General features: G+C 34.6%; 334 protein-coding genes, 1 tRNA gene, 2 other RNA genes and 3 pseudogenes (1 of these 340 only partly in view). 209 read left to right on the top strand and 131 right to left on the bottom strand.

Annotation, left to right across the window (positions count from 1 at the left end):
• Nucleotides 1-601 precede the first annotated feature (601 nt).
• The 6 genes from QE431_RS15240 to QE431_RS15215 all read left to right on the top strand — a co-directional run bounded on the left by QE431_RS15240 (nt 602) and on the right by QE431_RS15215 (nt 5,052).
• Complete coding sequence (locus QE431_RS15240; protein ID WP_057116549.1) at nt 602-1,126, top strand: T9SS type A sorting domain-containing protein; 525 nt, start codon at nt 602-604, stop codon at nt 1,124-1,126.
• Nucleotides 1,127-1,141: 15 nt separating this feature from the next.
• Nucleotides 1,142-1,414 carry a hypothetical protein gene (locus QE431_RS15235; protein ID WP_307297399.1) on the top strand — a complete coding sequence of 91 codons (273 nt, stop codon included), beginning with the start codon at nt 1,142-1,144 and terminating at the stop codon, nt 1,412-1,414.
• Nucleotides 1,359-1,871, top strand: a complete 513-nt coding sequence (locus QE431_RS15230; RefSeq protein ID WP_307297397.1) for a hypothetical protein — start codon at nt 1,359-1,361, stop codon at nt 1,869-1,871. The genes QE431_RS15235 and QE431_RS15230 overlap by 56 nt, the downstream gene beginning before the upstream one ends.
• Complete coding sequence (locus QE431_RS15225; RefSeq protein WP_307297396.1) at nt 1,868-4,045, top strand: hypothetical protein; 2,178 nt, start codon at nt 1,868-1,870, stop codon at nt 4,043-4,045. Before QE431_RS15230 ends, QE431_RS15225 begins: the two co-directional genes overlap by 4 nt.
• 505 nt (nt 4,046-4,550) lie before the next feature.
• Nucleotides 4,551-4,781, top strand: coding sequence for a helix-turn-helix transcriptional regulator (locus QE431_RS15220; protein ID WP_144219045.1), 231 nt, complete (start codon nt 4,551-4,553; stop codon nt 4,779-4,781).
• 67 nt (nt 4,782-4,848) lie between these two features.
• Nucleotides 4,849-5,052: a helix-turn-helix transcriptional regulator gene (locus QE431_RS15215; RefSeq protein ID WP_057116544.1), complete on the top strand. Its 204-nt coding sequence runs from the start codon at nt 4,849-4,851 to the stop codon at nt 5,050-5,052.
• Between the two features lie 87 nt (nt 5,053-5,139).
• On the opposite strand, the gene QE431_RS15210 is transcribed toward QE431_RS15215, so the two are convergent.
• A complete protein-coding gene (locus tag QE431_RS15210) occupies nt 5,140-5,610 on the bottom strand; it encodes a UpxY family transcription antiterminator (protein WP_057116543.1) in 471 nt (156 codons plus the stop codon).
• Nucleotides 5,611-6,195: 585 nt separating this feature from the next.
• On the opposite strand from QE431_RS15210, the gene QE431_RS15205 reads away from it, so the two are divergent.
• The 28 genes from QE431_RS15205 to QE431_RS15070 all read left to right on the top strand — a co-directional run bounded on the left by QE431_RS15205 (nt 6,196) and on the right by QE431_RS15070 (nt 33,659).
• Nucleotides 6,196-6,630 (top strand): adenylyltransferase/cytidyltransferase family protein, encoded by a 435-nt coding sequence (locus QE431_RS15205; protein WP_057116542.1) that lies wholly within the window; start codon nt 6,196-6,198, stop codon nt 6,628-6,630.
• A complete protein-coding gene (locus QE431_RS15200) occupies nt 6,620-7,621 on the top strand; it encodes a mannose-1-phosphate guanylyltransferase (RefSeq protein WP_307297385.1) in 1,002 nt (333 codons plus the stop codon). The genes QE431_RS15205 and QE431_RS15200 overlap by 11 nt, the downstream gene beginning before the upstream one ends.
• Nucleotides 7,622-7,660: 39 nt before the next feature.
• Complete coding sequence (locus QE431_RS15195; protein WP_373428947.1) at nt 7,661-8,614, top strand: GDP-L-fucose synthase family protein; 954 nt, start codon at nt 7,661-7,663, stop codon at nt 8,612-8,614.
• A 109-nt stretch (nt 8,615-8,723) separates the two neighbouring features.
• Nucleotides 8,724-9,848 (top strand): GDP-mannose 4,6-dehydratase, encoded by a 1,125-nt coding sequence (gene gmd / locus QE431_RS15190; protein ID WP_307297382.1) that lies wholly within the window; start codon nt 8,724-8,726, stop codon nt 9,846-9,848.
• A gap of 52 nt (nt 9,849-9,900) precedes the next feature.
• Nucleotides 9,901-11,313 carry a UDP-glucose 6-dehydrogenase gene (locus QE431_RS15185; RefSeq protein ID WP_307297380.1) on the top strand — a complete coding sequence of 471 codons (1,413 nt, stop codon included), beginning with the start codon at nt 9,901-9,903 and terminating at the stop codon, nt 11,311-11,313.
• Nucleotides 11,314-11,377: 64 nt separating this feature from the next.
• Nucleotides 11,378-12,679, top strand: a complete 1,302-nt coding sequence (locus QE431_RS15180; protein WP_307297379.1) for a polysaccharide biosynthesis protein — start codon at nt 11,378-11,380, stop codon at nt 12,677-12,679.
• A gap of 83 nt (nt 12,680-12,762) precedes the next feature.
• Nucleotides 12,763-13,734 carry a hypothetical protein gene (locus tag QE431_RS15175; RefSeq protein ID WP_307297376.1) on the top strand — a complete coding sequence of 324 codons (972 nt, stop codon included), beginning with the start codon at nt 12,763-12,765 and terminating at the stop codon, nt 13,732-13,734.
• A 21-nt stretch (nt 13,735-13,755) separates the two neighbouring features.
• Nucleotides 13,756-14,628 (top strand): glycosyltransferase family 32 protein, encoded by an 873-nt coding sequence (locus tag QE431_RS15170; RefSeq protein ID WP_057116532.1) that lies wholly within the window; start codon nt 13,756-13,758, stop codon nt 14,626-14,628.
• 60 nt (nt 14,629-14,688) lie between these two features.
• The gene (locus QE431_RS15165) at nt 14,689-15,771 is read left to right on the top strand and encodes a glycosyltransferase (RefSeq protein ID WP_307297373.1); all 1,083 of its coding nucleotides are present in this window, start codon (nt 14,689-14,691) and stop codon (nt 15,769-15,771) included.
• On the top strand, nt 15,768-17,033 hold the full coding sequence (locus QE431_RS15160; RefSeq protein WP_307297371.1) for a glycosyltransferase family 4 protein: 1,266 nt from the start codon (nt 15,768-15,770) through the stop codon (nt 17,031-17,033). Before QE431_RS15165 ends, QE431_RS15160 begins: the two co-directional genes overlap by 4 nt.
• The gene (locus tag QE431_RS15155) at nt 17,024-18,322 is read left to right on the top strand and encodes a hypothetical protein (protein WP_307297368.1); all 1,299 of its coding nucleotides are present in this window, start codon (nt 17,024-17,026) and stop codon (nt 18,320-18,322) included. The genes QE431_RS15160 and QE431_RS15155 overlap by 10 nt, the downstream gene beginning before the upstream one ends.
• Nucleotides 18,323-18,632: 310 nt before the next feature.
• Nucleotides 18,633-19,490 (top strand): glycosyltransferase, encoded by an 858-nt coding sequence (locus QE431_RS15150; RefSeq protein ID WP_307297365.1) that lies wholly within the window; start codon nt 18,633-18,635, stop codon nt 19,488-19,490.
• Complete coding sequence (locus QE431_RS15145; protein WP_057116527.1) at nt 19,487-20,560, top strand: glycosyltransferase; 1,074 nt, start codon at nt 19,487-19,489, stop codon at nt 20,558-20,560. Before QE431_RS15150 ends, QE431_RS15145 begins: the two co-directional genes overlap by 4 nt.
• A gap of 4 nt (nt 20,561-20,564) precedes the next feature.
• Nucleotides 20,565-21,677 (top strand): glycosyltransferase family 4 protein, encoded by a 1,113-nt coding sequence (locus QE431_RS15140; RefSeq protein ID WP_307297361.1) that lies wholly within the window; start codon nt 20,565-20,567, stop codon nt 21,675-21,677.
• An 8-nt stretch (nt 21,678-21,685) separates the two neighbouring features.
• Nucleotides 21,686-22,237: a DapH/DapD/GlmU-related protein gene (locus QE431_RS15135; protein WP_057116525.1), complete on the top strand. Its 552-nt coding sequence runs from the start codon at nt 21,686-21,688 to the stop codon at nt 22,235-22,237.
• Nucleotides 22,230-23,048 carry a glycosyltransferase family 2 protein gene (locus tag QE431_RS15130; RefSeq protein WP_057116524.1) on the top strand — a complete coding sequence of 273 codons (819 nt, stop codon included), beginning with the start codon at nt 22,230-22,232 and terminating at the stop codon, nt 23,046-23,048. The genes QE431_RS15135 and QE431_RS15130 overlap by 8 nt, the downstream gene beginning before the upstream one ends.
• Nucleotides 23,049-23,053: 5 nt before the next feature.
• Nucleotides 23,054-24,022 (top strand): UDP-glucuronic acid decarboxylase family protein, encoded by a 969-nt coding sequence (locus tag QE431_RS15125; RefSeq protein WP_057116523.1) that lies wholly within the window; start codon nt 23,054-23,056, stop codon nt 24,020-24,022.
• 201 nt (nt 24,023-24,223) lie between these two features.
• Complete coding sequence (locus QE431_RS15120) at nt 24,224-24,970, top strand: glycosyltransferase family 2 protein (protein WP_057116522.1); 747 nt, start codon at nt 24,224-24,226, stop codon at nt 24,968-24,970.
• Between the two features lie 95 nt (nt 24,971-25,065).
• Nucleotides 25,066-25,833, top strand: coding sequence for a polysaccharide biosynthesis/export family protein (locus tag QE431_RS15115; RefSeq protein WP_157848507.1), 768 nt, complete (start codon nt 25,066-25,068; stop codon nt 25,831-25,833).
• A 51-nt stretch (nt 25,834-25,884) separates the two neighbouring features.
• Nucleotides 25,885-28,224, top strand: a complete 2,340-nt coding sequence (locus QE431_RS15110) for a polysaccharide biosynthesis tyrosine autokinase (RefSeq protein WP_307297353.1) — start codon at nt 25,885-25,887, stop codon at nt 28,222-28,224.
• A gap of 38 nt (nt 28,225-28,262) precedes the next feature.
• Nucleotides 28,263-28,667: a VanZ family protein gene (locus tag QE431_RS15105; protein ID WP_057116519.1), complete on the top strand. Its 405-nt coding sequence runs from the start codon at nt 28,263-28,265 to the stop codon at nt 28,665-28,667.
• The gene (locus tag QE431_RS15100) at nt 28,651-29,415 is read left to right on the top strand and encodes a hypothetical protein (RefSeq protein WP_307297351.1); all 765 of its coding nucleotides are present in this window, start codon (nt 28,651-28,653) and stop codon (nt 29,413-29,415) included. The genes QE431_RS15105 and QE431_RS15100 overlap by 17 nt, the downstream gene beginning before the upstream one ends.
• 10 nt (nt 29,416-29,425) lie before the next feature.
• Entirely contained in the window at nt 29,426-30,052 is a 627-nt protein-coding gene (locus QE431_RS15095) for a sugar transferase (RefSeq protein ID WP_307300558.1), read from the top strand.
• A 63-nt stretch (nt 30,053-30,115) separates the two neighbouring features.
• Nucleotides 30,116-30,313: a hypothetical protein gene (locus QE431_RS15090; RefSeq protein WP_057116517.1), complete on the top strand. Its 198-nt coding sequence runs from the start codon at nt 30,116-30,118 to the stop codon at nt 30,311-30,313.
• A 548-nt stretch (nt 30,314-30,861) separates the two neighbouring features.
• Nucleotides 30,862-31,314 (top strand): hypothetical protein, encoded by a 453-nt coding sequence (locus QE431_RS15085; protein ID WP_307297346.1) that lies wholly within the window; start codon nt 30,862-30,864, stop codon nt 31,312-31,314.
• A gap of 20 nt (nt 31,315-31,334) precedes the next feature.
• Nucleotides 31,335-31,410, top strand: a tRNA-OTHER gene (locus tag QE431_RS15080).
• A 165-nt stretch (nt 31,411-31,575) separates the two neighbouring features.
• Nucleotides 31,576-32,760, top strand: a complete 1,185-nt coding sequence (locus tag QE431_RS15075) for an MFS transporter (RefSeq protein WP_307297345.1) — start codon at nt 31,576-31,578, stop codon at nt 32,758-32,760.
• A gap of 77 nt (nt 32,761-32,837) precedes the next feature.
• A complete protein-coding gene (locus QE431_RS15070; RefSeq protein ID WP_057116514.1) occupies nt 32,838-33,659 on the top strand; it encodes a phospholipase A in 822 nt (273 codons plus the stop codon).
• 71 nt (nt 33,660-33,730) lie between these two features.
• Here QE431_RS15070 and QE431_RS15065 read toward each other — a convergent pair whose 3' ends face one another.
• Nucleotides 33,731-33,949, bottom strand: a complete 219-nt coding sequence (locus tag QE431_RS15065) for a hypothetical protein (RefSeq protein ID WP_057116513.1) — start codon at nt 33,947-33,949, stop codon at nt 33,731-33,733.
• A gap of 21 nt (nt 33,950-33,970) precedes the next feature.
• Nucleotides 33,971-34,240, bottom strand: coding sequence for a hypothetical protein (locus QE431_RS15060; protein WP_057116512.1), 270 nt, complete (start codon nt 34,238-34,240; stop codon nt 33,971-33,973).
• 122 nt (nt 34,241-34,362) lie between these two features.
• On the opposite strand from QE431_RS15060, the gene QE431_RS15055 reads away from it, so the two are divergent.
• On the top strand, nt 34,363-34,692 hold the full coding sequence (locus QE431_RS15055) for a helix-turn-helix domain-containing protein (protein WP_082586781.1): 330 nt from the start codon (nt 34,363-34,365) through the stop codon (nt 34,690-34,692).
• 176 nt (nt 34,693-34,868) lie between these two features.
• Entirely contained in the window at nt 34,869-35,972 is a 1,104-nt protein-coding gene (locus QE431_RS15050; protein WP_307297338.1) for an acyl-CoA desaturase, read from the top strand.
• Between the two features lie 89 nt (nt 35,973-36,061).
• On the opposite strand, the gene QE431_RS15045 is transcribed toward QE431_RS15050, so the two are convergent.
• Entirely contained in the window at nt 36,062-36,583 is a 522-nt protein-coding gene (locus QE431_RS15045; RefSeq protein ID WP_134140119.1) for a hypothetical protein, read from the bottom strand.
• A gap of 204 nt (nt 36,584-36,787) precedes the next feature.
• Between QE431_RS15045 and QE431_RS15040 the strand changes: the two genes are divergently transcribed.
• Nucleotides 36,788-37,435, top strand: coding sequence for a M15 family metallopeptidase (locus tag QE431_RS15040; RefSeq protein WP_057116508.1), 648 nt, complete (start codon nt 36,788-36,790; stop codon nt 37,433-37,435).
• 11 nt (nt 37,436-37,446) lie between these two features.
• On the opposite strand, the gene QE431_RS15035 is transcribed toward QE431_RS15040, so the two are convergent.
• The 9 genes from QE431_RS15035 to tsaD all read right to left on the bottom strand — a co-directional run bounded on the left by QE431_RS15035 (nt 37,447) and on the right by tsaD (nt 45,456).
• Nucleotides 37,447-38,037 (bottom strand): hypothetical protein, encoded by a 591-nt coding sequence (locus tag QE431_RS15035; RefSeq protein ID WP_307297335.1) that lies wholly within the window; start codon nt 38,035-38,037, stop codon nt 37,447-37,449.
• 71 nt (nt 38,038-38,108) lie between these two features.
• Nucleotides 38,109-38,675 (bottom strand): hypothetical protein, encoded by a 567-nt coding sequence (locus QE431_RS15030; RefSeq protein WP_307297332.1) that lies wholly within the window; start codon nt 38,673-38,675, stop codon nt 38,109-38,111.
• Nucleotides 38,676-38,678: 3 nt separating this feature from the next.
• Entirely contained in the window at nt 38,679-39,857 is a 1,179-nt protein-coding gene (locus tag QE431_RS15025; protein WP_307297329.1) for a class I SAM-dependent methyltransferase, read from the bottom strand.
• A 2-nt stretch (nt 39,858-39,859) separates the two neighbouring features.
• Nucleotides 39,860-40,951, bottom strand: coding sequence for an AI-2E family transporter (locus QE431_RS15020; RefSeq protein ID WP_307297326.1), 1,092 nt, complete (start codon nt 40,949-40,951; stop codon nt 39,860-39,862).
• 107 nt (nt 40,952-41,058) lie between these two features.
• A complete protein-coding gene (locus QE431_RS15015) occupies nt 41,059-42,018 on the bottom strand; it encodes a zinc metalloprotease (RefSeq protein WP_281866168.1) in 960 nt (319 codons plus the stop codon).
• A 293-nt stretch (nt 42,019-42,311) separates the two neighbouring features.
• On the bottom strand, nt 42,312-42,809 hold the full coding sequence (locus QE431_RS15010) for a TrmH family RNA methyltransferase (protein ID WP_281866167.1): 498 nt from the start codon (nt 42,807-42,809) through the stop codon (nt 42,312-42,314).
• Nucleotides 42,810-42,940: 131 nt separating this feature from the next.
• The gene (locus QE431_RS15005; RefSeq protein ID WP_134140128.1) at nt 42,941-43,579 is read right to left on the bottom strand and encodes a DUF4159 domain-containing protein; all 639 of its coding nucleotides are present in this window, start codon (nt 43,577-43,579) and stop codon (nt 42,941-42,943) included.
• Nucleotides 43,580-43,713: 134 nt separating this feature from the next.
• On the bottom strand, nt 43,714-44,430 hold the full coding sequence (locus tag QE431_RS15000) for a 16S rRNA (uracil(1498)-N(3))-methyltransferase (protein ID WP_307297324.1): 717 nt from the start codon (nt 44,428-44,430) through the stop codon (nt 43,714-43,716).
• A gap of 3 nt (nt 44,431-44,433) precedes the next feature.
• Complete coding sequence (gene tsaD, locus QE431_RS14995) at nt 44,434-45,456, bottom strand: tRNA (adenosine(37)-N6)-threonylcarbamoyltransferase complex transferase subunit TsaD (protein WP_057116499.1); 1,023 nt, start codon at nt 45,454-45,456, stop codon at nt 44,434-44,436.
• A 194-nt stretch (nt 45,457-45,650) separates the two neighbouring features.
• Here tsaD and QE431_RS14990 point away from each other — a divergent pair, with 194 nt between their 5' ends.
• The 5 genes from QE431_RS14990 to QE431_RS14970 all read left to right on the top strand — a co-directional run bounded on the left by QE431_RS14990 (nt 45,651) and on the right by QE431_RS14970 (nt 53,936).
• Complete coding sequence (locus QE431_RS14990) at nt 45,651-50,177, top strand: translocation/assembly module TamB domain-containing protein (RefSeq protein ID WP_307297320.1); 4,527 nt, start codon at nt 45,651-45,653, stop codon at nt 50,175-50,177.
• Nucleotides 50,178-50,485: 308 nt separating this feature from the next.
• Entirely contained in the window at nt 50,486-51,472 is a 987-nt protein-coding gene (gene pfkA / locus QE431_RS14985; RefSeq protein WP_057116497.1) for a 6-phosphofructokinase, read from the top strand.
• Nucleotides 51,473-51,564: 92 nt separating this feature from the next.
• Nucleotides 51,565-52,569 (top strand): type I glyceraldehyde-3-phosphate dehydrogenase, encoded by a 1,005-nt coding sequence (gene gap / locus QE431_RS14980; protein WP_057116496.1) that lies wholly within the window; start codon nt 51,565-51,567, stop codon nt 52,567-52,569.
• Nucleotides 52,570-52,699: 130 nt separating this feature from the next.
• Nucleotides 52,700-53,551 carry an N-acetylglucosamine kinase gene (locus tag QE431_RS14975; RefSeq protein WP_057116495.1) on the top strand — a complete coding sequence of 284 codons (852 nt, stop codon included), beginning with the start codon at nt 52,700-52,702 and terminating at the stop codon, nt 53,549-53,551.
• Between the two features lie 10 nt (nt 53,552-53,561).
• Nucleotides 53,562-53,936 carry a methylglyoxal synthase gene (locus QE431_RS14970; RefSeq protein WP_044048067.1) on the top strand — a complete coding sequence of 125 codons (375 nt, stop codon included), beginning with the start codon at nt 53,562-53,564 and terminating at the stop codon, nt 53,934-53,936.
• Here the strand turns inward: QE431_RS14970 and QE431_RS14965 are convergent.
• Entirely contained in the window at nt 53,917-54,297 is a 381-nt protein-coding gene (locus tag QE431_RS14965) for a RidA family protein (RefSeq protein WP_307297311.1), read from the bottom strand. The genes QE431_RS14970 and QE431_RS14965 overlap by 20 nt on opposite strands.
• Nucleotides 54,298-54,325: 28 nt before the next feature.
• The gene (locus tag QE431_RS14960; RefSeq protein ID WP_057117003.1) at nt 54,326-57,022 is read right to left on the bottom strand and encodes a putative LPS assembly protein LptD; all 2,697 of its coding nucleotides are present in this window, start codon (nt 57,020-57,022) and stop codon (nt 54,326-54,328) included.
• A gap of 82 nt (nt 57,023-57,104) precedes the next feature.
• On the opposite strand from QE431_RS14960, the gene QE431_RS14955 reads away from it, so the two are divergent.
• The 7 genes from QE431_RS14955 to QE431_RS14925 all read left to right on the top strand — a co-directional run bounded on the left by QE431_RS14955 (nt 57,105) and on the right by QE431_RS14925 (nt 64,106).
• Nucleotides 57,105-58,229 carry an N-acetylmuramoyl-L-alanine amidase gene (locus QE431_RS14955; protein ID WP_307297306.1) on the top strand — a complete coding sequence of 375 codons (1,125 nt, stop codon included), beginning with the start codon at nt 57,105-57,107 and terminating at the stop codon, nt 58,227-58,229.
• A 50-nt stretch (nt 58,230-58,279) separates the two neighbouring features.
• Entirely contained in the window at nt 58,280-59,245 is a 966-nt protein-coding gene (locus tag QE431_RS14950; RefSeq protein WP_057116494.1) for an MlaD family protein, read from the top strand.
• Nucleotides 59,246-59,251: 6 nt separating this feature from the next.
• Nucleotides 59,252-60,592, top strand: a complete 1,341-nt coding sequence (locus QE431_RS14945) for a (Fe-S)-binding protein (protein WP_134140132.1) — start codon at nt 59,252-59,254, stop codon at nt 60,590-60,592.
• A 129-nt stretch (nt 60,593-60,721) separates the two neighbouring features.
• Nucleotides 60,722-61,513, top strand: a complete 792-nt coding sequence (locus QE431_RS14940; RefSeq protein ID WP_307297300.1) for a (Fe-S)-binding protein — start codon at nt 60,722-60,724, stop codon at nt 61,511-61,513.
• Nucleotides 61,514-61,636: 123 nt separating this feature from the next.
• A complete protein-coding gene (locus tag QE431_RS14935; protein WP_057116491.1) occupies nt 61,637-62,119 on the top strand; it encodes a hypothetical protein in 483 nt (160 codons plus the stop codon).
• 403 nt (nt 62,120-62,522) lie between these two features.
• A complete protein-coding gene (bshA, locus tag QE431_RS14930) occupies nt 62,523-63,668 on the top strand; it encodes an N-acetyl-alpha-D-glucosaminyl L-malate synthase BshA (protein ID WP_057116490.1) in 1,146 nt (381 codons plus the stop codon).
• 15 nt (nt 63,669-63,683) lie between these two features.
• Nucleotides 63,684-64,106: a protease complex subunit PrcB family protein gene (locus QE431_RS14925; RefSeq protein ID WP_057116489.1), complete on the top strand. Its 423-nt coding sequence runs from the start codon at nt 63,684-63,686 to the stop codon at nt 64,104-64,106.
• 244 nt (nt 64,107-64,350) lie between these two features.
• Here QE431_RS14925 and QE431_RS14920 read toward each other — a convergent pair whose 3' ends face one another.
• Nucleotides 64,351-64,848: a hypothetical protein gene (locus QE431_RS14920; protein WP_057116488.1), complete on the bottom strand. Its 498-nt coding sequence runs from the start codon at nt 64,846-64,848 to the stop codon at nt 64,351-64,353.
• 138 nt (nt 64,849-64,986) lie between these two features.
• On the bottom strand, nt 64,987-65,808 hold the full coding sequence (locus QE431_RS14915) for a UDP-2,3-diacylglucosamine diphosphatase (RefSeq protein WP_057116487.1): 822 nt from the start codon (nt 65,806-65,808) through the stop codon (nt 64,987-64,989).
• 188 nt (nt 65,809-65,996) lie between these two features.
• Here QE431_RS14915 and aroC point away from each other — a divergent pair, with 188 nt between their 5' ends.
• The 3 genes from aroC to QE431_RS14900 all read left to right on the top strand — a co-directional run bounded on the left by aroC (nt 65,997) and on the right by QE431_RS14900 (nt 70,692).
• Complete coding sequence (gene aroC, locus QE431_RS14910; RefSeq protein ID WP_307297292.1) at nt 65,997-67,055, top strand: chorismate synthase; 1,059 nt, start codon at nt 65,997-65,999, stop codon at nt 67,053-67,055.
• Nucleotides 67,056-67,107: 52 nt separating this feature from the next.
• Complete coding sequence (locus tag QE431_RS14905; RefSeq protein WP_134140134.1) at nt 67,108-68,367, top strand: dicarboxylate/amino acid:cation symporter; 1,260 nt, start codon at nt 67,108-67,110, stop codon at nt 68,365-68,367.
• A gap of 141 nt (nt 68,368-68,508) precedes the next feature.
• A complete protein-coding gene (locus tag QE431_RS14900) occupies nt 68,509-70,692 on the top strand; it encodes a response regulator (RefSeq protein ID WP_307297288.1) in 2,184 nt (727 codons plus the stop codon).
• On the opposite strand, the gene QE431_RS14895 is transcribed toward QE431_RS14900, so the two are convergent.
• Entirely contained in the window at nt 70,689-71,939 is a 1,251-nt protein-coding gene (locus QE431_RS14895) for a DEAD/DEAH box helicase (RefSeq protein ID WP_057116483.1), read from the bottom strand. The two genes, QE431_RS14900 and QE431_RS14895, sit on opposite strands and share 4 nt — an antisense overlap.
• A 135-nt stretch (nt 71,940-72,074) precedes the next feature.
• The gene (locus tag QE431_RS14890; protein WP_057116482.1) at nt 72,075-73,112 is read right to left on the bottom strand and encodes a formimidoylglutamase; all 1,038 of its coding nucleotides are present in this window, start codon (nt 73,110-73,112) and stop codon (nt 72,075-72,077) included.
• Between the two features lie 98 nt (nt 73,113-73,210).
• Between QE431_RS14890 and QE431_RS14885 the strand changes: the two genes are divergently transcribed.
• On the top strand, nt 73,211-74,089 hold the full coding sequence (locus QE431_RS14885) for a hypothetical protein (RefSeq protein ID WP_057116481.1): 879 nt from the start codon (nt 73,211-73,213) through the stop codon (nt 74,087-74,089).
• A gap of 174 nt (nt 74,090-74,263) precedes the next feature.
• Here the strand turns inward: QE431_RS14885 and hutI are convergent, their stop codons facing one another.
• Both hutI and QE431_RS14875 read right to left on the bottom strand, forming a co-directional pair.
• Entirely contained in the window at nt 74,264-75,502 is a 1,239-nt protein-coding gene (gene hutI, locus QE431_RS14880) for an imidazolonepropionase (protein WP_307297282.1), read from the bottom strand.
• A gap of 132 nt (nt 75,503-75,634) precedes the next feature.
• The gene (locus QE431_RS14875; RefSeq protein WP_307297280.1) at nt 75,635-76,684 is read right to left on the bottom strand and encodes a glutaminyl-peptide cyclotransferase; all 1,050 of its coding nucleotides are present in this window, start codon (nt 76,682-76,684) and stop codon (nt 75,635-75,637) included.
• A gap of 88 nt (nt 76,685-76,772) precedes the next feature.
• Here QE431_RS14875 and ffs point away from each other — a divergent pair.
• The 5 genes and pseudogenes from ffs to QE431_RS14850 all read left to right on the top strand — a co-directional run bounded on the left by ffs (nt 76,773) and on the right by QE431_RS14850 (nt 79,586).
• An RNA gene (gene ffs / locus QE431_RS14870) (signal recognition particle sRNA small type) lies at nt 76,773-76,870 on the top strand.
• A 153-nt stretch (nt 76,871-77,023) separates the two neighbouring features.
• Nucleotides 77,024-77,827 (top strand): SDR family oxidoreductase, encoded by an 804-nt coding sequence (locus tag QE431_RS14865; RefSeq protein ID WP_057116478.1) that lies wholly within the window; start codon nt 77,024-77,026, stop codon nt 77,825-77,827.
• A 4-nt stretch (nt 77,828-77,831) separates the two neighbouring features.
• Nucleotides 77,832-78,038: a hypothetical protein gene (locus QE431_RS14860; RefSeq protein ID WP_057116477.1), complete on the top strand. Its 207-nt coding sequence runs from the start codon at nt 77,832-77,834 to the stop codon at nt 78,036-78,038.
• A 305-nt stretch (nt 78,039-78,343) separates the two neighbouring features.
• Nucleotides 78,344-79,001: pseudogene (gene fsa / locus QE431_RS14855) on the top strand (fructose-6-phosphate aldolase).
• A 90-nt stretch (nt 79,002-79,091) separates the two neighbouring features.
• Nucleotides 79,092-79,586: a hypothetical protein gene (locus QE431_RS14850; RefSeq protein WP_307297277.1), complete on the top strand. Its 495-nt coding sequence runs from the start codon at nt 79,092-79,094 to the stop codon at nt 79,584-79,586.
• 140 nt (nt 79,587-79,726) lie between these two features.
• Here QE431_RS14850 and QE431_RS14845 read toward each other — a convergent pair whose 3' ends face one another.
• The 3 genes from QE431_RS14845 to QE431_RS14835 all read right to left on the bottom strand — a co-directional run bounded on the left by QE431_RS14845 (nt 79,727) and on the right by QE431_RS14835 (nt 83,114).
• On the bottom strand, nt 79,727-81,196 hold the full coding sequence (locus QE431_RS14845; RefSeq protein ID WP_057116474.1) for an MFS transporter: 1,470 nt from the start codon (nt 81,194-81,196) through the stop codon (nt 79,727-79,729).
• 174 nt (nt 81,197-81,370) lie between these two features.
• Nucleotides 81,371-82,072: a LytTR family DNA-binding domain-containing protein gene (locus tag QE431_RS14840; RefSeq protein WP_057116473.1), complete on the bottom strand. Its 702-nt coding sequence runs from the start codon at nt 82,070-82,072 to the stop codon at nt 81,371-81,373.
• Nucleotides 82,062-83,114 (bottom strand): sensor histidine kinase, encoded by a 1,053-nt coding sequence (locus tag QE431_RS14835; protein ID WP_057116472.1) that lies wholly within the window; start codon nt 83,112-83,114, stop codon nt 82,062-82,064. The genes QE431_RS14840 and QE431_RS14835 overlap by 11 nt, the downstream gene beginning before the upstream one ends.
• A gap of 274 nt (nt 83,115-83,388) precedes the next feature.
• On the opposite strand from QE431_RS14835, the gene QE431_RS14830 reads away from it, so the two are divergent.
• The 5 genes from QE431_RS14830 to chiA all read left to right on the top strand — a co-directional run bounded on the left by QE431_RS14830 (nt 83,389) and on the right by chiA (nt 97,515).
• On the top strand, nt 83,389-86,436 hold the full coding sequence (locus QE431_RS14830) for a SusC/RagA family TonB-linked outer membrane protein (RefSeq protein ID WP_307297274.1): 3,048 nt from the start codon (nt 83,389-83,391) through the stop codon (nt 86,434-86,436).
• 11 nt (nt 86,437-86,447) lie between these two features.
• Nucleotides 86,448-88,025, top strand: a complete 1,578-nt coding sequence (locus QE431_RS14825; RefSeq protein ID WP_307297271.1) for a RagB/SusD family nutrient uptake outer membrane protein — start codon at nt 86,448-86,450, stop codon at nt 88,023-88,025.
• A 106-nt stretch (nt 88,026-88,131) separates the two neighbouring features.
• A complete protein-coding gene (gene nagB / locus QE431_RS14820; protein WP_057116469.1) occupies nt 88,132-90,069 on the top strand; it encodes a glucosamine-6-phosphate deaminase in 1,938 nt (645 codons plus the stop codon).
• A 152-nt stretch (nt 90,070-90,221) separates the two neighbouring features.
• Nucleotides 90,222-92,288 (top strand): beta-N-acetylhexosaminidase, encoded by a 2,067-nt coding sequence (locus tag QE431_RS14815; RefSeq protein ID WP_057116468.1) that lies wholly within the window; start codon nt 90,222-90,224, stop codon nt 92,286-92,288.
• 475 nt (nt 92,289-92,763) lie between these two features.
• On the top strand, nt 92,764-97,515 hold the full coding sequence (chiA, locus tag QE431_RS14810; protein WP_307297269.1) for a T9SS-translocated chitinase ChiA: 4,752 nt from the start codon (nt 92,764-92,766) through the stop codon (nt 97,513-97,515).
• Nucleotides 97,516-97,692: 177 nt separating this feature from the next.
• On the opposite strand, the gene QE431_RS14805 is transcribed toward chiA, so the two are convergent.
• The 4 genes from QE431_RS14805 to QE431_RS14790 are packed head-to-tail and all read right to left on the bottom strand — an operon-like array spanning nt 97,693 to nt 100,281.
• Nucleotides 97,693-97,890: a hypothetical protein gene (locus QE431_RS14805; RefSeq protein ID WP_307297266.1), complete on the bottom strand. Its 198-nt coding sequence runs from the start codon at nt 97,888-97,890 to the stop codon at nt 97,693-97,695.
• 36 nt (nt 97,891-97,926) lie between these two features.
• Nucleotides 97,927-98,100: a hypothetical protein gene (locus QE431_RS14800; protein ID WP_281866152.1), complete on the bottom strand. Its 174-nt coding sequence runs from the start codon at nt 98,098-98,100 to the stop codon at nt 97,927-97,929.
• 20 nt (nt 98,101-98,120) lie between these two features.
• Nucleotides 98,121-99,509: a radical SAM protein gene (locus tag QE431_RS14795; RefSeq protein WP_307297262.1), complete on the bottom strand. Its 1,389-nt coding sequence runs from the start codon at nt 99,507-99,509 to the stop codon at nt 98,121-98,123.
• Nucleotides 99,510-99,540: 31 nt separating this feature from the next.
• Entirely contained in the window at nt 99,541-100,281 is a 741-nt protein-coding gene (locus tag QE431_RS14790) for a prolipoprotein diacylglyceryl transferase family protein (protein ID WP_307297261.1), read from the bottom strand.
• 218 nt (nt 100,282-100,499) lie between these two features.
• Here QE431_RS14790 and QE431_RS14785 point away from each other — a divergent pair, with 218 nt between their 5' ends.
• The gene (locus QE431_RS14785) at nt 100,500-101,273 is read left to right on the top strand and encodes a TlpA disulfide reductase family protein (protein ID WP_307297259.1); all 774 of its coding nucleotides are present in this window, start codon (nt 100,500-100,502) and stop codon (nt 101,271-101,273) included.
• 128 nt (nt 101,274-101,401) lie between these two features.
• Entirely contained in the window at nt 101,402-103,021 is a 1,620-nt protein-coding gene (locus tag QE431_RS14780) for an ABC-F family ATP-binding cassette domain-containing protein (RefSeq protein ID WP_307297257.1), read from the top strand.
• Between the two features lie 217 nt (nt 103,022-103,238).
• Here the strand turns inward: QE431_RS14780 and QE431_RS14775 are convergent, their stop codons facing one another.
• The 3 genes from QE431_RS14775 to QE431_RS14765 all read right to left on the bottom strand — a co-directional run bounded on the left by QE431_RS14775 (nt 103,239) and on the right by QE431_RS14765 (nt 104,639).
• The gene (locus QE431_RS14775; RefSeq protein WP_166669280.1) at nt 103,239-103,412 is read right to left on the bottom strand and encodes a hypothetical protein; all 174 of its coding nucleotides are present in this window, start codon (nt 103,410-103,412) and stop codon (nt 103,239-103,241) included.
• 352 nt (nt 103,413-103,764) lie between these two features.
• Entirely contained in the window at nt 103,765-103,998 is a 234-nt protein-coding gene (locus QE431_RS14770; protein WP_307297252.1) for a type II toxin-antitoxin system ParD family antitoxin, read from the bottom strand.
• A 47-nt stretch (nt 103,999-104,045) separates the two neighbouring features.
• Nucleotides 104,046-104,639, bottom strand: coding sequence for a dihydrofolate reductase family protein (locus tag QE431_RS14765; RefSeq protein ID WP_307297249.1), 594 nt, complete (start codon nt 104,637-104,639; stop codon nt 104,046-104,048).
• A gap of 252 nt (nt 104,640-104,891) precedes the next feature.
• On the opposite strand from QE431_RS14765, the gene pyrR reads away from it, so the two are divergent.
• The 6 genes from pyrR to QE431_RS14735 all read left to right on the top strand — a co-directional run bounded on the left by pyrR (nt 104,892) and on the right by QE431_RS14735 (nt 109,597).
• Complete coding sequence (gene pyrR, locus QE431_RS14760) at nt 104,892-105,431, top strand: bifunctional pyr operon transcriptional regulator/uracil phosphoribosyltransferase PyrR (RefSeq protein ID WP_057116460.1); 540 nt, start codon at nt 104,892-104,894, stop codon at nt 105,429-105,431.
• Between the two features lie 106 nt (nt 105,432-105,537).
• Nucleotides 105,538-106,464: an aspartate carbamoyltransferase catalytic subunit gene (locus QE431_RS14755; protein WP_029273654.1), complete on the top strand. Its 927-nt coding sequence runs from the start codon at nt 105,538-105,540 to the stop codon at nt 106,462-106,464.
• A 257-nt stretch (nt 106,465-106,721) separates the two neighbouring features.
• A complete protein-coding gene (locus QE431_RS14750) occupies nt 106,722-107,054 on the top strand; it encodes a ribonuclease Z (RefSeq protein ID WP_307297203.1) in 333 nt (110 codons plus the stop codon).
• A gap of 105 nt (nt 107,055-107,159) precedes the next feature.
• Complete coding sequence (locus tag QE431_RS14745) at nt 107,160-108,065, top strand: ribonuclease Z (protein ID WP_057116458.1); 906 nt, start codon at nt 107,160-107,162, stop codon at nt 108,063-108,065.
• Between the two features lie 209 nt (nt 108,066-108,274).
• Nucleotides 108,275-108,919: a pyridoxamine 5'-phosphate oxidase gene (gene pdxH, locus QE431_RS14740; protein WP_134140149.1), complete on the top strand. Its 645-nt coding sequence runs from the start codon at nt 108,275-108,277 to the stop codon at nt 108,917-108,919.
• A 174-nt stretch (nt 108,920-109,093) separates the two neighbouring features.
• Nucleotides 109,094-109,597 (top strand): CAP domain-containing protein, encoded by a 504-nt coding sequence (locus QE431_RS14735; RefSeq protein ID WP_307297199.1) that lies wholly within the window; start codon nt 109,094-109,096, stop codon nt 109,595-109,597.
• A 121-nt stretch (nt 109,598-109,718) separates the two neighbouring features.
• Here QE431_RS14735 and QE431_RS14730 read toward each other — a convergent pair whose 3' ends face one another.
• The 4 genes from QE431_RS14730 to QE431_RS14715 form a co-directional block, all read right to left on the bottom strand.
• On the bottom strand, nt 109,719-111,662 hold the full coding sequence (locus QE431_RS14730) for an OmpA family protein (protein WP_307297197.1): 1,944 nt from the start codon (nt 111,660-111,662) through the stop codon (nt 109,719-109,721).
• 13 nt (nt 111,663-111,675) lie between these two features.
• Nucleotides 111,676-112,587, bottom strand: coding sequence for a type IX secretion system membrane protein PorP/SprF (locus QE431_RS14725; protein WP_307297195.1), 912 nt, complete (start codon nt 112,585-112,587; stop codon nt 111,676-111,678).
• A gap of 67 nt (nt 112,588-112,654) precedes the next feature.
• A complete protein-coding gene (locus QE431_RS14720; protein WP_307297193.1) occupies nt 112,655-118,948 on the bottom strand; it encodes a gliding motility-associated C-terminal domain-containing protein in 6,294 nt (2,097 codons plus the stop codon).
• A 15-nt stretch (nt 118,949-118,963) separates the two neighbouring features.
• Nucleotides 118,964-119,413 (bottom strand): hypothetical protein, encoded by a 450-nt coding sequence (locus tag QE431_RS14715; protein ID WP_307297191.1) that lies wholly within the window; start codon nt 119,411-119,413, stop codon nt 118,964-118,966.
• Between the two features lie 600 nt (nt 119,414-120,013).
• On the opposite strand from QE431_RS14715, the gene QE431_RS14710 reads away from it, so the two are divergent.
• The 6 genes from QE431_RS14710 to QE431_RS14685 all read left to right on the top strand — a co-directional run bounded on the left by QE431_RS14710 (nt 120,014) and on the right by QE431_RS14685 (nt 125,533).
• A complete protein-coding gene (locus tag QE431_RS14710) occupies nt 120,014-120,499 on the top strand; it encodes a histidine phosphatase family protein (protein WP_134140156.1) in 486 nt (161 codons plus the stop codon).
• Nucleotides 120,500-120,504: 5 nt separating this feature from the next.
• Nucleotides 120,505-122,583 carry a polyphosphate kinase 1 gene (ppk1, locus tag QE431_RS14705; RefSeq protein ID WP_057116450.1) on the top strand — a complete coding sequence of 693 codons (2,079 nt, stop codon included), beginning with the start codon at nt 120,505-120,507 and terminating at the stop codon, nt 122,581-122,583.
• A gap of 31 nt (nt 122,584-122,614) precedes the next feature.
• The gene (locus tag QE431_RS14700; RefSeq protein WP_057116449.1) at nt 122,615-123,505 is read left to right on the top strand and encodes a Ppx/GppA phosphatase family protein; all 891 of its coding nucleotides are present in this window, start codon (nt 122,615-122,617) and stop codon (nt 123,503-123,505) included.
• Between the two features lie 139 nt (nt 123,506-123,644).
• Nucleotides 123,645-124,217, top strand: a complete 573-nt coding sequence (locus QE431_RS14695) for a TMEM175 family protein (protein WP_307297188.1) — start codon at nt 123,645-123,647, stop codon at nt 124,215-124,217.
• Between the two features lie 16 nt (nt 124,218-124,233).
• The gene (locus QE431_RS14690; protein WP_307297186.1) at nt 124,234-124,794 is read left to right on the top strand and encodes a Crp/Fnr family transcriptional regulator; all 561 of its coding nucleotides are present in this window, start codon (nt 124,234-124,236) and stop codon (nt 124,792-124,794) included.
• A gap of 160 nt (nt 124,795-124,954) precedes the next feature.
• On the top strand, nt 124,955-125,533 hold the full coding sequence (locus tag QE431_RS14685) for an NAD(P)H-dependent oxidoreductase (protein ID WP_307297184.1): 579 nt from the start codon (nt 124,955-124,957) through the stop codon (nt 125,531-125,533).
• A gap of 15 nt (nt 125,534-125,548) precedes the next feature.
• On the opposite strand, the gene QE431_RS14680 is transcribed toward QE431_RS14685, so the two are convergent.
• Nucleotides 125,549-125,992 carry a hypothetical protein gene (locus tag QE431_RS14680; protein WP_057116445.1) on the bottom strand — a complete coding sequence of 148 codons (444 nt, stop codon included), beginning with the start codon at nt 125,990-125,992 and terminating at the stop codon, nt 125,549-125,551.
• 248 nt (nt 125,993-126,240) lie between these two features.
• A complete protein-coding gene (gene dnaX, locus QE431_RS14675; RefSeq protein ID WP_134140160.1) occupies nt 126,241-127,326 on the bottom strand; it encodes a DNA polymerase III subunit gamma/tau in 1,086 nt (361 codons plus the stop codon).
• 243 nt (nt 127,327-127,569) lie between these two features.
• Between dnaX and QE431_RS14670 the strand changes: the two genes are divergently transcribed.
• The 5 genes and pseudogenes from QE431_RS14670 to QE431_RS14650 all read left to right on the top strand — a co-directional run bounded on the left by QE431_RS14670 (nt 127,570) and on the right by QE431_RS14650 (nt 130,072).
• Nucleotides 127,570-128,211, top strand: a complete 642-nt coding sequence (locus tag QE431_RS14670) for a DUF6000 family protein (RefSeq protein WP_134140162.1) — start codon at nt 127,570-127,572, stop codon at nt 128,209-128,211.
• A 12-nt stretch (nt 128,212-128,223) separates the two neighbouring features.
• On the top strand, nt 128,224-128,736 hold the full coding sequence (locus QE431_RS14665; RefSeq protein ID WP_307297181.1) for a hypothetical protein: 513 nt from the start codon (nt 128,224-128,226) through the stop codon (nt 128,734-128,736).
• Between the two features lie 79 nt (nt 128,737-128,815).
• Nucleotides 128,816-129,295 (top strand): BON domain-containing protein, encoded by a 480-nt coding sequence (locus QE431_RS14660; protein WP_057116441.1) that lies wholly within the window; start codon nt 128,816-128,818, stop codon nt 129,293-129,295.
• A gap of 6 nt (nt 129,296-129,301) precedes the next feature.
• On the top strand, nt 129,302-129,673 hold the full coding sequence (locus tag QE431_RS14655; RefSeq protein ID WP_057116440.1) for a LysM peptidoglycan-binding domain-containing protein: 372 nt from the start codon (nt 129,302-129,304) through the stop codon (nt 129,671-129,673).
• A 143-nt stretch (nt 129,674-129,816) separates the two neighbouring features.
• Nucleotides 129,817-130,072 (top strand): annotated as a pseudogene (locus QE431_RS14650) (type II toxin-antitoxin system ParD family antitoxin).
• Nucleotides 130,073-130,219: 147 nt separating this feature from the next.
• Here the strand turns inward: QE431_RS14650 and QE431_RS14645 are convergent.
• On the bottom strand, nt 130,220-130,513 hold the full coding sequence (locus QE431_RS14645) for a hypothetical protein (protein WP_057116439.1): 294 nt from the start codon (nt 130,511-130,513) through the stop codon (nt 130,220-130,222).
• Nucleotides 130,514-130,637: 124 nt separating this feature from the next.
• On the opposite strand from QE431_RS14645, the gene rnpB reads away from it, so the two are divergent.
• Both rnpB and QE431_RS14635 read left to right on the top strand, forming a co-directional pair.
• An RNA gene (gene rnpB, locus QE431_RS14640) (RNase P RNA component class A) lies at nt 130,638-130,980 on the top strand.
• Nucleotides 130,981-131,011: 31 nt separating this feature from the next.
• On the top strand, nt 131,012-132,262 hold the full coding sequence (locus tag QE431_RS14635) for a cation:dicarboxylate symporter family transporter (RefSeq protein WP_307297176.1): 1,251 nt from the start codon (nt 131,012-131,014) through the stop codon (nt 132,260-132,262).
• A 108-nt stretch (nt 132,263-132,370) separates the two neighbouring features.
• Here the strand turns inward: QE431_RS14635 and QE431_RS14630 are convergent, their stop codons facing one another.
• From QE431_RS14630 to QE431_RS14620, 3 genes are all read right to left on the bottom strand, one after another.
• Nucleotides 132,371-132,565, bottom strand: coding sequence for a hypothetical protein (locus QE431_RS14630; protein WP_057116436.1), 195 nt, complete (start codon nt 132,563-132,565; stop codon nt 132,371-132,373).
• 208 nt (nt 132,566-132,773) lie between these two features.
• Nucleotides 132,774-133,463 carry a response regulator transcription factor gene (locus QE431_RS14625; protein WP_057116435.1) on the bottom strand — a complete coding sequence of 230 codons (690 nt, stop codon included), beginning with the start codon at nt 133,461-133,463 and terminating at the stop codon, nt 132,774-132,776.
• A 10-nt stretch (nt 133,464-133,473) separates the two neighbouring features.
• The gene (locus tag QE431_RS14620; protein ID WP_307297174.1) at nt 133,474-134,832 is read right to left on the bottom strand and encodes a sensor histidine kinase KdpD; all 1,359 of its coding nucleotides are present in this window, start codon (nt 134,830-134,832) and stop codon (nt 133,474-133,476) included.
• 200 nt (nt 134,833-135,032) lie between these two features.
• On the opposite strand from QE431_RS14620, the gene QE431_RS14615 reads away from it, so the two are divergent.
• The gene (locus tag QE431_RS14615; protein ID WP_307297172.1) at nt 135,033-137,147 is read left to right on the top strand and encodes an outer membrane beta-barrel family protein; all 2,115 of its coding nucleotides are present in this window, start codon (nt 135,033-135,035) and stop codon (nt 137,145-137,147) included.
• A 116-nt stretch (nt 137,148-137,263) separates the two neighbouring features.
• Here the strand turns inward: QE431_RS14615 and QE431_RS14610 are convergent, their stop codons facing one another.
• Entirely contained in the window at nt 137,264-137,869 is a 606-nt protein-coding gene (locus QE431_RS14610) for an RsmD family RNA methyltransferase (RefSeq protein ID WP_057116432.1), read from the bottom strand.
• Entirely contained in the window at nt 137,866-138,687 is an 822-nt protein-coding gene (locus QE431_RS14605; protein WP_307297170.1) for a DUF3822 family protein, read from the bottom strand. Before QE431_RS14605 ends, QE431_RS14610 begins: the two co-directional genes overlap by 4 nt.
• 294 nt (nt 138,688-138,981) lie before the next feature.
• Here QE431_RS14605 and QE431_RS14600 point away from each other — a divergent pair, with 294 nt between their 5' ends.
• The 3 genes from QE431_RS14600 to kdsB all read left to right on the top strand — a co-directional run bounded on the left by QE431_RS14600 (nt 138,982) and on the right by kdsB (nt 142,149).
• On the top strand, nt 138,982-140,391 hold the full coding sequence (locus QE431_RS14600) for an ATP-dependent RecD-like DNA helicase (RefSeq protein ID WP_057116430.1): 1,410 nt from the start codon (nt 138,982-138,984) through the stop codon (nt 140,389-140,391).
• Nucleotides 140,392-140,476: 85 nt separating this feature from the next.
• Complete coding sequence (ygiD, locus tag QE431_RS14595; protein ID WP_307297167.1) at nt 140,477-141,307, top strand: 4,5-DOPA dioxygenase extradiol; 831 nt, start codon at nt 140,477-140,479, stop codon at nt 141,305-141,307.
• 107 nt (nt 141,308-141,414) lie between these two features.
• Nucleotides 141,415-142,149 carry a 3-deoxy-manno-octulosonate cytidylyltransferase gene (kdsB, locus tag QE431_RS14590; protein ID WP_134140177.1) on the top strand — a complete coding sequence of 245 codons (735 nt, stop codon included), beginning with the start codon at nt 141,415-141,417 and terminating at the stop codon, nt 142,147-142,149.
• 196 nt (nt 142,150-142,345) lie between these two features.
• Here kdsB and QE431_RS14585 read toward each other — a convergent pair whose 3' ends face one another.
• The 8 genes from QE431_RS14585 to QE431_RS14550 all read right to left on the bottom strand — a co-directional run bounded on the left by QE431_RS14585 (nt 142,346) and on the right by QE431_RS14550 (nt 157,442).
• A complete protein-coding gene (locus tag QE431_RS14585) occupies nt 142,346-144,757 on the bottom strand; it encodes a thiamine pyrophosphate-dependent enzyme (RefSeq protein ID WP_307297165.1) in 2,412 nt (803 codons plus the stop codon).
• A 187-nt stretch (nt 144,758-144,944) separates the two neighbouring features.
• Nucleotides 144,945-147,695, bottom strand: a complete 2,751-nt coding sequence (locus QE431_RS14580; protein ID WP_307297162.1) for an aminopeptidase — start codon at nt 147,693-147,695, stop codon at nt 144,945-144,947.
• Between the two features lie 302 nt (nt 147,696-147,997).
• Nucleotides 147,998-148,726: a TIGR00730 family Rossman fold protein gene (locus QE431_RS14575; protein ID WP_057116425.1), complete on the bottom strand. Its 729-nt coding sequence runs from the start codon at nt 148,724-148,726 to the stop codon at nt 147,998-148,000.
• Between the two features lie 604 nt (nt 148,727-149,330).
• Nucleotides 149,331-152,162 (bottom strand): excinuclease ABC subunit UvrA, encoded by a 2,832-nt coding sequence (gene uvrA / locus QE431_RS14570; protein ID WP_307297157.1) that lies wholly within the window; start codon nt 152,160-152,162, stop codon nt 149,331-149,333.
• Between the two features lie 101 nt (nt 152,163-152,263).
• Nucleotides 152,264-153,217: a Fic family protein gene (locus QE431_RS14565; protein WP_281866126.1), complete on the bottom strand. Its 954-nt coding sequence runs from the start codon at nt 153,215-153,217 to the stop codon at nt 152,264-152,266.
• Between the two features lie 63 nt (nt 153,218-153,280).
• Entirely contained in the window at nt 153,281-155,065 is a 1,785-nt protein-coding gene (locus tag QE431_RS14560) for a chloride channel protein (RefSeq protein ID WP_057116421.1), read from the bottom strand.
• A gap of 73 nt (nt 155,066-155,138) precedes the next feature.
• Nucleotides 155,139-156,824, bottom strand: a complete 1,686-nt coding sequence (gene ggt / locus QE431_RS14555) for a gamma-glutamyltransferase (RefSeq protein WP_307297153.1) — start codon at nt 156,822-156,824, stop codon at nt 155,139-155,141.
• Nucleotides 156,825-156,857: 33 nt separating this feature from the next.
• The gene (locus QE431_RS14550; protein ID WP_307297150.1) at nt 156,858-157,442 is read right to left on the bottom strand and encodes an acyl carrier protein phosphodiesterase; all 585 of its coding nucleotides are present in this window, start codon (nt 157,440-157,442) and stop codon (nt 156,858-156,860) included.
• A gap of 203 nt (nt 157,443-157,645) precedes the next feature.
• Between QE431_RS14550 and glmM the strand changes: the two genes are divergently transcribed.
• On the top strand, nt 157,646-159,034 hold the full coding sequence (gene glmM, locus QE431_RS14545; RefSeq protein WP_307297148.1) for a phosphoglucosamine mutase: 1,389 nt from the start codon (nt 157,646-157,648) through the stop codon (nt 159,032-159,034).
• Between the two features lie 1,084 nt (nt 159,035-160,118).
• On the opposite strand, the gene QE431_RS14540 is transcribed toward glmM, so the two are convergent.
• Both QE431_RS14540 and QE431_RS14535 read right to left on the bottom strand, forming a co-directional pair.
• Entirely contained in the window at nt 160,119-161,603 is a 1,485-nt protein-coding gene (locus tag QE431_RS14540; protein WP_307297147.1) for a glycosyl hydrolase, read from the bottom strand.
• Between the two features lie 190 nt (nt 161,604-161,793).
• Nucleotides 161,794-162,666: a lysophospholipid acyltransferase family protein gene (locus tag QE431_RS14535; protein ID WP_057116416.1), complete on the bottom strand. Its 873-nt coding sequence runs from the start codon at nt 162,664-162,666 to the stop codon at nt 161,794-161,796.
• Nucleotides 162,667-162,778: 112 nt separating this feature from the next.
• On the opposite strand from QE431_RS14535, the gene QE431_RS14530 reads away from it, so the two are divergent.
• The 6 genes from QE431_RS14530 (at nt 162,779) to QE431_RS14505 (ending at nt 168,822) form a co-directional block, all read left to right on the top strand.
• Nucleotides 162,779-163,417, top strand: a complete 639-nt coding sequence (locus QE431_RS14530; RefSeq protein WP_134140193.1) for a rhomboid family intramembrane serine protease — start codon at nt 162,779-162,781, stop codon at nt 163,415-163,417.
• 51 nt (nt 163,418-163,468) lie between these two features.
• Nucleotides 163,469-164,158 carry an SIMPL domain-containing protein gene (locus QE431_RS14525; protein WP_307297145.1) on the top strand — a complete coding sequence of 230 codons (690 nt, stop codon included), beginning with the start codon at nt 163,469-163,471 and terminating at the stop codon, nt 164,156-164,158.
• 106 nt (nt 164,159-164,264) lie between these two features.
• A complete protein-coding gene (locus QE431_RS14520; RefSeq protein WP_307297143.1) occupies nt 164,265-164,834 on the top strand; it encodes a Crp/Fnr family transcriptional regulator in 570 nt (189 codons plus the stop codon).
• Between the two features lie 84 nt (nt 164,835-164,918).
• A complete protein-coding gene (locus tag QE431_RS14515; RefSeq protein ID WP_307297141.1) occupies nt 164,919-165,308 on the top strand; it encodes a RidA family protein in 390 nt (129 codons plus the stop codon).
• Nucleotides 165,309-165,961: 653 nt separating this feature from the next.
• Nucleotides 165,962-166,879: a type IX secretion system membrane protein PorP/SprF gene (locus QE431_RS14510; RefSeq protein ID WP_307297139.1), complete on the top strand. Its 918-nt coding sequence runs from the start codon at nt 165,962-165,964 to the stop codon at nt 166,877-166,879.
• A gap of 11 nt (nt 166,880-166,890) precedes the next feature.
• Entirely contained in the window at nt 166,891-168,822 is a 1,932-nt protein-coding gene (locus QE431_RS14505) for an OmpA family protein (RefSeq protein ID WP_307297137.1), read from the top strand.
• Nucleotides 168,823-168,904: 82 nt separating this feature from the next.
• Here the strand turns inward: QE431_RS14505 and QE431_RS14500 are convergent, their stop codons facing one another.
• The gene (locus tag QE431_RS14500) at nt 168,905-169,684 is read right to left on the bottom strand and encodes a hypothetical protein (RefSeq protein ID WP_134140201.1); all 780 of its coding nucleotides are present in this window, start codon (nt 169,682-169,684) and stop codon (nt 168,905-168,907) included.
• A gap of 10 nt (nt 169,685-169,694) precedes the next feature.
• Nucleotides 169,695-170,087, bottom strand: a complete 393-nt coding sequence (locus QE431_RS14495; RefSeq protein WP_057116406.1) for a two pore domain potassium channel family protein — start codon at nt 170,085-170,087, stop codon at nt 169,695-169,697.
• A gap of 213 nt (nt 170,088-170,300) precedes the next feature.
• Here QE431_RS14495 and QE431_RS14490 point away from each other — a divergent pair, with 213 nt between their 5' ends.
• The 9 genes from QE431_RS14490 (at nt 170,301) to QE431_RS14450 (ending at nt 185,763) form a co-directional block, all read left to right on the top strand.
• On the top strand, nt 170,301-171,632 hold the full coding sequence (locus QE431_RS14490; RefSeq protein ID WP_307297134.1) for a TolC family protein: 1,332 nt from the start codon (nt 170,301-170,303) through the stop codon (nt 171,630-171,632).
• A gap of 12 nt (nt 171,633-171,644) precedes the next feature.
• Nucleotides 171,645-172,706, top strand: a complete 1,062-nt coding sequence (locus tag QE431_RS14485; RefSeq protein ID WP_307297130.1) for an HlyD family secretion protein — start codon at nt 171,645-171,647, stop codon at nt 172,704-172,706.
• A gap of 2 nt (nt 172,707-172,708) precedes the next feature.
• Complete coding sequence (locus QE431_RS14480; protein WP_307297129.1) at nt 172,709-174,277, top strand: MFS transporter; 1,569 nt, start codon at nt 172,709-172,711, stop codon at nt 174,275-174,277.
• Between the two features lie 176 nt (nt 174,278-174,453).
• Nucleotides 174,454-176,727, top strand: a complete 2,274-nt coding sequence (katG, locus tag QE431_RS14475; RefSeq protein WP_307297126.1) for a catalase/peroxidase HPI — start codon at nt 174,454-174,456, stop codon at nt 176,725-176,727.
• A 471-nt stretch (nt 176,728-177,198) separates the two neighbouring features.
• Nucleotides 177,199-177,756, top strand: a complete 558-nt coding sequence (locus QE431_RS14470; protein ID WP_057116401.1) for an RNA polymerase sigma-70 factor — start codon at nt 177,199-177,201, stop codon at nt 177,754-177,756.
• A gap of 112 nt (nt 177,757-177,868) precedes the next feature.
• On the top strand, nt 177,869-178,789 hold the full coding sequence (locus tag QE431_RS14465; protein WP_307297122.1) for a FecR family protein: 921 nt from the start codon (nt 177,869-177,871) through the stop codon (nt 178,787-178,789).
• 72 nt (nt 178,790-178,861) lie between these two features.
• Nucleotides 178,862-182,242: a TonB-dependent receptor gene (locus QE431_RS14460; protein ID WP_307297120.1), complete on the top strand. Its 3,381-nt coding sequence runs from the start codon at nt 178,862-178,864 to the stop codon at nt 182,240-182,242.
• Nucleotides 182,243-182,261: 19 nt separating this feature from the next.
• Complete coding sequence (locus QE431_RS14455) at nt 182,262-183,797, top strand: RagB/SusD family nutrient uptake outer membrane protein (protein WP_134140210.1); 1,536 nt, start codon at nt 182,262-182,264, stop codon at nt 183,795-183,797.
• Nucleotides 183,798-183,945: 148 nt separating this feature from the next.
• Entirely contained in the window at nt 183,946-185,763 is a 1,818-nt protein-coding gene (locus QE431_RS14450) for an alkaline phosphatase (protein ID WP_307297116.1), read from the top strand.
• A 134-nt stretch (nt 185,764-185,897) separates the two neighbouring features.
• On the opposite strand, the gene QE431_RS14445 is transcribed toward QE431_RS14450, so the two are convergent.
• The 7 genes from QE431_RS14445 to QE431_RS14415 form a co-directional block, all read right to left on the bottom strand.
• The gene (locus tag QE431_RS14445) at nt 185,898-188,711 is read right to left on the bottom strand and encodes a pitrilysin family protein (RefSeq protein WP_307297115.1); all 2,814 of its coding nucleotides are present in this window, start codon (nt 188,709-188,711) and stop codon (nt 185,898-185,900) included.
• Nucleotides 188,712-188,722: 11 nt separating this feature from the next.
• On the bottom strand, nt 188,723-190,990 hold the full coding sequence (locus tag QE431_RS14440) for a Gldg family protein (RefSeq protein WP_307297113.1): 2,268 nt from the start codon (nt 190,988-190,990) through the stop codon (nt 188,723-188,725).
• A gap of 11 nt (nt 190,991-191,001) precedes the next feature.
• Nucleotides 191,002-191,949 carry an ABC transporter ATP-binding protein gene (locus QE431_RS14435; RefSeq protein WP_134140218.1) on the bottom strand — a complete coding sequence of 316 codons (948 nt, stop codon included), beginning with the start codon at nt 191,947-191,949 and terminating at the stop codon, nt 191,002-191,004.
• Nucleotides 191,950-192,014: 65 nt separating this feature from the next.
• Nucleotides 192,015-193,385, bottom strand: a complete 1,371-nt coding sequence (locus QE431_RS14430) for a RagB/SusD family nutrient uptake outer membrane protein (protein WP_307297110.1) — start codon at nt 193,383-193,385, stop codon at nt 192,015-192,017.
• An 11-nt stretch (nt 193,386-193,396) separates the two neighbouring features.
• Nucleotides 193,397-196,702 carry a TonB-dependent receptor gene (locus QE431_RS14425; protein ID WP_307297109.1) on the bottom strand — a complete coding sequence of 1,102 codons (3,306 nt, stop codon included), beginning with the start codon at nt 196,700-196,702 and terminating at the stop codon, nt 193,397-193,399.
• Nucleotides 196,703-196,976: 274 nt separating this feature from the next.
• Entirely contained in the window at nt 196,977-198,020 is a 1,044-nt protein-coding gene (locus QE431_RS14420) for a FecR family protein (protein ID WP_307297107.1), read from the bottom strand.
• A 240-nt stretch (nt 198,021-198,260) separates the two neighbouring features.
• Nucleotides 198,261-198,848, bottom strand: coding sequence for an RNA polymerase sigma factor (locus QE431_RS14415; protein WP_307297105.1), 588 nt, complete (start codon nt 198,846-198,848; stop codon nt 198,261-198,263).
• Nucleotides 198,849-199,188: 340 nt separating this feature from the next.
• Between QE431_RS14415 and QE431_RS14410 the strand changes: the two genes are divergently transcribed.
• The 3 genes from QE431_RS14410 to QE431_RS14400 all read left to right on the top strand — a co-directional run bounded on the left by QE431_RS14410 (nt 199,189) and on the right by QE431_RS14400 (nt 203,289).
• Nucleotides 199,189-200,661, top strand: coding sequence for a M28 family peptidase (locus QE431_RS14410; RefSeq protein WP_307297104.1), 1,473 nt, complete (start codon nt 199,189-199,191; stop codon nt 200,659-200,661).
• Nucleotides 200,662-200,898: 237 nt separating this feature from the next.
• Nucleotides 200,899-202,236 (top strand): sensor histidine kinase KdpD, encoded by a 1,338-nt coding sequence (locus QE431_RS14405; RefSeq protein ID WP_166669285.1) that lies wholly within the window; start codon nt 200,899-200,901, stop codon nt 202,234-202,236.
• Nucleotides 202,237-202,299: 63 nt separating this feature from the next.
• Entirely contained in the window at nt 202,300-203,289 is a 990-nt protein-coding gene (locus QE431_RS14400; RefSeq protein WP_281866101.1) for a hydrogen peroxide-inducible genes activator, read from the top strand.
• A gap of 56 nt (nt 203,290-203,345) precedes the next feature.
• Here QE431_RS14400 and QE431_RS14395 read toward each other — a convergent pair whose 3' ends face one another.
• Together QE431_RS14395 and QE431_RS14390 are read right to left on the bottom strand one after the other, a co-directional pair.
• The gene (locus QE431_RS14395) at nt 203,346-203,765 is read right to left on the bottom strand and encodes an OsmC family protein (protein WP_057116387.1); all 420 of its coding nucleotides are present in this window, start codon (nt 203,763-203,765) and stop codon (nt 203,346-203,348) included.
• 212 nt (nt 203,766-203,977) lie between these two features.
• Complete coding sequence (locus QE431_RS14390; RefSeq protein WP_307297099.1) at nt 203,978-206,566, bottom strand: glycoside hydrolase family 3 C-terminal domain-containing protein; 2,589 nt, start codon at nt 206,564-206,566, stop codon at nt 203,978-203,980.
• A gap of 327 nt (nt 206,567-206,893) precedes the next feature.
• Here QE431_RS14390 and QE431_RS14385 point away from each other — a divergent pair, with 327 nt between their 5' ends.
• The 20 genes from QE431_RS14385 to QE431_RS14290 all read left to right on the top strand — a co-directional run bounded on the left by QE431_RS14385 (nt 206,894) and on the right by QE431_RS14290 (nt 245,538).
• A complete protein-coding gene (locus QE431_RS14385) occupies nt 206,894-211,204 on the top strand; it encodes a hybrid sensor histidine kinase/response regulator transcription factor (RefSeq protein ID WP_307297097.1) in 4,311 nt (1,436 codons plus the stop codon).
• 536 nt (nt 211,205-211,740) lie between these two features.
• Nucleotides 211,741-212,487: a hypothetical protein gene (locus tag QE431_RS14380; RefSeq protein WP_307297092.1), complete on the top strand. Its 747-nt coding sequence runs from the start codon at nt 211,741-211,743 to the stop codon at nt 212,485-212,487.
• A gap of 162 nt (nt 212,488-212,649) precedes the next feature.
• Nucleotides 212,650-215,871 (top strand): TonB-dependent receptor, encoded by a 3,222-nt coding sequence (locus QE431_RS14375; RefSeq protein ID WP_307297089.1) that lies wholly within the window; start codon nt 212,650-212,652, stop codon nt 215,869-215,871.
• Between the two features lie 24 nt (nt 215,872-215,895).
• Nucleotides 215,896-217,788, top strand: a complete 1,893-nt coding sequence (locus QE431_RS14370) for a RagB/SusD family nutrient uptake outer membrane protein (protein WP_307297088.1) — start codon at nt 215,896-215,898, stop codon at nt 217,786-217,788.
• A 12-nt stretch (nt 217,789-217,800) separates the two neighbouring features.
• Complete coding sequence (locus tag QE431_RS14365) at nt 217,801-219,450, top strand: DUF5123 domain-containing protein (protein ID WP_057116382.1); 1,650 nt, start codon at nt 217,801-217,803, stop codon at nt 219,448-219,450.
• Between the two features lie 128 nt (nt 219,451-219,578).
• Complete coding sequence (locus QE431_RS14360) at nt 219,579-220,955, top strand: glycoside hydrolase 43 family protein (RefSeq protein WP_307297084.1); 1,377 nt, start codon at nt 219,579-219,581, stop codon at nt 220,953-220,955.
• A complete protein-coding gene (locus tag QE431_RS14355) occupies nt 220,924-221,223 on the top strand; it encodes a hypothetical protein (protein ID WP_307297081.1) in 300 nt (99 codons plus the stop codon). The genes QE431_RS14360 and QE431_RS14355 overlap by 32 nt, the downstream gene beginning before the upstream one ends.
• A 6-nt stretch (nt 221,224-221,229) precedes the next feature.
• The gene (locus QE431_RS14350) at nt 221,230-222,474 is read left to right on the top strand and encodes a glycoside hydrolase family 105 protein (protein WP_307297078.1); all 1,245 of its coding nucleotides are present in this window, start codon (nt 221,230-221,232) and stop codon (nt 222,472-222,474) included.
• Nucleotides 222,475-222,476: 2 nt separating this feature from the next.
• Complete coding sequence (locus QE431_RS14345; RefSeq protein ID WP_307297076.1) at nt 222,477-224,174, top strand: glycoside hydrolase family 28 protein; 1,698 nt, start codon at nt 222,477-222,479, stop codon at nt 224,172-224,174.
• Between the two features lie 13 nt (nt 224,175-224,187).
• Nucleotides 224,188-225,183, top strand: a complete 996-nt coding sequence (locus QE431_RS14340) for a pectinesterase family protein (protein WP_307297074.1) — start codon at nt 224,188-224,190, stop codon at nt 225,181-225,183.
• 46 nt (nt 225,184-225,229) lie between these two features.
• Entirely contained in the window at nt 225,230-226,225 is a 996-nt protein-coding gene (locus QE431_RS14335; protein WP_307297070.1) for an alpha/beta hydrolase, read from the top strand.
• 1 nt (nt 226,226) lies between these two features.
• Nucleotides 226,227-227,024, top strand: coding sequence for a rhamnogalacturonan acetylesterase (locus tag QE431_RS14330; RefSeq protein WP_307297067.1), 798 nt, complete (start codon nt 226,227-226,229; stop codon nt 227,022-227,024).
• Nucleotides 227,025-227,106: 82 nt separating this feature from the next.
• The gene (locus QE431_RS14325) at nt 227,107-234,393 is read left to right on the top strand and encodes a pectinesterase family protein (RefSeq protein ID WP_307297064.1); all 7,287 of its coding nucleotides are present in this window, start codon (nt 227,107-227,109) and stop codon (nt 234,391-234,393) included.
• A gap of 84 nt (nt 234,394-234,477) precedes the next feature.
• Entirely contained in the window at nt 234,478-235,128 is a 651-nt protein-coding gene (locus QE431_RS14320; protein ID WP_307297062.1) for a hypothetical protein, read from the top strand.
• Between the two features lie 328 nt (nt 235,129-235,456).
• Entirely contained in the window at nt 235,457-236,026 is a 570-nt protein-coding gene (locus QE431_RS14315) for an RNA polymerase sigma factor (protein WP_057116375.1), read from the top strand.
• A 195-nt stretch (nt 236,027-236,221) separates the two neighbouring features.
• The gene (locus QE431_RS14310) at nt 236,222-237,361 is read left to right on the top strand and encodes a FecR family protein (protein WP_307297059.1); all 1,140 of its coding nucleotides are present in this window, start codon (nt 236,222-236,224) and stop codon (nt 237,359-237,361) included.
• A gap of 132 nt (nt 237,362-237,493) precedes the next feature.
• Entirely contained in the window at nt 237,494-241,141 is a 3,648-nt protein-coding gene (locus QE431_RS14305; protein WP_307297058.1) for a SusC/RagA family TonB-linked outer membrane protein, read from the top strand.
• A 4-nt stretch (nt 241,142-241,145) separates the two neighbouring features.
• Entirely contained in the window at nt 241,146-242,570 is a 1,425-nt protein-coding gene (locus QE431_RS14300; protein ID WP_057116372.1) for a RagB/SusD family nutrient uptake outer membrane protein, read from the top strand.
• 5 nt (nt 242,571-242,575) lie between these two features.
• The gene (locus QE431_RS14295; RefSeq protein WP_307297055.1) at nt 242,576-245,020 is read left to right on the top strand and encodes a zinc-dependent metalloprotease; all 2,445 of its coding nucleotides are present in this window, start codon (nt 242,576-242,578) and stop codon (nt 245,018-245,020) included.
• Nucleotides 245,017-245,538 (top strand): DUF3347 domain-containing protein, encoded by a 522-nt coding sequence (locus QE431_RS14290; RefSeq protein ID WP_307297052.1) that lies wholly within the window; start codon nt 245,017-245,019, stop codon nt 245,536-245,538. Before QE431_RS14295 ends, QE431_RS14290 begins: the two co-directional genes overlap by 4 nt.
• Nucleotides 245,539-245,688: 150 nt before the next feature.
• Here the strand turns inward: QE431_RS14290 and QE431_RS14285 are convergent, their stop codons facing one another.
• Together QE431_RS14285 and QE431_RS14280 are read right to left on the bottom strand one after the other, a co-directional pair.
• Entirely contained in the window at nt 245,689-246,507 is an 819-nt protein-coding gene (locus QE431_RS14285; protein ID WP_307297049.1) for an alpha/beta fold hydrolase, read from the bottom strand.
• Between the two features lie 229 nt (nt 246,508-246,736).
• On the bottom strand, nt 246,737-247,234 hold the full coding sequence (locus QE431_RS14280) for a hypothetical protein (protein ID WP_307297048.1): 498 nt from the start codon (nt 247,232-247,234) through the stop codon (nt 246,737-246,739).
• Between the two features lie 227 nt (nt 247,235-247,461).
• On the opposite strand from QE431_RS14280, the gene QE431_RS14275 reads away from it, so the two are divergent.
• The 6 genes from QE431_RS14275 to QE431_RS14250 all read left to right on the top strand — a co-directional run bounded on the left by QE431_RS14275 (nt 247,462) and on the right by QE431_RS14250 (nt 252,962).
• A complete protein-coding gene (locus tag QE431_RS14275; RefSeq protein WP_057116367.1) occupies nt 247,462-248,430 on the top strand; it encodes a YheT family hydrolase in 969 nt (322 codons plus the stop codon).
• A gap of 253 nt (nt 248,431-248,683) precedes the next feature.
• Nucleotides 248,684-249,511: an STAS domain-containing protein gene (locus tag QE431_RS14270; protein ID WP_134140255.1), complete on the top strand. Its 828-nt coding sequence runs from the start codon at nt 248,684-248,686 to the stop codon at nt 249,509-249,511.
• A gap of 18 nt (nt 249,512-249,529) precedes the next feature.
• Nucleotides 249,530-249,928: an STAS domain-containing protein gene (locus QE431_RS14265; protein WP_057116365.1), complete on the top strand. Its 399-nt coding sequence runs from the start codon at nt 249,530-249,532 to the stop codon at nt 249,926-249,928.
• Nucleotides 249,909-250,322 carry an anti-sigma regulatory factor gene (locus QE431_RS14260; RefSeq protein ID WP_057116364.1) on the top strand — a complete coding sequence of 138 codons (414 nt, stop codon included), beginning with the start codon at nt 249,909-249,911 and terminating at the stop codon, nt 250,320-250,322. Before QE431_RS14265 ends, QE431_RS14260 begins: the two co-directional genes overlap by 20 nt.
• A complete protein-coding gene (locus QE431_RS14255; protein ID WP_307297041.1) occupies nt 250,315-251,328 on the top strand; it encodes a SpoIIE family protein phosphatase in 1,014 nt (337 codons plus the stop codon). Before QE431_RS14260 ends, QE431_RS14255 begins: the two co-directional genes overlap by 8 nt.
• A gap of 5 nt (nt 251,329-251,333) precedes the next feature.
• Nucleotides 251,334-252,962 carry an ATP-binding protein gene (locus QE431_RS14250; RefSeq protein WP_307297040.1) on the top strand — a complete coding sequence of 543 codons (1,629 nt, stop codon included), beginning with the start codon at nt 251,334-251,336 and terminating at the stop codon, nt 252,960-252,962.
• Nucleotides 252,963-253,018: 56 nt separating this feature from the next.
• Here QE431_RS14250 and QE431_RS14245 read toward each other — a convergent pair whose 3' ends face one another.
• From QE431_RS14245 to QE431_RS14230, 4 genes are all read right to left on the bottom strand, one after another.
• Nucleotides 253,019-253,300, bottom strand: a complete 282-nt coding sequence (locus QE431_RS14245) for a hypothetical protein (protein WP_057116361.1) — start codon at nt 253,298-253,300, stop codon at nt 253,019-253,021.
• Nucleotides 253,301-253,306: 6 nt separating this feature from the next.
• Nucleotides 253,307-253,471 (bottom strand): hypothetical protein, encoded by a 165-nt coding sequence (locus tag QE431_RS14240; RefSeq protein WP_157848504.1) that lies wholly within the window; start codon nt 253,469-253,471, stop codon nt 253,307-253,309.
• Between the two features lie 250 nt (nt 253,472-253,721).
• Nucleotides 253,722-254,285, bottom strand: a complete 564-nt coding sequence (locus QE431_RS14235) for a ferritin-like domain-containing protein (RefSeq protein WP_134140260.1) — start codon at nt 254,283-254,285, stop codon at nt 253,722-253,724.
• Nucleotides 254,286-254,302: 17 nt separating this feature from the next.
• Entirely contained in the window at nt 254,303-256,444 is a 2,142-nt protein-coding gene (locus QE431_RS14230) for a catalase (protein ID WP_307297035.1), read from the bottom strand.
• Nucleotides 256,445-256,877: 433 nt separating this feature from the next.
• On the opposite strand from QE431_RS14230, the gene QE431_RS14225 reads away from it, so the two are divergent.
• Both QE431_RS14225 and QE431_RS14220 read left to right on the top strand, forming a co-directional pair.
• Entirely contained in the window at nt 256,878-260,915 is a 4,038-nt protein-coding gene (locus QE431_RS14225) for a PAS domain S-box protein (RefSeq protein ID WP_307297033.1), read from the top strand.
• 64 nt (nt 260,916-260,979) lie between these two features.
• On the top strand, nt 260,980-261,360 hold the full coding sequence (locus QE431_RS14220; RefSeq protein WP_057116357.1) for a response regulator: 381 nt from the start codon (nt 260,980-260,982) through the stop codon (nt 261,358-261,360).
• 56 nt (nt 261,361-261,416) lie between these two features.
• Here the strand turns inward: QE431_RS14220 and QE431_RS14215 are convergent, their stop codons facing one another.
• Entirely contained in the window at nt 261,417-261,842 is a 426-nt protein-coding gene (locus QE431_RS14215) for a response regulator (RefSeq protein ID WP_057116356.1), read from the bottom strand.
• Between the two features lie 271 nt (nt 261,843-262,113).
• On the opposite strand from QE431_RS14215, the gene QE431_RS14210 reads away from it, so the two are divergent.
• On the top strand, nt 262,114-262,764 hold the full coding sequence (locus QE431_RS14210; RefSeq protein WP_307297030.1) for a ferritin-like domain-containing protein: 651 nt from the start codon (nt 262,114-262,116) through the stop codon (nt 262,762-262,764).
• 75 nt (nt 262,765-262,839) lie between these two features.
• On the opposite strand, the gene QE431_RS14205 is transcribed toward QE431_RS14210, so the two are convergent.
• On the bottom strand, nt 262,840-264,420 hold the full coding sequence (locus QE431_RS14205; protein ID WP_307297028.1) for an FAD-dependent oxidoreductase: 1,581 nt from the start codon (nt 264,418-264,420) through the stop codon (nt 262,840-262,842).
• 211 nt (nt 264,421-264,631) lie between these two features.
• Here QE431_RS14205 and QE431_RS14200 point away from each other — a divergent pair, with 211 nt between their 5' ends.
• The 6 genes from QE431_RS14200 to QE431_RS14175 all read left to right on the top strand — a co-directional run bounded on the left by QE431_RS14200 (nt 264,632) and on the right by QE431_RS14175 (nt 269,791).
• Nucleotides 264,632-265,801, top strand: a complete 1,170-nt coding sequence (locus QE431_RS14200) for a zinc-dependent alcohol dehydrogenase (protein ID WP_134140265.1) — start codon at nt 264,632-264,634, stop codon at nt 265,799-265,801.
• A gap of 295 nt (nt 265,802-266,096) precedes the next feature.
• Complete coding sequence (locus QE431_RS14195) at nt 266,097-266,267, top strand: hypothetical protein (protein WP_166669287.1); 171 nt, start codon at nt 266,097-266,099, stop codon at nt 266,265-266,267.
• A 53-nt stretch (nt 266,268-266,320) separates the two neighbouring features.
• Nucleotides 266,321-266,482 carry a hypothetical protein gene (locus tag QE431_RS14190; RefSeq protein WP_307297025.1) on the top strand — a complete coding sequence of 54 codons (162 nt, stop codon included), beginning with the start codon at nt 266,321-266,323 and terminating at the stop codon, nt 266,480-266,482.
• Complete coding sequence (locus QE431_RS14185) at nt 266,479-267,135, top strand: DUF6766 family protein (protein ID WP_307297023.1); 657 nt, start codon at nt 266,479-266,481, stop codon at nt 267,133-267,135. The genes QE431_RS14190 and QE431_RS14185 overlap by 4 nt, the downstream gene beginning before the upstream one ends.
• Before the next feature lie 58 nt (nt 267,136-267,193).
• Nucleotides 267,194-269,380: a hypothetical protein gene (locus tag QE431_RS14180; RefSeq protein WP_307297021.1), complete on the top strand. Its 2,187-nt coding sequence runs from the start codon at nt 267,194-267,196 to the stop codon at nt 269,378-269,380.
• Nucleotides 269,381-269,497: 117 nt separating this feature from the next.
• Nucleotides 269,498-269,791, top strand: a complete 294-nt coding sequence (locus tag QE431_RS14175; protein WP_057116350.1) for a hypothetical protein — start codon at nt 269,498-269,500, stop codon at nt 269,789-269,791.
• Between the two features lie 121 nt (nt 269,792-269,912).
• Here the strand turns inward: QE431_RS14175 and QE431_RS14170 are convergent, their stop codons facing one another.
• Nucleotides 269,913-271,421 (bottom strand): tetratricopeptide repeat protein, encoded by a 1,509-nt coding sequence (locus tag QE431_RS14170; protein WP_307297019.1) that lies wholly within the window; start codon nt 271,419-271,421, stop codon nt 269,913-269,915.
• 126 nt (nt 271,422-271,547) lie between these two features.
• Here QE431_RS14170 and yiaA point away from each other — a divergent pair, with 126 nt between their 5' ends.
• Both yiaA and QE431_RS14160 read left to right on the top strand, forming a co-directional pair.
• On the top strand, nt 271,548-272,021 hold the full coding sequence (yiaA, locus tag QE431_RS14165; protein WP_134140269.1) for an inner membrane protein YiaA: 474 nt from the start codon (nt 271,548-271,550) through the stop codon (nt 272,019-272,021).
• A gap of 74 nt (nt 272,022-272,095) precedes the next feature.
• Complete coding sequence (locus QE431_RS14160; protein WP_134140270.1) at nt 272,096-272,413, top strand: hypothetical protein; 318 nt, start codon at nt 272,096-272,098, stop codon at nt 272,411-272,413.
• Nucleotides 272,414-272,538: 125 nt separating this feature from the next.
• Here the strand turns inward: QE431_RS14160 and QE431_RS14155 are convergent, their stop codons facing one another.
• The 7 genes from QE431_RS14155 to QE431_RS14125 form a co-directional block, all read right to left on the bottom strand.
• Nucleotides 272,539-273,000 carry a hypothetical protein gene (locus QE431_RS14155; RefSeq protein ID WP_307297016.1) on the bottom strand — a complete coding sequence of 154 codons (462 nt, stop codon included), beginning with the start codon at nt 272,998-273,000 and terminating at the stop codon, nt 272,539-272,541.
• Nucleotides 273,001-273,088: 88 nt separating this feature from the next.
• Nucleotides 273,089-274,273, bottom strand: coding sequence for a DUF3570 domain-containing protein (locus QE431_RS14150; protein ID WP_307297013.1), 1,185 nt, complete (start codon nt 274,271-274,273; stop codon nt 273,089-273,091).
• A gap of 18 nt (nt 274,274-274,291) precedes the next feature.
• The gene (locus QE431_RS14145; RefSeq protein WP_057116344.1) at nt 274,292-274,525 is read right to left on the bottom strand and encodes a DUF4266 domain-containing protein; all 234 of its coding nucleotides are present in this window, start codon (nt 274,523-274,525) and stop codon (nt 274,292-274,294) included.
• The gene (locus QE431_RS14140) at nt 274,522-275,415 is read right to left on the bottom strand and encodes an FAD:protein FMN transferase (RefSeq protein ID WP_307297009.1); all 894 of its coding nucleotides are present in this window, start codon (nt 275,413-275,415) and stop codon (nt 274,522-274,524) included. The genes QE431_RS14145 and QE431_RS14140 overlap by 4 nt, the downstream gene beginning before the upstream one ends.
• A gap of 40 nt (nt 275,416-275,455) precedes the next feature.
• On the bottom strand, nt 275,456-275,893 hold the full coding sequence (locus QE431_RS14135) for a DUF255 domain-containing protein (protein WP_307297007.1): 438 nt from the start codon (nt 275,891-275,893) through the stop codon (nt 275,456-275,458).
• Nucleotides 275,894-276,002: 109 nt separating this feature from the next.
• On the bottom strand, nt 276,003-276,692 hold the full coding sequence (locus QE431_RS14130; protein WP_057116341.1) for a VIT family protein: 690 nt from the start codon (nt 276,690-276,692) through the stop codon (nt 276,003-276,005).
• Between the two features lie 233 nt (nt 276,693-276,925).
• Complete coding sequence (locus tag QE431_RS14125) at nt 276,926-278,434, bottom strand: ATP-binding protein (RefSeq protein ID WP_134140274.1); 1,509 nt, start codon at nt 278,432-278,434, stop codon at nt 276,926-276,928.
• Between the two features lie 828 nt (nt 278,435-279,262).
• On the opposite strand from QE431_RS14125, the gene QE431_RS14120 reads away from it, so the two are divergent.
• The 19 genes and pseudogenes from QE431_RS14120 to QE431_RS14030 all read left to right on the top strand — a co-directional run bounded on the left by QE431_RS14120 (nt 279,263) and on the right by QE431_RS14030 (nt 317,582).
• Complete coding sequence (locus tag QE431_RS14120) at nt 279,263-281,434, top strand: alpha-N-acetylglucosaminidase (protein WP_307297004.1); 2,172 nt, start codon at nt 279,263-279,265, stop codon at nt 281,432-281,434.
• Nucleotides 281,435-281,711: 277 nt separating this feature from the next.
• Complete coding sequence (locus tag QE431_RS14115) at nt 281,712-284,723, top strand: TonB-dependent receptor (RefSeq protein ID WP_057116337.1); 3,012 nt, start codon at nt 281,712-281,714, stop codon at nt 284,721-284,723.
• 19 nt (nt 284,724-284,742) lie between these two features.
• Nucleotides 284,743-286,356: a RagB/SusD family nutrient uptake outer membrane protein gene (locus tag QE431_RS14110; protein WP_057116995.1), complete on the top strand. Its 1,614-nt coding sequence runs from the start codon at nt 284,743-284,745 to the stop codon at nt 286,354-286,356.
• A gap of 348 nt (nt 286,357-286,704) precedes the next feature.
• Nucleotides 286,705-289,017: a GH92 family glycosyl hydrolase gene (locus tag QE431_RS14105; protein WP_307297000.1), complete on the top strand. Its 2,313-nt coding sequence runs from the start codon at nt 286,705-286,707 to the stop codon at nt 289,015-289,017.
• Nucleotides 289,018-289,037: 20 nt separating this feature from the next.
• On the top strand, nt 289,038-291,314 hold the full coding sequence (locus QE431_RS14100) for a GH92 family glycosyl hydrolase (RefSeq protein ID WP_082586774.1): 2,277 nt from the start codon (nt 289,038-289,040) through the stop codon (nt 291,312-291,314).
• Nucleotides 291,315-291,327: 13 nt separating this feature from the next.
• Nucleotides 291,328-291,894 (top strand): hypothetical protein, encoded by a 567-nt coding sequence (locus tag QE431_RS14095; protein WP_307296996.1) that lies wholly within the window; start codon nt 291,328-291,330, stop codon nt 291,892-291,894.
• Between the two features lie 154 nt (nt 291,895-292,048).
• Nucleotides 292,049-292,900 carry a DUF4861 family protein gene (locus QE431_RS14090; protein ID WP_134140284.1) on the top strand — a complete coding sequence of 284 codons (852 nt, stop codon included), beginning with the start codon at nt 292,049-292,051 and terminating at the stop codon, nt 292,898-292,900.
• Nucleotides 292,901-292,914: 14 nt separating this feature from the next.
• Nucleotides 292,915-294,744, top strand: coding sequence for a metallophosphoesterase (locus QE431_RS14085; protein WP_307296994.1), 1,830 nt, complete (start codon nt 292,915-292,917; stop codon nt 294,742-294,744).
• Nucleotides 294,745-294,796: 52 nt separating this feature from the next.
• Nucleotides 294,797-298,831 carry a two-component regulator propeller domain-containing protein gene (locus QE431_RS14080; protein WP_307296991.1) on the top strand — a complete coding sequence of 1,345 codons (4,035 nt, stop codon included), beginning with the start codon at nt 294,797-294,799 and terminating at the stop codon, nt 298,829-298,831.
• A 286-nt stretch (nt 298,832-299,117) separates the two neighbouring features.
• The gene (locus tag QE431_RS14075; RefSeq protein WP_057116332.1) at nt 299,118-299,996 is read left to right on the top strand and encodes an inositol oxygenase family protein; all 879 of its coding nucleotides are present in this window, start codon (nt 299,118-299,120) and stop codon (nt 299,994-299,996) included.
• Between the two features lie 42 nt (nt 299,997-300,038).
• The gene (locus QE431_RS14070; protein WP_307296985.1) at nt 300,039-303,179 is read left to right on the top strand and encodes a glycoside hydrolase family 2 TIM barrel-domain containing protein; all 3,141 of its coding nucleotides are present in this window, start codon (nt 300,039-300,041) and stop codon (nt 303,177-303,179) included.
• A 103-nt stretch (nt 303,180-303,282) separates the two neighbouring features.
• Entirely contained in the window at nt 303,283-304,425 is a 1,143-nt protein-coding gene (locus QE431_RS14065) for an acyltransferase family protein (protein ID WP_281866055.1), read from the top strand.
• Between the two features lie 57 nt (nt 304,426-304,482).
• A complete protein-coding gene (locus QE431_RS14060; protein ID WP_307296983.1) occupies nt 304,483-306,120 on the top strand; it encodes a sodium/sugar symporter in 1,638 nt (545 codons plus the stop codon).
• A 29-nt stretch (nt 306,121-306,149) separates the two neighbouring features.
• The gene (locus tag QE431_RS14055) at nt 306,150-307,712 is read left to right on the top strand and encodes a glycoside hydrolase family 28 protein (protein WP_307296980.1); all 1,563 of its coding nucleotides are present in this window, start codon (nt 306,150-306,152) and stop codon (nt 307,710-307,712) included.
• A gap of 102 nt (nt 307,713-307,814) precedes the next feature.
• Complete coding sequence (locus QE431_RS14050; protein WP_281866053.1) at nt 307,815-309,254, top strand: glycoside hydrolase family 28 protein; 1,440 nt, start codon at nt 307,815-307,817, stop codon at nt 309,252-309,254.
• Between the two features lie 19 nt (nt 309,255-309,273).
• Nucleotides 309,274-311,254: pseudogene (locus QE431_RS14045) on the top strand (alpha-L-arabinofuranosidase C-terminal domain-containing protein).
• A gap of 14 nt (nt 311,255-311,268) precedes the next feature.
• Nucleotides 311,269-313,737, top strand: coding sequence for a glycoside hydrolase N-terminal domain-containing protein (locus tag QE431_RS14040; RefSeq protein WP_307296978.1), 2,469 nt, complete (start codon nt 311,269-311,271; stop codon nt 313,735-313,737).
• 22 nt (nt 313,738-313,759) lie between these two features.
• Nucleotides 313,760-316,180, top strand: a complete 2,421-nt coding sequence (locus QE431_RS14035) for a sugar-binding domain-containing protein (RefSeq protein WP_307296976.1) — start codon at nt 313,760-313,762, stop codon at nt 316,178-316,180.
• 31 nt (nt 316,181-316,211) lie between these two features.
• A complete protein-coding gene (locus QE431_RS14030) occupies nt 316,212-317,582 on the top strand; it encodes a glycoside hydrolase family 27 protein (protein ID WP_307296974.1) in 1,371 nt (456 codons plus the stop codon).
• 132 nt (nt 317,583-317,714) lie between these two features.
• On the opposite strand, the gene QE431_RS14025 is transcribed toward QE431_RS14030, so the two are convergent.
• Entirely contained in the window at nt 317,715-318,527 is an 813-nt protein-coding gene (locus tag QE431_RS14025) for a T9SS sorting signal type C domain-containing protein (RefSeq protein ID WP_134140304.1), read from the bottom strand.
• Nucleotides 318,528-319,380: 853 nt separating this feature from the next.
• Between QE431_RS14025 and QE431_RS14020 the strand changes: the two genes are divergently transcribed.
• The 6 genes from QE431_RS14020 (at nt 319,381) to QE431_RS13995 (ending at nt 326,509) form a co-directional block, all read left to right on the top strand.
• Nucleotides 319,381-320,718, top strand: a complete 1,338-nt coding sequence (locus tag QE431_RS14020) for a DUF6734 family protein (protein ID WP_307296970.1) — start codon at nt 319,381-319,383, stop codon at nt 320,716-320,718.
• Between the two features lie 1,046 nt (nt 320,719-321,764).
• A complete protein-coding gene (locus tag QE431_RS14015) occupies nt 321,765-322,442 on the top strand; it encodes a GNAT family N-acetyltransferase (RefSeq protein ID WP_307296967.1) in 678 nt (225 codons plus the stop codon).
• A gap of 177 nt (nt 322,443-322,619) precedes the next feature.
• A complete protein-coding gene (locus tag QE431_RS14010; protein WP_307296963.1) occupies nt 322,620-323,654 on the top strand; it encodes an SDR family NAD(P)-dependent oxidoreductase in 1,035 nt (344 codons plus the stop codon).
• 61 nt (nt 323,655-323,715) lie between these two features.
• Nucleotides 323,716-324,546 (top strand): helix-turn-helix transcriptional regulator, encoded by an 831-nt coding sequence (locus QE431_RS14005; RefSeq protein ID WP_307296960.1) that lies wholly within the window; start codon nt 323,716-323,718, stop codon nt 324,544-324,546.
• Nucleotides 324,547-324,835: 289 nt separating this feature from the next.
• A complete protein-coding gene (locus QE431_RS14000) occupies nt 324,836-325,288 on the top strand; it encodes an Hsp20/alpha crystallin family protein (protein WP_057116318.1) in 453 nt (150 codons plus the stop codon).
• A gap of 117 nt (nt 325,289-325,405) precedes the next feature.
• Nucleotides 325,406-326,509 carry a cation:proton antiporter gene (locus tag QE431_RS13995; protein ID WP_307296955.1) on the top strand — a complete coding sequence of 368 codons (1,104 nt, stop codon included), beginning with the start codon at nt 325,406-325,408 and terminating at the stop codon, nt 326,507-326,509.
• A gap of 152 nt (nt 326,510-326,661) precedes the next feature.
• Here the strand turns inward: QE431_RS13995 and QE431_RS13990 are convergent, their stop codons facing one another.
• On the bottom strand, nt 326,662-327,477 hold the full coding sequence (locus QE431_RS13990) for a tyrosine-protein phosphatase (protein ID WP_307296952.1): 816 nt from the start codon (nt 327,475-327,477) through the stop codon (nt 326,662-326,664).
• Between the two features lie 26 nt (nt 327,478-327,503).
• On the bottom strand, nt 327,504-330,407 hold the full coding sequence (locus QE431_RS13985) for a TonB-dependent receptor (protein WP_307296950.1): 2,904 nt from the start codon (nt 330,405-330,407) through the stop codon (nt 327,504-327,506).
• 219 nt (nt 330,408-330,626) lie between these two features.
• Between QE431_RS13985 and QE431_RS13980 the strand changes: the two genes are divergently transcribed.
• The 11 genes from QE431_RS13980 to ctlX all read left to right on the top strand — a co-directional run bounded on the left by QE431_RS13980 (nt 330,627) and on the right by ctlX (nt 346,883).
• Nucleotides 330,627-331,814 (top strand): AraC family transcriptional regulator, encoded by a 1,188-nt coding sequence (locus QE431_RS13980; RefSeq protein WP_307296948.1) that lies wholly within the window; start codon nt 330,627-330,629, stop codon nt 331,812-331,814.
• 140 nt (nt 331,815-331,954) lie between these two features.
• Nucleotides 331,955-332,578: a hypothetical protein gene (locus QE431_RS13975; RefSeq protein ID WP_057116314.1), complete on the top strand. Its 624-nt coding sequence runs from the start codon at nt 331,955-331,957 to the stop codon at nt 332,576-332,578.
• Between the two features lie 806 nt (nt 332,579-333,384).
• Nucleotides 333,385-335,430: a GEVED domain-containing protein gene (locus QE431_RS13970; RefSeq protein WP_307296945.1), complete on the top strand. Its 2,046-nt coding sequence runs from the start codon at nt 333,385-333,387 to the stop codon at nt 335,428-335,430.
• A 648-nt stretch (nt 335,431-336,078) separates the two neighbouring features.
• Complete coding sequence (locus QE431_RS13965) at nt 336,079-339,078, top strand: TonB-dependent receptor (protein WP_307296943.1); 3,000 nt, start codon at nt 336,079-336,081, stop codon at nt 339,076-339,078.
• 11 nt (nt 339,079-339,089) lie between these two features.
• Nucleotides 339,090-340,439: a RagB/SusD family nutrient uptake outer membrane protein gene (locus QE431_RS13960; protein WP_307296940.1), complete on the top strand. Its 1,350-nt coding sequence runs from the start codon at nt 339,090-339,092 to the stop codon at nt 340,437-340,439.
• A gap of 96 nt (nt 340,440-340,535) precedes the next feature.
• On the top strand, nt 340,536-341,489 hold the full coding sequence (locus QE431_RS13955) for an isoaspartyl peptidase/L-asparaginase family protein (RefSeq protein ID WP_134140339.1): 954 nt from the start codon (nt 340,536-340,538) through the stop codon (nt 341,487-341,489).
• An 8-nt stretch (nt 341,490-341,497) separates the two neighbouring features.
• A complete protein-coding gene (locus QE431_RS13950) occupies nt 341,498-342,391 on the top strand; it encodes a cyanophycinase (protein WP_307296935.1) in 894 nt (297 codons plus the stop codon).
• A gap of 4 nt (nt 342,392-342,395) precedes the next feature.
• Complete coding sequence (locus tag QE431_RS13945; RefSeq protein WP_057116308.1) at nt 342,396-343,784, top strand: YfcC family protein; 1,389 nt, start codon at nt 342,396-342,398, stop codon at nt 343,782-343,784.
• Between the two features lie 12 nt (nt 343,785-343,796).
• Nucleotides 343,797-344,846, top strand: coding sequence for a cyanophycinase (locus tag QE431_RS13940; RefSeq protein WP_307296933.1), 1,050 nt, complete (start codon nt 343,797-343,799; stop codon nt 344,844-344,846).
• 67 nt (nt 344,847-344,913) lie between these two features.
• The gene (locus tag QE431_RS13935) at nt 344,914-345,828 is read left to right on the top strand and encodes a dimethylarginine dimethylaminohydrolase family protein (RefSeq protein WP_307296932.1); all 915 of its coding nucleotides are present in this window, start codon (nt 344,914-344,916) and stop codon (nt 345,826-345,828) included.
• A gap of 74 nt (nt 345,829-345,902) precedes the next feature.
• Nucleotides 345,903-346,883 (top strand): citrulline utilization hydrolase CtlX, encoded by a 981-nt coding sequence (gene ctlX, locus QE431_RS13930; RefSeq protein ID WP_307296931.1) that lies wholly within the window; start codon nt 345,903-345,905, stop codon nt 346,881-346,883.
• Nucleotides 346,884-347,048: 165 nt separating this feature from the next.
• On the opposite strand, the gene QE431_RS13925 is transcribed toward ctlX, so the two are convergent.
• From QE431_RS13925 to QE431_RS13885, 9 genes are all read right to left on the bottom strand, one after another.
• Entirely contained in the window at nt 347,049-347,603 is a 555-nt protein-coding gene (locus QE431_RS13925; RefSeq protein WP_307296930.1) for an NAD(P)-binding domain-containing protein, read from the bottom strand.
• A 789-nt stretch (nt 347,604-348,392) separates the two neighbouring features.
• A complete protein-coding gene (locus tag QE431_RS13920; protein ID WP_057116989.1) occupies nt 348,393-348,764 on the bottom strand; it encodes a helix-turn-helix transcriptional regulator in 372 nt (123 codons plus the stop codon).
• 521 nt (nt 348,765-349,285) lie between these two features.
• Nucleotides 349,286-349,690, bottom strand: coding sequence for a response regulator (locus tag QE431_RS13915; RefSeq protein ID WP_057116304.1), 405 nt, complete (start codon nt 349,688-349,690; stop codon nt 349,286-349,288).
• Complete coding sequence (locus QE431_RS13910) at nt 349,684-351,987, bottom strand: PAS domain S-box protein (RefSeq protein ID WP_307296928.1); 2,304 nt, start codon at nt 351,985-351,987, stop codon at nt 349,684-349,686. The genes QE431_RS13915 and QE431_RS13910 overlap by 7 nt, the downstream gene beginning before the upstream one ends.
• A gap of 31 nt (nt 351,988-352,018) precedes the next feature.
• Nucleotides 352,019-352,780 (bottom strand): LytTR family DNA-binding domain-containing protein, encoded by a 762-nt coding sequence (locus QE431_RS13905; RefSeq protein ID WP_281866032.1) that lies wholly within the window; start codon nt 352,778-352,780, stop codon nt 352,019-352,021.
• Between the two features lie 1,297 nt (nt 352,781-354,077).
• Complete coding sequence (locus QE431_RS13900) at nt 354,078-354,383, bottom strand: hypothetical protein (protein ID WP_307296926.1); 306 nt, start codon at nt 354,381-354,383, stop codon at nt 354,078-354,080.
• 273 nt (nt 354,384-354,656) lie between these two features.
• Nucleotides 354,657-354,941 carry a hypothetical protein gene (locus tag QE431_RS13895; protein ID WP_057116300.1) on the bottom strand — a complete coding sequence of 95 codons (285 nt, stop codon included), beginning with the start codon at nt 354,939-354,941 and terminating at the stop codon, nt 354,657-354,659.
• 277 nt (nt 354,942-355,218) lie between these two features.
• A complete protein-coding gene (gene hxpB / locus QE431_RS13890; protein WP_057116299.1) occupies nt 355,219-355,887 on the bottom strand; it encodes a hexitol phosphatase HxpB in 669 nt (222 codons plus the stop codon).
• A 180-nt stretch (nt 355,888-356,067) separates the two neighbouring features.
• A complete protein-coding gene (locus QE431_RS13885; protein WP_307296918.1) occupies nt 356,068-356,679 on the bottom strand; it encodes an FMN-dependent NADH-azoreductase in 612 nt (203 codons plus the stop codon).
• A gap of 111 nt (nt 356,680-356,790) precedes the next feature.
• Between QE431_RS13885 and QE431_RS13880 the strand changes: the two genes are divergently transcribed.
• The gene (locus QE431_RS13880; protein WP_057116297.1) at nt 356,791-357,153 is read left to right on the top strand and encodes a helix-turn-helix domain-containing protein; all 363 of its coding nucleotides are present in this window, start codon (nt 356,791-356,793) and stop codon (nt 357,151-357,153) included.
• Between the two features lie 449 nt (nt 357,154-357,602).
• On the opposite strand, the gene QE431_RS13875 is transcribed toward QE431_RS13880, so the two are convergent.
• The 4 genes from QE431_RS13875 to QE431_RS13860 all read right to left on the bottom strand — a co-directional run bounded on the left by QE431_RS13875 (nt 357,603) and on the right by QE431_RS13860 (nt 361,852).
• Nucleotides 357,603-358,520: a hypothetical protein gene (locus tag QE431_RS13875; RefSeq protein ID WP_307296916.1), complete on the bottom strand. Its 918-nt coding sequence runs from the start codon at nt 358,518-358,520 to the stop codon at nt 357,603-357,605.
• A gap of 21 nt (nt 358,521-358,541) precedes the next feature.
• A complete protein-coding gene (locus QE431_RS13870; RefSeq protein WP_281866027.1) occupies nt 358,542-359,414 on the bottom strand; it encodes a helix-turn-helix domain-containing protein in 873 nt (290 codons plus the stop codon).
• Nucleotides 359,415-359,513: 99 nt separating this feature from the next.
• The gene (locus tag QE431_RS13865) at nt 359,514-360,422 is read right to left on the bottom strand and encodes an alpha/beta fold hydrolase (RefSeq protein WP_307296910.1); all 909 of its coding nucleotides are present in this window, start codon (nt 360,420-360,422) and stop codon (nt 359,514-359,516) included.
• Between the two features lie 347 nt (nt 360,423-360,769).
• Nucleotides 360,770-361,852, bottom strand: a complete 1,083-nt coding sequence (locus QE431_RS13860; RefSeq protein ID WP_307296908.1) for a Gfo/Idh/MocA family protein — start codon at nt 361,850-361,852, stop codon at nt 360,770-360,772.
• Between the two features lie 92 nt (nt 361,853-361,944).
• Here QE431_RS13860 and QE431_RS13855 point away from each other — a divergent pair, with 92 nt between their 5' ends.
• Nucleotides 361,945-362,325: a helix-turn-helix domain-containing protein gene (locus QE431_RS13855; protein WP_307296906.1), complete on the top strand. Its 381-nt coding sequence runs from the start codon at nt 361,945-361,947 to the stop codon at nt 362,323-362,325.
• Nucleotides 362,326-362,506: 181 nt separating this feature from the next.
• Here the strand turns inward: QE431_RS13855 and QE431_RS13850 are convergent, their stop codons facing one another.
• Nucleotides 362,507-362,827, bottom strand: coding sequence for a nuclear transport factor 2 family protein (locus QE431_RS13850; RefSeq protein ID WP_307296905.1), 321 nt, complete (start codon nt 362,825-362,827; stop codon nt 362,507-362,509).
• Nucleotides 362,828-362,933: 106 nt separating this feature from the next.
• The gene (locus QE431_RS13845; protein WP_307296902.1) at nt 362,934-363,728 is read right to left on the bottom strand and encodes an SDR family oxidoreductase; all 795 of its coding nucleotides are present in this window, start codon (nt 363,726-363,728) and stop codon (nt 362,934-362,936) included.
• Nucleotides 363,729-363,851: 123 nt separating this feature from the next.
• Between QE431_RS13845 and QE431_RS13840 the strand changes: the two genes are divergently transcribed.
• A complete protein-coding gene (locus QE431_RS13840) occupies nt 363,852-364,226 on the top strand; it encodes a helix-turn-helix domain-containing protein (RefSeq protein ID WP_057116291.1) in 375 nt (124 codons plus the stop codon).
• A 454-nt stretch (nt 364,227-364,680) separates the two neighbouring features.
• Nucleotides 364,681-365,895: a condensation domain-containing protein gene (locus tag QE431_RS13835; RefSeq protein ID WP_307296899.1), complete on the top strand. Its 1,215-nt coding sequence runs from the start codon at nt 364,681-364,683 to the stop codon at nt 365,893-365,895.
• A gap of 618 nt (nt 365,896-366,513) precedes the next feature.
• Here the strand turns inward: QE431_RS13835 and QE431_RS13830 are convergent.
• Both QE431_RS13830 and QE431_RS13825 read right to left on the bottom strand, forming a co-directional pair.
• Nucleotides 366,514-368,232, bottom strand: coding sequence for an FAD/NAD(P)-binding protein (locus tag QE431_RS13830; RefSeq protein WP_307296896.1), 1,719 nt, complete (start codon nt 368,230-368,232; stop codon nt 366,514-366,516).
• A 983-nt stretch (nt 368,233-369,215) separates the two neighbouring features.
• Nucleotides 369,216-370,232: a DUF481 domain-containing protein gene (locus QE431_RS13825; protein WP_307296894.1), complete on the bottom strand. Its 1,017-nt coding sequence runs from the start codon at nt 370,230-370,232 to the stop codon at nt 369,216-369,218.
• 740 nt (nt 370,233-370,972) lie between these two features.
• Between QE431_RS13825 and QE431_RS13820 the strand changes: the two genes are divergently transcribed.
• The gene (locus QE431_RS13820) at nt 370,973-372,394 is read left to right on the top strand and encodes a DUF1254 domain-containing protein (protein ID WP_307296891.1); all 1,422 of its coding nucleotides are present in this window, start codon (nt 370,973-370,975) and stop codon (nt 372,392-372,394) included.
• 23 nt (nt 372,395-372,417) lie between these two features.
• A complete protein-coding gene (locus QE431_RS13815) occupies nt 372,418-373,866 on the top strand; it encodes a DUF1254 domain-containing protein (protein WP_307296888.1) in 1,449 nt (482 codons plus the stop codon).
• 367 nt (nt 373,867-374,233) lie between these two features.
• On the opposite strand, the gene QE431_RS13810 is transcribed toward QE431_RS13815, so the two are convergent.
• The 5 genes from QE431_RS13810 to QE431_RS13790 all read right to left on the bottom strand — a co-directional run bounded on the left by QE431_RS13810 (nt 374,234) and on the right by QE431_RS13790 (nt 376,856).
• Nucleotides 374,234-375,106 carry an IS3 family transposase gene (locus tag QE431_RS13810; protein WP_307296885.1) on the bottom strand — a complete coding sequence of 291 codons (873 nt, stop codon included), beginning with the start codon at nt 375,104-375,106 and terminating at the stop codon, nt 374,234-374,236.
• Complete coding sequence (locus QE431_RS13805) at nt 375,103-375,393, bottom strand: transposase (RefSeq protein ID WP_307296883.1); 291 nt, start codon at nt 375,391-375,393, stop codon at nt 375,103-375,105. The genes QE431_RS13810 and QE431_RS13805 overlap by 4 nt, the downstream gene beginning before the upstream one ends.
• A 117-nt stretch (nt 375,394-375,510) precedes the next feature.
• Complete coding sequence (locus tag QE431_RS13800) at nt 375,511-375,729, bottom strand: type II toxin-antitoxin system RelE/ParE family toxin (protein WP_307296880.1); 219 nt, start codon at nt 375,727-375,729, stop codon at nt 375,511-375,513.
• Nucleotides 375,722-375,967 carry a CopG family transcriptional regulator gene (locus QE431_RS13795; protein WP_307296878.1) on the bottom strand — a complete coding sequence of 82 codons (246 nt, stop codon included), beginning with the start codon at nt 375,965-375,967 and terminating at the stop codon, nt 375,722-375,724. Before QE431_RS13795 ends, QE431_RS13800 begins: the two co-directional genes overlap by 8 nt.
• 481 nt (nt 375,968-376,448) lie before the next feature.
• A complete protein-coding gene (locus tag QE431_RS13790) occupies nt 376,449-376,856 on the bottom strand; it encodes a helix-turn-helix domain-containing protein (RefSeq protein WP_055090540.1) in 408 nt (135 codons plus the stop codon).
• Nucleotides 376,857-377,205: 349 nt separating this feature from the next.
• Between QE431_RS13790 and QE431_RS13785 the strand changes: the two genes are divergently transcribed.
• Nucleotides 377,206-378,135 (top strand): aromatic alcohol reductase, encoded by a 930-nt coding sequence (locus QE431_RS13785; RefSeq protein WP_307296874.1) that lies wholly within the window; start codon nt 377,206-377,208, stop codon nt 378,133-378,135.
• Between the two features lie 109 nt (nt 378,136-378,244).
• Here the strand turns inward: QE431_RS13785 and QE431_RS13780 are convergent, their stop codons facing one another.
• The 3 genes from QE431_RS13780 to QE431_RS13770 form a co-directional block, all read right to left on the bottom strand.
• Entirely contained in the window at nt 378,245-378,676 is a 432-nt protein-coding gene (locus tag QE431_RS13780) for a hypothetical protein (RefSeq protein ID WP_071637212.1), read from the bottom strand.
• A gap of 43 nt (nt 378,677-378,719) precedes the next feature.
• Nucleotides 378,720-379,388 (bottom strand): hypothetical protein, encoded by a 669-nt coding sequence (locus tag QE431_RS13775; RefSeq protein ID WP_307296868.1) that lies wholly within the window; start codon nt 379,386-379,388, stop codon nt 378,720-378,722.
• Nucleotides 379,389-379,545: 157 nt separating this feature from the next.
• A complete protein-coding gene (locus QE431_RS13770; RefSeq protein WP_307296864.1) occupies nt 379,546-380,292 on the bottom strand; it encodes an AraC family transcriptional regulator in 747 nt (248 codons plus the stop codon).
• Between the two features lie 469 nt (nt 380,293-380,761).
• On the opposite strand from QE431_RS13770, the gene QE431_RS13765 reads away from it, so the two are divergent.
• From QE431_RS13765 to QE431_RS13750, 4 genes are all read left to right on the top strand, one after another.
• Nucleotides 380,762-381,439, top strand: coding sequence for a metal-dependent hydrolase (locus QE431_RS13765; protein ID WP_071637214.1), 678 nt, complete (start codon nt 380,762-380,764; stop codon nt 381,437-381,439).
• Nucleotides 381,440-381,745: 306 nt separating this feature from the next.
• A complete protein-coding gene (locus QE431_RS13760) occupies nt 381,746-382,390 on the top strand; it encodes a flavin reductase (RefSeq protein ID WP_307296858.1) in 645 nt (214 codons plus the stop codon).
• Nucleotides 382,375-382,962: a PepSY-associated TM helix domain-containing protein gene (locus QE431_RS13755; protein ID WP_307296855.1), complete on the top strand. Its 588-nt coding sequence runs from the start codon at nt 382,375-382,377 to the stop codon at nt 382,960-382,962. The genes QE431_RS13760 and QE431_RS13755 overlap by 16 nt, the downstream gene beginning before the upstream one ends.
• Nucleotides 382,963-382,995: 33 nt before the next feature.
• A complete protein-coding gene (locus QE431_RS13750; RefSeq protein ID WP_307296853.1) occupies nt 382,996-384,414 on the top strand; it encodes an NADPH cytochrome P450 oxidoreductase family protein in 1,419 nt (472 codons plus the stop codon).
• 354 nt (nt 384,415-384,768) lie between these two features.
• Here the strand turns inward: QE431_RS13750 and QE431_RS13745 are convergent, their stop codons facing one another.
• The 9 genes from QE431_RS13745 to QE431_RS13705 all read right to left on the bottom strand — a co-directional run bounded on the left by QE431_RS13745 (nt 384,769) and on the right by QE431_RS13705 (nt 400,077).
• Nucleotides 384,769-387,564 carry a pitrilysin family protein gene (locus QE431_RS13745; protein WP_307296848.1) on the bottom strand — a complete coding sequence of 932 codons (2,796 nt, stop codon included), beginning with the start codon at nt 387,562-387,564 and terminating at the stop codon, nt 384,769-384,771.
• Between the two features lie 136 nt (nt 387,565-387,700).
• Nucleotides 387,701-390,298 (bottom strand): S9 family peptidase, encoded by a 2,598-nt coding sequence (locus tag QE431_RS13740; protein ID WP_307296846.1) that lies wholly within the window; start codon nt 390,296-390,298, stop codon nt 387,701-387,703.
• Between the two features lie 24 nt (nt 390,299-390,322).
• On the bottom strand, nt 390,323-392,296 hold the full coding sequence (locus QE431_RS13735; RefSeq protein ID WP_307296843.1) for a TlpA disulfide reductase family protein: 1,974 nt from the start codon (nt 392,294-392,296) through the stop codon (nt 390,323-390,325).
• 10 nt (nt 392,297-392,306) lie between these two features.
• A complete protein-coding gene (locus tag QE431_RS13730) occupies nt 392,307-393,662 on the bottom strand; it encodes a RagB/SusD family nutrient uptake outer membrane protein (protein ID WP_307296840.1) in 1,356 nt (451 codons plus the stop codon).
• Nucleotides 393,663-393,680: 18 nt separating this feature from the next.
• On the bottom strand, nt 393,681-397,241 hold the full coding sequence (locus QE431_RS13725; protein ID WP_307296837.1) for a SusC/RagA family TonB-linked outer membrane protein: 3,561 nt from the start codon (nt 397,239-397,241) through the stop codon (nt 393,681-393,683).
• A 173-nt stretch (nt 397,242-397,414) separates the two neighbouring features.
• The gene (locus QE431_RS13720) at nt 397,415-398,479 is read right to left on the bottom strand and encodes a FecR family protein (RefSeq protein ID WP_307296834.1); all 1,065 of its coding nucleotides are present in this window, start codon (nt 398,477-398,479) and stop codon (nt 397,415-397,417) included.
• A 76-nt stretch (nt 398,480-398,555) separates the two neighbouring features.
• Nucleotides 398,556-399,134: an RNA polymerase sigma factor gene (locus tag QE431_RS13715; RefSeq protein ID WP_307296832.1), complete on the bottom strand. Its 579-nt coding sequence runs from the start codon at nt 399,132-399,134 to the stop codon at nt 398,556-398,558.
• Between the two features lie 479 nt (nt 399,135-399,613).
• Nucleotides 399,614-399,769: a hypothetical protein gene (locus tag QE431_RS13710; RefSeq protein ID WP_307296829.1), complete on the bottom strand. Its 156-nt coding sequence runs from the start codon at nt 399,767-399,769 to the stop codon at nt 399,614-399,616.
• Nucleotides 399,770-399,840: 71 nt separating this feature from the next.
• Complete coding sequence (locus QE431_RS13705) at nt 399,841-400,077, bottom strand: hypothetical protein (protein WP_307296827.1); 237 nt, start codon at nt 400,075-400,077, stop codon at nt 399,841-399,843.
• Nucleotides 400,078-400,481: 404 nt separating this feature from the next.
• Here QE431_RS13705 and QE431_RS13700 point away from each other — a divergent pair, with 404 nt between their 5' ends.
• From QE431_RS13700 to QE431_RS13630, 15 genes are all read left to right on the top strand, one after another.
• The gene (locus QE431_RS13700) at nt 400,482-403,673 is read left to right on the top strand and encodes a TonB-dependent receptor (RefSeq protein WP_307296824.1); all 3,192 of its coding nucleotides are present in this window, start codon (nt 400,482-400,484) and stop codon (nt 403,671-403,673) included.
• A gap of 3 nt (nt 403,674-403,676) precedes the next feature.
• Nucleotides 403,677-405,275 (top strand): RagB/SusD family nutrient uptake outer membrane protein, encoded by a 1,599-nt coding sequence (locus QE431_RS13695; protein ID WP_307296821.1) that lies wholly within the window; start codon nt 403,677-403,679, stop codon nt 405,273-405,275.
• An 8-nt stretch (nt 405,276-405,283) separates the two neighbouring features.
• A complete protein-coding gene (locus QE431_RS13690) occupies nt 405,284-406,528 on the top strand; it encodes a glycan-binding surface protein (RefSeq protein WP_307296817.1) in 1,245 nt (414 codons plus the stop codon).
• 80 nt (nt 406,529-406,608) lie between these two features.
• Nucleotides 406,609-408,063 carry a cellulase family glycosylhydrolase gene (locus QE431_RS13685; RefSeq protein WP_307296815.1) on the top strand — a complete coding sequence of 485 codons (1,455 nt, stop codon included), beginning with the start codon at nt 406,609-406,611 and terminating at the stop codon, nt 408,061-408,063.
• Nucleotides 408,064-408,286: 223 nt separating this feature from the next.
• Nucleotides 408,287-411,127 carry an RICIN domain-containing protein gene (locus tag QE431_RS13680; protein ID WP_307296812.1) on the top strand — a complete coding sequence of 947 codons (2,841 nt, stop codon included), beginning with the start codon at nt 408,287-408,289 and terminating at the stop codon, nt 411,125-411,127.
• Nucleotides 411,128-411,307: 180 nt separating this feature from the next.
• A complete protein-coding gene (locus tag QE431_RS13675) occupies nt 411,308-412,981 on the top strand; it encodes an alpha-L-fucosidase (RefSeq protein WP_307296810.1) in 1,674 nt (557 codons plus the stop codon).
• A gap of 64 nt (nt 412,982-413,045) precedes the next feature.
• Nucleotides 413,046-416,183 carry a glycoside hydrolase family 2 TIM barrel-domain containing protein gene (locus QE431_RS13670; protein ID WP_307296807.1) on the top strand — a complete coding sequence of 1,046 codons (3,138 nt, stop codon included), beginning with the start codon at nt 413,046-413,048 and terminating at the stop codon, nt 416,181-416,183.
• A gap of 46 nt (nt 416,184-416,229) precedes the next feature.
• Complete coding sequence (locus QE431_RS13665) at nt 416,230-418,662, top strand: sugar-binding domain-containing protein (protein WP_307296806.1); 2,433 nt, start codon at nt 416,230-416,232, stop codon at nt 418,660-418,662.
• Between the two features lie 167 nt (nt 418,663-418,829).
• On the top strand, nt 418,830-420,725 hold the full coding sequence (locus tag QE431_RS13660) for a glycoside hydrolase family 97 protein (protein ID WP_307296803.1): 1,896 nt from the start codon (nt 418,830-418,832) through the stop codon (nt 420,723-420,725).
• Nucleotides 420,726-420,756: 31 nt separating this feature from the next.
• A complete protein-coding gene (locus QE431_RS13655; protein WP_307296801.1) occupies nt 420,757-421,677 on the top strand; it encodes an alpha/beta hydrolase in 921 nt (306 codons plus the stop codon).
• Between the two features lie 538 nt (nt 421,678-422,215).
• Nucleotides 422,216-424,198 carry a glycoside hydrolase family 97 protein gene (locus QE431_RS13650; RefSeq protein ID WP_307296798.1) on the top strand — a complete coding sequence of 661 codons (1,983 nt, stop codon included), beginning with the start codon at nt 422,216-422,218 and terminating at the stop codon, nt 424,196-424,198.
• Nucleotides 424,199-424,282: 84 nt separating this feature from the next.
• On the top strand, nt 424,283-426,487 hold the full coding sequence (locus tag QE431_RS13645) for a beta-glucosidase (protein WP_307296797.1): 2,205 nt from the start codon (nt 424,283-424,285) through the stop codon (nt 426,485-426,487).
• A 21-nt stretch (nt 426,488-426,508) separates the two neighbouring features.
• Complete coding sequence (locus tag QE431_RS13640; RefSeq protein WP_307296795.1) at nt 426,509-428,083, top strand: glycoside hydrolase family 43 protein; 1,575 nt, start codon at nt 426,509-426,511, stop codon at nt 428,081-428,083.
• 2 nt (nt 428,084-428,085) lie between these two features.
• A complete protein-coding gene (locus QE431_RS13635) occupies nt 428,086-429,894 on the top strand; it encodes a glycoside hydrolase family 2 protein (protein ID WP_307296793.1) in 1,809 nt (602 codons plus the stop codon).
• On the top strand, nt 429,884-430,810 hold the full coding sequence (locus QE431_RS13630) for an esterase family protein (RefSeq protein ID WP_307296791.1): 927 nt from the start codon (nt 429,884-429,886) through the stop codon (nt 430,808-430,810). Before QE431_RS13635 ends, QE431_RS13630 begins: the two co-directional genes overlap by 11 nt.
• A gap of 121 nt (nt 430,811-430,931) precedes the next feature.
• Here QE431_RS13630 and QE431_RS13625 read toward each other — a convergent pair whose 3' ends face one another.
• From QE431_RS13625 to QE431_RS13610, 4 genes are all read right to left on the bottom strand, one after another.
• Nucleotides 430,932-434,939 (bottom strand): hybrid sensor histidine kinase/response regulator transcription factor, encoded by a 4,008-nt coding sequence (locus QE431_RS13625; protein ID WP_307296789.1) that lies wholly within the window; start codon nt 434,937-434,939, stop codon nt 430,932-430,934.
• A gap of 134 nt (nt 434,940-435,073) precedes the next feature.
• Entirely contained in the window at nt 435,074-437,023 is a 1,950-nt protein-coding gene (locus tag QE431_RS13620; protein WP_307296786.1) for a sialate O-acetylesterase, read from the bottom strand.
• Nucleotides 437,024-437,120: 97 nt separating this feature from the next.
• Nucleotides 437,121-439,208, bottom strand: a complete 2,088-nt coding sequence (locus tag QE431_RS13615; RefSeq protein WP_307296785.1) for a beta-galactosidase — start codon at nt 439,206-439,208, stop codon at nt 437,121-437,123.
• 84 nt (nt 439,209-439,292) lie between these two features.
• Entirely contained in the window at nt 439,293-442,154 is a 2,862-nt protein-coding gene (locus QE431_RS13610; RefSeq protein ID WP_307296782.1) for a TIM-barrel domain-containing protein, read from the bottom strand.
• A 512-nt stretch (nt 442,155-442,666) separates the two neighbouring features.
• On the opposite strand from QE431_RS13610, the gene QE431_RS13605 reads away from it, so the two are divergent.
• Together QE431_RS13605 and QE431_RS13600 are read left to right on the top strand one after the other, a co-directional pair.
• The gene (locus QE431_RS13605) at nt 442,667-445,063 is read left to right on the top strand and encodes a glycoside hydrolase family 31 protein (RefSeq protein WP_307296780.1); all 2,397 of its coding nucleotides are present in this window, start codon (nt 442,667-442,669) and stop codon (nt 445,061-445,063) included.
• A gap of 10 nt (nt 445,064-445,073) precedes the next feature.
• Nucleotides 445,074-445,424, top strand: coding sequence for an L-rhamnose mutarotase (locus tag QE431_RS13600; RefSeq protein WP_307296777.1), 351 nt, complete (start codon nt 445,074-445,076; stop codon nt 445,422-445,424).
• Nucleotides 445,425-445,512: 88 nt separating this feature from the next.
• Here the strand turns inward: QE431_RS13600 and QE431_RS13595 are convergent, their stop codons facing one another.
• Nucleotides 445,513-445,788, bottom strand: coding sequence for a hypothetical protein (locus QE431_RS13595; protein ID WP_307296773.1), 276 nt, complete (start codon nt 445,786-445,788; stop codon nt 445,513-445,515).
• Nucleotides 445,789-445,903: 115 nt separating this feature from the next.
• Between QE431_RS13595 and QE431_RS13590 the strand changes: the two genes are divergently transcribed.
• The gene (locus tag QE431_RS13590; RefSeq protein WP_307296772.1) at nt 445,904-446,149 is read left to right on the top strand and encodes a hypothetical protein; all 246 of its coding nucleotides are present in this window, start codon (nt 445,904-445,906) and stop codon (nt 446,147-446,149) included.
• Nucleotides 446,150-447,118: 969 nt separating this feature from the next.
• On the opposite strand, the gene QE431_RS13585 is transcribed toward QE431_RS13590, so the two are convergent.
• The 9 genes from QE431_RS13585 to QE431_RS13545 all read right to left on the bottom strand — a co-directional run.
• A complete protein-coding gene (locus QE431_RS13585) occupies nt 447,119-447,712 on the bottom strand; it encodes a hypothetical protein (RefSeq protein WP_307296770.1) in 594 nt (197 codons plus the stop codon).
• Nucleotides 447,713-448,439: 727 nt separating this feature from the next.
• Nucleotides 448,440-449,726, bottom strand: a complete 1,287-nt coding sequence (locus QE431_RS13580) for a DUF6602 domain-containing protein (RefSeq protein ID WP_307296767.1) — start codon at nt 449,724-449,726, stop codon at nt 448,440-448,442.
• Nucleotides 449,727-450,416: 690 nt separating this feature from the next.
• A complete protein-coding gene (locus QE431_RS13575; protein WP_307296764.1) occupies nt 450,417-451,043 on the bottom strand; it encodes a hypothetical protein in 627 nt (208 codons plus the stop codon).
• Nucleotides 451,044-451,045: 2 nt separating this feature from the next.
• The gene (locus tag QE431_RS13570) at nt 451,046-453,316 is read right to left on the bottom strand and encodes a ThiF family adenylyltransferase (protein ID WP_307296762.1); all 2,271 of its coding nucleotides are present in this window, start codon (nt 453,314-453,316) and stop codon (nt 451,046-451,048) included.
• On the bottom strand, nt 453,303-454,466 hold the full coding sequence (locus QE431_RS13565; RefSeq protein ID WP_307296759.1) for a hypothetical protein: 1,164 nt from the start codon (nt 454,464-454,466) through the stop codon (nt 453,303-453,305). Before QE431_RS13565 ends, QE431_RS13570 begins: the two co-directional genes overlap by 14 nt.
• Before the next feature lie 315 nt (nt 454,467-454,781).
• On the bottom strand, nt 454,782-457,538 hold the full coding sequence (locus QE431_RS13560) for a tetratricopeptide repeat protein (RefSeq protein ID WP_307296757.1): 2,757 nt from the start codon (nt 457,536-457,538) through the stop codon (nt 454,782-454,784).
• 383 nt (nt 457,539-457,921) lie between these two features.
• A complete protein-coding gene (locus QE431_RS13555; RefSeq protein WP_307296755.1) occupies nt 457,922-458,347 on the bottom strand; it encodes a hypothetical protein in 426 nt (141 codons plus the stop codon).
• A gap of 10 nt (nt 458,348-458,357) precedes the next feature.
• Nucleotides 458,358-458,984 carry an SOS response-associated peptidase gene (locus QE431_RS13550; protein WP_307296753.1) on the bottom strand — a complete coding sequence of 209 codons (627 nt, stop codon included), beginning with the start codon at nt 458,982-458,984 and terminating at the stop codon, nt 458,358-458,360.
• A 291-nt stretch (nt 458,985-459,275) separates the two neighbouring features.
• Nucleotides 459,276-461,373, bottom strand: the 3' portion of a protein-coding gene (locus QE431_RS13545) for a DNA polymerase III subunit alpha (RefSeq protein ID WP_307296750.1). The gene runs 956 nt beyond the window's last position; the window shows 2,098 of its 3,054 coding nt (coding positions 957-3,054); its start codon lies off the right edge, out of view; the stop codon is at nt 459,276-459,278.

Here is a 461,373-nt window from a genome sequence, read left to right as displayed (position 1 = left end):
TTAAATTAAAGAAGACATAATTTATCAAAAATTGATGATAGCCTTTCATCGTTATTTTTCATTTTTTAACATCCTTTTTGTGTCAAATTCTTAAATTTTAAAAAGGAATATGATTTAGGTTAATTTTTTTCCTTTTGAAAAAAATATTTTGGAGTTAATCCATTTATTAAAAGAAATAATTAATTTTATATTTTTGATTAAGTGATTTAAAATCAAATAGATATATGTTAATTAAATGAATTATGTTTATTTGCATGCCTAATAAATGTGAATTATAAATTATATAGACAGCTGTATTGAAGATTAGATAAAACTGATGTTCTTATATAATTTATAAAATATTGCAGCGTTATTTCATAGATAACATTCGTTTCTATTGCGAGCCAAAAACATTTCATCTTAATTGTTTCGTGTAGTTAAATTTATTTTCCCAAATTGCTTTGTTAACCATCAAATTAATTTTTTTTAACTTTTTCAATGTAAGTAAAAAGTCATTAAAATACTACATTTGGTGCGTTTAATCGGAATTAAATTTAATTATATCGATTAATTTTTGAAATTAAATATTTTTGCAGTATAAACAAAATATAGGATATAAACTGTGAAGTATTTAAGAGCGAAATATACTAACCTACACATAATTGCACTGTTTTTCATTCCTTTTTTAGGAATTAGTCAAAGTACGCCGGCCAACGATATTATGGAAACCATAATTACATCTGGAAGTAATGCGACTGGAAGTTCTGGAACCGTTACCTACTCAATTGGACAAGTATTTTACACTTATATAGGAGAAGAATCTGTATATAATGTTGCTCAAGGAATACAGCATCAAGAAAAAGATGCCAATTTAGGCACTCCAGAAGTTGACAAACCTACAACAGAAATATTCGTTTTCCCAAATCCAACAATAGATTTTGTTACCGTAAGCATGACCGGATTAGAGCTGGAAAGCGGTCAAAGGTCCTACAAGCTTTATGATATTCAAGGCAGACTTTTAAAACAAAACACAATTAATCAAACTGAAGCACAAGTCAGCTTTAGTTATCTAAGTCCATCTATTTATATACTTGTGGTGTATAATGACAACAAAATTTTGAAATCTTTTAAAATAATAAAAAACTAAAAAAATAAAAAGAGAATGAAACTGGCATATACCCTTTTATTATTATTTGTGACTGTTACGCTTAAGGTATTTGCACAATCACCTGAGAAAATGAGCTACCAGGCAATTGTTCGAGCCCAAGATAATAGTTTGGTTGTTAATTCGAGAGTCAGCCTTCGAATTATTGTGCATCAAGGCACTGCAACAGGAACTAATGTTTATCTGGAAACACATTCTGTTACTACAAATGCAAATGGTCTGGTTTCTCTTGAAATTGGTACAGGAACAATTGGTACAGGAGATTGTTAGTAAAATCGCTTGGGATAAAGGACCTTATTTTATAGAAACTCAAGTAGACGTTAAGGGAGGATCTAATTACAATATTACAGGAGTTACCCAGCTTTTGAGCGTACCTTATGCTTTGTATGCAAAAACAGCAGGAGGAACATCAAGTACTCCATTTAGATCAGCAATCGTTTCATTTACTTCATCCAGAAACATTGCGGCTGGAGATGTAAATAATACAATAGAATGTACAGCTTCATCTACATTAACGTTGACTTCTGACTTTGGAAGCATGGCAATTGGTGAAACTATTAATCTAGAAGCACATAATGGTGCGGTGTTAACAATACAAGCGGCTTCTGGTGTAACAATTAATTATAATGCAGCTGGAAGCGGAAAGTTTACTAGTACTGCTGGAAATGTAAGGTTTGGATTTCTTAGAAAAACAGGCACAAATTCCTATATTATATCGGGACAATGAAACATCTAATTTACTTTTTACTCTTTTCAACTGCAGTTTTTTCACAAAACTATCATTATGCAATTGATGAGGCGCCGGTTAAAACTCCAGAAACTCCAGTTGTTAATAATCAGCAGGAAGAAAATGACTATTTTAATGCTTATTTATTACCAGTTACCCAAAAAGCGACTCTTCAGCAGGCTTTAGACAAATATGGTTCAGTAAGATTAGAAAAGGGAGATTATTCTGGCGTGGACATTGTCATGAAAAGTAATCAAAAATTATACGGACATCCGTCTTTAAATTTGTTTTCTAATATTACAATAGCCGCAGGAAGTACAGGCGTTGTTATAGAATACCTGCTTCCAGCCGATAAGACAATCACGCTTCAGGCAGGAGGAGTAATTTCTAATTGCACTTTAAAATCAATTAAATGGGCAACTTTAAAAGCTACAAATGCAACGTTTGAAAATAACTCATTTATAAATTTTGGAGGTCCTATATTAGTAGACTGTAGTCAGTCGGGTTATTTTAGAAACAATAAATTTATAAAGCATCAATCTGGCGGAGTAGCTACAGTTCTTACTATGAAAGGAAATTCAACAACTCCTAGTTATGGTAATGTACATTTGCATACTAACTTTTTGACGCCTCACGCGAATACAACAGAAATGGATAATTTAAAGTCTGCTACATTTGTTGGTATTGATGCTGAGGGATGGAACCTTGAAGGAAAGGGAACTTTTGCAATGTTTAAGGCCAGCAATATGGGGAATGTTAAAATTACCGACTTAGGTGGTGGTAATAATTATTCTGCAGTTCGTACAGGAGCTTTTGATATTGATGCTGCCAACGTTTCGATATTGAATAAAAAACTTACCACAGAATTTGATGTAATTTCAGCAAGAACCAATATGACTATGATAGGTGCTGTAGGAGGATACAAAAGAGGAAGCGGAACTGTAACAGGATATGATCTCTGGGGAAATGTCGATACGAGTAATTCTATAAAATATAATGGTGTTGAACAAACAGCAGCAATTGGCAATTCGACGGTAATTTCAAATTTAAGCAGTTCTATTTTAGGAACAAAATACACAGCGTGGGCTCGACCAAACTGGGAAACTTTACCAGATCCGCTGGGTGCAAATTGGAGAAACGACAGAAATGGTAAACCCGATAGTACAACCTATATTCAGAACTTAATTAATAATGCAGGAATCGCGGAACTTCCAGAAGGTGTTTTTTATATTAGTTCAACTTTAAAAATTCCTCTTGACAAACTTCACGGAATTACAGGAAAAGGTACTGGTAAAACAGTTATTGTTGGTTTAAAAGACGATTTTCCTTTAATATCACTTACAGGCGGTCAGGATGCTAATTTTGTATTAGCACATTTAACGCTTCAAGGTGGAAGTACAGGCGTTTATTCGTCACAAAACTACGGAACACAACATATGGCTTATGTGTGGCTGAAATATGTAGTGTTTAGAGATCAAACTAATGGAATTCATCTGGATAAAATGATGGGATTTGATAATAATTTCCTAGACAATATTTCTTTTGTAAACTGTGGAAAAGGTTTCTTTCAAGATCCTCTTGCAGGTGGTGTTTCTGACAATTCTAGCTTTGTTGACAAAACAATGTTTTACAGAAGCCAGTTTATTAATTGTACCACAGCCGTTTCTATGCTAGCGACAAGGGCAGATAATTTAAATGCCTGGGTAAATTGTAAATTTAGCGGCGGACAAAATGCACTTGCTTTAGCCTCAAACAATTATCCGCTGGTTGCCAATAGTGATTTTACGGGCTACACAGGAAATTACACTATCAGCAGTGGAGAGATTTCTTTGTACAGTGTTAATTTTTCTGGTAATTCAAATACAAAATCAACTATTAAAGCTATTACAACCTTTATAGAAGGCTGTAATTTCTCTGATGCTGCTCCAATATTTTCATCTGTTTTATACAACCCGGTTTACGCAAGTATATTAAACTCGACAATTACAAGTAATGTAACTTCTCTTGCGGTTGATGGAGATTGGAATAGTAAATACTCCGCTATATTTATGAATAACGATTTTAAGTCAAACTCAGCGCTTAGTAAATTGTTAGTCAATGTAAAAGAAGGAGTGTCAACTGTAATTATCAATACAACTTCTAATCCTTATCCGCAGTTTCTGGTAACTCAATAAGCATAATATTTTATAACTCCATCCGTTAACTATTAAAAAAGCTTTTAAAGCCGACATTAATAGTTAACGGATTTTTTTTGTTTGAACTCTTCATCAGAATCTTCTGATTTCTCTTTTTCAATGTAGCTATGCAGCAATTACGTTCCTGAAGTGCGTAGAATTACGTGATTATTATCTTATAAAATAAGGATTTTTGAATATTAGGAAGCACTTTTTGGAGCCTTAAAATGTAACATGTTGTATTTTATCGGATTTTAAAATACGTTGAACAGATTTATTATTAAATAGTCGAAACATTATATATTTTTGATCAAAATTTAAAATGAATGATAAAGAAAAACCGTCATTTAGCTTTAAACCTTATTAATAATTGAATAGTTGTCGTAAAAATGTGTTTTTTTTACAAATAAGACAAAAATAACGAATGACTTACTGTCAAGATTTAGTAATAGTTCTAACAGTAACTTCAAATAAGATTATTTATATTTTTTATTTTTTACTTTTTATGAAATACAGTGTATACGAAAATATTAGAAAGATAAGAGAATTAAAAAATTTCACTAGGGAATATGTAGCTGCTGAATTAAAAATGAGTACCAGCGGTTATGGCAAAATTGAAAGAGGCGATGTTGATTTAACGGTCTCTAAATTAATCGAAATTTCAAAAGTTTTAGAGGTCTCAATAGAGTTCATATTTAAATTTGATGTATCCATTTTTTTTAGTGAAACGAGATAGAATACCCATCGCAATTAATTATTAATCAAACTTTAACCAATTAGAATTAGTAATAAAAAATACGATTATGGAAAATTACTATTTAAAAATTAGAGAGTATCGGTTGCAAAATAATCACACCCCCGAGTATGTTGCAATTCAAATGGAAATTAGTGTCAAAAAGTACGAAAAAATCGAACAAGGAATGGTCGATCTTAAACTATCAAAGCTAGACCAATTAGTAAAGATTTTAGGAATCAAAAAAAGCCAGATTTTTCAATTAGATAATTAATTTTCAAAACGCAATCTTCATTTTGAAATTTTAAAAAAGAGTTTACTTAAGATCATCAGGGATATCTTAAAAAACTCTTTTTTCGTTTTATGATTTATGCTTTACTTTTAAAACGTACCCTAAAGATTCTAGAATTAAAACATAATGCGTTTTTGTAATGTCTTTTACCACTGCATTTTGATCGCAAAAAGGACCAGAATTTAAATGGATCTTATCTCCAATTTGGTATTGCATAACAGATATTTCTGAAGCTGTGTCTCCGGTATTAAGCCATTCTTTAATAGTCTCAATTTCTTGATCCTTTACAATAGCATGTCTTCCAAGCCAGAATAAAAATCGCACTACTCCAGGAGAATGAAATACTAAGTTTCTATCTTTTTCTGCTAATTGTACAAATATGTAATGATTAAACAATGGCACTTCTACCTTTATTTTCCTATCTGATCTTTGTTGAATTTTTTTAATCACAGGACAATAACAATTGATATTAAACTTAGTTAATTGTTCTGCGGCTCTTTTTTCCCATTTAGGTTTTGTGTATACTACATACCATTTCATAATCCTTAATTTATTGTATTTGTAAATTAGTTGTTTAAAATAGCTTAAGCCGTTATATTGGTAATTCTCTTTTAATGGATAATAGTCTATACATTGATTGGTGTAAGCCAAATGTTTTCCATTAAATTATATGCTGCAGTATCTGGAAACCATCATTAAGATATGATATGGTTTTGTATACAAACTAAGATGTAAATTTAATTCGAGGACACTAAAATCACTGATGGTTTTTATGCTAAAATTTCCTTATTAAGGACATTTAGCAACAAAAACGAAATTTCTCATCAGCCGTATTATCATAATTTTATCTTAAATTATTGTTCTAGACAAATTGATATTATTTGATTTTGGTTTCGAGCTTTTTAATGCAGAAATAAAAATTTTTTGATACTAATATAGGAGCAAAATTTTAAAAGTTTTTTACCATTTATTTTTTCTTTTTTGAGTAGTTAGAATGTAACTATTCACGGGGAACCCTTATTCAAAATTTTAAAAAAACCGCCGAAACCCGAATAAAATGGTTTATTTTTTTACCCGACAATTCTACATTAACAAACATATTTTTTAATTTAAAACATTAAGCAGATGAGAACTGGAATAACATTTAGTGCTTTTGATTTGTTACATGCAGGGCACGTTAAAATGCTTGAAGAAGCAAAACAACATTGTGATTATTTAATTGTTGGTCTACAAACAGATCCAACATTAGATCGCCCGACAAAAAATAAACCAACACAAACTGTAGTAGAGCGTTACATACAGTTAAAAGCGTGTAAGTTTGTTGATGAAATTGTTCCGTACGCTACAGAACAAGACTTAGAAGACATTCTAAAATCTTTTACTCTCGATGTGCGCATTGTAGGTGACGAATACAAAGACAGAGATTTTACCGGAAGGACCTATTGTGAAGAAAAAGGAATCGAATTGTATTTTAATACCAGAGACCACCGTTTTTCGAGCACTAATCTTCGTAATGAAGTGTATCAAAAAGAAATTTTAATGCACTCTAATGGCAATTAGTTCTGTAACACATGTTGTTTTAACTGGCGGAATTGGCAGCAGGTTGTGGCCTCTTTCCAGAAAAACACTGCCTAAACAATATCTGGAACTTTTTGACGGTGAGTCGCTTTTCGAAAAAACAGTGGCCCGCAATCAAAATGTTTCAAACAAAATGATAGTAGTAGGAAATATTGAAAATTACAAAATGAGTAATCTCATTATGTCCAAATTCAATAAACCTTTTACTCATATTATAGAGGCAGTTCCCCGAAACACAGCTGCGGCAATTGCGTTTGCAGCTTTTGCATCAAAGCCAGAAGATGTTTTATTGATTACACCATCGGATCATATTATAGATGGCGAAGATTCATATCCAGCTGCTTTGCAACAAGCAATTGCATTAGCCAATCGAGATTATCTAATAACCTTTGGAATAAAACCAGCAAAACCAGAAACGGGCTACGGCTATATCGAATTTGAAGGTGAAAATGTAATTGCATTTCATGAAAAACCAAATTTAGAAACAGCAAAAATGTATCTGAAAAACGGAAATTATTTCTGGAATAGCGGCCTTTTTTGTTTTAAAGCTGGAAAGTTTTTAAGCGAACTTGAAAAGCAGGAACCAGAAGTTTATTGGGCATCAAAAGCAGTTTGGGAATCTAATAAAGATGGTTTTTTAGATTATGAATTATCACTTACTATTCCTTCCATAAGCATTGATTATGCCGTTATGGAGCGAAGTAAGGATATAAAAGTGGTTCCAGCCCAGTTTGAATGGTCAGATTTGGGTTCTTTTGAATCGGTTTATGATTATTTGGTTGAGAAAGACCATCCAATAGATGTCAACAGAAATATTGTAATAGGAACTTCAATGCATACCACTTTTATTGGGGTTAAAAATTGCATTTTGATTTATACTGCCGATGCTCTAATGGTTTTGCAAAAAGAAAATTCGCAGGAAGTAAAACAAGTCTACCAGCAATTAGAATCAATTGCTTCTCCATTATTATAAAATAAAACTCTTAAAAGAATCAATAAAAAAGAGCCTGATATGATTGATAAAAATGCTGCAATATATATTGCTGGACATAAGGGAATGGTAGGAAGTGCCATTTGGAGAACCTTGACTGCAAAAGGTTATCATAATCTTATTGGAGCTTCCAGTACAGAAGTGGATTTAAGAGAACAAGAATCAGTTCGTGATTTTCTAGGAGAAATTAAACCTGACGTTATTATTGATGCCGCTGCAAAAGTGGGCGGAATTTTGGCTAATAATGATTATCCGTATCAGTTTTTGATGGAAAACATGCAAATTCAAAACAACTTGATTAGCGAAGCGCATAATTTGGGCGTAAGCAAATTTATCTTTTTAGGAAGTTCATGTATTTATCCAAAATTAGCGATGCAGCCATTAAAAGAAGAATATTTGCTAACAGCATCTTTAGAAAGTACCAACGAATGGTATGCTTTGGCTAAAATTACTGGCGTAAAATTATGCCAAGCAATACGCAAGCAGTTTAAAAAAGATTTTGTCAGTTTGATGCCGACAAACTTATACGGCATTCACGACAATTTTGATTTGAACAGCTCTCACGTTCTGCCAGCTATGATTCGCAAATTTCATGAAGCTAAAGAAAATAATAATGCTTCTGTAATACTTTGGGGAACTGGTAAACCCATGCGCGAATTTCTGTTTGTAGATGATATGGCAGAAGCCGTAGTTTTTGCTGTAGAAAATCAGCTTCCGGGATATTTGTACAACGTAGGAACAGGAGAAGATTTAACCATTAAAGATCTGGCTGTTACGATACAAAAGATTGTGGGTCATACCGGAGATATTATTTGGGATGAAAGCAAACCTGACGGCACTCCGCGAAAATTAATGGATGTTTCTAAAATGCATAATATTGGCTGGAAACACCAAGTGAACTTAGAAGAAGGAATCCAAAAAACCTACAATTGGTTTCTAGAAAACATTGAAAACTTAAAAGAAAAGATTTACTAATCAGTCCATTCTTTTAATCTGGAAATCTCTCCCAAAAAACTTTACAAATAAGACTTTATCAAACATTGCAACATTGCAGCATAATGCCTTTGTGCCTTATAATTACATTATGAATCTATTAAAAAAAACAGCCTTCATTACAGGAGTGACAGGACAAGACGGAGCCTATTTAAGTGAATTTTTATTAGAAAAAGGCTATATAGTACACGGATTAAAAAGACGTTCGTCTTCATTTAATACCGATCGAATTGACCATTTATACCAAGATCCTCATATAGAAAACAGAAATTTTATTCTGCATTATGGAGATATGACCGACAGTACAAATTTGACGCGTTTGATTCAGGAAATTCAACCTGATGAAATCTATAATTTGGCTGCTATGAGTCATGTGGCAGTTTCTTTTGAAACTCCTGAATATACAGGAAATGTTGATGCCTTGGGAACTCTGCGACTTTTGGATGCTGTTCGTTTGCTTGGATTAGAAAACAAAACTCGAATCTATCAAGCTTCAACTTCGGAGTTGTATGGAAAAGTACAAGAAGTACCACAGTCAGAAACAACGCCTTTTTATCCAAGATCACCTTATGCAGTAGCCAAAATGTACGCTTACTGGATCACGGTAAATTACAGAGAAGCTTACGGAATGTACGCCTGCAATGGTATTTTGTTCAATCATGAATCTCCTATTCGTGGAGAAACTTTTGTAACACGTAAAATTACCAGAGCAACTTCAAGAATTGCGTTGGGATTGCAGGATAAACTTTATTTAGGAAATCTTGATGCCCAAAGAGATTGGGGACATGCCAAAGATTATGTGCGAATGATGTGGATGATTTTGCAGGCAGAAGAAGCTGAAGACTGGGTAATTGCTACAGGAAAAACTACCCCTGTTCGCGAATTTGTCCGAATGAGTTTTGCCGAAGTAGGTATCGAATTAGAGTTTAGAGGCAAAGGTATAGATGAAAAAGGATATATAGCTTCTTGCAGTAATCCAGATTATCAGCTTCCAATTGGGAAAGAAGTATTGGCAGTAGATCCAGAATATTTTAGACCAACAGAAGTAGATTTACTAATAGGCGATCCTACAAAAGCTAAAAAGAAACTAGGCTGGGAATGTCAATATGAGTTATCTGAATTAGTACAGGAAATGATGCAGTCTGATATAAAATTAATGAGAAAAGAGCAGCTTTTAAAAGAATGCGGTTTTTCGATAATGAATTACTTCGAATAACTAACTGGTTTCCAAAAACGAAAATTATTCGCCTCCCAAAAAAGATATTTAAATGAAAATCAAAAATATTTGCTGCTTAGGTGCTGGTTATGTAGGTGGTCCTACAATGTCTGTTATCGCATTGAAATGTCCAGAAATTAAAGTAACTGTTGTCGATTTAAATAAAAGCCGTATTGCGGCATGGAATGATGAAAATTTAGACAATCTTCCTGTGTATGAACCTGGACTTGCAGATGTTGTTCGTGAAGCGAGAGGACGTAATTTGTTTTTTTCTACAGAAGTAGACAGCGCCATCGAAGCTGCAGATATGATTTTTATAGCTGTAAACACACCAACAAAAAATTATGGAGAAGGCAAAGGAATGGCTGCTGACTTAAAATTTGTTGAGTTATGCGCCAGACAAATAGCCAGAATAGCGAAGAACGATAAAATTATAGTCGAAAAATCGACACTTCCGGTTAGAACAGCAGAGACTTTGCAGACTATTCTAGATCATACTGGAAACGGATTTAAATTTGAAGTTCTTTCTAATCCTGAGTTTTTGGCAGAAGGAACAGCAATCAATGATTTATTAAATGCCGACCGTGTTTTAATTGGAGGAAACCAAACAGAAAGCGGTCAAAAAGCTATTCAATCTTTAGTCGATATTTATGCACATTGGCTGTCTCCAGAACAGATTTTAACTACGAATGTTTGGTCTTCAGAATTATCAAAATTAACGGCCAATGCATTTTTAGCACAGAGAATTTCTTCTATTAATGCCTTGTCCGCTTTATGCGAAGTCACAGAAGCAGATGTTGATGAGGTTGCATCTGCAATTGGAACTGACAGTAGAATTGGTTCTAAATTTCTTAAAGCTTCCGTAGGTTTTGGAGGATCTTGTTTTCAAAAAGATATTTTAAACTTAGTCTATTTGTGCCGCTATTTTAATTTGCCAGAAGTAGCCAATTATTGGGAGCAGATAATTATCCTAAATGATTACCAAAAATATCGTTTTGCAAAAAAAATTATTACCTCTCTTTTTAATACAGTCAGCGGTAAAAAAATAACATTTTTAGGTTGGGCATTTAAAAAAGATACCAATGACACCCGTGAATCGGCGGCGATCTATGTAGCGGAACATCTTATTGAAGATGGAGCAGAAATTCATGTGTATGATCCTAAAGTTTCTGAAGCAAAAGTCAAAGACGATATGCGCTATTTATGGGAATTAAAAGGACTCACAGAACAAAAAATCGATTTAAAACTCAAGCAGATTTTTGTTTACCAATCACCAATTGAAGCGCTCCATCAGGCGCATGCAGTTGCTGTTTTAACCGAGTGGGATGAATTTAAAACCTACGATTGGAATTCGATTTACATCAATATGTACAAACCTGCTTTTGTATTTGACGGGCGTAACATTTTAGATACAGAAAAATTAGCCGCAATTGGTTTTCAGATTAAAGGAATTGGGAAAGGTTAAACTTAACAATTGTAAAAAAGAATCTATTTTTTAATCTTTTTATTTCTATTTCTTGAAAAATATTTTGATAAAGCTCAAACAACACCCTAAGTATGATACTGTTATCAATTGGGGCAAATTAATTTCAATTACAGGAAGTGCGCAAATTCTGATACAGGCTTTAGGATTTGCTTCTGGAATTTTAATAATTCGATTGTTGTCTGTTCAGGAATATGCTTTTTATACTTTGGCCAATACCATGCTCGGGACAATGACTGTTCTTGCTGATGGAGGAATAATTACCGGAGTAATGGCACAGGGCGGAAAAGTGTGGGAGAATAAAGAAAAAATGGGTGCCGTTTTGGCAACAGGTTTAGATTTAAGGAAAAAATTTGCAGTAGCAAGCTTATTAGTTTCCGTACCAATCTTATTTTATTTATTACTGCACAATGGAGCCAGCTGGATTGCAGCAATTTTCATTGTAATAGCTTTGATTCCTGCTTTTTATGCAGCTTTGTCCGACTCGTTATTAGAAATTATTCCGAAATTGAATCAGACGATTTTGCCTTTGCAGAAAAATCAAGTCGGCGTGGGAATTGTGAGGTTAATACTTTCGGCATTAACCATGTTTATTTTTCCATTTTCTTTTGTAGCCATTTTGGCGGCAGGAATACCTAGAATCTGGGGAAATATTGGTTTACGAAAAATTGTGTACAGCATGGCTGCCAAAGATCAACAGCCAGATTTGAAAGTAAAAAAGGAAATATTAAGCTTAGTCAAACGCATTTTACCAACCTCAATTTATTACTGTCTTTCGGGTCAGATTACAATTTGGCTGATTTCAGTTTTTGGTAACACAACTTCATTGGCACAATTGGGAGCCTTAGGCAGATTGAGCGTAATGCTAACAATTTTTAATGTAATTATTGCAACATTAATAGTGCCGCGATTTGCCAAATTGGCGACGAAAAAATACCTTTTATTGACACGCTTTTTTCAAATAATGGGATTTTTGGCGGTTTTACTAAGTTTAATTGTGCTGGCGGTTTATTTATTTCCCGCTCCAATTTTATGGCTTCTAGGAGATGCTTATGAAGGATTATCGTTTGAATTATTATTAAGCATTATCAGCAGCTGTATTGGATTATTCAGCGGAATCGTTTTTAATTTATATAGTTCACGAGGCTGGGCGATGTCGCCAATAGCGGTAATTTTAATCAATTTAATTGCCATTATTGGTTTTGCAAGTCTGCTGGATTTGAGCAATTTGAGAGGAGTTTTATATTTTAATATAGCTTTAGGATTAGTATCCGTCGTCCAAACTGTTCTGTTTTGTTTGTATCATATTCTTCTACTAAAAAATCAAGAATATGAAGATGTCTCATAAGTCATCATTGTAAATAATAAAAGCCTGTAAATGAATTTAGACAGGAGTACTGCACGTTTTATAAAAAAAGAACATAATAAGATATGATTTCAGCTGTTTGCACCTTATTTGAGGGACATTACCATTATGGAGTTGCTACCCTTTCTAATTCGTTATACATAAAAGGGTTTCGTGGAACTGTTTATGTAGGTTATCGAGGATCATTGCCAGATTGGGTTTCAAAAGACAAAAAAGAACACATTGGTAAATGGAAGGACGCAATTACCGTAAGTCCTGTTGACGGCATTCAACTCGTTTTTTTGCAGCTCGTTACGAGCTACAGTCTTACGAATTACAAACCAGATTTTATGCTGGAACTATGGGAAGGACCTGCAAAAGATGCAGATGCGCTATTTTATTTTGATCCAGATATTGTTGTTGTTGATTCGTGGACATGCTTTGAACAATGGGTTCAATGCGGTGTGGCCGTTTGCGAAGACATTAATTCGCCTTTACAAGAATTTCATCCGCGCAGACAAGGATGGAGAGACTATTTTAAAAATTATAATATTGATTTACAGTTTAAAAACCAGATTTATGTAAACGGCGGTTTTGTTGGACTCAGTAAAAAAAATATTTCTTTTTTAACGTTGTGGATTAAACTTCAAGAGCGAATGGGCGACGCAATAGGCGGACTAGATAAATCGATATTTCTAAATCAGGTGCATAATTCAACCATATTAAGAAGGGAAGGATTTCAGTTTTTTGATAAATCAGATCAAGATGCTTTAAACGCAACTATCGAAGCCTATCATGGTAAGATCAGTTACATTGGAAAAGACGGAATGGGTTTTATTCCCGGAGAAGCAACCATGATTCATGCATTAGGAAGTTCAAAACCTTGGAGAATAAATCACTTTGCAAGATTTTTTAAAGGGAGAATACCAAGAAAAGAAGATGTAGTATACTGGGAATATTCTAAAAGTCCAATTTTAGCGCACTCGAGAAGAGAAATTAGAAAAAAACAAATAGCTATTAAAATCAGCAAGTTCTTAGGGAGGTTTTATAGAGTTTAATCTAAAAAAGGATAATAAATTATGATTCCAAAAACAATTCATATATGCTGGTTTAGCGGAGAAGAATATACTCCATTTATAAAAGAATGTATTGAAACTTGGAAAATTCATTTGCCAGAATTTAATATCCGTTTGTGGGACAAGGATAGTTTTGATTTTGATTCGATACCTTTTGTAAAAGAGGCATTGCTGGCCAAAAAATGGGCTTTCGCGGCAGATTACATTCGTCTATATGCCTTATATACTGAGGGCGGACTATATCTAGATTCAGATGTTCGAATACTTAAACCCTTTAAAGAAGAATGGTTTGATTATGGGTTTTTTAGTGCCCATGAAATACATCCTGGATTGTTTGAAGAAGATGGGGGAATGCAGCGTTTAAATTCTTCCTTCCTGCCTAAAACTGCCGGAAAACCAATAATGGGTTTTGCTATTCAAGGTGCCATTTTTGCTTCAGTACCCAAACATCCTTACATTAAAGATTGTTTAGACCAATACAAGAATCTACAATTATTTGCTGATGACGGAACCATCGATTTAAAAAAAGTAATAATAGGTTCTGTAATAACCCCAGTCGCCGAAAAATACGGATATACCTATCAAGACAAAGAACAAATCTTAAAAGAGAATATGCTCATTCTCCCATCCAATATATTAGTAGGAAACTCAATTTATTTAGATAAAGAATCGTACGCTATCCATCTAATTAATGGAAGCTGGAGAGGAAAAAAAGGAATTGAAAAATTTATGCATTTAGTGCGAAATCATTATCCTCGAATATTCCCAGTTGTCAACTTTATTGATAAAGGTTTTAAGAAAACTTCCCGTACCTCCAAACATATAAAAAAAGTATCCTACAACACCATCAAGACATTGATCAAGATCGTTTCCTGACTTGTAAGTAAGGAAATTATTAAACCTGATGATTCTATAATTCATAATTAAAATCAAAAAATGGATATTCTCTTCATTTGCGGTTCTGCCGAAATTGGCAATGACGGCGTAGGCGATTATACTCGCCGTTTATGCGGCATGCTGATACGATCTGGCCATCAAGCTCAGATTTTAGCCTTATGCGATCAGCAGATTACTTTTTTTACTACTGAAAATCAAATTGCAGAACAAACTCCAGTTACAGTTCATAGAATTCCTGTAATCGCAGATCATAATGAGCGCTTAGTTTTACTGCAAAGTGTTATAAAAGATTTAGAACCCGATTGGATTTCTTTACAATATGTACCGTACAGTTTTAATCCGAAAGGATTACCATTTTGGCTGCCTTCTTATTTAAAAAAAATAAGAGGAAATCATAAGTGGCATATTATGTTTCATGAGTTGTGGTTAGGAATAGATTCAGAATCTTCAATCAGGCACAAAGTTATTGGCAAATTGCAACAGGTAATAGCCAAGAAAATAGTTCATAATACTAAAACGCATTCGATTAATACCCAAAATAAATTATACCAATTCTTTCTTCAATCACAAAATATTACAGCAGAAGTACTGCCAATTTGCGGCAACATACCGCTGACAGCTGTGAAAAAAGAAACGCAGGAATTTACACAGTTTGTTTTGTTTGGTACGATTCATAACGGAGCTCCTTTTAAAGATTTTGTTGATGATTTGATGAAAACTTCAAATACATTTAGTAAGCCTCTAAAATTTGTTTTTATTGGGAACAATGGTCCTCAGCTAACGAACTGCACCAAGATATTACAAAATTATAATATAGAGTATGAAGTTCTAGGAATACAAGCTGAAAATGTAATATCGCAAGTACTCTTAGACAGTGATTTTGGAATTTCAACAACACCTTATTTCCAGACAGAAAAAAGCGGCGTTTATGCAGCCTACAAAGAACATCAAATAAATACGATTTGTGTTTCTAGAAACTGGACACCAACTCAAGGACAATATACTATACCGCAAATCATTAAGTACGAAAAAAATAATTTGAATATAGTTCCAATGAATCTTGAGGTTTCTGATTTAAACGGCATGGCATCACAATTTATTAATTCAATTTCTATATCATGAAAGTGCTGGTCTCACATCCGACCTTAAATGCAAATTCAAAAAATTTGATCAATGGGTTATTAAAAGAGCAGCAGCTTTTTAAATTATTTACCTCAATTGCAATATTTCCGGGTCAATTATTATATAAGTTAGGCAATAATCCGAAGTTAAAAGATTTAAAAAGAAGAAGTTTAGATACAGCCTGGCAGCCTTATACACGTTCAAAATCTTTTTTTGAGTTTGGACGTCTGCTGACTTCAAAATTCAAATTAGACTTTTTAATCACACACGAAAAAGGATTTTTCTGTATTGACAGAATTTATCAAAAACACGATAATTGGGTAGCCAATACTTTAGCGAAAGCCAAAAAACAAGGATTATCTGGCGTTTATGCTTATGAAGATGGAGCACTTTCAACTTTTATAGAAGCAAAACAATTAGGACTTTATTGTATTTACGACCTTCCTATTGGGTATTGGAAAAGTTCTCGATCATTAATGCAAAAGGAATTTATTATTAATCCAGACTGGTCAAGTACACTTACAGGTTTTAATGACTCTTTAAAAAAACTAAATAAAAAAGATCAAGAACTGGCTTTAGCAGACATCATTTTTGTAGCCAGCAGTTTTACCAAAAAAACGCTGGAAGAATATTCTGGAGACTTAGCAGAAATAAAAGTGATTCCGTATGGATTTCCAGAAGTTACAGCAGAAAAGAAATATCCGCCGCTTGTTAATAGAAAGCTTAAAGTGCTATTTATAGGAGGCTTATCACAGAGAAAAGGACTTTCTTATTTGTTTGAAGCTGTGGAAGGATTGCAAGACAAAGTAGAGTTGACAATTGTAGGACAAAAAGCTGTACCGAATTGTAATGCACTCAACCGAGAATTAGAAAAACACAAATGGATTCCGTCCTTATCTCATGATCAAGTGCTGGCCTGTATGAGAGAACACGATGTATTTGTATTTCCTTCTCTTTTTGAAGGTTTTGGATTAGTAATTACAGAAGCAATGTCGCAGGGAATTCCAGTAATTACAACCGATCGCACAGCAGGACCAGATTTAATAAAAGACGGCGAAGACGGCTGGATTGTACCAGCAGGCTCTTCAAAAGCATTAAAAGAAGTAATTTCTAAAATACTAGAGAAACCTGAATTAGTAGAACAATTTGGGATCGCAGCACAAAATAAAGCGAAGACCAGACCTTGGTCGGTATATGGAAAAGAAATGGCGGAGGCGCTTTCTTCCTTGAGTTTTATAAAAAATTGGGATAAATGGATATAACAAACGAAATAGCAGCACCAAATTACAAATCTATAAAAATAGCGATATGGCTTTATTTTTTACTATGGATTTTTGAAGGTGCTTTGCGTAAATGGATTTTGCCAAGTTTGGCAACACCTTTATTAGTAGTGCGTGATCCAATTGCAGTTTACATTATCCTGCGGGCCTTTTATCTGCATGTAAAATTTGTAAACGGCTATGTGGTTTTAAGCAGCATTTTTACGCTTTTAGGATTGGCTGTAACATTGACTTTTGGACATGAAAATCTTTTCGTAGGACTTTACGGCGCAAGAATTATGCTGCTTCATTTTCCTTTGATTTTTATAATTGGAGAAGTTTTTAAAAAAGAAGACATATTGAAATTCGGACGTGTGATGCTGGCAATAAATATTCTGGTAACCTTAATCGTTTATTTTCAATTTATAAGTCCGCAGACTGCATTTATTAATATTGGAGTTGGAGGAGAAGGAAGTGCAGGTTTTTCTGGTTCGATGGGATATTTTCGTCCATCAGGGACATTTTCTTTTACAACGGGATTATCGGCTTATTATATTTTAGTTTCTGTTTTTGTCTTTTATTTTTGGATGTCTAAAGAAGCCTGTTCTAAGATTCTGCTTATTTCGAGCACCATCGCCTTGCTGATTGCTTTGCCTCTTACAGTAAGCAGAACTTCGGTTGGAGGTGTAATATTAGTAGGTTTATTTACTTTTTTAGGTTCCTCTACAAGTGTTAAATCGATAATTAGACTGGCATTTACTGTTGTAGTAATCTTTGTTTTATTTACTGTTTTACAAAAAACGACAACAATTTTTAGTTTAGGAACAGAAGTTTTTATGAGCCGTGTCGAAACCGCAAATACTCAGGGCGGCGGTATGAAAGATTCTTTTTTTACCAGAGCAATATCAGGATTTACCGAGCCAATAGTTTCATTATTAAAAGCACCTTTATTTGTGGGCAATCTCGGAATGGGAACCAATGCTGGTGCACAAATGTTAGTAGGAAAAAGAGATTTCTTAGTTTCTGAAGGAGAATTGAATCGAGTCGGAGGAGAACAAGGACTGATTCTGGGCGGCGGCCTTATTGTTTTAAGATTGGTTTTAGCAATCAGTCTGTTTTTAAAATCAATTAAATTACCAAGTGTATACAAATTACTGCCGGTAACATTTTGCGGAACGGCTTTATTTATGATTACTCAAGGCCAATGGGCACAGCCAAGTATGCTGGGCTGCGCGGTAGTTGCTACAGGTTTATTAGTAGCAAGTATAAATATCAAACCGAAAACCGAATAAATGAAAATTGTTCTTTTTGCACATCCTTCTTTTTTAGATCACCAAAGCATGCCCCGTTATGCTAATATGCTGTTCAACGGAATGACAGAAAAGAGACCATGAAGTAGAAATTTGGAGTCCGAAAGCTCGATTTTACAAACTTCCAAGTTCTAAGTCTTTAAAAAAGTGGTTAGGGTATGTAGACCAATACATTATTTTTCCGCTAGAAGTAAGGTTCAAACTGCTGGGAGCTTCAAAAGATACTCTTTTTGTATTTACAGATCAGGCTTTAGGACCTTGGGTTCCTTTGGTAAAAAATAAAAAACATGTAGTGCACTGTCATGATTTTTTAGCCTTGAAATCGGCTTTAGGGAATATTCCTGAAAATCCAACATCATTTTCAGGTAAGAAATATCAAAATTACATTAGAAATGGCTTTTCACAAGGGAAAAATTTTATTTCAATTTCAAAAAAAACACAAGAAGATCTGCACGAGTTACATCAAGGCAAAATTGTGAACTCTGCAGTATGTTACAATGGATTAAATCGTGCATTTCATCCGTTATCTCCAATTGAATCCCGCAATTTATTGAAAGCTAAATTAAATATAGAATTGACAGATGGATATATTATGCATATTGGTGGAAATCAATATTATAAAAACAGAAAAGGCGTAATAGAAATATATGATTTCTGGCGCGGAATAAGTAAAAAAAAGATTCCGCTGCTTTTAATAGGCTCAGAACCTTCAGAGGAATTGTCTGATTTACATCAAAAATCACCTTATAAAGAAGATATTCATTTTGTTAGTAATTTATCTGATGAATATATTAACAATGCATATTCTGGGGCTGTTTGTCTTTTGTTTCCTTCTCTTGACGAAGGTTTTGGATGGCCTATAATCGAAGCAATGGCTTCGGATTGTCCAGTCATAACCACTAACAGATCTCCTATGAACGAAGTGGGCGGACCAGCAGCTTTTTATATTGACAAAAGACCTAATGATGAATTGCATTTAAAAAAATGGAAAGAAGATTCGGCAAAAATTTTAGAAAGATTGATTACTCTGGATACACTTCAAATGAAGGAATTGATAGAGAAATCATTAAAACAATCTCAAAAATTTACCACCGAACATTCTTTAAATGCTATTGAAGTTGTTTATAAAGAAATTAATCAAATTGTATGAAAGTAATTCACTATATAGCCAGTATCGATAAAAGCGGCGGCGGCACTACAGAATATATGCGTTTGTTAAGCAAAGCATTAAAAAACGATACTTCGTTTAGCATCGCTACAGGAATGTCCAAAGATCCTATTTCTATCGAGGGAGTTTCAATTAAATTTTTCAATAACAGTTTATTACGCTGGTTTTCTTTGGCAAATGAGTACCGCATTTTTCTTGAAAACGAAAAACCAGATATTGTACACATCAACGGAATTTGGAGCCCTCAAAACTGGATCTTTCAAAAAACAGCTCAAAAATTGGGAATCAAAGTAATCGTTTCTCCTCACGGAATGCTGGAGCCTTGGATTCTGGCTCATAATCCGCTGAAAAAAAGAATAGCTCTTTTTTTATATCAAAAACATGCCATAAATAAATCGGTTTGCCTTCACGCAACCGCTGATATGGAAGCTGAAAATATTAAAGCATTAGGGTTTAAAAATCCAATTCATATTATTCCAAACGGCATTTATTTAAGAGATGTCAAAAAAATCAAGGAAAAATATGGAACCAAAAAGATGATATTCATGTCAAGAATTCATCCTAAAAAAGGTGTAGAATTACTGATAGATGCTTGGAGAACAAGTAATACAGAAGACTGGACGCTAGAAATTGCAGGTACTGGTGAAGAAGAATACGTAACAAACTTAATTAAGAGCGTCGAGGATTTAAAAAATGTCCGTTTTGTAGGGGCAAAATACGGAGAAGACAAATGGGATTTTTTACGATCTGCAGATGTAATGGTTCTTCCAACTCACAGCGAAAATTTCGGAATTGTTGTCGCCGAAGCACTGGCAGTAGCCGTTCCAGTAATAACAACGCACGGTACGCCGTGGGAAGATTTGGAAATACACAAATGCGGGTGGTGGATTGATTTATCGGTTACAAATTTAGAAAAGACTTTGCTTAAAGTTTTTAATTCTTCAAACATGCTCTTAGAAATGATGGGAAAACATGGCAGAGAATTAATAATAGATAAATACGACATAAAAACAGTAGGAAAGAAAATGGTCGAATTATATAAAACTATGTAAGGCAATGAAAATAACAATAGTTCAAGGCGCTTTTTTCCCCGTTCCGCCATTATTGGGCGGTGCTGTAGAAAAAATGTGGTACGGTTTGGCAAAAGAATTTGTTAATCAAGGTCATGAGGTAAATTACATATCAAAATCGTACGAAGGATTTTTAAATGTTGAAAGCGAAGGCGGAATCAATCACGTTAGGGTTAAAGGTTACAAAGTTCCCTCTTCTGGAATTATTCTTAAAATTTTAGATCTCTTTTACACTTTAAAAGCCGTTCGCAAAATAGCAAATAATACAGATGTAATTATTTCTAATACTTTTTGGCTGCCGATTCTCTTACCATCGAATCAAAAGAAAAAATGTATGATTGATGTGTCTAGAATGCCTAAAGGGCAAATGAGATTTTATACCAAAAATTCCAGATTACGTGCAAATTCAACCCCAGTTGCAAAAGCAATAAAAGACGAAATCAAAAAAGAGTATTTTGATAAAGTGGTAATGATACCTAATACACTGCCTTTTAGAAATACAAAAGCTGTTGATTTTTCAAAAAAGGAAAAAATAATACTATACACAGGGCGAATTCATCCTGAAAAAGGTTTAGATATTTTAATTAAATCTTTTGCCTCTTTAGACACAAACGACTGGAGGCTGCTTATTGTAGGACCTTATTCTACAGAAACCGGAGGAGGCGGAGAAGCTTATTTAGAAGAACTAAAACAGCTGGCAAAAGACAGTAATGTGAGATTTCTGGAACCTATTTTTGATATGGACAAATTAAACGAAATGTACTCCAAAGCTTCCGTATTTGTCTATCCTTCAGTAGCAGAAAAAGGCGAAACATTTGGAGTCTCCCCATTAGAAGCCATGAGCTGGGGCTGTGCAACAATAGTTTCCAATTTAGATTGTTTCAAAGATTTTTTAATTCATAATAAAAACGGTTTGTGTTTCGATCATCGTGTGGAGAAAAGAGTTGAAATTTTGAATCAATACCTTAAAGATTTAATCAATAACCCGTCACAGCTAAATGATTTAGCAAGAGCAGGCTTAAAGGTAAACGAGACTCATTCTAACGAAAAATTAGCCGTTGAGTTCTTAAACGAATTTGAGTCTATGAAAATCAAATAATAACAATAATGGAACAAGAATACTCACAAAATTCGCCTTACGATTCACCATGGTCGGTAACGCAGCGAATTAAAATGATAGTTTGGGAATATGTTTGGTTATTATTTTGTGTCTGGACTCCAAAACCGGCTAATGCCTGGAGATTATTTTGGCTCAAATTATTTGGCTGTAAAATTTACGGAAAACCATTTGTGCACCAAAGAGCGAGAATTCAAATTCCGTGGAATCTAATTCTTCACGATCATGCTTGTCTGGGAGATCGCGCCAACGCCTACACGCTTGGCATTGTAGAAATATTTGAGCACGCCACAGTAGGGCAGGAAGTGTATTTGTGTACTGGAACCCACGCTTTTGATAATCCGTCAATGAATTTGATTACCAAAAAAATAACAATTCATAAAGGAGTTTTTATAGGAGCACGAGCACTTATAATGCCTGGCGTAACAGTTGGCGAAAATGCAATTGTAGGCGCAGGAAGTTTAGTAACCAAAAATGTCGAGAAAAATACTATCGTAGCAGGAAATCCTGCCAAATTAATAAAATCTAGAAGCTTTGAATAAAATTCCAATTTCCGTAATCGTTTCTGTTAAGAACGAAGCTCAAAATTTACCCTCATGTCTGGGCAAATTAAAGCGATTTTCTCAAGTAATTGTAGTAGATTCAGGTAGCACCGATGATACTATAGATATAGCAAAAGCTATGGGAGCCGAAGTATTGCAATTTCAATGGAATGGTAAATTCCCAAAAAAAAGAAATTGGGCACTTCAAAATGCAAACCTTCTCAACGAATGGATTTTGTTTTTAGATGCTGACGAATTTGTAACCGAAGAATTTGTGAACGAAGTAGAAACTAAAACCCAAGATCCTGCTTATAATGGTTTTACCATTCAATTTGAAAACTATTTTATGGGCAGAAAACTGAGATATGGTTATGGATTTAAAAAATCGGCACTTTTTAAAAAATCAAAAGGAGCCTACGAAAAAATCGATGAAGATTTATGGAGCCATTTGGATATGGAAGTGCATGAACATCCTATTATAGAAGGCAAAGTTGGTATTATTGATGCCAAAGTTATCCATAAAGATTTCAAAAATCTAGAACATTACATTGACAAACACAATGCTTACTCGACTTGGGAAGCACAAAGGTATTTACAGCTTAAACAATCTAAGAACACTCTTTTATCCTTAAATCAAAAAATTAAATACGGACTCCTCAATACAGGATTACTTCCTGTTGTTTATTTTTTTGGTGCTTACTTTTTAAAATTAGGTTTTTTAGACGGAAAAGAAGGGTTTTATCTGGCACGTTTTAAGTCACATTACTTTTTTCAAATTCAGACAAAAATTGATTTAATCAAAAATAAATAGAATATATGAAAAGAATACTGATAACTGGAGGAGCTGGATTTGTAGGTTCACATTTATGTAAAAGATTATTGAATGAAGGAAACGAAGTAATTTGCTTGGACAATTATTTTACTGGAGCAAAATCTAACATTATTGAGCTGTTGGATAATCCGTATTTTGAAATGGTGCGACATGATATTACAGAACCGTATTATGCTGAGGTTGATGAAATTTACAATCTTGCCTGTCCTGCATCTCCTGTACATTACCAATACAATCCCATTAAAACCATAAAAACGTCTGTAATGGGAGCAATTAATGTACTTGGATTAGCCAAACGCATTAATGCTAAAGTATTGCAGGCCAGTACAAGTGAAGTATATGGAGATCCGCTTGTGCATCCTCAAACCGAAAATTATTGGGGACATGTCAACCCAATTGGGATTCGTTCCTGCTATGACGAAGGAAAACGCTGCGCCGAAACCTTATTTATGGATTATCACAATCAAAATAAAGTAGCGATTAAAATTATTCGAATTTTTAATACCTACGGACCCAATATGAATCCTGCAGATGGGAGAGTGGTTTCCAATTTTATTGTACAAGCATTACAGGGAAAAGACATTACAATTTTTGGAGATGGACTGCAAACCCGCTCTTTTCAATATGTTGATGATTTAGTCGAAGGCATGATTAGAATGATGGGTTCTGCTCCTGAATTTTTAGGACCTGTAAATTTAGGGAACCCAAATGAGTTTACGATGCTGGAACTGGCTCAGGCAATTATTGACTTGACAGATTCTAAATCAAAAATAATTCATCTCGAACTTCCGCAAGACGATCCAAAACAAAGACAGCCGGATATTTCTCTGGCAAAAAATAAACTTAATAATTGGGAACCTAAAATCCAGCTTAGAGAAGGTTTGGTTTCTACAATTAACTATTTTGACAAGCTATTGTTAAATCAACAAACAGCTTCTTCTGTTTTTTACTAAAAACATAAATTATCGCTGCTAATTTCTTCCCTAAATTTCCTGATTAAGGACATATATCGCTCATTTCTAAGACCTAAACTTCATTTTTTTGGGTTTTAACGAGGATTACGGTGCTTCGTCGAGAACTTTTTTTAGTAGTATTCTTTTGTTTTAGCTTTACCTTATAATTATGAAAGATTTTCACCTTAAAATATAATTATTATGAGAATTACCATAATCACAGTTTGTTACAATCGTAAAAATACAATCGAAAAAGCGATTAAAAGTGTATTGTCTCAAAATTATCATGATGTAGAATATATAATCGTTGATGGGAACTCTACAGACGGAACCAAAGAAATTATTTCCTCTTATAGTGATAAAATAACTCAGTTCATTTCTGAACCAGATAAAGGAATGTATGATGCCATAAATAAAGGACTTAAACTGGCAACAGGAGACGTTATTGGATTGATGCATTCTGATGATGAATTTTATGATAAAAAGGCTCTAACCAGAATTGCAGCTCGTTTTGAATATGAACCAAACATCGACGGCGTTTACGGCGATGGAGTTTATGTTTCGAATGATATGCAGGAACGATTAATTAGAGACCGAATAGGAGGTGTTTTCAGTATTAAAAAAGTTAAAGAAGGCTGGCTGCCATTGCATCCTACTGTTTATCTAAAGAAAAGTATAATCGATAAACACGGTTTGTACAATCTGGATTTTAAAATTGCTTCAGATACAGAATTCTTACTTCGCTATTTGTACAAATATAAAATTAAGATGAGTTATATCGATTCTTATATCGTTAAGATGAGAATGGGAGGAATGAGCACTAGTTTTAAACGCGCTTTTGAAGTTTTACAAGAAGATTATAAGATTTATAAATTTCATGGTTTAGCAGCAATTGGAACTGTTTTTTTGAAGAAAACAATCGCTTTAAGGCAGTACATCGTTCATTAACAATGATCCATTTGTTTTAAAAGAAGTGTAAGTCATCAGCAGAATTTTGATTCACGAAATTTAGATTAAGAATACTAATATATAATATGATTAACATGAAAAAGATTTCCTTTTCAATAATTTTATTGCTTTTAATGATGCTTCAGTCTTGTACGACCAAGAAACAAATGTTGTATTTGCAAGATTTAGATAAATATGCAAACACGACGATTAATTATACATCTCCTAAAATTCAGCCAAATGATATTTTAAAAATTGATGTTGGTGATCTAAATCCTTTAGTTGCTGCACCCTTTAATATTAATAACGGAACCAATAATTCGCAGACTTCTGTAGAAATGATGAGGTTATCAGGATATTTGGTTAATCCGCAAGGAACGATTATGATGCCGATTTTAAATGAAGTTAAGGTTGGCGGATTAACTCCAGCCAATGTCGAAGTCAAAATAAAAGAACGTCTGATCAGTGAGAATTATTTGGTAAATCCAACCGTTCAGGTAAGAGTCCTCAATAATAAATTTACCATTTTGGGAGAAGTAAATTCTCCAGGTGTTATAGCTTTTAGCGAAGAATCTATAAGCTTACTTGACGCAATCGGACTGGCAAAAGACTTGACTTATTCGGCAATTCGTACAGATATACAACTGATTAGAGAATCAGAAGGAAAACGTTTGGTATATCATATTGACTTGACAACCGCTTCTTGGATGTCGAATCCAAATTTCAGAATCAGACAAAACGATGTTATTGTTGTAACGCCAAATAAACTCAAAGCAAATAGCGGCGGGGTAATCAAAGATCCATTGCAATTAATCGGAATAGTTGCTTCTCTGGCAGCGCTGATTATAGTAATTGCAAAGTAAAATTTACAAGTAAAAAATAGAGTAATAGAATTGCTAATTAATTAAATGGTTATGGATTTTAAAAAAGAATTTTTAAAGTATTTTCAGTATTGGCCTTGGTTTTTACTTAGCTTAATTGTATTTGTAGGTGCTGCTTATATTTTCATAAAAATAACGCCGCCAACATACGAAACTTCGGCTACGATCTTTATTGATAAAAAACAAGAAGACAAAACCAAAATAATTACCATCAGTACAGACAAAAAAAGTAGTGAGGATAATTTAGAAGACGAAATTAGACTGATGACTTCCAATGAGTTTTTGTTGGGTGTAGTAAAGAATTTGAATTTAAATTTCAGCTATTTTGAAAAAGCATACACTGTACAAAATAATTATATAAATGAAGTTCCTTTTGTTTTGATTCCAACAGTTTCTAGAGATTCACTGCCACAAGTTACCTATGAAATTAAAATAGACAAAGAAGGATTTACGGTAACAGATCCAGCTGCAGAAAAAAGTTTCAGAATTAAAGGATATCAAAGCAATGAACCAGTGTATGGACTGCCATTTAAAATTCAATTATCTGCAAAAGCAAAAAAGAATCCAGCCTATTATTTTGAGAATGATTATAAGGTAAAAATTGAACCGACAGATATAGCTTTAAAAAATCTGAAAGAAGCGCTTATTGTTTTATCTGACGAAAAAGCACAAGGAGTAATAGAATTACAACACACAGGTTCAAGTCCAGATCGTTCCAGAAAAATATTAAACGAGATGATCACGTTGCTGGATAAAAATATTGTCATCAACAAGCAAAAAGTATTTAGTAATACGGTTTCTTATTTAAATCAAAGGATAAAAAATTTCACCAAAGAAAAAGATTCTATAGAAAGTGTAAAAGAAAAATACCTGCAAAATAATGATATCGGGGTAATGGACAATTACATCGTTGAAAAAACAGCCGATAGAAGCCAGACAAAAGAGAGTTCTATGCTCAACGAACGTCAAATAACACTTACCAATTTTGCGATTAACGATATTAAACAATCTGGCGTTGCACAAACTTTGGGTACAGGTTATAATTTAGATTCTCCAGCTGTTAATCAGATGCTTGTAAATTACAATGCAAAACTAATGGACAGCCAGCTGATCTTAGAAAGAGCACAAAAAAATAATCCTGCGTATATTAGTTTAATGACCCAGTTAAAGGTTCAAAAACAAGAAATATTAAATACGCTGGAAGGTTATTTAAACTTTCTTATTCAAAATAGTAGAGCAAATAAATCAGAACAAAGTATTGCCGAAGCAAAAGTAAAAAGCATTCCTACAAAAGATAAAGTATTGGGTAATATCAATAGCAATCTTAATATGAAAGAAGAAACTTATGTGGCATTATTGCAAAAGAAAGAAGAAGCAGTTTTAAACGGCGCAATTTTAGAATCAAACCTAAAAACTTTAAATGCTCCTGAAACCAATTATTCGGCAATTTTTCCGCAGCCAAAAGCATTTATGTTAGGAGCTTTTATGTTTGGTTTACTTATTCCTTTCGGGTTCACATATCTTAGATTATTCTTAGATACCAAAATTCACAACGAAGAGGATATTCAAAAGGTAATTGCCGACATTCCAATTTTGGGACATATTCCTAAAATAAATATAAGCGAAAAACTGGATAACACGGCTACTTCTCGTTCGCTGATTGCAGAAGCATCACGAGCCTTAATGTCAAATATATCCTATCTGCTGCCCAGAAATAAGGAAAGTAAAGGAAATGTAATCCTGTTTACGTCATCTATTCAGGGAGAAGGAAAATCGTTCTGTGCTTTTCATAATGCCATAACAATTAGTAATCTCAATAAAAAAGTGCTGCTTATTGGAGTCGATTTAAGAAATCCTCAATTACACGATTATTTTAGTATCAATAGAAACGTATTAGGACTCTCTAATTTCTTAGCTAATAAAGCAGACGACTGGAAAGAATTTTTGCAGAAAGACAATAATTTTTCTACCAACTTAGACGTCTTGTTTGCAGGAGAAACACCGCCAAATCCTTCTCAATTAATAACCAATTCTAATTTTGATTCCTTGATTGAAGAAGCTAGAAAAATTTATGACTACATCATTCTAGATACGGCTCCTGTGCAAATAGTTTCTGATACACTGAATTTTAGTCATTTGGCAGACGTAACAGTCTTTGTAGTAAAATACGATTATACAGATAAAAGCAATTTAGTCCAGGTAAGTAATTTTATTAAAAAAGAACAATTAAAAAATGTCGGAATTGTTATAAACGGCGTAAACATGAAAACGGCATACGGATACGGTTATGGCGTAAGCTACGGCTACCAGTATCAAGAAGCAAAAGTAAAGAAACCTTGGTATAAAAGAAGTCTTGCTGTAAAAGGCGCTTAAGCAATACAAAGCCATTTACTAAAATTAAATAATATAAAATGTTTCATAAAATAGTTCTATTGCTATTGCTCTTTGTTATTGGTGCCGTTTTTTATTTTTCGTGGCTGTCTGATCCTGGTTTTGGGGGAGAAACCTATCTGCCAAGATGGCTTTTGAACTGGAGTAACCATTATTATAATTTGCGTACTGCTGTTCCTTTTTTAGCTGTAGGTTTCTTGTTGGAAATCTATACGGAACAGAGTGAATATAACAGCAAAAATTTGAATTTCATACAAAATATTGGGATCGCAACAATAATAGTATGTATAGCTGAGGGAGGACAGTTTTTGATCCAGAGAAGAAGCCCCGATTTGATGGATATTTTTTATGGAATCGTTGGAAGTTTAATAGGAGCATTGTGTTACAATTTATTGAAAAAGATAAGAAATGCGAAACAGACATAAATTTACTTTCATAATGTGCTGCGCCATTGTAGATATGATTGCGATGGTTTTAGGGACTATGATATTTTTGAATTTTGCAACTGAAGAAAATATTGGTTGGAATGGATTATTTCTAAATAAAATGATTCCGATTACAATTTTAAGCTGGTTGTTTTCAGTTACTTATTTTCAATTGTATCGAGTAGACGTTCTTTTTAGTTTAGATGAATTTTTTAGAAACAGCTGGCGTGCTTTCTTTACACAAAGAATATTATGGCACAGTTATATTTTCATTTTTCAGGATGACGTTTTGTACTTCTTTGGAAGCAAGGCAAATTTAATACAGTTGAGTTTTTTACTGTCTTACTTTTTGTTTTCCAGAATTTTGTTTACAGTAGTTATAGGAAAAATAAAAGGCTGGGTTTTTAAGCAATATACAGTTGCAATATGGGGCTTTAATAAAACAAGTATCGAATTGGCTTCTCATTTAGAAAACAATTCATTCTTCATAAATTTTGTGGGTATTCTTAACGAAAATTCGTCTGTAGAATACACAAGTAATGAAGATTTTTCCTTGGCACTTTGCGACGCCATTCATAATGCATCTGAAAATAATATAAATGAATTGTACATAGTTACTAAACCTGATTTTATTTCAGATTTGAATTATTTCTTTGAGCTTGGTGACAAGCATTGTATGCGTTTGAAATTTGTACCCGATTTTTCATCAATTTCAAAAAAACACTTTAACTCAACTCATTTAAAATAATTTTCATGTTATCAAGCCCCGTTTTGAGCCTTTACAAAATGCTTATAATAGATTAGCAAAAAGAATATTTGATCTAGCTTTCAGTATTTTGGTTATTGTTTTCATCTTGTCCTGGCTGTATCCTTTGTTAGCTTTTTTAATTAAAAAACAAAGTAAAGGACCAGTTTTATTCAAACAAATGCGAACGGGTAAAAAGAACCAGCATTTTTGGTGTTATAAATTCCGAAGCATGTATGTCAATATGGGAGACGAAACCCAGCAGGCACAAAAAGGAGACAGCAGAGTAACGCCAATAGGAAAATTTATCCGCCGTACCAGTTTAGACGAAATGCCGCAGTTCTTTAATGTTTTGATAGGAAATATGAGTGTCGTAGGGCCGCGCCCTCATATGATTAAGCACACATCTGACTATAATGACCATATCAATAATTTTATGGTACGTCATTTTGTTAAACCAGGAATTACAGGTCTGGCCCAAGTTTCGGGCCTTAGAGGCGAAACTAAGAAAGTATCAGATATGAAACGCCGTGTTACAACAGATATTGAATACGTACAGCGCTGGAGTCTGATTAAGGATATCAAAATTTGCTTTCTAACAGTTATTGTAACCTTAAAAGGAGATAAAAATGCTTTTTAAAAATTATAAAATAAATAAACCAAAAAAATAAACTAATAAACTTAAATAGAAGAAATTATGGACATGACTAATTACCTTATTGGTTTACTCACAGGAGTTTCTGTGACAACCTTTTTTATTGGAAAAGAGTGGTATAAATATTATACTAAATACACGATCCAACAAAAGCAATTGGATCGAGTTTTGAAATTAAACGATAAAATTAAAAAACTGAAAAATTACAGTCCGTCTGAAACTCAAAACTTAAATGTTGGAGTCTAATTATTTAGATCTAGATACTTATTATCAAGTGTAAATAAACGATGTCAAAAACTTAAATAATTTTATGATGAAGTTAATAATGAGCTCGATAAAATGTCGAGCTCATCCCTTTTGAAATTACCTCTACGCCTGTTGCTTATTTAAGTTCCTTTTATAGTCCTGACTATTGAGGAATATTTTTCCTTATATGATTCGTGTTCTTAATTCATATAAAAACTTTTAAATCTCCCTTATCTCCAAGATGTTATATATTCTGTTTTCTTTAATGGAAATACCCAATACATCTAACCTTCTTTATACAACTTTAAAAAGCTCCCAAATCCTATTTGAGGCTTAATAGCATTGCGATTGAGCCATTTGCATACATGTTTTTGCTCGTATGTATTCTTCATTCTACAAGTCAGCTAAAAATGAACAGTACTTATTTTGTAAAAACTATATATGATTTTAATTAAAGTCCCGATATGAGAATATAAGGGATTTTCGTGTTTTATGTTGTTGAAGTATAATCTATTATAAATAAGGATAAAAATGCTAAATCTTGAGAGATGATTAAAAAAGAAAAAGTTTTAGTTCGCGATAATAAAGGTATTTTTTTAAAAATGTTCAAAAGAAAGTTCAAGAGTGAATTTGACTTTTCTGAAGATTCCTTCTTGTTGAAAAATGAAAATAAATCGGGAGGTTTTGATCATTCTGTCTTTGTAGTTTATGAATATTCTGAATTAGTAGATTTTTTCGAATTAGACGGAATAAATACAAATTCTATGGTTTGCTTATTTAGTAAACATCTCTATAACAGCTTATCTAGAATAGAAGAGATTAAAGATTTAATTTTAATAGATGCCTCAAAGTCAAAAACAGAAATTTTTGAAGATTTAAAAGTATGCTTTAAAAAGTCTTCATCGTTGCTTCCAAAATTATCTCAGAACAAATTTGTAAAATCAAAAATGGCCAAAAAACAGCTCGAAGTACTACAGAGAGCTTTATATTTTATGATGTAAGTAACTCGAAAATTTATTACGAATGCATAGCTCAGCTGGTTAGAGTCTCCCAACTTCAGTCGGGAACGGTCGGGGGTTCGAATCCTTCTGCGTTCGCAAATAGCCACTCCTTTGAGTGGCTTTTCTTTTTTTTAAATTGATTGAAATTGAAAGCAATTTTTAGAAGATTTATTAAAAGCTTTTTCAGAATAGAAAAGTATATTTGCAGCCTGCGATTTATTCCATTCTTCGCTTCGCAGCAATTATTCTAACAGCCTGATAATGTCACAAAATAAAAAATCTATTTATACGCTTCAATTCATTCTGCTTTGCATGAGCTCGCTTTTGTTCTCGTCAAGTTTTAATATGATAATTCCAGAACTTCCAAGTTATTTAAGTAGTCTAGGAGGAGCAGAATATAAAGGATTAATTATTTCATTATTTACTTTAACAGCAGCAATTTCGAGGCCTTTTAGCGGAAAACTAACCGATAAATGGGGACGCGTTCCTGTAATGGCTGTAGGATCTGTTGTTTGCTTGATCTGCGGGTTTTTATATCCCATCTTAAGTTCAGTTTCTGGATTTTTACTTTTGCGTTTAGTTCATGGTTTTTCAACCGGATTTAAGCCTACTGCGACTTCTGCTTATGTAGCAGATATTATTCCGCAGGAGCGCTGGGGCGAAGCATTAGGTTTGCATGGTTTATGTTTTAGTATTGGTGGTGCTTTAGGACCTGCATTAGGCGGCTGGGTCGTAAATGCTTATGGAATTGATGTTATGTTTTATGGTTCGTCATTTCTTGCCTTTCTTTCTATTGTGATTGTAATGAACATGAAAGAAACTTTAGCAACAAAAGAAAAACTTCATAGATCTATGTTTTATATCGGTCGAAAAGATATTATAGATGTTGGGGCACTTCCTGCAGGAATCATCACTTTCTTTTCTTATACAGCCTATGGTTTAATTTTGACATTGATTCCAGATTGGAGCGAACATTTGGGAGCACAGAATAAAGGAATATTTTTTACAGCCTTTACAGTAGCATCTGTCTTGATAAGATTTGGAGCTGGAAAAGTTTCTGACAGACACGGAAGAACGAATGTCATATTAGCAGGACTAGTGGTAACTGCAATTGCATTATTTGTAATAAGCGAAGGCACTCATATAAATATGCTATTAGCAGGCGCAGCACTTTACGGAATGGGAACTGGAATTTTATCTCCAGCAATAAGTGCATGGACAATCGATTTAAGCAATCCAGAACACCGCGGCAAAGCAGTAGCCACAATGTATATTTCTATGGAAATAGGAATCGGGTTTGGTGCATTGTTAGGAGGAAGCTACTATAGCGATCATATAATGCGAATACCGCAGATTTTCAAAATAGACATCCTAATAATACTAATGGGACTCCTGTATCTTTTGTATTGGAAAAGCAGAAATACTAATAAAAAAATGTTGAAATAAGCAATTTTTAAATTCAGTAAAAATAACGTACATTAGTGTAAAAGCTTACAATAAAGCTCCAACTTTAAATCATAAAAATGTACTTTAAATACCTATTGACTTGTTTCATATTGTTTACAATCACATCCAACTCACAAATTGTAGAAGAGAAAAAAAATTTCCGCGCCGCAGATTCATTGTTAAAAGAACATAGTTTTTCTGTTCATAAGGATAATTATTTTTTAACCGGTATACCGTTGAGCGAACCCATTACACGAAATTCTGCAGATGTAAAATATCAAGTTAGTTTTAAACTCCGACTAAACTCAAAACCTTTATGGGGCGGATTTTTTCCTTATCTAATGTACACTCAAAAAGCATTTTGGGATATTTATGCAAGTTCAAAACCCTTTTCAGAAATTAATTTTAACCCTGGAGTTGCTATCGTTCGTCCGTTTTATTTAAAAGGCGGAAGATTAACGTATGGAACAATTTCGTTGGAACACGAATCAAACGGAAGAGATTCGATCTATTCAAGAACTTGGAATATGCTTGCCTTTTCATTAAAATCACAAGTTTCTCCCAGATGGACAGTTGGAATTAGAGGCTGGATTCCGCTAGTTGATAAAGAAGATAATCCTGGATTAACCAAATATGTCGGTTACGGTGAGGCAAGCGCAACTTATCAGATTCAGCCAGGAAGATGGAGCGCCGACGTTCTTTTTAGAAAAGGAAGCGGACTCATCAATTATGGTTCTCTGCAGACGCAGCTGAACTGGAAACCCTATAAAGACGAAAATTATTACATTACATTGCAATGGTTTGTGGGATATACAGAAAGTTTAATAGATTATCAGGAACATAAAAGCATGCTCCGTTTAGGCTTTACAATCAAACCAGAAAATATGGGAATTTTCTAAATCAAAAAAAACATCATTTTTTAGCAGCATTCCAAAAAAAAACAATTTCGAGACAAAATAAAAAAATAGTTTTAATTTAATTCAGCTTCTATTTTTTTAAGCTGATTAAAACATCTGAAATGTATTTCTGCACCTTCTATATATTGTTCAGGAGTCATTCCGTATAAGTTTAGGTTTGCTAAATCGTCTAGGGTAAGAGATTTATTTCTGAGCAGATCATTAGTAAAATCGATTTGGTATTCTTCTTTTGTGTTGTGTATATCCTGGTTGATCATAATGTTATTTTTCATAAGATTCGGTTAGAAATCTTTTTAAGAAGTTATAAGTTTAATTTTTTCAATTGCCTCTTTATTTTCTGCAGCTACTTCTACCAATGCAAGCAAAATGTCATTTCTTAATATTGCTTTATTTCTTACATTTCTAATCAAAGCTTTACTTGGAGGAGTTTTTCCTTTTTTAAGCAGGCAAGCGATAGTTAAGTCGACGTAGGTAACTGGTAAATGCTTGTCAATAAATTCGTAAGCTTTTAGGTTGTGAGAATTATCTTCTTTAAAATTGCTGTTTTTGATTAATTTTGACATATATTTGCTATTAATAACTTAATCTTTTATAATTTATGTAAATGTAAGAAAAATATTATATTTTAAATAAGTTTTTATGTTAAAAAAAGTATTTTGAGTACATTTTATATTGAATTTAAATAATGATGTATAACGAAAAATTAAGCAAATTCTTTAAAGCTAAAGGATTAAAGCAAAAAGAGGTTGGCGAAATTTTAGGATTTAGCCCAGTAATGATTGGAAGATATTTACATGGTACTGCTAATATTGGATCTGAATTCCTTATTAGTTTAAGTAAAAACTTCCCAGATGTAGATTTGAATGATCTTTTTGCTCCAGAAAAAGAGCAAAATATGGTTAATGAAGACAGGGCGGTTTACGAAAAACATGATATTCTTAATGATTTAGAAGAAATAGAAGATCGTATCCATACCATTAGATTGCGCCTGGCAGAAAAAAAGTTTGAGGAATAGTTTTAAAAAATAATTTTCCGAAAATATCTAACAAAATAACCTGAAAAAAAATTATTGAAACCACTCTAATAGAGTGGTTTTTTTTATTTTACAAAGTTTATAGTTAAATAAATGTGTTATAGTAGATTAAGTTTTTTTTTATTAAATTTGATAGACAATTTCTAGCCAGAATACACATGGAAAAATTAAAACGACCGGTTTATGTCAAACCCGGAACTGATGATTTTTTTAAAAAGATGCGTTTAGAAGTGAATGAAACCGTCTTAAAGAATTCATCTTTATACGTATTAAATGTTGTAAAATCTCTAGGACTTCTAGTTGTTTTCTTTCTATTTTACAGCTGTATTTTACTTTTTGGTAACCAGACCTATTTGCTTTTTCTATTTTATATTTTGTCTGGAATTACTATGATTGTTTTGTTTATAAATGCTTTTCATGATGCAGCGCATGGAGCATTGTTTAGAAAACCGAAACATAACGAATGGTTTTTATATGTTTTAGAACTCTTCGGCAGTAATCACTGGCTCTGGATGCGCCGTCATATCAGCCTGCATCATGCATATCCAAATGTTCCAGATTGGGATGTAGATATCAAACAAAGCGATATAATTAGAATATTTCCCAACAGTCCATTATTTAATTATCATAAATATCAGCATATTTATATGTGGTTTATATATCCATTTTATAGTCTCAACTGGATTTATATACGAGATTTTAAAGACTTTTTTGGTACCAAAGATAATTACGTAAAAAAAGTAGTCGAAAAGATTCCGAGACCAGAAATCTATCGCTTATTTGCGGCCAAGATTATTAATATTGCTTATTTGCTTTTCCTGCCAATGATACTTTTAAAACAGCCTTGGTATATGGTTCTGTTTGCCTGGCTGTCTATGCACATGTGCGGCAGTGCGCTTGGGGTAGTAGCCTTGGTTTCGACTCATGTCGATGAAGATGCTCATTTTCCGAATACAGATGAAGAAGGAAATCTTTCTGATACTTGGGCAGTACATCAAATGATAGTTACCAAAGATTTTAGCACCAATAGTAAACTAGCCAATTTTTTATACGGCGGATTTACACATCACGTTGCACATCATCTTTTTCCAGGTGTTGGGCATACTTATTATCCGTACATCACCCCAATAATAAGACGTTACGCAGAAGAATACAACCTGCCTTATACTTCGTATCCTTTTTATCACGCCGTGCGTTCCCATTTCAGAATGCTCAAAAATAAAGGAGTAAAAGAAAATATTTTAATGACAGGGGAGATTTGATTAAAAATTAAAATAGGCATTAAACACCAACCATTAACAATTAACCATTAACAATTAACAATTTACCATCAACCATCAACCATTAACAATTACCCCTCAACTTCTACATTTTCTTTTTTAACGTTCAAATCTTTCAAAAAGTTATCTTTAATTTCGATTTCAAAATCATCTTCTTTAAAAATAGTTAGCTTAGATTTTTCAAACTTGTAAACATTTATCTTGTTATTTTTTACGTCGATAAAAAGATCATACGAATAGGTACTGCAGTCGTGTTGTTTACATCCCCAGGCATGCAGGATATTTTCCTGTTTTTCAAAAGGCGTTTCTGTATTCCAATATTTTACCATTTGCTCATAATCAGCTCCTAATAGTTTTTTCAGCCTTGGAGCCAGACTGCTTTTAGTTAAAAACTGAGTTCCAATAACGCTTTTATCAACCAAATCATTTAAAGTATCGGATGGATTAATTACGGCCGAATCTGATTGTAAGGCATGTGTTATTATAGAGGTTGAATCTGTTGTAGGAAGACTTTTAACCGTTTCTTTTTTACATGAAATCAATATAAAACTACTTAATAAAACTAGAGAAAAGTATTTGGCTTTGCAATTCATAATAATTGATTTTAGAATTAATAATTTAAATTATAAAGTCATAATAATCTAATATTCATAAAGATATTAAAATAAAGTCTGTTTTGAAAGAGATTTAAAACCATGTAAATTATAAAACATATTATTTTAGTGTAAAGATCAAATTATAAAGGAAGCAGTTTTAAGTTTTTTTGATTAACTTCAATTTTTTAAAATTATAAAGCAATGAATTGTTTTTCAAAACTTTTATGCGTTTTCCTTTTTGGTACCGCATCTTTACAAGCACAAAACGAAGCCTACACAGATATTTCTGAATCACAAATCTCAGATACAACATTTGTCAATCTAAGAGATTACAGTAATGATTTTATCTACGACATGAAATACGCAACCGAAGATAATTTTCTAAAAGCAAAAGTATATGATTGTGCCGAATGTATGCTCCGTTTAAAAACGGTCAAAGCTTTAATTGCGGCCAATACTGATTTTCTAAAAAAAGGCTATAGAATCAAATTATTTGATTGTTACAGACCTTTGGATATCCAAAAGAAAATGTGGGAGATTGTGTCGAATCCAGAATACGTTGCAGATCCAAAAAAAGGCTCCATCCATAATAGAGGAGGAGCCGTAGATATTTCTTTGGTAGATATAAATGGAAAAGAAGTCGATATGGGAACTTCTTTTGACTTTTTCGGAATTCAGGCGAGCCACAATTTCAAACAGCTTTCAAAAGAAATCCTTTCAAAAAGAGCTTATCTGAAAAAAGTTATGATTAAAAACGGCTTTAATTCTTTTGATTCAGAATGGTGGCATTACAATTTAAAAGCGGGTTTAAAAGATAAAGTTGCCAATCAAAAATGGAAATGTGATTAATTATTCTTTAATTAAATATCTGCAATATTAAAATTATATTTTTCATCTTCCCTTGGATCATTTACACTGTCAAATTCTTCAACTTTTTTCAGCGAGAATAAAAAACCATAATTCGGATGTGGATATTTAAGTTCTTTATTTCTTGTAAAACCTGTAATTGATACAAGATATTTTCCAGAGGATAGATTAAATTTTAATCCAGAATATAATGTTTCTCCATCAAGTGTTTGATATGATATTTCTTCTCCTGAAAATTTATTTTTATCAAATTGGTAGAAGCTTCCAGTATCAGTAATCCATAATGAATCTTTGATTTCGATATTGAAATCATCATATTTTAGCTTTTGTAACCATTGATTATCAAATGATTCACCAAGATTTTCTATTTTAATAATATATTCTATCGAGTTTATTGGAGTGAATGGCAACCATATTCCTTTTTTAAGCAAGGCTAAATATCTGTCATGATTATCTTGAAAGTTTTTTAAAAGTTTTTTTGATTTTATTTTTTCATTTTTCAAAAAATCTTCCAAGATATCTATTGAAAATAAACATATTCCATAGCTTGAGATATTTAAACTTTTATCTATCGCCTTTTTCATAATTAATCATGTTGTTATTTTTACATGCTAACTTTAAAATTAAGGTTTTATTGCTAAATAATTATTTTGGATTATTCAACACATCGAATGTTATCCATAAAATAAGTATTTGGATGGAAAACTTTACCATTCATTTCAGATGTTAATTCAGACTTTACAATGTAATCTTCAATGTTGGTTAAGTATTTAATTCGCATTAAGGTTACAGGAGATTTTTTCAGCTCTTCGTAATTGTCTTTCATAAAAAGAAAAATACCAGTATTAACACGATTGTCAAAACCTTTTTCGTCACGGATAAGAGTTCCGCAATTTTCTTGGTTGATATGCATTAGCGAAACAATTTTTCCGTTTTGCAGCTGTAAAAATATTTTAGAATTTTTGTCAAAACAATTCGCTTTGATAAATTCTTTACTCTTTTGAATTAACTGCACATTTAGAGTTGGTAGTCCGTCTGTTTGAGCAAGCGAAAAAAAGATGTAATTAGAAGTTCCTCCAAAATTTTTCTCGTTTACTAAATATTCGTTGGTGATTTTATAAGAACCAATAGAATCGGTAACGTTGGTACTATATTCACATGGTTTTTGGGCAAAAGCGGTAAGGGTTAATAGAAAAATGGTTAAAGTAAATAGTTGTTTCATTGTTTAGATTATTTTGCTGCAAATTAAAACTATTTTGTTATCTTTTACATCGGTTGTAAAAAAACAATACAAATTCCCGCCATTTTTTATTTTCCATTTTTTTCTAATGTTTTCAACCGTTTCTGGAAAATTACGCGTTGTGATATTCGCCTGCTGATTCGCAAGTTCATTTTTCATTTCGTTTTTATTGTACGGAATCACTTTTTGGATTTCAAATCTTCTTCCTGGAAAATCAATTAAGTTCTCTGAAGTATACAAATGGGAATGTTTATGCAGTTTGTTAATTTGAAAAACAGCACTTACTTCATCAAAACCTCCAGATTTCATAATAGCCGAATTGGGTTCGTAAAGATATTTCTGCGGAAAATCATAAATAGAAAAAGATATTTCGCCGAAAACAAACTCAAAAGTTTCGGTTGTCTCTTTTAAAATATTCGCAGTCTTTAATTTTATTTCACCCGAATAATTTTTGTGAATTTCAAATAGTAATTCTTTAACCTCATTCTCCAGCGCAATGACATGAATGTTTTTTACATTTTTCAATTCAGACAATCCAGCCGAAATATCCAGCAAAGGCGCAGTTTTAATTAAAATAGAATCTGCTTTTTCGAAATAAAAATCAAGTAATTCGGGAACATTTGGCAGACAGTCTTTCAGCATAAAAACTTTGCCTTTCGCATCATTTCTTCGCGAAGGATCTATGTAAATCCAATCATATTTTTGATCGGATTTTTCTAATAAATGAATGGAATCGCCAGCATAAAAAGTACAGTTTTTAATCTCTAACTGATTGAAATTATGTTTTACAATTTCAGATAAATCTTCATTGATTTCGCAGTGCGTTACAGCTATAAATTTCTTAGAAAAATAATAATCATCAACACCAAAACCGCCTGTAAGATCAATTAAAGTTTCACCAGAAATTAAATCAGCTTTGTAAGCAGCTGTTTTTTCTGAAGAAGTCTGTTCTACAGAAATTTTGCTAGGATAAATAATATTTGCAGCCGAAAACCAAGTCGGAAGTTTATCTTTTGCTTTAGAACGCGCTTCGATTTGGTTTAAAATTAAAATCCAGTCTGCTTCTGGAAATGGATTTTTCTGAAGGGCTAGTTTCGTTAAGTCTGCACCAGTATTTTGAATTATAAATTCCTGAATATCTGGATGCAAAATAGAAGTGTTCAAAGCTAAATTCTTTCGGTTAATACGGAGACAATTTTATTGTTAGGAAAAAATTCTTTTAAGATTACTTTAATCATTGTAAAAACCGGAACCGCGATGATCATACCAACAATTCCAAATGTAATACCGCTAATTAAAATAATTAAAAATATTTCTAACGGGTGCGAATTTACACTTTTTGACGAAATTATTGGCTGGCTGATATTATTGTCAATAGCCTGAACGACTAAAAATCCTATTATTACATAGATTGTAGTCGGCAGAATTTCCGATTGAAAATCTTGTCCGATCATGCTGATCATGGTTAAGATTCCAGCCAAAGTAGTTCCTATAATCGGTCCCAAATATGGAATTATATTTAATATCGCACACAAAAAAGCAATTACAAATGCATTTTTATTTCCGAATATGAGTAATACAATAAGGTAAAGAATAAATACCACTATTAATTGCAATAGTAAACCAATAAAATAGCGGGTCAATAGATGATTTATTTTGGTGATTGAGTTTATAATCTTGTCTTCATTTGAATCTGGAAGTATTCTTCTCGCTTGATCTTTAAAAACGGTTTGATCTTTAATAAAAAAGAAAGTAATAAAAAACACTGATACCAATCCCATTCCCATATTGGCCATGAAATTAAGTATTGAATTAAGAAATCCTGTAAAATAGCTGAAATCCAATACGGAAGTAAGTTTAGAATCCTTTATAACTTTATTTAAATCAATATGCTGGACATTAAAATATTCCTCAAGATGTCTTTCTGTTTCCATAAATTTTGTCTGAAGATGCGCTGTATCTAAAAGCGCTAAATTGTTGGCCTGAGAAATAATTAACGGAACAAACAATAATATGAAGCCTGCAATTAAAAAAACAAAAAGAATGATCGTTGTTGTAGCAGCTAAAGAATTGCTGAATTTTAATTTATTCTTTAAAAATAAAACCAACGGATTCGAAATTAAGCATAATAGTAATGAAATGCATAAGTATACAATTACTGTTTGAATTGAATATAAAAAGTATAAAATAATGCCGACTATTAAGATTGTTGCTAAAGCTCTTAAAATTCCGTTTGAAATAGTTTTTGAGGTGATCATGTTTTCATTTTAGACTATAAATATAGGAAAAAGCATTTTAAAATTTGAGTTTAAATAAAAAAAGCGGGATGTATTACATCCCGCTTTGCCATATAATTTTTTGCTGATTATTGTGCAAATGAAGCTCTAGCACCTCCAGTTGTGAATATTGCAGCTATTCTGTTTTTTTGTCCAGTTGAGAACATATACATTGCGGCATCATCAACATAATCCATGTAGTTCATAGTCATTTCTACAGGATTTCCTGAACAAGTACTATAGTGAGGATAAGCAGGAACGCCATAGTTTTCTGCGTTATGAGTAGGAGTATCGGCAACAAGGTCGCTTCCGCAAGTTGCATCTCCCCAGATATGACGTAAGTTCATCCAGTGTCCAACTTCGTGAGTAGCAGTTCTTCCTAAGTTAAATGGAGCATTTGCAGAACCAGATAATCCAAAGTAACGTGGGTCAATAACAACCCCATCTGTAGATGAAGATCCGCCAGGAAATTGTGCGTAACCTAAAATTCCGCCTCCAATGTTACAAGTCCAAATGTTTAATTTAGTTGTTGGAGAAGTAGGAGCAAGTCCGCCTTGAGCTGTTTTTTTCATGGCATCATTTGTACCCCAAGAAGTTTTGGTAGTAGATTTTCTAATGATCTGATCTAAAACAAATGTAATCCCGATATTAGCTTTAACTCCAGAGAATAAAGCAGGTACATTATTAAAATCAGAGTTTAATGCATTAAAATCTTTGTTTAAAACATCAATCTGCGATTGAATTTGTGCATCTGAAATATTTTGTGCAGCAGTTCTATACAGAACGTTTACTACAACTGGAATTTCGATTTTGCCATTTACTAAACGGCCTGTAAAATTGGTAAGAGAATGTTTTGCAGTAAATGCTTCAATCTCATTCATTCTAATAGCTAATGAAGGATCAGCTTTTAATTGTGCTTCTAAAACGTCTTGTGTAGCGCATCCTCGGCGAGAAGCTGCTACTGCATCTGGACTGTTAGAATCAGATTGTTCATTTTGACAAGCAAAGAGCATTAATGCTGCAAATGTGGTAATAATAACTTTTTTCATAATAATTTGGGTTTTTGTTATAAAAATGTTGATTAGTTAAACATTGCAGCAATTTTATAACAAAAATAAATTACAGAAAAATTTTATAAAGAATATTTTGTGGGAATTTTTGCAGTGCCTTACAAACACTGGTTCTTACAAAAAATCAATAAAAAATATTAGTAAGATTTTACTTTATTTTTATTTTTTTTGATGCATTTCGTCGTAAAAATTTGTACGTTAAACGATTATTTCGATAAATCAAATTGTTGAAAATCAAAATAATGGTTCAAAATACAAGCAGAATTGATTAATTATTTACACGTAAGTTCGTAAAGTGCAATACTCGCAGCCTGAACCACATTCATACTGCTGTTTTTGCCAAACATATTGATATGGACAATTTGATGAGAAAGTTTTAAAAGTTCGTCTGAGATTCCATTGATTTCACTTCCAATCAAAAGGGCGATTTTTTTGTTTTCTGGAATAACGACTTCTTTTAAGGGTTTACTAGTTAAGGCAATTTCTAATGCAATAATTTCAAAATCATTATCGATCAGAAAAGATTGAAGGTCGGTAAAATCTTCAATCACAGAATGAGGTACATGAAGATGAGTACTTCTAGAAGTTTTATTGATTTTACGAGGTGTCAGCGGAATATCTTTTCCAAAAAAGATAATATTTTCTACTCCAAAAGCTTCAGAAATTCTGAATAAAGAACCAATATTCTGTTGAAAGTAAATATGATCACAAACTAAAGTGATGGGAAATGTTTTTCTTTCAAATTGATTTTCTTCGTGAGTAAGCTGCATTTTTTTAGTGAAAAGTGAATGGTAAATAGTGATTAGTGGATAGTGACTAGTAATTTGTGAATAGTATAATTCTGGTATGGCGTTTTTTTGTTTTTGTTTTTGATGAACTGCTAATTACTACAGACTAGTCACTAATTAGTAAATATATAATTAATGATGTTTGCACCCATTTTCAAGGCTTTGTCTCTAACATTTGCAGGATCATTATGAACTTCAGCATCTTCCCAGCCATCGCCCAAATCGCATTCGTAGGTATAAAGTAAAACCAATTTATTTTCGATAAAAATACCAAACGCTTGCGGACGAGTTCCGTCATGTTCGTGAATTTTTGGTAATCCGTTTGGGAATGGAAATGGTTTTTGAAAAATAGGATGACTTGCAGGAATTTCAACTAAATTATTATTCGGAAATATTTTTTTGATCTCTTTTCTAATAAATTGATCCATTCCGTAATTATCATCAATATGCAAGAAACCGCCAGCTGTTAAATAATTTCTAAGGTTGGTAACATCAGAATCGCTGAAAACTACATTTCCGTGTCCTGTCATGTGCACAAAAGGATAAGAAAATAAATCAGGATTACTTGGCTCAACAGTCGAAGGTTTGCTCTTTATACGGGTATAAATATTAGCATTGCAAAAACTGATTAGATTAGGCAGAGATGTTGGATTGGCATACCAGTCGCCGCCTCCGCTGTATTTAAGCAAAGCAATTTCTTGTGAAAATGAAGAAACTGAAACCAATAAAAACAAAAGAAATATTTTTTTCATGTAATTTATATTATCAATCTGTCATTGCGAGGAACGAAGCAGCCTCACTAAGTAATACGACCTTTTATTGACAAAGCTTTGTAAATTTAATTTGCAAATGCGATTGCTTCGTTCCTCGCAATGACTAATTAAACTTAATTATTAGGAACTTCATTAAAAAAAACAACACTATGACAAGCGACAACTGCTGCTGTTTCTGTTCTTAAACGCGTGTTTCCTAACGTTACGGGCTTGTAATTATTTTCTAATGCCAATGCAATTTCTTTCTCAGAAAAGTCACCTTCTGGTCCAATTAAAATGGTTACATCTTCGCTTGGTTTTAAGACTTCTTTTAGTGATTTTTTATCGGTTTCTTCACAATGCGCAATCAGTTGAAGGCCTTTTTGCTGTTTTTTGATAAATTCCTTAAACGAGATTGCTTCATTTAATTTGGGCAGAAAAGTTTCGTTGCATTGTTTCATTGCCGAAAGAATAATTTTCTCGAAACGATCTTTGTTAATCACTTTTCGTTCTGAACGATCGCAAAAAATTGGGGTAATTTCCTGAATTCCAATTTCAGTTGCTTTTTCAATAAACCACTCAAAACGATCATTCATTTTAGTTGGCGCAACGGCTAAGTGTAAATGAAATTTAGGTTTTTCGGCATTCGTTATAGAAAGTACTTCAACGATGCATTTACTGTCTGAAGCCAATGTAATCTGGGTTTCAAACAATAATCCTGAACCATTTGTAACATGCAGAATATCTGAATCTTTTTTTCTAAGAACTTTTATAATATGACGGCTCTCTTCTTTATCAAAAGAAAAACTTTGAGTGCTTTCGTCTATATTCGGATTAAAAAATAACTGCATGATTTAAAATTGAATTCGTGCTTTTGAAACTACAGAAGAAGTTTCAAAACGATTTGATAAATATTTTTGATAACCAACAATTCCAATCATTGCTGCATTATCTGTTGTGTATTCGAATTTCGGAATAAAAGTTTTCCAGCCGTATTTGCTTTCTGTTTCTTTCAATGTGGTTCTAATGCCTGAATTGGCAGAAACACCGCCGCCAATAGCAATTTGCGTAATTCCGGTTTCTTTTACCGCCATTTTTATTTTATCCATCAAAATTTCGATAATTGTATGCTGAATCGAAGCACAAATATCATTTAGATTTTCTTCAATAAAATTGGGGTTGGCTTGTTTATTTTTTTGAATGAAATATAAAATCGCTGTTTTTAGTCCAGAGAAACTAAAATCTAAACCAGGAACTTTCGGTTTTGTAAAAGTAAACGCTTTCGGATTTCCTTCTTTGGCATATTTGTCAATCAATGGTCCGCCGGGATAAGGAAGTCCTAAGATTTTTGCGCTCTTGTCAAATGCTTCACCTACAGCATCATCTGTTGTTTCTCCGATGATTTCCATGTCAAAAAAACTGTTCACTTTTACAATCTGCGTATGTCCGCCGCTAATCGTTAAAGCTAAAAAAGGAAATTCTGGTTTATCATAACCTTCTTCATCAATAAAATGCGCTAAAATATGTGCATGCATGTGATTTACAGCAATTAACGGAATGTCTAACGCCAATGATAAGGATTTACTAAAAGAAGTTCCAACTAATAAAGATCCCATTAAGCCTGGTCCTTGTGTAAATGCGATTGCGCTTAACTGTTCTTTTTGTACATTTGCTTTACGAAGTGCAGCATCTATAACTGGAACAATATTCTGCTGATGTGCTCGCGAAGCCAATTCAGGAACGACACCGCCGTATTGATTGTGAATTAACTGATTGGCAACAACATTTGACAATACTTTGTCGTTATGTAAAACCGCGGCAGCAGTATCATCGCATGAACTTTCGATGGCAAGAATAAAAACCTCTGGATTTTGCATATAAAGGCACAAATTTTGAATTATATTTGACAAATCAAATTATTATATTTCTTTGATTTAAGAAGTGACCAAAATTAAAGAATTTTTATCAAAAACAGCGGTTCTTTGTCTGTTCAAAATAAATTTAAAAGAAAACTAAAATTAAAGAAGCTATCAAAAAAGTAAAGAAAATAATATCTAGAACCCTAATTGGGTTGATTTTACTTTTGTTAGCATTAGCTATTACATTATCACTTCCTGTAGTTCAAACTCAGATTGCCAACTATCTGACCAATTCTTTAAACGAAGATTTTAAAGTAAATATTAGTGTAGAAAAAACGGCGATCAACATTTTTGGAGGTGTAAAATTGAAAAATGTGATGATTTTAGATCATCATAAAAAAACTTTGATTTATTCGGATATCATTACTACAGATATTGCCAGCTTCACCAGACTGCTGGACGGCGATTTGATTTTTGGCGATTTACGTTTGACAGGTTTAATTTTTAATCTGAAAACGTATAAAGGCGAAAACGAAAATAATATCAATAAGTTTATAAAAGCCTTTGAGGTTAAAAATACTCCGAAGAAAAAATCAACAAAACATTTCCTTTTAACTGCAAAAAATGCTTACATAGAAAAGGGAAGATTTTCTGTTGTGGATGAAAATAAAACAACGCCTTTATTTTTAGATTTTACCAAACTAAATGCTTATATAAGTGATTTTAAATTGTATGGACCAGAAGTAACTACTAGGATTCATCGATTTTCATTTATGGATCACCGTGGTTTATATGTTTCTAATTTTGCTGGGAAATTTGCGTATAGCAAAAAACAGATTAAGGTTGAAAATTTAGCAATTACAACCAAACGATCTTCAATTTACGGTTTAGCAATTTTAAATTATAAACCAGAAGATTTCATTGATTTTACAGACAAGGTCAAGTTTAATGTTGTAATAGATTCAGCATCGATTGCAACAAATGATATTCGTAATTTTTATGATGGCTTAGGTAAAAATCAGCATTTTAAACTAAAAACAAAATTAGATGGTCCGCTAAATAATTTAACACTTTCTAAATTAAAATTAAGCGATACAAACGGATCAAAAATTAATGGGACTATAAATTTCAAAAATCTTTTGGGCAGTAAAACCCAGAAGTTTTTTATGGACGGTAAATTTGATAAACTGCTTTCTAGTTATGATAATTTAGTGGTTTTGCTTCCAGAGGTTTTAGGTAAAAAACTTCCGAAAGAACTTAAAAGAATAGGAAAATTTAATATTGTCGGAAAAGCAAAAGTTTCTACAACAGCATTAGAAACAGATTTTAAAATGGCAACCGATCTCGGAAATGGACAAGTCGATCTTCATATGAATAATATGGATTTTATTGATAAAGCTTCATATTCTGGAAATATTATCCTGACTAATTTTGATGTTGGTGCGGTTCTAGCCCGAAAAGATATCGGAAGAACAACGCTGAATCTGGATGTGGATGGAGTTGGTTTTACAGAAAAGTATTTGAATACGATTATAAAAGGAGATATTTCGAAATTAGATTATAACAAATACACGTATAATAATATAGTAGTAAATGGAAATTTTAAACTGCCGTATTATAAAGGTCAAATTGCGATAAATGACCCAAATCTGAATTTAAATTTTGATGGTTTATTAGATTTAAGTAAAAAAGAAAATCGTTATGATTTTCATATTAATGTTGAGAATTCAGATTTAAGAAAACTGAAATTTATCAACGATTCCATTTCTCGTTTCAAGGGAGATGTTGTGGTTCAGGTAACGGGAAATTCGATAGAAAACCTTCAAGGGAACATTTTTATAAAAGATGCTGAATATCAAAATCCAAAATCCAATTATGTTTTTGAAGATTTAACGATAAATTCCAATTTTGACGCAGACAGACTAAGAACTATTACAATTAGTTCAAATGATGTTGTAGACGGAAAAATTGTTGGAAAATTCAGATTTGACCAATTAGATAAATTGGTAATGAATTCCGTTGGAAGTTTATATACCAACTATAAACCTTATAAAGTTAGAAAAGGCCAGTTTTTGCGCTTTAATTTCCGTGTATACGATAAGGTGGTAGAAATGCTTTATCCAGACATTAATATCGATTCGTCTACAGTTGTTCGAGGAAAAATCGATTCAGATTTACAGGAATTTAAATTCCGTTTTAGATCACAGAAAATTACGGCCGCTAAAAATACATTTGATAACATTCGAATTAATATCGATAATAAAAATACGCTTTACAATGCATACATCGAGTTAGATAGTATCAAAACGCCTTATTATAAGATTCGTGATTTTAATTTGATTAATGTTACATCAAAAGATACGCTCTTTGTGCGTTCTGAATTTAAAGGCGGTAATGCAGGTGAAGATTACTTCAATCTCGATTTGTATCATACTATTGACAAGAATAAAAACAATATTGTCGGAATCAAGAAATCAGAGATGAAGTTTAAAGACTATATATGGTATTTAAACGAAGACTCTGAGAAGGATAATCAAATTGTCTTTGATCAGTATTTTAAAAACTTCACGATCGATAATATTATTTTATCGCATGAAAATCAGAAAATTGATTTGAATGGTGTCATTAAAGGAAGTGACTATAAAGATCTCGTCCTGAATTTTGAAGATGTTGACATTAATAAAATTACGCCTCTAAATTCCAAGTTTGTATTTAATGGAAATTTAAATGGAAACATAAATTATAAACAGAATAAGAATGTTTATCAGCCTACCGCATCTATAAAAATAGATCATCTTGTTTTAAATAAAACAGAGCTGGGAACACTTAATTTTGATATTTCTGGAGACGAAACTTTTAGGAAGTTTACGGTCAATTCGTCTATACAAAATGGTTTTACAGAATCATTTAGAGCCGGAGGAACTTTTGCAGTTGAGAACAAAGAAACGATATTGGACATGAACTTAAAACTGGAAGGTTTTAATCTTGCAACTTTAGGAACGGTTGGAGGGGATGTCCTGTCGAATGTGAGAGGTTCTGTTTCTGGAAATGCAGCTGTTGTAGGGAATTTGAAAAAACCAGAAATAAACGGACGATTGTATGTTGAAAAGGCAGGAATGACTGTGCCCTATCTAAATGTCGATTACGAATTAAGCGATCGAACAGTAATTGATTTGACAAATGAGAAATTTTTATTTAGAAATAATCAGCTGACGGATACTAAATATGGAACAAAAGGTTTGTTGAATGGAAGTATTGAGCATCATAATTTTGGAGATTGGAAATTAGATCTAAACATAACTTCCAAACGATTATTAGCGCTCGATACAAAAGATAGTGACGATGCTGCGTATTTTGGCACGGCTTTCATAAACGGATCGGCTAGTATAAGAGGTCCGGTAGAAAGTTTATTTATTAAGGTTGATGCCAAGTCTGAGAAAGGAACTGAAGTTAAGATACCTATTAATAATGTACAAAGTGTTGGAGAGAGCAGCTGGATTCATTTTGTGACGCCAAAAGAAAAATTTAACCTGGCAAACGGAATTGTTGAGAAAACCCGAAATTACAACGGACTTGAACTTGAGTTTGATTTTGATATTACGCCAGATGCCGAAGTAGAAGTTATACTCGACCGAAATTCTGGACATGGTATGAAAGGAAAAGGATACGGATCGCTTTTATTTAAAATCAATACGCTGGGTAAATTTAATATGTGGGGAGATTTCCAGGCATATGAAGGAACTTATAATTTTAAATACGGCGGACTTATCGATAAAAAATTTGCTGTTAAAAAGGGAGGTTCTATTATTTGGGAAGGAAACCCGATGCGTGCTCAGCTGAATTTAGAAGCAGTTTATAAAACTCAGGCCAATCCTGCTGTACTTTTAGATAACACTTCTTCATTCAATAAAAAAGTTCCTGTAGAAGTGGTAATTGGATTGAGAGGAGATTTGGCAAGTCCAGAACCTAATTTTGATATTCAGTTTCCATCTGTGAGTAATGTCTTGAAATCGGAGATACAATATAAGTTAGACGATAAAGATATTCGTCAGACACAGGCATTGTATTTATTATCTACAGGTTCGTTTATGAGTACAGACGGTTTTAGCCAAGGAGATTTCTCGGGGACTTTAACAGAAACTGCATCTAGTTTATTAGGCGGAATTATAAAATCAGATAATGATAAAGTCAACATAGACTTAAACTATATTGCTGCCGATAGAAGAATGGGGCAGGAAGTAGATGGCCAGTTTGTGGCGAATATATCTTCTCAGGTTAACGAAAGAATTACAATCAATGGTAAATTGGGAGTTCCTGTTGGAGGTGTAAATGAATCTGCCATCGTAGGAGATATTGAAATTCTTTATCGTGTTAATGAAGACGGTACAATGAATCTTCGTTTATTCAATAAAGAAAATGATATTAATTATATCGGGCAGGGAATTGGTTATACACAAGGAGTTGGTATTTCTTATGAAGTCGATTTTGATACTTTTAGTGAATTAGTCAATAAGCTGTTTAAGAATCATAAAATTGAAAAAGCTGTAAAAGGTTCGTCAGACGATCTTCAAGATTCTTATTTAAATCCTGATTACGTGAACTTCACCAGTAAAAAGGATGCGGAAAAAAATAAAAAGAAAGCGGAGAAAGAAGAAGAGAAAAAGAAAAAGGACGAAGAAAAGAAGAAAAAACAAGAACCAGTTAATAATCAAGGTTTAATTCCAGATAACGATTATTAACAGTTTGTTAAAAATATACATTTATAAACCATTATACTTATAATGGTTTTTTTTGTGCTAAATTTAGGGCCTCTATTCGAATTTTTCATGTGAGAGAGAAATTCCGATTTTTATAACACTTCATTTAGGTATTGTTAATTTTGACGATTTAATTAAAAAAATAGCGATTTATTATTTTAAATGAAATTTTTACCTATAAAAAACTTATTAACGAAAACGTTTGAATTTAACATATTTTATTAATTTATAATAATCATAACCTAATAAGTGCTGAATGTTTGCTAATTTTACACTTTAATACTTAAATAATGCCAAAAACAATAAAAAAAGTAGGTGTTCTTACCTCAGGAGGAGATTCACCTGGAATGAATGCTGCAATTAGATCAGTTGTTCGAACTTGCGCATATCATAATATAGAATGCATCGGAATTTATAGAGGGTATCAAGGAATGATTGAAGGAGACTTCAAAGAAATGGGACCTCGTAGTGTAAATAATATTGTAAACAAAGGTGGAACGATCTTAAAATCGGCTCGTTCAGTTGAGTTTAGAACCCCTGAAGGTAGAAAAAAAGCACACGAAAACCTTGTAAAAGCAGGAATTGATGCTTTGGTAGTTATTGGTGGAGATGGAAGTTTTACTGGAGGTTTGATTTTTAATTCAGAGTATAATTTCCCTGTAATGGGAATTCCAGGTACAATTGATAATGATATTTATGGTACAAGTTTTACTCTAGGGTACGACACAGCTTTAAATACAGTTGTAGATTGTATTGATAAAATTAGAGATACAGCAAGTTCACATAACCGTTTATTCTTTGTAGAGGTTATGGGTAGAGATGCTGGTCACATTGCACTTAATGCGGGTATTGGAGCTGGTGCAGAAGAAATTCTTATTCCTGAAGAAGATTTAGGTCTTGATAGATTGTTAGATTCACTTCAAAAAAGTAAAGCTTCAGGGAAATCATCAAGTATAGTTGTTATTGCCGAAGGAGATAAAATTGGTAAAAATGTATTCGAATTAAAAGATTATGTTGAAGCTAATTTACCTGAGTACGATGTACGTGTTTCTGTTTTAGGACACATGCAGCGTGGTGGTTCTCCATCTTGTTTCGACCGTGTATTGGCGAGTCGTTTGGGTGTAAAAGCAGTAGAGTCTTTAATTGAAGGAAAATCAAATTATATGGTTGGACTTAAAGAAGATAAAGTGATTTTAACGCCGCTTGAGCAGGCAATTAAAGGAAAATCTGAAATCGACAGAGAATTATTAAGAGTGTCTGACATCATGTCAACATAACCTAATATAAAAGTTTAAAAGAAGAGAAGTTTATTGTGAGGAAATTAGACTTTGAAATAGTGTAATAAAAACAAAAGCAAAAATTTAGTAAAATGTCAAAAGTAAAATTAGGAATAAACGGATTTGGACGTATCGGAAGAATCGTTTTTAGAGAGTCTTTCAATAGAGATAATGTAGAAGTTGTTGCAATCAACGATTTATTAGATGTTGATCACTTAGCTTATTTATTAAAATATGATTCAGTTCACGGTCGTTTCGACGGAACTGTAGAAGTTAAAGAAGGAAAACTTTATGTAAACGGAAGAAATATCCGTATCACTGCAGAAAGAAATCCAGCTGATTTAAAATGGAACGAAGTTGATGTAGATGTTGTTGCTGAATGTACTGGTATCTTCACAACTATCGAAACTGCAAGTGAGCACTTAAAAGGTGGTGCTAAGAAAGTTATCATTTCTGCTCCTTCTGCTGATGCTCCAATGTTTGTAATGGGAGTGAACCACGAAACTGCAAAAGCTTCTGATTTAGTTGTTTCTAACGCATCTTGTACTACAAACTGTTTAGCTCCATTAGCTAAAGTTATCCACGATAATTTCGAAATCGTTGAAGGTTTAATGACTACTGTTCACGCAACTACTTCAACTCAAATGACTGCTGACGGACCTTCTAGAAAAGACTGGAGAGGTGGACGTGCAGCTGCAATCAATATCATTCCTTCTTCAACAGGTGCTGCAAAAGCGGTTGGAAAAGTTATCCCTTCTTTGAATGGAAAATTAACTGGAATGTCTTTCCGTGTTCCTACTGCTGACGTTTCTGTAGTAGATTTAACTGTGAAAGTAGCTAAAGAAACTACTTACGAAGAAATCTTAGCTGTATTGAAAAAAGCTTCTGAAAACGAATTGAAAGGTATCTTAGGATATACTGAAGATGCTGTCGTTTCTCAAGACTTTATTTCAGATAAAAGAACTTCAATCGTTGATGCTACTGCAGGTATCGGTTTAAATTCAACTTTCTTCAAATTAGTTTCTTGGTATGACAATGAGTACGGATACTCAAGCAAATTAATTGATTTATCTGTACATATTGCAGGTTTAAAATAATAATATATATTTTTGCAAAATCCCGTTAGTCAAATAACGGGATTTTCTTATTTTGTTACCTCTATAATTAATGTAAAAAGTACACTTTTAAGTTGAGAATAGGGAAGACCTAATCCAAAAACAAAAAAAAATGAAATTAATAGTTGATAGTGGATCTACTAAAGCCGATTGGATTGCAATTGATGATAATGGAAAAGTATTATTCACGACACAAACCTTAGGATTAAATCCTGAAATTCTTGACGGTCCAGAAATTATTGAAAGATTAAACGATCGTTTTGATATTTTACAAAACAAAAAAAATGCTACTCATTTATTCTTTTACGGTGCCGGATGTGGTACTGATAGAATGAAAACAGCACTATCACAAATTTTCCAAGAGTATTTTGTTAACGCTATTGTTGATGTTCAAGAAGATACTTACGCAGCCGTTTATGCAACAACTCCAAAAGGACAAGAAGCAATCGTTTCTATTTTAGGAACAGGATCTAACTGCAGCTATTTTGATGGTAAAGTATTGCATCAAAAAGTACAATCATTAGGATACATTGTTATGGATGATTGCAGCGGAAATGTTTTCGGAAAAGAATTAATTAGAAAATACTATTTTAATAAAATGCCTAAAGAACTGGCTGTTGAACTTGAAAAAGAGTACGACGTTGATCCAGATTTTATTAAAAATAAATTATATAAAGAACCAAATCCAAATGCTTACTTAGCAACCTATGCGAAGTTTTTAATTAAGCACAAAGACACTGAGTTCTGCAGAAAAATTATCTTTAAAGGAATGAAATCTTTCGTTAAGAATTACATTAAACAATTCGATAACTGTAAAGAAGTTCCAGTTCATTTTGTAGGTTCTATTGCATTTTATTTGAAAGATGAATTACAAGAAACATTCAATAAATATGAACTACAATTAGGGAATGTTTTAAGAAGACCTATTGATGGATTAATTGCATACCATGTTGCTAATCAATAGTTTTGGTTTTATGGAAATTGCCATTATTGCTCATGATGGAAAAAAAGCTGATTTAATTGATTTTTTAATCAAAAATGAAGCTGTTTTGCATAATGAAAAGATAAGGCTTATTGGTACAGGAACTACGGGAGGAAAAGCCGAAGCTGCTGGTTTTAAAACACAGAGAATGCTTTCTGGTCCGCTGGGCGGAGATGCGCAGATTGCGGGAAGAGTAGCGGAAGGAATAACACAAATGGTTTTCTTTTTTAAAGATCCTCTGTCAAGTCATCCACACGAAGCTGATATCAATATGTTGATTCGTGTTTGCGATGTACATAATGTGCCGCTGGCAACAAATGAAGCAACGGCACAATTATTATTAGATGCTATTGCACAGCAATTATAGAAATCTCAACATTTACATTTTTTGGCAGACAAGCCACTTGAACCGTTTCACGAGCTGGAGCGGTTTTTTCGTTAAAATAAGAACCGTAAACGGTGTTAATAGCACCAAAGTTATTCATGTCCATAATGAAAATAGTAGACTTCACTACATTTTCAAAAGTCATACCAGCTGCTTCTAAAATGGCAGCAATATTTTGCATAACCTGGTGGGTTTCGTCATTAATGTTAGCTGTAATCAATTCTCCTGACTCAGGATTGATTGCAATTTGCCCAGAAGCATAAAGCGTGTTTCCAGATAAAACGGCTTGATTATAAGGTCCGATTGGAGCCGGAGCTTTCTCGGTAAAGATGATCTTTTTCATAATAAAATTATTTTGATTCGAAAGTAGTTTATCTATTAGAAACGCTTCGTTTGTTCCATTTAATATCACTAAGCATACCAGATTTAATTCCGATGAAGAAATTCCAGTTAGAGTTTGTTCCAAGAGGCTGCCAGTTAAATGCCATTCTCCAGCTTAATAAATCTCTTTCAAAACGGAATTGCGTAAAAGTAACCCCTTTTTGTACAAAATCGTAACCAGTAGAAACCCCGCCTTTCCATTTTGGCGTTATATCTGTGTTAATCGAAATCATAATAGAGTTTCCTGAAATTTCATTTTGCCTGTTGGTATTTGAATACGTTAATGAGTAGGCTAAAGTCATATCCCATGGAATTTTCGAATTAAAGAATTCCGTAATTACATCCTCTTTTTCCGGTTCATTAGCAAACTGACTGTTTCTGCTGTCATTTAAATCTGTATTCGTACCAAATAAGTCATCACTTCGTCCTCCATTCCGCTGACTCTGAGTATTTTTTTCTTTGCCGGTTCCTTTGTTCGAAAATGAATAATTAACCGTTAAATTGGCACTTGTAAGTCTAAATAAACTTCCGCCATTGTCAATATTGAACTTGTCAATTTTTTGGTTACCGCTGTCCAGTGCATACGGATCAAGTGTTGCACCAAAATTCATATTCATTTTATTGTCAAAAAACTGTGTTCCCCCGCTTACTAAAACAGGCTGCCAGCCGAAAGTAGTTTTTCCGTCAGCATCAAAATTATAACTTGTGCTGAAGTTTAAATTGTTTAGCAGCATTATTTTTTTAGGTTCTGTTTTTGTGCTGTCTCGGTCTCTTACTTTGGCTTCAAAAGTATTACTCAAAGCAAAACCAACTATGTTTGAATTGTCTTTTCCAGGCTGTCCAAAAAGACCGTTTTCAAATCTTGTATATTCAGAAGTAATTCTTCCGGTAGCATCAACCGCATATGTGTCGTAATAACGTTCAAAACTTGGTGTGTAAGCATAAGTAATGCTCGGACGCATTACGTGTCGAATCGATTGAATTCTTTTGTCATCGCCAAAATTGAAAGTTCCGTAAATAGTAGTTCCTAAATTGGTACTGAAATTATAAGTTCTAAAAGAGTCAAAACCATTTACAGTTGTATTAACTGCTTTTCCTTCAGCCGAATCGTAATTTTTGGATACGGTTTTATTAACCCACGTTTCTTGATAAGTCGTTGAAGCTCCCGCACTAAAATATTTAAAAATTTTAAAGTTGGTACTAAGCGGAATGGTATGCTGCATTCCTAACTGAGCATCGTTAAACATCTGCGGCTTAAAAAACAAAGAATCTTTTGTTTTAAAGTAGTTTTTACCGCTTACACTGTATTGTAAGTTAATGTTTTTAATTAAGCCCTTTTTAACGCCGTCTTTTCCAACAAAAGGGTATACACGGTCAATACTTCCCTGTAAGGAAGGAAGAGTCATGATAATGTCTTCTGTTTGCGTATTTTGCTGATGCGTTGCAGATAACGAAATACGAGAACCGGGAATAGTGTTAAAAGTTTTATTGTAAGATATCGAAGAACTTAATGTGTTGTTCAAATTCGATCCAATATTCGCCTGGTTGATAGATTGTTTAAAGTACTTACTGCTACCCATGTTAACCGATGCAGAAAAGGTTGAATTAGGATTCGATTTCGTATCTTTAGAATGAGACCACTGAATGTTATAAATACCTTGTTTGCTGTAGTCAGGATAGCCGCGTTCGCTGCTAATTAAATTCTCAAAACGAACATTTATATTTCCTCGATACTTATATCTTTTGGCATACGATGATTCAAATCGCATGGCATAACTTCCGTTGGTGTAATAATCTCCAAGTACCGTAAGGTCATAATTGTCGCTAAGGGCAAAATAGTAACCCATATTTTGCAAAGAGAAACCTCTTGTGTTAGAGTCATTATAACTTGGAATGATAATACCAGAAACACTTTTTTCTTGGCTCATCGGAAAATAAGCAAAAGGCAGTGCAAGTGGAGTAGGAACATCAGCGATTACCATGTTGGTCAAACCAGTAATTACTTTTTTTCCTGGAATAAATTTTACTTTATTGGTCTGGAAATAATACTCTGGATTGTCAACATCTGTAGAAGTTGTAAAACGGGCGCCTTTTAAGAAGTAAACAGAATCATTTTCTTTTTTAGTAACAGCAGCTTTGATTTTAAATTCGCCTTGTTCAGTTCTCGAATTGTAAATTAAAGCTTTTTTGGTTTTGAAGTTAAAACGAATAGAATCTGGCTGTACTTCGCTGCCCCCTTGTTTGAAATTTGGATATTGAGTCAAAACACCAGCAGAGTCTTTAATTCTTCCAGCGTAAACTTCATCTTTTTCATAATTAAGAACAATTATACCAGATTTTAATTCAACATCTTTATAGTATAATTCAGCTTCATTATACAAAGTAATAAGCTTTTTCTTTTGATCTATCTTAGCGTAATCTTTTGCTTTGTATCTTACTTTTCCATCCAAAAAAGTCTTTTTGGGTTTAACAGTATCAAGCTTTATAGTATCTGTAATTGCAGGAGCTTCTTTATCTGTTTGTTTTACAGCAGGTAAAGGCTTTTTTTTATTTTTTATTTCTTGCGAATATAAATTACCACAACCTATAGTTAGGAAAAATGATATTAAAACGATATTAAATAAGTTTGTATGCAAAGGTTTAAATGCTATTTTTGTAAAATTATGGCTTGTTTTTTGACATGTCAAACTTACATATAATTTTTTGGCAAAAATAATCAATTCTAAAAATTATAACAGCTGCGTTTTATTAAAATTAACTTTTAGATTTATGAATAGAATTAACAAATTTAAGGTAATATTTACTTTATTTCTAACAATACTGTCTTTTTATGCTCATAGTCAGTCAAATGTGTTTAAGGTGACTTTGGATGCCGGACATGGAGATCATGACTTTGGAGCAGTTTATAGTGGGAGAATTGAAAAAAATATTGCTTTAGCTATTGTGTTAAAAGTGGGCAAGATTTTAGAACTTAATCCTAATGTAAATGTAATTTATACTCGTAAAACAGATGTTTTTATAGATTTGGTCGAAAGAGCCAATATTGCCAATAGAGCCAATTCAAATATTTTTGTTTCTATTCACTGTAATGCCAATAAAAATACGGCAGCCGATGGAACCGAAACTTATGTAATGGGTTTGAGTAAAGTTGCCTCTAATCTTGAAGCGGCGAAAAAAGAGAACTCTGTAATTACATTAGAAAAAGATTATAAACGTAAATACGAAGGATATGATCCTAATTCTCCAGAATCAATGATTGGTATGACTTTGATGCAGGAAGAATATTTGGATAATAGTATTTCCTTAGCGAGTAAAATTGAAGAAAACTTTGAAAAATTAGGTAAAAAACTTCGTCATGGCGGTGTAAAACAAGCGCCATTTATGGTACTTCATAAAGCTTATATGCCAAGAGTTTTAGTTGAAACTGGTTTCGTTTCAAATCCGACCGAAGGAAATATTTTAAATTCAGAAGAAGGGCAGGATGATATTGCAAGAGCAATTGCAGAAGCTATCTTAAGCTATAAAAGAGAATATTTTGGTTCTGGAGCACCAGAAGCAGCTGAGAGTCGGCCCATAAGAGATACTACTCCAGCAAAACCAAAAGCAACGGCGCAGGTTGCAGCGGTAAAAAATGCTCCTAAAGGAACACTCTTTAAAGTACAGCTTATTGCCAGTATTAAGAAAACACCTTTAGAACCTAAAAATTTTAAAGGTCTTAAAAATGTAACTATGATCTACGAAAATAATATTTATAAATATTTCTACGAAGAAACTTCAAGTTACGAAACAGCGCAAAAATACTTGCAAGAAGCTAAAAATAAAGGATATGGCGCAGCATTTTTAGTAGCAACTAAAGATGGAGAAAAAATCAGTATTCAGGACGCAATTAAATAATAAGCGTAAGTTCGAATATTTATATTAATTTTGTATAAACACTTAGAATTTTGAAACTAACAAGAGAAATTAAAACGGCTATATTAGTCATCGCATCGATTTTATTATTTATTTGGGGTTATAGTTTTTTAAAAGGCAGAGATCTTTTTACAAATTATAAAGTATTATATGCTGAATATGATAACGTTGAAGATCTATCACCATCAGCTCCAGTAACACTTAACGGACTTGCTGTTGGTAAAGTAAATAAAATTACTATTGATGAAGTAACAGGTAAATTATTAGTTGAGCTTCAGCTTAAAACTGATTTTCCAGTTTCGAAATCAAGCGTAGCTGCAATTTATTCTCCAAGTTTAATTGGAGGTAAACAAATTAAGATTGTTCCAAATTTTGCTGATAAAGAATTAGCAGAAGATGGGCAGAAACTAACTTCTACTGTAGAGCTTGGATTGACGGAATCTTTAGGCGGAAAAATTGAACCAATTCAGCAAAAACTAGATAAAATGCTGGTTAATATCGATGTTCTAGTTACAGGTTTAAACAATACTTTAGATAAAACTACACAAGAAAACCTAAAGAAAACAATTGCTGAGTTAAGCCAGACTATGGAGCAGTTTCATAGAGCTTCTGGAAGCCTTAACAATATTTTGGATACCAATAAAGGCCAAATTAGCAGCGTTGTGACAAACTTGAATAAAATGTCAGGTAACTTTAACAAAATATCAGATTCTTTAAACAAAGCAGATTTAGGAAAAACAGTACGTAATCTTAATCAGGCTTTGGCAAAAGTTGATGGTTTAATGAATAACTTAAATTCTGGTAAAGGCACAGCTGGTAAATTATTGAATGACGACGCTCTTTACAACAATTTGGCTAAAACTTCAAAAGAGCTTGAATTGTTGTTGCAAGATGTACGTCTTTATCCAACTCGTTATGTAAATGTTTCTCTTTTCGGAAAGAAAAATAAACCATACGTAGCACCAGCAGAAGAAACAAACTCAACTGATAAAAAATAATTATAAATGAGTTATTTAGATAATATTTTATTCGCGATACTTCTTATAGTAGGTTTCGGTTTTTTTGCAGCGAGCGTAAAAAAAATCATCCGAAATATTAATTTGGGAGTTGATATAGATCGAAAAGATAATCCTAAAGCTCGTTGGAAAAACATGGCATTGATTGCTCTTGGGCAGTCAAAAATGGTGAGACGCCCTGTAGCAGGAATACTTCATATCTTTGTATATGTTGGTTTCATAATAATTAATATCGAATTATTAGAAATCATTATAGATGGACTTTTTGGGACACATAGAATTTTTGCACCATATTTGGGTGTTGTTTATGATGTTTTAATTGCTTCATTCGAAATATTGGCAATATTGGTAATTTTTGCTGTCACAGTTTTCTGGATCAGAAGAAATTTTATCAGATTGAAACGTTTTATACATTCAGATTTAACTGGATTTCCAAAAAGCGATGCCAATTATATTTTGTATTTTGAGACTGTTTTAATGATTTTGTTTTTATTAATGAATGCTGCCGATTTGCATTTACAAAATGTTCCAGGCGGTTATTCACATTTTCATAAAGCAGGAAGTTATCCAATAAGTCAGTTTATTGCACCAATTTTTAATGGTTCGTCTAATGAATTGGTAGGTCTTTTATTCGAAGTTTTCTGGTGGCTGCATATTGCTGGTATTTTAGTTTTTATGAACTATTTATACTTCTCAAAGCATTTACACATTCTTTTAGCTTTTCCAAATACCTATTTTGCAAACTTGAAACCAGAAGGTCAGTTTGATAATTTAGAATCGGTTACAAAAGAGGTTAAATTAATGATGGATCCAAATGCAGATCCGTTTGCTGCTGCACCGCCTGCTGATGAGAATGCTGCTCCGGCTAAATTTGGAGCAAGTGATGTTCAGGATTTAAACTGGGTTCAGTTGTTAAACGCTTATACTTGTACAGAATGCGGACGTTGTACTTCTTCTTGCCCTGCAAATCAAACAGGTAAAAAATTGTCTCCTCGTAAAATTATGATGGATACAAGAGATCGTTTAACTGAAGTTGGTAAAAATATAGATGCTAACAAAGGTGTTTTTGTTCCAGATAACAAGACACTTTTAAATGATTATATTACTCCAGAAGAATTATGGGCTTGTACATCTTGTAACGCATGTGTGGAAGAATGTCCAGTAAACATAAGCCCATTGTCTATTATTATGGATATGCGTCGTTATTTGGTTATGGAGCAGAGTGCTGCGCCAATGTCGCTGAATGCCATGATGACCAATATAGAAAATAACGGTGCACCTTGGCAGTACAGTCAGCAAGACCGATTAAATTGGAAAAACGAGAATTAGAATGTATTGTTTAAACGGTTAATTGTTTTAACTGTTTATCAATTTTAAAATATTTGAGGTTTTTAGTAGGTTATAGTAAAGAGTACGATTAACCAAATAAACGATTAACCGATTTAACAACAAAATAAGATGTCAGAAAGTTTAGTAGTGCCAACAATGGCAGAGATGCTTGCCGAAGGAAAACAGCCAGAAGTTTTGTTTTGGGTGGGTTGTGCAGGAAGTTTTGATGATAGAGCAAAAAAAATTACTAAAGCGTTTGTACGAATTTTAAATCGTACCAATGTTTCTTTTGCGGTTTTGGGTACAGAAGAAAGCTGTACTGGTGATCCTGCAAAAAGAGCTGGAAACGAATTTTTGTTTCAAATGCAGGCCATGATGAATATTGAGGTTTTGAACGCCTACGAAGCAAAAAAAATTGTTACTGCTTGCCCGCATTGTTTTAATACTTTAAAAAATGAATACCCAGAATTAGGAGGTACTTACGAGGTAATTCATCATACAGAATTCTTAAAATCATTAATTGATGATGGAAGATTAACTGTTGAAGGCGGACAATTTAAAGGAAAAAAAATCACTTTCCATGATCCTTGTTATTTAGGAAGAGCAAATAAAGTTTACGAAGCACCAAGAGATTTAATTCAGAAATTGGATGTTGAATTAGTTGAAATGAAACGTTCAAAATCAAACGGATTATGCTGTGGCGCCGGTGGAGCACAAATGTTTAAAGATGCCGAGCCAGGAAATAAAGAAGTAAACGTTCTTCGTACAGAAGATGCGTTAGAAGTACAGCCTGATATTATTGCAGCAGGATGTCCGTTCTGTAATACGATGTTAACAGACGGAATTAAACATGCACATAAAGAGGGAGAGGTAAAAGTAATGGACGTTGCGGAGTTAATTGCTAATGCGCAGGATTTGTAAAAAAAGGGTCTAAGATTCTAAGGTGCTAAGATGCTAAGTTTTTAACTGAACATGAAACCTTAAACTTGAATCTTGAATCTTGAAACAGATCTAAAATCAACAATCTAAAATCTAAAATTAAAAATGTATATACCTTTTGAAAATTTACCTGGTGAATCTAGAGTTTGGATTTATCAATCGAACAGAAAATTTTCTGAGGAAGAGTTTTCTGAAATCGAAACAGACTTAAAAGCTTTTGTAGAACAATGGGCCGCACACGGAACAAGTCTAGAAGCTTCTTTTTTACTAAAATACAATCGATTTATCATATTGGCTGTTAATCAAGATGTGCAGGCTGCGACGGGTTGTTCTATCGATAGTTCGGTAGAATTTATCCAAAGTTTGGAGAAAAAATATAATGTTGATTTGTTAGATAAAATGAACGTTACTTTTAAACTGGGAGAACATATTGCACATAAACCATTGATCGACTTTAAGAAGATGGTAAAAGATAAATCGGTTTCTGAGAATACGATTGTTTTTAATAATCTGGTTAACAATATCGAAGAGTTCAACGAATCTTGGGAAGTTCCTGCTGCCGACAGCTGGCATAGCAGATTTTTCTAAAAAGAAATTTTATAAGATTTGAAATGGCATGAAACTTTGGTTTTGTGCCTTTTTTTTATTTCATTAGTTTAAATTGTTTCAAGTTTAAGGTTTCAATTTTTGCTAAAACTTACGGATTAACCATTGTCAAGGTTTTGAACTTTGACAAAGATTGTCATACTGCACTTCTTATGAAAACCAAAACGTCTATTCTAGCCCCGATGGAAGTGATATCCTTTTTCTTGCTTCTTTAGCAAGGAAAAGATTTAACGGACAGCGGGACTACAGGTCTTTTTTGCAGATATTGTGGTGCTGCTAAAAATATTTATTAACTAGAATTAATCTAATTTTGTCAAAAATCTAACAATTTAAAAGCTTAATTGAACGCTATTTTTGAGTAATTTCGTAGAATTAAATTTAATCCATGAAAATAGCAATTGTTTGTTATCCTACTTTTGGAGGTAGTGGTGTAGTAGCCACAGAGTTAGGTCTCGAATTAGCCAGAAGAGGACACGAAATACATTTTATCACATACAGTCAGCCGGTAAGACTGGCACTTTTAAATCCGAATGTCCATTATCACGAAGTAAATGTTCCGGAATATCCATTGTTTCATTATCAGCCGTACGAATTAGCCTTGTCAAGTAAATTGGTTGACATGGTGAAGTTATACAAAATTGAACTTCTTCACGTGCATTATGCTATCCCTCACGCGTATGCGGGTTATATGGCAAAACAAATGCTTAAAAATGAAGGAATTAATCTTCCTATGATTACTACGCTTCACGGAACAGATATTACTTTGGTTGGAAATCATCCTTTTTATAAACCTGCAGTAACTTTTAGCATTAATAAATCGGATTATGTGACTTCGGTTTCGCAGAGTTTGAAAGATGATACTTTGAAATTATTTAAGATTAAGAATAAAATTAAAGTAATTCCGAATTTTATTGAGTTGGATAAGGTTAAAAAAGATCCAACTGCGCCATGTCATCGTTATGTTATGGCAAATGAAAACGAGAGAATTATTACGCATATCAGTAACTTTAGAAAGGTAAAACGTATTCCGGATATTATTAAGATATTTTATAGTATCCAAAAAGAAATTCCAGCTAAGTTAATGATGGTGGGTGACGGACCTGAGAAGGAAAAAGCAGAGATTTTATGTCAGGAACTGGGAATTTTAGACAAAGTTATTTTCTTTGGAAACAGCCACGAAATTGATAAAATTTTGTGCATGACAGACTTATTTCTGCTTCCTTCAGAAACAGAAAGCTTTGGTTTGGCTGCTTTGGAAGCAATGGCTTGCGGCGTACCAGTAATCTCTAGTAATTCTGGAGGTTTGCCTGAGGTAAATTTTGATGGTTTTTCTGGATATTTAAGCAACGTTGGAAATGTTGAAGAAATGGCCGAAAATGCTCTTAAAATTTTAAGAGATGATGCGGTATTGAGTCAGTTTAAGGCAAATGCGCTGGAAGTGGCAAGAAAATTTGATATTAAAAACATTCTGCCTAAGTATGAGGCTTTGTACCAAAAAGCTGTTGATGATTATAAATATGAAAAGCATTAATTTTAAAAAAGATAAATGAAAAAAGTAATTTCTGTTTTAGCAATTTTTGTTTTGGTTTCGTGCGGTGTTAAGAAAGTTGAAAATTCAAATGCTTTGTATGAAGTCTTGACAAAGCAGTCTGACGGCGGCGGTAATATTAAGTTTTTTGAGATCTTGACCGAACCAAATGAGATTAAGATGCTTGAAAACGATCCGCTTTTGGCTGATAAAATGAAGGATCCAAATGTTCATGATTATAATTATGTGATTTTGAATATGGGGGAGAAAAACACAAGCGGTTATTCTATAGACGTTGAAAAGGTCGAAGAAACAGATAAGAATATCATTATTACTGTAAAAGAAAACAGCCCGGCGCAAGATGCAATGACAATGCAGGTGATTTCGTATCCTTACACTGTGGTGAAAATTCATTCTAAGAAAGAGATTATTATTAAGTAATTAGTTTTTTAGTTCTTGGTTCATAGTTCTTAGTGATTAGTACTAGAGTTTGGTACTTAAACTTTAGTACTTATTCTTTGATTTTGTTATTTTAAGTTAAGTGTTATCCTGAGTGAAGTCGAAGGTTTAAGATGTAGAAAGGGCTTCTAGTTCGCTTACCCTGACAAAAACTTTAATCAATAAAAAAAAACCTGTCGCTTTAAACGACAGGTTTCTTTTTACAATTATTTTTTAATTTTTTATTTTAGAATCTGAATTTAACACCTAAACCAACGTCAAATCCAAAATTGTCATCATCATAGTATCCTGAACCAATTTCAGGTCTAGCATCTAATGATAATGTAATTGGCACTTCACTAAATCTATATTCGATACCAATATCTCCTGCTGCGAAAACATAAGTTCCGCTGTCATTATATCTGAAATTATTATTGTAATAGTCATAATCCCAAGCAGCAACTCCACCACCGACACCAGCGTACCAGTTAAATCCTCCGTCGATGTTCCAAACCCATTGGTAAAGGGCAACTCCTTTGATAGCATCAACATCTCTGCTGTTTCTCCAGCCTAAATCAAATTCTAGTCTGTTTTTTTGGTTCAATCCTAATTGGTATGATACTTCTCCTCCGAAACCGTTATTGTCACCTAAACGTAACCCTAACGCATGTTTTGAAATTTCTTGTGATTGAGCCGTAAATGCTAATCCTAAAAGCATAAGGGCTGATAAAATGATCTTTTTCATAAAAATGGTTAATTAATTTTTTTCAAATGTATAATTACAGTTAGATACAGAACGTATAATATTTTTGAAAATTGTTATATAATTCACATTTTCGAAATTAAGATTCTTAAAATTGTTAAAAAATAGGTTTTGGTGAGGTTATTTTAATATGATTGAAGATATTAATTGGGAAGTTAAAATATCTTCCATTTCAAAAAGATTTTCTTCTTCAACAAAATTAGCTGCTTTGTAAGAGAACAATTTCCAGCGTTTTTTATGGTATTCAAGAGCTGTTAGGTTTTCCACCCAATCGCCAGAATTAAGGTATAAAGTAGAGCCATGTTTGTTTTCCTTAGTCATAATTTTTGGTTCATGGATATGACCGCAGATTACGTAATCGTAATTTTTTTCGATTGCTAAATCGGTTGCAGTAGTTTCAAAATCAGAAATAAATTTAACTGCTTTTTTTACGCTTGCTTTTATTTTTTTAGAAAAAGAGTAAGGTTCTCGACCGAGCTTTGATAGACACCAATTTACAAATCGGTTTATTAGAATTAAATAATCATAACCTAATCCGCCTAGTTTTGCAATCCATTTTGAATGCTGCACAGAGGCATCAAACACATCTCCGTGAAAAATCCATGCTTTTTTATCGTCTAATTCTAAAACTAATTTGTCGACCAAAGCAAAATTACCCATATTCATATCACTGAATTTTCGAAGTATTTCATCATGATTTCCAGTAATATAATACACTTTTGTTCCTTTAGAAGCCATTCCGATTATACGCTGAATTACTCTTAAATGCGCTTTCGGGAAGTACGATTTACGAAACTGCCAAGCATCAATAATGTCGCCGTTTAATACTAAAGTTTTGGGTTTAATGCTTGAAAGATAGTTGTTTAGTTCTTTTGCATGACTTCCGTAAGTTCCTAAATGGACATCAGAAAGAACGACCAATTCGACATTTCTTTTTTTCAATTTTTCTTGATTTGAAGTTTTACAAATGAAAGAAATTTTGAATGGTTTTATTTTATCAAAAGGTTATGAAAAAGCGGATAATTTTACCAAATTGTGATTTTTAATCGGTTTAATGTTTAGTTAATAATACCAGTTTTAAATTTTTTAATTTAATTCATAAAACTTACATTTGCTCAAAACAAAATACAATGGCAGGAAACAGCTACGGCACCCTATATAAAGTTACAACATTTGGAGAATCTCATGGTGAAGCTTTAGGCGGCATTATTGACGGATGCCCTCCAGGAATACAACTTGATTTTGAAGCAATTGAATTGGATATGGCTCGAAGAAAACCAGGGCAGTCGGCAATTGTTACACAGCGTAAGGAACCAGATGCAGTTCAGTTCTTATCTGGGATTTTCGAAGGAAAAACTACAGGAACCCCAATTGGATTTATTATTCCAAATACCAATCAAAAGTCAGATGATTATTCACATATAAAAGATAATTACAGACCAAGCCACGCTGATTATGTTTACGATCAGAAATATGGTTTTCGTGACTATCGCGGCGGCGGACGAAGTTCGGCTAGAGAAACTGCAAGCAGGGTAGTAGCTGGGGCAATTGCAAAACAAATGCTTCCAGAGATTAAGTTTAATGCTTACGTTTCTTCTGTTGGGCCAATTCATTTAGAAACGCCTTATCAAGAATTAGATTTTTCAAAAATAGAAAGTAATCCTGTTCGTTGTCCAGATCAAAAATCTGCAGCGATAATGGAGGAATATATTCGTGATATTCGTAAACAAGGAGATACCGTTGGAGGTGTTGTAACTTGTGTAATCCAAAATGTTCCAGTTGGTTTAGGAGAACCGGTTTTTGATAAACTTCATGCAGAATTAGGAAAAGCAATGCTTTCTATAAATGCAGTAAAAGGTTTTGAATACGGAAGCGGTTTCCCTGGTTCTGAAATGAAAGGAAGCGAGCACAATGATTTGTACAATCCTGACGGATCTACTAAAACCAATCTTTCTGGCGGAATTCAAGGAGGAATCAGCAACGGAATGGATATTTATTTTAGAGTAGCTTTTAAACCTGTTGCAACTATTATGCAGACTCAGGACTCATTAGATAATAAAGGTAACATTACACCAATGACAGGAAAAGGACGTCATGATCCGTGTGTAGTGCCTCGCGCAGTGCCAATCGTAGAAGCGATGGCGGCAATTGTTTTGGCTGATTTTTATTTAATCAACAAAACATATTAATAAAAGGTAAGACAGTGAGGGTCTTATATTTTAATAATTAAAAAGTAAATTAATGCAAGTTACAGAAACTAAAAAAAAATCATTTCTTTCAGGATTAACAGGGCAAATTATAATTGCGATGATTCTTGGAGCTATTTTGGGAATCATATTACACAATTCAATTTCGCCTGAAGCAGCACAATCTTTTAGTACTAAGATAAAAATGCTGGCAACTATTTTTATTCGTTTGGTGCAAATGATTATTTCCCCTTTGGTTTTCACGACTTTGGTAGTGGGAATTGCAAAATTAGGAGATATTAAAACTGTTGGGAGAATTGGAGGAAAAGCTATAGGATGGTTTTTTACAGCTTCATTTATTTCTTTATTAATTGGATTGTTTTACGTAAATATTCTACAGCCGGGTGTTGGTCTAAAACTAGAGCACGTAGATATGGCAGCTGCTACTGAGGTAACTGGTAAAACACAAAATTTATCTTTCGAAAATTTTGTTGAGCATATTGTGCCAAAAAGTATTGTTGAAGCAATGGCAACAAATGAAATCCTGCAGATTGTAGTTTTTTCTATTTTCTTCGGATTAGCTGCAGCATCTTTAGGAGAAAAGGTAAAACCTATTATTGGAGCCTTTGATAAGTTGTCTCACATTGTTTTAAAAATGGTAAACTATGTAATGAACTTTGCTCCAATTGGAGTTTTTGGTGCTATTGCAGCTGTTTTTGCTATTAGAGATGCTGAAGAATTGGTAATTACTTATTTTAAATTTTTCGGATCATTCTTAATCGGTATTAGTACTTTGTGGGTTCTTTTAATAGCTGTTGGTTATATTTTCTTAAAGGGAAGAATGACAGAATTATTAAGACGTATCACTGGGCCATTAGCGATTGCTTTTGGAACAACGAGCAGTGAGGCTGTATTTCCTAAATTAACAGAAGAATTAGAAGGTTTTGGAGTAAAAGATAAGATTGTTTCTTTTATGCTGCCGCTTGGTTATTCGTTTAATCTTGATGGAAGCATGATGTATATGACTTTTGCCAGTATTTTTATTGCGCAGTTTTACAATGTACATTTAGATTTGGGAACTCAAATGGCGATGCTTTTAGTATTAATGCTAACCAGTAAAGGTATTGCAGGTGTTCCAAGAGCAAGTTTAGTTGTTGTTGCGGCAACTTGCGGCATGTTTGATATTCCAATTGAAGGTATTGCATTGATTCTGCCTATTGATCATTTTTGTGATATGTTTAGAAGTGCAACAAATGTACTTGGAAATGCACTGGCAACTTCTGTTGTAGGACAGTGGGAAGAAGGTAAAGAATAACAATAAACGAATAAGATTTTAACACTAAGAATATTATTTTTTGGCCTTAGTGTCCTAAATAACAAGTCAAAAGCTGTATTTTTTTATGAAATACAGCTTTTTTTTATTTTAAAGTGTATATTTGATAAAACTAGCCGATTAATGCCCCAAATACGGATATTTTTACTTCTATTCTTTGGTCTGAATTGCTTCGCCAATTCGGCAATTTCTCAATCTAATTGTAATAAAGATCCTAAGATCGATAAGCTGGTTAAAAAAGCACTTTTAAATTTTCGGGAATCTAATTTTGAGCAATCACTAAAAATTTCTAGAGCGGCATTAAATTCTGCGACATTACTAAAAGACTATTGCCTCATTTCTCGTTCCTATAATATTATTGCGGCTAACTATAATGAATTATCAGACTTTGATAAAGCGATTTTCTTCTATAAAAAAAGCTTGTATTATGCCAATAAAACAAATAACGACTCTCTAAAATGCAACCTCTATAATAATCTAGGGAACATGTATTGTTTCGAAAAGAAACAATTTGACAAAGGTATTAGTTATTATAAAAAATCTGTAGCTTATGGTTTGAAAATTAATGATTTAAAAGAAGTTTACTTTACAAATGTAAATATTACCTGGGCATACTTTGATATTAAAAATTACGATCAGGGATATCTTTTTTTAAAATACATTAACAGCACAAAAAACAAATATAGCGACGGATCTACAGAAGTTATCGTAGATATGCTTAATGCGATTTATTTAAGTTACAAAAACGATAATAATGCGGCTAATACTTATTTTTTAAGTGCTATTGAAGCAGGAAAAACATGTGAAGAAAAAACAGATTTATCGAATGTTTATTTAGAATATTCAAAGTTTTTAAATAAAATTAAAAGGCACAAAGAGGCTTATGAAGCTTTAGTGAATCACAATAAAATTTCGGAAGTACTATATAATGAAAAGAAACTAAAAAAAGCTTCGATTGCGGGAATGGGGCTTGAGTTAGATGAATATAAAAGACAGATTGATAAAATTGAAAGTGAAAAAGTAGAGCAGTCTCAAAGTCTTAAAAAATCAAGGATCATCGTTATTCTTTTTATCTTGATTTCTTTTATACTTCTGTTTTTACTCATCACTTTAGTTAAGAATATTCGATTTAAGAAAAAACATAATTTAGAGCTTCTAAAAGCGAAAGAAATTGCAGAGGAGGCATCTTTGCTCAAAACACAATTTATTTCGACTATAAGCCACGAATTACGCACTCCGCTGTATGGTGTGGTTGGAATTACCAATATGTTATTAGAAGAACATAAAGAAATTTCTAGAAGCCAGCATCTAAGTTCGCTTAAATTTTCTGCCAGATATTTACTGTCTTTGGTAAATGATATTCTGCAGATTAATAAAATTGAAGAAAATAAAGTAGTACTTGAAAATTTGACATTTAATATTTCAGATGAAATCACAGTTATAAAAAACTCACTTTCTTTTCTTTCCCAAAAAAACAACAATAGAATTTCAATAGACATAGATCCTGAAATTCCAGAATATTTAATTGGAGATAAATTAAGACTGGCTCAAATTTTAATGAATTTAGTGAGTAATGCACTAAAGTTTACTAAAGACGGGCAAGTCGAAATAATTGTAAAACTAAGCAGGGTACAAGGAAAACTGAATTACCTGCATTTCTTAATTAAGGATAATGGCGTAGGAATTGCCCTTGTGGACCAAAGTAAGATTTTTGAAAAATTTGTTCAAGTTGGGAGAAAGGATGAAGATTATCAAGGAACTGGATTAGGACTTAGTATTGTAAAAAGACTTCTTGGACTCTTTGGAAGTACTATTACTTTGGATAGTGATCTAGGAAAAGGTACTTCATTTTCGTTTGAAATTGGTTTTGAACATGATTTGGCTAAAACGAAAAGCATTATCGATGAAATCGAAGTTGATTTAACCTCAAATGAAGTTTATAAAATTTTAGTCGTAGAAGATAACTTAATTAATCAATTGGTAACCAAAAAGATTATTGAGAAAAATAATTATATCTGTAAAGTGGTTGATGATGGTTATGCAGCGCTTAAAATTCTTGAAAACGAAGTCTTTGATTTAATTTTAATGGATATCAATATGCCTTTGATGAATGGTTTTGAAACGACAAAAAGAATTCGTCTGGCAGGAATAGAAACTCCAATTGTTGCTTTAACGGCTTTTGACAAAGATGAAATTACCGATGAAGCCCTTTCGTCTGGAATGAATGATATTATAATTAAGCCTTTTGAACCAGTCAAATTATTTAAGATAATCAATTACCTTATAAAAGAAAAAAACGCTGTTTAGTACCAGCGTTTTTTGTTTTTCTTAGAAGTATTTGATTTTCTTGATTTATGAGCTCCACCGCTTCTATTAGAAGAATTTTTAGGTTTTTCTCCAGCTTCAGGACTTCCAGACTGCCATTGATAAGGGTGATCTGCGATTGTTTTTACATCAACTTTAATTAATTTCTGAATATCTTTCCAATATGGAAGTTCATCTTTTCCGCAGAAAGAAATTGCAATTCCGCCATTTCCTGCACGACCTGTACGACCGATACGGTGAACATAAGTTTCTGGGATATTCGGTAAATCAAAATTAATCACATACGGCAGTTGCTCAATGTCAATTCCTCTAGCCGCAATATCTGTAGCAACCAAAACACCAACTTCTTTATTCTTAAAAGCGTCTAAAACTCTTTGTCTTGCATTCTGAGATTTGTCTCCGTGAATGGCTTCTGCTGGAATATCTTTTTTACGAAGCGCTTTAACAACATTGTCAGCACCATGTTTTGTTCTTGAAAAAACAAGCACATTTGATAAATTTTCTTCCTTAATTAAACTATACAACAAGTTTCTTTTTTCAGTTTTATCTACAAAATAAATGCGTTGTTCTACATTTTCGGCTGTTGATGAAACAGGAGATACTTCTACTTTTTCTGGATCCTGCAAAAACATTTCTGCCAGTTCGCGAATTGCAATTGGCATTGTAGCAGAGAAAAGTAAAGTTTGTCTGTTCTTTGGTGTAAGTTTTACGATTTTTTTGACATCATTAATAAAACCCATATCCAGCATTTGATCTGCTTCATCGAGCACTAAAGTGTGCAGATGGTCTAAATCTAGAAAACCCTGTTTATGAAGGTCAAGCAAACGTCCTGGAGTCGCAACTAAAATATCGATTCCATTTTTTAAAGCCTCAACTTGAGGGTTTTGAGATACACCTCCAAAAATTGTCAGCTGTGTTAAATTAGTATATTTAGCATAAGTGTCAAAACTCTGGCCAATTTGTACCGCTAGTTCACGTGTAGGCGTAACTACAAGAGCACGAATTTGTTTCGCTTTTTTTGATGAACCGACAATTCTATGTAATTGATGTATGATTGGAATAGCAAATGCTGCCGTTTTTCCTGTCCCTGTCTGCGCGCAGCCAATTAAATCACGACCTGCTAAAACTATCGGAATAGATTTTTCCTGAATTGGTGTCGGATTTAAATAGCCTTCTTCAAATACGGCTTTTTGTATACTTTTTGAAAGTGATAAATCTTCGAATAACATATCTTAGGTATTAAGTATTTTAGTTTTAAGTACTAAAATGCCGTGCAAAGATAGTTTTATTCGGTTAATCGTTTGTTTGAATTAGCTTTTATTTGGCAAAACAGCTTCGCGTTAGAATTTTATTTGGTCGATTAATTAATCTTTTTCGATGTTTGCTTTGATAAAATCGGTTACTAAATATCCAATTAATTTACCAATTAAATTATTATTAGGCGAATTGTCTAAATCTGGTGCTCCTTCGCAGACATGCAGATAAGCAGCGTTTTTATGTTCGGCGAAAAAAGAAACAAACTGTCTCAATTCTTCAACAGAAAAACCGCTAATTGTCATGGCACTGCTTGCAATGTTAGGAATTGCATCAAGATCAATTTCAATTCCGAAAGCATCATTTTTAACAAAATCTAAAGCGGCAATCATTTCTCGATTGAAATCTTTTTCTTTTCTAATGTTTACACTGTCATAAGTATTATATCGAACTCGGTCTTCTAGTTTTTTAATTATATCTAAAACACTTTTTGAAGTATAATTTTCGTGAAGTCCAAAAATGAAATATTTTTTTAAAAACCCTTCTTCGTAAGCGTATGAAAATCCGTTGCCGCTGTGACGTCCTTCAAGAATTCTAAAATCAGAATGTGCATCAAAATTTATTGCGTTTATAGGTTTTCCTTTGGCTAAAGCCGCTCCTTTAATATTTCCGTAAGCATTATTGTGGCCCCCACCTATGATAATAGGCGTTTTTCCAGCTTTAATTATGGTAAAAATAATATGAGATACTTCTTTATCAATTTTTTCAACCAGCTGACTTAATTTTGAACGATCATCGATATCATTAAAATCAAGATTTTCGACTTCACGCATTTCGTCAGCAACATTAATCTGTCCTAAAACAATAATGTTGCTTCCTTTACAAAACCGATTATGCTGAATGTTGGCAATACTTTTTATCGCGCTCTGCCATGCAGAAGCAGCTCCAGGTCTTCCGTAATTGGCACGTACGCCTATATCTTCAGGAATTCCAAGAAGAACATATTTAGCTTCACTTTCTTTTAAAAAATTGATTTTATCAACTCCAGATGGAATGACAATCATTTTTTCTCCGAACTTTATTTCACCACTTCGATGATTCGTGACTTTTGCTAAATCATTTATAGTGAAAGGGATTAATTTTTCCATGAAAAAAATTTATTTTCCAAAAATAATATAATTGTAGAAACTTACGTTATTACCTTATATTAATTCTTAAATTTGTTATTAAAGAAAATTATTTAAATATGGAAAACCCAAAGAACAACAATTCAAGTCTAAAGGCGATAATCGCAGTTTTAGCAGTCCTACTGATTGGTAGCTTAGTGTATATTTTTAAATTATCATCTGATACAGATGTAGTTAAAACAGAACTTACAACAACTTTGACAGAGAAAGAATCTGTTATGAAAGATTTGCAAGAGCTGAAAGCGACTTATGATGCTGCAATTGCTGAAAACACTTCTATGTCTGACGAATTAATCCAAGAGAGAGATAAAGTAGTTGCTTTAATGGATGATTTAAACAAGTCTAAAGGAGATGTTTCTAAATACAGATCTCAAGTTCAGGCAATGCAGAGTAAAATGAAAACTTTAGTTGCTGAAAATGATGAGTTGAAAAAACAAAATGGTGTTTTAACTACTCAAAGAGATAGTACTATTGTAGTTCTAGGAGAATCTAAGAAATATAACGAAGTATTAGTTGGTCAAAACGAAGAATTGGCTAAAACAGTAGAAAAAGGTGCGAAGTTATCAGTACTAAATACAAAAACTTCAGCTTATAAATTGAAAAGCTCTGGTAAACAAATTGAAACAGACAAAGCAAGTCGTGCTGATGTTTTAAAAGTTAGTTTTACTATTGCTGAAAATCAAATCGCAAAATCTGGAGATAAAACGTATTATGTACAAGTTATCGATGCTAAGAACAATGTTTTAGGTGAAAAGAAAACTGAAAATTTCGGTGACAATTCATTGACTTACAGTTTTAAAACTACTGTGAAATATGAAAATAAAACTGTAAACGTGAGCGAAGATCTTCCAGGAAAAGATTTTGCTAAAGGAACTTACTTTATCAATATTTTTGATAATGACGAATTAGTTTCTAAAACTAGTTTCAGTTTAAGATAATTTCTGCCAAAGGGATATAATACCACTTAGATATTAAAGGTCTGTGATTTTCACAGGCCTTTTTTTATGGGTAAATTTGAATGCTTTTGTCACTGTTCGGAGAACTGTAAGTTTCCCGTAGTTGAAACTACGGGTTATGTTTGGAATGATTTATTTTGTAAAAAGAATAATTGTTTATTCTAGAATTTTTCCTTCAACAAAAACAGATTCTATAAGATTGCTTCCAAAGGCATAAGGAATTTGGTAATAAGAAGAAATGGGTTTTGTTAGAATCAGATTGGCTTTTTTGCCTTTTGTAATACTTCCATGCGTTTCTGAAAGTCCCATGGCATAAGCACCGTTTATTGTTGCAGCATTAATTGCTTCTTCTGGTGTCATTTTCATCTTGATACAAGCCGTTGCAACAACAAAATTCATGTTTCCAGATGGAGTAGAACCAGGATTGAAATCTGTTGCTAAAGCCAAAGGTAAGCCTGCTTTAATCATTTCACGTGCGGGAGTGTACGGAATGCTTAAAAAGTAAGAGCAAGACGGTAAGGCTACAGGCATTGTCTCGCTATCTTTTAAAGCTTCAATATCTTCTGATGTCATAACTTCAAGATGATCAACAGAAAGTGCTTTAAATTTAATACCAGCCTGAATGCCGCCAATAGAATTAAATTGATTGACGTGAATTTTTGGTTTTAGACCAAATTGAATTCCTGCCTGCATAATTTTTTCGGTTTCTTCCACAGAAAAGTAACCGCTTTCACAAAATACATCTACATATTCGGCTAATTTATTTTGAGCAATTTCTGGAATCATTTTAGTGATGATTTCTTCAATATATCCAGCTTTATTTTCTTTATAATGCGTTGGAAAAGCATGCGCTCCTAAAAATGTAGCTTTAATAGAAATTGGATAATTTTCAGCCAGTTTTTTAATAACACGAAGCATTTTCAATTCTCCTTCAATAGTTAGCCCATATCCAGATTTTATTTCAACAGCACCAGTTCCTAAATGCATAACTTCTTCCAGACGAAGTTTTGACTGCTCGTAGATTTCTTCCTCAGAAGTTTCGTTGAGTTTTTTAGCCGAATTTAAAATACCGCCTCCGCGATTTGCTATTTCTTCATACGAAAGTCCGTTAATACGGTCCACAAATTCTTGTTCGCGATTTCCTGCGTAGACAATATGCGTGTGACTGTCGCACCAAGAAGGAAGAACAACTTTGCCCGTAGCATCAATAATTTTATCAGCTTTAATTTCAGGAAGATCTTTCATTGAACCGAAATCAGCGATTAAATTATTTTTTACAACTAAGAAAGCATTTTTTATAGTAGGAAGTTCTGCCATTTCTGCTCCAGAAACTTTAGCAATTGGAGTTTCGCGAACCTGTAGTAATTCTTGTATGTTGGTAATTAAAGTAACCATTAATATGAGTTTGTTATATTTAGATAAGTCTATAAAAGCACAAATTTCACAAATTATCACGAACTAATCCGTGAAATCTGTGAAATTCATGTTTAGATTTTGAAATTAAAATTTTGAAATTTTATTTCAAAATTATTCTGAAACTGTTATTTCAAAAATTTTGTCCCAGTATTTTCCAGTAACAAAAATAGTTTTCGTAGCAGGATTATAGGCAATTCCATTAAGGACTTCTGCATTTTTAGCTTTAATAGATTTGCGCAGATCTGAAAGATTTAATATTCCTTCAACAGCTCCAGAAGTTGGATTTACAACAGCAATTGCATCTTTCTGCCAAACATTTACATAGAATTTTCCGTTGATTAATTCTAATTCATTAATTGCTTTAATTTTTGCAGCTCCAGAATATACATTGATATAGTCAATCAACTTTTGAGTAGCAGGATCCATTTTCCAGATTTTCTCCGTTCCGTCAGAATGATATATATATTTATCGTCATGTGTCATTCCCCAGCCTTCGATATCTTTATCGTATTTAAAGGTTTTTTCTAGCTTAAAAGTATTGGCATCATAAATAAAACCAGTTTTTTCCTGCCATGATAGTTGGTAGATTTTACCGTTGAAAAAAGTGATTCCTTCTCCAAAATATTCTTTAGGAAGATCCACTTGTTTGATTACTTTTCCAGTTTTATAATCAACTTCTCTAAAATAGGAATCTTCTTTTTGTCCTGTACTTTCAAAAAGTCTTCCGTCATGAAATTCTAAACCTTCTGTAAATGCTGTAGTATCATGGGGAAAAGTATTTACTACTTTGTATTTTAATAGTTTTGGTTCAATATCAGAAATCACTTCAATTCTTTTAGTAGCATCTGAAGAATCGCCGCCAAAATAGGCAGTAGCTTTTAAGTATTGATAACCTAGTTTTTGTTCTTTTAAATCAAATTTAAATTTCTCAGCACCTTTTGTGCTTCCTACTCTTTTATCATTTACAAAGTAAGCAATACTGTCAATTTCTTTCGAATTTGGGTTTAAAATTCCTATTGAAACCGATTCTTTTTGCGTAAAATGAGCAGGAAAAGCAGAATCGTCGATAGTAAACAAAGAATTTTCACCTTTTTTTGTGTCTCCACATCCAATTAATGTGATTCCTAATAAAATGAAAGTTAGGAAGTTATATTTTTTCATAGTTTAAAATTTGAATAAGCCAATATACGATGATATTTTTATAGCAACAAAGGTCTTGCAAAAATATAAAAAGGTTGTATATTTGCACTGGCAAGTCCTACACGACCAGCTCCTGCAGACTCCCCCAGGATGGGAACATAGCAAGGGTACGTGGTTGAGCGGTGCGATGTAGGTCGCTTGCCATTTTTTTTAGAATAAATTTAATTTGTAATCTTCCTTATCAGGAGGATTTTTTTATTTTTGGGACTTCGTAAAGTTAAAAGTTATTAGTTAGAGGTTGAAAGTTTACCTCAATGAACCAACTCATAACTTATAACTCAAAACTCATAACTTTTCAAAATGAATAAAGTCGTTTTAATTACCGGAGGATCATCAGGGATTGGGAAATCTATTGGTGAATTTTTACATCAAAAAGGTTTCGTTGTGTATGGAACCAGCAGAAATCCTGAGAAAGTTTTAAATTCAGTTTTCCCTTTGGTGGCTTTAGATGTACGAAATTCTGATTCTATTCAGAAAGCAGTTTCTAAAATTATTGAAACTTCTGGAAGATTAGATATTGTTATAAATAATGCTGGAGTTGGAATTACAGGGCCTTTAGAAGAAATTCCGACTGAGGAAATCCGAAATAATTTTGAGACTAATTTCTTTGGACCAATTGAAGTAATGAAAGCTGCTTTACCGCAAATGCGTAAACAAAATTCTGGACTTATTATAAATATTACTTCTATTGCAGGTTATATGGGACTTCCTTACAGAAGTGTTTATTCGGCATCAAAAGGGGCTTTAGAATTGATTACTGAAGCTTTAAGAATGGAAGTTAAATCTTTTGGAATTGAAATTACCAATGTTGCGCCTGGAGATTTTGCTACAAATATTGCTGCTGGCCGTTATCATGCGCCAGTTATTAAAGATTCTGCTTACGAAAAAGTTTACGGAGAGGTTTTGGCAACGATGAATGATCATGTTGACGCAGGAAGTAATCCGAATGAAATGGCTGAGGCAGTTTACAAAATTATTCAGACCAAAAAGCCAAACGTGCATTATAAAGTTGGTGCTTTTATGCAGAAGTTTTCGATCGTTTTAAAACGTGCTCTTCCAGATAAGATGTACGAAAAAATGTTAATGAATCATTATAAATTGTAATACTATGGATAAGATTTCAGAGTTTTTGCCTACTATTTTTGCTGTTTTAATTTTTCTGTTTATTTGGTTTGTAATTCGCAGGATTTTAAGTTCTTTAAGCGATAAGATTAATAATTCTGAAGTTTATAAAGAAGATACTCTAAAGGTGCTTGAAGAAATTAGAGATGAATTGAAAGAATTAAACAGAAAAAATTCTTCGGCGAGTTTATAATGATAAGTTTAGCCGAATTTGAAACATTAAAGCCAGATTTTTAAAATTAAGTAAAATTATTGTTTGCAATTTATTTTGTGAATTTTAATGAAATTTGCAAATTGATTTGGTTTTTGAAATTGTTATTGGTATTGATTTCGTAATTTTGCAGCTGAATTTGCGTGAGGGATAGAAGCTGATCCGCAGAGTCGGAGTGGATAATCCAGCCAGATTAAAAAAAGGTACTTAGTAATCGTTCTGCTGAGTGCGCCTTTTATAAATGTGGTCACGCCTAGTTAATCAACACAATTTAAATAATATAAATTATGAAATTTTTTATTGACACAGCTAATTTAGCTCAAATTAAAGAAGCACAAGCTTTAGGTGTTTTGGGATGGTGTAACAACTAACCCATCATTGATGGCAAAAGAAGGTATTACCGGAAAAAACAACATTTTAAAGCATTATGTTGATATTTGCAATCTTGTAGAAGGTGATGTAAGTGCTGAAGTTAATGCCCTTGATTATGACGGAATGGTTAAAGAAGGTGAGGAGCTGGCTGAATTACATGACCAAATCGTTGTAAAACTTCCTATGACTAAAGAAGGTGTTATGGCGGCAAAATATTTTTCTGATAAAGGAATTAAAACAAACGTTACTCTTGTTTTCTCTGTAGGACAAGCACTTTTAGCTGCTAAGGCTGGTGCTACGTATGTTTCTCCGTTTGTTGGACGTTTAGATGATATTTCTACAGATGGATTGAATTTAATTCAGGAAATTAGAGAAGTTTATGATAACTACGGTTACGAGACTCAAATTTTAGCAGCTTCTGTACGTCATACAATGCATATTGTAAATTGTGCAAAAATTGGTGCTGATGTTATGACTGGACCTCTTTCTGCAATTTACGGATTGTTGAAACATCCTTTAACTGATATCGGTTTAGCGCAGTTCGTAGCTGACTTCGAGAAGGGAAATAAATAATTCTCAGATACTTTTAAAATTAAAATCGTCTTTTTTCTAACGAGAAGAGACGATTTTTTTTACTTTTATATAAACCTTAAATAGTTGAATATGAAAGTTATATTGATATTGTTGTCTTTTTTTGCAGCTAGCTTTTTACTAAATGCTCAGGCAAAAGTTATTACTTCTGTAAATGATGCAGGCGACGTCGCAACTTACGAGTTGGATTCTTCTGTGAAATTTCAAACCCTCGCTAAAGGTCTTCGCTATAATATTACGAGACATGAGTTTAAAGGTCCCGAAATGAAGAATAGTTACAGGCTGCTTTTGGTTATGGATGGTTTTTATTCTAAAACGCTAAATAAAGAAATGACTATTTCAGCAGTTCTGAGTGATGGATCTGTTATTGAAGCCAGAAAGATTATTGAAGATGACGGTTTTTTTGACGGTGCATGCACATTAAAAATAAAAGACCCTGAAGCTCTTTTAAAGGCAGATATCAACAAAGTAATAGTTCATGCAGATAAAGATGTTGTTTATTCATTAACGGCTGAAAATAAAGCTGTTTTTAAAAAGAATCTTAGCGATATTATTAATGCAAAGTGAAATTAAGGGACTAAGGATCTAAGACGCTAAGGCTCTGAGGTTATTAATGTCGATTACTATTGGTTAAAATAAAAATTCCAAATCCCAATTATACTATAAATTGGAATTTGGAATTTAAAAAATTTGGATTTTTATAAAGTTTAGTGTCCTCCGCCGCCACCTTCAACGTGGTTGATACCTTGTCTTTTTAATATTTTTGGGCAGTAGTAGCCGTAAAATCCTAAGTAAGCAAAACCTAAAAGCGGTACGATATAAGAGAAATGTGTCCAAGTGATTCCGAAGATTCCTCCTGGATGAGAAATATCAAAGTCACAAATACTTCCTTGAATTAATGGAATTACACCACCTCCAAGAATCATCATGATTAAGAAAGAAGATGCTTTTCCTGTGTTTTTTCCTAAACCTGCAATGGCTAAATCGAAGATTGATGGCCACATAATAGATAAGAATAAACCTCCTGAAATAAAGAAGAATTTAGCTATTTCTGGGTTTGGCCATACTAATCCTAATACCATCATTAGTAATCCTGAGATTCCGAAAAGCATTAAAGTTTTTCCTGCGTTTTTACCTCCTACAAAACTTACTGCAATGAATAATAAGATCCAGATTGGGTAAATATAGAATGAAGAAACATCATGCGCAGCAAAGATATTTGCTCCAATAATAACCCCGAATGCTAAAGCTGGAACGATAAATTTCAATGCTGTGTTTACAAGATTTGAAGTGTTGAAAACGTTAACTCCACCATTCCAACGGCCAATCATTAAACTTCCCCAATAAAGGGCAATGAATGGAGCAATGGCATCTTCTAAAACGTTTCCGAATTCTGCAGTATGAAGTAAAGCTGGTAAATTACTGATAATAGTAACCTCAGTTCCAACATAAATGAAGATTCCTAACATTCCTAAATAAAGTTGTGGGTAATCTAGTATATTAAATTTTTCGTGTGCTGTTTTAACTACTTCAACTTCTTCTTTTTCAGGATCTTCGATTTTAGAGAAGTTCATAAAAACGGCTACAACAATAAATGCTAGTCCAAGGATGATGAAAGGTAATTTGATGTCTTCTAATGAAAGTGTAGTGTTTTTATTATCTCCCATTCCAAACAAAGCAATTCCTAAAAGAATAGCTCCAATTGTTGTTCCGAAAGAGTTAATACCTCCAGCCAATGTTAAACGGTGTGCTCCAGTTGCAGGACTTCCCATTTTAATAGCTAATGGATTAGCAACAATTTGTTGTATTGAAAATCCTAAACCTACAGTAAATAAAGCTGTTAAGAAGAATGGGAAACTTTCCATTGTTGCGGCAGGAATGAATAAAAATGATCCTACTGCTGAAAGGAGTAAACCAGCTGAAAGGGTTTTTTTATATCCGAATTTTTGTAAAACGTCCATTTTTAAGGATACTAAAAAGAAAATAATAGATCCTACGAAGTATGCAGCATAAAATGCCCACGCAACTAATTGTGATTGTACTTGAGATAAAGTGAATACTTTTTTGAATACTGGAATCAGGATGTCATTGGCAGAACCAACAAAACCCCAAAAGAAGAACACGATTATCAAAGAGATAAACTGCCCCCATTTGGTTTGCACATTTTCTGAACTCATAATAATAAGGTTAATTTTTTATTTTATTGTTTTTTGAAGACCGTAAATATATTTGTTAGGATTATCAAAAAAAAATAAAAAGGTATAAATAATGTTAAATTTATACCAACGACACTCTTTTTTCAACAAAGTGTTAATTTTAACCTGTTTAGAAAATGTAATTCATAAATATATTTACTCTAAAATTTTATTTTTAACCTCTTTGCTATAGTTTCGGCCTATCGGAATGTTATAAGATTGGATTTGAACACGGTTTCCTTCGATAGATTTTACCTTATTTAGTGCAATTACATAAGATTTATGGATTCTAAGAAAGCGATCTGCCGGCAATTCTTCAGACAAGGATGTAAGAGATTTATGTGTAATATAAGTTTTATCCGGTGTGACAACTTTTATGTATTCCTTCATTCCTTCAACAAATAAAATTTCTTCAATATTAATTTTCATCATTTTTTTATCGACTTTGATAAAAATATGAGAATCACCTTTTGTGGTTTCAACTTTAATATTGTTTTTGAGATTGTATTCGGTAGTAATTTTATTGATACATTTAATAAATCTCGGAAGCGGAATAGGTTTTACTAAATAATCTAAAACATCTAAATCATAACTTTCGGCGGCGAATTCTCTAAAAGCAGTTGTAATGATAACTTTGGTTTTACTTTCAATCAGGCTGATAAGTTCAAACCCTGTCATCATAGGCATGTTGATATCTAAAAAGACGGCATCAACAGCTGTACTGTTAATAAAATCGAGCGCCTCTAAAGAGTTATTGAATGTTGCTATAACTTCAAAATCTGTAAAATTGGTGAAATAATTTTGCAGGACTTTGATCGCTAAAGGCTCATCATCAATTAACACGCATTTAATCTTCATTCTGAGTAGGTATTTGTAATCTGATTATGTAGAAATTTAGTTTGGTTTTGTGTTTAAGACTAAAATTGTTTCTGTAAATGAGTTTTAATCTCTTTTTTGTGTTTACTAAACCAATTCCTCTTTTCGGATTATGATTTTGTGAAATTACAAAATTATTTAAGATTTCAAAATCGAGGATTTTGTTGTCTATAACTTTACAATTGATTTTAATCTTCAAATTTTTGTTGTTTACTCCACCATGTTTAAAAGCATTTTCTACCAATGAGATAAAGATTAGCGGTGGTACAACAACATCTTCGATGTTCGATTCGAGATTTATAGTTACTTCAACATTTTCAAAACGAAGTTTTTCGATTTCAATATAGTTCTGAATATAATCGATCTCTTTTATTAACGGAACAAATTTAGTTCCTTTTACATCGTAGAGAACATATTCCATTAAGTTCGAAAGTTTGATAATTACATCAGGAACTTTTTTTGAAGATTCTAATGAAAGTGCATATAAATTATTTAAAGTATTAAAGAAAAAATGCGGTTGAATCTGGTTTTCAAGATACTTTAATTTTATTTTAAATTGATTTTCCCGCAAAGATCTGTTTCTTTCTCTTTCTCTTAGCCAGGTTAAAGTAAGATAAACAGAAGATGCCATTGCAAGAACATACAATTCGCCAATACAAACTGCTACAATGTGATTAATTTCAAACGGATGGTATTCTCTGTTTGCTTCAGGCCAAATATTTTCGGAAATGATATAATAGGTAAGGGCGGTTTTTAATAAATAGATTCCAAAAAGACTTACTAAAAGCCATGCAGTATATTGAATGTATTTTTGTTTAAGAACATATTTTGGAACCAAAACAAATAAATTCAAATATACTAAAGGGATAACCAATGAGAATTCAATCAAATTTGATTTGAAAGCGTACGGATAATCATTAAAGTAAGCTCCCCATCTTAAAAAGTTTAATGTAAAATAGACTCCCCAAAACCAAATATGATTTTGCAGTTTAATATCAAATTTAACTTTTCTGATTTCTTTCAATTGGTTTTAAGTTATTTGTGTTTTTAGTTTTTCTTAACAATACTGAAATATTGTGCAACTTTAAACAATTAACTGCAAAGCGACAATTTTTTTGAATAAAATTTCGAAAAAAAACGATATTGGTGTTTTATTTTTTAATTAGAACGTTTTCGTAAAGCGTATTATTGAATGATTTATGTCGTTGGTTTAAATTTTGTTGTCGTTGGTTTAATTTATTTTTTTTAACAATGTCTTAAGAATAATTTTACCTCATAACTAACAAAATAAAATAAACATGAAAAAAATTTTCTTAATCTTTATGATTGTTTTTACGGCGCAGGTTTCGCTTGCACAAGTAAAAAGTGTCAAGGGTGTGATTACAGATTCTGACGGTATGCCATTACCAGGGGCTTCTGTTGCTGTACAAGGAGGTCAAAAGGGAACAACCACCGATTTTGACGGATTGTACACAATCGAAGTTCAAAAAGGTCAGAGCTTAGTTTTTACTTATGTAGGGCTGGAAACTCAGACAATTGTTGTAGGAGACGCCTCTACAATTAATGTAAAGATGGTTCAAGGAGCTTCAAATGCATTAAATGAGGTTGTTGTAACTTCTTTAGGTCTTAAGAAAACTAGAAAATCTTTGACTTATGCTGCTCAGGAGCTTAAAGGTGAAGAGTTAACACGTGTAAAAGATGCTAACGTAATTAATACAATTGCTGGTAAAGTTGCAGGTGTTGCAGTAACAAAAAGTTCTGGAGGCACTGGAGGATCAACAAAAGTTGTAATTCGTGGTAACTCATCGATCATGAACAGCCAGCCACTTTATGTTATTGATGGTATTCCTTTGTATAATGGAAGTTCAAACCAGCCAAATGACTCTTTTGGTAGTACAGCAGGAGGTAACCGTGATGGTGGAGATACTGTTTCGTTAATTAATCCTGATGATTATGAGGGAATGACAGTTCTTAAAGGTGCTGCAGCTTCTGTATTATACGGATCACAAGGAGCAAATGGGGTTATTTTACTATCTTCTAAAAAAGTTAAAGAGAACACAGGAAATTTAGCTATTTCTTCTGTTACAACTTTTGAATCTGTTCATTCTTTACCAGAATTCCAAAATGAATATGGAACGGCTAATGCACAAAAATCTTGGGGAGGAAAAGTTGCTTCTAAAGATTTTGTAAAAGACTTCTTCAACACAGGAGTTACCCAAATTACTTCTGCAGCATTTACTACAGGTACTGATATTTCTACTACAAGTTTATCTTATGCGAATACTTCTTCTTCTGGAATCATTGAAGGAAATGGCTTAAAGAAAAATAACTTTGGAATTCGTCAGACAGGAAAATTTTTCAATAATAAATTAACTGTTTCTGCTGATGCTAAATATACAAGTCAGACTATCGACAACAGACCTGTAAATGGACTTTATTCAAATCCTTTAACGGGAGTATATTTATTCCAGCGTGCAAATGATTTTAATTACTACAAAGATAATTATGAAGTGTATATGCCAGATAGGAACCTATATGGTCAAAATTTCTACACTCCATTAAATACTGATATCTACGTTCAAAACCCTTACTGGTTAATCAACAGAAACAAATCTGTAGATAAAGATAATTTCTTTAATGGAAATATAGCGTTAGACTTTAAAGCAAACAATTGGTTAAGCATTGGTGCAAGATATAGTTATAACAGAATTGAAAACGATTTTGATAAAAGAATTTATGCTACAACAAATACTTCTTTATCTAATATAAACGGTAGATATATTAATGTTGCTACATTAAGCACACAGCGTTATGGTGATTTAATTGCTAAAATTAACACTAACTTCAATGAAGATTTTAGCTTTAATGCTATTGTTGGAGCAAGTATCAACAATACATTGGCAAATCATGCTACGACTTTAGATTCAGGTATTGTTGGAGGACTTGTTAATGCAAACTTATTTACATTAGGGAATTTTGGACCTGCAACTGGACTTGACAATTTAAGTCTTCAGGCTACAGGATCTTCAAGAGAAGTACAATCTCTATTTGCTTCTGCGACTTTTGGTTATAAAAATATGTTATATTTAGATGTTACTGGACGTAATGACTGGTCTTCTACTTTAGTAAATACTGATACTCCATCTTATTTTTATCCATCTGTAGGGGTTACAGCTCTTTTAAGCGAAATGATAGCTATGCCAGAGTGGATTAACTTTGGAAAAGTGAGAGGTACTTATGCTGAAGTAGGAAATGATGTTTCTGCTTTTGTAACTTCTCCAAAATCTACAATTCAGGGAGGTAATATTATCCCTCCAGTAGTTGGACCAAGACCTGGTGAAGGATTAAAACCAGAATTGAAGTCAGAATTTGAATTTGGTACTGAGTGGAGAATGTTTAACAACAGATTAGGTTTTGAAATTTCTTACTATAATTCAGAAACTAAAAATCAATATATTCAAGTTCCTGCTCCTGCCACAAACCCTTATGGTTATACTTTCTACGGAATCAACGCGGGTAGTATCGAAAACAAAGGTATTGAGCTTGTTGTAAGTGGAAAGATTATTGAAGGAGATAAATTTTCATGGGAAACTATGGTAAACTATTCTCACAATAGAAATAAAGTAAAAGAAATTCCAGAAGAATTAGGAGGTACAATTCCTTTAACTCCGGTAAACAATATTAACTACAGATATTCATTAACTGAAGGAAGACCATTTGGAGTTATTGAAGGAAAAGGTATTGTTAGAAATGATCAGGGAGAAATTGTTTTAGATGATCAAGGGAATTTATCAGTTGAAGCTGATTTTCATGAAGTTGGTAATGCAAATCCTGATTTCATGTTAGGCTGGTCAAATACATTTAAGTTTGGTGCATTTACAGCTAATTTCTTAATTGATGGCCGTTTTGGAGGAGATGTAATGAGTATTACAGAATCTATGAATGATTTTTACGGAGTATCACAAAGAAGTGGTGACGCCAGAAATGCAGGTGGTGTTGCAGTAAATGCAGTTATGCCGAATGGTACAAAAGTTACTTCTATGGATGCTGAGAAATATTACACTGCAGTTGCAGGTCTTAATGGTGCTACAGCTGAATATGTATATGACGCTACTAACGTAAGTTTAAGAGAGGTTTCAATTGGGTATACTTTCAATAAAAAAACGCTTCCGTTTGTTAATACAGCAACTTTATCATTAATAGCAAGAAATTTATTCTTCTTCTATAAAGATGCGCCATTTGATCCAAATATTGCTTTAAGTACAGGTCAAGGTTTACAGGGAGTTGATATTTATGGTTTACCATCAACAAGAAGTATCGGTCTTAATTTAAATGTAACTTTCTAATTTAAAATCTCATGAAAACAAATAATATAAAAAAATCATTAATCTGTTTGAGTCTTCTAGCCTTAGTTGGTTGCACAGATAATTTCGACGAGATTAATAGTAATCCTGATGGTTTTACTCAGGAAGAACTAACACAGGACTTTAATCATATTAAAGGACCCTTTACGGCTATGTTTGATAACGTAATGGTAAATACTCCAGGTTGGAAGTATCAGGTAGCTATTGATTTATCTGGAAATACTTGGGGTGGCTATACTACAGCACCGGGATTTGATGGTAATAATAATCTTTCGTATGCACTTTCTGACAACTGGAATCTTTGGGGATGGGAAGCTATTTACACACAAGTAATGGCAAATTACTTAAAAGTAGAAAAAGATACTAAAGGGATATATGATGATATTTATGCTCTTGCTTTAATTGTTAAAGTACAAACTTTGCATAAAGCGGCAGACTCATGGGGACCAATTGTATATTCAAAATTAGGTACTGAAGAATCTGCAATTGGGTATGATTCTCAAGAAGAAGCTTATGGGTTAATGTTTAAAGATCTGGATTTTGCAGTTACAGAATTGACAAAAAGAATAGATGCTGGACAGCCAAGTGCTTTTACTAAAATAGATCGTTCGAATTACGGAGGAGATTATACGAAATGGGTTAAATATGCAAATTCATTGAGACTAAGATTAGCAATGCGTGTTGTAAAAATTAATCCAACTTTAGCTAAAACGGAGGCAGAAAAAGCCACAAGTCAAAAATTTGGTGTAATGACTGTTGCTGCAGATTCATTTATTGTAAATAAAAATGTATCACAGCACCCTCTTAGAGTAGCAGCTTATGAATATAATGATAGTCGTATGTCTGCAGACATGGAATCTATCATGGGAGGTTATGATGATCCAAGGATTAAAGTGTATTTTGCCGAATCAGAGCAATTTCCTGGTCAATACAAAGGAATTCGTACTGGAGGAATTCTTGGAGATAAATCATTACACTTGAAATTCTCAAATTTTGGAAAAGTTGTACGAGATGATAAACAAGTAGTTTGGTTAAATGCAGCCGAAGTAAATTTCTTAAGAGCTGAAGGAGCTTTAAGAGGATGGAACATGGGAGGTGATGCTGAATCATTCTATAAAGCTGGTATTACTGCATCTTTTGATCAGCTTGCTACTGGAGGTGCTGCTGATTATATTGCAGATAATGTAAAAACAGCTAAAGATTATGTAGATCCAGTTGCTCCATTTAATAGTGGTTTAGCTGTAAATAAAGTAACTGTTGCTTGGGATAATGCTGCAAGTAATGAAGTTAAATTACAAAAAATCATTACTCAAAAATGGATTGCTAATTTCCCTGATGGTATGGAGGCATGGGCTGAACACCGTAGAACAGGTTACCCTAAATTATTACCAATTCTTAACAACCAAAGTGCTGGCGCTATTACAACTGAATATGGTGTAAGAAGAATAAACTTTGTTTCTACTGAAAAAGATGGAAACCCAGAAGGACTTAAAACAGGTATTGCAAAACTTGGCGGTCCTGACAACGGAGGCACCAGAACTTGGTGGGATGTTAATGCACCTAACTTCTAAAAAAAACAAAGATATTGAGTTTGGTTAGTAGTATGGTATAGGCGGCGAAAGTTGTCTATACCATTCTTAAAACCAAAATGGTAATTACTACAAAAAAAGAAAAGAAATGAAAAGTGCTTTAGAAATAAAACCTGATATCAGTTACAAAAGCGCGGGAAAATTTGAGGAAACTCGGTTTGAGAAAATTCATAACGAAATCTTCAAAGGATCAATAGAAGCTTCTGTAATTGTGGCACAGGAAATTGCGCAGCTAATTAGATCTAAACAGGAAAAAAATAAATCTTGCGTTTTAGGTCTTGCTACAGGTTCTTCGCCTATTAAAGTTTATGAGGAACTAGTGAGAATGCACAGAGAAGAAGGACTAAGTTTTAGCAATGTAATCACTTTTAATTTGGATGAATATTATCCGATGACTAAAGAGAACAATCAGAGCTATCACTATTTCATGCATCAGCATCTTTTTAATCATATTGATATTAAACCCGAGAATATTAATATTCCAGACGGTACAGTAGGAATTGACGAAATCAATCAATATTGTATCGATTATGAAATGAATATTAAAAATGCAGGCGGTCTTGATTTCCAACTTTTAGGAATTGGGCGTACAGGGCATGTTGGTTTTAATGAGCCTGGTTCGCATATCAATTCTGGAACCCGAATTATTACACTGGATCATATCACGAGAGTAGATGCTTCATCAGCTTTTAACGGTATTGACAATGTACCGAAACGCGCCATTACAATGGGAGTTTCAACCATTATGAGATCAAAACGTATTGTTTTGATGGCATGGGGACAAAACAAAGCCGATATCATTAAGAGAACTATTCAAGGAGATATCAGTTCAGAAGTTCCAGCAACATTTTTACAAAATCATCCAAACGCAACTTTCGTTTTAGATCAGTCTGCAGCTTCAGAACTAACACGTTTCAAAACACCTTGGTTAGTTGGCGAATGTCTTTGGACTCCTGAATTAAAAAGTAAAGCGATTGTTTGGTTGTGTCAAAAAACAAAACAATCTATTTTAAAATTGACAGACCGTGATTACAACAATAACGGAATGTCAGATCTTTTGGCGCAGGAAGGTTCTGCTTATGATATGAACATTAATATGTTTAATATTTTGCAGCACACTATTACTGGATGGCCTGGAGGAAAACCAAACACAGATGATTCGCATCGTCCCGAAAGAGCAAATCCTGCAAAAAAGAGAATAATTCTCTTTAGTCCGCACCCTGATGATGATGTTATTTCTATGGGAGGAACATTTTCAAAATTAATCAAGCAGGGTCACGATGTTCATGTGGTTTACCAAACTTCAGGAAATATTGCCGTTACAGATGACGAAGCATTAAAATTTGCAGAAGTTGCCAGTGATTTTATTGGTAAAGGTGAATCTGATATCAATTTTAAAGAAGTAATTAAATTTCTAAACAATAAATCAGAAAATCAAATTGATTCTCTTGAAGTTAGAAAATTAAAAGGACTTATTCGAAGAAGAGAATCTTATGCTGCAACAAGATATATTGGGTTGAAAGATGAGAATACACACTTTTTAGATCTTCCTTTTTATGAAACTGGACAGGTTAAGAAAAATCCATTAGGTCCAGAAGATATTGCCATTGTAAAAGATATTATTGCTAAAATAAAACCACATCAAGTTTTCGCTGCTGGAGATCTTGCAGATCCACACGGAACTCATGAGGTGTGCTTAAATGCGATATTCGCTGCGTTAAAAGAACTTAAACATGAGCCTTACATGGACGATTGTTGGCTATGGCTTTACAGAGGAGCTTGGCACGAATGGGATATTCATGAAATTGACATGGCTGTTCCTTTAAGCCCTTCTGAAGTTTTATTAAAACGTCATGCGATTTTATACCATCAGTCTCAAAAAGACAGAGTTATGTTTCAAGGAAATGATTCTAGGGAATTCTGGGTTAGAGCAGAAGATCGAAACAAAAATACAGCCATATTATACGATGAATTAGGTTTGGCTGAATATGAGGCAATAGAAGCTTTTAAACGTTTTGATTACTAAAATTTTTTCCGATTCATTTAAAAATGAATCAAATAACAAAATTCAGATTGATCTCATCGCAAAAGTGAGGTAATGCAGAAATCTGTCTGAGTTTTGTTTTTTTAATAAATTTAGGATACTTAGAAAACTATCCAAACCAAAAAAAAAGAAAAATGAAATATCTATTTGTACTATTATTTGCAGGTATATCTGCAGGTGCTCAAATTCAGAAAGAGCAGCTCAATCTTATGCCTTGGCCTCAGAACGTTGTTATTAATGAAGGTAATTTTAATTTAACTAAAAATTTTAAAGTAAACATTACTGGTAATCCAAATCCAAGAATTTTTGGTGGAGTAACTCGTTTTTTGCGCCGTTTAGATGGTAGAACAGGTATATTTTTTGAACAAGGTTTTATTTCCAAATTAAATGAAGTTCCGAATGCAGAATTGCAGATCAATTGTACAAAAAATGGTAAAATTGGTTTATATGAAGATGAAAGTTACCATTTAGATATTGCTTCAAATAAAATTATTTTAAATGCTTCGAGTGATTTAGGAGCTTTGCATGGACTTGAGACATTATTGCAAATACTGCAAAACAATTCAACTTCATTTTATTTTCCAGCTTCAAAAATTTCAGATTTTCCAAGATTTACATGGAGAGGTTTAATGATCGATGCTTCAAGACATTTTCAGCCAGTTGATGTTATCAAAAGAAATATTGATGCTTTGGCAGCCATGAAAATGAATGTTTTTCACTGGCATTTGGTTGATGATCAAGGCTGGAGAATCGAAATGAAAAAACACCCAAAGTTTACCGAATTAGCTTCGGATGGACTTTATTACACACAAGAGGAAATTAAAAATATCGTAAAATACGCAGATGAGCGTGGTATTTTAATAGTTCCAGAAATAGATGTTCCAGGTCACGGATCAGCAATTTTAACAGCTTATCCAGAAATAGGAAGTAAAGTAATTACTTTGACAGGAGGAACATCCGAAAAAAATATTCAAGGTACAGCAATCGCTACCTATGGAATTGAAAGAAATGCTGGTATTTTTTCGCCTACATTAGATCCTTCAAATCCTAAAACATATCAACTTCTAAGTGAAGTTTTTGATGAGGTTTGTCCGTTATTTCCTGGAGCTTATTTCCACATTGGAGGAGATGAAAACGAAGGAAAAGATTGGGATGCAAATCCTAAAATTCAAGAATTTAAAAAGAAACACAACTTAAAAACCAATCACGAGTTACAAACCTATTTCACAATGCAGCTGGCTCCAATGTTAAAGAAACACGGAAAACAGTTAATGGGATGGGAAGAAATTTTAACCAAAGATTTATCTAAAGAAGCTATTGTACATTCATGGAGAGGTCCAAACGAAGGAATGGCGGCCGGCCAGTCTTTGGTAGACGCTGTAAAAAAAGGTTATAAAACAGTTTTATCAAATGGGTATTATATCGATTTGATGTATCCAATTGCAAGTCATTATTTAAATGATCCAATGCCAAAAGGAGCGAATTTAACCGCAGAAGAAAAGGCTAGAATCCTTGGCGGAGAAGCAACAATGTGGACAGAATTAGTAACCTCTACAACAATAGACTCTAGACTTTGGCCAAGAACAGCTGCAATTGCAGAAAGACTTTGGTCTGCAGAAGATGTTGCCGATGTAGAGAATATGCGTAAACGTTTAGAATCGGTTTCTTTCAGATTGGAAGAATTAGGGCTTACACATATTCGAAATAAAGATGTGATTTTAAGAAATATTGCCAATAATCAAGATATTAAAGCGCTTGAAGAATTTTCAAATGTTACTGAACCGCTAAAAGGATATACACGTAACAAAGGCGGAACGGAATATCAAATGTATTCTCCATTTACCTTATTTGCAGATGCATGCGGACCAGATGCCAAAGATGCTTTAGGATTTAACGCGGCTGTAAATCAATATTTAGCAAATAAATCGGCAGATAATAAAGCTAAAGTAGCAGCCTATTTTACAAAATGGATTGCAGTACATCAGGAGCTGACAAAACTAAGTGCAAATGCTCCATTAGTACAGCCATTACTGCCTTTGTCAAAAAAATTAAATGATGCGTCACAAGAATTATTATTGGTTTTAGATAATAAATCGACATTAAAGACAGCAGATCTAAAAGGTTTAATAGAACAATGCAACACAAAAGATCATGCAGATGTAGAATTATCTGTTTATGAGAGTTTGAAGAAATTAATTTAAAGTTGGATTTGAATTAGTATTTAGTACGTTTTTAAAGCTGCTAATGTTTTTTTAAGAGTGGTGATTATCTCTGCCATAATTATTTGGCAGAGGTAATTACAAATTAGAATTTTAAAATGAATTCAAGTCATAAGTAAGTATAAAAAATAACCAATAATAGAGTATTAACCTTTAAAAAACCAAATAGAAAGAATAAAAAAACATGACAAAAAGAAGAGTATAGATTGATGAGTCGTCCCAAATTTATCATTTGTATTTAATATTAATTTTTTAAAAATTATAAATAAATATCAATCACTACTATTTGCTATTGATTATAAAAAAATCGGTAATAGTAATATTTATCTATAGAATGTAATTTGAGTTTATTTCCCAGTCGACAGCAGCCTTCCAACCTGCAGTTGAGCGAAACCCAGATGCTTTTGAGATCTGCGGCCCAATTATTTATTTTCTATTAATCAAATATTTATTAACTATGAAACATTATTACAGATTGCTCTTTTTGTTACTGTTTCCCATGCTCGCGTTGGCACAACCAGCTCACGGAAAAAAAGTAGTGGGATATTATGCACAATGGTCTATCTATGCTAGGGATTTTAATATTCCCAAAATTGATGGAAGTAAATTGACGCATTTAAATTATTCTTTTTATGGCACAAGTTATGATCCTGCCCATCCTGAGAATACAAAATTACAATGCTTGGATACCTATGCTGATTTTGAGCATATGGAAGGTGGAATTCCGTGGGATGCTCCTGTTAAAGGTAATTTTTATGACCTAATGAAACTCAAACAAAAGTATCCTCATTTAAAAGTTTTAATTTCTGTAGGAGGTTGGACGAAAGGTCAGGATCTTTCTCCAATTGCAGCAAGCCCAGTGGCAAGAGCTGCTTTGGCTGCAGATATGGCAAACTTTATTGTTACCTATCCTTTTATTGATGGTTTTGACATCGATTGGGAATATCCTCTTTCTGGAGGAACTGATGGTACAGAAGTGATTAACGGAGCTCCAATTCCTCCACAAAAATACAGTCCTGATGACAACAAAAACTTGGTATACTTATTAAAAGCTATGCGTCAGGCAATGCCAAATAAATTAATTACAATTGCTGCTGGAAACAACGTTAGAAAAGTAGCACAGCAATATTTAGGACCAACAAACAGATCACAATACGGAATGACAGAAGATATTTCGACGTATTGCGATTATATAACTTATTTTGGATATGATTTTGGCGGGAACTGGTATGACAAAACATGCTACAACGCACCTTTATATTCAAGTGGAAACACAAACGATCCGCTTTATGGCGCAACACAGTCAGAATCATTAGATGAACTAACAAATCAATATTTAAACGTAGTTGGTTTTCCTGCAAATAAATTAATCATGGGACTTCCTTTCTACGGAAAGAAATTTGACCATGTGGCAAATAACGGAACCAATCCAAATTTACCTGGATTATTCGTTTCTGCACCAAGAGATATTGTTGCTGGATGTACCAATCCGCAAAATCCAACAGGTACATGGGATGGTCCTGCAGCGTGCGAAAAATCAGGAAGTATTGAAATCTGCGATTTAGTCGGAAATCCAGTTACAAATTCTCATCCTTATTTAGATCCAAATACTATGTTAGTTACTCCAGCTGCGGCTTCAGCAGGCTGGGTACGTTACTTTGATAATACAACCAAAGTTCCTTATTTGTACAATTCGACTCTAAAACAGTTTATCTCTTATGAAGATAAGCAGTCAATGGATTTAAAAGTACAATATATAAAATCAAGAAATTTAGCTGGAGGTATGGTTTGGGAATTATCTCAGGATACCAGAGGTTCCGTTCCAAATTCTTTACTAACACAGGTTGATACTTCTTTCGGAAGCATTGTTGCTGGAACAGTAAGTATCTCTGGTTCTGTAAAAAACGGATCAGCTTTAATTCCAGATGTTACGGTTGAATTGCGTAATGCAAGTAATACTGTTATTCAAACTGTGATTTCTACAGGAGGAAATTTTACATTCAACAATCTAACTTCGGGACAAAACTATACATTAACAGCTTTAAAAGCGACTTATAGTTTTACTCCTGTAACTTTAACAAACGTTACAGTTAATCAAACTGCAGTAGTTATTAATGGAACTCAGCCAACGTATACAGTTAGTGGAACAGTTTTAAATGGAACAACTCCAGTTTCTGGCGTAACCGTTTCTGCAGTTTCAGGAAGTACAACATTAACAGCAGTTTCAAACGCAAGCGGCGTTTACAGCATCGCAGGTTTAACAGCAGGACTTAACTTTACAGTTACAGCTGCAAAAACTGGATTCTCTTATGCTCCGGCTTCAACAGTTTATAATGCTATCGACGCAAACAAAACGTTGAATTTTACACAAGGTGCAGCAGTTGTTAATTATACCGTAAGTGGAACTGTTTTAAACAATACAACTCCCGTTTCAGGAGTAACTGTTACAGCTTCTTTTACAGGAGGAAGTTATGCTGCTGTTACAAATGCAAGCGGTGCTTATTCACTTAGTTTACCGTCAGGCGGAAATTATACAGTAACCGCAGCCTTAACAGGTCAAACGTATACGCCGGCTTCGACAGTTTATTCTAATTTGAATGCCAACAAAACATTAAACTTCTCTCAAGATGTAGTGGTAGTTGGAACGAACAAAATTAGCGGAACAGTTAAAAATGGAACAACTCCAGTTGCTGGTGCTAAAGTAGAATTGGTTTTACCTTGGACAGACAGCACACACAACTGGAAAAGCGTTATTGCTGTAACCGATGCGCAAGGAAAATACAGTTTTGATAATTCAGTTGTAGCAGGTTATACAACAGTTACAAGTTTAAAATTAAATACTTGGGAAAACGGAGAAGTAAATTATTTTCCAAATAATCTAGCAAACTTCCCTGTTCCTGCCAATCCAACGGTTTATAATTTCAATACCAGTTCAACAGCTAAAGCAGCATTAGCAATGGCTGCAAATTTAATTAGCGGTACTGTGAAAAATGGTTCAACACCAGTAGCAAATGCTAAAGTTGAATTGGTTTTACCATGGACAGATAATACTCATAACTGGAAAAGTGTTTTGGCAACAACAGATGCATCAGGAAATTATACTTTTGATGATTCAGTTGTAGCGGGTTATACACAGGTTTTAAGTTTGAAATTAAATTCATGGCAAAATGGAGAAGTACCTTATTTTCCAAATAATCTGGCAAACTTTGCTGTTCCGACAACGCCGACAGTTTATAATTTCAATACACAAGCGGTAGTTACGACTAAGCCTGTGGTTGCTATTACAGCACCAACAGCTTCGGCGATTGCTATAAATTTAGGATCATCAATTAATTTTGTTGCAAGTGTTGGATTAAGTGCTGCAGATGCCACTACAATTTCTTCTGTTGCATTTAGTTTAGACGGACAAAATTTGAGCGCTACTAATTCTTCTGGAACTTATACAGCGGTTTGGACACCAGCTACAAATCAGTTTTCGCTTTCTCATACATTAACGGTTACGGCTACAGCATCAAACGGAACAACAGATTCAAAAACATATAGTTTTACATTAACTTGTTCAGGTGCAAACTGTCCAAATGCAGTGCCTGTCATTACTTGGAATTCACCATCGAACACAACTGTAAACCAAAGTTCTTTCCAAGTTGTGCCAATTTCAGTTACAGCTGTTGATAGTGATGGATCAGTTTCTGGTGTTACTATAACAATAAATGGAGGTACATTTAACATGACAGCAGGTACAAATAATACTTATACGTATAATTTTACACCAACTGCATATCAGGATTATCCAGTTGTAATCAAAGCAACCGATAATAAAGCTGCTGTGACTACATTCAACAATACTATTAAAATTGCTCCAGTGAGCACGAATAGATTCATTCCGCTTCCATCTAAAGTTATTTTAGGATATGCACATTCTTGGGAAAATACTGCTGCTCCATTTTTATATTTTTCTCAAATGGTAGGAAGTAAGTTTAACGTAGTGGATTATTCTTTCGTAGAAACAGTTAATCGTGATGGTTATACACCAGTATTAACTACAAATGACACTAGATATTTGACTAATGGCGTTTTCAATAAGCAATTGTTGAAAAACGATATAAAATCCTTAAGAGACAGCGGAGTTCCTGTTATTGTTTCTATTGGAGGTCAAAATGGACATGTTGTTTTGGACAATGTAACTCAAAAAAATATTTTTGTTAATGGTCTAAAAGCAATTATCGACGAGTATCAATTTGATGGAGTTGATATTGATTTTGAAGGCGGATCGATGAATTTTAGTGCAGGAAATTTAAGAGATATTTCGTATGCGGGTATTTCTGCTTATCCAAGATTGAAAAACGTAGTAGATGCTTTCAAAGAATTAAAAGCGTATTATGGCCCTGGATTTTTATTAACAGCAGCTCCAGAAACACAATACGTACAAGGAGGATATACGACTTATACAGATACTTTTGGTTCTTTCTTGCCAATCATTCAAAACTTACGTAATGAACTGGATTTGTTAGCTGTTCAATTGTATAATACAGGAGGAGAAAACGGATTAGATGGTCAATATTATGGCACGGCTAAGAAAGCAAACATGGTAACAGCCTTAACTGATATGATAATAAAAGGGTACAACATTGCTTCGACGGGAATGCATTTTGATGGTTTACCAGCCTCAAAAGTTCTTATTGCATTACCAGCTTGTCCGAGCGCAGCAGGCAGCGGTTACTTAACTCCTACAGAAGGAATTAATGCTATGGATTATTTAAGAAACGGAACTACTTTTTCAGGAAGAACATACACTCTGCAGCCAGGCGGGCCATATCCTTCTTTAAGAGGTTTAATGACTTGGTCTGTAAACTGGGATGCATCTTCTTGCGGTAATTCATCTGAATTATCTAAAGCATACGCAGCTTATTTTGCGTCACAAGCTACAGCAAAAACATTAGCGGTGGACGATATTTCGGCTGAAAGTAATGCGACAGTAGCTTATTTTAAAAACAATACCTTATCAGTAGCGAATGAAACAGGAGATATTACTCAAGTTGACGTATTTAATACAATAGGGCAAACTGTTACAAGTCATAGAAATATTCAGAACAACAAAGAGGTACTACTTAATAGCCCGAGTTTTGCTAGTAAACAAATTTTTGTTGTAATAGTAACAGATAAATCAGGTCACAAAAAGTCATTGAAAGTAATGAACTTTCTAAACTAATATAAATGATTGAAAATTTAGAAATAAGAAAATTGGGACGGTTAAAATTGAGTTTGGTTATTTATTTTTTAACCTAATTTTTATTTCTTAAATGCTGTGAATTGAGGTAATTTGTTATTTGGTTTTTGCCTCAACTAGCGCATTATGAACCTGGCAATTTTTGTTGCCAGGTTTTTTTTAGTGCATTCCTCCCAATGAAAAATTTGCAGCACATGTGCCAAAGCCAATTACAAAACCAATCACAGAATACAAGATTATTTTTAATGATGTATTTTTGTCATCTGATATAAATATCAAACGGAATAATCCGATAAAAAAAGCAAGTACACTTGCTAAGGCAGCTAGACCTCCTGCTAAAGCTAAAAAATCTCCCATATTTAGATCTTTTTCTAGGTGAGTTAAATTATAAAGTTACAGACCGCTTATTATTAATGCACATGTTCCAAATCCAATTACAGCAAAGACAACAGGAATTAACATTAAGGTTAGATAAAATTTTTTGTCTTCTTTTCTAAAAATTAAACCAATTAGACCAATCAAGAACATTGCTGTAAAAATAACGCCAATAAGTATTAATGCTTCCATATTTCAGACTAATTTAATAACTAGACATTTAATCCTTGTCGGATTTTTTCAATTTTATTATCCCTGTAAAATAAATTCATGGTTTCGAATGGAATAATTTTCATTTTATCGCTTACAATGTGAACACATGATTTTTTTACAGCTCTTACATCAAAATCATGGGCATCCATAAAATTCATAATTAAAATTCGAAATAAGTTATTATAATTCAAGGTATCTGACTGAACTCTTGGCAGACAGCACATCAATTCATTAAATTCTCCTTCTGCACAATCCACAGAAATACCAGTACTAAATAAGTTAAGCATATGTGTTTTTAGTTTTTCATCATGCTCAAAAACAATTGTATTTTTTGAGTTGTTTAACAAATCTTCTGGGTTTATTAAATGAGTCATTGGAAAAACTTCGCCATCTATTTTAAGAGCATATGCCATACACAAAGCGTCTGGATTACAAGGAACAGGAATGAGATCCTGAGGTGTAAAAAGTGGATATTGCTCGTAAATTTTTCTTCGTACTTCTGTCAAGGTTATTCTTCCCGAAATATCATCATAGTTGTCATTTCTGCCTGCAACCTGTGTAGGTTGAAAAGTGACACCACGAACACATTTCTGTTGTAATGCATACTCAATTATTTTTCCAATCTCATCGTCATTTTCTCCTTTTTGCAGTGTGACTACTAGTGTAGTTGAGATATTAAACTGATTTAAATTTTCTATTGCTTTTTTGCGTACTTCTGTTAGGTCTTCGCCTCGTAATTTTTCTAATACTTCTGGTTTAAAACTGTCAAACTGCAAATAAATTTCAAAGTCAGGCATATACGTGGCCAATGTTTCTACAAATTTGATGTCTTTTGCAATTCGAATACCATTTGTATTAAGCATTAAATGCTTGATTGGTTTGCTTTTGGCTATATCTAAAATTTTAAAAAATTCTGGATGTACTGTTGGTTCTCCTCCAGAAATCTGAACAACATCGGGTTCTCCTTCATTAGCCACAACAGCATCAAACATTTTTTCTATTTCTTCTAAAGTCCGGTGTCTTCCATAGTTTGGAGCTGAGTTTGCATAGCAAGTAGGACATGCTAAATTACATCGGTCTGTAACTTCTACAATCGTCAGACAAGAATGCTGTTCATGATCTGTACATAATCCGCAGTCGTAAGGACATCCGTAATGCACTTTTGTATTGAATTTTAAGGGCATTTCAGACTGCTTGTTGTAATTACGTAATTGTTTATAATAATTTACATCATCCGCAATCATCGACTTTGATTCACCATGTGTTTTACAATGTTTGAGCATCCAAACTTTATCGTCCTGAAATACAATTTTTGTATCTACAAGTGCCAGACATTGATGACATAGACTCTTGGTGTAATCGTAAAATATATAGTCGCGAGTTTTCATTATAATATTTTTATGTTATAAAGTACGTTTTTTATTTATAGCTAAAGGAAAATTCCCTGTAAAGAAATTTCCAATAGTAAACAAAAATTAAGATAGAGCTCCATTGTATACTGCTCAAATTAAGCAGCAAAGGCTCGTATGGTTTTAAAAATTCAATTAAAAAACGAAACAGAAAATATAAAATCATAAAGATTTTAAAACGGTCACCATTCAGCAGCGCTTTATTTTTTATACTTTGAAAAAAGATGAAAAGCAGAATCATGAAAAACATTTCATATAATGCAATAGGATGTCTTTTTAAACCGTCACCTAAATTAATTCCTGTAAAAAAGTTAGTTTCTATGCCGTAAGTAGGTTCTGCCATTCCCATCGAAAAACATCCAATACGTCCAATAAACAAAGCTGTTATTATTGGAATTACGTATAAATCTCCCGACGAAGATTTTTCTCCAATCGCTTTTTTTATAAGCTCGACACCAAATAATCCTCCTAGAAACCCGCCTGCCACCGTTTTATTTTGATATAAGGTTAAAAAAGTTTGATGGGTTATTTGAGATGGATTTTCTAATAAAGCAATAAATCGCGATCCGATCAACGCTCCAACCATTGCTCCGATCATAATAACTAAACGATTGGTGTCTGATATTGAATCTTGAGTTCTCTTTTTTAAAAAATAATAGATTCTTATTCCAACAAAAAAAGCTAACGTTTCAAATATAAAATGCCAGTAAAAAGTTTTTTCAAAAATTTCAAATTGAAAAGGGAACGTCATTTTTAGTCAGAATTTTTTGCGAATATAAGGAAATCGCATTAACATTTAAATAAACTTTCAAAAAAGAATGACAATCTGTTTAATTTTATTTTTTACACAGTGAAATTGTCAAAATTAGCCAAGCTGTCATTTGTAGTTGTAAAAAAGTAAAAGTTTTGTTCTAAAAACTCCATAGATTTTTAAGTACTTTTGAATCTCATTATATCTGATTAAAACTCATGCATAAATTCATTTACATAAATACTTTTCTTTTAATTCTTAATTTCTGTTCGGCCCAAAACAAATTCGGAAATCCTGAAGTTGATCCCATTCAAATTCAGAAAAATTATACGGAATGGTCGGTTTATCAGAATAAAAAAATAATGCTTTCGCGAGATTTTACAGCTCTTGATTCTTCTTCTAAAGAAATTTCGAAAGAGGCTTTTTTGGATCAATTAGCAAATGGAAATTTTATTCCAATTCGGTTAAAATCAGATAACTCTACATACTATTATAAGTTGTTCAAAATTCTGCCAAAGACAGATACAAGCATAAAAGCGACAATCAATCAGATTGGTTTTGACTCTTACAAAAATTATAAAATGGAAGGAACTGTTTTTCCGAAATTCTCCTTTAAGGATTTAAATGGAAATTTAGTGACCAACGAATCCATGAAAGGAAAAATTATCGTGATAAAATGCTGGTACATTCATTGTACACCTTGTATAAAAGAATTTCCGCAAGTCAATAAATTGGTTGAAGAATACAAAGATCGAAAAGATATTGTTTTTATGAGTTTAGCCGAAGATTCACCAGAACAATTAAAAACATTTTTGGCTAGAAAACCATTGTCATATTCGGTAATTCCAGATATGAAAGAATATATGAATGAATCTTTGCAGTTGAATTCATTTCCAACACATTTTATTCTTAATAAAGAAGGTTTAATTTCTAAAGTCCTTCCGAATTTTGAAAGTCTGGAAGTTGCGCTGGCGAAGGAAAGTAAATTGTAAAAGCTTAGAAGTTAGAAGTTTTTAGGGTAATCATTTCATATTTTACAATTTACATTTCACATTCCGACATCTTTGCAACTCTGAACCTTTTTCCGTACTTTTGCACCAAATTAATTAAAAAGACATTCATGTTAACAGTCAATAATTTATCAGTTCAATTTGGCAAACGAATTTTGTTTGACGAAGTAAATACCACTTTCACTCACGGAAATATTTACGGCGTTATTGGAGCCAATGGTGCTGGAAAATCAACTTTCTTAAAAGTTATTTCGGGTGATATCGATCCGACTTCTGGGCACATTCATTTAGAGCCGGGAAAACGTATGTCGGTTTTAAACCAAAATCACAACATGTTCGACGAACATACTGTTTTGGAAACCGTTTTAATGGGGAATAAAGTTTTGTATGCTGTTAAAAAAGAAATGGATGAACTTTATTTAGATTATAACGATGCCAATGCCGACAGAATAGGGGAGCTTCAGGTTCAGTTTGAAGAAATGAACGGATGGAACGCAGATTCTGATGCAGCTGCGATGTTGTCTAACTTAGGTATCACAGAAGCAGATCATTATACTTTAATGGGCGATATGGAAGGAAAAATGAAAGTTCGTGTGCTTTTGGCGCAGGCGCTTTTCGGAAATCCCGATTTGCTTATAATGGATGAGCCTACCAACGATTTGGATTTCGAGACAATCGCTTGGTTAGAAAACTTCTTGGCAAACTACGAAAACACTGTAATCGTTGTATCTCACGACCGTCACTTTTTAGATGCGGTTTGTACACATATTTCTGATATTGATTTCGGAAAAATTAATCACTACTCAGGAAACTATACATTCTGGTACGAGTCTAGCCAATTAGCGGCAAAACAACGTGCACAGCAGAACAAAAAAGCAGAAGAGAAGAAACAAGAGTTGGAAGAATTTATTCGTCGTTTTAGTGCAAACGTTGCGAAATCTAAACAAGCAACTTCTCGTAAAAAAATGATTTCTAAATTGAATATTTCTGAAATCAAACCATCAAGCCGTCGTTACCCTGCCATTATTTTCGATCAGGATCGTGAGGCTGGAGATCAGATTTTGAATGTAGAACATTTATCTGCATCTGTAGATGGGGAAGTTTTATTTAAAGATGTTCATTTGAATATGGCAAAAGGCGATAAAATCGTTCTTTTCTCTAAAGATTCACGTGCTACAACAGCTTTCTACGAAATCTTAAACGGTGAACAAAAAGCAGATTCTGGAACTTTTGACTGGGGAATTACAACCAACCAAGCTTATTTACAAGCTGAAAACCATAAGTTCTTCGAAAATGATTTGACTTTAGTAGATTGGTTACGCCAATACGCTAAAACAGAGGAAGAGCGTGATGAGGTATTCATTCGTGGTTTCTTAGGAAAAATGATTTTCTCTGGAGAAGAAGCTTTAAAAACGTCTAGAGTTTTATCTGGAGGAGAAAAAGTGCGTTGTATGCTTTCTAGAATGATGATGGAGCGTGCTAACGTTTTAATGCTGGACGAGCCAACAAATCACTTAGATTTGGAATCTATTACAGCTTTTAACAACTCGCTGAAAAACTTTAAAGGTTCTGTAATTTTCACCACTCATGACCACGAGTTTGCACAGACTGTTGGTAACAGAATCGTAGAGTTGACACCAAACGGAGTAATTGACCGTTACATGACATTTGACGAATATCTTGATGATGAAAAAATTCAAGAACAAAGAAAGAAGATGTACAATCTTTAATTTTTTAAATTCCAATAATGAAAATCCCAATTCCAATTTTGGGAGCTTTGATAAAAGATAAATTATAAAGTTGATTAGCGCATTTTTGTCATTTCGATCGAAGGGAGAAATCTTCATGAGAAGCTCCGCAAAGATTGACTTTATTCTACACTCATAAAAAAATCCTAAACTCCAAGTTTAATTTGGAATTTGGGATTTTTTAATTTTTTATTTGTGTCTATTTACGTCCGAACATTTTAGCGAAAATCCAAATAATAATCGCAACAATGAAAATTACGATAAATATTCCGAATCCCATTCCGGCTTTAAAAATGTCTCCTACTAGTTCGCAGCTTGTAAATGAAAATAGTATAACGAATACCATTAACAATCTTAGTATTTTATTTTGCATGATGTTGAGTTTTTAAATTCATAAATAAAATTACTTCAACATTCAGGAAAATGTTTTATACAATTTTTGGAAAAAGTTTTAGGATTTGGATTCAGATTATTTCCTTAAATGCCTCTCGATATTCATCATTTGATGTAAAATTCGAATGATTTATAACTGGTTTTCTTTTATGTTGATCTTATAGAATATTAAATTTGATTTTACTTTACTTCTAAAATAAACTTTTCTAATATGATTTACATCATTTCCAGAATTTTTCTAAATCATAAGATGCTTCGGTACTAATCTTATAATTCATTATCTGAATATTTTTTATCGAGATTGTTTAAAAAAGAAAGACGATCGAAATCTTTTACAAAATCAGATTTCTCTCCTTTTTTAATTCCTTAATTAAGTCAGTTTTTTTTGTTTCTTCTTCTTCAAACATTCTCAATGCTGTACGAACAACTTCGCTGGCAGATGAGAATCGTCCAGTTTTAATTTGTGAACTTATAAAGTTATCAAAATAATCCCCTAATAATATTGATGTATTCTTTGGCATAACTAAAATTTTATCAAAAACACCAAGAATTGGTATTCTTTCCAAAAAAGATTGTATTTGTTTTTCTTTAGAGATAAGATTATCAATATCTTTTATTCTCCAATAATCCCTGTTTTAACTTCGGCAGCTCGCTTATAGCTTACAGCAATTACCCCACTTGGCGTAACTGTACTTTCAACTAATTTAAATCCTGCCGGAGTTGAACTTTCATTAAATAATTTTTTTCCTTTACCTAAAATTATGGGATGAATTTTTAGAGCCAATTCATCAACTAAATCATGTTGAAGTAAAAGCTGAACAAGTGTTGCGCTTCCCCAGACTTTAATGTCGCCGCCTTCAGAGTTTTTAAGTTTTTTGATATCTTCTATAGAGGAAAGAAATTCGGAGTTTTGCCAATCAGAGTTTTTTCTGGTAGAAGATAAAACGTATTTGGTAACTTCGTTAATTCTCGGCCAGCCTTCTGCGTGTTTTGGCCAATAATCCTCGAAAATATCAAATGTTTTTCTGCCCAAGAGAATGTCCGCAGGAGCCATTTGTTTCTGCGTAACTTTTCCGTATTCTTCATCACCAAATGGAGCAACCCAGCCTCCGTATTCAAAACCTCCTGATGTGTCTTCTTCAGGTGCGCCCGGTGCCTGCATTACGCCATCGATTGTAATCATTGATATGACGATTATTTTTCTCATGATGTTTAATATTTCAGTGTTTATCAAATATAAGAAAAATCATGGAAATCTTAATTTTTCAAAAAAAGGGTCATCGGCTCGATTAGTATTGTAGGAGTGGATTTTAATATAGCTAAAAAATAAAAGAAGTATTAGATTCAATTATTGAAAGTTTTGACAAACGTAATTTCAAAAAATAATATTTGTCTTTAGATTTCCCCAACAAATAAAATCAGATTCCGTATATTTGCAAACCAAACATTACAATTACTTATGAGCCAAAAAGTATTACTTAATTCAAAAGAAGTTACTATCATACTCCATCGTTTGGCTTGTCAGTTAATCGAAAAACATCTTGATTTCTCCGATACTATTTTAGTGGGAATTCAGCCAAGAGGTGTTTTTTTAGCTGAACGTTTAAAACAAATATTAGAAGACGAATACAAGGTTCCTGAAATTTCTTTGGGATATCTAGACATCACTTTTTTTAGAGATGATTTCCGTCGTACTGATAAACCACTTGAAGCCAATAAAACGCAAATCAATTTTATAGTCGAAGACAAAAAAGTCATTTTTATTGATGATGTATTGTTTACGGGGCGAAGCATTCGTTCTGCATTAACCGCGATTCAATCTTTTGGAAGACCTTCAGAAATTGAATTACTGGTATTAATTGACAGACGCTTCAGCCGTAATTTACCAATTCAACCCGATTATAGAGGCCGTCAGGTAGATGCTATTAATGGCGAAAAAGTAAAAGTGAGCTGGAAAGAAAATGATGGTGAAGATGTTGTTCACTTAGTAACGAATTAGTTTAATCGGTTAACCGGTTAATTGTTTAATCGGCAGAAAGACCGATTAAACGATTTGAAAAAAAAACGATTAAACAATTCAAAGAATAAACAAATAAATAATAAAAATGAAAGAATTAAGCGTAAATCATTTATTAGGAATCAAATATATCAACGAAAATGATATTAACCTGATTTTTGAAACGGCAGATCATTTTAAAGAAGTCATTAACCGACCAATTAAAAAAGTTCCTTCATTACGAGATATTACAATTGCCAATATTTTCTTCGAAAACAGTACCAGAACCAAACTTTCCTTTGAATTAGCGCAGAAACGTCTTTCTGCAGATGTTATCAGTTTTTCTGCAGCGCAGTCATCGGTTAAAAAAGGAGAAACTTTGATTGATACTGTAAATAATATCCTTTCGATGAAAGTTGATATGGTTGTAATGCGCCACTCCAATCCCGGAGCGGCTTATTTTTTATCTAAAAATGTCAAAGCCAGTATCGTAAACGCTGGAGACGGTGCGCACGAACATCCAACACAGGCTTTATTGGACAGTTATTCTATTAGAGAAAAATTAGGTGATGTTGCCGGAAAAAAAGTAGTTATCGTTGGAGATATTCTGCATTCGAGAGTTGCTTTATCCAACATATATGCTTTGCAGATGCAGGGCGCAGAAGTAAAAGTTTGCGGACCAAAAACACTGATTCCGAGATATATTGAATCTCTTGGTGTTACGGTTGAACCGAATCTAAGAAAAGCTTTAGAATGGTGCGATGTTGCCAATATGCTTAGAGTGCAAAACGAACGTATGGATGTAAATTTTTTTCCATCAACACGCGAATATGCACAGCAATACGGAGTTGATAAACCGCTTTTGGATTCTCTCGGAAAAGAAATCGTAATCATGCACCCAGGACCAATTAACAGAGGAGTAGAGATTACATCTGAAGTTGCAGATTCTGATCATTCTGTTATCTTAAATCAGGTAGAAAATGGTGTTGCGATTAGAATGGCGGTTATTTATTTACTGGCTTCTAAGATTCAGTAGCTTTTAGTCGCAGTTTTCAGTCTCAGTAACAGTTTTTTGATCGCGTTTTTCAGTTTTGAAAGAATGTCCACTGAGCAATCCCGAGGCTTCGGGAGAGTGCTTTTTTAATACTAAACGTGGCTTCTGCCGAAGCCTCGGGATCGCTCAGCCTGACAAACTTGAAATCTGGAACCTAAAACTTGAAACAAAAAAATAAAAAAACTTCGTACCTTAGCTCTTAGAAAATCAATTTTTATATAAGCCCCACAAATTAAAAAATGAAAGTAGATCAAAAAGGACATACCGTTACTATTAAAGATACACAAGGAGATGTAAATGCTTTCTTGGAAAAAGTTACGCAGCAGTTTAAAACCTTTGAAAAACAAAATATTATAATCGATTTATCATCAGATTCTAAGCTGTCAGAAAATGATTTAAAAGCTTTTTTACCGCTTTCTAAAGCTCACAAAAAAGCAAAAAAATCTTTCGTCATTGTAGCTTCTGATCTTGATTTTAATGCTATTTCAGATAAATTGGTTGTAGTTCCTTCTCTTTTGGAAGCACATGATATTATCGAAATGGAAGAAATCGAAAGAGACTTAGGATTTTAGATTTCAGATTTTAGACTTTAGATTTTAGATTGTTACTAAATCTAAAATGCTTTTATCAATTCTAAAATATTTCATCAATCTAAAATCTAAAATCAACAATCTAAAATGAAGTTGACTATACTTGGCTGTTATGCCGCAACTCCCAGAACGCTTACCAACCCAACTTCGCAGGTTTTAGAAATTAAAAGCCGATTATTTTTAATTGATTGTGGAGAGGGAACTCAGGTTCAGCTTCGAAAAAATAAGATTAAATTCTCAAAGATTAATCACATTTTTATTTCGCATCTTCATGGAGATCATCTTTATGGATTGATCGGTACGATTTCGACTTTTTCCCTTTTAGGAAGAACAACCGATTTGCATATTTATGGCCCAAAAGGAATTAAAGAACTTATTCTGCTTCAATTAAAATTGACAGAATCATGGACAACTTACAGCCTGTTTTTTCATGAATTGGAATCAAAAGAAAGTGAAGTAATTTTTGAAGATAACAAAGTTATTGTCAAAACAATTCCATTAAAACACCGCGTTTATACAAACGGATTTTTATTTCAAGAAAAACCAGCTGAGCGCAAGCTGAATGTTGAAGCTGTTCAGCATTACGATGTTCATATTGCTTATTATCAAAAGATAAAAAACGGCGGCAATGTTACTCTGGATGACGGAACTGTAATTGAAAATGAAAAACTGAGTTTTGATCCCGAACCGCCAAAAAGCTATGCCTTTTGTTCAGACACAGTTTATAACGAAGATGTGATTCCGATTATCAAGGATACAGATGTCTTATATCATGAATCTACATTTTTAGAATCTGAAGCGCGTTTAGCATTAAAAACATTGCATTCCACGGCAAAAGAAGCGGCTAGAATTGCTTTAAAAGCCAATGTGAAATATTTGGTTTTAGGTCATTATTCAACACGATATGACGAAATTGAACGTTTTAAAGAAGAAGCTAAAACCGTTTTTCCTAATGTACTTTTGGGTGATGATGGGGTGAGTTTTGAATTTTGATCTAAGATTCTAAGGGGCTGAGGTACTAAGATACTAAGTTTAGGAACGCGAACAAGGGCTTTCACCATGAGCGATTCCGAGGCTCCGGGAAAAGGGCTTTTGCAGCACTAGAGGCTTCTCCCGAAGCTTCGGGATCGCTCAGCTGACAAACTTGAAACTAGAAACAAAAAAATCTAAAATCTGCAATCTAATATCTAAAATATAAAATCATGAATGATTTAAGTAATTATAGAAGATCCTACGAAAAAAGCGAATTACTGGAAACTAACATTCCTGAAGATCCTATTAATTTATTTAATAGATGGTTTCATGAAGCAGAAGATTTCGGAGGAAGTGGAGAAGTAAATGCCATGACAGTTTCGACAATTGGTTTGGACGGATTTCCAAAATCGCGTGTTGTTTTGTTAAAGAAATTCTCTGAAGAAGGATTTATATTTTATACCAATTATAATTCTGAAAAAGGAAAAGCGATAGAAGCGAACCCAAATGTTTGTTTGTCTTTTTTCTGGCAGGAAATGGAACGTCAGGTAATCATAAAAGGAATTGCACAAAAAACTTCTGAGATTATTTCTGATAATTATTTTGATTCCCGCCCAGAAGGAAGTAAACTTGGTGCAATTGTTTCTAATCAAAGTGAAGTGATTCCGTCCAGAACTTTCTTAGAAGAAAACTTGAAAAAACTAGAATCAGAATTTGAAGGAAAATCAATTCCCCGACCAGATAATTGGGGTGGTTATTTAGTTACTCCACTGCAAGTTGAATTTTGGCAAGGAAGAGCTAATAGGCTTCATGACAGAATACGCTATACAAGTCAATCTGATTTTACGTGGAAGATTGATCGACTTTCTTCTTAATTTGTAAGTTTTTTATAGGTAAAAGAAAAAAACACATGTAGTTCATCGATTAATTTTGTAGTTTAACGGTAAATTGAATATGTTTGGTACAGAAAATCAGACGATAATTATTCAAAAATAAATTTAAAGGATTTGCCCCAACATTTACTTTAAACCGCTAAAATGCTGTTGATTATGAAAAAGATTATGCGCATCATGTTGTTCATTGCGATTCTAATCGCAATGAACTCATGTTCTGCTGAGACTGCCGAAGGAAGCGTGGATAATACTCCTGTCGAAACGCTTGTTGCCAATTATACTTACAACGATACAGAAATACAAACCATGAAGCTAATAAACGAATACCGTGTGAGTATTGGTTTAAATGCTTTGGAACGCATTAATCATATATCTTATATATGTGAAGAGCATAATAAATATATGATTGAAAATAATGTTGTAGACCATAATGATTTTACTGAAAGATCTAAAAATCTCACAGATGTTTTGGGAGCTAAAAAAGTTGGTGAGAACGTTGCCTACAACTATAAAACTCCCGAAGCAGCTTTGAGAGCCTGGTTGGACAGCCCTGGTCACAAAGAGAATATCGAAGGTGATTATACGCACTTCGGATTATCTGTAACGACAGACGCTGCTACAGGAAAAAAATATTACACTAACATTTTTGTTAAGATTTAAATCGAATATTGAACAGGTTGGTTTTTTAGAGGTCGTTGTAATTCTTTGAATTGCAACGACTTTTTACATTGAAAAAGGCCGTCTTGTACAGACAGCCTTTTTAAAATGAAATGATCAATTTTTATAAAGCAGTAATAATAAATTCACTTCTTCTATTGGCTTGATGTTCTTCTTCGGTACATTTTACACCGTCAGCACATTGATTGACAAGCTGTGTTTCGCCATATCCTTTGCCGGTTAATCGGTTTGGGGCTACGCCATTTTTAATCAGCCATTTTATAGTTGATTTTGCTCTTCTTTCAGATAAAACTTCATTATATTGATGTGTTGCTCTGCTATCTGTATGCGAACGAATATCGAGTTTCATTGTTGGGTTATCGTTTAAAACAACCAATATTTTTTCTAAATCTAAAGCAGCTTCTGTTCTTATATTGTATTTATTCAAATCGAAATAAATCATTTTAATTCCAAAACATTTTCCGAGGTCATCTCCAACAGTAACTTTGCAGGTTGATTTTTCTAATGCAATTGGTAAAGTTGTTTTACCGCTTGTTTTGGCAATAGTAACATTAACTTCTTTTGTGGTGTATTCTGGCTTTTCTGCTCTTACATTATAGGTTTTGCCGCATTCTACAGGAAAAGAATATTTTCCTGAACCGTCAGAAACAGTAGAGTTTTTAACTGCCATTTGATTGTCGTATAAAGTAATTATTGCTCCAGGCAGAATTGCTCCTGTTTCGGCATCTGTTATTATGCCTTCCAGTTCTTGAATGCATTTTAGTTTTTTGGTTTCTAAGAATTTATAAATATCATCAGAACCTTGTCCACCGTCTTTATTAGAGCTAAAATATCCTCTTCTGGAAACTGGATCAATGATATAGGCAAAATCATCATTAGGGGAATTCACATCTCCTCCGACATTTTGAATATTAGTGATTGTACCATTTTCTTCGATATTAGCAACAAAAACATCTAAACCACCTAAACCGGGATGCCCATCTGATGAAAAGTAGATTTCATTTTCATTTGTAATAAAAGGATAAGTTTCTTTTCCTTCAGTATTGATTGTTGTTCCAAGGTTTTCTGGAGTTCCGTATCCGCCATTAGAATTGATGCTCACTTTATACAAGTCTGATTGTCCTACTGAACCGGGCATATCTGATGAAAAATATAATGTTTTCTCATCTGGACTTAAAGCTGGATGTCCAGCGCTGTAGTTATCGCTGTTAAAAGGAAGTTCGGCAATATTGGTCCATTTGTTATTACTGTCCAATTCAGCTTTATAGATTTTGATTAGCGTAATCTTATTATCGTCTTTTCCTTTTTTTCCATTGATGTAGTTATTTCTAGTAAAATAAACTGTTTTTCCGTCTTTGGTAAAAACTGGAGAAGCTTCATGGAATTTTGTATTTATAGCAGATTTAAACTTATTTACTTTTGCAGCTTTTCCTGTTTCAGGATTAAGATCTGCATTGTAAATATTCGTAAAATATTCTCCTGTCCATTTGTGTTTACGCTGTGAAAAATTTCCTGTATCTCTTGCTGAGGCAAAATAGATTTTATTATCGTAAACAAAAGATCCGTAATCTGAATATTTACTGTTTATTCCAGCATCTTCAATTTTATATCTTCCAGAATTTGCTTTAATTTCATCGAGATAATTGACATCATTCTTATAAAGTTTGGCTCTGGTATCGTTTTTTGATTGAGTATTAAATTCATCAAAAATTTTATTTGCCTTAGCAATATCTCCAGTAGACTTTAAAGATTGGGCGTATCGATAATAATACTCTGGTTCAACAACACTATTCATGGCAAATAACTCACCATACCATTTGGCAGCCCCTTCAAAATCAGAATTAAAATAATAAGAGTTGCCTAATTTTTTAAACATGTCTTCAGATTTATAACCCTTATTGGCTACTTTTTCATAAGTTCTTATGGCATCAACGTAGGCGTAATTATCGTATTTTTTGTCTCCAGAATTTATTTTTGACTGCTGTGCATAACTGCTAAATGAAAAAGCACTTATGATTGTGAAGAAATATAGTGTATAGTTTTTCATAATACTTTTTTTTTTAGAAGAAACGAGGAGTTGTCATTTTACCATTGTTTTTAAAGAATTCAAAGCGCAGGAAAATTTCATGTGAGCCAGAATTGTAATTTCTTAATCGGGTCGTTTCATTATCATAGGCATAACCAAGATATAGTCCGTCTGTGAGTTGAAATCCTGCCATTGCACTTACAGCAGCATCCCATCTGTAAGCAACACCCAAGGTGAGTTTTTCAAAGAAAAAAAAGTTAGCAGACACATCAACTTGAAGTGGTGCGCCTTCGACCATTTTAGTTAAAACTGCAGGTTTGAATTTTACTTCTTGAGAAAAATCAAAAATATAACCTCCCATTAAATAGTAATTTATTTTGTCTTTGTAAATGGCAACATCATTGTCGTCGTAACGATTGGTTTGTATAAAATTTGGAACAGATAATCCGATGTAAGCGTTATCAGAATGCCAATAAATACCTGCACCAATATTGGGCGAAAAATCATTGTTCAGATTCTGAAATTGTGGATCTCCTTGTGTTTCTAGATTTAGTTTTGTTACGTCAAGATTAAAGATATCGGCTGTACCTTTTATACCAAAAGAGAGTTTCCAAGTTTCTGAGGTTGGAACTGTATAAGACAGATCTACAGAAAATTGATTCTCGTTTGTTGGACCAATTTTGTCGTTTACCAAAGACACTCCAAGTCCGACATTACTATTATTAATTGGGGTATTTACTGAAATTGTATTGGTTTTTGGAGCTCCATCAAGTCCCACCCATTGATCACGATGCAGCGCAAAAATGCTTAATGCACCACGAGAACCAGCATAAGCAGGATTGATATTTATGGTATTGTACATATATTGAGTAAACTGCGCATCTTGTTGTGCATGCCCCATATAGGTAACTAACAGAATGACGAAGAAAAATAATTTTGTTCTCATAGTAGATATATTATTTAATGTTACTAATGATTTAAAAAATCAATTAGTTGTTTTATTCAAAATTGGATTATTTCGATAGATATAAATACCCGTCTAGTTTGTTATCTTGAATAGTGTTGTTTCCATCGACAGACTTATAATTAATGATATAAAAATAAGTACCAGTTGGGAGTCCATCAGATTGCTTTACAGTTGTTCTTCCTCTTGAGTTACCGTCAAATGCATTTGTTGTATTGTTATAATTTTTGGTTTCAAAAACTAGAATTCCCCAGCGGTTATATATTTCAACTGTATTTTCTGGATAACAAGTTAAATCTTCAATATTGTCAATTTTGAAAATATCGTTCGTTCCGTCGCCATTTGGAGAAAAGGCATTATGAGGTAAAACATTGCCACAGGCTAATACTTTACAATCATCGTTTACTTCCATATCTAGGACAATGCTTCTTGGACATTTTTCATCTGCTATTATATACTCAAAAGAATAATTACCAAGCGCTAAACCAAAAGGATTAAATACACTTCCCTGAAGGCTATTCGTATTATTTCTATCAATCCAAGAACCAGTAGTCGGACTGCCTTCTGGCAGTAAAGTTGTTAAGTTAATCAGGGTTGAATCATCAGTACAAGCTGTACTTTTAATTTCTGTAATTCCGTTTGGAACTACGGTAATAGTGACAATCGCAGTATCACAATTCTCAGCACTCAATTTGTCACAAATTCTATAGCTATAAGTGTAAGTTCCTGCTGGTGTCAAACTAGAAACGGTTACATTTCCAGAAGCGTCAATTGTAATGTTTGGATCTGTTTTAGTATTATTTTCGTTAATAAGTGTAAAGTTTACTAGTTGCAGCGTTGCAGGATTTAGCCCTTTGAAATCATTACTTAAAACATTGCCGACAAGTCCAAAAGTATTACATCCGATATTGTTGTAACTATCATCATTAGCCACAACTGGAGTAGGCGGAGCAGGAGTATCTAGAATTATGATAGTTACAATAGCTGTATCACAGTTTCCGAAATCGGCTTTCTCACAAATCTGATAAGTCAATATGTAAGTACCGGCAGGTACATTGGCAGCAACGTCTACCGATCCGTTTGGATTTAATGTTAAAACTCCTTTAGGATCTGGCGTTACAATTGTTAATGTTAGATCATTAATATTTGCAGCATTATTGTTTAATGTATCGTTAGTAAGAACATTTACAATATTGGTAACTGCTCCAGGTCCTGTAATTGGTGCTGGATTATCGTCATTAGCATTAATTGTAAATGTTGGTCTGGCAGTACAATACGGATCTGCTGGTGGATAATTAACAGTAATAGTTTCGGTTGGATTTAAAGATATTATCAGATTAGCTGCTGGACGTAATTTTTCAAATCCATCAGGACCTTGGATCCAAGTATTATTTTCAAAAATCCATCCCGGCCAGTCAATTCCTTTTCCAGTTCCGTCGACAACAGCTCCAGGCCATAATACACGACCATTTAAGGGTAAATCGGTCATTGTTGTAATAATAGTATTGCTACTGTCTGCCCAAGCAATTGTTAATCCGTTCACAGGAGTGAAGTTTATAGGAGTAACTACATAATCAATGTAAGGAACGTCGTTGATACAAATAGGTGTTGCAGTAACCGTCATTTTTGGTGTTTCAATTGTAATTGTAACAGTTGCAGTATCACAGTTATCTGTTTGGCCTGCTTCACAAATTTGATATACTAATGTTAATGTTCCTGCCGGCGCATTTGGTAATACATCTACAGAGCCATTAGGATTTAATTGTAAATAATTATTTGGTGTTACGGTTGTCAGTATTACATCGGTTGGCGTTACTGGGATACCTTCAAGAGTATCGTTTGAAAACACATTCAAAACATTTGTGGTACTATGATTTACACCGGCAACTGGTCCAGCAGTATCATCATTCGCTACAATGACTTTTATAACTTTACAATTTACACTAAAGGTCTGAACCAATTTAGTGATGTTTCCAGCGCAATCTGTTAAGGTGTAAGTTCTCGTTACGATAGAAACATTTCCGTCGCACTCAGTACTGGTATCTGCTACAGTTATATTTACTGTAGGACTGCAATTATCAGCAGCATCTTTTATGTCTGTTGGACTTCCGACAGGAATCAAATCTATACTGGCTAAATTATTTACATTCGCAGGAGCTGTTCCAGTCGGAGCCGTTTTATCTCTTACAGTAAGAATTTGAGTATATGATGCTGTGTTTCCACTACAATCACTCGTTTTCCATGTGCGGGTTAAAGTGTAGTTAGAAGCACATCCATTTTGAATATCCGATTTTGTTTCGGAGAATACAATTGGCAAATCTCCATTGCAATTATCTGAAGCATGCATTTCAGCTGGTTCAGGAACTGCGTCACAAGATGCTTCGATATCCAAAGGAAGAGTACCTGTAAATATTGGTGCAGTTGTATCTTGAATAGTAATCACCTGCGTGAAAGTATCAGAAGTATTTCCGCAGTCATCTTTCACAGTCCAAGTATTGGTATAAGTTCCAGCATTTGCACAATTTGCAGAAGCTATAAACTGACCACTTACTTTTACAATATTGGTTACATCAGCGTCACAAGTATCAGAAGCTGTTGGAAATAAAGCCTGTGCAGCTGTTAAAGCTGCTGCATCACTGCACTCAATAGTTTGATCTAAAGTTCCCGCTTGAATTGTCCAAGTTGGCGCCGTATTATCTTGTACCATTATAGTTTGGCTAACAGGAAGCGAAATGTTTCCACAAGTATCTTTTGCGGTCCAAGTTCTTGTAGTTGTATACGATCCAGCACAATTTCCTGGCGTAATAGTATCAACGTAGGTTAATAAAGAAATAGTTCCATTAGTATCAGAAGCAGTTGCTTGTTCAAAAACAGGCGCTGCTGGACAATAAATTGTAGTAGTCTGTGGTAACGGATTTATAATTGGTATAACTGAATCTCCATCAATAATTGTAAATGATTCCGAAAGCTGGCATCCATTTGCATCTGTGATAACAACGCTATAGTTTCCAGCAGTAAGACCAATTGCCGAAGCAGTTGTCTGCACAGGAGTTGTATTCCAAGTATAAGTATATCCAGAAGTTCCGCCAGAAACCGTTACGGTAGCAGAACCGTTATTACCGCCTCCACAAGTAACATCAGTTTGTGTTTTTACTGCACTTAATGCATTTTGTGGCTGCGAAATTGTTACAGTATTAGACTGAGAAGAACAAGAATCTGTTACTGTTAAAGTATAAGTTCCCGCAGGCAGATTTGAAACAGAAGCTGTACTTCCTACTTCAACATTTGCACTGTTTTTCCAGGAATACGTTACTGTTCCCACAGCATTTGTAATTGTTCCTGCAGTTACAGATCCAGTACTTTCACCAAAACATACAACATCTGTTTTAGAAGAAATTCCCAAAGTTAAAGCAGCGATTGGCTGATCGATTGTAACCGAATTAGATTGAGAAGAACAAGAATCGGTTACCGTTAAAGTATAAGTTCCCGCAGGCAGATTTGAAACAGAAGCTGTACTTCCTACTTCAACATTTGCGCTGTTTTTCCAAGAATAAGTTAGTGTTCCCACAGCATTTGTAATTGTTCCTGCAGTTACAGATCCAGTACTTTCACCAAAACATAAAACATCTGTTTTTGAAGAAACTGCAAGGGCTAAAGGTGCATTGGGTTGTAAAATGCTAATTGTTATTGTTCCTTGGCAGCCATTGGCATCAGTTGCTGTAACCTCATAAACTCCAAATCCCAAATTATTTAAAGTTTGAGAAGTGCCAGCATAGGCAGAACCGTTCTTTTTCCATGAATAACTGTATGGAGCAACTCCTCCAGAAGCATTATTTACAGTAATTGACCCAGTAGTTTCATTAAAACATTTTACGTCTGTATGTGAAGCAGTTAATTCTGTAACTATAACCGTGCTTTTGGTAATTACGACTGGTTTTATATCGTAACAATTAGAAGTATTTGTTCCTTTGATATAATAAGTTCCAGAAACAGCAGTACTAAAATTGGCATACGGAAGAGTCGCAGCAGCATCAGTCCAATACGTATAAGTCAAACCTGATGTGCTGCCAGCAGTAATATTTGCAGCGGTTAAATCTACTGTAGCTGCTGGTGCACAAATAGGAAGTGGATTGGTTATAGTTATTGTTGGTTTTGAATTTATATTGACTACAATTGCTTTTTTAGGACCAATACAAGCATTAGTTTTTCCTTCTGCAACATAATAAGTAAATTGTCCTGCAACAGCAGTAGAAGGTGTTAATGTCTGCTGGCCTGTTGAAGTGGCAGTTTGGTAATAGTATAATGTATACTCGGGTTTGCTTGGTACCGCAGTTAAAGGAAGCGCATTATCGCCAATACAATAGTTTACGGGATCTATAACAGTTGGCATTGTTGTAATGCTTTCAACTTTTATCGTAAATTGAAAGTAACATCCGGCAGCAGCTCCGGGAGGAATTGCATAATAAGTTGATGTTCCCACGGTAGCAGGGAAAGGGTTGTTAATTGTATATTGGGTTGTTGTTCCCGCTACTACTGGGTATGCATTGTAAAATGTGGAACCAGAAGGAAACGAACCCGTTACATCTGTAATTGGAATTGAGGATGCATTATTACAAAAAGTAAAAGAAATAGTTGGTGAAGTAGCCTGACAATTCACATTTGTATAATTTGAAGAATCTATAGTGGTTTGAAGCGGTGCAGATATAGTAGTTCCTGTACAGCTTCCAGAGGTTGTATAACCTAAAATTAAAGGTTTGTCGGTTACTGTTACAGTCGAATTTACACCTTGTCCGCTTAACGAGCCGTTTACTTGAATTACATTACTGCAGTTTGAGTTTTTAAGCAAAGCACAGTTTTCTGTAGATTTTAATTGGAATGTCAGCTCAGCCAAAACAGTATTTGGATCAGATGGTAAAGGTAATGTGCCAATGTTCCAGACAATAGATCCGTTGGCGCCAATTGTAGGTTCGTAAGTAAGCAAATTTGGCGAAGGAGCTGGAGTGAAATTCACTGTTTTAGCTAAACTTCCGCTAACAAATGTGGCATTGTACGGAATTGGAATAACAATCTTGCTGTTTTGAATCGCTTCAGAACCTCTATTTTTTATTTGTATTTTATAGCCAAGTTCTTGACCTGGCAAAACAGTGTAAGGACCAGCACCAGCAGAACTTCCGTTAATAGTTGTAGCTGTAAGAACACCTTCAATTTCTGGTACGTATGCATCAATTGCCATTACGATCGAGAAAATCGTATAGGTGTCAACCGTAGATCCATATTTAAAAGTCGTAGACGTCTGATTGTTTCCAATAATATCTTTGTTACTGTTTGGAAGTTTAAACATGCTGATATCAAGTCCCGAATTATTAACCAAATTCGGATTTCGGTTGTTTCCACCAGTGCTAATAGAAGAATTAAAAAAGTTATTGGCAGAATTTCCAGTTCGGCTTAAGCTTAAATAATTGTTGGTATTTAATTTTTGAATCTGAAAGTAATCACCCTCATAGTTCACATCACCTTCGCCGGCCATAACTCCAAGTTTAACATCGACTGGCCCAGATGTTACAGAGTTAAAGCCCGAAACAGGAAAACTATGTTCTGCGGTTATGTTATTTTGCACAAAAGCGTGTCCGTCAAAAACAGTAATATCTCTGTTTTTCATGTTAGAATTTTCATAAACCACGACCAAACCCCATCCCGCATATTTTCCTATCGCGCCTCCGTCAGCACCTTCAGTTGCCGCGATGTTGGCCGCAAAATATTCACCAATTCCGTTTGTTCTAACATAATCCGTAACCTCCGCGTAAGCAGTAAACATATTGTTATCTGCATTTGTCGGAAAATAAATATCTGTCGCCGTAAATTCATCATAAGTACTGTCATTAGGCCCTTTAAACAGAATTTTTCTTTTATCTAAAGTTTTAGTCACGCCATTTTTAGTCACATTAAAAGAGTTTGGACTGTAAGCCGCATCAGAAACTCTCCCAGTCCAGTACAATCCAGCATAAACAATATTATAGCAGTTCGTTAATTTTACTCCGCTGTCATTTAGCAAATCCAAAGTTGCCGCAGAAGAGTTAACAGTTTGATTGTTATTATCCTTATCTACATATACCATCGGGAAAGGTCCGTTGGTTTCACCAGCGTCGTAATTCTGCATAGTTAGATTAGTGTTTCCAATCATCGTAAAATCTCCTTTAATTTTATAAATCGTTTTGGTAGGAGAATAAGAAGATGTTCTTTCTTTAAACGGTTTAATAACCTGCGCATTTGCTTCAGTAATACCAATGATAAGCATCAACAAGAAATAAAAAACCGCAAAATATTGAGAGTAGATTTTTTTCATAATAGTAGTTTTAAATTATCCGCCTATAGAAATTTTATACAGAAGAACATATTTTGAAGTATCATTTTTTATCAAATTATTGATAACAGAAGGATTAGTCCCAATTCCTGAAATGATGAAAATGTATTTTAATTTTTCGAAAGCGGAGAAAGAATTCAGATCGATGGATTGGTTTAAATCTGTCATTTTTTCAATTTTAATCGATACAATTTCGATGTCACTTTTTGTAGCAATAGAAGAATTAAGACTATTAACCGAACTAATATCTGTGAACAAAGCAGTAGGCTGGTCGCCGTAAACATTTATATCTCCAGAAGAAACATAAACAGCTGATTGTAAATCGTAAAGAAGATGTTTGAGATCACTAAGCTTAGAATCCTGTCCCGAATTTTCTAAGTTGGTTAAGTACGAATCCACATTTTCACTTTGAGCAAATGAAAAAGTTGTTGTTAAAAAAAACAGCACGAAAAAAATGTTTTTTTGAAAGATGTTCTTTTTGAACGAAAAAATAAACTTACAATTGTAAACAAATTTTACTGCTTTTTCAAGAGTAGATTTAGTTCTCATAACTTAAGACTTTGTTTTGAAGTATTTATAAAATTTTAACAGAATCAAAGTTATAGGGTCTATTTATTTTTGATTTTTTTTGTCTGTAACTAACCTAAAAACTCGTTGAAATGTATTTTTTGTATATAAAACAGCGTCAAAAAGCATTTTTTTTAACACAAAAAAGCCAAATTTTTAATACATTTTTTTTGCTTTTTTGTTGAAAACAGAGCGTTTTTAAATATTGTAAGTTGTTAAAAATCAAATATTTAGTTAAAATTTTGAAAATTTAAAGAATATCGACTAAATACTCATTTTATAGATGAAGTACATAAAAAAGAAAAATCTGCGTTTTATGTTATACTTAAAAGTTAACGATTAATAAACTATTCATTCTTGTTAAATTTTGGATATAATGTTAACACAAATAAAAAAAAGAAAAGGTTTAAAATATCTTTTGTAAATTAGAACTTAATTAAAAATATAAGTCTGCAAGTCAGGTTTTTAAATTTATTGTTTATGAAAAATCTTATTTTAATACGTCATGCTAAATCAAGTTGGGAAGCACCATTAAAAGATTTCGATCGTCCGTTAATGAAAAGAGGAATCTTAGACGCGCATGATGTGTCATTAAATATCTCAGATTACCTTCCTAAAACCTATATAATTTGGAGCAGTACTGCAGCAAGAGCTTCAGAAACGGCTTTAATATTTGCACAAAACATTTCTTACCCTATAGAAAGCATCGTTTATAAGGATGACCTTTATACTTTTGATGACAAACAACTCGAAAAAGTTATCAAATCGTGTGATAATAGTTTTGAAAGCGTTATTCTTTTCGGACATAACGAGGCTATTACAAATTTTGTTAATAAATTTGGGGATGTTTTTATAGAAAATGTTCCAACATCTGGCTTTGTCTCATTGCAATTTGATGCCGACAGCTGGAACACAATCGATAAAGGCAAAACACATAAAACTATTTTCCCCAAAGATTTAAAATAATTACAGTGTACGAACAGAAATATATCGATAGAGAAAAAAGCTGGTTAGCGTTTAATGCAAGAGTGCTTCAAGAAGCAGCAGACAACACGGTTCCACTTTTAGACAGACTGCGTTTTGTTGGAATTTTTTCAAACAATTTAGATGAATTCTTTAGAGTTCGGTATGCAGCCATTCGTAGATTAAGTCTCTCTGGAATTTCTGGCGAAAAATATTTGGGAGGTATTTCTGCCCATCAATTAATTAAAGATATTACAGAAATCGTAATTCAGCAGCAGTCTGAAAGTTTACGTATTTTAGGAAATATCGAAGCAGAGCTTGAATCTGAAAACATTTTTATTATCAACGAAGATCAGATCACGCCAAAGCAGGAATGCTTTTTAAAAGATTTTTTCACCCAAAAATTAAGTCCAGAATTAGTAACAATTATTCTGAATGATTTGGCTGTTTTTCCAGTATTAAAAGATACTTTAGGCTATTTGGCAGTACGTTTGGAATTGAAAAATGATGAGGTTCGATATGCTTTAATCGAAATTCCGAAAAACATAAACAGGTTTGTCGTTCTTCCTTCAGAAGATGAAAAACAATATGTAATTCTAATCGATGATGTTATACGTTTTAAACTAAAAAACATCTTCAATATATTTGATTATAAGACTGTTTCGGCGCATATGATCAAAATTACTCGTGATGCGCAATTGGATATTGATAGTGATTTGAGTAAAAGTATGCTCGAAAAAATTGCTACATCTGTAAAAGACCGCCGAATAGGAGAACCCGTTCGTTTTATTTATGATAGTTTAATTGAAGAAGATACGCTGCGTTTCTTCTTAGATAAAATGAAAATCGTCGAAACAGATAGTATTATTCCAGGAGGAAGATACCACAACCGACGTGATTATATGAGTTTTCCAAATTTAGGACGTTACGATTTATTGTATAAACCAAACGAGCCGCTTCCTGTTCCAGGTTTAAGTTTAGAAGGAAGTATTTTGGAAAAAATCAGTAAAAAAGATTATTTGGTACATGCACCATATCAGTCTTTTTCTTATTTGACAAAGTTTTTGCGTGAAGCTGCTTTAGATCCTAAAGTTACAAGTATCAAAATTACTTTATACCGTTTAGCAAAAAATTCACAGATTATCAGTTCGCTGATTAATGCCGCTAAGAATGGAAAAAGAGTAGTGGTTCAAATCGAGCTTCAAGCACGTTTTGATGAAGCTTCGAATATTTCCTATGCAGAACAAATGCAGACAGAAGGTATCGAACTGATTTTTGGAATGAAAGGTCTTAAAGTACACAGTAAAATATGTGTTATCGAAAGAACAGAAGAAGATAAAAACCGACGTTACGGATTTATTTCAACTGGAAATTTCAACGAATCGACCGCAAAAATTTATACCGATGTTACGCTTCTTACCTGCCATCAGGGAATTTTGAAGGATACATCAAAAATATTTGAATTTTTTGACATCAATTATAGAGTTCACAGATACAAACATTTAATTGTGTCGCCGCATTATACCAGAACAAAATTTATAAAACTAATTGATCGTGAAATTCTTCATGCCTTAGCGGGTAGAAAGACACATATTAAATTAAAAATGAATAGTTTATCCGATTTTAAAATGATCGATAAATTATACGAAGCCAGTAATGCCGGTGTGAAAATTCAGCTTCAAGTGAGAGGAATTTGTTCTTTAATTCCTGGAATTCCGGGAATGAGCGAAAACATCGAAGCCATAAGTATCGTTGATAATTATTTGGAACATTCAAGAGTTTATATTTTTGGAAATGCAGGTTTAACAGAAGTGTACATTTCATCTGCCGATTTTATGACCAGAAATCTTGACGGAAGAGTCGAAGTAACCTGTCCGATTTATGACCTTGAAATTAAAAAAGAATTGATAGATAATTTCAACATTGCCTGGAAAGGAAACGTAAAAGTGAGATATCATTCTTATAAATTAGATAATAAATATAAGCCTAAAAACCATCATGCCCCATTTAGAGCACAATTTGAGACCTATAAGTATTATCAGAATAAAATAGCAATGCTGGATGAGGTCCCTCAAAAAGTAAATTAATAATAAAACAATTTCAAATCATATAGTGAGCATGATTAATATAAGGAAGTTTGCAGCGATAGATATCGGTTCAAATGCCATGAGGCTTCTGATATCCAACGTTGTGGAACAAGATGGGAAAGAACCACAGTTTAACAAAAGTTCCCTTGTTCGTGTACCAATTCGTTTAGGACAAGATGCCTTTACAGTTGGAGAAATTTCGCCAGAAAATATAGATCGAATGGTTGATGCTATGAAAGCATTTAACCTTTTGATGAAAGTACATAAAGTAGAGCGTTATATGGCATTTGCAACTTCTGCAATGCGTGAAGCCTATAATGCAAAAGAAGTGGTGGCTTTGATTAAGAAAAAAGCCGACATTAAAATTGAAATTATCGACGGTAAAAAAGAAGCTGCAATTATTGCTTCTACAGATTTACATCATTTATTAAAAACAGACGAAACCTATCTTTTTGTAGATGTGGGAGGCGGAAGCACTGAATTTACATTATTCTCTGATGGAAAAATGATAAATTCAAGATCTTTTAAAGCTGGAACCGTTCGTTTGCTAAACAATATGGTTCATGATGTGGTTTGGGACGAAATCGAAAAATGGATTAAAACAAATACCGCTGGATACGAGGAAGTTACTTTAATTGGTTCTGGAGGAAACATCAATAAATTATTTAAAATGTCTGGAAAGCAGCAAGAAAAACCGCTTTCGTACATTTATATTAATTCACAATATGCGTTCTTAAATTCATTGTCTTACGAGCAGAGAATTGCCGAATTAGGTCTGAATTCTGACCGTGCCGACGTTATTATTCACGCTACCCGTATTTACCTAAATGCGATGAAGTGGAGCGGCGCACGCCAGATTTACGTTCCAAAAATTGGACTTTCTGACGGAATCGTAAAAGCAATGTATTACGGTAAAATTTAAATACAATAACTTTTTTTTGCCACAAATTCCACAGATTTACACGAGTTATATTTTACAATAAGCATAAAAAATCGTGTAAATCTGTGGAATTCGTGGCAGACTTTTTTAACCTATAAGTTGAAAACTTAAATCTTAGTAAATGAATAAAACTAGACTTGAAGCCTTTAGTGATGGTGTCTTGGCAATTATAATAACCATTATGATCTTGGAAATTAAAGTGCCGGAAGGAAACGAGTTTGCAGATCTAAAACCATTGATACCTAAGTTTTTAAGTTATATATTGAGTTTTATTTACGTTGGAATTTACTGGAACAATCACCATTATTTACTGCACGGTTTATCTAAAGTAAACGGAAAAATTTTGTGGAGCAATCTGCATTTATTGTTTTGGTTATCCCTAATTCCAGTTTCAACAGGCTGGATGGGAGAACATAATTTTTCAAAAGCAGCAATGGCATTATACGGAATCATTTTGTTGTTGTGCGCAGTAGCGTTTGTAATTCTTCAAAAAATAATTGTTGATACAGAAGGAAAAGATTCGCTCTTGGCTAAAGCATTAGGAAAAGATTTAAAAGGAAAAGCTTCTGCAGTTTTGTATATAATAGGAATAATAGCTTCATTTTATAACGAATGGATCTCAGGAGCTGCTTATTTTATAGTAGCAATGCTATGGCTTATTCCTGATAAAAGAATTGAAAGAGTTTTTTCTTAAAGTTGATATTTAATAAATGAAGTCAATTTTCCAGTCCATTCAAGATTTTTCTCAGGAAGAATTAGATCTTTTAGATGATTTAATCACATTTCGAACACTGAAAAAAGGCGAACTTTTATTAACAGAGAATCAGGTTTGCAATGAAATTGTATTTATAAAGAAAGGAATTCTTCGTTCCTTTTTTATCAATCATAAAGGAGATGAAATCACCAATTGCTTTGCCTTTGAAAATGAATTTATGGCTTCGTTTGCCAGCTTTATAACAGAAGAAAAAGCAGAAGAAAGCATTCAGGCCTTAGCACATACAGAATTACAGGTTTTAGATCGAAAAAGCCTGGAAGAATTATATAAATCAAGTTTCAACTGGCAGGAAACGGGCAGGAAATTAACAGAACTAGAATTTGTAAACCTTCAAAAGAGAATGATTTCTTTTCAGAAATTATCAGGCGCACAGCGTTATGAAGAACTTTACAAAAATCAGAAAAAATATTTGGAGTTAATTCCGTTGCAATATTTAGCTTCCTATTTAGGAATAACACCAAGACATCTAAGCCGAATCAGAAAAGCAGCGATATAGTATTTTTTGTTTTACACAGATTTTGCAGATTACGCAGATTTTTTCAATCGTTTCTTCAGATAAAAAATCTGCTAGAAAATTAAATCAAGCAATTTCAATATTCAGGACATTTGTCCAGTAAAAGAAATAAGTCGAATAGTATTTTTGAAAAAAGAACAATATGAAAAAAATACTGATTATAAATGGGCATCCGAATCCTGACAGCTTTAATTTTGGCATTGCAGAATTCTATAAAAATGGAGCCGAAGCTTCTGGCGCTGTAATAGAAACTATTACAATTGCATCTCTAGATTTTAATCCCAATTTAAAATTTGGTTACCAAAAACGAACCGAATTAGAACCCGATTTGTTGGAATCTTGGGGTAAAATCAAAAGAGCAGATCATTTGGTATGGATACATCCCGTTTGGTGGGGCGGACTTCCAGCTATAACAAAAGGCTTTATCGATCGTTTATTTCTTCCAGGAATGGCTTTTCAGTACAGAGAAAATTCAGTTTGGTGGGATAAACTGCTAAAAGGAAAGACTGCACACATAATTACAACTTTAGATCAGCCGAGCTGGTATTATAGATTTGTTTACGGAAGACCAAGTGTTAATCAGTTAAAAAAATCTACTCTAGAATTTTGCGGTATAAAACCTGTAAAAGTAAGTTATATAGGAGTTATCAAAGGTTCTGAAGAAAAGCAGAGAAAAAAATGGCTTGATAAAGTTTATAATTTCGGAATTAGAAATCTGTAAGCAGAAACAAAAAAATTAATCTTTCAAATCTAATCCAAATGTTGAACGCAAAAGTTCGATGTTTGGATTGATCTCTAAGAAACGATTGTAACGGTCCTGATTGTTATAACTTCTTTTAGCTTCTACTTTTTCATTTACAATTACTTCAATAGTAATATCATGATTGTGTAAATGTCCTTTTAAATGCCCTAATAATCCATTAATCTGACTTTCAAACTCTAGTTTTGAACCTTCGTTTGGCAGTTCGTAAAGAATTCTTGTTCCATCCAAAACAGGATCGTTAATTAATAGGATAGATTCCATAATTTTGAATCCTTTTTGACCTAAACGTTCTGCATATTTGTTCCAATGCAATAACATTTCAGTTTCTGTAAATTCTTCAGTAGGTAAAACAGATGAAGGTTTTACGTAAGATTTACTGCTTGCCTCAAGTTCTTTCTTTTTTCGGATACTTGCCAATGAAAATGCAGAAACCTTAGGCGTATTGCTTGTTTCTGTTTTCGGAGTTTCCGCAGTTTGAGTTTTTGGAGCTTCTGTGGCTGGAGTACTATTTCCAGTTTTTGGAACGTTAGAATTATCGTTTTCGCTGCCATTTTGATTGACATCGATATTGATTTTTTCTTCCGTATTTGGATTTTGGGATTTTAAATCTGGGGCTTTAACTTCCGTTATAGAGAAGCTTCCATTTTTATAATAAGTGGGCGGAATTATGAATTGCTCAACTTTTTTTTTTCTCCATCAAAGTTGATAGAGGCCAATTGCATCAAACATAATTCTACTAAAAGTCGCTGATTCTGACTCAATTTGTATTTCAAATCGCAGTCGTTTGCAATATCAATTCCTTTCAATAAAAATTCCTGAGAACATTTTTGAGACTGAGCGCCATACATTTGCTGTGCTTGTTCTCCCACTTCTAATAAAGCAATGGTAGAAGGCGTTTTGCTGACTAGTAAATCTCTAAAATGAGAAGCCAATCCAGCAATAAAATGATGTCCGTCAAAACCTTTTGCAAGAATATCGTTGTATGCTAATAAAAGATCTGGAATTTTATTTTCCAAAATCAAATCGGTAATCGAAATGTAAGTTTCGTAATCTAAAACGTTTAGGTTTTCGGTTACGGCTTGACGTGTTAAATTAGTTCCGCAATACGAAACCACACGGTCAAAAATAGACAAAGCATCACGCATTGCACCATCTGCTTTTTGAGCAATAATGTGCAGTGCATCATCTTCAAAATTGATTCCTTGACTTTTTGCAACTTCAGCTAAATGTTCTTTAGCATCTTTTACTGTAATTCTTTTAAAATCAAATATCTGACAGCGAGATAAAATCGTCGGGATAATTTTGTGTTTTTCTGTTGTTGCTAAAATGAAAATAGCATGTTTTGGCGGTTCTTCTAATGTTTTAAGAAAAGCATTAAAAGCAGCCGAAGACAACATATGAACCTCGTCAATAATATATACTTTGTATTGTCCAGTTTGCGGCGGGATTCGAACCTGATCAATCAAGCTTCGAATGTCATCAACCGAGTTGTTTGAAGCAGCATCTAACTCAAAAACGTTAAAAGCAAAATCTTCATTTGGATCGTCATATCCAGGCTGGTTTATTTTACGGGCCAAGATACGCGCACAGGTAGTTTTTCCAACTCCACGTGGTCCCGTAAACAAAAGTGCAGAAGCAAGGTGATTGCTGTCAATAGCATTCAACAAAGTGTTGGTAATGGCTTTTTGCCCCACAACATCCTTAAAGGTCTGCGGGCGGTATTTACGAGCCGATACTACAAATTGTTCCATATTCTGTTTTTATTCGATAGCAAATATAGGCTGAAAATTACCAAATCACAAATCTGAAAATCATAAAACTTTTAAAGGTTTTTTGAGTGGATTGAGTATTAGAAGATAATAGAGTTTATTAGCTAAGTATCTTTTTTAATTAAGTCATTTTATAGGTTGAAATGAATATTTTTGCAGAAGTAAATTATTTTAAAGTGAGATAAGTTTATAATTAAAAACTCAATTAAATGAAAATATCTTGAGATGAATAAAAAAGAATTGAATGAACTAAAATTGCATGTTGCGGGTGCAACAGTAAGTCACAAGTCTCCTTTTGAAAATTTATATTTGTTTAAAAATGACTTTGAGTTAACGGAAAATTTTATTAAAAGATGGGTAATGCCATTCTACATGAATATTAACGATATAAGTGAAGAGTGGATTAGAAAATTGATTGATGTAAAAAATGAAATCTCACCTGAAATTATTCAAAGCAATCTTGGTGATTTTAATTGGCGAACAAGGCAAACCGGAGCTTTTTTTTCTGCAATCACAAATCAAACACAATTTATAGATATTATTGGAACTCATCTATTAAAAAGTGAAGTCTGTTATGCAGGAACTGTATACTGTAAAGTCTTAGCGCACTTTAATTCAGAAAAATGTGTCGAATATTTGAATTTATATCTCGATTATTACTTAATAAAACCAGATTTATGGTTTGATCAAAGATCAGCACTGGAGGCTATTGTATATTTAGATAAAGTAAACTCAACAAATCATTTCGAAAGACATTTTGATAATTGGATGAAATTTTTAAATAACAAACCATTTTGGAGTAAAGAAATTTCAACAGTAAATTTAGAAAAACAGCTGGAATTAATTGAGTTGGTGGAACGTTTTTAATTAATGTAATTTTTGCAACAATATAATTTATCAAATAATGCCTTAAATTTAAAAGTAAAAAAATCTCCGTTCTTAGTAAGAGTAGTGATGTTTTCCTTAGCTTTTTCTTTTTTTATTTTTCCAATAGGTGGGGCAGTTTTTAGTGTCGCACTTGGAAGTGGTTTACATATTGGCTTCTTTATCGGAATTGGTATATTCTCTCTAGTAGGTTTTCATACACTTAGAGTTTCTCTGTGGAATACTTACGGCGAAGAAAATATTCAGTTTTTAGAAAACAAAATCATTTATGAAGCCAATTATGGCTGGTTTAAAGATGGAAAGAAGGAAATATCAATTTCAAATCCAAAATTTTATGCTTTGGCTGCAGGATATGAAGAAGATAAGGAAGGAACTTTAGTAATAACTTCTAATGAAGCTGAAATTGATACTGTTGTAAAAATGCCAATGACTGAAGTAGGTGAATTAGTCTTACTGTTAGAAACTCTCAAAAATAAATCTAGCTTATTTTTACTGGAAAAGATATAAAACTCATTAGCATATCCTATAATGTTTTGATATTTAAACTGTTTAATTTTAGATAGTTAATTATTAAAACTTTATTATTATGAAAATCAAATCAATTTTATTGGGAATCGGTCTTTTTGTTTCACTTGCAGCATGCGCCCCTAAAGATGCAGATATAGAAAAAGCAATCAGCGAAAAATTAAGTGACACACCAAACATACAAGTTACTGTGCATGAAGGTGTCGCAACAATTACTGGAACTTGCGACGACGAAATTTTCAAAAAAAATATCGAAAAAAGTGTTAGAGCAACGAAAGGTGTAAAATCTGTAGTGAATACCTGCGAAATTGCAAGAGCTAATCAAGAACCTGCTGCAGCAACTGTGGTAATCAATTCAGATGCTGAATTAGATAAATCGATACATAAAGTTGTAGACTCGTATGATGGGGTAAGTGCAACTGTTGTAGGAGGTGTTGTAACACTTTCGGGAGAAATTAAAAGAGATAAATTACAGCCTCTATTACAAAGCATACAGGAATTGAAACCCAAAAAAGTTGATAACAAATTAACTATTAAATAAAGCATCATGAGTTTACTAGATAAATATAGAGAATTGACAAATTTGGCAGCTGAATTAGGAATCGCCAATTTGCAGTTAAGAGAGCAGGATAACGTTTTATATATTGACGGAGAAGCAAAATCTGCTGAGGACAAAGAAAAACTTTGGAATTCTTATGCTAAAATTGATCCAGATTACAGATCAGGTGATGTGGTCATGAATATTCAAGTTGCCGCAAGACCAACAACAGATTATACTGTAAAAAGTGGTGATTCGCTTTCTAAAATTGGAAAAGAATTTGGAGTTTCCTGGCAGACAATCTTTGAAGCTAATAAAGATGTTATTTCAAACCCTGACTTAATTCAACCTGGTTGGAAATTGAAAATACCAACGGCGTAAATTAAATTACGCTTTTTGCATAAAAGTCCGTTTTATTGACGGGCTTTTTTTGTGGAGCATATTTAAAGTAAAAAGACGTTATATTAAAAGAGAGTAGAGGGAATTACCAATTTTTGGTAACTTTATAATTCTAAAAATTAAGCATGGGAAGAAATACTTCTATATCATTAGGAAATCATTTTGAAAATTTTACTAAAAATAGACTTTCTGAAGGAAGATATAAAAATGCAAGTGAAGTTGTGAGAGCTGAATTGCGTCTTTTGGAAGAAGAAGAAAATAAATTATAATATTAAAAAAAGCTGTGAAGAAGGACAATACAGTGGTCATGCAGAAAACTTTGATCCAATAAAACATCTTAAAAGTTTAAAAGCAAAGAAAAAAATGGATTTAAGTTTTTAATGTTTTGAATCAGTTTTTAAGGTTAAAACTAACACATTTTTACAATAATTCTTTCCATTTATATCATTTCGACGAAAGAGAAATCGCATTTTACTTTACAGCATTTTAGTTGATTTGTTTTTCGTCGAAATGACAAAAGTTAATAAACTACCTTCCTCTAATACTTAAATCAAATAAAAATTTAGCTGTTTCCTGATCTGAATCGGCTGAAAAACCAGCTACATACACGCCCTTTTTGCCGTTAGTAGATTTAATTCCGTATACAACTGCCTCATCCGCTGGGTCTGATTCCCCTTCGTATCGATACACATGAACAATTTCAAATTTCTCAGGATTCTTTTTAATCATGTCTGCATTTCGATTAAAATCGCATGTAAATCCTTTTTCATTCAATTGATCTAAAGCCTTTGAGACAGTTGCGTAATGATACATTCTTTTCATGATAACTGAATTTAAATTAATAGATTTTTAAAGATAACTAATTTAAAATTAAAAAGTTATGGTAAAGCTCATAAAATGGGAAATTTAAAACCAATATAGTTAAGTGATAAAATTGTACTTTTGCTGCGCAGACCGCCTTATCGTCGTTCCAATTTATTGGGAGGGAGGAAAGTCCGGACACCACAGAGAAGCATAGCGGGTAACACCCGTCGGTCTCGTCCCGAAGTCTCGGGATCGGGATTAGGACAAGTGCAGCAGAAAGTATGTACAGGTAATGCTGTAGTGAAAACAGGTAAACTCTATGCGGTGAAATACCAAGTATATCAGCATTTAAGGGCTTCTCGTTCGTTGCTGAAGGGTAGGTAGCTTGAGTCATGCAGTAATGCATGATCTAGATAAATGATAAGGTATTGTTTCGTTGCAAAACGAGACAAGAACAGAATCCGGCTTATAGGTCTGCATTTTTTATATATTTGTGAAACTATCTAAACCTGCTTCATGAATATTTCTACTCCAAATCCTTCTTCCAAAACTAATAAAAGTCTTTTCCGCGCTGTAATTACCAATTTGACTTTTTGGGTTTTAATTGCAATTATTGCAGGTATTCTGCTCGGACATTTTTCACCAGAAAATGGTATGAAAATGGAAGTTTTGGGCAAAAGATTCGTTGACCTTATCAAGCTTTTTATTGGACCAATTATTTTCCTGACGATTGTTCTGGGAATTTCTGGAATGGGAAATCTAAAGAAAGTAGGACGCATTGGGATAAAAGCTCTTGCTTATTTTGAGATAGTTTCTACAATAGCATTGGCAATTGGCGTTGCAGTTGCTTATTTATTTCAACCTGGAAAAATTGATAAATCGGGATTGACTCTCGGAGATGCAAGTCAATATACAAATGCGAATGCTGAAAATTTTTCTTGGCTTCAGTTTTTCTTTTCCAATTTTACGCTGCAGGTTTTGCTGGCAGCAATTATTTGTGGAATTGCTTTGAATTTCTACCAAAAAAGAGAACAAACTATTTTGGTTCTGGAACGTTTTTCTAAAGTTGTTTTTACCTGTTTAAAATATGTAATGTATCTGGCGCCAATTGGAGCTTTTGGCGGAATGGCCTATACAATTGGAAAATTCGGGCTAGGAACTTTGATTCCACTTGGGAAATTAATGCTTTGTGTGTATCTAACAATGGCGCTTTTTGTATTTCTAATTTTAGGAAGTATACTGCGATATTATAAAATAAGCATTCTTTCGATTTTAAAATATATCAAAGAAGAACTTTTATTGGTTTTAGGGACTTCCTCTTCAGAAGCTGCTTTGCCGAGTATTATGGTAAAACTAGAAAGAATGGGCTGCAGTAAATCGGTTGTAGGATTGGTAATTCCGACTGGATATTCTTTTAATCTCGATGGAACTTCAATTTATCTTTCGATGTCGGTAATTTTTTTAGCACAGCTATACGATGTACATTTGAGTTTCTTTGAAATCCTAACTGTAATCGGAATTTTGATGATTACTTCAAAAGGTGCAGCAGGAGTTACCGGAAGCGGTTTTATTGTTTTAGCATCGACTTTAACAGCGCTGCATAAAATTCCAGTTGAAGGCTTGGCTTTTTTATTAGGAGTTGATAAATTTATGAGTGAAGCCAGAGCAATTACAAATTTGATAGGCAACACAGTAGCAACCATTATAATTTCTAAAACAGAAAGAGATTTTACAGAATTGAATCTTGATCCAGTTTTAGAAGAGTAGATTTTTTAAGGTTCAAAGGCTCACAGTCACAAAGGGACAAAGTTTTTAAATCCTTTGAACCTCTGCACCTCTGAACCTTTGTTACTTTAAATGTTACTTTAAAAGAAACTAAGCCTCATCTTTTGTAGCACGAACCAAACTGATTCCTGACATAAAAAAAACGATTCCTAGTACACCGTAGATAATTAATGATTTGATATCTCTCGTTTCTCCAGATGTGCTGGCAAAAATTACAGCAGTATATATAAGTCCTACTATTCCTAGGATTGTCAATAATCCTCCGAAAAATCTTTTTAGGTTCATGATTGTTAGATTTAAAAGTTCTTATTCAAATGTATAATTGAAATAGCTAAAAGTTGTTATACAATTGTTGGTGAAAGATTATATGATTACAAGCAAGAACTTGTGAGAAAATAAAATAAGGTTTTAAAGTTTTACATTGTTCAATTGCTATTTTTAACCAATTGATAGACAATGAATAATAATTCTCAAATAAAAAAACCTTGATACGTCAAGGTTTTTCTATTTTAAATTCTAAGCCGATATTACGAACGCTTTCAATTTTGATTTTTGGATCTGAATTAAAATATTTTCGAAGCCTGCTGATAAAAACATCCATGCTTCGGCCTGAAAAATAATCATCTTTTTTCCATACAGACATTAAAATTTGATCTCTCTTTAATAACTGGTTATGGTTTAGATATAAATATTCAATAAGAGAAGCTTCTTTCTCTGTAAGCTGTTGTACGTGATTTTTATTGTTGAGTGTTAATCTTTCATTATCAAAAATATAAGAACCAATTTCGATTATATTGTTGCCTTCCAGACTTCTTTTTTGTTCGATTCTTTTAAGGATATTCTGCAAACGGAGAACGAGTTCATCGACTTCAAAAGGTTTTACGATATAATCGTCCGCGCCTAATTTTAAACCAATGATTTTGTCTTCTTTTAACTTTCTTGCCGTCAGGAAAATAAATGGAATTTCAGGATTGATCGTAATTATTTTTTCAGCCAATGAAAATCCGTCCAATTTAGGCATCATCACATCAAAAACACAAATATCAAAAGTCTGGTTTTTGAAATACTCTAAAGCTATTTCGCCATTTTCTGCCCAGATTACTTCAAATTGATGCAGTTCTAAGTATTGTTTTAAAATTGCTGCAAAATCAAAATCGTCTTCAGCTAAAAGTAATTTTTTCAAAATAAGGGAATTAAACTTTTAATAAAATAGTAAACTGTGTTCCTTTTCCTAACTCACTCACAACGTTGACAGAGCCTTGATGCGCTTTTATAATTTGAGAAACATAATACAAACCTAAACCTAAACCTTTTGTATTATGAAGATTTCCTTGTTCTACGCGATAGAATTTGTCAAACAGAAGCGATTGTTTGTTTTTGGCAATTCCAATTCCATCATCCTCAATACTGACTGCAAACTGATTTTCGACTATTCTAGTTTTGATAGTAATCGTACTAGAACCGTATTTTACGGCATTTTCCAATACATTCAAAAAAGCAGTTGTCAAGTGGAATTTATCTAAAACTAAAATCGTTTTCTGGGTTTGAAAATCGGTTTTTAGAGTAATTTTTGGAAACGTAATTTTAAAATCATTTACAATAGAAAGCAGAAAATCTTCTGTTTCGATTTTTTCTTTTTGTAATTCCAATTCATTTTCTGCCAAAGAATTCGCCATAACCTGATCAATCAAACTTTGAAGGCGATTGTTCTGACGCGAAATTGTATTGACAATTGCATTGAAATTTTCATCGTTGTCACGAATGTTCTTCTGCTCCAAAATTTTTGTTGAAATTCCTAAAGTTGCCAAAGGCGTTTTGAGTTCGTGTGTGATATTATTGATGAAATCGGTTTTAACATCACTTACTTTTTTCTGTTTAATTAATGCTTTTAGCGCAATTACAAAAAGTGTGATCAGCGTGAGAATCGATAATAAAGACAAAATTAAAATGAATGTCATTCGTCTTAAAATAATCATTTCCCAATCGATAACCGAGACGTACATTGAATCTTCTGTCAGTAATTTATATTCTTGATTATCAAAGTTTCCGTTTGTGGTTCCAACATAACTTCTCACCAAAAAAGCATTGTTTAACGAAGTCAGATTACCGTATAATTTATTTTGGATAAAAGGTTTTTCAGAGAAAATAGTATCAGCTTTTGCAGCGTTTTTGTAGAGTATAAATTTATTGAGAACAATCGCAAAATCAATTTCGAAATTGGGTAAATCCCTTTCAAATTTTCGTTTAATTTTCTGTGTTAATGCATTTTCGAATTCATTTTCTAGAATTCCATTTTTAATATCCAGTTTGGATTTTTTTCCTTTAAGATAATTCTCAGAGAGACCTTTATAAAGTGCTTCTTTTCGAGCAACCAACGCCGAATCAATATCGCTGTAGTTATTACTAATCTGTGCAATTTCATTTTTAATCTGCGTATGAAACTGCGCCACTTTATATTCGTAAGCGGTTTTTACCAAATAGCATTGTACCGTCATTAAAACAATTAATGCAAGGACAGAAAATGCGATTAATAAATTGATTCTTTGCTTCATTTATAACACGACGATTAAGCTGCTTTTTTTGTGAAATTCGAATGCTGATCTTTAAAAATTGCGTTCGATTTCTCGATTCAAAAATAATGCTTTTAAAAGACAATCTGGAGATTAACCCCGCATTAACCTTCAATTAACTTTCGGAATTGGTTTTTCAAAGCACTTTTGCATTGTCATTAACCAAAACTTTTATTTCAAAAATGAATATTTACCTGCCGCTAAAACTTTTGATAGCTTTTATGCTTTTTTGTCTTTCATTTATAGCAAATGCTCAAAATGAAACCCCTAAAGATTCCATTTCGCAAAAGCTAAATGAAGTTGTTATTACCCAAAACAAAAAGACTTTTACCAATTCAAACGGCAATATAAAAGTGGATGTAGCCAACTCAATTTACAATGCAATTCCCAATCCTGTTGATTTGCTTTCCAGACTTCCATTGGTGCAGGTAAGCCCAAACCGTGAAAGCATTTCAATTGTAGGCAAAGGAAATCCGCTTATTTATATCGACAATCAAAGAGTAGGAATGAATGAGTTAAATGCCTTAGCTGTCGCTGATATCAAAACGATTGAAATCATTCAAAATCCGTCTTCAAAATATGAAGCTGAAGGACGTGCCGTCATTTTGATTACCAGAAAATTGAGTAAAAAAGATAGTTTTAGAACTGAAATTAGCGAAACAGCTTCCTTTAAGAAAAACTACAATAATTACTTAGGATTCAATTCGAGTTTCAAAAAAAATAAACTGGAATGGAAAGCTAATTTCAATTACAATAAACTCGAACCGTGGGAAAATCATAGTATTGCATATCAAATTCCTCAAGCGGGCATAATTTCAGATTATGATGTTTCGGCAGTTACCAAAAGAAATCAATATATTTTTGGAGGAGGTTTATTTTATAAAATAAATGAAGAAGATTACTTCTCGGTGAACATAAATGGTAAAAGTCAGGGCGATAATTTTGATATTAATACCTTTACTTTTAATAAAAATATGAACGACGAAAACAACGTTTATACTTTTAGCGATAATTCTAGTTCAAAGAATTTTATCAATTCATTTGTCAATTATTCAAAAAAAATAAAAGCAATCGATACCAAGCTTTTTGCAGGTTTTCAGTATTCCAATTTCAATCAGCATTTGTGGAGTTTGGTGCAGAATAATTACAATGAAACCGAATTAGAATTATCTCAAAACCGTGATCAAAAATTTAATGTTGATGCTTTTTCGGGAAGAATTGATTTAGAAAAAAAGTTTAAAAACGAAATGAATTTAGAATACGGCGGACTTTATTCTGCCGCAAAATCAAAATCTAATTATGATGTTTTTGATTATGATAAAAATGAAAACACCACTTTTGATTATAATTTTAAAGAAGCCAATTTAGCAGCATATTCCCAGCTTTCTGGAAAAATTAAAAAAGCAGCATTCTCGGTTGGACTTAGAATTGAAAACACCAATGTCAGCGGAAAATACAGTACAGACAATTCTTTTTTAATTGATAAAAATTACACCAATCTTTTTCCAAAAGCACAGTTTTCTTATGCGATAGACAGTACGAAAAGTTTAAGTGTCGATTATTCTAAAAGCATTTCGAGACCCAATTATTCTTCGTTAAGTATGATTGCAACTTACATAAATCCGTATTTTATTTATGGAAGCAATATCAACTTAGGTCCTACTTTTATGGATGTTGTTTCGACGGTTTTTCAGTATCATGATAAGTCTTTAAAAGTAACTTTATATCAAAATAAAAATCCTGTTTATCAAGATTTTGTTTTTGACAATCAGAATAATGTGCTGACTTTTACGGAGAAAAATTTCCAAAAAGAATCAGGGTTTAATATCGAATTAACAGTGCCTTTTACCTATAGGTTTTGGACCAATACAAACTCTTTAGTTTTTACTAAAAACAAAATTGAAGATGAAAATGCATTATTCAATTCGTCTAAACCTTATCTATATTATTACTCTAACAATACTTTTAAGCTTCCAAAAGATTTTACATTTGTTCTGTCTTTTTGGGGAGCAACCAAACAAAAAGAAGGTGTTTTTGAACGAAATGCAAAGCTGATTTTTGATATGTCGCTGGCAAAATCTTTCGGTAAAAACTGGAATTGTACTTTAAGCTATAATGATATTTTTAAAAACACGATTTATACAGAGCGATTCACAATCAATGACATAGGATCTCGAGCGAGATATTTGGTTGATGCGAATGAAGTTTCAATTACACTTCGTTATTCTTTTGGAAAAATAAAAGAAAGTGAATTTAAAGAAAAAAGCGTTAATGATAATGAGAGTAGGATTCGATAGCTGGATTGCGTGTAATTATTTGCGGAGATTTCTCTTTCGTCGAAACAGTCATTTCGTTTAGAGATAAACTTAAAAAGAGTCTAATTTTAGACTCTTTTTATATCTTTTAAAAAAAACTATCCTTCGTCTTCTTCAGTATCTTTTTTAGAACTGTCATGTGGCAGTTCTTCATCATCATCGGTTGAATTTAGTTCGAAGAAACTAAAAAACGAACCGCCGTAACTTTTTTGAAAAGAAAAATTACTCAAATGATCCATTTTGGTATACTTTGAATGCTCGATAATCATCATGCCGTCATCTTCTAGTAATCCTTTTTCAAAAACCGTTAAAACAACTTTTTCGAAAGTAGCCTGATCCAATCCGTATGGCGGATCGGCAAAAATAATATCGTAAGTAGTTTTACAGTTTTCTAGAAATTTAAAAACATCACTTTTAGTCGCAGCAATATCAAAATCATATTCTGATGAAATTTGCTTGATGAATTTCACACAGCCAAAATCGCCGTCAACAGACGTAATTGGCGCGCTTCCGCGTGAAGCGAATTCATAACTGATGTTACCTGTTCCCGAAAATAAATCCAGAACCTTTAAGCTGTCAAAACTAAAATGATTATTCAAAACATTAAACAATGCTTCTTTACTCATATCAGTCGTTGGTCTTACAGGTAGATTTTTTGGCGGAAAAATTCTGCGTCCTTTGTATTTTCCTGAAATGATTCTCATGATTGAAATAAGATATAATGTTTTTGATTTTGAGCAGTTGTAAAATTGTTCTTTTCCTGCAGTTTTGTAACGTCTAGAAAAGAAATATGGCGGATATATTTGTATGCAATCGCATAAAACGGATCATTTTCTGTAATGGTTCCCAACAATTCTAATGGAAAACTTTCTGGATTCAGACTCAATTGTTCTGCGGTAAACAAAATGTAATAAATAAAATCTTCCGGAGTATTGTATTCAAAAGAATTGAACAATAAAAGCTTCTGATTTTGAACGATAATGATTTCGAAATTTCCAGGATTGAAATTCACAATCATTTTCTTATCGTCATTATTACGAGAATTATCCAAAATCTTTTCGACCAAAATACTGTTCGCATGTTTGTAGTCAAAAGATCCAACATTGTCAATCAGGAAGTTATTGATATTCACATACGGAATATAAACGGCATTCATTTCATAATTAGAAATTTGATCGAAAGTAAAAAAGTCAGTTTCAAATACTTTTGTAGTGTATTGAAGATAACTTCCTAAATAATTTTCATCAAACAAAGCAGTCGGAACAAAAGTTGAAAGATTGTTGGTATGAATAACCATTACTTCATCGTACGTGTTTTTTAATTCAGGATTATTCTTAAACGCATCAGCAAATAAATCTTCAATTTTCGTTGATTTATTCGAATTGTCAAATTGAATTTCTTTAAAAGATGTGATGACATTATTTAAAGTATCAAAACAGCAATATGAAAATCCAGTCAGAGAAACCTGAATAGAAAGTTTTTTGTAATTTTTTGAAGTAATGTTAGTGTTTTGTAATGACATAGTTGATTTACAATTCGTTACCTGTTTTAAATCAAGAAAGAATTTAAGCGACCACAAACTTACAAATTAAAAAGGAACAATTATAACTGCAATTTCAAAAAACAAATGGAATTAAACTTTAAACTAAGGTTAATAAAAAGTTTATTTATTTGAAATTAAATAAGTTATAATGTTTGTTTGTGATTATTTGGGGATTCCTCATTTTTGAATTTAAAAGTTTGGAATTTGGAATTTAAAATTTGAATTTTGCCATTGCCATTTAAAAAACCGATCTTTGTCTTTCAACTTTATTTTATGAATTCTGCACTGTTTTACGGTATTTTACAAAAACGATTTCCTTTTGCTCCAACTCACAAACAGGATATTTTTTTTCAGAAAATTGCAATTTTTTTAACGGAACCTCAAAACGACACCATTTTCGTTTTGAAAGGATATGCTGGAACGGGAAAAACGACGGTAATCTCTACCATTGTCAATAATTTAGGCGATATCAATAAAAAGTTTGTTTTGCTGGCTCCAACAGGACGCGCGGCAAAAGTAATTGCAAATTATTCAAATACGCCAGCGTTTACGATTCATAAAAAAATATATTTTCCTAAAAAATCATCGGGTGGAGGAGTGGCTTTTACCAAACAGGTTAACAAGCACAAAAACACCATTTTTATCGTCGATGAAGCCTCTATGATTTCAGACAGCACATTAGACAGCGGTTCACTTCTGGACGATTTAATTAATTATGTCTATTCTGGAAATAATTGTAAAATGATTCTGTTGGGAGACACGGCACAGCTTCCGCCGGTAAACTTAGATATTAGTCCAGCACTCGATGTTCAGACATTAGGAATTCATTACGATAAAGAAATTGAACATATCGAACTAGACGAAGTAATGCGTCAGGAAGAAAGTTCTGGAATTTTATACAATGCTACAGAATTACGTGAATTGCTGAAAGAAAGTTTTATAACCGAGTTCCGATTTAATGTAAAGAAGTTTAAAGATATTGTTCGTTTAACGGATGGCTATGATATTCAGGATGCTATAAATATGGCGTACAGTAATTATAGTATTGAAGATACCGCTTTTATTGTTCGTTCCAATAAAAGGGCAAATCAATACAACGAACAAATTAGAACCCGAATTTTATTCAAAGAAAGTGAACTTTCGGTTGGTGATTTTTTGATGGTCGTAAAGAACAATTATTTCTGGCTTAAAGAAACTGATGAAGCCGGATTTATTGCCAACGGAGATATTATCGAAGTTTTAGAGTTATTCGGAATTAAAGAATTGTACGGATTTACTTTTGCTAAAGTAAAAATAAGAATGGTCGATTATCCCGATCAAAAACCTTTTGAAACGGTTTTGATTTTAGATACTTTAAAAAGCGAATCTCCATCTTTAACTTACGAAGAATCAAATCGTTTGTACGAAGAAGTAATGAAAGATTACGAGGATGAATCTACAAAATACAAGCGTTTTCAAAAAGTAAAAGAAAACGAATATTTTAACGGATTACAGGTTAAATTCTCTTACGCTATTACTTGTCATAAATCGCAAGGAGGACAGTGGAACACTGTTTTTATTGAACAGCCTTTTTTGCCAAACGGAATCGACCGCGATTACATACGATGGCTTTACACGGCAATGACACGTGCTAAAAATAAGTTATATTTGATAGGATTTAAAGACGAGAATTTTGAAGAATAAAAACACGAATTTAACGAATTAGCACGAATTAAATAAAAAACAATTTGTGTAAATCTGTGAAATTGGTGTTTGAAATTATATAGCAATGACAACATTAAACGATTTACATTCGATTTCATCAACGTTTTCGAATACTGATAAAATGCCGGTTTTGTTTTTGGGACACGGAAGTCCGATGAATGCAATTGAGGAAAATCAGTTTGTTGCGGGTTTTCGTGATTTGGCTAAGACATTGCCGCAGCCTAATGCTATTTTATGTGTTTCGGCGCATTGGTTTACAAAAGGAACGAAAGTTACTGCAATGGAAATGCCCAGAACCATTCATGATTTTGGAGGTTTTCCGCAGGCACTTTTTGATGTGCAGTATCCCGCAAAAGGGAGTCCCGAACTAGCAGTTGAAACACAGAAAATCCTAGATCCTGTAATGGTCGAATTAGATGAACATTGGGGTTTAGATCACGGCGCTTGGAGCGTCATTAAACATTTGTATCCGAATGCAGATGTTCCTGTAATTCAATTAAGTATCGATTATACCAAATCGGGTCAGTATCATTTTGAATTGGCTCAGAAATTACAGGCATTGCGATACAAAGGCGTTTTAATTATCGGAAGCGGCAATATTGTCCACAATCTTAGAATGGTCGATTTCAGAAATTTTGATAAAGACAATTACGGTTACGATTGGGCTATAGAAGCTCGTGAAACTGTGAATAATTATTTGCTTGATGGAAATTTCCAACCTTTAATTGATTTTGAAAAATTGAATAAAGCCATTCAATTGGCAGTTCCAACGCCCGAACATTATCTTCCGTTGTTGTATACGTTAGGTTTAAAAGATAAAGCTGATGATTTAAGTCTGTTTAATGATAAATTACTGGCAGGTTCATTAAGTATGACTTCAGTAAAATTGATGTAAAAAAACTTTGAGAATCTCTGTGAAAACTCTGTGTATCTCTGTGGTAAAGTTATAACGCAAAGTGTCACAAAGATTCGCAGAGAAAAAATAAATTTAAAAATAGAAGAATGAAAATAATAGCGGTAATTCCAGCCCGATATGCTTCAACTCGTTTTCCTGCAAAATTGATGCAGGATTTAGGAGGGAAAACTGTGATTTTAAGAACTTACGAAGCGGCAGTTTCAACAAATTTGTTTGACGATGTTTTTGTAGTAACCGATTCTGATTTGATTTTTGAGGAAATCGTTTCAAATGGCGGAAAAGCGATTATGAGCATCAAAGAACACGAATCTGGAAGCGACCGAATTGCAGAAGCTATTGCAGATCTTGACGTTGATATTGTGGTGAATGTTCAAGGCGACGAACCTTTTACAGAAGCAGAACCTTTGGCACAAGTTTTATCTGTTTTTGAAAATGATACAGATAAAAAGATTGATTTAGCTTCGCTAATGCGCGAAATTACTAATGAAGATGAAATCAATAATCCGAACCATGTAAAAGTTGTCGTAGACCAATCGCAGTTTGCCTTGTATTTTTCTCGTTCGGTTATTCCATATCCGAGAGAGAAAAATGTTGGAGTAAGATATTTTCAACATATCGGAATCTATGCTTTTAGAAAGCAGGCTTTATTAGATTTTTACAGCCTTCCTATGAAATCTTTAGAAGCTTCTGAGAAACTAGAGCAGCTACGATATTTAGAATTCGGAAAACGCATTAAAATGGTCGAAACAACGCATGTTGGTATTGGGATTGATACTGCAGAGGATTTGGAAAGAGCTCGAGCAATGTTGCGTGATATTTAGACACGGATAAAACGGATTCGCTTTCGCGAAGACGCTGATTTAAACGGATTTTTATTTCATTGCAAACAATCTCATTTGCTAAGTTCAAATTATAGAGAGATTGCTTCGTTCCTCGCAATGACTCTAACTTTGTGTATATAAAAACAAAAAGCTCCAAATATTTGGAGCTTTTTTAATATCTAAAACATTCTAAATCTTAGTATAAACTAGGAAACTTAGAAGGATTAACTTCGTGCATCATATCATATACTTTCTCGAAAATATCTTCAGCAGAAGGTTTAGAGAAATAATCACCATCAGTTCCGTAAGCTGGTCTGTGCGCTTTTGCAGCTAGAGTCTGCGGTTTACTGTCTAGGTATTTATAAGCATCCTGCTCTTCTAAAATCTGCTGTAAAATGTAAGCCGAAGCTCCTCCAGGAACATCTTCGTCGATTACTAAAAGACGATTTGTTTTAGCGATACTTTTTACAATATCTTTATTAATATCAAACGGAAGCAGAGATTGAACATCAATAACTTCGCAGTCAATTCCTAAATCCAATAATTCGTTAGCTGCCTGCTGCACCAGTCTTAAAGTTGATCCGTAAGAAACTAAAGTAATATCAGCACCTTCTTTTAAGGTTTCTACAACACCAATCGGCGTTTTAAATTCACCAAAATTCAGAGGTGTTTTTTCTTTTAAGCGGTAACCATTTAAACATTCAATTACCAAAGCAGGTTCGTCGCACTCTAAAAGTGTATTGTAAAACCCTGCGGCCTGAGTCATATCTCTTGGAACCAAAACGTGAATACCACGAATTGCATTGATAATCATTCCCATTGGAGAACCAGAATGCCAGATTCCTTCCAAACGGTGTCCGCGGGTTCTAATGATTAATGGTGCTTTTTGTTTTCCAACAGTTCTATATTGTAAAGTAGCTAAATCGTCACTCATGATCTGAATAGCGTACAATAAATAATCTAAATATTGAATTTCAGCAATTGGACGTAAACCTCTCAAAGCCATTCCAATTCCTTGACCGATAATAGTCGCTTCACGAATTCCGACATCGGCAACACGAAGTTCTCCGTATTTTTCCTGCATGCCTTCTAAACCTTGATTTACGTCGCCAATGTTTCCAACATCTTCACCGAAAATTAAAGTTTCTGGATATTTAGAAAATAAAGCATCAAAGTTATCACGCAAAATCATTCTTCCGTCCAAATCTGGTTTAGCATTTTCGGCATATTTAGGAAGCACTTTTTCTACAGAAAATACATTTTGAGAAGATTCAGAATGCAGATTGCTGCTGAATTTTTCCTGCGTTTCTGCAATGAAATTTGTAATCCAGTTTGATAAAAGCATCTTACTGTTTGGAACTTCAATAAAACGAAGAATTTTTCTAGCGTAAACCAATAATTCCTTTTTTAAAGGAGCTTTGATAGCGCCTAATTCAGAAATCAATTTTTTGATTCTGTCTTTATGATTAATGCTTGCTTCAGCAATTTGTTCTAGTAAGCTCAGAAGATTTTTTTGATCTTCTATAATTGGGTTAATGAACGAATTCCAAGCCTCTTTTTTAGCTTCAAGAACCTCTTTCTTTATTTCAAAATCAAGTTCTGCCAATTCTTCTGGAGAAGCAATATTAATTGCAATCATCCATAAACGCATTTGACGAATACAGTCAAAATCTTTTTCCCAAGCCAGTCTTTCTGCATTTTTGTAACGTTCGTGAGAACCAGAAGTAGAGTGGCCTTGTGGCTGCGTTAATTCGTTTACGTGAATCAAAACCGGAATATGTTCTTCGCGTGCAATTGCTCCAGCTCTTTCATAAGTTGAAACCAATTCGGCATAATCCCAGCCTTTTACTCTAAAGATTTCATAACCTTTAGCGTCTTCATCGCGTTGATATCCTTTTAATATTTCAGAAATATTTTCTTTAGTAGTTTGATGTCTGGCGTGGACAGAAATTCCGTATTCATCATCCCAAACACTCATTACCATCGGAACTTGTAAAACCCCTGCAGCGTTTATAGTTTCGAAAAATAAACCTTCAGAAGTACTTGCATTACCGATAGTTCCCCAGGCAACTTCATTTCCATTTACTGAAAATTTGTCTTTGATGGTAATTCCGTCAACATTTCTATAAATTTTAGAAGCCTGCGCCAATCCCAATAATCTTGGCATTTGTCCTGCAGTTGGAGATATATCTGAGCTTGAATTTTTTTGTTTCGTTAAGTCTTTCCAAGAACCATCTTCGTTTAAACTGTGCGTTACAAAGTGTCCGCCCATTTGTCTTCCGGCAGACATTGGATCATAAGCTAAATCGGTATGACCATATAAACCAGCAAAAAACTGTTTAGCATCCAGTTCGCCAATAGCCATCATAAAAGTTTGATCGCGATAGTATCCAGAACGGAAATCACCATTTTTAAAAGCTTTTGCCATTGCCAGCTGTGGAACTTCTTTTCCATCACCGAAAATTCCAAATTTGGCTTTTCCTGTTAGTACTTCTTTTCGACCTAAAAGACTACATTCACGGCTTGTTACAGCAATTCTATAGTCATTCAATACCTCAGTTTTGAAATCTTCAAATGTCAGTGTAGTATTGTTTTTTTCTTTTATCATAATCTTGAAGGGTCATGTTTATGTCGCGAAATTACTTAAAAACAATCAATAATCATAATTCTTTAAAATAAATATAATTTAATTATTTGTATTTAAAATCAAAAAACTACGTACTTTTTTTGTGTTATTTCTATTTAATATTTATTATTGTTGATAATTTCGCAAGTTTTGTTTAAAATTTATTCGATTAAAACCATTTTCGGGTAAAAAGTGTGACTAAAGTTTTTGGCGAAAAAGTGATAATAAATCGTATTTTTTCATTGTATTTTGTTTGTGCTATTTCCCATCCGTTATTAGAATAAACAGGAAAATAGAGTTCAAAGTAGTCTGGAACTAGATTTAAACGCACACCAGTATCATAAGCAAAGAACTCTTTTTGGTGTTTATTTTTAAGGAAACCAATGTCGCCATAAAGTTCAATCCAATTCCAAACGGCATAACTAGTATTCAAAGTGGTCATCCATTGATTGGCGAACGCAGGTTCTAATTGTGATTTAAAACCCCCTTCTGCAATTACATACTGCTGACTAAAAAAACCGCTGGTTTCAGATCTTCCAAAAAGATTGTAATCAAACAAATAATCAGTCGGTCGGTCTAAACCAAAACTAAAATAATCTGAATTTGTTTTATTATACAAGAAACTTCCAGCGTACAATCTTAAGTTTAGTTTACGATTGTTCTCAAATAATCTTCGGTATTCAACTTCTCCTGATACTTTTCCAAATCCACCCGAAAATTGCAAATCGGTCATAAAACTAAAATGGTCAATCAGTTCAGTTTTGGTGTTTGAGTAACGTGCATTAAAAACAGAATAATTGGGCTCAGAGTTATCCGTAATAAATTCACTCGCTTCTCGCTTTACAATAATCTGGCGAAATAAAAATTGTTGTTTTCTATTGTCTCTAAAATCTTTTTCACGAATGCGGAACAACACCATCGGATTCAATCTCAAATAAGTAGCGTCTGGTGCGTAATGAAAATAATTTTGACTAATGGAATAACGCACATTGTATAAAGTGGAGTTTCTGTAATATTGATTCCAAGAAAAAGCAGACGAACCAGATATCGTTCCTGCTTTAAGGGAATAAGCTGGATTAATATCAAAATTAAAAGGTTTGTCTAAAATCGTCTTATTGCTAAAGCGGATTCCAGGCGTAAAACCATCATAATAATTATAAGTCAGCGTCGGAAGATATAAGATCTGATTGTAAAAAGGATCTTCTAAATCTTTGGCGAAGTTAAATTTAATTGGGCGATTGGTTACTGCAATATGTTTTAGCGATTTCCAATTATTTCTTTGGTTGTATTCTGGAACTTCATTATCGTAGTTTAAAACAATTTTATCAGCATTCTTTCTGTCGAATTCATAAACAGAATCCTTTGTTTTAGGTTCGATCCATTCTTTAAAAACAACTTCCTTTTTTTTAATTCCGTAAACGGGAATCGGAGCGTAAAATCCAGTTTTGTTTTTAATTGAAAATTTAACGCTGTCTGCAGTTCTAGAAACATTAGAGAATTTATAATCGATAATGTCTCGAGAATCAATAATCGTATTAAAGAACCAATCTAAATTTTTGGGACTTTTTTTGGTTAATATTTTTTCAAAATCGTAGCGGTTTGTTTGTTGTTGTTTGTTGAGATTGTAAAATTCCTTTACACTTTCTGGAACAATATTATGATTCAGATAATCATCTAAATAACTCAAACTTAATCCAGCTCGATATTTACTGGCAATTTGTTCGTTGAATTTGATTAAAGTATTCTTGGGATCTCCCAGAGGCTGATCTAAATTTTTACGAGCCATTAACATGTAATAATAGCTGTATTGCTCATTAAAAGTTAAGTTGGTGATGTTGTAACTTTTAAAAAGCTTCATGTTCGAAAGTCTTCCCAGCATTTTTTGATCCATATGATTCTCTTCCATATATTTCATCATGGCATAAATCTGAATTCCATCATAAACCCAGTTGTCTTTTCGCGGATCCAAACGAAGACTGTTTTGGAGATAAGTATTTAAAAATGTCTTTAAAAACTGAATTTCAAATATAAAATCATCTGAAAACGGACTAATAAAAGAAGGAAGCTGATTTAATCCATAAAACGGATTTCGATCGTAATCTATTTGAGAAACTGTTATTTTTTCATGCGGATATTTACCAATAAAGTTTTCAGCAAAAGAAGCAACCCGATCAATAATTATAGCTTTTTGAATTTCATCGATCTTCTTGCTTTTCAAATTAGTTGCAATTTCTATTGATTCATTCGCATAAGTTCGAAATCCGTTTTGCTTTTCTATAAAAAGACTAAAGTCGGTTCTGTCTTTACCAGAGAAGGAATAAATACTGTAATCGCTATTGCTTACATCTTTAGAAACCGAATTAAGGTCTGTTGTAATAGAATATTGATTCGGGATTTTAATAGCAATTTCGTAACTAGTTACTGCGTTGGCAATATCATCTAGATTGAAATTGTTGTACTTTATAAAATTATGATCTTCAAAACGCGCAGGACTTATAAACCAATTTTTCAAAGCCATTCCGCCATTTTGGTCAAAACCAAAACGAGTAAATTTGTCGTTTGGAATTTTTGAAATGTAAGTAAGATGTAAATCTATTTTTTCTCCAGGCGCCAATTTCCTGTTTAATTTTACCGTAATATAATCTGGATTTTTACCGTCTCTTTCCCATTCAAGAGCTATAAAATTGGGATCCAAAAGGTTTAGAATTGTAGTTTTTCCCCTGTCAGCAGCTTTGGCCAAATGAAAACCTCTATAAAATTCATCAGAAAATCGTTTTGCCAGAGGTGTGTTTTTATCAGCAAAAGCATTATTCCAGTCGTTTAAAACAATCGAGACTAAAGAATCATTCGAAGTATTGTAATACGTAATATCTTGTTTTACATTCAGTGTTTTCAGTTCAAGATTTACCGCCACCTCCATCTTAGACAGATGTTGTGCATGAAGTTTTATCGAACTGAATAAAACTAAAATAGAGCAGATAATTTTAAAAAAGAATTTCAAGAATGGCGCAAAATTTATGAGTTATATACTTAAGTTACGTATATAAAGTTACTTCGGATTTTTGTAAAAATAGCATAAAAAAAGCTGTTTAAAAAAACAGCTTTCAATTTTTACGTATTTGAAGTAAAATTTAACCATATAAGTTATATAAGTTCATATAAAAGTATTGTTTTAGGCTTTGCGCTTAAACGCTTATATCACTTATCTGTATAGCTTTAAATTTAGAAATTCGGACTTAAATCGTATTTCTTGTAGAATTTATCTAATACGTCAACAACTTCATCTTCAGTATCTACGATCTTAAATAAGTTTAAATCTTCTGGGCTTACTGTATGCATTTTTTCAACCAATACCGTTTTTACCCATTCGATTAAGCCAGACCAAAATTCAACCCCAACCAAAATAATTGGGAATTTTCCAATTTTCTTAGTTTGAATCAAAGTGATCGCTTCAAACATTTCGTCCAAAGTTCCAAAACCACCTGGCATAACCACAAAACCTTGCGAATATTTAACGAACATTACTTTTCTCACAAAGAAATAATCGAAATTCAAGTTTTTATCATGATCGATATACGGATTAAAATGTTGCTCAAAAGGAAGTTCGATATTCAACCCAACCGAAGTTCCACCACCCAAATGAGCGCCTTTATTTCCAGCTTCCATAATTCCGGGACCACCTCCTGTAATCACACCGTAACCTGCTTTACTAATTTTGTAGGCAATTTTTTCAGCCAGTAAATAATATTTGTCATCTGGTTTGGTTCTCGCAGATCCAAAAATCGAAACACAAGGACCAATACGCCCCATTGCTTCGTAACCATTTACAAACTCAGACATAATTTTAAAAATTGCCCAGCTGTCATTGGTTCTAATTTCATTCCACGTTTTTTGTTTCAAACGATCCTGAATTACTTTATCTTCATCATTATCAAAATCTTCTAATCTCATTTTAGGTATTTTAATTTATTATTTTATTATGTTTTTCCTCATTGTCATCATGAACTCAGACGATGACTAAGGAGCTGATTCCTGCTGTCCGCTATATTCCCGATAAACAAAAACTACGGCTAAAAAGCCTTGTTTTTCTAAATCGGGAGATGCCGCTCCCATCAGGGCTAGGGCAGTTGGTTTCAAATAAACAATTGGTTTTATTTAAAGATCTCTCTTTAAAACTTTGAATTTTTCAGAAAAAGCGGATACTAAATTAACGCTTTTTTCTAGAATTGTTATAAAAAACAGGAATTATAATCTAAAAGTAATATTATAATAATGCTGGAATTGTGCTTTTTCTTTCATTATCAAATGATTATCTAAACAAATTAGGAATTTGTTTTAAGTTCTAAACAACTTTCCTACTTATTTAATTTAGAAATGTGACACATTGATATGTATCCACTAAAAAAGCATTCTCATTTTTGTCATTCCGATCCCTAGGCTTCGGGAGAGGAATCTCCGCAAGCCTGGGGATCGGATGATAATGATTATGGAGATTCCGAAGGATTCCAATTTTGTATGGACGCTTTTTAATCCGTCCATTTTCCAAATAAATAAATTACTCTAGTTCTTTCTTCAAAAACTTAGCGGTATAACTTTTTTTATTTTCGGCTACTTGCTCAGGAGTTCCTTTTGCAACAAGCTGTCCGCCGCCTTTTCCGCCTTCAGGACCAATATCTATGATATAATCTGCAAGTTTGATCACGTCCATGTTATGTTCGATTACCAAAATTGTATTTCCTTTGTCAACCAATTTATTGATTACTTCCATTAAGACACGAATGTCTTCGAAATGCAATCCAGTTGTAGGTTCGTCAAGAATATAAAATGTATTTCCAGTATCTTTTTTAGATAATTCTCCAGCCAGTTTAATTCGCTGCGCTTCTCCTCCGGAAAGAGTTGTACTTTGCTGACCAAGAGTAATATAACCTAAACCAACATCTTGGATAGTTTTAATTTTACGGTGTATCTTCGGAATATTTTCAAAAAACGGAACCGCTTCATCAACCGTCATGTCCAAAACATCAGAAATTGATTTTCCTTTATATCTAATTTCTAAAGTTTCTCTGTTAAAACGTTTTCCTTGACAAGTTTCGCATTCTACGTAAACATCTGGCAGAAAGTTCATTTCGATTGTTCTTACACCAGAACCTTCGCATGTTTCGCAGCGTCCGCCTTTTACGTTAAAGCTGAAACGCCCCGCTTTGTAACCACGAATCATGCTTTCAGAAGTCATTGTAAACAGATTTCTAATTTCTGTAAAAACTTCGGTATAAGTCGCTGGATTTGAACGCGGTGTTCTTCCAATCGGACTTTGATCTATATCAATTACTTTGTCAATATGTTCTAAACCTTCAATCTTTTTATAAGGCTGTGGTTTTTTTACGCCATTAAAATAATACGCATTTAAAATCGGGTAGAGCGTCTCGTTAATTAAAGTCGATTTACCACTTCCAGAAACTCCAGTTACGCAGGTTAATTGTCCCAAAGGTATTTCAATAGAAACATTTTTCAGGTTATTTCCTGTTGCGCCGGTTAGTTTTAAGAATTTACCATTTCCTTTTCTACGCTTTTTCGGAATCTCTAATTTCATTTTACCATTCAAATATTGAGCAGTAATGGTATTTGATTTTAAAGTTTCTGCCGGAGTTCCAATACTGATGATTTCTCCGCCGTATTTCCCTGCTTTTGGACCAATATCAATAACGTAATCAGCTGTTTCGATCATGTCTTTATCGTGTTCTACCACAATAACCGAGTTTCCGATATCACGTAACTGCTCCAAAGATTTAATCAGTTTTTCGTTGTCTCTTTGATGTAAACCAATACTTGGTTCATCCAGAATATAGAGAACTCCAACCAATTGCGAACCAATTTGTGTTGCCAAACGAATACGCTGTGCTTCACCACCAGAAAGCGATTTTGAGCTTCGGCTTAAAGCCAGATAATTCAAACCAACATTCATCAAAAAGTTCAAACGATCTTTTATCTCTTTTACCACTTCAGAAGCAATCAAAAGCTGTTTGTCTGATAAATGATTATTCAAATCCTGAAACCAGGCAGTCAAATCAGATATATCCATATCACACAATTCGGTGATATTTTTTTCATTCACTCTAAAAAACTGTGCTTCTTTTTTCAAACGAGAACCATCACAAACGGGACAGTTAATTTCGTCCATAAAATCTTTTGCCCAGCGTTTTATGCTTGTTGTGGCACTTTCATCGTATTGATTTTTGATGAAATTAGAAATTCCTTCAAAATCAATTTTATATTCTCTCGTTACGCCAAGATCTTTTGAGTTTACGGCAAATTTATCTTTTCCGCCATACAAAATCATGGTCATGGCTTCTTCTGGAATTTTCTCGATTGGATCGGTGATTTTAAATCCGAATTTTTCTCCAATGGTTTCTAACTGCTTGAAAATCCAAGAAGATTTATATTCGCCAAGAGGCGCAAAACCACCGCTTTTTATCGATAATTTCGGATTCGGAATAATCTTTTTTACATTGATTTCATGAACTGTACCCAATCCATTACAATGCGGACAAGCTCCTTTTGGAGAGTTGAATGAAAATAAATTTGGCTCTGGATTTTGATAAGATATTCCTGTTGTCGGACACATTAAATTTCTACTGAAATAGCGCACTTCATTACTGTCCTGATCTAAAATCATCAAAACATTTTCACCATGATGCATTGCTGTATTAATGCTTTCAGCCAATCTTTTCTGATTGTCTGGTGTATCTTCAATCTGCATTCTATCTACAACAATTTCAATGTCATGTGTTTTGTAACGATCTAGTTTCATTCCAGAAACCAAATCCTGAACTTCACCATTTACGCGGACTTTTAAAAATCCTTGTTTGGTAATCTGCTGGAATAATTCTGCATAATGTCCTTTTCTGGCTTTAATTACGGGAGCGAGAATATTAATTCTTTTTCCTTTGTAATCCTGAATAATCAAATCTTTAATTTGTTCATCAGAATACGAAACCATTTTTTCGCCAGTGTTGTAACTGTAAGCGTCTGCACCACGTGCGTATAGAAGTCGCAGGAAATCATAAATTTCAGTGATAGTTCCAACAGTCGAGCGTGGGCTTTTGCTGGTAGTTTTTTGTTCAATAGCAATTACAGGCGAAAGTCCGTCGATTTTATCTACATCAGGACGTTCCAACCCGCCGAGGAATTGTCTGGCATATGCCGAAAAAGTTTCAACATAACGACGCTGACCTTCAGCATAGATAGTGTCAAACGCCAAAGACGATTTTCCAGAACCAGATAAACCAGTAATTACAACTAGTTTTTCTCTCGGAATAGAGATATCGATATTTTTTAGATTATGAACTCTTGCACCAAGAACTTCAATAGTATTGTCTTTTTCTAACATAAATTTGAGCAAAACGCAAAGTTACCACTTTGATTTGTTCTTTTTGCACTAGACTATAGAAGTTTATGTTAAAAATTGTAACAAAATTAAGCTAGTAGCAACTAGCGTTTTCTTTTTCTTGTTGCCATATATTCTTCGATAGCTTCCTTGGTTGTATACCAATTTCGACCTTCTTTATAAGCGTCTATTTTTCCTGTTCTGGCCAACAAACTTACATATTCCTGACCATATGGTGTGTCGGGTTCGCTAACGATATTTTGTATGGATTGGTAGTCGTAACTACTTCCTGGCATAGCACTTAAATAAATATTGAGTGTTCGCTCAAGTGCTTGACACATTAAAAGTGTTAGTTTTTGATAATTACCGTTATTAGCTTGATTAAGTGCTTCATAGTATTTCTTGCGATCATTTTTTAAAATGATTGCAGGAGGAAAACCAGAGCGCATCAATAATAAATTCATGGTTAAGCGAACTGTGCGTCCGTTCCCGTCAAAAAAAGGATGAATCCAGACTAGTTTATGATGATAGATTGTTGCGAGTTCAATATCATTTAAACCAAGAGGATTTGTATTGATAAAATCAATTAATTCGTCCAAATAATCGGAAACTTTATTGGCATTTGGAGGCATAAAATTAGCTCCCGAAATTCGAACGCCTCCATTACGAATTCGCCCTGCAAAATCATCTTCGATAGAACGTAAAACTAAACCATGAATAGAAAGTATATCAATGCTTCTAAGTTTGTAATTGTCATCAACAATAGAGTAAAGATAATCGATAGCTTTATCGTGATTATGGGTTTCAAAATGCTCGCGAAGTGATTTTCCTTTAATTGTGATTCCTTCTTGAATAACCATCTGGGTTTCGCGCAAACTCATTGTATTTCCTTCAATACTATTAGAATTGTACGTCCATTCTATAGATAAACTTTCTCTAATTTTATGCAAAGCAATATTTGGCAATGGTCTGCTGGTTTGCAGTTCCTGCCTTTTTTGGTACAATCGATCAAAGGTTGACTGAAATTCTGTTCTGTATGTTAGATCTATATTCCACATTCGACGACAAATTTACTTCTTAATATCGGATAAATAAAATTTTTAACTTATCCGATATTAAGCTTATTCAATCGTCATAGAACGAAGTTTTGTTCTATAAGCTTCAAGTGCTATTGATTTGGAAATGAAGCCGTGATATTTGCCGTTTCTTAAAACAGGAAGAAATGCCGATTTCGATTTTTCAAATTTACTCATCACGATTTCCATACTGTCAAATGAAGAAATTGTAGCAGCTGGCGTTTTCATTACATCTTTAATCTGGGTATATTTTACGCGGTAAGCATTGAAAATAATTTCTCTAATATCATTAAAATGTACAACGCCGACTAAATCTTTATCATTGTTAACAACTGCGAAAACAACTTGGTTAGAATGTGAAATAAGATCGACCAATTTACTTAAATTTTCATCGGGATGAACGGTTAAATAATCACATTGAATGATGGTGTCGATATCTAAAGTTGAAAGAATATTAGAGTCTTTATTACTGGTAAAGGCGTGACCTTTTTTCGCTAATCCTTTTACGTCAAGCGAATATTTTTCGTAACGTTTAGAAATCGCAAAACTGATGGAAGATACTATCATAAGCGGAATCATTAATCCGTAACCTCCTGTTATTTCTGCAATCAAGAAAATAGCGGTCAAAGGAGCATGAAATAAACCACTCAAAATTCCAGCCATTCCGACCATCGTGAAATTGGTAATAGGAAGTTTTGATAAACCAATAAGTGTTATAAATTTAGAAAAGAAATAGCCTAAATAAGAACCTAAAAATAGAGAAGGAGCAAAGTTTCCTCCATTTCCACCACTTCCAATAGTTAATCCTGAAGCAAAAACTTTAACCATCATTGTGGCTCCCACAAAAAGAAGTAAAACCCATTGGTTGTTTCTAAAATCTGCAAACAAAGTATTGTCTAATAGTTTTCCAGGATCTGTTTCAGACAAAGTTTTGATACTTTCATATCCTTCACCAAACAACGTTGGAAAAATAAAAATTAATAAAGCTAAAAGCGATGAACCAATTAACGCTTTTTTGTATGGATTAATCTGCTGCTTGGAAAAATAATGCTCAACTCTCTGAAAATTTCGAGAATAATAAATAGCAACTAATCCCGTAAGAACACCTAAAACAACGTAAAAAGGAATATTATGAAAATCGAACGTTTCTTGCTTTTTAAAACTCAAAAGAATCGTTTCGTCTAAAACAATTGCGGAAACCAATGCACCTGTTGCAGCAGAAATCATAATGGGTGTAAAGGCAGAAATACTAACATCTACCAGTAAAACTTCAATAGCAAAAAGAACTCCAGCAATTGGAGCATTAAAAGCAGCTGAAATTCCAGCCGCAACGCCACAGCCAATTAATAAAGTTCTGTCTTTGTACGGCAGTTTGTAATTTTGAGCGAAATTTGAACCAAATGCAGCTCCAGTAATCACAATCGGACTTTCTAAACCTGCAGAACCTCCCAAACCTACGGTTAAGGAACTAGTAACTATTTGAGCATACATCTGCTTTCTAGGAATAATGCTGGCTTTTTTTGCAACAGCATAAAGTATCTGTGAAGTCCCTTTTTGTATAGATCCGTTAAGTACTTTTTTTACCACAAAAACCGTCAGTAAAATACCAACAATTGGCAGAATACTATTAATGAAACTTAGTTTTAAAATTCCGTTGATGTAAGTGGCAAAAGAAAATACGCTGTGAGCAAAAGTTTTTAAAACGATTACTGCTAAAGAGCATGAAATCCCAATTAAAACACTTGATAAAAAAATAAACTGCTTTGGAGTCATTAACGATTGCGCCAAAGCAATTATGCTTTCGAGTCTTCTGAAATATTTTTTTAGCATTAGGTTTTAAAAATTATCGTTCTTACAAAATTAGGCTATAATCTTAGATTAAAAAAATAAAAAGGCAGAACTATTAAAAACCAACGGCAGTATCATCTCCACGAAAATCAGCTCCGCCTTCAAGACTTTTATTTGGAAGAACTAAAATTGCATCCACTTTTCCGATGATAGGAGTTGGTTTTTCGTTGATTAGATAATTTTTAGCTTTAAGCTTGTCAATTGTTTTTGTTTCGAAGGTACTAGGTTCAAAAGTAATTAAATCGGGAAGCCACTGATGATGGAAACGTGGTGCATTTACAGCTTCCTGCATACTCAAATTATATTCGTAAACATTTAAAATGGTTTGTAAAACAGACGTAATAATGGTTGAACCTCCAGGAGTTCCTACAACCATAAATAATTTTCCGTCTTTCTCTACAATTGTCGGTGTCATTGAACTTAACATGCGTTTTTGCGGTGCAATGCTGTTGGCTTCATTTCCAACTAAGCCAAACATATTAGGAGAACCCGGTTTAGCGCTGAAATCGTCCATTTCATTGTTTAAGAAGAAGCCTAATTCATCACAATAGTATTTTGAACCGTAACCATCATTTAAAGTTGTAGTAGCAGCAATTGCATTTCCGAATTGGTCTACAATAGAATAATGTGTGGTTTCGGTACTTTCGGCGTAATTTACTTTTCCTTCTTTTATTTCAGAAGATAGAGTGGCTTTTTCTGGATTGAAATTAGCCATTCTATTCTGTAAATAATTTTTATCTAATAATTCTTTAATCGGAATTTTTACAAAATCTGGATCTCCTAAAAAGAAACTGCGGTCGGCATATGCTCTTCTTTCAGCTTCTACAATAACCTGAATAGATTCAGCTGTATTATGTCCCATTTTTGCTAAATCGTATGGCTCCAGCATTTTTAAAATTTGTGCCAGACAGATTCCTCCGCTGCTAGGAGGTGACATCGAAGTAATTTTTAAATCTTTATAAGTAAATTGAAGTGGTTTTCTCCATTTGGCTTCATATTTCGCTAAATCCTGCAGGGTAATAATACCGCCTTTTTTTTGAAGATAATCTACAAGAATTTTAGCCGTTTCGCCTTTGTAGAATTCATTTCTTCCTTTTTTCTGAATTCTTTTTAAAGTTTTAGCTAAAGCTGGATATTTAATAGTATCATTCTCTTTAAAATTTCCTGACAAAAGAGAAGTTTCGCCGTTTATTTTTACAATACTTTCGTGATAATCTTTTAAACTTTTTTCTTGTTTTTTGGTCACTACAACTCCTCTTTCTGCAAGAGCAATTACAGGTTCTAGAATTTTAGAAATTGGCATTGTTCCGTACTTTTTATGTACAGCAAAAACTCCGGCAATAGTTCCAGGAACACCAATAGCAAGAGCTGTTTCGGTGCTTTTTCCTTTTATAACATTTCCTTGGCTGTCCAGAAACATATCTTTTGTTGCTGCCAAAGGTGCTTTTTCGCGGTAATCTAAAGAACCAACTTCTCCATTTGCTTTTCTATACACCATAAATCCGCCGCCACCAATATTTCCAGCAAAAGGGAACGCGACTGCAAGCGCTAATTCGGTTCCTACCATGGCATCAAAAGCATTGCCGCCTTTTTTCATAATATCGGAACCAATTTTAGAGGCTTCTTCGCGTGCAGAAACGACCATTGCTTTTGTGACAACTAATCCCGTTGGTGCTGTATTTACCTGCTGTGCATTGCTGCTAATATAAATAAGGGCTATTAAAAGCGTAATTTTTTTCATGTGTGTAATCATTTTGTAAATGAGAAAAAGCAGTTAAAGAGAAATCAATTTTGCTTTTGCTTGTATTTTTATTTCTTCAAAAAATGAAGTAAATTCTTCTTCAAATTCGTCGTAAAATTCATTAAGTTCTTCTATCGCATACTGCATTTTAGAAATGTTTTTGGATCTTCGATCCATCTGTGTTAGAATCTGGTGAATCCCCTCTGTAGTTCTGTAACTTAAAAGCCAGTTTCTTTCGATCATATAAGGCATTAGTCCTTGTGTTTTTTCGGTCAGAATACTATAATTATCATGTAAAGAGTTATAGAATCGATTAATAAAACTTTCTAATTTTTCTTCCGAATAATTACTCCAGTTTTTGGCTAGAAAATGATCGTAAACGATATCTACAATTACTCCCGAATAGTGGTGATATCTGTCGTGCAAACGTTTGGTGCTTTTTCTGAAAATATCGTGAGAATCGGTATAAGTGTCAATAAATCGATGCAGTAAAATTCCTTTTTTTACATCTTCGGGAAAATGCTCAAATTGTTTCCCGCGAATTCCATCGGCCATAAAATTTCCAATTTTGATTAAATCATTTTCTCCAGAAAGATATATGTGGGCTAAGAAATTCATTTTTTTGAGTTGCTAAGATTCTTAGAGGCTAAGTTTCTAAGTTATTTTAGTAAATGTATAAAAACTTTTTTAAATCATTTTGTTATAAAATTGTGTTCTTTCAAAGCAAAACCGTACTGCAATTTCAAATTCTTAGAAATTTACTGCGGGAGTAACTCAGTAACTTTTCTATATTTGTAATAAAATAACCCTAACTCACAAAAATGACTCTAATAAAATCTATTTCTGGAATCCGTGGGACGATCGGAGGAAAAGTAGGAGATAATTTAACTCCTGTTGATGCGGTAAAATTTGCGTCGGCATACGGAACTTTCTTAAAAAATAATATTTCTAAAGATAAATTGACAGTTGTAATTGGTCGCGATGCCAGAATTTCTGGGCCAATGATTCACAACTTAGTAGTAAATACTCTAATTGGTTTAGGGATCAATGTAATCGATCTTGGACTTTCAACAACCCCAACGGTTGAAGTTGCCGTTCCTTTGGAAAAAGCCGATGGCGGAATTATTTTAACGGCGTCGCATAATCCAAAACAATGGAATGCTTTAAAATTATTAAATGCAAAAGGCGAATTTTTAAGCGGTGCAGATGGTGCAAAAATCCTTGAGATTGCTGAAGCTGAGGCTTTTGATTTTTCGGATGTGGATAGTTTAGGTGAAATTACACCAAACGATGCTTACATGGATATTCATATTGATGAAGTTTTAAACTTACCATTGGTAGATATCGAAGCGGTAAAAGAAGCTAAATTTAAAGTGGTTGTAGATGGTGTAAATTCTTCTGGTGGCATTATTATTCCAAAACTTCTTAAGCAAATGGGAGTTGAAGTGGTAGAATTATACTGTGAACCAAATGGACATTTCCCTCACAATCCAGAGCCTCTAAAAGAGCATTTAACTGATATTTCTGAATTGGTTGTAAAAGAAAATGCACATTTAGGAATTGTTGTCGATCCAGATGTTGACCGTTTGGCTTTTATCAGCGAAGATGGCGAAATGTTTGGGGAAGAATATACTTTGGTTGCCTGTGCAGATTATGTATTGAGTAAAACGCCAGGAAACACAGTTTCAAACATGTCGTCTTCTCGCGCATTGCGTGATGTAACTGCAAATCATAACGGAAGTTACGAAGCAAGTGCAGTAGGAGAGGTAAATGTTGTTGAATTGATGAAGAAAAACAATGCTGTAATTGGCGGTGAAGGTAACGGCGGAATTATTTATCCTGAATTACATTACGGACGTGACAGCTTGGTGGGAGTTGCTTTGTTCTTAACGCATTTGGCTAAGAAAAAAATGTCGGTTTCTGCATTGAGAGCTTCTTATCCAGAATATTATATGAGCAAAAATAAAATTGAATTAACGCCACAGATTGATGTTGATGCCATTTTAACTCAAATGACAGAGAAATATAAAAACGAAGATATTTCAACAATTGATGGTGTGAAAATTGATTTTGCAACAGAATGGGTTCATTTAAGAAAATCAAATACAGAACCAATTATCCGTATTTATACAGAAGCACCTTCTCAAGATGCTGCAGATAAACTGGCTCTTCGTATTATTGATGAGATTAAAGTAATAGCTGGAATCTAAAATTTTAGTTTTTTTATATATTCAAAGGGTTGTCTTAAGTAAAGACAGCCCTTTTTTTTAAATCAAACGTTCCTACGGAACGTGAAATCTGTTGCTATTATAATTTTTCTACCGACGAAATGTTCCTACGGAACAAATATTTTTACAATGTTCACTCAACTTTTTAGTTTTTATATTTACAGTTATCATTCCGTAGGAATGTTTCGTCGGTAGAAAAAAAAATAGCACATGCATGTAGACGTTCCGTAGGAACGTTTGAGATTAGATTGTTAAAAATGCGGTCAAAAATCAAACGTTCCTACGGAACGTGAAATCTGGTGACGTTATATTTTTTTTCTACCGATGAAATGTTCCTACGGAACAAATATTTTTACAATGTTCACTCAACTTTTTAGTTTTTATATTTACAGTTATCATTCCGTAGGAATGTTTCGTCGGTAGAAAAAAAATAGCACATACATGTAGACGTTCCGTAGGAACGTTTGAGATTAGATTATTAAAAATGCGGTCAAAAATCAAACGTTCCTACGGAACGTGAAATTTGGTGACGTTATATTTTTTTTCTACCGATGAAATGTTCCTACGGAACAAATATTTTTACAATGTTCACTCAACTTTTTACTTTTTATATTTACGGTTATCATTCCGTAGGAATGTTTCGTAGGTAGAAAAAAAAATAGCACATGCATGTAGACGTTCCGTAGGAACGTTTGAGATTAGATGTTAAAAATGCGGTCAAAAATCAAACGTTCCTACGGAACGTAAAATCTGATACTATTATTTTTTCTACCGACGAAATGTTCCTACGGAACAATATTTACAGCATTTTTACTCAATTTTTTTAGTTTTATTTACGGTCATCATTCCGTAGGAATGTTTCGTCGGTAGAAAAAAAATAGCACATACATGTAGACGTTCCGTAGGAACGTTTGATATTAGATTGTTAAAAAGGAGGTCAAAAATTCAGACGTTTCTACGGAACGTGAAATCTGGTACTATTATAATTTTTTCTACCGATGAAATGTTCCTACGGAACAAATATTTATAGACGATTTTAATTTCTAAAAATTGAAGAATTAATATCTTAGTTTTTAATAATCTTAATTGATTTTTCAATTTTACCATAAACAGCATTTACAATATAAACCCCTTTTGGTAATTTGTCACCAATTTTTACTTCTTGATTGGTAAAATAAGAGTCTGAAGAAAAAATGGTATTTCCATTCATATCAACAATTTTTAATTTTAATGACTCAGTTTCTGCAGATTTGATATGAAGAATAGACTGATTTTTTATTGGATTTGGATAAACTGTAAAACTGTTTTTTTCCAGTTCAGATTCTCCAACACCAAGATTAGCGGCAATAACATCAATATAATTAAAATTGATATCGTTTGATTTGAATTTTATTTTCAAGTAAACTTCACCTTTTGGTAATGCAACTCCGTTTACAACTTTGTCTCCATAAGTCTGCCAGTCGCCAGTTGGCGGAAATGTTTCGTCTGTTTTAACAATTACATCATTTATAAGTATATCAAATTTTCCAGTGTTAACGGGTGATGCAACTCTAAAAGTCAAATTATATGTTCCAGCATCAGGAACATTTAGCATAAATTCGTTCCAGTCTCCATCATTGATAAAACAAACATTTTGCCCCGTGTTAGAGTCTAACGTGGCTTGTAAGCCGGTTCCTTTTCTTCTATAGTGTTTGTTTGCTACAACACGGCCTGGAACAGTTATTTTTTTTGTTGTATAAGGGACATTGATATATTCAGTTCCAATTGGTCGTAGAACACCGCTTGTGCCACTTAATAATTGTCCTTCTAACATATCTGTCCAAGTAGGATTTACTCTTCCGGTGTACCATGAGTAACGGAAAATGTCGGGATCATTTTCAAAATTGGTTAAAATAGTTTTCATAAAAGCTGTTTTATCAGCAGCACTTTGAATAACTCTATTGGCAAATTCAGTAATCCAAAGCGGACGATTGAATTTCTTTAAAAGTCCGGTAACACCAATGACAGAACCTGCAGTATCATCATACGTGTGAAAAGCAATATAATCGACTTTGCAGTTTGGACATAATTGAAAAAACTGATTGTGCCAAACAACAGGATCTTGATAACCGCCATAATTGTTTGGACCGTTATAAGCTGGAGATGCGCTTACAATTTCAAGGTTTTTTGCAGCAGCAATTTTTTCAATATTTGGCCAAGCATTAACAGCTTCTTGTGGTGTTAATCTTGCGCCGTCGGTGAAATTTGGTTCGTTAAAAGCGAGAAGATATTTCGCTCCTGGTTTTATTTTATTGATGAAAGTCTGAACTTCTGCATCGCTGATTTTTCCCCATGCCATTGGGACAAATTCAACTCCAAGTGATTCATAATTTGCGTTTAAAGCCGCATCAGGTTCTGGCGACCAATTGTACCACCAAGAAAGACCAGGTTTTAAGGCCAGCATATCTGCTTCTGAATGATATCCGTAAGCAATGCCTCGTTTGGGACTTTGAGCAGAAATGCTGAGATTGAGAAACAGTAATAAAACTGTAAATAGTAATTTTTTGATCATGGTTAATGATTTTTTTGTTTTTTTGATAATTAGAGAAGATCAAATTTATATCGTTTCCCTTTTTAATCAATCTAAAAAAATCATTACAAAAACACATCAAAATACTTATAGAATGCGTTTTATGAAATTCGAAGGTAGTATTAAAGGAAAAATCCGAAAAGCAAATGCTGCATTTCGGATTTTTAAATTTTTATTTAACTCGATGTTTCCATCTTTTATGTGTCCATAAATAAAATTCTGGTGTTTCAAGAATTTGCTTTTCGACTTCCTTTAAATACATTTCTGTAATTTCAAAATCTTCAAAATCTTTCGGATTATCAGCAAGAGAAAGAAAAGTTGCTTCATAATATCCTCTTCTCACTTTTTTTACCTTTACCATTATAACCGCAAGATCATATTTTTTAGCCAGCATTTCAGCGCCTGTGTGTACAGGAACTTCTACTCCCATAAATTTCATTGAATGGAAAATTCTATCTAATTTAGGAGATTGATCACTTGCCAAACCATACATGCTTAGAACCCCATTACGCTGGTTTTGTGCCATTGTCGGAATTGCTTTTCTGGTTTCAATCATTTCGGTATTGTATTTCGAACGAATTTTTCGAACCAATTTATCAAAATACGGATTGGCCAATTTTTTATAAACAGCAATTCCTTGAAATCCAAGTTTTGGATTAATCGTTAAAAGCCATTCATAACTTGCATAATGCGATGCAACAAGAATTACACTTTTTCCTTTTTTAGCATAATCTAAAACGAGATCAATATTGGTTACATGAAATCTCTTTTCCATTTCTTCTGGAGAAATACTCATGGTTTTTATCATTTCTAAAAACATATCGCACATATGTTTATAGAATTTCTTCTCGATATCTTTTCTTTCAGCTTCACTTAAATGTGGTAAAGTAAGCGCTAGGTTCTCGCGAACAACTTTTTTACGATATCCTATAACTCTGTACACTAGAAAATATACAAAATCTGAGAATAAGTAAAATAATCGAAAAGGAAGTATAGAGATTAGCCAAAGCAAAGGATAGGCTAGAATATAAACGAGAAACTGCATGTAATTTTTTTTTACAAAGATAAATCAAAAATGATTAATGATTGATATTTTGCTTTCTTACGCACTTATGTTTTAGAATGATTATCTTTACAATTCACAATAATTATAATTTATGAATATCATTTTAGCAGGGATTATCGTTGCCAACGCTGTTATTAGTTACAAAGGTTTTAATGATCTTTCTTTTTTTAGAAAATACGAATTTCATGTAGGAAGTATTCGTTCGGGCGAACAAATTAGAATGCTGTCTTCTGGATTTCTGCATGTAGATATGATGCATTTAATATTTAATATGCTGACACTTTACTTTTTTGCACCAGTTGTTATAGGCTGGCTTAGTACCTTCTCTTTTATTCTTATTTATTTCGGAAGTTTAATTTTCGGAAATCTTCTTACCATGTTATTCCATAAAAATGATTACAGTTATCGCGCTGTTGGTGCTTCGGGAGCTGTAACAGGAGTTTTGTATTCTGCTATATTGCTGCAGCCTGACATGATGCTGGGAATATTTTTTATAATTCCGATGCCCGCATATATTTTTGGAATCTTATATTTATTGTATTCTATTTACGGAATGCGCGCCAAAAATGATAACATTGGACATACGGCACACTTTGGAGGCGCTATAGGCGGTTATTTGATTACTTTGATCAAACAGCCTTCTTTATTTACAGATCAAACCCTAATGGTAATCCTGCTTGCCATTCCGATTTTGATACTTTTTGCAATGGCAAAATTGGGAAAATTATAATGCTGGCATAACTTTTGAAAAGCTTTTACTAAATATTAAAATTTAACAAAAATGAAAAAACTAGTATTATTTTTAACAATCATGTTTATGACTATGTCTTACGGCCAAGAAATCAAACAAATACCTCTAATCAACGTGAATGGAGAAGGAAAAGTAAAAGTAGCGCCTGATCAGGTTTGTATTTCAGCTTCGGTTGAAACAAAAGGGAATAATGCTAAGGACGTTAAAAAACAAAATGACGAAAAGATGGATGCTGTTTTAAAATTCATCAAAAAAATGAATATCCCAACGGCAGATTTTAAAACAAAACAAGTTGCTCTTAATCCGCAGTATGATTATGAGAAAAAGAAAACTTCTTATAACGCAGCTCAGACTGTAGAGATTATTGTAAAAGATTTGTCTAAATATGACGAATTAATGGAAGGTTTGGTACAGCAGGGAATCAATCGTATTGACAGAGTTTCTTTTGAGTCATCTAAATTAGCACAATACCAATCTGAAGCTAGAAAATTAGCGATGAAAGATGCTAAAGTGAAAGCAGAAGAATATGTTTCTGTTTTAGGACAAAAAGTAGGCAAAGCTTTTACAATTTCAGATAACTCTCAGATTTACACTCCGAGACCAATGTATGCAGCAATGAAATCAATGGAGATGGATGCAGCTGGAGCTTCAAACGAAACTTTGGCAATTGGCGAAATCGAAATTACTGCAAATGTAAGTGTGAGTTTTGTTTTAGACTAAACGATATAAAAATCCAATTTTTAAAATCCAAATTCCAATTTAATTGGGATTTGGATTTTTTTGTTTTAAAAAGCTTTCATTTATATTTATACAAAAAGTACCTTTTATGAATAATCCAGAGCAATTTTTAAAAGCGCATATTGAGAAAGTAGTTCCTTTAACAGATGATGAAGCTGCTTTTATTATATCTCATTTTGAGTTAAAAACTTTTCAAAAAGGCCAATTTATTATAGAAGAAGGAAATGAAGTTTCAGATGTAAATTTTGTAATTTCTGGATTAGTCAAATTAGTTTATGAAGATAGAGATGCCAAGAAACATATCGTTTCTTTTGCAATGGAAGACTGGTGGGAAACCGACTTTCAGGCTTTTTATACTAAAAGTAAAGCAACACTATCATTAGAATGTATTGAAGATACAATTGTATATAGCCTTTCTTTGCAAAACTTCGAAAAACTTTGTTCGGAAATACAGAAAATGGAGCGTTTTTTTCTCCGAAAATCTATTGCAGGTCATATTGGATCACAAACAAGAATATTGTCATTTCTAACTTCAAATGCACGCGAAAGATACGAACAGTTACTGCTCAAAAATCCAGCTTTGCTGCAGCGTGTTCCTAAAAGCTCTTTGGCCTCTTATATTGGTGTTTCGCGCGAGACGCTGAGCCGTTTATTTTAATAATTCAAAATTGTGATGTTTATCACGCCCTGGAAAACAAAGCCTTTCTGATTTTTGCATCTAATTAATTTAAAAATATAAAAGATGGAAAAACGAACAATAAATCCTTGGAAATGGCAGGGCGCCAGAAGCTATGTTCAAGCTGTAGAAGTGAGTAACGTAAAAGGAACTTTGTATGTTTCTGGTCAAACGGCTATTGATGATAATGGCGTTTCTAGTGATGCTGATATGCGTACTCAATTGATACAAGCAATCGAAAATTTAGAAAAAGTAATTAAAGAAGCTGATTACGAATTAACAAATATTGTTAGACTTAATATCTATACAACAGAAAGTACTTCGTTATTTGAAAATTTCGATGTTTTACAAAACTGGATTCAGAATAACGAAATAAAACAATCGAGTACAGTTCTGGAAGTAAAAACTCTTTTTGAAACTTTAAAAGTCGAACTTGAGGCAACTGTAGTAAAGTAGATTTTTAATTTATTTCTAATTATAATATACAATGAAGCCCTAATAAATATTAGGGCTTTTTTTGGAAATTTTTATTGGATACTATAATGGTTATTTATATAAGTTTTTTATTAATAATGAAAAATTAAAAATTTGATTGCTAGTGTTTTAAAATTTTATTACTTTTACAAAACTTTAATTAAATAGGATTGTCTTATAAGTATTATTTCAATTAATTAGTTCAAAAAATCCTTATTTAATTTATTCAAGCCATTCAAATCTAATAAGTTTTATAGAGACCTATAATTTTTTTCATGCCGTCTCTTTGTACATGTCTTCTTAAAAGCATGTAATTTCTTTTATCATTTATTGTAACCTCTAATTCACTCTTTTTAAACTTATAGCGGTTTGTCTAAAGTGTTTTACTTATCTGCCTCAGATTTCTGTCTTTAGTTTTTATTTCTATTATAAATAAATTGTTTGATAATCCTAATAATTGAACTTATGAAGAATAAATTACTCTCTTTACTTTTATTTTCAGGCTATTATGCCAATCGCATTGCAAATCACTTTGTATACTTTGCTAGTATTCGGTACGGCAATTTTTCCACTTAAATTATTTAAGACTTACTTCCAGGTAATAGAAAAAAAATAGTAATAATAAATATTCTATTATGAAAACAACATTATTTTCTTTCATTTTGATGTTTACAGCAATTGCAAATTACGCTCAGCAAGATGCGCAGTACACGCAGTATATGTACAACACAATCAATATCAATCCTGCTTATGCCGGATCGCGGGGAGCTTTGAGTATTTTTGGATTATATCGTACCCAATGGGTGGGTCTTGATGGTGCTCCGGAAACAAGCAGTTTCTCTATTAATACCCCAATTAACAATAGCAAGTTAGGGGTAGGTTTATCAGTAGTAAATGATAAAATTGGACCTACTAATGAGAATAACTTTTCGGTAGACTTGTCTTATACTGTTCAAACTTCGGCAGAATTCAAACTCTCTTTTGGAATAAAAGGAACAGCCAATTTGTTTAATCTCGATATTAATAAATTGAATCCAGAAGATCAAGGCGATCCGCAGTTTCAGAACTTAGACAATAAATTTTCACCAAATGTTGGGGCAGGAATCTATTGGCATTCTGATAAAGCCTATATCGGATTATCTGTTCCTAATTTCATAGAAACCAATCGTTATGATGATAATGATGTTGCCATCTATAAGGATAAAATTAATTATTACTTAATGGGAGGCTATGTCTTTAATCTAGACAAATATCAGGACATTAAATTTAAGCCAGCAGTATTGGGTAAAATGGTGCAAGGTGCTCCATTGCAAGTAGATATTTCGGCTAATTTTATGTTCATTGATAAATTTGTGGTAGGTGTGGCCTACAGATGGAGTGCTGCGCTTAGTGCTATGGCAGGTTTTCAGATAACCGACGGTTTGTATATTGGTTATGGCTATGATCGTGAAACTACTCGTCTGAACAACTATAACTCAGGCTCACATGAAATATTCCTGCGTTATGAATTTTTCAAAAATAATAATAGAATGACAACTCCTCGATTCTTCTAAAAATATTTATTATGAAAAAAGTTATACTCATTTGTACAATAATAAGTGTTTTTTTTCAAGGTTATGCTCAAGAGAAAAAAGTAGCCTTGGGAGATAAAAACTATAATAGTTATGCCTATATCGATGCGATTAAGACTTATGAGCGCGTAGCAGATAAAGGATACAAATCTGAAGATATGTTTAAAAAGCTGGGGAATTCCTACTACTTCAATTCTAATTTTGAAGGAGCTGCTAAATGGTACGGAGAACTTTTTGCTATGAACCCTTCTCCTGAAGCTGAGTATTATTACAGGTATGCACAATCATTAAAATCAGTAGGTCAGATCGAAAAAGCAAATAAAATGCTGGCAGAATTCAGCGCTAAGTTTAATAATGACAGCAGAGGAAAATTATACAAAGAAGACAGTAATTATCTTAACCAAATCAAAAACAATTCAGGGCGTTATAAAATTGAAGATGCAGGAATAAATACCAAATATTCTGATTATGGCTCGTTTGTGTATAATAATAAAATATACTTTGCATCTGCAAGAGATACGGGTAATTTCTCGCAGCGTAAGCATCAATGGACAGGAGAATATTTCACTAATTTATATTTTGCAGCTATTGACCCAGCAACCAATGCAAGTTCTAAAGTCAATAAATTTAAAACCTCTTTAAATACCAAATTTCATGAATCTTCCCCAGCTTTTACCAAAGATGGAAAAACGGTTTATTTCACAAGAAATAATTTTATAAATGGTAAAAAAGGTAAAGATGAAAATAAAATTACTTTAGTAAAAATATACAAAGCTACTCTCGAAAATGATAAATGGACAAATATAACAGAACTTCCTTTCAACAGTGACAATTACAGTACAGCACATCCAGCTCTAAGCGATGATGAGAAAACGCTTTACTTCGCATCAGACAGGCCGGGAACACTTGGTCAGTCGGATATTTATAAAGTAAGTATCAATCCTAACGGCGGATATGGGCCAGCTGAAAATCTGGGAAATACCATAAATACAGAAGGCAAGGAAACTTATCCATACGTTACAAGCGAAAATGAAATCTATTTTGCGTCGGATGGTCATCCTGGACTAGGCGGATTAGATGTTTTTGTGGGGAAAATTGAAGATGATGGAAGTATAAGCAATATTCAAAATGTAGGTGCTGATATTAATTCTCCCAAAGATGATTTTGCTTATATCATTGATCCAGTTTCGAGAAGAGGATATTTCAGCTCGAATAAAGATGGCGGACAAGGCTCTGATGATATTTATAAATTTCTTGAAACCCGAAAACTACAATGTATTCAAGGATTAGAAGGTACAATAACTGATGCTGTAACCGGCAGTATTCTTTCTGGTGCAAAAGTAACATTATATGAGGATCAGATCGTTAAGAGTACCATAGTTTCTGATGGTTCAGGAAATTATTCTTTTCCTGTAGAATGCGGTAAAACGTATAATGTAAGAGCAGAAAATACAGATTATACGACTAAAGAAGTAATGGTGACTATTGATAGAGTAACAGGAAAAACCACCCTGCCAATTGCTTTGGATAAAGCCACTTGTAAGGTTACCGTTGGCGATGATTTAGGAAAATGTTTTGATATTAAAATGATTTATTTCAAATTGGACAAATCAGATATTCAAAGGGAAGCAGCGCTAGATCTAGAGAAGATTTTGGATGTTTTAAATAATAATCCAACAATGAAACTCGATATTCGTTCACACACCGACAGCAGAGCCAGCAATAAATACAATCAGGCTTTATCTAATAGAAGAGCCGAATCAACTATAAAATGGCTGATTAAAAATGGTATTAATGCCAATAGATTAACTGGAAAAGGGTATGGCGAAACCCAGTTAGTAAATGGATGTACTGATGGAGTAAAATGTTCAGAAGAACAGCATCAAGCCAACAGAAGAAGCGAATTTATTATTTCACAATTATAATATTTTAATTGAAATCAAAACAATAAAAAAGTCCTAATGAAAATTAGGGCTTTTTGTTATATAGTGTATTATAGCTTTTTAATTACTGAAAATTTTTCCTCAAGTCAATTATAGTTTGATTAGGAACATCTAGGTTAACGAAACCTCTGCGCGGTCTGTCTAGATCTAAAGTAAATAGAACTACTAAAGAAACCAAAATACAAAATCCAATTTGTACCAGCCAGTCAATTTTTCCTTTACGGCCCTCAGAATATCCTCCATAAAATGAAATAATTACAGCCAGAAAAAACAGCATGACTAAGATACTCTGAGGAACTTTTGCCTTTTCTCCAGAAAGCCGGGTAGTAGTTACATCAATCATATCATTTAAAGCAGGAATCATTTGCTGCGTTGCAGCTAGATTAGCTGGATCTTTAGAAAGTGAAGTTGCACGTTTCCATAATTTAGCCGAAATAATCTGCGATAAGCTGTCGGCTTTTAAAATCCCTTTTGCATCTGGGCCTGCCGTATAATAAGAAATTCGTGTTTCTACATAATCTTTAAAATCTTTACGAAATAAAGCTCTAGTAGTGTCCGGATATAAATCAGCTCGCAATATGGCAGTACCAATAATATTGGCTTCTTCTACAACAACCTTTCTTCGTGAATCATAGCGTTCGCCGCTCATACCAAATGTAAATGCAAGTAAGAAAAAAAGCAAAGCAATGAGAGCCGAAGTTTCTGGCGGTTTTTCTTCAGTTTGATTTTTATTATGAATGTAATTTCCAATTTGTTTTCCAACAAAGCTTGAAATAAGCATCAATGCAAAAAGGAGGAGAGCAATTACCCAGGCTTCGGTATGCTCTAATGTATTTGAATTCATATTTTATTCATTAAAGTCCAGCTTCTTTTCTTGCTTTTTTAAGCGCTTTTTTTTCAGCTTGTTTTTTTTCAAATTCTTCATGAGCAGCAATAATTGTTCTTCCTGCTTCAAGTACAAAAATTAGATATACACCAACACCTATAAAAATGTATATAATATTAAAAACAACACCGATAGTGGAAAAAGTAATTTCATGATCGTACGGACTATTCATGGAAAGTGTTCCTACGGAATAAGCCAATGCTTTAAGAAAAGGCAGGTGTTCTACCAACCAAAAAAACATTGTACCAACCAAAATTAAAACGAAAAGTAAAAATCCTAGGGTTCGAAATGTCTTGTCATTTCTCAATCTTTTAACAATATCTACAATGAATTTTCCCGTTAAAGCAAGTTCTATAAGCATCGTGTTTTGATTTTAAGTTACTCAATATTAGTGATTTATTTTTATATACAGAAATATTTACTATATTTATAATGAAAAAAATTAACAAAATTTTATGTTAATCCTTTAAAATCAACACATACAAGCCTAAATATCCAGATTCCTTCTTTTAAACGGTTTTAAATTTAGAATACTTTTTGAAAATCAACGCGTTAAATTATATTAATGAATTATATGTTGAACAAAAAAATACGACTTCTCTATTTGTTTTTGATTTTGACCTTCTTTAGTACTTTACAAATTTTTTCTCAGGGAGACAGTCTTGACCATTCACGAACAATTCTACTGGAAGAAGCACTTTTATTAGGAATCCAGAATAATAGGCAGCTTAAAATGGTAACTGTAGATGCGGCAATTGCAAATGAAAATGTAAGCCAGGCCAAAATTGCTAAAGCCCCTCGTATCGCTCTGAATGGTGGTTATACTTATATTGGAAATCCAAAACTATATGAAGGTTTTTACGAAAACAGTATAACAGTAGATTATTTTAATCATCAAGCATTTGCCAATATTATTACTTCAATGCCAATTTATAATGGAAGTTTAATTAATAGAAAAATTGAACAGCAGAAAATCCTGAGCCAGATGCAGGAATCAGCAGTAAAAATGACGCAGGCAGAAGTAAAGAATGCCATTACAACTTATTATTTTACGCTTGAAAAATTATACAAACAAATTGAAGTAACGAAACAAAATATTATAAACACTGATCTTAGAATTAAGCAGCTAAAATCTCGTGTAGAGAATGGCCAGAATTTAAAAAGCGATTTGCTTAGAACAGAATTGCAACAATCTAATTTTAAAGTTTCGGTTTTTAAAAATACAAACGATATAGAATTAGTAAGCAACTATTTAGATGTTTTGATAGGTATTCCAACCAATACAATTCTAAAACCTCAAATAGATAAAAGCGGTGTTCCATTTGAAGAAATAAAATTGCAAGAAAGCATTTCCCAAGCTTTCCAGAATAGAGAAGAAATCAAGCGCGCGGAAATTGGCATTCAATTATCAGAATCGACTCTAAACATCTCAAAAAGCGGATTTTCGCCAAGTATAAATGCAAATCTTATTTTAAATACAGAATATCCTGCACAATGGCCAAACTATGTCAATATTATTAATTATTGGGCAGCGGGAATTTCTTTAAATTGGGATGTATCAAGCTTTTATAACATTAAACACCGCATAAAAGGAGATAAACTTCAAATTGAAAAAAGCAATGTAGCCCTTGATGCAGCCAAAAACCAAGTTGAAAGCGAAGTAAAAACAGCATTTGTTAAGTATGAGGAAAGTAAAAGAAATATAGCGACTTACAAAAAAGATGTAGAGCTGTCATTAAGTAATTATAAAATTGTAAAAAGCAGATATGATAATGATTTTGCTTTAATAAGCGATATGGTTGATGCTGAACTGCAATTGAATAATTCAAAAATCTCACTTGTCAATGCGAATTTAGATTTAATCATTCAGTATTATTCCCTGCAATTTGCAATGGGTAAACTTTAAAATTAGAATAGTATGAGCGAAGAAAATAAACCAGCTGAAGGAATTCAAAAGGATAAAAAGAGAAATACGATTTTAACTATTATTTCTTTTATTTTTTTAGCTGCTGGAGGGTTCTGGATTTTGAGTTTGTTTTTTGATTTCAGCAATTACGAAACTACCAATAATGCTCAAGTTGAGGCTTATATAAGTAACGTTTCAGCAAGGGCATCTGGACACATTGCCGCAATTCGGTTTGAAACCAATCAGGTAGTGCACAAAGGAGATACACTGGTAATTTTGGACGATTCAGAATATTTAATTAAAGTAAGCCAAGCCGAAGCAGATCTTGCAATTGCAGTTGGAAACCTTCATTCATTAGAGCAAACCATAATTACTTCATCTTCAAATCAATCTGCAGCAAAAGAAAAATTAGCAGGCGATTTGGCCAGTCTTGAAAAAGCACAAAAAGATTACCAAAGATTCAAAAATATGTATGCAGATTCTGCCGTTACGCGTAATCAATATGATCAAGTAGTTTCAAAATTAAGATCAGAAGAAGCTTATTTAAAAGCAGGTAAAAAAGGATTAGACGCAAATAATTCTGTAACAAAGCAAAGTAACATCAATCTCGAAGCAGCTAGAGCTACAGTCGCGCGTAAAAAAGCTGACCTTGAAGCAGTAAAATTACAATTATCGTATACCAATATTATTGCTCCCGCAGATGGTATAGCTGGAGAACGCAACTTATCAATTGGCGAATTAATAAATGCCAATCAAGTCATTGCAACAATTGTATTGAATCAGAAATTATGGGTTTCGGCTAATTTTAAGGAAACACAAATCAGAAAAATTAAAATAGGACAACAAGTTGTTATAACAATTGATGCTCTTGGTGAAAAAGAGTTTAGAGGGAAAGTTACCGGCTTTTCTCCAGCAACAGGTGCTAAGTTTTCGATGGTTGAGCCAGATAATGCAACAGGAAACTTTGTCAAAATAACGCAGCGAATTCCAGTTAAAATTGAATTTGAGTCAGATCCTAAAGATTTAGAAGAAGTAAAGCCAGGAATGAACGTAACAGTCGAAGTAAAAAAATAAATATGTTTGCAGGAAAAAAAGGAAGCGTTTTTACACTCGTAGGATTATATATCTTAACCATTCCTTTTTTTAATGGATTGAATGTCACCACTTACGACAATTCTCAAGTTTTAGGAAATTTTGGTGCATCGACTACTGTTTTTACCTATTCTATATATATTCCAATTTTTGTCATGCTGGCTTTTATGCCTTTAGGATTAAAATTGGGCAAGCAGATTAAGGTGCGGACAATGATTTTGTCAGCTGCATTTTTATCCATTATATTCAATACTGCTTCCTTATTTGCGTCAAGTATAGAATGGTTTACCTTTTGGCGTTCGCTTTTAGGAATTGTTTCTGTAATTGGAATTTTTGCTTCAATGGTGCCAATTTTATTAAAATATAATCCAGCTTTTAATATGGCATTGCTGTACGGAATTCTGCAATTCATTCAAAAAGGCAGCCAGCATGTTTACCAATATTTAGGAACACATTTTACTAGTTTTTATAATTGGACATTTGGCATATATTTTCTGAACATCAATTTTTTAATCTGTATTCTTCTGGCGTGGTATTTTTACAAAGCAGATGTTGCTCCAATGAAAACCAAATTTCAATTTGACTGGCGTGGATGGATTATTATGATTTTATTTTTTACCGTAATTCTCTTTCTATGCGCGGAGGGGCAAAGCAGAAATTGGCTTAACGATCCTAAAATTAATTTAGCAGCAGCTTTATTATTGATTCTAATTGGCATTTACCTAATACATGTGCGTTTTACAGATGATCCCATAATTGATCCCGATGTTTATCGTTTTAAAAATGTAATTATTGGAACTTTTTTAATGTTCTATATTGGTGTAATTAACGGAACAGGAAGTGTTGTAACAGGTTATATGACCAATATTTTAGGTTTTGATGCTGTTTCAGGAGCCAGAACACATTTAGCATTATTAATAGGATTATGTATTGCTATTCCTCTATCGACTTATCTTTTGTTTAAGAAAATTTACCTGGCTACTATTTGGATTATGGGATTTGCATGTTACGGATTTTACCATATCATTCTTTTTTTTCGGTTTTACCCCGGAATAGATTCTTCAGATTTTTTTCTTCCTTTAATTTTTAAAGGACTCGGAATTGGTTTTCTTTTCCCAATTTCTCTTCTTTATATTTCCGAAGGAGTTCCTCCAAAACTAAGCGCATCTAGAATGATGAGCGGAATTATTGCCCAAGCGGTTTTTGCAGGTTTATTAGGAAGTGCCATTTTAGGGACTTTTATCTCAGGTTTAAATATACAGCATAAAACAGGTCTTAACCAGCAATTAACAGAATTAAACCAAATGGCGCAGAAGCAACTAGCAAATTCCAAAAGGAATTTTCTCTATATGGGATTATCCGAAACGGAAGCACAAAAAAAGGCAGAAAAAACTCTTTCGAACAAAACTTCGCAAGCTTCCATATTATTAGCATATAAGGATATTTATCTTGTCATGTCGGCAGTTTGCTTTTTTCCTGTTTTAATTATTTTAATATTTAAACTTTGGCGAAGACCACTCAGAAGAGTAGATGTAGAACCAATACCAATCTAGCTGTCAATAACTTTAGCTAAAATTGAAATTAGTTTATGAAGACAAGAGTGGAATGATATGTAGAGTTTATTTTATTACAATAGATTTTATCTATAAAATAAAAAATATTTATTATTCAAACCAATGGAATTCTCTTTGTATAGTTTGTAATTTAGTAAAAATAAAAAAAAGCAATTATGGATAATCAATCGAATGACATCAGCAAATGCCCTTTTCATAATGGGAGCATGGATAAGGAAGCAGCAACAGGTACAAAAAATCGTGACTGGTGGCCAAAGCAGCTAAAAGTAAATATCCTGAGACAGAATTCAGCTTTATCAAATCCGATGGATAAGGATTTTAATTATGCTGAAGCATTTAAAACTCTTGATCTTGAGGCGGTAAAAAAAGATTTACATGAACTCATGACTGATTCACAAGATTGGTGGCCCGCAGATTTTGGTCACTATGGAGGTCTTTTTATCCGAATGGCGTGGCATAGCGCTGGAACTTACAGAGTACATGACGGACGCGGTGGAGCAGGAGCAGGACAACAGCGTTTTGCGCCGCTTAACAGCTGGCCAGATAACGTAAGCCTTGATAAAGCCAGAAGATTATTATGGCCGATAAAACAAAAGTATGGTCAAAAAATTTCTTGGGCAGATTTAATGATCTTAACTGGAAATGTTGCTTTGGAATCAATGGGCTTTAAAACATTTGGTTTTGCAGGAGGAAGAGCAGATGTATGGGAGCCAGATGAATCAGTTTATTGGGGTTCTGAAACTACATGGCTTGGAGGTGATGAACGTTATAAAGATGGTTCTGAAGGTGTGCCAAAAGATCATGGAGTTGTATCGTCAGATGATGATGCAGATGGTCATATTCACAGCAGAAATCTAGAAAAACCTCTTGCCGCTGTACAAATGGGGCTTATATATGTAAATCCGGAAGGTCCAGACGGAAATCCAGATCCGATTGCTGCGGCAAAAGATATTAGAGATACTTTTGGACGTATGGCAATGAATGATGAAGAAACAGTAGCATTAATTGCGGGAGGACATACTTTTGGTAAAACTCACGGTGCAGCTTCTTCTGACCATGTTGGTAAAGAACCTGAAGCAGCAGATTTAGGACTTCAAGGTTTTGGATGGAAAAATAGTTTTGGTTCAGGTAAAGGTCCTGATGCCATCACAAGTGGACTAGAAGTAACATGGACAACAACTCCAACACAATGGAGCAATAACTTCTTTGAAAATTTATTTGGTTTTGAATGGGAACTTTCTAAAAGTCCTGCAGGTGCACACCAATGGGTAGCTAAAAATGCTCCAGAAATTATTCCTGATGCTTTTGATCCTAATAAAAAGCATTTTCCAACAATGCTTACTACTGATTTATCGCTGAGGTTAGATCCAGAATATGAAAAAATATCACGACGCTTTTTAGAGAATCCAGATCAGTTTGCTGATGCCTTTTCACGTGCATGGTTTAAATTGACACATCGTGATATGGGACCACGTGCACGCTATCTAGGACCTGATGTTCCGCAGGAAGAATTATTGTGGCAGGATCCTATTCCAGAAGTAAATCATAAATTAATAGAGGAGAATGATATCGCTCAGCTAAAAGAAAAAATACTAAACACCGGATTAAGCACATCTCAAATGGTTGCAACGGCATGGGCTTCGGCTTCTACTTTTAGGGGATCTGATAAACGTGGTGGTGCAAATGGAGCACGTATAAGACTACAGCCGCAAATTGACTGGGAGGTCAATAACCCAACGCAGCTTAGACAGGTTTTAAACCAATTAGAAACTATACGCGTAGAATTTGACAATGCTCAAATCGATGGAAAAAAAGTTTCACTGGCAGATTTAATAGTTTTAGCAGGTGCTGCAGCAGTTGAAAAAGCGGCTAAAGAGGCAGGAAGTACAGTTGTTGTACCTTTTACTCCAGGTCGTATGGATGCGTCATCAGAACAAACAGATGTTGAATCATTTGGATATTTGGAGCCTAAAGTAGATGGTTTTAGAAATTATAGAAAAACTAAATCACCAGTTTCAACAGAAGAACTTCTTATTGATAAAGCAAATTTATTAACCCTTACAGCACCTGAGCTAACAGTACTTTTAGGAGGACTACGCGTGCTGGACATCAATACAGATGGTTCAAAAAATGGTGTATTTACACATCGTCCGGGAAAATTGACGAATGACTTCTTCATAAATCTGCTTGATATGAATACACAATGGCAGGCTGTTTCAAATGATAAGGAGCTGTACGCAGGAAACGATCGCGCAACAGGTCAGCCAAAATGGATTGGTACACGTGCAGATCTTGTTTTTGGTTCTAATTCAGAATTAAGAGCTGTAGCAGAAGTGTATGCAAGTACAGATGCACAAGAAAAATTTGTAAACGATTTTGTTGCAACATGGAATAAAGTAATGAATTTAGATAGATTCGATTTAGTGTAAAACAAAAAATTAATTTTACAATTGCCCCCAAAAAGTTTGCTGCTTATTGGGGGCATTTTTTTATAAAAAAAATTAAAACAGCTATGATTTAACCTTCCGTGCGCTTAGAGCCTTTAATTTTTTGTTAAGCGCTTTTTTATCATTCAAACCTCAAAAAAAGCTTTTTTATAAGAGAAGGATTATTATAAAAGAGAGACCATTCTATTTTTTACTTCAAATACTTCATAACCTTATTTTACAGGTAACTTTTAGTTTCAAATGTTAATAATATGTTTCGTTTTAAGACCGTTTTATTAATGTAAACGTAACCTTTTCGACCTACCCTCATCTTTAATTTTGAAGACATATAAAAAGAACCTAATACTTTGTATATGTCATTTTTGAAACAACACGAACATTATCAACACGAAATCAGAAGAAATGCTGCAGACTGCATTTTTCATTTGATTATTCATGCCAAAATAATGTACAATGTATAAGAAGTTTACAGACGAAGAACTTGTCGAATTATTAAGAAACGGCAAAGACAAAGCTTTTGATGAACTCTATTTTAGATATCGAGACATACTTGTTCGATTTGTATACCTCAGAATGAAATCGGTAGCAATATCAGAAGAAATTGTTCAGGAAGTTTTTACTAGTATCTGGGAACGACGCAAGACAATTGTCATTCAAAAAAGTTTTGCGGCTTATATCTACACTTCGGTTCGTTATATGACATTAGATTATATAAAATCTCATACAGTTGCAGACCAATATGTACAAGAAGTTTTGGATAGAAATACTGTTTCGTACGGCAGTCATAATGCAACAGAAGATTCTATTTATTACGACGAACTGCAAAAAGCAGTTGATAAGGCAGCAATGCTACTTCCTAAAAAATCAAAAGAAGTTTTTATTCTAAGCAGGGTAAAACATTATACCAATAAAGAAATCGCTGAGGAACTGAATGTTTCAATAGAAACGGTAAAGTATCATATTACTTATGCGCTCAAATTTATGCGCACTTATTTGGGCGAGTTCAATTAAAAGTAAAATCAAAATTAAGGTTTCTTTTTTTTCTTAACAGAAGCGTAACCTTGCGCACCTACCGAAAATTACAATTCCAAAGACATACTATTAAAGACATAAAGAAATTATAATGCCTGATAAATTAAGACAAGAAATAAAACATTTTTTAGAAGGAAAGTATTCTCCAAAAGGACAAGAAATGTGGAATAAATGGTACGATCGTACTGATGATTTTTTTGAAAACATGGAAATGATACAGTCAGATCGTTCGAAACTAAAAAAAGAGTTACGTCAAATTAAGAAAACCAATAATGTTATTGCTCTTCAATATAAAAACTGGGCGGTTGCTGCCTCTTTGGTTTTTCTAATCGGATTATCAGTGTTTTTTTATCAGTCATCACATTCAATTGAAAACACACAATTAGCGGTAAAACTTGGCGAACATGCTCAAATAAAATTGAGTGACGGAACGCAGATATGGCTGAATGCCGGAAGTGTTTTAAAATATCCAAAAGAATTTAAAGGAGATACCAGAGAAGTATATCTCTCTGGTGAAGCTTTTTTTGATGTAGCCAAAGACAAAAAACATCCTTTTATCATTCACACCAATAAAATGGATACCAAAGTTCTCGGAACCAGTTTTAATGTACAGGCATATCCAGACCAAACAACCCAGGAAGTTTCAGTTTTAACTGGAAGAGTAAATGTGAAATCTACCGTTACAGAAGAGAATGTGTATGTAACTCCTGGCCAAAAAGTGGTATTTAAATCATACAGCAATAAGCTTCAGGCTTTTAAAGATATTCCAGTGAATACAATTTCACTATGGCGAAAAAATATTATGGTTTTTGAAGATACGCCTCTGCCCGAAGTTGTTGCCACAATTAACCGCAATTATAATGTGGCTATCGAAATCAAAAATCAAAAATTAAATGCTTTAAAGATAAGCGCCTATTTTAAAGAACTGCCTGCCGATCAAGTAATTGGATTGGTGTGTAATATCATCAATGCCGATTATAAAATGGATTCGGGTATTTATAAAATAGAGTAATTCTTCAGCACATTAAAAATAAACTACGTAGCATCCTAAATAAACAAAAACAATCAACTAAATCTAAAAATTATGAATGAAAAACAAATGCGGTATGCCGTAAATTGTCAGAGCTTAAGGACAATAGGAACAAAATTATTCCTGTTTATGGCTTTGTTTTTTGCGACGCTGACAGTAAACGCCGGGAATGTTGACATTAACAAAAGAGTAACTTTAAAAGTTGAAAATGAAAGTATAAAAAATATTTTTCAAAAAATTGAAAATCAGGTCGATGTGCATTTTATGTACGAAAGCAGCCAAGTCAATACCAATCAAAAATTAAGTTTAAAATTGAGTAATGTAACGCTGGAACAAGCGTTGGACAGAATTTGCGGTGCAGCACTTCGATATGAAATTGTGAGTAATAATATCGTTATCAAAAAAAATCAAAAAGTAGCAGCGGCAGATCAGAATAAAATAATTGTTTCAGGAACTGTTTTTGGAGCAGATGACAATATGCCGTTACCAGGCGTTGGAATCAAAGACAAAGGTTCTGATGCAGCTGCAGCTACAGATTTTGACGGAACTTTTAAAATGGAAATCAATGCAGCAGAAGCTACTCTTGTTTTTTCATACGTTGGTTATATTACACAAGAAGTAAAAGTTACCAGCACACAAACCATTACAGTAAAACTGGCAGCTGATGTAAAACAACTTCAGGAAGTAGTTGTTATGGGTTACGGAAGTGTAAAAAAGAACGAAGTTCTTGGCGCTGTAGGATCTGTTTCTATGAAAGAAACTTCTAGCAGAACGTATAACAATGCTGCCGAATTACTGCAGGGAACAGTTGCTGGTGTAACGGTTATTAACGATGGAGGTGATCCAACATCTTCGCCAACAATTAATATTCGTGGTATCGGATCTTTAAATGCTGAGACTCCGTTAATTGTTTTAGACGGAATTATTTACAGTGGTTCTTTAAACACTTTAAATCCAAATGATATTGCTTCGATAAGTGTTTTAAAAGATGCGGCTTCTGCGGCAATTTACGGTGCGAGAGCTTCTGGAGGTGTAATTTTAATTACTTCTAAAAAAGGAATTTCAGATCGTATCAATGTAAATGTAAACTATCAGGGAGGTTTTCAAAATGTAGCGAAAAAATTAGAAGTTCTAAACGCTGCAGAATATGCTGATGCTATGAATCTGGCAAGAGATAACGCTGGATTACCAAGAATTCCTGCTTTTGACACTGCATTTGAACCAACAGCAAGAACTACAAAAACAAACTGGATGGATGAAATTTTCCGTACAGGAGAAATTCAAGATCTGTCTCTTTCTGTAAATGGAAAAACAGAAAAATCTAATTTCTTTCTTTCTGGAAGTTATAGAAAAAACGAAGGTATTTTGTTAAACACATACGGAGAACGTTATACAGTAAGAGCAAATTCATCTTTTAAATTGGCCGATAATTTCACAATTGGGGAAAATCTTTCATACTCGTTAACTGATGGTCAGACTGCTAATACTTCAAGTTCGTATACAGGAGCAATTCAAGCAGCGATTTTGTATCCGCCAAACGCGACGATTTACAGAGAAGATGGTTCTGGCCAATTTGGCGGTGTTCCTGAAAAATATATTGGTTCTTACGGAGATGTTATCAATCCAGTGGCATATTTAAAAAGATTAGATAACAAAAATCCAATTTCTACCATTTTGATCAATCCTTATGCGGAATGGGAAATTGTTCCAGGGTTAAAAGTAAAATCAAACTGGGGATATACCAGAATTCAGGATAATGCAACAGATTTCACAGTAAAAGTTACTGAGCCAGGAAAAATATTTGATTTCAATAGACTGACTCTAAAAAATATGACAATTACCGATTTATTGAGCGAGCAGACTATTTCTTATGAAAAATCATTTGGGAAACACAATTTGAAAGCTTTAGCCGGATATACGTATCAAGAAACTAAAAGAGATTTCTATACAGTTGAAGGAACTGGATTTGACAACGAAGATCCATCACAGCGCTATTTATTAAATGCAAAATTAATTCAACAGACAGGGGCAGGTTTATCAGATGAAATCATTTCTTCTTATGTAGGAAGATTAAATTATGACTTCAATCAAAAATATTTATTCTCAGGAATTGTGCGTCGTGACGGAACTTCAAAACTTTTACAAGACAACCGCTGGAAAGTATATCCTTCTGTTTCTGCAGGTTGGTTAATTTCTGAAGAAAGTTTTATGAAAGGTCTTGAGCCAATTGTAAGCAATTTAAAATTACGTGCAAGCTGGGGGCAGATTGGAAATTTAGGAAACCTTGGACCATATCAGTTTAGTGTACCATTATCACAAACTCAAGCTTTAATTGGAGCAACTCCATCTATTAATTACGGTTATGCGGAAAGCGAATTATCAAACCCTAATTTAAAATGGGAAAGCTCTGAGCAGACTAATATTGGTTTAGATTTTACAATGCTAAATAATAGTTTAGTTGGATCTGTTGATGCTTATGTGAAAAAAAATAAAGACATGCTGGTTCGTGACCAATTACCTGGTGTTTCTGGAACGCCGCAAGGAAGAATTGTAAACTCTGGAGATGTTGAAAATAAAGGTATTGAGGTTAGTTTAACGTATCAAAAAACAAAAGGCGAATTTAAGTTTGACGTTACAGCAAACGCTGGATTGTTAACCAATAAAATTGTCTCTATTAAAGACGATTTGACTTCGCTTGAACCCTTAAACTTAAGCAGAGTTCGTAGTTTGCCTTTAGCAAATATCTATCAAGTTGGAAGTCCTGTTGGTGCTTTCTACGGATATGAAACAGACGGATTATTTCAAAGTGATGCAGAAGCAAAAGCTTATGTAAACAAAAATGGTGTGGCCTATCAGCCAAATGCTGTTGCAGGAGATATTAGATTTAAAGATGAAAACGGCGATGGTGTTATCAATAACAGCGATAGAGTAGTATTAGGAAGTCCTTTTCCAAAAACAACTTACAGTTTGAATGCTAATTTTAGGTACAAAGGATTCGATATGAATATCTTTTTTAACGGAGCTGCTGGAAATAGTGTTTTCAACGCTGTAAAGCATACAGGTTTAAATGCTTCTTTCCCAGGATATAACTTATTGGCAGAGTCTAAAGATGCTTGGTCTCCAACCAATACAAACACCAATGTTCCGGTTCTATCTTCAACAGACAACAACAATAACTTCGGACGTATCTCTGATCTTTATATCGAAGATGCTTCTTTCTTAAGATTGAAAAACGTGTCGATTGGTTATACCGTAAAAGAAAGCTGGCTGAACGGAAAAGCAAAACTTAGATTCTTTATTTCTGGACAAAACTTATTTACAATTACTAAATATTCTGGAATGGACCCTGAAGTTGGTCTTAAAAACTTCGGAATGGATTTAGGTAAATATCCACTTTCACGTATTTACATGACAGGTGTTAATGCAACTTTTTAAAAAATAAAAAACAATTAAAATGAAAAAAATAAGTCTTTTATTATTGAGTTTTGTGCTTTTAATGGGCACTTCGGCTTGTGAAAGTGAACTTGATGTTGTACCACAGGGGGCGCCTTCAAGCGGAAATTTCTGGAAAACTCCAGCAGATGCAAAGGCAGGAGTAAACGCAATATATGCTTTATATTCTGATGATAATATGTATGGCCGTGGTTTTTTCTGGCTGAATAATGCAAGTGATGATATCGGAACAAAACCAAGACAAAACGCAGAGCGTATCAAAAATTTTATTGTTGACGGAGCAGAATCGGATACAAAAGATATTTGGAGAATTCACTATGAAATTATGAAACGCTGCAACGATGTAATTCGCAATGTGCCAAATATTCCTTTGGATGAAAGTACAAGAAACGGAATGCTGGGAGAAGCTTATTTTAATCATGCCGTAATGCATTTAGAATTAGCATACCATTATGGAGACGATCGTGCAGGAATTCCAATTCAGGACAGAGAAAACCCAACAAATGTGTATGTGCCTCGTGCTAAAAATGTTGCAGAAAACTACGCTTACATTGCTGCAGATTTAATTAAAGCGGCCGATTTATTACCTTACTTTGACCAGCTTACGCCAGACAATTACGGACGCGCTCACAAAACTGCTGCATGGGCTTATTTAGTTCGTACGTATTTGTATGCAAAAGATTGGGACAATGCTATAAAATATGCCAACATGATTGTGGCAAGCGGAAAACACAAATTATTAGACAATTTTGAGGATGTATTTAAAATCAGCAATAACTGGTCATCAGAATATATTTGGTCTGTTACTTCAAGTGCAGAAAATACTTCTTTAGGATCTATTTTTCCTGGAGTTTGTTTAGAAGATAAAGGATGGGGAGTTTACAACGGATGGGGAAATTTCTATCCAACAAAAGAATTGTTTGATACTTATGTTCCAAACGATAAAAGACGCAGTGCTACCATTTTACAAAAAGGAGATAAATTCATGTATTTTGGAGAATTGGTAACTTTTAACGAAGGAAACCACGTGGTAAGTTCAAGTAATAGAACAGGTTATCAGTTTAAAAAATACATGGAGCCATTCAGCTATCCAAAAACAACATCGGGCGGAGTTGATATTCGCTACGTAAATGCAAACGGAGACAAACCTTCAACGGCTTTAAACGTACCTCTTTTACGTTATGCAGATGTGATTTTAATGTTAGCGGAAGCGAAATTAATGAAAGGGCAGAATGCCGATACAGAAATCAATATGATTCGCCGCCGCGCAGGTCTTACAGATCTTTCTGGAGCTACTTTAGTTGATTTAAAAAGAGAAAGACGCTGCGAATTAGCAGGCGAGTGGACAGACCGTCACTTTGATTTAGTGCGTTGGGGAGATGCAAAAGAAACGTATGCCAAACCATTACACCATTATGATGGAAGCGTAATTTATCCAGCTCGTAATTTTAATCCTGCTATTCACCATGTTTGGCCAATACCGCCAGATGAAATCGCAGTAAGCAAAGGAGCTTTGACTCAAAACCAAGGCTGGTAATCAATAATTTCATTGTGTTTTTTTAGTTTTTTTACGCTGCAGTCTTTTTGTCGGGAGGCTGCGGCCGTAAAAAATTAATAAAACCATTTTTTATTTTCATACAATTCAAGAAGTAACCTACGACTTTTTGTTATTTAATTTATTTTCGATGAAAAAAATAATCACCCTTTTTTGCCTTCAGTTTTTCCTTTTCGCGCAGGCGCAGGAATACAGTTCTTCTAATATTCATTCTCATAACGATTACGAGAGTAAATTACCATTTTATGGCGCTTATTCTAATGAAACCGGTGTTATTGAAGCCGATGTTTTTTTGGTGAATAACGAATTGTTTGTAGCCCACACTTCAAAAGAAATTGCAGCTCACAATACCCTTAAAAACATGTATTTGGAACCGCTTTCTTCTAAATTAAAAACTTTAGAAGGAAAGGCATACCCAAGCGGCAAACCTTTAATTTTAATGATTGATATTAAGTCTGATGCCGATGCGACTTTGAAAGTTATTGCACAGCAGTTAAAGACTTTTCCAGATATTATTTCGAATAAAAATATAAAAGTGGTCATTTCTGGAAATAGACCTTTACCTTCAAAATGGAATGAATATCCAGATTTTATTTATTTTGACGGAAGATTAAACGAAAATTACACGCCAGATCAATTAGCGCGTGTAGAAATGATCAGCGAAGATTTAAAAGAAATCACCGTTTGGAACGGGAAAGGAGTTCTAACGCAGGCAGATTCTGAAAAAATTCAAGCTATTATCAAGAAAGTTCACGATCAAAATAAAAAAGTAAGATTCTGGGCAACGCAGGACAACGTAAATACTTATATGACTTTGATGAATTTAAAAGTTGATTTTATCGGAACAGATAAAGTTACTGAGCTGACGCAGTTCATTAATAGCATTAAAACGACATTTTACCAAAACACAGAATTTCATCAAGCTTACGTTCCTAAAAATGCATTTAAAAGTAAACGTCCTAAAAACGTTATTCTTTTAATTGGCGACGGAATGGGATTAACTCAAATATATTCTGGTTACACCGCAAACAAAGGACAATTGAGTTTGTTTAACATTCCAACTCAAGGATTTTCTATCACCAAAGCTTCAGATAGTTACATTACAGATTCTGCTGCTGGAGCAACTGCAATGGCAACTGGACATAAAACCAATAATCGTTTTATTAGTGTTGACGAACAAGGAAAACCGTTGGAATTGATTACACAGCAATTGATTAAGAAAAACTATAAAACGGCAATTATTTCAGCAGGAAATATTACAGATGCTACGCCGGCGGCTTTTTATGCACATCAGCCGGAAAGAAGTTTGAGCGAACCAATCGCAAATGATTTCCTGGCAAATCCTTCTGATATTTTAATTGGCGGAGGTCAAAATGAATTTAAATCCAGAAAAGACGGTAAAGATTTGTCTAAAGCTTTAATCGAAAAAGGATATACATTTTCAGATAGTTTTGCCAGTTTAGATACCATCAAAAACAATCGATTTGTAGTTTTAGAAGATAAAGCTGTTGTTTCTATGAAAAATGGGAGAGGAGATTTTCTAACTAAATCTTTAGCGAAAGCAACAAGCACTTTTTCAAAAACTAAAAATCCATTTTTTATCATGGCAGAAGGTGCGCAGATTGATTACGGCGGGCACCAAAATAATGTTGAATATGTTGTTCGTGAAATGCTGGATTTTGATAAATTAGTTGGACAAGCAATGGAATTTGTAGATAAAAATCCAGAAACTTTATTAGTCGTAACCGCAGATCACGAGACAGGTGGATTATCATTGATTGATGGAAGTATCGAGAAAGGTTACGTTCACGGAAGTTTCAGCACAAATGATCATACCGCAGTTCCAGTTCCAGTTTTTGCTTATGGACCAGGAGCAGATAAATTTATGGGAGTTTATCAAAACACAGCGATTTATCATAAGATAATGGAGTTACTTTCTGCGAAATAAGATTTTTTTATTGAGATATAAGAGGGCGGTTGATTTTCTTCAAACGCCCTTTTTTAATGAATGACCGAACAAAAAAGGCTGCCCAGAGAGGACAACCTTTAATGACTAATAAAATAAAAATGTATCCTAAAGTTTTACTTTCCTGATTCGATTTCAGGGCTCATAATAACTTCGACACTGCTAGAACTATCCAAAACGTGCTTACTAAACTGCTGAATAGTTTTTTGATTAATTTTAGAAATTAAATTTTTATATTCCTCATCCGTCGAAAACGGAATCTGATTTAATGTGCTGTTATAGATTGTTGTATTCCAGAAAGAATTGGTTTTAAGCGATTCTTCTCGGTTTTTTAACAAAGCTTGTTTAATATCTTCCAAATCATTTGCATTGACTGGATTTGATTTTAAGTCGTTTATTTCTTTCCAGACAATCTGCATTAATTTTTCCTGTTTGTCAGGATTACAGTCAAAAGTGAGAGCCAGACTGAAAGTTGGTTTAGGAATCAATTCCAGATTTCCGCCAACGTTTACACCGTAACTGCCGCCTTCTTCTTCACGAATGGTCTGCAAGAATCGTTTTGATAACAGTTCTCCGATGATATACATTGTCAAGGCATTTTCTTTACTGTATTCTGTTTTTCCGGTTAAGTTTAAATAAACGGTTGCTTTTGCAACTTCCATAGGACGTTTGAAATGAACTTGGGTCTTTCCTTTTTTAGGCTCAAAATTATGATCCACATAATTTTCCTTTAAGGCTGGATTGGAGTTGATATTTCCGATGTATTTCTGAATTAATCCTAATGCGGAATCTGGAATGTTTCCAACAAAAATAAAAGTAAAATCACCGGCATTTTTAATTCTGTCACGGTAAATGTTTTCGGCTTTTTTCAGATCAATAGATTCAAGAAATTTTTCATTGAAAATAAAAGTACGGGCATTATGATTTGAATTTGCTAAATCAATAGAATCTTTAAAGACACTTTCATTATCTTTTTTAATAGTTTCCAGTCGGTTTTTATATTGGTCTTTTAGGATATTGAAAATATTTGGATCAAAACGCGGCGACTCAAAAGAAAGATAAACCATTTGCAGCATAGTTTCGAAATCGGCTTTATTTGAACTTCCTTGGAATCCCTGTGTATTTTGACCAATAAACGGTGCGGCCTGCGCAACTTTTCCGGTCAGTTTTTCTTTTAGACCAATATTATCAAAATTACCCAGACCTGAAGATCTTGCAATTGTTGTTGCAATTTCGGCAGAAGCGAGATCTTCTGTCTTAATTAAAGATTTACCTCCTTTTGAAAATGCCGAGAAAATAATCTGATCTTGTGAATAGTTTGTTGGAAGTACAATTATTTTAGCTTCATTTTCTAAAATATAACCTTTTGCGTCCTTAACCCCAGCTATTTCAAATGTTTTTTTAATTGCAGCAGGTTTTAGTTCCTTATCAATTAACGGCGCGTTGTTTTCTTTTTTAGTGTAAGGTTCCAAAGTCATGTTTTCGACTTTTTTCATTACGCTTACAACAGCTTCTTTTGTTGGGAAATCATTTTTATCCTGATCTGAACCAGTAACTAAAACCACTTGGTTTGTTGGTTTTTGAATGGTTTTCGCATAAGCATTCAATTCCTCTAAAGAGATACTTTTTATAATCCCAACAATTAATTTATAATCATCTTCAGGGGAAAGGAATGGCTTAGCTTTTAAGAAATAATTGGTCAGTTTATCTGCCCAGCTGTCGTTGTCAACTTTATCTTTATTGTTTATAAAATCATCATAAGAGCTTATGAAAATCTTTTTAGTTCGATCTAATTCTATTTGAGAAACACCAAAACGCTTTAGGCGCTCTGTCTCTGTATAAGCTTCTTCAAATGCCTGGATTATTTTTCCTTTTTTGGCTAAAGCCGAAATATTAAACGATGTATTTAATCTTGAAATAGGTTCAAAATAGGTTTTTAAGTTTAAAGCACCACTTTGATTTTTTAAAAGCAATTCTTTGAAACGATTATTTAAAATGCTGGTATAAAATGAGTTCATTACGTTTTTACGCGTAACGATGCTGTCTTTTAATAAAGGCTCGTCTAAGACATATTGAAGTGTAATGGAAGAAGAAGATGCTTCTTTGTCTGACGCCGTGCCAAAATACAATTCATCGTGTTTTGGAATATTAAAGTAGGGGCGGGGAACTGCTTTTTTTGCCAGTGGAATTCCTGAAAAAATGGTCTTCACTTTTTGTTCCATTGCTTTTACATCAATATCACCAACAATGATTACAGCTTGTAAATCTGGGCGGTACCATTTTTTATAATAGTTTCTCAGTTCAGGATATTTGAAATTGTTGATGATATTTAAATCGCCAATAACATCTCTTTTACTGTATTGCGAACCTTTGTATAAAACGGGATCTGTCTGCATTTTTAAACGAAAATCACTTGTTCTTCTGGTTCTCCATTCTTCTCTGATTACACCTCTTTCAGCATCGATTTCGGCATCAGTTAAAGACAGCGATCCTGACCAGTCATGCAGCACCCAAAGTGTAGAATCGATTAGTTTTTCGTTGCTGACAGGAACTGTGCTGATATTATACACTGTTTCATCCTGAGCAGTATAAGCGTTGATGTCTTTACCAAAACTTACTCCGTTCTTCTCTAACATTTTAATGATCCCTTTTCCTTTAAAATGTTCTGTTCCGTTAAATGCCATGTGTTCCAGAAAATGCGCCAATCCGTTTTGATTGTCGTCTTCTAGAATGGCACCTACATTTTGAACAAAGTAAAAACTGGCTCTGTCTTTTGGTTCTTCGTTGTGGAGAATATAATATGTCAGCCCATTTTTTAATTTTCCGGTTGTCACATTTTTATCCAGCGGAATGTTGGTTTTGAATTGGGAATATGCGCCTTGAAAAGACAAAGCGAGAATCCCAATGATGATATTTTTTTTAGTGTTCATTTTGATACTTTTTATCTTCTGTTTCTTCTAATCAGTATGAAAGCAGCACTGAGTATAATCAATAAAGGAAACAGTGCAATAAATACAATTTTACTCATGAAAACCTGATTGGCATTTACCGTTATTTTTTTATCGATATTTTCAGGTCGAGTAGTGTCTATAGGAAATTCATAATTGGTAAACCAGCTGAAGATATCAGTAAAAAACTGAAATGTTCCTGATCCGCCTCGGCTTAATTCGGCATTACCCATAAAATCGGCATCTCCTGCCACAATTATTTTTTGTGATTTACCATTTACATTTCTGGTTAAAGCTACAGCAAGCGGAACAGCAGTTACAGCAGGTTGTTTTTTCAAATCTTCAGGAATTGAAGTAATTCCAGTCTTTGCTTCCCAAGCCGGCTGTGTGTTGGTTTTTAAAAGCGGTGTCACTTTAAAACCAACGTCTTTTACCATTTTAATCCCACTGCTTCCTAAAAACGGAATTGGATTGTTGTCTTTGTTTTTAGTTAATTTGATTACAGTCGAATCAATATTTTTTGAAACTTCAGTAACTAAATAATCTGGCGAATTAGTTTCACTTTCTTGAACTAGAGCTTGTTTGGTAAAACTTAAACCTAACTTATCTGTTACAGCAGCCAAAGCAGAATTCGTTTCAGGTTCAGCTAAAAGCATTACATTTTTTCCCTGATCGATGTATTTATTGATGCGGTCTACAGCACCTTGGCTCAATTGCGTTTTCGGATCGGCAATGATTAAAATTGTGGTTTGTTCTGGAATATTCTGCGCATTAATATCTACAGAAGAAACATCAAATCCTTGATTGATAAGTGAATATCTGAAAGTGATTTCATTAAAACCAGTTTTGTAATTTTTATCTCCAATTTTATCAACGCTTCTTTCCATGTTGCCGGTTGCAAAAACGATTTTAGGAGCAGGAACAACTAGACGTTTTAAAGAGGCAGAGATTTCTTTTTCCATAGGAACCTTAAACATATCGTCATACATTCTTAAGAATGTTTTCTTACCATTATATTCCACAGTTCGTACAACTCTGTTCTGCTCAGGTTTTAAATCTACAACCTTTTTAATCTCTTCTGGAGAATAAAGTTTTTTTAGCTTTAAATCCTGTGTTTCGATCATTTTCTGCGCAAGCTCTTTATCGTTTAATCCAGGGTTTTGAGCATATAGAGCTTCATTGTTTGACGTATCATAATAATACACATATTCCATTTCCATCTGTGGTATAAAACGGGTGTATTTTTCAAAGCTTGCTATATCTGAATTTTGAGAGTAAGGCATCGCCATATAATAGTTGATGTCTAGTAAGTTTACATAAGTAGTTAACTTTATAGGGCCGTCTATTTTTTTGACAATATCTAAACTGGTTTTTGTTAATGTTCTGTCTTTTGTACGCGTCATATCTTGATACAGCGTAAGAGAAGCTCTGGAAGTAATATAGCCAAATGATAAAACAATTGTGACTAGTAAAGTATATTTTAAAACTCTTTTTGAGATTGTTTGTGCGTCTCTTCCTGTCTGTAGTTTATAGATGCTCAACACGATAAAAAGACTGCTTACCAAAATAAAGTATATTACATCTTTACTGATGATTAGACCTTCCAGCATTTCATTTGCACGTCCGGAGATAGAAAGGAAATAGGTGATGTCTTTTACAACTTCAACATCCTGCCAAAGTTTGCCGATGAAATTTAAACCTGCCAAAACTACCAAAGTACTGATCGCAGCCACAACCTGATAAGAAGTGAGGCAAGACATAAAAAGCCCGATTGCGGCATATGTACAAACCAATAAATACAAACCAATAAGACCTGATACGGCAAATTTTAAATCTAAATTTTCAATAGAGAAGTACGCAATACCAACCTGTAATCCTAATATCACAATGAATAAAAGACAGTAAGCAGCGATAGCTAAATATTTACCAAGTACAATATCTTTAATTTTAATTGGCGAAGAAAGTAACAGTTTGATCGAACCGCTGTTAATTTCGCGACTTACTAGTCCCATTGTTAAAAGCGGCACATACAAGTATAAATAATTCTGCATTTCTGTATATAAACCATTGAAGCCTGAAAATGTAATCTGAGTTAAGTTGCCAAGACCCTCTCCAATTTTTTGTGCTTTTTCAAAACGTTCAATAGAGTTGAAAAATTTCCAGCTGGACTGGATTGAAAATATTACTAAAACAACCCATGCGACAGGTGAGTAAAACATAGTGTTGAGCTCTGTTTTAGCAATTCTATATATTGTTTTCATTTGTTTGTTTTTTAAGAAGGAATAGAATTTTTAGAAGGCGCTTTTTTAGATAACTGCGCAAAAATTTCATCAAGGGAAACTTTTTCGAATTGAATCTCACGTAATTTCCAATTGTTATGAACACTTAACGAAATGATTTTTTCGGCAACTTCCTGAGTTCCGTCGAATGTTATCTGCACTTTTTTAGGAGAAAGAAAAACAGCATCTGTCACTTCTGGAATAGCTGTTAAAGATTCGACTTGCGGTGGATTTTCAAAACTTGCTGTCAATTTATCTGCTTCGATATAGTTATTGAAGGCATCAAGTGTATCGGCAAAAACCATATGTCCGTTTTCAATCATCCTGATATCCTGGCAGGTTGCCTGAACTTCGGATAAAATATGAGAAGAGAAAATAACGGCTTTATCTTTTGATATTTTTTTGATTAATTTTCTAACTTCTAAAATCTGGTTAGGATCAAGTCCGTTTGTTGGTTCATCTAAAACTACTAATTTAGGTTCGTGAATAATAGCTTGAGCAATACCTACACGTTGTCTGTAACCTCCAGATAAGTTTCGAATTAATCGGTGGCTGAAATGTGAAATACCGCATTGTTCCTTGGCTTTCTCTAAAGCATTTTTTAAATCTTCTTTTTTTACATGACGCAGTTCCGCACAGTGAATTAGATATTCATCTACCGTAAGATCTAAGTGCAAAGGTGGTGTCTGCGGTAAAAAACCAATTAATTTTTTGGCTTCAACCGGGTTTTCCTTTAGATTTATTCCATCAATAAAAATATTGCCGCTGGTTTGGTTTAGCACGCCGCAAAGAATATTCATTGTAGTTGATTTTCCAGCTCCATTAGATCCTAAAAGGCCTAAAATTCTATTTTCTTTAATTTCAAAACTAATATTTTGTATTGCCCAATCCTTACTGTATTGATGCGACAAATCCTCAACTCTTACAATTGTTGTTTCCATAGTGTTTTTAAAATCGCAAGAATGTATTTTTGTTGAAAGTACATTCTTGCGTTATTTTTAATTTTTTAGTATCCTGTATTTTGGATTAAAAAGGGATTAGAACGAATAGCAGGTTCTGGTATTGGATATAAATTATCTGAAGTTTTCCAGATTTTATCAGATAAAACAGAGAGGGTTTCATCTAGTTTGCCAGTTCTTTTAAGGTCCAGCCATCGATGTCCGTTTTCTGCAAAGAACTCGCGTTGTCTTTCAAGAGCAATTAAGTCTAGCAACTGATTTACATCTGTTAAGGTAGTATCATTTAATAAGGCTCTATTTCTAAGAACATTAATATCCTGCTGGGCACCTATAATATCATTTGATCTTACTCTGGCTTCGGCTCTAATTAAATACAGCTCTGCTAATCTTAATACGGTAGAGCGTTCTACAGGAGAATCACCAAATCCGTTGTGATATTTATAAGGTGCGATACCTAATAATACGCCGGCTCCATTTGTAATATCAATTGTCCAATTTGTTTTTCTGGCGTCACCAGTTTCAAAGAGCGAATTGCCTTTTCTCAGCAAAAAAGTACCACCGGTTGTAAATACAGAAGATCCTTCGTATGTGTAATCAACATTAAAATAAGGTATCTGTAATATAGCTTCATCATTGTCTGCAATAAACGGACTGTTATCATCTCCCAGATCAGTAATTATTTTGTAAGTTCCTGTCTGGTTTATTACTGTAGAGGCATGAGCAGCGGCTTCAGTCCATCTTCCTAAATAAAGATTTACCCTTGCCAATAAAGTTTCTGCAGCCCATTTTGTAGCTCTAATTCTTTCTTGGTCATAATCTTTGTAATCCGTTGGAAGATCTTTTGACGCATCTGTTAAATCAAGCAAAATTTGTGCATAAACAGTTTCTTGCGGAGATTGCGGCAACAGTGCAGATACATCTACATTTGTAGTCAGTACTAAAGGCACATTTCCCCAAAGATTAGTCAGATAAAAATAACAATACGCTCGTAAAAATTTTGCTTCTGCAATCCATCGCTTGCTTTTCACATCATTAAGAGAAGTACTTTTAGAGATTCCTTCAATTACGTTATTTGCGTTATAGATAGTTTTATATAATTCGCCCCAATTACCATTTATAGTTCCGTCGGTTTCTGGGATTTCATTAGAACTGTAAACATTGGCAATACCAGCTGCTGGCACCAATTCATCAGCAGTTTCTCCAAGAATAGAATGCACTCTGTTATAATAAAAATCTGTAACCATACTTTGGTAGATTCCGTTTACAGCGGCTTCAGCAGTTGCTTCTGTAGAGTACACATTTTCTGATGATAATTGATTACTAGGGATATCAACATCAAGAGCATCGTCACAGCTCGTAATTCCTAGCAAAAGAAAAAATGAAAATATATAGGTATATTTATTTGAAATATTTTTCATGATTTTGAGATTTAAAATGTAAACTGAGTTCCAAAAGTTATAGTACGTAATGGCGGAAGTGCCAATCCCTGTGTTTCAGGATCAAGACCTTTATACTTAGTAAATGTTACTAAGTTTTGTCCTTGAATCGAAAGTCGGATACTCTGCAAATATTTCTTTGTTGCCTCATCTAAAGGAATTTGGTAAGAAGCACTTACATTTTTAAGTTTTATATACGATGCATCTACAATTGAGGCATTTGATCCCATATAATCATAGAAACTATCTTGAAAACCAGAGCTTAAAACATTTCCCTGCGCTAAATAATGATTATACTCATCCACTTGAAAATTTGCAGTGCTGTAAGGATAACCTGGTTGTGCCCCGGTGTCCGTCATTAAAGTTGTACCATCCTGTTTTACAAATTGAAATAAAAAATCAAGAGTAAAAGCCTTATAGCTAATCGTATTGGAGATACCGCCATAATATTGCGGATAAGTTGGTCCATAATATTTTCTGTCTCCTCTGCCGGTTTCTGCAAATCCGCTGGAGATTCTGCCGTCTCCATTTTTATCTTCAAATTGAGCAATTCCATCTGCATCAACACCTGTAAAGTTGTATAAATATCTGCCCCCTAAAGGTTTTCCAACAACATATTGAGAATAGTAGCTGGTAAACTCTATTCCAGAAAATGATACTAATTTGTTAGAATTGGTTGAAATATTAAAAGAAGTTGACCAGTTTAAATTTTTAGTATGAATATTTGTTGTACCAAGGGTAAATTCCCACCCTTTATTTTCAACTTCAGCCGGTAAATTTGCCGTATAAGTTGTAAAACCTGCCTGTGCACTAAGGGTATAGTTTACCAATTGGTTACTCGAAGTATTTTTATAATAAGCTACGGTAAAAGAAATGCGGTCGTTTAGGAAACTTAAATCAAGTGCCGCTTCAAATTTCTTTGTTAATCCCCATCTAATGTTAGGGTTTGCAATTCTAGCTGCTGTCATAGAGGCATTTCCGCTTCCATATGTACGAGTGTCAAAAGTATCAGCATATTGGTAATCTCCAATTGCATCGCTTCCAATTTCACCATAACTAGAGCGTAGTTTTCCAAAGCTTAACCATGAAAGATTGTTTAAGAATTTTTCCTGTGTAAATACCCAGGCTGCACCAACAGAACCAAAATTTCCAAAACGATTATTCGCTCCAAAACGGGATGAGCCATCTCTTCTAAAGTTAACATTTAGTATGTACCTGTTTTGAATATTATAGTTTAATCTGCTGAAAAGAGAAATATACTTATATTCAACACTTCCATTGTTGGCAGTAATGCTTTCTGCAGTTCCTAAGTTACCAATTAAATTATCTGAGCTGTAACCATTTGAATTCACATAAGAAGGCATCTCTGATTTTCTATTCTGCAATGAACCTCCAACAAGTGCTGTTAAGTTTCCTTTCCATAATTCTGTTGTATAATTAAGCTGAGGCTCAACAGTAAAATTATTGGTATTATTAGTTGAAACCGTATAAGATCTTTGAAAGTTTACATTACTGCCGTTTGCTTCAGCATAAACATGATTAACTGCCGATCCTGGCATAAATTGTTTGGTCTGCATTTGAGCTCTTCCATATCCTAGATCTGTTTTGAAAGAAAGTCCTTTTGCAATTTCGTATTGAAGATTAAAGCTGGTAATTAAATTGAGTCCTTTATCGTCTACTCTCTTCTCTAGAGCGGCAAGAGGATTTATATCACTAAAATAGTCTGGTGACCAATAATAGCTGCCATCTGCATTGTATAAAGGACGGTTAGGAGCAGTGCCAACCGCATATGTTGTGATATCAAAAAATGGTAGTTTATTATTATCTGTAGCAAAAATTACCGAAGCACCAATTTTTAATCTCCTGTCTAATGTGCTGTGATTAATATTAAAATTAGTAGAGAATTTATCATAGCTAAAATCTCCAGGCACAACCGTAGTTTCTTTATGGTAAGCACCACTCAAAAGGAAATTCGTTGTTTCGTTCCCGCCTTTTAAAGATGCCGAATAATTATTAAAGTTAGCAGTTCCTCCTATTAATTTTTTCTGCCAGTTTGTATAAGCATTAGGATCCCAGTCTGTAAGGGCAATACCGTTACTGCCAACATCAGCAACATCGCCGTTATTATTCAAAGCAGTTTGCAGCATGTTTAGGTAAGCGGGAGTATCTAATGTTTTGACCATATGCGCTACTTCCGAAACTCCAGAGTTGGTAGTTATGGTAAACTCAGTTTTTCCAGACTTGCCTTTTTTAGTCGTAATCAGTACAACACCGTTTGCACCTCTTGAACCGTAAATTGCCGTTGCATCGGCATCTTTTAAAATTTCGATGCTTTCGATATCATTTGGATTAATGATGTTTAGCGGACTTGTTGATTTTTGAGCTCCTCTAATCACATTTTGATCCTGCACCTGTTGTTTAATATCGTCTCCAATGTATGGAACTCCATCTACGATATAAAGAGGAATATTACTGCCTTCAATAAAGTTTCGCCCGCGGACACTAATATTCATATCACTTCCTGCATAACCCGAAGTCTGCGTTACAAAAACGCCGGGAGTTCTTCCCTGCAGCGTTTGCAGAATATTGGTTATCGGTTGTTTTTCAATATCTTCAGATGTAATTTTCACTACAGACCCAGTTGAAGTTCTTTTTGTGGTTGTACCGTAACCAATCACTACGATTTCATCTAGTTTAGCCAGATCGGGCTGCATTTTAATGGTAATAGAGGTTTGGTTTTCAACGGTAACCTGCTGTGTTTTATATCCTAAATAAGATACTTTCAGCACGTGTTTCCCTGCTGGCAGTTCGATGTAAAACTGACCATCAAAATCTGAAACGCCCTGTTTATTGCTTCCTACAACTGCAATAGACACACCCGGCAGAGGCAGGCCATTTTCATCCAGCACTTTACCATTTAGCATGTAATTGGCTTCACTGTCATCTGTTTTTGATGCTGTGGTTTTAGGAGTTTCTTTTTTATAAATGACAACGTTTTTATCTACTTGTTTGTAAACTAAATTACTGCCCTGAAATACGGTATTCAAAATATCACTAACACTGCGGCGTCCTCGTGGTGTAGTTACTTTTGGAAAATCTTTTATAATCTGCGGCTGATAAGCAAACAGTAGTCCCGTTTTATTTTCTATTGTCTTAAATAAAGTTTTAATGTCTTGATTATGAAGTTCAATATCAACAGATATCGATTCTAAATTCTGACCGCTCATTTCGGTAGCAAATACCATTGGAGTGCCGCAGGTCAGTAAGAAAATGTGGAATAAACTGATTCGCATGATCATAATGGTTTTTTTTGACAAGTGAAAAAAAGATGATTTCTTTTCCCTGTCAAACATGGTTGTTTTACAGCGTAATTTCATAAATTTGCTTGTTTTTTAATGGTTACTGGATTAATTGTTAAAAATCTTGGCCATCTGGTGTAGGAGCTGGATGGCTTTTTTAGTTTTGGTTTTGGGTTGTTTTTCTTCGTTTTTTAAGGTTAATATTTATTTTTCTCAGCTTTCTAAGTAGGAGATTAGCCAGCCTGATTACTAGTTATTATGTATTCTTTACTCTTTACTCACACCCTTTGCCATCTAAAATAACAGCCCCGGCTTTGTCGTAATGATATTCTGTTTCTAGAACACTTGAGATTACTTTTAAAACATGATCCAAATCTTCTTCATTTAAGAAACTCGCGGTTATTCTGCAGTTTTTAATTTTTTCATTCTGTATTAAAATCTGAACTTTATATTTCTGAGAAATTAAAGCAGCAGCTTCGGTCATATTGATATCATCAAGAATCAAGTAATTACTTTTCCACTCCGTTACTACCGCAGCGCTGATATTATTCTGCTCAAAACTCAAAGTAGTTTTATTCACCTTAATCTGTTGGTTTGGAGTAATCACGCCATAGACTTTTTGAGTGTCTCCAACCTGAACTTTACCACGAGCAACTGTAACTTCGATATTGTTTGAAGAATTTTTGGCATTGATATTAAAAGCAGTACCTAAAACTCTAGTCTGTACCTTACCCGTATGTACAATGAAAGGTTTTTCTTCGTTGCGTTTAATGTCAAAAAAAGCTTCTCCCGTCAGTGTTACTTCGCGAGTTTTGCTGTTAAAAGAATTTTGATCGTATTTTAAACTACTGTTGTCATTTAAAAGAACCGTACTGCCATCAGGAAGGTGTACTAATTGTTTACCGCTGAAATCAATTAAAGTGTTTTCTGCTATAACTTCTGGTTGAACAGCTGGGGCAGGCAGAGAATTTTTTTCGGTAAAAAAGAATGAATTTCCAATAGCGATCAAAGCAATAATACTAGCAGCCGCAAATACAAATTTCAAAACTGTTTTTCTGCTTCTTTTCTTAGGATTTAAATCTAAAACTTTAGGTTCGTGTTGAGGTTTAGATAAAATGTAGTTTAGAATATTATCTCCCTGTTTTTTATCCATTACTTCAATAACGTTATCGTTTTTCAGCATATCATGAAGTTTTTCTTTTAGAAAATCATCATGGGTTCCCTGCTGAATTATTTCCATCATTTGCTGCTGTTCTGCATCAGATAGATTATTCTGCAGGTAGCCTTCAAATAACTCTTCGAATTTTTTTTGCTGCATTGTTTAGTAAATTAAATTAGTACTTGTTTGTAAATGATAGATTGGGTTATCTTTTTTTTTTTTTTTTTTTTTTTTTTTTTTTTTCAGCCCTTCTGATTTTAGGGATAAGACATCTCTAATGTTGTCTCTTTATTATAAAGACCATTTAAAAAAGGGGAGGGAGTAGTGAAATGTAAAAAAAATGTAAAAAAAAGGTAAAATAATAGCCAATGAGGCTTTTTTGAGAGAAAAAACTTTAATCTATAATTTAAAAAATAGAAGAAACGTCAGGAACATATTCATGTACGGAGAAATTTTAAGACGTATAAATTTTAGAGCCTGCGCCATATGTTTTTTTACAGTCTCAGTCGAAATGCCTAAACTTTCACCAATTTTTTGATGACTCAAACCGTCCAATTTAGCCATTTTATAAACTTTCTGCTGCTGCGGAGGAAGCTGTTCCACAATCTGGTTTAAAATTATATTGTACTGCTCGTCTTTAATTGAGGTATCTGTATCTATAAAGCCGGTCTCTTTTAAATTAATTTCTGATGCTAAAGTAGCTTCTCTTGCAATCTTCTTAATGGAATTGAACAAATGATTGCGCGAGATGATATAAAGATAATTTTCAAAATGGTCTATTTCAGACAAAGTTTCACGATTCTGCCAGATCTTCAAGAAGATATCCTGAACAGCTTCTTCTGATAAAATTTTTGATTTAGTAATTCTAAAAGCAGTAGAGTAAACATTATTTTTATACTGATTGTATACATTTGTAAAAGCAAGCTCACTTCCTTGAGATAATTCAAGAAGAAGTTTTTTTTCGTCAATATTTGAATTTTGGGCCATGCTTTAGGTAAGAATCAATTCAGCAATATTATTTATTTTTTTTCAAATAAAGATTATATATCAAGAATATGCATTCAAAAATGTTGTTTTACGATTTTATTGAAGAAAATAATAAATTATTGTAAAAATAAACATCTCTATTTTGCATAAGATTCATTGCAAGTTATTGTAGTGTTTAAATTATTGTAGGTTAAGTCTTGTTTTAATTGAGGATTAAACAAAATGTAATAAAAAAAGTATTTTTTATTGAAGGATATTTATAAAAAGTATAGATTTGTTTTTTTTCAGACCCTTCTTTTTTGCAAGAAAATTATTTTAATTCTTTAATTTGATTTTAATTATGAAAAAGAAGTTATTTATATTACTTAGTTTATACTGCAATGTGATTTTTTCGCAAGCAGTAAAAAAGCCTTTAGTTTCTGCAATTACGGTAAAAGATCTTAAAACGGATATGTACCAAATGGCAGGAGACCACTTTAATGGGCGCGAAGCCGGTACTTTAGACGAGTTGAAAGTATCTGTTTGGCTGGCAGAAAAAGCAAAACAAGCTGGAATGTCTCCTGCAGGAGACGATGGTACTTTTTTCCAGTTTTTTGATTTGTACAGGCATCAGGTTACAAACTACACCAAATTTATGATTGGTCAAAAAGAATTCAAATTGTGGAGTGAGGTTTTAATTGCCGAAACCACAACCAATAAAGTTGAAGCTCCCTTACTTTATTTAGGAAAAATTTCACCAGAAGAAATTAAAAAAGTAGATGTAAAAGGAAAAGCTGTTGTTTTGCTTGCATCGAAAGACGGGATTTCCGAAGACATTTCTCTTTTTGAAAGACGCTATCCAGGATTTGTTAAGCAGAAGTATTATGAAGATCTTGCTTATAGAGGCGCTGCAGCTCTTATCATTATTGCAGATGAATTTGGAGAAAAATGCTGGTCTCAAGTGGAGCCGCAGATGAAAAGAGGTGTTTATGGTATCGAAGGTTATCGCGACAAAATGCCTGTGCCCTCTAGAATGCCTGCTTTTTGGGTTCATAATGATCAAATTGATTTTCTAAAAAATACCAAAGAGAATTTATCAGCCGAAGTCATTTCTGAAACTTATAAATATCCTTCAGTAAATGTTGTTGGAAAAATCGAAGGCACAGATCCACAATTAAAAAATGAATATGTTCTTTTTAGCGGACATCAAGATCACGACGGTGTGCGTCAAAAATATGGACAAGATTCAATCTACAATGGAGCAGATGATAACGCAAGTACTTGTGTCGCCATGCTTGCCATTGCGAGAGCTTATAAAAAACAACCAGCTAAGAGGTCTGCATTATTTGTCTTTCATGGTTCAGAAGAACGCGGATTATTAGGTTCTAGCTGGTATGCTTCACATCCTACAGTGCCTCAAAAAGATATAATCGCAGTTTTAAACGGAGATATGATAGGAAGAAACGATATCAATCAAGCGGCATTATTGGGTTCAAGTGATCCTCATCAAAATTCTCCTGAACTGGTTAATATCGCTAAGAAAGCAAACGAAGAAGGTCCTAAATTCGAGCTTGATAAACTTTGGGACAGACCTGAACATCCTGAATTCTTTTATTTTAGATCGGATCATCTTCCTTACGCTCAAAAAGGAATACCAGCTGTTTTTTTTACCAGCGTACTCCACAGTCAATACCATACACCAATGGATGAGTCTGAAAATATTGATTTCGCCAAACTTCATAAAATGACAGACTGGATATACCGCACCGGCTGGATATTGTCTAATAACCCTGATAAGCCTAAACTTGTAGTAAACAAAAAGGCAAAAGAATAATTCTTAGTATAGAATTTTGAAATTATACAGCTCTGTATTCAATAATGTTGGAAGATCATTTAAAGTAAATTTAGATGATCTTTTCACTTTATCATTAGTCGCCAAGATTAGTAATTTTTATACCTAACAGTCGATAAGTATTGATTATACTGTGATTTTGTATATTTGCGGTCAGTTTTTAATATACATAACTCAATAATGTTCAAATTTTTACCTCTAGATCCAAAAACGGTTTTTATGCTCTATTTTTGGGGAAACTTATTTATTTGTATTCTTATTTTTAGTTATGCCTTTTCGTATGCTACAGCAGAGAATAAGAAAAAATTAAAAACATTTGGATATGGAAAAATATTACTGACTATTGGCTGGGTATTTATTTTTTTAAGAAACGTAGCTCCAGATTTTATCTCGATAAACCTTGCCAATACTACCATTCTTGCAGGCGCTTGTTATGAAACGATCGCAATAATGTCTATGATTAAAACCAAATTTTCAAGACGTTATCATTTGCAAATTGGTATTACAGTTGTGACAATGTTGGTTTTTAATATTTCAACGTTTTTAGAAAGTACGATGAATACTCGTATTTTGATTATGTCCCTCGGAATATTTGCCATTTATCTGCCGCCAACAATTAGTTATTTTAAAGAAAAAAAGAATAATTTATTCCGTATTTTTTACCTGCTTTGTTATGTTTCTTTTGAAATTTTAATCTTTTTGCGAGCGGTTTACAGCTATATAAATCCACAGAAAAATTTTTTCAGACCAAGTATTTTTGACAGTTTGTATAGTATCGGATTATTTTTATTAACCCTCATTGGTACGGTTGGATTTTTATTATTAGTAAAAGAAAAACAAGATCTTAGAATACAGAAACTTCTAAGAGATAAAAACTTATTCTTTTCTATTATTGCACACGATCTAAAAGGTCCATTGGGATCGTCGGTTGCATTATCAGAAGTAATGTCGGAGGAAATTGACACGTACAGCCGTGAAGAAATTAAAGAGATTACCGAATTGCTGCACGAATCAAACAAAAATATTTACAAGTTGCTTGAAAACCTTTTGGATTGGTCTAGGGTACAAACTGGAATGATGGAATACAATCCTAAAAAAGTGATCTTAAATAAATTGATTGAAGAAAACATCGGACTTAATAAAAACGCTGCATTAAATAAAAACATTGACATTAAGTTTGAATCAACTGAAATTATTGAAGCTGATCTGGATAAAGATATGATTGATACTGTTTTGCGAAACTTGCTGACCAATGCCATTAAATTTACAGATCATCATGGTGAAATTATAATCAGGATGCAAAAGTCCAATCAAAAAGTTGAAGTTTCAATTAAGGATAATGGTATAGGAATTCCAGACAACATAAAAGAAAAACTGTTTAAAATCAATGAGAAAGTAATCCAAAAAGGAACAGAAAATGAAATCGGAAATGGACTTGGATTATTACTTTGCAGTGAATTTGTAAAAAAACATAATGGCGAAATTTGGGCTGAAAGTAAACTCGGAAAAGGAAGTACTTTTAAATTTATCTTACCATTAAAAAGACAAAATCACTAGAAATCTCCTGTTTTATAAGCAGAACTGGTTTTTTGTTTATCTTTATAAAATAAATTTATAATCATGACCATACAACAATTAAAATATATTGTAGCGTTAGACGAAGAAAGGCATTTTGCGAGAGCTGCTGAAGTATGCATGGTTACACAGCCAGGTCTTACAATTCAATTAAAAAATCTGGAAGAAGAAATAGGCATCAAAATTTTTGATCGTAATAAAGTACCCTTAACGCCTACAATACTAGGAGTAGAAATTATAAACCGAGCCAAAAAAATACTACGTGAAGCCGACGAAATACGTGATTTTGTAGTAAATGAAAAAAACTTATTAGAAGGAGAAGTTAAAGTAGGAGTAATTACAACATTATCTCCATATCTGATTCCGTTGTTTATTAAGGCAATGAAAGAAGCGACTCCAAAAGTGCATTTTATTATAAAAGAAGCCAATACAGGGCAGTTAATGAAAGATCTGGAAACTGGTGCCTTAGATGTGGCTTTAATGGCAACACCAACAGGAAACCCAAATTTAATTGAACATCCAGTATTTAAGGAACCCTTTGTAGCTTATCTGAATAAACTTCATCCGATGATTAAAGATGAATTTTATGAAATGCAGCCAGGAGATAAAACAGAGTTATTGCTGCTTCATAGTGAGTTTTGCTACAATGCGCAACTGCTCGATATCTGCGGCATAAAATCACCAGGAAAAATAAAAGAACAATTTACTTATGATATTAGTTCGATCGAAACTTTAAAAAATCTGGTTCATGCACAATTGGGTTTTGCCATTATTCCAGAGCTTTCTATTCTTAACGAAAAAGATTTGGGACTTTTTAAACCTTTTAAAGAACCAAAACCAGTACGAGAAATAAGTTTAGTAGTTTCAGATTCCTTTTCAAAGAAATTACTGCTGGAAAAAATGAACGAAGCGATCTGGAATTGTCTTCCGGAATCATTAAAAAAAGACTTCGCTTACCGTAAAATAAGATGGAACGATTCTCCTTATTTTGTGAAATCAGTAAGTGATTTTATAATGCAAAGTAAAAAAGCCTGACCGTAAAGTCAGGCTTTTTTAAGTATTATTCTTAGTAAGCTTCTATTTTAATTTGCTTATGCATTTAGTGTTACTGCTAAAGTAATTTCAGTATTTAATAATTTAGATATCGGACAAATTTCTTTTGCTTTTTGAGCTGCTTTTTGAAAATCTTCTTCTGAAATTCCTGGAACTTTACCATTAAGTATTAATTGTATTAAAGTTATACTTCCATCTTCAAAAGTCACTTTAGCTTCTGTACTTAAATCTTCTGGAACAAATCCGGCTTCAGAAAGCAAAAAGCTTAACTGCATAGTAAAACAACCAGAATGTGCCGCTGCGATTAATTCTTCAGGATTCGTTCCCACACCTTGATCGAAACGGGTTTTAAAAGACAGCTGAGCATTGTCTAAAGTAGTACTTTGTGTACTAATAGTTCCTGTTCCTTCCATTCCTGTACCTTTCCAATTTGCGTTTGCTCTTCTTGTAAATTTCATGTTTTCTATTTTTTAAAAGTTATTTTTGATTTTAAATCAGTTGTTTGATTTTGATGAGACAAATTTATGGCAGGCTGTGTTATTAATCAAATTAATAATTTTTAGCACTTATAAAAATAATTTATAATAATATCTTTTTTCAATTTTATTTAAAACAACAAAGCCTTTAAACGTAGTTGTTTAAAGGCTTTGTTGTTTTTTAAATTTTAATGCTATTTGTCCAGTAATAATTCTTTTCCTGTAATATTTATTCGGCCAGTTTGAATATCGCTCGAACCATCTGGCTGTTTTCCTCCAATTGAGATCGTAAACCATCCTGGTTCTACAACACGTTGTTTTTTCTTATTGATTAAAGATAATTGTCTCGAATTAATTGTAAAACTAACTGTTTGTGTTTCCCCTTTTTTAAGATGAATTCGCTCAAAACCTTCTAACTGACATATTGGTCTCGGAGTAGAGGCTTTTTCATCTTTTATATACAATTCAACAACTTCATCTCCATCGCGGTCACCAATATTGGTTACATCAACCGATACTTTTAAGTCTGCTTCTGCAATTGCATTTGCAGGAATTTGTAAATTGCTGTACTTGAATTTAGTATAACTCAAACCAAATCCAAAAGGATAAAGAGGATCTTTTGTAAAATAGCGGTACGTGCGGCCTTTCATGTCATAATTTTCAAAATCTGGCAGCTGGTCTACAGATTTATAGTACGTAACAGGTAATCTGCCGGCTGGATTATAATCACCAAAAAGTACATCGGCAATTGCATTACCGCCTTGCTGTCCTGGATATCCAGCTGTTAAAATAGCAGGAATATTATCATTTGCCCAATTTATAGAAAGAGCACTTCCGTTTATTAAAACTAAAATAACAGGTTTTCCAGTTGCCTTTATTGCTTTCATCAATTCTTCCTGATTTGCTGGTAAGTTAAGGCTGGTACGGTCTCCGCCTTCAAAACCATCCGCTTCCACTTTCATTTCTTCACCTTCCAATCGTTCATTTAATCCCAATACCAAAACTACGGCATCGGCTTGATTGGCAGTTTGAACCGCTTTTTCTAATGCATTTTCTTGTGGTTCTGCCCATAAAAGCTGCGCAATTGCATCGCCATAGAAATTTTGATATTTCACTTCAATCTTGTATTTTTTTCCAGCTTCTAATGTAATTTTCTGTGGACGAATTCTCGGATGATGATTGTTTTTACCGCCAGTAGTTTTCCCCGTTTCAATATCTATGGTCATAAAAGGTTTTGACCAGTCAGAAATATTGTAAATTCCTGTTTTTGGAACCGTTATATAACCAGACCATTTTACACTATAATTCCCCATTTTCATACGCGGATCAGGTGTGTTAATGTCCCAATGAAAATCTATATTATCATCATTACGAACAAAAAGTGGTTTTCCCTGCCATTCAGTGTTATCAAAATATTCTCCTGTTAAGCCTTGAGTTCCGTTTTCATTTTGAAAGTAAATAGACGGAATTACATTCATCTCAGGAACACCTTTTGCAAGGTCTGTCCCTTTTGCATACAATACCTTTGCACTAGGCTCAATTTTGTTTTGAATCCCCTTAAGCACAGTAATTGGATTGCTCGGAACACCGCTGTAATTTCCCCATAGTGACTGTATATCATTTGCGTTTGGTCCAATTACAGCAATTGTTTTGATGTCTTTAGAAAGCGGTAATGTATTATTTTGATTTTTTAAAAGAACAATACTTTTTTGAGAAGCTGTACGAGCAAGCCAGTCATTTGCAGAATTATTATTTACGGAGTAGGGAATTTGAGCATAAGGAACAATTTCATCAGGATCAAACATTCCTAATTTAAAACGAGCGGTAAACAAACGTTTTATGGCAGTATCAATATCCGCTTCTGTCAGCAATTTTCGGTCAAGCGCTTCTTTTAGTGATTTGTAACTGCTGCCACATTCTAAATCTAAACCTTCTTTTACTGCTAGAGCCGAAGCTGAAGCCGCATCATTGGTTATTTTATGATATTTCCAAATATCAGTTACAGCACCGCAATCGGAAACGATATAACCTTTAAACCCCCAATCATTTCTAAGGATATTGAATAAAAACGGACTTGCACTGCATGATTCGCCTCTAAATCGGTTGTAAGCTCCCATTACAGAATAAACATGACCGTCTTTTACGAGAGTACGAAAAGCAGGAAGATACGTTTCATAAAGGTCAATATCACTCACATCGACATTAAATTGATGGCGAGATGGTTCTGGGCCAGAATGAACAGCAAAATGTTTGGCAGTAGCAATTACTTTAAAATATTTTTTATCATTACCTTGAAGTCCGTTAACGTAATTAAGTCCGAGCTGGCTGGTTAAAAAGGGATCTTCTCCATAAGTTTCATGTCCGCGTCCCCAGCGTGGATCACGAAAGATGTTGATATTTGGAGACCAAAAAGTCAATCCCTGATAAATACCATGCTGTCCTCGTCTTAAATATTCATGATGTTTGGCGCGCGCCTCATCAGAAATAGCACTCGCAACATCAAAAATTAACTGTCGGTCCCAAGATGAGGCAATAGAAATAGATTGCGGAAAAACGGTAGCATATCCCGCACGCGCCACACCATGGAGGGATTCGTTCCACCAATTGTATTCTGGCACGCCCAGACGATCTATAGCAGGAGCGGAATCCATTAACTGATTTATTTTTTCATCGATTGTCATTCGGGAGACCAAATCGTCAACGCGTTGTTCAATAGGTAAATTTGGATTTTTAAATGCAGCGTTTTCTTGTGCAAAAGTGTTTAATGCAAGGAAGTTTAGCATAAACACAAGTTTGTATACTTTTTTCATTGAATTGTGTGAGTGGTTTTGGGTTTATATAGTTAATAGGTTTTTTTTTATTGAAATTGCGTAGAATGTTTATCAAAATTGAAGATACAAAATTATAGGATTACATTTTTTAGCTGAGTATTAATTGCTATTTCACACGTGCTGTAAAGCTTAAGCATCATTTTTATGAATTTGCCTCAATTGGTAAAAGAGTAAAAATAACTATTTAATAGAGGGCATTTTGCTAATTACAGTTCGTATTTTAGGTTAGGAAAGTAATTTTGATATTTTTGTGACTTCCGCCAAAAACTAAATTTAAGTATGCTGAAACATAAAACCATTGTCTTATTTTTTTGTTTGATAAGTGCATTTTGTACTGCTCAGCCAACAGGCCTTCTTACTCATTTTTCAAATGATGGTAAGTTAAGCCAATCAAGAGTTTTAGGAATTCAGCAAGATGAGAAAGGATTTATTTGGCTGGCAACTTTCAATGGACTGATTCGTTATGATGGAAATACTTTTCGAAAATTTAAAGTAGAACAAAGTGTGCCTTTAAATATAAAGTCTAATCGTGTCTCTAAATTTAAGTTCGATAATGATGAAAGAATTTGGATTCAGTCTGAGAAAAATGATGTCTATTATTTTGATGCAAGAGAACTAAAATTTCATAATCCTACAGAAGGAGATTCCTCTAATCATACTTTTGACCATTTTAAAATTATGCCTTCTGGAAGGACCTGGCTTTTTCCTGAAAGTAGAAACTACATGATCGTTTTTGAAACTAACAAACAGGTTAGACGAGTTAATTTTGATGTGGATAAGCATTTCGGAAAAATTAGAGATGTTTTTGAAGATAAGTTAGGAACGACTTGGTTTTTAACAGATGCAGGTATTTGCAGGTTAAATAAGTCTGCTAAAATACCGGAGTATTTCTTTTCGAATATGGCAGGACAAGCTGGAAAGTCTAATTCATTTAATATTGCTGAAGAAACAAAGGAAGATCTTTGGTTTGGCGGTGATAAAGGAAAATTTATACGATACAATAAAAAATCAAGTACTTTCTTTGATTTGAATTTAGGAATCAAAGATGATATTCTATTATTGAATATTGTCGAAGACAGTAAGGTATTGATAGTTACAAAAAGTAACGGCTTTTGTTTGTATGATATAAAAGCAGGTAAACTCGATACTTATAATGCTAAAACACTGCCGGGACTGCCTAATGAAAATATCAATTTTTTAGGATTAACGCATTCAAGATATTTTTGGTTTGATACTCCATCAGCAGTATTTCAGTTTGATTTACTTACCCGAAAATTAAAACAATTAGAAGTCGATTCAAGCAATCCCGCTACAACAGCCGGTAAGCAAAAAAGTTTTCTGTTAACCTCGCCAAACGGAACAGTCTGGATTCAGTCCAATAAAGGAGCTTTTGCTTATTGGGACGAAAAACAGAATAAGTTACGTTCTGTATTACGATGTATTAAGGAATCAAAAGAAACTGTATCAGATGTTATGCATACCGCAATGTTTGATAAATTAGGAAATCTTTGGTTTTGTTCTTATAAGCAGGGATTGGACTTAATTATATTTAATAACAGTAATTTTTTGTCATTAAACTTAAGAACATCCGCAGATAACAAAAAGCAAAATGTCCGCAGTCTGATGGAAGACAATAAGAAGAATCTTTGGGTAGCAAGCCGCGGTGAAAATATTGAATTGTTTGATTCGCAAAAAAGAAAGATCGGTTTCTTGGGTTCTGACGGAACATTATCACAAAACAGTCCAGGCTGGGGCGCAGATATTTACAGTATGATGCAGGACTCTAAAGGCAGAATATGGATTGGAACACGCGGAAATGGCGTTTTCTGTCTTACTCCCAAGCAGTCCTCTTTTAGTTTTGCAGTACAACACTATAAATATGATGAAAAGGATAAATATAGTATTAGTTCAGATGATATTTATAAAGTTTTTCAAGCAACAAACGGCCAAATTTATTTCGCTACTTGGGGAGGCGGAATTAATTTAGTTCGAGAATCAAACAACCGAATCAGTTTTGTGAGTTATAGAAACGAACTAAAAAACTATCCAATTGGCGGAGCAGATAAAGTTCGTTCAATCGTTGAAACCAAAGAGCACAAAATCTTTTTTGTATCGTCTTACAAATTATTTTCTTTTTCAGAAGGCAGTAAATCCCAATTGAAAATTAAAGAACATTTTCAGGCTTCGGGAAATGATATTCTGGATGTTATTGTTACTTCTGATAATCGTTTGGCATTGGCTACAAACGGAAAAGGACTGATTCTGATTGATATAGACAAGCAGAATAACGTAAAGGTGAAAACATTTTGGAGTGAAAATTTCGGTTTTCCACTAGAAGGTGTTGTTGGAATGCAGGAGGATAAATTTGGGAAAATATGGCTGATGGGTGATAATCAAATAGTTCGTTTTGATCCCAAAAATAATAGCTGCGAAACATTTCCAGAGTTGAAATCTATTATTGGAACCGAAATATTCTCAGAAGCAACAAAATGCAGATTATCAAGCGGCGAAATTGTTTCAGGTTATTCAGATGGAGTTATTTATTTTAAACCAGAAGCAATTAAATCTTCGACATTTAAACCTTATCTGGCAATATCTGGATTTTTAGTAAACAATAAAGAATTGTACGAAGTAAATCCTGAGACACCAAAAAATCCTGATTTATTAAAGGAAGTCACGTTGCAGCACGATCAGAATTTTTTCAGAGTTCAGTTTTCTGCATTAGATTATATCAAAAATGAAAACATTGTTTATCGCTACAAATTGGAAGGTATTGATAAAGAATGGAATTACATTAAAGCAGGACAATCTATTAATTATACCAATCTGGGGAGAGGAAGTTATACACTTTTAGTTTCCTCTACAAATGGGCACAATTTATGGCTGGACAATGAGAGACAGATTAAAATTACAATAAGACCTTCAATTTGGGGAACCAACTTGGCGTATTTATGTTATTTATTATTGGGTATTGGTTTGTTTTTATTAATTCGAAGAGCGGTTTTAACAATTTTAAAACTGCGTAACGATGTAAGGGTTGAAAAAGAAGTAAGTGAATTGAAATTGAATTTCTTTACTGATATTTCACATGAAATTCGCACGCCTCTCACCATGATTACTGCTCCTTTAGAAGTAATGCTTTCAGATGATCAAATAGATAATTCGGTTAAATCACAGCTTCGTGTTATCGAAAAATACAGTACTAAGCTGCTCAATCTTGTCAATCAGATTTTAGACTTGAGAAGAATGCAGGATAGAAAATTAGAAGTTCGTGAAATAGATCTAGGGCAATTTGTGTCTGAAGTTTGTGAAGGTTTTACAGAAACCAGTATTCAGCGCAACATAAAATTAAAAGTAGATATTAGTGAAACCAAACCGCATATATGGGCAGATCCAGATAGTCTTGATAAAATTTTAGTCAATCTGCTTTCGAATGCTTTTAAATACTGCAAAAAAGGAAATTTGATTGAAGTAAAAGTAGAAGAATCTGAAAAAAAAGTTTCTTTAAAAGTGAGCGATAATGGTCCGGGAATCAATTCGGTAGTTCAAAAAAAGTTATTTGTCCGTTTTTCAAATTATAATGAAAATCCTTTTAATCCAAGTACCGGAATAGGTCTTTCAATCGTAAAAGATTCTGTTGAAAAACATGGTGCAGAAATTTCACTTGAAACAACACTGGGTAAAGGAAGCAGTTTTGAAATTTCTTTTCAAAAAGGATACAGCCATTTTTCTAATGCGGTAGATATAGTGTTTGAAGAAACAGATGAACATTTGGCTGAGGATGAATTAACAGCAGAAGAACATCTTGAAACAGAAATAAGAGAAAAACCTATTGGTTTGGTGGTTGAAGATGATCCTGAATTGAGAAAGTTTATTGTTTCAATTTTAGAAAGTGATTATACCATTTATATAGCAGAAAACGGAGAAGAAGGACATTTAAAAGCGGCAGAATTATCTCCAGATTTTATAATCAGCGATATTATGATGCCTGAATTAGACGGGATAGAAATGCTTAAAATTATCCGAAACAACTTTGCAATCAGTCATGTTCCGGTGATTTTACTTAGTGCAAAAACAGCAATTGAAAGTAAATTGCAAGGAATGGAATACGGTGCAGATGATTATATTACAAAACCTTTTAATGTAAGTTTTTTAAAAGCAAGAGTAAAAAATGTTTTAGAACAGCGTATTCGTCTGCAGCAGTTGTATTCTACAGGAAGAATTGCTGAAATAGAAGAGGAGAAACCATTGCAGATTTCCAATAGAGACAATAAATTTATGCTTCAAGTAATTGAATTGGTGAAAGAAAACATTTCTAAATCTGATTTTTCTGTTGATGAATTAGGGAAATTAATGTGCATGTCACGCGCTAGTTTTTTTAATAAACTTAAAAGTATTACAGGTGTTTCACCAGTTGTTTTTATTCGAGATATGCGGCTGAATGAAGCTGCAGAGCTTCTTAAAAATGAAGATCTGCTGATTAAAGAAATTTGTTTTGAAGTTGGTTTTAATGATTTAAAATACTTCGGAAAATGTTTTAGAGCAAAATACAATTATACTCCTGTAGAATATCGTAAACAATTCCGTTAGATATAAATAACTTTTTACAGTTGTTTTAATGCAAAGTGAAACGTCTTTTTTTAGTTTTAAAATTTAATGTTTCTATATATTAAAAAATGCCATTCAAACCTCAATGCTAATTTGTATTGAGGTTTTTTTATGAATTTGCTACTGCGATTTGCAATTACATTAATGCTCAAAGTTTGTTATGAAGTGATTTAGAATATTGATTATATATGTTGAGATATGTTTTTTTATTTGTGAATATTTTTTTACATAATATAAAAAATAATAAAGTTAATTATCAAATAGTCAGTTTTTATGGGGTAAATAGCGATTTAACCCTTTCTGAAAAGCAATATTTACCCCAATTTGAGATTAGCTATATCTAGTTTTGCTTCATAATCTTAACGGATTTTTAACTAACTAATCTTAAAACCAAAATTATGAACCAAACTAACACTCACACCAAATTTTCGCCACCAACGAAAAAAGTCAGCCGCAGCTGTAGAAGAAACGAAAAGGCAAATATTCTTCATTTTTAAATTTATATGGATATGAAAATGATGAAAAACCTAATACTTGGAGTGGGTTTATTTTTCGTGCTGACTTCCTGCTCTAATGATGATTTTAAATATGAAAGTTCTACAGTCAAATCATTAGATTTTCAATTAAATGGTGAGCCGTGGAATTTGAATGTCGGAATCTCAACCAGACCTTTATTTGTATATAAAGACAATGGAGATTATTTTGCTAATTACAGTTTGCTTTATCGTTTTTCATTAGACAATGGAAAATACAAATTTGTAGCATCCGATTATCCAGATCAAATGATTCCTTCTCCAACCAATTTAAATGATTTGGTTGTGCCTCAGCCTGCATTGGCAAACCAGCATGTCAACTTATCAGATGCCATGCAGTATGCATCTCCTTTTGAAGAACCGCTTACCTTGAACATTATTACGAGGACAGGAATACTGCGTTTAAAATCATTGGACATTACGGCAGACAAAAGTTATTCGACAATTAAAACAACAGTTTCCATAAAACGAAGCGGCTATAAAGTTTCTGATGGAACTTTTGTAAAAGAAGACATGTTTGTTACCAGAAGTAAGGCAACTGCGAGCGGCGGAATTAATTATACAGACGATTTTATTTTATTTCAAACGGGCGAAGAAGCTAACAATGTTCGTGTTAAAATAGAGTGTTTAGATCAAAACATGCAGGTTGTAAAAACAAAAGAATTACAAGCAGCATTTCCTATTGAAGCCAATAAGGTCACGAATGCAGATTTCTTTTTAAATGAGCTTTAATACATCTGCGGATACACTCGGAATACTTTAATAAAATAAAATCAGCAGTCCTTAACAGATTTATACTCATACCACATGATCCTATCATCGTGGAAACATTCTGCATATAAGTATAAAATCTAATGACTTCGCTTTTAAAACAAATAAAAAAATAGTCTAGTTATGAAGATAAAAAAATATATCTGGAGCATTTTAGCTGTGTTACTTTTAACATGCAGCGCTTATGCTCAGAAGCGTGTAACCGTGACGGGTACAGTAAGGGATAATATGGGGCTGATTCCCGGCGCAACGATTATAGTAAAAAATGAAAATACAAATACAGTAACCGATTTTGATGGTAAATTCAGCATTGCCGTGACAGATCCAGAAACAGCCGTTTTGATTGTCAAGTTTATTGGTTTGACAGATGAAACGGTAGCGTTAAAAGGGCGCACATCTGGCATTACTGTTCAAATGAAAGAATCTAGCAGTGAGCTGAACGAAGTCGTAATTATTGGTTATGGTACGCAAAAGCGTAAAAATCTAACAGGAGCGATTTCGAGTATTAAAGGTACAGAGTTAGCAAAAGTACCAACAGCTTCGGTAGCTGAAGCTTTGGTAGGAAGACTTCCAGGTGTGCAAGTTACAACTGCCGATGGTTCTCCAGGATCTGAAGTTATGATTAGAGTTCGCGGCGGCGGATCTATTACAGAAGATAATTCACCATTAATCTTGGTTGACGGATTTGAAGTTGCCAACTTAAATGATATTCCGCCAACAGATATCGAATCTGTAGAAGTTTTAAAAGATGCTGCTTCAACAGCTGTTTATGGAGCGAGAGGTGCAAATGGAGTAATTTTGGTTACTACAAAAGTCCCAAAGGCAGGAAAAGTTTCGGTAAACATTCATAATTACACACAAATAAAAACGCTTGCCAATCACCTTGATGTAATGGATCCGTATGAGTTCGTAATGATGCAGTATGAATACGAACGTCAGCGTAACTCAAATCCAACTGGATTTTATAACAATTACGGACGTGCCAATGAATTATACATTTATAAAGGCAACAAAGGAACAGACTGGCAGGACGAAATATTTGGAAGTAACCCAATTACCAGATATACCGATATAAACGTTAACGGAGGTAGTGAAAAAACGAAATTCAAATTCACATTTGTCAATCAAGAGCAGCCGGGAGCATTGATAGGAACTGGTATGCGCCAAAACTATCTGTATTTGATCTTGAATTCAAAATTAACAGACAATCTTACTTTCGAATATCAAACCCGTTTAACAAATCAAACTATAGACGGTTCTGGAACAGAAGGTGTTAGTTTGCTTCGAGCTTTACGCGAAGCGCCGACAGCAGGTTTAGAGGACTATATGACATTACCAGACGACAATACTTATTTTGATCCAGAAGATTATGAAATTCGTGCGCGTTTCAACCCAATAGAAGAATCAGAAAAGAATTACCGTGAACGAACTACGCGAACTTTTAATACTACTGGAGCATTAACCTGGACTATCAAAAAAGGTTTAACGCTGCGTTCTTCATTTGGTTACGAATACAAATACAGTGAAGACGGTCGTTTCTGGGGTACAGATACTGGTACAGCCAATGCCAATAACAATCTGCCTGTTGTATATTGGTCCATGACGCAGTCGCCGAGATGGCAGTTGAACAATGTTTTAAACTACGGATTCAAATTAAAGGAAAAACACGATTTTCAATTAATGGTTGGGCAGGAAATTAAAGATCAGGAAAGTTCTGCAAAATTTTACCGCACGCGTTATTTCCCAGAAGAAATCTCAGGTTCAAAAGCCTTAGATAATCTGGCATTAGGAACTCCTTTTGATAACGGTTCAATCGCAGGTTCTCCAAATAGAATTTCTTCCTTTTTTGGACGTGTAAATTACGGATTCGACGAAAGATATCTTTTTACGTTTACTGTTCGTACGGATGGTTCTACAAAGTTTGGACCTGATAATAGATGGGGAGTATTTCCTGCGGGAGCTTTTGCCTGGAGAGTTTCAAACGAAAGTTTTTTAAAAGACAGCAAAGTGGTTTCCAACTTAAAAGCTCGTGTAAGTTATGGAGCATCTGGAAATGACAGAATCAGCGGCGATTTATATGCGAAATATTACGGCGTATCTAGAGACCGTTCTGTAGGATGGGGAGAAGAAAATCATTATTACTATAATTTTTATAATGACAAATACCTAAACAATCCAAATGTAAAATGGGAGACAACTTATACCGCCAACTTAGGTCTTGATTTCGGTTTCTTTAACGAACGCCTTACAGGAAGTCTTGATTTTTATCACAATAAAGTAAAAGATTTATTAGTGCCGTCAGATATTGCTTCGGTATCTGGTTTTACAAAAATGATGACAAATGTCGGGCAGACTTCTAACAAAGGAATTGAGTTTGCAATTACAGGAAATGTTATCAGAAAAAAAGATTTTCAGCTTGATTTAACTTTTAATATCGGGCACAACAAAAACAAAATTGATAAGCTTTCAAGTGGAGAGCAAGAGTGGATTCTTAGTTCTGGCTGGGCAGGAACACAATTATTAAATGATGACGATTACCGTGCTTATGTTGGCGGTACAAAAGGTTTAATTTTTGGTTTTGAAAATGATGGCTTCTACACAATGGATGATTTCGAATCTTTTGATTCAGTTACAAGAACATGGAAATTGAAAGACGGTGTAGCAAACTCAAAAAATCTTTCGGGAGATCCGCGTCCTGGAAATGCTAAATTCAAAAAACTTACAGATGTTGATCCTTCAGATCCAAATACTTATGTAATTGGTGATAAAGACAGAAAAGTTATTGGAGATACTAATCCTAATTTCTCAGGAGGATTTGGTTTAAATGCAGTTTGGAAAAACTTTGATTTATCTGCATTCTTCAATTTCATGTCAGGTTTTGATGTGTATAATGCCAACAAAATCATGATGACTTCATGGTATCAAAACACACAAAATAATTTAGGGATGGAAGTAGGTTTGAATAACCGCTGGAGAAATTTTGATGACATGGGGAACGATCTTCGCTATTCACCAGAAATGCTGGCGAAACAAAACGAAAATGCTACAATGTGGAATCCGACCAGTATCGGACGTCCTATTGCAATGTCTTATGCCGTTGAAGATGGTTCGTTTCTTCGATTAAATAATCTGAGTATCGGATATACAATTCCAAAGCAAAACAGCAGTAAAGTAGGATTCAGCAGAATCAGACTTTATGTAACTGGAAGTAACTTATTTGTTTGGACAAATTATTCTGGATATGATCCTGAAGTAAACCTGGAAACAGGCCTAACACCAAATATTGATTACAATGCCTATCCAAGAACTCGTAACTACGCTTTTGGAGTGCAGCTGTCATTTTAATTAAACGAATTAAATCACAAAAAAATGAAAAAGATATTATTAAGTTTTCTGTTAATTTTTGCGCTGACTTTTACAGCCTGCGAAGATTATCTAGATGTACAGCCTGCAACAGGTTTTACTCAGGCAGAAGTTTTCAAATCAGAAAAAGACATACAATCTGCAGTTGCCGGCGTGTACACGCTTATGCTTACCGATGATGCTTATTCAAATCGTCTGGCCTTTGTTTTTAATATGAATACCGATGTCGAAATGTCGGGAGTTACAACCAATACAGTAAACGGAAACGGGTCGGATATTGCCTGTTTTGATCCAAAACCGTATTGGACAACCTTAAACTCGACATGGAGTGCGATGTATAAAATTATCAATACAGCAAATGATGTAATTGAAGGAATTGAAAGTTCAGAACTATATAATTCAGATCCTAAAACGCAGCCGTCAAATATTATGCATATGTATGGTGAAGTAAAAACACTTCGTGCGATGGTTTATTTAGACATGATTCGTATTTGGGGAGATGTTGTTTTTAGAACAAAATCCTCAACTGGAGACGAAAATTTTGCCGTGGGAGTTACCGATAGAAATACAATTCTTGAATTTTTAATCGACGATTTAAAATCGGTTGAACCTTTAATGAAAAATGCAAGTGAATTAGATTATGGAGTAGAACGCGCATCGAGAAGTTTCAATCAAAGTTTAATTGGTTTGCTGGCACTTACAAGAGGAGGATGGACACTTCGCCCTGACGAAAACAATCCTGCAAGTATTGGGCACATGGAAAGAGGTAAAAATTACGAGCAGTATTATGACATTGCCATTCAATATCTGGATAAAGTAATCCAAGGCAGACAGCACGATTTAAAATTGAGTTTCAAAGATTTTTGGGTAAAACAAAATAATTGGGAAACCCCAGTTAATGACGATGTGATATTTTCGCTGCCAATGCTAAAAAACTCATCTGGAGAATACGGCTATTTTGTGGGAGTTCCAATTATTGAAGGAAATCATCCATACGGAAGCGCATCAGGAAATTTAAGTTTATGCGGAGAATATCTTTATTCATTTGATAATAAAGATTTAAGAAGAGATATTACATGTGCACCATTATCATACGATCAAAACCTGAATCAGGTAATCCGTCTGGATTTAGCACGTTTAGCAGTAGGAAAATGGTCGAAATTATTTATGACAGATCCATTAGGAAGCACCAGCACAAAAGGAACAGGTATAAACTACGCATGGATGCGATTTGCAGATGTATTATTAATGTATGCAGAAGCTGTAAACGAACGTTTTGGTCCGCGCGAAGATGCCAAAGAATGTTTGAGACGAGTGCGACGCAGAGCTTTTTCACAGTCTAACTGGCAGGACAAAGTAGACAATTATGTACAAGCTAAATCATCTCCAGAGTTGTTTTTTAAAGCCATTATGGATGAGCGTAAATGGGAATTTGGAGGCGAAAGCAAACGTAAATTCGATCTAGCACGCTGGAATAAATTTAGTGAAGTTATTTACAATCAATATTATAAACTGCTTAACTGGGGACGCGTAGCAAATGGAGCTTATGTGCCGGGAATAGACCAAGTTCCAGGAAGTATTTATTATAAAAATATTCCAGATCCTGCAAACTCAGGCAGAACCATTTTAGATATTAAAGGTATTGATGAAATTCTACAAGCACGTCCAGCTGGTTATACAGAACTTCCGTTTGCGATAAGCTGGTATTCATTAAACAATGATACTGCAAGTTATGAACCTAGAAATGATATTAAATGGAGTTTTAGAGGTTTTATCAATTACAACAATGCTTCATCTGTATCTCCAAATGATCCATTACGTTATTTATGTCCTTATCCTTCCAAGGTAATTACAGATCATCGAGGAGCCATTCAAAATTTTTATGGTTTTAATTTTTAATCGAATAGTAGTATGAAAAATTTTAGAACATTAATTTATATTTTATCATTTATGGGCTTAATTGTCTGTGGAGAAATGCTAAAATCCTGCGATACAGATGAGTTTCGTTATAAACCTGTCGAAGACTTATTCCAGCCAAAATTCGTGCTTCCTGCTCCATTAGTAAAAAGCAATTCAATAGCTGTGGTGTGGTACAAAGTTAATGATGCAGCGTCTTATACGGTAGAACTTCATTTGGATAACTATTATAAAAGTTTGTACAAATCGTATACCATTACAGATACACAAATTTTGATGGACGACATTCCTTATAAAACCCAGTTTTATATTAGAGTAAGATCGAATCACGTTAACGGAGATCATAATTCACAATGGGCTTACACAAGTGCTCTGACAGAAGACCGTCCGCCATTCGATCCTATTTTACAGCCAGTCGAAAGAGTGAATATTACCGAAACAAATGTAACTGTAACATGGGCAGTTTCTGCTGGAAATCCAGTAGACAGTATATCGGTTCAGCCAGCTCAGTCTGCAGAACTTCCTGCTATCGGGCGTAAATTAACTTCTGATGAAATGAGTAAAGGAGAAGCAAAGGTTGAAGGATTAGAAAAAAACACTTTGTATAACGTTAATATTTTTGATAACAATAAACCAAGACGTTATGATAAACCTTATAATCAGGTTTCTTTCCGTTCTGCGGGACCGTCAGCTTCTACTATTATTGTAACAAAAGGAATGGATTTAGATGCATTGCTGCGAACTAACAACGACGATCCAACAGTTCCAGAAGGAACAGAATATTTCCTTGAAGCAGGTTCATTATTCAAAATTACTCCGTTTACCATATCAAAAGGATTTAAGCTGACAGGAGGAACACAAGGAGAACGCCCACAGATTGAAATGAACGGAAACTGGAATATTGCAGAAGGATCATACTTATCATCTCTGGCTTTTGAAAATATTCGTTTTTACCAAACTATAGATGCCAGCTATTTCTTTAATAGTGGAACTTCTTGGACAGTAGAGTCTATCACATTCTACAACTGTGTTTTCAACTATTTCAAAAGAGGCTTCTGGAGACATCAAGGAAACGGAAAATACAAAGAAATCGGAAACTTTGATATGAGCTATTGTACGTTTGATCAAGTTGGAGGACACACAGGACCTTACGGTACATTTGCTTTTGGTTCTGCTGGAGCTGACAATGTAAAAAGAGCAGTTTTCTCAAATTGTACTTTTATGAGAGATTACTATCAAACAACAGATAAAAATAGAAACTTTAAAAACCTATTCGATTATGGAACATCTGCATATCCAATTCATTTGGAATATCAAAATGTTACCATTTACGATTATGCTTACAACAGATCATTAATCAATATACCATCTGCAGTAGGATCAACATTAATCTTTAAAAATGTGTTACTGGCCTCTGCCTGCGGTAAAGTGATTCAGGCAATTGCGGCCAACACACCTACGACATACGGCAATAATTACACCACAACAGATTATCTGCTTGGTGCCGCTGGAATACAAGGAACAGATTTAGGCATTAGTGCACAAAATTTATTTGTCGATCCAGCAAACGGAAATTTAATGATTAAAGACTCTAATTCTCCAATTGTAACCAACAAAGTAGGAGATACGAGATGGCTCCCATAAGTTTTTGTTAATTAAGTAAGTGGTTTCAGTACTGAGGAAGTATCCTTGTGGTTGAGGATACTTCTATGTACTGTTCGATGCTGATTAACCTAAACGAATCAATGAATTATATCAAAAACAATTAAAAAATGAAATTCAAACAATTACTGCTTTCCCTTGGATTATTATGTTATTTGGGAGTAAAAGCTCAAGGCTGGAATGCCGATTTAGGAAACGGAAAATATAAGAACCCTATTTTACACGTAGATTACTCGGATCCCGATGTATGTGCAGGTAAAGAGGGGTATTATATGACCGCATCCAGTTTTAATAGTATTCCCGGGCTTCCTATTCTTCATTCCAAAGACTTGGTAAATTGGCAGTTGGTTGGATATGCATTACAAAATCAATTTCCTATTGAGCATTATCGCACCGTTCGTCATGGTGATGGCGTTTGGGCTCCCTCTATTCGTTACCACAATGGAGAATATTTCATCTATTGGGGAGATCCAGATTTCGGAATTTACATGGTCAAAACCAAAAATCCAGAAGGTGTTTGGGAAGAACCAGTTTTAGTCAAAGAAGCAAAAGGAATTATCGACACATGTCCGTTTTGGGATGAAGATGGAAAAGCTTATTTGTCATATGCTTTTGCAGGAAGCCGTGCCAATGTAAAAACAGTTTTAATGCTGTCTGAACTTACGTCAGATGGCACTAAACTAATTGGCAATGCCGCAATGGTTTTTGATGGACACAATGGCCACACAACAGTTGAAGGTTCTAAAATGTACAAACGCGATGGTTATTATTGGATTATGGCTCCTGCTGGAGGTGTAAAACCTGGATGGCAATTGGCAATGCGCTCTAAAAATGTTTGGGGTCCTTATGAGTCTAAAATAGTTTTGCATCAAGGAAATACTGTAATGAATGGACCACATCAGGGAGGTTATGTAGAAACGCCAAATGGTGATGGATGGTTCATACATTTTCAAGATCGTTGGGCATATGGACGTGTAGTCAATTTACAGCCTGTTACTTGGAAAGATAACTGGCCGATTATGGGAATAGATTCTAATAAAGATGGTATTGGCGAACCGGTTTTAGAATGGACAAAACCAAATGTAGGCAAAAACTATCCTGCAACTCCCTTGGTTTCTTCTGATGAATTTGATGGACATCAACTTGGATTACAATGGCAGTGGCAGGCCAATCAAGACCCGGCTAAACATTGGGGATGGTCGTCTGCAAATCTAGGATTTATGCGTTTAAACTGCATTCCGCGCGATGAAAATACCAAAACAATGTGGATGTCGCCCAACCTTTTACTGCAAAAATTCCCTGGCGATAATTTTACAGCAACTGCAAAACTGACTTTCGAGAACAATCCAGAAGCAGGAGTAAGCAGTTCTGGTTTAATTGTATTTGGTGAAGACTATTCTTATATCGCAATCGAACAGGATAAAACAGGAAATTCTGAATCTGGTGCAGCGCACAATGAAAAATGCGAGAACTGCCAAAGAAGGTGAAAAAGATATTGCCTCAGTTTTGATAAATAAAAAAGAAGTACAGCTTCGCGCTAAAGTGGAGATGATTCAGAACAAAGAACCGTTTGATGCCAGAGTTACTTTTTATTACAGTATCGATGGAAAGAATTTCAAAAAATTAGGTGATTCTTTTAAACCTGTTGCAGGACGATGGGTCGGCGCAAAAATTGGTCTATTTGCCGCAGGAACAAAAGCGGTAAACGACAGCAGTTATGCCGATTATGACTGGTTTAGAGTAGAAGGTAATTAAGAAGTTATGAAAGAAAAAATGAAATATTATGCATTCTTTTTGATTGTTTGTCCTCTAATATCCTTTGGACAATTAAAATCAAAAGAAAAATCTGGAATAACGCCAATCGAGTGGGCAAAGAAAATGGCCGATTCTGACCAAAAACGTGTTCCGAATCCTGTATTTCTTGATGGTGTAAAATTTCCAAAATGGAATTACACCAATGGTTTGGTCACACTTGCTAATCAGAAATTATATGATTATACGAAAGAACAAAAATATTACGATTACGGACTTTCATACGCAGAACAGCTTATTGATAAAGAAGGTAAAATTGGCGGTGGTTACGAGCTTGAAAAATACAGTCTAGATTTAGTGAATTCTGGAAAACTTCTTTTTGAAATTTACAAGAAAACGAATGATACGAGATATAAAATCGCAATGGATGTGCTTCACAAACAATTAGAAACGCATCCAAGAACTTCTGATGGCGGTTATTGGCACAAAAAAAGTTACCCGTGGCAAATGTGGCTCGATGGTGTTTACATGGCAGATCCTTTTGCTGCTCAATATGGATTTGTTTTTAATGATCCAAAAGCAATTGATGATGCCATTCTACAGGCAGAACTTATTCAAAAACACACTTTTGATTCCAAAACAGGTTTGAATTTTCACGGTTATGATGAGAAACGAGTTCAGTTTTGGGCAGATAAAAATACTGGAACTTCTGCGCATGTCTGGGGGCGTGCACAAGGCTGGTATTGTATGGCATTGGTAGACATATTAGATTTTGTTCCAGAGAATCATCCCAAAAGAAAAAATTTAATAGAAATTCTTCAAAAGGTATATGAAGCTGTTCTAAAAGCACAGGATTCTAAAACAGGCGTGTGGTGGCAGGTCATGGATCAGCCGGGACGAAAAGGTAATTATTTGGAATCTACCTGCTCAACAATGTTTGTGTATTCTTTTGCGAAAGCCTATAACAAAGGTTATGTCGGAGAAAAATTCCTTAAATCGGCGCAAAAAGGTTACAAAGGAATTCTAAAAGAGTTTATAAAAGAAAATCCAGACGGAACAATATCGATTACCAAATGCTGTGCTGTTGCCGGATTAGGAGGAAAAAATCCTCAAGATCGTGACGGTTCATTCGAATACTATATTTCGGAACCCATAAGAGATGATGATGCAAAAGCTGTCGGTCCGTTTATAATGGCTGGAATTGAACTGCAAATGTTTTCAGACAAAAAAAATAAGACATCAAATTACAATTGATTATGATAAAAATTAAAACAACTATTATTATTGCAGCAGCAGTATTTACGGCAATTTCATGTAGCAATAATAAAGGAATTACGGCTAAAAATGCATCTTCAGAAAAAAGAAATGTTTCCAAAATTGAACTTCCGTTTAAAATGCCCGAGATACAAATTCCGAAGTTTAAAACCGATACTTTGAACATTGTTGATTTTGGGGCAGTTCCAAACACCGAAGAACTTTGTACTACGGCTATAAATAATGCCATCAGCAAATGTTCTGAGTCAGGCGGGGGCGTTGTCGTTATTCCGCAAGGTTTATGGACAACAGGCCCTATAAAACTGAAAAGCAATGTAAACCTTCATACCCAAAATGGCGCTTTTATTTCTTTTACAAGCGATTTAAAACAATATAAGCTGATAGAGTCTTATTTTGAAGGAAGTAAAGTAATTCGATGCGAATCGCCTATTATGGGTGTTGACCTAGAAAATATTGCGATTACAGGCCAAGGTATTTTTGATGGAAATGGTGCTGTATGGAGGCCTGTCAAAATGGGTAAAATGACCAGTAATCAATGGAATGAATTGGTTAATTCTGGAGGTGTTTTGTCTAAAGACGGCAAAATTTGGTATCCGTCACAAGGAGCTTATATTGGAAACGAAGAAAGAAATAAACTTCCAAGTAAGCCTACTATAGAAAATATGGAGCCTTATAAACAAGCGCTTCGTCCAGTTATGGTAAGTCTGGTAAATTGCAAAAAGCTGCTTTTGGATGGAGTGACTTTTCAAAACTCTCCTGCTTGGAACGTAAATCCGTTAATGTGTGAACATCTTACTTTACGCAATTTAACGATTCGCAATCCTTGGTATTCTCAAAATGGCGATGGCCTGGATTTAGAATCCTGCCGAATCGGATCGGTAACCAACTGCCGTTTTGATGTTGGTGACGATGCGATTTGTATCAAATCCGGAAAAGATAAAGAAGGAAGGGACAGAGGAAAACCAACAGAATTATTTGTAATAACAGATTGTGTCGTTTATCATGCACACGGTGGTTTTACTATTGGAAGTGAAATGTCTGGAGATGTTAGAAATATATTCGTTAAAAACCTCACATTCAATGGTACAGACTGCGGACTTCGTTTTAAGTCAGTTAGAGGTAGAGGCGGAGTGGTTGAAAATATTTGGATGGAAGACATCAGAATGAATAATATTCCGACTGATGCCATCAATTTTAATTTGTACTATTTCGGAAAATCACTCTCAGAAGATAAAGATACAGGAGAAGTAACAGTAGCAAAAGAACCAATCTCAGAAGAAACTCCTGCATTCAAAAATATGTATTTTAAAAACATCTATGTAAACGGAGCTTCTCAGGCTTTGAAAATTATGGGAATTCCCGAAATGCCAGTTACTAATATCGAATTTGAAAATATGATCATTCGTTCAGATGTAGGTATTCAGATGAATTACGCAAGCAAAATTGCTTTTAAAAATCTTGATTTAAGATTAGACAAACCAGGAATTGCAGTAAGTTTTTCTAATAGCCAGAATGTGAGTTTGGATGGCTTGAAATCTACTGGAGAAAATCAGATGTTTTGGGTGGGCGGTTTAGAAACAAAAGATATTTCATTAAAAACTAACGGAAAGAAAATGGTTATGAATAAAGATCTAAAAGTTCTAGAGTCGATTAAAGGAGAAGTGAAAGTTGTGGATTAAAACAGAAAACAAAATGATACTATTCAGATATTTAGCAGTCTCGATTTTCTTTATGAATGTTTCATTTGCAAATTATGCTATAAGAACTCAAGCTCCAAAAGAACTCAAATCGTACGATATTGTTGTAGATGCCAATGGCACTGGGAATTTTACAACAGTTCAGGCTGCCTTGAATTCGGTTGCATTATTAAAAACAACCGAAACTACTATTTTCATTAAAAACGGTGTTTACAAAGAAAAACTAGAAGTAGTTTTAGACCAAAACAATATTACTTTAATAGGCGAAAGCAAGGAAAAAGTAATTCTTACTTATGATGATTATGCTTCCAAATCGAATGGTGCAGGCGGAACAATTGGAACTTCTGGATCTGCCAGTTTTATAATTACAGCAAACGATTTTAAAGCACGAAATATAACTTTCGAAAATTCATCTGGACCAGTAGGACAAGCTGTAGCAGTGAGAATTGACGGCGATCGAATTATTTTTGAAAATTGCAGATTTTTAGGTTTCCAAGATACACTTTATCCGCGTGCAGATACCAGCAGACAATACTATAAAAATTGTTATATCGAAGGAACAACCGATTTTATTTTTGGAGGTTCGACAGCTGTTTTTGATCAATGTGAAATCTTTGCCAAGAAAGGCGGTTCATACATAACTGCAGCCAATACGCCTCAATCTAATCCGTATGGATTCGTATTTCTGAATTGCAAGTTGACTACAAATTCGGGAAACAGTACTTATTATTTAGGAAGACCTTGGCGCAATTATGCCCGAACTGTTTTTCTAAAATGCGAAATGGGACCGCACATTAAGCCAGAAGGATGGCACAACTGGGGTAAACCAGAAGCCGAAAAGACCACTTTTTATGCCGAATATTTGTCTACAGAGACAGGAGGAAATACAAACTCCCGCGTAAAATGGTCTCATGTATTATCAGCCGAAGAATTTAAAAAAGATTATTCGATGAAAGCTGTTTTGAGAGATTGGAAACCAGCAATTAAATAATTCATTTTTTAATCATATAAATCATAATAAGTTAAAGATATGGACAATGAATTTTCAAAATAAAAATCTTAGCGCAGTAATTATTGGGGTTTGTATGATTTTCTTTCAAAACATAAACGCTCAGTATTTAAAAGGCATTACAAATGTCAAGGATACTTCGTTTACCAATGCAAGTGCTTTTAAGAAAACGCTTAAATATTTTCCGCAAACGACGAGAGTTCCAGAACTGCATTTTAATAATGTGATGCAGAAAACAGATATAACTTATTGCAGTTACGGAAAACGTAAAATGAAATCGGATGTTTTTTATGATAAAAATGCCCAGAAAAAACAAACCGCAATTATCATTATTCATGGCGGAGGCTGGCGTTCTGGAAGCAGACAGCAGCATCATCAAATGGCACAAAAACTCGCAAGCCTGGGATATGTGTGTTTTACCCCAGAATACCGACTTTCTACAGAAGCGCTTTTTCCCGCAGCAATTTACGATCTCAAAGCATGCATTCGCTGGGTAAGAGAAAATGCAGTAAAGTACAACATCAACCCAGATCAAATAACTGCTCTCGGATTTTCGGCGGGAGGCGAATTGGCCGCTTTTATGGGCACGACAGCAAATATGCCGCTTTTTGAAGGTGTAGTAACCCATTCAAATTCAAAATCTCAGGTTAATGCTGTGGTGAGTATCGATGGCACTCTTTCATTTGTACATTCTGAAAGCAGTGAAGGAGATGATAGTAAAAATATTTCGGCAGGAACCTATTGGCTTGGTTATTCCAGAAAAGACAGTCCTAAACTTTGGGAAGCTGCTTCTCCTCTCAGTTATGTAAATGCATCAACACCGCCAACATTATTTATCAATAGTTCAATCGCAAGAATGCACGCAGGAAGAGACGATTACAGAAAGGTTTTGAATGAAAACGGAATCTATTCTGAAGTTCATGAATTTGAAAATTCTCCTCATTCATTTTGTCTTTTTAATCCGTGGTTTGAGCCTACAATTCAATACATCGACAATTTTTTAACTAAAATATTTAGCACATAATATGAAAACAAAATTTGTAATTCCACTAGTAAGCATGACTCTAGCAGTCTTAATAATGGCTTTTACCAGATCAAAAGCGGTAACCACAGTTTATTTAATCGGCGATTCGACAGTAGCGGATTATGCCAATAATTACGAAGAAGGAAAAGATTACATGAAAGTCAGATATCCAGTTACAGGCTGGGGACAAGTATTTCAGCAATTTTTAGTCAAAGACAGCTTAAAAAAGATCGATAAATTAATCAAAACAGACAGCGCGTTTGTAGATGACAGGGCGAGAGGCGGCCGAAGCACTCGTACTTTTTTTCAGGAAGGCAGATGGCGCTCTGTTTATGAAAATCTCAAAAAAGGAGATTTGGTTTTAATGCAGTTTGGTCATAACGATGCAGCTGAAGACAAACCAGAACGCTATGTTAATCTTGAAGGATATAAAGAATTCTTAAGGCTTTTTATTGAACAAACAAGAGCAAAAGGAGCCAAACCAATTTTGATAACTCCCGTAGCCAGAAATTTTCCGTGGAAGGAAGGTAAACTGCAGAATATTCATGGTTTATATCCTGACGCTGTAAAAGAAATTGCAAAAGAAAAGAATGTAATGATTATCGATTTAAACCAAAAATCAATGGACTTTTTTACAAAAAAAGGACAGCCTTATGTGAGTGAAAACTATTTTATGAATTTACCTGCAGGATTATATGAAGCTTATCCGAATGGTCAAAAAGACAATACACACTTTCAAACCAAAGGTGCTGTAGAAGTAGCAAGACTTGTTTTTGAAGGAATGAAAGAATTCAATTAAAATTTTTATAAACCGTCAAAAGAGTGTGAAGAAGAATAAAAACTCTTTTGACAAACTATTACTAACTAAAACCAAAAACCAAATGAAAAAACAATTTATTCACCTATTCCTCATACTGTTTACAGTAATGGGGTTCTCTCAGACCATTGAGAGAATTGAAGCCGAAACTTTTAATCAGGCTTCGGGAGCGAGGGCAGAAACCAATGCTTCTCTTTCGGGAGGAGGAAACGTAGGTTACATTAAAAATAATACGTGGATTAAATTTAATGCCGTCCAGTTTACCGAATTTGTAACTCGTTTTGATATCGTCGCCGCGGGTTCGGCAGGAGGTAATATCGAATTGAGGTTAGGATCAGCAACAGGAACTTTAATAGGAACCGCTGTTGTCTCTGGAAGTACTGGATTTTCTGATTATAAAAAGTTCTCTACCACCATTACGCCAACCACAGGTACATACGATTTGTATCTGGTTTTTACTGGATTAGGAACGGGATATTTATTCAATTTAGATTACTTTGAAAAAATAACCGAAAATTCTAATGCGGTTACTTATAAACTAACCACGAGCGTTAATCCAGCTTCATCAGGAACTGTTGTCACTAATCCTGGAGGAAGCACATTTGCAAAAGGAACCGAATTAAAATTAACTGCCAATAAAAACTTTGGATATAATTTTAAACAATGGATAGATGATAAAGGCGCTGTAGTTTCAACAGCAAATCCTTTAACTTATACCATTAATGACAATACAACTCTTATTGCAGAGTACGAAAAAATTGCAACTTATAACCTGACTGTTAATGTTAATGGAGCATTCGGATTAGGAGATTATTCTATTGCTCCAGCCGGAAAAGACGGTGCATTTTCGGTGTACGAAAAAGGAACAAATGTTACCATTACAGCTGTTGAAAATGATATTATTAAATTCAGCAATTGGTCTGATGGTTCTACTTCGCTAAGTACTTCTGTGGTTATGGATCAAAACCAAACAGTTACAGGAACTTATGCCAATCAAAATTTTATTGCGGGATGGACATTCAAAAATGACCAATATGCTAATCCGAGAGTAGCAGAACTTTATTCTAAAATAGAAAATAAACCTCAATTATTTGCTTACAATGTTGCCGACAATGTGTTTGCACCTAATGTAAGACTTCAAAACAGAGGCGGAAAAAATGGGGTTTGCGTCTGGAATACAGAGCGAGGAAATTTCTATTATTTTATGACAACGCTTTCTACAGTTGGTTATAAAAATATTAATGTTGCCTCAGGACTGCTTGGCTATTATTATGGAGCTGATGAATGGACTTTTCAATATTCATTAGACGGCGTAAATTTTGTTAATGTTTCGGCATTAACGACCATCAATACTAATACAATTACTTCTATTGGAGGAATTCTTCCTGCTGAAGCAGAAGGTAAAGAAAAAATATACCTGAGATGGTTTCCAAATATTAACGGACCCAAACACGGATCTGCTGTAGATGTAACGGCTACGATTTTATCTAATGTGATGATTAAAGCCGATGAGGTTTTGGTTACAGATACAAACGCACCTATTCTCGAATCTTCGTTTCCAGCAGAAGCGTCATTAGCTGTTGGAGCAAATGGAAATATCATTCTGAACTTTAATGAACAAGTTCAATTAGGTTCTGGACAAGCAGTTTTAAACGGAAAAAATCTAACTGCCGAATTCGTAAATAAAACGGTAAAATTTAGTTATTTCGGATTAGAATATAATAAACAATATACTTTTAGTATACCTGCAGGATTTGTAAAAGACCTTTCCGGTAATAATGGTGACGCGATTAGTTTATCGTTTAAAACAATGGACAAACCAATTCCAGTTAAACGAAAATTTGATTTAATTGTCGATGCTGATGCGACTACAGAACAGCTGGCTTCTGGAAAATATGTAAAAACCATAGCCGAAGCATTTAACGCAGCGCCTAATAATTCTGCATCGAGATTTTTGGTTTTAATTACCAACGGAACCTATAATTTGGGTGGAGATGGTACAAATCCGCAGGATATTGTATTGAAACTTCCATCAGGAAAAAACAATGTTTCTTTGGTTGCACAATCCAAAGACAAAGTAATCCTTCAGGGAAATCCAGGTCAGGGAATTAAAAATGCCGTTCTCTCTATCGAAGCCAATGATTTATACATGGAAAATATTACGATAGAACACAAAGACGGAATTATAAATTCTGGACAAAAACCTGCACTAAATCCCGCAGGAGATCGAAATGTTTATAACGGAATTAGATTAAGAAGTAAACAAGATACGCAGGTAACAGGCGGAAAAAGAAGTTTTTATTATAAATCAACAATCGAAGGAGATGTCGATTTTATCTGCGGAGGAGGAACACATTGGTTTGAAGAATGTAAATTGGTTTCTGTTGCACCCGGTTATATCGTAGCACCAAACCACGATGCAGCTACACAATATGGTTATATCTTTAATAATAATACCATTACCGCTTCAGGCAGTTATTATTTAGGGCGTCCGTGGCAGAACGCACCAAGAGCAGTTTATCTCAATACCAAAATGATAAATGAACCCAATGTACTTGGATGGGCAAATATGGGAACTTATCCGGCACTTTTTGCAGAATACAATAGTGTAAACGGAAACGGAATTGCCGTTAATACTGATAATAGAACCAATACATTTACAGTAAACGGCATTTCGCAGACAGGAAATTATAATCCAGTTTTGACAAAAGCTCAAGCAGATGAATTCACAATCGAAAATGTGCTGAGTGGTACAGATAAATGGGATCCGCGCAGAGTTGTAGAACAAGTTACAAAACCAGCCAATCTTATTGCTGCTGAAAATAACACTTTAAAATGGGATGAAAATCAATATGCAATATGTTATGTTGTGAGTAAAGACGGAAAGATTTTAGCCATTACGACTGAAGCAAGTTACGTAGAAACTTCTAAAACAGCAGGTACTTATGCTTATACCATACAAGCTGCAAATGAATATGGCGGATTAAGTGATGTAAGCACTATCAATATGACAATTGGCGGAGCTGTTAAATCATCTATTGTCTATTTAAATTCGATTGATGGTACTGCTATATCAGGTTTAACACCAATAGAATATACTGAAGGTACAGCCCTAACACTGCCAGTTCCAACTTTAAAAGGTTACACTTTTTTCGGATGGTCAGCTTCGGCTTCAGTACCCAATTCTTTAAAAGAAATTGCAGCGACTGTAACAGGAAATCAAACATTATACGCTTTTTGGGGAACAGCAGGAAACAACAAACCTGACGAAGTAACTCCGCCAACAAATTTTGATTATGAATTTACAGCAGCAGTAAATAAAAGCTGGGATAATGCAGCAAATTTCAGTCCAGCTGAAATGCCTACTGCGGGTAAAACTGTTTCAAGCACAAAAGAAATAGAAACAACAGCTACTGTTTTTCCAGCTGATATTATTTTTTCTGGCGCTGGTACACTTCGATTAAGAGGTGCTCATAAAGCTACAGGAAATTTAATTTTTAAAGACGGAACACGCGTATACTATAATACAAGCGGTGCAGGAATGACATTAGAAGCTCCAATAGTAGTCTCTGGAAACGTGAAATTTGAAATGATTTCCGGAATAGCCAATCAAACCATAATGACTCTAAGCGGACCAATTTCTGGAAGTGGAAATATTATTCCGATGAATACGGGTCAAGGCGTTATTGCCAATACAGGTATTTTACTTTTAAAAGGAGACAACAGCGAATTTATCGGAACTTGGGATTTAACTCAAAAAAGTACAAAATTCCCAGCATTAAATTATCCAACTGCAATTGATGGAGCATCTGCAAATGCTTTTGGTTCTGGAACAATAAACGTTGGTCAGGATAATTACGTAATTTTTAGTCATGAACGCGCCGCAGGGTCAAACTTAAATTTGAATATAACGGCTAATGGAAAAGCGGTATTAAATACTGTTTTGAATGTTCAAAAGCTTACTATAAATGGAGTAGATTTTAAAGAAGGACTTTATGACAAAATCACAAATCCTGAGTTTTTTACAGGAGAAGGAAAGATTGAAGTTAAAAAAGAAAGTACTGGAGGAGGCACAGAAACTGTTCCAGCATTTCCAGGAGCAGAAGGTTACGGTAAATACGTAACAGGAGGCCGCGGCGGAAAACTAATTTATGTAACCAATTTAAATGATTCGGGAGCAGGTTCTCTTCGTGATGCCATAAATCAGGCAGGTCCTAGAATTGTTGTTTTTAAAGTTTCGGGAAATATCGAATTGAAAAGTGAATTAAATATTACAGATAATATCACTATTGCGGGACAAACAGCGCCAGGCGGTGGTATTACGATAAAAGATTACAATGTTAAAGTAAGAGGAAATAATGTAATTCTTCGTTATTTACGTTTTAGAATGGGAGATACTCATGATGTAGAAAATGATGCATTAGGCGGACGTTTCCAAAAAAATATTATTGTAGATCACTGTTCGATGAGCTGGTCAACAGACGAATGTGTCTCTTTTTACCAAAATGAAAACTTTACGCTTCAATGGTGTATCATTTCCGAAAGTCTACGTAATTCAGTTCATGCCAAAGGAGCTCACGGTTACGGTGGTGTTTGGGGAGGTAAAAATGCTTCTTTTCACCATAATTTATTAGCGCATCATGACAGCCGTAATCCAAGGTTGGGAGAATATGCTAACGATATTTTTGCAAAAACCGATTTAGTTGATATTCGTAACAACGTCATATACAACTGGGGAGGAAACAGTTGTTACGGCGGAGACGCTATGAATGTGAATCTGGTTAATAATTACTGGAAACCAGGCCCTGGAACTTCTAATTCTACTAAAGAACGTATTTTATCAACGGGAAGAAGTTTAGATGCCACTTCTCCATTATATGGAATCTGGGGTAAATATTATGTAGATGGTAACTATGTTGTCGGGTCTCCAAGAACTACTCAGGATAACTGGACTTATGGTGTTTACAGTCAGTTTCATAGCAGCCAGCTGCCAGTAAGTGATGCTGATAAAGAAGAAGTTAAAATTGAAGCCCCGCATCCTTTTGGCGAAATTACGACACACAGTGCGACAAAAGCTTATGAATTGGTTTTAGAAAATGCAGGTGCCAATTTATACAGAGATGCTGTAGATAAAAGAGCAGTAGATGATACTCGCTCTGGAACTGCAAGTGTTATGAATGGCGGTAACGGAAGTACAAACGGTTATATCGATACGCCATCAGCAGCTGGCGGATGGCCGGTTCTTCCTACTGGCGAAGCACCTTTAGATACAGACGGAGACGGTATGCCGGATAAATGGGAAACAGAAAAAGGATTGAATCCTGCAAGTGCTGCCGATGGTAATTTAAAAACAGTTGATGGCATTTATACCAATATTGAAGTTTACATCAACAGCCTTGTGTATAGTATTACGTCAACTCAAAACGGAAGTTTAGATGTTTATGTAAATCCGCAAAATTTTGTTGAGAAATATAATGCAGCAGAAGATGGTACAAAGTTTATTATGGCTGGCGGTACGTACACAGCCAGTACTCCGCTAGCGGTGAAAAATCATAAATATACATTTGTTCCAGATGAAGGTGCAAAACCTGTTTTTGCTGGATCTTTTTATTCAGAAAATCCAGAAATCTTCTCCGGAAGTTTCAGTTTCAATGGTGTAGATTTTGATTTCACAAATGCTGATTCTAATGTAATGCAGTTTAAAAAAGGAGCAGGTTTGTCTAATTTTGAAATTAAAAACGCTTCGATAAAAGGAATCAAACAAAGTTTATTAATAACAGAAGGAGCTAGCGACCATCCAATTTCAAAAATTGCTTTAGATAATTGTTTAATTGACGGAAGCAGCGCTCAGGGAGGTAATTTTATTCAGCCAGATTCAAATATAGTAAATTCGGTTTCGATTAAAAACTCGACCATTTTCAATTATTCAAAAGGAAACAACTTTATAATTCTTCAGAAAAAAGATAATGTAAACGAGCCAATAAATGTAACGATCGAAAATAATACAATTTATAATGCCTGCAGTCAGGAAGGAAATGGTTTTGTATTTATAGATAATCAATACAGTAAAACATCAACTTTCACCTTCAAGAATAATATTATGCAGGACGAACGTGAAAATCCGAAAGCGATTTATATGTTCTATTCTAACAATGTCAATGGCGCAGGAACGGCAGTTTTAGACAACAATCTTTTTACAGGAGTATCTGCTCAATCAACAAAAGGAACTATTGCCGTTACAGAAACCAATGTTAAAACATTGACAGGTTTAGGTATGACAGCACTTTCATATCCTAATCCACTACAGGGAAATTTTAGTTTTTCTAAAAATTCTCCATTAGCAGCAGCAGGTATCGGCGGCGGAGCTTTGGGAGATCCGAGATGGTTAAAAGCAGATTCTAAATTTTCACCAATAAATTATCTGAATTCTATCGATGGAAAACCCATAACCCTTTCACCAGCTGAATTTATGGAAGGATCAGTTACCAATTTAGGAACACCAAAATTAGAAGGATATACTTTTTTTGGCTGGTCAAGTACAGCGACTTCGCCTGGATTAATTAAAAGTATTCCGGCTACAGCAACAGGAAATCAGGTGTTTTATGCTTTTTGGGGCGAAGGCGGAAACAACAAACCCGACGCAAAACCAGTTGTAAAATCTGCAATTTCTTATATGAATTCAATTGACGGTAAAGCTTTAACGGGTTTAACTCCCCTAGAATATACTGAGGGTACATTGTTAACGCTGCCCGTTCCAGTTTTAAAAGGGTACACATTTTTCGGATGGTCGGCTTCTGCCACAGTGCCTAATTCTTTAAAAGAAATTGCAGTTACTGCAACAGGAAACCAAGTTTTATATGCTTTTTGGGGAGCAGGAGGTAATAACAAAGCCGATGAGGTTGTGCCGCCTACTTTCTATAATATCTCTTATATGAACTTACCATCAGGAACAGTTAATCCTAATAAAGCAAGCGTAGAAACAGGAACTGTTTATAAACTTGAAGAGGCTTCTTGCGTAGGTTATCGTTTTTTAGGATGGTATTCTGACAGCGCTTACGGAAAAGAAATAAGTGGATTTGACAGTAAACAGAAAGAAAACTTTACGCTTTACGGACGATGGAAAAAGTTAGGAGATTTTTATGCATTCCCAACAGTTGCAACTGGTAAAATTACCTTGAAATCCAGCATTGATTATGACAGCGTAGTAATTTTTAGTATGAACGGACTTCTAATAAAACAATTGGATACAGCAGGTTTTGAAACAGATATTTCTATATCAGATCTTGCATCAGGAAGTTATTTCATCAAAAGCCTAAAAACAGGACTATCTACTAGAATCATAGTTAAATAAGTTTGAAATCAGGGACAGGAATTTGATTTACTTTCCCTGATTATGAAAACGAATTATTAGTATAAAAAATTTAATCATAAAGATATGAGTAACAGTATCAAATTATTAGCGCTGGTTTTCATAACATTATTTTCCTCCTGTTCCCAGGATGATGAGGAAAACTCCAATGGAAATGTAAATCAAGGTTTTTTAAAAATAGGGAATCAAAGTGTCGAGTTATCGCAGGGTTATCTTGAAAATTTCGGCGTTCGAGGAAATGCATATAACATTGATTTTTCATTAAAATCAAAGTCGATTTCTGGAGAAGAGAAGGGGGCAGTAGTTTATTTTGAATTGTTTTCTTCCCTTCAAAATAATTTATCAAAAGGAGATTATGCCTTTGGCGGTTATTCAGAAGCAACTGCTTATACTTTTACAAAATGGGGACAATCTTTGATCGGTAAAAATATTAATTCTGAAAAAGGAGGAATGTCGGTTAAAAATGGTATCAGTATTAGACCATCAGGCGGGACTTTTAAAGTGATAGAAAATGGCCAGTTGTATAAAGTTATTTTTACAGGAAAAGGTACTGCCAGTTATTATAAAGATGGAGTACTGACTTCGAGTGAGAATGATGTGAGTTTTAGTATGCAATATCAAGGCGATGTAAAACGCTCTGAAGGAAAAACTTTTACAGCCAAAAAAGCATTTTCAGAAGAACGATTAGAAAAAAATCATGCGGTTATTTTTAATTAAAAAAGTTTCTAAGAACAGAAAGCATTAATTAGAATTGCTTGATTGCATTCTAATCGAATTTAAAAACAGAAATTGGTCCAAAAGATCATTTTCTGTTTTGTTGTTTTAGAATATTTCTGATTTTAATTGTAAGTGAAAATCTGAAATTTTTCATTAGAAAAAGAGACAGGTAAAATCGCTTTTTTCGCATAATGGAATCATCAATAAAAGGTGATGTAAGAAAAGGATTCTTATAAAACTATGCATCCTTTTGTAACCGAATCATCTTTTAGTTTTTAACACAAAAAATGTTTAATATTGCTTTTTTGATTCTCAACCCTTCCCATAAATGCCTGTTTATAGCGAATATGCTGATCATATTTTAGTTGATCTTCTTAAAGAAGATGATCAGCTAGCGTATACAGAAATTTTTGAAAGGTATTCGAAACTTTTACTGAATCATGCCTATAAAATACTTGAAAATCAAGATGAGGCCAATGACGTTGTTCAAGAGGTTTTTCTTTCGATCTGGAACAAACGTTACGAATTGATACTAACAGGATCTCTTTCTTCCTATTTATATAAAGCGGTAAAAAATAGAGTACTCAATTATATCGCTCATGAAAAAGTGGTTTCCCGCTATGCCGATTCCATTTCTAATTTTGTTGAAAACGACTATGTATTTGCTGATTCTAGACTTAGAGAAAAAGAATTAGAAGCAATAATTGCAAAAGAAATTGCTTTGCTTCCGGAAAAAATGCGTGAAGTTTTTCTCTTAAGGAAAGTTGAAGAACTTTCATACGACGAAATTGCACTTCAATTAAATATTACAGACAAAACAGCCAAACAGCAAGTTTATAATTCCGTTAAAATATTACGAGAAAAACTCAAAAATTTTATGGGTGTTTTTATGTGGTAACTATGTCGCTGTGTTTTTGTTAATTTCTCTCGTAAAATATTGATATATCGTTGTAATCCGTAAAGAAGAGTTAATACTATTCTTGCTTTATTAATGATATGATAATAATTTTTTAATTTTTTTTTGTCATTGTCTATGACAAAAGTCATTTCTAACTGTCTTACTTAAAACGGGACCAAATTTCGTATTGTATTTATGAATGAAACGGAGATCTTAGCATTGCTAAAAAAATATCAGGAAGGGACTTTATCTCATGAAGATAAAGACAAACTCGATGCCTGGTATTTGCATAAAGCTTCGAATAGTAACAGCCAGCTTAACGAGTATGAACTACAGGATAGTTACGAATTGCTGCAATCGAAGTTACCTTTGTATAAAGAAACAAAGGTAATTCGTATTTGGCCTCGTGTTGCTGTGGCCGCATCAATAGCTGTATTATTGGGTACGGGAATATTTTATTTCACCAAACCCAAACAACAAAATATTGAGGTTGTTGCAAAACCACAAGAAATTGCTCCAGGGGGCACTAGAGGAATCTTAACGCTTTCTAACGGAAAACAAATTGTCCTGTCTGCGATTTCTGGAAAAGATACAATTGCCAAAGAAGGAGACGAGCAAGAAGTGACTATTAAAATGGGAGCAAATGGTGTTATTACTTATATCATTAACCCAAATGCTGATGCTTCAAAAGATGATCCAGATTCATTTAATACGCTTTCAACTCCAACAGGAGGACAGTATAATATTGTCTTGGCAGATGGAACCAAAGTATACTTAAATACCGTTTCATCCATTAAATATCCAACTCAGTTTAACGGCGATCAAAGAGTTGTGGAGTTAGAAGGAGAAGCTTATTTTGAAGTAGCCAAAAATAAAAATAAACCTTTTATAGTAAAGTCAGGCAACCAGTCGATTGAAGTACTGGGAACTCATTTTAACGTCCATGCTTATAATAATGAATCGGTTTTAAAAACTACTTTATTAGAAGGAAGTGTTGCGGTTTCTTATAAAAATCAAAAATCAATTTTAAAACCCGGACAGCAGTCTAGTGTATCTGACAATTTTGCTAAAATTAAAATTAAAGCAGTGGATACCGAAGCTGCGATTGCCTGGAAAAACGGCCGTTTTAAATTTGATAATGCCGACTTAAAAACAGTGATGAAACAACTGGAACGTTGGTACGGAATTAAAGTAGAATACCGCGGCGATGTTTCGGATGTCAGATTTAACGGAGGTACGTTTATGAATAAAAATTTATCTGAAGTATTAAAAGTACTTGAGCTTAGTAATATAAAATTTAAGGTCGAAGGAAAAACAATTATTGTTTATCCCTAAAGCTAGATTTACCGTATATATTGGTCTATAAACTAAAAAACCAGAGGCAGTTGCGATGCTTCTGGTTGTTATAAAAGTTTATAGCCAGTATAAGTTGTCCACCTATTGTTTAACTATAACCAATGTAAATGTATGAAATTAAATTTACAACCAAAAAAACCTTACAAAAAATCTGGAAAAAAGATTCCCAGATTTAATTTTTCTACTTGTTTAAAGATATTCGGTGCACTTATTATGCTGCTTTGCAGTTATTCAGGACAAGCACAGAATATTAGCATTAATTTCAAAGACGCACCGCTTGAAACGGTTTTAAAAGAAGTTGCTAAACAAAGTAACTACGAAGTCTTTTATACTCAGAAATTGCTCAAAGATTCGAATCCTGTTACTATTAATGTAAAGAATTCGAGTTTAAAAGAAACATTAAATCGAATTTTCAGTTCGCAAAATTTAAAATACTCGCTTACCAATCAAACCATTGTGGTAACTGCAGGAAAAGAAAAAACGGAAAATTTGGGAAACGGATCAATCGACGTCCGAGGAAAGGTCTTAAATAATAAAAATGAGCCTTTTCCTGGAGTCACTGTTACCCTTGTAGGAACAAACAGAAATAGTATAACCGATTTTGACGGAAGTTTTACATTTGATAATGTTCCAGAAAATGGCATTCTTGAATGCTCTGGATTGACTATTGAGAAAAAATCTTTTGGTATCTCAGGCAAAACACAGCTGACCCTAGTTGTAGAGGACAAAGTGGCTGCGATGAAAGAAGTTGTGATAACGGGATTTCAAACCATAGCAAGAAGTAATTTTACTGGAGCAATTGCCAAAGTTGATGAAAAAACATTAAATGAAAACATTAATACTGATTTATCAAGTGCGCTGGAAGGTCGTGTTGCAGGTTTGATGTTTCAAAAAAATCCAAGCGGCGCTGCAGCAGATAAACCAATTTTAAGAGGTATTGGTACTTTTTCTTCTCTTGAAGTTGGTTACAGTCCGCTTATTGTAATAGATGGTCTTCCAACAGAATTGACTCTAAATGATATTAATCCTTATGATATAGAAAGTGTAGACGTTCTTAAAGACGCAGCTGCGGCTTCTATTTACGGTTCAAGAGCAGCAAATGGTATTATCGTCTTAACAACCAAAAAAGGAAATGGAAAATTAAAAGTAAGTATAAATTCAGATTTCTTTATTGCCGAAAAACCGAATTTGCGAGATATGAATTATGCTTCTACAAGTGATATAATTGATCTTGAACAAGCTGTATACAATAGAGAAAGAGCCAGATTTTCAAACACATCGACGATGTTTAACAATTATGGAGATATTGGAAACAGCAGTATGAAATATTACAGTCCTCTTTATCAACTGAACAGAAATTTGGAAGAAGGAAAAATTAGTAATGCTGATTACGACAGCACACTTGCGCAATGGAGAAAAAACGACTACATACAAGATTATCATGATAATGTATGGCAGAATGAATTCAGACAGCGTTACAATATTGCATTTTCTGGTAGTACAAGTAAACAAAATACGTACGTGTCGTTAAATTACGACGAATCAAAAAATCGGGTAAAATTCAACCAAAGCAGAGCCTTTAATCTTTATGCAAAAAGCAGTTTTCAGATCAATAACTGGTTGAATGCAACATTTGGGGTAAATGGAACTTATAGCAATGACGACGTAACCGATGGTGATTATAATGATTACCTGACTATTCAAAAAAGATACGAGCGAATTACAGATGACAATGGAAATCTTGTAATAGCACCTTTTGTTGGAATTAGAGATGGTTTTACTTCCAGCGGTGTTATTAATCCGGCTGTTGCCGAAAAACTGGCAAGTTTAAGTGGTTTTAAACCAATGTCTTTTAATGTTTTAAACTCACTTCAAGAAGGGATTGAGAAACAAAATTCACTAAGTTTAAGAGCATTTGCTAACCTAAAAGCTAAAATTTGGAGAGGACTAAGTTATAATACACAGTTTCAATATGAGGTAAGAAGAAACGATAATGAACAGTATTATGACATTAACTCTTATAAAATGCGTTATGCAATTAATACACTGACAGGATATAATCCAACAACAAATGTTTATACACCAGTAGCAGGCTTTTCTACAGGAGGACGTTACGAACAATCTAGTAATCACTCTACTAATTACTCTTTTAGAAATCAGTTAGACTATGCTGAGGAATTTGGTGAAGGGAAACATTCTATTAATGCTTTAGCCGGTTTTGAAATGCGCGAGACTTTTCTGCCAAGAACTGTCGAGTCGCTGCGTTATGGTTACGACCCTGTAACGCTTACATCGGCTGTAATGAATAATCTTGCGTTAAGTCAGACTGGAGTTTCAAGTTATATATTCGGAAATAATAGAACTTTAGGGGCTTTAGCGAGAACACAAAAAGAAATACTACACCGTTATTTTTCAGTATTTAGTACTGCGAGTTACACCTATTTATCTAAATATAACTTAACAGGAAGTTACCGTGTAGATAGAGCAGATTTATTTGGAGTAGATCCGAAGTATAAAAATCGTCCTTTATGGTCTGCAGGTTTAGGATGGAATGTCAGCAATGAAGAATTCATGAAAGAAGTAAAGTGGGTAACCTCTCTTAAACTTAGAGGAACTTATGGTATTAACGGAAATATAGATCAAAGTACAACTCCATACATTACCGCTACAAGAAGAAACGATAACTTATATCAATCTTTACAATACACCAATATTACAGCACAGCCTAATCCTATGTTAAGATGGGAGAAAACGCAAAGTACAAACGTTGGTTTAGATTATAGTTTGTTTAGAGCGAAGTTAAATGGTAGTATTGATTTATACCGTAAATATAGCAGCGACTTATTGGCAACGACAGATTTAGATCCTACAGTGGGAGCTTTGACAAGAAGAATTAATGCGGGAGCCTTATTAAACAAAGGAGTCGAATTTACTGTTGGGTCTGAATGGTACAACAATGGTAGTTTTCGTGTAGCTTCTAATGTTGTATTTGCTTACAACAAAACAACTGTTAGAAAAGTGACAAGAGCACAGTCATCAGCTTCTGTATATATTGCTTCGCCTGGAGATTTCTTTGAAGAAAATGAATTGTACAATAGTTTATATGCATACCAATACGGAGGAACAACAAATGGTTATCCGTATGTTTTAGATGAAAATGGCAATCCATCAATTACTTTTGATGCAAATGGCAATCCAATTTCTACAAGTATAAAAACGGTAACAAATCCCGATGCATTAGTAAACATGGGAAGTTTAATGCCAACTTATACAGGTTCGTTATCACAGCGATTTTCGTATAAGCAGTTTGATTTGAATTTCTTATTTGTTTTCTCTGGCGGGAACGTAATGCGTAAAGAAGTTCTTGCGATGGATACAGATGTGGTAAACCTATCAGGTATTGCAGATCGTTACACAGATGCCAATCAAAATGGCAATACGCGTCTATATGTAGATTTAGACGAAAGTGTTAGAAATTATGCAACTACTATAAGCAGCCAGTGGAAAAATTCAAGTGCGAATGTTGTAGATGGAGATTATATCAAACTTAGAAACATTTCACTAGGTTATAATCTGCCAAAAACCTTTGCTGCTAAAATGAATATTTCATCAGCAAAATTTACTTTTCAAATGAATAATATTTGGTATTGGAGTGCAGCCGGAAATCGTATCGACCCAGAAGTTTACAGCGCAAACTCTGCTACACGTAATTTGCCATCGCCAAAAACGTATTTATTAGGCTTTAACCTTACTCTTTAAAAAAATGAAAAAGATATATATAACACTGCTGTCGCTGATGATGCTTACAGTAACATCATGCGAAGATTATACAGATATTACGCCAAAAGGAGCTTTAGTTATTGAAACACCAGAACAATTTCTTGAATTGGTATCGCTGCCAAACAGAGGTTATCCAATCAATAACTTTCAGTATTTGTCAGACGATCAATGGATGAAAGAAGCAAACGTAATAGGCAAAACTCCAAATGTAGATATTGTCAATTTTACTTTTGATGAAAGTGTAGATAGAGTCTCTTTAATTGGAAGTTCTAGTTTTTATAATCAGGCTTACACCTATATTAACAGATGGAATACTATTATTTCATTAGTAGATGAAAGTAAAGGTGATGAAAATACCAAACGTTTAGCAAAAGCAGAAGCTAAAATTTACAGAGCTTACGATCACTTTTTATTGGTGAATACTTACGCAAAAGGTTATGATCCTCAGACTGCTGCTACAGATGGCGGAATTTGTATTATGGATAAATTTGATTTAGAAGCACAGCCTTCAAAATCTACCGTAGCCCAGGTTTACGATTTTATTCAGAAAGATATTGAAGATGCACTGCCGTTTCTTCAAGAAAAACCACTTGACATTTACCATCCTTCATTAGCATTTGCTTATGCATTTAAGGCTAAAGTTCATTTGTTTAAACGTGAAATTGCCCAAGCAAAAGAAGCTGCAGAAAAATCATTAAGCTATAACAATCAAATATTTGATATGGTTGCTTATAATGCCCAAGGCGGACCAAATGTACTTGCTGTTCCAGCAGCAAATAATGTTGAAGTACTAAGTTATATGTATATGACGGGTTATAATGAGATGAACTTTGCTTACCAATATATCATCAGTCCCGAGCTAAGGACTTTATTCGGTACAAACGATGCGCGTTTTAATTTGTTTTTTAATACTACAAGCGCAACCAATCTGGATCAGGGTTCAAATACAGCCTATTGGGCAACGGTATATACGAAATTCTTTTATCCGACAGTTGGTATGAAAACAACAGAGGTATATTTAATGCTGGCAGAATGTTACGCAAGAGATAACCAATTTAAAGAAGCCGTTGATGTTCTAAATACATTAAGAGCAAAACGTATTTTATCTGGTACCGTTAACTTAACCGTTCCAACTACTAGAAAAGAAACAATGGACTTGGTTATTAACGAAAGAAGAAAAGAACTGCTTTTAGGCTTTAACCGTTTCTTTGATTTAAAAAGATTAAATACCGAAACAGAATACGCGAAAACAGTTACGAGAGTATTTCCAATTGTAAACAAAACTGTTCCTCAAAAAACATATACGTTACAGCCAAACTCTCGATTATACATTATACCATTTCCTTTATCTGTTCTGCAAAAGAATCCTAAACTTACCTTAAACACAGACGAAAAGGTTCCATTTTAATTCTCATGAAGAAATTATTTATTTTAACAATCATGCTGGTGGCCACTCACCAGCATGGTTTTGCCCAAACGCCCGAAAAGAAAGCGGATAGTACGAGTACACAGCCGAAAGGTTTACAGCCCTACGAGAAAATCATAAAAGACAATTCTAAAAATAAAGCTGGTCTTTTTACGATTAGCCAGGTAGATACGAAGTTTTACTTTCAAATTCCTGATAGTTTGTTTAACAGATATATGCTTGTTGTAACAAGATACCTTTCTACTCCAGAAGGAATGGGGGTTTTTGGCGGTGAAAAAGCCAACGAGCAGACTATTTATTTTGAAAAAGGAGCAAATAATACCGTTTTTTTAAGATCGTTACAATACAAACAAGATGTCCGCAACGCAGATTCTATGCTTGCAAAAGCATTAGCAGGTAGTAATGAAAATCCAATTGTGGCCGCTTTTCCAATAAAAACAACCAATCCTGAAACGGGAAATGTTGTTATTGATGTAACTGATGCCTTCAAGAAAGATAATCCAATGTTTTCTTTGGAAAGTAAAGAGAAAACAGAGAAAAAACTAACCTCTCTTGCAGATGATAAATCTTTTATTGAATCGATCGATACCTATCCAATTAACATTGAGGTAAAAACAACAAAAACGTACACCAACTCAACAGCGAGCAGCGGAAGTGTAACCTTACGATTAAATACTTCTATTGTACTATTGCCAAAAACACCAATGCGCAAACGTTTTGCCGATGAAAGAGTTGGTTTTTTTGCCAATAAATATGTTTTGTTCGATGATGATGAGCAGCGTGCGCAAACGAAATTCATAATTCAGCGTTATCGTTTGGAACCAAAAGACAAAGACATTAAGAAATATCTAAATGGCGAATTGGTTGAACCTAAAAAACAAATTGTTTATTATATTGATCCTGCAACGCCAAAAAAATGGAGACCGTATTTAATTGCAGGAATCAACGACTGGCAGAAAGCTTTTGAAGCTGCAGGTTTTAAAAATGCAATTGTGGGTAAAGAATGGCCGGAAGACGATAAAACAATGAGTTTGGAAGATGCAAGATATTCTGTAGTAAGATATTATGCTTCTGAAACACCAAATGCTTACGGACCACGTGTGAGTGATCCAAGAAGTGGAGAAATCATTGAGAGCCATGTTGGCTGGTATCATAATGTGATGAAATTAGTGCAGAGATGGTACATGATTCAGGCAGGACCTTTAGACGCCAGAGCCAGAAAAATGCATTTAGATGATGAATTAATGGGGCAATTAATTCGTTTTGTTTCTTCGCATGAAATTGGTCATACAATTGGTTTACGTCATAATATGGGAGCGAGCAGCGCAACTCCAGTAGAAAAATTAAGAGATAAAAAATGGGTTGAAGCAAATGGACATACCGTTTCTATAATGGATTATGCACGTTTTAACTATGTTGCACAGCCAGAAGATAATATTAGTCCGCAAGGTATTTATCCACGAATTGGTGCTTATGACAAATGGGCTCTTAAATGGGGATACAGCTATTTTCCAAAAGCAAAAGATGAGTTTGAAGAAGAAACAATACTGGCTAAATTAACGACAGATAGCCTGACTGCAAATCCTAAATTATGGTTTGGAGGAGAAGGAAAAGATGAAGATCCGCGCAGTCAGACAGAAGATCTTAGTGACGATGCAGTAACTGCAAGTGATTACGGAATCAAAAATTTAAAGCGTGTAGTTCCAAATCTTATTCAATGGACGTATCAGCCAAATGATGCATATGATAATTTATCAGATATGCACAAAGCAGTTGTAAGACAATATGGTTTGTATTTATATCACGTACTAAAATATATAGGTAATAACTACATTACTAAAAGAACTGTCGATGAAAAAGGTGTAGTATACCAGCCCGTTCCAAAAGCAAAAGTAAAAGCAGCGATTGATTACGTAGGAAGACAATTGTTTGTTGCGCCTCTTTGGATGTATCCGCAGGAAATTAATCAATTAATTGCTTTAAAAACGGAAGATCAAATAGCAGATCAGCAAAATCAGGTATTAAATATGCTTTTGAGTTCTGGAATGCTTTATAACATTAGCCTTAAAGCAATGCAGTCAGAAGGAGCTTATACCGTTCCTGAATTTTTAAACGATTTGGGGCAAACCGTATGGATAAATTTTAGCGGGAATGAAAAATTAGATTTTTACAGAAGAGGTTTACAGCGTAGTTATATTGAAAAACTAAACTTGTTGTTATTGCCTAAAGAGGCAGAACCAGGGAAAGCTTTAAATACAGCGCAGCGCAGTGATGTACGATTATACGGAAAACAACATTTGGTCAAATTAAGAGCTGATGTTACAAAACTAATGAACGGAACAACAGGATTAAATAAAGAACATTTCGAAAGTATTTTGATTGAAATCGATAAAATCCTTTCAAAAATTAATACCACTACAACTACAATATGAAAAAAATAATAGCACTAGCATTTATTTGTTTAAGCAGTCTGGCTCAGGCTCAGTTAACATCAAAAGAAGAAGTTGCTCCGGAATTGACAGCAAAACGAGAAGCACAGAAAAAAGAAATCACAAGCAATTATCTGGCTTTAAAAAACAACCTTCTAATTTCAGATAGTATTGCAGTTGTAAAAAATGCCACAGCATTACAGAATTCATTACAGAGTTTTAAGTTTAAAAAACTAACTCTCGAGAAAATGAACGAAGCAACGATAACAAGAAAAGAAATCATAGAACTTGCGGCTGAAGTTGCTGCAACAAAAAACATCAATAAACAGCGCAAAGTTTTTCAATCATTGTCTGTCAAGTTTTGGGATCTGGCACCTAAATTCAAAGCAGAAGATACTGCATTGTTTTTACAAGTTTGTCCCATGACCGGGACAGGATGGGTGAGTGACAGTAAGGAAATCAAAAATCCTTATTATCCCAAAAATATGTTGACTTGCGGTGAAGTGAAAGCAAGTTTATAGTTTTTTTTAATTGAATTAGTTTGATAAATGCGGTATCCTTAATAGGAGCCGTATTTGTTTTTTAGCCAAATTGTTAATTACCTAAAAATAAAAACCTCCAAAAACATTTTGATTTTGGAGGTTTTTATATAGAAAAGCAGTTTGTTATTTTTAAGATTTAATAAATTCTAAAATATCTTTATTAATAGTCGCAGCTTCAGTTGTTGGCATACCGTGAGGAAATCCTGGATAAGAAATTAGTTTACCGTTTTTCAATAATTTAGCAGCTTTTGGTGCTTGATTATAAGGAACAATCTGATCGTCTTCTCCGTGCAGTACAAGAACAGCAATGTCTAAACTTTTAAGATCTTCTGTAAAATCAGATTCAGAAAAAGCCTTAATTCCTTCATAATGAGCCAGTACAGAACCCATCATTCCTTGACGCCACCAATTATGTTTAATTCCTTCCTGAACTTCTTTTCCTTCGCGGTTCCATCCGTAAAAAGCAATTGGGAAATCATAAAAATATTGAGCTCTATTAAATCCAGTACCTTCTCTTATTTCGTCAAAAACAGATAATGGAACACCATCAGGATTCGTTTCATTTTTTATCATAATTGGAGTTACCGCACTAATAATGATTGCTTTTGCAACACGTTCTTTTCCGTATTTTGCCGCATAGCGAATTACCTCACCGCCGCCGGTTGAGTGGCCAATATGAATAGCATCTTTTAGATCAAGTGCAGCTGTTAATTCTGCAATGTCAGCTGCGTAAGTTTCCATGTTATTTCCTTCAGAACTTTGACCAGAACGTCCATGTCCGCGTCTATCATGTGCAATAACACGATATCCTTGTTTTAAGAAAAACATCATTTGCGCATCCCAGTCATCACTTGATAACGGCCACCCGTGGTGAAAAACAATTGGTTGTCCAGTTCCCCAATCTTTATAATAAATTTCTGTTCCGTCTTTTACTGTAATTGTACTCATTTTTTTGGTTTTTAAGATTAATAAATTTAGGAATATCCCAATTTGGTATTTGTTATTAAGATCTAAGTTTTTATCTGTTTTTTTCTTAGATTTCTTTTACAAATTTATATAGGAGGCAACAGCCTATCGATTAATCTAGATTAAGTTCTGAGAATTTATTTGTAAAATATTGTAATTTAGGTTTTTATATAAATTTAGCAGAATAAATTTAATTAACACCTTATATTTATCATTTCTTTTTATTCTCAAGCTGCACCTTAAATTTACCCCAATAAGGATTGTCAGCCATTTGCGAATGTCCAATTACAATAATATGATTTCCTTTTTGCGTTAGCGGAATTTTCAAATCCATTCCAAAAGGTCCGTCTGAATTTTTATTTGGGAAAATAATTTGATTGAAACGAATGTTTCCTTTGCCTGCAGCTGGAATAATATTGCCATTCAATTCGCCTAAATCTTCATTTTTATACTTAACATATACTTTTGGATGAATAGAATCCAATAAGCCATCAGCAATAAATAAACCTTGCTCATTTTTAGAATCCATGAAGATTGTGTCACCTACTTGTTTGTTTATTTCTTCTTTTGTATTCGTGACCATTTTAGTAGTTAAAGTGTCTTTATTGGTAGCAATTGAATCTGAGCCAGATACAGAAGTGTTTTTATTTTCTTTTGATTGACATGAAAAAAAGAAAATTGATAATAAAAGCATTAATAGATTTTTCATAATTGTATTTTTTAGTAAATCATCTCAAATTTATTTGTTTTTAGAGAATGAGCTATTACATAATAGCATTTCGATTTTGCAAGATCTAGACATAAATGTATTTTTTCCTTAAAAAACACATTCGCATATTATTAATAATTCAGAAAATTGAAATTTAAAAGGCTGTATTAAATTTCCTATCGATTGATTTCTTAGCTTTGTATAAAGCACATTAAATCTTTTTTATCATGCCACTAATTGAACAATCAGAATATGATTTTCCTTCTATTATTCATCGAAACAGGCACGTTTCTACTATTTATGCTGCTTTGTTTAAGAAGTTTGATGTGCCAGGATACACAAGAGAAAAACTGGAGTTAAATGACGGTGATTTTATCAATATCGATTTTATGATAAATGATCCTAAAAAAGCGGTTATTCTGTGCCACGGTTTAGAAGGAGATTCCAGAAGAACTTATAATAACAGCTGTGCAGCTTATTTTCAGCAAAAAGGAGTTTCAGTCTTTGCATGGAACAATCGTACCTGTGGAGGAGAAATGAACCGCCTGCCAAGACTTTATCATCATGGTGCAGTTGACGATCTGGATGAGGTCGTGCAGTTTGTTTTAAAAAAAGGATTCGAAGAAGTTTATTTAATCGGATATTCAATGGGCGGTGTACAGCTTTTAAATTATTTTGGCTGGACAAAACTCGACGAACGCATAAAAGCAGGGGTTTCTATTTCAGTTCCAACTCATATCGCCACCAGTGCCGAAGTACTCAAACAAGGATTCAACAGAGTTTATTTGAAGAATTTTACAATTGATATTAAAAGAAAACTCAAATATAAAGCGGCTCAGTTTCCAGATTTTATTAACCGTGATCAAATCGATAAAATTTCTTCGTTTGATGAAGTGGATCAATATTTTACGGCACCGCTGCATGGTTTTGCGAGCAGAGATGACTATTACCAGCAGGTTTCCCCTGAATTTTCACTTAAAAATATTACCATTCCGGTTTTAATTATCAATTCGCTTGATGATCCTTTTTTGGGCGAAAGATGTTATCCCAGAGCTATAGCAAAAGAAAGTGAATACGTGTATCTGGAAACTCCAAAATATGGAGGTCACTGCGCTTTTCCGCTGCGTAATTCAACGTATTCCTATGCAGAAAAAAGAGCTTATGAATTTTTTGAATCCTGCAAGGCATTAGCATAGTATTATTTCCTAAAAACAACCTAATAACAACTAAATGTTGAAGCAAAAAATTAAGGTTGTTTGTATGATGATTTTTTAAATTTTTATAATTGCTTCATACAATTTTTCTCAAAATTAATAAGTAATTACCTGTCATATAAAACGATAAAAGTTTCAAAATTTAGTAATTTTTTTTTTACATCTATTTTCTTGAATTGGAAATTATGGAGAATTATTTGTCTATATTTACATAAATATCCAAATATCACAGCAAATGCAAAATAATCTCCTTGGAAGCTTGAAAGAGCACCAAAACAAATTATTGACTACATGGTCTCAGCTTTTACAAGCAAATGGTTCTACTGATGGGGCGACAGAAGAAGAAGAATCAAAAGAGTTCGCAGCCCTTTTATTAGACGCCTTACAGCATTCAAACGGCAATACAAACTCACAAGAATTTGAGAGAGTAAATGATCTGCTAATTGGAATTTCAAGTTCAAGAGGGAGACGTGGTTTTTCACCTCGTGAAAATGCTCAGTATTTAATTGCTTTTAAAGAAGCTGCTTCAAAAATCCTTTCAGAAATTGAGCCTGAATCTTCAAAGTTATACGACGCAAATTTACAGCTAAGTACACTTTTGGACAATATGACGATTCTGACTTTCGAATCTTATATGAAAGGACGTGAAGATGTTATCGCTAGACAAATTGATGAAATAAGCGAAATTTCTACTCCGGTTATTAGAGTTTGGGACGGCGTTGTGGCGCTGCCTATTATTGGTACACTTGACAGCTCAAGAACTCAGGTTGTAATGGAAAATCTTTTACAGCAGATTGTTGACACAGGAAGTTCTATTGCTATACTTGATATTTCAGGAGTGCCTGCAGTAGATTCGCTTGTAGCACAACATCTTATCAAAACGGTAAGTGCAACCAGATTAATGGGAGCAGAATGTATCATTAGTGGTATTCGTCCTGAAATTGCGCAGACTGTAGTGCATTTAGGAATAGATCTTACAGGAATTATTACCAAAGCTTCACTTGCAAGCGCTCTTCAAACAGCTTTTGACATGCTTCAGCTTACGGTTGTGAAGAGAAAATAACGAATTAAGATTATTGAAATGGAAAGAATTCCTATACTCAAGATGGGAGATTTTCTTCTAGTTACAATACAAGTAGATTTGTATGACCAATTAGCGGAAAATCTTGAATCTGATTTAATAAATACTATAAATAAACATAATTCAAAGGGTGTCCTAATTGACATATCAGCGGTTTCTATTATTGACTCTTTTATGGGACGAATTTTAGGAAATATTGCGGTAATGTCAAAAATTATGGATGCACAAACAGTCGTAGTAGGTATGCAGCCAGCAGTGGCTATTACACTCGTCGAACTTGGATTATCTTTAAATGGTGTTATAAGTGCCTTAAACGTTGAAAAAGGCATGGATTTGCTTCGCGCGAAAATGTACAATGGCGATAACGAGGAGCAGGTATATGACGACAGCAACGAATAAAGAAGAACTGCTTATTGTAAAAGAGCAGGATGTAGTTCCGTTACGCAATCGTGTAAAGGAATATGGCGTACAGATTGGAATGAGTATTTTAAATCAAACCAAATTAATTACGGCCACAAGCGAACTCGTCCGTAATCTTTTAAAGTATGGCGGAGGAGGAAAAGTCATTATTGAATCTGTAAGCAACGGACGCGATAATGGCGTGCGTGTGACTTTTATTGATAAAGGACCAGGAATAAAAGATATTGGAATGGCTATGCAGGATGGATACAGCACTGGAAAAAGTCTTGGACTTGGCTTGCCAGGGACAAAAAGACTAGTGAATGAATTTGATATACAAACCGAATTAGGAAACGGCACAACCGTTACTATAATAAAATGGAAAAATGGATAATACTTTTTCCGTTTACAAAATTGACGATAGAAGCTTAATTGCTTTTATAAAAAGAGAAATACATAATTTAGCATTACAGTTAGGTTTTACACCACACAGAGCTGCTGAAACGGATATTATAATTGCAGAACTTACTTCTAACCTTATTAAATATGCCGACGGCGGTGATCTGCTTTATAGAGCGCATTACAACGGAAGTCATAATGAAATAGAAATTTACTGTCTGGATAAAGGAATAGGAATTGAAAATGTAACCAAAATAATGAATGATGGTTACTCTACTTCAAATACACTTGGTCAGGGACTTGGAGCAATCAAAAGATTAAGTAATGATTTTCAGATTTACTCCATGCGCGGATGGGGTACTGTGCAGTATATAAAAATTTGTGATAAGGCTGATTTTTCCGTTATCCATTCAGAAAATGAATTAAACCTTTCTGTTATAAGTGTAAATTATCCTGGTGAAAGAGTTTGCGGGGATGGATATTACATTAAATATAGTAAAAAAGGTTTTCAGATTTTTTGCGGCGACGGATTAGGTCACGGTGCAAAAGCAAATGAAGCCGTACAGCAGGCTATAAGAGCCTTTAAACAATGTACAGAGAACGATCCGACATCTATTTTACGATATGTTCACGAACATGCTAAAAAGAGCAGGGGACTTGTCGCAACCATTGCCTGCGCAGATTATACAACCGAAACTTGGAATATATGCGGTATAGGAAATATCAATACACGTATCTATAACGGACTTGATAATAAAACTTATACGCCCTATAACGGTATTATCGGACATAATATACCACGTACCTTAAACAATACGGTTGTTCCTTATCAAAAACATCAAATTATTATTATGCACAGCGACGGACTCCGTACTAGATGGAATCTCGCTGAGCTGACTTCGATAATTAAGCAAAGTCCTGGTATTATTGCTTCGGCTTTATATAAAGACAATGTAAGAGGAACAGATGATGCTACAATTTTGGTTGGAAAAATATTTTAGGGATTATGAAGGAAATTGTAAAAATTAATCTTGATAATGAAATGGACCTTATACTGGCCCATAAGCGTTCAATGAAAATTGCGGAAATGTGTGGCATGCCTTTACAGGCTCAAACCAGATTTTCGACAGCAGTTTCAGAAGTAGCAAGATGTTCCATAGCTAATGGAAAAAACTCTGTACTGGTATTAGGAATTAATATTATCAGAGCTACTCAAAAAGAGATATTGGCTGTTCTTACGGATGAAGTTGATCTGAAAAAATGCAATCCCGAGGCGTATAAATATGCAGCCAAAATATCTGGAAATATAGAATATATTTATACAGATAACCATTCAAAAACCACTCTCAGTCATCAAGTGCCTTCACCAGGACTTCTTTCAGATGCAAAAATAAAGACATTGGTAGACTACTTTAAATACGAACCGCCAATATCTGCTTATGATGAAATCAGAAAAAAGAATATTGAGCTTGTAGCACTTTCCGAAAAGCTGGGAGAAAGTGAAAATCGCTATAGAAAGTTAGTTGACACTATTCCTGTTTTAATCTGTATTGTAAATGACCGCAATAATGTACTGCTTTCAAATAATGCCTTCGAAGCATATTTAACAGCACCTTTTAGTTCTTTTGATAAAAAAAGCATAAGTACTTTTATACATGATGATGATGTAGATCTTTTGATTGAAGGATGGAGTAGAGCCAAAAAGATTAGAGGAGATTTTTCGACAGACATTAGAATTAAAAAAGATGATTATTATATCTGGCATAATGTTTCTATTATACCTAATAAATCTGAAGATGGTTCTTTTAGCAGCTGGCTTATTTATTTTGTCAATAATAATGCTCAGAAAATGATTGTTGAAGCCCTAAAAGACAATTCAGAACTAAAGGAGATTCAGCTTGAGCTCGAAAGTGCAAATTCAAAATTAAAATTCAAAAATAAAGAGCTGGAGCAATTTGCTTTTATAGCCAGTCATGACCTGCAGGAACCACTTCGAAAAATTATGATCATGCTGTCACGCGCATCAGAACATCTGACTGAAGAGCAGAAACAACTGTATTATTTTGATAAGATAACCTCTGCTGCGGGCCGATTGTCCAATTTAATATCAGATGTACTGAATTACTCGCGTATTAATAATCATGATAAATTTATTGGCAAAGTTGATCTTAATGAAGTCATCTCAGAAACTTTAGATGATTTAAGCCTGATTATCGAAGAAAAAAATGCAATTGTAAACGTAAATGTGCTTCCAACTGTGACTGGGCTTGAACCTCAGCTTCGTCAGTTATTTTATAATTTGATAAATAATGCGTTAAAATTTAATACTTTACAACCAGCGGTAAATATATCTTATCAAGAAATCTCAGCTAGCAGCGACAAATCTTTTGATCAGGCTGCTCCTGTAGGTAACTTTCACGTAATCTCGATTGCAGATAATGGTATCGGAATGAATAATGAATATTCAAGCCGTATTTTTGATATGTTTCAGCGTCTGCACCAAAGAGATCAGTACGGCGGAAATGGTATAGGTCTTGCTCTCTGCAGACGTATTATTGAAAATCATAACGGAATTATTAACTTCACCAGTATTCCTGAAGAAGGAACAACTTTTTGGATTTATCTGCCTGTTTAAGGTCATATAAATAAAGAAGCCGCCTAAATTAGGCGGCTTGCTGTAAGAGAATATCATTATTCGTTATCATAAGTGTCTCTTTCTTTCTTAATACTTTCTTCAGAATCTTGATCTTCGTCATCTTCATCGTCAAGATCATTTTCTAAATCATCATCGTCCTCTTCTTCAAGATTGGCATCTTCATTAATAACGAAATCCGTACTATAATCTGGTTCTGCATTTTCTGTAATAGAATGATCTACAGGAGGCAAATCAATATCTGGATCTTCATATTCATCTCGGTCGTTTTGAAAATACTGGTCTTTTTGCCCGTAATTTTCTTTTTCATCTAAATTCATACATCACTATTTTTTAGTTGTGGTTGTTCCTTTTTTTGTATCTGAAGCAACTTTTGAATCTTTCTTAGAATCATCCTTAGAATTGCTTTTTGATGCACTTTCTTTTTTATCAGTTTTTTTATCTGATGCCTTAGCACTATCAGTGCTTTTTTTTGTGTTTGAAGTATTCATAATGTTATTTTTTTTAAATTTTTATACTGTAAAAGTACACTTGCTTTATGTCTATAATTTTACATATGTATTTGTATTAATTGTATAATTAACAGTTAGTTAGCTCTAAGTGTTGGAAGTTTTATGCTTGAATAATGGATTGGATAATTTGGCTGGTAGTTTACTCTGCACTCATCAAAAAAAAACATCTGCATTGTACAGATGTTTTTTAGTGAAATTGAAAAATATAAGTTAAAATGTTTGAAAAAGTTTATTCCGCTGCTACAATATTAACTGCATTTAAAGCTACATCATTCAGTATGCAGTCAGCTTCTTTTTCTTCTGCAAGAGTTTGCGTTAATAATTTTGCAGCATCATTCTCTCCCAGCGTTTTGGCAAAAGCGACTAAGGTTCCGTATGTTGCAATTTCATAATGTTCTATTTTTTGCGATGCGGCAATTATTCCAGCATCTCTCACCGCTCCAGGAGTAGTTTCTAAAAGAATGCTGTCTCCTTCTTTAAGAAGTCCAGCCATTGCTTCACATTTTTTTCCTTCGGCCTTTTCACCTAAAAGATCAAAAACTTGTTCTAATCTTTTAACTTGGTTTTTTGTGACATCAAGATGTTCTAATACAGCACTAGCAAGCCCTGGATCAGTAGCGTTGTCAGCCATTTTTGGAAGAGCACCTACTAGTGCATTTTCAGCCCAGTAAATGTCTTTAAGACTGTCAATAAAAAGATCTTTTAATTCTGTTGCAGCATCGGATGCAGGTTCAACAAAATTCTTGTTATTTTTTGCTGCTTTGTTTTCTATAGGTTTTTCTGAATTTTTCATGTGTTTTTTCTTTGAAATTAATTGTATAAGTTTGGTTCACGCTGCCAAAAACGGTGCATTGTCATTGCAGCGATAAAATCTTGAGCAAATCCTTCAGTTGCTACATCGCTTGTTATAATAATTCCAGCGTCATCATTTGTGATTTTTGAAGCAAAAGGTGCGCTGCTGATGATTTCGGATGCTTCGCCATCTGCTCCAATAACTTTACAGTGTTTGTAAGCGTCATTAACGAATTCTAGAAGATCTTCATTTTCTGCCAATGCATTTAATCCTAATCCGTGTGGAATGTAAACAGCATCAAATAATACCGATGAAGCCGTTAAAAAACTAAATTCGGCAGCAATTGCACCATCAGAATCAGTTATAATTGACCCTAAATGTGGCGCAATAATACATCCCTTAGCGTCTTCTTTTTTAAGTGCTTTTTTCATATTCAGAACAGCAGCTTCAGAAACGCCATCAGAACAAATAATGGCTACTTTTCTAGAAGCAATTGTTGGTGAATTTGTTGGATTTTTAATCATGCTCAATGCTTCTGAAGCAGAAACACTAGATTCTACAGTTTGAGGTTCTTGAGGACCGCCTTCGTTTTCAGGAGATACACCTTTATTAATCGGTGTTTCCAAAATTGGCGGAACAGTAGCTCCAAGTCCAAGAGCCACTTTTTCAGCAAGAGTGGTATCAATTTGCGAAAGCAGTCCTAACATTCTAACTCTTATGGCAGTAGTTTCTACTTTCCCAAGTTCAAAACGCAATGCTTTTACAATATGGCTTTTTTCTTCTGGGGTTTGGCTGTTAAAAAATAATTTTGCCTGCCCAAAATGATCATTAAAGCTTTCGCTTCTTTCTCTTACTTTATGCGCATCAACTCGTTCATTAAAACTTGCAAAACCGCCTTGTTCAATTTTTGCTTGATAAGGACAGCCGCCGCCAAGTGAATTAGGATGATAACTTACGCGACCTTTATTAATTTCCTGACGCATATGTCCGTCACGTTGATTATTGTGAACTGGAGCGACACTTCTGTTAATTGGGATTTCATGGAAGTTCGGACTTCCTAATCTAGAAAGTTGTGTATCTGTATATGAAAATAATCTTCCTTGTAGAAGCGGATCATTACTAAAATCAATTCCTGGTACAATATGACCCGGGTGAAAAGCAATTTGTTCTGTTTCTGCGAAGAAATTATCTGGATTTTTGTTCAGAACCATTCGGCCGACAATAGTTACCGGAACTAATTCTTCAGGAACTAATTTTGTTGGGTCAAGAAGATCAAATTCGTACTTATTTTCATCCTCAGCAGGAATTACCTGAACGCCTAATTCCCATTCTGGGAAATTACCCATTTCAATTGCTTCCCAAAGATCTTCTCTGTGAAAATCTGGGTTTTTTCCTGAAATTTTCTGCGCTTCATCCCAAGCAACAGCGTGAGTTCCTAATTTAGGTTTCCAGTGAAATTTCACAAAAACAGATTCTTCTCTTTCGTTGATCAATCTGAACGTGTGCACTCCAAAACCTTCCATCATTCTATAACTTCTTGGAATGGCGCGATCAGACATTACCCACATGATCATGTGCATGGATTCTGGCATTAATGAAATGAAATCCCAAAAAGTATCATGCGCAGATGCAGCTTGCGGCATTTCATTATGAGGTTCTGGTTTTACTGCGTGAATAAGATCGGGAAATTTAGCGGCATCTTGTATAAAAAACACAGGAATGTTGTTTGCAACTAAATCATAAATACCTTCTTGAGTATAAAATTTAACTGCGAAACCTCTGGCGTCTCTAGCAAGATCTGTAGAGCCTCTTGATCCTGCAACGGTAGAAAATCTTGCAAATACAGGCGTTTTAAGACCTTTTTCTTTAAGAAAACCTGCTTTAGTTAATTCTGGAATTGGATTGGTTACTTCAAAAAATCCATGTGCTCCTGAACCTCGTGCGTGAACAATTCTTTCTGGAATTCTTTCGTGGTCAAAATGCGTTATTTTTTCCCTTAGTATGAAATCCTCGAGTAGAGAAGGTCCTCTTTCTCCAGCTTTCAGCGAGTTGTTATCATCATTAATTCGAAGGCCTTGATCTGTGGTTAGAAATTTGTTTGTGCCATCTGATTTGTTGATTGATAAATCGCGTTGTTTTTCGTCTTGAAAATTTTTCATAAAATATCTTATTAGTTAAATACTTTGAAATTTTGAAAAATTATAACCCTTACTTGTCAGATCTCTAGCTAGTTAAAAGTTGTAATTTTTCTTTTATCAAATGTAAATTATCCTAATGTCACGTATTTATAATATTACAATATATAGTTCTACAATTACCAGTAGGTCAGATAAATAAAAAATGACCATCAACGAATCAGGTATTTTTTTTGCATCAGAACAAGATTAATTTTTTAGAATTTTTACTAAAGTTAATTTTTACAGATAGGCAATGACTTATAAACTAAATGATCTATTATTTTATATTATTGAACGTAATTGCTCAAGTAATTACAGTTAATTTAGTTAATGATTTTTCGATACTGGACTTCTAAAAAATTGGTCATTCATTAAAATTGCTTTATCTTTCCACTTAAAACAAAATATTTCGCAGGTGCAGTTAAGTAAAAAAGAATTCGAAAATTCATTTCTAAAAAATGGAGGAGAATTAGGAACCCTAGTAAGGGAAATGAAATGGAGTAATACCTCTTTGGGAGAAACAGAATCTTGGCCGAATAGTCTTCGTACTGCTTTGAGTATTATGTTTGGTTCGAGTATTCCTATGTTTGTTGTATGGGGAAAAGACAAGATTTTTTTTTATAATGATTCTTTTCGCCCCTTTCTTTCTGGTACAGAAAAGCATCCGCATGCTTTAGGAAAATCATTAAAAGAAACTTTACGGCTGGAATGGAAAAGTGTGTCTGATGCTATTTATAATATGATAGATGATGGTATTTCTAGATCTGAATCTAATATTGTAACAGTTCTCAATAGAAATAACGTTTCACAACGCGTGTACCTGACTCTGGGATATAGTACTATTTTCAATTCCAATAATACAATTGAAGGTGTTTTTGTCACCTGTACAGAAAATTCAGCAATTATTCCCGATCTTATAGAATCTGGATCTGTTCGATCACAGCTCAACAGCGTTTTAATGCAGTCCAATGCAGGAATTGCACAAGCCAATATTGAAGGGCGGGTAATAGAAGTGAATGACCGCTACTGTCAAATGCTGGGTTACAGCAGAGAGGAAATATTAAAAATGAATCTGGGAGAACTAACTCATCCTGATGATTTAGAAAACAATATGATCCTTTTAAAAGATTGTATTGCAAATGGAAAGGATTTTCTAATTACCAAACGCTACATCTGTAAAGATGGTTCTGTCATTTGGGTTAACAATAGTATTTCTTTAGTCAAAGATACAGCGGGAGAAAAATATATTACAGCAATTGCTATAGATATAACTGCCGAAAAAGAAAAAGAAAAACAATTGCAGGTCAGTGAACTTCGTTTTCGTGCACTTATTGAAAAAGCTCCTGTTGGCACTGCTTTATTTCGTGGCAGTGAATTTTATATTGAATTGGTCAACGATGCAATGATGGAATACTGGTCAAAAGACATTGCTATTATCGGTAAGAAGATAAAAGAAGTCTTTTCAGGTAAAGATTACGAGGATTTATATAGAAAGCTCAATGAAGTTTATGTAACGGGAGAAGAATATAAAATTTCTGGAATCAGAATTCGAAATGAAAAATTGAATATAGAACAGTATTTCGATTACTCCCTTACACCTTTGTGTGATGAGAAAAATACTGTTTATGCCATTCTCGTTATGGCTTCTGATGTTACCTCATCATTTAGGGCCCAGCAGGAAATAATAGCACGTCAGGATGAGTTGGTAACAATGTTCGAACAGTCACCTGTAGGTATTGCTACTATTAGTATAGAAGAAGATTTGATTTTTCAAAATGCTAACAAATTTTATTGTGAATTGGTAGGGCGCCAGCCTCATGAAATTATTGGGAAACCACTTTTGGAGGCACTTCCAGAACTAAAAGGTCAGGGATTTGACGACCTTCTAAGGCAAGTGATCCAAACAGGTAATGCCTATATTGCCAAAGAAGTAGAAGTAGAATTGCTCCGCAAAGGCAGGCTCGAAGATGTGTATGTTGACTTAACTTATCAGCTTAACCACAATGCGCTTGGAGATGCAACAGTTTTATTAGTAGTAGCTACCGACGTAACGCAACAGGTCCTAAGCCGCCGTGAAGTAGAGGAGAGCGAAACCAAATTAAAAACCCTGATTGCTGCCGCTCCCGCTGGTATAGGTCTATTTGTTGGCAGGGATCTTATTATAGAATATCCTAACCAGACTTTTATTGATATAGTAGGTAAAGGACCAGATATTAAAGGACTTCCGTTGCGAGAGGCTATGCCAGAATTGATAACTGAAGGCCAAGCGTACCTTAAAATACTCGATGATATTTTTACTACGGGAGTTCCTTTTATTTCACCTGCTTCGCTGGTCAAAATAAACCAGAATGGAGTCCTTAATGATAATTATTATAATATTTCTTATACACCACTGCGTAACAAGGCAGGAGAGATTTATGCAATTTTAGATATTGCTATTGATGTCACGGCACAGGTTATGGCACAAAAAGCAATGGAAGATAGTGAAGCCCATCTGCAGTTATTAAGAGATACTGTTCCGGCCATGATTTTTTATCTGGACGAAGAACAGCGTTATCAAACTTATAACAGTGTATTTATGGAGTGGTTCTCTGTAAATGAACATGAAGCCATTGGTAAAAGTGTACGGGAGTTTTTAGGAGAAGCTGCCTATGCAAAAACACTTCCGCATCTTGAGGTCGCTTACGGAGGTGAGCAGGAGAAATATGAAATGTTTGCTCCTTCGAGAATGGGAGTTACCAGATGGCTTAGTATTGTATATACGCCGCATAAAAATAACGAAGGAATAGTAATTGGCTTAATTGTTCATGCTACTGATATCACACAGAGTAAATTAACGGAGATTGCACTTCGAGAAAGCGAATCTAAACTTCGTTCGGTATTAGCAGCTGCACCTGTATCTATAAGTTTATTTGTAGGCGAAGATTTAATTATTGAGAATGCAAATGAACCCTTTATAAAGAAAATAAATAAAGGAGATTCAATAGAGCAACAATCTTTAATTACAGTCTTGGAAGGAAGTTCTCCTGAATTTATAAAAGCCGTACAAGAGGTTTATCGCAGTGGAGAACATTTGGCTGCCAATGGAGTAGCAGATATCCATACTACAGAAGAAACACCGCAGTATCACAATATAAGTCTTACGCCTTTGATGGATAGTAAGGGTGAAGTATATGCGGTACTGTATGTAAGTTCTGATGTTACAACAGAGATCAATGCAATTAAGAAAATTGAACAAGCTGAGGAAGCACTTCGATCTGCTGTAGAACTAGCACAGTTAGGTACATGGTCAATGGATGTCAATACAAGAATGAGCACCGTTTCTGAACGCCATGCCGAAATGTTTGGACTTAATGGTACTCATGTATCATCTCAAGATATACAAGCGCTTATCAAGCCTTCAGATCATAAACGGGTAACAGAGGCATTCTTTGCCGCACAACAAGCAGGATCTAGCGGAAAGTACGAAGCTGAATACCGCATTATTCATGGAGAAAGCGGAAAGGAAAAGGTAATTCATGCTGTTGGGCAAACGTATTTTGATATAGAGGGCAAACCACTAACAATTAGCGGGACAGCACAAGACATTACGATTCAGCGTGAACTGCAATTGGAACTGGAGATTGAAGTAGCACTTAGAACCAGAGAACTTGAAACTGTTTTACAAGAGCTGCAGGCTTCTAATTTAGATTTGGAGCAGACCAACTATGCCTTGAAACATTCTAACGAAGAACTAGCACAATTTGCGTATGTAGCCAGTCACGACCTTCAAGAACCTTTACGAAAAATTCGAATTTTTGCAGGTTTGCTGCAGGAAGAAAATTCAGGAAGAAATCCGAAAACTTTAGTTGAAAAAATTGCTTTTTCAGCAGCGCGTATGAGTCAGTTGATTTCAGATCTTCTGAGTTTTTCTCGATTAATACAACCTGAGAAAAGTTTACAGCCTGTAGATTTAAATAAGGTAATAGAAAATATTTGGACTGATTTTGAGCTGGCCATTGAAGAGAAAAAAGCAGTGATTGAAATGGGAAAACTGCCAGTGGTTCAGGCTGTAGGTTTACAAATGAATCAGCTGTTTTATAATCTAATGAGTAATTCTTTAAAATTTACTAATCCAGAGGTTATACCACAGATTAAAGTTAGTTCGACTCTAGTTTCTCGAGAGTATGTAGCGCAGTTTACAGATTCTCCGCTAATATTAGGGCAGTATCATCATATTTCATTTACCGATAACGGAATTGGCTTTAAGGAAGATTATAAAAATAAAATTTTTGAAATTTTCAAACGTCTGCATGGACAGAATATTTTTCCAGGAAGCGGTATTGGTCTTGCTTTGTGCAGAAGAATTGTTATGAATCATCAAGGAGTTTTATTTGCAGAATCTCAATTAGGAGAAGGATGCACATTCCATATTTTCCTGCCAGATTTCCCAAAAGATAGAAATAGTATTTAAACCTGATTAAAGAATAATCCGTATATTGGGATAATAGCACGCAAAAAAAAAAAAGAATAAAATTATGTTATACAAAGAAATTCTACTCATTGATGATGATATAGATGACGCTGAAATATTCATGGAAGCGGTCTATAGTATCGACACAGAAATAGTTTTTCGCGTCGAAAGTAACCCCGTTAATGCATTCAATAAATTAGAAAGCGCCGAAAAGCTTCCTGATTTGATATTTCTAGATTACAATATGCCACTTTTAAATGGTAAAGAGTTTCTGCAGAAAATAAAAAGTCATGAGAAACTGAAAGACATACCTGTAATCTTGATTTCAACGCCTTCCCAAGAATTTGTTCAGGACTTATTGCAAAAAAAAGAAATTATACACTATATGAGTAAGCCCAATAGTTATGATGAACTCATTAGTATGCTCAAATCTGTTCTACAATAATCTAACTATTTCTTTATCTTAAGATTCAGTAGATTACACCAAAGTTTTTGATCTAATTAATGAGACGATGAAGGAGTTAAACTTGTACGCCAATATTCCATGATATTTTGAATCATTAACTTGTATGTTGGGAAATTTTCTTCTTTCGTAAAATAACCCTGCACATTATAATTGTAAGCTTTAGTTACATTTTCAGGATTTTTTGAAGTAGAAAGAAAAATATAAGGCACACATTTTTGACTTATTCCGTCATGAGCAAGAATCTGGCTGCGAAGTTCGAATCCATCAATTTTCGGCATATTAATGTCCGAAAGAATAAGAAAAGGATTTGTCTGAGGTTTTAACAAATAAGGAATTGCAAGTGTAGGGTCTTCAATGAATACAATTTTGTTCGGGTAGCCCAGACTATCAAAGATATCTTTAAGAAAATTTCTGTCATCTTCGTCGTCTTCTATTATAATGATTTCTCCATTTCTTCTCATGGTGTAAATATACCACAATTATTGGAAAAAGTAGTGTATTATAAAAAACGAACTTTTATATTTTGCAAGAAATTAAACTATAGTTTTAGTATTTGATTTCCCAATTTTATACAACCTAATTTAATAGTAGCTAAGAATTCATTATATTTTTTTCAATTTTCTACTGGTTGATATTCAAATATTTGAATGTTATAATATTGAATTAGAATTGTATAAGCTAACTGTTTGAATGCTCCCTACATTTGATAAACTAATTTTAAAAATTATTATCATGAAAGATTCAAATACAAAGACAGTTGCAAAAAAGCCAGCTGCATCTAAAACAAACCCATCTAAAACAAGTGCGTCTAAGACAAGTGCATCTAAGACAAGTGCATCTAAAACAGCTGCACCAAAAGGAACTGTAAAAGCTAAATCATCAGCAGCAGAAGGATTAAGAGACTTATTTGTTGACTCTTTAAAAGATATTTATTGGGCAGAAAAAGCGTTGACTAAAGCATTACCAAAAATGGCTAAAAATGCAACCTCTCAAAATCTTATTGATGCAATTAATGAGCATTTAAAAGTTACTGAAGGACAAGTTACCCGCTTAGAAGAAGTTTTTGCATCTGTTGGAGAAAAAGCTGTTGCAAAAAAATGCGATGCAATGGAAGGCTTGATCAAAGAAGGTGAAGGAATTATGGAAGAGACAGAGCAAGGAGCAGTTCGTGATGCCGGAATTATTGCAGCATCTCAAAAAATTGAACATTATGAAATTGCAACATACGGAACACTTGCAGCGTTTGCTAAAACACTAGGTGAAGATGAAGCAGTATCACTTTTGGTTCAAACTTTAAACGAAGAAAAAGAAGCTGATACTACCTTAACAGAAGCGGCTTATAATACTATTAATTTTGACGCCACAGAAGGCGATGATAAATAATAGAAACGCTTAGTTATGAAAAAACCTCCATCTGAAATAAGGATGGAGGTTTTTTTATTTTATATTTTTATGAAATTATTTGACGTGTATTGGACTCAAATCAGTTTTTGCAGGACCATTCATTACCGTTCCATCTGATGCAAATCGAGAACCATGACACGGACAGTCAAAAGATTTTTCGTTAGTATTCCATTGCACGATGCAGCCTAAATGCGGACAAACAGCCGAGAAAGCATGCAGCGTATTATCATAATCACGATATACGGCAATTTTTTTCAAACCAGACGAAAGAACACCTCCTTCACCAGCATTTAAATCCGCAGTATTTTTTAAATCAGAAGCTTTTACCCAATCCAGATATTGTGAAGCCATATTCGCAGTTTCTTTAGCAAAATCTCCAATAGATTTGAGTGAAATTCTGGATGGACTGTATAATTCTTCCCATTTGTTTTTTATTCCAAGTATTGCATCACTGATAATCATTGCGCCAATTGTGGCATGAGTCATTCCGTTGCCAGAATCACCAGTTATAATATAAATATTATCATCTCCAGGATTTTTCCCCATATAACCTAAACCATCTACAGGTTCCATTATCTGGCCAGACCATCTGTAGGCAATATCTTCAAGTACAGGGAAATAATTTCGTGTCCAGCTTTCCAGTCTTTCATATCGTTCAAATTCCGAAATTCCTTCTTCATCAACCTGCCCAGTTTTATGATCTTCTCCACCAGAAATCAGCAAGTCATATTCGTCATCAAAATTTTCCAAACGAACATAATGATAAGGTTGCGAAACCCATTTCGAATTTAAATCGCCAGTATCCCACCATAGTGAATTTGGCAGTTTGCCTTTGGGAACTTTGCCCGCAATAACATAACTTCTGTAGGCCGCTTGTTTGGTGTGCATCGTAAAAGTATCGTTAATAGGCGAATTAGTAGCCACAACAATATGTTCTGCAGAAAAATTATACCCATTTACTTCTGCACCATCTTTAGTAATTTTTTCGGCTCTTGCTTCTGTATAAATAGTTCCGCCAAGAGCAATAACAGCATCAGCAACTCCTTTAAGGTATTGTAAAACGTGAAATTGTGCCTGATTATTAAAAACAATACATGGCATAGATTCCCCGCCGTTTATTGTTGGGGTTTCTTTTAAAAAAGCGGTGTCTATTCCAGCGTTTTGTGTGGCGTTGAATTCCTTTTCTAGATTTTCTATTTTATCCGAAGGATGCAGAAACAAATAACCGTTTACTCTTTTGAAGGAACAATCGATATTTAAAGTCTGCACTATATTTTCTATTTCATCAATTGCAGCACTGTGGCTTTCGGCGGCTAGTTTTGCTCCATCTTTGCCAAAAGTATCTTCTAAATAATAATATCGATCATCTAAGGCGCAGGACAAATGTGCTGTAGTGCGGCCGGTTTCTCCGCTTCCTATCACACCATCGTCTACTAAAACCACTTTTTTACCTGCTTTTAATAATTTATAAGCTGTAGTCAGACCAGCAATTCCGCCGCCAATAATAAGGACTTCTGTTGTAATATCTTGGTCAGGATTTTGAAAAGCAAGAATAGAAGTAGAATCAATCCAATACGATACATTGCTTCCTGACGAAATGCTGCCATCATTCCATTTATCATCTGTTTGTGACATAATAAAATTGTTTTAAGGATTATTGGATTTGAATCAGATTTTTCAAATCTCTCTCAAATTTATAAAATCAACACCCCAAAATATTATAGCTTAAAATGATTAGTTTACATCATTACCAGTCAATTTTTATGTAAGAAAATGGAATTAAAATATAATATTAATGGTTTAAATAAGAGTTACTTAGCGTTCTATTAATGTAAAAATAAATATTATGAAAGCAGCAGTTATCCATGGACCTGGATCCATAAAATACGATACAGTCGATGACCCAAAATTAAATGCCAAAGACGATATCATTCTTAAAGTTACTTCGACAGCAATTTGCGGATCTGATCTTCATATTTATTCAGGAGGATTTCCTCAGCCCAGACCTATGGTTCTCGGACATGAATTTATGGGGATAGTAGAAGAAGTTGGTTCTGAAGTAACTCATGTTAAAAGGGGCGATAGGGTTGTAGTTCCTTTTCCTATTGCATGCGGAAATTGTTTTTTCTGTAATCACGATGTTCCAGGAAATTGTGAACATAGCAATCCTGAACATTATGGACCTGAAGGAGGCATAGCCACAGAAAAAGGAGGTGCACTTTTTGGATATACAGATCTTTACGGAGGTTATGACGGAGGTCAGGCTCAATACGTAAGAGTTCCTTATGCGAATTATGGACCAAGAGTTGTTCCTGATAATTTAACAGATGAGCAGGTTCTTTTTCTAACAGATATTTTCCCAACTGGATATACAGGAGTAGATTGGGGAGAAGTTAAAGGAGGAGAAACAGTAGCTATTTTTGGTTCGGGACCAGTTGGTTTAATGGCTGCAAAAAGTGCCTGGTTAAGAGGAGCAGCGCAGGTTATTGTTGTAGATACTCTTCAATACAGACTTGATAAAGCAAAAGCTACAACGGGTTGCACTACTATTTTATGGGAAGATGGACCAAAAGATGTTGTAGAACATATTCGTTCTTTAACAAACGGCCGCGGTGCAGATGTTTGTATTGATGCCGTAGGTTTTGAACCTGATCGAAATCTAGGTGACCGAATTAAAGCAACTATTAATTTTGAAAAAGGTTCCATAAAAGTACTAGAAGCTTGTATGAGTGCTGTAAGAAGAAGCGGAATAGTTGCTGTACTGGGCGTTTATCCTGTTAATTACGATAATTTTCCGTTGGGACAATTCTTTGACAAAGGAATTATCCTAAAAGGCGGACAAGCTCCTGCACATAAACATATTGATAAATTACTAGAATATGTGGTTCAGGGAAAAGTACAGCTTGATGATATTATTACACACAGACTGCCATTATCTGAGATTTCGCATGCTTACGACATTTTTAAAAAACGTGAAGACGGATGTGTGAAAGTAGTTTTAGATCCTTGGAAGTAATTCAACTCTATATCACGCAGTAATTTATTATTGAAGTAAAAGAAAGGGAAAACTTTAAAACTATTTAGAGCTTTCCTTTTCTTTTTTTAAAGCAGTGCTATTTATTTAGGGATTTTAGAAGACTTGATATTCAATAAATCATTTAATAATATAATAAAGCTCTATAATGTTGTAAAATACTGAAAGCCAGTATAAGTAATTTTAACATTGAGAAAAATAAATGAATTTTTATATTGTGATTTATTTATTAAATAATGAAAAGAGAAGATTTTGTATAACAATAAGGATTAAGATTATGTTTAAGAAAGGTCAAAAAGTACAGCAGGAATTTGGTAATCAAGTAATGAAAATTATAGATTTTGAACCAGATTTGATAGAAAATGTCATTACCCAATGGGAAGATGAACAAGGAACTATTGTTACAGGAAAATTTATGGAATCTCAGCTTTTACCAGCAGATGAATAAATGCAGAAGATAGAGGGATTATGGTTTAATATAATACACCTAAAATTATGAAAATGAATTCAACATATAATAAGAACACTTTCTATGATTATCAAGAAAAGGATATCGAAAGTTTATTTGGTCACAAAAAAATAACTACAATACAAAAACTGTTTTATGAATTGCCAAGTGCTGGCGGTATATCAGTAATGTTTTCTGAAATGGACATATTATGAAAACTTTTATACGCAACAACGGACTTTCAATTTGTTTCTTATTATTATTTTTTGCTTCGTTTGCCGGGCAGATTCTTTTTGGTTTTAAAGAATATAATAAAGATCTTATCGAAAACGGAGTGACTCCAATTACTATATTATCTTATTTCTCAACAGGACATTTTGTAGAGTCTACTTTTGAAAATTGGGAAAGTGAATTTTTGCAAATGGCGCTTCTTGTTGTATTAACCATTTTTTTACAGCAAAAAGGATCTTCAGAATCTAAAGATTTTGATAAAGAAGAAGAGGTTGACCGTGAACCTTCTCCCAATAAAAAAGACGCTCCTTGGCCCGTTAAAAAAGGAGGATTTATTTTGGCTCTTTACAAGCATTCACTTAGTATTATGTTGTTTTTATTATTTGCGCTTTCATTCGTTGCACATTTTTATGGAAGTTTAAAAGACGAAAATGAACAGCTCTCTTTCAAAGGAATGCCCCCAGAAACAGCATCAAAATATATTACCGATTCAAGATTTTGGTTTGAATCATTTCAAAATTGGCAGAGCGAATTTTTATCAGTATTTGCAATTATAGTACTTTCTATTTATTTGAGACAGATAGGTTCATCACAATCAAAACCTGTAGATGCACCTCACGCAGAAACTGGCGAGTAATATTTGTTTAAACAAAATTTCAAAATTTACCATTAATGCTATCTTAAACAAATGATGTATGCATACAATTTCACCATGGGCAGCCACAGTGCAGGCCGATTTAGAAAACAGCGTTTTAATATGGGAAAAGGAATTTCATAACTATTTTTTCCAAGTTTATAATACAGGCGATTCATTATGGATTTTGGTGATTTGGCCAAATCAGGTAAAGATGGCCTTTCGTGCCGCATTTGCTATGAATAGTTGTTTTGAAGTCACAAATCTATTTGATGACGAGGAAATACTCATAATTAATTTAGAAACAAAACTGGGCACTTACAGCACAGCTATTTCTTTTCCGAATTCTGATAAAGCTTTACTTCATTATAAAACTACATTTAAAGCTAATCAGCCTTTTATGATTCCATTTTGGCCAAGAGATATAATTCCTGTAACCCAAAGTGGAAATGTTGCCAATACAAATGGAACCATCCATACCAATCAAATAGGTTCAAGGTCTGGACTACTTTTTGCAAGTATGACCAAACCAAAAGGAGGTTCTTTTTTTTACTTTCAAGATTTGGGCTCTATAAGCGAATATTGTGAGGCAACAGAAACATCATTAGAAAATACTGTTGGCGGAAGCTGGCCTGAAATTGGTTTTCAATTACCAATAACAGAAGAAAAACCTTTGCCTTCAGATAAAGCCTATGTAATATCAGATGCCTATGTTTTATTTTCTGAAGATACAATTGAAAATGAAATACAAGAAACACAAGAGTTTATTAGAAATTTGGCAGATGTTTATTGCGTTTTACCACATCCTGAAATCATTTATCACAACTGGCCTGAAATTACCCAAAATTGTCTGGACGAGTTGTATCATAATAAAGGATCATGGACTCAGACAAAAGGAAACTCTTTTTTAAATGCTTATTTATGCGATTACGATACTCCGGCAGAAGTTATGGTTCAGCTCGCCGTATTAATGCCTCTTAATGAATTAACCCTCTGGTACGGAGAAAAACATCCAGTTTATAATGATTTGCTCGAAGGAATAGATTCGTTTTACGATCCTAAAATAAAGACAATCAACAGATGGCTTCCAGAACTTATTGAAGAACTTGATAAGTCAGAAGAACAAAAGAAGGAAATGGTAATGGATTCCTGGTACCTGCATCATCCTCTCATGAATTTGACAAGACTCGCTTTGAATGGCGAAAAAAAAGCAGAAGATCTCGTTTTAAAATCTATTGAATTTGCCATTAAGGTTGCGCATCATTTTGATTATAAGTGGCCGGTATTTTATAAAATGGATACTCTTGAAGTTGTTAAAAAGGAAACTGCTCCTGGAGAGGGAGGTGAAAAGGATGTGCCGGGATCATATGCACATTTAATGCTGCTGCTGTATCGCTTGACAAAGGAGAAACGTTATCTAAATGAAGCTGAAAAAGCAGTTAAGAAACTCATAGGCTGTGGATTTAGTATTTTTTATCAAGCCAATAATACCGCTTTTTCTGCTGGAGCACTTTTAGAATTATATAAAATTACGAACAAAAAAGAATACCTGGATTTAAGTTACGCTTGTCTGGCTTGTCTTTTCAAAAATATGCAGATATGGGATTGCCAATACGGATTTGGGAAAAACTACCCAAATTACTTTTCTGTTTTTCCTCTTAACGAAGCACCTTATACTGCCGCATACGAAGAAATGGAAGTATATGCAGCGCTATCAGAATATTTAATACAGGCCGAATCGATAGATCTTGAACCCGCATTAAAAATTCTTATTCCAGAATTCTTAAAATACGCTATCAGCAGATTTCCTTATTATTATCCAACCAAACTTCCTCCTGAGATGGTTTCAGACGAAGCTAAAACAGGCGAAATAGGCAAAACATTTTGGATTCCGCTCGAAGATCTTTATAATGGATGGGAAAAAAGCGGACAGGTAGGGCAGGAAGTTTATGGAGCTGGCGTGGGTTTTGGAGTCATGACAAGACAATATCATCAAGTAAGAAATGAAGACTTTTTAATTTTTACAGATTATCCAATTGTAAATTTTAAAAAAGTAAAAAAAACAATAACATTTAAAGTTTTAGGAAATGCGGATTTCGAATGCAATTTTAAAATTCTACTAAATGAGAAAAGCAAAATCGATTTTGAAGTTTTCCAAAATAAGAAAAAAATCGAACCTGAATCTAAGTCCAAAACTTTAGCAGAGTACAAAATAAATGGAGATTCTTCTGTAAAAATATTTTTGTAGTGGTTGTTGTTTGATTTTCAGATAGATGTATGAAATATATAAAATCTAGAGATCGATAATGTAACAATAAAAGAGTGTGGAGAAATAACTTTGAATAATAACTAAAAAATAAAAATTATGAAAACTATATTCAAAACCTCGATATTAATCTTCTTGTTTGCAGCGGTCATTTCTTCATGTAAAAAGAATGAAAATGCTGCTGAAGATAATACTTACACCAATAGTGCTGATTCAACAGAAACAACTATTGATACTGTCGGACCAAATTCTGACACCACAAATACTAGTACAAATGGAACAACCGGTGCCGTTGGTGAAGGTTCTACAGGTTCTGGATCTGACGGAACAACGCAAAAAGGAAGTACTAGTGTAAAAACAGACTCAACATCTAATAGTAAAGGCAGTAAATAACTGCCCTGGTTGATTACTTAATGTTGAACCTGCAGCAGTTGCTTGCTGCAGGTTTGTTTTTTTAATAAAAAAAAATTGATCAAATTCTAGAGAATCAAAATTACGATTTCTTTATCGAAATTCAGGCAGGAAAATAGGTAGTTAAAAGATTTAAAGTTGTCTCATAAATAGGGTTCTGTCGTACTTTTGCGAGCAGCCATGCCAAAAAGCTCATGATCAAAATATCCTTAGGTCCGTTTTGAGATATAATGATAAAATCTTCAATTGTTTTTTGAAATTTTTCAGTTTTTATAATTTCTGGTTTCAGTACATATTGTTCTACAAAAAAGAGATACTGCATAACTCGATCTTCATTTACCGTTAAAAGATATTTTTTGTAACGACGTTTAAAACTTTTTATACGCGATATTGCCAGTTCTGTATTTTCTTCCTGTACATGAAGCAAGATTTCTACAAGACACTTTTTGATTGTCCAGTCCATTCCCATTTTTTTTTCGTACCAGCTGTCGGTATGGTTTAGTTTTGCCATTTCTTTTACGGCATTACGTCCTGAATTTTGCTGTATATAAAAAACGATCAGCATCAAACGAATATCGTTACTGTCATTAGGATCTGTCTTTTTATTTAAAGTTAAAGACTTCTCGGCAGTCTCTATCGCTTTTTGAAAATTTCCAAGATAATTTTCATTGAAAGAAAGCAGTAAAAAATATCTCAGGCAAAAACGCTGATAATACTTACCAGACTGATTATTCAGTTGTGTAAACAACGAATTCAAATAGCTTAAAGATTCTTTAAATTGACCATTTCTAAAATAGAAGTTCGCTATAAAATATAATATGTAGATATGATAGTACAAATGCTTATTTGTCAAATCTGCTTTTTTACTAATGAAGCGATAGCTCTTAAGAACAAATGGCTGTATAAGCGAGAAATTGTTGTTTATAGAAGCATACTCATTGGCAATGAATAAGATCTGGTAAAGAGATTTAAAAGTTAATCCTTGTTTTAAAGAAATTCCGTATGTTTCAATAGTGTTTTTTATAAGCGCCTGGAAGTCTACAATCCGGCTTTCATGATAAATAGCAGCCAGTTCGCGTCGCAAAACAGCATAGCCCAAATTAAGCTGTTCTTCGTATTCGAGCTGTTTTTTATTTGCTTTGAAATTCTGTATTATTTTTTCAATTGGCTGTGACAGATCGAAGTGGGCAAACTGTATCTGAGTCAGATATATTTCATTAAGCAGACTAAAATGTTCCAAGTTGACTGCAATTTCTTCAGCCTTTGCCAAACATTTGAAAGCCGTTTTTTCGAGTTTATGTTCAAAAAATAGGCGGCTCACAACAATAAGACGAAGTATTGCATTTTCTTTTGAAGTATCATTTTCAAAACTTCGATTAGCCATGAAGTCAATCATGGTGTCATAAAGTCTTTTTCTAAGGGCATGATACGCATCTGTACTTTTTGTATCTAATAAATTCTTTTTTTTAAGTTTTATATCGTCAGTTTTTAAAGAATTAAATAAAGCTATATTACCTGCGTCTTTTCGCTTGTTTTTTCTTGATAAATACTGTATGAATGCCTTTTTATCATTCTCATTCATTATGTTTGATATTTCTTGGAGTGCATTCATAAATAAGATTTTTATTGAGGTAAAAATAATAAAATGTATTTTATATCGTCAGTTTTATATGGAAATTGATTTTGATAACTCCTGCTTCATCCTGAAATTTGTCTCATAATTATAAAACATAAAATTATGGAACCGCTAAAATCAAATGAATCAAACAACAATTCAGAATCAAAAAATGCAAAATCAAACAATGGATTTAATCCGTTAAAACCGAGCGCTGCCTTTGTGGGAGCATCTTGGATGACATTAATTATTGGTATGACCTCTTATTGTATTGGTCTTTACAATTCGGAAATGGCTTATAACGAAAAAGGCTATTATTTTACAATTCTTCTCTTTGGTCTTTTTTCTGTAATATCAGTACAAAAAAGTGTGCGTGACAAGCTGGAAGGAATACCAGTAACCGACTTATATTACAGTATAAGCTGGTTTAGTACTATTGCCTCTATAGTCTTACTTATAATTGGTTTGTGGAATGCTAATTTACTATTGAGTGAAAAAGGTTTCTTCGGAATGTCATTCGTATTAGGATTGTTCTCGGCCCTTGCTGTGCAAAAAAATACCCGAGACCTTAAACAATTTGAATCTACTATTGTATAATATTTTAGCGGAGCCTCATTACTGTCACAGCAATGTGCAGTTTTGAGGTTTTCTAAAGCTTAATTCGTATGATTATGAAATCTAGATACAAAACGATTATTTATAGTATGGGAGTATTATTGCTTGCCATTAATGTTCTAGATAAAATTTGGTGGATATATATAAGCAAAATCTACACTGAGTTTGAAGATTGCAAGACAGCTTATCTTAGTGTGTTTCCCGAATGTATTCAAGATGCTTTTCTTTTAACAGTTATTGAAATATTTTCATTAGCAATAACGGCGATTATCTTTTCAAAAGCTAAAAAGGCTGCTTATCTAAAAAAGACATCCAAAATTTTGATGATAATTTCTTTAGTACTCTGTGGATGGAATGTTTTTTCTTTGATGTAAAAGATTTACAATTTTACATATTATACAAAAAAAAACACTTCACAATGAAGTGTTTTTTCCTTGGTTGCTAATAAATATTCTAGATATTTTATATAAAAAAGAGGCTCCCCAAAGCCTCTTTTGCATTAATGTTTCCCATTTCCTTTGCCCTTGCCATTTCCATTATGGTTCCCACTATTGTGATGTCCATTATTCCCTTTACCAGGTTTTGGACCAATTGTTTTTTGAGGTTTTCCTTTATAACCTTTTGCATATTTTACCTTATGGGTTTTAAAATTGTCATAAGGACGGTCTCCTCTATAATCTGTCAAAACTACTTTGTACTCATTGTAAAGATCATAATTTCTATAGGCAGCAGGCAACGCTCTTGTTCTGACCCATCTTCCGTTGTTTAAGTACACATAATTTGACGTGCTTACATCATAATAAGTCTCAAGATCTGGAAGGTAATAATAGCGAACATCTGTGTAGCCCACCGGACCCCATGCAGGAGGAGTTCCTATATTTACATTTACAGATACTTGTGCTTGAGATTGACTAAAAGAAAAGAATACGATTCCAATCAATAAATATTTTAAAGTTTTCATAATTTCATTTTTTTAATTCATTACTGTATTTAGAATAAACAAGAAGCGTGCCTAAATTTATTTTATTTTTTAAGTGGTTGATTATCTTTTATTTGTATTTTATGTTAATGCTAATAATATCCGAAGTCATATTAGTAGTTCTGGTATAATGCCCATAACGGAGTTCTAATGTATTCCAATGTTTAAGTCCAAAAATTCCGTTTAGAGGCGTAAATTTCATGCCCATTCCAAAGAAACTACTGTTAAACTTAGATAAATCATAATTGCTGGTGTAATATTCATCAGCTGCAGTATGTTCTCCGTATGGTTTAAAATATTTAGTTCCTGTTTGTGTATAATATCTATAAAAAGGACTGACTGAAAAAGCCTGGGTTAATTTCACAGGAATTTCAATATCGGCGGTATGCGCTTTTAAGCTCCAATCGTCAGTATAATATCTGTAATAAGCACGAATAATTATATTGTCTCCCAAGAAATAACTGGCTCTGATTCCCAATGGAATTTTGAATCTGGTATCCGGCATTTTTTCCTGATGCACCGAGCCATCTGTAAAATAAACTCTATGAAAAGGAAGGCTTAAGTATCCATTTTGGCTGATTACATCTCCTACAAGCATTACCTGCAGGTTCTTGTTTACAACCTGCGAGTAGCTTAAAGTTCCTGCAAAAGTATTACGGTTGGCGCTGCCATAGCCTTCCTGGCCTGGAGGGCGGAGCTCGACTGGTTCAATTAATTTTAACTGATCTATAAAGGTTTGAAATTTAGCTGTAAATTCTCCGTTTCTGTCTTTTGTTTTTTGTGAGAAGCTGATGTTTCCTCCAAAGGACTGGTAGTCAAACTCCGTTGATGATGAAACTCCAATTCCCAATGTTCTTCCTTTTTCTTCATTCTCTCTCAAATAAGTCAACGAAGGATAGAAGCGGTTGTCTGAAGATGATGCAGATGAATTGGCACTCAAATCAATCATATCTGATGATGCTGAGGTATAGTGATCTATACCAGCTTCGATATCAAAAGTGTGCTTAATTCCAGTTTCTCCGTATTTTACTAATTTTACATCAATAGTATTTGCTATATCTGTAAGGTGCTCAGAACCAATACCTCCAGTAACGGCAGAATTATCTCCATCCTGTTTATAATAACTGGAAACCAGATTTACTTCTTCCAGCTTTAATTTTTTGCTTTTATAACTAATAGAATCAGTAGGAACATTTTGTGCTTTTGTCTGAAATAATGCCAACAAAGCAAACCCTGTTATGAATATTCTTTTCATTTTTTTATCGTATCAAAATTAGTTACACCCGCAGCCGCCACCGCTTTTTCCTGAATTTGCTCCGGAAGCTCCTTCACGGTAGGATTGAAAACTTAGTTCTGTCTTTTCGATTTTCCGATTAGAAAGCACCATTTCAGAATCGTTGATTTTTCCCTTCTGGTATTCTTTTACCGAAGTACAAGAGGTGAACAGAATAGCTGTAAAAGCAATACTGCAGAACAGTACCAGTTTTTTTTGCTTTGGCTTTTTCATTTCAGGTTAATGTTTTTTGATGTGTAAATTTTATTGCTGTCATCGATAATAATACAATATAAATCAGGGATCTGATCTATTAAAAATAAGCCTGCCTTAATTCCCATAACTGATATTGGAGTTGCCATTGCATCTGCAAATTCTGCATTAGAAGCGATAATGGTAACACTTTTTATTCCGGTTATTGGCAGCCCTGTTTTTGGGTCAATGGTATGCGAATATTTTTTTCCATTAATGGTTACGAATTTTTCATAGTTGCCAGAGGTTGCTACTGCTTTATTGGATATTTCCATGTACGAAAAAGCACCATTTGGAGAGTCAGGGTTTGCTACGCCAATTGTCCATTTTTTTCCATCAGGCTGTAATCCCCACGCAGATAGATCTCCACTGGCATTTATAATGCCGCTTTGAACATTTTGTTTTAAAAGGATCTGTTTGGCCATTTCAGCGGCATAACCTTTTCCAATACCTCCAAAACCAATCCGCATTCCTTTTTCTTTTAGAAATACAGTTGAGTTTTCTTTGTCCAGCATGATATTTCTGTAATCAATAAGGTGCACCATTTTTTTTGCTGTCAGTGCATCAGGAAGTGTGGTCATTGTTTTGTCAAAATTCCAAAGACTTTTGTCGATACTTCCGTAAGAGATATCAAATGCACCTTGTGTGATTTTCGAAATTCCAATGGATCTTTCGATAAGATTAAAGACTTCCAGATCTACTTTTACAGGCTGAATTCCTGCATTATCATTAATCAGATTGGTCTGGCTATCTGTGCTATAAGTAGTCAGCAGCTTTTCAATCCGCCTGATTTCTTCAATAGCAAGATTAATATTCTCATTTCCTTTTTTCTCATTTTCAGCTACAACTGTAATGGTAAAGTTGTTTCCCATGAGTTTTAGGGATTGTGAATATTTTTGCTTTTTGAATATGTTATTTTCGGCTTTCACAGATCGCTTTTATTTCGGCAGTCCATTGTTCAGGTGAGGTTTCAGGTTTTCCGTGCCAGGTTTTGATTACTTTGCCATCAGCATCTAGAAGAAGTGTTAAAGGGAAACTGCCTTCTTTATTATATATTTCAGCTAACCCTTCATTACGCTGGACTTGTTCGGCTGTTCCGATGTTTTTCTTTTTTCTTGGAAAATCAGCATTAACCAGTACTAAATTTTCATTTGCCATATCTGTGAACACCTGACTTTCAAAATATTCTTTGCGCGTTACGATGCAGGGTCCACACCAGTCTGAACCAGAGAAGTTCAAAAGAATTAATTCGTGCTTTTCTTTTGCAATTTTTTTTGCATTATTAAAGTCAGGTTCCCAATTTACAGGAGACATAAATGTTAATAGGAGAAACATTGCGATAAGCTTCATTATTCAGTTTGTTTTTAGGTATATACGAAATAACGAATTAGAAGGGATCTTATTTTTTTTTATCGCTTAAGATTTGATTAAATTTATATTACATTGAAATCCTAACTTTTTAAGCGGTCTGAACTCCAAAAATATAGCCAACTAGCGCAGATGCTGCCATTGCAAAAGTACCCCAGATACAGATACGCATTACTGCTTTTAAAATATTTGATCCGCCTGCCTTTGCAGCTAGTATTCCAGATAGTGCCAAAAAAAGTATTGAAAAACCATATTGATAAAATACCATTTGTTTAATAGGAGCGAGGATAGCTACTACAAGCGGTAAAATACCTCCAATAATAAATGAAACAGCCGATGCAAATGCCGCCATTAATGGATTGGCCTGCGTAATTTCATTTATTCCTAGTTCATCTCTTGCGTGAGTTTCAAGAGCATTATGAGCGGTTAGTTCATGAGCGACCTGTTTTGCTAATTCTTTATTTAGTCCCCTTTGAATGTAAATATGTGTCAGTTCTTCAAGTTCAAGTTCTGGCATATTTTCCAACTCTGCTTTTTCTCTTTTAAGATCAGCAGATTCAACATCAGCCTGGGAACTTACAGATACATATTCGCCTGCTGCCATAGAAAGGGCACCAGCTACTAAACCAGCCGTTGCAGCCAGTAAAATAGGTTCTCTTGTTACACTCGCTGCAGCTACACCAATTGCTAAACTTGTAGTAGATAAGATTCCGTCGTTTGCACCTAGGACAGCTGCCCTTAACCAGCCGCTTCTATTGATATAATGATTTTCAGTATTCATAGTTCATGTAAATTATTTGTCCAGTCGAAATAAGTTTTAAGAAATTCCCTATTTTATAATTATGTTTCATTCTGGGCAGGCTTTTGTCTATATCATTTATTTCACTTTTATATCCAAATAAAATTAACTGAAAATGTCTTCTATTATGTGATTAGTACAAATAGAATGATTCTAAATTTTAGCCATTATAATTTTTGATCTTAATTACCGTAATCAAAAATATTTATTCAATATTATATACTTTGTGTTGTTTGTTTTAAAGGAAGCGTTACTGTAAATTCGGCTCCATTATCTTTTTCTCCGGTGGCTGTAATTGTACCATGATGTCTTTTTGCTATTTTTCTGCAAAGCGAAAGCCCGAGTCCATTTCCTTCATATTCGTCTTTAGAATTTAATCTTTCAAAAGCATTAAAAATCCTTTCAGCGAAAACAGAGTCGAGTCCGATGCCATTATCTTTAACGACAATTTGTACAGCATCTTCACCATTTAAAGTTGTATTTGCACATGTAATAATAACTCTTGGCGGCTCATCTGCTTTTGAGAATTTTAATGCATTTTGTATAAGGTTATAAAAAAGCTGTGTAATAAGAATAGGCGCTCCTTCTATTTCGGGCAGGTCACAAGAACTCAATATTGCGCCTTTCTCTTTTATAATCAGTTCTAGGTCTGTTTTTATACCATCAATAACTTCATTGAGATTAATTTTTTCAATAGACTGCTTGGTTTTATCAATAGTAGAGTAGCTGAGAATACCTTCTATTATATTGTTCATTCTAAGTGTAGACTGGTCTATTTTATGGAGATATTTTTTACTGCTCTCATTAAAATTAATTTCTTTTTCATTTTTTAAAAGAGTATTAAAAATTTTAATTTTTCTTACAGGTTCTCTTAGATCGTGACTTACTACATTTGCAAAATGAAGTAGATCATCATTTGATCTCCTTAGTTCTTCGGTGCTGTAAGCAACCTGTTTTTTTAATTCTTCTTCAAATTGCCTCTGCTCACTAATATCCTGAATAATTCCAATTATAGTGATTGGAATTCCATTTTCATCTTTAATAATCTTGCCATTAATTTTTGTCCATCGTATGGATTTATCATTATTTACAATTCGAGCTTCATAACATATTTTCCCTGTGCTTTCAGCTTCTTTATGTGCTTTTTCACGAGCTGCTAAATCGTCTGGATGAAGTTTTGCGACTAATTCTTCAGTGGATATTTCTGATTCAATAGCGCATATAGAATTGAAATTCCCACAAGTTTTGATTTTTTTGGTTACGAGGTCTATTTCATAAGTTCCCATTCCAGATGACTCTATTGCAATTCTAAGCCTTTCTTCTGCACTCTGAACCTGTTGCGTAGCCATATGTAAATCAGTTACATCTGCCCCAGTATTCATTACTCCATAAATTTTTCCTTGTTCATCAATAAGAGGAATGAAACTATAATTGAAATAATATGAATTTGTGACGCCATTACTAATTAGATCTACCTTTTTGTCTTGAGCATGAAAGGGAATTCCAGTTTTAAGTACATTAAGGGCCTCATCAAAAAAAGAATCTTTTTTAATCTCAGGAAGAATGTCAAGATAATTTTTGCCTATTACATTATTGCCTTTCCCCCAAAGTTGAATCATAGCAGTATTGGCAAGCTCAATTTTTAGATTATCACCTGTATAAACTGCGATAGGCAATGGTGTATGGTCAACTATATCTTTTAAGATCCTCACATTTTGATACATAGCAATTTATTTTAGGTTTTTGTTTGACAAATCTAATTTTTTATTAAACATTTTTGTTACACTAATAAGCTAAAGTGTTTCATAATTTGTGGCTAATATTAACTCCAAAGTATCTTTTTAATTTGGGGTTTTGTGTTATTACAAGGAAAGCTTATTATTGAAATCTAAATTAAATAAACAATTTTATTTTGTTTAATCTTGTTTTAAAATAATTAAACAAAATAAAATATTTAACAATTAAATAGATCAATTATTTAGAAATTGGAAAATTAAGAGTAAATGATTTGAAATTTTAATACTTAATATCTCATTTTTAAATTTGGTTTTGTAAAGTAGATTAAAGTAAATGTAATTGATTTTTCGACAGAACTTTACTTTTTAAATCAATCATATTTTAAATTCTAAGTTTTGCATCGATTTTGTCAAAAAACTTTTCAGGAATTTTTAAAAGGTCAAAAAATGTTTTTACACAAAAAACTAATAGTATCATTTTTTAGTCTCTAAGATTTAAACCTTTTCTTCGGCAATCAGAGAATGAATAAACAATTCCTTTAATATGTATTTTCAACAATACCATTTTTAAATAAACAAACTGTAAAATATGTCTATGTTTTTGATTGATGAATCCATCTTTTCTGATAGTCTTATACATAATTTTATTTTCCAGTTCAGAGCCCATTATTTTGCTCTAAATTTTATTAAATAAGAATTGTTAATTATTAGTAATAGATTTTTGTTTGGTTTGTTTTGTGGGGAGATTAAATAGTTAATCTCCCTTATTTATGTTTTAGAAATGTTTTAAGACAATTTAATAAATATGTGATTGATATGAAAAAAGAGAATTTTCTAAATAAAAAGCACGGTTCTTTAAAAAGAATTGTACCATTTTTTATGCTGCTGTTTTTTTGTGTAGTGAAAGTATACTGCAAAAATGAAGAAAAAACAGACAGTGCCCAAAGGGTAATTGAAAGACTTATAGGTAATCGTGCCAGCGAGTTCGAATTAAGTATTATTGAAAACAAAGGGAATAAATTAGATTGGTTTGAAATTGAAACAACAAACAATAAAGTAAAAATAAAAGCATCAAATAATACTGCTGTCTGCTATGCTGCTTATAATTTTCTTAGGGATATAGGTGCAGTTTTAGTCAGCTGGGAAGGAAATAGAATTCATTTACCCACGACATGGCCAAAATATTCTAAAAAGAGTGAGACGCCATTTCAATATAGAGAATATTTAAATGCCTGTACTTTTGGTTATACGACACCATGGTGGGATTGGAAACGATGGGAACAAGAAATCGACTGGATGGCGATGCACGGAATAAATCTTCCTACCGCAATGGAAGGTCAGGAAGCAGTATGGCAGGAACTATGGAAAGAGTATGGCTTGACCAGCAATCAGTTAGAAGCTCATTTTGCAGGGCCAGCCTATCTGCCATGGCAGCGAATGGGGAATATTAATAGTCTAGAAGGACCATTGCCAAAAGAATGGTTTAGTAAAAAAGAAGAGCTGCAAAAGAAAATATTGGAAAGGATGAGAGCCTTAGACATGCATCCTGTTGTTCCTGCTTTTAGTGGTTATGTGCCTAAAGTTTTTGCCGAAAAACATCCTGAGGCTAAAATAACAGAATTAAAATCTTGGTCGGGAGGCGGCTTTGCAAGCACTTTTCTATTAGATTCCAAAGATCCATTGTTTAAAAAAATAGGAAAACGTTTTATTGAAATTTATACCCAAAAGTATGGCGCATCTAATTTCTACTTAGCAGATTCTTTTAATGAAATTGAACCTCCTGTTTCTGAGCATAATAAATACGAAGAACTTTCTAATTACGGAAGTGCAATTTACGAAACTATTAATGAAGCAGCTCCTGGTGCAGTATGGGTAATGCAGGGATGGCTTTTTGGAGACAATAAAGAGTTTTGGACAAAAGAGGCAACCAGCGCATTTTTAAGCAAAGTTCCAAATGACAGATTGATGGTTCAGGATTATGCCAATGACAGGTATAAGGTATGGGAAAATCAAGAAGCTTTTTATGGTAAACAATGGACTTATGGTTATGTCCATAATTATGGAGGATCAAATCCTGTATACGGAGATTTAAATTTCTATAAAAATGAATTGACAAGTTTGCTGCAGAATCCAAATAGAGGAAATATTGTGGGTTATGGGGCAATGCCAGAAGGCTTAAATAATAATTCAATTGTTTATGAATACATATATGATCTTGCGTGGACTAAAGGTGAGCAGCCTCTTAATGACTGGCTGACTAAATATTTACATGCGAGATATGGACAAAAACCTACTCAATCTATTTTTCAAGCTTGGGAATTATTACTAGAATCTGTTTATAATGTGAAATACTGGGAAACTCGCTGGTGGAATGATAGGGCTGGAGCGTATTTGTTATTTAAACGCCCAACGGCCACAATTACAGAATTTAAAGGAAATCCTGGAGATAAGGAAAAATTAAAAGAAGCTTTGGATATCCTTCACAAAGAAGCTGCAAAGTATGATAAAAAGAATTTTATTAATTACGATTTAATTGATATTTCAAGACATTATTATTCATTGTGTATTGATGAGGATTTAATGAAATGTGTAAAAGCGTATCAGCAGAAAGATGTTATCAAAGGAGACCAGCTTTTTAAAAAAATAGAAAAGCAAGCTTTGGAGATTGATAAAATGATGTCCGGGCAGCCATTAAATAGTTTAGATCAATGGGTAAAATCGGCTTCTGATTACGGAAGTTCAGCAGAGGTTTCAAAATTATATGTAAAAAATGCAAAAACACTAATTACGCTTTGGGGTGGAGAAGGTCATTTGAATGATTATGCTTCCCGATCATGGCAGGGAATGTACAAAGGATTCTATTGGCCGAGATGGAAAATGTTTTTAGAAGCCTTTAGAAAATCAGTTGTAAACAATACTCAATTTGATGAATCTAATGAAAGAGAATTAATCAAAAATTGGGAAATTAAATGGACTGAAAGTAATTAAAATAATACTTAATTGCGATTAATTCGTAGATACATAAAAAATAACCAATACTTCATAACCAAAACCAAAACAACAATGAAAAACAGGAACTGAATCTTCGCGAAAACGATTTATTAGTAAGTTTTTAACTATAGAATTTTAGAAAAATAACTTTGGCAAGCCTTACTATCACTGACTTTATAGAAATTATCCATGTTTATGAATAACTTGTCCATTTCTTAACATTTCATTAGCACTAATTTCGTCAGTACTATTTAACCAATTAACCAATATCACAATGGAAAAACTTAAACTTTTATTATTAGCCCTTTGCTTTGGCTTCTCAATTAATACCTGGGCACAAAAAACAGAAGTGTCCGGTGTAGTTTTAGATGACAAAGGCATTCCACTGCCAGCCGCCAATGTACTAGAGAAAGGTACAACGAATACAGTAACAACAGATTTTGATGGGAAATTTAAAATTTCAGCTTCAAACAAAAATGCGACACTTATATTTTCCTTTATGGGATTTGATGATCAACCGGTAAAATTAGACGGGACAAAATCAAATTATACGGTTAAATTACAGTCAACAACAACTAACTTAGAACAAGTAGTAGTTGTAGGTTACGGAAAAGGATCTCGAAAAAACCTTACTACTTCTGTAACTTCTGTAAAAGCCGAAGATTTAAACCGAGGAGCAATCAGTGACGTGGGACAGCTTTTGCAGGGTAAAGTTTCTGGTTTGAACATTTCCTCTAGTGGTGACCCAACTAAAACAGCATCTGTAGTTTTGCGTGGAGCATCAACATTAAATAGTTCTCAAGGACCATTTTATGTAATAGATGGAATTCCAGGAGTCGACATTTCTGTAATCGCTCCAGATGACATTGCTACAATTGACGTTTTAAAAGATGCTGCTGCAACAGCAATCTACGGTAACCGTGCGGCAAATGGTGTTATCATGGTAACCACAAAAAAAGGAAGTAAGGGCAGAACACAAATTGCATACAATGGTTATGTGGGCTGGGAAGAAGTTTCAAATAATCTGGACATGATGAATGCAGATCAGCTGAGAGCTTTTACAACTAAAAACAATTTGAATTTTACTCCAGAAAATGATAAAGGCGCTAACACTAACTGGCAGAAAGAAATTTTAAGACCAGGACGTGCGGCATCAAGCAGTCATAACTTGTCTATGAGCGGAGGAGGCGATCATGGAAACTATACCGCAAGTATTACTTCTCTTAACAAAGAAGGAGTAATGTTGAAAAGTGATTTTTCTCGTATCATTGCTCGTTTGTCAGTCGAACAATTTGCTTTTGATGATAAGGTTAAATTTGGTTTAAATGTTACTAATTCTAGTACAAAATATCAAAATGTACCACAGCGTAATACTGTTCTTTTACAAGCAGCAAGTTATCTTCCTGTGTCGCCAGTAAGAAATGCTGATGGAAGTTATTTTGAAAATTTTGTCAGCCCAGGATATTTCAACCCAGTAGCTTTAATCGAGCATGGTACTGACGAAACTAAAACGGATAACCTTGTTGGGAATCTTACTGCAGAAGTAAAACTACCATTTGGAATTACTTATAATTTGAATTTAGCACATCAAAGATTAACTGCATCTCATGGAGAATTTTACGACAGTTATTATTCACAATACAATAGTGCCAACTTCTACAACAATCCAGATCCTCCTTTGACAAAATCTTTGGTAAATTTTGGTGTAAATGGTTCTGCATTGAGAAATTCTTATGAAACAAGAAACAATATTATTGAGAGCTTCTTTACTTGGGATAAATTAATAGGAGAGCACAAAATAAAAGCGGTTTTAGGGTATTCTTGGCAAGAAAACACTTTAGGTGATGGTTTTCAAGCTACAACAACAAACTTTCCTGTAGACAATGTTGGATATAATAACCTTGCTTTAAGTAATTACACTTCTGTTAATGGGTATGTAGTAAATTTTGGAGATAGTAAAGCATATCAAAAAACACGTTTGATCTCATATTTTGGACGTTTAAATTATAACTATAAAGATAAATATCTTTTACAAGGATCTCTTAGAAGAGATGGAGGCTCTATGTTTGGAGCAAATAACCAGTGGGGATATTTTCCTTCTGTAGGTGGTGCTTGGAGATTAGACAAAGAAAGTTTTATGCAGAATCAAAGCTTTTTTAGTGATTTGAAAATCCGCGGAAGCTGGGGGGTAACTGGAAACTCTTCTGGATTTAATGCTTACACAGCTCAATTTATTTCTGGAAGTTTAGGAACTTTCTATTATAACGGACAACAAATTGGAGCTTACGGGCCTAACCAAGCCGCTAACCCAGATTTGAAATGGGAAAAAACAGCTACTTCAAATATTGGAGTTGACTTCGCTATCTTAAAAGGAAAAGTTACAGGTTCTGTTGATTTATATAATAAAAAGACAACAGACATGATTTTCAATTATAATGTTAATCCTGTACTTGTACCAGTAGGAACAATTGTTGCAAACGGTGGTACAATGTCTAATAAAGGTATTGAGGTTAGTTTAAGCACAACTCCAGTTAAAACAGCAAATTTCAGCTGGACAACTAATCTGAATTTATCACATAATAAGAATGAAATCGTAAAATTAACCAGTCCATTCTTTGTTGGAGGTGATTCCATTCGTCGTGTACAGCCAGACGGTGGTGGACAAACAGGAAGTACATTACAAATCTTTAAAGAAGGAAAACCTTTAGGACAATTCTTTACATTGAAATATGCAGGAAAAAATGCTGCAGGAGTTTCACAATACTATGATAAAAATGGTGATTTAACTACTACACCTCAAATTGGAGTAGATTATCATTATGCAGGAAGCGCACAACCAAAATTATTGGTAGGATGGGCAAATAATTTTCAATACAAAAAATTTGATTTAAGTATTTTCTTCAGAGGAGTATTTGGTAATAAAATTTTCAATGCAACTCGTGCCGATTTATTCAGGCCAAGCACCGCAATGACCAATAATATTTTAGTTGATGCAGGAAATGAATCACCAAATGACTTAAACTCTTACAAGTATTCAGACCGTTTTATAGAAGACGGCAGTTACGTAAGACTAGACAACATGACTTTAGGATATAATTTTGGTAAGGTGGGCAAATACATACAAAGCGTACGTATTTACCAAACAATAAACAACGTATTTGTTATTACCAAATACACAGGAATTGATCCGGAAGTAGAACAAGGAGGAACAGCTCCGGGTGTAGATTCAAATAATTTCTATCCAAAAACCAGAACTTATATGTTTGGTTTAAATGTGATCTTCTAAAAATTAAATGCTAAAAATTATGAAAAAGATATTAAAATATTTAGGACTTCCAGTACTTATAGCTGGTTTAATATGGTCTTGTGACGATCTAGAAGTGCCTATTACAACACAATTAACACCTGAAGTATTTCCTCAAAACTCAACACAATATATTCAAACTACTGGACCTGTTTATGCAGCTTTCCGCGGTGAATTTTCATTTGCCTGGTGGTGGTCTCAATCTTTATCTACAGATGAAGCTATTTTGCCGTCAAGAGGAGGTAACTGGTTCGATAATAGAAACTATATTTCGATGCATTATCATGATTGGAATGCTGATAATGGTATTATCGGAAGTCTTTGGGATTGGTCTTCTAAAGTGATAGGAACAAGTAATCAGGCAATTTCTATTTTAAGACAAACAATGCCGGAGGGTGCAGAGAAAAAAACTTTGATTTCAGAGTTAAAAACTATGCGTGCTATTTCGTATTTCATGTTAATGGACAGTTATGGAGATGTACCTTTGGATACCTTATATGGAGATTTTACATCTCATGCTAAAACACCAAGAAAAGAGGTTTTCAATTTTATTGAGAGTGAATTAAAAAATGCAGTTCCCAATCTAAATCCAGCAGCAGGAATTACAACCTACGGTAGACCAAATAAACAGACTGCTAATGCAATGCTTGCTAAATTGTATTTAAATGCTGAAGTTTATACAGGGACACAACGTTATAATGAATGTATTGCAGCTTGTGATGAGGTAATTAACTCTAATTTATATGCTGTTGAACCAAGAGCGACGTATTTGCAAATGTTTTATCCAGCAAACGGACCACAAATGAAAGAGTTCATTTTTGCAGTACCTTATGATCCAGCAGCCGTTACAGTTGGTTATAACGGACAAATGTATCACGCTCGTTATGATGTGCCACGTTCTGAAAGAACTAAGTTTGGTCTTCCTTATACACCAAGTGCACCAAGAAGCACGCTGCCAGAATTTTATGCTTATTTCAATGATGCAAATGACATTCGTAACAAACAGTGGCTTACGGGTCTCCAGTATATGAATGATGGAGTTACACCAGTAATGGTTACTACAACTAAAAAAGGATACGATCAATTTTATACAGGATCTGATGGCGGTGCAACTTACACGTATCAGGTAAATTTAACACCAGATATTATCCTTCGTCAAAGTGTAGCCTTATTCGATCTTGGAAACGATGAAATTGCTTGGAATATGGGGTATAGAAATATTAAATTTTATCCAGATGCAACATCAACAAATCGTAACCAAAAGAACGACGTTCCTTTCTTGCGTTACTCAGATGTTCTTTTAATGAAAGCAGAGTCAATTCTTCGAGGTGGAGCAGTAACTTTAGGACAAAGTGCAGATGCATTAGTAAATATGGTTCGCTCTAACCGTACAACATCTGCAGCCTTGAGCGGTGTAACTTTAGAAGAGCTTTACAAAGAAAGAAGCCGTGAATTTGCTTGGGAAGCTTGGCATAGAAATGATATGATCCGTTTTGGAAAATATGAAGGACAATGGGGATACAAAACCAATACAGATGTTTATCGTCGTGTTTTCCCAATTCCAACCAACGCGATGGTCTTAAATCCAGCCCTGATTCAGAACGATGGATATTAAAAATAAAGTTTTAGTTAAGTACGCATTGTAACCCAATTTTAATTTTGAAAAGGAGAAGAGCGTAAAAATTCTTCTCCTTTTTTACTAAAGAAAAACTGGTTTCTAGTTGCTCGTGAGAACCAGTTCAGTTTCATTTTCATTTTTTTGAATGAATGCAAAGCTTAATCAAATGCCGATCTTGAAAGTCAATGAAAGATTAAGCTTTGTACCATTCTATCAATTTATACTTTAAAGAATAATATAACTCTTTGTTGTTTAGAAAATAGTATCTCTACTAATTTCAATTAGCCTATATCCGAACAAAAAAATCTGTCTAAACCATATTTGCCCCACCAATAAATAGAATAAATGAAACTAAATAAAATCTATAAAATAGGACACATTGTAATAGGTTTAACTCTTATTTTTTTAGTGTCATGCAATGCTCAGAAAGCTGTTAATTTAAAGAAAAAACAGCTGTCTGATATGGTATATCCGTTGTTGGACACCGAAAATTCTAGATGGTTTTACTTTTCATCAGCAAGTCGTCCCTTTGGAATGGTAAACCTAAATCCTGATACCGAAATTAACGGCGATTGGGGTGGCGGTTATAAATATACTACAGATACAATTAAAGGTTTCAGCCACATTCACGAATGGCAAATGTCAGGAGTATCAGTAATGCCCGTAACAATTGCACCAGAAAATAAACCAACAATTTTTAAAGACTTTTATTCCAAATTCAGTCACCAAACCGAAATCATTACTCCAGGATATCATTCTTTAAAACTAGATCGTTATCAAATAATTACAGAATTAACCAGCACACAAAGAGTTGGTTTTCATAGATATACTTTTCCTGTAAAAGCACAAAAAGCAGTTCTTTTTAATTTGAACACTATTTTAGGACCTTGCGAAAATACAAATGGGAAATTAGAAAAAAACAATGATTATGAACTTTCAGGATCATTAGTTTTGAGTACCAATTTTAGACGTCCAAAACCATTAACCGTATTTTTTAAAATTAGAACCAATGAGTCTATTACGACTATAGAAAGAGATAATCTAACAGGAAATTATTTAGTTTATTTTAATAAAACAAAAGAACAATTATTGATGAAAGTGGGAATATCCTACACTTCAATTGAAAATGCCAATAACAATATAGAAACCGAATTACCAAATTGGGATTTTAATAAAACAGTTGATAATTCCAGAAATGAATGGAGTAATTTATTAGGAAGAATAAAAATAGAAGGCGGAACCGAAACCGATCAAAGAAGATTTTATACAGATCTTTGGCATGCCCTGCAAGGGAGAAAAATGATTAGTGATGCAAATGGATCCTATCCTGATAATACAGGGGAAAAATTCAGGGTGGGACATTTGCCTGTAAATGCAGATGGAAAACCAAAATTCAATCATTACAATTCAGATGCTTTTTGGGGTGCACAATGGACAATAAATAATCTTTGGGGACTTGTATATCCTGAAATTATGGAAGAATTTGTGTATTCGCTCATGCAGTATTACAAAGACGGAGGCATGATTCCGCGCGGACCTTCTGGAGGAAATGATACTTACGTCATGACAGGAGCTTCTGCAACACCATTTATCGTAAGCGCTATTCAAAAAGGAATTGTAAAAGATGATTTAGAGGAAATTTATACCGCACTCAAAAAAAATCATATGCCAGGCGGTATTATGGAAAAAGCAGGATATGAACATAATACGAACATTGGAGGCGGATTAAAATATTATTTGCAAAAAGGATATGTACCTTATCCGCTTCCAGAAGGTAATTTCGGAAGCCATGAAGACGGTGCAAGCCAGACTTTAGAATACGCTTACCAAGATTGGACTTTGGCACAATTGGCTAAAAAATTAAATCATAAAGAAGATTATAAGTATTTCATGAAAAGAGCCCAAAACTATCAGAATATTTTTGATAGCAAAATAGGCTGGGTGCGTCCGAAAAATGTAGAAGGAAAATGGCGAGAAAATTATGATCCGTATCAATATGAAAATGGATTTATAGAATCGAATGGAGCGCAGTCAACCTGGTTTGTGCCGCACGATATTGAAGGTCTGGCAGTTTTGATGGGAGGAAAAGAGAAAGCTGTCGTAAAATTGAATACTCAATTTGAAACCGCTAAAAAACAAAAGTATACTTCAGGTACATCGCACGATGCAGAATTACACCCAGAATTCAGTAGAATTCCTGTAAATTTTGGAAATCAGCCATCTATGCAGACCTCTAATATTTTTACGGTTTTAGGAAGACCAGATTTAACACAGTATTGGACAAGAAACGTAGTAAAAGAAACTTTCAGCGGATTATCACCTTCAACGGGATATAATGGAGACGAAGATCAAGGATTAATGGGAAGTTTAAACGTTTTGCTCAAATTGGGTTTATTTCAAATGAATGGAGGAACAGACCAAGATGCCGTTTACCAGATAGGAAGTCCAATATTTAATAAAATTTCGATAGATTTAAATCCAAAGTATTATTCAGGGAAAACATTTGTAATTAAAGCAGCCAGCAACAGCAATGAAAATGTTTATATAAAAGACATAAAATACAACCATACAGAAGTACAAAATTTTAATCTTTCACACCAAGATATTACCAGTGGAGGTGAGTTGATCTTAGAGATGGCTTCTCAACCAAACCCTTAAAACTAAAGAAATAATACACAATGAAAATAATATCCAAGTTTATCTTTTTTTTAGGAATATCAATTTTTAGCGCAAGTACGGCTAAAGCACAGCAAACAGTTCATCAATATGTAGATCCGATGATAGGATCAGAAGGAGTTGGGCGGGTTTTCATTGGTCCGTCTTGTCCATACGGAATGGTAAAGCCAAGTCCAGATTGTACCTCAAGTCCCAACAGCGGCTGGCTTCCAATGCCAAAAGAAGTTACAGGTTTCAGCCAGGTACACGTAAGCGGAACAGGCGGAGGCCCGAAATACGGAAATATTCAAATCATGCCATTTTCTGGAGCTTTAGATAAAATGGATCAAACATCCTTTAGAACAGAAGAAAATGTAAAACTCGGATATTATGAAACTGTTTTTAAAGAAAATAAAATCAAAACAGAAATAACCACTGGAGAAAAAGTATCTTTTTACCGTATTACTTATCCCAAAAACATTTCAAAAGAATTAAAAATTGATCCCGGATTTTTTCTGGGAGAAGAAAAGATTCCAGATGCCAGAGAAGCTCAGCAGTTTGTAGGTTCGCAGATTGAAATCGTTTCGGATACCGAAGTTCGAGGATACAGCAGAATAAGAGGCGGATGGAATAACGGACGCGCTTATACCGTTTATTTCTGGGCAGTTTTCGATCAGCCAATTGCAAAATATGTAATCTTTAAAGATGGGAAATTTTACAACAATCAAAAAGCGCAGTTTGATTCAGGAAAAAAAACTGGAGCTCTCATTTCTTTCGGAAACACAGGAAAAGAAGAACTAAATGTCAAAATAGGAATCTCATTTTTAAGTGACTTAAAGGCAAAAAATAATATTGAAGTAGAAATCCCACATTGGAATTTTAATACTGTTTTAGCTGAATTAGAAAATAAATGGGAAACATTATTAAACCGAATTAAATTATCGGAAGATACATCAGATGCTTATAAAAAAATGTTTTACACAGGTTTATATCATACCATGATTATGCCAGTTGACCGGACAGGAGAAAATCCGTTATGGACAAATGATGAATCATATTACGACGATTTTTATACAATTTGGGATACGTTTAGAACTTCGAGCCCTCTAATTACTTTGATTGACAGCAAAAGAAAAGTTGAAATAATCAATGCGATGCTGAACATTTACAAACGCGAAGGATATCTGCCAGAAGGAAGAAGCGGAAACGACAACGGAAGAACTCAAGGAGGTTCTAACGCTGAGGTTGTTATAGCCGATGCTTTTGTCAAAAACTTAAAAGGAATAGATTACGAAATGGCGCTTCAGGCTATGATCAAAGACGCGACAGTACCGCCGGGAGGAAATGAAGAAAAAGAAGGAAGAGGCGGATTATTAGATTATCTAAAATTAGGTTACGTTCCCTACGGAACAGACCGCGCCGGAAACCGAACAATCGATTATGCATACAATGACTACAATATTGCTATTGTAGCTAAGGGATTAGGTAAAATAGATTTGTACAATCAATACATGAAACAAGCAGACAGCTGGCAGAATTTATGGCGTTCGGATTACGAAAATAATGGCGCCAAGGGTTTTATTATGCCAAAAGACAAAGATGGAAAATGGCTGGATGATGTTGTTTTTGGAGAATCAAAAATTCAGAAACCTACTTTCAAATATACGCCAGTAATTATCGAATCTCCTTGGTATGTCTGTCATTGGTGTGTGTTTTTCTACGAAGGAAATTCATGGGAATATTCATTTAGCATTCCGCACGATGTTCCAGAACTGGTTCGTAAATCTGGAGGAGAAAAAGCTTTTGAAGAAAGATTGAATACCTTTTTTAACTCAGATTTATATAATGTTGCCAACGAGCCGTCATTCTTAACACCATGTCTATATCACTGGATCGGGAAACCGTATAGGAGCAGTGACAGAATCAGGACGATTATCAAAAATAATTTCAATACCTCAAGAGAAGGTCTGCCTGGCAATGATGATTCTGGGGCAATGTCTTCCTGGCTAGCTTTCCACATGATGGGATTGTATCCAAATGCAGGACAGCCTTACTATCTTATTAATACACCTTTGATAAAAGAAACAACGATACAATTGGAGAATGGTAAAAAGTTTAAAATCTCAGCTAAAAAAATGAACGATAAAAGCAAATACATAAAAGCTGCTTGGTTAAACGGAAAACCGTACAATAAAGCGTGGATTTTACACGATGATATAAATAATGGAGGAGAATTAATTTTAGAAATGGATTCAAAACCTTCCGTATGGGGAACAACAGTTTTACCGCCAGCAAAATAAAATGATGAACAAGATGAAAAAAATAATAGTAGTATTTCTGTTTTTATCATTTTATGAAACAGGAAAAGCACAAACCTACATTCCGACACTTAAAAACAATACAGAACTGAATTATGTCTGCAAATTGCACGGACAGACCAGAACTTTATCCCTTAAAGCGGAAACAGCAAAAGGCGGTCTAACGTTTAAACTAGAAACTAGAGGCGTAAAAAGTAGTATTGTAATGCTTCCCGAAGCTGTTGAAAAAGGTAACGCCCTAAGCTTTAACCAAGGAGAATATGAGCCAGTTTTAAATTTAAAACCAACAGAAACTTTTTTTATGATTTCAAGATCGGCATATCAAGATCTAATAAAAAGTAGTTCATTCGTTTATAATAACACAACTTATGTTTTAGACAAAAGCGAAGATAAAAATCCTGTTTCTATTGATGGAAAAATAGTCGATGCTTTGCACGTAATCGCGCAAATTGATGAAACCGAAATGTGGATCGTAAAAAATCCTGAATATCCTTTAATCTGTAAAATAATTAAAAACCCGTTAGGGATAAATTTTGTTTTGGTGAAAGTAGATGATAAGTAAAGAAAATATTTTCCCTCCTGTTGTTTTGTAGTGCTGCTCTTTTTTTATCACAAAATGAGTATTTATTGAGAAATCGTTTGCGTAATAGTGAAAGTATTGAAATCTTAGTTTAAATTTACGAGAATTAAATTTTAAACTATAAATAATTGAAATTATGAGATTATCAGTCATCATCACTTTACTTTTTTGCTGCATTTGTTTTGGACAGAATAATACAGACACCAGTTTGTATATGAAGTCTGATAAAATTACTTATTTGACAGATATTGGCTCAGAAACAGGAGATTTATATAAAACCATTGGACATCACGGTCCAGCTGTTGAAAATGAATGGATGGCTTTAAGAATTTATTTTAGCGATAAAGTAGCGATTGATGTTTATTCTAAAGCTAAACCAGGTTTAGAGTTAAGAAAAGCAAATTGGTACCCAACACCGCAGCAGCAAAAAGAAGGATGGGGAGCTGATTATTATAAAGTAGCATCAACTGTTGGTTTGGGAGGTGTAAAACTTTGGGACGGCGAAAAAGTTGTGCCTTTAAATCCAGTAACAAATCGTTTAGCACGTGTAGGAAAAACAGATACTACTTCGTGGATGGAAATGATTTCTAGAGGGGTGCCATACAAAGGAAAAAAAGTAGACATCTTAGTTCGTGTTACAGTGTTTTCTGGTAAAAGAGAGGCTAAGGTTGAAGCAGTTTCTTTAAGCGGAGAAAAAGTGCAGTTTGCTACAGGAATTAATTATTTCAAAGATTTTGGAACTAAAAAAGGAACAAATTATATCGCAGTCTGGGGAAAGCATCCCGAAGATGTTGCCGCTGAAATCGTAGAGATTGGAGCAGCAATTATGTATAATCCAAAAGATTATGAAAAAAGTACAGATGATGGAACTCAATATTTATTGATCTCAAAACCTGCGAAAAATTTACAAACAACAATTATTTCTTCAAGTGCAAGAGAAACAGAATTAAACACTTTAGATAAATTGGAAGCTTACATTAAAAAATAAAGCATAAAAAATACATGTTTAGAATATCGGCTATAGTAGTACTATTACTTTTTTTATATTCCTGCAAATCGCAAAAGGTCTCTAAAAAAGAAGTTCAAATCGCTTTTATAGCCGATGTTCATTTACAAGATATTTTTGCAAAATTTGAGGATAACGATTATCAGGGAATCAAAAATCCGATTACTGGCGAATATGCCAATATCAGAACAATGAATTCTCAGCTGCATTCTACCAGAATTTTCAATGAAAATTATTTTGCCTTTTTAGAGGCCTTGAATAATATTGTAAAAAGAGGTATCAAACAAGTTGTGCTTCCAGGCGATTTTAGCGATGACGGACAACCCGTTCATGTGCGCGGATTGAGAAAAATACTTAATGAATATTCTCAAAAGTATGGTTTATCTTTTTGGGTGACTACAGGAAATCATGATGTTGTAAGGCCATTTTCGCAAGATGCAGCAAAAACTGATTTTCTGGGTAAAGATGGAAAAGAGCAGATTATAAGCAGTTCTAAAGAAAATGTCAACAAAAATAAAAGTGAATTAGAACCTATTATTACTTCTGATATAAAAAATTGGGGCTATAAAGAAACCATTCACGAAATGCGTGATTTTGGTTTTTTTCCGAAAAAAACAGATTTGTATTGGGAAACGCCTTTTTCAAATTATACGTATGACCAATATAATTTTGAAGAAGCGCAAAAAGAATCTTCTTTAGAAAAAAGAACGTATGTAATTAAAAATACCAGTTTGTTTCTTACAGATGCCAGTTATGTAGTTGAACCTATTAAGGGAATCTGGCTTTTGGCGATAGATGCCAACGCTTATGTTCCGAATGAGAAATTATCAGGAAAGCCAGATAATCCGCAAGATTTTTCAGGAGCCAATACAGGTTACAATAACGTTCTGATTTATAAAAGCCATTTGTTAAACTGGGTGAAAAAAGTTTCAGCAGAAGCGAAACAAAGAGGAAAAATACTGATAGCTTTCAGTCATTACCCAATGGTAGATTTTAATGACAACGCATCGCCTGAATTAAAACAGCTTTTTGGTGCCAATAAAATGCAATTACAAAGAGTTCCTGATGAAGAAGTAGCACAGCAATTTGCAGATGCTGGAATTCAGATTCATTTTGGCGGCCATATGCATATTAACGATACAGGAGTAAGAACTTCTGCAAAGGGGAATACTTTGTTTAATATTCAAACACCTTCATTAGCTGCCTATATGCCGGCTTATAAAATATTGACCATTCATTCTGATTCTGAGTTTGAAGTTGAAACAATTGTCATTGGCAAAGTCCATAAATTCAATAGTTTATTTCCTTTTTACGAAGAAGAATATGCTCATTTGCAAAACACTAAAAATGATCATATTTGGAATAAAGAAATTTTAAAAGCTGAAGATTATAAAGAATTTACAAATTGGCATTTAAAAGAATTGGTGCGTTTAAGATTTCTGCCAGAAGATTTTCCAGCTGATTTTCTAAAATCAATTATAAATATTTCAGGCAAAGATTTAGTAGAAATAAATAAAAACACATCAGAGATTGCCAAAGATTTAAAATCAAACTCCCTGTCAATTTCCGATTTTGAATCATGGACTGGTTTTGATATGATTTTCGATTTTTACCGTTTAAAAAATGCCGGTGAATTGGCTGTTTCACAAATTGTAAAAAAGAGATTAAAGCAATACGAATTGGTTTGCATCCAATTGAAAAAATCAAATAATCCCAAACTCGTTTTATGGGCCGAAATATTCTTGAAAACCATGAATGGAGAGCCTTCTAATCATTTTAAAATTGATTTAAAAAACAACAAAATTGATAATTTATCTGTTAAATAATTTTGATATTTATTAAGTCAAAAAGTTTAAATTGCATTTATAATTTATTTTAATGAAACAGCAATCCCTTGTAGCAGTCTTGTTTTTTACCATTTTTTATCATTCTTATTCACAGAATATAAAATTTGCGCATTATAATGACAATAACGGATTGTCTCATAATTCGGTGCGCCATATTGTACAGGATAAGAAAGGTTTCATGTGGTTTGGAACGTTTTCAGGATTAAATCGTTTTGACGGTTACCAGTTCAAAAACTATATGAGTTCTACACCTGGAAAGAATAAATTATACAACGATGACATAACAGCTTTGGAGCTGGATGAACAATCCAACCATTTATGGATTGGTACCAGAAAAGGATTGACTCTTTTCAAAATGGATACACATGTTTTTACCACTTTTTTTCATAAAAATGAAGATCCAAATAGTCTGCCCGACGACGAGGTGCGATCTGTTTATGTCGATAAATTTAAAAGAGTCTGGGTTGGTACTAAAACAAAAGGAGTATATCTTTTTTTTCTCAAAGAGAACCGATTTGAAAAAATTAAGCTTAAAGGTTTTGATTACGTAAAAGAAATTTTTGAAGACAAAAAAGGCAATGTCTGGATAGGAAGTTATGAAAAAGCATCGGTAGCAAAAATTACTATGGATGCAAAAGGAGCAATAGTAAAGATTAACAATTACACGCTATCTGTTCCAAATTCAAACATAAAAAATCCATATCTTAATTTTATTTACGAGGATGGCAAATCGGATATTTTTGTTGGAACCCGTGAAGGATTATACAAGCTCGATCGAGCCACCGACCAGTTTGTAAATTTATATATAGAAAACAAACAAATTAGAGGCGCTTTAGGTCCGTATTTTTTATCAGTAGCCCGCGCTCCAGACGGAAAATATTGGGTAGGAACTTTGGGAGGATTGTTGGTTTGTAATCAATTAGAAGACATTCAGAAAGGAAATTACAAATGGTATTATTCTATTTTATCAGATGACACTTCACTTGTAGATAATTTAATTTCAGCCCTTTATTTTGATGCATCAGGAGTTTTGTGGATTGGAACAGAAGATGGATTGGATAAGTATGATCCTTATGAAAATCAGTTCACTTTAAATAAAGATATATCACGTTCTATTGGCAATCAGGCACCTCGCATTAGGGGTTTTGCTAAAACTTATGACGAAAAAGTGATTGTGGCAACCTATCACAACGGACTTTTTATTTCTAATACAAAGGGCTCAACTCCTTTGCACAATACCGGAAAAGACATTGCCAGTATTTATTCTGATGATGGAAAAATATTTTATTGCGGTCTTTGGGATGGTAATATTTTAGTTTACAATTACGGCACAAATTCTTCGAGAGAAATAAAAGCTGGATTTGATAAATCGCCTGTTTTTGCTTTTAGAAAAATTACAGATGATTTGATGATAGTGGGTTCTTTTGGTGAAGGCGCAGTGATTTTGAATACTAAAACACTTCAAGTACAAACTTCTAGTAAACTTTTGCCAGACTTTCAAATTAATGCCATTGAAAGAGATGCCAAAAACAATGTTTGGTTTGCCACCGAAACAGGAGTGGTAAAATACAATATCAATTCAGGAAAAATAGAAACCTATTCATCCCTTTTTATCAAAGAAAAAGGAGTGCCGCACGATGAAAATGTCAGCGATATTTTAGTAGATGCAAAAGGAAAAATCTGGGCGTCAACACGTTTTGGATTATGTTTATACAATCCGAAAAATAATCAATTTGAGCCTGTAAAAAATCTAAAAGAACTTTCAGGCAAATGGATTACCGATATTTTATCTGATGCCAACGGAAATTTGTGGCTGAACATCAATAATAATAACATTGCTTTTGTTAAATCTAATTTAAAAGATATTAGTATCTATCACGTAAACAGCGGTAACAGACTAGACGTTTTTAGTTCTAGCGGCTTTTTTTACTTTAATAATTCTAATATTTTCCTTGGAGGTAAAAACGGAATTATTTCTTTTTCACCGCCAGAAATGAAAAGAAATAAATGGTCGCCGTTACCTGTCATATCCGAATTTAAAATTCAAAATGAGGAAGTATTTCCCGAAATGGAGATCAATGGAGAAATTCCGCTTTCAAAAGATTTGAATTATGGAAAAGAAATAGAACTTACCCATAAAAACCGCAATTTTTCGATTCAGTTTTCTGCTCCTTCATTTGCAAATGAAAAGCTGAATAAATTTCAATACATGCTGGAAGGTTTTGATAAACATTGGATTACGGCAAACAGTACTTCTAGAATAGTGCAGTATACCAACCTTTATCCAGGAAATTATGTCTTTAAAATAAGAGCAAGCAACAGTGACGGATATTGGAGTAAATCGGTTTCATATAAAATAAAAATCCTGCCTCCTTTCTGGCTTACGCCGACTTCTTTTTTACTGTTTTTAGCACTTTTATTTGGTGTTTTTTATTTCATCAGAAAAGAAATTAAAAACCGAATTCGTTTAAAGCAAGAATTGCTTACTGAAAAAGTAAACAGGGAGCACGACATTAAACTGAACAATGAGAAGTTACGCTTCTTTACCAATATTTCGCATGAATTAAGAACCCCGTTAACGCTTATTCTAGGTCCGGCAAAACAGCTTTTGGACGAAAGCAGCAATGCTACCGATTATGAAAAAAGCAGATACAATCTGATTTATCAAAATGCCAGCAGATTGCTGAATTTGGTAAATCAAGTATTAGATTTTAGAAAAGCACAATCTGGTGAATTAAAATTAAAGGTAACTCAAACGGATATTCTTGCTTATTCGAAAAATATATTCGATTCGTTTAAGGAAATGGCTTATAATAAAAAGATTAAGCTCAATTTTATTACTGAAGATGAGGAAATAAATGGCTGGCTGGACAATGATAAATACGATAAAATTCTTTACAATCTGTTGTCGAATGCCTTAAAGTTTACTAATAAGAACGGAAACGTAGATTTTTACGTCATGCTGAAAGATAGTGTTGAAGATATTTTAGTAATCGAAGTAACGGATGACGGAATAGGAATTCCATTAAAGAGTCAGGATAAAATTTTTAAACGTTTTTATCAGGCAACAAACAGTAAAGCCAATAATACAGGATCTGGTATTGGTTTGTCGCTGGTAAAATCTTTAGTAGCAATTCATAAAGGAACCATTTCTGTAGAAAGCACACCAGGTAAGGGAAGTACGTTTAAGGTTGAAATTCCAATTGACAGAGCATCTTATGAACATAAAGAAGTTTTTGAATATGCGCTGAAAAATGATAATCTGAGTATGCTTATTCCAGAAAAAGCGGCTAAGAAAATCATTCAGAACACAGAACTTAAAGAGAAAATTTTGGTAATTGAAGATAACAGTGAACTTAGAAAATATCTAGTTGACTATTTGTCTGATTATTACAAAGTTTATGATGCAGAAAATGGTGAAGAAGGGTTGAGAATCTGCAGACAAATTAAACCCATTTTATGCGTTACCGATGTTATGATGCCCGTGATGGATGGACTGGAATTTTGCCGACAACTTAAAAACGATGAGTTCATTAGCCATATTCCGGTGGTAATGCTTACTGCCCTTTCTGAAAACATGGATAAAGTTAAAGGGTATGACATGGGTGCAGACGGCTATTTGGTTAAACCCTTTGAGCCATTACTGCTAAAAACAGTTATTGAAAACATGATTAAATCAAGACTGGAGCTTAAACAGAAATTCTCTGGAGAAGTAGAAGGAAAAATCAGCATGCTGACTCACTCTCCAATTGACGAAGAATTTATGGAAAAAGTTACCAAACTAATCAATGATAATTTAAGCGAAGTAGATCTTTCCACAGAATTTCTATGCGATAAACTGGGAGTTAGTTCTTCAAAATTGTATAGGAAAATTAAAGAACTGACTGATTTGGCACCAAACGAATTCATCAGAACCATTCGTTTAAAAAAATCAGCAGAACTGCTTAAAACTAAAAAGTATAATGTTTCAGAGGTCACTAATTTGGTTGGTTTTAATGATCCATTATATTTTAGCCGTTGTTTCAAAAAACAGTTTGGTTTTCCGCCTAGTAAAATAATCAATTAGTTTTTAGCCGCTACTTACACGAATTATTTTTCGAAACATAGCCTAAGGTTTCCACTTTCGGCGCGCTTTTCAAATTCGCATTGCAAATCCACAATCTAATTTTTCAGGCTTTCTCACACAGTCTAAACCGTGGGCTGTATTAAAATGCGGGAATTAAAAAAAGTCAATAAAAAAGTATAAAAATCTTACAATAATTAAAATTATCCATGTTTTTGATGTATTAATCCATTTTGAACGGTAGATGTAATTCTATTTTTGTCTTATAACTTTTAAACTTTTTAGCATTATGAAAAAGCATATAGACACAGATAATCCGTTGAATAATTTAGATGAATGGGAAGATGATTTGTTGCTGCGATATCCTGATCCTTCAGAAAGTACACCAGAAAAACAAAAAGAAGAATTTAGAAATTACGTCGATTCGGAAAGAGTAGAAACGGTTAAGGAGTTTTATAGAATAAACCATACTTATCAGACTTATGATTTTGTATGCAGTAAAGAACAGGATTTCCTGCAGTTTAATAGAAAAGAAATGTCAATCTGGGAAGCTGTTGAGTTTTTAAATACACTTGTAGATGACAGCGACCCAGATATTGACTTAGACCAGACACAACATCTTTTACAGACTTCTGAAGCCATTCGAGCAGACGGACATCCAGATTGGTTTGTATTGACAGGATTTATTCACGATTTGGGTAAAGTTTTATGTCTTTTTGGAGAACCGCAGTGGGCGGTTGTGGGCGATACATTTCCAGTTGGCTGTGCTTATTCGGATAAGATTGTTTATTCGGAGTTTTTTAAAGAAAATCCAGATTATACCGACGAAAGATTCAATACCAAATTTGGTGTATATACAGAAAACTGCGGGCTGGATAATGTAAAAATGAGCTGGGGACATGATGAATATCTGTACCAGATTATGAAAGATTATCTTCCAGATCCAGCTTTATATATGATTCGCTATCATTCGTTTTATTCACAGCATAAAGAAAATGCTTATGCTCATTTGATGAATGAAAAAGACATCGAAATGTTTGACTGGGTAAGAAAGTTCAATCCCTATGATTTATATACCAAAGCACCTGTTAAGCCAGACGTAAAAGCACTACTTCCATATTATAAAGAATTAGTGGCTAAATATTTACCTGAGAAATTGAAGTTCTAGGAATATCAAAATTTCATTTGAAAGCTATCTAAAACCAAAATAATGTATAAAACCAAAACCAAAATATTTTTTATAAACCTTTTACTGCTTATCACGGCAGGAATTTCGGCTCAGGAAAAAGACCGCAACGACTGGGAAAATCCAGAGGTATTTCAAATTAACAGAGAACCTGCCCGTGCAGCTTTTCTTCCTTATGCAGATGAAACTTCTGCGATAAGCGATAAATATGAAAATTCACCTTGGTATTTTTCTTTAAACGGTAAGTGGAAATTTTCCTGGTCGCCAACACCAGATCAGCGCCCAAAAGATTTTTATAGAACGGATTTTAGCACCCTGCACTGGAAAGAGCTTCAGGTGCCTTCAAATTGGGAACTGAATGGCTATGGTATACCAATTTACACCAATATAACCTATCCTTTCGAAAAAAATCCGCCCTTTATAAATCATTGGGATAATCCTGTTGGTTCTTATAAAAAAGATTTTGTACTGCCTGAAAACTGGAAAAACCGACATGTTTTTCTTCATTTTGAAGCAGGAACATCTGCCATGTATATTTGGGTAAATGGTGAAAAAGTAGGATATACCGAAAACACTAAAAGTCCTGCAGAATTTGATATTTCTAAATATTTAAAACCTGGAAAAAATGATCTGGCTGTAGAAGTTTACAGATGGAGCGATGGCTCGTATCTGGAAGATCAGGATATGTGGAGACTTTCTGGAATTGATAGAAATGTATATTTATACAGCACAGATAATATTCGCATTTCAGATTTTTTTGCCAGACCAGATTTAGATACAAAATACAAAAACGGAAGTTTGAATGTCGAAGTAAGTTTAAAAAACCTTACGTCGACTGCTGTTAACAATCAAAAATTGACAGCAAAATTGGTAGATGCTTCTGGAAAAAACGTATTTACAAAAGAACTTAATGTCAATTTTGAAGCTTCAAAAATTCAGACAATCAATTTTTCACAAAAGGTATCCAATCCTAAATTATGGAGTAGTGAAACGCCAAAATTATACACCTTGCTTTTGACTTTAAAAAATGCAAAAGGAGAGATTATCGAAACCGTTTCCACTCAAATTGGATTCAGAAAAGTAGAATTAAAGGGCGGACAATTATTGGTAAACGGAATCCGAATAATGGTTCATGGTGTAAATATTCATGAACATAATCCAAAAACTGGACATTATCAGGACGAAGCCACGATGATGAAAGATATCAAAATGATGAAGCAGCTGAATATTAATTCCGTACGCTGCAGTCATTATCCAAACAATATTTTATGGGTAAAATTATGCAACAAATACGGTTTGTTTTTGGTAGATGAAGCCAATATCGAAAGTCATGGAATGGGAGTAGAGGGACAGCCTCTTATTTATATGAATCCAAAAACGAATCCTGGCCACCTTCCAGAATGGAGAGAAGCGCATCTGGATAGAATCTATAGTCTTGTTGAAAGAGATAAAAATGCGCCATCTGTCATTATTTGGTCATTAGGTAATGAAAGTGCCAATGGACCTGTTTTTCATGAAGCCTACAAATGGATCAAAAAAAGAGATAATACAAGATTAGTTCAGTTTGAGCAGGCAAAAGAAAATGAAAATACAGATATAGTATGTCCGATGTATCCAACAATTGCTTACATGAAGGAATATGCGGCACGTAAAGAAGTCAGCCGTCCATACATCATGTGTGAGTATTCGCATGCAATGGGCAATAGCAGTGGTAATTTTCAGGAATATTGGGATATCATTCGCGGCAGCAAAAATATGCAGGGCGGATTTATCTGGGACTGGGTAGATCAGGGATTTGAAGGAACAGATGAAGCAGGCAGAAAATATTGGACCTACGGCGGCGACATGGGGAGCCAAAACTATTTAAACGATGAAAACTTCTGTCACAACGGATTAGTTTATCCCGATAGAACTCCACATCCTGGAGCATTTGAAGTAAAAAAGGTATATCAGGATATTTTATTTAATGCCATTGATATCAAGAATGGATTAATTGAAATTGTAAATGATTTTGGATTTACAAATCTAAATAAGTACAACTTTAAATATGAGGTTTTAGAAAACGGTAAAGTAATTAAAGAAGGAATAATTAATGTTGCTCTAAATCCAAAAACAAAAAAGCAGTATAAGCTCGATTTACCGACATTAGAGTCAAAAGAAGGAACAGAATATTTATTGAATGTCTTTGCGTACACCAAAACGGGATCAGAATTACTGCCTCAGAATTTTGAAATTGCGAAAGAGCAATTTGTTATTGAAGACTCCAATTATTTTGCAAAATCAGAAAAGATAAATACTGCTAAAATTCAGGACGAAAAAGAGCAATTTGTTCTGACGTCAAATAATGTTGTTGTAAAAATCAGCAAATCAACTGGATTAATTTCGTATTACAGTTTAAATGGTGAGGAATATTTTAAACAATATCCTGAACCCAACTTCTGGAGAGCACCAACTGATAACGATATTGGAAATAAAATGCAGATTAGAACTAATGTTTGGAGAACGGCAGGAAAAAATACCACTTTAGAAAACATTCAGCAGACAGAAGAAAATGGGCAGCAGTATGTTATTGCAAAATTAAAACTGAACGATGTTGCATCTGATTATACTATCAAATATTCATTAGGAAATGATGGTGCTTTAGAAATACAATCATCTTATAAAAAAGGCAGTAATCCGTTACCAGAATTACCTCGTTTCGGAATGATTTTTACCTTGAAAAAGACATTGGAAAATCTGGATTATTATGGAAGAGGACCTTTAGAAAATTATCCAGACAGAAAAACAGCCTCATTCAAAGGAATTTATAATAGTAAGGTTGCAGACCAATATGTGCCTTATACACGCCCACAAGAAAATGGATACAAGACCGATATACGCTGGTTCAAATTGTCAAGCAATACAGGAAATGGCTTGGAAATAAAAGGTCTGCAGCCTTTATCTATGAGTACTTTGAATAATTATCCTAGTGATTTTGACGGAGGAATTTCTAAAAAGAATATTCACTCCAGCGATATTACCCCAAGAGAAGAAGTAGTAGTTTGTGTCGATTTAACACAGCGAGGTTTAGGAGGGGACAACAGCTGGGGATTGCCGCCGCACGAACAATATGTACTAACACAAAGTGAATACAGCTACGGATTTGTTATTCAACCAATAAAATAAGTTTGCAGTTTGCAGCCTCAGTATTCAACATAAACTACACTGAAAACTGCGACTGCGGCTGAATACTAAAAAAACTATCAACCGACCACTGAATATTAAAAAAATGAATAAGCCTACAAATGGAAGATTAATTTCCTTAGATGCACTGCGGGGATTTGTGATGTTTTGGATTATGAGCGGGGAACATATTATCCATGCTCTGGCAAAAGCAGCTCCAATTCCTGTTTTTATCTGGATGTCATCACAGCTGCATCACGCAGAATGGAATGGAATTACTTTTTATGATATGATTTTTCCTGTGTTTCTATTTGTTGCAGGAGTTTCTATGCCATATTCTTTTGAAAAGAAAATGAGTTTAGCGGGAGTAAAAACACCTCAGGAATTGCCTTCAAAAGAAAAACGAAAGATTTATTTTTCCATGCTGAAAAGAACCTGTATTTTACTGGTTTTAGGTCTTGTAGTAAATGGATTGTTGCGATTTGACGGTGTTGACCACACGCGTTTTGCAAGCGTTTTAGGGAGAATTGGACTAGCATGGTTTTTTGCCGGAATCATCTATTTGAATTTTGATTTGAAAAAACAATTGATCTGGTTCTTCGGAATTTTAATTGGTTATTATGCTGCAATGAAATGGATTCCCGTACCAGATTTTGGAGCTGGAGTTTTGACCAAAGAAGGATCGCTGGAGGGCTATATTGACCGTTTGCTTTTACCCGGCAGACTGCACAGCACAGTTTACGATCCAGAAGGCATATTTTCAACCCTGCCTGCTATTTCGACTGCTTTGCTGGGTGTTTTTACGGGAACATTTTTAAAATCAAAATGTCATTTATCTATAAAAGTAAAAGTTCTTTTAATGGCTCTTGCAGCAGTAATTTTAATTATTGCTGGTTTAATTTGGGATATTAATTTTCCAATCAATAAACATTTATGGACAAGTTCTTTTGTTTGTTTTGTTGGCGGGTTTAGTATTTTATTTTTTGTTTGTTTTTATTTAATTATCGATTTACTGGATTTTCATAAATGGGCGTTCCCTTTAATTTTAATTGGTTCAAATTCTATTTTAATTTACATGGCCGCCGAAGGTTTAGTAGATTTTAAACATACGGCAGATTATGTCTTTGGCGGACTTATAAATTTTCTGCCGCTTATTTGGCAGCCCGTATTTGCCGCTTTATCAGTAACTGTTATACAGCTTCTTTTACTTTATTTTCTATATAAAAGAAAATGGTTTCTAAAAATTTGATACAAATCAAATCTTAAAATACATTTTACTATCTAACCACACAATAACCACACAATTATGAATGTATTACAAACCGCAGATTACATTGTTTTCTTTATTTACTTTGTCATAGTTACAGCTTATGGAATGTATATTTACAGAAGCAAGAAAACTGCAGCCACTAGTTCCAACGAATATTTTTTAGCCGAAGGATCGCTAACTTGGTGGGCAATCGGAGCTTCTTTGATTGCTTCGAATATTTCAGCAGAACATTTTATAGGTATGAGTGGCTCGGGGTTCGCCATCGGACTTGCGATTGCTTCTTACGAATGGATGTCGGCTGCCACATTAATTATAGTGGCAATGTTTATTTTACCAGTTTATCTTAAAAACAAGATATTTACTATGCCGCAATTTTTGGCCAAAAGATATAGCGGAACAGTCAGTACTATTATGGCTATTATTTGGCTGTTAATATATGTATTTGTAAATCTTACGTCTATTATTTATTTGGGAGCTTTGGCGATTTCATCTATTGCGCCGGTAAGCTTTCAGTTTTGTGTTATTGCATTAAGTTTATTCTCGGTAATTGTTACTTTAGGGGGAATGAAAGTGATTGGATATACCGATATGTTTCAGGTTATAGTCCTAATTCTTGGAGGATTGGTAACAACTTATTTAGCTCTAACATTACTTTCGGATCAGTTTGGTTTTGGAAAAGACATTTTAAAAGGACTTTCTATTATTGCCCGTGAAGCACCAGGACATTTGCATATGATATTAGACGAATCGAATCCGCATTACAATGAACTGCCTGGAATGTCTGTTTTAATAGGCGGTATGTTAATCAATAATCTGGCGTACTGGGGATGCAATCAATATATTGTTCAGAGAGCTTTGGGAGCTGATTTAAAAACTGCCCGTAAAGGAATTTTATTTGCTGCTTTCCTAAAATTATTGGTTCCAATTATAGCTGTTTTACCAGGAATCGCGATGTTTGTAATGCATGAAAACGGCATGTTTCAGCAGGAAATGGTAGATGCTGCTGGAGTTTTAAAACCAGATCATGCGTATCCAACTTTAATGAATTTACTTCCTGCAGGTTTAAAAGGAGTAGCTTTAGCGGCTTTAACAGCTGCAATCGTAGCTTCTTTAGCCGGAAAAGCCAATAGTATTTCGACTATTTTCTCTTTAGATATTTATAAAAAATATTTTAATTCTCAGGCATCAGAAAAAAAGCTGGTTCGTACAGGAAGATGGTGTGTGGTTGTCTGCATGATCATTGCCGCTTTTGTTGCGCCGGCATTAAAATCATTAGATCAGGCCTATCAATTCATACAAGAATATGTGGGCTTCTTTTCTCCTGGAGTTTTAGCCATTTTCTTATTGGGAATGTTCTGGAAAAAAACAACTCCGTCAGCGGGACTTGCAGGAGCATTATTGACAGTTCCACTTGCGGCAGTTTTAAAATTCCTTCCAATGTGGACAGAAGGCGCTTTCCCAGATTATCCTTTTTTAGACAGGATGACTATTGTTTTTTTCATGATTGTGTTGATAATGGTTGGAATAAGTCTGGCAAAACCAGTTTCTGAAGAAGAATCTGAAATCCATAAAATAGAGGTGGATAAATCAATGTTTAAGGTGTCTTCAGAATTTATTATCGGGTCATTTATTATCAGTGGCGTTTTAGTGGCTTTATATACTGTTTTTTGGTGATTTTAATTAGTAATTGAAAAGAAATAAGTATGAATATTTACAACAAACAAGTTTTCAAGAATTGCTTCATTTTGTTTTTTCTTTTGCAGCTGAGCTTCAATCCAGAAACGTATGCTTTTAAGAAGAAAGATTATATAATAACTGCTTATGGCGCCGTAGGAGATGGTAAAACTTTAAATACCAAAGCTATTCAGAAAGCTATCGATGCAGCAAATAAAAATAAAGGAGGAAGAGTTATTTTTTCTAAAGGTAAATTTCTATCCGGGAGTATCGTTTTAAAAAGCGGAGTAGAATTGTTTTTTGAAGAAGGGGCAGTATTATTAGGAAGCATCAATCCAAATGATTATCCAAAGTACGGAGAAATAAGAGCTTTGATTGTAGCAAATGAATCAAAAAATATTGCCGTAAATGGAAAAGGAATTATAGATGGACAAGGACGAGAACTGGCATTGGCAATCGACAGCCTGCATCATACTGGAGTTCGAATTGATCCAAAATACAATTATAGAAGAATGCGTCCTGAAGATGGAAGAGGAAAACTCATTTCGTTTGTAAAATGCGACTCGATAACCATGACCCATATTACCTTAAAGAATAGTCCAGGCTGGGTGCAGTGTTTTACAGATTGCAAAAATATTGTAATTGATGCTATGCAAGTCAATAGCAGAGCTTACTGGAATAATGATGGGATTGATATTGACGGATGCGAAAATGTTCGCATAACCAATTGCAATGTAAATGCAGCAGATGATGGAATATGCTTAAAATCAGAAGTACCGGGCTTGCATAATAATAACATTTACATTGCAAATTGCACGATCAGATCAAGTGCCAATGCCGTAAAATTTGGAACTGGCTCTTATGGCAGTTTCAAAAATGTAACAATTGAAAACATCAATGTTTTTGATACGTTCAGATCGGCAGTTGCAATTGAATCTGTTGACGGGGCAGCAATTGAAAATATTAATGTTTCCAATATAACCGCTGTAAATACAGGAAACGCAATATTGATTCGTCTTGGCCATAGAAATGGAGATAAACCGGGATATATCAAAAACGTATCGGTTAAAAATGTAAAAGTGCAAGTTCCTTTTGGGCGTCCAGATATAGATTACGATATGCGCGGGCCAGAAGTAGATTATTTCCATAATCCGTTTCCTGCTTCTATCGCTGGAATTCCAGGACACCTTATAGAAAATGTGACTTTAGAAAATATAGAAATTACATATCCCGGAAGAGCTTCAAAAGGAATGGCATATCATCCTTTAAGCAGATTAAAAGATGTAAAAGAAAACATAAGCGGTTATCCTGAATTTACCATGTTTGGAGAACTGCCTTCTTGGGGTTTTTACGTTCGTCATGTAAACGGAATCGAAATGAAAAACATAAAACTGAAACTGGAGAAAGAAGATTTTCGTCCCGCTTTTGTTTTTGATGATGTACAAAATCTGACAATGAAAGGTATTGATGTTCCTTCTGATAAAATCAGCCAAATTATTTTTAAAGATGTTCCATCAAGTAATTTGGACAGCGAATCTTTAAAAAGGAAAATAGAGCCAGAACAAAATAAGTTTGAACTGCCTGCTAAATAAAATTGCGCCGCAGAGACGCGAACCAGCAGTATAAAATTAAAAAAATAAACCGAAAACTTTGCTAAAGCTATTTTAAACAAGGTTTTTAATAAATAAAGTAAAATGAAAAAGAAATCTATAATTGCGATCCTGATTTTTTGTCTGTCTTTAACAGTCTCGGCACAGAATGTTTATGACGTTAAAAAGTACGGAGCAAAAGGAGATGGTAAAACCAATGATGCAGCAGCCATTCAAAAAGCAATTGATGCCTGCAGTAAAACCGGAGGAAGAGTTTTAATTCCGGCACCATTTACATTTTTAGCTGGACCAATTGATGTTAAATCAAAAGTAGATCTTCATATCGAAGCAGGAGCAAAATTATTGGCTAGTCCAGATGAAAAGTTATATACAAAAAGCGCTTTTAGGACCAATCCAGGAGAAGGTACAATATGGATTGGAGGAGAAAATGTAGAAGATTTTACCATTAGCGGAAGCGGCAAAATTGATGGAAACGGAATTTCTTTCATGGGCGAGGAATTAGAAGATTCGTATGTTTTAAAACCATTTAATGTACTGGATCCAAGACCGCATGTGTTAACCATTATTGGAGGAAAAAATATCAGAATCAAAGATGTTCATATCGGAAATTCAGCTTATTGGACCATACATTTAGTAGGTTGTAACGATGTTGTAATAAGCGGGATTACTTTATTGAACAGTTTAAAAGTACGCAATAGCGATGGTATCGATTTGGATCATTCTAAAAACGTAAGAATCAGCGATTGTTATATCGAAAGCGGTGACGATTGCATTTGTTTAAAGAACAGAAGGGAATTTGAAGAATTTGGCGCCTGCGAAAATATAACAGTGACTAATTGTACAATGACCAGCAGCAGCTGTGCGATCAAAATTGGATCAGAAAACATGGATGCAATCAGACAAGTAGTGTTCAATAATTGCATCATTAAAAACAGCAATCGAGCATTAGGAATTCAGAACAGAGATGAAGGAACAGTGAGCGATGTCATTTTCTCAAATATCATTATCGAAAGTAAGTTGACCACAGATACTTGGTGGGGAAAAGCAGAACCCATTTATGTAACGGCTTTTAGCAGGGCAAAAGGAAATCATAAAGATGCCAATTGGCGTTTTCCAAAAGGTGCAACAGAAGGAAAAGTGGGTGAAATAAAAAACATCTATTTCTCTAATATTCAATGTACAGGAGAAAATGGTGTGTTTGTGAGCGGCGAATCAAAAGATAAAATAAAGAATATTGTTTTTGACAATGTGAGTATTTTTATAGATAAGACAACATCTTTTCCAGGTGGAGTATACGATAGAAGGCCTTCTAATGTTGAAGGTTTTGTAAAAGGAAGTACTTCGGGATTTTATTTTGATGCTGCTGAACGTATTAAAGTTCAGAATTGTACTGTACAATGGGGGAAAAATAAACCAGAATATTTTAAACATGCAGTAGAAAGTAAAAACGTAGATCAATTAATCGTAACAAATTTAGACGGAGAAGCAGCTTTTCCAGCTAAATTAGAGGCAGTAAAAAAATAATTCTTTCATTCCAAAAACTATGAAAAATAAGATCCTTACAAAATTTACTATTTGTGGTATTCTTTTAAGCAGTTTTTATATAAATGCTCAAAAAGTAACTTTAGAAGTAGATGCCTCTAAAACCATTACTAAAATCCAGCCAACCATGTTCGGGTTATTTTTTGAAGATATCAATTTTGCTGCAGATGGAGGGCTATATGCCGAAATGATTAAAAATAGATCTTTTGAATTTGAAAAACCTTTAATGGGATGGGAACAGCCCAATACAAAAAGATCTTCATTAAATAAAGAATCGGGTAGCGCAGCGCCAATAAAAATTGAGGCAGATAATACTGTTTTTTGCAGAGTTGAAATTAATAATGCAAAAGGTTATGTTTTAATAAATGAAGGTTTTAGAGGAATGGGAGTGAAAAAGGATGCAAAATATAACCTTTCTTTAAAAGCAGCAAATCATAACCAAGGTGTCAAAAAGATTATATTTCAACTTATTGATAAAGATCAAAAAGTAATTGGAGAAACCAGTGTCGATCCAAAATCTGAAAAATGGACCAATTATACCGCACAAATAACAGCACTTCAAACGGAAGCCAAAGCAAAATTGAAAATAACTTTTGAAGGAACAGGAACTATAGATTTAGATATGATTTTCATTGTTTCCTGAGGATACTTGGAAAAACAGAAAAAATGGTCTTCGTAAAGATTTGGTGCAGCTTTTATATGATATGAAACCTGGTTTTTTACGCTTTCCGGGAGGCTGTATTGTTGAAGGAAGAACGTTGTCAGATCGTTACCAATGGAAAAAATCAGTTGGAAATGTAGAAGACAGAAAAACGATGATGAACCGTTGGAATGTAGAATTCAGTCATAAACAAACGCCAGATTATTTTCAAAGTTTTGGATTAGGATTTTTTGAATATTTTCAGCTTTCAGAAGATATTGGTGCAGAACCGCTTCCCATTTTAAGCTGCGGCATGGCTTGTCAGTACAATACTGGTCAATTGGCTCCAATAAACGAACTTGACCCTTATGTGCAGGATGCTTTAGATTTAATTGAATTTGCCAATGGTGCTGTCACAACTACTTGGGGGAAAATCCGCTCGGATATGGGGCATCCAAAGCCATTTAATCTAAAATATATTGGAGTTGGAAACGAACAATGGGGACCTGATTATATTGAAAGATATAAAGTTTTTGAGAAAGCAATAAAAGCAAAATACCCAAACATCATTATTGTATCTGGAAGTGGTCCTTCTCCAGACGGTGAACATTTTGATTTTGCTATGGAAGAACTTAAAAAACTTAATGCTGAACTTGTAGATGAGCATTATTATAAAAGTCCGCAATGGTTTAGAGAAAATGCCGGGCGTTATGATAATTATGACAGAAAAGGTCCCAAAATATTTGCTGGAGAATATGCTGCTCAAAGTGTTTCAGGAGCCAATCCGAATAACAGGAATAATTGGGAATGTGCTTTTTCTGAAGCTGCTTTTATGACCGGACTGGAAAGAAATGCAGAAGTAGTTCATCTAACATCTTATGCCCCTTTAATGGCTCACGAAGATGCTTGGCAATGGACTCCAGATATGATTTGGTTTAATAATCTACAATCTTATGGTTCCGCCAATTATTATGTACAGCAATTGTTTTCAACCAATAAAGGGACAGATTTATTGAGTATTACTAAAGAAGCTAAACCATTAACGGGGCAAAACAATTTATACGCATCTGCAGTAAAAGATGCCAATACAAAAGAAATAATTGTGAAATTGGTTAATACATCTGCATCAAATCAAGAGGTTTCGATTGATTTGAAAGGAGCAAAATTAGGTTCAAAAGGAAGTATAATTACACTTGTAAGTCCGAATGTTCAGGATGAAAATACGTTTGCAGATCCGAAAAAAATAAGTCCGAAAACAGGCGAATATAAAATTGCAAAAGGGAAACAGCAATTGAATCTTCCTGCGTATTCGGTAACGGTTTTAAAACTGAAAACTATTTAATTAAAAATTTAAAAATGATGCTTTACAATCTTTTAAGAAAAAGTTTTTTGCTTTTGTTTTTGTTCCGTTTTGTGGGTTATGCCCAAGATTTAAAACTCCAATACAATCAGCCCGCTGTTGAATGGACAGAAGCTCTGCCAATTGGAAACGGAACACTCGGCGCAATGGTTTTTGGAAGAATAGATTCTGAATTAATTCAGTTGAACGAAGCAACTTTGTGGAGCGGCGGACCTGTGCAGAAAAATGTAAATCCAGATGCTTTTAAGAATCTGGCTCTAATTAGAGAAGCACTAACGAATGAAGATTTTGAAAAAGCCTATGCTTTGACTAAAAACATGCAGGGGGCTTACAGCGAAAGTTTTATGCCCTTGGGAAATCTTATTTTGACACAGGATTTTGACGGACAAAAAGCAGCATCTTATAATAGAAGTTTGGATTTACAAACGGGATTAGCATCTACCAGTTTTAAGATAAACGGTGTAAATTACAAAAGAGAAATATTTGCTTCGGCACCAGCGCAATGCATTGTAATTAAACTTTCGGCAGATCAGTTGAAGAAACTCTCAGTAACAATTGATGCTTCAAGTCTTTTAAGAAATCAAAAAACAGTACAAAATCAGTCAGTGGTTTTAAAAGGCAAAGCGCCTTCGCATGCAGATCCGAATTATATTGATTATAACAAAGAACCAATCGTTTATGAAGATGCATCTGGCTGTAGAGGAATGCGTTTTGAATTGATTATTAAACCCGTAATAAAAGAAGGTGTAATGAATTCTGATGGAAATAAATTAGTAATTAAAAATGCATCTGAAATACTACTTTTCGTTTCGGCAGCGACCAGTTTTAATGGCTTTGATAAATGTCCAGACAGCGAGGGAAAAGATGAACATAAATTCGCAGAAAATCCAATTAAAAAAGCTGTAACAAAGAAATATGATAATTTACTAAAAGATCACGTTGCAGATTTTCAGCATTTTTTTAATAGAGTTTCTTTAAAGCTTAATGAAAAAGAAACCGATAAATCGAATCTGCCGACTGATACAAGATTAGAGCAATATGCAAAAGGCGAAAAAGATGCTGGTCTTGAAGCTTTATTTTTTCAGTTTGGGCGTTATTTGTTAATTTCTTGCTCGCGTACACACAATGTGCCGGCCAACCTTCAGGGAATCTGGAATAACAAACTTCGTGCACCTTGGAGCAGTAATTATACGACAAATATTAATTTGCAAATGAATTATTGGCCTGTTGAATCGGGAAGTTTGTCCGAATTGTTTTTTCCGCTTGACGAGTTCATTAAAAATGTTTCGGTAACAGGAACAGAAACAGCCAAAAGTTATTATCATGCCAATGGGTGGGTACTGCATCATAATTCAGATATATGGGCAATGACCAATCCTGTAGGTGATTTTGGAAAAGGAGATCCTATGTGGGCCAACTGGTATATGGGAGCCAACTGGCTGAGCAGGCATTTATGGGAACATTATGAATATACAGGTGATAAAGAATACTTGAAAAAAGTATATCCAATTATAAAAGGAGCAGCAGAATTTAGTTTAGACTGGCTTCAAAAAAACAAAGACGGCTATCTGGTAACGATGCCTTCGACATCGCCAGAGAACAAATATTTTTATGATGGAAAAAAGCAAGGAACTGTAACGACAGCTTCTGCCATGGATATCGGAATCATAAAAGATTTATTTGAAAATACCGTAGAAGCATCTAAAGTCCTAGGCACCGATTTAGAATTCAGGCAAAAAGTTAACAAAGCTTCAGATCAATTACTTCCTTTTCAAATTGGAAATAAAGGACAACTTTTAGAATGGTATAAAGATTTTGAAGAAGAAGATCCGCATCACAGGCATACATCACATCTTTATGCTTTACATCCTGCAAATTTAATAGCGCCGCTAAAAACACCAGATTTGGCTGCGGCAGCAAAGAAAACATTAGAATTGCGCGGCGACGATGGTACGGGCTGGAGTCTGGCATGGAAAGTAAATATGTGGGCGAGACTTTTAGATGGGAATCACGCTTATAGATTATTTAAAAACCAATTAAGATTAACAAAAGAAAACAATACCGAGTATAGCCGACATGGCGGGTGTTATCCAAATCTTTTCGATGCTCATCCGCCTTTTCAAATCGATGGGAATTTTGCAGGAACAGCTGGTGTAATAGAAATGCTCATGCAGAGCCAGAACAAAGAAATACATCTGCTTCCCGCTTTACCAAATTCGTGGACAGACGGAGCAATAAAAGGGATTACAGCAAAAGGTAATTTCACTGTAGATATTAAATGGAATGATGGCAAAATGAGCCAGGCCAAAATTGTATCTAATAAGGGAGGCATTTGTGCTGTAAGAGCAGGAGAACCATTCGTAATTGAAAAACTTAATATCAAAAGCGAGAAATCGTCTATTGGTTACACCGTAGTATTTGAAACTAAAAAGGGAACATCTTATACCATAAAACCAGTCAATTAAAAATATATTAAAGCTAAAGATAATGTATACAAATAAGATCTTACTACCCATATTTCTCTTCTCCTGTTTTTCGGCAATCAGCCAGATTTCGTTTGGAGATTCGAACAAAATCAATGACAACTGGAAATTTAATCTTGAGGATATTTCTGATGCCAAAAACGTTTCATTTGACGACAGTAAATGGCAGCAGGTAAATGTGCCGCATGACTGGAGCGTAAAAGGACAACTGAGTCCGACTCTTGCAAGCTGTACAGGTTATCTGCCAGGAGGAATTGCCTGGTATAGAAAATCTATAACTATTCCGCAAAGTAAATCGGGCGAAAAAGTCTATTTGTATTTTGAAGGGGTTTACAATAGAAGTGAAGTTTTTATTAATGGACATTCATTAGGAAAGCGTCCAAATGGTTATATATCGTTTGCTTATGACGCTACTGGATTTGTAAAATATGGCAGTGAAAATATCATTTCTGTTCGTGTAGACCACAGTCAAAGTGCTGATTCAAGATGGTACAGCGGTTCTGGAATTTATAGAAATGTCTGGTTGGTTTATGCAAATCCAGTACATATTGCACAATGGGGAGTTTACGCTTATCCAGAAGTAAAAAAAGGAAATGGAATATTAAATGTTGAGGTTGAAGTCGAAAATAGCTCAAAAGAAAAAACTAGCCTTACAATTATAAATGAACTTTTTTCGCAGGATAGAAAATCAGTAGCAAAATCTTCTTCTAAAGTTGAAGTTGCAGCAAATCAGAAAGGAAAAATAGCTGCTAAAATAAACGTAAAAAATCCACAATTATGGGATTTAGATAATCCGAATTTATACGAACTCAAAACTACAGTTTTACAAAATGGAAAAGAAATTGACAAAACAGTAACACAAACAGGTTTTAGAACTTTTACATTCGATCCTAATAACGGTTTTGCCCTTAACGGAAAATGGATGAAAATGAAAGGCGTTTGTTTACACCACGATGCTGGAGTTCTAGGTTCTGCCGTTCCTAGAGAAGTTTGGAAGACCAGATTGAAAACCCTGAAAGAAATTGGAGTAAATGCGATTCGTACAAGTCATAATCCGCAGGCACCAGATTTTTATGAGCTTTGTGACGAATTAGGATTATTGGTTTTAAACGAAGCTTATGACGAATGGGAATTTCCAAAACGCAAATGGTTACAAGGCTGGAATTATGGAACGCCAGGATTTGAAGGTTCGTTTGATATTTTTGCCAATTGGGCAGAAAGAGATTTAGAAGATTTTGTCCGTCGTGATAGAAACCATCTTTCCGTATTTGCGTGGAGTATTGGCAATGAAGTAGATTATCCAAACGATCCGTATTCGCATCCAGTTTTAGATAAAGGAACCAATGGTTTTGGACAGGCTGCGTATGGTGGTTACAAAAAAGATGCACCAGATGCCATGCGTCTAGGGGCTATTGCCAAACGCTTGGTTACAGCGGTTAAAAAATACGACAAATCTCGTCCTGCAACGGCTGGTTTGGCGGGTGTTGCAATGTCTAACGAAACAGAATATCCAGGTGCTTTAGATATTACAGGATACAATTATACAGAAAGTAAATATCAAGAAGATCACAAAAAATACCCTCAAAGAGTGATTTACGGAAGTGAAAATACGCATAATATAGAGCCTTGGCTTGCTGTAAAAAATAACAAACATATTTTCGGGCAGTTTCTCTGGACAGGAATTGATTATCTAGGAGAATCTGGAAGATGGCCCTCGAGAGGATTTTATTCTGGTTTAGTTGATTTTGCGGGCGTAATCAAACCAAGAGGATATTTCCGCCAGTCATTGTGGTCAGATAAACCAATGGCTTATTTAGGAACGTATCCGCTGACAAATGAAAAAGATATTTCTAAAGATGCTTGGGCAATCTGGAATTACGAAACTGGACAAAAAATTCGCGTGGTTTGTTATACCAATGCGGCAAAAGCACGTTTAGAATTAAATGGAAAAGTAGTAGGCGATACCAAATCGTACGATGAAAAAACGGGAATAATATATTGGGATATTCCGTTTGTTTCAGGAAAATTAGAAGTAGTTGGTTTAGATAAAAGCGATAAAGAAGTAACTCATTATGCAATTAAAACAACAAACCAGCCAGTTGAATTAGTTATTGACAAGAAGGATATTACCATCAGCAGAGACAAAGGAGTAGCTAAAATTATGGTTCAGGTTAAAGATCAAAACGGTCTTCCAGTTATGCTTTCAGACAATGAAGTGACATGTACAATAAGCGGACCCGGAACTTTATTAGGACTTGAAGCAGGAAACAACAGCGATATGACAGATTACACAGATAATGTACAGCGAGTTTTTCATGGACACATTGCAGCTTACATTCAGGCAAATGGAGAAGCACAACCTATCAAAATTAAATTTACGAGCCAGTGGTTAAAACCTGATGAAGTAACCATAAACGTTAAATAGAAAAATAGTATTCAAATTAATTCAAATTAAGATGAAGATAAAAAACACAGTTGTGTTGGTATTAGGTATTATTATGTATTCGATCTCATCGAATTGTCAAAATAAAACCTTTCAAAAAGAAGAATTCAAGCAATGGGCTCAGACACCGCCAATGGGGTGGAACAGCTGGGATTGCTATGGCCCAACAGTTGAACAACACGAAGTAAAAGCCAATGCCGATTACATGGCAAAAGAGCTCAAGAAATTTGGATGGGAATATATTGTTGTTGATATTCGATGGTTTGTTGAAAATGATAAAGCAGGAGGTTATAATCAGACAAACCCGCGATATGTAATCGATCAGTACGGAAGATATCTTCCAGCCGTTAACCGATTTCCTTCTGCGAAAGATGGACAAGGTTTTAAGCCTTTAGCCGATTATATCCATAAAAAAGGATTAAAATTCGGAATTCATATAATGCGTGGAATTCCGAAGAAAGCAGTTGAAGATAAACTCCCAGTAAAAGGAACCAACGGAATCACAGCAGACCAGATTTATTCTACAGCATTACAATGTGAATGGTTAAGAGATAATTATACTCTTGTGGCAGATAAACCCGGAGCCCAGGAATATTATAATTCTATCTTTGAATTATATGCACAATGGGGAGTAGATTTCATTAAAATCGATGATTTATCAAGACCTTATCATGAAGGAGAAATCAACTTAATAAGAAATGCAATCGACAATTGCGGACGTAAAATAGTCTTGAGCACTTCACCTGGAGAAACACCAATTTCTGCTGCACCACATGTAACTACACATGCCAATATGTGGCGTATGGTGGATGATGTTTGGGACACATGGCCTCATATCACACATTTGATGGATGTAGCACAAAAATGGTATCCATACATTGCACCGGGAACATGGCCAGACTGCGATATGATTCCGTTAGGACGTATTTCGATTAGGGGAGAGCGTGGCGAAGAAAGAATGACGCGTTTAACAAAAGACGAACAATATACGTTGATTACATTTTTCAACATTTTTAAATCACCATTGTTCTTTGGGGGAGACTTACCTAGCAACGATGCCTTTACGCTATCTTTATTGACAAATAATGAGGTCGTGAAAATGCATAACGAAAGTACAGCAGTAAAACAACTTTTCCAGAAAGAGGGAAAGATTGCCGTGACTTCAAAAAATGCAAAAGATGGAAGTATTTATCTGGCTTTGTTTAATATCTCAGATACAGTTTCAAAAAAAGTAACTGTAAACCTTTCAGATCTTGGAATTTCAGGTTCTGTGGAGGTTTTAAATATGTGGACAGGCGAAAAATCAAAAATAATTTCAAAAGAAATAGGAACAGATTTAAAACCGCACAGTTCTGTTTTATATCAATTAAAAAGTAAAAAATAGATAAATGAATATTTTTACTCTATTAGTATCTTTTGAAATATAAACAACAAATGTTCTTAAAATTACATAAAAAAAGCCAGCGGAAACTTGATCGTATCCGCTGGCTTTAATTTTTTTTGTGCTTTTTTCAAACTAGAAAAGTACCTTCTTAGTTATAATGTGGCCATCATCTAATGTTGTTTTAACTAATAAAATTTGAGGCCCTGATTGAATGCTGGAAATCTCTAATTCTGACTCCCCGATATTTTGTTTATTGTAAAGCAGTTTTCCTGCTATGTCGAAAACAGAAACCTCATTTAATCCTGTCTTGTCAGATTTTAACCTGATGGTTTTATCCTTCGATGCAACATTTAATTTCTGTGGAACATTTTTAAAATCATCTATTCCTAAGTTTTTATCAGTACCATAACTTATAAAGAAACGATCTGTAAAAACACCTGTAGGAGAGGAGAATGTATAACCGCCACTTTTCAAATTATGAACAGTACCAGTTTCTTTATCATGTAAATAAATATTGTAGTTTAATAAATCGCCATCAGCGCGATCAATGGCAATAGTCAAATCTCCAACAATACTGGATCTGTAACCAAGAGGCACTGTATCGGCTAAATCGAATGGCAGCGCACGTCCTTGAATAACGAGTTTTTTATCCTCATTGATACTGTAAAAATCGGCGAACTTGTTAGCATCCAATGAGACAGCGTCATAATTGAGATCCCATCCGTTGGTGGCTCCTTTTACATATCCGATAAGAATTTGTTTAAATAAACCGTTGGGATTTGTTAGATTAATCCACACCCTGTGTCTTTCTGTTTCAAGTGGGCTAATGGATTTTGTAAAGCCTACAGCTTCAAAGATTTGATAAGGGCTGACAGCAATAGGATTAGATAAGAGAACCGAATTAATAGGAAAAAGCAGGACAGATGATAAGAAAAGTTTTTTCATAATACGATAATTTAAATGTTTAATAAAGAGATATACGCTGATACCTTGGTTCTCTAAAAATTTTAAAATATCATCAATAGAAAAGATGCACAGAATGAATATTCTGAAACTAGAAATACAAAATAAATACAAAATAGATTGTGATAAGTAGTTTTTTCTCCCTAGCGATGATTTTTAAATTTGTAATTTGTTTTTAATTATTAATAAATAGTAAAATTTTATTGATCGATGGTAAAAAGCCATGCATTTGTTTTTTAATAAATTTAGGTAATACATCGGTTTTTTTAACCGTTAGTCGATCAATTATTATGTTAAGTTAAGAAATTTTCTTTCATTATAAAAGTTAAAAAATAAATAAAATGTGATTTTAACACTATTTAATTTCTGGCTTTTAGTCTGTTTTTACAAAAAAATACATGTTGAACAATAGGAAGCGATTCAAATAAAGAATTAGATCGAGAAATTAAATTTAAAAGCAGAGGTTTTGAAAAGGGATATTGATGATTGTACTGTTTATTAAAATCCTGTGTTTTCAAGGCCTCTTTCATACTGTTAAGATATCCTGCTCCCATCTACTTCTGCTGGCTGTATTAGTGTTGTCAGCTACATCATCCATTTTTTATTTTTTTGGACTCCAGTTGGATATAATGTTTTGAACGGCTGAGAGTCGAATCTCTTGATAATACGGAATACCGTAAAAAACTTACAAATAATTAAGTTATATTGCAAGTGGTATTATACTGATTCAAATTTGAAAAATGATGTTTAAGGCATTTTTATAGGATACAGTATGAATCAAGAATCGGGAATAATTGGCATTTTAATTTAAAAAGATAAGCTCAGCTCCATTTAAATGAAGATAATACAAAGTTTTTGGACCGGTAATTCAACTGATATAAAAAGTAATTATGGCTGGTTTTCCTATAAATACAATTGGTTGAGCTGGATTTTAAGCTGTCACCAATTGGTGAAATTTCATAAAGATGTTGAATTGTACACAGATCGTTTCGGATATGAGATCTTAATTACAAAACTTCAGCTTCCGTATACAAAAGTTCATGTCGTTTTAGATGATTTAAATGATTATCCCAGTGATCTCTGGGCTGTTTCTAAAATTAAAGTATACCAGATGCAGACCGAACCGTTTCTGCACATTGACGGAGATGTTTTTGTTTGGGAATCTTTGAATGAAAAATTTCGTGATGCGGCTGTACTCACGCAGAATTTAGAAATTACTGCCAGTAACTATGCTAAAATGTGGAATGAAATTTCACCCGAACTTCTCTACATGCCCGATGAAATGGAGAGCTATCACAAGCGTCCCGATAATTTTGGATGCAACATGGGGGTTACAGGGGGAAATGATATTGATTTTTTTAAAGAGTACGCCAGAATCAGCATTGATTTTTTAGATAAAAACAGAAAAGCCTGGTCCAAAATTAACTGCCTTAATTTTAATCTATTTTTTGAGCAGGTGCTGTTTTATCAGTATGCTCAGAAGAGGGAGGCAAAAATTGATTTTTTGTTTAGTGAAGTGTACAATGACGGCTACTATTCTGGTTTTGCTGAATTTCAGGATGTTCCCGATAAAAAGTATTTACATTTACTGGGAGCCTATAAAAAAAATCCTGCCATATGTAAAGCTATGGAAGTTTATGTAATGAAAAATTATCCGCAGTATTATTCAAAATGGGCCGTAATGATCAATGAGGCGGAAGGCGAGCAGAATGAAATTGAATTTTTGACCCTAGAAATGGCAGCAGAACTGATTTCTATGTTTGATCATGAGCTCAAAAGTAAAAAGTTTTCTGCTGAACATTATCTGCTGAAAAGGGACCTTTATACAGAAGGTCTGTCAGGTTATCTGAAAAGCCTGCTTGGGAAGAAGGAAGATTTTAATATCGCGCTGTTAGACGGCCTTGAACAGACAGTCTCTGAGCTCAATGATGAAGAAGTCTTTTTTCTGGAAATAAAGGAGCATAACGTTGCTCCTGGAAAATACCAGCTGGATGATTTAGATCAAATTGCATTAGGCGCAATAGAACCGGGAATCCTGTATTCTGAGTTTATTGCAGAAATGCTGGTTCATTTTGATTACGACACACAGGAGCAGCAAGACGGCATTTTAAGACTTTTAAACGGACTTCTTGCCAGTTATATTGTTTTAAAAATAATCGCAATTTATAAATAAGAATAATCTAAAGCATATTGGTCAAACATTTCATAGGGTTCATTGTTTCATGAATATTTTTAGATACTCCTTGTTATAAAATCAGTAATTATGTTAAAATTTAAAAAAAATAAGCTGAAAGTAAGTAATTATCGTAAAAATAAATCATATTTGTAAGTATAATTTTGGTTTTGTGGATACCAGAACTTAATCATGACCTTGCACAGTTAATTCAAAGATATTTAAGCAGTAAAAAACTGCGCTAAAACAGACATAAATTCCAAGTGTCTTTAAATGATTGGAATAATAATCACTTTAAAACTATAAGTTATGTTTAACAAAAAACCAAAAGACAAAGAAGTTAAAAAATTTCTACCGAGTGATGTGCAAAAACTAACTGAAAAACAGTTAAAACAGACTATGGGAGGTTATCAGTACCCTAATCTGTGTTATGATGAAATTAGAAACAGATATTATAAGTGTTAATTCAGCCTTGAATAGAACATCAGGATCTTGAAGCTCATTTTAGTGCTGTTCTTAAAGACACTTTATAATTCCAAATTAAAACTGCCAGTATTTATGCTGGCAGTTTTTTTTTATCCAAAAAGTAATGAAAGTTCTTTGGTCATAAACTTTTGGGATGTCTTATGGGTTAAGAAATTTAATATTATAAGCCTAGTGTGCCTCTCATTTTGATTATGATCTTATCATTTTGATAATAATTTGAATAGTGTAATTACTATTTTGTTCTTTATTATCTTGATAATTAATTACTTGCAAATATTTGTTTTTCTTGGCATACCCTTTGTTTTTTAGCTTTCAGAAAAATTACAGTTGTTTTAAACTTGATAGAATCGAATTGATTTGTAGGTTCTAAAACTTTTGCTGCAACTTTAACAATATAGATATATGAAAACAAATAAGACTAGAAGTAAAGAGATTACGAAACAATACATAACAAATAAATCTACACACAATAAAGGAAGGGTAATAAATTTAATGGTGTTCACCATAGTTTTCTTTATTACTGTTTTGCTAATCTCTAAAATATTGTAAACTAAATTATTATGAAAATTATAAACCCTATTATAGATCCTAAAATACAGCTGCCTAGTAAAAGTGCTTTATTTTCCAGCTCATTTTACACTAAAACAATCCCTTCAACTGCCGCGGATGTTTTGGAACCAGTTGAATTTATTATTGAGAAAGCCAGATCTGTTCATACTTTTTGGATCAAGCAAATCAGTGAGGTAACATTATCATCGGCTATCGCACGTGGAACAGGTATTTCTCAGCGCTCTCCAGAAATGCTTGAAGCAAAAATGAAAAAAGAAGAAGCTGTCATCGCTTTTGCATCAGATGGCAGGTGGGCAGGTTTTTCTTTTATTTCTGCATGGGAGAACGGAAAATATGTTTCTAATTCAGGATTAATTGTAGCACCTGAATTCAGACATACTGGACTTGCAAAAAGGATTAAGAAAACTATTTTTGAGCTGAGCCGTGAGAAGTATCCAACTGCCCGTATATTCAGTTTGACTTCTGGTCTTGCCGTAATGAAAATGAACCATGAACTAGGTTTTGAACCGGTTACATTCTCGGAACTTACAAGTGACGATCTTTTTTGGGAAAATTGCAAGACTTGCGTGAATTGCCCAATATTGCTCAGTAAAGAAAGAAAAAACTGTTTGTGTACGGCAATGCTTTATGATCCGAAAGCTGATGCATTTTCATCTGAGGACAATTAATCTCAGACGTATAATATTTCAGCTTGGAAAGCTTCCTTTATATATGCTTTTATAATAAGGAGAGAGGTGTAAGCACATTAACAACAACCGACCCTATAAACAAAGTAAATAGGACTTTTAAACAAAGTTTGTGGGATAAATGCTTTTTATTTTTGTTTTAATAAAATTTTTAAAAAAATGGAACAAAATAATTACAACGGAGCTTTACAAAAACCGATAGGTTCAGGCTTCAACAAAGCATCAACAACAACAGATGTTATCCAAGGAATCGATCTTACAGGCAAAACCGCAATTGTTACAGGTGGTGACGGTGGACTTGGATTAGAAATCACCAAAACACTGACTTCGGCAGGGGCAACAGTTATCGTTCCAGCAAGAGATACGGAAAAAGCAAAGAAAAATCTGCAAGGAATTTTGAATGTAGAAGTAGAAACATTAAATCTAACAGACCCAGATTCTATTGATGCATTCGCTGAAAATTTTTTAGCTTCGGGAAGACCGCTGCATATGCTTATAAACAATGCAGGTATTATGTGGACGCCTTTGCAGCGTGATCAGCGTGGTTACGAAGGACAATTTTCTACCAATCATTTAGGGCATTTTCATTTGACTGCGAAGCTGTGGGACGCCTTGAAAAAAGCAAATGGAGCAAGGGTGGTAAATGTTTCATCCTCAGGGCATCACTTTTCGCCAGTTCTTTTTGAAGATGTAAATTACAATGTTAGGAAATACGACAAATTTGAAGCTTACGGGCAAGCCAAAACAGCAAACGTGCTTTTTGCGGTAGAACTGGATAAAAGAGCACAGCAGTTTGGTGTTCGTGCTTATAGCTTACACCCTGGTTTAATTCTAGAGACGAATTTGAGCAGATATTTAACTTTTGAAGATTTTGTTGCAATAGGTGCACTGCATCCAGACGGAACACCAAACATTGAAGCCGAAGCAGAAATGAAAAAAATACAAAAAACCAAAGAACAAGGAGCTGCTACAACCGTTTGGGCAGCTACGAGCCCTAAACTTCAAAATATTGGAGGTGTATATCTAGAAAATGTTGAAATTGCAGACTACAATCCTGATTTCTATGATAGTGAAGCTGGCAGAAAAAGTCCTGCTGGAATAGCTGGGGTTGCACCGTTTGCAGTGGAAGACCAGGCTGCCCAAAGGCTCTGGACTATAAGTGAAGAATTGACTGGTGTAAAATTTGACATCTAATATAATTGAAAGAAATAAGGCTTACATAGTTGAGCCTTATTTCTTTTTTTACATTTGCATTATGGCAACAAGACAGATAAATAACCATGCTGAAATTGTTTTTACTTGCAGCGAAGCAGTTCATCACAATACCGAAATGATAGCTGAAGAACATTCTGTTGTTCGGGTTTTGTCGGGCGAATTAAAAGTAATCCAATCCAATAGAACGTATGTTTTGGGAGCAGGTGAAACATTTCTGTTTCCACGAAACAGGCTGGCTTCACTTATAAAATCTGAAAAAGACGGTCTGCCTTACAAAGCAATTATCGTAAAACTTACCCACGATGTTTTGAGAGATTTCTACGAGCATAAAAATATGGAAACCTTTCTGGCTTCCAAAACTGACAACATTATTCCGTTCCCCAAAGATCCTTTGCTGGACAGTTTTTTCGCTTCAATGCTTCCTTATTTTAACTTGGATTACAAGCTGCCGCAAGACCTGTCGACATTGAAAATTCAGGAAGCCATTACTATTTTACGTTCTGTAAATAGAGATATTGATACTATTTTATCCGATTTTTCAGAACCGCACAAAATCAATATTTCAGCGTTTATGCAAAGAAATTATATGTTCAATATGCCTATAGAAAAATTTGCTTATTTGACTGGACGCAGTTTGACTACTTTTAAGCGGGATTTTAAAAAGGCATTTGATACCACACCACAAAAGTGGCTGACAATGAAACGGCTGGAACTTGCCCATTACCAGCTGACCGAAAAGCATAGAAAACCTATTGACGTTTTTTACGAAGTTGGTTTTGAAAACTTATCGCACTTCTCATATGCTTTTAAAAAACAATTCGGACAGTCGCCAACAGAGCTTGCTGAAAGAAAAACAGATATTAGCCGCTAGCCGCATTCTAATATGCCGAGTTAATTACGAAATTCATTGACATTTCTCTAATGAAATCCTGAACTGAATCTTTGCTCTTCGATTTCAACTACTCCTTCAAGACGTTATATTCTGCCTAAACTGACAGTTCGACAAACGAACTTAGAAACCTTGATTAGTGACATTTTTTCATCATAATATATGAAAAAATGTCATTTTTTTCCACTGGCACATAATTTGTTTTTTTTCTTGTGCACGCTGGTGTGCACGTTCAAATTTTTATTGTCTAACAATTTTAAAAATTAATGTTATGAATCTTATTAAAAGAGATGCAGGCCGTATACCGGCTTTTCAACGCTTGTTTTTTGATGATTTTTTTGGCCGTGATCTTTTCAATTGGGAAAACAACAATTTTTCAGCAACAAGCACTACACTGCCGTCTGTGAATATTAAGGAAACAGATGAGAATTACGAAGTCCAAGTCGCCGCACCAGGAATGGACAAAAAGGACTTTAAGGTTACTCTTGACAATGGGCAGCTCACTATTTCTTCGGTAAAACAAAATGAGCATAATACCCAGGAAGAAAATTTTACTCGCAGGGAATTTAGTTATCAGTCCTTCCAGCGAAGCTTTACCCTGCCAAAAAATGTAGTGGACGAAGATAAAATCAGTGCTCGTTACGAAAACGGAATTTTACTGCTGTCTATTCCAAAGCTCGAACAAGCCAAAGAAAAATCTCCCCGTCTGATTGATATTTCTTAAGTTAAACAACACAGTTAGAAAGCTGCCTCCGGCAGCTTTCTTTATAATCATTTCCACATGTTATCACAATTATTCTCTGGGATAGCTGTGCTGTCCTTTGTTATTTTACTGCTTATCTTGCTTCTTCGCGGTTTAAAACAGCCATATTTTATCGCTTATATAGTCGCTGGAACATTTTTAGGGCCTCAGGCTCTCAATATTATTGACCATCCAGGAGTGATTGCAGAAATAGGTGAAATCGGAATTGTACTGCTCATGTTCTCCATTGGCCGTGAGATTGATATTCAAAATCTGAAACGAAATATTCATAAACCGCTTTTAATCGCTTTTGTGCATCTGCTGCTGAGTTTTTTCTTTATGCATACCATTGGGGCTTATGCAGGATGGAAAATGACAACTACAGTTTTGATGGCTTTTATTATAAGCATAAGCAGCTCTGCTATAGTATTTCAATATCTGGCCAGAACGGGAGAAATTAACAGTCGTCTGGGAGTAATTACAGGAGGTGTGCTTTTGCTGCAGGATATATTGGTTATTCCAATGATGCTGATCCTAAATTTTATGTCAGGAAATCATATCTCGCAGACACAGCTGATTAAAGTGTGCGCTGCTGGACTGCTTATGCTGCTGTTTTTAAAACGTGCAGTGGGGCAGAAACCACTGAAACTTCCCATGAGCAGCGAAATTGCGGCAGATCACGAATTGCAGGTTTTCATAGGTTTCAGCTTGTGTTTTGGAATGGCCTGGATAACTGGAGCGCTCGGTTTATCAACCGCTTTTGGGGCTTTTGCAGCAGGAATTTTAATCGGTCATGATAAAGCGACTCATTGGCTCGATAAATCCCTTATGCCGTTCAGGGTCTTCTTTATGGCTTTCTTTTTTGTAGCCGTCGGACTGCAGTTGGATATTAAATTCTTTTCGCAGCATACTTTAACCATACTGCTAATTTCAATCGCGGTGCTTTTCAGCAATAGTGTCATTAACGCGGTTCTCTTTAGGGTTACAAAAAATTCTTGGCGTGATAGTATATACGCAGGCGCATTATTATCTCAGATAGGAGAGTTTAGTTTCGTATTAATAACAACCGCTTCCTCACTAGGTTTGATAGGTCCTTTTTATGTACCAGATTACCTTAGCAGTAATTACCTTAACAATGGCTTTTACCACTATATGGCTTATGGTAATTCAGAAGCTGATTTACAAAATCAACAAGAAGGGTAAGACGGGTTTCAAATGCTCGAAGAAGAGCTTGTCTTAAAAAAAGAGACTAGTAAAATATCTCTAAAAACTACCTGAATTTTTGCGGCAAAAAATATACAAGCAAAAAAGCGATTGAAAAATCAATCGCTTTTAAAAACAACAACTTGAAATTATTATTTAGTATATTTTTTTCTTAGAATGTTTATTTCCTTAGGTCCGATTCCCATTTCCTGCTGTAAAAAGTTTTCTATACTTCCGTATTGCGTTTTAATGCCTCCAAAAAACGAACGGATAAGTTCTGGTTTTAATGCCATTTCATTTTCTACCTGTGCTTCAGTCAAACCGCTCATTTTTGCAAGCGGAGCCATCATTCCGTTGTTCATTTTCTTAAGATATACATTAGATGCCACATAATCTTCTTCAATGGTTTTTTCAGGAACGTTTAAAACATATAAAAATAAGGCAGTTGCCATACCGGTACGATCACGTCCGCCGGTGCAGTGGTACATTACGGCTTCTTTTTTATCAGCAGTTAATAATTTTACAAATAACGGACGGAATCTGTCTCCGCTGTATTTCATAGCATCAATCCCATAAAATTTTTCAAGAAAACCTCCTTCTTTTAAAAGTTTAACCATTTGAGCAGGATTTGGAATACTGTCACTTCCTGCTGGGCTTAAAGTGTAATCTGTATTTTGAGGTAAACGGTCTGGGGCTGCTTTAGATTCTGCAACGCCTCTGAAGTCAACTACTGTATGGATTTTCTTTTTATCCAAAAGCGCTAGATCTTCATTTGTCAATTTATCAATTCCAGCACTTCTAAATACTTTTCCCCAAACAACTTCTTTTCCATCTGTAGTTTTGTATCCGCCTACATCTCTAAAATTTAATGCACCTTTTACAGGAACGAGTCTTTTAATACTGTCAGTAAGCTGAGCATTTGCTAATGTCTGTACTAAAATTGCAGCTATAATAATTGTCTTTTTCATTTTTATATTGATTAATTTATTTGTTTTTAAAATATGTCATAACGCAGACCTGCCTGTCCTCGGCTTCCGTACCATTCCTGCGAAGTAACACGGCGTTTATCATTCCCCATATACATTTTTACTGGTGAATCACTAAGGTTGTTTAACTCAATAAATACTTTAAGTTTTTTATTGACATTGACAGTTGCAGAAGCATCAATTGTGAAATTAGAATCGGACCAGATGTAATAATCAGGACCTAATTGCTGATTTATGGTTTCTACAGAATTGCCGCGGTAATTGCCTGCAAGACGAACCATTACGCCATTTCTTTCATAAAATAAAATAGCATTGAAAAGATTCTTAGACTGGTTAGGAAGACTTGTTTTGTCATTGAAAGTATTTGTTCCGTTAACACGCGGCACATCGGTTTTTGAGTCTAAATAAGTGTAATTAAATTCTACTCCGAAACCGCTCCAGAATCCATTAAGGAAATCAAACCTTTTATTAATTCCAGCTTCAAATCCTACTAAAGATGCTTTGTTTAGGTTTTTTGCCTGAGTAATCAAATAATCATTTCCGTCAATGTTCTGCATACTTACATCTGTAAATACCACATCTGTAATATTTTTGTAAAATATACCTCCTGAAAGAATTCCCACATTATCAAAATAGTATTCTCCCATTACGTCAAAATTATTACTGAATGTTGGCTTTAGATCAGGATTTCCTTGTGTAATAGTCATAGGAGAAGCTGTTGTATTTGTTGAACTTCCAGGTGTCATGTCTCCAAAATTCGGACGGACAAATGTGCGGGTGTAAGCAGCACGAAGATTTGATTTGTCGCTTACTTTATATTTTAAATGAAGCATGGGAAGAAACGAATTATAATTATTCTCGACCACAGACGGACTCAGCGTTATTACTGCAGGAGTTCCTTCAGTAGTAGCTTTAGTTCCGTTTAAAGTCATAGCAGTATACTCATTGCGTAGACCTCCAACTATCTTTAAGTTATCTGTTGCATCGATTTCTGCCATTGCGTAACCTGCAATTACATTTTCATCACCTGTATAAAAAGAAGTTGCATTTGTTTTGGATGTAAAATCCATAAATCCGTTAGCAGTCTGGAAAGATTGTCCGTACATATTAAACAACTGATCTTTAGTCAATGGGTTTACGATGAACTGGCTGAAATCACCATTCATGTTTCGGAAAAACTTGCTTCCGTTAGGGAAATTAGTAGTTTGCAATGCTGAAAGCGGTACTAAAGCAGGCGAATTTGGAATTCCGACAGCTGCTCCAGGCAGATAAACAAAATTAGATCCGTAAGTGTTTGTTCTGTCTTTATGACGGTATTTTGCACCGAATTTCAGGTTTACTTTGGAACTGGCTTCTACTTTTAAATTAATTTGCCCGATCTGGTCTCTTTCACTGTTATCAAGCTGAGCAATTACCAGCTGGTTTAATAGTAGTTTTGAAGGATCCATCACTTCGTTTGGATTTGCAATACCAGTTTCGAAGTGATCTACGGTACCGCCGACTCCGTTTGGAGAATCAAATCCCCAGTAACGTTTTCCATCACTGGAAAGATCATTGAAACCACCTGTTATTTTCTGGCGGAAAGTAGCAATAGGAAGTCCTTTGTTGCCTGAAGTTGGAGGAGTATCTAAGTAATATTCTGATTTATGATTGCTGTAGCTCCAGTCTATTTTAAATTTTTCACTCATTTGATGTTCACCACCAACTTCAAAACCATTTAAAGCTGTTTGATAATGAGAATATCTGTAATTGTATTGAAAACGAGAATTGGTATAATCAATATAAGATTCATAAACAGGACGAATGTCATCAAATTTATTAGCCATCCCTCTAAAGAATATTTTATCAGATGGAGTAAGTTTATATTCAGCACCTACATTTAATCCTTTAGTTTCACGCTCTCCCATATAACGTTTAAAAAGAACAGTATTAAGTGATTTTTTCTGTTCAACAACAGCAGCACCAGTGTTATAAGTTGCAGCAAATTCATCAGATCCCCATTGTCTGCTCCAGATTGCCCCAGAAACAATTACTCCCAATTTATTATTAAAGAATCGGTCTCCATAAGTTACAGAAGCATTGTAAGTACCGTTTTCACTGAATGTATTGTAACCTCCGGCCGCGCTGACATTCAAAACACGTTTTGATGGTGCTGTGCGTGTAATAAAATTGATGGATCCTCCAATAGCGTCACCTTCCATATCTGGGGTAACAGCTTTGGCAACCTGAACATATTGAATCATTTCTGAAGGAACGGCATCTAAAACTGATGAACGATTTCCCATAACATTCGAACTTGGAAGACGATTTCCGTTAAAGAGGGTAGAAGTCCACGCAAAAGGAGTTCCCCTGACCGTTGCCTGATCGGCCTCTCCATGATAACGTGCTACGGCAACACCCTGCATACGCTGTACCGCTTCGGCGGCATTACGATCTGGTAATTTACCAATAGCATCGGCCGCCATTACATCCATTATGGCAAGCGAATTTTTCTTGATGCTGTAAGCTTTTGCCTGAGAAGGAGCCATTGTTCCTTTTACCACAATTTCTTTTAGTGCTGCTGAGCCGTCTGGTGTCATTTGAATCAGCCCCAAATCATTTATTCCTTTTGCCAGATTTACAGTTATCGATTTTGTTTCAAATCCAATATAGCTGATCTCAATAACAGCCTCTCCTTCGGTTGGTGCAGTAAGGGTGAAAGCACCCTGCAGATCTGAAACTGCCGAGTTATTAAATGTTTTTCCAGAAATGTTGGCTGTAGGCAATGTTCCTGCATCGCTTGTAACAATTCCTTTTATGGTCTGTGCATTATTTGATACGATAGAACCAATTGTTAGTGCGGCAGTGAAAAGTATTTTTTTAAATATCTTTTCCTTTTTAAACAAAGATTTTAAAATAATTTTAGGTGTCATGTTTTGTAGTTTTTCTGCAAAGATTGCTTCGATTTAAACTAGGAAACGACTTTGTCGATCTAGAACTACTTTTGGAAAGTGTCAATCTTTTGATTAGGTTGTAAGATATTGATATTTAATATTTTAATTTTTGTTATTAAATTGTTACGAATCAATTATTTCGCATTTAATAAACATTAAATTAACAGCCTCATGGTACTTTAGCACAAAGATTTTAAGATGAAATACATTATTGCAATAGGAATTTTTCAGGCTCTTTTAGCCGCAGTATTACTTTTAAGAAGCAGGTACAGAAAAAATGCAGATGATTTGCTGATATCTCTCGTAGTATGCATTGGGCTGCATCTTTCTATAAAATTTTTCATTTTTACTTTTGTGGAGGATCAGCAGGTTTTAAATATGATGAATACCTTTATCGGGTTCTGCTACATTCCATTATTGTACCTCTATACCTTAAAAACAATCCGTCCTGAATTTGTAACTGCTTCAAAGTGGTATCTTTTTATTCCGTTTATTATCGGTGCTATAGGTTATTTTTCTACTGTTTGTGTTTTATCAGTAACATCGCCAAAAGCTTATTTAGTGCTGTACTGGTACAATACAATTAGTCTTTACACACTGCTTCCACTGGATATTATTTTTTCATGTGGCATCATTTATCTGGCGATGAATAAACTGCCAAGAAACAGTCAGGAGAAAAAGTTAGTTGTCCAGCTTGCTTCTCTTTTTTTATGTGTTGGGGTTTTAGGAGTCTTGTTTGTAATTTTCAACTCTTTCTTCGACTCTTCAAATTATTTGTGCCGATCTATAATTTATACTCTTCTTATTGTCATTACAATTAGAATAATAAATTATAAATATGGGGCAGTAACAGGAACTGAAATGCTTTTATCTTCTGGAAATTACAATGGTGATGAGATTACTACTGAAATGGAGCCAAGCAGTGTAAGTAATTTTGTATTGGATCCGATTGAAAATATTCAAAGAGAAGAAAAAGAAGCATCCCTGCCTCAAAAGAGAAAAGAAATATTAAGCCAGAGTGAAATGTTTAAGATACTGCTGAGACTCGAAAAAGCAATGGAAAAGGAGCAGTACTATGTGGACAGCGAACTCACGCTTGATAAGCTTGCAAAACTTACGAACGTCAATAAATATCATATAAGTGAGACATTAAATCATTTTGTAAATAAGTCTTTTTATACTTTCATAAATGAATACAGAATCGAATATGTAAAAGAAAAACTTAAAAGTTTATCAGAAAAAAATAGCAGTATTACTATTTTGGAATTGGCGTATGAATCTGGTTTTAATTCTAAATCATCCTTTAACAGATATTTTAAAGATATAACTACATACACGCCTAGAGAATACCTGAATTTAATTGCGGCAGAAGTTTTAACGACTTAGAAGAACTCTGTTGTTTTGCAGTATTTTAGAATTATTACTTCGAAGTTTAATTTTTTTAGAAAAAATACAGCTTTAGTTTTTTCTGTATTTTTGTTTACATATGAATTAGTCGAGAGTTGGAAAATTGAACAATTAAGAAGATGGTTAAAAAATATTCGGTTTTACTTTGTCTGTCCATTTCCTTGATTTTGATGGTAATAGCGGCCTCACTTTATCCTGGCGGCTCATTGTTTGACAAGAATTCCATAGGGTTTGGCTGGTCAAAAAATTTCGTAAGCAATTTATTTGCTGCAAAAGCGATAAATGGTTCAGAAAATCCCGGCAGGATCTGGGCAGTTATTGCGATGGCATTCCACTCGGCGGGTTATGGGATTTTTTTTATCAATATGTCAAAAAAAATACCTTCAGTACAATGGGCCAAAATTTTAAAATTTATAGGCATCGTTAACATAGTATTTATTTTCTTAATTGCAACGCCCTTGCATGATCTGGGAACCATATCGATCGTTTTAACATTGTTTGGTCTCTTTACAATTACGATATATATTCTAAAGTCAAAACTTCATTTCCTTAAATTCTGCTGTATTTTATGCTTGTTGACCTTTTACTGTTTCTTTTTTCTATTTGGATTTGGTTATTTGGGTTTGGCAGTCATAATGCAAAAAGTATATAATGCAAGCGCAATACTATTAGTTTTGGCATTGGAGTACTTTACCAACTATGAGGATTTTAAAGAGATCAAATCGGCAGGTCAAAAAATATAAGATTGGGTATTAACAAATACAGCGTATACCGATATTTCCTGCAGATTAGCTCTTTCGAACGATAAATTTACTTTCCTGATTTTTCTGATTTCGAGTCCAATTTACACGTGTGTTAGAATAGTTTAAATATTTTTTAAAGCTCCATTAAATCAATTTTAAACTCATAATAAATTTTTATTTATTCAGTAAATTTTGATTTTATATGCATTTAATTTATATAAAAACAATGATTGATGAATTAAGTTTAATGAATTTGTAAATTTTATTTTATTGAATCATTTTTTTTTATATTTTTGGTTAAATAAAATCTACTGTTTTGATTTCTAGGAAAATAAATAAAATTTTAAAAACTAAATCTCTTACTTTAAGAGGTCTTCAGCCTATTTTTAATTGTTGAAGAAAATTGTTACGGACCTTTGCTTTTAAAAGCTTCTCGTTTACAATTTAGTTATTTTATTTTTAATTTTCTCAACTACAAAAAATGAACTATAATAACTTAGCACTCGTTTGTATTGATTGCAAATCACTTTATTTAAAAGGATTGCAGCCAATATTCAATTGTTGAAAATAGCTTTCTTCATACTTAAAGTTTTCAATATATTAATTTCTACTTTCTACTTTGGAAATTGTATTGAAAACTAATATTCCATTTTATTAAATTTTATAAGATTGAAATATAATTTTCAATAGCATTTATAATTCTGTGAACATTTTTGTAATATGTTTTAGGCATGTTGCAACAGTATAGTTTGCGATTTAGGACTATTGTTACTTTTTAAATTTAACATTAAACAAAAAAACATATTATGAAAAATATTTACAATATCAAGAAGAATTATTTGAATATAGTATTATTTCTATTCACAATAAATTTTGCATACTCACAAACATATACAAGCTGGATAACAGGAAGTACTTCGGATGTTAACACCACAACTACAGGCGGTACATGTTTAATGGGAGGCGGAACAGATAATGATGATGCAATAAAATGGATGATACAAAAATCAGGTGGCGGTGATTTTGTTGTCATTAGATCTGCAGGTACAGGAGCTTACAATGATTATATCTATGGATTGGGAACAGTAAATTCTGTAGAAACAATTTTAATAGATACTAGAGCAAAGGCCAGTATTGCAGAAATTGCGACAAAAATCAGAAATGCTGAAGCTTTATTTATTGCAGGTGGAGATCAAGCTACTTATGTATCTTATTGGAAAGATACTCCGGTCGAAGACGCTATAAATTATCTTATAAACACAAAGAAAGTACCTGTTGGAGGAACCAGCGCTGGATGCGCTATTCAAGGTAAATATTATTATAGTGCTGCAAATGCAAGTGTTACATCAGCTCAAGCCTTGGCCAATCCATATAATTCAGATATGACCATTGGAGCAAATGATTTTCTAAACAATCCAATACTGGCTAATGTAATTACTGATACACATTATAATAATCCGGATCGCAGAGGTAGGCAAACCGCTTTTATTGCCAGAATGTGGAAAGATTTAGGTGCGGGATTGAATGCTAAAGGAATTGGAGTTTATGAAAAAACCGCAGTATGTATTGATCAGAATGGCATTGCTAAGGTTTTTGCTCCGGCAAGCGCAAACTATGCTTATTTTTATCAATTTGATACCAGTTCGTTACCAGAAACCGTGACTTCAGGCTCTGCTTTAACTTGGAACAATAACGGAAAAGGAGTAAAGATCATCAAAATTGAAGGGGATAGTACAGGGTCTACCACACTAAATTTAAACGATTGGACGACGGTTTCAGGATCTAAAGCAAGTTATGGAGTGATTAAAGTAGTTAATGGGACTTTAACAGAAACATTAGGTACTGCACCATCAGGCTGTCCTATGCCTACAAATTTAACTGTAGGCAGCATAACAACTAATTCTGCAATCCTTAACTGGGCGGGTACTGCAACAAATTATACTGTTAAATATAAGACAAATAGTTCATCAACTTGGACAACACTTAGCGCTACAACAGCAACTTCGGTTAATTTAACAAGTTTAAATACCAATACTGTTTATAATGTTGAAGTTTATGGCAATTGCACAAGCGGTTCTTCTCTAGCTGCAACGATAAACTTCACCACAACATCTGGAGGGGGCGGTACAGTGACCTATTGTTCTTCCGCCGGAAGTGATGCCAGTAGAGAATGGATTAAAAAAGTAGCAATTGGCAGTATTAGTAATTTAAGTAATTCAAATGGAGGTTATGCCGATTTTTCTTCACAAGTAGCTAACATCTCTAAAGGAACCGCGACCACTTTGACATTGACTCCTGGATTTAGTGCAACGAGAAAATTATACTGGAAAGTATTTATTGATTTAAATAATAATGGTGCATTTACCGATTCGGGAGAAGAGGTATATTCTATTTTTAGCAGCTCCACTTTAACACCTCAAATCACAATACCGTCATCAGCCGTAAATGGAAACATCAGAATGCGGATCATAGTAAGTTACAATTCAATTACATCTTCTTGCGGTACTTATACTTATGGCGAAACAGAAGATTATACATTGAATGTTTCAGGCGGAACCGCAAAATTTAAGGAAATTAAAAATATAGAAGTGACGAATAATCCGATAGTAATTTACCCAAATCCGACTGTAGATATCCTTAAAATTGATTTTGCAGTGGCAGAAAAAGAAGATATTCAAGTTTCTATTTATGATCTTAATGCTTCGCTTTTAAAAACAATTAACGTTAAGGGGAATCCTGGTGAAAACAGCTTAGATGTGAACGTTTCAGATCTAAAAGCGGGTCAATACTTACTTTCCATCAGAAAGGGAGACCAAGTCGTAAAACGTTCTAAATTTATAATATCAAATTAATTTTTTTGTTTTTTAAAGCATTCCGCAGATAATGACAAAGCAATCAATTTTCATACTTCTTTTTTTAGAATTATTTATTTTGATATTGGGAAACTATTTTTCAAATGAATATGTTTCCCAATATTAGATTTTTAGAAAATCTTTTTGTTTTATTTGGCAGGAATCTTAAAATTATAAAGAAAAATCATTATAAAAACTAAAAGGGTAAATAAAATTTAATTAAAAGTGTGGTTTTTATTTTTTAATTCATTTTTTTTTCTACTTTTAACATCAAATAAAATCAGTCTCTTTTGATTTCAGGGAAAGCAAATACAATCACAAAAACAAAATCTCTTACTTTAAGAGGTCTTCAGCCTATCTTTAATTGCTGAATAAAATTGATATTTATACACCACCGTTCTGGAGTGTTTGATATCATTATTGTATTTTTTTATTTTCTCAACCAAACTAACCCAAACCAAATGAATTTTACCAATTTATCAAACCGCTGTATTGATTGCAAATCACTTTATCTAAAAGGTTTGCAGCCAATATTTAATTGTTAAAGTTTCCCTTCTTCGTTTACAGATTTTTATGCCAAAACGCTTCATTTTCATGAATAGTTAAGGTATTTCTATTGTCAATTTTATTAAATTTTAAATCAAGAAAATGAAACTAAACAATAAACTAAAGCTAATTGTTGTGTTGTTATCATGCATTTCAACATACGCTCAAAAAACTATAAAAGGAACTGTTGTAGACAAACAATCCAATATACCCATGGCAGGTGTCAATGTTATTGCGCCTAATTCAAAAGCAAGTGCAATTACAGATTTTGATGGAAAATTTGAACTTCAAATACCTGATAACAGCAATTTAATAGAACTCTCTTATATCGGATTTCAAACTCAAAAAGTAATTATAGATGGAAAATCCAATTACACTATTTTTATGACATCAGGTCAACAAAGTCTAGATGAAGTGGTGATTATTGGTTACGGAACACAATCTAAAAAGGATGTAAGTTCGAGTGTACAATCTATAAAAACAAAAGACCTGCCTCAGGGAACCTCCTCAAGTTTTGAAAATAGTCTGCAGGGACAGACTCCAGGGGTGAATATTAGTTCATCGTCGGCTACACCGGGAAGTGCTGTGAGTGTTAATATCCGTGGTGTATCTTCTATTTCGGCCAGCAGCCAGCCTTTATACATAGTAGACGGAATTCCAATAGTATCTCGAAATAATTCAGCCTTGAATGCTAATATACAGCCTGTTAATCCTTTAGCGGATTTGAGCCCAAATGACATTGAATCTTTTACAATTTTAAAGGATGCTGCAGCTGCAGCTATATATGGATCAAGAGGTGCGAATGGTGTAATCTTAATTACCACAAAAAGAGGTAAAACTGGTGCAAGTATTGTCGATGTTAATTACTATACTTCTTTTGCTCAAATTTCAAAATATCCAAAAATGGTAGACAGCGAGAAGTTTAAAAAATTTTTTAATACCGCTGCAGAATTTGACGGACTAGGTTCTGATTATTTTGATTGGATTGATACTTCAAAAGGAATCAACACCAATATCTATGATGAAATTTTCAGAGTGGGTGTAACGCAAAATTTAGATCTTAGTGTTAAAGGCGGAAGCGAAAAAACAAGTTATTACTTAAGCGGAAATTATTATAATCAGGAAGGAATTCAATTGGGGCAAGGCTTTAAGAGATTAAGTGCTCGTATGAATCTGGATCATAATATTAATGAAAAGTTTAAAATTGGAAACACTTTTTTTATAACTAGAAGTAATCATCAGCGAACAATTGGAGAAAACGATGAATATGGAGTTGTAATTAATGCGCAGGGATGGGATCCTACAGAACCAATTTATGATGATAAAGGGAATTACACCAATCCATTCAAATACAATACTTGGTGGCCTCTTGAGAATCCTGTTCAAATTGCCAAAGAATATAAAAACAACTCTCAATCGACACGTGTACAGGGAACAGCATATGTGGAATGGAAAATTATTCCAGATTTAAAATTTAAGTCTGCTTTTTCATTAGAATATTCCAACTTAGTTGAGGATTCTTACGTTCCGTCTGGCACAAATAAATCTAAAACAGGTGAAGGTATTTTTGCGACTTATGAAGAAACCAACTGGCTTTTGGAAAATACTTTAAACTACAACAAACAGTTTGGCGAAAAGCATAATTTCGGAGCTATTTTAGGCTGGACAATACAAGAAAATGAAACTCGTTTTTCAGATCAGTCTGGTGTAGGATACGCTACTAACACAACATCTAGTATTTCGGCGGCAAGTACAATTATTGCGAGTACGTCTGGTAGAAATCAATACGGATTGCAGTCTTTTTTTGCTAGAGCAAATTATGTTTATGATGATAAATATATAGCATCATTTACAGTGAGAGCTGATGGTTCTTCCCGCTTTGGAGAGAACAACCAGTATGGTTATTTTCCGTCAGGATCATTGGCATGGAGAATTAATAAAGAGAAATTTTTCAAAATTGAAAGTATTTCTGATTTTAAAATCAGAGCCAGTTACGGACTTACAGGAAATCAGGAAATTGGTTCAAACTGGAGAGGAACTTATACTTTGAATGCTAATTATAACGGAGTTCCGGGAATAGCGCCTAATCGATTAGAAAATCCAGACTTGGGATGGGAAAAAACAAAACAGCTCGATATTGGATTAGATTTTGGATTGTTTAAAAACCGAATCAATTTTACGGCAGATTATTTCAACAAACAAACAGATGATCTTTTATTGCAGGCTAAAGTTTCGGGACTTACAGGCTTTAACTCCGTTTACCAAAATGTTGGGGCTATAGAAAATAAAGGATTCGAATTTGGAATTAATGCTGCTGTCTTTGATGGAAATGATTTTAAATGGAATACAGGAGTAAATTTTACGCTGCTTGACAACAAGATTAAAAAATTAATCAATGATGGAGAAGAAGTAGGAAGAAATCATATTCTTAAAGAAGGACAAGAGGTTAGTACTTTATATTTAATTAAATTTTTGGGTGTAGATCCTCAAACTGGAGACGCAAAATTTGATGACGTGAATAAGGATGGAATTATTGATTTCTCTGACAGGCAGATTGTTGGCGGTGCATTACCAACTTATTTTGGCGGATGGAGCAATAATTTTACATACAAAGGATTTACCTTAACAGCAAACTTCGTATTCTCTGGAGGAAATAAAATATTCAATCAAAGCCGACATGTTTATGATAATTATGGTTATACAAAAAGCGGCATCCCTTATTCTAATATAAGCGAAAGAGTATATGATAATTATTGGAGAACGCCTGGGCAAATTACCGACGTACCAAGACCATCAACAAAAGATGGGCAAATGCAGCGTTTTAGCACGCAGTTTTTGGAAGACGGTGATTTCATAAGATTGAAAACGTTAAGTCTTGCTTATAAACTGCCCTCTAATGTTATTCATAAAATTGGTTTAAATAGTCTTTCTCTTTACGTACAAGCTCAAAATTTGTTTACCATAACAGATTATTTAGGTTTTGATCCTGAGGTTTCTACAAATACTTCAAGTCAGCAAGATTTAAACAGCATGCAAGGGGAAGATTTTGGAACTCTAGGCCAGGCGCGCACTTTTACATTAGGACTAAGTACAACATTTTAAATTTTAAAATCATGAAAAATAAAAAGATATATATATTCTTGTCTATGCTGCTTGCCTTTACAGTTTTAGGATGTGACGATGTATTAGACACTAAATTAGATGATGAAATTCCAGCGGCAACTGCAATAACTGATAATATTTCATTAAAGGCAGCAGCTGTCGGATTATATGATGTGATGCAAAGCGGCACTTACTATGGAGGTGAATTTATATTGGCTCAGGAATTAACAGGCGGTAATGCTGATGCGACAGGCTTTCAGGAACGTTTTACACAATTAGACAATGCTATTGTCCCTCCCTCAAATGCTTATATTCAAAGCAATTGGGTAAATGTTTATTCTCTTGTTAATGCCAGTAATTTGATTTTGCTAAAAATGGAAGAGCTTCAGTTACAAGATGATAATTCTAAAGGAACTGCACTTTTCTGCAGGGCATTAGGGCATTTTGATGCGCTGCGTCAATTTGGACAATTTACAGATCTAAACTCAAAATATGGTGTTCCTGTTTCAACTAAATATTTGGATGCAAAAGCGGCAGCCGAAATTTCCAGGTCTACTGTTGCAGAATCTTATCAGCAGATAATCTCAGATTTAAAAGAAGCTATCGGAATTTTGAAATATGACAGTGCTAGATTTTTTATTACAAAAGCAGCAGCCGAGGCTTTACTTGCAAGGGTTTATTTATATCAAGGTGATTATGATAACGCTATATTGTACGCCACTAAAGTGATCAGCAATAGTACTTATAAATTAAATACAAAATTTAATGATATTTATGATGTTGAAGGTTCGTCTGAAGCTATACTGGAGTTACAGTTTTTAGGTATTGACGGCAATAGTTTAACCGAATATTTATCAGTTTCGCCTCCAGAGGTTTCTGCCAACTACAATAATTTCTTCAAAGCAATGGACGCTGATAACGATCCAAGAAGCTATAAATATTATGATTCAGGAAAAGAAGTTTTTTGTGATAAATATGGAACCCGTGACAGCGAGATAGATGGAAATGCAATTATCCTCAAACTTTCAGAAATCTATTTAATCCGCGCAGAGGCACTGGCAAAGAAAGACCCGCAAAATTTAACTTTAGCTTTGGCTGATTTAAATGTGGTGCGTCAAAGAGCTCTGCCTGCTAAACCTTACACTTTAGCGGAGATTCCAAATCTAGATGCTTTTACTAATATTCTCATTGAAGAAAACAAAAGAGAGTTAGGCTTTGAAGGACATCAGTGGTTTACTATAGTTAGATTAGGAAAGGCATCTTCAATTTTAAATATTCCTGCCTTTAGAACAACTTATCCGATTCCGCAAAATGAAATTACGATTGCGCGCGGCAAATTAGAACAAAATCCAGGATATTAAAATCAAAATAAGAAGCTGCTACTGCGGAATCCATCAATAAATGGTATTTCGCCAGCAGTCTTCTTTCAAATCAAAAAAAAGAAAAAGAAAAAAGAAATGACAAATAAAAAAACCTTTGCACTTTGTATACATGGAGGTGCCGGTGTAATAACTCCTGAGAATTTATCACAAACAGACAAAAATAAAATAAAAAATGACTTAATTCTTGCCTTGAATGCAGGAGAAGCAATTTTAGCAGAAGGAGGCAATGCTGTTGATGCTGTTAGTGCCGCTGTAGTAGTTTTAGAGAATAGTATCCATTTTAATGCAGGAAAGGGAGCGGTTTATTCTCGTGAGGGCAAACATTTACTGGAAGCGTCAATAATGGATGGTGCTACTTTAGAGGCTGGAGCGGTAGCGAACAGTATGAAAATTAAAAACCCTATTTTATTTGCCAAAAGCTTATTAGCAAATAAAGATATTATAATGATTTCAGGCGAGGCTGCGGATAGTTTGGCAGAACAAACTAATCATGAATTAGTGGATAACCATTATTTTGACACTGATTTTAGAAAAGAACAATTTTTGGAGGCGAAAAAAATTTCTGAAACAGCAAGTTTTTTGGATCATACCAATTTAAAGATGGGAACTGTTGGCGCTGTTGCTATTGACAGAAATGGTAATATAGCTGCAGCAACTTCAACTGGAGGTATGACCAATAAATTGGATGGACGTATTGGTGACTCTGCAATTATCGGTGCTGGTACTTACGCCAATAATAAGACTTGCGGCGTGTCCTGTACAGGTGTTGGAGAATATTTTATCAGGGCCACAGTCTCTTCAATGGTTTCAAATTTAATGGAATTTGGGAAAATGTCTCTTGAGCAGGCAACTGAAGTAACCATCAAAGGCCATTTGACAAAGCTTGGAGGAGAAGGAGGACTTATCGCAATTGATAAGGATGGCAATGTTAATTTTTCTTATAACTCGGAAGGAATGTATCGAGGATATGTGAGTGAAAAAAATAGTGAGAAGAAAGTGTTTATCTGGGATCTGGAAGAAAAAATTTAATGTCAAAAATGAAAACTTTCAAACAATTAGCAATGATAATTTTATTACTAAGTTTATCATGCAAATCAAAACAAAATAAGTCTTTCAAACAAGATAATTTACCAGCAGGCAAAATTGTAAAAAATACAGCCAAAGGAAACTTATTTATAATTGGAGGCGGTAAAATATCTAAATCACTGATTAAGGAATTGATAAGCACTAGTAATTTGAAAGATAACGATTTTATTGTAATACTTCCAATGGCAAGCGAGGAGCCAGACTCTGCGTCATACTATGCTAAAAAAAGTTTTGTTGACGTAGGGATCAATGCGGATAAAATAAAAACATTTAATTTAAAAAAAGAGCAGCAAAGCATTTATCAGATTTATTCTATAAAAAGAGCATCCTTAGTTTACATTACTGGCGGTGACCAAAATTTATTTATGTCCCAAATTCTTCACACACCAGCATACCAAGCCATACACACCGCATACCAAAATGGTGCGACAATTGCTGGAACAAGCGCTGGCGCTGCTGTAATGAGCAGGGAAATGATAACTGGTATTGAGTATAAACATTCTCAGTACACTGGTAACTTTCGAACTATTGAGTCAGAAAATTTTGAGATTAAAGAAGGACTTGGACTAATGCCCTCTGCAATCATAGATCAGCACTTTATTTACAGGATGAGAATGAACAGGCTCCTTTCAGTTGTTTTAGAGCATCCTGATAAAAAAGCAATTGGTATTAATGAATCAACTGCCCTAATTGTTCATGGTGACTCAGCAGTAGTTTCTGGAGAATCACAAGTTATCATTTTAAAAAACTCGAATAAAAATAGTATTAAAACAAAAGATGGTCTTTTGGGCGGTGAAAATATTCTTATAGACATTCTTCTACCTGGAGAAAAATTTAAACTTTAAAAAAATGAAACTATTACAAAAATTTCCAGATACAATCACTATCATTTTAGTGATCACTATTCTTTTTATTGGTTTAACTTGGGTTATTCCTGCAGGAGAGTTCGATAGGTCACACGGGAACAATACTGAGAAGATTATTGCAGGTTCGTACAAACATGTAGCGGCATCTCCTCAAGGAATTAAAGCTTTTTTAGAAGCTCCGATTAAAGGTTTTATTTCCGCATCGCAAATTATTGCTTTTGTATTTTTGGTTGGAGGTGCTTTTTCTATTATAAATTTGACAGGTGCCATAAATGCTGGACTTTTTAATGTAATTGAGTTCAGTCAAAAAAAGCCAAAACATAAAATTTTCATTATTCCTTTTTTAATTATATTGTTTTCTTTTGCTGGAGCTACTTTTGGATTGAGCGAAGAAATTTTAATATTTATTTTAATTACCGTACCCATGGCAAAAGCGATGGGTTATGATGCTATTGTTGGTGCCGCTATTCCAATTGTTGGCACTGGTGTTGGTTTTGGAGGAGCCTTTAGTAACCCATTTACTATTGGTATTGCACAAGGTATTGCACAAATTCCAATTTTTAGCGGGATGGAATATAGGATTTTTGTTTGGTTTGTTTTGACAACCTGTGCCTGTACTGTAATCACTCACTATGCAATAAAGATCGAAAAAAATCCCGAGAAAAGTCTATTATTTGGCAGTACTGATGAAAAAGAGAAAAGCAGTCTTGAGGTATCAGATTTTAAATTAGACGGTTCAAGAAAAATAATTTTATATGCACTTTTTGCTTCAATTATCATATTAATTTATGGGGTGAGTAATTATGATTGGTATATAAACGAAATTGCTGCTTTATTTTTGGCATTAGCAATTTTTGTTTCCATTATTTACAGAATGTCTATGTCAAAAGCGATAGATGCTTTTGTATCTGGAGCTAAAGATATGATGACAGCAGCTTTGGTAATTGGACTGGCTAAAGGACTATTAATCATTGCGCAGGAAGGCAAAATTATTGACACAATACTTAATTCAATTGTATCAATAACGCAGGACACGCCCAAAGCTATATCCGCCGAATGTATCTTTTTTTTCCAATCATTTTTAAACTTTTTTATTCCTTCAGGATCAGGACAAGCTTCTTTAACGATGCCTATTATTATTCCTATTTGTGATGCATCAGAAATAAGCAGACAAATGGCTGTGCTTACTTTTCAATTAGGTGATGGCTTTACTAATCTTATCATTCCCACAAGCGGGGTTACAATGGGAGCGCTTTCTTTGGCGAAAATACCCTATAGTAAATGGTTTAAATGGATGTTGCCTAGAATGTTGGTGTTTTTAATAGCGTCTATGCTGCTGATTCTCCCTCCTTTATATTTATTTAATTGGTAAAATCATAGTAAAATGAAAACAATTACGATAATTTTTCTGCTGATTTTAAGCGGTTGTTCTTCTGAAAATAATCAGGAAAATTCAGTTCAACAAAAACCAGAAGTAAAAAACTACGTGTCTTATTTTACAGGAAATAAAGTAGATAAAATTACTGTTCCAGAAGGCGGAATCTGCTTAATGGGAGGAGCCACCGAAAATGATGAAGCAATGAAATGGTTTCTAAAAAGGGCAGCTGGCGGAGATGTTTTGATATTAAGAACTTCGGGATCCGATGGTTATAATTCGTACTTACACTCTTCTTTAGGTGTTGCCGTTAATTCTGTTGAAACCATTGTCTTTAAGACTGCTGCAGCGAAGTCAGATAAGTATATATTGGATAAAATAAATAATGCTGAGGCGATATGGTTTGCAGGCGGAGATCAATGGGAATATATTTCGTATTGGAGAAATACTCCAATTTCAGAAGCAATTAATAAAGCTATTAAAAGAAAGGCAGTTGTAGGCGGAACCAGTGCTGGAATGGCTATTCAGGGTGGTTTTTATTTTTCGGCTCAAAACGGCACGATAACTTCTCAAGAAGCTTTATTGAATCCTTATGATACTAAAATTGCACTATCAAATGATTTATTTTTAGATAATGCAATATTAAAAGATGTAATTACCGATACGCATTATGATAACCCCGATAGAAAAGGAAGGCATGTGACTTTTTTAGCTCGAATTATAAATGATTATAAAGTAGAAGCTAAAGGAATTGCGTGTGATGAATACACATCGGTATGTATCGACGAAAAAGGAATTGCAAGAGTCTTTGGCAATTATCCTGCAAGGGAAGATACCGCATACTTTATAGCACCAAATACAGAAATTCCAGATAACAAGCCAGAAATTTGTAAGCCTAACACTCTACTGGAATGGAATCGGAATGCAGCTGCAATTAATGTTTATGAAATTAGAGGAACTAGTACAGGAGTCAATACATTTAATTTGAATAATTGGAAGGATGGAGTAGGAGGCGTATGGAAAAAATGGTTTGTAGAAAGTGGTAAACTAAAAGAGTAAAGAAGCTAAAGAAAAATGCATTTTAATGAAAGATGAACCATTTTTGTCTTTAAAATATAATAAAGTTATGTTGCAATTAAATGTAAAGAACGAAACGTCAAGACTGCGTGCCGTAGTTTTGGGTTCTGCCGTTCATAATGGGCCGACTCCTTCATTAGAAGAAGCCTATGATCCTAAATCATTGGAACATATTAAAGCAGGAACATATCCTATCGAAAAAGATATGACTGCTGAAATGGATGCTTTTAATGCTGTGTTTCAAAAGTATGATGTAACTGTTTACCGCCCCGAATTGATAGAAAATTACAATCAGATTTTTGCAAGAGATATTGGATTTGTAATTGATGATGTTTTTGTGAAATCTAACATTCTGCCAAATAGAGAAAGAGAGTTAGATGCCATTCAATATGTAATTGATCAAATAGATCCTTTAAAAGTGGTGCGTCCGCCGGAAGAAGTTCATATAGAAGGCGGAGATGTTATGCTTTGGAATGATCATATTTTTATTGGTACTTATAAAGGAAGCGATTATAAAGATTATATAACTGCAAGAACAAATATGCATGGCGTCAATTTTATAAAAGAATTATTTCCGAATAAAATTGTAAAAGAATTTGATCTGGTTAAATCGAAATTGGAAGCCCGCGACAATGCATTACACTTAGACTGTTGTTTTCAGCCGGTTGGAAAAGACAAAGGAATAATCTATAAAAGAGGTTTTCGTGAAGAAGCAGATTATCTGTATTTGGTAAATTTATTCGGGAAAGAAAATTTATTTCATATCGAAAGAGAAGAAATGTACAATATGTTTTCCAATGTATTTTCGATTGATAAAGATATTGTGGTTTCTGAGAAAAATTTTACCCGATTAAATAACTGGCTCCGTTCAAACGGATTTACTGTGGAAGAAATTCCGTATGCTGAAATTGCAAAGCAGGAGGGTTTATTGAGATGTTCAACACTTCCATTAATTAGAGACTAGAAAAATAAGTTTCAAGTTTCAGGTTTCACGATTAAAACTTGAAACCTGAAACCTGAAACAAAAAAGATAAATAAATGAGACAAACAACAAATGCAATCGTAATGATTCGTCCAGTTGCTTTTAGAATGAATGAGCAGACGGCTGTAAATAATTATTACCAAAAAGTATTAGACGGATTATTGCCAAGTACAGTAAATGCTAAAGCCCAGCAGGAATTTGATGCTTTTGTTGAGAAACTGAGAGCTGTTGGCGTTGATGTAACGGTTATAGAGGATAGTTTGGAAACCGATACCCCGGATAGTATTTTTCCAAACAACTGGGTTTCATTTCATGAAAATGGCGATGTTGCGCTTTACCCAATGTTTGCTGAGAACCGCCGCCAGGAACGCCGCGAAGATATTTTAGATACTCTAGAAGAAAAAGGATTCGAGATTACTAATATAATGGATTATACTTCTGCAGAAGAGGATGGTATTTTCTTAGAAGGAACAGGAAGTTTATTATTAGATAGAGCCAATGGAAAAGCATATTGCGCCTTATCGCCAAGAGCAGATAAAGAATTGTTTATAGAATTCTGTGAAGATTTTGATTATGCCCCTGTAATTTTTGAAGCTTTTCAGACTGTTGACGGCGAGCGTAAACTTATTTATCATACAAATGTAATGATGTGTCTGGGCGAGACTTTTGCGGTTATCTGCGCAGATTGTATTGACGATAAAAAAGAACGTAAAATGGTTCTGGATAATCTTAAACAGGATCAGAAAGAAATCATTTTAATAACCGAAGCCCAGGTAAATAATTTTGCTGGAAATATGTTAGAAGTCAGAGGAAAAGATGATAAGCGGTATATTGTTATGAGTGCATCGGCGCATCAAAGTTTGACTCCTAAGCAGATTTCCCAGTTGGAGAATCATGCTGAAATTTTAAGTTCAAGTTTAGATACAATCGAGGCTTGCGGCGGCGGAAGTGCCAGATGTATGATGGCTGAAGTTTTCTTGTCCAGATCTCCGCGTACATTACGCCAAAAAACAAAAATTAATTTCAATAAATACTAAAAGAATAAATTTATTTAATTGTTAAAATTATAAAGCTGAAACTCTTCAGCCTTTTTTACCTTAGATCAAACTGAGTCATTTTTAAGAATATTTCCTAATAGACCAAAACTTTAACAAAACTTCGTTCCTGCTATTTTTGGCATAAACGAAGTTTTGTGATTTGTGTCAATTATGTAGATCCATTTCATTTACTGTTATTAGGGCAGTACTTGAAAAGTCTAAAGCAGTCAAAAAAGAAATTACCTTATTTTCTACTTTTGAATTCTTAACCATATAAAAAATTTCTGTTTGGTGTTTAGATTCATTTTTATTTATGATTAAAGGTTGTAACCTATTAAAGATTCTCACCACGTGTGCATCTGGCAATAGGGAAGCGATCTTTTCACTAGCAGATTTTCCTATTATTACAGGGAGAGAAGAAGATGGAGATTCAAACTTAAAAATGGAATTGTTAGTGTGTAATATTATTTTTTCGGACATATCTGATAAACGGGATACTGATGATTCTAGTTCTTCCCAGTCTAAAGAGAATACAATGATTTCAGCTATAGCTGCGTCATACATATCAACTAATTTAACATTATTGCCCATATTTTGAATTATTTCTTTTAAGCCATAAATCTGCTTTGTGTGGCTGATTAATACTTCATAGCCTAATTTGGCAGCTCTATGCGCATAATCCATATTTATATTTTTAACTCCTATAATTCCGACTTTCATTTCTTTGATATCTGTTTTATTTTGTAGTGTAAGCTATATTCTGTAAAATCTTAAGCAATCGTGCTGAACTAATTAAATAACTCTTTTTTTTTTGCTCTAAAGGCAGCCAACTAATTCCAACAGAGTACTGAAAGAATATTATACTTAGACTGAATTTCATTTATTCAATTTAGATTTTAATAAAATTGAGTAATAAATATATCTCCCCAAGCCATAAATGATAGTTGAGTATAGATTTGAAATTTATAATCTACACGAATATTTTAATAATTGAAAATTGACTGTAGTGCTTTTAAATAAAAAGATTAACAATCAATTATTCGTTAGGTTTATCATTTTTGCGATAAGAAATATAATAATAGAACAAAATACTGCAGTTAAAAACTCGAAGTAGTAGATTTAGCTGCTGGTTAATCTCAACAATTAAAGATTGGTTGAAGACCTCTTAAAGAAAGAGTTTTTGTAGGGATCATTTTGTTTTTTCTTTTCAAAACTAGAAAGATTTTTAGTAGGTTAAAAATATTAAAAAAAAATAAAATGTCAAAGGTGATTACTTATATATGTCCTCTTTCTCACTTTTATTTTTTAGTGAAATATGGCAGTATGTTTTTGGAATTGAGATTTTACTACTTCAAATTTACTGACATTTGAGCTGAGTTAATAAGTTTGATATTACAGAGAGCTCCAGATAGCGTACTGCGATTCTGCAACAAAAAATAGAATATGAAGGTGTTTAATTTTTTATGGCAAAAGTTATTAAGTACACAATTTCATAATTTTAATTTTGTGTTACAGACCAAATCTAGTTTTATAATATTCTAATTCATTTTCAGTTTTATTTAAAAGCTTTTCTAAAAGTTTTATTTTGTCCTCATAAAGTTCTTTTAGAACTTTATAGTTATCATTTAAATCTGTGTTAGTATCTTTAATTGTATTTAAACTTTTAATACATTCTTTACTGTCAAAATTTATTATCTCTTCTATACTAGCTTCGAATATTACGCTAATTTCTAGCAATTTAGAATATGACACAAGAGTTTTTCCTTTTTCAATTTTGCTATAACCGGCTTGGGTAATGCCAAGTTGATCAGCCATATATTGCTGTGTATAATTTCTTAATTCTCTAATGTTTTTAATTTTATTTTTTATTGACGTGCCCATGTAACGGGGATGTTGTACCGTTTTTTTCATCTTTATTATGATTTAAGTCATTAGTACAAGTTTTTTAATTTAAAGTCTATTTTTTTGAAAATAGTATAGCAGCCAAGACCTGCTGTAAATAATAAAAAAAGCATTGAGTAAATAAAACCTTCAACTGGTTCATGCGCTAAATAAATACGATGGCGATTTGTTGATCGCGCAATCATTAGAGTAACAAATATTACATAGAAAACTGGTTTTTTCATGATTCAGAATAGCAGGTAGTTAAGCTAAAAGCATTTATTAGATTGTGCAAAACATTCTTTTTTAATATTGTATATGCAAATTAACAGGGATACCTTTAAAACTAAAAGGGAGAAGTAATAACCGACAGTTATATAGTATAACCGTTTACTGCAATAAATTCCAGCTATGAAAATTCTGATACTACATCACTACGATATTGCAAGCGGAGTGGTGAAGTATAAAATCCTGATTTAGTTTAATTCAATTATTAGAATTAATAGTAACAATGACTGCTCCTAAAAAATTCGGTCAAGAAATTCTTTGGTAATCGGTTTTACATGAAAAGAAACCACATTCTTATTATTGCTTGATCGTGCAATATCTTCATTATCAATTGTTGAGGATATGATATAGGTTTTGCAATAATTTTTTAGAGTAGTTGATAATTTATCATATGCTTCCATAAATTCAAATCCGGACATTAGAGGCATGTAAATGTCTACAAAAATTATTTCAGGTAATTTAGAAATATTGTCCTGATTCTCCTGCAGATATTTCATGGCTTCTTGTGCCTCTGTATAATGCAGCACATTTTTCCCAAAATTATTCTGCGTAACCATTCGTGAGATAATATATAAATCTACCAGATTATCATCAATAATCATAACGGTTTCAAATTTTGAATGTAGTTCTTTTAGCATGGTTTCAAATTTTTTAGAGTGATATTAAATTTGGTTCCGATCCCTTTCTCTGACTGCACTTCTATAGAGCCCTGTAATATTTCTACAGCATCTTTTACGATATATAGACCAATACCTGAGCCATCTTTGCCCGAAAGACGAAAAAACATTTCGAATATTTTTTGATGATATGCAGGATCAATTCCTATCCCGTTATCTACTATTGAAAAATGTAGATTTTCATTATCCGAATATCCAAATATTTTTACAAATCTGTCATCTTCCTCTTTTTTATGGTATTTTATGGCATTTGAAATTAGATTTTTTATAATGGTTGTAAATCTAAGCTTGTCTGTGTAAAAAAGTTTTTGTTCGGTAATTTCAATTTCAAAACGAATCCCTTTAGCTTCTTTCATTCTTTGGAGCGAATCTACTATATCAAGTACCATTTCATTTGGCGAAATCTGTTCCACTAAAATCCCAGTACGGTTATTACGCGAATAGCTTAAAATATTTTTTATAAAGTCATCCAAACGATTGATGCTAATCCGTATCAATTCAGCATGCTTCAGAGTATCAATTTCCTTGCTTTCTGTTTCAATAAAAGAGATCAGACCAAGAATAGATGTTAGAGGCGAACGTAGATCGTGTGATACACTATATACAAATCGATCCAGTTCCGAATTGGTTTTGATAAGCTCCCGATTTCTTTTTTCCAAATTTGTTTCTGCCTTTTTGCGATCAGAGATATCATTAGAAAGAATTAATCTTGCTGCTGTTCCTTCATAAACAACATTATGGGCAATAATTTCAACAGGAATAATAGTTCCATCTTTCTTTATATGATTCCATATTCCTCTATTATAATTCGATTTAGTAATATTTGAAGTATCACTCGATTTTATGAAATGAATTTTATCATCATTTGGCCGTATGTCCAAGGCAGTCATAGAAAGGAATTCTTCACGGCTATATCCGTATTGCAGAATTGCCATTTTATTTACATCCAGAAATTTAAAAGACACTAAATCAATAATCCACATTGGCATTGGATTGTTGTCAAAAAGATACCTGTATTTTTTTTCACTTTTTTTCAGCTCTTTTTGTGCCAGTTTCATTTCAGTAATATCAGAAAGTACAATAACTGCTCCTGTTATTTCACCATCAGCATTGTGAAACGAAACTGGGTGTGGCAGCACATTGCGCTTATCGCCATTCGGGCGCTCTATAATTATTTCCTTATTAAGGATTGGATCACCATCTTTTAGTGCTGTAGCCAACGAACATAAATTCAAAGGTGCAGAGTGCTCTTTTTTATTATCATTACTGTACCATGAATTACACCATAAATCTTTTCCTAATTCAGGCTCTCTACCCCATAATGCGGCTGCGGCCTTATTATAAAGTACTATTCGTCCTTCAGCATCGCAAGAGTAGGTAGCAACTGGCAATTTATGGATTAAATCTTTATACATTTTTTCGCTTTCTTCAATTTTTTTTCGCGATAGAACCTGCTCTGTTACATCGTTCCCAAAAATGAATATTCCGTCAATAGTATTATCTGCATTCCTGCGGGCCTGAAAAATAAAATTTAAGTAAAAATCTTTGAATTTTCCGTCGCTATAACGATCAAATGTTATGAGCATTTCATTAGCACAAAAGCTTTCCCCTGTTTTAAATACATTATCTAAAATTTCAAAAATCCCTTGAGTTTCAAGTTCTGGCAAAACTTCTTTTACAGTCTTCCCAATAATATCCCTCTTATCAATTAACTGCAAATAAAGTTCGTTTGCCAATTCATAAACGTGGTTGGGACCATTTAAAATTCCCATATAGGAAGGGGCCTGCGAATATATATTAAAGAATTGCAGCCTTTCAAATTCAATTGCTTTTTCTATATTTTTTTTCTCAGTAATATCTCTCCCTATGCAGTAGCATAAATTTTTAACATTATCTCGTACAACAGACCATTGCAAATAGATAATATTTGTGTTTTTGTGGATGAACTTTTTTTCAAATATAGGTAAGTGTGTCTCGCTCGTAAAATCAAAATTTTCATTTATCGGAATACCATTATCCTCATGAAATAAAAAATCACTGTATTTTTTACCAATTAATTCTTCAGGTTTATAACCTAAAATACGTTCTGAAGCTTTATTTACCCATACAAATCTTCCCTCTTCATCACAAGAGCAGATTAGATCCATTGAAAAATCTAAAATTTTACCAAGGTCAGTTAAAGGTTCTTCCAAATGATAAGTAGTATTATCATTTTTTTCTTCTGCCACGTTGCTTTCTGAATTATTATGGATATTCATTTTGCGGGTAATTGAGGTTAACTTTTTATTTTTAATCTTTAAGTTTTATAAACTTGTTAAAATCATCTTGCCGTCTTTTGGCAATTGGTAAAATTACTCCATTAGAAAGTTCGCAGAAGTAGCCGTCTTTTTTTGAGATTTTAGCGATATAACGAAGATTGACAATATAAGAATGGTGTATTCTAAAAAAATAACTGTTATCAAGAATTGTACTGTATTCACCTAGATTTCTGCTTGACATTATCTTGGCTCCGTTACTTAAAATAAAAACGGTATACTTCCCATCTGCTTTGCAAAAAGTAATTTCGGACATTGGTATGAGTTCTATTTTTTCTAAAGATGCAACGGCAACATAATCATTTTTTTGACTTATAGTGTTTGAAATATTTATATTGTTAATTTTTTGATTTTGATAGGAGCGCTCCATTTCCCTTCTTTTAATTACTTTATAAATAGCCATTATTATGGAATTAAAATCAATTGGTTTTAGTAAAAAATCAACGGCATCGTGTTTAAAAGCTTTAACAGCATAATCTTTATTTGCTGATATGAATACAAGTTTCGGAATATTAAATTCTAATTGTTCGAGCATTTCAAAAAACAAATTATCTGTAAGATAAATATCTAAGAAAATAAGGTCTGGCTTTTTCTCTTTTATTAAAGTCATTACGTCTTTTGTACAATCCGCATTACCAATTATCTCAATAATCATAGCGTTTTCTTCCTCAAATTTTTTTAAGATTTGAAAAGTTTCTTGTTCCTCAGATATGATTATGGCATTAACAGGAGTCATGTCTTTTATTTGCGCTTTATTATCAATTCAAAAATTTAGTTCAAAAATTCAAATATGAATGTGTTGATTATTAATTATTTTACTCATGTCTACAATGTTATACTTTCAGACATAAATTACAGAAACATTTAGCAATACTTTTACAATTAGGTTATTTGATTTATTGAGAAGTAATAAATGGACAAATAAAAGTATAAGTGTTTAAAATTGACCTTACTTTGTATTGATGCTGTTGTAACAACTGGTTTTATATAGACTAAATAATGATCTGTTACTTGTTTAGTCTTAGTTCTAGTTTAATTATACTATTTTATGAGATAGAAGTTTTAAAAGAAAACTATTAGTCTTTGATAGTTTTATTTTCTTTGCAAAATAAGATCATTAGGAAATATAGTTATAGGACAAAATACTTCATTTATGGGACTAATGTCTCTTTAACGAAAATTTGTGCATACTTTTTATTTATTAAACCAATAACAGCAAAAAAAGTAAGTTGTTATAAGTTGTAAGTAGGTTTGCCCAGACATGCACAAATCCAAATTTGTAATTCAATTTCAGAGAGTAATAACTAATACTATTGCTGTTATTTGCAACAACAGTTATATTTTTTAAATCAAAGTCAGATTAATAAAAGTTCTGAAGCTAAATTTTGAAAGCGTTGATTTGTTAGTTTTTCATTTTGCAAATAACGATGTACTACGATTCTGCCACAAAACTTAGATGTGTCAAATAATTTTAAAAACTGCCTTAACTTTTTGTGGTAAAATAAAAGCAGTTTCGGTCGCTAAAATTTGAGCAAAAAAAAGTCCTCGATGAGCTGTATATTGTTTTTATCAACTGTTTTCATAATCCAATTTAATATCTTATTTTGATATAATTTGATTATTTTTAGTTGTTTAATATTTCAAAATTACTGAGCTTATATTTAATATTGATAGATGTAGAGTATTATATAGTTTTTTATCCGTTATTTTCAATTTGAGAGCTTGATTTAATAATGTTGGAACCTAGACTTCTTTAGTTTTTAATTTTAGTGAATTTTTGGTTGCTCAAAACACATGCAGTGATTTTGATACAAAACTTAGGATTATAGGGAATTAAAAAACTTATGAGCCTGAAAGTTATTACGAGAAAACAGTGCTAGTAGTATGCAGGGTGGAAAAACATGTTGAGAACAGAATGTCATGGGCAGAACGAAAATTAAAAGAATAATTTTCTATTGCCCGGGAAGTTATCTGACTGTGTGGATCAGTTTCTCCACATGTTGTGCGGTAAACTGGCAGCTGCGAATTCCTATCTAATAATAAGTTGATTCCAGATACGGATCATAGATTTCCGCATCCCACTGGTTATCATTAAATAGATCTGTAAGTTCATCTTGAGATTCTAAATCAATAACATTTTCGTTTTCGCTGCAGCTGTATGCTGCATCTAGAAATTCACAGTCAAAGTCTGGTTCATCATCAGATCTGCTGTATAAATCTGTTAAAAGATTTTGTTTCTGCGTTTCTATTCGAAATGCCTCATCTGCGGAATTTGTGCCAGATTCAATATTAATTTTTTTAAATAATGGAATAACTGGACTTGCTGCTGCTATTTTCATATTTGGACTAAAAGGTGGGTGTATAAATATATTTTTCCAAAAGTAGCTTGAACAGCAGCTTTTTAAGTTATAGAATTTTGATGGAGTTTTATATAATTTATAATTAATCAGAAGGCATTTTTAGCAACAGGCAGGCAATATAAGTCCAGCTTCTGGAAAGGATAAAAAGCTGTATGAAAACTATTAAGGAGCAGATAAAAGAATTAAATTTAAAAAGTAAAGGAAACAGTTGTTGATTTCTGTTTCCTTTATATTTCTTTTACTAGAGTCGTCCTACTCTGTCTGTTGAGAATCTGAAGCTGATTCAGCTTTTGAAATGCTTTGTACAGCGGACTTCAAAACATCTTGATATTTGGCAATACCTATTCCAATTATAGGTATTGATAATTTTCCAATTACAGAGCCCGCCTGAGTATGTCCAGTTTTATTAAGATACGAAGATAAAAGCAGAGCTCCTACTGCCCCGCAGAGGATTAGTTCTCCTGGAACACTGCTGAGTTTATCTTCTATCATTTTTTGTATATCTTCCAGATTTTCCTGATTGAATATATTTTCCATAATCTTATTTTAATTCACTGATTTGTAATTATTCATTGTGATATTAAAATTACATGTTGCGCTGCTACTGTAGTTTATAAAATTTATAAGGAGGCTTATATAATTGACACTTGAATCTTTTGGATCGCTAAAGTATCTATTATATATGCAAGGGGATGTGGAAAGCCCTAAAGGAGTAAGAAATATTTTAAACTTTCTGTTTTATCGTATATTTTTATTGAATCTCTGAATGGGACTGATGATGTGGGCAGTGAGGCAGATATAACAAGTACTCGCCTCAGTTGCTGCAGGCTGCCGGCCATTGGTCAATATGTCTGAAATTGTTAATCACGTCATTTGCGATACTTATGTCTGCGTCTGTATTTCCATTTGTAAATGCTACCACTTTCATTCCTGCCCTTTTGGCTGCAAGCATTCCTGAATAGGAATCTTCAATGGCAGCACACTGCTCTGGTTCTACTTCCAGCTTACGGCATGTAGTTAAATACACACTAGGATCAGGTTTGCCATTTCGTTCTGAATCAGAGGAGGATACTGCATCAAAGTATTGTGCCAATTTTAATTTTTTGAGCACCACAGGTATAATTCTATAAGGAGAATTTGTAGCTAGCCCAATTTTATAACCTTGATTTTTAATAAGCTTCACAAAATTCTCTATACCCTCTATTTGGCAGTTTTCATTCTCAATGAGTTCAATTACACGAGAAATTACTAAATCTGCCACCTGCTGGTCACTTATATCTTCCCATGCACATTTACTGCGCCAGAACTCAGTAACTTCTTTTGTAGTCATTGTTTTAGTGATCAATGCTAGTTCCTCAGTTACCTGAACTCCTAGTGAAGAGAAAATTTCAAATTCTGCTTTCTGCCACAAAGGTTCCGAATCAACCAGCACTCCGTCCATATCAAAAATAACTGCTTTTGTTTTTAAATTTGCCGCATCCATATTATATTTTTATTTTAAAGTCTGGACTTTGGAAGCAGACTACAGGTTATGTTTCAAAAATACTACTTTTCAAAGCTAAATCAAATACCAGCCCAGACGAAGTTACATTCCTTATAAGTCTTTCTTTCTTACAACCAAAGGAATACTATTTAGCGTTTCGATAAAGATATCATCAAGTAATTAATCGATAACTACACTACTAATTCCTTTTTCCAATGCCGTATCTTGTACTAGAGTTACGTGAAGTCCTTCTGCTCTAAATATGGTAAGATCTGTCATTCCTAAAGCGCCTAAAAAAGATTTTAGATAAGGTGCTACAAAATCATTGGCTTTGCCCTGTTCATCGGTATAAATACCACCTGAACTCATAGCAACATATATTTTTTTACCAGTTACTAAGCCTATAGGCATACCTTCTTTGCTGTAACCAAATGTAATTCCACGGCGAGTGATATGGTCTATCCAAGCTTTAAGAGAACTGTGAATAGTGCGATTGATAAGTGGTGCTCCGATTACAATGATGTCTGCATCGAATAATTGTGCTACCAATTTGTCCGACAAATTAAGTCTCTGTTTTGTCTCTTCCGTTTGATGCTCTGTTGGCGTAAACATTGCTTGAAACGTTTCTGGAGTAAGATGGGGAATATTACTTTCTACCAAATCCAATTGTTCAACTGTACTATTAGCATATTTTTCTTGAATTTTTTCTACAATAGCATTCCCCAATTTTTTACTGTATGATTGTTCTCCCATTATGCTGGAATTAAGTTGTAATATTTTCTTTGAATTCATTTTTTTATCTTTTTTAATTATTGATACAAAGGTAAATTCAATAAGTATTAAAAAGATAGTAGTTACCCAAAGGAAAGCGGTTACTTTTTAGAAAGTTGATATATTTACAATATGAAAACGAAAAATAAAAACGAGGAGATTTCGAAGGTAGAATGCGGTAGTAATTTGAAGAATGTAATAGATGCTTTATATGTACTAAATGGCAAATGGAAATTACCAATTGTTTTGAGTTTGGTAAATGGCTCCAAGCGCTTTAATGAAATCTTGAAGGATGTTGATGGTATTTCTCCAAAAATATTAGCACAGGAACTAAAGCATTTAGAACAAAACGAATTGATATTGAGAAATGTATATGACACTACGCCTGTGAGCATTATTTATGAAGCATCTTCATACAGTGAAACTCTGAGAGACGTTTTAAGAACTTTAAGTGAATGGGGAGCTGGTCATCGAAAAAAGATTACTGGAAAATAGTAAACTAAATTATTTTTATTTCACTACGATATCCCTCTTTGGCTAACTAAACGAATGCAAGAATCGCTATATTACAATTCATTTTTTATTTTTTGTAAACTGTTTTAAGGTTGTAATATTGAAACCTTCCTGAAATACTGCATAAAATGGTTCGCAAATAGGTTCTTAAGGACCGTGATATTTTAGGACTTTTGAAAATTATTTGATTTTGGAGGTTTTAGATTTTAATGAGTTTAGTACTAGGTCAAGACTTACGCGCCACGATTCTGCCGCAAAACTTTGCCTCATGAAATATCTTAAAAACCACCTTAATTTTTTGTGGCAAAAAAGGTATCACCTCCAAAACACTTGTTGCAATGATTCTGGCAAACATTAAATTGTCATTATTTATGAGTTTAAGTAAAGAACATTTTTAAAATCTTGTTTCGTTTGAATTTTAAGGCCTTAATTTATGTATAAAAAATCTGTAATTGATTTTGCCTTTTTTTCACACGTTTATTCTTGCTTGGTTCATATAGGACTTCCTGAATTCCGTTTTTTAGAACTACCACTTTATAAGGCTGCTTCATTTTCTCGGTAAGATGATAAATAGTTAATGCCTCGGCTAGATCTTCAAACCATGATGCTGTGCTGTAGAGTGAAACAAAAGGTGTTTTTTGAATTGCTTTATACACTTCTGGGGCATATGAAACTTCGATTGGTTTACCACTTCTAAAGAGTACAGTATCCAGTAATGGATTGATTACGTTCTCCGAAGGCTCATTATATTTATCCCAAACATTTTGTGTAAAGTCTTTTGATCCTTCCCAAACATCTTTTTCATTCAGATGAGGAGTTAGATTTAGAACGCCATCCACGACATGTGTAGCTTCATGAAGTAAAACGTAGATAATGGCATCGAGATTACCAGCTTCAATCGTAACCTGATATTGACTGTCTGTTAATTTTTGATAGCAGGTGTTTTCTTTCCAGGTTGTCCACTCAGAAATAGTCTGGTTAAGAATTTCAGCACGGAAAGTTATATTATACATTTTTACCGAATCAGATGTTTCGACAGGTGATGTAAGGGCAGTATTGGGCATATTATCCATAAAACTGATACTGTGCAGATGCTTTTTTAGAATTTTTTGATGTAATGGAGGCAGTATAGCAAAGGCATTGTTTAACTTCTCTCTTTCAATATCGGTTAATTGATGTTCAACAGGATCCATGCCTGCATTGCGAAATTTTTTAAAAACACTTTCCGGTGCACGTTGATTGCGTTCAGCCAATTCGCTAATATTGGGATCTTTAACTTGCTGTGCATTAATAGACATTGCAGTTAAGAAGAGGTATAGAAAAGTATGCACAAAATATTTACCTGTCATTATTTTATTTTTTTCTGATTTTTAAAGACTTTCTTCTGAAGCCTGAATGCTGAGGTATTTATTCTTAAAGCCAAATGGGGTTTCATTAGTTTTTATGAAAAAAAGACGGCTAAAATAAGCTGGGTCCTCATATCCAAGATCGTATGCGATTTCTTTGGCACTTTTAGCAGTATGAACTAAAAGTCTTTTTGCTTCTAATATAATTCGGTTTTTGATAATTTCATTGGGTTGCGGCAGGTTCATCCGCTTAAATTTATGGGTCAGAGTCTTGGGTGCTATAGCAAGTATATCGGCATAGTCTGCTACACTATGTTTTTGTTTATAGTTTGCTTCAACCAATTGGGTGAAACGCCTGAAACATTCGAGATCATTGTGGTGTTGCCCCAATACACCGTCTAGGTGCTGCAGTTTCCAGAGTCGGGTTGACTTAATGAAGATTTGTTTCAGATAAGTACGGATCATTTCCTCTTGCGAGGAATCTTTCAAAATAAATTCATCTTGCATCTGAACAAATAAATAATCGATAAATGCGGAATCTGTCTGAGGTACAGTCGTCATGGGCATATTATGAATATTATTGAACAGCAGTCCATCGCAGGCAACTTCCTCGTCATGAATTTGAATGCAGTAAAAATCACTATTGTAAAATATAAAGAAGCCTTCTTGCTTGCCGATCTCTTCGATGCTGAGAACCTGATTGGGACTTATAAAAAAAAGAGAACTGCCTGAAGTATTATATACTTGAAAATCTACCTTGATCTTACAGTCTGCATCAAGGTAAAGCACTTTTATATATTCTTTGTAAGCTTCAGAATTGATCATTTCGAGGCTATCATTATCTACTTTAAGCATACCTATTTTTTTCAGGCTTATATCAAAAACGTGTTCTTTCATTATCAATTCTTTTAAAAGCCGGTCTTTAAAAGACCGGCGATGATACTTAATTAGCTTCTAATCTTTATTTTTTACAAAGTAATGAACTGCAACTATAAATTATTTTTTTGTAAACTTTTCAAGTTCTGTATTGAATTTTTCCATTTCCTCAATAAATAGTGCGTGTCCACTGTTTTCAAACTTTACAATGTAAGAGTTTTTTAGACCTTTGTGCAATTGCTCTGCAAACACGAAATCACACAGCTTATCTTTCGTGCCATGAAATATTGCTACAGGCACATTAATTTTTGATAAGGCAGGACGTAAATCAAGATCTCGCAAAGCTATTATAGATTGTGTTGTTGCATAGGGAGAGGCATCAGAATTTATACTTGCCAGCCATTGAGACATAGTTGGTGAGATTGCATTTTCCGACGCTCCAAAGGCTTTACCAAAATCTTCAATCAACTGCTGTCTGTTAGTTCTTGTTGTATGTATTAATCCTGCAGCTGCTTCATCGGTAGCACCATATGGAAAACCTTCACGTTGTTTCCACGAAGGCGCGGCAGCGGCAAAAAGTGCCAGTTTGCTCACATGTGCTCCATTGTATTTTGCCATATAATGTATGACAACTGCACCTCCCATAGAAAAACCGCCGAGAACTGCATTTTCGATCTTAAGTTTATCTAAAACTACCTTGATGTCATCTGAGAAAACATCAAAATCGTATTTACCATAGGGTCTGTCAGATTTTCCAAATCCTCTCATTGATATTCCGATCACCCTAAAACCTTTTTGAACAAAATATTGATATTGATATTCATACATTGCATCATTTAACGGCCATCCGTGTATTAATACAATAGGCTGTCCTTCCCCAAGGTCGGTTACATGAAGTTTTACATTTGGTTCAACTTCAATAAATTCTAATCGTCCGGCTGATGCTGGAACTCGTTTTGATTGAGCCAATAACGGATGGCTTAAAGTAAAGATACATAAAAGGCTTAATGTTGAAATAAGTGTTTTCATTTTGTTTATTATTAATTAGTTACTATTTGTTTTGAATTATTTACAATACAAAGATGCGTAAAACACTAAGGCTTGAAAATGGACATTTGGAAGAGTCCCTTGTACATTTTTCCCTATATCAAAAACGTCTCTTTAGGAACCAAAAAACAACTCTTTTAATCTATAACTTTATTTAAATCAACGAAGTAAAATCCTGAAATAACCTTTGTAAGCAAGTACGGAATTACGATCGATATAGGGAAATAAAAGTACTTATCTGATTAAAATCCCAGACAGTCCAAAAAAACTTAGAAATTAAGATTGTTAAAACATGGATTTTGCAGTAATTAAGCTTTAAGCTTATTACCTTAACCTTTTGAAGACTTCTCGATATCATTGAGTAGATGTGATAGTACAACTGCATCGTCAAAAGTTGGTGCTGTTTTCGTTTTATTTTTTATATCAGCAGCAACTCTTTTGTAAAGCAGCACCACATTTCTAATTACCGGATTATCAGGCAAACCCTCATACATTTCATTTGGAATTGGCAGGTTTTGTAATTTCGTATCTTTCCCTTGGGCTCCTTGAATTTCTAAAGGGACAAGCTGACCATGTCCAAGCGGCCCTGTTACCTGTATATCGCCGTGCGTTCCATTAATCTCCCACAAAAGGTTAGTGCCTCTTGAAACGCCGCCGCGGTAATGAATAGAAATTGCGGCTCCATTTTTCAATTGGCCTATTACCATAATCTGGTCTTCAGAGGTCTTAGGTTTTATTTCACCAATATCAGTAAGTTTTACTGTTGTGTAATTGTTTATCATTTTTGCTGTCAAAGTATCAAAACCGCCCAAAACTTTAGTTAAACCTGCCAATGTATGCCCCAAGGGGATGGTCAACATTGTAGCGCCGTTTGTTTTATCGTATAGATAATAGTTAGCCGAAATTGCTTCATCTGACCAAGGACCTCCCGAGCCTAGCAGTGTAGTGGATAAAACCTTCCCTACATAGCCATCTTTAATAAGGTGCTCCAGATAAGTCAATTCTGGTGATACAACCATTTGCGTCCCTACTGCTGCAACTACATTTTTCCGTGCCGCAATCGCTGCTAATTGCTCCGTTTCAGTAAGTCCGTTACCCAAGGGGTGTTCGCAGTACACATGTTTGCCTGCTTCAAGCGCAGCCTTTACAAGATCATAATGGTAAGGGACTTTTACAGTAATAACAACAAGTTCTATTTCGGCTGATGCTATTAAGGCATCTGGGTTTTCATAAGCAATTGGTATTTCTAGTTTATCCGCAGCTATTAAAGCGCTTTCATGAGTAGAATTGGCTACTCCGATAACCTCATAGGTCTCAGATAGATACCTTAATGCAGGAAGGTGTGACTTTGATGCCCACTGGCTGTCGGGGTTAAGCCCTATTATACCAACTTTTATTTTTTCTGTTTTCATTTATTTCTATTATATTGATTGTAAAATTAACAAGAACACTATAATTTTGTAGTGTACACAACCTATTGTATGTACATACAATTTTGTAAGTAATGACAAATAGAAAAGAAAATACCACAAATAACATCAATCGAAATTTTCTTTCAGATTGTAATCTTACCTACGCCGTACAACTAATGGGCGGAAGGTGGAAACTGCCAATTTTAATACGGTTAAGTGACGGTAAAAAACGTTTTGGGGAGCTTAAAAGGATAATCCCGAACATTACCGAAAGGATGCTGGCATTACAGCTTCGCGAGCTGGAACGTGATGGATTGGTAATACGCACCGTGTATCATGAAGTGCCTCCGAGGGTTGAATATGAACTTACTCCTGTAAGCAGTGCTCTCATTCCTATCTGCCTGCAATTGGATGAGTGGGGGGCAAAGCACAAAGATGTTCATTTAGGAATTTCGTCAACATTAATTCCTTAACTATAAACATGTTGCAAATAGAGAAAGATAAGGTGAATGTAAAATCCAACAAGATCTAGACTGACAAGATTTAGGTTCGAAACTTTATAAAAACAATTAGGAGAATTAAATAGGTCAATTATTCAATTGTATGTAATTCTCCTAATAGAATAATCATAATTTAAGGTCTGCTTTTGCAACTTTAATTAATTTCCAACGATTCTATAAGTTTTCCTTTAAACGTTAAATTATAGATAAGAATAATGGGACTCCCTGGAAAAGTTCCGGATACTTCTGCTTTTAAATTTCCCTTTTCAGCATCTCCTTCAAATTCAAGCGGTTTCATTGCCGTATTGTATTCCTTTGAGCTTTTTTCTATCCAGTTTTTTATTTCTGTTTTGCTGGTGTAATTTTTTCCCTCATCAAATACGATTGCAGTTTCTGAAAAGCAATCGGCAAAAGCCGAACTGTCAAAATTGTTTTGCGCTTTTACTAAGTCTTGTATTACTTCTGGTAAGTTCATAATGTATCTATTTTATGGTTATTAATGCTTATTTATTTTATTACTTACTATTTTTATTGGACATATAGACCTCTTCTTTCAAGGTAACTATTACATATATTAAAAATCAGATCGTTGGAATTGTTCCACCATCGATTACATATTCTGTTCCTGTCAGGTAACCTGCTCTGGGTGATACCAAAAATCCAACGAGTTCAGCGACTTCTTCCGGTTTGGCTGGTCTTCCGTAAGGGATACCTCCCAAAGCTGCCATTACACCTTTTTCAGCCTCTTCTATAGTTATATTACTGCTTTCAGAAATGCGCTCCATCATGCGTATTGATGCTTCGGTCATAATCCATCCTGGAGAAACGGTCAATACACGTACACCTTTTGGAGATACTTCTTTCGATAATCCTTTGCTGTAATTAATAAGTCCGGCCTTTGCGGCAGCATACGGCAGCGTGGAATCATACAAAGGAAGTTTTCCCTGAATAGATGCTATGTGGATTATTACCCCGCTTTTACCTTCAAGCATTTTTGGAAGAACTGCCTTATCCAGACGAACTGGTGCCAGTAAGTTGGCTTGTATTGTTTCTTCCCAATCTGTATTGGTTAATGCAGCAAATCCTCCGCCAGGAGTTTCAGAACCTCCCAGATTGTTTACAAGGATATCTAACTTACCGAATCTCTCAAATACTTCAGAAGCAACTTTGGCAGCAGCTTCTGGTTTGCTTAAATCTGCAGGAATGAAATGCAGCTCTTTATCTGGTGTTTCAGGTTGGTTTCTTGCGCTGATAACTACCGTAGCACCGGCATTTTTTAAACGTTCGGCTATCGCTCTGCCAGCCCCTTTTGTACCTCCTGTCACAAGCGCAATTTTGCCTGATAACTCGTTTTGATAATCTATTATTTGTTTCATGATAATTTCTTTTGTACAAATTTCAGAAGTATGCAACTTTCTCACAAGTACGGAATTACGATTCAGATAGGGATAAATTTTTCCCCTATTGCACAAATCGTAACATACTAGTACTTTTACAATATGTATGAAAGAAAAACAATACCGAACTTAAACTGCGGACTGGACCTGATAGGAGAAGTATTATATGGTAAATGGAAAATACGCCTGCTTTGGTTTATTAACGAAGGCCATAAGAGACCAAGTGAATTGCAGCGTAAAATACCAGACGCTTCACGCAGGGTCCTGAACATCCAGTTGAACGAATTGGAAGAACATGAGCTCGTTGTTAGGAAAATATATCCTGTAGTGCCGCCAAAAGTAGAATACAGTCTCACTAAATTTGGCGAGAGCTTAATTCCAGTTATAGGTGCTTTAGGCCAATGGGGTGATCAGAATCAAGAGAGACTGAAATCTTTAATCATTAAAAAATTTCCCGGAGCAGCCGATACGGAATAAAATTAATAATCTCTAAATTAATTTTGGTTAGCTAAAATTTATACTCTTTTGTTCGTTTTTTTGATTTCCAATTCCTCTACAAATTTCCGTTTCTCTTTTCCTATACTTCTATTAATACATAAATTTTCTGTGCTGTCTATTTGTATAGTTATTACATACGACAGCATTTGCAATTCCTCTATCATTATAAATAATTACAAATATCCCGAGCTGGTAGTTTTGACAATTCCTAATGCTCTGCACTATACTTATGATGCCTGATTTTGTCTTCTGTCACACCAAATCTAATTAAGGGAAAAATCTACAATAATAACTGCACTATATCCATTTTTAGAGAATCGGTCTTTACTGAATTTTGCTGCGGAGAATGAAAAACGGTCATGTTGATTATTATTAATCACACGAGATATAGAATCATTCTCTAAGAATCAGTAAAAATTAAAAACTATTAGAAATGACAAAACATGAAAACCGCACATTGGGTGCATTTGAAAAAACGTTCTGGCTGTTGGATCAGATTGATTCTAAGGACTTTGCTTTGGCAGCAGAAGTAGAAGGAAGAGAATCGGCTGATGCATGGAGACTGGCCGTTGATCAGGTTCAGAAGAGACATCCCAACCTTTCAGCAAGAATTAGAATGGATGAATTTAAAAGACCTTTTATCGAACATGTTGACTCCCTAGTCATTCCACTGAAGGTCATAGAAATCGATAACAATTTTAAATGGGAGGAAGTAGTCGAAAAGGAATTAGCAACACGATTTAATACTGAAGAGGGCCCTCTTTTTAGAGTGATTGTATTACAAAAACCTGAAGATACTGTATTGATTTTAGCAGCCAATCATACATTAGCCGATGGATCTTCACTTATGTATTTATTTAGGGATTTACTGGAGGCAGTTACAGGCCAGATTCCGCAGGTATTAGCACCGCAAAAATCTAACGATGAAACACTTGGACTTCCTGAGGATACTGCTGTTGAAGATAACGAAACTTCAATATATATATTTAAAAAACCTGATGCTGTTTCTCCTAAAGTTGAAAGTATTAAGTTTTCAAGCGAGCATACATCACAGCTTATAGAAAGATCAAGACTGGAGCAAACAACGGTGCATGGTGCAATTTGCGCTGCTGTGGTTATTGCAGGAAGAAAACTTCGCCATGAGTGGGATGACAAAAAAATTGAATTAATTTCTCCTATCTGCACACGAAAAGCGCTTCAATTAGATGATAACTGCGGATTGAATATTACGACTCATCCCGTTTATTTTGAGCCAGAAGAAAAGCAATCTTTTTGGGATATAGCCAGATTGGCAAAATCAGGTCTCAATGGAACAGAAACAAAAGAACATGTAGAGAATTATCTTGGTTTTTTCAGAACGCTGACTTTCAACAGTGCAGATATCCAAAAAATGGTAGATATATTAAAAGAAGCATTCAATCACCAAATAATGGTTACTAATCTGGTAAAGGTGAAATATAAAACTGATTTTGGAAAGCTCAAACTTAAATCTGTATATGGTCCAATGGTTCGTTCAGGAAAGGGCTTGGAGCAGACTATTGGGGCGATCAGTACCAACGGCAATCTTTGTCTTACAAATACCAGCGACACACCTATTGCAGGTTTATTAGAAGAAATGCAGATGCTTATGGCGGAAGCCTGCAAATAGTATTCGGACAATCTAAGATAATTTAATTTTAAAGAAACACCATATGATGCATAGATGTATTGTATGGTGTTATTTATATGAACATACCTGATATCAATTTTGATGTTTTTAAAGAATTAGTACATTGATAAAAATAATCACGAATTGAAATTTATTAAAATTACCAAAAACATAAGAGAAGTTTAATCTTTTGAGAGTTAGTTTTAAAATTAACCTATTGCATTCGTTTTTTAATTAATTCTTCATCAGGAGAAAAAAAAACTCTAAAAGTTTCGAACCTAAACTTGTTAGACCTTTGTTTTATTGGATTTCTAGTTTTTAAAAGAGAGTGTGCCACGATTCTGCCACAAATCTCTGATTGCTTAAATGGAACTGTATTTACGCTGGTTAGATAGGTACGAAAAGCAGGATGGCGAAAATAAGCCAATTGGTTTAATAATATTTGCAGAAAGCAGCGGGAGCAAATTGAATTACTTGAAATAAGAATGTAAGCTTTGTAAAATTGATCATTTTGAATAAGAAAGGCAGGTATATATACATTATTTTGCCTTGACTAATTTTATATATTTACACCTGAGTTTTCTGCTGTTTTTTTCTTTTCTTAATAATTAAAAACTGTTAATTATCAGATAAAATAGATTCGACAATTAATTTTGAAGCTGCTTCACAGAAATCCAAACCAGAATAGTCTGGATTAAATCCTCCGATATAAGGTACTGCCATAATGTAAATATTTTCATTGTATGCGCCATACTGATCAATAATTTGAAAATTATCGTTCATCGCAATACCCGATACATTTAAAAAGTAATTTCCCTGCGAATCTTTCTCGACAGAACTTCCTGTTTCTAGTGCTTTAGCTGCTGTCTCGTGAGATTTAAATTTTAATCTGGCGGGACTTATCAATTTTTGCGAAAGCAGACTTTTAAATGGAAAATCGTCGTACGATAAATGAGGCTGGCCAATGCAGTCGATAAAAGTATTGTAGTAAACAGCTTGTAAATTTTCATTTTCGTCATTGTATTTGTAAAGTATGCCTCCGCCATTTTGAGGTTCTACAGAACTATTATGATTTACTGCAGCAATATCCAGAACCCCTGCATGGTGTAAAGAAAGTAATTCACTGCAGGATTTCTGCGGTACAAATGCAATTACAATGGAAATCAAAGGCATGAGTACTTTTTGTAATCGCTGCATATCTTCTGCCGAAAGATACTTTGCAGGATGGTTCATAGCAAAACTTAATACCGCCAGCATTTCTTTCCAATATACTGACTCCTGTCTTTTTATTGATTTTTCGGCCTGTATATATTCTGCTTTTAAAAGCTGGAACGGATCCAGACGTTCCCTGAGTTCCATCATTTCTTCAACAAATTCCTCTATTGACAGCTCTTTAATACGATCATAAAAGTCAGGATCTTTTTCTCGGAAAATTTCTTTAAAATTATTTTTAAAAATAAAATCAAGCGATAAAAAGCCGTCGTTATATTTTCGATGTTCGTCTATCTCTTCTCTGGTCAGCAATGAATCATTGGACAAATGAGAATCTTCTAAATGAAAACGCACCGCAGGAAGCATGCCGCTTCGGGAATGAATAACCATTTTAAAATCTGGACTCTCTGCTGCTTTTTCAAAACGAATAGTTCCATCAGCCTCTTTAATAAATTTTCCGTTACTGCGGGCTAAAGTCCTAATGGCATCAATTGCAGTAAGAGAAGATCCTCTTATTGCTACGGCATGATTCAAATGCACTGCCAATTTTGCGGGAGGATATGGCGAATCAAAATAACCTTTTACTTTTCCCTCATATCGTATTGGCCAATGATGACCGGTACAAATTACCGCATAATCAAAAACTGCTTTATCATCTGTAGTTTCTATGGTGACATTATTGTACTCTTTATTGTAAATAATGTCCAGAACATTAGTCTGATAATGTATAGTGGTAAGAATTCCTTTTACAGAAGCGATTTGCTGCAGAAGCTCGAATTGTGAAGAAAGATAATATCCAAATAAAATTCGCGGTAATACTTTGTATTCATTAAACTTATTGGGATTTATATCGAATTTATCCAATAATTCGGCAGGAGCAGTCTGTAGCCACTCTTCGATCGAATTGACAATTTCAGGAATTTCATTATCTGAAACATTGGTAACATGTTCTTCATTGGCGCCTTCGGTGCTGTACGGCATACCTGCTCCAAGCATGCTTTTTCTTTCAAAAATGGTAACCTCCAGATCAGTACTTCCAGATTCAACTAATCTTTTATAAAGAAAAAGGCCGCTTGGACCGCCTCCCAGAATTGCAATCTTCTTTTTAGATGTATTTTTCGGCATGTTTAAATTTTTAAACAAATATAATCTGCTTTAATATATAAGTTTTACAGAATTAGCAACCAGTTGTTTTAAAATTCAGCTCTCTAAATCAGCTGATTATTTATTTCACAATCTAAATCATCCAGCCGACTTGATGCCTTCTGAGATGGTTTCCTCTTATTATAAATGAGAAGAGACCTAATCTATCATTTCTTTGATTAGGTCATGAAAAGCTTAAGCTGGTGAAGGAATAATTGGCTGGACAGGAAAGCCTTATTAACTATGTTTTGCAGAAAAGAGGTTCCTTAATGAATTATTAAACACTAGTAAATATTAGGTTTTATATGCTGATTTAAGAGTCGGCACATAAAAAAAAGTATACGTCGATTTTTTATCAATTTCCTTAGACAAATATTAGGTTAATTTCTGTGACCGAAGATCAGAAAGACAATCTTTTTCATAAAATCGAGAATAATTTTGATAGTTAATAATATTAGAATCTAAATTGCGCAAGAGTTTATTTTGTCCTAGAAATTTTGAGCAGTTTTAAAAAATCTGAAAAGCAGTATATAACAAAAAAGCCTGCAAATCGTAAGATTTGCAGGCTTTACCACGTTTATTATGGGTTTTTGAAAAGATTAAAAAACTTTCGTTTTGGCTTCTTTTACCCTTTTGGTGGGGAGAGCAGGATTCGAACTTTACCGCTCAAACCCGCATCTATGCTACGTTTTTATAATGTCTTAAACCTAAAGTGCACCGATTCTGAACCTGAGTTAAAATTTTTGCTTTCTCACTGTTTATTTATGTCAAAAACAGCTTTTTTTGATATTTAACTAATTGTTATTCAGTGATGTTATTCTTAATAATTTGTTTGTAAATATATCAATATTTTTTGATTATTGATATATTTAATTTCTTATGTTTCTCAAATGTTAAGTCTTATTAAAATGCCTTACCTTTTTGTCGAAGAAAAGTTATGAACTCCATTAAAAAAGTAACATGTTTTAGTTAAGCTTCCAACCAAAAGATGTTTGAAAAACATAATCATCTTTTGATGAATTTGCAACAGGTTTGTTATCGTAGTTATATACGAAAGATAGTTTAATAAAAAAGTTTAGTGGCAAATCGTATTTGGTATCTAGATTAAAATCAGTGCGTACTCTTTTTTTCTCTGTGAGACTTGGAAATACAAGTAGTTTTGAAGAAATACTAAAATCTCCAATGTCGTAAAAGTTTAATTCGGTTCCCGAGAAAAATTCCAAACTTTTATTAATTTCTTTTTCATTTTGATAACGTTCATGGTTATATGATAACCCAAGGGCTATTCCCCAATATTTATTGTTGTCACGAAATAAATATCGCCCATAACCACCTTTGGAGATGACACGTAATTGAATTTCTTGCTCTGTATTTGATAGTGTAGAAATTGATCCGGTAATGAAATAATCTTTTGGCAGGAGGTATACATAATTAAAATCCGAATCAATTCTTTGGATTTTTTCACTCTGATCTTGTACAGATTGAATTTGCTTGTACGTTCCGGTAGCAAACCATCTTTTTGCATTGTATCCAACGCTGGAATTTATAGAAAGTTGTTTTAAGTTCTGAGCTTTAGTAAGCTTAAAGCCGACATCAAAGCTTATATCTAAACGATCCCAAAAATTGACATCAATAGTTTTTATATAAACTATTTCCGAAAGATTTACTGTCTTTATGATTTTAGTATCTATTTCAATTATTTTGCATTTTAGAGAATCTATAATTCCCATAACAGCGCCGTTTAAAAGTTCACCAGAAGCGAGAGTAATAATATGTGTCTGTGGTGAAGAAAAATATTTTACTTCTTTCCACTTTATTTTAAAATCATCTTTACTGTAGTTTGTTTCAAGTTGAATTATTCCACCGGACATTAGTTTGACTTTGCCAATCAGTAAGTTTTCATTTTTTAGTATCAATGTGTCAGATTGGGACATACTTTTAAGAGAAATCAGTAGTAAAATAAATAGACCAATTTTATTCATCGTTTATAAAACTTTTAGGTTAAAATTGTTTATTCGAAATTATAAAGGTTCTATTTTTTGTTTCAGAAAATTTATTCAGACTTCAGTAGATATTCGTTTTGGATTGTCTAGTTTACACCCTTGGATTTGAAAAAAAACTGTTTTTTTGAATTATTTTTTTCGAATATTATAAAACTTAAGCCATCTGCTTAGTTCCTGGAGTGCAGTATAAATAAATCACTCACTTAAAACATATATTTTTAAAATTAAAATTTGTTCTACTTAAATATTACGTACCAAAAAGGTATCAACTCCATTAAAATTAAAAATTAAAAACACAATAATAATCATTATATCATCTGCTTATGTTTCATTTTGTAAAATGAAACAAAATTTCTACAATATTTGAAATAGAATCAGATCTCTTTTAGCACATAAAAAAAATGCCAAATACTGATTTTTAGTATTTTAATTTATTATCTGGTTACAAAAAAGGTATCAACTCCAATTTGAAATAAAACAATATCTTGAAGATGTTTGATTAAAAAAGATAACTATCTTTAGACTATCCAAATCTTCTATATTATAAAATTGGTTTCATTTTATAAAATGAAACATATGAAATTCTGAAATAAGAATTGACTAACGTAATTTTATTATAGTTCCTATTTTCTTTGTTTGAAAATCATTTTTCCTCAAAAGCAAATAGCAACTAATTATTTATATCAAAGCGATTTCTAAATCCATCTAATACCAATATTATGAAAAGAATAGTTGTAATTTTTTTAAGCCTCGTATTATTAAGCAATTGTAAAAAAGAACCCGCAAAGGATGAAAATGTTTTGACTCCTGCAAAAGCAAAAGAACTTGCTAAAGAAGCCTACATTTTTGCTTATCCTATGCTCATGGGATATAAAGCTTTGTATTTCACTGTGATCAATAAAAAAAGTCCCGGTTACAGAAGTGATGTAAATGTGATTACGCATGATCGAAAGCCTGCAGACGATACGAGAAAAGATGTAGTTTCAATGAATGCTGATACGCCTTATTCGATGTTTGCATTAGATCTGCGTGCAGAACCAATGGTTTTTTCTGTACCGGCAGTTAAAGACCGCTATTATGTTTTCCAGTTTGTAGACCTTTTTACTCACAACTTTGCTTATGTAGGAACAAGAGCGACGGGAAATGAAGCTGGAGATTACCTTTTCGTAGGTCCGCAATGGAATGGCAAAATCCCGGATGGAAAATTTAAAAAAGTATTTCATGTAGAAAGTCAGTTTGTTACCGGAATTGGGCGAACTCAGCTATTTAATGCAAAAGATCTTCAAAATGTCGGGAAAATTCAGGATCAGGTTAAAATTTTGTCTTTAAGCAAATTTTTAAATGAAGAAACTCCAAAAGCTCCCGCCTCCATAGATTGGCTTCCGATTACAGATCCGAACGATTTGGCAAACATTAATTTTATTAAATATTTTAATATGTACTTAAATTTAGTACAACCAATTAATAAAGAAGATGAAGAATCTTTAGCTAAGTTTGAAAAAATTGGTATTAAACCAGGTGCATCATTTGATAAATCGCAATTTAGTGAAGAAATTCAAACTGCTATTAATGATGGTATTAATGAAGGAATTGCAGCAATAAAAGAAAAAGCATCCAAAATTGGAGAACAAAAAAATGGATGGAATATGATGAATGCTTTTGGAAACAGGGCATTTTATAAAGGTGACAGATTACTTCGTTCTGCTGCAGTAATGATCGGAATTTATGGTAATGATAAAGTGGAAGCTTTTTATCCAACAGCCTATATTGATTCGGAAGGAAAAACATTGAACGGGAAGGATAACAAGTATAAAATTCATTTTTCTAAAGCGCAGATTCCGCCGGCAAAATATTTTTGGTCCATTACAATGTATGATAAAAGTGCAGATGGAGTAGGCGGTTATCTTATTAAAAATCCAATAAATAGATTTTTAATAAACTCTACTACAGATGGTTTAGTTTATGATAAAGACGGTGGATTAACTATTTACATTCAGAATCAGAAACCAGAAGGCAGTTTAAGTTCGAACTGGCTTCCAGCACCAACAGAAGATTTTTATTTAATGATGCGTATATATGGACCAAAAGAAAATGCATTGAACGGAACATGGAGTCCTCCAGCAATTGAAAAAGTAAAATAACAGTAAAACTTATAAATTTAACGATGATGACAAACAGAAAACTTGTTTCATTTTCTTTAATTCTGCTAATTTTTATATCGTTAAGTTGTAAAAAAGAAGCTTCAAAAGAAAATACAGAAAGTAATAATTCGGTTTCTGACAATTCAAAAGAGCTAAGTCTTGAAGAAGTTAGAAGTATTACCAAGGAAGCCTATATTTATGGATTTCCTTTGGTTGATAATACCAGAATACAATATGCTTATTTTGTAGATAAACAAAATCCGGAATTTAAAGCGCCGTGGAATACGATTCGTAATATTTCCCGTGTCTTTACATCTGAAGATAGAGCGCTTCAAACCCCAAACTCCGATACTCCATACTCTTGGATTGGTTTAGATTTGAGAAGCGAACCAATTGTTTTTGTTATACCTCCGATTGAAAAAAACAGATATTGGAGTCTGCAGTTGATTGATATGTACACACACAATTTTGCTTATTTAGGAAGCCGTGCAACTGGAAATAGTGGAGGGGCTTTTATGCTCGCTGGACCTGACTGGAATGGAGATACGCCAAAAGGAATTACCAAGGTTATCAAATGTGAAACTCAAATTGCTTTGGGAATTATTCGAACACAGCTGTTTGATCCAGGTGACTTAAAAAATGTAAAAGCATTACAGGAAAAATATAGTGTTAAAACACTTTCTGCTTATTTAGGCAAACCAGCTCCAACAAAAGCAAAGCCAATTGATTTTATAAAACCTTTGACACAAGACGAACAAAAAAACTCATTAGAATTCTTTAATAATTTAAATTTTGCACTGCAATTTTGTCCAGTTCATCCTTCTGAAAAAGATTTACGTGCTCGATTTGCTAAAATTGGAATTCAGGAAGGAAAGGTTTTTAATCCTGAAAGTTTAAGTCCGGATGTTAAAAATGCAATGAATGAAGGAATAAAAGATGCATGGTTGGAAATGGATGTTTTGAAGAAAAAACTTATAACTGGAGAAGTTTTTTCAGGTGATGGCTTTGGAACGAGGGAATTTCTCAAAAACAATTATCTTTTTAGAATGAGCGGCGCTTTTCTGGGAATTTATGGAAACTCAAAAGAAGAAGCCATATATCCGACGTACTATGTTGATGCAAAAGGGGAAAAATTGGACGGTAAAAACCAATATATTTTGAGATTTCCTAAAGGACAGCTTCCACCTGTTAATTCTTTTTGGTCTCTTACGATGTATGATCAGCCGGCAAGTTTGCTTGTTGCTAATCCAATTAATCGTTATTTGCTTAATTCTCCCATGATGCCTCAATTTAAAAAAGATCCTGATGGAGGACTCACTTTTTATATTCAAGCTGTTTCTCCTGGAAAAGAAAAAGAATCGAATTGGTTGCCCGCCCCAAAAGGACCTTTCGCATTAATTATGAGATTATATTGGCCAAAACAAGCAGCTATTGATGGAACTTGGAAACAGCCTCCTTTGAATAAAGTTTAATAATTATTAATTCAAAAAATGGAAGGGATGATAATATAGTCATCCCTTTTTTATGTGAGTTAGAACGAAGATTAAAATAATGTTAGCTGAAGCGTATGCTAAAATTAAAGTGGTCCTTTTTGAGTACATACTATTTGAACCTAAACTCGGCAGGGATCGTGTTTGCTTAAGTTTTAATTTTAAACAAAATGATGTGCCACGAATCTGCCACAAATTTCTAATTGCTTAATATTACAACAGTTTTTTGATGTTTGTATTGCTTCGAACGTGAGCCATCAAAATGTTTTATTACAGTATTATAAGTTCTTGTTAAATCTAAATGCATCGATTGTGTACCCAGTTTAAGCTGGCATCATAAGAAGAGCTATTATTTAATTGGCTGCTGATTCTGAAACTCTTCTATCGTTAAGTTTCCAAGCGCAGAATGTCTTCTGCAGGTGTTGTAAAAGTTGTCTATATAATCGGCTATTGATTTTTCCGCTTTCTCTTTAGTCTTATATTTATTTTGGTATACCAGTTCTACCTTTAATGTTTTGAAGAAACTTTCTGCTACCGCATTATCATAACAGTTTCCTTTTCGGCTCATGCTTTGGGTAATTTTGTTTGTGCTTAATAAAGCAATAAACTCACGGCAGGCATATTGTTTTCCTTGGTCGGAGTGAAAGAGTAATCTCTGACTCTTCTGAAGGGGGCGATTTAGAAGAGCTTTTGTCAAAGAATCTATGCTGGTATCTTTTGCTCTCATTGTTTCGCTGATTGACCAGCCAATCACTTTACGGTCAAAAAGGTCTATCACCACAGTGAGATACAGCCAGCCTTCCTCTGTTTCGATATAAGTTATATCAGAAACCCAGATTTCACTTCTTCTGCCTGTCTTAAAAATCTGTTCTAATTTGTTTTGCGCCACGCTGCCATTACGGGATGGGTTTGTAGTTTTTTTATATTTTGATTTTGCAATGCTTCTGAGATGGTTTTCCTTCATAATCTGCCCGACAAATTTTCTTGAAACTTTTATACCTATAGATTCTAATTCTTTAGCAATTCTCGGACTCCCGTATCGGCACTGGCTCCAGTGGTAGATTCTTTTAATTTCGCTTATGATGAAGGTTTTTCGCTGTGCCCTTGCGGTGGGTGTTCTTTTTCTCCATCGGAAGAAACTGCTTTTATGGATCTGAAAAATCCGGCACATCTTCTCAACGGGAAATATTTTCGAGTTTTCTCTGATGAATTCATATTTCACACGCCGCTCCTGGAGAAGACATTTTGAGCCTTTTTTAGGATGTCCCTTTCAATTTCCAGATCTTTGATCTGTTTCCTAAGCTTCAACAGCTCATTTTTGTGTGATATTTCAGCCGAAGTTTTCTTTATGGTAAATCTGCCTTCCTTATAAAGTTTTTTCCAGTGCTGTAGGGTGCTTGTGCTGATATCGAGCTCTCTTGCCACGTCGCTGACCCTTCCGCAGTGGATGCTCATGGAAGCGGCCAGAATCTTGAAGCCTAAAGTAAAGGTTCTTCTTGTATTTTTCATGCCGTATGATTTAGCAGGAATAAAGTTAGCTGCCAGCCAGAAACTTTAATCATTGTATCCTTCTTTTTTTCATGCTTCAGTATAAGACTGCCTAGGCTTTTAGTCGCAAAAAAGGTATCAACTCCAAGTAGCTACACCGCAAACACAATAACGATATTCTTTTTTGATGTGATCGGCAGATTGAAATAAAAATGTATTTTGTTCTATTTTGTCAAAACAATCGTAAAACATATTGAAATAATTATCGGCCTGGACCATTCCAAACTTACCGACACCATAGTAATAAATTCTTTTTAAATCTTCTTTGGCTTCGCTGCTTAAATAGTAGCTATACATCTCCCAAATCCTTTTTAAATTCCGCTAACATTTCTTCTCTGGTTTGTTTTTTTACAAAGCCACTTTTTTCTCCCTTATCTATTTTAGCTCTTACAAGGTCATAAAACTCTTTTTGTGAACGTGCTTTTTTTATTAAAAAGTTAATGGCTTCACTTTTACTGCTAAACTCTTCTGCATTAACCTGATTTTTTAACCATTCTTCATTGGGAGCAGTTAATGATATACTTTGTCGTGTCATAATAATAAAAATTATTTGGTGTAAATTTACACCATGTTTTTTAATAGAAACAGATTCGGCAAAAAAATTGAATGCAAAACTGCCTTAGCTTTTACGTGCAAAATGTGTATCACCTCCAATATGGTATTTTCTATATTCTGCGCTCATTTCTAAATGGACTTTTTTATTTTTTTTATACTTTTTAAGTAGCAATAGTTTATAAATAATACACTTTATTTATGTCCTGAGTAGTGACGGGAAGAGGACAAAATTCAACATCATTTTTGGAAGATTTAAAGAAATTGGCGTATCATATGTATTGTCTGTCTTTCATTAGCTTTGTAAATTTGTTTTAGATGTCCTGTTGGGGATTGAACCAAAAATCTTTTAATTTCTAAATAATTTAAACAATATGATAATCTAATATGCTATAAACAAAAGTTTAAATTTGTGCTAAAAAATGCTGTAATTCTAAAAACTTAAAAATATCAATTCATAGTCATTATGATTTTTCGAAATTAGCTCTTGCTTCTCTGAATTCATTTACTGATTTTGCAATCCAAAACCACAAAGGAGTAACCTGAACTAATAAACCACGTCCCAGGGCAGTTAATTCATATTCTACTCTTGGTGGAACTTCCGGATAAACACTTCTTGAAATCAGCCCGTCCCGTTCCAGTTCACGAAGACATTTTGTTAACATCTTCTGGCTTATTCCGTTAATGTGCTTTTGGAGATTAGAAAATCTCATTCTTCCATCAATTCCTAAAGCATGTATAATAAATAATGACCATTTATTTCCCACGTGATTTAGTATGTCAGTTTTAAGATCATCATTGTCCTTATTTAAAACTTTACAAATGTCATCCCATGCGTTAACAATTTCATCATCGGTCATAAGTCTTTCCATATATTTTTCCTGTTATGTATTAAGGCTGGTTTTTACCGGATGGCCCTCCACAAAATCCATCCATGCCATAAAGGTAGGACTATAATATCATTCTTTAAAATTTGGCTGCATCAAAAAATATATTTGATAATCAGTATTTTTAGAAATCGGATATCAAAAATTTATGGCGTGTTAATTTATATATAAATTTATAAAATATTGGTGCTGGTAATCAGAATACTAACCAGTAAGTAACTAACATTCATGAGGGTGCCTTATTTTTTTTGAAATTTAGCTGTCATAACTTTGTCATTGAAAATAGAAAACTTTAAAAGAAAGTAATTTTTTCAATAACGTTTAATAGAAAAGTATGGAAAATAAATCAATATTAGTTTTAGGAGCAGGTGAATTAGGTATGCCTGTAATCCTTAATTTGGCTGAAAAAGCAAAAGAAAATAATTCAACAGTTACGGTACTGCTTCGTCAGAAAACTATAGAGTCAGAGGAGTCTGAAAAAAAGCAAAATATAAATCAACTAAAAGCTCTTGGCGTAAATATTATTGCTGGGGATCTTTCAGCTCCTTCGTCAGAGTTAGTTTCAATTTTTAAAAATTACGATGCAGTTGTTTCCTGCACTGGATACGGAAGCGGTGCCGGAGGATTCCAGCTTAAACTGGCAAATGCAGTTCTGGAAGCAGGTGTGAAACGTTATTTCCCTTGGCAGTTTGGTGTTGATTTTGAAGTGATAGGGCGTGGCAGCGCGCAGGATTTATTTGATGAACAGCTTGATGTGCGTGAACTTCTTAGATCTCAAAATGATACAAAATGGGTCATTATTTCAACCGGACTCTTTACCAGCTATTTATTCGAGCCTTTTTTTGGTGTTGTAGATTTCGATGGAAAAGTTATAAATGCATTAGGAAGCCCGGACACGGCGGTTACTGTTACAACTCCGGAAGATATCGGCAGGTTAACTGCAGAAATCTTTTTTGAAAAACCAGTAATTGAGAACAGTATCGTTTATATCGGAGGAGATACAATTACTTACGGACAATTTGGAGATCTTATTGAGTCATTGTCTGGACAAAAATTTAAACGTACGGTTTCTGATCTGAAGGAGTTAGAAAATGACCTGAATAATGACCCCACAAATTTTGTAAAAAAGTACAGGTCTATTTTCGGCAGCGGACGAGGCGTATCATGGGACTTTAAAACGACTTTTAATTTTAAGAAAGGCATTAAGACCACTTCTGCAAGAGAATGGGGAGAAAAGAATATAGACTGGAGTTTATATAATTAAATAATGTTATTGAATATAAGTAAATTAGAAAGCTGAAATACAATATGTATTTCAGCTTTTTTGCATAAGATTAAATTGTTTTTTTATATCATATTAATTCAACTGAAATTTATCCTAGCCAGATACTCCAGGGAAGTCTGGTGAGAATTAAAAGAAATCCTATTGTGTAAAAAATGGATGTTGTTTTGTACTTAATTTTTTCATCGAATGCTCTTTTAGATCTAGAATAACCAATAGTAATCAGGATAACAGAAATGAGCATCATTAAAGGATGTTCTAAAGCGTATAATCTCGCGGCACTATTTTTCATCGTCCCGCCTGAGAGGTTTGAAATCCCCAGCGGAGACAGGAAATATAAGGCAAGTCCAAAAACAAACTGCAGATGAATTATAATAAGAGCCAGTAGGAAAACTATTTTACTTCCGTTCGTAAAAGGCTTCTTATTTATCCAGCCATAAAAGGCGTAAAGTACAGCTGTTAATAAAAGAATTAATGTGAGATATGCAGCTAATGAGTGTGCCGATTTTAATATTGTATACATGATTTTTTGGTTCTATTACTGGGCAAAGGTTGGTTTTAAAATTCTAGAATAAAAGAGCGCTTACAAATACTCCGAAGTTATTTTCATTGTGTTTTATTGGACCGTACCAGTCAATATTTGATGCTGCCCCAAAAGCAAATTCTTTATAGCCTATACCAGCACGCAGCATAATATAACTTCTGTTGTGAATTCCCGACTTAGGAATGAAACCGTACATTCCCTGCAAACGGCTGTAAAAATTAAGTTTATCATTGATTTTTGGTCTGTATTCTATTAATGCTAAACTTTCTGCAGCAAGATCATCGGCCAGATCAACTTTTGGATTTACAATAATCAGCATTTGTGGCGATACGTAAGAATATATTAAACCAGCAACTGATCTGAAACCATATACAGGTGTATACTGCATACCGGAAGATATATCAAGACCTTTAAATAAAGTATAAGTAAGATGAGCCTGGGTCATAATATCGGGTGTCATTTCTTTTTCCCATGTAGCAGCAGCGTTAGTAACACTGAAAAATCCCAGGGGAATGCTTTGGAATTTTTTATTTATAATTAATTGATACATCACGCCTCTGCTGCCTGCCATAGTTTCTATGCTTATAGGAGGATTTGAGTTAGGTTTTTCTGTATCGTTTTCAACTTGAGCAAAAATTGATGTGCTTGAAATTAACAATGCCGCCATCGCGGAATTAAAGAACTTAGTCATGTAATTTTATATTATTTATTTATTTATACTGCGTTTCTGTTAAGCTCAATAGTTCGTGCCGGCTGATGACAGCAGCTGATTTTTGAACTGCGTAAAGTTTAACGCAGCAAAATTATAATGGAGTGCGCAGAAGAGTATAGTAATAAGCGTGCCTCGATTAGGACAAATCGTGCATTAACTTTTTTCTGTATTCGGATGGGGTTAAGCCTGTGAAATTTTTGAAAAGTCTTGTAAAGTAAGAGGGATCTTCGAATTTAAGCTGAAAACTGATTTCCGAAATGGATTTGGTGAAATCTGCCAGTAATATCTGGCTGTTTAAAATTGCAACTTCGGTAATTATTTCTTTGCAGCTTTTGTTAAAAACAGTTTTAACGCATCTGTTTAGGTAATTGGAGGAAACGGCTAAATTTTCTGCGTAAAATGAAATTGCTCTTTCAAATTTGTAATGCTCATGCACTGATTGTTTGAACTGAATCGCGATCTGCTGGGTTCTGGAGATAGATCTGCGGTTTTTAGATAAGTGGAGTATTTTATTCAGCAGTGCCTGCACTAAATTACTGCTTATCTGCATATTTGGAAGTGAGATTTCAAGTTCTGTTGAAAGTAATCTGCAGATCGAATATATCCAGTTACTTTCGGCACTTTCTAATTTTAAAATCGGATCTATAAAAAAGACATTCATAAGATCCTGCTGATTGAAAAGCTGAGACATAGTTTCTTCTTCAATCAGTATAAAATAACCTTTTAAGCTGCCGGGTATTTTTTGCAGGGAACTCACAGTATGAGTCGAAATAAAAATTATTGAATCTGCTGTAAACTCATACAATTTATTGTCTATGCGATTTATAAAACTCCCTTCGCGGATATAGAACAAGAAATTATAATCTTTCTGGAGAACAGACATCGGCAGTTTGAAATGGTTGCTTAAAAAACTCAGCGAGTATATTTGTAATGGAGTTGTCTGCCATTGAAAATTTAAAGGTATATTTTTTAAATATTCCTTTTTAAACATTTCGGATGTGACTAATTTATCCAAAAAAATAAAATTGATTTGCAGCCAAAGATAATTATAAAAAATAACTGATTCTAAATCTAAAAGCAATAGAAATTATTACTCGGTAATAATAAGATTAACTGCGAAGAAGATACTTTGAATTAAATTATGTTAATTAAAAGATAAACATAAAATCGATCCTTTTAATAACCAAAAAACTAACCTGTAGGTAACTAACGAACTCTCAGGTCTGTTATTGTTTTTAAGTTTTAACGACTGTAATTTTGATACTGAAAACTTCGTACAAATAACAGTTTAGAAAATAATCGCAAGTCCATAATCGACCAATAAAAACAAGTTCAATATTAAATTTATACAGATGAAAATTACATTTTACGGACACGCTTCGTTAGGAATTGAAGCAGGTGGTAAACACATTATTGTGGATCCCTTTATTACAGGAAACCCTCTTGCAGATGCAATTGACATCAATACTCTTAGAGCAGATTATATCCTTTTAACCCACGCGCATCTCGACCATGTTTTAGATGTGGAAGCAATTGCAAAAAATACAGATGCAGTTATTGTTTCAAATGCCGAAATTACAACCTATTATGAAAAGAAAGGCTTTAAATCGCACTTTATGAATCATGGAGGAAGCTGGAATTTTGATTTCGGAAAAGTAAAATATGTTCACGCCAGCCATTCGAGCAGTTTTGCAGATGGCAGCTATGGAGGGAATCCTGGAGGGTTTGTGATAGAAACAGATAGTAAAAATATTTACATTGCAGGTGATACAGCATTAACTTATGATATGAAATTAATTCCCCTTCGTACCAAACTGGATTTAGCCATTTTTCCAATCGGGGACAATTTTACAATGGATATAGAAGACGCTATAACTGCTTCAGATTTTGTGGAGTGCAGTAAAATTCTGGGATATCATTATGATAGTAATCCGTACATTAAAATCAATCACGAAGAATCTGTGAAAAAATTTGCAGATAGAGGAAAAGAACTGCTGCTTTTGAACGTTGGTGAATTTTTAGAATTATAATAATAAATTAATCCTTCAATATGCAGAATGCTTCATTTTGAATACATTTTCTCAATGTTGGCATTCTGCAGTCCATTTTTATATAGTAGTAATGGATAAAAATAGTGAGATTTTGACTTCTAAATTACTGTCCTCCTAAAGAAATTCGGTCTCTGAACAACGATTATGGATGAGATTATTAAACTCCACTAAAAAGTGCCAAAGGTACAGATACAAAATTAGCACACGCCGATAATTTGGCATCCAGCATTTATAAATAAAACAAGCATTGCAATCCGCTAATAAACGGGCTGAGCCCATAACAAGATGAAAAAAATAAACATAAAATGGCTGTCGGGCTTCTTGCTGTTAATCTTGGCATTATCAGGGTGCGGCAATGATTCAAAGCCGCCTGTAATACAAGCGCACAGCATCAGGCAAAATTCCGGATGGCATTCACAGTACGATCATATCAACCCAAAAGATTTACCGGACAATGCCATCGAGCTTACCAGTGAGCAATGGATGGTGGTTACCGCAGGCAGAGAAAAAGCATTTAACAGCATGGTGATCAGCTGGGGAGGATTAGGTTATATATGGGAAAAACCAGTAGTTTTTACTTTCATAAACAGCAGCAGATATACTTATCAGTTTTTACAGCAGGAGAGTGGCTACACTTTGACCGTCTTCTCCGAAAAATACCGTGGAGCATTACGAATTTTAGGTAATAAGTCAGGAAAGTCTAATGACAAAGTTAAAGAAGCAGGTCTTACACCGATAAAAACGCCGTCAGGACTAATGGCCTATAAGGAAGCAAGGATGATTATTGAATGTAAAAATATAATGATACAGGATTTAGACTATAATAAGACAGCTGCGTCTTATAAAATTGCTGATATGTACAAAAATGCACCGACCTCTCATCACAATATGTTTATATCCGAAATTACAAATATATGGCTAAAGAAATAATTAACAATTCGACCTGGGGCAATACTTTGCGCAAATACAGCAGAAATCTGCATGGTCACTTATCCTTCTTTTTTTCGGGAGTGCTTTTCATTTATCTTGTTTCCGGGATCGCAATGAACCATCAAAATATTTTTAACCCGCAGTATGACGTTTCCGTCCAACAGTACAAAGCTGAAGGACAATTTCCGCGCAGTGCAAATTTTACTAAAAGCGAAATTGTAAACCTCCTTAAACCTGTATCGGAAGACCAGCATTACAAAAAGCATTTTTATCCCAATCCTCAAACTCTGAAAGTGTTCCTTTCGACTGGTTCCTCCTTTACCGTTGATACCGTAAACGGCCAGGTGGAATATCAAGGGATAAAAAGACGTCCGTTTTTCTTCCAGTTATCCTTTCTGCACTATAATCCAGGTACGTACTGGAAATATTTTTCCGATGCCTTTGCCGTAAGTATCATCATCGTGATCATTACAGGGTTGATTATGAACAAGGGTGACCGAGGTTTCTTAGGTATCCGTGGTATTGAATTCGCTTTAGGCATTATTATTCCGTTGCTGTTTTTGATTTTTTGATAAGAAGAGCAGATACTAAACTTATAAAATTAGATGATTGAAACATTTATGGCTGCATTTCATACTGGCAGCATTACAGCGGTTTCTGAAGAACGGCTGTCTGCTATTCATATTCCTCGGCTGCAGATAGGCGGCCCTATTGATAATACGGGGCCCCTTATATTACTCATGGCGGCATTGGGACTTATAATCTATATTTTATTCGGTATTATTTTAAAAAACAAAAAGTCATCCGTACTCCATACCCCGGGGAATCTGTATTCGGTAGCAGATGCAGAATATATTTTATTAGTAGGCTCTGAGACCGGCGGCACGCGCATCTTTGCGCAGGAGCTGTTTAAGCAGTTGACAAATAGTGGTTTAAAGCCCTATTTGACTGACATGAATAATTATACTGAATATCCTCAGGCCAAATATTTGCTGGTGCTTACCTCCACCTATGGTGAAGGTGATGCTCCTTCAAGTGCGTCCCGTTTTTTAAACATACTGGAGAGAACCCCGCAAACGCACAAGGTCAATGTTTCGGTAGCAGGTTTTGGGTCACTGGATTACGCTGATTTTTGCGGTTATTCCGAACAGGTATTCAGGGCTTTGCAGCAGCAAGGCTGGGCTGATATGACTATTCCCCTGTACATGATAAACGACAAATCTGCCGAACAGTTTTCGGAATGGGTTAAAGCGCTGATAAACTGTTATTCCCTGCCGCTGATAGCATCTCCGGCTCTTTTTTCTGCCAGACCAACGGAATTAAAAACTTTTGCGTTTGCAGACAGGTATTTTTCCACAGACGAGCAGCTGTTCCGTGTCTGCATTAAAGCCGATTCTAAAGTCAGTTTTACCTCCGGTGATCTTTTAACTATTTATCCCGCTGATGATAATAGGGAACGTTTCTATTCCGTTTCCAGGATAGGGGATACAATTGAATTGGTCGTACGTGAATTCCCAAGCGGGCTGGGAAGTACTTTTCTGAAAAATTCGCCGCTGGGAACTTCGTTTCAGGCGAGGGTAATGGAAAACCCTAAGTTTCATTTTCCTGATAATAAACGTCCCGTCATCATGATAGCCAACGGAACTGGTATCGCGCCTTTCAGGGGTATGATCAACGCAAACAAACAAGTGCCCGTTCATCTTTTTTATGGTTCCAGGCAAAAAGAGGTGTATGACAGTTTTTTGAAACAGGAATTGGAACAATACCTGCTGAGCGGCAAACTTTCCAGCCAGTACCTGGCTTTTTCACGTGATAAAGAAAGGCTGTATATTACCGAGCTTATAAAAGAGCAGTCAGAGTTGGTGACGCAGGTCCTGCGTGACAAGGGCACTATTATGATTTGTGGTTCGCTGACCATGCAAAAAGATGTCGTAGCGCAGATTTCTTTGGCCTGCAAGGAAGCCTTACAAAAGGATATACAGCAGTATTTGGACAACGGCCAGATAGTATCAGACTGCTATTAAAGCAGCAAATGGCTGCGCTGAAGTAAATTGGTAAAAATAATTAAGGGCATTTTTTGCACCCTAAATTATTTTATAAATGTTTATTAAAAGAAAAACAATTTTTTAAAATCAGACTCAGCTTTTAGTGTAAAAAACTATGAAGTCCAAACTGTAAGTGCCGCGATTTTGCCATAAAACATAAATAAGTGAATGATCATTAAAATTTGCCTTAGGTTTTGCGTCCAAATTTAAAGGCGGCTTCTATATAATAAAGGCTGTCTTTTGGACAGCCTTTAAAAACTAATTAAAATAAAAAATAAAAAAATCGATAAGAACATTATAAACCCAATTCAGGATAAGGTTTATAAGAGATTCTTATTTTGCTTTCATCAGTACTTGTACAGTGTTAGATTTCTTTAAAGCATTCAAATTGAATTCTTTCACATCTTTTGCAGTTATCGCACTTAAAGTACTTTTAAGAAGTTCCGTATCTAGAGGTTCTTCGTTATCACGAGCATAAGAGCTTATGACGCTTAACCAATAATTGTTCTGTTTAATTTGTTCCTGATGATTTTTAAGAATAGATTGTTTGATGTCTTCCAGCATATTGGCAGGAATGTTTTCGGTTTGTACTCTTGTAATTTCAGCATGTATAATTTTCACCAAAGCATCTGCTTTATCAGGATTACAATCGAAGTTAATTTCTAGAGAAAATAATGGAGCAGGAATCTGCGAAATATTAGCTCGCACCTGAACGCCGTAACTGCCGCCTTCTTCTTCGCGAATGGTTTCTAAATAGCGTTTTGTGAGCCACTCAGATAAAATATAACTGAAGATTTTGTTCTTTTTGTTATAAACAACCTCTTTGTTTTCTAAATGAAGATAAACAGTTGTTTTTGGCGTATCCATTGTTCTGAAAATCGTTTTTTCTACTTTTCCCTCTTTCATGGCAATCTTATGATCGACATATTTTTCTGTTCTGTCATTTGCTGTAATGTTTCCTAAATAGGTATTGATTAAAGCAATATCTTTTTCTGAAATGTTTCCGACGAACAAAAAGGTAAAATCGGCTGCGTTTGAAAAACGTTCTGTATAGAATTTTATAGCTTTATTTAAATCAAGGGAATTGATAAAATCCTGTGTTAAAAGCCAATTGCGTTTGCTGTAATTACTGTTTAGATTTGAAATAGTATCGTTTAAAGCCTTTTCATTGCTGTTTGAAGCATTATTTAATTTGTTTTGATACTGCTCTTTTATCTTGTCAAAGGTACTGTTGTCAAATCTCGGATGCTGGAAATATAAATAAGTAAGCTGTAATAAAGTGGTCAAAGATTCTTTGTTGCTGCTTCCGTTAAAACCTTCGTACAAACCTCCAATATACGGACTCACAGTGGCGGTTTTTCCAGTTAGTTTCTTTTTTAAATCGGTAAATTTATAATCGCCTAAACCAGAATACGCAGCCACACCCGATGCAATTTGAGCCGAAGGAAGATCTTTCCAGTGTGCTAGAGAATTTCCTCCAGCGCTGTAAGCTGAAAACAAAATCTGGTCTTTACTTAAAGAAGTTGGATAAATAATCACTTTTGCACCGTTTGCCAAAGTATATTTTTTCGCATTAGCGAATAGTTTTATGTCTTCGATTTTTGCGATTGGTCTTTCTGTCAATTCTTCTTTCACCAACGAAGCTGTCAATTCTTCTTCTTTGTAAGGTTCTAATTTTGAATTTGTAATAGTTTTGACAGCATTCCAATACTCGTTTGCTTCAGGAAATTTCATTGCAGCATCTTCTGGAGCAGAAACCGATAATACTAAATTATCTTTTGGCTCTAAAGCTTTAAATGCAGTATTTACCTGATCTAAAGTAACAGTATTCAAGAAAGCATTAATCCATTCATGTTCTCCCTCAACACTAAAAACCGGATTGGATTCTAAAAAATAAAGCTGTAATTGTTCTGCCCAATAACTGTTTCCAATTTTATCTTTATTTGCTAAACGATTGTCATAGCTGGTGCGCATTTTAGTTTTTAAACGGTCCAATTCCTGCTGTGTAAATCCGTTTTGCACCGCTCTTTCAAATTCTCGGTAAGCTTCGGTAAAAGCTTCGATGAACTTTCCTTTTTTTGGCGTAACATTTAATGAAAATTTGCTGTCTAATCTCGAAAGATTTTCATTTGAAATTCCGAATGCCAAACCTGCAGTTTCGTTATTGATAATGTATTCGTTAAATCGGTTATTCATCATTTGCAAAGCCAGATTTTCCTGCATGCTTTTGTTCATTTCGGCCTGATCTTGAACTAAAGGTTTTGGTTTGTTGTATGAAAGTGAAATTCCAGAACGCTGTAACTCTTTGTCAGTTGCCAGCACATAACGATTTTCTTTTTGGAACGGAATTTTTTCATACGTTCTTTTATTGATTTTTTTGGGTTTTGGTATCGAACCGAAAATCTCTTTAACACGTTTTTCGATTACAGTCACATCGATATCACCTGTAATTACGACAGCTTGATTTTGAGGCTGATACCATTTCTTGTAATACTCTCGTAGTACTTGATACTTGAAATTATTGATGACATTCAAATCTCCAATAACATTGCGTTTTGCATATTTTGAACCTTCAAAAAGAACTTTGTTGATTTTTTCGCCTGTTCTGTAATCTGCATTTCTTCTGGTACGCCATTCTTCGCGAATTACGCCTCTTTCGGCATCAATTTCGTTATTGGCAAGAAGGAGAGAGCCAGACCAGTCGTGCAGTACATACATGCAAGAATCCAATAAAGTTTTGTCTTGCGAGGGAACATTGCTGATGTTGTAAACCGTTTCGTCGTAAGCCGTATAAGCATTAATATCTTTTCCGAAAGAAACACCTTGTTTTTCCAGCATGTTGATGATTCCTTTTCCTTTAAAATGCTCTGTTCCGTTAAAAGCCATGTGTTCCAAAAAATGAGCTAATCCGTCCTGATCGTCATTTTCTAAAATTGCCCCAACGTTTTGCACGAAATAGAAATCGGCTCTGTCTTTTGGCCATTCGTTGTGCATGATAAAATACTGCATTCCATTTGGAAGCGTTCCGTGTGCGACTTCTTTGGGCAGCGGAAACGTAGTTTTAAACTGCGCAGAAACTTGAGATAAACCCAGAAGCAGGAAATGCGCTAGAATTAATTTTGTTTTCATTTTTGATAGTTATTGTTCTTTTTTTGATTGAATTTTTATTTGAAAAAAGTATAGGAAGTTACTGCTGTTAGTTGGAAGGTCTCATACGAGACCTCCAAATAACAGTCTTTGGGGTGTATAAATGTATCGGCTTATATTACATCCAGTCAGGACGCGCGGCCCCTTTTAAATAAAAGTCAAAATACTGCTGCATTTTGAGCGTCCAGTCTTTTCTATTCGCCGCATCATCTAAAGTATGTCCTTCTTTTTTGTAATTCACTAATAAAGCAGTTTTGCCTAAACGTCGAAGTGCAAAAAACAAAGATTGTCCTTCCTGATAAGGCACTGCACGGTCATTATCATTGTGAAAAATAAGGATTGGCGTTTGGATGTTTTTAACCGAAAAAATAGGCGAATTTTTGATGTATCCGTCCAGATTGTCGTGCATAGAACTTCCCATACGATATTGATCGGCTTCGTATTTAAACATTGTCGAAATACCATTGGATCGCATTACAGGATAATTGGCAGTAAAATTACTTACCCCGGAACCCACAATTGCACAGCTGAAAAGATCTGTTTTTGTAGTTAAGAAAGAAGTTTCGTAACCGCCAAAACTATGTCCCTGAATTCCAATTTTGCCTTTCTCGGTAATGCCTTTTGAAATTAAATATTCAATCCCGCTGATGACATCATTGTACACGCTTTTTCCAACGTCGCCATACGTATAATGCACGTCTGGCTGAAAAACAATGTAACCCTGGCTTACAAAAGTTGGAATATTAATATTGGAAGTGCTGGCTTCAGGCTGATGGTACTGATTAAAATCTTCAGTATGTTTTTCGTAAAAATGAACAATTACTGGATATGTTTTTTTGCTGTCATAATTGTCCGGAAGATATAGATTTCCCTGGTTTTCTTTGCCGTTAAAAGTTTTCCATCTCAGCAATTTAGAAGTTCCCCAGGCATAATCTTTCTGCTGCGGATTGATGTTGGTAATTCTTTGCTGTGATTTAAAATTTTCAGTTCCCCACCATAAATCTGGAAAAGTAGTATAGCTTTCTTTAGAGAATAAAACACTCGAATTATCTCCAGAAACTTCTTCAATGCGTACGTTATATTCTGAAGGAGCTAATATTTTTGTAATAGAATTGGCATCGACTAATTTATAAACCCCATTTGATTTATGTTCTGTATCGAAACCATTTAATGTAATGGTTTTTATGTTGTCTAAATTTCCAAAATAACCTTGTTCCCCATATCGAAGTTCCGTTTTGTTTTTTCTTCCATACTGCTGTGTGAGCGAATACGCCTTTTTTTGATTGGTCAGGTCAATAGCCCACAAATCAAACTGATCGTATAAAACGACTGTGTTTCCATTATCTAACCAGCCCGCGATTCCATAAGCGGTATTTGCCGATTTCATATCTACATTATCATTTGAAATCGGAAAAGGAATTTGTAAACTGATATTTTTGAATTGCATAGAACTGCTGTCAAAAACGGTCCACACTTTTGCCTTTTCATCATAAAAAACAGCAAAACTTCCCTGCGGATTCCAAGTTGGACTGCCAAAAACGCCTGTTAATATTTTTGTAGATTTTCCTGTTTCGGCATCGATCCAGTAAACATCATTACGTTCGTTAAAAGTCCAGTCTACTTCTACAGCATACGGTTTTTTATCTAAACCAAAAACACCTTTAAAGCTGCCAGATTCTGGTATTAAAACCTGATCAAATTCACCATTTGAAGCAATTTTGACTACTTTTTTATTTTGGATATCATAAAGAAATTTCTGCTCGCTTGGAAGTGTTTTGGAACTTCTCAACAATTCCTGTCTGCGTTCCATCGTTCCCTGATTCGATCTCCAGATTTCAACACCCGATTTTGGAATCTGAGTATTTTCCGGACGCTTATTCGAGTTTACTGACAAGGTGATAAAGCGACTATTTTCATTTAATCCATACGCTGTTTTTGAAATCGAATAACCAGACTCGCTTAACTTGATATCATCATAATTGAATACGGCTTTTGCTGCATTAGTATTGAGATTAAAATAATAAACCATATTAAAATCGGAGCTTTTATTTCCTTTTAAAGTAAAAGTACCGCCGTTTTCTTTATCGTTTAATTGAAAATCTCCAAAATCAGAAGCTTTCCCACTATAGATAGTTTCTTGTTTACCGCCTGGATTTCCGTGTTTTAGAAACACTTTGTCTTTTTCGATCTGTGCGTATACAATGGATTTGTTTTTTAAAAAACGAGATGATTTAATGTTGTTTACAGCAATACTGTCATTGCTTTCTAAATTGTAACAAACCAAGCGCTGGAGAAAAAAAGGACCTTTTTCAGCCTCTGGACGCGTGTAGTATAGAAAATCAGTTCCTGCAAGAGCATTGGTATAATGTTTTGTTTTCCAAAGTCTTTTTGCTCCCGTTTTTAAATTTTGGAGTATGGTACTGTCTTTCTTAGTGTACTGAATCCAGTCTTTTTTTCCAATGAATTTCAGATCACTGATATTCTCAAAAACCAGACGTTTCCCTTTTGGAGCTTCCTGAACAATAATCTGCTTTTTATTTTCTTTTTCTTCATCTTGAAATACAGTACTGTAGGACATCCATTTACCAGTATAGGATAAAGTCTTGCTGTTAATTCTCTCCCACGACTGATAAGCCGATTGGTCAAGTGTTTTTTTCTGTGCAGATAAACTATGTACACTCAAAGCGAATGTACATAGTAAGACTATTTTTTTCATATAATTAGATTTTCAGAAAGCGAATTATTCGTTCTTTAAAGCGTTGATAACGCCTGTAAGTTCATCAACCAATTGTCCTGGATTTCCAGAATAACCTTCAGAAGTAAAACGAATTTTTCCATTTTTGATTACTACTTTTCTCGGTATACCGCTGGATTTGAAAATTGCTGCATACTTTGAGAAAGATTCATTGTTTGTAGAACCGCCTTTTTTAGCTAAATCAAAATATGTGTCTATTTTCAGCCCTTTCTCTTTTAGATAGGCAACAGCTGCTTTTTTGTAACCTTCATGATTTTCCTGCGTGCTGATGAAGTACACTTCAACTTGTTGGTCTTCTTTGAAGCTGGTAACCAATTGCTGCATCGCGGGAAAAGCCTTTTTACAAGGTCCGCACCAAGTTGCCCAAAAATCGATTACGATAATTTTACCGCTGTTTAAATCCAATTGCTTTGTTTTTCCATCGGTTCCCTGAACTTTAATGGCCGGAGCGGCGATATCGATTAAAGCGATTTTTTCTTCAGACTTGTTTTCTTTTTTCAGCTGCTCTAAATAGGCAGGAAAATCACTTTCTTTTTTGCCTTCTTTTAAATACGCTTCTTTCAATTTAGCCGTCATTCCTTCTGATAAAGTATTTCTTCTTGCTGCATTTTTCAATACCTCGATAATAGGTTTGTTTAAGGATTCTAAAGCTCTTACGTGTATGTCGTTAATGCTTGCTTTTTCGTAACGTTTTTCTAATGGAAGCGCATCAAAAGTTTCCAGAACTTCTGGATATTTTTTCAGCATATCGAACATACGAATCTGAATGACTAATTCATTGTTCAATTGATTTTTAGCATTTTCTGTTGCCTGATTTGGAGACCAGTAAATTCCCTGCATATAAGACAGGTCATTTACTTTTGCCTTCATTTCTTTTATCATAGGCACAGCCATTGTTTCGATTACTGCCGGATCTACCGATTTTAGATATAAAGCTTTTGAAATATACTGGTGGTAACCATCATTGATTGAGGCAAAATTCATTGTTGGAATCAGAGCCAGAATACTTTTGTAATCTTTAGTTTCGAAATAATAGCTAAATTTTATTTTTACAATATTGTCATACAGATAATTTTGTGATGCGGGCACTTCTTTACTGTATGGAAAATCAGTTAAAAATTGATTAGCCGCTTTGTACTTCTCAGCTGCATCAGCAATTTTATTGATTTTTTGATAGGCATTAAATCTTAAATAAGCCCCATTTGGAAATTGCTTTTCAATAACTGTTTCTAAAGAATCTGCTTTTTTCTGATCTTTTAAATCAAACAGATAAATATTGCGGAGTTTCACAAAAACTTCTTCAGGCATTCCTTTTGTGTTTTTTGAGAATTGCGTTAAAACTTTAGGCGCAATCTCCTCAAATTTTTCTGGTTTTTGTTTTTTCAGGATTTTGATGTAGGTATCAAAAAATTCAGGAAATCGGTCTGGATGGTCTTGCACTTCTTTTTTTAACCAATATTCGGTCGCATCTCCATCAATAGAAAAATCTTTGAAATATCCGTTAAACTCTCCGTTGAAGTTTTTGTTTCTAAAAGTTGCCCAAGCCAAATCGGCTCCGGGCATTTTTACTTTTGGCTCTTTAAAAGCTACCAGCATATACCCTTTGTCCTGATTGGTGTCTGTAACTAATCCATTTTCGGTATTACCATAAAATTTGAAAGCCATAAAAGCACAGTTTTTTGGAACTGTAAAATCGGCGCTGTAAACAGCGCCATTTTTTTTCATTTTAAGATCTTCAATTTCCCATCTGTAATCATTAAAAACATAAGCGTAACCTTTGATTTCTTTTATGTTTTCTAATGGACCGCCTTTTGGATCATACGTCATATTTATAGTCGTTCCAGAAATAGGAATGTCTGCCATTCCTTGTAATCTGGATGTAACTTCTTGAGCCGAAACTTTTATGGTAAGGGCGCAAAACGCCAATACCAAAAGCTTGATATTTAATTTTTTTAACATTGTAATGAATTTATTTGCCCAGTTCGGGGTTTAAATCGATGTAATTTTGATTGATTGGGAATACATATCCATCGCTGTTAGGAGCAAGGGTAAAGGTATTTCCTTTAAAAATTCGTGTGTATGTTTTCTGAAAAGCCGGATCAAGATTTAATCTTCGCTGATCGAACCAGCGGAAACCTCTTCCTATAAATTCTTTTTGTCTTTCTGTTAGAACAAGATTTAAAGCTTCAGTACTTGTTGCAGCACTTACCTGATAAGCTGCATTGGCTCTGAATCTTTTTGCTCTAAGAATATTAAGATAATCCACGGCTTTTTGAGTTTGTCCTGCTCTGGCATAACATTCAGCGGCGATTAAATACATTTCGGGAACCGAAACTCCCACGTTAATTCCGTTTGTATTGCTGTAGGTGGCAATTCCAAAACCTCTTCCAGTGTAAGTTGGAGAAATAGAAACGTTACCAGCTATTGTATAGTAATCATAACGCAAATCGGTGGTTCCAAAACTACTTAGCAAATCATTAGAAAGAGGTGCTCTGTTATACGTTAACAGCAAAGTTTTTGAAAATATAACCTCAGGGTTCTGAATTAAAACGGGATAACTGTAACCCGTTGCAAATGTTTTTAAATCAATTAATCCATTTTGCATTTGTAAGGCCTTCTCAGCATTTTCGAGACTCAATTGATATTGGCCCATATAAAGATACGTTCTTGCCAATAATGCATAAACTGCTTTTTTGGATGGAAGCACATTAAAAGGAGGTGTATCCTGGATATCATTTGCCAAAGCACTCTTTAAATCAGAAATAATCTGATCGTAAATCTGTCCCACTGTACTTCTGTCCAATGATGAAAACAGTTCTGGTTTTAATAATAACGGAACCGCTTTTTCTGAATTAGCAGAAGCTGGATCAAACTGAGGACCGTAAGTATTTACTAACTGAAGGTACGCAAATGCTCTATGAACAAAGGCTTCGGCATAGATTTCTTTTTTCTCGGCATCTGTTCCTTTTTCACTGCCCATAACGCCGTCCAAAAGAACGTTACTGTAATAAACGGCTTTGTATAACCCAATGTAATCTGAATCTCCCTGAGAAGGATCGTAGATTTTGTCCTGCCAGGTATAACTGTTTGCCCAAATTGTACTTACGCCATTTTGATAGGTCGCAGGAAATTCTACATCGGCATTGGCCAGCAAATAAATTCCTCCAGAACCGCTAATGTCGGTGTAGGCATTAGCAATGGCTCTGTAATCTGAAGTATATTTTAAAATTCTGTTGTTTCCAACTTGCTCTACTTCAACATAATCTCTACAAGAGTTTAGCAGAAGTGCAGGCAGAATATATAGTGTGAATTTAAGAAATTTCATAAATCTGTTTTTTTAAAATTAAAAACCGCAGTTAAATTGTAAAGTGTAGGTACGCTGTGGAGGAAGTGTATTGTAGTTGTTGTTTGACAAATACTGAGGGTCAATTCCTAAATCGTTTTTAACCCATAACAATCCTAAATTTCTTGCTGCGAAATTAAAACTCAATGATTTTATAAAAGTTTTTTCTAACCATTGGCTTGGTACATTATAACCTAGTGCAACCTGCTGTAGTCGAATGTTATCTGCAGGAAGTACATTAATGTCTGCCATTTGGTAACGGTTTAAACTATTAAAACTGATGTTTGCCAGACCAGGAACATTTGTATTCGCTTCATCTCCGGCTTGTCTCCAGCGATCTGCAACAAGTGCATCTTTTGCAACAGCTCCGTTTTGCACTCCTGTGTAAGAAGGGTAATTTTGTAAAACTGTATTTCTAAACACGTGTCCTCCATAATAGGTGATCTGCACTCCTAATCTGAAGTTTTTAAAGGAGAAATCATTCATGAAACCTCCAGAATATGGAGCAAATGTAGTTCCCATATATTTTAGATCGTCTTTATCTACTGCTCCAATTCCCTGAGTTGCATTTAGAATTGTACCGTCTTTTTTGCGTATGGTAGATTGTCCGCTGCTGTCCAATCCTGCCCAGTCATAGGCATATACATATCCGATTTTTTTACCTTCTGTTGTTACACCAGATAGATATTGGTTAGTAGTGGTCGCTTTAAAACGAGAGTCTGTAACTTCATTTGTATTGTAACCAAGATTTACAGTACTGTTCCATTTAAATTCAGCATTTACAATAGCTCCTGAAATAGTAAAATCTATTCCATGTCCTTTTAAAGTACCTGCATTATAATTTACAAATGGCCAGCCGTAAGTTGGATTAAATGGCAGATTCACTAGAATATCATTTGTTTTTTTATAGTATAAATCGACACTTCCTCGTAAACGATTGTTGAAAAAACCATAATCTATACCGTAATTTGTTGTTGTCGTTGTTTCCCATCTAATTTCTGGATTTTCAGGGACACTGATAGATCCAATAGGCAATTGCGTATTAAAATCGACAGATCCAATACTGATTACAGGACTTTGGCTTCCAAAACCACCGGCAGGAGAGATTGCTGCTTTACCGTAAGTAGCTCTAAATGCTAAAGTGCTCAGCCAGCTAACATCTCTTAAAAAAAACTCTTTATTAATATCCCATTTTGCTCCTGCAGACCATAGCGGGACAGCTCTATTTTTTTTAGAAGCCCCTAATAGATTGGTGTCATCAAAACGAACACTTCCTGAAATATGGTAACGGTTCATAAAATCATACGAGCCTAATCCATAGTACGATAAATAGCGGTTTCTTGATTTATTAACACTAGTATCAGCAGTCCCAATAATACTTTGCCATCCGTAAACAGTATTATAATAAACCGTAGGATTTACAGCTTGTCCCGAGTTTGTGTCAGTATTATAACCATAGTATCTTTGGCTGGAACCTTCTCTGCGTTCTTCTCTGATTTCTGTACCTGCTAAAAAGTGTAAACTGTTATCTTCGTTAAAATTCTTATTGATATTCATCTGAAAACGCATGCTCTGAGTGTCGTTGCTAGTATTCGTATTAGATAAATAAGATCCAAGAGGTATACCATACACTAACTTTCCAGCGGAATTAACAGATGTCGCCTGATTGATCATGTTTCGGGTATAATAGCTATCCAACTCACTTAAAGATTTGGTTTTATTTGTGATAGAAGTATACATTCCCGATGCTTCAAAATTTAACCAATTTGTAACTGTAGCTGTTAAACTTGCATTTAATCTTAAATTAGCTCCTTTTGTTATTACATTAGAATAATTCAGTTCATCTAAATAATTGTAAGACCATGGTAAATATCCTTTTGCCTCAAATCCTTGTGAAACTTCTGGTCTAAAAAGAAAATAACGATCAATTCCATTTCCATTTTCATCGGCAATCATATCGTACGGACGTAAAGCTGTAGCAGATACATTTGATAAGGCTTCATTTGCAACAGTATTGGTTTGGTATGTTGTTGGAACGTAATTGATTCCCGTATTCAGTTTTAAGAAACTTTTAAGCTGAAAGGAGTTGTTTAATGTGATATTATACGATTTAGAATCATTTCCCTGCATTGCCGCATTGTCTTTATTATAACCTAAAGACAAATAGTAGGTGCTTTTTTCGTTTCCGCCATTTATAGATAAATCATACTGGGTGGTAAATGAATTTCTTAATAAGTATCTGTCTATCTGATCCAAATTATTATTTTGTCCTAACTGGTTTAGCAGAAGATCTCTTTGAGATAAAGAAATTTCGCCTCTTTTTTGTCTAAACATTATTTCCTGCGCTGCGCTTGGATTAAGAGCCTGCCAGTTCGAAATATTATCAGCAGCGAAACCGCCGTTAACAAGATCTTTTTCATAATCAATATATTGAGCTGAATTCATGACACGCAGTTTTCCCAAATCAATTTTTTCACCTACCGTTGTAGTGGTGTTAAAATTTATAACTGGTTCCCCTTTTCTGCCTTTTTTGGTTGTAATTACAATGACACCGTTGGCGGCCGCAGAACCCCAGATCGAACTCGCAGCAGCGTCTTTTAAAACCGAAATGCTTTCTACATCATCTGGATTAAGATAACTTAAAATAGAAGATCCCGGAACACCTCTTTTAGAGAAAGCAAAATCTTCTCTCGATTGCGGAAAACCATCAATTACGATTAACGGCTGTCCTGTTCCTCCATAATTATTAGTTCCTCTCACGCTGATAGTACCTGTTCTTGGATCTACATTTACACCGGCAATTTTTCCTTCCAGCCTTGATTGAATATCTACTGTAGGCACTTCTGCCAATTCTTTAGCAGTTATTAACCCGATAGATCCGGTTACTCTTTCTTTTGGAATTTCGGTATATCCGTTAGAAACGGTAATCTCTACACTGTGAAGTTCCATTACATCTGCAGCAAGCACGGCATCTATTACTCTCTTATTATTTACTGGAATGGTTACCGTTTTAAAACCCAACGAACTAAAAACGATAGTATCATTTGGAGCGACTCTCATGCGATAATCACCTTCTTTTCTGGTAATGTCCCAAGTTTGTTTTCCTTTCAAGACAACATTTACTCCAATAAGCGGCGCGCCTTTTTTATCGGTCACTTTCCCTGTTAATTCATACTCCAGCTGTTCGGGTCTTTTTTTAGCTCTCTTTACAATAACTTGTTTATCGATAATATCATAAGTAAGATTATTGTTTTTGAAAGCATTGTTTAAAATTTCCTCTAAAGTTGCCTCTTTGTCCAATGTAATTGTAGTGGCAGAATTAAGTACATCATCATTATAGAAAAAGACATAGTTCGCCTGTTTTTCTAAAGTAGAAAATACCTCCGTGAGCGGTGCGTTCTTGAAACGAACATGTATTTTATTTTGCCCTGAAGAAGGGTTCGCATATAAACTACACATACTTATCCAGATAAATGCAGTAAGAGATCTCATAAGCAGCAGATATAGGTAATAGTGGTATCGTTCAGAAAATAATTTTTCTGAATTATGTTTTTTATTCATAATTTTGTTTTGGATTAAGATGCAGTCAACTCACGTTGACTACTGTTCTACAACTGCCAAAAGATGCGCCAACATCTTTTGGTTTTTTTTTGGTTAGTTTTTACAAATAAGGGTTGATATGTTTACTTTTGGTCTTTTATCATAGGCTTTGGTGGTTTTTAGAATTGATTTTTTTATTTAATTGTAATAGTTCTCTGGTTTGCGTTTACAGTGCAGTTGTTATTGGTAATACTGGACAAAGCAGCGGCCAGCGAATTCAGGTTTTCATTTAAGGCAAAAGATCCTGAGTAGCTGGTTTCTAAATTCAAGTTTGAACCTTTAATAAATTCAATTTTATAATATTTTGAGAGCTTGTTTAAAATAGTTCCTAATGACTGGCTTTTGAAGGTAAAATAACCTTCTCTCCACGACAATATAGAGGCAACATCTTTTCTTTCTACTTTAAGCTGTTTTTTATCTTTATTGATCGTTGCAATCATTCCTGGAGTTAAATCTTCCTGAATTTCCTGATTGCTTAAAATTCCTTTTTTAGCATAAGTAATTCTTACTTTTCCCTCTAATAAAGCAGTTTGAACGTTTTTATCTTCAGGATAAGAACTTACATTAAATACAGTTCCAAGTACGCGTACATTACATTCTTTTGTTTTTACAAAGAAAGGTTTGGTTTTATCATGCGCTACGGCAAAAGCGGCTTCTCCTGTTAAATAAACTTCACGGATAGACCCGTCAAATTGAGTCGGATAGATCAGGGAAGAGCCAGAATTCAGCCATACTCTTGTTCCGTCTGTTAATACAATCTGTGTTCTTTTTCCATAAGGAACACGCACAGTATTAAAGGCAGCCACGCTTGAATTTGTGTTTATAGCTTGTTTTCCAACCGTAACTTTTTTTCCATTTTTACCATAACTGATAACCGCACTATCTTGCACCGCGATAGTTTGTTTGTCTTGTAAAACAAGCGAGATTTCTTCTAAATCAATATTAGAATCAGTCGAAGTATTACTTGCGGCAAATTGCTCTAATGCTGTTTGCGGTTTACTGCCTACAGTATTATTCCGATTGATAAATACAGATAGAGAGACTAATAAAGCAACACTTGCAGCGACAGAATAGGCGAGAAGTCTTTTTTTCTTCCTGCGCTTAGATTCTTCTTCGGCTAGTTCGATTAGTCCAAGACGAATTTGATTCTTTAAAGAATCTTTTTCATCGTTCGATATTTTGTTAAAATTAATTTGCAAGGCGATGTTTTTATGGGGTATATATTTACTAAGAGAACAACTCTTTTAAAACATAGACAAAAAAAATAACCTTTTTTTAAAGTTTTTTTCGAAGTTCTTTCAAGCATCTGTAAATCAGTGTTCTACAGGACTCTATGGAAATGTCTAAAATAGAAGCAATTTCCTCGTAAGGTTTGTCTTCATTAAATCTGTAGAATAAAGCTTTGCGCTGCTTTTCGGTTAGTTCCTGCATCGCAAATGCTAATTTTGAATTAAGAGCAGTATTACTTTCTTCTTCAATTAAAGTATCTTCAAAAGAGAGTTCTTTTAAAATAACTGAATCATAATCAGAGGTGATAGAAAATATTTTTTTAGAAGCTTTGTGCTTTTTTAAAACATTACGCTGTGTGATTTTAAACAAATACGATTTTACATTTACATTTTGAGCAAGTCCAGTGCGGTATTTATAAATGTCTAAAAAAACATCATGAATAGCATCTTTAGCAATCGAAGTTTCATTAGTATATTGTGAAGCAAAAGTAAGTAAAACATCAGCGTAGATATCATACAGCTTTTCAAAGGCGGTAATGTCACCTTTTTTAATCTGCTGCCATAAAAAAATATCTTCTGAAGTGTTCTTCATCGAAGGAATATGATTGCTTGTGTTTAACAGCAAATCTAAAACTTTTATCGCTAATACAGTTAGATTTTAAAATATTTCATAATGTTTTGTATTAATTGATGAAAATAATAGCGATTTTTTTGTTAAATTTGATTTTTTTTTTTTTTTTTTTGATGTTTTTATATTTCAGTGAATTTCATTTCAGATGTTCTCTAATGTGATGGCACAATTGTGAAATTATCCATTTTTGCATTAGTACAATAGATTATACAAATACTATATCAACAGCAAGATTTCCGTCAAGTGGAGAAATCAATTAAAGGTCAAAAAGTGTCTAAAATAACAAGAGTATCTAACAGCCTGTAATTTTCCATCCAGTAAAAGCTTAAAATTTTCAGGGCAGATTCGGTCCATTTAGGCACAAAAACCAGAGTTTCGAAAATCTGTGCGCCATTGATTAAAAAGTAGATAAGTGTGGTGATGCAGAGCCATATTTCAGCTCTGGTCAGTTAATTGCAGTAAGACCTTCTATATTATTTTTTGTTTAAATTATCTTTTGTTTCCTCCATTATGGCTGTGGCTTTGATAAAATAGCTTTCTATAGTTTCTATTTGTTCTTCTGAAAAAATGGCAAGCAATGCCATAGTTTTCTCCTGCAGTTTATCAAAAAACGGCTTAAGCAGCCTCATACTATTTTCGACATTCGGAACAATGATGACTTTTCTTAGGTCTTCCTTGATGAATTGCCTTTCTTAGAGTTTCATTTTTCCAACCGGTCTATTAATCCCGTTACGGCACCTATGCCTAAACCCGAAAGTTTAGAGATTTCTCCCACGGTTATAGATTTATGAAGAATAAGTCCTAAATATATGCGGCCGGCTTCCGAAAGTCCTGCTTTTTTGGTAATTACAGCATGTATAAATGCAGATGCATCAGAATGTTTTCTGCTGGCAGCTTGAAATCGTGTTAGTAAATCAGTACTATTTACTTTGCTCATAAACTAAGTATCTTAGTGAAAAAGATAAATAAATTATTAAAATAACAGTTTAGCTTCTTGAAATTTCTATTTTTTGAAGATACCGGCGCTGTATCTGCTAAATTCTCTCGTAGATTTTGTAACGAGAACACCACGAATGCTTCTGCATGAGCTGCTTTCTCACATAGTATTGATTTAGTGTTAGGTGTTGATAATATCATAAAAAATTATGATATAAAATATTTTAATGAAATAAATAGTTGTCTTTTTTTATCATAAGTCTAGTAATAATTACAATTTGACCCTTTTTCTGATACAAATAGAACCATAGTTTGGCAAGTCTTTATTGTTAATTTGTTCCCTGTCTCTAAGAGTTTTTCAAAGAGGCAAACCAGCTTATTAACTAATACCTAACCAACCAAATTATGAATGAAAAAAAAGGAATGCGATGCATTAAAAAGCGCAGTTACAGTCTTTTTAATACAGGCATTATTATAGCGATGCTATTTTATGCCGGACTGATGTCAGCCCAAAATTCTGATCCAATAAGAATTAAGGGTACTGTTACATCAGAAACAGATGGGCAGCCTCTTTTTGGGGTGAATGTACAGCTTAAAGGAACTGATCGGAGAGCCGTTACAGATGCCGATGGAGGTTTTGCCATCACTGCGAAAATCGGCGATGCAATTCTATTCAGCTATCTGGGATTTGTCAAGCAGGAAGTGAAAATTACAGACGTGCAGATTGCAGTCCAATTGAAAGAGGATTCAAAAGCGCTAAACGAAGTAGTGGTGATCGGGTATGGAAAAGCCAAAAGGAAAGACCTGACAGGAGCCATATCCTCGATTAGCGGCGACGAGCTCCGCAAAACACAACCGGTTACTTTTGACCAGGCGCTTCAGGGAAAAGTTGCCGGTGTGGTGGTGCAGCAGACCTCGGGACAGCCTGGGGGAGGCGTAAACATACAGATCCGAGGCATGTCTTCGTTTGGCAGCAGTTCGCCAATGTATGTAATTGACGGGGTTATCATTGGCCAAAGTTTTGACACCGGCAATGGCACCAATCCACTGGCGACCATAAACCCTTCAGATATTGAATCGATAGATGTCTTGAAAGATGCTTCAGCAACAGCAATTTATGGTTCGCAGGCTACAAATGGCGTAATTGTGATTACGACAAAGAGAGGCAAGGAAGGTGCTGCTAAAATTACTTATGAGGTTTCAACGGGATTTCAAGAGCTTATCAAGCAGTATCCGACTATGAATTTAAGGGAGTATGCCACATTTATCAATCAGAGGGCAGCAGTATGGGGTTTTGATGAGAGGCCTGAATTTGCCAATCCGAATTATTTAGGTGAGGGCACCAACTGGCAAGAAGAATTGTTTCGTAAAGCTCCTGTCACAAATCATGTGCTTACTTTAAGCGGCGGTTCTGAAAAAACGCAGTATCTGCTTTCAGGATCGTATTTTAATCAGGAAGGGATAGCTTTGGGATCTGAATTTACCAGAGCATCAGTGCGTTTGAACTTGGATAATAAGACAACGAGCTGGCTTAAGTTAGGCACTAGCCTACAGCTGACTCACATTGATGAGAATGTGAATTCTACCGGATCAAATGTTATTCAGGAAGCACTAAGCCAGACACCGGATATTCCCGTGAGAAATGCCGATGGAAGCTTTGCAGGGGAAGAAAGCAGCGAAGGATGGATTGCAAAGCGTGTAAATCCTTACGCATTGGCGCTTATCAATAAAAATAATCCAAAGAGAAATCAGTTTTTTGGCAATTTTTATTTAGACATCGCTTTCACTAAAGATTTTTCTTTCCGTAATGAGGTTTCAGGCAATTTTCTGTATAAAACAGAAGACAGGTTTAGCCCGACCTATAAATTCGGGCTAGCCGAAAAAGTGACCAATGAAGCTTTTTACGCTTACAGCCAGGACTATTTTACCACATTTAGAAGTTTCTTCACCTATTCGAAAGTCTTCAATAAAAAATACAATTTTAATGCTCTTTTGGGACATGAGGCACAGCTGACGCAATTTGAAAATGTTTCTGCCGGAAGAAGAAATTTCATTTCTAATAATGTAACCAATATCGGAAGCGGAGATATCACTACTGCTACCAATGGAGGCACGAAAGGAGACAGCTCACTAGAATCGTACTTTGGACGTTTGAATTTTATCTATGATGACAGATATCTCTTTACGGCAAATATCCGTGCTGACGGTTCTTCGAAATTTGCGCCTGATAACCGTTGGGTAACCACATATTCTGGAGCATTTGCATGGAAACTAAACAATGAGAAATTTTTAAAAGGCTCTAAAATAGTCAATGAATTGAAGTTAAGAACAGGTTATGGGCTTACCAACAATCAAAATGTTAGAAACAATGCCTATCTGTCAACCTTAGAATCGGTATCAACAGGGCTTTCTGGTAATGCACAAATGACTACCAATATCGCAAATCCTGAAGTAGAATGGGAAAAGACCAAATACGGAAATATTGGGGTTGATGCAGCTTTGTTTGGATGGAAGCTTAATTTATCTGTCGATGTTTACAACCGTATGACTGATGGGCTATTGATGCAGATTCCTCTTCCATTGTATTCAGGAACTATTGTGGGGTATTCTCCAGGAGCCATCAATGCTCCTTATGTCAATATTGGACAGGTTCGCAACAGAGGTATAGATCTTCATTTGAGTTCAAGAAATATGGAGCACGGAGATTTTACATGGACTACCGATTTTACTTTATCTCATAATAAAAATAAAGTAATGAAATTAAATACTGACGGAGCTTTTCTTCCAGGATATTATGGAGGAGATGTTGTGTCTAGAACTGTAGTAGGCGGTTCAATAGGAGCATTCTACGGTTATAAAGTTGATGGCGTATTTGCTACAGCAGAAGATTTTAAAAACCATGCACTGCCAACCAATACTGACGGAACAGTGCTGCCAATTACTCCTAATTCGGGTGGAGTGTGGTACGGAGACCTTAAATTTAAGGATCTTAACGGAGATGGCGTGATTACTGAAAAAGATCAGACATTTTTAGGATCGCCTGTTCCAGATTTTCAGTTTGGACTTGGCAATACCTTTACTTACAAAGGTTTTGATCTGAATATTTTCTTTACAGCCAACCAGGGAAGCGAGGTCGTAAACGGAATGAGAATCAATGGAGACAATCCTCTTACCAATAACGGTTATTTGAAGTCTTTGAAAGATCACGCTGTATTGGCTTTAATTGATCCTAATGGTTCGGATTCAGACGTGAATAACGTGTATGTAACCAATCCTGAGACTTCAATTGTCGGATTAAAGAACAATGACAGCAACAGAAACAACCGTTTTTCTGATCGATATGTAGAGAATGGCTCTTTTATAAGATGCAGAAACATGACTTTAGGCTATTCTTTTCCAAGTGAGATGATGAAAAAAATACATATAAGCTCGCTTAGGCTGTATGTGAATGTCAACAATCCTTTTTTAATTACCAGCTATACGGGAATGGATCCGGAGGTGGGTTCATGGAATCCTCTGCAGGCAGGAATTGACAATGGTTTCTATCCGCAATCCCGAAGCTTTACATTTGGACTTAATCTGGGATTAACTAACTAAAAAATGAAACAGAACATTATGAAGGCTATTTATAAAAATATCATTCTAAGCCTGCTGGCTTCAGTAGTGCTTGTTGGGTGCCAAGACGATTTTCTTGATCGTCCATCGCAATCAGAGATAAGCACAGAAAATTTTTACCAGACAAAAGAAGAGCTTCGTTTAGCCACAGCGGCATTATACGGCGGCAAAATTTGGGCGCAATGGAATAATACAGCTTACTTGCCTTTAGGAGACATATTAAGCGGTAATCTTATTCTTCAATATCAGGGCTCGGATCTGGTACAGCTCAATACTTTTACCCTTTCAGGATCCAATGCACGATTGACAACGGGCTGGGCGGCACTTTACATTATAGTGGCACATTGCAATACGACTATTAACGCGATTAATGAAAAAACACCTTCAACAGTTTCAGCTACCGATAAAAATGGAGCTATAGCCGAAGCAAAATTCATGCGTGCTATGGCTTACTATCACTTGGCAATGCTTTGGGGTGAAGTGCCTATTATAGAAGATAATACTAAACTGATAAAATCGCCTCTAGTCAATAAAAACAAAATAGAGGATGTGTACAGATTTGTAATCGAGGATTTGACTTTTGCGGCAGAAAACCTGCCTAAAACCGATCAGCCAGGCCGAGTTACATCATGGTCAGCTAAAGGGATGCTAAGCAAGGTCTACCTGACGAGAGCAGGTGTAGGCCAGACTGGAGGAAGCCGCAATCAAGAATTTTTAAATCTGGCGAAGACTTATGCCAAAGATGTTATTGCAAACAGCGGGCTAAGCTTGCTGCCTAGTTATGCAGATCTTTTTAAAACTAAGTTTAACGACAATCAGGAGTCACTTTTTGCACTGCAGTGGTCTGCTACTACCGAATGGATGAACGGAAACCAATTATTGACTTACTCACCTAGCAATGACATTAATCCTCAAAAAGGAGGTGCATGGGGAGCTCCAGGGGTGAGTTACGATTTGTACTTAGCTTATACAGAGCAGGATTCTATCCGACGAAAAGCAAGTTTTATGCTGCCAGGAGACCATTATCCTGAGCTTAATGCCGCGGGAGGCGGTTATACGGCAGCCTCTCCGGGAATGAAAAAGCATATTATTGGTAATGAAGCCGATAATAATTCGCCTGCGATGTCATACTTGGGATCTATTGAACATAATGCCCTTTTAAGACTTGCAGATGTATATCTGGTGTATGCAGAAGCGGTGCTTGGAAATGATGTTTCAACAAGCGATGCCGATGCGCTGCTGTATTTTAATAAGGTAAGAACGCGCGCAGGAGTAGATCCGCTAACGTCAATTAATGAAGACATTATTCTTAAAGAAAGAAGAGTAGAATTTGCCTGTGAGGGACAATACTGGTATGATTTGGTAAGACTCTCGTATTATAATCCTCAAAAAGCAGTGGCGCTTTTGAGCAACCAGCAGAGAGTACTGTTTGATTATGACAAGGATTCGAAAACTGCAACGCCAAACGATCCTATTGGAACGATATCGCCTGCAACCTCTGCTACTTTTACTCTGCAGCTTCCGACAACAGAGGTTGTGGTGAACCCTAAGTTAAATGAACCGTCAGTTCCATACTATAAATAATGACAGTTATGAAAAAAATAATAGACAATAGTTTTACCCGCCTGCTTTTTGCAGGTATGATGCTTGTGGCGGCAATGTTTGTGTCCTGCAACAATGATGAAGATTCCGGTGCTGGACCAGTTATCACAGAGGTGCGCAATTATGCAGCAGCTCCAAATGACACATTGGTGAATAAACTGGTTCCTGGGCAGTGGGTTGTCTTAAAGGGATCTCGTTTAAAAGATGCAGTAAAGATTGCCTTCAATGGTATTGCGGTCGATTTTAATGGAGGTTTGTTTGCCGATAACTATGCAGTTGTACAAGTGCCGGCAGTGATTCCTTTTCCATCTGTTGCTGAAAAAGATTTAAACACCATTCAGCTTGTTACACCAGACGGAAAAGCGATTTTTGATATTGATATTGTGGCTGGACCTCCAGCGCTAGATCACATTTCAAATGAAATTGCGCAACCGGGGGAAGAGGTGGTCGTGTATGGAACAAATTTGTTTCAGATCAGCGAACTCATCTTTGCTGGCGTGTCCGTACAGGAATTTACAGGTTCAGATGAAGGAACTTCAATTACTTTTAAAATGCCTGATTCAGCAGTCAGCGGTCCTTTAAAAATTACTACCGCTTCAGGTGAAATTACAACCTTATTCAATGTGAATGATTTAACTACAGGCATGATCTGCAATTTTGATACTATAGGAAGCATGTCTTGGGGAACTTCAACAAGTGATAATGATCCAGATTTCCTAGGAAATAAAGGCGTATATGCTATTTTAAATCCAGGAGCTTTAAGTGCTGGAAACGGTTCTTGGTGGGAGAACGGACGATGCATTAATATTGAGCAGGCTCAGCATTGGATTCAGCCTAACGATTTGACATTAGACCTTAGCCAGTTTGCCTTAAAATTTGAAATTAACATTGCTGGAACTTGGAAAGGCAGTTCTATTTTTATTGTAAAGGATTATAACTGGACCTATTTGGCAAGATATGAACCTTGGAAAACTACAGGAGGTAAAGGAGTTACTACAGAAGGTAAATGGACTACGGTAACGATTCCTTTAACAGAGTTCCGCACTAAGAAGGATGATAAAGAAGGAACAGGCGATTCAGCAGCAAGTTTAACCGAATTGGTTGGCGGTTCTGGCATAGGCGGCATCAACTTTTTTATTATTAATGATGCCTCGACTCCAGCGCCTGGAGATTTCCGAGCAGCAGTTGATAATATCAGGGTAGTAAAGATTCTTGATAACGCTAGCACTAATTAGTAAAATAAAGATTCTGAACTGCGGAAATTAGCAAGTGGCAGAAGTTCCGCAGTTCAAATCATAATCCTAAAACAATTTAAATGAAGCATAAATTCTTATATCAGATGCTGCTGCTTTTTATGATCAGCGGATCTTCTTTTAGCTGTTCTAAAGGTACAGATGAAGAGCCGTATTTGACTGTTTCGACAGAATCGGTTTCTTTTATGCCTGAGGGAGGCGCATCTGAACCAATTGCAATTGAAGCAAACAGTACATGGAGCATAACAAATTTAGCCTCATCTTGGCTGCAACTAAGTAAATTAAGCGGTGCTCAAGGCACAGACAAGACCACAATTACGGCCTCTGCTAACAACAGCGGAGTTAGCCGTTCGGCTGTGCTGACTGTTACAGCGGATAACGGACAGGCAAGACGCATTACAGTTACACAAACAGGCAATTTATATCCAGGTTATAATTTATCTCCAAAGCCAGATGATGCTGCAGGGATGAGCACAGCGGTTGAATTGGCAGCCAAATTTAAACTGGGATGGAACATTGGGAATACATTTGAAGCACCGGGTGGTGAAACCGGTTGGGGTAGTCCAGTAATCACAGAGGAATATGTAAAAGCTGTAAAGCAATTAGGTTTCTCTGCCATTCGCATACCTTGCGCTTGGAATTTTCATCTTGACAACGAAGCTACCGCACATCTTGATCAGAATTGGGTCAATAGGGTAAAAGAGGTCGTAGGTTATTGTGTGAATAACGACATATATGTTATGCTTAATATTCACTGGGACGGTGGATGGCTGGAAAAAAACATCACTAAAGCAAAGCAGGAGGCTGTCAATGCTAAACAAAAAGCATTATGGGAACAAATCGCTACCGCAATGCGTGATTTTGACGAGCATCTGATGTTTGCCAGCGCTAACGAACCAGATGCCAGGAATGCGGAGGAGGTGGCAGTATTAGCATCGTACCACCAAACGTTTGTTACAGCTGTTCGCTCTACGGGTGGAAGAAACAGTCACCGCGTTCTTATCGTTCAAGGTCCTCAAACAAATCCTGGATTGACATTTGACCTGATGAACACGCTTCCTACAGATCAGGTGCCAAATCGCCTGATGGTTGAGGTGCATAACTATACACCATCACAATTTTGTATCGGAAATAAAGATGAGAGCTGGGGTAAATTGATTTACTACTGGGGTAAAGGCCATCATTCGACCATTGAACCTGACCGTAATGCTACATACGGAGAAGAGGACGAGATAATGGCTGATTACAACAAGATGAAAACCAAATTTATAGATAAAGGAATACCGGTTATAATGGGAGAGTATGGCGCTTACAGACGTAGTGATCCTGCTTATCTTCCTAAAGATTTGGCTATGCATAACGCCTCTGTAGACTATTGGATAAACTTTACAACCAAAGAAGCATTAGCGCGTGGTATTAAACCTTTTTGGTGGGATACAGGTGCAGCTATAGACAGGAGTAATTTTACTGTAAAAGATCAACGTACGATAGATGCTCTTAAAGCAGGGGCTAACTAAAATTTTAAGATAACCGCCTTTCAAAGTTTTTTCAGGATTAGGCATTTATTGGCTATTCCTGAAAAAAAGCAATTTTTTGCTTTTACATTATGAAGCATACTGCCGCATTTCTGGTGCGGCAGCTCTTATCAGTACTAAAATGTTAAGAATTAAAAGCATTGGTTCGGGGTGAGAATAGATTGTAAGGATGATAATAATTTAAACTTTTAAAAAACAAATCAAGATGAAAAAAGCTTACTTATTATGTGTATTGATTTTATCAGTTTTCGTTTCCCAAGCCCAGAGTGTTTGGAAAAATGTTCAGATTGGAGGCGCAGGTTTTGTTACCGGCATTATTCCAAGTAAAACAGATGCCAATTTAAAATACGCCCGTACGGATGTCGGAGGAGCTTATCGTTGGGATTCATCCGGCAACAGATGGATACCTTTGTTGGACTGGACCAGTGTAGACCAGCTGGGTTATCAGGGAGTAGAATCGCTGGCTATTGACCCTCAGAATAATAATGTGGTATATATGCTGGTGGGAACCGATTATTTTAATGGTCAGAAAACAGCGATTTTAAAATCAACCGACAGAGGGGCCAATTTTACTGAAACTATAGTAACCTCACAATTTAAGGCGCATGGAAACGGTATGGGAAGATCTAACGGCGAGCGATTGGCGGTAGACCCTAACAATTCTAATGTGCTTTTTTGCGGAAGCAGACGTGACGGATTGTTTAAAAGTACTAATGGCGGTTCAACTTGGTCTAAGGTATCGTCATTTCCTGTTACAACGACAGCGAATGACAACGGAATCTGTTTTGTAATCTTTGATTCTGCATCAGTTTCTGGAGGCAGCACTCAGACTATTTATGTTGGTGTTTCTAGAACTGGAGCATCCAATCTTTATAAAAGTACAGATGCTGGAAATACTTGGAATGCCGTTTCGGGAGCCACAGTAAATTATATGCCTCAGCGAGCAGTGTTAGATTCTAACAGGGCTTTATTAATCACTTATGCTGATAAGGAAGGGCCTTGGAATCCTTCTTCGGGACAGATTTGGAAGCTTTCTAGCGCAGGGGCTTTAACGAATATTACACCATCATCCTTTTCGGGGCCTTTTGGCGGAATCGATGTTGACCCTTCCAATTCGCAGCGTTTGATTGCCTCATCAATGAATACTTATATGGCGCAGTATACCAATGCACAGGGCAATATAATTTATGCAGATCGCTTCTTTTTAAGTACAGATGGCGGTGCGTCATGGAGAGATTTGGTTGGAAATTCGGGAATCAATGTCTTAGACAATGGCTGTACTTGGATTTCAGGATTTTCAGCATCCATTCACTGGACTGGGGACATCAAATTTAATCCGTTTAATGCCAATAAGGCCAGCGTAATATCTGGAAACGGTATTTTTACCTGTGATGATCTTAATGCATCAAAAACCTCGTGGAAGTTTGATGCTATTGGCCTTGAAGAGAGCGTTCCACTAGGTTTAATCAGCATTCCAGGTGGACCTTTAATGAGCGTCATTGGAGATTATGACGGATTTAAACATACTGATGTTTCGGTATATGCACCACAATATAAGCCTGCAATGGGAACAACATCTGGATTGGCCTATGCATCAGGAAATACCAATAAAATTGTAAGACTTGGAGAGTATATGTACTATTCCAACAATCAAGGAACTGATTGGATAAAAACAACTGCAAACTTAGCAGGACCACGCGGAACGGTGGCACTTTCATATGACGGCGCAACTATTCTACATGTTCCAGAATCTTCCAGCGCTATGTATCGTTCTACCAATAATGGAGCTAGCTGGACAACCGTAACAGGAATTAATTTCAATACGGTTGCCGTATCTGATGCCATTACAAACAATAAATTTTATGCCTACAGCGCAAGTAACGGAGATTTAAAAGTAAGTACAGACGGAGGAGCTTCTTTCAATACGGTTTCGAATGTTGGAGCAGGGGGATCTAGCCTAATTAGAACAGTTCCTGGGTACGCTGGGCATTTGTGGATTGCTAAGAATTATGGCGGACTAATAAGGTCAGTTGATGGCGGAGCTAGTTTTACCGCACCTTCAACAGCGGTAAGCAATGCTTCTGCAGTCGGAATTGGTAAAGCAAAGGCTGGCGCTTCTTATCCAACTATTTATATCTGGGGTACTGTAAGCGGAGTTACGGGAGTTTTCCGTTCTGTAGATCAAGGCAGCAATTGGACTCGCGTTAACGATGATGCACATGAGTATGGAGGCACAGGAAACGGAAACTTCGTAATGGGAGATATGAATATCTATGGACGTGTATATATGAGCACCGTTGGAAGAGGACTTGTTTATGGTGACGATCTTGCTGAAACTGCAGCTTATTACACCATTTCAAATAGAAGCACTGGACTGCTAATAGACGGAATGAGCAGAACCACAAATGGAAGTAACGCAGGGCAATGGAGCTATAGCGGAAGCAGTGCTCAGCAATGGGCTCTAGAGTATAACGGCAGCGAAGTTATGATTAAAAACAGAGCGACTGGATTGTATATAGACGGAATGAGCAGAACAGCAAATCCATCAATCGCTGGACAATGGAGCTATAGTGGAAGTGAAGCGCAGAAATGGATACGAGAAGATGCTGGTTCGGGCTATTTCAAGTTTAAAAACAAAGCGACCGGATTGTACTTGGATGGTTTAGGAAATGCAGCCAACGGAGCAGATTTAAGCCAATGGAGTCTCAGCACAAGCAATAACCAGCAATGGTCTGTAAATGCGGTGTCAGGTACAACCTTGAGGCTGAGTGCAAATACAGAAAATTTGCAAGAGCAAAAATTTACTGTAATCTGTTCTCCAAATCCATTTACAAGCAGTTTTAAAATTGAAATAAATGATTATACGGAACCGATAAGTGTGAGAATTTTTGATATGAATGGAAAAAATGTTGAGTCTGTGCAGGTTTCAGAATCAAGCCAACTCTCAATGGGAAGCGCACTTCAGTCGGGATTGTATATCGTAAATGTTGAAGGAACTGGAGGCAATCTTCTCCAATCATTTAAAATGATTAAAAAAAACAGATAGATTAAATTGACAGAAGTCCTAACAGTAGAATAACCTCTGTTAGGACTTTCATATAGAGATTATGTACCTGTATCAGCACATTCTGCTGTAACTTAGAAAGCCAATAATTTTTATCATAAAAGCCAAAAAGAAAAAATCAAAAACACGTTAGCTCCGGGCTAACAAAAAATAAAAATCAAAATGTATAAAAAGAATAAAAGAAATCAATTATTTACAGCTTTATGTATCCTATGTGCCAGTTTTCTGCAGGCACAGCAAAAATACCAGTCACCGGTTACAGAGAACACTGAAAAGGTCGCTTCGGGAAAATTTAAACCAACTTGGGAGTCTCTCCAGCAGTATAAAACCCCTGAATGGTTTCGCAATGCCAAGTTTGGAATTTGGGCGCATTGGGGACCGCAATGTCAGCCAGAGCAGGGAGATTGGTATGGCCGATTTATGTATGATGAAGGCGGAGCGCAGTACAAATGGCATGTAGAACATTACGGGCACCCATCTAAAGCAGGGTTTAAAGAGGTTATTAAGGATTGGAAAGCTGAGAACTGGGATCCTGAAAAAATTGTGGCACTTTATAAACGAGTAGGAGCACAGTATTTTTTTGCTATGGCCAACCATCACGATAATTTGGATTTATGGAACAGCAAATACCAAGGGTGGAATTCTACAAAAGTTGGTCCTAAAAAAGATATTATTTCTGGCTGGGCTGCGGCGGCTAAAAAACAAGGATTGCCATTTGGATTAAGCGTTCATGCGGCTCATGCCTGGACTTGGTTTGAAACTTCGCAACGCTCAGACAAAAAAGGACCTTATGCAGGAATTCCTTATGATGGAAAACTTACTAAAAAAGATGGTGTTGGCACTTGGTGGGAAGGGCTGGATCCGCAGGAGTTGTATGCACAAAACCATCCTCTAAGCGCTGGAAGTGCTGAGAGTATTACCTCTTTGTGGGGGCAATGGAGTTGGGATAACGGAGCCTCTATTCCTTCTGTAGCATATTGTGAGAATTTTTATAACCGCACTATGGATTTAATCAATACCTACAAACCAGACCTTCTTTATTTTGACGATACAGGACTTCCGCTTTATCCGGTAAGTGACGCAGGATTGAAAATAGCAGCTCATTATTACAATACCAACATGGCAACCCATGATAATAAACTCGAAGCAGTTCTATTTGGTAAAGTACTGACTCCAGAACAGAAAAAATGCATGGTTTGGGACGTAGAAAGAGGAGTGCCTGACCAGATTCAAAACGAAGCTTGGCAGACTTGTACCTGTATTGGCGATTGGCATTACAGCAGGGCAATTTATGATGGAAATGGATATAAATCAGCTAAAACGGTTATTCAGATGCTTATTGATATTGTCAGTAAAAACGGAAACCTATTGCTAAACATACCTGTACGCGGAGATGGTTCTATCGATGATAAAGAAATCGCAATTCTTGAAGATATAGCCAAATGGATGGATGTAAATAAAGAGAGTATTTTTGATACCCGTCCTTGGAAAGTTTTTGGCGAAGGACCAATTGCAGACACAAGCAACCCTATAAAAGATGCAGGTTTTAACGAAGGCAAAACCAGCTTATCGCAGAAAGACATTCGTTTCAACCAGAAAAATAATCTGCTTTATGTTTCAGTAATGGGAGCGCCTTCAGAAGATGTTGCGGTAAAATCTCTTGGAAAAACAAAAGAAAACAGAAAGATAAAAAGCATTAAACTGCTAGGAAGCACTGAAAAGGTAACATGGAAGCAAGATAATAATTCGCTGGTGATAGCAAAACCAAAATTTATTCCAAACAATATAGCAGTAGTCTATAAGGTACAGTATGCAGATGCTGCCAAAAGTAATTAGTAGTAAATTGTCAAGCATTAAGGAACAGATAAGTGCTAAAAAGCAATCGTTCAAACTCATCGATATGATAAAAAAGATCTTTCTCATTGCCGTGTTTTTTGCGGTTAACTTTGCAGATGCTCAGCAGGTAAATGACTGGGAGAATCCCGCTGTTAATGGCATCAATAAGGAAAAACCTCATGCGTACGGTTTTCTTGCTGAAGAGAAAAAAAAAAATCCAATGCTTCTGTCTCTTAATGGGATATGGAAATTTAACTGGTCGGCCAATCCGCAGTCTCGACCAGCTGACTTTTACAGCAAAGATTTTTCTACTGATGCTTGGACTACTATTTTAGTGCCTGGCAGCTGGGAATTGCAAGGATTTGGAACCCCTATTTACACCAATGTGGCCTATCCCTTTAAAAGAGATATCCCAATAGTAAGCGGTGAGCCCGATGAGAGTTTTACGGCCTTTAAAGAAAGAAATCCCATTGGCAGCTATACTACCAGCTTCAAGATTCCCGAGAACTGGAGTAATAAACAGATATTTATTAATTTCGGAGGAGTACAATCGGCAATGTATCTTTGGATAAACGGGCATAAAGTTGGCTATAGCGAAAATTCCATGTCACCTGCCGAGTTTGACATTACGCCTTATATTGAAAAAGGAGAAAATAAACTGGCCGTAGAGGTATACAAATACTGTGATGGCAGTTATATGGAAGATCAGGATATCTGGCGTTTGGGCGGGATATTCAGAGATGTCGATCTGATTGCACGACCTAAGACCTTTATCGGAGACTATTTTGTAAAAGCAATTCCAGATAAATCATATTCAAAAGCAGAAGTTGCCATCGATGTCCGTTTGGATAACAGACACACAGAGAATACTTCAGGCTTGAAAGTTGAGGCTACTATAAGCGGATATTCAAAATCAGGAGATTATGTAGAGAAACGGTTTCAGGCAAAAGCCCCTGCTTCATCATCCGATAAAGGAATCTTTACGTTGAGCACCACATTAGATAATCCGAAACTTTGGTCAGCAGAAACTCCCGATTTGTACAAGCTTGTTCTGCAGCTTAAAAATAAAAAAAATGAGATTGTAGACAGAGCCGAATGCTATTTTGGCGTTCGAAGCATTGAAGTGCGTGAAGACGTATTTTACATCAATGGCAAAGCGGTGAAATTGAAAGGCATTAACCGCCATGAAATGCATCCGCGTACGGGAAAATCTATCAGCCGACAAGTCATGGTGAAAGACATGGAACTGATGAAGCAGGCCAATATCAATATGATACGCACAAGCCATTATCCAGATGATCCGCTGTTTTATGAGCTTTGCGACAAATACGGTTTTTATGTAATGGACGAGGCGAATCAGGAATCCCATGCTTTCGGTCTAGGGAATAAAGAGCTGGGTGAAGATCCTCTCTGGAAAACTTCCCATTTAGAACGTGCAGTATCGCTTGTTGAAAGAGACAAAAATCATGCTTGCGTTATCTTCTGGTCATTGGGAAATGAAGGCGGTAAAGGAGAAAATATGAAAGCAATGTCAGATACCATTCGCAAACTCGATAAGACACGTCTGGTTTTTTCGGATACCCACAGGGAAATATCAGATCTCTATGATGATAGTTATCTGCATCCTGAAGATTTTAAGAAATTGGGCGAAAAGATAAAAGACAAACCGGTAATTATGCGCGAGTATGCTCATGTTATGGGAAATTCAGGCGGTAATTTGCAGGAATACTGGGATGTAATTTATGCAGATCCAAGCCTATGCGGTGCTGCAATCTGGGAATGGGACGAACACGGACTGCCAAAAGCGAAAGATGGTTCTCCGTTTGAACTTACCCAGCACCCTGACGATTATACTTTAAAAGATAGCGAATTTTGGGCGTATGGCGGAGATTTTGGTGACAAGCCCAACGATGGCAATTTTGTCATGAGAGGACTTGTTTCTTCTGATCGAAAACCATATCCCCATTATTATGAGGTGCAGAAAGTCTATCAGCCTGTCGTTTTCGAAATGCAGGATGAAAAGAAAACAAGCATTAAAGTCACGAATCGTTTTGATTTTCTGCCGCTTCAAAATTTCGATATTGAATATGAATATGTTTGCGAAGGAAAATCTTTGCAGAAAGGTATTCTGAACGTAGGTTCTGTTTTGCCAGGCGCTTCTGCTGTCGTTGATCTTCCATATCTTCAGAACGAACAGAAAACCTGTTCTGAAATCTGCCTTAATATTTATGTGAGGCTTAAAGAAGCTGCACTTTGGGCAGAAACAGGCTATTGCATCGCCCGCGAGCAGTTTATAATAAAACCTTATGAGTGGAAAAAAGGCATTTCTGGAGCAAAGGCTGTAAAAGTAAAGGAAACACCTGCTGCGATTGAGCTTAAAACAGATGACATGAATTTTGTTTTCAATAAAACCAATGGTAATTTGACAAGCTGGAAGATTAAAGATCAGGAGCTTTTAATAGGACCTTTGGAGCCTTATTTCTGGAAACCGCCAAATGATAACCAAAAGCAGAGCGGCTATTCAAAAGAATTTTCAAAATGGAAAAACGCGACGGCCAATAGAGTGGTTAAAAAAGTTTCTGTAACCAGACAAGACACCTTAATTACGGTAAAGTTTGATATCAATTTTCCCCGTATTGGAGCCAATTATGCATTAGAATATCAGCTAAATGGAAATGGAAAATTAGGCACAAAAGCTTTTTACATGCCATTAAACGATACTATCGGACAAATTCCTAAATTTGGAATGAGACTGCGCATTCCTAAAAATTATAATGCTTTAGATTGGTATGGCCGAGGTCCTTACGAGAATTATCCAGACCGAAAAACAGCTTCTTTATTAGGGGCATATCACAAAGAGCTAGAACATTTTATTGTTCCGTATCCAGCTCCGCAAGATAATGCAAACCGCAGTGATGTGCGTTGGTTTTCTCTTGAATCGCCAAACGGAAACAGTATTAAAGTAACGGGATTGCAGCCGCTGAATTTCCGTGCTTGGCCTTATACAGAAGAAGATTTGGAAAATGCCAGACATGATTATCAGCTGGCCAGACGCGATTTTATTAACCTTAATATTGATCTAAATATTCATGGTGTTGGAGGCGATGATTCGTGGGGTGCAAAAACAATGGAAAAATATACCAATTCTGGCAATAAGCCGTATGAATTTGGATTTACTTTAGAATATCATCAAAAGCAGTAGCGTCTTGCCGCATTATTTCAGAACAGCATAAAATCAAATAACGAAAATGAATAATCTAATTCCGCATCACATACATTATCTAAAGAAGAGCATGCTTCTTTTATGCATGCTGCTTCTAAATTTTTTATCTCTGCATGCACAGGAAAACTTAAAAAGAAAACAGCTTTTTGACAATGATTGGAGATTTTTTTTAGGAGAGGAAACTAAAGCGTCATCCGATAATTTCAATGATAAAGACTGGCGACACCTTGATCTGCCCCATGACTGGAGCATTGAAGGCAAAGTTCATCCAAAGAATGCAACTGGTGCAGGAGGAGGATACTTTCCGGCGGGAGTCGCTTGGTACAGAAAGACTTTTACAGTGCCTGATAACTGGAAGACCAAAAAAACAGGGATTTATTTTGAAGGGGTTTATATGAATTCCGAAGTTTTTATTAATGGCAAATCGCTTGGGGTTTATCCGTACGGATATTCCTCTTTCAGCTACGATCTTTCTCCGTATCTTAAATATGGAGAACAGAATGTGATTGCTGTGCGTGTAGACAATTCACAGCAGATGAACAGCCGTTGGTATAGCGGATCGGGAATCTATAGACATGTCTGGCTGATTCAGACCAATCAAGTTCATATAGCGCAATGGGGAACAGGAATCAGCACTTTAGAGATTTCTGCCAAAAAAGCAACAGTTCGTGTGGAAACAAAACTGATGAATGAAACCGAATCGTTACAGGAAATTACTGTTACAGCATTAATCCAAAATCCGAATTCCAATACTGCAGGACGTAATCAAACAAAAGTGGTGCTTTCTCCAAAGAGTGAAAAAGTCGTGATCCAGCTTATAAAAGTAAGCAATCCGGCACTTTGGAGTCCGCAACAGCCTTCCTTATATAAAGCTTTAATACAGGTTTCAAAACAAAAGGAAATGTTAGACGAGAGCACGACAAATTTTGGCATTCGCTCTCTTGCGTTTACGGCAGAAAACGGATTTCAGCTCAACGGAAAAACAATTAAGCTCAACGGAGGATGCGTGCATCACGACAACGGTTCTCTGGGTGCCGCTGCTTTTGACCGAGCAGAACAGCGCAAAGTGGAGCTTTTAAAAGCCAGCGGTTTCAATGCTGTAAGAACTTCTCATAATCCACCTTCAGAAGCCTTTTTAGATGCCTGCGACCGATTAGGTCTGTTGGTTATGGACGAATCTTTTGACTGTTGGAAAGTAGGGAAAAATAAATATGATTATTCAAATTATTTCAATGCCTGGTGGAATCGTGATTTGCAAGCCATGGTATTGCGCGACCGCAATCATTCCTGCATTTTTATGTGGAGCATTGGAAATGAAATACCTGAAAGAGAAGATCCAGATGCGGTGAATACGGCCAAAATGCTTTCTGAAGAAATAAAGAAAATCGATACAAGCCGTCCGATAACATCGGCTATTGTTAATGGCGGTAAAAATTGGGATATATTCGATCCTTTGATGGCTCAGCATGATGTTGCGGGATACAACTACAACTTAGACAAAGCGCCGCAAGACCATATAAGAGTACCCTCTCGAATTATAGTCCAAACAGAATCGTATCCTAAAGATGCTTTTAAAAACTGGGAATTAGTACAGAAAAACAATTACATCATTGGAGATTTTGTATGGACAGCCATGGATTATCTGGGAGAATCGGGAATAGGGCGTAACTATTATTCAGGAGAAGTGCCTGGAGAACATTGGGAGAATGATTTTTTTCCATGGCATGGCGCTTACTGCGGAGATATAGATCTTCTAGGTTGGAGAAAACCTATTGCACATTATAGAAGCATGCTGTATAACGAAAAAGAAAAACTCTATATGGCAGTTCGAGAACCTGCACCAGAACCCCTGGAAATTAAACAGACGTGGTGGTCGGTATATCCTACGTGGGAAAGCTGGACATGGCCTGAATATATGGGGAAAAATGTTGAGGTCGAAGTATATTCCAAATATCCAAAAGTTCAGCTGTATCTTAATGACCAGTTTTTAGGAGAGAAGGAAACAGGAGAGCAGCAACAATTTAAAGCTGTTTTTATCGTACCTTACTCGCCGGGAATTTTAAAAGCAGTTGGCGCAGCAAATGGCAAAGAACAGGAGTCCGTTACGCTGAAAACAGCAGGCGAGGCGGTGCAGATTAAATTGGCAGCCGACAGAAAAGAGATGAAAGCCGACGGACAAGATTTAACTTATATTGCAGTTGAACTAAGGGATCAAGAAGGAGTTTTGAATCCTAATGCAGACGGACGCCTTACTTTTAAAATTGAAGGACCTGGAACTATCCAAGCAGTCGATAACGCGAATCTAAAGGATTTTGAACCCTATCAATCTCTTACTAGAAAAGCTTGGCACGGAAGGGCTCTGGCAATTGTGAGAAGTAGTCATCAAAAAGGAGAAATCAAAGTAACGGTTTCTGGAGATGGATTACAAGCGCAGACCATTACTATTACATCAAATTAAACCCGTTGGGTGAAACTTTTTTAACACATAGAAACATAGCTTTTAGGAGTACACATAGCACTATGTGTTAAAGCTTGCTTTTTCTATAATCTTAAGCAGAAGCAATAAAAAACTATGTTTCTATGTGTTTAAATTAAGTTTTATTCCATTTCAATAATTAAAAGAATATGACATTAGCAGCGAGGCAAAGCCTTTTTTTAATCCTTTTTTTATGTTCATTCTGTATAGATGCTCAGAAGATTAGTTCTCCTGACGGACGCATGCAAGTTATTTTAAACTTGCCAGATAAAAATAAGCCTGACGGTGTTTCTTATAAAGTTTTATACCAAAGTGACAAGACCCTTTCTGAAGTGGTACGCGAATCAAAATTAGGCATAACACGAAAAGATCAGCAGTTTGTGGGGAATCTTTTATCAGTTGGACAATCTGAATCTGTTTCGGTGAAAGATACGTACGACATGATTTGCGGCAAGCGCAAGCATTGCGAAAATACAGCGATCGAAAAAACATTTCATTTTAAAAACACGAACAATCAGACTTTAGATATCATTTTCAGGGTTTATAACAACGGAGTAGCCTTTCGTTATGTATTTCCTGATGCTTCCGATTCTAAACTTAGCATTAATGGAGAAGCTACGACCTATGTCCTGCCGAAAAAAGCAGACCGATGGATGCAGCCATACGATCCTTCTTACGAAAGATTTTTCCCTTATAACACAGGAGGCGAAACAGCTACGGATAAAGTACAGCAATATGGCTTTCCAGCATTGTATAAACTTCAAGACCAACCAGTGTGGGCATTGATTTCTGAAGCTGATATTAGCGAGGATAACTGCGCCGCCAGATTAACCAGAACTTCTAATACTGATGAATATCAAATTGCATATCCTTCTGCGGCGCAATCAAAACAGCCATGGCACTCCCAATGGCATACTATAATAATTGGCAAACTTTCAGATATTGTAGAGTCTACTCTTATTACAGATGTAAGTACGCCTAGCCAGGTGAAAGACACCCAATGGATTAAGCCCGGCGCCGTTTCATGGATCTACTGGGCCAACAACCGTGGCTCTAAAGATTACAAGATTGTAACCGATTATATTGATTTGGCTGTTGAAATGAACTGGCCATACGTGCTTATTGACTGGGAGTGGGATGTAATGACAAATGGCGGTAACATCATTGATGCGGTAAATTATGCCAAAAGCAAATCGGTAAAACCTATGATATGGTACAATTCCGGCACAAGCTGGATGGAACCTACTCCAAACGATCGATTACAAACGGCTGAAAAAAGAGCCAAGGAATTTTCGTGGCTAAATAAAATTGGCGTGTATGGCATAAAAGTCGATTTTTTTGCGGGCGACCAGCAAGATATGATGCAATATTATATTGGCATATTAAAAGATGCGGCTAAATATCATTTAATGGTGAATTTTCATGGAGCTACTGTTCCTCGAGGTTGGGCTAGAACTTATCCCAACTTGATGTCAACCGAAGCTGTTTATGGAGCAGAATGGTACAACAATACGGCTGAACTTACAGATAAAGCAGCTGTTCACAATACCACACTCCCTTTTACTCGAAATGTAGTAGGCTCGATGGATTATACTCCGGTTACTTTTTCAAATTCCCAGCATCCCCATATTACTTCCTATGCTCATGAACTGGCTTTGGCTGTTGTTTTTGAGTCTGGCCTGCAGCATTTTGCCGATAAACCATCAGCCTACAGATCGCTTCCTGAACCAGCCAAAGAATTTCTTAAAAAAGTGCCTGTAAGTTGGGATGATACGCAATTAATTGACGGCTTTCCGGGAGAAAAAGTAATTATGGTCCGAAAAAAGGCAGATAAATGGTATCTTGGAGGTTTAAACGGTAAAGATCAGGCTCAGACTTTAACAATAAACTTCGATTTCCTTGATAAAGGGACTTATAATTTTGAGCTGATAAAAGATGGCAAAGACGATAAATCTTTTTCTTCTGAAACAATAAAAGTTAAAAAAGGCAGCGTATTAAAAATTGAGTGCCTGCCAAGAGGAGGATTTACAGGCTTTATAAAATAGTTAGAATATATAATTTAAAATGAAAGGTATTTTGAAAACAAAAAGAATTAGAACCGCATTGCTTATTATGCTTATGGTAGCAGGTAAAACATTTGGGCAAAGTAAAACCATTAACCTGTGGGATAAGAAAGTGCCTGGGGCTATAGCTAATGCCGATTATAAAGAAACCAATTCAGACGATAGCTGGATGCAGCGTGTTTCGAATCCGAGATTAGATGTGTATCCTGCTCCTGCTGAAAAAGCAACGGGTACTGCCGTTATTATCTGTCCTGGCGGAGGTTATTCCGGAATGGCTATCGGTCATGAGGGAAAACAGGTTGCACAATGGCTCAATAGTCTTGGCATTACGGCATTTGTATTAAAATATCGATTGCCAGATGCTGCTATAATGACCGATAAATCTGTTGGCCCTATGCAAGATGGACAGCGTGCCATCCGTTTGGTTAGAAGCAGAGCCAAAGAGTGGGGAATCGATCCTAAAAAAATCGGCATTATGGGTTTTTCTGCAGGTGGGCATTTGGCTTCTACTCTTTCAACGCATTTTAATGCAAAAGTATATGAGAGTGCAGATGCAACTAGTGCGCGTCCAGATTTTTCACTGTTAATATATCCTGTAATATCAATGCGTGAAGAGATAACCCATATGGGATCGAGAATTAATCTTTTGGGCGAAAAACCATCAGCTGAGCAGGTTAATAATTTTTCAAATGAACTGCAAGTCAATAGTGAAACTCCGACAGCATTTTTAGTCCATTCCATGGATGATGGTGCTGTACCAGTAGAAAACAGTATACAATATGCCTTAGCTTTAAAGAAAAATAAGATTCCTTGCGAGTTTCATATATACGAAAAAGGAGGACACGGCTATGGACTAGGCAAATCTGGCAGCACAGAGTCAGATTGGAGTCTGGCATGCGGCAGATGGCTCAAAGCAAAAGGCTTAATCAATTAAAAGAACCTAACCTGTTGGGTGTAATTGTTTTAAATACATAGAAACATAGATTTATATGTTTTTTAAGGTCTCCAAAAGAGAATTTTATTCTTTCACATAGCTGCTATGTGCATTTAAACTAGTGAAACGCTTCTTAAAGCTTTCTGAATCTATTTTTCTATGTGTTAAAATTGAATTTGGAGCAATTACATCAAACAGGTAAGAACCTATATTTAATTTCACTGCTGCTATCTGTTTTTGGAAGCAGATCTTTTTGAAAAACCATATCAATCATCTTTATATTGTCTAAAATATTGATTAGTACAACAATTATTGCCCTTTTTTAATACAAAGCGTACCGTAGTCAGCTGTTTTTTCTTGTCAAATTTGCCAGTTGAAAAAAACTTCGAAGCTATAATTCAAAGCACCAATATCAATTTGTGCAGCAAGATGCTAAAAACAGCTTTCCAAAAGAGACAACGTTTAAGCGAACGTTTTTAAGTTTTTTCAAAGCGTACCAAAAAACATTTAATTACTAACTACAATAACCACACATCAAATGAAAAGGACTTTATTACAGGCAGTTATTTTTATATTTTTATCAGCAGGCGGATCGGCGCAGGTGCTCCATCTCAAGTCTCCTAACGGAAAGATTGAGATGGATTTAGAAAACGGCGCCAAAATCCGATGGTCAGTGAAACATAACAATACAGAAGTCGTTGCTCCTTCAGCTATTTCATTAACATTGAGCAGCGGAGAGATTTTAGGAAACAATGCGAAAATTGCAAGCACTAAAAATTCGGCTTCAAACACCACTTTCGAAACACCTGTTTATAAGAAGAAAACGGTTGTGGACCAATACAATCAGCTGATTGTAAATTTTAAAGGAAATTTTGGTCTGATATTAAGAGCTTATAATGATGGTGTAGCTTATCGTTTTTTTACAAATAAGAATAAAAAAATTACCATTGCATCTGAAGAAGCCAGTTTTAACTTCAGCCAAGACCATAAAGCTTTTGTACCCTATGTTCGCGATTTAAGAGAAAAAGACATGTATACTTCTGCTTTTGAAGCGCTTTATGATGAAATTCCGCTTTCTAAATTTGTCAAAGATTCATTAGCTATTTCTCCGCTTCTTGTCGATTTAGGAAATGGAAAAAAAGCAGCTATTATTGAGGCTGAACTCCAAGACTATCCGGGCATGTTTTTAACACGAAATAATGAAACGCAATATGGACTTAGGGGAATATTTGCACATTATCCAAAAAAGGAGCGTTTAGGCGGCTATAATAAAATGAATTACATGGTCTCTGAGAGAGAGAGCTACATTGCAGAAACAAACGGCAGTAGAAGTTTTCCTTGGAGGGCAGTCATCATAAGCGAAAACGACACCGAGCTTTTGAATAATGATATGGTTCAAAAACTTTCTTCGCCTTCACAAATTTCTGACATGAGCTGGATCAAACCCGGTAAAGTGGCTTGGGACTGGTGGAATGACTGGAATATATCGAAAGTCGATTTTAAGGCTGGAATCAATACGCAGACTTATAAATATTATATCGATTTTGCTTCTAAAAACAATATTGAATATGTGGTGATAGACGAGGGATGGAGCGAAGAAACCGATATCTTGAAGATTTCGCCAGCTATGGACATTAAAGAACTTATCGACTACGGAAAACAAAAAAATGTCGGAATCATGCTTTGGGCTTCATGGTATGCTGTAAATCAGGTTTTAGATGATGCGTTTACCAAGTATTCAAATATGGGAGTGAAAGGCTTTAAAATAGATTTCATAGACCGTGACGATCAAAAAATGGTTAACTCGCTTTATAATATTGCGAAAAAGGCGGCTTCTTACAAACTTCTTATTGACTATCACGGAATGTATAAGCCGACTGGTATTCAAAGAACCTATCCAAATATCCTAAATTTTGAAGGAGTCAAAGGCTTGGAAAATGCGAAATGGACACCAAAAGATGACATGCCGCATTATGAAGCGAGCATACCTTTTATAAGAATGCTGGCAGGACCTATGGACTATACGCCGGGAGCTATGCGCAATGCAACAAAAGCAGATTTTCGTCCAAGCAATTCACTGCCAATGAGCCAAGGCACAAGATGCCATCAGCTGGGTATGTATGTTCTTTATGAAGCGCCGCTGCAAATGATGGCGGATAGTCCAACAGCTTATATGAAAGAACAGCAAAGCACTACATTTATATCTCAAATTCCGACCACTTTTGATGAGACAGTTGCGCTGGATGGAAAGGTAGGCCAATATGCAGCCATTGCCAGAAAAAAAGGCAATAAGTGGTTTATAGGCGGATTAACCAATTGGTCGGCTAGAGAAATAGAACTCGATTTATCTTTCCTTGGAAAAGGAAGCTTTACAGCAGAAGTTTTTAAAGACGGATTGAATGCCGAAAAAGACCCAACAGATTACAAACGTGAAATAATTAAAGTGACCAATGCCAGCAAATTGAAAGTGCAGATGGCTCCTGGAGGAGGTTTTGCAATTATAATTAATCCTGAAAAATAGTTAAAAATATCTCGGAATGATTCTCTTGCTTATTGAGGCAAGTATTGTTCTGTAACCTGATAATGAATTAGAAAGCATACTATAATGAAAAAAAAATATATCACCATTTTACTATTACTATATTTTTTCCTCTCGCCATTTTTTGGATGGGCGCAATCTGCTCTTTATTTAGATGAAAGCCAGCCAATAGAAGTTCGTGTAAAGGATGCCTTATCACGAATGACGATAGAAGAAAAAGTAGCACTTTGCCATGCGCAGTCAAAGTTCAGCTCTAAAGGAGTTCCGCGTCTGGGCATACCAGATGTATGGTCATCAGACGGATCTCACGGGGTGAGCGATGAAAAACTCTGGGACGAATGGAACTCAGCACAATGGACGAATGACTCATGCACTGCTTTTCCTGCCTTAACCTGTCTTGCGGCAACATTCAATCCAAAGATAGCGCAGCTTTACGGCACATCTATTGGAGAAGAAGCCCGGTACCGTGACAAAACTATGCTGTTAGGGCCTGGCGTAAATATTTACCGTACGCCGCTTAATGGACGAAATTTCGAATACATGGGCGAAGATCCTTTTTTGGCTTCGCGAATGGTGGTTCCATACGTGCAAGGCGTGCAGTCTAATGGAGTGGCGGCCTGCGTAAAACATTTCGCCCTGAACAATCAGGAAATAGCTCGTGGCGAAATTAATGTCAATGTAAGCGATCGTGCCTTGCATGAGATTTATCTTCCAGCCTTCAAAGCCGCAGTTCAGGAAGGGAATGTGTGGTCTATCATGGGAGCTTATAACAAAATATGGGGAGTGCACTGCTGCCATAACGACATTTTACTCAACCAAATCTTAAAAACCGACTGGAAATTTGATGGTGTAGTGGTTAGCGATTGGGGAGGTGTCCACAATACTGACGAAGCGGTCAATGGCGGACTTGATATTGAAATGGGTACTTATACCAATGGACTGACCACGCAAGGCCATTTTCCTTTTTCGAGCTATTATTTAGCCGATCCTTTTCTGAAAGGAATTAAATCGGGCCAATACGAAATGTCAAAACTTGACGATAAAGCAAGCCGAATTCTGCGAATGATTTTCCGCACTACTATGAGCGCCAATCGTCCTTATGGCCGTTTTGTTTCTCCCGAGCATAGCGATGCAGCTCGAAAAATAGCACAGGAAGGAATCGTATTGCTTAAAAACGAAAAACAATTTTTACCTATTCCAGAAGGCAGATACAAAAAAATTGCTGTGATAGGTGAAAATGCCGTAAAAAGCCTGATCGTTGGCGGCGGTTCTACGTCATTGAAAGCGGCTTACGAAATTTCTCCTTTACAGGGATTAAAAAATAAATACGGCGAAAATAATATTGTTTATAGTATGGGATATGCTTCGGGACGACCGCTTTATGGTGCCGAAGAACCCTCTAAATTAAATCTTGATTCTTTGCAAAACGCAGCGATCGAGACCGCTCGTCAGGCTGATATAGTTGTCTTTGTTGGAGGGTTGAATAAAAATTATTTTCAGGATTGTGAAAGCGGAGACCGTAAATCACTGAGCCTGCCGTTTGGTCAAGACAAATTTATTGAAGAAATACAGAAAGTAAATAATAATGTTGCAGTTGTTTTACTAAGCGGAAATGCGGTTTTGATGCCTTGGCTTAACAAAACAAAAGCCGTTGTACAAGGATGGTATCTTGGTTCGGAAGCAGGAAATGCTTTGGCTGATATTATTTCTGGCGAGGCAAATCCGTCAGGAAAACTCCCTATTTCATTTCCTAAAAAATTGGAGGACGCAGGAGCACATGCTTTTGACCAGCTTTGTTATCCTGGTGATGGGAAAAATGTCTATTATAAAGAAGACATCTTAGTAGGATACCGCTGGTACGATACTAAAAAAATCCCTGTGCTTTTTCCTTTCGGATATGGATTGAGCTACACTACATTCCAGTACGGGAAACCAGCTGTTTCATCAAAAACGATTACAGCTGCTGACTCTTTAGCCGTAACAGTTTCCATAAAAAACACAGGAAAAGTAGCAGGAAAAGAAGTTGTACAGCTTTATGTTAATGACGAAAAGTCAAGCCTGCCTCGTCCTATTAAAGAATTAAAAGGATTTGAAAAAATTTCACTGGAACCGGGAGAAGAAAAAACAGTGCGTTTTACTTTAACAAAAGAAGATTTTTCTTATTATGACGACACTAAAAAAGAATGGATCGCAGAACCTGGCAAATTCAAAGTAATGATTGGAGCTTCAGCTGCTGATATTAGAGGAGCGGCAGATTTTAATTTAAAATAAAGCATTGCAATAATTAAAAATATGAAAAGAATAATTTTCCTTTTAATCACTATAGTCGGATGCTGCCATTTCTTGAATGCGCAGGGATACAAAAATCCAGTCATTTCTGGATTTCATCCAGATCCTAGCGTATGCAGGGTAGGAGACGATTACTATTTGGTCACTTCCAGCTTTGAATACTTTCCGGGAGTTCCCATTTTTCACAGTAAAGATTTAATCAATTGGACCAAAATTGGGCATTGCCTTACGCGCCCTTCCCAGTTAAAGTTAGATAAATGCGCTCCTTCAGCCGGTATTTATGCCCCTACAATCCGCTATCATGAAGGCCGTTTTTATATGGTCACGACCAATGTATCGGGCGGAGGAAATTTTTATGTGCATACCGATAATCCTGCAGGAGAGTGGTCGGAACCCGTTTTTGTCGATCAGGGCGGTATAGATCCTTCGTTATATTTTGAGGATGGCAAATCTTATTTTGTATCGAATCAGAATGGCATTACCATCTGCGAAATTGATATTAAAACAGGAAAAAAACTCACTAAAGGACAAACGGTGTGGAATGGAACAGGAGGACGCTATCCTGAAGCTCCGCACATTTATAAAAAAGACGGCTGGTATTATCTGCTAATTTCAGAAGGAGGCACAGAATACGGCCATAAAATAACCATAGCGCGAAGCAGGGACGTTTATGGGCCTTACGAGTCCAATCCTGCCAACCCGATTCTGACGCATATTAACGAAATTGCTCAGAGCAATCCGATTCAAGGTACAGGACATGGCGATTTTATTCAGTCGCATGATGGTTCTTGGTGGATTGTCTTTCTAGGCTTCCGTCCCCAGAGTCTGCTGCACCATGTGTTAGGCAGAGAAACATTTCTGGCTCCTGTAAGATGGGATGCAGGTGCTTGGCCGGTAATAAATGGCAATGGTACGGTTAATATAGATATGAATGTGCCTACTTTACCTTTGCAGGCTGTAAAACCTCATGATTTTTCTACAAGTTTTGATGAAGTAAAGCTCGGAACCGATTGGAATTATCTTAGAAATCCTTTTATGCAGCAATATTCACTTACCGAAAAGAAAGGTTCATTGCGATTAAAAGCCACTTCGGTATCTTTAGACGACAACGATTCGCCAACTTTCGCAGGACGCAGACAGGAACATATTGATTTTTCAGCTTCTACTGTGATGTCATTGGATAATGCAAGAAGTGGAGACGAAGCTGGTATGACTATCTTTTATTCAAGTCAGGCACATTACGACCTTTCTTTGAAGAAAACAGAAAAAGGCAAAAATAAACTAGTATTGCGTTATAAAATGGGCATACTGAATCACACCGCATCTGAAGTGGAAATTCCTGCCGATAAGATTTATTTGAAAGTGGAAGGCAATAAAGATTTATACAGTTTCTACTATTCTCTGGAGGGAAAGGAATTTAAATTTTTAGATAAAATCAATATTTGGTACCTAAGTTCTGAGACCAATGGAGGTTTTACAGGAGTGTATATTGGACTTTACGCTGCATCTCAAAACAAAAACACCAAAGCATCTGCTGATTTTGATAGTTTCACGTATAAACCAGCTAAAATTAACTAAAAATGAGTCGACTGCAAAAAATCTGTAAAGCACATATAGTAACCATTTTATTGGCGTTTTTTTTAGTCAGCAAGGCAAATGCCCAAACAGCAATGGTCAATGCTGCATCTAGAAACTCAATAAGTTTAAATGGGAAATGGAAAGTGCTGTCTGATCCAGGTGCTGCTGGCGACTGGAAAAAAATTTGGATCGAGCCAAAACCTCAGAAGAAAACAGATTTTTTTGAATATTCATTTGACGGTGCGCCGGAATTGAATGTTCCCAGCGACTTCAATTCGCAATTGTGCGAACTGGCTTTTTATGAGGGCGCTGTCTGGTACAAAAAAACGGTTACTCTTTTTAAAAAGAAAAATACAAGGCAGTTTCTGTATTTTGGAGCAGTAAATTATAGCGCCGACGTATATCTGAATGAAGAAAAATTGGGAAGCCATGAGGGAGGTTTTACTCCTTTTCAATTTGAAATTACAGATAAAATAAAAGATGGCGATAATACCATAATTGTCAAAACAGACAACCGTCGTTTAGAGAATGGAATTCCCGGTTTAGGATATGACTGGATGAATTATGGAGGACTCACACGTGATGTAAAAGTTATTGAAACTCCCAGAACCTATATTGCCGATTATTTTATTCAGTTAAAAAAAGGCAGTCTAAATAATGTGTTTGGCTGGGTGAGGCTAAACGGCGAGAATTTGAGCCAAGAAATTACAGTAAGAATCCCGGAATTAAATATCGCTTATAAAACAAAGGCAGATAGCAGCGGTTATGCAAAGCTTGAATTTTTGTCCAAGTTCAAGCTATGGTCACCCCAAAATCCTAAACGGTACCATGTAATTCTGCAATGCGCAACCGATTCTATAACTGATGAAATTGGTTTTAGAAGCATTGAAACTAAAGGGAGTGAAATTTTACTAAATAAAAAGTCCATTTTTATCAAGGCTGTCAATATTCACGAAGAAAATCCTATAAAAAAAGCAAGAGCATTTTCATTGGAAGATGACAGGCTATTGCTGAATTCAGCAAAAGAACTAGGATGCAATTTAGTAAGATTGGCCCACTATCCGCATAATGAGGACATGATTAAAGAAGCTGAAAAAATGGGTTTGATGGTGTGGAGCGAACTTCCAATCTATCAGAATATTAAGTTTTCTGATAGTCTTGTTCCTTACAAAATGCAGGATATGCTGCAAGAAATGATTGCAAGAGATAAAAACCGATGCTCAGTCGTGGTTTGGAGCCTTTCGAATGAGACGTATCCAGGTACTCCAAATAGAGATAAAGCGCTTATTGATTTAACGGAAAAATGCAAAGCAATCGATTCTACAAGATTGATTACGCATGTTATAAACACGCAAGGCTATACCAATAATTCGTTTCATATTTGGGATACGCTTTATAAGTACTCTGATTTAATTGCGCTTAATGAATATATAGGCTGGTATATTCCCTGGCAGGGAAAACCTTCAGAAGTGAAGTGGAAAGTAGATTTTTCTAATAAACCTGTATTCATTTCAGAATTTGGAGCCGAGGCATTATATGGAAATAGAAATGTACCTGCAGATCAAGCTTCTTATTGGTCTGAAGAATATCAAGAGCAGGTTTATAAAAATCAGATCGAAATGTTTAAAACTATTCCAAATTTAAGAGGCGTTTGTCCATGGCTATTGTATGATTACAGGTCATTGGGAAGAATGCATCCTGTATATCAAAAAGGGTATAATAGGAAAGGATTAATCTCTGAAAATGGAGAAAAGAAAAAAGCTTGGTTTATTATGAATGACTATTATACAAAAAAGAAGAATGAAAACTAAACCGATATTAACTGCGATTTTGGCTTTGGTCTGCTGGTCTATAGGACATTCCCAAACAGAGAATAGTACAGACAAAGAATTAAATCTGCAGCCCATAGTATTGAATGCTGACGACAAACCAGCATTTCCAGATCCGCCGCAAGGATTTAGGGACAAGCACGCAGAAATGGCTTCTGGAAAACTGACAGTGGTTCAGTACAATTCTAAAACATTGGGCACTCGCCGCGAAATGACAGTTTACACCCCTGCAGGCTATGAGTCTGATAAAAAATACCCAGTGCTTTATCTGCTCCATGGCCTTAATTCAGATAAAGGGCAATGGACGGATTGGATTCGTGCGCAGGATGTTATAGATAATTTAATCCGTGACGGAAAAATCAAGCCAATGCTGGTGGTTTTTCCCAACTGCAGCTCAAGTATCACTGTTGAAAATCCGGCTCCTGACCAAGAAAAGGAGAAAGAAATTGGATATAAAAGTTATGGAGTATCTTTTGAGAAAGATCTGCTGAAGGATATCATTCCGTATATTGAATCAAATTATGCTGTATACCGCAATCGAGAGAAGCGAGCTTTAGCGGGTTTATCTATGGGAGGCGGGCAGTCTCTGAATATTGGCCTTTCCAATATTGATACTTTTGCTTTTGTTGGAGGCTTTTCTTCAGCTCCCAATACAAATGAAGTAGGAGGGCTTTCTGATCTTAAACTTGTGCCTGACATAAAAGCGGCAAGAAAAGATCTTAAAGTATTGTGGGTTTCTTGTGGCAGTAAAGACTGGCTTTTCAATGTGAGCCAGCGCATTCACGGCTGCTTAAAGACCAATCAAGTGCCTCATGTGTGGCATGTAGACGGTAATGCGCACGATGATGCAGAATGGGCAAACAATCTGTATCTTTTCTCGCAGGATATTTTCAAATAAAAATATTTTAAGCAGTTTATAGCCGTTTTTTGAAACGCTTTTTAATAAACGAATATAGTCTGAGAAAAAAAAGCAGCCTTAATATTGTAGGATTAAAGGCTGCATTTTTATTGCGTTGTTTTTATAGTTTTTTGTGAAGTTTTAAATATTCAGAAGGAGATAAACCAAATTCTTCACGGAAATATTTTGAAAATCTTTTCGGCGAATTAAATCCGACTTCATAGGCTATCTGCGAAACCTGCAGCTGGCTTTTATCTAAAAGCTGGCGTCCTCTTTTCAAACGTATGGTTCTAATGAATTCGGCTGGTCCTTTACCGGTTATGAACATCAGTTTTTTGTACAGATGCCCTCGGCTCAAGCCTAAAGTGTCTCCTAGATTTTCTACAGAAAACTCAGTATCGCTGATATGCTGCTCTACGGCTTTTATCGCTTTTTCGATAAAAATTTCATCTAGAGAGGTAATGGTAATCTCCTGAGGATTAACGTCTATTTTTTGTTTAAATGCGGCATGGCTTTTTTTGGTCCATTCGATAAATTTATTAATTCGAAGTTTGAGAATATGAATGTTAAAAGGTTTGGTGATATAATCATCTGCTCCGTATTTTAATCCGTCTATATGATATTCTTCAGCAGTGCGCGCGGTAAGCAGAATTACCGGGATATGAGACCAGTAGATATTGGTTTTGACCAATTTGCAAAGTTCAATGCCATCCATAACAGGCATCATTACATCACTTACAATAACTGTAATATTGTGTTTTTGCAGCAGTTCGACAGCCTCTTGGCCATTATGGGCCGTAAGCACCGTAAAGTCGTCTTTTAGGTTGTCTTCTATAAATTCGCACAAATCTTTATTGTCATCTACAAAAAGAACCAGCTGTTCAGCAGGACTTTCTGTTTTTTCCTCTTGAATATTTGGAATATCAATAGTAGCAGGACTAAGCATCAAATTCTTTTCAAAACTTTCTCTAATTGGGATCTTAAAGGTAAATACACAGCCATGCGGAATATTATCTTCAATGGTTATGGCACCTCCATGAAGATGGATGTATTCATTTGCAATATGCAGTCCTAGACCGCTGCCGGTTTCATTCTGGCTTTGTTCTCCTTGATAAAATCTCTCAAAGACAAGCGGTTTATCGTTATCGCTGATTCCCGAACCAGTGTCTCGAACTTTAACGCAGACTTGAGTAGCGTCACGGCTAATTTTTACCTGAATTTTTCCTCCATCGGGAGTATATTTAAAAGCGTTCGAAAGCAGATTGGTAAGTGTTTTTTGGATCTTATCCTTATCAAATTCCATAAGCAGACTTTCTATTCCGCTTTCAAAAGATAATTGAATATTGCGTTCCGCGGCATAAACATTAAACGAACTGCAGATATCCTCGGCGAAACTTACAAACTCTGATGCTTTCAAATTTAAACTGACGATTCCTGCATCTAATTTGCGAAAATCCAGCAGGGAATTGATTAAGGAAAGAAGCTGCTGTGCATTTTTATGGATCACATTTATTTTCTTTCGCATGATCTCATCCATAGCATCATTCAACAGCACTTGCAGAGGTGTTATGATAAGAGTTAGGGGAGTTCTTAGATCATGGCTTATGTTGGTAAAAAAGTTCAGCTTCATTTCGTTTATATGCCATTCTTTCTCGCGATTCATTTTCTCGCGCTGTTCTTCTAATTTTAAATGATGGCGGATTTTTGATCTGCGTACGGTATACCAAATAATCGCCGCGATCGTTAGTCCATAAAAAAGATACGCCCATACAGTTAGGTAAAAAGGAGGCAGTACGTTCAATGCTAATACTTTGATGTTATTGTTCCATCCTGAAGCATTATCATACGCTTTTACCAAAAGTTTGTAACTGCCTGCTGGTAGGGCAGAAATTACAATTTTATTGTCCTGAATAGGAATCCATTCCGAATTAAACCCTTCAATCTTGTAAAAATACTTGACTTTATCGGCATTTAATAAATCTGTACTCGTAAACTTAAGAGTAATGAGCCTGTCATCGTGCCTTAAGGTAAGCTTGGAAAGCAGTTCTGTGGAATGCTGCAGCAATTTATGTCCATTATAAATAGAATCCACCTCTATAGTCTGATTCCCAAGAGTCAGTCCTGTAAAAATAATTTTTGAAATTGGTCTGTTTTCTTTTAGCAGCTTGTTTGGATTGATTATGGTATATCCGTCCAGATTGCCAAGCAGAATATCACCGTTTCTTAATTGCAGTATAGAGTGCTTATTAAAATAATTGTCCATTAGGCCATCCTTAACCGAATAGTTTTTACTGCTTATGGATAAATTATCATTTGCGTCATAACTGACAGTTAAAACAGAAAGCCCATTGGGGGTTGTAACCCAGATGTTATTGCGATTGTCCTCCAATATGCCGCTCACAGAATTGTCGCAAAGGCCATTTGACTTGTTGAAGTAATAAATGGTATCTTTTTTTGGATCCCACACATTAAGGCCGTCATTGTGGGCAATCCACAAAATATTGTGTTTGTCTTTGTAGACCGTAGAAATCTGAAAGTGTTTGAATTTTTGCGTTCCTTTTTTATTGCCATACGAGATGACATTTTTATTGTTGGTAATATCAATATTGAAAAGCCCGTAACCCGTGCCCAGCAGAAGTTCATCGCCAGAGTCGTAAAACATATCGAGTGCAAAAACTTGATCTTCAAATACAGAAATCACAGAATCAAAACTAGTGGCATCGGACGGAAGCTGCTGTATTTTTCCTCCCATAGACCCTATCCAGATATTGCCATAGCGATCTTGTTTTAAGTTCCAGACATTGTTGTTGCTTAGTTTGCTGTTTTTCGTGGTATATTGGCTTATCACACCATTTTGCCAGCAAAACAGTCCATTTTGATAAGTGCCGATCCAAATGCGGTTTGTGCGATCTTCCAATAAACAGGTAATCGCTGCTTTGGGAAATGGAATTCGAGAGGTATTTCCTGATTTTTTATTTTTTTTAAAAAGTCCTTTTCCGTCTGTTGCAATCCAGAGATCTTCGTTGTGGTCCTCCATTATGGTGCTGATATCAGAGTATTCCGGATGTTTGAAATTGATGAAGTTTTTAAAGCTTTCATTAAAAAAAGAGAAGCCTTTTTTGCTGTGCCCAATCCAGATGGTCCCATCGTTGTCGCGATACATGCAAGTTATATTGCTGGATGGCAGGGAATTGTCTTTGTTTGGGGTTTGAATACAGTTTGTTAAGCTGTTCTTTGACTTGTCAAATATAAAAATCCCTTTATGATCTGTTCCAATCCATATTTCGCCTGGCTTATTTTCGATAATGCTGCTGACAAAATTAATATCGCTGTCTATGCTGGATTTTAAACTTGTGGAGCTCCATTTCTTTGTCTGATAATCACGATAGTAAACCTCATTAGGATTATTGCTGAAATAGGTCCATAATCCGTTGTCGCTGTCTAGAAAAATGATATGCCAATCATCAATTCCATTTTTTCTGTTGTGAGTTGGCAGTTTAATGGTTTTGATATGACCTGTACTGCTGTTTAGCTGCCAGCACTTTTGAGAATTTTCAACACAATATACAGACTCGCCATTATCTGTTACGCTAACAGCAAAAGGGTCTTCAATGTTTACGCCGGTAAAGATGGAAGTATGCCTTTTTTTTACATCATAGAAAAATATGTTTTTCTTATTAAAAACCCATAAATTCTTTTTTTTGTCCACATAAATTTTACAGTTGGCATCTGCGCGAATGTACAGCTTGTTTAAAAGAAAAGTGATGTCTGTAATAAAGCAGTCCTTATCTCTATTATATATTGCATTATCATGTCCGAAATTAACCCATATATTGCCCATGCCGTCTTCCTGCAGACCTAAAATATCGTTGGAAATTAAGCTGTTGGGCTTTTTTGAGCTGGTCGTGTAAACTTTGAATTCGTAGCCGTCATATCGATTAAGTCCCGATTCGGTTCCAATCCATAAAAAACCGTAGCTGTCCCTTAAAAATGTCTTGACATTGGTGCTCGAAAACCCTTCGCTGGTTTTCAACTGGTGAAAAATATAATTGGACTGCGCAAGAATGCTTTGGAAGGAAATTATTCCAAAAACAGCAAGAAATAGTAAGAGGGCTTTATGCTTTTTCATTCGGTCTAAATTAATCATTTATCTGCAGCTGCAGTACAAGAAGGGCTGTTTTTATCTAAAATCACAGCCATCATTCCAATCCCTATCGATTCTGCAGAATCGATAGGGAAAATTGAAATGTTCAATAGGCTTGATTATTTTTCGAAGCTGTATTTGATGCCTTTTGTGATGCTGTTCCAGTCATCTGTTCGAAAAGGAACAGCAGGGAAATTTTCAGTATTGTACAGATTACAGTCGCTGGCATCGTCGGCCCAGCCGTAGCGGACTGCCTGCGGATTTTGAACCTGATCGCTCCACACCAAAAGCTGGCTGCCTTTTATCTGGGCTTCGGCATAATGAAAAACATGATCAGATCCGGCAATTTCAAATCCTTTTACATAGTGGTATTTATCATGAACCATTAAACCGCTTGCAGCATTGTCAAATGTTAAGAGAATCTGACTGCCTTTTGTTTCCATAGACTTATATGCTGGTCCGCTGAAAACATTTTCTTTTTCATATACTTTATTTAAGGCAATGGCAGCCAGTCTGTATCCTACATCTTGTTTGTTTTTTGGATGAATATCTTTTGGATCTCCAATATCTGCTGTAACACACATGCCGGTATTGGCAGCATTCTGAAGAGTAAAATTCTGAGCCTCTCTTAACTCTGCCCAATAGCTGCCAGTGCTGCTGGTTCCTCCAAACTCATTAAAAGAAGACAGCTGCACAAAAAAGAAAGGAAAATCTCCCTGATGCCATTTGTTTCTCCAATCGCTGATCAATAATGGAAAAGCTTTTTTATATTGCTCGGCGCGTGTAGCATTTGCCTCTCCCTGATACCATAAAACGCCTTGAATAGCATAGGGAATCAAAGGATTGATCATGGCATTGTAAAGAAGGGCAGGATAGCTGTTTGGAGACAGGTCTGTTCTGATTTCTGTAACCTGAAACTTCCATTTCCCTGCAAGCGGCACAATGGTGCTGCCTGCAGTTAATTTTAAGTCAGCCTCATCGCCAAAAATCCCGCCTCCTCCACTGTAATCCGTTACTCGTACGGCAATAATGTTAAGACCTTCTTTAAGCGTTCCTGCTGGTACTTTGTATATTCTTTTTTTGTCCCATTGGGTATTCTTTCCCACTTCAATTCCATTTACATAAGAAAGATCTTCATCGTCTATTTTGCCCAGCTCCAATAAAGCCTCTTTACCAGCTTCTTCTTTTGAAATCATAAAAGATTTCCGCATCCAGACTGTGCCGTCTAAACTGCCCAATTGCTGGTTCCATAATTGCGGGGCATGCATTTCCGGCCACGAGCTGTCATCAAAGTCTGCCGTTTTGTATTGGCTTTCTGAGTTTGAAGTGATTTTAAATCCTTGAAGATTTTCAATCTGCACTTTCAGCGCAGCCAGTTTATTTTTCAGCAGTGAATCCATTGGGATTTTAGGAAGGTCGGCAATCATGCTGCTGAATTCGGGACTTTTTTCAAAAGCTTCCCTGCTGGTCCATGTTTCCACGCAGGTGCCCCCCCAAGAGGAGTTTATTATTCCGATAGGGATTTTTAATTCATTGTATATTTTTTTTGCAAAAAAATAGCCCGCCGCTGTAAAAGCTCCTGTATTTTTTTTGCTGCTTTCTTTCCAGCTTCCTGCTTTGAGTTCTTCTTGAGGTGCCGGGTTTAAATCTTTGTCCACTAAAAACTGGCGTATCCAAAGATTATCTGCCTGACTGATTTCATAATCGGCATTCTGTGCCTGAGCAACCGGCCATTCCATATTAGACTGCCCGCTGCATATCCAGACTTCTCCAACTAGAACGTTCTCAATGGTAAGGCTGTTGTTTCCTTTAATGGTCATTTTAAAAGGACCGCCTGCTTTTTCAGGTTTCAGGTACAAAAGCCATTTTCCGTTTTTGTCTGCTTTAGTTCTCTGAGTCTGTTTATTAAAAGTGACTTCAATTTTTTCTCCTGAATTGGCCCAGCCCCAAACAGAAATGGGTTTATTGCGCTGTAAGACCATTCCGTCGCTGAAAAGCAGCGGCATTTTTACATTTGCATTTGCACACAAACTCAAGGCAAAAAGCAAAGCGATTAGATTTTTTTTCATTTTGATTGGTTTAAATTTATAGTTAGTCAGTGTTGAAACCTGCAGCAGGAGCTGCAGGAATCTTTAAGAATTATGGCTGTTTAGAAAAAAGTCATTTTTATTGCTGCCAAACGCTTACGCCTCCTGGAGGTACAATTTTACCGCCAATTAAAATATTTGAAGTGTTGGGTATTTGTTCTATTTGGTAATCTTCTGAAGAATAATTGACTGCGATCCAGAATCCGTCGCGCCAGCTGATGTAAACTCCTTTAGGGTAATGTTCAACAGCAATTCCAGCCTGATTATACACCTGCTGCAGGACTTCTTTTTCAAGCTGTCCATCGTCTGTATCTGTACCAATATAAGTAACGGTTCCTTTTCCTATTTTGTTGGTAACCACAGCTGCCGTGCCTGCATAAAATTGATTGGTGTACTTAGCAAGGACATTTTCAGGTTTATTGGCTTTTACTAAATCTGCCCAGTTGTTCCAGTAATATTCTTTTCCGAAACCTTGGATAGTTCCTTTTGCATAAGGCAGAAGATGGTCAAAGTCTTCAATTTTGGCATCGATTAAAGGATAAATAGGAGCGCCCCATCCTGCTTGGAATAAATGCCCGTTTTTGTCCTTAACAGCCGTACGCACGGTTAGAATTAAATGCCCGCCTTGTTTTACGTACTCTGTCCATTTGGCAATAAGCTTCTCATCGGCTATTTCGTAAGCAGGAGCAATCACAACGGCATAAGAATCTAATGGTTCGTTTTCGTAAATTATTTCTGCGGGAGCTCCGTATGATTTTACGATTTCAAGATATTTTTGAAAAAAAGACAGCGTATTCCATTGGCTTGTCTGCGCTTGACGGCCCATGCTCCATGAATTGTCATAATTCCATAATAAAGCAGTTCTTCGAGCCTTAATTTCTTTAGGCATTTCAGCCTTCGGGTTATAAGCCTTTCTCAATAATTTCATTTCCTGCATCGTCTGCTGGTAATCTTTTCCTCCTTGCGATAGTGTGATTCCATCAAGTTTTGTAATGCCGCTGTGGTACTGCTCTGCACCGTAATTGATTTGGCGGTAACGATAAGAGCAGGCAAAAGACATGCCTTCGGCCATACAATGATAAAGCCACATGCGCACTGCGCCAGGCTGCAGCAGAGGATTAACATTTCCCCAGTTGACAAAACCAGGCTGAAGCTCCATAATTCCTGAGATGTTGTCTCTGGTTTTAAAGAAGCTCAAGGCAAAAGAAAGTTCCCCGGGATCGCCAAGACGAAAACCTTTGTCTCCAATATTAGATACTCCTTTGTTAGGATAGCTGGTAAAAGAGTTAAAATCGAGTTTTTTTGTTCTTCTAGGATCTGCTGATGGAGTAATAGCGGTATAATTTGTTGTTACAAACTGGTTTTTTGCAATTAAAGGTCTGATAATGTCTGCCTGAAAATCTAAAAAATCGGCCTGCGTATCGGCAGTATATCGTTTAAAGTCCAGCAAGGCATGCGGATTGATCCCCCACCAACCGACATGATCTGCATTTGGAATTTTAACTTGGTCAAAACTGCTGTAGGTCTGACTCCAGAAAGAGGCTCCCCATGCCGTATTTAAAGCCCTTATGGTGCGGTATTTATTTTCCAGCCATTTGCGGAAAGCATCTTGGGAAGAAGGGCTGTAATCTTCTTTGGCTTCTGGCTCGTTGTCAAGCTGCCACCCAATTACATTTGGATTATGCCCGTAGCGCGCTGCCAATTTGCTGATTATGTTTTTAGAAAAATTTCTCCATACGGGATTGCTCAAAGACTGCTGTGCTCTTGTTCCATGCTCAGCCCTTTGATAACGGCTGTCCATCAGATAGATTTCAGGATATTTAATGCCCATCCAAACCGGTGAGACTGCTGTTGGTGTGCCTAAAATAACTTTCAATTTGTATTTTCCAGCCAAATCGATCACTTCGTCAAGCCATTCAAATTTGTAAAGCCCTTCTTCGGGTTCCATGTCTATCCATGCAAATTCTGCAATGTGAATAAACTCAAAACCAGTCTTGGAAATATTGCTGATATCTCTTTCCCAGTCTTTTTTATTCCAGTGTTCCGGATAGTAATAAATCCCCATTGCCATCAGGTTTTCTTTAGGAAAGAAAACAGGAGATTTCTGTGCCATAGCGCCTGCTGAGGACAGCAGTAATAAACAAATGATATACTTTTTTAATTTCATGGATTTATATTTTTCAAAATCACACCAAGAACTGCATTAAGGTTGTCCTAAATGCAGATGCTGGATGTGATTGTTTTAAGATGATTAAATTTTTATGACTTGAAGCGCTCCGTTATAATCGATTTCTTTTCCAGAAGCATCAGAAAGGAATGCTTTTGAGTTGTATGAATCGATAACGACGATTTTAAATTTTCGGTCTTTTAGCATGCCTTTAAAATCTCCTTTGCGCTCGCCAATGGTTAAGGTTTCCTTTTTTTGATTGTAATCGAAGCTTATCGCACTATAATGGCCTTTTTCATAATTGTAGTTAACACCTTCATCTTCATACAAAGTAAAACTGCCATCGCGGCCTTTATAAATATACAACACCACATTATCAGCAGGTTTCTGATCGGTGTATTGGATTTCTGGACCAACAGGAATTACAGCGCCTTCAGGAATAAAGAGGGGAAGACGTCCATAAGGCGCATCTGCCTGCAGAGTCTGTCCTCCTGAGAGCAGCCTGCCCGTATAGAAATCGTACCAGTTTGTGCCGTCAGGAAGGTACACTTCTCTTTTTCGTGCTCCATATTGATAAACAGGGCAGACCATAAAAGAAGATCCGAACATGAATTGGCTGCTGATGTTAACGACATTTTTATCGTTTTGAAAGTCCATTATCAACGGACGCATAATGGTGTAGTCATTAAAATGCGTCATACCCGCCATTGTGTAGATATAAGGCATTAATCTATAGCGAAGGCGGTCATAATATACAATAGACTCGTATGCTTGATGGCCTTCGGGAGCAATATTCCAAGGTTCGCGATAAGGAAATTGTCCGTGAGATCGGTATAGCGGAGCAAATGCTCCAAACTGATGCCAGCGCGCATTTAATTCACGCCATTCTTTGCTGTCAGCGTTTTCATTCCCATTTTTGTCGTACTGCTGCTGTGCACTCACATAACGGTCTTCCACACAAAAACCTCCAATATCCATCGTCCAGTATGGAATACCGCTTGCAGAAAAGTTAAGACCTGCCGAAATCTGTGCTTTCAAATCTTCCCATCTTGTAGCAATATCGCCGCTCCAGGTTGCTGTTGAATAGCGCTGCAATCCTGCAAAGCCTGATCTTGTTAAAAGAAACACACGTTTATTGGAATCTGCAGCTCTTTGTCCATCGTAGATTGCTTCTGCATTCATAAGGGCATAAGTGTTGAAATATTCGGTTGCAGGTCCTAAAGCGGTTGGTCCCTGCAGTTTTTTACGATATTCCATATCTGTACAGTCCAACACATTAGGTTCGCTGGCATCCATCCACCAGGCATCTACGCCTATAGGATATAAATTTTCGTAGATCTGTTTCCAAAATAGTTTGCGTGCACCGCTTGCATAAGCATCATAGAATGATCCTGCATAACCAGGCCCAACCCAGTCACGAACATTGTCTTTAATGGCCTGCTGATACATCCATCCTTTTTCGTCAAACTCTTTAAAGTGCGCTGTAGTTTTATAAAATTTAGGCCATACCGAAATCATCATTTTGGCATTCATCGTATGAATCGAGTCTGTCATAGCCTGTGGATCAGGAAAACGGGCAGGATCAAACTTGTGGCTTCCCCAGGCATCATCTTCCCAATAATTCCAATCCAATACGATATTATCAATTGGAATCCGGCGTTTTCTAAATTCTTTTAAATTGCTTAAGATTTCATCTTGGGTTTTGTATCGCTCGCGGCTCTGCCAATAACCCATTGCCCAGCGGGGCATAATTTGAGATTTTCCAGTCAAGGTTCGGTATCCTTTAATTATGCTGTCCATAGAATTGCCATGAACAAAATAATAATCAATTTTTTTGTTCATTTCGCTCCACCAGACCTGGCTGTTTTTTTCTTCAGCCAGCTGCGGCGTTCTTACTCTTAATCCGCAGTAAGAAGTTGAACCGTCTGGTCTCCATTCTATCCTTAAAGCCGTGCGTTTGTTCGCTTTCAGATTCATAGAGAATTTGTAGCTGTTAGGATTCCAGGCAGTTCTCCATCGCTCAGGGACCACCAATTGATTGTCTAAATAGACTTTTACATAACCAGAATAGTACAGTATAAATTTATATTCTCCGTCCTGCTGAGCTTCAATTTCGCCTTCATAAGTAACATTGGCATTTTTTAAAGGAAGATCTGCTGGCAGGTTTTTGATGCTTTTTACATCCTCAAAGAAAATGGATTTTTCTTCGCGAATCAGCGGTGCATTTTTCTTCTCAGGTGTGCTGTAAGTTCCGGTTAAGAAACCTGGCTGGCCATTTTTTCCAAATAATTTAAAAACCTGATTTAACTGCTCATAAGGACGGCTGTCTCCAAATCGGCTTAAAGAATAGCTGTCCCACAAAAGCCCGTAATTTTTATTTGATACGACAAATGGCACTGATACTTTGGTATTGTATTGGAAAAGTTCTTCGCTTTTATCTTTATAATTAAATTCATCCGACTGATGCTGTCCCAGTCCGAAAAATGCTTCATCTTGAGGCGATTCAAATATTTGGCGCACGGTATAGCCTTTTGTCTGATCGGCTTGGATGGGAAGAAAAGTTCTGCCGCCGCCTGCTTTTTCAGCCAGCAGTATTTTTCCGTTTTTATCTTTAAATTTGATTCCGCCGTCTTTTGCCGAAACCATAACATTCAGCGTTTTGGTTGAAAGCTGGATAGAATCTTTTGATTGATTAATGTGAAATGGAACAGTTTGCTGGTTGGGAACAATAATCAGACTGGAATCTTTTTGAAATTCCTGGGCTGTTGCGGCAACATGCACCAGATCATTGCCTAAAACCTGAAGGCGCAGTGTGCGCAATTGGTTTTCTGTTCTTGGTTTCAGAGTTATTAAAACACCGTCATCTGTTTTGGTGTAATTTTTAACAGCACATGATGCCAAGAGTAATCCGGCCGAAAGGCCTAAAGCTATTGTGTTTTTTTTCATGTTTTTTGGTTACGAATGGTTTATATGATAATTAGCAGTTTTGTGATTTCTTGACTTATAAGCATAGGGAACTGATTGATGGAGCTGAAATTTGAATTTCTGTAAAGCTGTCAGTAGTCCGCATTTTTATGGCTGTAAAAGCTTATTAGTGAACCCTGTTGCTAAATCGATTGTGTCAGGGTGTAAAAATATCCTTTAATGAAAAAGCATATGGGATATAAATGTATTATTTGACAGGTTCTTATGTATCATTGTACTTATTGAAGACAAAGAGGGGAGTGGAATGTATTTTATGACAGGCCAAAATGTATCATTTTTTTTACACCTGCCGGCTAAAGTGTACATTAGCATCTGCAAAATTTCGAGGCACGCATTAAAAGGGGTATTCGAATATCATATGCCTCTTCTTTTTGAATTGTTACAGCAGAAAAAGATTTCTTAAGCACCTGCTTTTCATAATATGCAAACCAAAAAATAAAAACTATAATACTATTAACTATCAAACTATCAAAATGAAATTTATTTACCAATTTATCTGCCCTTTGCTTTTCTGTGTAATGAGCTACGGGCAGAAGTATGAGAAAACAAGTCTAGGAATTAAAACTGAAGCAGATGGAAATAAAATAGAAATTCAGTTTTACAGTCCTTCTATTGTAAGAGTTATAAAATATCCCGCAGCGGGTGTTTATTCTAAAGAAAGCCTTTCGGTAATCATGAAACCGTCAGCAGCTCCTTTTACAGTAAAAAGTCAAAACAGCCAATTGGTTCTAAAATCCGAAAGCCTTAATGTTACAGTGCAGTTCCCAACAGGAGAAATCTCATTTGCAAGTTCAGATCAAACCTTACTGCGTGAGAAAAAAAAGGGAACAAAATTTACACCTGTAAAAGATACCGATACCAATTCTTATACCGTATATCAGGCATTTGATTTAGACAAAAATGAACCTATATATGGATTAGGACAGCACCAGAGAGGAGATTTAAACCAAAGAAATCAAAATTATCGTTTGGAACAGGGAAATACAGAAGATGCCGTGACTTTTTTTCAGTCGGTAAAAGGGTATGGGCTTTTTTGGGATAATTACGCTCCTACAGAATTTAAAGACAGTGCTGACGGGACTTCCTTTGAATCTAATGTAGGAGATGGGGCAGATTACTATTTTATGTACGGTAAAAATGCTGATGGAGTGGTTTCGCAAATGAGAAAGCTTACAGGAAGCGTTCCAATGTTTCCGCTTTGGACTTATGGTTTCTGGCAGAGCAAAGAACGTTATAAAAGCCAGAACGAAATAGTCGGCGTAGTAAAAAAATACCGCGAACTGGGAGTGCCTCTGGACGGAATAATCCAAGACTGGCAGTATTGGGGGAATAATTATTTATGGAATGCGATGGAGTTTCTTAATCCTGAATTTTCTGAGCCTCAAAAGATGGTAGATGAAATTCATGGTCTCAATGCCCATATGATTATTTCGATCTGGTCTTCGTTTGGACCAAAAACCAAGCCTTATAATGAGTTGAATAGTAACGCAATGCTGTTTGATTTTCTGACTTGGCCTGAATCCGGCAGCGAAATTTTTCCGCCCAAAAAAGATTATCCTTCCGGAGTGCGTGTTTATGACGCCTATAACCCAAAGGCAAGAGACATTTATTGGAAATATGCAGGAGAAGGCCTTTTTGCAAAAGGAATTGACGGCTGGTGGATGGATTCTACAGAGCCCGATCATCTTTGGGTAAAGCCGGAAGATTACGATACCAAAACATATTTGGGAACTTTTAGAAAGGTCCGAAATGCTTATCCTCTGATGACTGTAGGCGGAGTTTACGATCATCAGCGTAAAGAGACTTCAGATAAAAGGGTTTTCATATTGACAAGATCTGCTTTTGCCGGCCAGCAGCGTTATGGTGCCAATACATGGACAGGAGACGTAGAATCCAGCTGGGAAAACCTGCGTGCTCAGATTCCGGCGGGACTTAATTTTACCCTAACCGGTATGCCGCATTGGAATTCAGATATTGGAGGTTTTTTTGCTGGAGTTTACAATCAAAAAGGAGAGGTGTCTGGAGCGGATAGTCCGTTGTTTCGCGAGCTTTATGTCCGCTGGCTGCAATTTGGCGCTTTTAATCCGATGATGCGTTCGCATGGTACAGATATACCCCGCGAGATCTATAACTTTGGCCAGAAAGGAGAACCGGTATACGATGCAATTGAGAAATTTATAAATCTGCGTTATTCCTTACTGCCTTACATTTACTCGACATCTTGGGAAGTAACCCATAAAGATTCCAGTTTTATGAGGGCATTATTTATGGATTTTGCCGATGATTCCAAAAGCTGGGATATTAAAGATGAGTTTATGTTCGGAAAATCTATTTTGGCTGCGCCAGTGGTCCAGGCCCAGTATACACCCGAAAAAATTAAAGAAGGCCAGAATCAAAAGCAGAATATAGATTTTAAAGCAGAAAAATCAAGAATCGTTTATCTTCCTGCCGGAAGCGGCTGGTATGATTTCTGGACCAACGAAAAACTGCAGGGCGGCCAGGAAATTACCAGAAAAACAACTCTTGATATGATACCGCTTTATGTTAAGGAAGGCGCTATACTTCCAATAGGGCCTCAAGTGCAGTTTGCCGAGGAAAAAAGATGGGACAATCTTCAAATAAAACTATATCCTGGAAAGGATGGTTTCTTTACTCTTTATGAAGATGAATTTGATAATTATAATTATGAAAAAGGCGCCTACACAGAAATTGATTTCAGCTATAGTGAAAAGAAGAAAAAATTAACTATTTCTAGCCGGAGAGGACAATATAAGGGCATGTTATCTGAAAGGACTTTTACCATTGTGATGCCAGACGGAACAAAAAAAGTGCTGGGTTATAAAGGGAAAAAAATAGAATATAAACTTTAAGCAGGAAAGTATGCCGTTTAAAAGGATATGTTATGCCTGCGATCTGATTGATGATCCAGAGCTGATAGAAGAATATAAAAAATATCATCTTGCAGAAAATGCACGTCCTGAAATTACCAAAAGCATTAAAGATGCCGGAATTGTATCTATGGAAATTTATCTTTTAGGTAACAGATTATTTATGTGTATGGAAGTGGACGAGACTTTTACTCCCGAAAGAAAACAGCTCATGGATGCTGCAAACACAGAGGTTCAGCAGTGGGAGCAGCTAATGTGGAAGTTTCAGCAGGCTCCCCCCGGAGCAAAACCGGGAGAAAAATGGCTCATGATGGAGCAGATCTATCAGTTGGAACAGTTTTAATTTTTATTTATCAAGTAATAACAATATAATAAAGCAGAATAGACATGGCAGTAAAAGTTCGCACTTCCTTTTTTAAATCGGCATACTTTTATCCTGCTTTTGTTTGCATATCCACTCTGTTGATTTTAGTTTTTTCTTGGAGCTTTTTCCCGCTGTCTGTTCCAATCTTTTGCGCCGAACGTCGGCGCAAAAGGATTTTCGCTTCTATCGGGGCTAAATTGCCGGCAGCCATTTTTACGGCAGCCAGCGGGAGGTTAATAGGAAAAACAATTTTTAACCTTAGCTTAGGAAAGCAGGTTTCAAATCTGCTGGACATAATAATTTCCAGCTGACAGAACTTTTTATGGAGCAAATACTCCACCATCAATGTATAGTGCAGCTTAGAATACTTGTAATTTTAACAGCGGCCAGTGCCCGCGTCTGTAAATTAAATTATAAATTTGGGTTTCAAATTGACCAGACATTAAACAAATCCTGCCATGGAAAAAGCGATACAGTTAAAGGTGAGAAAAGATCTGGACCCGCGCCAGCAGCTCACTGTAATTAAACTCAAAGGAAGCCTTATTTCCAAAGGCTATACCGAAATTATCCACATATCGGACCAGGATGAGGAGTTTCATATCAATACCTTTGAGACAGCTGCCGATAAAAGTAATGATGTCCAGCAGTATATTGCGGCTTTTATAAATGCAGAGCATATTGAAGATGCCGTCTCCCTTAAATAGATGTAAACTGAGGTTTTGGTATTGATTATTTATTTATTGGAGCTGTTATGTCTAAGTTCTGCAGCATTGCTTTGCTATACATTTTTGGGAGCTTTTTCCCTCTTTTTTTCAGCATTGCTTTACTATGAGTTTTAAGGAGCTTTTTCCCGCTATCCGCTGCACCCGAGCGCAAGCGAACTGGCGAAGCAATCTTTTGCACCGAACCCCGGCGCAAAAGGATTTCCTCTTCTATCGGGGCTATGGTGTTAAGCTGCGTATTAGTGAAAGAAAGCGGCAGATTAATTTGAGGCTGGCTTTGATATAAGGCAGAATTTATGCAGTTTGTGGAATAATTTAAAGAATCTTATGCATTTATTTGGCAGGGTACTTTTTATCGTCCAGAGAGGTATAAGCCGGTGAGGGCTGTATTCTTGGTGAGCGGTAACTTATAAATTGGCTCAATGCAGTATTTGGCATTCCATTTTAAATCATGCAATCCGGCAAAATTTCTTCGGGCATTCATCAGCAGTATGGCTCATAAAAAAGTCCACTGCTTTTTATTTCCAAGATAACAGGCGGAGGATAATTAATTATTTATTTATTTGGTCTGCAGGGGATTGTTGAAAATCCCATATAGCTGCAGACCTGTCCATAAACCTATCTTCCATTTTATCTTTATTTGTATAGGGTACATTACCGGTGTACCAGTAACAGGTCGAAGGTAGGAGGCGCCGTTTGAATTTGTTTACAGTATTTTTATTTTTAATTATATAATAGCCAGCAGCTGGACAGCCGGTTTAAAAGTTGTACTGTATGCTTCCTTGGTTACTGGTTCGTTTTGTCCTTATGGTAACCCCTGAGCCGCTTTTCCATTTTCTCAAGGAGTCTTATTCATGCGCGCTGCAAGAGGGATCGGCAGGCTGCTTTGTTTTGTTATATTATTATGGCCCGGCAGACTATTGCATGTCATAAATGGCATATTTTTGAATTTTATGAATCCTTGATGTTTAATAAATCCAGGACCTTTGGGGAAACTTTCAAATCGGGGCGCAGCTGCATTATGCCTTTTATAAAATGCCGCTGCAGCTCTTCTGCATTGCGGATTGAAAACGGGGTGTTAAGCGTAACGGCTTTAAGGGATGTTATGTTTTTGGATTTATCGAAATAGTACACGCAGATTATATAGCTCGTATCTTCGCCTTCGGATACTATCACATCGTAATTTTCGGGACGGGGACCCGGCCGCAGGGAATTAAAAGCGAGCGATTCGACTATTGCATCATCTTTATAATGGTGCAGGCCGCTGCGGTCCACAGATATTCTGCTGATTTTGTTGTTTCTGCTGGTCTTTATTCCTTTTAGGACGGCATAGGCCATAAAAAATAAAAGAAGCAGTGAGAGCAGCACAGATAAGATTTTAAATCCCCCGTGCACGCTTTGGGACTGCATAATGGCTATTTCAAGGTTCAGCACCGCCAGGATTATGCCTGCAAAAATAACTGCGGCCATGGCTTTTACCCAAAGGGTTCTCTTTGATGCTTTTACGGATTCTATTTCAGGGAAATCATGATGGCGGGGATCCATTTTGTCTGTGTTTGAATGATAATTCTGCAGGTGCAGGGGTAAATGTAAGAAAGATTAATTTAGTATTGAGGTATTAGTGGTGGTGCAGCAGTGTAAAAATACTATCAGGTTTATTAGTTTTTTCTGCTGCGAAAATAATGCCTTCTTTTTTAGGAATCAAGTATAGACATCAGTTGAAAGACGGGCAATAGCTCTTAGATGCAACATGTTTTTCTAAGACAACAATGGAAGATTAGAAATTAAAACAAGACCTTCTGCTTTGTATAAAGCTGTTTGCTTTTAGATATAATTGACTTAAGGTACAGTTTCGAACCTAAAGCCGCAAGGCCTTGATTTTACTGAACTTTTAGTTTTGAAAAGTAAGATGTGCTACGATTTTGCCACAAATCTCAGATTGATGATTTTTATAGCTTTTTTGATGTAGTAATGTTTCGAACTTAAGTGTTTAAGCGGCTTTATTACAGTGTTTTAAATGAATCTTAAAAACAAATGCACCGATTCTGCACTCATATTCGAATGTTTATTTTAAGATTTTACCGCTCAAAAATGGAATTACTTTTGGCATCTGTTAAGAACTGATTTTCTTGATTTTATTCTTTTTGAAAATATTATGTGCAATGATTTTGTCATAAAACTTGATGTATGAATAGCTGGATTTTTTTCTTTATTTTGGTTCTTTTGGAATTTTTTTTCATAAATAGATTTAATCAATTTATAAAAACGTAAATTATTTATTTTCTTGTTTTCTCATCCAAGATGTCATTTCTCCGCTTTTATTTTCACCAACATAATTTTTTCCATTACCAAATGCCAGGATTGGGAGATCGAGTAATAGAAACAGAGTATCTTTCTCTTTGTACACAAGCCTTTTTTTTACCAAAGAATCTACTAAATCCTCAATTTTAATATTTTTTTCTTCAAAGAATGCAGCATCTTTTTTATTCAATGTCAGGTTCTGAAGTTTTATTAGCCCCATCATTAATATTGATTCATTTGAATCTATTTCGACTGGCTCCCACTCAAAATTATCAGGTAAAATAGAAAGCTGCTGATCGGTAAATGAATAATAATTGTATTCCCATCCAAAATTAGAATGATCTATTTTTTTATCTCTGCAGCTTAAAAATCTATGAAATGATTCTGGTGCAAAATCATCTCCAAAAATTTCAGATCCCAGGCTAAATCTGTAGCTTATTCTTGTCCAAATCATCTCTAGTAGCAAATACATTGGAGATTTATTAGTTGTTTGTAAAATTTCCCAATAGAAGTCCATATTATTATCTAAAGGGAGGCAGAAAGGCATACCAACATTTTTAATAATTGAGTTTTTTCCACTAATAATTAAATCAGGAAAACTAATAGGGCTGTAATCGGGGGCAGTGCCATCTTTGGTTACATCTTCAAGATGGGAAACGAAACCTTCTCGCAATGCATTTTCAGTTTTGTAAGTATCGTAGCCGATCACAATACGGATGGGCCAGAATGACTGCATTAGCAGGAAATTATATAGAATTTGATCTCTAAAAGGTAACTTAGGAAGATCTTCTTTTGTAGGTATTTTTTTTCCGACAAGCAACCTGTATGAATCTGATAAAATCCGGTTCATATAAATTTCTCCATCTCTTGGCTCGGATATGTCAATTACAGATTTAAGATTCTGATGTGCATCAGAAATAGCATCTTTATAAAGCTTTTTTTTAACTTGGATGACCGCGACGACGTCACTTATATGATATTTAAATTGATCGGTAAACGATAATTTCGTTCCATTCCCAATTACAATCATACAGTCCATTTCCTTGCTTAATTTATTGCTGTCATTGTAAATGAAACTGTTTTTTACAATTTTGAGATTTAATCCATCGAAGATTGCTTTGTCTAGTATTTCAGCTGTCAGGCCTTCGTACATATTTCCAATGGTCACGGTATGACTGATATCTCTGTCATTAGTAGCTATCTGTTCTAGACCATTATTTTTAAATTCTTCAAGAAAGTCTGCAATTGTTCTAATCATTTTTTAAAATTGGATTCATTGACTATTACTTTCTTCAAATATAACTAAAATGGAGATTGAGCATAGTGCAATTTTATGTATTGAATAGTGATATATGTCAAAAGTTTTTAATATCTATAAAATTTTCAGGCAAAAATTATTTATCCCTTTGTAGCGACGTTTACTTCAGTACTTCTTTCTTTACAGGTGTTGTTAGTGTCGAAGATATCATGATTCATTATAAAAGAAGAATAAGAGCAAAGAATTCCGCTGAAAATTAAAAGCAATACTATTATAAGCTATCGGCTAATAATTTAATTAATAGTATTATTGAAATATTGCTCTCCATTTCAAGATGTAAATGTAGACTGTAGAAGTAGAAGGCAACTGCAACTTTGCACCTTCAAATTTTGATAAAATCTTTTATGAGAGTTAGTGCTAAATGGTCTGAAAGATTAAAAGTATGTAGCCAAAGCTGGGGAATATTTATTTTACTACTATATGCTAAATATATTGAAAAATATAAAGCATTGTGATTAGTTATGTTTTATGAATTAACGAATATCCATTATAGTTATTTAGGTTCTCAAATCATTTGAAACATTATGCTAAAAATAACTTGAAAGCAGTTTTTTTGCTTTCAAGTTAAATTAGTAAATTACGCAGGGATTTACATAAGAAATGTAAAAAAAAGTGTGTATTTTGGAAAAATCATTTTGTTTCCTCTGCCAATACATTTGTTACGAATCGGCGACCTCTATTTTTTGCACCAATTACGACAAAAAAATACTGTAGGATCAAATATATAAAGTAGGAGATATTAGTAGGAGATTCAATAATAATCAATACCGGTATTCCAAGAAAAAGCACAAAAAGAAAACACATGGATGTTAGATCTCTAGCCAGTAAAAATGCCCGATGACTTTCAGAGATAATAAGATTTGAAACGTGTTTTTTATAAATTTTGTACCAAAGTTTATTTTGTTCGGACGGTTTCTTCGGTAAAATGCCATATAGCTGCTTTAATTTTTTTCGATCGATTCTTGTGTCCTGTCTGCTTAATTTTGAAAATGCTTCAGACCCAGGAAGAGGATCCTTCAACTTCCAGAATACTAAAATAGCTTTTTGATGGCTCGATACAAAACCATTGAGCAGAAACAATATTAAGGGAGCAATGGATGCACCTAAACTTTTAAAAATGAATAAAATGTCAAAATCCTTTTGAAGATCTCTGAACTCGGCATGAAAAACAACTGCCAGTATAATTAGTATATTTGCAGAAAGCAATATCCATAATTGAGGTGTGTTCTTAGCTTTTAAATTGATTTCCTTTTCCATTTTTAATACATATACGGAAACATTCCGGTGGGAGTTATAAGGGTTACTAGTACTGGTAACGGGGGGTGCAAAAGGCTGCATTCTTTTTTATGGAGTTCTATGCTTTGTAAATCCTGTACGCTTAGAATATTAGGACCTGACGGATGCGTATGCCATTCACCAATATAGCCGATCTGACCTCCAGATTTTTTAGAAATTTCGGCTATCTGCTGGGATAGTCCCTCCACGCCTCTTATGAACTCTACAGAGCTGCCTTTGCTGTCGAGCGGGGCATTAATTATACCAGTTATATGGATGGTTTTTGTCTTGTAGTTACAGCTTCCTAAAAAGACGCCTCCTGTTTCAACTGTGCCGCCAGTTTTAAACTTGTGCAAAAGATGTTTTTCAATGTGACCTTTCATACGGATTGTCCATCTATCATTGTTGCAAATTTTCAGAACTTTAAAAGGTTCAACATTTATTACTTGTGTCTCAATTCGGTATTCATCCAAATCATTTATACGATTTAGATATATTTTTCCGTTCTGCGATATGTTTTCGACTTCCTTTTTTAATGCGCCAGAAAAAAAGGAGGCATGTGAAGAAATTCTATCATCAGCCAAAACTGTTGTTTCAGAATTACAGCCAACTCCAACCTGGATAATCAGATTATTGGCGCTTACTGCCATCTGCTCAGCTGAAAGCCACTGTTCAATATCCTTATCATGCTCGGATAAACTATAAAGGTGGTTTTGTAAATCGTCAATACGTGGATTTCGTTCCAGCCCTTCTTTATACATAATGCCTAAATTTCCAAAATTTGAAATAGAGGCGCTTGCTACATTACATTGATTCGCATTTTCTAAAACAATAAGTTTGTTGAAAAAAGCATTTGAAGCCGTAAAATCAAATATCCATTTGTATCTACTGAAGGTTTCGCTTTTGTCCCATCCATCCTTAAGGGAAGGTCCCCCTATGGTTAGTCGATAAGGAAATAATTCATTTATTTTTTCCGCCAAAGCTTCCGCTTTGTTTTCTCCTACAGCATCAGAAAAAAGAGCATGTCTAACTAGATTGTGGGGAGATAGATCATCGGGATCTAAGATAGTCATATTTGTATGTCCGGATCTGGCAAAATGCATAATTATCTTTGAACCCAAAGCACCGCACCCAAAGATTAAATTTCGGTCTCCAATGTTTAAGTTGTTCCCTGAAATTTTAACAGCAAGAGCATTTGTTAAAGGCTGGTTATGCTTTAGCATCTTAATTGGCACATTATTGGTGATTTTACCCTGTGCAAAATCTGATGTGTCCAGTTTAAAATCTAAGTTTATAAATTCTACGTTAGAAGAATAGCCGATTATCTGATTTGGGCGGCGTATGCCAATAATTACAGGGAAATGTATATATTCATTAAGATCGCTTGTAGTAGTGATAAAATTTTCAAAATCTGAGACATTAATTTTGTAAAAACTGCAGAATGATTTAAAATCTTCCCAGTCCGACGGAATATTTACTTTAAATTCAGGAAATGTCTCATTTCCTTCTGTCCACATTATAACCGCATAATAGTACTTCTTCTTTGTAGTGTCACTCTTTTCTTTTTTACGTTCTTCATCCACATCTTTTAGCACTTCAAGCGCATTTTTTGAAGTGATAAGTCTGCTAAATTTATATGATGTTTTTGTTTCAAAAGTATTTCTTTCGAAAAGTGCGACGCTATATTTTCCTTCAAATTGAAGATTCGTTTTGCCTTCAATAACCTCTATCATAGTGTTGTAATCATACATAATGCTTCCAGAGTAACCTTCAAGTCTTAATGGCTCGAATTGTTCACCATTTTGTGTTAATTCTCCAGTTGCTGCATCTCGAAACCAATTGCGGATCCTTATTAGCAGATCGTCGATTCTTTTATTTGAATACCATTCATCAGCATTTCCGCGTATGTAGCATAATGCCGGAGGGCGGTTGTTAACCGCGACATATAAATGCGCAAGATTGTTCTTTGGAAAATCTAGGCGGTCTGTATAAACCTTAGGTGCTGAAATTGGATAATTAATCTTATCGAAGACCAAGATTACAGGTTCTGTAGCTCTGATATCCAAATTGGCAAAATTCCCTAAACTGGGAAGGTCAATCTTAATTTCTAACGCGACAGCTACCTTATTGTGTCCCCAGTCTAAAATTTCTGTACTGTTGCCTATATAATTTTCTAATGATTTAAGAGAATCCAGAAGGTCTGGATTCTCAATGTTTTCAGCATGTTGCTGCAGGGTTCTGCTAAACTTTTCCATTTCCATATTTTGAAGGAGTGTTTACAAGACCCAAGGCTGCGCTTCCAGTTGTTCTGGCTGTGCCTTCCGTCTGTTTAGGCTTAGTAATTCCCTGTTGTGTTACCTCAAAAATTATGGGTTGAGGTATTTTGTTAAGTAAATTATAGGTTGAAGTGTTTATAAAATTATCTTCAGCTATTTTTTTTAGATATTCTGTTTTAGCCGCATAGTGTGGCGGATTTTTGTCATATGCTGATATTTTCTTACTCGAGGCAATTACTTTTGCATTGTTTCTTTTGTAATCAAGCGCATCCAAAGATGTAGTTTTTGGTGTTGAGTTTTCTGCTTGAGGCCTGTCATTAAAGAATGACCAGGAACAATGGTGGGGGGCAAGAAATAAATCCCATTTTAAAGCATGTTCATTTTTGTATCTCTTAGATTTGTCCAAGATAAGCTCCCATGATATATGGTCAGAATCTCCCCCAAACATTGCCAATGCAGAAAAATCCAACTGGGATGCATTATTTTTGAATCTTGCCTGAAATACAATACTTGCCTGATTTTTCCACTCTTTATCCTCTGATTGAAGATGTTCTTTAAATGGAGAATGGATAAATATTGAAAAGAGCGTTTGTTCCTTGTCATTAAAACGTGACACGATTTGACCTGGCGTTGATCTTAAGTGGTCTAAATTCTTGTAATCAGGATTTCCATCATAGCCAATAATTCTGATTCTATTTCCAGGCATGTCTTTCTTCGGATCATTTTGTCTGTGAAGTGTAAGTCGACGTTCTGCCTCTTTCTGGTAAACTCGCTCGTCAGGATTATCGTGTTCTTCTGCAATCATTGGTGAGAACCACATTGCGTCTAAACGGATTTTTCCTTCTCTTTTGTCAGCTTCAGAGTATTTTTGAGGATCACCTGTATAAAAGTGTTTCTCGAAACCTCGACAATGATCATGATCACCATGAGTCAATATAAATACGTCGGCAAAAGGAATGCCCTTGTCTCGTTGAATACTTGCTAAAAGGTCAGTTTTAACATCGTATATTTCATCATTGTCACAATTTCTAGTATTGCAGTCTACAATGATTGTTGTTTTGTCTTCTAATGTAATTAGGGAGGTGTCTCCGTTTCCAACTGGGTAATATTTAATTTGCGCGTTTGCCATTTTAATTTTAATTTTTTAGTTAAATTTCTGTACTTCGAATAATGTTTCTGCCTTTAATGTAATGACAGGGATCAGCATAAATATTAGTAAAGCTGTTAATTATTGTTAATACTAGCTCTTGAGAGAAAAGAAAATGACCAAAATGCTTGCAGAAAAAGTTTGTTTGTCTATTTTTGCTTTGTATTACGATCTTGATTATCATATTTCAGATCTCTAAGAAATAATATTTCGAAAAGTCAAAGGCATAGTTTAAGATTTCGAAGCTCTTGGACTGTGCTTTTTTTATTTCGCTAATATTTGGGTCTATAAGCTCGTTTATTTCTTTCTTAAATATTCCACCTCCTTTTTTAAATCGTTAATTGTTTCAGTTAATTCTTTTCCAGCTTTTAGATATTCCAATGGGAACTCACTCTTTAATTCGCCCATTAATAAATAATAAACTGGCTTTAGTACTGTTTTTAGATCAAGACTGTTTGAGTCGTCAAATAACTCTAGTGCAGTCTGATATTCCTTTTTTGCAATTAAAAGAAGGAAAAAATCCACAAGTTGTGTAAAGATTGTATGCGAATATCGCATATCTTCATTTTCGTCATTATAAGTACTAATTACTTTTGGTACCTCATCTTTTATAATTTGTATTGAAGATTCTGTTTTATCATTCCACAATAACATTTTCGCATAAAGTAAATTGAAGCGTAGTGTTTGACCGAATCTTTCAATATGTTTTCTGACTAAATCTAAAGCATTTTTCTTTTTATTAAATCGCTTGTAGTCATAAATTCCTTCTATCCAGCATCCTAAAACCGAACTATCACCCAAATCAATCGATTTTTGAAACATTTCATCAGCTTTTTCAAAATCTCTTTTTTTATTATACAAGTGAGCAAGACGATGGGCAGATTCGCTACTGTTTTGTTTTACACCTTGAATATATGTTGCTTCAGCTTTTTCAATTTCTTTGGTTTTTGAATAAAGTTTTCCAAGCTGTTCGTATCCTTCAACTTCGCCTTTCTCAATGGCTTGTAGAAATTGTACTTCCGCTTGTTTGAAATTAGGTTTTTTTCCCATGAGATAGAAAAGTCCTAAAATTATGTGACTTTTTTCTTCGCTAGCATTCACTGCATTCTTAAGTGCGGCTAATGCTTCTTTATTTCTTTTTGTCTTCACCAATAATTTTGACAACTCTGTGTATGCTCCCTCAACTTTAGCTTTAATTGCTTCCTTGAAATAGTCTTCAGCCTTTTCAAAGTCTTCTAATTCTATGTAGATCTTTCCTAAAGATAATAAGGGTTGTTTAAAGTTTTTAGAAATTGCCTTGTTATGATATTCAATAGCAGTCTCAAAGTCTTTTCTTTTACTGTAAATATTGCCTAATAAATTGGCTGCATACGGATGTTCTTGAGGGAGGCTTAAACATTTTTTATAGTATTTAATTGCGCTGTCTTGATCATCTAAGTACATATCGTAGATAATCCCAACAATTAGATTGGCTAGTGGGTCTGAATTGTCTATATCAAGGGCTGTTTTAGCCGATTCTAATGCATTTTTTGTGTCACCGACATTGAGATAAGCGGATGTAGCTACAGTATAATAATCTATGTCTTTTTCATCAACTTCAAGAAGTTTTTCTACTGCTTTTGTAAAATGGCCTTCGTTTATTAATTTTTTTATTTCGGTTAGAGCTTGCTCGGAAGTTGTCCTTGTGCCTTTTAGAAGTCTATTTGGCAGGATTGAGTTTGTAGTGTTTATTAATTCTTCTTTCAAATAATCTGGAAGATTTTCGCAGGATAAAAATGTATTACCCATGTCAATAGCAGCAGTTGGATCGTACTTTCCGTCTTTTACATTGCGAATGTATTTTTTTAATCTATTTGTCAATTCGCTTTCATCACACCAGGCATCAAAAAATCGAACCAACCATACAACATTATCTTTATCATGTTTTCTGCCAAATCGCATTAAGTACCAAATATTCATAAACCTTTCTTTAATTCTGTAAAGATGATTTTTTGTAGATGTTGGGACTTTCTCGATTAGTTGATTTTTTTCTAGATAGGAAAGTATCGATGATATATTTTTACTTTCCAGTCTAGTTTTTTTTGCTATCTCTTTAACAGATATAGCATCCCACCTTCTAGCTATGACATCTATAACTTTTTGCTGCTGAGCTGATAATTGATCAAGTTCAGATTTGTATAATAATGTTAACGTATCTATAAGTAAATAAAGATCTTTAATTGCTTTGCCATTCTCATTGTCTAAGAAAATCTGGAATAAATATGAAATTGTTCTAGGAATCCCTCCGGTTAATCTTCTCAATGCTTCAACTCTACCTGGGTAATTATTTATTACATTTTTTATTTGTTCTTCTTCTCCGTATTGCTGGCCTATTTTAATTAACAGCTTTATGCATTCTTCTTGGCTAAGTCCATTAAGGGGAACAATTTGTAAAAAATCATAAAAGGAGTCGGTAAAATCAATAGATCCATCTGAAAAAGATGTTGATGATCCAATAATCTTGATTGAACCCGAAGAGGTAACGATAGACTTGAGTCTTTCTTTTTCTTCTTGGGAAAGTTTTTTTAGAAAATAATTAATGTTTTCGATAAATAGAATCACAGTTTTATTTACTGAAACAAGAAAATTATGAAGAAAAGTAAAAGATTTTTGTTCATAATCATCCTCCTCCTCAATAATTTGCTCCATTTTGTATGTAAGGTCTTCAGTGTAAAAGTTATCCTCTATAAATACAGCTATTGCTTCCCATAAATTTGTTAAGTCAGATAAGTTATATTGCTCTTCAGTAAATAATATTGGTAAATACTTTTCGGAAAGATTATCATCTTCTAAAAGGAAATAATTTAATCTATGCATTAATGTTGTCTTGCCTGCACCTCTTTGACCGATAATAATAATATTTCTAAAATTATTATTATCGACTGACTCCTGAAGATAATCTGTAATTTCATTAAGCTCAGCAGTTCGCACAACAAACCCTTCAATTATTGCAAGTTTGGATTTGTTCCCTGTATTGTTTCTTAAGAAGAGATCTTGATTTTCAGATTTTGACATAACGATTTTATTTTCGTCAAAGTTAGTGACGATTTTTTATATGACAAAATTTTTAGCGATTTTTTTATCGTTTAAATTTGCATTTTATCGATTTTAAGTTTAACTTAAGCAAAAAGTGCATTTATCCTTACTTTAATTTTTAGAATTCTGAAGCTTAAAAATAGGGCTTACGCTTTTTTTATATCGCTTTTTTTAAGTAAGTCTTTAAAAATATCTGCTTGGAGTCTGATTTTATGGCTGTGGAATTCTTAGATTTAAAATTTATACAAATGCCTTTATTGATTTCTATCGAATGTTGACCTTTGGGAAAGTAGCTCTGATTTTAGGCGAAGCAAATTACTTCCGCTTTATATCAAGTGAGTGCTTTTTATTCTGGCATTTATCTACCTGCCTAATAATGATTTTATAAACTTCCGAAGTATACACACCCATTGCTGAACAAGGTATTTCTGGCTGCATTCCGGGACAGGATCAATATAGGTAACCGAAATCTTTTCAATATATTCTTCGATTGCTGATCCTGTCAGTTTGTTGATTTCTTCTCTTTTCTGCTGCACCAATTCTTCAACACGCTCGTTTGTCAATGCTATTCCAGCTTCAGCGGAAGTACTTAGGATTAATTCTCGTATAAAATCTTTTTCTTCTGCAATACACTCTGTTATGTGATTTCCGTATTCCTGTTCAGGATCGAAAAAGTCATCAGGGTCATTATATTGTATGAATTGTGTTTTAGAATACAGCTTCTGCATAAATCTATTAAACAGATCTTCGGTGCTTATGCCGTTGAAATAATCGATATCCTGTTTCATAAAACTGTTTTTAATTTGACGGAAGTGCAATTAAGTTTCCTTCATAGGGATAGGCAAATTCCTGAATCTTTACAGACTGGTCCAGCCATGCCGTTTCATCCTGTTTTTTCAGCATTATAGGCATCCTGTGCTTGTGGTTGTGCACGAAGTCCATTAACTTATTTGCCTTAGTGGTCACCATGGTGTAGGTGTTTCTAATCTCATCCGTTATCGGATCTGTCCACGATGAATACAAGCCTGCAAAAGTAAAGATTTCATCATCCTGCGAGTTGATCTGGTACTTGTCCTTGCTTTTTCCCTTTTCGTCATTCCAGTGCCATTCATAGTAGGCCGAAGCGATAATCAGGCATCGGTTATGGGTTATGTTTTTGAAGGACGCTTTCTCGTCAATGGATTCAATGCGGGCATTGAGCGTGTTTTTCCTGAACTCAATGTCTTTTGCCCAGGAAGGCAGAAGCCCCCAAGTATAATCCGTTGTGATAAGATGCGGAGAGGAATTGAGTATTACAGGAATGTTAGGGTGTGAAAACCCATTTATAAAATCCGACTGCAGATAAGTCTCCTCATTGTCGAGTTCTGCGTTAAAGCGTCTTTTGAGATCTTCTATCGAGGCATTCTGCTGGGTATAATAACACATAATTTTCCGTTTTAAGGCTGTTTTAAAAATGTCTTATTCTGATACTAATATATCATTAAAGGGGCTTTTATTTTTTTCATTGCGCTTAAGTTTGACAAAACGATCTTATGGACACTTACCCAATAGACATTAAACGCATTGAAAGGCTTATAAAAGAAAATGAAAAACGAAAGCAAAAGCTTTGGAAAAGAAACAGCAGAAAACTGATGTGCTTCATGCTTATTTTTCTTTTCCTTTTCTTGCTTCTCTATCAAATTTAATTCATTCTTAGGACTTTACATAAATAAATATTCAAAATTTCATTCTGTGGCGCGGCAGATTAATTTCATGCTCCTGCGGATAAGGCTGGCGGTGTGTGCTGCTGACATCTTGTTTGATATTGTGCTGTGTGGTAAACCTTTTTTCAGAGTCCGAATATCGTGGATCAGGGATAAATGGCATTTTCGCCATCCTTGAAATAGTGATGGTCGGAAAATGATAGTCAATTTCGACGATTCCCAAAAGCAGGTAGCAGCCGCCTCCCTGAAATGGATTGTGGACCAGACTGTCGGGGAAATGCGCCGTATCAAAATACGCTCCCTCATGGTCGATCCATGTACCGAAATACATATTGCCCCTTTTGGTCGGCACCTGCTTGGTCGAGATCAGGTAGGCCAGCATGCGGACCTGTTTTTTATGGTATTTGAGAAGGTCACGCACCATCACATCTCCGCGGTGTTTTGTCTGCAGCAGATCAAAAACGGTGCAGGAAACTGGGAAATTCAAAAGCTCGATTTCATCAAAAGCATCTTCAAAAACCGAGCGCTCCAGAACCGGCAGCTTGAACTCTTTTGCGGGCTGCTCAATGAGCATAAGCCCGCGGTTTTCAGGCTTGAAATTATTCATCAAAAGGCTTACCTGCACCAGCAGCTGGTTTTTGGTTTTTCCCGTAAAGCGGAAAGCGCCTATAAAGATGAGAACCTTTACATTCTCAATGCCCATGGGCACCCTGTTTATTAAATCCTCCAGTGATTTATAAATACCGTTTCTTTCGCGTTCAAAAGAAATGAACTGCGAGAGCTTGGAATCCAGGCCCTGCAGGTGCATAAAACCCAGATAAATATCGGTGCCGTAAAGAGCAGTTTCATATACGCTTTTATTCACACACGGAGTATGGATAACTGCGCCGGCCATTCTGGCTTCGTGCACATAGATTTCAGTTCTGTAAAAACCTCCCTGATTATTGATTACGGCAACCATAAATTCAACAGGGTAGTGCACCTTCAAATAGAGGCTCTGGTAGCTTTCCACGGCGTAAGAGGCAGAGTGCGCCTTGCAGAAGGAGTAGCCCGCAAAGGATTCGATCTGTCGGTAGATTTCCTGGCTGAGTGCTTCGGGATGCCCTTTTGCAGCGGCTGAAATAAAGAAATCGTCCTTTACTTTCTCCAAAGCGGCTTTTGAGCGACCTTTCCCTGACATGGCACGTCTTAAGATATCTCCATCTGCAGCTGAAAGTCCGCCGTAATGCAGGGCAATTTTGATCACGTCTTCCTGATACACCATAATCCCGTAGGTTTCTCCGAGCTCCTTTTCAAAAACGGGATGAAAATATTCAAATTTTGACGGGTTGTTATGGCGGAAGATATATTCCTTCATCATTCCCGACTGCGCCACTCCAGGACGGATAATGGAAGAGGCGGCGACAAGTGTCTTGTAATTATCACATTTCAGGCGGCGCAATAGGCCCCGCATGGCAGGGCTTTCAATGTAAAAGCATCCGATTGTCCTGCCTTCTGCCAGAAATTTGTTGGCTGACTGCTCGTTTTTTGATAATGAGGTGTCCCGAATATTGATTCGAAGGCCTCTGTTTTTCTCAATTAGTTTTACCGTATCATCAATATGTCCGATTCCTCTCTGGCTGAGGATATCAAATTTTTCAAAACCGATATCCTCTGCCGTATGCATGTCAAATAGCACAATAGGGAAGCCCTTGGGAGGCATTTCCAGTGGGGTGTAATTGGTCAGCGGCTCTTCCGAGATCAGGATTCCGCAGGAATGCATGCTGCGCATATTGGGATATTTCTCGAGCATCATGCCGTATTCCTGCACCAGCTTGACAATAGAATTGGTCTGGTGGAGTTTCATGGGATTTTTTGCAAGCATATCCAGCTCATCTTTGGGAAGGCCGAAAACCTTGCCTACTTCTCGGAAAATCGAGCGGTATTTAAACTCCACATTAGTGCCGCAGAAAGCTACATTCTCATAACCGTAACGGTCGAAGATGTATTTTAAGATTACATCACGCTCTTTCCAGCTCCAGTCGATGTCAAAATCGGGCGGGCTTTTACGGTTCTCATTCAGGAACCGCTCAAAATACAGGTCAAGCTCCAAAGGACAGATGTCTGTTATT

The sequence above is a fragment of the Flavobacterium sp. SORGH_AS_0622 genome, assembly GCF_030818825.1.
Taxonomy (GTDB): Bacteria; Bacteroidota; Bacteroidia; order Flavobacteriales; family Flavobacteriaceae; genus Flavobacterium.
The sequence above is the reverse complement of the archived record's forward strand: the minus strand, read 5'-3'. Positions and strand labels throughout refer to the sequence as shown.

What these genes read in the sequence shown, in the direction of transcription:
- QE431_RS13965 (WP_307296943.1), top strand. Translation starts at nt 336,079, where the DNA reads ATGAAACTAAACAATAAACTAAAGCTAATTGTTGTGTTGTTATCATGC.
- ctlX (WP_307296931.1), top strand. Translation starts at nt 345,903, where the DNA reads ATGAGACAAACAACAAATGCAATCGTAATGATTCGTCCAGTTGCTTTT.
- QE431_RS13765 (WP_071637214.1), top strand. Translation starts at nt 380,762, where the DNA reads ATGAAAATTACATTTTACGGACACGCTTCGTTAGGAATTGAAGCAGGT.
- QE431_RS15235 (WP_307297399.1), top strand. Translation starts at nt 1,142, where the DNA reads ATGAAACTGGCATATACCCTTTTATTATTATTTGTGACTGTTACGCTT.
- QE431_RS14615 (WP_307297172.1), top strand. Translation starts at nt 135,033, where the DNA reads ATGAATATTTACCTGCCGCTAAAACTTTTGATAGCTTTTATGCTTTTT.
- QE431_RS13795 (WP_307296878.1), bottom strand. Translation starts at nt 375,967, where the DNA reads ATGACACGACAAAGTATATCATTAACTGCTCCCAATGAAGAATGGTTA.
- QE431_RS14755 (WP_029273654.1), top strand. Translation starts at nt 105,538, where the DNA reads ATGAAAGAATTAAGCGTAAATCATTTATTAGGAATCAAATATATCAAC.
- QE431_RS14030 (WP_307296974.1), top strand. Translation starts at nt 316,212, where the DNA reads ATGAAGATAAAAAACACAGTTGTGTTGGTATTAGGTATTATTATGTAT.
- QE431_RS14090 (WP_134140284.1), top strand. Translation starts at nt 292,049, where the DNA reads ATGAGATTATCAGTCATCATCACTTTACTTTTTTGCTGCATTTGTTTT.
- QE431_RS13905 (WP_281866032.1), bottom strand. Translation starts at nt 352,780, where the DNA reads ATGACTCCTGTTAATGCCATAATCATATCTGAGGAACAAGAAACTTTT.
- QE431_RS14095 (WP_307296996.1), top strand. Translation starts at nt 291,328, where the DNA reads ATGAAAAAAATAATAGTAGTATTTCTGTTTTTATCATTTTATGAAACA.
- QE431_RS14235 (WP_134140260.1), bottom strand. Translation starts at nt 254,285, where the DNA reads ATGAAAAATTCAGAAAAACCTATAGAAAACAAAGCAGCAAAAAATAAC.
- QE431_RS14290 (WP_307297052.1), top strand. Translation starts at nt 245,017, where the DNA reads ATGAAAAAAATAATAGCACTAGCATTTATTTGTTTAAGCAGTCTGGCT.
- QE431_RS14010 (WP_307296963.1), top strand. Translation starts at nt 322,620, where the DNA reads ATGGAACAAAATAATTACAACGGAGCTTTACAAAAACCGATAGGTTCA.
- QE431_RS13565 (WP_307296759.1), bottom strand. Translation starts at nt 454,466, where the DNA reads ATGGCAAACGCGCAAATTAAATATTACCCAGTTGGAAACGGAGACACC.
- QE431_RS13585 (WP_307296770.1), bottom strand. Translation starts at nt 447,712, where the DNA reads ATGGATCCCCGCCATCATGATTTCCCTGAAATAGAATCCGTAAAAGCA.
- QE431_RS15135 (WP_057116525.1), top strand. Translation starts at nt 21,686, where the DNA reads ATGGAACAAGAATACTCACAAAATTCGCCTTACGATTCACCATGGTCG.
- QE431_RS14230 (WP_307297035.1), bottom strand. Translation starts at nt 256,444, where the DNA reads ATGAAAAATTTTCAAGACGAAAAACAACGCGATTTATCAATCAACAAA.
- QE431_RS13945 (WP_057116308.1), top strand. Translation starts at nt 342,396, where the DNA reads ATGAAACTATTACAAAAATTTCCAGATACAATCACTATCATTTTAGTG.
- QE431_RS14410 (WP_307297104.1), top strand. Translation starts at nt 199,189, where the DNA reads ATGAAAAAGAAGTTATTTATATTACTTAGTTTATACTGCAATGTGATT.
- QE431_RS13790 (WP_055090540.1), bottom strand. Translation starts at nt 376,856, where the DNA reads ATGGAAAGACTTATGACCGATGATGAAATTGTTAACGCATGGGATGAC.
- QE431_RS14765 (WP_307297249.1), bottom strand. Translation starts at nt 104,639, where the DNA reads ATGAGAAAAATAATCGTCATATCAATGATTACAATCGATGGCGTAATG.
- QE431_RS15100 (WP_307297351.1), top strand. Translation starts at nt 28,651, where the DNA reads ATGCGAAACAGACATAAATTTACTTTCATAATGTGCTGCGCCATTGTA.
- QE431_RS13650 (WP_307296798.1), top strand. Translation starts at nt 422,216, where the DNA reads ATGAAAAGGACTTTATTACAGGCAGTTATTTTTATATTTTTATCAGCA.
- QE431_RS14060 (WP_307296983.1), top strand. Translation starts at nt 304,483, where the DNA reads ATGAATGTATTACAAACCGCAGATTACATTGTTTTCTTTATTTACTTT.
- QE431_RS15195 (WP_373428947.1), top strand. Translation starts at nt 7,661, where the DNA reads ATGATTGATAAAAATGCTGCAATATATATTGCTGGACATAAGGGAATG.
- QE431_RS15110 (WP_307297353.1), top strand. Translation starts at nt 25,885, where the DNA reads ATGGATTTTAAAAAAGAATTTTTAAAGTATTTTCAGTATTGGCCTTGG.
- QE431_RS13635 (WP_307296793.1), top strand. Translation starts at nt 428,086, where the DNA reads ATGAGTCGACTGCAAAAAATCTGTAAAGCACATATAGTAACCATTTTA.
- QE431_RS15050 (WP_307297338.1), top strand. Translation starts at nt 34,869, where the DNA reads ATGGAAAAATTAAAACGACCGGTTTATGTCAAACCCGGAACTGATGAT.
- QE431_RS13815 (WP_307296888.1), top strand. Translation starts at nt 372,418, where the DNA reads ATGATGACAAACAGAAAACTTGTTTCATTTTCTTTAATTCTGCTAATT.
- QE431_RS14195 (WP_166669287.1), top strand. Translation starts at nt 266,097, where the DNA reads ATGTTTAAGAAAGGTCAAAAAGTACAGCAGGAATTTGGTAATCAAGTA.
- QE431_RS13710 (WP_307296829.1), bottom strand. Translation starts at nt 399,769, where the DNA reads ATGAGGCTGCTTAAGCCGTTTTTTGATAAACTGCAGGAGAAAACTATG.
- QE431_RS15115 (WP_157848507.1), top strand. Translation starts at nt 25,066, where the DNA reads ATGAAAAAGATTTCCTTTTCAATAATTTTATTGCTTTTAATGATGCTT.
- QE431_RS14185 (WP_307297023.1), top strand. Translation starts at nt 266,479, where the DNA reads ATGAAAACTTTTATACGCAACAACGGACTTTCAATTTGTTTCTTATTA.
- QE431_RS13980 (WP_307296948.1), top strand. Translation starts at nt 330,627, where the DNA reads ATGAAATACATTATTGCAATAGGAATTTTTCAGGCTCTTTTAGCCGCA.
- bshA (WP_057116490.1), top strand. Translation starts at nt 62,523, where the DNA reads ATGAAAATAGCAATTGTTTGTTATCCTACTTTTGGAGGTAGTGGTGTA.
- QE431_RS15215 (WP_057116544.1), top strand. Translation starts at nt 4,849, where the DNA reads ATGGAAAATTACTATTTAAAAATTAGAGAGTATCGGTTGCAAAATAAT.
- QE431_RS13725 (WP_307296837.1), bottom strand. Translation starts at nt 397,241, where the DNA reads ATGAATAAAAAACATAATTCAGAAAAATTATTTTCTGAACGATACCAC.
- QE431_RS14310 (WP_307297059.1), top strand. Translation starts at nt 236,222, where the DNA reads ATGAATGAAACGGAGATCTTAGCATTGCTAAAAAAATATCAGGAAGGG.
- QE431_RS13595 (WP_307296773.1), bottom strand. Translation starts at nt 445,788, where the DNA reads ATGGTGGAGTATTTGCTCCATAAAAAGTTCTGTCAGCTGGAAATTATT.
- QE431_RS14610 (WP_057116432.1), bottom strand. Translation starts at nt 137,869, where the DNA reads ATGAGAATCATTTCAGGAAAATACAAAGGACGCAGAATTTTTCCGCCA.
- QE431_RS13570 (WP_307296762.1), bottom strand. Translation starts at nt 453,316, where the DNA reads ATGGAAAAGTTTAGCAGAACCCTGCAGCAACATGCTGAAAACATTGAG.
- ygiD (WP_307297167.1), top strand. Translation starts at nt 140,477, where the DNA reads ATGACAACATTAAACGATTTACATTCGATTTCATCAACGTTTTCGAAT.
- QE431_RS13955 (WP_134140339.1), top strand. Translation starts at nt 340,536, where the DNA reads ATGACAAATAAAAAAACCTTTGCACTTTGTATACATGGAGGTGCCGGT.
- QE431_RS14885 (WP_057116481.1), top strand. Translation starts at nt 73,211, where the DNA reads ATGGAAAACCCAAAGAACAACAATTCAAGTCTAAAGGCGATAATCGCA.
- QE431_RS13575 (WP_307296764.1), bottom strand. Translation starts at nt 451,043, where the DNA reads ATGGAAAAGGAAATCAATTTAAAAGCTAAGAACACACCTCAATTATGG.
- QE431_RS14710 (WP_134140156.1), top strand. Translation starts at nt 120,014, where the DNA reads ATGAAAAATCTTATTTTAATACGTCATGCTAAATCAAGTTGGGAAGCA.
- QE431_RS15070 (WP_057116514.1), top strand. Translation starts at nt 32,838, where the DNA reads ATGTACTTTAAATACCTATTGACTTGTTTCATATTGTTTACAATCACA.
- QE431_RS14340 (WP_307297074.1), top strand. Translation starts at nt 224,188, where the DNA reads ATGATACTATTCAGATATTTAGCAGTCTCGATTTTCTTTATGAATGTT.
- QE431_RS13880 (WP_057116297.1), top strand. Translation starts at nt 356,791, where the DNA reads ATGAAAACGAAAAATAAAAACGAGGAGATTTCGAAGGTAGAATGCGGT.
- QE431_RS14345 (WP_307297076.1), top strand. Translation starts at nt 222,477, where the DNA reads ATGATAAAAATTAAAACAACTATTATTATTGCAGCAGCAGTATTTACG.
- QE431_RS14315 (WP_057116375.1), top strand. Translation starts at nt 235,457, where the DNA reads ATGCCTGTTTATAGCGAATATGCTGATCATATTTTAGTTGATCTTCTT.
- QE431_RS14895 (WP_057116483.1), bottom strand. Translation starts at nt 71,939, where the DNA reads ATGTTATTCGAAGATTTATCACTTTCAAAAAGTATACAAAAAGCCGTA.
- QE431_RS14510 (WP_307297139.1), top strand. Translation starts at nt 165,962, where the DNA reads ATGAAAACAACATTATTTTCTTTCATTTTGATGTTTACAGCAATTGCA.
- QE431_RS14120 (WP_307297004.1), top strand. Translation starts at nt 279,263, where the DNA reads ATGAAAAAAGAGAATTTTCTAAATAAAAAGCACGGTTCTTTAAAAAGA.
- QE431_RS14465 (WP_307297122.1), top strand. Translation starts at nt 177,869, where the DNA reads ATGCCTGATAAATTAAGACAAGAAATAAAACATTTTTTAGAAGGAAAG.
- QE431_RS14445 (WP_307297115.1), bottom strand. Translation starts at nt 188,711, where the DNA reads ATGAACACTAAAAAAAATATCATCATTGGGATTCTCGCTTTGTCTTTT.
- QE431_RS13770 (WP_307296864.1), bottom strand. Translation starts at nt 380,292, where the DNA reads ATGTCTGTTCTCCAGAAAGATTATAATTTCTTGTTCTATATCCGCGAA.
- QE431_RS13985 (WP_307296950.1), bottom strand. Translation starts at nt 330,407, where the DNA reads ATGACACCTAAAATTATTTTAAAATCTTTGTTTAAAAAGGAAAAGATA.
- QE431_RS14320 (WP_307297062.1), top strand. Translation starts at nt 234,478, where the DNA reads ATGAGTAACAGTATCAAATTATTAGCGCTGGTTTTCATAACATTATTT.
- QE431_RS13680 (WP_307296812.1), top strand. Translation starts at nt 408,287, where the DNA reads ATGAAAAAAGCTTACTTATTATGTGTATTGATTTTATCAGTTTTCGTT.
- QE431_RS14065 (WP_281866055.1), top strand. Translation starts at nt 303,283, where the DNA reads ATGAATAAGCCTACAAATGGAAGATTAATTTCCTTAGATGCACTGCGG.
- QE431_RS15005 (WP_134140128.1), bottom strand. Translation starts at nt 43,579, where the DNA reads ATGAAAAAAATATTTCTTTTGTTTTTATTGGTTTCAGTTTCTTCATTT.
- QE431_RS14685 (WP_307297184.1), top strand. Translation starts at nt 124,955, where the DNA reads ATGAAAAAAATACTGATTATAAATGGGCATCCGAATCCTGACAGCTTT.
- QE431_RS14965 (WP_307297311.1), bottom strand. Translation starts at nt 54,297, where the DNA reads ATGAAAAAGATCATCTTTACCGAGAAAGCTCCGGCTCCAATCGGACCT.
- QE431_RS14660 (WP_057116441.1), top strand. Translation starts at nt 128,816, where the DNA reads ATGAAAATCAAATCAATTTTATTGGGAATCGGTCTTTTTGTTTCACTT.
- QE431_RS14150 (WP_307297013.1), bottom strand. Translation starts at nt 274,273, where the DNA reads ATGAAAAGAATATTCATAACAGGGTTTGCTTTGTTGGCATTATTTCAG.
- QE431_RS14435 (WP_134140218.1), bottom strand. Translation starts at nt 191,949, where the DNA reads ATGGAAACAACAATTGTAAGAGTTGAGGATTTGTCGCATCAATACAGT.
- QE431_RS14135 (WP_307297007.1), bottom strand. Translation starts at nt 275,893, where the DNA reads ATGAAGCTTATCGCAATGTTTCTCCTATTAACATTTATGTCTCCTGTA.
- QE431_RS13745 (WP_307296848.1), bottom strand. Translation starts at nt 387,564, where the DNA reads ATGAAAACAAAATTAATTCTAGCGCATTTCCTGCTTCTGGGTTTATCT.
- QE431_RS14240 (WP_157848504.1), bottom strand. Translation starts at nt 253,471, where the DNA reads ATGAATACTTCAAACACAAAAAAAAGCACTGATAGTGCTAAGGCATCA.
- QE431_RS13675 (WP_307296810.1), top strand. Translation starts at nt 411,308, where the DNA reads ATGTATAAAAAGAATAAAAGAAATCAATTATTTACAGCTTTATGTATC.
- katG (WP_307297126.1), top strand. Translation starts at nt 174,454, where the DNA reads ATGGATAATCAATCGAATGACATCAGCAAATGCCCTTTTCATAATGGG.
- QE431_RS14020 (WP_307296970.1), top strand. Translation starts at nt 319,381, where the DNA reads ATGAAGATAATACAAAGTTTTTGGACCGGTAATTCAACTGATATAAAA.
- aroC (WP_307297292.1), top strand. Translation starts at nt 65,997, where the DNA reads ATGGCAGGAAACAGCTACGGCACCCTATATAAAGTTACAACATTTGGA.
- QE431_RS13690 (WP_307296817.1), top strand. Translation starts at nt 405,284, where the DNA reads ATGAAAAAAATAATAGACAATAGTTTTACCCGCCTGCTTTTTGCAGGT.
- QE431_RS14005 (WP_307296960.1), top strand. Translation starts at nt 323,716, where the DNA reads ATGGCAACAAGACAGATAAATAACCATGCTGAAATTGTTTTTACTTGC.
- QE431_RS13580 (WP_307296767.1), bottom strand. Translation starts at nt 449,726, where the DNA reads ATGATTAGAACAATTGCAGACTTTCTTGAAGAATTTAAAAATAATGGT.
- QE431_RS14805 (WP_307297266.1), bottom strand. Translation starts at nt 97,890, where the DNA reads ATGGGAGATTTTTTAGCTTTAGCAGGAGGTCTAGCTGCCTTAGCAAGT.
- glmM (WP_307297148.1), top strand. Translation starts at nt 157,646, where the DNA reads ATGACTCTAATAAAATCTATTTCTGGAATCCGTGGGACGATCGGAGGA.
- QE431_RS13695 (WP_307296821.1), top strand. Translation starts at nt 403,677, where the DNA reads ATGAAACAGAACATTATGAAGGCTATTTATAAAAATATCATTCTAAGC.
- QE431_RS14530 (WP_134140193.1), top strand. Translation starts at nt 162,779, where the DNA reads ATGAATATCATTTTAGCAGGGATTATCGTTGCCAACGCTGTTATTAGT.
- QE431_RS14630 (WP_057116436.1), bottom strand. Translation starts at nt 132,565, where the DNA reads ATGAACCTAAAAAGATTTTTCGGAGGATTATTGACAATCCTAGGAATA.
- QE431_RS15225 (WP_307297396.1), top strand. Translation starts at nt 1,868, where the DNA reads ATGAAACATCTAATTTACTTTTTACTCTTTTCAACTGCAGTTTTTTCA.
- QE431_RS14670 (WP_134140162.1), top strand. Translation starts at nt 127,570, where the DNA reads ATGAATAAAAAAGAATTGAATGAACTAAAATTGCATGTTGCGGGTGCA.
- QE431_RS14275 (WP_057116367.1), top strand. Translation starts at nt 247,462, where the DNA reads ATGCCACTAATTGAACAATCAGAATATGATTTTCCTTCTATTATTCAT.
- QE431_RS13925 (WP_307296930.1), bottom strand. Translation starts at nt 347,603, where the DNA reads ATGAAAGTCGGAATTATAGGAGTTAAAAATATAAATATGGATTATGCG.
- QE431_RS14305 (WP_307297058.1), top strand. Translation starts at nt 237,494, where the DNA reads ATGAAATTAAATTTACAACCAAAAAAACCTTACAAAAAATCTGGAAAA.
- QE431_RS15165 (WP_307297373.1), top strand. Translation starts at nt 14,689, where the DNA reads ATGGATATTCTCTTCATTTGCGGTTCTGCCGAAATTGGCAATGACGGC.
- QE431_RS15205 (WP_057116542.1), top strand. Translation starts at nt 6,196, where the DNA reads ATGAGAACTGGAATAACATTTAGTGCTTTTGATTTGTTACATGCAGGG.
- QE431_RS14945 (WP_134140132.1), top strand. Translation starts at nt 59,252, where the DNA reads ATGAGTTATTTAGATAATATTTTATTCGCGATACTTCTTATAGTAGGT.
- QE431_RS14850 (WP_307297277.1), top strand. Translation starts at nt 79,092, where the DNA reads ATGAAAGTTATATTGATATTGTTGTCTTTTTTTGCAGCTAGCTTTTTA.
- QE431_RS14560 (WP_057116421.1), bottom strand. Translation starts at nt 155,065, where the DNA reads ATGCTAAAAAAATATTTCAGAAGACTCGAAAGCATAATTGCTTTGGCG.
- QE431_RS14970 (WP_044048067.1), top strand. Translation starts at nt 53,562, where the DNA reads ATGGAAATTGCCATTATTGCTCATGATGGAAAAAAAGCTGATTTAATT.
- QE431_RS14280 (WP_307297048.1), bottom strand. Translation starts at nt 247,234, where the DNA reads ATGAAAAATCTATTAATGCTTTTATTATCAATTTTCTTTTTTTCATGT.
- QE431_RS14565 (WP_281866126.1), bottom strand. Translation starts at nt 153,217, where the DNA reads ATGTGGAATATAGATCTAACATACAGAACAGAATTTCAGTCAACCTTT.
- QE431_RS14470 (WP_057116401.1), top strand. Translation starts at nt 177,199, where the DNA reads ATGTATAAGAAGTTTACAGACGAAGAACTTGTCGAATTATTAAGAAAC.
- QE431_RS15210 (WP_057116543.1), bottom strand. Translation starts at nt 5,610, where the DNA reads ATGAAATGGTATGTAGTATACACAAAACCTAAATGGGAAAAAAGAGCC.
- QE431_RS14100 (WP_082586774.1), top strand. Translation starts at nt 289,038, where the DNA reads ATGAAAATAATATCCAAGTTTATCTTTTTTTTAGGAATATCAATTTTT.
- QE431_RS14125 (WP_134140274.1), bottom strand. Translation starts at nt 278,434, where the DNA reads ATGTATCAAAATGTGAGGATCTTAAAAGATATAGTTGACCATACACCA.
- QE431_RS13645 (WP_307296797.1), top strand. Translation starts at nt 424,283, where the DNA reads ATGAAAAAAAAATATATCACCATTTTACTATTACTATATTTTTTCCTC.
- QE431_RS14075 (WP_057116332.1), top strand. Translation starts at nt 299,118, where the DNA reads ATGAAAAAGCATATAGACACAGATAATCCGTTGAATAATTTAGATGAA.
- QE431_RS13875 (WP_307296916.1), bottom strand. Translation starts at nt 358,520, where the DNA reads ATGACAGGTAAATATTTTGTGCATACTTTTCTATACCTCTTCTTAACT.
- QE431_RS14140 (WP_307297009.1), bottom strand. Translation starts at nt 275,415, where the DNA reads ATGGGAAACAACTTTACCATTACAGTTGTAGCTGAAAATGAGAAAAAA.
- QE431_RS13735 (WP_307296843.1), bottom strand. Translation starts at nt 392,296, where the DNA reads ATGTTAAAAAAATTAAATATCAAGCTTTTGGTATTGGCGTTTTGCGCC.
- QE431_RS14845 (WP_057116474.1), bottom strand. Translation starts at nt 81,196, where the DNA reads ATGAGTTCAGAAAATGTGCAAACCAAATGGGGGCAGTTTATCTCTTTG.
- QE431_RS15185 (WP_307297380.1), top strand. Translation starts at nt 9,901, where the DNA reads ATGAAAATCAAAAATATTTGCTGCTTAGGTGCTGGTTATGTAGGTGGT.
- pdxH (WP_134140149.1), top strand. Translation starts at nt 108,275, where the DNA reads ATGAATGATTTAAGTAATTATAGAAGATCCTACGAAAAAAGCGAATTA.
- QE431_RS13560 (WP_307296757.1), bottom strand. Translation starts at nt 457,538, where the DNA reads ATGTCAAAATCTGAAAATCAAGATCTCTTCTTAAGAAACAATACAGGG.
- ggt (WP_307297153.1), bottom strand. Translation starts at nt 156,824, where the DNA reads ATGAAAAAAATTACGCTTTTAATAGCCCTTATTTATATTAGCAGCAAT.
- QE431_RS13840 (WP_057116291.1), top strand. Translation starts at nt 363,852, where the DNA reads ATGTATGAAAGAAAAACAATACCGAACTTAAACTGCGGACTGGACCTG.
- QE431_RS14535 (WP_057116416.1), bottom strand. Translation starts at nt 162,666, where the DNA reads ATGCAGTTTCTCGTTTATATTCTAGCCTATCCTTTGCTTTGGCTAATC.
- hxpB (WP_057116299.1), bottom strand. Translation starts at nt 355,887, where the DNA reads ATGGATGCGGCAAATTTAAAAACAAAAGCAGTTATTTTTGATATGGAC.
- gmd (WP_307297382.1), top strand. Translation starts at nt 8,724, where the DNA reads ATGAATCTATTAAAAAAAACAGCCTTCATTACAGGAGTGACAGGACAA.
- QE431_RS13640 (WP_307296795.1), top strand. Translation starts at nt 426,509, where the DNA reads ATGAAAAGAATAATTTTCCTTTTAATCACTATAGTCGGATGCTGCCAT.
- QE431_RS14695 (WP_307297188.1), top strand. Translation starts at nt 123,645, where the DNA reads ATGAATAAAACTAGACTTGAAGCCTTTAGTGATGGTGTCTTGGCAATT.
- QE431_RS14575 (WP_057116425.1), bottom strand. Translation starts at nt 148,726, where the DNA reads ATGAGATTAGAAGATTTTGATAATGATGAAGATAAAGTAATTCAGGAT.
- QE431_RS14160 (WP_134140270.1), top strand. Translation starts at nt 272,096, where the DNA reads ATGAAATCTAGATACAAAACGATTATTTATAGTATGGGAGTATTATTG.
- pfkA (WP_057116497.1), top strand. Translation starts at nt 50,486, where the DNA reads ATGCCAAAAACAATAAAAAAAGTAGGTGTTCTTACCTCAGGAGGAGAT.
- QE431_RS13915 (WP_057116304.1), bottom strand. Translation starts at nt 349,690, where the DNA reads ATGCTAAAAGAACTACATTCAAAATTTGAAACCGTTATGATTATTGAT.
- QE431_RS14600 (WP_057116430.1), top strand. Translation starts at nt 138,982, where the DNA reads ATGAATTCTGCACTGTTTTACGGTATTTTACAAAAACGATTTCCTTTT.
- QE431_RS13785 (WP_307296874.1), top strand. Translation starts at nt 377,206, where the DNA reads ATGGAAAATAAATCAATATTAGTTTTAGGAGCAGGTGAATTAGGTATG.
- QE431_RS15175 (WP_307297376.1), top strand. Translation starts at nt 12,763, where the DNA reads ATGATTTCAGCTGTTTGCACCTTATTTGAGGGACATTACCATTATGGA.
- QE431_RS15220 (WP_144219045.1), top strand. Translation starts at nt 4,551, where the DNA reads ATGAAATACAGTGTATACGAAAATATTAGAAAGATAAGAGAATTAAAA.
- QE431_RS14890 (WP_057116482.1), bottom strand. Translation starts at nt 73,112, where the DNA reads ATGGAAAAATTAATCCCTTTCACTATAAATGATTTAGCAAAAGTCACG.
- QE431_RS15015 (WP_281866168.1), bottom strand. Translation starts at nt 42,018, where the DNA reads ATGAAAAAAGTTATTATTACCACATTTGCAGCATTAATGCTCTTTGCT.
- QE431_RS15145 (WP_057116527.1), top strand. Translation starts at nt 19,487, where the DNA reads ATGAAAGTAATTCACTATATAGCCAGTATCGATAAAAGCGGCGGCGGC.
- QE431_RS14015 (WP_307296967.1), top strand. Translation starts at nt 321,765, where the DNA reads ATGAAAATTATAAACCCTATTATAGATCCTAAAATACAGCTGCCTAGT.
- QE431_RS13960 (WP_307296940.1), top strand. Translation starts at nt 339,090, where the DNA reads ATGAAAAATAAAAAGATATATATATTCTTGTCTATGCTGCTTGCCTTT.
- QE431_RS15170 (WP_057116532.1), top strand. Translation starts at nt 13,756, where the DNA reads ATGATTCCAAAAACAATTCATATATGCTGGTTTAGCGGAGAAGAATAT.
- QE431_RS14390 (WP_307297099.1), bottom strand. Translation starts at nt 206,566, where the DNA reads ATGCTAAACTTCCTTGCATTAAACACTTTTGCACAAGAAAACGCTGCA.
- QE431_RS13910 (WP_307296928.1), bottom strand. Translation starts at nt 351,987, where the DNA reads ATGAATATCCATAATAATTCAGAAAGCAACGTGGCAGAAGAAAAAAAT.
- QE431_RS14285 (WP_307297049.1), bottom strand. Translation starts at nt 246,507, where the DNA reads ATGAGTACAATTACAGTAAAAGACGGAACAGAAATTTATTATAAAGAT.
- nagB (WP_057116469.1), top strand. Translation starts at nt 88,132, where the DNA reads ATGAAAAGTGCTTTAGAAATAAAACCTGATATCAGTTACAAAAGCGCG.
- QE431_RS15125 (WP_057116523.1), top strand. Translation starts at nt 23,054, where the DNA reads ATGAAAAGAATACTGATAACTGGAGGAGCTGGATTTGTAGGTTCACAT.
- QE431_RS14790 (WP_307297261.1), bottom strand. Translation starts at nt 100,281, where the DNA reads ATGACGTTCCCTTTTCAATTTGAAATTTTTGAAAAAACTTTTTACTGG.
- QE431_RS14245 (WP_057116361.1), bottom strand. Translation starts at nt 253,300, where the DNA reads ATGAATTTAGATGAAAAAGAAAATTACGGGCAAAAAGACCAGTATTTT.
- uvrA (WP_307297157.1), bottom strand. Translation starts at nt 152,162, where the DNA reads ATGTTAGAAAAAGACAATACTATTGAAGTTCTTGGTGCAAGAGTTCAT.
- QE431_RS14840 (WP_057116473.1), bottom strand. Translation starts at nt 82,072, where the DNA reads ATGAAGATTAAATGCGTGTTAATTGATGATGAGCCTTTAGCGATCAAA.
- QE431_RS14655 (WP_057116440.1), top strand. Translation starts at nt 129,302, where the DNA reads ATGAGTTTACTAGATAAATATAGAGAATTGACAAATTTGGCAGCTGAA.
- QE431_RS13860 (WP_307296908.1), bottom strand. Translation starts at nt 361,852, where the DNA reads ATGAAAACAGAAAAAATAAAAGTTGGTATAATAGGGCTTAACCCCGAC.
- QE431_RS14780 (WP_307297257.1), top strand. Translation starts at nt 101,402, where the DNA reads ATGTTAACAGTCAATAATTTATCAGTTCAATTTGGCAAACGAATTTTG.
- QE431_RS13705 (WP_307296827.1), bottom strand. Translation starts at nt 400,077, where the DNA reads ATGAGCAAAGTAAATAGTACTGATTTACTAACACGATTTCAAGCTGCC.
- QE431_RS14265 (WP_057116365.1), top strand. Translation starts at nt 249,530, where the DNA reads ATGGAAAGAATTCCTATACTCAAGATGGGAGATTTTCTTCTAGTTACA.
- QE431_RS14540 (WP_307297147.1), bottom strand. Translation starts at nt 161,603, where the DNA reads ATGATCAAAAAATTACTATTTACAGTTTTATTACTGTTTCTCAATCTC.
- QE431_RS14175 (WP_057116350.1), top strand. Translation starts at nt 269,498, where the DNA reads ATGAAAACTATATTCAAAACCTCGATATTAATCTTCTTGTTTGCAGCG.
- QE431_RS15000 (WP_307297324.1), bottom strand. Translation starts at nt 44,430, where the DNA reads ATGCAGTTATTTTTTAATCCGAATATAGACGAAAGCACTCAAAGTTTT.
- QE431_RS14180 (WP_307297021.1), top strand. Translation starts at nt 267,194, where the DNA reads ATGCATACAATTTCACCATGGGCAGCCACAGTGCAGGCCGATTTAGAA.
- QE431_RS14110 (WP_057116995.1), top strand. Translation starts at nt 284,743, where the DNA reads ATGAAAAAGATATTAAAATATTTAGGACTTCCAGTACTTATAGCTGGT.
- QE431_RS14520 (WP_307297143.1), top strand. Translation starts at nt 164,265, where the DNA reads ATGAATAATCCAGAGCAATTTTTAAAAGCGCATATTGAGAAAGTAGTT.
- QE431_RS14745 (WP_057116458.1), top strand. Translation starts at nt 107,160, where the DNA reads ATGAAGTTGACTATACTTGGCTGTTATGCCGCAACTCCCAGAACGCTT.
- QE431_RS14580 (WP_307297162.1), bottom strand. Translation starts at nt 147,695, where the DNA reads ATGGAGGTGGCGGTAAATCTTGAACTGAAAACACTGAATGTAAAACAA.
- QE431_RS15030 (WP_307297332.1), bottom strand. Translation starts at nt 38,675, where the DNA reads ATGAAACAACTATTTACTTTAACCATTTTTCTATTAACCCTTACCGCT.
- QE431_RS13620 (WP_307296786.1), bottom strand. Translation starts at nt 437,023, where the DNA reads ATGAAAAAAAATCTAATCGCTTTGCTTTTTGCCTTGAGTTTGTGTGCA.
- QE431_RS14955 (WP_307297306.1), top strand. Translation starts at nt 57,105, where the DNA reads ATGAATAGAATTAACAAATTTAAGGTAATATTTACTTTATTTCTAACA.
- QE431_RS13700 (WP_307296824.1), top strand. Translation starts at nt 400,482, where the DNA reads ATGAATGAAAAAAAAGGAATGCGATGCATTAAAAAGCGCAGTTACAGT.
- QE431_RS13855 (WP_307296906.1), top strand. Translation starts at nt 361,945, where the DNA reads ATGACAAATAGAAAAGAAAATACCACAAATAACATCAATCGAAATTTT.
- QE431_RS13920 (WP_057116989.1), bottom strand. Translation starts at nt 348,764, where the DNA reads ATGGGCACGTCAATAAAAAATAAAATTAAAAACATTAGAGAATTAAGA.
- QE431_RS14360 (WP_307297084.1), top strand. Translation starts at nt 219,579, where the DNA reads ATGAAATTCAAACAATTACTGCTTTCCCTTGGATTATTATGTTATTTG.
- QE431_RS15200 (WP_307297385.1), top strand. Translation starts at nt 6,620, where the DNA reads ATGGCAATTAGTTCTGTAACACATGTTGTTTTAACTGGCGGAATTGGC.
- kdsB (WP_134140177.1), top strand. Translation starts at nt 141,415, where the DNA reads ATGAAAATAATAGCGGTAATTCCAGCCCGATATGCTTCAACTCGTTTT.
- QE431_RS14455 (WP_134140210.1), top strand. Translation starts at nt 182,262, where the DNA reads ATGAAAAAAATAAGTCTTTTATTATTGAGTTTTGTGCTTTTAATGGGC.
- QE431_RS13780 (WP_071637212.1), bottom strand. Translation starts at nt 378,676, where the DNA reads ATGTATACAATATTAAAATCGGCACACTCATTAGCTGCATATCTCACA.
- QE431_RS14485 (WP_307297130.1), top strand. Translation starts at nt 171,645, where the DNA reads ATGAGCGAAGAAAATAAACCAGCTGAAGGAATTCAAAAGGATAAAAAG.
- QE431_RS15040 (WP_057116508.1), top strand. Translation starts at nt 36,788, where the DNA reads ATGAATTGTTTTTCAAAACTTTTATGCGTTTTCCTTTTTGGTACCGCA.
- QE431_RS13760 (WP_307296858.1), top strand. Translation starts at nt 381,746, where the DNA reads ATGAAAAAAATAAACATAAAATGGCTGTCGGGCTTCTTGCTGTTAATC.
- QE431_RS15010 (WP_281866167.1), bottom strand. Translation starts at nt 42,809, where the DNA reads ATGCAGCTTACTCACGAAGAAAATCAATTTGAAAGAAAAACATTTCCC.
- QE431_RS14055 (WP_307296980.1), top strand. Translation starts at nt 306,150, where the DNA reads ATGAATATTTACAACAAACAAGTTTTCAAGAATTGCTTCATTTTGTTT.
- QE431_RS13895 (WP_057116300.1), bottom strand. Translation starts at nt 354,941, where the DNA reads ATGGAAAATATATTCAATCAGGAAAATCTGGAAGATATACAAAAAATG.
- QE431_RS14735 (WP_307297199.1), top strand. Translation starts at nt 109,094, where the DNA reads ATGAAAAAGATTATGCGCATCATGTTGTTCATTGCGATTCTAATCGCA.
- QE431_RS14365 (WP_057116382.1), top strand. Translation starts at nt 217,801, where the DNA reads ATGAAAAATTTTAGAACATTAATTTATATTTTATCATTTATGGGCTTA.
- QE431_RS13740 (WP_307296846.1), bottom strand. Translation starts at nt 390,298, where the DNA reads ATGAAAAAAATAGTCTTACTATGTACATTCGCTTTGAGTGTACATAGT.
- QE431_RS13800 (WP_307296880.1), bottom strand. Translation starts at nt 375,729, where the DNA reads ATGTATAGCTACTATTTAAGCAGCGAAGCCAAAGAAGATTTAAAAAGA.
- QE431_RS13885 (WP_307296918.1), bottom strand. Translation starts at nt 356,679, where the DNA reads ATGAATTCAAAGAAAATATTACAACTTAATTCCAGCATAATGGGAGAA.
- QE431_RS14730 (WP_307297197.1), bottom strand. Translation starts at nt 111,662, where the DNA reads ATGAAAAACTATACACTATATTTCTTCACAATCATAAGTGCTTTTTCA.
- QE431_RS14260 (WP_057116364.1), top strand. Translation starts at nt 249,909, where the DNA reads ATGACGACAGCAACGAATAAAGAAGAACTGCTTATTGTAAAAGAGCAG.
- QE431_RS14450 (WP_307297116.1), top strand. Translation starts at nt 183,946, where the DNA reads ATGAAAAAAATAATCACCCTTTTTTGCCTTCAGTTTTTCCTTTTCGCG.
- QE431_RS13590 (WP_307296772.1), top strand. Translation starts at nt 445,904, where the DNA reads ATGGAAAAAGCGATACAGTTAAAGGTGAGAAAAGATCTGGACCCGCGC.
- QE431_RS14330 (WP_307297067.1), top strand. Translation starts at nt 226,227, where the DNA reads ATGAAAACAAAATTTGTAATTCCACTAGTAAGCATGACTCTAGCAGTC.
- QE431_RS15155 (WP_307297368.1), top strand. Translation starts at nt 17,024, where the DNA reads ATGGATATAACAAACGAAATAGCAGCACCAAATTACAAATCTATAAAA.
- QE431_RS14750 (WP_307297203.1), top strand. Translation starts at nt 106,722, where the DNA reads ATGAAAGTAGATCAAAAAGGACATACCGTTACTATTAAAGATACACAA.
- QE431_RS14375 (WP_307297089.1), top strand. Translation starts at nt 212,650, where the DNA reads ATGAAGATAAAAAAATATATCTGGAGCATTTTAGCTGTGTTACTTTTA.
- chiA (WP_307297269.1), top strand. Translation starts at nt 92,764, where the DNA reads ATGAAACATTATTACAGATTGCTCTTTTTGTTACTGTTTCCCATGCTC.
- QE431_RS14300 (WP_057116372.1), top strand. Translation starts at nt 241,146, where the DNA reads ATGAAAAAGATATATATAACACTGCTGTCGCTGATGATGCTTACAGTA.
- QE431_RS13845 (WP_307296902.1), bottom strand. Translation starts at nt 363,728, where the DNA reads ATGAAACAAATAATAGATTATCAAAACGAGTTATCAGGCAAAATTGCG.
- QE431_RS14170 (WP_307297019.1), bottom strand. Translation starts at nt 271,421, where the DNA reads ATGAATGCACTCCAAGAAATATCAAACATAATGAATGAGAATGATAAA.
- QE431_RS13830 (WP_307296896.1), bottom strand. Translation starts at nt 368,232, where the DNA reads ATGCCGAAAAATACATCTAAAAAGAAGATTGCAATTCTGGGAGGCGGT.
- QE431_RS14785 (WP_307297259.1), top strand. Translation starts at nt 100,500, where the DNA reads ATGCATAAATTCATTTACATAAATACTTTTCTTTTAATTCTTAATTTC.
- QE431_RS14085 (WP_307296994.1), top strand. Translation starts at nt 292,915, where the DNA reads ATGTTTAGAATATCGGCTATAGTAGTACTATTACTTTTTTTATATTCC.
- QE431_RS13990 (WP_307296952.1), bottom strand. Translation starts at nt 327,477, where the DNA reads ATGAAAAAGACAATTATTATAGCTGCAATTTTAGTACAGACATTAGCA.
- QE431_RS15075 (WP_307297345.1), top strand. Translation starts at nt 31,576, where the DNA reads ATGTCACAAAATAAAAAATCTATTTATACGCTTCAATTCATTCTGCTT.
- QE431_RS15020 (WP_307297326.1), bottom strand. Translation starts at nt 40,951, where the DNA reads ATGATCACCTCAAAAACTATTTCAAACGGAATTTTAAGAGCTTTAGCA.
- QE431_RS14400 (WP_281866101.1), top strand. Translation starts at nt 202,300, where the DNA reads ATGACCATACAACAATTAAAATATATTGTAGCGTTAGACGAAGAAAGG.
- QE431_RS13625 (WP_307296789.1), bottom strand. Translation starts at nt 434,939, where the DNA reads ATGAAAAAGCATAAAGCCCTCTTACTATTTCTTGCTGTTTTTGGAATA.
- QE431_RS14865 (WP_057116478.1), top strand. Translation starts at nt 77,024, where the DNA reads ATGAATAAAGTCGTTTTAATTACCGGAGGATCATCAGGGATTGGGAAA.
- QE431_RS14155 (WP_307297016.1), bottom strand. Translation starts at nt 273,000, where the DNA reads ATGAAAACTTTAAAATATTTATTGATTGGAATCGTATTCTTTTCTTTT.
- QE431_RS13600 (WP_307296777.1), top strand. Translation starts at nt 445,074, where the DNA reads ATGCCGTTTAAAAGGATATGTTATGCCTGCGATCTGATTGATGATCCA.
- QE431_RS14645 (WP_057116439.1), bottom strand. Translation starts at nt 130,513, where the DNA reads ATGAAAAGAATGTATCATTACGCAACTGTCTCAAAGGCTTTAGATCAA.
- QE431_RS13555 (WP_307296755.1), bottom strand. Translation starts at nt 458,347, where the DNA reads ATGAAACAGGATATCGATTATTTCAACGGCATAAGCACCGAAGATCTG.
- QE431_RS14925 (WP_057116489.1), top strand. Translation starts at nt 63,684, where the DNA reads ATGAAAAAAGTAATTTCTGTTTTAGCAATTTTTGTTTTGGTTTCGTGC.
- QE431_RS13610 (WP_307296782.1), bottom strand. Translation starts at nt 442,154, where the DNA reads ATGAAAAAAAACACAATAGCTTTAGGCCTTTCGGCCGGATTACTCTTG.
- QE431_RS14035 (WP_307296976.1), top strand. Translation starts at nt 313,760, where the DNA reads ATGTATACAAATAAGATCTTACTACCCATATTTCTCTTCTCCTGTTTT.
- QE431_RS13660 (WP_307296803.1), top strand. Translation starts at nt 418,830, where the DNA reads ATGACATTAGCAGCGAGGCAAAGCCTTTTTTTAATCCTTTTTTTATGT.
- QE431_RS14205 (WP_307297028.1), bottom strand. Translation starts at nt 264,420, where the DNA reads ATGTCACAAACAGATGATAAATGGAATGATGGCAGCATTTCGTCAGGA.
- QE431_RS13805 (WP_307296883.1), bottom strand. Translation starts at nt 375,393, where the DNA reads ATGAAAAATACAAGAAGAACCTTTACTTTAGGCTTCAAGATTCTGGCC.
- QE431_RS13940 (WP_307296933.1), top strand. Translation starts at nt 343,797, where the DNA reads ATGAAAACAATTACGATAATTTTTCTGCTGATTTTAAGCGGTTGTTCT.
- QE431_RS13685 (WP_307296815.1), top strand. Translation starts at nt 406,609, where the DNA reads ATGAAGCATAAATTCTTATATCAGATGCTGCTGCTTTTTATGATCAGC.
- QE431_RS14585 (WP_307297165.1), bottom strand. Translation starts at nt 144,757, where the DNA reads ATGATAAAAGAAAAAAACAATACTACACTGACATTTGAAGATTTCAAA.
- QE431_RS14395 (WP_057116387.1), bottom strand. Translation starts at nt 203,765, where the DNA reads ATGAAATTTACAAGAAGAGCAAACGCAAATTGGAAAGGTACAGGAATG.
- QE431_RS14830 (WP_307297274.1), top strand. Translation starts at nt 83,389, where the DNA reads ATGAAAAAAATTTTCTTAATCTTTATGATTGTTTTTACGGCGCAGGTT.
- QE431_RS14550 (WP_307297150.1), bottom strand. Translation starts at nt 157,442, where the DNA reads ATGAATTTCTTAGCCCACATATATCTTTCTGGAGAAAATGATTTAATC.
- QE431_RS13870 (WP_281866027.1), bottom strand. Translation starts at nt 359,414, where the DNA reads ATGAAAGAACACGTTTTTGATATAAGCCTGAAAAAAATAGGTATGCTT.
- QE431_RS14385 (WP_307297097.1), top strand. Translation starts at nt 206,894, where the DNA reads ATGCTGAAACATAAAACCATTGTCTTATTTTTTTGTTTGATAAGTGCA.
- QE431_RS15160 (WP_307297371.1), top strand. Translation starts at nt 15,768, where the DNA reads ATGAAAGTGCTGGTCTCACATCCGACCTTAAATGCAAATTCAAAAAAT.
- QE431_RS13975 (WP_057116314.1), top strand. Translation starts at nt 331,955, where the DNA reads ATGGTTAAAAAATATTCGGTTTTACTTTGTCTGTCCATTTCCTTGATT.
- QE431_RS14825 (WP_307297271.1), top strand. Translation starts at nt 86,448, where the DNA reads ATGAAAACAAATAATATAAAAAAATCATTAATCTGTTTGAGTCTTCTA.
- QE431_RS14920 (WP_057116488.1), bottom strand. Translation starts at nt 64,848, where the DNA reads ATGAAAAAGATCATTTTATCAGCCCTTATGCTTTTAGGATTAGCATTT.
- QE431_RS14775 (WP_166669280.1), bottom strand. Translation starts at nt 103,412, where the DNA reads ATGCAAAATAAAATACTAAGATTGTTAATGGTATTCGTTATACTATTT.
- QE431_RS14440 (WP_307297113.1), bottom strand. Translation starts at nt 190,990, where the DNA reads ATGAAAACAATATATAGAATTGCTAAAACAGAGCTCAACACTATGTTT.
- QE431_RS14480 (WP_307297129.1), top strand. Translation starts at nt 172,709, where the DNA reads ATGTTTGCAGGAAAAAAAGGAAGCGTTTTTACACTCGTAGGATTATAT.
- QE431_RS14720 (WP_307297193.1), bottom strand. Translation starts at nt 118,948, where the DNA reads ATGAAAAAAATCTACTCTCAATATTTTGCGGTTTTTTATTTCTTGTTG.
- QE431_RS14210 (WP_307297030.1), top strand. Translation starts at nt 262,114, where the DNA reads ATGAAAGATTCAAATACAAAGACAGTTGCAAAAAAGCCAGCTGCATCT.
- QE431_RS14350 (WP_307297078.1), top strand. Translation starts at nt 221,230, where the DNA reads ATGAAAGAAAAAATGAAATATTATGCATTCTTTTTGATTGTTTGTCCT.
- dnaX (WP_134140160.1), bottom strand. Translation starts at nt 127,326, where the DNA reads ATGGAACAATTTGTAGTATCGGCTCGTAAATACCGCCCGCAGACCTTT.
- QE431_RS14525 (WP_307297145.1), top strand. Translation starts at nt 163,469, where the DNA reads ATGAAAAAACTAGTATTATTTTTAACAATCATGTTTATGACTATGTCT.
- QE431_RS13950 (WP_307296935.1), top strand. Translation starts at nt 341,498, where the DNA reads ATGAAAACTTTCAAACAATTAGCAATGATAATTTTATTACTAAGTTTA.
- QE431_RS14975 (WP_057116495.1), top strand. Translation starts at nt 52,700, where the DNA reads ATGAAATTAATAGTTGATAGTGGATCTACTAAAGCCGATTGGATTGCA.
- QE431_RS14355 (WP_307297081.1), top strand. Translation starts at nt 220,924, where the DNA reads ATGAAAAATGCGAGAACTGCCAAAGAAGGTGAAAAAGATATTGCCTCA.
- QE431_RS15230 (WP_307297397.1), top strand. Translation starts at nt 1,359, where the DNA reads ATGGTCTGGTTTCTCTTGAAATTGGTACAGGAACAATTGGTACAGGAG.
- QE431_RS14130 (WP_057116341.1), bottom strand. Translation starts at nt 276,692, where the DNA reads ATGAATACTGAAAATCATTATATCAATAGAAGCGGCTGGTTAAGGGCA.
- QE431_RS13825 (WP_307296894.1), bottom strand. Translation starts at nt 370,232, where the DNA reads ATGAATAAAATTGGTCTATTTATTTTACTACTGATTTCTCTTAAAAGT.
- QE431_RS13605 (WP_307296780.1), top strand. Translation starts at nt 442,667, where the DNA reads ATGAAATTTATTTACCAATTTATCTGCCCTTTGCTTTTCTGTGTAATG.
- gap (WP_057116496.1), top strand. Translation starts at nt 51,565, where the DNA reads ATGTCAAAAGTAAAATTAGGAATAAACGGATTTGGACGTATCGGAAGA.
- QE431_RS14430 (WP_307297110.1), bottom strand. Translation starts at nt 193,385, where the DNA reads ATGAAAAATATTTCAAATAAATATACCTATATATTTTCATTTTTTCTT.
- QE431_RS15060 (WP_057116512.1), bottom strand. Translation starts at nt 34,240, where the DNA reads ATGTCAAAATTAATCAAAAACAGCAATTTTAAAGAAGATAATTCTCAC.
- QE431_RS14420 (WP_307297107.1), bottom strand. Translation starts at nt 198,020, where the DNA reads ATGCAGCAAAAAAAATTCGAAGAGTTATTTGAAGGCTACCTGCAGAAT.
- QE431_RS13750 (WP_307296853.1), top strand. Translation starts at nt 382,996, where the DNA reads ATGATTGAAACATTTATGGCTGCATTTCATACTGGCAGCATTACAGCG.
- QE431_RS14025 (WP_134140304.1), bottom strand. Translation starts at nt 318,527, where the DNA reads ATGAAAAAACTTTTCTTATCATCTGTCCTGCTTTTTCCTATTAATTCG.
- yiaA (WP_134140269.1), top strand. Translation starts at nt 271,548, where the DNA reads ATGGAACCGCTAAAATCAAATGAATCAAACAACAATTCAGAATCAAAA.
- QE431_RS13755 (WP_307296855.1), top strand. Translation starts at nt 382,375, where the DNA reads ATGGCTAAAGAAATAATTAACAATTCGACCTGGGGCAATACTTTGCGC.
- QE431_RS15055 (WP_082586781.1), top strand. Translation starts at nt 34,363, where the DNA reads ATGATGTATAACGAAAAATTAAGCAAATTCTTTAAAGCTAAAGGATTA.
- QE431_RS13970 (WP_307296945.1), top strand. Translation starts at nt 333,385, where the DNA reads ATGAAAAATATTTACAATATCAAGAAGAATTATTTGAATATAGTATTA.
- QE431_RS14490 (WP_307297134.1), top strand. Translation starts at nt 170,301, where the DNA reads ATGTTGAACAAAAAAATACGACTTCTCTATTTGTTTTTGATTTTGACC.
- QE431_RS14860 (WP_057116477.1), top strand. Translation starts at nt 77,832, where the DNA reads ATGGATAAGATTTCAGAGTTTTTGCCTACTATTTTTGCTGTTTTAATT.
- QE431_RS14725 (WP_307297195.1), bottom strand. Translation starts at nt 112,587, where the DNA reads ATGAGAACAAAATTATTTTTCTTCGTCATTCTGTTAGTTACCTATATG.
- QE431_RS15140 (WP_307297361.1), top strand. Translation starts at nt 20,565, where the DNA reads ATGAAAATAACAATAGTTCAAGGCGCTTTTTTCCCCGTTCCGCCATTA.
- QE431_RS14635 (WP_307297176.1), top strand. Translation starts at nt 131,012, where the DNA reads ATGAATATTTCTACTCCAAATCCTTCTTCCAAAACTAATAAAAGTCTT.
- QE431_RS14495 (WP_057116406.1), bottom strand. Translation starts at nt 170,087, where the DNA reads ATGCTTATAGAACTTGCTTTAACGGGAAAATTCATTGTAGATATTGTT.
- QE431_RS14200 (WP_134140265.1), top strand. Translation starts at nt 264,632, where the DNA reads ATGAAAGCAGCAGTTATCCATGGACCTGGATCCATAAAATACGATACA.
- QE431_RS15035 (WP_307297335.1), bottom strand. Translation starts at nt 38,037, where the DNA reads ATGAAAAAGGCGATAGATAAAAGTTTAAATATCTCAAGCTATGGAATA.
- QE431_RS14335 (WP_307297070.1), top strand. Translation starts at nt 225,230, where the DNA reads ATGAATTTTCAAAATAAAAATCTTAGCGCAGTAATTATTGGGGTTTGT.
- QE431_RS14105 (WP_307297000.1), top strand. Translation starts at nt 286,705, where the DNA reads ATGAAACTAAATAAAATCTATAAAATAGGACACATTGTAATAGGTTTA.
- QE431_RS13935 (WP_307296932.1), top strand. Translation starts at nt 344,914, where the DNA reads ATGTTGCAATTAAATGTAAAGAACGAAACGTCAAGACTGCGTGCCGTA.
- QE431_RS14405 (WP_166669285.1), top strand. Translation starts at nt 200,899, where the DNA reads ATGCTCTATTTTTGGGGAAACTTATTTATTTGTATTCTTATTTTTAGT.
- QE431_RS14620 (WP_307297174.1), bottom strand. Translation starts at nt 134,832, where the DNA reads ATGAAGCAAAGAATCAATTTATTAATCGCATTTTCTGTCCTTGCATTA.
- QE431_RS14815 (WP_057116468.1), top strand. Translation starts at nt 90,222, where the DNA reads ATGAAATATCTATTTGTACTATTATTTGCAGGTATATCTGCAGGTGCT.
- QE431_RS14325 (WP_307297064.1), top strand. Translation starts at nt 227,107, where the DNA reads ATGAAAAAACAATTTATTCACCTATTCCTCATACTGTTTACAGTAATG.
- QE431_RS13835 (WP_307296899.1), top strand. Translation starts at nt 364,681, where the DNA reads ATGACAAAACATGAAAACCGCACATTGGGTGCATTTGAAAAAACGTTC.
- QE431_RS14940 (WP_307297300.1), top strand. Translation starts at nt 60,722, where the DNA reads ATGTCAGAAAGTTTAGTAGTGCCAACAATGGCAGAGATGCTTGCCGAA.
- QE431_RS14255 (WP_307297041.1), top strand. Translation starts at nt 250,315, where the DNA reads ATGGATAATACTTTTTCCGTTTACAAAATTGACGATAGAAGCTTAATT.
- QE431_RS14220 (WP_057116357.1), top strand. Translation starts at nt 260,980, where the DNA reads ATGTTATACAAAGAAATTCTACTCATTGATGATGATATAGATGACGCT.
- QE431_RS14505 (WP_307297137.1), top strand. Translation starts at nt 166,891, where the DNA reads ATGAAAAAAGTTATACTCATTTGTACAATAATAAGTGTTTTTTTTCAA.
- QE431_RS14700 (WP_057116449.1), top strand. Translation starts at nt 122,615, where the DNA reads ATGATTAATATAAGGAAGTTTGCAGCGATAGATATCGGTTCAAATGCC.
- QE431_RS13630 (WP_307296791.1), top strand. Translation starts at nt 429,884, where the DNA reads ATGAAAACTAAACCGATATTAACTGCGATTTTGGCTTTGGTCTGCTGG.
- QE431_RS14460 (WP_307297120.1), top strand. Translation starts at nt 178,862, where the DNA reads ATGAATGAAAAACAAATGCGGTATGCCGTAAATTGTCAGAGCTTAAGG.
- QE431_RS13615 (WP_307296785.1), bottom strand. Translation starts at nt 439,208, where the DNA reads ATGAAATTAAAAAAGTATATCATTTGTTTATTACTGCTGTCCTCAGCA.
- QE431_RS14380 (WP_307297092.1), top strand. Translation starts at nt 211,741, where the DNA reads ATGAAAAACCTAATACTTGGAGTGGGTTTATTTTTCGTGCTGACTTCC.
- QE431_RS14425 (WP_307297109.1), bottom strand. Translation starts at nt 196,702, where the DNA reads ATGATCATGCGAATCAGTTTATTCCACATTTTCTTACTGACCTGCGGC.
- QE431_RS14690 (WP_307297186.1), top strand. Translation starts at nt 124,234, where the DNA reads ATGAAGTCAATTTTCCAGTCCATTCAAGATTTTTCTCAGGAAGAATTA.
- QE431_RS14800 (WP_281866152.1), bottom strand. Translation starts at nt 98,100, where the DNA reads ATGGAAGCATTAATACTTATTGGCGTTATTTTTACAGCAATGTTCTTG.
- QE431_RS14000 (WP_057116318.1), top strand. Translation starts at nt 324,836, where the DNA reads ATGAATCTTATTAAAAGAGATGCAGGCCGTATACCGGCTTTTCAACGC.
- QE431_RS14190 (WP_307297025.1), top strand. Translation starts at nt 266,321, where the DNA reads ATGAATTCAACATATAATAAGAACACTTTCTATGATTATCAAGAAAAG.
- QE431_RS13865 (WP_307296910.1), bottom strand. Translation starts at nt 360,422, where the DNA reads ATGAAAACACTTATTTCAACATTAAGCCTTTTATGTATCTTTACTTTA.
- hutI (WP_307297282.1), bottom strand. Translation starts at nt 75,502, where the DNA reads ATGGTTACTTTAATTACCAACATACAAGAATTACTACAGGTTCGCGAA.
- QE431_RS13550 (WP_307296753.1), bottom strand. Translation starts at nt 458,984, where the DNA reads ATGTGTTATTATACCCAGCAGAATGCCTCGATAGAAGATCTCAAAAGA.
- QE431_RS13820 (WP_307296891.1), top strand. Translation starts at nt 370,973, where the DNA reads ATGAAAAGAATAGTTGTAATTTTTTTAAGCCTCGTATTATTAAGCAAT.
- QE431_RS15090 (WP_057116517.1), top strand. Translation starts at nt 30,116, where the DNA reads ATGACTAATTACCTTATTGGTTTACTCACAGGAGTTTCTGTGACAACC.
- QE431_RS15120 (WP_057116522.1), top strand. Translation starts at nt 24,224, where the DNA reads ATGAGAATTACCATAATCACAGTTTGTTACAATCGTAAAAATACAATC.
- QE431_RS14115 (WP_057116337.1), top strand. Translation starts at nt 281,712, where the DNA reads ATGGAAAAACTTAAACTTTTATTATTAGCCCTTTGCTTTGGCTTCTCA.
- QE431_RS14270 (WP_134140255.1), top strand. Translation starts at nt 248,684, where the DNA reads ATGCAAAATAATCTCCTTGGAAGCTTGAAAGAGCACCAAAACAAATTA.
- QE431_RS14415 (WP_307297105.1), bottom strand. Translation starts at nt 198,848, where the DNA reads ATGGCCCAAAATTCAAATATTGACGAAAAAAAACTTCTTCTTGAATTA.
- QE431_RS14905 (WP_134140134.1), top strand. Translation starts at nt 67,108, where the DNA reads ATGCAAGTTACAGAAACTAAAAAAAAATCATTTCTTTCAGGATTAACA.
- QE431_RS14295 (WP_307297055.1), top strand. Translation starts at nt 242,576, where the DNA reads ATGAAGAAATTATTTATTTTAACAATCATGCTGGTGGCCACTCACCAG.
- QE431_RS14515 (WP_307297141.1), top strand. Translation starts at nt 164,919, where the DNA reads ATGGAAAAACGAACAATAAATCCTTGGAAATGGCAGGGCGCCAGAAGC.
- QE431_RS14080 (WP_307296991.1), top strand. Translation starts at nt 294,797, where the DNA reads ATGAAACAGCAATCCCTTGTAGCAGTCTTGTTTTTTACCATTTTTTAT.
- QE431_RS15065 (WP_057116513.1), bottom strand. Translation starts at nt 33,949, where the DNA reads ATGAAAAATAACATTATGATCAACCAGGATATACACAACACAAAAGAA.
- QE431_RS13670 (WP_307296807.1), top strand. Translation starts at nt 413,046, where the DNA reads ATGATAAAAAAGATCTTTCTCATTGCCGTGTTTTTTGCGGTTAACTTT.
- QE431_RS13850 (WP_307296905.1), bottom strand. Translation starts at nt 362,827, where the DNA reads ATGAACTTACCAGAAGTAATACAAGACTTAGTAAAAGCGCAAAACAAT.
- QE431_RS14500 (WP_134140201.1), bottom strand. Translation starts at nt 169,684, where the DNA reads ATGAATTCAAATACATTAGAGCATACCGAAGCCTGGGTAATTGCTCTC.
- QE431_RS14900 (WP_307297288.1), top strand. Translation starts at nt 68,509, where the DNA reads ATGCCCCAAATACGGATATTTTTACTTCTATTCTTTGGTCTGAATTGC.
- QE431_RS14250 (WP_307297040.1), top strand. Translation starts at nt 251,334, where the DNA reads ATGAAGGAAATTGTAAAAATTAATCTTGATAATGAAATGGACCTTATA.
- QE431_RS14070 (WP_307296985.1), top strand. Translation starts at nt 300,039, where the DNA reads ATGTATAAAACCAAAACCAAAATATTTTTTATAAACCTTTTACTGCTT.
- QE431_RS14370 (WP_307297088.1), top strand. Translation starts at nt 215,896, where the DNA reads ATGAAAAAGATATTATTAAGTTTTCTGTTAATTTTTGCGCTGACTTTT.
- QE431_RS13775 (WP_307296868.1), bottom strand. Translation starts at nt 379,388, where the DNA reads ATGACTAAGTTCTTTAATTCCGCGATGGCGGCATTGTTAATTTCAAGC.
- pyrR (WP_057116460.1), top strand. Translation starts at nt 104,892, where the DNA reads ATGAGCCAAAAAGTATTACTTAATTCAAAAGAAGTTACTATCATACTC.
- QE431_RS15105 (WP_057116519.1), top strand. Translation starts at nt 28,263, where the DNA reads ATGTTTCATAAAATAGTTCTATTGCTATTGCTCTTTGTTATTGGTGCC.
- tsaD (WP_057116499.1), bottom strand. Translation starts at nt 45,456, where the DNA reads ATGCAAAATCCAGAGGTTTTTATTCTTGCCATCGAAAGTTCATGCGAT.
- QE431_RS13665 (WP_307296806.1), top strand. Translation starts at nt 416,230, where the DNA reads ATGAATAATCTAATTCCGCATCACATACATTATCTAAAGAAGAGCATG.
- QE431_RS14215 (WP_057116356.1), bottom strand. Translation starts at nt 261,842, where the DNA reads ATGAGAAGAAATGGAGAAATCATTATAATAGAAGACGACGAAGATGAC.
- QE431_RS14145 (WP_057116344.1), bottom strand. Translation starts at nt 274,525, where the DNA reads ATGAAAAAGCCAAAGCAAAAAAAACTGGTACTGTTCTGCAGTATTGCT.
- QE431_RS14875 (WP_307297280.1), bottom strand. Translation starts at nt 76,684, where the DNA reads ATGAAAAAATATAACTTCCTAACTTTCATTTTATTAGGAATCACATTA.
- QE431_RS13900 (WP_307296926.1), bottom strand. Translation starts at nt 354,383, where the DNA reads ATGAAAATAGCAGCAGCAAGTCCAGTTATTCCATTATTTAAAAAAATT.
- QE431_RS15045 (WP_134140119.1), bottom strand. Translation starts at nt 36,583, where the DNA reads ATGAATTGCAAAGCCAAATACTTTTCTCTAGTTTTATTAAGTAGTTTT.
- QE431_RS14050 (WP_281866053.1), top strand. Translation starts at nt 307,815, where the DNA reads ATGAAAAAGAAATCTATAATTGCGATCCTGATTTTTTGTCTGTCTTTA.
- QE431_RS14935 (WP_057116491.1), top strand. Translation starts at nt 61,637, where the DNA reads ATGTATATACCTTTTGAAAATTTACCTGGTGAATCTAGAGTTTGGATT.
- QE431_RS14795 (WP_307297262.1), bottom strand. Translation starts at nt 99,509, where the DNA reads ATGAAAACTCGCGACTATATATTTTACGATTACACCAAGAGTCTATGT.
- QE431_RS14040 (WP_307296978.1), top strand. Translation starts at nt 311,269, where the DNA reads ATGATGCTTTACAATCTTTTAAGAAAAAGTTTTTTGCTTTTGTTTTTG.
- QE431_RS14605 (WP_307297170.1), bottom strand. Translation starts at nt 138,687, where the DNA reads ATGTCATTACAAAACACTAACATTACTTCAAAAAATTACAAAAAACTT.
- QE431_RS13730 (WP_307296840.1), bottom strand. Translation starts at nt 393,662, where the DNA reads ATGAAATTTCTTAAATTCACACTATATATTCTGCCTGCACTTCTGCTA.
- QE431_RS15085 (WP_307297346.1), top strand. Translation starts at nt 30,862, where the DNA reads ATGATTAAAAAAGAAAAAGTTTTAGTTCGCGATAATAAAGGTATTTTT.